The sequence below is a fragment of the Acidisoma cellulosilyticum genome (assembly GCF_020621385.1).
Classification (GTDB): domain Bacteria; phylum Pseudomonadota; class Alphaproteobacteria; order Acetobacterales; family Acetobacteraceae; genus Acidisoma; species Acidisoma cellulosilyticum.
On sequence record NZ_JAESVA010000004.1, the window covers coordinates 1 to 461,373 of the forward strand.

At 62.3% G+C, this 461,373-nt stretch carries 408 protein-coding genes (1 of these 408 only partly in view); 205 read left to right on the forward strand and 203 right to left on the reverse strand.

Annotated elements, in window-relative coordinates; all coding sequences use genetic code 11:
* The coding region (locus ACELLULO517_RS12365; RefSeq protein ID WP_227307702.1) for a Hint domain-containing protein at positions 1-1,619 on the forward strand (1,619 nt) is incomplete at its 5' end.
* 61 nt (positions 1,620-1,680) lie between these two features.
* Here ACELLULO517_RS12365 and ACELLULO517_RS12370 read toward each other — a convergent pair.
* Complete coding sequence (locus tag ACELLULO517_RS12370) at positions 1,681-2,490, reverse strand: hypothetical protein (RefSeq protein WP_227307703.1); 810 nt, start codon at positions 2,488-2,490, stop codon at positions 1,681-1,683.
* A complete protein-coding gene (locus ACELLULO517_RS12375) occupies positions 2,487-3,638 on the reverse strand; it encodes a LysM peptidoglycan-binding domain-containing protein (protein ID WP_227307704.1) in 1,152 nt (383 codons plus the stop codon). The genes ACELLULO517_RS12370 and ACELLULO517_RS12375 overlap by 4 nt, the downstream gene beginning before the upstream one ends.
* Positions 3,639-3,755: 117 nt before the next feature.
* Between ACELLULO517_RS12375 and ACELLULO517_RS12380 the strand changes: the two genes are divergently transcribed.
* Entirely contained in the window at positions 3,756-4,121 is a 366-nt protein-coding gene (locus ACELLULO517_RS12380) for a hypothetical protein (RefSeq protein WP_227307705.1), read from the forward strand.
* A 15-nt stretch (positions 4,122-4,136) separates the two neighbouring features.
* Here ACELLULO517_RS12380 and ACELLULO517_RS12385 read toward each other — a convergent pair whose 3' ends face one another.
* The 17 genes from ACELLULO517_RS12385 to tssA form a co-directional block, all read right to left on the reverse strand.
* The gene (locus ACELLULO517_RS12385; protein ID WP_227307706.1) at positions 4,137-4,853 is read right to left on the reverse strand and encodes a PP2C family protein-serine/threonine phosphatase; all 717 of its coding nucleotides are present in this window, start codon (positions 4,851-4,853) and stop codon (positions 4,137-4,139) included.
* A complete protein-coding gene (gene tagF, locus ACELLULO517_RS12390) occupies positions 4,850-5,431 on the reverse strand; it encodes a type VI secretion system-associated protein TagF (protein WP_227307707.1) in 582 nt (193 codons plus the stop codon). Before tagF ends, ACELLULO517_RS12385 begins: the two co-directional genes overlap by 4 nt.
* On the reverse strand, positions 5,431-8,982 hold the full coding sequence (tssM, locus tag ACELLULO517_RS12395) for a type VI secretion system membrane subunit TssM (protein WP_227307708.1): 3,552 nt from the start codon (positions 8,980-8,982) through the stop codon (positions 5,431-5,433). Before tssM ends, tagF begins: the two co-directional genes overlap by 1 nt.
* Positions 8,979-10,361, reverse strand: coding sequence for a type VI secretion system protein TssL, long form (gene tssL / locus ACELLULO517_RS12400; RefSeq protein WP_227307709.1), 1,383 nt, complete (start codon positions 10,359-10,361; stop codon positions 8,979-8,981). The genes tssM and tssL overlap by 4 nt, the downstream gene beginning before the upstream one ends.
* 8 nt (positions 10,362-10,369) lie before the next feature.
* On the reverse strand, positions 10,370-11,698 hold the full coding sequence (gene tssK / locus ACELLULO517_RS12405; protein ID WP_227307710.1) for a type VI secretion system baseplate subunit TssK: 1,329 nt from the start codon (positions 11,696-11,698) through the stop codon (positions 10,370-10,372).
* 33 nt (positions 11,699-11,731) lie between these two features.
* Positions 11,732-13,096 carry a type VI secretion system-associated FHA domain protein TagH gene (tagH, locus tag ACELLULO517_RS12410; protein WP_227307711.1) on the reverse strand — a complete coding sequence of 455 codons (1,365 nt, stop codon included), beginning with the start codon at positions 13,094-13,096 and terminating at the stop codon, positions 11,732-11,734.
* Positions 13,097-13,726, reverse strand: a complete 630-nt coding sequence (locus ACELLULO517_RS12415; RefSeq protein WP_227307712.1) for a DUF6931 family protein — start codon at positions 13,724-13,726, stop codon at positions 13,097-13,099.
* Entirely contained in the window at positions 13,723-15,681 is a 1,959-nt protein-coding gene (locus ACELLULO517_RS12420) for a type VI secretion system Vgr family protein (protein WP_227307713.1), read from the reverse strand. The genes ACELLULO517_RS12415 and ACELLULO517_RS12420 overlap by 4 nt, the downstream gene beginning before the upstream one ends.
* A gap of 2 nt (positions 15,682-15,683) precedes the next feature.
* On the reverse strand, positions 15,684-16,892 hold the full coding sequence (locus ACELLULO517_RS12425) for a serine/threonine-protein kinase (RefSeq protein WP_227307714.1): 1,209 nt from the start codon (positions 16,890-16,892) through the stop codon (positions 15,684-15,686).
* 1 nt (position 16,893) lies between these two features.
* On the reverse strand, positions 16,894-18,033 hold the full coding sequence (gene tssG / locus ACELLULO517_RS12430) for a type VI secretion system baseplate subunit TssG (RefSeq protein WP_227307715.1): 1,140 nt from the start codon (positions 18,031-18,033) through the stop codon (positions 16,894-16,896).
* The gene (tssF, locus tag ACELLULO517_RS12435; protein ID WP_227307716.1) at positions 18,030-19,865 is read right to left on the reverse strand and encodes a type VI secretion system baseplate subunit TssF; all 1,836 of its coding nucleotides are present in this window, start codon (positions 19,863-19,865) and stop codon (positions 18,030-18,032) included. Before tssF ends, tssG begins: the two co-directional genes overlap by 4 nt.
* 2 nt (positions 19,866-19,867) lie before the next feature.
* A complete protein-coding gene (gene tssE, locus ACELLULO517_RS12440; protein WP_227307717.1) occupies positions 19,868-20,365 on the reverse strand; it encodes a type VI secretion system baseplate subunit TssE in 498 nt (165 codons plus the stop codon).
* A gap of 10 nt (positions 20,366-20,375) precedes the next feature.
* On the reverse strand, positions 20,376-21,149 hold the full coding sequence (locus tag ACELLULO517_RS12445; RefSeq protein ID WP_227307718.1) for a type VI secretion system accessory protein TagJ: 774 nt from the start codon (positions 21,147-21,149) through the stop codon (positions 20,376-20,378).
* Positions 21,150-21,211: 62 nt separating this feature from the next.
* Positions 21,212-22,612: a type VI secretion system contractile sheath large subunit gene (gene tssC / locus ACELLULO517_RS12450; RefSeq protein ID WP_227307719.1), complete on the reverse strand. Its 1,401-nt coding sequence runs from the start codon at positions 22,610-22,612 to the stop codon at positions 21,212-21,214.
* Between the two features lie 157 nt (positions 22,613-22,769).
* A complete protein-coding gene (tssC, locus tag ACELLULO517_RS12455; protein WP_227307720.1) occupies positions 22,770-24,257 on the reverse strand; it encodes a type VI secretion system contractile sheath large subunit in 1,488 nt (495 codons plus the stop codon).
* Between the two features lie 3 nt (positions 24,258-24,260).
* Positions 24,261-24,767 carry a type VI secretion system contractile sheath small subunit gene (gene tssB / locus ACELLULO517_RS12460; RefSeq protein WP_227307721.1) on the reverse strand — a complete coding sequence of 169 codons (507 nt, stop codon included), beginning with the start codon at positions 24,765-24,767 and terminating at the stop codon, positions 24,261-24,263.
* Positions 24,768-25,045: 278 nt separating this feature from the next.
* Positions 25,046-26,182, reverse strand: coding sequence for a type VI secretion system protein TssA (gene tssA / locus ACELLULO517_RS12465; protein WP_227307722.1), 1,137 nt, complete (start codon positions 26,180-26,182; stop codon positions 25,046-25,048).
* Positions 26,183-26,296: 114 nt separating this feature from the next.
* On the opposite strand from tssA, the gene tssH reads away from it, so the two are divergent.
* The 3 genes from tssH (at position 26,297) to ACELLULO517_RS12480 (ending at position 30,735) form a co-directional block, all read left to right on the forward strand.
* A complete protein-coding gene (gene tssH, locus ACELLULO517_RS12470; protein ID WP_227307723.1) occupies positions 26,297-28,966 on the forward strand; it encodes a type VI secretion system ATPase TssH in 2,670 nt (889 codons plus the stop codon).
* 13 nt (positions 28,967-28,979) lie between these two features.
* Positions 28,980-29,456, forward strand: coding sequence for an Hcp family type VI secretion system effector (locus ACELLULO517_RS12475; RefSeq protein WP_227307724.1), 477 nt, complete (start codon positions 28,980-28,982; stop codon positions 29,454-29,456).
* Between the two features lie 112 nt (positions 29,457-29,568).
* Positions 29,569-30,735, forward strand: a complete 1,167-nt coding sequence (locus tag ACELLULO517_RS12480; RefSeq protein WP_227307725.1) for a hypothetical protein — start codon at positions 29,569-29,571, stop codon at positions 30,733-30,735.
* Positions 30,736-30,780: 45 nt separating this feature from the next.
* Here the strand turns inward: ACELLULO517_RS12480 and ACELLULO517_RS12485 are convergent, their stop codons facing one another.
* A complete protein-coding gene (locus ACELLULO517_RS12485) occupies positions 30,781-32,277 on the reverse strand; it encodes a glycosyltransferase family 39 protein (protein ID WP_227307726.1) in 1,497 nt (498 codons plus the stop codon).
* A gap of 399 nt (positions 32,278-32,676) precedes the next feature.
* Between ACELLULO517_RS12485 and ACELLULO517_RS12490 the strand changes: the two genes are divergently transcribed.
* The 5 genes from ACELLULO517_RS12490 (at position 32,677) to ACELLULO517_RS12510 (ending at position 38,756) form a co-directional block, all read left to right on the forward strand.
* On the forward strand, positions 32,677-33,561 hold the full coding sequence (locus tag ACELLULO517_RS12490) for a glycosyltransferase (protein ID WP_227308197.1): 885 nt from the start codon (positions 32,677-32,679) through the stop codon (positions 33,559-33,561).
* A 318-nt stretch (positions 33,562-33,879) separates the two neighbouring features.
* A complete protein-coding gene (locus tag ACELLULO517_RS12495; protein WP_227307727.1) occupies positions 33,880-35,022 on the forward strand; it encodes an inositol-3-phosphate synthase in 1,143 nt (380 codons plus the stop codon).
* Positions 35,019-35,735, forward strand: coding sequence for a phosphocholine cytidylyltransferase family protein (locus tag ACELLULO517_RS12500; protein ID WP_227307728.1), 717 nt, complete (start codon positions 35,019-35,021; stop codon positions 35,733-35,735). The genes ACELLULO517_RS12495 and ACELLULO517_RS12500 overlap by 4 nt, the downstream gene beginning before the upstream one ends.
* Positions 35,736-35,849: 114 nt before the next feature.
* A complete protein-coding gene (locus tag ACELLULO517_RS12505; RefSeq protein WP_227307729.1) occupies positions 35,850-36,680 on the forward strand; it encodes a CDP-alcohol phosphatidyltransferase family protein in 831 nt (276 codons plus the stop codon).
* Positions 36,681-37,226: 546 nt separating this feature from the next.
* Positions 37,227-38,756 (forward strand): Hint domain-containing protein, encoded by a 1,530-nt coding sequence (locus tag ACELLULO517_RS12510; RefSeq protein ID WP_227307730.1) that lies wholly within the window; start codon positions 37,227-37,229, stop codon positions 38,754-38,756.
* A 119-nt stretch (positions 38,757-38,875) separates the two neighbouring features.
* On the opposite strand, the gene lptG is transcribed toward ACELLULO517_RS12510, so the two are convergent.
* A complete protein-coding gene (lptG, locus tag ACELLULO517_RS12515; protein WP_227307731.1) occupies positions 38,876-39,970 on the reverse strand; it encodes an LPS export ABC transporter permease LptG in 1,095 nt (364 codons plus the stop codon).
* 17 nt (positions 39,971-39,987) lie between these two features.
* Complete coding sequence (gene lptF / locus ACELLULO517_RS12520; RefSeq protein WP_227307732.1) at positions 39,988-41,082, reverse strand: LPS export ABC transporter permease LptF; 1,095 nt, start codon at positions 41,080-41,082, stop codon at positions 39,988-39,990.
* Between the two features lie 309 nt (positions 41,083-41,391).
* Between lptF and ACELLULO517_RS12525 the strand changes: the two genes are divergently transcribed.
* Together ACELLULO517_RS12525 and ACELLULO517_RS12530 are read left to right on the forward strand one after the other, a co-directional pair.
* Positions 41,392-42,645 (forward strand): glycosyltransferase, encoded by a 1,254-nt coding sequence (locus tag ACELLULO517_RS12525; protein ID WP_227307733.1) that lies wholly within the window; start codon positions 41,392-41,394, stop codon positions 42,643-42,645.
* Positions 42,638-44,074: an oligosaccharide flippase family protein gene (locus ACELLULO517_RS12530; protein WP_227307734.1), complete on the forward strand. Its 1,437-nt coding sequence runs from the start codon at positions 42,638-42,640 to the stop codon at positions 44,072-44,074. Before ACELLULO517_RS12525 ends, ACELLULO517_RS12530 begins: the two co-directional genes overlap by 8 nt.
* A gap of 110 nt (positions 44,075-44,184) precedes the next feature.
* On the opposite strand, the gene ACELLULO517_RS12535 is transcribed toward ACELLULO517_RS12530, so the two are convergent.
* The 3 genes from ACELLULO517_RS12535 to ACELLULO517_RS12545 form a co-directional block, all read right to left on the reverse strand.
* Positions 44,185-45,168, reverse strand: coding sequence for a radical SAM protein (locus ACELLULO517_RS12535; RefSeq protein ID WP_227307735.1), 984 nt, complete (start codon positions 45,166-45,168; stop codon positions 44,185-44,187).
* A gap of 145 nt (positions 45,169-45,313) precedes the next feature.
* On the reverse strand, positions 45,314-46,474 hold the full coding sequence (locus tag ACELLULO517_RS12540; RefSeq protein WP_227307736.1) for a glycosyltransferase: 1,161 nt from the start codon (positions 46,472-46,474) through the stop codon (positions 45,314-45,316).
* A gap of 335 nt (positions 46,475-46,809) precedes the next feature.
* Entirely contained in the window at positions 46,810-47,325 is a 516-nt protein-coding gene (locus ACELLULO517_RS12545) for a TetR/AcrR family transcriptional regulator (RefSeq protein WP_227307737.1), read from the reverse strand.
* 141 nt (positions 47,326-47,466) lie between these two features.
* Between ACELLULO517_RS12545 and ACELLULO517_RS12550 the strand changes: the two genes are divergently transcribed.
* The gene (locus ACELLULO517_RS12550; RefSeq protein WP_227307738.1) at positions 47,467-48,234 is read left to right on the forward strand and encodes an SDR family NAD(P)-dependent oxidoreductase; all 768 of its coding nucleotides are present in this window, start codon (positions 47,467-47,469) and stop codon (positions 48,232-48,234) included.
* Between the two features lie 9 nt (positions 48,235-48,243).
* A complete protein-coding gene (locus ACELLULO517_RS12555) occupies positions 48,244-49,434 on the forward strand; it encodes an MFS transporter (RefSeq protein WP_227307739.1) in 1,191 nt (396 codons plus the stop codon).
* Positions 49,435-49,478: 44 nt separating this feature from the next.
* Here the strand turns inward: ACELLULO517_RS12555 and ACELLULO517_RS12560 are convergent, their stop codons facing one another.
* Positions 49,479-50,126, reverse strand: a complete 648-nt coding sequence (locus ACELLULO517_RS12560) for a TetR/AcrR family transcriptional regulator (RefSeq protein ID WP_227307740.1) — start codon at positions 50,124-50,126, stop codon at positions 49,479-49,481.
* A 117-nt stretch (positions 50,127-50,243) separates the two neighbouring features.
* On the opposite strand from ACELLULO517_RS12560, the gene ACELLULO517_RS12565 reads away from it, so the two are divergent.
* Positions 50,244-50,963 (forward strand): SDR family oxidoreductase, encoded by a 720-nt coding sequence (locus ACELLULO517_RS12565; RefSeq protein WP_227307741.1) that lies wholly within the window; start codon positions 50,244-50,246, stop codon positions 50,961-50,963.
* Between the two features lie 162 nt (positions 50,964-51,125).
* Here the strand turns inward: ACELLULO517_RS12565 and ACELLULO517_RS12570 are convergent, their stop codons facing one another.
* The 13 genes from ACELLULO517_RS12570 to ACELLULO517_RS12630 form a co-directional block, all read right to left on the reverse strand.
* On the reverse strand, positions 51,126-52,103 hold the full coding sequence (locus tag ACELLULO517_RS12570) for a metallophosphoesterase family protein (RefSeq protein ID WP_227307742.1): 978 nt from the start codon (positions 52,101-52,103) through the stop codon (positions 51,126-51,128).
* Entirely contained in the window at positions 52,100-52,846 is a 747-nt protein-coding gene (locus tag ACELLULO517_RS12575) for a nucleotidyltransferase family protein (protein WP_227307743.1), read from the reverse strand. Before ACELLULO517_RS12575 ends, ACELLULO517_RS12570 begins: the two co-directional genes overlap by 4 nt.
* Positions 52,846-53,793 (reverse strand): agmatinase family protein, encoded by a 948-nt coding sequence (locus tag ACELLULO517_RS12580; protein ID WP_227307744.1) that lies wholly within the window; start codon positions 53,791-53,793, stop codon positions 52,846-52,848. Before ACELLULO517_RS12580 ends, ACELLULO517_RS12575 begins: the two co-directional genes overlap by 1 nt.
* Before the next feature lie 4 nt (positions 53,794-53,797).
* Positions 53,798-55,417: an APC family permease gene (locus ACELLULO517_RS12585; protein ID WP_227307745.1), complete on the reverse strand. Its 1,620-nt coding sequence runs from the start codon at positions 55,415-55,417 to the stop codon at positions 53,798-53,800.
* A gap of 51 nt (positions 55,418-55,468) precedes the next feature.
* Complete coding sequence (locus ACELLULO517_RS12590) at positions 55,469-56,314, reverse strand: BtpA/SgcQ family protein (RefSeq protein ID WP_227307746.1); 846 nt, start codon at positions 56,312-56,314, stop codon at positions 55,469-55,471.
* A gap of 3 nt (positions 56,315-56,317) precedes the next feature.
* On the reverse strand, positions 56,318-57,211 hold the full coding sequence (locus tag ACELLULO517_RS12595; protein ID WP_227307747.1) for a carbohydrate kinase family protein: 894 nt from the start codon (positions 57,209-57,211) through the stop codon (positions 56,318-56,320).
* Positions 57,208-57,963, reverse strand: a complete 756-nt coding sequence (locus tag ACELLULO517_RS12600; protein ID WP_227307748.1) for a GntR family transcriptional regulator — start codon at positions 57,961-57,963, stop codon at positions 57,208-57,210. Before ACELLULO517_RS12600 ends, ACELLULO517_RS12595 begins: the two co-directional genes overlap by 4 nt.
* Before the next feature lie 154 nt (positions 57,964-58,117).
* Positions 58,118-58,954 carry an alpha/beta fold hydrolase gene (locus tag ACELLULO517_RS12605; RefSeq protein WP_227307749.1) on the reverse strand — a complete coding sequence of 279 codons (837 nt, stop codon included), beginning with the start codon at positions 58,952-58,954 and terminating at the stop codon, positions 58,118-58,120.
* A gap of 105 nt (positions 58,955-59,059) precedes the next feature.
* Complete coding sequence (locus ACELLULO517_RS12610; protein ID WP_227307750.1) at positions 59,060-60,493, reverse strand: NAD-dependent succinate-semialdehyde dehydrogenase; 1,434 nt, start codon at positions 60,491-60,493, stop codon at positions 59,060-59,062.
* Positions 60,494-60,520: 27 nt separating this feature from the next.
* Complete coding sequence (locus ACELLULO517_RS12615; protein ID WP_227307751.1) at positions 60,521-61,255, reverse strand: SDR family NAD(P)-dependent oxidoreductase; 735 nt, start codon at positions 61,253-61,255, stop codon at positions 60,521-60,523.
* A 16-nt stretch (positions 61,256-61,271) separates the two neighbouring features.
* Positions 61,272-62,060 (reverse strand): AttM family quorum-quenching N-acyl homoserine lactonase, encoded by a 789-nt coding sequence (gene attM, locus ACELLULO517_RS12620; protein ID WP_227307752.1) that lies wholly within the window; start codon positions 62,058-62,060, stop codon positions 61,272-61,274.
* 34 nt (positions 62,061-62,094) lie between these two features.
* Positions 62,095-63,717, reverse strand: a complete 1,623-nt coding sequence (locus ACELLULO517_RS12625; protein ID WP_227307753.1) for a GMC family oxidoreductase — start codon at positions 63,715-63,717, stop codon at positions 62,095-62,097.
* 81 nt (positions 63,718-63,798) lie between these two features.
* Complete coding sequence (locus tag ACELLULO517_RS12630) at positions 63,799-64,500, reverse strand: GntR family transcriptional regulator (protein WP_227307754.1); 702 nt, start codon at positions 64,498-64,500, stop codon at positions 63,799-63,801.
* A 147-nt stretch (positions 64,501-64,647) separates the two neighbouring features.
* Here ACELLULO517_RS12630 and ACELLULO517_RS12635 point away from each other — a divergent pair, with 147 nt between their 5' ends.
* The 7 genes from ACELLULO517_RS12635 (at position 64,648) to ACELLULO517_RS12665 (ending at position 74,137) form a co-directional block, all read left to right on the forward strand.
* Positions 64,648-65,733 carry a sugar ABC transporter substrate-binding protein gene (locus tag ACELLULO517_RS12635; RefSeq protein ID WP_227307755.1) on the forward strand — a complete coding sequence of 362 codons (1,086 nt, stop codon included), beginning with the start codon at positions 64,648-64,650 and terminating at the stop codon, positions 65,731-65,733.
* A 58-nt stretch (positions 65,734-65,791) separates the two neighbouring features.
* Positions 65,792-66,808, forward strand: a complete 1,017-nt coding sequence (locus ACELLULO517_RS12640) for an ABC transporter permease (RefSeq protein WP_227307756.1) — start codon at positions 65,792-65,794, stop codon at positions 66,806-66,808.
* A gap of 14 nt (positions 66,809-66,822) precedes the next feature.
* Positions 66,823-68,322 (forward strand): sugar ABC transporter ATP-binding protein, encoded by a 1,500-nt coding sequence (locus tag ACELLULO517_RS12645; protein WP_227307757.1) that lies wholly within the window; start codon positions 66,823-66,825, stop codon positions 68,320-68,322.
* The gene (lhgO, locus tag ACELLULO517_RS12650) at positions 68,319-69,521 is read left to right on the forward strand and encodes an L-2-hydroxyglutarate oxidase (RefSeq protein ID WP_227307758.1); all 1,203 of its coding nucleotides are present in this window, start codon (positions 68,319-68,321) and stop codon (positions 69,519-69,521) included. The genes ACELLULO517_RS12645 and lhgO overlap by 4 nt, the downstream gene beginning before the upstream one ends.
* Positions 69,511-70,281, forward strand: coding sequence for an SDR family NAD(P)-dependent oxidoreductase (locus tag ACELLULO517_RS12655; RefSeq protein WP_227307759.1), 771 nt, complete (start codon positions 69,511-69,513; stop codon positions 70,279-70,281). The genes lhgO and ACELLULO517_RS12655 overlap by 11 nt, the downstream gene beginning before the upstream one ends.
* Before the next feature lie 419 nt (positions 70,282-70,700).
* Positions 70,701-73,802: a Hint domain-containing protein gene (locus ACELLULO517_RS12660; protein WP_227307760.1), complete on the forward strand. Its 3,102-nt coding sequence runs from the start codon at positions 70,701-70,703 to the stop codon at positions 73,800-73,802.
* Entirely contained in the window at positions 73,787-74,137 is a 351-nt protein-coding gene (locus ACELLULO517_RS12665; RefSeq protein ID WP_227307761.1) for a hypothetical protein, read from the forward strand. The genes ACELLULO517_RS12660 and ACELLULO517_RS12665 overlap by 16 nt, the downstream gene beginning before the upstream one ends.
* A gap of 81 nt (positions 74,138-74,218) precedes the next feature.
* Here ACELLULO517_RS12665 and ACELLULO517_RS12670 read toward each other — a convergent pair whose 3' ends face one another.
* Positions 74,219-74,431: a hypothetical protein gene (locus tag ACELLULO517_RS12670; RefSeq protein ID WP_227307762.1), complete on the reverse strand. Its 213-nt coding sequence runs from the start codon at positions 74,429-74,431 to the stop codon at positions 74,219-74,221.
* Between the two features lie 305 nt (positions 74,432-74,736).
* On the reverse strand, positions 74,737-75,861 hold the full coding sequence (locus ACELLULO517_RS12675) for an MFS transporter (RefSeq protein WP_264481487.1): 1,125 nt from the start codon (positions 75,859-75,861) through the stop codon (positions 74,737-74,739).
* Here ACELLULO517_RS12675 and ACELLULO517_RS12680 point away from each other — a divergent pair.
* Positions 75,802-76,716, forward strand: a complete 915-nt coding sequence (locus ACELLULO517_RS12680; RefSeq protein ID WP_227307764.1) for a GntR family transcriptional regulator — start codon at positions 75,802-75,804, stop codon at positions 76,714-76,716. The genes ACELLULO517_RS12675 and ACELLULO517_RS12680 overlap by 60 nt on opposite strands.
* Before the next feature lie 42 nt (positions 76,717-76,758).
* Here ACELLULO517_RS12680 and ACELLULO517_RS12685 read toward each other — a convergent pair whose 3' ends face one another.
* Complete coding sequence (locus ACELLULO517_RS12685; RefSeq protein WP_227307765.1) at positions 76,759-77,640, reverse strand: LysR family transcriptional regulator; 882 nt, start codon at positions 77,638-77,640, stop codon at positions 76,759-76,761.
* Positions 77,641-77,854: 214 nt separating this feature from the next.
* Here ACELLULO517_RS12685 and ACELLULO517_RS12690 point away from each other — a divergent pair, with 214 nt between their 5' ends.
* From ACELLULO517_RS12690 to ACELLULO517_RS12715, 6 genes are all read left to right on the forward strand, one after another.
* Positions 77,855-78,556 carry a molybdate ABC transporter substrate-binding protein gene (locus tag ACELLULO517_RS12690; protein WP_227307766.1) on the forward strand — a complete coding sequence of 234 codons (702 nt, stop codon included), beginning with the start codon at positions 77,855-77,857 and terminating at the stop codon, positions 78,554-78,556.
* A gap of 100 nt (positions 78,557-78,656) precedes the next feature.
* A complete protein-coding gene (locus ACELLULO517_RS12695; protein ID WP_227307767.1) occupies positions 78,657-79,958 on the forward strand; it encodes an MFS transporter in 1,302 nt (433 codons plus the stop codon).
* Positions 79,959-79,960: 2 nt separating this feature from the next.
* Positions 79,961-80,668 carry an aspartate/glutamate racemase family protein gene (locus ACELLULO517_RS12700; protein ID WP_227307768.1) on the forward strand — a complete coding sequence of 236 codons (708 nt, stop codon included), beginning with the start codon at positions 79,961-79,963 and terminating at the stop codon, positions 80,666-80,668.
* A complete protein-coding gene (otnK, locus tag ACELLULO517_RS12705) occupies positions 80,665-81,936 on the forward strand; it encodes a 3-oxo-tetronate kinase (protein ID WP_227307769.1) in 1,272 nt (423 codons plus the stop codon). Before ACELLULO517_RS12700 ends, otnK begins: the two co-directional genes overlap by 4 nt.
* Positions 81,933-82,580, forward strand: a complete 648-nt coding sequence (gene otnC, locus ACELLULO517_RS12710; protein ID WP_227307770.1) for a 3-oxo-tetronate 4-phosphate decarboxylase — start codon at positions 81,933-81,935, stop codon at positions 82,578-82,580. Before otnK ends, otnC begins: the two co-directional genes overlap by 4 nt.
* A 34-nt stretch (positions 82,581-82,614) precedes the next feature.
* Positions 82,615-84,009, forward strand: a complete 1,395-nt coding sequence (locus ACELLULO517_RS12715; RefSeq protein WP_227307771.1) for an MFS transporter — start codon at positions 82,615-82,617, stop codon at positions 84,007-84,009.
* A 33-nt stretch (positions 84,010-84,042) separates the two neighbouring features.
* Here the strand turns inward: ACELLULO517_RS12715 and ACELLULO517_RS12720 are convergent, their stop codons facing one another.
* Positions 84,043-85,422, reverse strand: coding sequence for an aminotransferase-like domain-containing protein (locus ACELLULO517_RS12720; RefSeq protein WP_227307772.1), 1,380 nt, complete (start codon positions 85,420-85,422; stop codon positions 84,043-84,045).
* Positions 85,423-85,581: 159 nt separating this feature from the next.
* Between ACELLULO517_RS12720 and ACELLULO517_RS12725 the strand changes: the two genes are divergently transcribed.
* The 4 genes from ACELLULO517_RS12725 to ACELLULO517_RS12740 are packed head-to-tail and all read left to right on the forward strand — an operon-like array spanning position 85,582 to position 89,557.
* Positions 85,582-86,868 carry a hydroxymethylglutaryl-CoA reductase, degradative gene (locus ACELLULO517_RS12725; protein ID WP_227307773.1) on the forward strand — a complete coding sequence of 429 codons (1,287 nt, stop codon included), beginning with the start codon at positions 85,582-85,584 and terminating at the stop codon, positions 86,866-86,868.
* Between the two features lie 60 nt (positions 86,869-86,928).
* Complete coding sequence (locus ACELLULO517_RS12730) at positions 86,929-87,873, forward strand: SMP-30/gluconolactonase/LRE family protein (RefSeq protein ID WP_227307774.1); 945 nt, start codon at positions 86,929-86,931, stop codon at positions 87,871-87,873.
* Between the two features lie 14 nt (positions 87,874-87,887).
* Positions 87,888-88,634: an SDR family NAD(P)-dependent oxidoreductase gene (locus ACELLULO517_RS12735; RefSeq protein ID WP_227307775.1), complete on the forward strand. Its 747-nt coding sequence runs from the start codon at positions 87,888-87,890 to the stop codon at positions 88,632-88,634.
* A 41-nt stretch (positions 88,635-88,675) separates the two neighbouring features.
* Positions 88,676-89,557 carry an isocitrate lyase/PEP mutase family protein gene (locus ACELLULO517_RS12740; protein WP_227307776.1) on the forward strand — a complete coding sequence of 294 codons (882 nt, stop codon included), beginning with the start codon at positions 88,676-88,678 and terminating at the stop codon, positions 89,555-89,557.
* A 60-nt stretch (positions 89,558-89,617) separates the two neighbouring features.
* Here ACELLULO517_RS12740 and ACELLULO517_RS12745 read toward each other — a convergent pair whose 3' ends face one another.
* The 5 genes from ACELLULO517_RS12745 to ACELLULO517_RS12765 form a co-directional block, all read right to left on the reverse strand.
* Positions 89,618-90,952 (reverse strand): MFS transporter, encoded by a 1,335-nt coding sequence (locus ACELLULO517_RS12745; RefSeq protein WP_227307777.1) that lies wholly within the window; start codon positions 90,950-90,952, stop codon positions 89,618-89,620.
* A 74-nt stretch (positions 90,953-91,026) separates the two neighbouring features.
* The gene (locus ACELLULO517_RS12750) at positions 91,027-91,929 is read right to left on the reverse strand and encodes a hydroxymethylglutaryl-CoA lyase (protein ID WP_227307778.1); all 903 of its coding nucleotides are present in this window, start codon (positions 91,927-91,929) and stop codon (positions 91,027-91,029) included.
* A gap of 3 nt (positions 91,930-91,932) precedes the next feature.
* Positions 91,933-93,231 (reverse strand): hydroxymethylglutaryl-CoA reductase, degradative, encoded by a 1,299-nt coding sequence (locus tag ACELLULO517_RS12755; protein WP_227308198.1) that lies wholly within the window; start codon positions 93,229-93,231, stop codon positions 91,933-91,935.
* Between the two features lie 39 nt (positions 93,232-93,270).
* Entirely contained in the window at positions 93,271-94,656 is a 1,386-nt protein-coding gene (locus ACELLULO517_RS12760; RefSeq protein WP_227307779.1) for a tripartite tricarboxylate transporter permease, read from the reverse strand.
* Complete coding sequence (locus ACELLULO517_RS12765) at positions 94,656-95,111, reverse strand: hypothetical protein (RefSeq protein ID WP_227307780.1); 456 nt, start codon at positions 95,109-95,111, stop codon at positions 94,656-94,658. The genes ACELLULO517_RS12760 and ACELLULO517_RS12765 overlap by 1 nt, the downstream gene beginning before the upstream one ends.
* 201 nt (positions 95,112-95,312) lie before the next feature.
* On the opposite strand from ACELLULO517_RS12765, the gene ACELLULO517_RS12770 reads away from it, so the two are divergent.
* Positions 95,313-96,704, forward strand: coding sequence for an aminotransferase-like domain-containing protein (locus tag ACELLULO517_RS12770; protein WP_227307781.1), 1,392 nt, complete (start codon positions 95,313-95,315; stop codon positions 96,702-96,704).
* A 53-nt stretch (positions 96,705-96,757) separates the two neighbouring features.
* Here the strand turns inward: ACELLULO517_RS12770 and ACELLULO517_RS12775 are convergent, their stop codons facing one another.
* The 12 genes from ACELLULO517_RS12775 to ACELLULO517_RS12830 all read right to left on the reverse strand — a co-directional run bounded on the left by ACELLULO517_RS12775 (position 96,758) and on the right by ACELLULO517_RS12830 (position 109,470).
* Entirely contained in the window at positions 96,758-97,630 is an 873-nt protein-coding gene (locus ACELLULO517_RS12775) for an N-acetylmannosamine kinase (protein ID WP_227307782.1), read from the reverse strand.
* Complete coding sequence (locus tag ACELLULO517_RS12780; RefSeq protein WP_227307783.1) at positions 97,620-98,465, reverse strand: MurR/RpiR family transcriptional regulator; 846 nt, start codon at positions 98,463-98,465, stop codon at positions 97,620-97,622. The genes ACELLULO517_RS12775 and ACELLULO517_RS12780 overlap by 11 nt, the downstream gene beginning before the upstream one ends.
* A gap of 5 nt (positions 98,466-98,470) precedes the next feature.
* Positions 98,471-99,307: a carbohydrate ABC transporter permease gene (locus ACELLULO517_RS12785; protein WP_227307784.1), complete on the reverse strand. Its 837-nt coding sequence runs from the start codon at positions 99,305-99,307 to the stop codon at positions 98,471-98,473.
* Complete coding sequence (locus tag ACELLULO517_RS12790; RefSeq protein WP_227307785.1) at positions 99,304-100,194, reverse strand: carbohydrate ABC transporter permease; 891 nt, start codon at positions 100,192-100,194, stop codon at positions 99,304-99,306. The genes ACELLULO517_RS12785 and ACELLULO517_RS12790 overlap by 4 nt, the downstream gene beginning before the upstream one ends.
* Positions 100,191-101,528 (reverse strand): ABC transporter substrate-binding protein, encoded by a 1,338-nt coding sequence (locus ACELLULO517_RS12795; RefSeq protein ID WP_227307786.1) that lies wholly within the window; start codon positions 101,526-101,528, stop codon positions 100,191-100,193. The genes ACELLULO517_RS12790 and ACELLULO517_RS12795 overlap by 4 nt, the downstream gene beginning before the upstream one ends.
* Before the next feature lie 27 nt (positions 101,529-101,555).
* Complete coding sequence (locus tag ACELLULO517_RS12800; protein WP_227307787.1) at positions 101,556-102,248, reverse strand: N-acetylmannosamine-6-phosphate 2-epimerase; 693 nt, start codon at positions 102,246-102,248, stop codon at positions 101,556-101,558.
* A gap of 191 nt (positions 102,249-102,439) precedes the next feature.
* Complete coding sequence (locus tag ACELLULO517_RS12805) at positions 102,440-103,867, reverse strand: MFS transporter (RefSeq protein ID WP_227307788.1); 1,428 nt, start codon at positions 103,865-103,867, stop codon at positions 102,440-102,442.
* A gap of 30 nt (positions 103,868-103,897) precedes the next feature.
* The gene (locus ACELLULO517_RS12810) at positions 103,898-104,224 is read right to left on the reverse strand and encodes a DUF4387 domain-containing protein (protein ID WP_227307789.1); all 327 of its coding nucleotides are present in this window, start codon (positions 104,222-104,224) and stop codon (positions 103,898-103,900) included.
* Between the two features lie 5 nt (positions 104,225-104,229).
* Positions 104,230-105,591 (reverse strand): acyclic terpene utilization AtuA family protein, encoded by a 1,362-nt coding sequence (locus tag ACELLULO517_RS12815; protein ID WP_227307790.1) that lies wholly within the window; start codon positions 105,589-105,591, stop codon positions 104,230-104,232.
* Positions 105,592-105,639: 48 nt separating this feature from the next.
* The gene (locus ACELLULO517_RS12820) at positions 105,640-107,019 is read right to left on the reverse strand and encodes an LLM class flavin-dependent oxidoreductase (protein ID WP_227307791.1); all 1,380 of its coding nucleotides are present in this window, start codon (positions 107,017-107,019) and stop codon (positions 105,640-105,642) included.
* 92 nt (positions 107,020-107,111) lie between these two features.
* A complete protein-coding gene (locus tag ACELLULO517_RS12825) occupies positions 107,112-108,425 on the reverse strand; it encodes an MFS transporter (protein ID WP_227307792.1) in 1,314 nt (437 codons plus the stop codon).
* A 22-nt stretch (positions 108,426-108,447) separates the two neighbouring features.
* Positions 108,448-109,470 carry an amidohydrolase family protein gene (locus ACELLULO517_RS12830; protein WP_227307793.1) on the reverse strand — a complete coding sequence of 341 codons (1,023 nt, stop codon included), beginning with the start codon at positions 109,468-109,470 and terminating at the stop codon, positions 108,448-108,450.
* Between the two features lie 171 nt (positions 109,471-109,641).
* Here ACELLULO517_RS12830 and ACELLULO517_RS12835 point away from each other — a divergent pair, with 171 nt between their 5' ends.
* Complete coding sequence (locus ACELLULO517_RS12835) at positions 109,642-110,601, forward strand: LysR family transcriptional regulator (RefSeq protein WP_227307794.1); 960 nt, start codon at positions 109,642-109,644, stop codon at positions 110,599-110,601.
* Positions 110,602-110,614: 13 nt separating this feature from the next.
* On the opposite strand, the gene ACELLULO517_RS12840 is transcribed toward ACELLULO517_RS12835, so the two are convergent.
* From ACELLULO517_RS12840 to hisD, 3 genes are all read right to left on the reverse strand, one after another.
* On the reverse strand, positions 110,615-111,379 hold the full coding sequence (locus tag ACELLULO517_RS12840) for an SDR family NAD(P)-dependent oxidoreductase (RefSeq protein WP_227307795.1): 765 nt from the start codon (positions 111,377-111,379) through the stop codon (positions 110,615-110,617).
* Positions 111,357-112,403 (reverse strand): LacI family DNA-binding transcriptional regulator, encoded by a 1,047-nt coding sequence (locus ACELLULO517_RS12845; RefSeq protein ID WP_227307796.1) that lies wholly within the window; start codon positions 112,401-112,403, stop codon positions 111,357-111,359. Before ACELLULO517_RS12845 ends, ACELLULO517_RS12840 begins: the two co-directional genes overlap by 23 nt.
* A gap of 70 nt (positions 112,404-112,473) precedes the next feature.
* Positions 112,474-113,760, reverse strand: coding sequence for a histidinol dehydrogenase (gene hisD / locus ACELLULO517_RS12850; RefSeq protein WP_227307797.1), 1,287 nt, complete (start codon positions 113,758-113,760; stop codon positions 112,474-112,476).
* 231 nt (positions 113,761-113,991) lie between these two features.
* Here hisD and ACELLULO517_RS12855 point away from each other — a divergent pair, with 231 nt between their 5' ends.
* Positions 113,992-116,277, forward strand: coding sequence for a molybdopterin guanine dinucleotide-containing S/N-oxide reductase (locus ACELLULO517_RS12855; RefSeq protein WP_227307798.1), 2,286 nt, complete (start codon positions 113,992-113,994; stop codon positions 116,275-116,277).
* A gap of 15 nt (positions 116,278-116,292) precedes the next feature.
* On the opposite strand, the gene ACELLULO517_RS12860 is transcribed toward ACELLULO517_RS12855, so the two are convergent.
* The 13 genes from ACELLULO517_RS12860 to ACELLULO517_RS12920 all read right to left on the reverse strand — a co-directional run bounded on the left by ACELLULO517_RS12860 (position 116,293) and on the right by ACELLULO517_RS12920 (position 129,064).
* Complete coding sequence (locus ACELLULO517_RS12860; protein WP_227307799.1) at positions 116,293-117,597, reverse strand: replication-associated recombination protein A; 1,305 nt, start codon at positions 117,595-117,597, stop codon at positions 116,293-116,295.
* Positions 117,598-117,694: 97 nt separating this feature from the next.
* The gene (locus ACELLULO517_RS12865; RefSeq protein ID WP_227307800.1) at positions 117,695-118,765 is read right to left on the reverse strand and encodes an ABC transporter permease; all 1,071 of its coding nucleotides are present in this window, start codon (positions 118,763-118,765) and stop codon (positions 117,695-117,697) included.
* A gap of 1 nt (position 118,766) precedes the next feature.
* A complete protein-coding gene (locus tag ACELLULO517_RS12870) occupies positions 118,767-120,296 on the reverse strand; it encodes a sugar ABC transporter ATP-binding protein (protein WP_227308199.1) in 1,530 nt (509 codons plus the stop codon).
* Positions 120,296-120,982 (reverse strand): DUF2291 family protein, encoded by a 687-nt coding sequence (locus ACELLULO517_RS12875; RefSeq protein ID WP_227307801.1) that lies wholly within the window; start codon positions 120,980-120,982, stop codon positions 120,296-120,298. The genes ACELLULO517_RS12870 and ACELLULO517_RS12875 overlap by 1 nt, the downstream gene beginning before the upstream one ends.
* Positions 120,983-121,002: 20 nt before the next feature.
* The gene (locus ACELLULO517_RS12880; protein WP_227307802.1) at positions 121,003-121,941 is read right to left on the reverse strand and encodes a D-ribose ABC transporter substrate-binding protein; all 939 of its coding nucleotides are present in this window, start codon (positions 121,939-121,941) and stop codon (positions 121,003-121,005) included.
* 161 nt (positions 121,942-122,102) lie between these two features.
* A complete protein-coding gene (locus ACELLULO517_RS12885) occupies positions 122,103-123,137 on the reverse strand; it encodes an MBL fold metallo-hydrolase (protein ID WP_227307803.1) in 1,035 nt (344 codons plus the stop codon).
* A 5-nt stretch (positions 123,138-123,142) separates the two neighbouring features.
* Positions 123,143-123,613, reverse strand: a complete 471-nt coding sequence (locus tag ACELLULO517_RS12890) for a MaoC family dehydratase (RefSeq protein ID WP_227307804.1) — start codon at positions 123,611-123,613, stop codon at positions 123,143-123,145.
* The gene (locus ACELLULO517_RS12895) at positions 123,610-124,743 is read right to left on the reverse strand and encodes a type 2 periplasmic-binding domain-containing protein (protein WP_227307805.1); all 1,134 of its coding nucleotides are present in this window, start codon (positions 124,741-124,743) and stop codon (positions 123,610-123,612) included. The genes ACELLULO517_RS12890 and ACELLULO517_RS12895 overlap by 4 nt, the downstream gene beginning before the upstream one ends.
* Positions 124,740-125,900 (reverse strand): CaiB/BaiF CoA transferase family protein, encoded by a 1,161-nt coding sequence (locus tag ACELLULO517_RS12900; RefSeq protein ID WP_227307806.1) that lies wholly within the window; start codon positions 125,898-125,900, stop codon positions 124,740-124,742. Before ACELLULO517_RS12900 ends, ACELLULO517_RS12895 begins: the two co-directional genes overlap by 4 nt.
* Before the next feature lie 3 nt (positions 125,901-125,903).
* The gene (locus ACELLULO517_RS12905) at positions 125,904-127,016 is read right to left on the reverse strand and encodes a Gfo/Idh/MocA family protein (protein ID WP_227307807.1); all 1,113 of its coding nucleotides are present in this window, start codon (positions 127,014-127,016) and stop codon (positions 125,904-125,906) included.
* An 87-nt stretch (positions 127,017-127,103) separates the two neighbouring features.
* Positions 127,104-127,436, reverse strand: a complete 333-nt coding sequence (locus ACELLULO517_RS12910) for an L-rhamnose mutarotase (RefSeq protein WP_227307808.1) — start codon at positions 127,434-127,436, stop codon at positions 127,104-127,106.
* Positions 127,437-127,450: 14 nt separating this feature from the next.
* Entirely contained in the window at positions 127,451-128,296 is an 846-nt protein-coding gene (locus ACELLULO517_RS12915; RefSeq protein WP_227307809.1) for an amidohydrolase family protein, read from the reverse strand.
* A gap of 6 nt (positions 128,297-128,302) precedes the next feature.
* Positions 128,303-129,064: an IclR family transcriptional regulator gene (locus ACELLULO517_RS12920; RefSeq protein ID WP_227307810.1), complete on the reverse strand. Its 762-nt coding sequence runs from the start codon at positions 129,062-129,064 to the stop codon at positions 128,303-128,305.
* A 153-nt stretch (positions 129,065-129,217) separates the two neighbouring features.
* Between ACELLULO517_RS12920 and ACELLULO517_RS12925 the strand changes: the two genes are divergently transcribed.
* From ACELLULO517_RS12925 to ACELLULO517_RS12990, 14 genes are all read left to right on the forward strand, one after another.
* Complete coding sequence (locus ACELLULO517_RS12925; RefSeq protein WP_227307811.1) at positions 129,218-130,549, forward strand: extracellular solute-binding protein; 1,332 nt, start codon at positions 129,218-129,220, stop codon at positions 130,547-130,549.
* Between the two features lie 34 nt (positions 130,550-130,583).
* Positions 130,584-131,558 carry a carbohydrate ABC transporter permease gene (locus ACELLULO517_RS12930; protein ID WP_227307812.1) on the forward strand — a complete coding sequence of 325 codons (975 nt, stop codon included), beginning with the start codon at positions 130,584-130,586 and terminating at the stop codon, positions 131,556-131,558.
* On the forward strand, positions 131,555-132,442 hold the full coding sequence (locus tag ACELLULO517_RS12935; RefSeq protein WP_227307813.1) for a carbohydrate ABC transporter permease: 888 nt from the start codon (positions 131,555-131,557) through the stop codon (positions 132,440-132,442). The genes ACELLULO517_RS12930 and ACELLULO517_RS12935 overlap by 4 nt, the downstream gene beginning before the upstream one ends.
* A 4-nt stretch (positions 132,443-132,446) precedes the next feature.
* Entirely contained in the window at positions 132,447-133,553 is a 1,107-nt protein-coding gene (locus tag ACELLULO517_RS12940) for a mandelate racemase/muconate lactonizing enzyme family protein (RefSeq protein ID WP_227307814.1), read from the forward strand.
* A gap of 84 nt (positions 133,554-133,637) precedes the next feature.
* Complete coding sequence (locus tag ACELLULO517_RS12945; protein WP_227307815.1) at positions 133,638-134,948, forward strand: MFS transporter; 1,311 nt, start codon at positions 133,638-133,640, stop codon at positions 134,946-134,948.
* 86 nt (positions 134,949-135,034) lie between these two features.
* Entirely contained in the window at positions 135,035-136,420 is a 1,386-nt protein-coding gene (locus tag ACELLULO517_RS12950; RefSeq protein ID WP_227307816.1) for an MFS transporter, read from the forward strand.
* A gap of 239 nt (positions 136,421-136,659) precedes the next feature.
* A complete protein-coding gene (locus tag ACELLULO517_RS12955; RefSeq protein WP_227307817.1) occupies positions 136,660-137,685 on the forward strand; it encodes an ABC transporter permease in 1,026 nt (341 codons plus the stop codon).
* Positions 137,686-137,688: 3 nt separating this feature from the next.
* Positions 137,689-138,540: an ABC transporter permease gene (locus ACELLULO517_RS12960; RefSeq protein WP_227307818.1), complete on the forward strand. Its 852-nt coding sequence runs from the start codon at positions 137,689-137,691 to the stop codon at positions 138,538-138,540.
* Complete coding sequence (locus ACELLULO517_RS12965; RefSeq protein WP_227307819.1) at positions 138,537-139,523, forward strand: ABC transporter ATP-binding protein; 987 nt, start codon at positions 138,537-138,539, stop codon at positions 139,521-139,523. The genes ACELLULO517_RS12960 and ACELLULO517_RS12965 overlap by 4 nt, the downstream gene beginning before the upstream one ends.
* Positions 139,520-140,494 (forward strand): oligopeptide/dipeptide ABC transporter ATP-binding protein, encoded by a 975-nt coding sequence (locus tag ACELLULO517_RS12970; RefSeq protein ID WP_227307820.1) that lies wholly within the window; start codon positions 139,520-139,522, stop codon positions 140,492-140,494. The genes ACELLULO517_RS12965 and ACELLULO517_RS12970 overlap by 4 nt, the downstream gene beginning before the upstream one ends.
* Positions 140,491-141,948: an amidase gene (locus ACELLULO517_RS12975; protein ID WP_227307821.1), complete on the forward strand. Its 1,458-nt coding sequence runs from the start codon at positions 140,491-140,493 to the stop codon at positions 141,946-141,948. The genes ACELLULO517_RS12970 and ACELLULO517_RS12975 overlap by 4 nt, the downstream gene beginning before the upstream one ends.
* Positions 141,945-143,366, forward strand: coding sequence for an allophanate hydrolase (locus tag ACELLULO517_RS12980; RefSeq protein ID WP_227307822.1), 1,422 nt, complete (start codon positions 141,945-141,947; stop codon positions 143,364-143,366). The genes ACELLULO517_RS12975 and ACELLULO517_RS12980 overlap by 4 nt, the downstream gene beginning before the upstream one ends.
* The gene (locus ACELLULO517_RS12985; RefSeq protein ID WP_227307823.1) at positions 143,363-144,979 is read left to right on the forward strand and encodes an ABC transporter substrate-binding protein; all 1,617 of its coding nucleotides are present in this window, start codon (positions 143,363-143,365) and stop codon (positions 144,977-144,979) included. Before ACELLULO517_RS12980 ends, ACELLULO517_RS12985 begins: the two co-directional genes overlap by 4 nt.
* Positions 144,976-146,163, forward strand: coding sequence for an amidase (locus tag ACELLULO517_RS12990; protein WP_227307824.1), 1,188 nt, complete (start codon positions 144,976-144,978; stop codon positions 146,161-146,163). Before ACELLULO517_RS12985 ends, ACELLULO517_RS12990 begins: the two co-directional genes overlap by 4 nt.
* Here ACELLULO517_RS12990 and ACELLULO517_RS12995 read toward each other — a convergent pair.
* The 5 genes from ACELLULO517_RS12995 to ACELLULO517_RS13015 form a co-directional block, all read right to left on the reverse strand.
* Positions 146,160-146,483: a (2Fe-2S) ferredoxin domain-containing protein gene (locus ACELLULO517_RS12995; RefSeq protein ID WP_227307825.1), complete on the reverse strand. Its 324-nt coding sequence runs from the start codon at positions 146,481-146,483 to the stop codon at positions 146,160-146,162. The genes ACELLULO517_RS12990 and ACELLULO517_RS12995 overlap by 4 nt on opposite strands.
* Entirely contained in the window at positions 146,476-146,847 is a 372-nt protein-coding gene (locus ACELLULO517_RS13000) for a response regulator (RefSeq protein ID WP_227307826.1), read from the reverse strand. Before ACELLULO517_RS13000 ends, ACELLULO517_RS12995 begins: the two co-directional genes overlap by 8 nt.
* 33 nt (positions 146,848-146,880) lie before the next feature.
* Entirely contained in the window at positions 146,881-150,042 is a 3,162-nt protein-coding gene (locus tag ACELLULO517_RS13005) for a CheR family methyltransferase (RefSeq protein WP_227307827.1), read from the reverse strand.
* Positions 150,043-150,522: 480 nt separating this feature from the next.
* Positions 150,523-152,334: a cytochrome c biogenesis protein DipZ gene (locus ACELLULO517_RS13010; protein ID WP_227307828.1), complete on the reverse strand. Its 1,812-nt coding sequence runs from the start codon at positions 152,332-152,334 to the stop codon at positions 150,523-150,525.
* 149 nt (positions 152,335-152,483) lie between these two features.
* Positions 152,484-153,503 (reverse strand): alpha/beta fold hydrolase, encoded by a 1,020-nt coding sequence (locus ACELLULO517_RS13015; protein ID WP_227307829.1) that lies wholly within the window; start codon positions 153,501-153,503, stop codon positions 152,484-152,486.
* A 153-nt stretch (positions 153,504-153,656) separates the two neighbouring features.
* Here ACELLULO517_RS13015 and ACELLULO517_RS13020 point away from each other — a divergent pair, with 153 nt between their 5' ends.
* Both ACELLULO517_RS13020 and ACELLULO517_RS13025 read left to right on the forward strand, forming a co-directional pair.
* On the forward strand, positions 153,657-155,219 hold the full coding sequence (locus tag ACELLULO517_RS13020) for a winged helix-turn-helix domain-containing tetratricopeptide repeat protein (RefSeq protein ID WP_227307830.1): 1,563 nt from the start codon (positions 153,657-153,659) through the stop codon (positions 155,217-155,219).
* A gap of 26 nt (positions 155,220-155,245) precedes the next feature.
* Entirely contained in the window at positions 155,246-155,761 is a 516-nt protein-coding gene (locus tag ACELLULO517_RS13025) for an MEKHLA domain-containing protein (protein ID WP_227307831.1), read from the forward strand.
* Between the two features lie 8 nt (positions 155,762-155,769).
* Here ACELLULO517_RS13025 and ACELLULO517_RS13030 read toward each other — a convergent pair whose 3' ends face one another.
* The gene (locus ACELLULO517_RS13030; protein ID WP_227307832.1) at positions 155,770-156,795 is read right to left on the reverse strand and encodes a LacI family DNA-binding transcriptional regulator; all 1,026 of its coding nucleotides are present in this window, start codon (positions 156,793-156,795) and stop codon (positions 155,770-155,772) included.
* 128 nt (positions 156,796-156,923) lie between these two features.
* Here ACELLULO517_RS13030 and ACELLULO517_RS13035 point away from each other — a divergent pair, with 128 nt between their 5' ends.
* Positions 156,924-158,117, forward strand: a complete 1,194-nt coding sequence (locus ACELLULO517_RS13035) for a phytanoyl-CoA dioxygenase family protein (protein ID WP_227307833.1) — start codon at positions 156,924-156,926, stop codon at positions 158,115-158,117.
* A gap of 111 nt (positions 158,118-158,228) precedes the next feature.
* Here ACELLULO517_RS13035 and ACELLULO517_RS13040 read toward each other — a convergent pair whose 3' ends face one another.
* Both ACELLULO517_RS13040 and ACELLULO517_RS13045 read right to left on the reverse strand, forming a co-directional pair.
* Positions 158,229-158,447, reverse strand: a complete 219-nt coding sequence (locus ACELLULO517_RS13040; protein WP_227307834.1) for a hypothetical protein — start codon at positions 158,445-158,447, stop codon at positions 158,229-158,231.
* Positions 158,448-158,521: 74 nt separating this feature from the next.
* Complete coding sequence (locus tag ACELLULO517_RS13045) at positions 158,522-159,301, reverse strand: IclR family transcriptional regulator (RefSeq protein WP_227307835.1); 780 nt, start codon at positions 159,299-159,301, stop codon at positions 158,522-158,524.
* 173 nt (positions 159,302-159,474) lie between these two features.
* On the opposite strand from ACELLULO517_RS13045, the gene ACELLULO517_RS13050 reads away from it, so the two are divergent.
* From ACELLULO517_RS13050 to ACELLULO517_RS13085, 8 genes are read left to right on the forward strand one after another with little or no spacing between them, the layout of a single operon-like run.
* Positions 159,475-160,530, forward strand: coding sequence for an ABC transporter substrate-binding protein (locus ACELLULO517_RS13050; RefSeq protein ID WP_227307836.1), 1,056 nt, complete (start codon positions 159,475-159,477; stop codon positions 160,528-160,530).
* Between the two features lie 12 nt (positions 160,531-160,542).
* Positions 160,543-162,045 carry a sugar ABC transporter ATP-binding protein gene (locus ACELLULO517_RS13055; protein ID WP_227307837.1) on the forward strand — a complete coding sequence of 501 codons (1,503 nt, stop codon included), beginning with the start codon at positions 160,543-160,545 and terminating at the stop codon, positions 162,043-162,045.
* The gene (locus ACELLULO517_RS13060; protein ID WP_227307838.1) at positions 162,042-162,989 is read left to right on the forward strand and encodes an ABC transporter permease; all 948 of its coding nucleotides are present in this window, start codon (positions 162,042-162,044) and stop codon (positions 162,987-162,989) included. The genes ACELLULO517_RS13055 and ACELLULO517_RS13060 overlap by 4 nt, the downstream gene beginning before the upstream one ends.
* Positions 162,986-163,921 carry an ABC transporter permease gene (locus tag ACELLULO517_RS13065; protein ID WP_227307839.1) on the forward strand — a complete coding sequence of 312 codons (936 nt, stop codon included), beginning with the start codon at positions 162,986-162,988 and terminating at the stop codon, positions 163,919-163,921. The genes ACELLULO517_RS13060 and ACELLULO517_RS13065 overlap by 4 nt, the downstream gene beginning before the upstream one ends.
* A 19-nt stretch (positions 163,922-163,940) precedes the next feature.
* Entirely contained in the window at positions 163,941-165,137 is a 1,197-nt protein-coding gene (locus tag ACELLULO517_RS13070) for a glycoside hydrolase family 10 protein (protein WP_227307840.1), read from the forward strand.
* Positions 165,138-165,193: 56 nt separating this feature from the next.
* Positions 165,194-165,433 (forward strand): DUF2188 domain-containing protein, encoded by a 240-nt coding sequence (locus ACELLULO517_RS13075; RefSeq protein WP_227307841.1) that lies wholly within the window; start codon positions 165,194-165,196, stop codon positions 165,431-165,433.
* 56 nt (positions 165,434-165,489) lie between these two features.
* Entirely contained in the window at positions 165,490-166,626 is a 1,137-nt protein-coding gene (locus ACELLULO517_RS13080) for an amidohydrolase/deacetylase family metallohydrolase (protein ID WP_227307842.1), read from the forward strand.
* 17 nt (positions 166,627-166,643) lie between these two features.
* On the forward strand, positions 166,644-167,786 hold the full coding sequence (locus ACELLULO517_RS13085; protein ID WP_227307843.1) for a DSD1 family PLP-dependent enzyme: 1,143 nt from the start codon (positions 166,644-166,646) through the stop codon (positions 167,784-167,786).
* A 4-nt stretch (positions 167,787-167,790) separates the two neighbouring features.
* Here the strand turns inward: ACELLULO517_RS13085 and ACELLULO517_RS13090 are convergent, their stop codons facing one another.
* The 4 genes from ACELLULO517_RS13090 to ACELLULO517_RS13105 form a co-directional block, all read right to left on the reverse strand.
* A complete protein-coding gene (locus ACELLULO517_RS13090) occupies positions 167,791-169,119 on the reverse strand; it encodes an NAD(P)/FAD-dependent oxidoreductase (RefSeq protein WP_227307844.1) in 1,329 nt (442 codons plus the stop codon).
* Between the two features lie 133 nt (positions 169,120-169,252).
* The gene (locus ACELLULO517_RS13095) at positions 169,253-170,806 is read right to left on the reverse strand and encodes a DHA2 family efflux MFS transporter permease subunit (RefSeq protein ID WP_227307845.1); all 1,554 of its coding nucleotides are present in this window, start codon (positions 170,804-170,806) and stop codon (positions 169,253-169,255) included.
* Positions 170,803-171,921, reverse strand: a complete 1,119-nt coding sequence (locus ACELLULO517_RS13100) for an HlyD family secretion protein (RefSeq protein ID WP_227307846.1) — start codon at positions 171,919-171,921, stop codon at positions 170,803-170,805. Before ACELLULO517_RS13100 ends, ACELLULO517_RS13095 begins: the two co-directional genes overlap by 4 nt.
* 15 nt (positions 171,922-171,936) lie before the next feature.
* Positions 171,937-172,461: a winged helix-turn-helix transcriptional regulator gene (locus tag ACELLULO517_RS13105; RefSeq protein ID WP_227307847.1), complete on the reverse strand. Its 525-nt coding sequence runs from the start codon at positions 172,459-172,461 to the stop codon at positions 171,937-171,939.
* Between the two features lie 236 nt (positions 172,462-172,697).
* Between ACELLULO517_RS13105 and ACELLULO517_RS13110 the strand changes: the two genes are divergently transcribed.
* The 3 genes from ACELLULO517_RS13110 (at position 172,698) to ACELLULO517_RS13120 (ending at position 175,566) form a co-directional block, all read left to right on the forward strand.
* Positions 172,698-173,981 (forward strand): porin, encoded by a 1,284-nt coding sequence (locus ACELLULO517_RS13110; protein WP_227307848.1) that lies wholly within the window; start codon positions 172,698-172,700, stop codon positions 173,979-173,981.
* Between the two features lie 57 nt (positions 173,982-174,038).
* A complete protein-coding gene (locus ACELLULO517_RS13115; RefSeq protein ID WP_227307849.1) occupies positions 174,039-174,428 on the forward strand; it encodes a DoxX family protein in 390 nt (129 codons plus the stop codon).
* A 127-nt stretch (positions 174,429-174,555) separates the two neighbouring features.
* Positions 174,556-175,566 carry an LLM class flavin-dependent oxidoreductase gene (locus ACELLULO517_RS13120; protein WP_227307850.1) on the forward strand — a complete coding sequence of 337 codons (1,011 nt, stop codon included), beginning with the start codon at positions 174,556-174,558 and terminating at the stop codon, positions 175,564-175,566.
* Between the two features lie 10 nt (positions 175,567-175,576).
* Here ACELLULO517_RS13120 and ACELLULO517_RS13125 read toward each other — a convergent pair whose 3' ends face one another.
* From ACELLULO517_RS13125 to nthA, 6 genes are all read right to left on the reverse strand, one after another.
* Positions 175,577-177,115, reverse strand: coding sequence for an MDR family MFS transporter (locus ACELLULO517_RS13125; protein ID WP_227307851.1), 1,539 nt, complete (start codon positions 177,113-177,115; stop codon positions 175,577-175,579).
* Between the two features lie 111 nt (positions 177,116-177,226).
* Entirely contained in the window at positions 177,227-178,630 is a 1,404-nt protein-coding gene (locus ACELLULO517_RS13130; protein WP_227307852.1) for an amidase, read from the reverse strand.
* 42 nt (positions 178,631-178,672) lie between these two features.
* The gene (locus ACELLULO517_RS13135; protein WP_227307853.1) at positions 178,673-179,029 is read right to left on the reverse strand and encodes a nitrile hydratase accessory protein; all 357 of its coding nucleotides are present in this window, start codon (positions 179,027-179,029) and stop codon (positions 178,673-178,675) included.
* A 3-nt stretch (positions 179,030-179,032) separates the two neighbouring features.
* Positions 179,033-179,395 carry an SH3-like domain-containing protein gene (locus ACELLULO517_RS28640; protein ID WP_264481490.1) on the reverse strand — a complete coding sequence of 121 codons (363 nt, stop codon included), beginning with the start codon at positions 179,393-179,395 and terminating at the stop codon, positions 179,033-179,035.
* Positions 179,395-179,706: a nitrile hydratase subunit beta gene (locus tag ACELLULO517_RS28645; protein WP_264481491.1), complete on the reverse strand. Its 312-nt coding sequence runs from the start codon at positions 179,704-179,706 to the stop codon at positions 179,395-179,397. The genes ACELLULO517_RS28640 and ACELLULO517_RS28645 overlap by 1 nt, the downstream gene beginning before the upstream one ends.
* A 12-nt stretch (positions 179,707-179,718) precedes the next feature.
* A complete protein-coding gene (nthA, locus tag ACELLULO517_RS13145) occupies positions 179,719-180,327 on the reverse strand; it encodes a nitrile hydratase subunit alpha (RefSeq protein ID WP_227307854.1) in 609 nt (202 codons plus the stop codon).
* A 212-nt stretch (positions 180,328-180,539) separates the two neighbouring features.
* Between nthA and ACELLULO517_RS28905 the strand changes: the two genes are divergently transcribed.
* Positions 180,540-181,469, forward strand: coding sequence for an AraC-like ligand-binding domain-containing protein (locus ACELLULO517_RS28905; RefSeq protein WP_227308200.1), 930 nt, complete (start codon positions 180,540-180,542; stop codon positions 181,467-181,469).
* 173 nt (positions 181,470-181,642) lie between these two features.
* Here the strand turns inward: ACELLULO517_RS28905 and ACELLULO517_RS13155 are convergent, their stop codons facing one another.
* The 11 genes from ACELLULO517_RS13155 to ACELLULO517_RS13205 form a co-directional block, all read right to left on the reverse strand.
* Entirely contained in the window at positions 181,643-181,903 is a 261-nt protein-coding gene (locus ACELLULO517_RS13155; protein ID WP_227307855.1) for a hypothetical protein, read from the reverse strand.
* A gap of 243 nt (positions 181,904-182,146) precedes the next feature.
* Positions 182,147-183,325: an aldose 1-epimerase family protein gene (locus tag ACELLULO517_RS13160; RefSeq protein ID WP_227307856.1), complete on the reverse strand. Its 1,179-nt coding sequence runs from the start codon at positions 183,323-183,325 to the stop codon at positions 182,147-182,149.
* The gene (locus ACELLULO517_RS13165; RefSeq protein WP_227307857.1) at positions 183,325-184,125 is read right to left on the reverse strand and encodes a creatininase family protein; all 801 of its coding nucleotides are present in this window, start codon (positions 184,123-184,125) and stop codon (positions 183,325-183,327) included. Before ACELLULO517_RS13165 ends, ACELLULO517_RS13160 begins: the two co-directional genes overlap by 1 nt.
* Positions 184,122-185,111, reverse strand: coding sequence for an aldo/keto reductase (locus ACELLULO517_RS13170; RefSeq protein ID WP_227307858.1), 990 nt, complete (start codon positions 185,109-185,111; stop codon positions 184,122-184,124). Before ACELLULO517_RS13170 ends, ACELLULO517_RS13165 begins: the two co-directional genes overlap by 4 nt.
* A gap of 112 nt (positions 185,112-185,223) precedes the next feature.
* Positions 185,224-186,285, reverse strand: coding sequence for a fatty acid desaturase family protein (locus tag ACELLULO517_RS13175; RefSeq protein ID WP_227307859.1), 1,062 nt, complete (start codon positions 186,283-186,285; stop codon positions 185,224-185,226).
* Between the two features lie 34 nt (positions 186,286-186,319).
* Complete coding sequence (locus tag ACELLULO517_RS13180) at positions 186,320-187,225, reverse strand: sugar phosphate isomerase/epimerase family protein (protein ID WP_227307860.1); 906 nt, start codon at positions 187,223-187,225, stop codon at positions 186,320-186,322.
* Between the two features lie 40 nt (positions 187,226-187,265).
* Positions 187,266-188,363: a Gfo/Idh/MocA family protein gene (locus ACELLULO517_RS13185; RefSeq protein WP_227307861.1), complete on the reverse strand. Its 1,098-nt coding sequence runs from the start codon at positions 188,361-188,363 to the stop codon at positions 187,266-187,268.
* 1 nt (position 188,364) lies between these two features.
* Positions 188,365-189,387 (reverse strand): ABC transporter permease, encoded by a 1,023-nt coding sequence (locus tag ACELLULO517_RS13190; RefSeq protein ID WP_227307862.1) that lies wholly within the window; start codon positions 189,385-189,387, stop codon positions 188,365-188,367.
* Positions 189,384-190,364, reverse strand: coding sequence for an ABC transporter permease (locus ACELLULO517_RS13195; protein WP_227307863.1), 981 nt, complete (start codon positions 190,362-190,364; stop codon positions 189,384-189,386). Before ACELLULO517_RS13195 ends, ACELLULO517_RS13190 begins: the two co-directional genes overlap by 4 nt.
* Positions 190,361-191,881 carry a sugar ABC transporter ATP-binding protein gene (locus ACELLULO517_RS13200; protein ID WP_227307864.1) on the reverse strand — a complete coding sequence of 507 codons (1,521 nt, stop codon included), beginning with the start codon at positions 191,879-191,881 and terminating at the stop codon, positions 190,361-190,363. The genes ACELLULO517_RS13195 and ACELLULO517_RS13200 overlap by 4 nt, the downstream gene beginning before the upstream one ends.
* A complete protein-coding gene (locus ACELLULO517_RS13205; RefSeq protein WP_227307865.1) occupies positions 191,881-192,924 on the reverse strand; it encodes an ABC transporter substrate binding protein in 1,044 nt (347 codons plus the stop codon). The genes ACELLULO517_RS13200 and ACELLULO517_RS13205 overlap by 1 nt, the downstream gene beginning before the upstream one ends.
* A 262-nt stretch (positions 192,925-193,186) precedes the next feature.
* On the opposite strand from ACELLULO517_RS13205, the gene ACELLULO517_RS13210 reads away from it, so the two are divergent.
* Both ACELLULO517_RS13210 and ACELLULO517_RS28910 read left to right on the forward strand, forming a co-directional pair.
* Positions 193,187-194,236, forward strand: coding sequence for a LacI family DNA-binding transcriptional regulator (locus ACELLULO517_RS13210; RefSeq protein WP_227307866.1), 1,050 nt, complete (start codon positions 193,187-193,189; stop codon positions 194,234-194,236).
* A gap of 105 nt (positions 194,237-194,341) precedes the next feature.
* Complete coding sequence (locus ACELLULO517_RS28910) at positions 194,342-195,880, forward strand: Hint domain-containing protein (protein ID WP_227307867.1); 1,539 nt, start codon at positions 194,342-194,344, stop codon at positions 195,878-195,880.
* 84 nt (positions 195,881-195,964) lie between these two features.
* Here ACELLULO517_RS28910 and ACELLULO517_RS13220 read toward each other — a convergent pair whose 3' ends face one another.
* Positions 195,965-196,855 carry an SDR family oxidoreductase gene (locus ACELLULO517_RS13220; RefSeq protein WP_227307868.1) on the reverse strand — a complete coding sequence of 297 codons (891 nt, stop codon included), beginning with the start codon at positions 196,853-196,855 and terminating at the stop codon, positions 195,965-195,967.
* A gap of 97 nt (positions 196,856-196,952) precedes the next feature.
* Here ACELLULO517_RS13220 and ACELLULO517_RS13225 point away from each other — a divergent pair, with 97 nt between their 5' ends.
* On the forward strand, positions 196,953-197,792 hold the full coding sequence (locus ACELLULO517_RS13225; RefSeq protein WP_227307869.1) for a helix-turn-helix transcriptional regulator: 840 nt from the start codon (positions 196,953-196,955) through the stop codon (positions 197,790-197,792).
* A 10-nt stretch (positions 197,793-197,802) separates the two neighbouring features.
* Positions 197,803-198,780, forward strand: a complete 978-nt coding sequence (locus tag ACELLULO517_RS13230) for a hypothetical protein (RefSeq protein WP_227307870.1) — start codon at positions 197,803-197,805, stop codon at positions 198,778-198,780.
* Between the two features lie 12 nt (positions 198,781-198,792).
* On the opposite strand, the gene ACELLULO517_RS13235 is transcribed toward ACELLULO517_RS13230, so the two are convergent.
* The 3 genes from ACELLULO517_RS13235 to msrB form a co-directional block, all read right to left on the reverse strand.
* Entirely contained in the window at positions 198,793-200,154 is a 1,362-nt protein-coding gene (locus ACELLULO517_RS13235; protein ID WP_227307871.1) for a sugar porter family MFS transporter, read from the reverse strand.
* 183 nt (positions 200,155-200,337) lie between these two features.
* On the reverse strand, positions 200,338-201,066 hold the full coding sequence (msrA, locus tag ACELLULO517_RS13240) for a peptide-methionine (S)-S-oxide reductase MsrA (protein ID WP_227307872.1): 729 nt from the start codon (positions 201,064-201,066) through the stop codon (positions 200,338-200,340).
* Between the two features lie 10 nt (positions 201,067-201,076).
* A complete protein-coding gene (msrB, locus tag ACELLULO517_RS13245) occupies positions 201,077-201,568 on the reverse strand; it encodes a peptide-methionine (R)-S-oxide reductase MsrB (protein ID WP_227307873.1) in 492 nt (163 codons plus the stop codon).
* Between the two features lie 225 nt (positions 201,569-201,793).
* Between msrB and ACELLULO517_RS13250 the strand changes: the two genes are divergently transcribed.
* Both ACELLULO517_RS13250 and ACELLULO517_RS13255 read left to right on the forward strand, forming a co-directional pair.
* Positions 201,794-203,344: a sensor histidine kinase gene (locus ACELLULO517_RS13250; protein ID WP_227307874.1), complete on the forward strand. Its 1,551-nt coding sequence runs from the start codon at positions 201,794-201,796 to the stop codon at positions 203,342-203,344.
* A 19-nt stretch (positions 203,345-203,363) separates the two neighbouring features.
* Positions 203,364-203,729 (forward strand): response regulator, encoded by a 366-nt coding sequence (locus tag ACELLULO517_RS13255; RefSeq protein WP_227307875.1) that lies wholly within the window; start codon positions 203,364-203,366, stop codon positions 203,727-203,729.
* 164 nt (positions 203,730-203,893) lie between these two features.
* Here the strand turns inward: ACELLULO517_RS13255 and ACELLULO517_RS13260 are convergent, their stop codons facing one another.
* Genes ACELLULO517_RS13260 through ACELLULO517_RS13290 form a run of 7 tightly spaced genes read right to left on the reverse strand, consistent with a single transcriptional unit; the run spans position 203,894 to position 209,866 of the window.
* Complete coding sequence (locus tag ACELLULO517_RS13260; RefSeq protein ID WP_227307876.1) at positions 203,894-204,694, reverse strand: urease accessory protein UreD; 801 nt, start codon at positions 204,692-204,694, stop codon at positions 203,894-203,896.
* Positions 204,691-205,311, reverse strand: coding sequence for an urease accessory protein UreG (ureG, locus tag ACELLULO517_RS13265; RefSeq protein ID WP_227307877.1), 621 nt, complete (start codon positions 205,309-205,311; stop codon positions 204,691-204,693). Before ureG ends, ACELLULO517_RS13260 begins: the two co-directional genes overlap by 4 nt.
* A complete protein-coding gene (ureC, locus tag ACELLULO517_RS13270) occupies positions 205,308-207,014 on the reverse strand; it encodes an urease subunit alpha (RefSeq protein WP_227307878.1) in 1,707 nt (568 codons plus the stop codon). The genes ureG and ureC overlap by 4 nt, the downstream gene beginning before the upstream one ends.
* A 1-nt stretch (position 207,015) precedes the next feature.
* Positions 207,016-207,711: an urease subunit beta gene (gene ureB / locus ACELLULO517_RS13275; protein ID WP_227307879.1), complete on the reverse strand. Its 696-nt coding sequence runs from the start codon at positions 207,709-207,711 to the stop codon at positions 207,016-207,018.
* Between the two features lie 10 nt (positions 207,712-207,721).
* Positions 207,722-208,399, reverse strand: coding sequence for an urease accessory protein UreF (locus tag ACELLULO517_RS13280; protein ID WP_227307880.1), 678 nt, complete (start codon positions 208,397-208,399; stop codon positions 207,722-207,724).
* On the reverse strand, positions 208,392-208,841 hold the full coding sequence (locus ACELLULO517_RS13285; protein ID WP_227307881.1) for an urease accessory protein UreE: 450 nt from the start codon (positions 208,839-208,841) through the stop codon (positions 208,392-208,394). The genes ACELLULO517_RS13280 and ACELLULO517_RS13285 overlap by 8 nt, the downstream gene beginning before the upstream one ends.
* Positions 208,842-208,882: 41 nt before the next feature.
* Complete coding sequence (locus ACELLULO517_RS13290; protein ID WP_227307882.1) at positions 208,883-209,866, reverse strand: GlxA family transcriptional regulator; 984 nt, start codon at positions 209,864-209,866, stop codon at positions 208,883-208,885.
* Positions 209,867-209,960: 94 nt separating this feature from the next.
* On the opposite strand from ACELLULO517_RS13290, the gene ACELLULO517_RS13295 reads away from it, so the two are divergent.
* Positions 209,961-210,599, forward strand: a complete 639-nt coding sequence (locus ACELLULO517_RS13295) for an HD domain-containing protein (protein WP_227307883.1) — start codon at positions 209,961-209,963, stop codon at positions 210,597-210,599.
* A 147-nt stretch (positions 210,600-210,746) separates the two neighbouring features.
* Here ACELLULO517_RS13295 and ACELLULO517_RS13300 read toward each other — a convergent pair whose 3' ends face one another.
* The 5 genes from ACELLULO517_RS13300 to ACELLULO517_RS13320 form a co-directional block, all read right to left on the reverse strand.
* Complete coding sequence (locus tag ACELLULO517_RS13300; protein ID WP_227307884.1) at positions 210,747-212,732, reverse strand: transglycosylase domain-containing protein; 1,986 nt, start codon at positions 212,730-212,732, stop codon at positions 210,747-210,749.
* Complete coding sequence (locus tag ACELLULO517_RS13305) at positions 212,729-217,918, reverse strand: alpha-2-macroglobulin family protein (RefSeq protein ID WP_227307885.1); 5,190 nt, start codon at positions 217,916-217,918, stop codon at positions 212,729-212,731. The genes ACELLULO517_RS13300 and ACELLULO517_RS13305 overlap by 4 nt, the downstream gene beginning before the upstream one ends.
* Before the next feature lie 121 nt (positions 217,919-218,039).
* Positions 218,040-219,326 (reverse strand): MFS transporter, encoded by a 1,287-nt coding sequence (locus tag ACELLULO517_RS13310; RefSeq protein WP_227307886.1) that lies wholly within the window; start codon positions 219,324-219,326, stop codon positions 218,040-218,042.
* 97 nt (positions 219,327-219,423) lie between these two features.
* Complete coding sequence (locus ACELLULO517_RS13315; RefSeq protein WP_227307887.1) at positions 219,424-221,019, reverse strand: serine hydrolase; 1,596 nt, start codon at positions 221,017-221,019, stop codon at positions 219,424-219,426.
* A 480-nt stretch (positions 221,020-221,499) separates the two neighbouring features.
* Entirely contained in the window at positions 221,500-222,891 is a 1,392-nt protein-coding gene (locus tag ACELLULO517_RS13320; RefSeq protein ID WP_227307888.1) for a GGDEF domain-containing protein, read from the reverse strand.
* A gap of 186 nt (positions 222,892-223,077) precedes the next feature.
* Here ACELLULO517_RS13320 and ACELLULO517_RS13325 point away from each other — a divergent pair, with 186 nt between their 5' ends.
* Positions 223,078-223,917 (forward strand): mechanosensitive ion channel family protein, encoded by an 840-nt coding sequence (locus tag ACELLULO517_RS13325; protein ID WP_227307889.1) that lies wholly within the window; start codon positions 223,078-223,080, stop codon positions 223,915-223,917.
* An 8-nt stretch (positions 223,918-223,925) separates the two neighbouring features.
* Here ACELLULO517_RS13325 and ACELLULO517_RS13330 read toward each other — a convergent pair whose 3' ends face one another.
* Positions 223,926-225,452 carry an MFS transporter gene (locus ACELLULO517_RS13330; RefSeq protein ID WP_227307890.1) on the reverse strand — a complete coding sequence of 509 codons (1,527 nt, stop codon included), beginning with the start codon at positions 225,450-225,452 and terminating at the stop codon, positions 223,926-223,928.
* A 129-nt stretch (positions 225,453-225,581) separates the two neighbouring features.
* Here ACELLULO517_RS13330 and ACELLULO517_RS13335 point away from each other — a divergent pair, with 129 nt between their 5' ends.
* Positions 225,582-226,502 (forward strand): LysR family transcriptional regulator, encoded by a 921-nt coding sequence (locus ACELLULO517_RS13335; protein WP_227307891.1) that lies wholly within the window; start codon positions 225,582-225,584, stop codon positions 226,500-226,502.
* On the opposite strand, the gene ACELLULO517_RS13340 is transcribed toward ACELLULO517_RS13335, so the two are convergent.
* The 3 genes from ACELLULO517_RS13340 to ACELLULO517_RS13350 form a co-directional block, all read right to left on the reverse strand.
* Positions 226,503-227,456 carry a DMT family transporter gene (locus ACELLULO517_RS13340; RefSeq protein WP_227307892.1) on the reverse strand — a complete coding sequence of 318 codons (954 nt, stop codon included), beginning with the start codon at positions 227,454-227,456 and terminating at the stop codon, positions 226,503-226,505. It abuts the gene before it with no gap.
* 69 nt (positions 227,457-227,525) lie between these two features.
* Positions 227,526-228,917 (reverse strand): FAD-binding oxidoreductase, encoded by a 1,392-nt coding sequence (locus ACELLULO517_RS13345; RefSeq protein ID WP_227307893.1) that lies wholly within the window; start codon positions 228,915-228,917, stop codon positions 227,526-227,528.
* Positions 228,918-228,928: 11 nt separating this feature from the next.
* Positions 228,929-229,726 (reverse strand): HpcH/HpaI aldolase family protein, encoded by a 798-nt coding sequence (locus ACELLULO517_RS13350; RefSeq protein WP_227307894.1) that lies wholly within the window; start codon positions 229,724-229,726, stop codon positions 228,929-228,931.
* A gap of 325 nt (positions 229,727-230,051) precedes the next feature.
* Between ACELLULO517_RS13350 and ACELLULO517_RS13355 the strand changes: the two genes are divergently transcribed.
* The 3 genes from ACELLULO517_RS13355 to ACELLULO517_RS13365 are packed head-to-tail and all read left to right on the forward strand — an operon-like array spanning position 230,052 to position 232,355.
* Positions 230,052-230,303: a substrate-binding domain-containing protein gene (locus ACELLULO517_RS13355; protein WP_227307895.1), complete on the forward strand. Its 252-nt coding sequence runs from the start codon at positions 230,052-230,054 to the stop codon at positions 230,301-230,303.
* Entirely contained in the window at positions 230,254-231,381 is a 1,128-nt protein-coding gene (locus ACELLULO517_RS13360; RefSeq protein WP_227307896.1) for an ATP-binding cassette domain-containing protein, read from the forward strand. Before ACELLULO517_RS13355 ends, ACELLULO517_RS13360 begins: the two co-directional genes overlap by 50 nt.
* Positions 231,378-232,355: an ABC transporter permease gene (locus tag ACELLULO517_RS13365; protein WP_227307897.1), complete on the forward strand. Its 978-nt coding sequence runs from the start codon at positions 231,378-231,380 to the stop codon at positions 232,353-232,355. Before ACELLULO517_RS13360 ends, ACELLULO517_RS13365 begins: the two co-directional genes overlap by 4 nt.
* 200 nt (positions 232,356-232,555) lie before the next feature.
* Here the strand turns inward: ACELLULO517_RS13365 and ACELLULO517_RS13370 are convergent, their stop codons facing one another.
* From ACELLULO517_RS13370 to ACELLULO517_RS13380, 3 genes are all read right to left on the reverse strand, one after another.
* Positions 232,556-233,746, reverse strand: a complete 1,191-nt coding sequence (locus tag ACELLULO517_RS13370; protein ID WP_227307898.1) for a LacI family DNA-binding transcriptional regulator — start codon at positions 233,744-233,746, stop codon at positions 232,556-232,558.
* A 158-nt stretch (positions 233,747-233,904) separates the two neighbouring features.
* Positions 233,905-234,264: an MmcQ/YjbR family DNA-binding protein gene (locus ACELLULO517_RS13375; RefSeq protein ID WP_227307899.1), complete on the reverse strand. Its 360-nt coding sequence runs from the start codon at positions 234,262-234,264 to the stop codon at positions 233,905-233,907.
* Positions 234,261-235,010, reverse strand: coding sequence for an MBL fold metallo-hydrolase (locus tag ACELLULO517_RS13380; RefSeq protein ID WP_227307900.1), 750 nt, complete (start codon positions 235,008-235,010; stop codon positions 234,261-234,263). Before ACELLULO517_RS13380 ends, ACELLULO517_RS13375 begins: the two co-directional genes overlap by 4 nt.
* A gap of 128 nt (positions 235,011-235,138) precedes the next feature.
* Between ACELLULO517_RS13380 and ACELLULO517_RS13385 the strand changes: the two genes are divergently transcribed.
* The 3 genes from ACELLULO517_RS13385 to ACELLULO517_RS13395 are packed head-to-tail and all read left to right on the forward strand — an operon-like array spanning position 235,139 to position 238,127.
* Positions 235,139-235,891, forward strand: a complete 753-nt coding sequence (locus ACELLULO517_RS13385; RefSeq protein ID WP_227307901.1) for an SDR family NAD(P)-dependent oxidoreductase — start codon at positions 235,139-235,141, stop codon at positions 235,889-235,891.
* Positions 235,888-237,399 (forward strand): FGGY-family carbohydrate kinase, encoded by a 1,512-nt coding sequence (locus ACELLULO517_RS13390; RefSeq protein WP_227307902.1) that lies wholly within the window; start codon positions 235,888-235,890, stop codon positions 237,397-237,399. Before ACELLULO517_RS13385 ends, ACELLULO517_RS13390 begins: the two co-directional genes overlap by 4 nt.
* The gene (locus ACELLULO517_RS13395; protein ID WP_227307903.1) at positions 237,396-238,127 is read left to right on the forward strand and encodes an SIS domain-containing protein; all 732 of its coding nucleotides are present in this window, start codon (positions 237,396-237,398) and stop codon (positions 238,125-238,127) included. Before ACELLULO517_RS13390 ends, ACELLULO517_RS13395 begins: the two co-directional genes overlap by 4 nt.
* A gap of 56 nt (positions 238,128-238,183) precedes the next feature.
* On the opposite strand, the gene ACELLULO517_RS13400 is transcribed toward ACELLULO517_RS13395, so the two are convergent.
* The 11 genes from ACELLULO517_RS13400 to ACELLULO517_RS13450 form a co-directional block, all read right to left on the reverse strand.
* Positions 238,184-240,139: a primary-amine oxidase gene (locus ACELLULO517_RS13400; RefSeq protein WP_227307904.1), complete on the reverse strand. Its 1,956-nt coding sequence runs from the start codon at positions 240,137-240,139 to the stop codon at positions 238,184-238,186.
* A gap of 32 nt (positions 240,140-240,171) precedes the next feature.
* The gene (locus tag ACELLULO517_RS13405) at positions 240,172-242,400 is read right to left on the reverse strand and encodes a N,N-dimethylformamidase beta subunit family domain-containing protein (protein ID WP_227307905.1); all 2,229 of its coding nucleotides are present in this window, start codon (positions 242,398-242,400) and stop codon (positions 240,172-240,174) included.
* Positions 242,401-242,422: 22 nt separating this feature from the next.
* Complete coding sequence (locus tag ACELLULO517_RS13410; protein WP_227307906.1) at positions 242,423-242,752, reverse strand: hypothetical protein; 330 nt, start codon at positions 242,750-242,752, stop codon at positions 242,423-242,425.
* A 9-nt stretch (positions 242,753-242,761) separates the two neighbouring features.
* Positions 242,762-243,838, reverse strand: coding sequence for an ABC transporter ATP-binding protein (locus tag ACELLULO517_RS13415; RefSeq protein ID WP_227307907.1), 1,077 nt, complete (start codon positions 243,836-243,838; stop codon positions 242,762-242,764).
* Positions 243,839-243,876: 38 nt separating this feature from the next.
* Positions 243,877-244,737, reverse strand: a complete 861-nt coding sequence (locus tag ACELLULO517_RS13420) for a carbohydrate ABC transporter permease (protein ID WP_227307908.1) — start codon at positions 244,735-244,737, stop codon at positions 243,877-243,879.
* Positions 244,734-245,648 carry a carbohydrate ABC transporter permease gene (locus ACELLULO517_RS13425; RefSeq protein ID WP_227307909.1) on the reverse strand — a complete coding sequence of 305 codons (915 nt, stop codon included), beginning with the start codon at positions 245,646-245,648 and terminating at the stop codon, positions 244,734-244,736. The genes ACELLULO517_RS13420 and ACELLULO517_RS13425 overlap by 4 nt, the downstream gene beginning before the upstream one ends.
* Positions 245,649-245,655: 7 nt before the next feature.
* Positions 245,656-246,999, reverse strand: coding sequence for an ABC transporter substrate-binding protein (locus ACELLULO517_RS13430; RefSeq protein ID WP_227307910.1), 1,344 nt, complete (start codon positions 246,997-246,999; stop codon positions 245,656-245,658).
* A 192-nt stretch (positions 247,000-247,191) separates the two neighbouring features.
* Positions 247,192-248,136, reverse strand: a complete 945-nt coding sequence (locus ACELLULO517_RS13435) for a threonine ammonia-lyase (RefSeq protein WP_227307911.1) — start codon at positions 248,134-248,136, stop codon at positions 247,192-247,194.
* On the reverse strand, positions 248,133-249,731 hold the full coding sequence (locus ACELLULO517_RS13440) for a GMC family oxidoreductase (protein WP_227307912.1): 1,599 nt from the start codon (positions 249,729-249,731) through the stop codon (positions 248,133-248,135). The genes ACELLULO517_RS13435 and ACELLULO517_RS13440 overlap by 4 nt, the downstream gene beginning before the upstream one ends.
* Before the next feature lie 11 nt (positions 249,732-249,742).
* Positions 249,743-250,942 (reverse strand): M20 family metallopeptidase, encoded by a 1,200-nt coding sequence (locus ACELLULO517_RS13445; protein WP_227307913.1) that lies wholly within the window; start codon positions 250,940-250,942, stop codon positions 249,743-249,745.
* Positions 250,942-252,435 carry an aldehyde dehydrogenase family protein gene (locus ACELLULO517_RS13450; RefSeq protein ID WP_227307914.1) on the reverse strand — a complete coding sequence of 498 codons (1,494 nt, stop codon included), beginning with the start codon at positions 252,433-252,435 and terminating at the stop codon, positions 250,942-250,944. The genes ACELLULO517_RS13445 and ACELLULO517_RS13450 overlap by 1 nt, the downstream gene beginning before the upstream one ends.
* A gap of 135 nt (positions 252,436-252,570) precedes the next feature.
* Between ACELLULO517_RS13450 and ACELLULO517_RS13455 the strand changes: the two genes are divergently transcribed.
* Complete coding sequence (locus ACELLULO517_RS13455; RefSeq protein ID WP_227307915.1) at positions 252,571-253,326, forward strand: IclR family transcriptional regulator; 756 nt, start codon at positions 252,571-252,573, stop codon at positions 253,324-253,326.
* Between the two features lie 138 nt (positions 253,327-253,464).
* Here the strand turns inward: ACELLULO517_RS13455 and ACELLULO517_RS13460 are convergent, their stop codons facing one another.
* Entirely contained in the window at positions 253,465-254,481 is a 1,017-nt protein-coding gene (locus ACELLULO517_RS13460) for a helix-turn-helix domain-containing protein (RefSeq protein WP_227307916.1), read from the reverse strand.
* Positions 254,482-254,592: 111 nt separating this feature from the next.
* Between ACELLULO517_RS13460 and ACELLULO517_RS13465 the strand changes: the two genes are divergently transcribed.
* The 6 genes from ACELLULO517_RS13465 to ACELLULO517_RS13490 all read left to right on the forward strand — a co-directional run bounded on the left by ACELLULO517_RS13465 (position 254,593) and on the right by ACELLULO517_RS13490 (position 261,303).
* Entirely contained in the window at positions 254,593-255,561 is a 969-nt protein-coding gene (locus ACELLULO517_RS13465; RefSeq protein WP_227307917.1) for a hypothetical protein, read from the forward strand.
* 68 nt (positions 255,562-255,629) lie between these two features.
* Entirely contained in the window at positions 255,630-256,115 is a 486-nt protein-coding gene (locus ACELLULO517_RS13470; protein WP_227307918.1) for a nucleoside deaminase, read from the forward strand.
* Between the two features lie 110 nt (positions 256,116-256,225).
* A complete protein-coding gene (locus ACELLULO517_RS13475) occupies positions 256,226-256,576 on the forward strand; it encodes a hypothetical protein (RefSeq protein ID WP_227307919.1) in 351 nt (116 codons plus the stop codon).
* Positions 256,577-256,707: 131 nt separating this feature from the next.
* Positions 256,708-259,518: a xanthine dehydrogenase family protein molybdopterin-binding subunit gene (locus ACELLULO517_RS13480; RefSeq protein WP_227307920.1), complete on the forward strand. Its 2,811-nt coding sequence runs from the start codon at positions 256,708-256,710 to the stop codon at positions 259,516-259,518.
* Positions 259,515-260,060, forward strand: a complete 546-nt coding sequence (locus ACELLULO517_RS13485; protein ID WP_227307921.1) for a (2Fe-2S)-binding protein — start codon at positions 259,515-259,517, stop codon at positions 260,058-260,060. The genes ACELLULO517_RS13480 and ACELLULO517_RS13485 overlap by 4 nt, the downstream gene beginning before the upstream one ends.
* Before the next feature lies 1 nt (position 260,061).
* A complete protein-coding gene (locus ACELLULO517_RS13490; RefSeq protein ID WP_227307922.1) occupies positions 260,062-261,303 on the forward strand; it encodes a cytochrome c in 1,242 nt (413 codons plus the stop codon).
* Here the strand turns inward: ACELLULO517_RS13490 and ACELLULO517_RS13495 are convergent.
* Positions 261,300-262,385, reverse strand: coding sequence for a calcium:proton antiporter (locus ACELLULO517_RS13495; RefSeq protein WP_227307923.1), 1,086 nt, complete (start codon positions 262,383-262,385; stop codon positions 261,300-261,302). The genes ACELLULO517_RS13490 and ACELLULO517_RS13495 overlap by 4 nt on opposite strands.
* Before the next feature lie 245 nt (positions 262,386-262,630).
* Between ACELLULO517_RS13495 and ACELLULO517_RS13500 the strand changes: the two genes are divergently transcribed.
* Positions 262,631-263,161 carry a hypothetical protein gene (locus tag ACELLULO517_RS13500; RefSeq protein WP_227307924.1) on the forward strand — a complete coding sequence of 177 codons (531 nt, stop codon included), beginning with the start codon at positions 262,631-262,633 and terminating at the stop codon, positions 263,159-263,161.
* Positions 263,162-263,445: 284 nt separating this feature from the next.
* Here the strand turns inward: ACELLULO517_RS13500 and ACELLULO517_RS13505 are convergent, their stop codons facing one another.
* Positions 263,446-263,985 carry a molybdopterin-dependent oxidoreductase gene (locus ACELLULO517_RS13505; protein ID WP_227307925.1) on the reverse strand — a complete coding sequence of 180 codons (540 nt, stop codon included), beginning with the start codon at positions 263,983-263,985 and terminating at the stop codon, positions 263,446-263,448.
* Between the two features lie 171 nt (positions 263,986-264,156).
* On the reverse strand, positions 264,157-264,729 hold the full coding sequence (locus tag ACELLULO517_RS13510) for a TetR/AcrR family transcriptional regulator (protein WP_227307926.1): 573 nt from the start codon (positions 264,727-264,729) through the stop codon (positions 264,157-264,159).
* 101 nt (positions 264,730-264,830) lie between these two features.
* Here ACELLULO517_RS13510 and ACELLULO517_RS13515 point away from each other — a divergent pair, with 101 nt between their 5' ends.
* Complete coding sequence (locus ACELLULO517_RS13515) at positions 264,831-265,517, forward strand: glutathione S-transferase family protein (RefSeq protein ID WP_227307927.1); 687 nt, start codon at positions 264,831-264,833, stop codon at positions 265,515-265,517.
* Between the two features lie 25 nt (positions 265,518-265,542).
* On the opposite strand, the gene ACELLULO517_RS13520 is transcribed toward ACELLULO517_RS13515, so the two are convergent.
* Positions 265,543-266,124 (reverse strand): TetR/AcrR family transcriptional regulator, encoded by a 582-nt coding sequence (locus tag ACELLULO517_RS13520; RefSeq protein WP_227307928.1) that lies wholly within the window; start codon positions 266,122-266,124, stop codon positions 265,543-265,545.
* Between the two features lie 282 nt (positions 266,125-266,406).
* Between ACELLULO517_RS13520 and ACELLULO517_RS13525 the strand changes: the two genes are divergently transcribed.
* From ACELLULO517_RS13525 to ACELLULO517_RS13535, 3 genes are read left to right on the forward strand one after another with little or no spacing between them, the layout of a single operon-like run.
* Complete coding sequence (locus ACELLULO517_RS13525) at positions 266,407-267,639, forward strand: efflux RND transporter periplasmic adaptor subunit (protein ID WP_227307929.1); 1,233 nt, start codon at positions 266,407-266,409, stop codon at positions 267,637-267,639.
* A 15-nt stretch (positions 267,640-267,654) separates the two neighbouring features.
* On the forward strand, positions 267,655-270,795 hold the full coding sequence (locus tag ACELLULO517_RS13530; RefSeq protein ID WP_227307930.1) for an efflux RND transporter permease subunit: 3,141 nt from the start codon (positions 267,655-267,657) through the stop codon (positions 270,793-270,795).
* Positions 270,792-272,246: an efflux transporter outer membrane subunit gene (locus tag ACELLULO517_RS13535; protein WP_227307931.1), complete on the forward strand. Its 1,455-nt coding sequence runs from the start codon at positions 270,792-270,794 to the stop codon at positions 272,244-272,246. The genes ACELLULO517_RS13530 and ACELLULO517_RS13535 overlap by 4 nt, the downstream gene beginning before the upstream one ends.
* A 36-nt stretch (positions 272,247-272,282) precedes the next feature.
* Here the strand turns inward: ACELLULO517_RS13535 and ACELLULO517_RS13540 are convergent, their stop codons facing one another.
* From ACELLULO517_RS13540 to ACELLULO517_RS13555, 4 genes are read right to left on the reverse strand one after another with little or no spacing between them, the layout of a single operon-like run.
* Positions 272,283-273,020: an amino acid ABC transporter ATP-binding protein gene (locus tag ACELLULO517_RS13540; RefSeq protein WP_227307932.1), complete on the reverse strand. Its 738-nt coding sequence runs from the start codon at positions 273,018-273,020 to the stop codon at positions 272,283-272,285.
* Complete coding sequence (locus tag ACELLULO517_RS13545; RefSeq protein ID WP_227307933.1) at positions 272,980-273,687, reverse strand: amino acid ABC transporter permease; 708 nt, start codon at positions 273,685-273,687, stop codon at positions 272,980-272,982. Before ACELLULO517_RS13545 ends, ACELLULO517_RS13540 begins: the two co-directional genes overlap by 41 nt.
* A complete protein-coding gene (locus ACELLULO517_RS13550) occupies positions 273,687-274,361 on the reverse strand; it encodes an amino acid ABC transporter permease (RefSeq protein ID WP_227307934.1) in 675 nt (224 codons plus the stop codon). The genes ACELLULO517_RS13545 and ACELLULO517_RS13550 overlap by 1 nt, the downstream gene beginning before the upstream one ends.
* Before the next feature lie 28 nt (positions 274,362-274,389).
* The gene (locus tag ACELLULO517_RS13555; RefSeq protein WP_227307935.1) at positions 274,390-275,199 is read right to left on the reverse strand and encodes a transporter substrate-binding domain-containing protein; all 810 of its coding nucleotides are present in this window, start codon (positions 275,197-275,199) and stop codon (positions 274,390-274,392) included.
* A gap of 81 nt (positions 275,200-275,280) precedes the next feature.
* On the opposite strand from ACELLULO517_RS13555, the gene ACELLULO517_RS13560 reads away from it, so the two are divergent.
* Genes ACELLULO517_RS13560 through hydA (ACELLULO517_RS13585) form a run of 6 tightly spaced genes read left to right on the forward strand, consistent with a single transcriptional unit; the run spans position 275,281 to position 281,200 of the window.
* The gene (locus tag ACELLULO517_RS13560) at positions 275,281-275,592 is read left to right on the forward strand and encodes a (2Fe-2S)-binding protein (RefSeq protein WP_227307936.1); all 312 of its coding nucleotides are present in this window, start codon (positions 275,281-275,283) and stop codon (positions 275,590-275,592) included.
* Complete coding sequence (locus ACELLULO517_RS13565; protein WP_227307937.1) at positions 275,589-277,013, forward strand: FAD/NAD(P)-dependent oxidoreductase; 1,425 nt, start codon at positions 275,589-275,591, stop codon at positions 277,011-277,013. Before ACELLULO517_RS13560 ends, ACELLULO517_RS13565 begins: the two co-directional genes overlap by 4 nt.
* Positions 277,010-278,143, forward strand: a complete 1,134-nt coding sequence (locus tag ACELLULO517_RS13570) for an NAD(P)/FAD-dependent oxidoreductase (RefSeq protein WP_227307938.1) — start codon at positions 277,010-277,012, stop codon at positions 278,141-278,143. The genes ACELLULO517_RS13565 and ACELLULO517_RS13570 overlap by 4 nt, the downstream gene beginning before the upstream one ends.
* The gene (locus ACELLULO517_RS13575) at positions 278,140-279,087 is read left to right on the forward strand and encodes a dihydrodipicolinate synthase family protein (protein WP_227307939.1); all 948 of its coding nucleotides are present in this window, start codon (positions 278,140-278,142) and stop codon (positions 279,085-279,087) included. The genes ACELLULO517_RS13570 and ACELLULO517_RS13575 overlap by 4 nt, the downstream gene beginning before the upstream one ends.
* Positions 279,084-279,761 carry a GntR family transcriptional regulator gene (locus ACELLULO517_RS13580; protein WP_227307940.1) on the forward strand — a complete coding sequence of 226 codons (678 nt, stop codon included), beginning with the start codon at positions 279,084-279,086 and terminating at the stop codon, positions 279,759-279,761. The genes ACELLULO517_RS13575 and ACELLULO517_RS13580 overlap by 4 nt, the downstream gene beginning before the upstream one ends.
* Positions 279,758-281,200 carry a dihydropyrimidinase gene (gene hydA, locus ACELLULO517_RS13585; protein ID WP_227307941.1) on the forward strand — a complete coding sequence of 481 codons (1,443 nt, stop codon included), beginning with the start codon at positions 279,758-279,760 and terminating at the stop codon, positions 281,198-281,200. Before ACELLULO517_RS13580 ends, hydA (ACELLULO517_RS13585) begins: the two co-directional genes overlap by 4 nt.
* Here hydA (ACELLULO517_RS13585) and lhpI read toward each other — a convergent pair.
* Positions 281,197-282,879 carry a cis-3-hydroxy-L-proline dehydratase gene (gene lhpI / locus ACELLULO517_RS13590; protein WP_227307942.1) on the reverse strand — a complete coding sequence of 561 codons (1,683 nt, stop codon included), beginning with the start codon at positions 282,877-282,879 and terminating at the stop codon, positions 281,197-281,199. The genes hydA (ACELLULO517_RS13585) and lhpI overlap by 4 nt on opposite strands.
* Before the next feature lie 113 nt (positions 282,880-282,992).
* On the opposite strand from lhpI, the gene ACELLULO517_RS13595 reads away from it, so the two are divergent.
* On the forward strand, positions 282,993-283,748 hold the full coding sequence (locus tag ACELLULO517_RS13595) for an SDR family NAD(P)-dependent oxidoreductase (RefSeq protein WP_227307943.1): 756 nt from the start codon (positions 282,993-282,995) through the stop codon (positions 283,746-283,748).
* Between the two features lie 49 nt (positions 283,749-283,797).
* Here ACELLULO517_RS13595 and ACELLULO517_RS13600 read toward each other — a convergent pair whose 3' ends face one another.
* Entirely contained in the window at positions 283,798-285,756 is a 1,959-nt protein-coding gene (locus tag ACELLULO517_RS13600) for a hydantoinase B/oxoprolinase family protein (RefSeq protein ID WP_227307944.1), read from the reverse strand.
* A complete protein-coding gene (locus tag ACELLULO517_RS13605) occupies positions 285,756-287,786 on the reverse strand; it encodes a hydantoinase/oxoprolinase family protein (RefSeq protein ID WP_227307945.1) in 2,031 nt (676 codons plus the stop codon). The genes ACELLULO517_RS13600 and ACELLULO517_RS13605 overlap by 1 nt, the downstream gene beginning before the upstream one ends.
* A 222-nt stretch (positions 287,787-288,008) precedes the next feature.
* On the opposite strand from ACELLULO517_RS13605, the gene ACELLULO517_RS13610 reads away from it, so the two are divergent.
* From ACELLULO517_RS13610 to ACELLULO517_RS13710, 21 genes are all read left to right on the forward strand, one after another.
* Positions 288,009-288,722 (forward strand): GntR family transcriptional regulator, encoded by a 714-nt coding sequence (locus tag ACELLULO517_RS13610; RefSeq protein ID WP_227307946.1) that lies wholly within the window; start codon positions 288,009-288,011, stop codon positions 288,720-288,722.
* Positions 288,723-288,767: 45 nt separating this feature from the next.
* On the forward strand, positions 288,768-289,988 hold the full coding sequence (locus tag ACELLULO517_RS13615) for an ABC transporter substrate-binding protein (RefSeq protein WP_227307947.1): 1,221 nt from the start codon (positions 288,768-288,770) through the stop codon (positions 289,986-289,988).
* A gap of 14 nt (positions 289,989-290,002) precedes the next feature.
* On the forward strand, positions 290,003-290,779 hold the full coding sequence (locus ACELLULO517_RS13620) for an ABC transporter ATP-binding protein (RefSeq protein WP_227307948.1): 777 nt from the start codon (positions 290,003-290,005) through the stop codon (positions 290,777-290,779).
* Entirely contained in the window at positions 290,776-291,537 is a 762-nt protein-coding gene (locus ACELLULO517_RS13625; protein WP_227307949.1) for an ABC transporter ATP-binding protein, read from the forward strand. Before ACELLULO517_RS13620 ends, ACELLULO517_RS13625 begins: the two co-directional genes overlap by 4 nt.
* The gene (locus tag ACELLULO517_RS13630) at positions 291,534-292,448 is read left to right on the forward strand and encodes a branched-chain amino acid ABC transporter permease (RefSeq protein ID WP_227307950.1); all 915 of its coding nucleotides are present in this window, start codon (positions 291,534-291,536) and stop codon (positions 292,446-292,448) included. Before ACELLULO517_RS13625 ends, ACELLULO517_RS13630 begins: the two co-directional genes overlap by 4 nt.
* 9 nt (positions 292,449-292,457) lie before the next feature.
* A complete protein-coding gene (locus ACELLULO517_RS13635; protein ID WP_227307951.1) occupies positions 292,458-293,519 on the forward strand; it encodes a branched-chain amino acid ABC transporter permease in 1,062 nt (353 codons plus the stop codon).
* Positions 293,520-293,521: 2 nt separating this feature from the next.
* On the forward strand, positions 293,522-294,436 hold the full coding sequence (locus ACELLULO517_RS13640) for an aminotransferase class IV (RefSeq protein WP_227307952.1): 915 nt from the start codon (positions 293,522-293,524) through the stop codon (positions 294,434-294,436).
* The gene (locus ACELLULO517_RS13645) at positions 294,433-296,478 is read left to right on the forward strand and encodes a hydantoinase/oxoprolinase family protein (RefSeq protein WP_227307953.1); all 2,046 of its coding nucleotides are present in this window, start codon (positions 294,433-294,435) and stop codon (positions 296,476-296,478) included. The genes ACELLULO517_RS13640 and ACELLULO517_RS13645 overlap by 4 nt, the downstream gene beginning before the upstream one ends.
* Positions 296,475-298,199: a hydantoinase B/oxoprolinase family protein gene (locus tag ACELLULO517_RS13650; protein WP_227307954.1), complete on the forward strand. Its 1,725-nt coding sequence runs from the start codon at positions 296,475-296,477 to the stop codon at positions 298,197-298,199. The genes ACELLULO517_RS13645 and ACELLULO517_RS13650 overlap by 4 nt, the downstream gene beginning before the upstream one ends.
* Positions 298,200-298,211: 12 nt before the next feature.
* The gene (locus ACELLULO517_RS13655; RefSeq protein ID WP_227307955.1) at positions 298,212-298,397 is read left to right on the forward strand and encodes a hypothetical protein; all 186 of its coding nucleotides are present in this window, start codon (positions 298,212-298,214) and stop codon (positions 298,395-298,397) included.
* A gap of 50 nt (positions 298,398-298,447) precedes the next feature.
* A complete protein-coding gene (locus ACELLULO517_RS13660) occupies positions 298,448-299,389 on the forward strand; it encodes a cyclase family protein (protein ID WP_227307956.1) in 942 nt (313 codons plus the stop codon).
* Positions 299,390-299,432: 43 nt separating this feature from the next.
* The gene (locus tag ACELLULO517_RS13665) at positions 299,433-299,906 is read left to right on the forward strand and encodes a nuclear transport factor 2 family protein (protein WP_227307957.1); all 474 of its coding nucleotides are present in this window, start codon (positions 299,433-299,435) and stop codon (positions 299,904-299,906) included.
* Positions 299,907-299,973: 67 nt separating this feature from the next.
* Positions 299,974-300,729: an SDR family NAD(P)-dependent oxidoreductase gene (locus ACELLULO517_RS13670; RefSeq protein ID WP_227307958.1), complete on the forward strand. Its 756-nt coding sequence runs from the start codon at positions 299,974-299,976 to the stop codon at positions 300,727-300,729.
* A gap of 64 nt (positions 300,730-300,793) precedes the next feature.
* The gene (locus tag ACELLULO517_RS13675) at positions 300,794-301,675 is read left to right on the forward strand and encodes a polysaccharide deacetylase family protein (protein WP_227307959.1); all 882 of its coding nucleotides are present in this window, start codon (positions 300,794-300,796) and stop codon (positions 301,673-301,675) included.
* 5 nt (positions 301,676-301,680) lie between these two features.
* Positions 301,681-302,001, forward strand: coding sequence for a hypothetical protein (locus ACELLULO517_RS13680; RefSeq protein ID WP_227307960.1), 321 nt, complete (start codon positions 301,681-301,683; stop codon positions 301,999-302,001).
* Positions 301,998-303,002: a CobW family GTP-binding protein gene (locus ACELLULO517_RS13685; protein ID WP_227307961.1), complete on the forward strand. Its 1,005-nt coding sequence runs from the start codon at positions 301,998-302,000 to the stop codon at positions 303,000-303,002. Before ACELLULO517_RS13680 ends, ACELLULO517_RS13685 begins: the two co-directional genes overlap by 4 nt.
* Positions 303,003-303,014: 12 nt before the next feature.
* The gene (locus ACELLULO517_RS13690) at positions 303,015-303,740 is read left to right on the forward strand and encodes a LamB/YcsF family protein (protein ID WP_227307962.1); all 726 of its coding nucleotides are present in this window, start codon (positions 303,015-303,017) and stop codon (positions 303,738-303,740) included.
* Entirely contained in the window at positions 303,740-305,119 is a 1,380-nt protein-coding gene (locus ACELLULO517_RS13695) for an acetyl-CoA carboxylase biotin carboxylase subunit (protein WP_227307963.1), read from the forward strand. Before ACELLULO517_RS13690 ends, ACELLULO517_RS13695 begins: the two co-directional genes overlap by 1 nt.
* Entirely contained in the window at positions 305,116-305,985 is an 870-nt protein-coding gene (locus tag ACELLULO517_RS13700; RefSeq protein ID WP_227307964.1) for a 5-oxoprolinase subunit B family protein, read from the forward strand. The genes ACELLULO517_RS13695 and ACELLULO517_RS13700 overlap by 4 nt, the downstream gene beginning before the upstream one ends.
* Positions 305,982-306,962 carry a 5-oxoprolinase subunit C family protein gene (locus ACELLULO517_RS13705; protein ID WP_227307965.1) on the forward strand — a complete coding sequence of 327 codons (981 nt, stop codon included), beginning with the start codon at positions 305,982-305,984 and terminating at the stop codon, positions 306,960-306,962. Before ACELLULO517_RS13700 ends, ACELLULO517_RS13705 begins: the two co-directional genes overlap by 4 nt.
* Positions 306,963-306,977: 15 nt before the next feature.
* Positions 306,978-307,196, forward strand: a complete 219-nt coding sequence (locus tag ACELLULO517_RS13710) for an acetyl-CoA carboxylase biotin carboxyl carrier protein subunit (protein WP_227307966.1) — start codon at positions 306,978-306,980, stop codon at positions 307,194-307,196.
* Positions 307,197-307,370: 174 nt separating this feature from the next.
* Here ACELLULO517_RS13710 and ACELLULO517_RS13715 read toward each other — a convergent pair whose 3' ends face one another.
* A complete protein-coding gene (locus ACELLULO517_RS13715) occupies positions 307,371-308,738 on the reverse strand; it encodes an aspartate aminotransferase family protein (protein ID WP_227307967.1) in 1,368 nt (455 codons plus the stop codon).
* A gap of 202 nt (positions 308,739-308,940) precedes the next feature.
* On the opposite strand from ACELLULO517_RS13715, the gene pxpA reads away from it, so the two are divergent.
* The 8 genes from pxpA (at position 308,941) to ACELLULO517_RS13755 (ending at position 317,155) form a co-directional block, all read left to right on the forward strand.
* Positions 308,941-309,663, forward strand: a complete 723-nt coding sequence (pxpA, locus tag ACELLULO517_RS13720) for a 5-oxoprolinase subunit PxpA (RefSeq protein WP_227307968.1) — start codon at positions 308,941-308,943, stop codon at positions 309,661-309,663.
* Between the two features lie 10 nt (positions 309,664-309,673).
* Positions 309,674-311,131: a hypothetical protein gene (locus ACELLULO517_RS13725; RefSeq protein WP_227307969.1), complete on the forward strand. Its 1,458-nt coding sequence runs from the start codon at positions 309,674-309,676 to the stop codon at positions 311,129-311,131.
* 99 nt (positions 311,132-311,230) lie between these two features.
* On the forward strand, positions 311,231-312,322 hold the full coding sequence (locus ACELLULO517_RS13730) for an ABC transporter ATP-binding protein (RefSeq protein ID WP_227307970.1): 1,092 nt from the start codon (positions 311,231-311,233) through the stop codon (positions 312,320-312,322).
* 27 nt (positions 312,323-312,349) lie between these two features.
* The gene (locus ACELLULO517_RS13735) at positions 312,350-313,549 is read left to right on the forward strand and encodes a type 2 periplasmic-binding domain-containing protein (protein WP_227307971.1); all 1,200 of its coding nucleotides are present in this window, start codon (positions 312,350-312,352) and stop codon (positions 313,547-313,549) included.
* A gap of 19 nt (positions 313,550-313,568) precedes the next feature.
* Positions 313,569-314,459, forward strand: a complete 891-nt coding sequence (locus tag ACELLULO517_RS13740) for an ABC transporter permease (protein WP_227307972.1) — start codon at positions 313,569-313,571, stop codon at positions 314,457-314,459.
* Positions 314,456-315,283: an ABC transporter permease gene (locus tag ACELLULO517_RS13745; protein WP_227307973.1), complete on the forward strand. Its 828-nt coding sequence runs from the start codon at positions 314,456-314,458 to the stop codon at positions 315,281-315,283. The genes ACELLULO517_RS13740 and ACELLULO517_RS13745 overlap by 4 nt, the downstream gene beginning before the upstream one ends.
* A 16-nt stretch (positions 315,284-315,299) precedes the next feature.
* Positions 315,300-316,163, forward strand: a complete 864-nt coding sequence (locus ACELLULO517_RS13750) for a 5-oxoprolinase subunit B family protein (protein WP_227307974.1) — start codon at positions 315,300-315,302, stop codon at positions 316,161-316,163.
* Positions 316,160-317,155 carry a 5-oxoprolinase subunit C family protein gene (locus tag ACELLULO517_RS13755; RefSeq protein WP_227307975.1) on the forward strand — a complete coding sequence of 332 codons (996 nt, stop codon included), beginning with the start codon at positions 316,160-316,162 and terminating at the stop codon, positions 317,153-317,155. The genes ACELLULO517_RS13750 and ACELLULO517_RS13755 overlap by 4 nt, the downstream gene beginning before the upstream one ends.
* A 48-nt stretch (positions 317,156-317,203) precedes the next feature.
* Here ACELLULO517_RS13755 and ACELLULO517_RS13760 read toward each other — a convergent pair whose 3' ends face one another.
* Positions 317,204-318,235, reverse strand: a complete 1,032-nt coding sequence (locus ACELLULO517_RS13760; RefSeq protein WP_227307976.1) for a phosphotransferase — start codon at positions 318,233-318,235, stop codon at positions 317,204-317,206.
* 104 nt (positions 318,236-318,339) lie between these two features.
* Here ACELLULO517_RS13760 and ACELLULO517_RS13765 point away from each other — a divergent pair, with 104 nt between their 5' ends.
* Positions 318,340-319,047 carry a GntR family transcriptional regulator gene (locus ACELLULO517_RS13765; protein ID WP_227307977.1) on the forward strand — a complete coding sequence of 236 codons (708 nt, stop codon included), beginning with the start codon at positions 318,340-318,342 and terminating at the stop codon, positions 319,045-319,047.
* Positions 319,048-319,083: 36 nt separating this feature from the next.
* Here ACELLULO517_RS13765 and ACELLULO517_RS13770 read toward each other — a convergent pair whose 3' ends face one another.
* From ACELLULO517_RS13770 to ACELLULO517_RS13790, 5 genes are read right to left on the reverse strand one after another with little or no spacing between them, the layout of a single operon-like run.
* Positions 319,084-320,076 (reverse strand): aldo/keto reductase, encoded by a 993-nt coding sequence (locus tag ACELLULO517_RS13770; RefSeq protein ID WP_227307978.1) that lies wholly within the window; start codon positions 320,074-320,076, stop codon positions 319,084-319,086.
* Positions 320,073-321,272 (reverse strand): mannonate dehydratase, encoded by a 1,200-nt coding sequence (gene uxuA, locus ACELLULO517_RS13775; protein ID WP_227307979.1) that lies wholly within the window; start codon positions 321,270-321,272, stop codon positions 320,073-320,075. The genes ACELLULO517_RS13770 and uxuA overlap by 4 nt, the downstream gene beginning before the upstream one ends.
* 9 nt (positions 321,273-321,281) lie before the next feature.
* Complete coding sequence (locus tag ACELLULO517_RS13780; RefSeq protein ID WP_227307980.1) at positions 321,282-322,748, reverse strand: mannitol dehydrogenase family protein; 1,467 nt, start codon at positions 322,746-322,748, stop codon at positions 321,282-321,284.
* A 43-nt stretch (positions 322,749-322,791) separates the two neighbouring features.
* Entirely contained in the window at positions 322,792-323,532 is a 741-nt protein-coding gene (locus ACELLULO517_RS13785; RefSeq protein WP_227307981.1) for an SDR family NAD(P)-dependent oxidoreductase, read from the reverse strand.
* A gap of 25 nt (positions 323,533-323,557) precedes the next feature.
* A complete protein-coding gene (locus ACELLULO517_RS13790) occupies positions 323,558-324,307 on the reverse strand; it encodes a GntR family transcriptional regulator (RefSeq protein WP_227307982.1) in 750 nt (249 codons plus the stop codon).
* A gap of 152 nt (positions 324,308-324,459) precedes the next feature.
* Between ACELLULO517_RS13790 and ACELLULO517_RS13795 the strand changes: the two genes are divergently transcribed.
* From ACELLULO517_RS13795 to ACELLULO517_RS13840, 10 genes are all read left to right on the forward strand, one after another.
* Positions 324,460-325,500: a sugar ABC transporter substrate-binding protein gene (locus ACELLULO517_RS13795; RefSeq protein ID WP_227307983.1), complete on the forward strand. Its 1,041-nt coding sequence runs from the start codon at positions 324,460-324,462 to the stop codon at positions 325,498-325,500.
* Between the two features lie 132 nt (positions 325,501-325,632).
* Positions 325,633-326,676, forward strand: a complete 1,044-nt coding sequence (locus ACELLULO517_RS13800) for an ABC transporter permease (RefSeq protein ID WP_227307984.1) — start codon at positions 325,633-325,635, stop codon at positions 326,674-326,676.
* Positions 326,677-326,686: 10 nt separating this feature from the next.
* Positions 326,687-327,655 (forward strand): ABC transporter permease, encoded by a 969-nt coding sequence (locus ACELLULO517_RS13805; RefSeq protein WP_227307985.1) that lies wholly within the window; start codon positions 326,687-326,689, stop codon positions 327,653-327,655.
* A gap of 1 nt (position 327,656) precedes the next feature.
* Complete coding sequence (locus tag ACELLULO517_RS13810; protein WP_227307986.1) at positions 327,657-329,192, forward strand: sugar ABC transporter ATP-binding protein; 1,536 nt, start codon at positions 327,657-327,659, stop codon at positions 329,190-329,192.
* Positions 329,193-329,459: 267 nt separating this feature from the next.
* Entirely contained in the window at positions 329,460-330,353 is an 894-nt protein-coding gene (locus ACELLULO517_RS13815; RefSeq protein WP_227307987.1) for a substrate-binding domain-containing protein, read from the forward strand.
* 66 nt (positions 330,354-330,419) lie between these two features.
* Entirely contained in the window at positions 330,420-331,931 is a 1,512-nt protein-coding gene (locus tag ACELLULO517_RS13820) for a sugar ABC transporter ATP-binding protein (RefSeq protein WP_227307988.1), read from the forward strand.
* Positions 331,931-332,902 carry an ABC transporter permease gene (locus ACELLULO517_RS13825; RefSeq protein ID WP_227307989.1) on the forward strand — a complete coding sequence of 324 codons (972 nt, stop codon included), beginning with the start codon at positions 331,931-331,933 and terminating at the stop codon, positions 332,900-332,902. The genes ACELLULO517_RS13820 and ACELLULO517_RS13825 overlap by 1 nt, the downstream gene beginning before the upstream one ends.
* A gap of 3 nt (positions 332,903-332,905) precedes the next feature.
* On the forward strand, positions 332,906-333,850 hold the full coding sequence (locus ACELLULO517_RS13830) for a tagatose kinase (protein WP_227307990.1): 945 nt from the start codon (positions 332,906-332,908) through the stop codon (positions 333,848-333,850).
* Between the two features lie 4 nt (positions 333,851-333,854).
* The gene (locus ACELLULO517_RS13835; RefSeq protein ID WP_227307991.1) at positions 333,855-335,135 is read left to right on the forward strand and encodes a D-tagatose-bisphosphate aldolase, class II, non-catalytic subunit; all 1,281 of its coding nucleotides are present in this window, start codon (positions 333,855-333,857) and stop codon (positions 335,133-335,135) included.
* 40 nt (positions 335,136-335,175) lie between these two features.
* Positions 335,176-336,210 carry a LacI family DNA-binding transcriptional regulator gene (locus ACELLULO517_RS13840; RefSeq protein ID WP_227307992.1) on the forward strand — a complete coding sequence of 345 codons (1,035 nt, stop codon included), beginning with the start codon at positions 335,176-335,178 and terminating at the stop codon, positions 336,208-336,210.
* 56 nt (positions 336,211-336,266) lie between these two features.
* On the opposite strand, the gene ACELLULO517_RS13845 is transcribed toward ACELLULO517_RS13840, so the two are convergent.
* The 3 genes from ACELLULO517_RS13845 to ACELLULO517_RS13855 all read right to left on the reverse strand — a co-directional run bounded on the left by ACELLULO517_RS13845 (position 336,267) and on the right by ACELLULO517_RS13855 (position 339,856).
* Positions 336,267-337,202: a glycosyltransferase family 2 protein gene (locus ACELLULO517_RS13845; RefSeq protein ID WP_227307993.1), complete on the reverse strand. Its 936-nt coding sequence runs from the start codon at positions 337,200-337,202 to the stop codon at positions 336,267-336,269.
* A 79-nt stretch (positions 337,203-337,281) separates the two neighbouring features.
* Positions 337,282-338,280 carry a substrate-binding domain-containing protein gene (locus ACELLULO517_RS13850; RefSeq protein ID WP_227307994.1) on the reverse strand — a complete coding sequence of 333 codons (999 nt, stop codon included), beginning with the start codon at positions 338,278-338,280 and terminating at the stop codon, positions 337,282-337,284.
* Positions 338,281-338,479: 199 nt separating this feature from the next.
* On the reverse strand, positions 338,480-339,856 hold the full coding sequence (locus ACELLULO517_RS13855; protein ID WP_227307995.1) for an ROK family protein: 1,377 nt from the start codon (positions 339,854-339,856) through the stop codon (positions 338,480-338,482).
* Positions 339,857-340,150: 294 nt separating this feature from the next.
* Here ACELLULO517_RS13855 and ACELLULO517_RS13860 point away from each other — a divergent pair, with 294 nt between their 5' ends.
* The 14 genes from ACELLULO517_RS13860 (at position 340,151) to ACELLULO517_RS13925 (ending at position 355,046) form a co-directional block, all read left to right on the forward strand.
* A complete protein-coding gene (locus ACELLULO517_RS13860; protein WP_227307996.1) occupies positions 340,151-340,987 on the forward strand; it encodes a sugar phosphate isomerase/epimerase family protein in 837 nt (278 codons plus the stop codon).
* 35 nt (positions 340,988-341,022) lie between these two features.
* Positions 341,023-342,189, forward strand: coding sequence for a levoglucosan dehydrogenase (locus tag ACELLULO517_RS13865; protein ID WP_227307997.1), 1,167 nt, complete (start codon positions 341,023-341,025; stop codon positions 342,187-342,189).
* A gap of 32 nt (positions 342,190-342,221) precedes the next feature.
* Positions 342,222-343,346 carry a substrate-binding domain-containing protein gene (locus ACELLULO517_RS13870; RefSeq protein ID WP_227307998.1) on the forward strand — a complete coding sequence of 375 codons (1,125 nt, stop codon included), beginning with the start codon at positions 342,222-342,224 and terminating at the stop codon, positions 343,344-343,346.
* A 39-nt stretch (positions 343,347-343,385) separates the two neighbouring features.
* On the forward strand, positions 343,386-344,954 hold the full coding sequence (locus ACELLULO517_RS13875) for a sugar ABC transporter ATP-binding protein (RefSeq protein WP_227307999.1): 1,569 nt from the start codon (positions 343,386-343,388) through the stop codon (positions 344,952-344,954).
* Positions 344,947-345,927: an ABC transporter permease gene (locus ACELLULO517_RS13880; protein WP_227308000.1), complete on the forward strand. Its 981-nt coding sequence runs from the start codon at positions 344,947-344,949 to the stop codon at positions 345,925-345,927. Before ACELLULO517_RS13875 ends, ACELLULO517_RS13880 begins: the two co-directional genes overlap by 8 nt.
* A 175-nt stretch (positions 345,928-346,102) precedes the next feature.
* Positions 346,103-346,882 (forward strand): helix-turn-helix transcriptional regulator, encoded by a 780-nt coding sequence (locus ACELLULO517_RS13885; protein WP_227308001.1) that lies wholly within the window; start codon positions 346,103-346,105, stop codon positions 346,880-346,882.
* Positions 346,883-347,029: 147 nt separating this feature from the next.
* The gene (locus tag ACELLULO517_RS13890; RefSeq protein ID WP_227308002.1) at positions 347,030-348,304 is read left to right on the forward strand and encodes an ABC transporter substrate-binding protein; all 1,275 of its coding nucleotides are present in this window, start codon (positions 347,030-347,032) and stop codon (positions 348,302-348,304) included.
* 12 nt (positions 348,305-348,316) lie between these two features.
* Complete coding sequence (locus tag ACELLULO517_RS13895) at positions 348,317-349,048, forward strand: ABC transporter ATP-binding protein (protein WP_227308003.1); 732 nt, start codon at positions 348,317-348,319, stop codon at positions 349,046-349,048.
* The gene (locus ACELLULO517_RS13900; protein ID WP_227308004.1) at positions 349,045-349,773 is read left to right on the forward strand and encodes an ABC transporter ATP-binding protein; all 729 of its coding nucleotides are present in this window, start codon (positions 349,045-349,047) and stop codon (positions 349,771-349,773) included. The genes ACELLULO517_RS13895 and ACELLULO517_RS13900 overlap by 4 nt, the downstream gene beginning before the upstream one ends.
* Complete coding sequence (locus ACELLULO517_RS13905; RefSeq protein ID WP_227308005.1) at positions 349,770-350,654, forward strand: branched-chain amino acid ABC transporter permease; 885 nt, start codon at positions 349,770-349,772, stop codon at positions 350,652-350,654. The genes ACELLULO517_RS13900 and ACELLULO517_RS13905 overlap by 4 nt, the downstream gene beginning before the upstream one ends.
* Positions 350,651-351,637 (forward strand): branched-chain amino acid ABC transporter permease, encoded by a 987-nt coding sequence (locus tag ACELLULO517_RS13910; protein WP_227308006.1) that lies wholly within the window; start codon positions 350,651-350,653, stop codon positions 351,635-351,637. Before ACELLULO517_RS13905 ends, ACELLULO517_RS13910 begins: the two co-directional genes overlap by 4 nt.
* The gene (gene argE, locus ACELLULO517_RS13915) at positions 351,634-352,785 is read left to right on the forward strand and encodes an acetylornithine deacetylase (RefSeq protein WP_227308007.1); all 1,152 of its coding nucleotides are present in this window, start codon (positions 351,634-351,636) and stop codon (positions 352,783-352,785) included. The genes ACELLULO517_RS13910 and argE overlap by 4 nt, the downstream gene beginning before the upstream one ends.
* Positions 352,786-352,787: 2 nt before the next feature.
* Positions 352,788-354,110 (forward strand): M20 family metallopeptidase, encoded by a 1,323-nt coding sequence (locus ACELLULO517_RS13920; protein WP_227308008.1) that lies wholly within the window; start codon positions 352,788-352,790, stop codon positions 354,108-354,110.
* Positions 354,111-354,122: 12 nt separating this feature from the next.
* Positions 354,123-355,046 carry an amidohydrolase family protein gene (locus ACELLULO517_RS13925; protein ID WP_227308009.1) on the forward strand — a complete coding sequence of 308 codons (924 nt, stop codon included), beginning with the start codon at positions 354,123-354,125 and terminating at the stop codon, positions 355,044-355,046.
* A 145-nt stretch (positions 355,047-355,191) separates the two neighbouring features.
* Here the strand turns inward: ACELLULO517_RS13925 and hydA (ACELLULO517_RS13930) are convergent, their stop codons facing one another.
* The 10 genes from hydA (ACELLULO517_RS13930) to ACELLULO517_RS13975 all read right to left on the reverse strand — a co-directional run bounded on the left by hydA (ACELLULO517_RS13930) (position 355,192) and on the right by ACELLULO517_RS13975 (position 366,274).
* Positions 355,192-356,604, reverse strand: coding sequence for a dihydropyrimidinase (gene hydA / locus ACELLULO517_RS13930; protein ID WP_227308010.1), 1,413 nt, complete (start codon positions 356,602-356,604; stop codon positions 355,192-355,194).
* A complete protein-coding gene (locus ACELLULO517_RS13935; RefSeq protein ID WP_227308011.1) occupies positions 356,601-357,155 on the reverse strand; it encodes an ureidoglycolate lyase in 555 nt (184 codons plus the stop codon). Before ACELLULO517_RS13935 ends, hydA (ACELLULO517_RS13930) begins: the two co-directional genes overlap by 4 nt.
* Entirely contained in the window at positions 357,155-357,913 is a 759-nt protein-coding gene (locus tag ACELLULO517_RS13940; RefSeq protein WP_227308012.1) for an SDR family NAD(P)-dependent oxidoreductase, read from the reverse strand. The genes ACELLULO517_RS13935 and ACELLULO517_RS13940 overlap by 1 nt, the downstream gene beginning before the upstream one ends.
* 75 nt (positions 357,914-357,988) lie before the next feature.
* The gene (locus ACELLULO517_RS13945; RefSeq protein WP_227308013.1) at positions 357,989-358,714 is read right to left on the reverse strand and encodes a FadR/GntR family transcriptional regulator; all 726 of its coding nucleotides are present in this window, start codon (positions 358,712-358,714) and stop codon (positions 357,989-357,991) included.
* Between the two features lie 88 nt (positions 358,715-358,802).
* Positions 358,803-359,726, reverse strand: a complete 924-nt coding sequence (locus ACELLULO517_RS13950; protein WP_227308014.1) for an NAD-dependent epimerase/dehydratase family protein — start codon at positions 359,724-359,726, stop codon at positions 358,803-358,805.
* 2 nt (positions 359,727-359,728) lie between these two features.
* A complete protein-coding gene (locus ACELLULO517_RS13955) occupies positions 359,729-361,417 on the reverse strand; it encodes an ATP-binding cassette domain-containing protein (protein WP_227308015.1) in 1,689 nt (562 codons plus the stop codon).
* Complete coding sequence (locus ACELLULO517_RS13960) at positions 361,414-362,238, reverse strand: ABC transporter permease (protein ID WP_227308016.1); 825 nt, start codon at positions 362,236-362,238, stop codon at positions 361,414-361,416. The genes ACELLULO517_RS13955 and ACELLULO517_RS13960 overlap by 4 nt, the downstream gene beginning before the upstream one ends.
* Positions 362,238-363,332, reverse strand: a complete 1,095-nt coding sequence (locus tag ACELLULO517_RS13965; protein WP_227308017.1) for an ABC transporter permease — start codon at positions 363,330-363,332, stop codon at positions 362,238-362,240. Before ACELLULO517_RS13965 ends, ACELLULO517_RS13960 begins: the two co-directional genes overlap by 1 nt.
* Positions 363,329-364,921 carry an ABC transporter substrate-binding protein gene (locus tag ACELLULO517_RS13970; RefSeq protein WP_227308018.1) on the reverse strand — a complete coding sequence of 531 codons (1,593 nt, stop codon included), beginning with the start codon at positions 364,919-364,921 and terminating at the stop codon, positions 363,329-363,331. The genes ACELLULO517_RS13965 and ACELLULO517_RS13970 overlap by 4 nt, the downstream gene beginning before the upstream one ends.
* Positions 364,922-365,560: 639 nt before the next feature.
* Positions 365,561-366,274, reverse strand: coding sequence for a GntR family transcriptional regulator (locus tag ACELLULO517_RS13975; RefSeq protein ID WP_227308019.1), 714 nt, complete (start codon positions 366,272-366,274; stop codon positions 365,561-365,563).
* A 173-nt stretch (positions 366,275-366,447) separates the two neighbouring features.
* Between ACELLULO517_RS13975 and ACELLULO517_RS13980 the strand changes: the two genes are divergently transcribed.
* The 6 genes from ACELLULO517_RS13980 to ACELLULO517_RS14005 are packed head-to-tail and all read left to right on the forward strand — an operon-like array spanning position 366,448 to position 372,453.
* Positions 366,448-367,782, forward strand: coding sequence for a substrate-binding domain-containing protein (locus tag ACELLULO517_RS13980; RefSeq protein WP_227308020.1), 1,335 nt, complete (start codon positions 366,448-366,450; stop codon positions 367,780-367,782).
* A gap of 11 nt (positions 367,783-367,793) precedes the next feature.
* On the forward strand, positions 367,794-368,642 hold the full coding sequence (locus ACELLULO517_RS13985; protein WP_227308021.1) for an ABC transporter permease: 849 nt from the start codon (positions 367,794-367,796) through the stop codon (positions 368,640-368,642).
* Positions 368,643-368,645: 3 nt separating this feature from the next.
* Entirely contained in the window at positions 368,646-369,449 is an 804-nt protein-coding gene (locus ACELLULO517_RS13990; protein WP_227308022.1) for an ABC transporter ATP-binding protein, read from the forward strand.
* Position 369,450: 1 nt separating this feature from the next.
* Positions 369,451-370,320: an ABC transporter permease gene (locus ACELLULO517_RS13995; RefSeq protein ID WP_227308023.1), complete on the forward strand. Its 870-nt coding sequence runs from the start codon at positions 369,451-369,453 to the stop codon at positions 370,318-370,320.
* Entirely contained in the window at positions 370,317-371,684 is a 1,368-nt protein-coding gene (locus ACELLULO517_RS14000) for an amidase (protein WP_227308024.1), read from the forward strand. Before ACELLULO517_RS13995 ends, ACELLULO517_RS14000 begins: the two co-directional genes overlap by 4 nt.
* Before the next feature lie 22 nt (positions 371,685-371,706).
* Positions 371,707-372,453 carry an aspartate/glutamate racemase family protein gene (locus ACELLULO517_RS14005; protein WP_227308025.1) on the forward strand — a complete coding sequence of 249 codons (747 nt, stop codon included), beginning with the start codon at positions 371,707-371,709 and terminating at the stop codon, positions 372,451-372,453.
* Positions 372,454-372,534: 81 nt separating this feature from the next.
* Here the strand turns inward: ACELLULO517_RS14005 and ACELLULO517_RS14010 are convergent, their stop codons facing one another.
* The 5 genes from ACELLULO517_RS14010 to ACELLULO517_RS14030 all read right to left on the reverse strand — a co-directional run bounded on the left by ACELLULO517_RS14010 (position 372,535) and on the right by ACELLULO517_RS14030 (position 378,959).
* Positions 372,535-374,484: a primary-amine oxidase gene (locus tag ACELLULO517_RS14010; protein WP_227308026.1), complete on the reverse strand. Its 1,950-nt coding sequence runs from the start codon at positions 374,482-374,484 to the stop codon at positions 372,535-372,537.
* Positions 374,485-374,547: 63 nt separating this feature from the next.
* Positions 374,548-375,393 (reverse strand): carbohydrate ABC transporter permease, encoded by an 846-nt coding sequence (locus ACELLULO517_RS14015; protein ID WP_227308027.1) that lies wholly within the window; start codon positions 375,391-375,393, stop codon positions 374,548-374,550.
* 1 nt (position 375,394) lies between these two features.
* Entirely contained in the window at positions 375,395-376,264 is an 870-nt protein-coding gene (locus tag ACELLULO517_RS14020) for a carbohydrate ABC transporter permease (RefSeq protein WP_227308028.1), read from the reverse strand.
* A 7-nt stretch (positions 376,265-376,271) separates the two neighbouring features.
* Complete coding sequence (locus tag ACELLULO517_RS14025; RefSeq protein ID WP_227308029.1) at positions 376,272-377,537, reverse strand: extracellular solute-binding protein; 1,266 nt, start codon at positions 377,535-377,537, stop codon at positions 376,272-376,274.
* 108 nt (positions 377,538-377,645) lie between these two features.
* Positions 377,646-378,959: an ROK family transcriptional regulator gene (locus ACELLULO517_RS14030; protein WP_227308030.1), complete on the reverse strand. Its 1,314-nt coding sequence runs from the start codon at positions 378,957-378,959 to the stop codon at positions 377,646-377,648.
* 99 nt (positions 378,960-379,058) lie between these two features.
* Here ACELLULO517_RS14030 and ACELLULO517_RS14035 point away from each other — a divergent pair, with 99 nt between their 5' ends.
* Entirely contained in the window at positions 379,059-380,102 is a 1,044-nt protein-coding gene (locus tag ACELLULO517_RS14035; protein WP_227308031.1) for an SIS domain-containing protein, read from the forward strand.
* A gap of 2 nt (positions 380,103-380,104) precedes the next feature.
* On the forward strand, positions 380,105-381,037 hold the full coding sequence (locus ACELLULO517_RS14040) for an ROK family protein (protein WP_227308032.1): 933 nt from the start codon (positions 380,105-380,107) through the stop codon (positions 381,035-381,037).
* On the opposite strand, the gene ACELLULO517_RS14045 is transcribed toward ACELLULO517_RS14040, so the two are convergent.
* From ACELLULO517_RS14045 to ACELLULO517_RS14065, 5 genes are read right to left on the reverse strand one after another with little or no spacing between them, the layout of a single operon-like run.
* Positions 381,032-382,735: a GMC family oxidoreductase gene (locus ACELLULO517_RS14045; RefSeq protein ID WP_227308033.1), complete on the reverse strand. Its 1,704-nt coding sequence runs from the start codon at positions 382,733-382,735 to the stop codon at positions 381,032-381,034. The two genes, ACELLULO517_RS14040 and ACELLULO517_RS14045, sit on opposite strands and share 6 nt — an antisense overlap.
* A gap of 25 nt (positions 382,736-382,760) precedes the next feature.
* On the reverse strand, positions 382,761-383,927 hold the full coding sequence (locus ACELLULO517_RS14050; RefSeq protein ID WP_227308034.1) for an ABC transporter substrate-binding protein: 1,167 nt from the start codon (positions 383,925-383,927) through the stop codon (positions 382,761-382,763).
* Positions 383,928-383,964: 37 nt separating this feature from the next.
* A complete protein-coding gene (locus ACELLULO517_RS14055) occupies positions 383,965-384,960 on the reverse strand; it encodes an ABC transporter permease (protein ID WP_227308035.1) in 996 nt (331 codons plus the stop codon).
* A complete protein-coding gene (locus ACELLULO517_RS14060) occupies positions 384,957-385,934 on the reverse strand; it encodes an ABC transporter permease (protein ID WP_227308036.1) in 978 nt (325 codons plus the stop codon). The genes ACELLULO517_RS14055 and ACELLULO517_RS14060 overlap by 4 nt, the downstream gene beginning before the upstream one ends.
* A complete protein-coding gene (locus ACELLULO517_RS14065; protein ID WP_227308037.1) occupies positions 385,931-387,484 on the reverse strand; it encodes a sugar ABC transporter ATP-binding protein in 1,554 nt (517 codons plus the stop codon). The genes ACELLULO517_RS14060 and ACELLULO517_RS14065 overlap by 4 nt, the downstream gene beginning before the upstream one ends.
* Positions 387,485-387,612: 128 nt before the next feature.
* Here ACELLULO517_RS14065 and ACELLULO517_RS14070 point away from each other — a divergent pair, with 128 nt between their 5' ends.
* From ACELLULO517_RS14070 to ACELLULO517_RS14090, 5 genes are all read left to right on the forward strand, one after another.
* The gene (locus tag ACELLULO517_RS14070) at positions 387,613-388,302 is read left to right on the forward strand and encodes a TetR family transcriptional regulator (protein ID WP_227308038.1); all 690 of its coding nucleotides are present in this window, start codon (positions 387,613-387,615) and stop codon (positions 388,300-388,302) included.
* Between the two features lie 93 nt (positions 388,303-388,395).
* On the forward strand, positions 388,396-389,571 hold the full coding sequence (locus ACELLULO517_RS14075; protein ID WP_227308039.1) for a Gfo/Idh/MocA family protein: 1,176 nt from the start codon (positions 388,396-388,398) through the stop codon (positions 389,569-389,571).
* Between the two features lie 4 nt (positions 389,572-389,575).
* The gene (locus tag ACELLULO517_RS14080; RefSeq protein WP_227308040.1) at positions 389,576-390,742 is read left to right on the forward strand and encodes a dihydrodipicolinate synthase family protein; all 1,167 of its coding nucleotides are present in this window, start codon (positions 389,576-389,578) and stop codon (positions 390,740-390,742) included.
* Positions 390,739-391,563, forward strand: a complete 825-nt coding sequence (locus ACELLULO517_RS14085; RefSeq protein WP_227308041.1) for a sugar phosphate isomerase/epimerase family protein — start codon at positions 390,739-390,741, stop codon at positions 391,561-391,563. The genes ACELLULO517_RS14080 and ACELLULO517_RS14085 overlap by 4 nt, the downstream gene beginning before the upstream one ends.
* 38 nt (positions 391,564-391,601) lie before the next feature.
* Entirely contained in the window at positions 391,602-392,969 is a 1,368-nt protein-coding gene (locus ACELLULO517_RS14090; RefSeq protein ID WP_227308042.1) for an NAD-dependent succinate-semialdehyde dehydrogenase, read from the forward strand.
* 48 nt (positions 392,970-393,017) lie between these two features.
* On the opposite strand, the gene ACELLULO517_RS14095 is transcribed toward ACELLULO517_RS14090, so the two are convergent.
* On the reverse strand, positions 393,018-393,584 hold the full coding sequence (locus tag ACELLULO517_RS14095; protein WP_227308043.1) for a GNAT family N-acetyltransferase: 567 nt from the start codon (positions 393,582-393,584) through the stop codon (positions 393,018-393,020).
* Between the two features lie 373 nt (positions 393,585-393,957).
* Between ACELLULO517_RS14095 and ACELLULO517_RS14100 the strand changes: the two genes are divergently transcribed.
* The 5 genes from ACELLULO517_RS14100 (at position 393,958) to ACELLULO517_RS14120 (ending at position 399,785) form a co-directional block, all read left to right on the forward strand.
* Entirely contained in the window at positions 393,958-395,406 is a 1,449-nt protein-coding gene (locus ACELLULO517_RS14100; protein ID WP_227308044.1) for an APC family permease, read from the forward strand.
* A gap of 77 nt (positions 395,407-395,483) precedes the next feature.
* Positions 395,484-396,245 (forward strand): DeoR/GlpR family DNA-binding transcription regulator, encoded by a 762-nt coding sequence (locus tag ACELLULO517_RS14105; RefSeq protein WP_227308045.1) that lies wholly within the window; start codon positions 395,484-395,486, stop codon positions 396,243-396,245.
* Between the two features lie 14 nt (positions 396,246-396,259).
* On the forward strand, positions 396,260-397,789 hold the full coding sequence (locus ACELLULO517_RS14110) for a GMC family oxidoreductase (protein ID WP_227308046.1): 1,530 nt from the start codon (positions 396,260-396,262) through the stop codon (positions 397,787-397,789).
* 38 nt (positions 397,790-397,827) lie between these two features.
* Positions 397,828-398,868, forward strand: a complete 1,041-nt coding sequence (locus ACELLULO517_RS14115) for an SIS domain-containing protein (RefSeq protein WP_227308047.1) — start codon at positions 397,828-397,830, stop codon at positions 398,866-398,868.
* Positions 398,869-398,873: 5 nt separating this feature from the next.
* On the forward strand, positions 398,874-399,785 hold the full coding sequence (locus ACELLULO517_RS14120; protein WP_227308048.1) for an ROK family protein: 912 nt from the start codon (positions 398,874-398,876) through the stop codon (positions 399,783-399,785).
* Between the two features lie 91 nt (positions 399,786-399,876).
* Here ACELLULO517_RS14120 and ACELLULO517_RS14125 read toward each other — a convergent pair whose 3' ends face one another.
* Positions 399,877-400,116: a hypothetical protein gene (locus ACELLULO517_RS14125; RefSeq protein WP_227308049.1), complete on the reverse strand. Its 240-nt coding sequence runs from the start codon at positions 400,114-400,116 to the stop codon at positions 399,877-399,879.
* Positions 400,117-400,634: 518 nt separating this feature from the next.
* Between ACELLULO517_RS14125 and ACELLULO517_RS14130 the strand changes: the two genes are divergently transcribed.
* The 3 genes from ACELLULO517_RS14130 (at position 400,635) to ACELLULO517_RS14140 (ending at position 403,416) form a co-directional block, all read left to right on the forward strand.
* The gene (locus ACELLULO517_RS14130; protein WP_227308050.1) at positions 400,635-401,564 is read left to right on the forward strand and encodes a substrate-binding domain-containing protein; all 930 of its coding nucleotides are present in this window, start codon (positions 400,635-400,637) and stop codon (positions 401,562-401,564) included.
* A gap of 103 nt (positions 401,565-401,667) precedes the next feature.
* A complete protein-coding gene (locus ACELLULO517_RS14135; protein WP_227308051.1) occupies positions 401,668-402,651 on the forward strand; it encodes an ABC transporter permease in 984 nt (327 codons plus the stop codon).
* Positions 402,652-402,654: 3 nt separating this feature from the next.
* On the forward strand, positions 402,655-403,416 hold the full coding sequence (locus ACELLULO517_RS14140; protein ID WP_227308052.1) for an ATP-binding cassette domain-containing protein: 762 nt from the start codon (positions 402,655-402,657) through the stop codon (positions 403,414-403,416).
* A gap of 60 nt (positions 403,417-403,476) precedes the next feature.
* Here ACELLULO517_RS14140 and ACELLULO517_RS14145 read toward each other — a convergent pair whose 3' ends face one another.
* The 6 genes from ACELLULO517_RS14145 to ACELLULO517_RS14170 form a co-directional block, all read right to left on the reverse strand.
* Complete coding sequence (locus tag ACELLULO517_RS14145) at positions 403,477-404,271, reverse strand: hypothetical protein (protein WP_227308053.1); 795 nt, start codon at positions 404,269-404,271, stop codon at positions 403,477-403,479.
* Positions 404,272-404,427: 156 nt separating this feature from the next.
* The gene (ptsP, locus tag ACELLULO517_RS14150) at positions 404,428-406,365 is read right to left on the reverse strand and encodes a phosphoenolpyruvate--protein phosphotransferase (protein WP_227308054.1); all 1,938 of its coding nucleotides are present in this window, start codon (positions 406,363-406,365) and stop codon (positions 404,428-404,430) included.
* 10 nt (positions 406,366-406,375) lie between these two features.
* On the reverse strand, positions 406,376-406,756 hold the full coding sequence (locus tag ACELLULO517_RS14155) for a PTS glucitol/sorbitol transporter subunit IIA (RefSeq protein WP_227308055.1): 381 nt from the start codon (positions 406,754-406,756) through the stop codon (positions 406,376-406,378).
* A 12-nt stretch (positions 406,757-406,768) separates the two neighbouring features.
* On the reverse strand, positions 406,769-407,761 hold the full coding sequence (srlE, locus tag ACELLULO517_RS14160; protein ID WP_227308056.1) for a PTS glucitol/sorbitol transporter subunit IIB: 993 nt from the start codon (positions 407,759-407,761) through the stop codon (positions 406,769-406,771).
* Between the two features lie 21 nt (positions 407,762-407,782).
* Positions 407,783-408,550, reverse strand: coding sequence for a PTS glucitol/sorbitol transporter subunit IIC (gene srlA / locus ACELLULO517_RS14165; RefSeq protein WP_227308057.1), 768 nt, complete (start codon positions 408,548-408,550; stop codon positions 407,783-407,785).
* 56 nt (positions 408,551-408,606) lie between these two features.
* Entirely contained in the window at positions 408,607-409,053 is a 447-nt protein-coding gene (locus ACELLULO517_RS14170; RefSeq protein ID WP_227308058.1) for a transcriptional regulator GutM, read from the reverse strand.
* Positions 409,054-409,267: 214 nt separating this feature from the next.
* On the opposite strand from ACELLULO517_RS14170, the gene ACELLULO517_RS14175 reads away from it, so the two are divergent.
* The 6 genes from ACELLULO517_RS14175 to ACELLULO517_RS14200 all read left to right on the forward strand — a co-directional run bounded on the left by ACELLULO517_RS14175 (position 409,268) and on the right by ACELLULO517_RS14200 (position 415,994).
* A complete protein-coding gene (locus ACELLULO517_RS14175; RefSeq protein WP_227308059.1) occupies positions 409,268-409,948 on the forward strand; it encodes a hypothetical protein in 681 nt (226 codons plus the stop codon).
* Between the two features lie 90 nt (positions 409,949-410,038).
* A complete protein-coding gene (locus tag ACELLULO517_RS14180) occupies positions 410,039-411,361 on the forward strand; it encodes an NAD(P)H-dependent oxidoreductase (RefSeq protein ID WP_227308060.1) in 1,323 nt (440 codons plus the stop codon).
* A 15-nt stretch (positions 411,362-411,376) separates the two neighbouring features.
* On the forward strand, positions 411,377-412,432 hold the full coding sequence (locus ACELLULO517_RS14185; RefSeq protein WP_227308061.1) for a thiamine pyrophosphate-dependent dehydrogenase E1 component subunit alpha: 1,056 nt from the start codon (positions 411,377-411,379) through the stop codon (positions 412,430-412,432).
* Entirely contained in the window at positions 412,410-413,444 is a 1,035-nt protein-coding gene (locus ACELLULO517_RS14190) for an alpha-ketoacid dehydrogenase subunit beta (protein ID WP_227308062.1), read from the forward strand. Before ACELLULO517_RS14185 ends, ACELLULO517_RS14190 begins: the two co-directional genes overlap by 23 nt.
* Positions 413,444-414,817, forward strand: coding sequence for an acetoin dehydrogenase dihydrolipoyllysine-residue acetyltransferase subunit (locus ACELLULO517_RS14195; protein ID WP_227308063.1), 1,374 nt, complete (start codon positions 413,444-413,446; stop codon positions 414,815-414,817). Before ACELLULO517_RS14190 ends, ACELLULO517_RS14195 begins: the two co-directional genes overlap by 1 nt.
* A 145-nt stretch (positions 414,818-414,962) precedes the next feature.
* Entirely contained in the window at positions 414,963-415,994 is a 1,032-nt protein-coding gene (locus ACELLULO517_RS14200; RefSeq protein ID WP_227308064.1) for a sugar-binding transcriptional regulator, read from the forward strand.
* 11 nt (positions 415,995-416,005) lie between these two features.
* Here the strand turns inward: ACELLULO517_RS14200 and ACELLULO517_RS14205 are convergent, their stop codons facing one another.
* The 3 genes from ACELLULO517_RS14205 to ACELLULO517_RS14215 form a co-directional block, all read right to left on the reverse strand.
* Positions 416,006-417,085 (reverse strand): LacI family DNA-binding transcriptional regulator, encoded by a 1,080-nt coding sequence (locus tag ACELLULO517_RS14205; RefSeq protein WP_227308065.1) that lies wholly within the window; start codon positions 417,083-417,085, stop codon positions 416,006-416,008.
* Positions 417,086-417,286: 201 nt separating this feature from the next.
* Positions 417,287-418,123, reverse strand: coding sequence for an SDR family NAD(P)-dependent oxidoreductase (locus tag ACELLULO517_RS14210; protein ID WP_227308066.1), 837 nt, complete (start codon positions 418,121-418,123; stop codon positions 417,287-417,289).
* Entirely contained in the window at positions 418,120-418,434 is a 315-nt protein-coding gene (locus ACELLULO517_RS14215; protein WP_227308067.1) for a hypothetical protein, read from the reverse strand. Before ACELLULO517_RS14215 ends, ACELLULO517_RS14210 begins: the two co-directional genes overlap by 4 nt.
* A gap of 253 nt (positions 418,435-418,687) precedes the next feature.
* On the opposite strand from ACELLULO517_RS14215, the gene leuC reads away from it, so the two are divergent.
* From leuC to ACELLULO517_RS14250, 7 genes are all read left to right on the forward strand, one after another.
* Positions 418,688-420,106, forward strand: coding sequence for a 3-isopropylmalate dehydratase large subunit (gene leuC / locus ACELLULO517_RS14220; protein ID WP_227308068.1), 1,419 nt, complete (start codon positions 418,688-418,690; stop codon positions 420,104-420,106).
* Positions 420,103-420,741, forward strand: a complete 639-nt coding sequence (gene leuD / locus ACELLULO517_RS14225; RefSeq protein ID WP_227308069.1) for a 3-isopropylmalate dehydratase small subunit — start codon at positions 420,103-420,105, stop codon at positions 420,739-420,741. Before leuC ends, leuD begins: the two co-directional genes overlap by 4 nt.
* Entirely contained in the window at positions 420,738-421,367 is a 630-nt protein-coding gene (locus tag ACELLULO517_RS14230) for an isochorismatase family protein (protein WP_227308070.1), read from the forward strand. Before leuD ends, ACELLULO517_RS14230 begins: the two co-directional genes overlap by 4 nt.
* Before the next feature lie 5 nt (positions 421,368-421,372).
* Positions 421,373-422,263, forward strand: coding sequence for an isocitrate lyase/PEP mutase family protein (locus ACELLULO517_RS14235; protein WP_227308071.1), 891 nt, complete (start codon positions 421,373-421,375; stop codon positions 422,261-422,263).
* A gap of 330 nt (positions 422,264-422,593) precedes the next feature.
* Complete coding sequence (locus tag ACELLULO517_RS14240; RefSeq protein ID WP_227308072.1) at positions 422,594-424,294, forward strand: ABC transporter substrate-binding protein; 1,701 nt, start codon at positions 422,594-422,596, stop codon at positions 424,292-424,294.
* Positions 424,295-424,354: 60 nt separating this feature from the next.
* Complete coding sequence (locus ACELLULO517_RS14245; protein WP_227308073.1) at positions 424,355-425,383, forward strand: ABC transporter permease; 1,029 nt, start codon at positions 424,355-424,357, stop codon at positions 425,381-425,383.
* On the forward strand, positions 425,380-426,288 hold the full coding sequence (locus ACELLULO517_RS14250) for an ABC transporter permease (RefSeq protein WP_227308074.1): 909 nt from the start codon (positions 425,380-425,382) through the stop codon (positions 426,286-426,288). Before ACELLULO517_RS14245 ends, ACELLULO517_RS14250 begins: the two co-directional genes overlap by 4 nt.
* 12 nt (positions 426,289-426,300) lie before the next feature.
* Here ACELLULO517_RS14250 and ACELLULO517_RS14255 read toward each other — a convergent pair whose 3' ends face one another.
* The 6 genes from ACELLULO517_RS14255 to ACELLULO517_RS14280 are packed head-to-tail and all read right to left on the reverse strand — an operon-like array spanning position 426,301 to position 434,302.
* Complete coding sequence (locus ACELLULO517_RS14255) at positions 426,301-426,717, reverse strand: hypothetical protein (RefSeq protein WP_227308075.1); 417 nt, start codon at positions 426,715-426,717, stop codon at positions 426,301-426,303.
* A gap of 18 nt (positions 426,718-426,735) precedes the next feature.
* Entirely contained in the window at positions 426,736-428,328 is a 1,593-nt protein-coding gene (locus tag ACELLULO517_RS14260) for a GMC family oxidoreductase (protein ID WP_227308076.1), read from the reverse strand.
* Positions 428,321-429,964 (reverse strand): GMC family oxidoreductase, encoded by a 1,644-nt coding sequence (locus ACELLULO517_RS14265; RefSeq protein ID WP_227308077.1) that lies wholly within the window; start codon positions 429,962-429,964, stop codon positions 428,321-428,323. The genes ACELLULO517_RS14260 and ACELLULO517_RS14265 overlap by 8 nt, the downstream gene beginning before the upstream one ends.
* The gene (locus ACELLULO517_RS14270; RefSeq protein ID WP_227308078.1) at positions 429,954-431,792 is read right to left on the reverse strand and encodes a dipeptide ABC transporter ATP-binding protein; all 1,839 of its coding nucleotides are present in this window, start codon (positions 431,790-431,792) and stop codon (positions 429,954-429,956) included. The genes ACELLULO517_RS14265 and ACELLULO517_RS14270 overlap by 11 nt, the downstream gene beginning before the upstream one ends.
* Positions 431,789-433,174 carry an MmgE/PrpD family protein gene (locus ACELLULO517_RS14275; RefSeq protein ID WP_227308079.1) on the reverse strand — a complete coding sequence of 462 codons (1,386 nt, stop codon included), beginning with the start codon at positions 433,172-433,174 and terminating at the stop codon, positions 431,789-431,791. The genes ACELLULO517_RS14270 and ACELLULO517_RS14275 overlap by 4 nt, the downstream gene beginning before the upstream one ends.
* A 60-nt stretch (positions 433,175-433,234) precedes the next feature.
* Positions 433,235-434,302 (reverse strand): LLM class flavin-dependent oxidoreductase, encoded by a 1,068-nt coding sequence (locus ACELLULO517_RS14280; RefSeq protein ID WP_227308080.1) that lies wholly within the window; start codon positions 434,300-434,302, stop codon positions 433,235-433,237.
* Positions 434,303-434,677: 375 nt separating this feature from the next.
* Between ACELLULO517_RS14280 and ACELLULO517_RS14285 the strand changes: the two genes are divergently transcribed.
* The 7 genes from ACELLULO517_RS14285 to ACELLULO517_RS14315 all read left to right on the forward strand — a co-directional run bounded on the left by ACELLULO517_RS14285 (position 434,678) and on the right by ACELLULO517_RS14315 (position 445,122).
* Entirely contained in the window at positions 434,678-435,805 is a 1,128-nt protein-coding gene (locus tag ACELLULO517_RS14285) for a sugar ABC transporter substrate-binding protein (protein WP_227308081.1), read from the forward strand.
* A 24-nt stretch (positions 435,806-435,829) separates the two neighbouring features.
* Entirely contained in the window at positions 435,830-437,425 is a 1,596-nt protein-coding gene (locus ACELLULO517_RS14290) for a sugar ABC transporter ATP-binding protein (protein WP_227308082.1), read from the forward strand.
* Positions 437,418-438,386: an ABC transporter permease gene (locus ACELLULO517_RS14295; RefSeq protein ID WP_227308083.1), complete on the forward strand. Its 969-nt coding sequence runs from the start codon at positions 437,418-437,420 to the stop codon at positions 438,384-438,386. Before ACELLULO517_RS14290 ends, ACELLULO517_RS14295 begins: the two co-directional genes overlap by 8 nt.
* A complete protein-coding gene (locus tag ACELLULO517_RS14300; protein ID WP_227308084.1) occupies positions 438,379-439,317 on the forward strand; it encodes an NAD-dependent epimerase/dehydratase family protein in 939 nt (312 codons plus the stop codon). The genes ACELLULO517_RS14295 and ACELLULO517_RS14300 overlap by 8 nt, the downstream gene beginning before the upstream one ends.
* Before the next feature lie 48 nt (positions 439,318-439,365).
* Positions 439,366-440,442, forward strand: coding sequence for a pyrimidine utilization protein A (gene rutA, locus ACELLULO517_RS14305; protein WP_227308085.1), 1,077 nt, complete (start codon positions 439,366-439,368; stop codon positions 440,440-440,442).
* A gap of 21 nt (positions 440,443-440,463) precedes the next feature.
* Positions 440,464-441,237: an SDR family NAD(P)-dependent oxidoreductase gene (locus ACELLULO517_RS14310; RefSeq protein ID WP_227308086.1), complete on the forward strand. Its 774-nt coding sequence runs from the start codon at positions 440,464-440,466 to the stop codon at positions 441,235-441,237.
* Positions 441,238-441,810: 573 nt separating this feature from the next.
* On the forward strand, positions 441,811-445,122 hold the full coding sequence (locus ACELLULO517_RS14315; RefSeq protein WP_227308087.1) for a DEAD/DEAH box helicase: 3,312 nt from the start codon (positions 441,811-441,813) through the stop codon (positions 445,120-445,122).
* A 145-nt stretch (positions 445,123-445,267) separates the two neighbouring features.
* Here the strand turns inward: ACELLULO517_RS14315 and ACELLULO517_RS14320 are convergent, their stop codons facing one another.
* Positions 445,268-446,143 carry an isocitrate lyase/PEP mutase family protein gene (locus ACELLULO517_RS14320; RefSeq protein WP_227308088.1) on the reverse strand — a complete coding sequence of 292 codons (876 nt, stop codon included), beginning with the start codon at positions 446,141-446,143 and terminating at the stop codon, positions 445,268-445,270.
* A gap of 175 nt (positions 446,144-446,318) precedes the next feature.
* Between ACELLULO517_RS14320 and ACELLULO517_RS14325 the strand changes: the two genes are divergently transcribed.
* The 11 genes from ACELLULO517_RS14325 (at position 446,319) to ACELLULO517_RS14375 (ending at position 458,506) form a co-directional block, all read left to right on the forward strand.
* On the forward strand, positions 446,319-447,335 hold the full coding sequence (locus ACELLULO517_RS14325; protein ID WP_227308089.1) for a LacI family DNA-binding transcriptional regulator: 1,017 nt from the start codon (positions 446,319-446,321) through the stop codon (positions 447,333-447,335).
* Between the two features lie 133 nt (positions 447,336-447,468).
* On the forward strand, positions 447,469-448,947 hold the full coding sequence (locus ACELLULO517_RS14330) for an amidase (protein ID WP_227308090.1): 1,479 nt from the start codon (positions 447,469-447,471) through the stop codon (positions 448,945-448,947).
* Positions 448,948-448,961: 14 nt separating this feature from the next.
* Entirely contained in the window at positions 448,962-450,014 is a 1,053-nt protein-coding gene (locus tag ACELLULO517_RS14335) for a M29 family metallopeptidase (RefSeq protein ID WP_227308091.1), read from the forward strand.
* 33 nt (positions 450,015-450,047) lie between these two features.
* A complete protein-coding gene (locus tag ACELLULO517_RS14340) occupies positions 450,048-450,725 on the forward strand; it encodes an isochorismatase family protein (protein ID WP_227308092.1) in 678 nt (225 codons plus the stop codon).
* Between the two features lie 14 nt (positions 450,726-450,739).
* Positions 450,740-451,585, forward strand: a complete 846-nt coding sequence (locus tag ACELLULO517_RS14345; RefSeq protein ID WP_227308093.1) for a GntR family transcriptional regulator — start codon at positions 450,740-450,742, stop codon at positions 451,583-451,585.
* Positions 451,586-451,728: 143 nt separating this feature from the next.
* Positions 451,729-452,934, forward strand: a complete 1,206-nt coding sequence (locus ACELLULO517_RS14350; RefSeq protein ID WP_227308094.1) for an LLM class flavin-dependent oxidoreductase — start codon at positions 451,729-451,731, stop codon at positions 452,932-452,934.
* A gap of 105 nt (positions 452,935-453,039) precedes the next feature.
* Positions 453,040-454,242: an ABC transporter substrate-binding protein gene (locus ACELLULO517_RS14355; RefSeq protein WP_227308095.1), complete on the forward strand. Its 1,203-nt coding sequence runs from the start codon at positions 453,040-453,042 to the stop codon at positions 454,240-454,242.
* A 54-nt stretch (positions 454,243-454,296) separates the two neighbouring features.
* Positions 454,297-455,211, forward strand: a complete 915-nt coding sequence (locus tag ACELLULO517_RS14360) for a branched-chain amino acid ABC transporter permease (RefSeq protein WP_227308096.1) — start codon at positions 454,297-454,299, stop codon at positions 455,209-455,211.
* A gap of 2 nt (positions 455,212-455,213) precedes the next feature.
* Positions 455,214-457,046 (forward strand): branched-chain amino acid ABC transporter ATP-binding protein/permease, encoded by a 1,833-nt coding sequence (locus ACELLULO517_RS14365; protein WP_227308097.1) that lies wholly within the window; start codon positions 455,214-455,216, stop codon positions 457,044-457,046.
* On the forward strand, positions 457,039-457,776 hold the full coding sequence (locus ACELLULO517_RS14370; protein ID WP_227308098.1) for an ABC transporter ATP-binding protein: 738 nt from the start codon (positions 457,039-457,041) through the stop codon (positions 457,774-457,776). Before ACELLULO517_RS14365 ends, ACELLULO517_RS14370 begins: the two co-directional genes overlap by 8 nt.
* Positions 457,777-457,810: 34 nt before the next feature.
* Positions 457,811-458,506: a glutathione S-transferase family protein gene (locus ACELLULO517_RS14375; RefSeq protein ID WP_227308099.1), complete on the forward strand. Its 696-nt coding sequence runs from the start codon at positions 457,811-457,813 to the stop codon at positions 458,504-458,506.
* Positions 458,507-458,549: 43 nt separating this feature from the next.
* Here ACELLULO517_RS14375 and ACELLULO517_RS14380 read toward each other — a convergent pair whose 3' ends face one another.
* The 4 genes in view from ACELLULO517_RS14380 to ACELLULO517_RS14395 are tightly spaced (at most 4 nt apart) and all read right to left on the reverse strand, a layout consistent with a single transcriptional unit that may run on beyond the window.
* Positions 458,550-459,476 carry an ACP S-malonyltransferase gene (locus ACELLULO517_RS14380; RefSeq protein ID WP_227308100.1) on the reverse strand — a complete coding sequence of 309 codons (927 nt, stop codon included), beginning with the start codon at positions 459,474-459,476 and terminating at the stop codon, positions 458,550-458,552.
* A complete protein-coding gene (gene mdcB, locus ACELLULO517_RS14385; RefSeq protein ID WP_227308101.1) occupies positions 459,476-460,315 on the reverse strand; it encodes a triphosphoribosyl-dephospho-CoA synthase MdcB in 840 nt (279 codons plus the stop codon). The genes ACELLULO517_RS14380 and mdcB overlap by 1 nt, the downstream gene beginning before the upstream one ends.
* Positions 460,312-460,941, reverse strand: a complete 630-nt coding sequence (gene mdcG / locus ACELLULO517_RS14390) for a malonate decarboxylase holo-[acyl-carrier-protein] synthase (protein ID WP_227308102.1) — start codon at positions 460,939-460,941, stop codon at positions 460,312-460,314. The genes mdcB and mdcG overlap by 4 nt, the downstream gene beginning before the upstream one ends.
* 4 nt (positions 460,942-460,945) lie before the next feature.
* On the reverse strand, positions 460,946-461,373 hold the 3' portion of the coding sequence (locus ACELLULO517_RS14395; RefSeq protein ID WP_227308103.1) for a biotin-independent malonate decarboxylase subunit gamma. 289 nt of this gene lie beyond the right edge of the window; only the last 428 of its 717 coding nucleotides appear in the window; its start codon lies beyond the right edge, outside the window — the gene reads right to left on this strand; its stop codon occupies positions 460,946-460,948.

The window sequence follows — 461,373 nt, forward strand, 5'->3', positions numbered from 1 at the left end:
ACAATTACGGCACGCTGGCGAATGCGACGCTGGTGCTGGACGGCGGCACGCTGGGGCTTGATGTCAGCACCTTCCAGGCCGACACGATCGAGGGCGTGCTGACCATCGGGGACGGCGACACGGTCGTGGTTCAGGGCGGCTTCTCGATCACAGGCATTGACGGAACATCGCCTGGCACTATCGCATTGACGGGTGCCGACAGCACGCTGGAAGTGGCGGATGCCGAGACTCTCAACGCCACCACTATCACCATCGGCAATGCGGATGACGTATCGACCCTGCAGGTCGACAGCACATTAACGCTCGGCAGCGGCTCGGTGATCCAGACGACGTCTGGCTTCGTCAGCGATGCCATAACCGGTGCCGGCAGTGTCATCAACAATGGGGCGATCGTGGCGGATGCCGCGGCCGGCACTCTGATTATCGGCACGACTGATTTCACCAATGATGGGCTGCTCTCCGTCGCCAGCGGCGCCGATCTGCAAATCCAACCCTTTGACGCATTCATCAATGCCGGGACGCTGAGCGTGGCGAGCGGCAGCCTGGCCACCATCGAAAGTGTCAATACCTTCTCCAATACCGGTGCCATCGTGGTGAATGGTGGCAGCTTGCAGGTTTTCGCCGATCTTCAGGGCAGCGGCGGCGTGACGTCGCTCAGCGACGGCGCGCAGGTTGAACTTGGCGCGAGCGCTGCGGCCGGTCAGGACATTCAGTTCCTGGACGGCACGGATAGTCTCGTTCTTGACGATGCCGCCGACTTCGCCAGCACCGTCGCCGGTTTCCAGCAAGGTGACAGCATCGTCCTGACCGGCTTTGGCGGCGCCAGTGAGACCTATGCCGATGGTGTCGTGACCATCACCCAGTCCAGCAGCGTGCTGGGCATTCCGATCACGACGGTCGCGACCATCCAGATGGAAGGGGACTACACGGCAAACGATTTCTCGACGACCACGGATGCCAGCGGCGATCTTATCCTAACCGTCGATGTCCTGCCCTGTTTCGCTGCCGGCACGCGCATTATGACCGCCGAGGGCGAAGTGGCCGTGGAAGCGTTGAAGGCCGGGGACCGCGTGGTGACGGTGACCACGGGCAAGCGGCGTATGAGGCCTATCGTGTGGGTCGGCCATCGTGCGGTCGATATCAGCCGCCATCCGGCACCGGAGAAGGTGCGTCCTGTGCGCGTGCAGCGCGGCGCTTTCGCACCGAACCTGCCGGCAAGGGACCTTCTGCTGTCGCCGGATCATGCGATCTATGCCGAGGGAGTGCTGGTGCCGGTGAAGTATCTCATCAACGGCACCACGATCAGGGTGGATGAGACCGCGCAGCACGTCGTCTATCACCACGTCCAACTGGCCCAGCATGAGATTTTGCTCTCCGAAGGATTGCGGACCGAGAGCTACCTCGAATCCGGCGGCCGCGGCATGTTCGCGAACGGCGGACAGCCGATCGTGCTGCATGCCGATTTCTCGCATATCGCCTGGGATGTTCTGGGTTGCGCCCCGCTGAAAGTGACGGGGTCCGAGGTGGAGCGGATAAAGGCCCATCTGGCGAAGCGGGCTAAGCCGGCGCGTGCGGTTCGCGGAAAAAGCAAGTCGCTGCGGGCGTCGTCAGGCTGTTAGACAGGACAACCTGGCCGCCTCTGCTCTAGCCCATGAGCAATCTCCGGTTTTGCGTTGCCGATCATCTCGCTTGAGCGGCATCCGTAAGACCGGAGGAGGCGAATTGCGCTGCCAGAGCAGGCGCCTGGTGCAGATAGAGTGCCATGACCATGCGAGCCTTGCCCCGCATTGCGGGCTGCTCTCGTAGAAGTTCCGCGAATTCCTGCGGATGGCCAAGGATGCGTTCGGCATAGGTCTGAAAGTCATTCTCCAGCCCGGTCAGCCCGAGCGCGGAGACGAAGCCATCGTGATGCAGCGCATCATCGCCCGCGCGGCCATGCGGATCCCGCAACTCCGCGCGGTAACTCTCTATATCGCCGTAGCGGAAGCCCGGCGGGTTGAATGCCTGCCAGCCGGTGCGATCGACCGGCGTTGTCGCCAAAAGCAAAGCCGCCAATTCGTCATGAAGGGAATCACGGTCGAAGGCCTGATTGTCGGCGGCATCCTGACAATTGAGGGCGATCAGGCCGGGTGCATGGAAGCCGCCGACATCAATCTTCCAAACGCTGATGTGATCGGCCAAAGCAACCTTCTGCACGAGGGTCGAGATGAATGGCGCTGGATAGGCTTGGAAGGCAATGACGATGGCCTGCAGGCAGGCCGCCTGATTCGCGGTCGATAGATCCCGCATCGCGACGGGTCGGTCTGGCGTCGCGACCAGCGGCACGACCTGCGTGGTGAGGTCCTTTTCCACCAGGGTCACATGCCAAAGGCTGGCGATCCTGAGGCGGAGAGACGCCGTATCGTCGGCGGCCTGAGCGCGGGGAACCGCGAGCAGGGAGGCAGCGCCGGTCAGGCCGATGGCGAACAGCGCGGTGCGAAGGGCGGTCAATGGGCAAGGACCGGTGCGGCAAAGCCGCGCGCTGCCACTCTGGCCGCCAATCCTCGCGTGATCATGGCATCGGCCGCGCCGACGGCCGCCGGGTCAACCTCGGCATCGGCTCCCCAGGTTACGACATTGCTGGCAGCGACCGCGAGCAGCAGGATGGCCGCACCGGGCAGCAGAATGCTCGGCCGGTCCCACCACGCGCGGGATGATCCCGTTGCCGTGACGGCAACGGCGCTCGGCCGGCTTTGCGCGGGGGCCGCTGTCGTCAGATTATGGACGGGGGGTGCGATGGTCGCGAAATTGCCGTTTGCGACCGCATCCGGTCCAGGTGGCTTTTTCGGTTTCATGCGAATATCCAGCGTGATCTGGATCGCCTCCGCCAGATAGAGCATGGTCGGCGGCAGCCGCCCGGCGAGCCTGGGCGACGTGAATTTGACGCGGATGGCGGGCATCGGATTGCTGCTATCCATGACCACGCCGACAGCCGTCATATTGGGCGGCGCACCGACCGCATTCGTCGTCATGAGATTTTCGTAGGTGACGCGGTTGGACTTGCCGTCCCAAGTGACCTTGCCGCTATTGACGAGTTGGCCGAGCGCCGTGTCGGCATGGCTTTTGGCCTGAAGCTCGGCGCCGGTCTTGGTCAGCGTCAGAATATCGATCTGCTTGTCCGCCCAGATATAGATCTGGCCGGTAAACTTCGCCTCGAACTCGAATTCCGGCGTTTCCTCACGAATGGTCGGCAGCAGATCGAGATTATATTTGAAGGCAAAACTGTTCACATGCGTGCCGCCGCTTTGCTTCGGCATTGCGGGGAAAGCGGGCGATTTGGTCATCACGGAATTCTGCAATACATTGGCCTGTGTCGCTGGCTGCGTATTGGTGCTGACGGCAGGACGCGTCACCTGCGCCGGATGGCGATAGACGAGATGATTGCGCAGATGCGGCGGGTGTTCGGACACACGCGGCGGCAGAAAGATGCGCTGCCCCACGCGCAGCTTGTTGGGGTCCTTCAATCCGGGCGGACGGCCGCGGCGGCGCACGGCATTATAGGCAAAGATTTGCGGCCAAAGGGAGGCCCGGCCGAGATGGCGATGCGCGATGGCCGAGAGCGTGTCCCCCGGCTTGATGCTGTAAGCTTGGGCACCCATTTCCATCAGGCTCCTTGAGGCGACGTTATTGATGCTTGGTGGAATTGTCCGACTCCAGCGACCCTATAGCCTGATGCGGCCCGATGGACGGATCACATCGCGGCGAGGCCACGTTCCATGATAACGCAAACGGGAATTTATTGTGCGGCGGCGGCGCTTATCGCGGCAATCTATCTGCGTGTCATGGTCCGCCTGGCCCCGGTTTTGAAGCGAAAATTGCATTTTTCATCGGTCAATGCAGCGATGTTGCCGCTGGTTCTGTTGCTGTTCGCGCTGATTTATCTCGAATTGCGAGCGGTTCATGACTGGGCGCCAGGTTTTGAGGATGCGATCGGCACTGCGACATTCTTTGGTCTCGCCATCGGCCGCATCCTGCCTTTTCCGGGGGGCGGCGGGTCAATGCGCTTTGGCTTCGGCGATGATGACATGTCCGACAGCGACGGGGATTTTGACGGTGACAGCGACAGTGGCAGCGGAGATTGACAGCGCGCTTGTTCACTAGTCGGTTGTCACGACGACCGCGGTGACATTGTCGCGCGCTTTCCGGCGCAGCGCCGCATCCACCAAGGTTCCGGCGGCATTGCCGCCTTGTTCCAGACAGCGACGGATCAGCGGCTCATCCAAGGCGCGCGTCAGCCCGTCCGAACACAGCAAAAACCGATCATAGGGCATCACTTGCCCAACCCGCTTGTCGAGCATCAGCTGCGCCGTGCCTGCGCCGACAGCGCGGGTGATGACATGCGCTTCCCGATGGCTTTCGGCCTCGCGTGCGTCGAGCGATCCGGAATCAATCAACTCCTGAACGACGCTGTGATCATGCGTCAGCCTGATCAACGCACCGTCGCGCAGAAGATAAATGCGCGAATCCCCGGCCCAGAGGCAGGCGAAGAAATGGCGGTCGAGCAACAAGGCGACGACGGTCGAGGCGGTGCCCGATCCATCCTCCCGCGCTTCCATCTCATCCAGCAGACTATCGTGCAAATGGCTCAATCTTTGTCGCAGTGCGGTCAGCCGTGCGGCGGCTGTCGCATCCGTTTCCAATGCAGCGGCGCTGGAGACTACGCGGGCGGCGGCAATGGCGCCGTCCCGATGGCCGCCGGCACCGTCGGCCACAAGAAAAAGTCCGATCTCAGGACGGCAGAGAAGCGCGTCCTGATTTTCACGGCGTACGGCCCCGGCATGCGAGGCTGAGGAATGACGGAGTTCGACGCTCAATCCTGCAACATCCGCATGAAGCTTACCCTATCCGGCAAGGTCTCGCATTCAAAGCCGCCGGCCGGCACGTGATCCGCGCCTGCCGTCCACCATTGCCCGATCGGCGGCAGAGCAACATCCGGCGCTGCGATCGTAGAGAGCTGCGCGAACAATACGTCCGGTGCCAGGTCATGCGCCAAGACATGGCGGCAGATATCTTCCAGCGCATCGTGATAATTGGCCTCAGCCTCGCTATCTTCGTGTTGCTGGTCAGATCTGGGAAGTTCGGCGGCGGCGATGAGTGGAAAGCGCCGTCCGACTTTGTCCATGCTCGGGTAAAACAATCCTCTCAACCCGTATGGTCCGCATTGGCCGGGTGGCAGCGTAAAATGCCAGACCGGTGCGGCGGCCCAGACAGGTCCCCAGTCCTCAGCCAATTGCGCAAGGGCCGCGTTCAGGGACTGGCTGGCCCAGGCATCCAAGGCCGAGACGGTCAGGGCCGACAGGCCGCGGCCGACGAAATCCCCGCGTGAGGGCAGCTTGCCGAAGAAGCCGGGGAAGACGGCTGCCGTCGCGTCCGCCTGGCTGTCGCGGTCCATCACTGCACCACCGGGCACTGGAAGCTTTGCAGCACATGCCAGTAGAGCGGATTGAACGCCGAGTCCGTCTCGATCGCGAAATTGGCCTGCCGGTCGCCGGCATGGAAGGTGGCGAAGAAATGCGTCGGCCCATTGCCGTGTTCCATCCGCGCCGTGCTGAACAGACGGAAGATCGCCCAAGGTCCCTGCACGGTCAAAGGCGGCGTCGGCAGCGGTGGCGTGAAGGTCAGGCTGTCATTGTCGAGCGCATCCTGCGGCCAGGTGATACTGGTCTCCTGCGCGTCTTCCGCCTGCCAGGCAATGTCAGACTGGCCCAATGCCAGCACGACCTTCTTCGATTGCGGATCGATCGAAACCGGTTTGATCGTGAAATGCAGCGACGGATATTGGCCGCCGGATGGAAAATAGAGATTGCGGATCACCGACGCCTGCTGAAACGGCAAGATCTGCGCATCCGTCACCGGTGGCGCCACGCCACCGACGCCTTGGACATGCCAGGTGCTGCCGGACGTATCCACGTAAGGCGCCAATTGCGTCTTGAAGTAGCTGTCAAGCACACCGCCGGGCGAAAACAGCTTGGTGAAGCTCGAAATCGGTGTCTCGGACCGGGCGCGCGGGTTGAACGGGTAATGCCCGTCAACCACCGCATGGCAAAGCTTCGACGGGCCGTCCATGCCGACGAAGGCCGTCGCCGCTGCCTGATGCGCATCATTGACGAGTGTCGTCGTGCCGAAGGCTGCGATCTGGTGCAGCCAGTGGGCGACAGGTTGCGGCTGCCGGTCTGCCTCCGCCAGCAATAGCTGTGCCGGGTCCTGGCTGTTCTGCAGAACGCCAGACGGGCTGGAGGCATTCGGCAATTGCGCTAATTCGCTTTGCAACTGGTTGAGCAGGTGAAAGATGCCGGCAATCGGCGCGGCCTGGCCGCTCGGGCCGGTGAAATCGACCAGGGGCCTGTAGTAGTCGTCGATCTCGTGCCCAGGCAAAGTGGTCGGGGTCGCAGCGGCGGCCGGGGTGAAGATTCCGCTCAACTGGTTCGATTGCGCATCGGGCTTGGCCTTCGCCGCGCCGCTTTGCGCGGTCGCCTGGGCCGCCGCGTGCGCCGGCTGCAATTGCTGTGTAATCGAGACGAGCAGATCGCGCATTGGGGATTGCGGCGAGGCCATCACGTAAAGCTTCTGCACCGTATCCATATGATCCCGGAAGGGCGCCAGGCTGATATCGTTCAGCATGGCGTCCCAGCGCTGCTCATAATCCTTGGCGTACAGGGCGATGACCTGCCGTTCGATGGCGGGCACGTTTTGCGCATCGGCAGCCGGCGCCGCGGTATTCGTCTGCGGTCCCAGAACCCAGCTTTCATCCGAAATCTGCTTGGCGGTCGGCGCAAGGGCAGGGAGCAGCATGTCGCGGAATCCGCGCGCCGTGAAGAATCCCGGGATGCTGTCGGTCAATGGCCGGCCGGATGTGCGGACGAACAGGCTTGCCGCATCCGCGCTGCCGAGCGCTGACGCCGGGCTCCAGGCCATGACGTCAGCTGGCGAGGAGGTCGGCCGGATCCGGCTATAGGCACGCTCGGCCGGGGACATGCGGCTGAAGACGCTGCGCGCCATGCGCACCAGGGCGCCGTCCAGCGGAATGCTGGGCAGCGGGTTGGCCAGCATGACCGAGAGATGCCGCGACAGCGCGTCACGCAAGGGCTGCATCTCCGCACCGGGATAGCGGGTCGACCAGTCAAGCTGCATCCAATCCTTCACCAGATTGATGTCGAGCGGGCCGTCATTACCGAGCATGAGATAGACGCGCGTTGCTTCATACAGAAACACGGGCTGATCGAGATGATCGCGCATTTGGCTTTCCAGCCGCCAGATCAGTCGCGGCAACAGCACCTGGTCCAGCGCGTGCTGGTAGGCGAGCCGGCCGGTTTCCGTCACCTTGCTGCCTTGGCCGAGGTCGAAAAGCGCGGCGATGCTCGTCGGCGGCGCATTGCCAGGGCGTGGCAAGGCCGCGGCAGCGTCGAGCACGGGGAGAATGCGCGGCAGATCGTCGTCGTTGACAGGGTCGAGCGGCACGCTCGCCAGGGTCTGGCGATAGGTGTCGAGTGCCAGCTGATCATGCTGGATGGCCGCGCTATTGGCGCTGTCATCGCGCCACAGCAACAGGCAGGCGCCGAGGGTGACGAGGCCGACCGCCGAAAATCCGGCGAGGCGCCGGACATGGCGCCGGCGCTTGGCCGCCGGATCGAAGGAGACCAGTAAAGCCTCACCCAGAATGACCTCACGCAAGGTGCGGCCGATGAAATAGGCGCGGCCCACGACCGGGCGCAGATCGGGCGCGCGCTTCTGGTCCACCTCAAAGGTGCGTGCCAGCATGCCCGTCAGCCGATCGATGGGCGTGCCTTCCTGCGTGCCGGAGGTAAGATAGACGCCGCGCAGCAAAGGTGCAGGGTCAAGCCGGGTGTCGCCGAAGGCGGCTTGCAGGAATTCCGTCAGCGGCGCCTCAAGGCTCGCGATCTGCAACGGAAAGCTTGCGATCGCCACACGCCGATCAGGGCTGCGTTCGGCCTGCAGCCGCTCGAACAGCCGGGAGTCCAGTCGGTCGATCAGCAGGCGGAATTCGGATTTGAAGGCTTCCACCCCTTGCGACAGCGGGAAGGTCATGCCCCAGACCTGCTGACGGGCCTGTTGGTCCAGGTCGTCGAAGAATTCGGTAAAGCCCGCGATACGATCGGCCTTGCTGAAGACGGCATAGACCGGCAGCCGCGTCTTCAACCGGTCCGAGACCTCCTTGATACGGCTGCGGATGGCGAGCGCATGACCCATGCGCTCGGCGGCCGGAATCGTGCCGACATCGGCCAGCGATATGACGACCAGAATGCCGTTCAGCGGCTGGCGTGGGCGGGTGCGGCGCAGCAGGTCAAGGAAGGCCAGCCAGCCGGCACGATCGACCGAATGATCGGAATCCTGAGTCGTGTAGCGGCCTGCGGTATCGATCAATACCGCTTCGTCCGCGAACCACCAATCGCATAGCCGGGTGCCGCCGACGCCGGCGACGGAACCGGCGGACAAGCCCCCGGTGCCATCCGGCTGGGCCAACGGAAACTGCAACCCGCATTGCGTCAGGGCTGTCGTCTTGCCGGCGCCCGGCGGCCCGATCATCAGAAACCAGGGCTGCTCATACAGATAGCCGCGACGCCCGCGCGCCTTGCGCAGCAGCGCCAGGGATTGCCGCAGCCGGTCCCGCAGCCTGGCGGATTCTTCAGTAATCTCCGCCCGGTTGTCGCGCCGTCCATCCGCAAGCGGGCCTTCGGGGCTCGCCTCGATAACGCCAGCAGCCAAAGCCCGGTCACGCCGATGGCGGCGCCAAGTCAAGATCCCGTTTACGGCCGCCCAGAGGAGGACGAAAACGACGATCAGCGCGGCCCGCGCCAGCGGGTCCCGCAGGGCCGGCACCAGCGGTCCCAGATACCAGACGAGGGCGCTGGCAATGGCGAGGCCGGCGAAGCTTGTCACCCAGCGGCCGAGCAGCATTGCCAGTAGTCCGTCCAGACTGCTCATTGGGCTGCCCCCGCCTGATGCAGCACCACTTCGATGCGGCGATTTTCAGCCCGACCCTCGGGCGTGTCATTCGACGCGATCGGGTCGGCGTCCGCGCGCCCCTCAGCGGAAATCGGGTTTTTCGGCCCGCTGGCCGCACCGATGACGCTCGCCGCCGCCTGCGCCCGCGCGGCGGACAGCTGGAAATTCGAGGGGAACTGAATGGTGTGGATCGGCTGATTGTCGGTATAGCCCAGCACCTGCACAGGGCCGGGGCGCAGGGCGAGGGCCGCGCCGATACGTCGCAGCAGGACCTGGAACTGCGGTTCGACGGTGGCACTGCCGGAGGCGAACAGACCGCGGTTGTTGATACGCACGATCGGCAAGGCATCGGTGCCGACGACACTGACCAGCCCCTGCTTCACCTCGGGCGCCAGGAAGCCGCCCAGCACGCTGATGGCGCTTGTCGGTGGCGGCGGCAAGGACGGCACTGCCGCTGGCGGCAATTCCCGCTTGATCGCAGGCAGATGGCCGGGTGGCAGCGTCAGGCCGGCAGCGAACAAGCGATCGGACTGGCCGGAAAGGCCGAAGACGGCCCAGGCATAGACGAGACCGATCAACCCAAGGCCGATGATCCCGCCGACCCAAAGCGGCAGCACGAAGCGCCGACGTTCATAGGGCGCGGCGACCCCCTGCCAATGCGGGGAGAGGGCGGGCTCGGTCGGCGCGTGATTGCGCTTGATGAGGACGTAGGTTTCCTCGCGCACGCGGTCGAGCTCCGCCGGGCCACGCGGGGACAGGCGATAGCGCCCCTGCATGCCGAGCGACATGCAGAGATACATCAATTCCAGCACATGCAGGAACTGGCCGGGGTTTTGCCGGAGCTGGGCCAGCAGATCGAAGAAACGCTCCCCCGACCGCACTTCGTTGTGAAAGGTCGAAACGAGCGAGGCATCCGCCCAGGCGCCGCGACTGCCCCAGGGCGTTGCCTGGACAACGTCATCAAGACAGGCGCAGAGGGCGTAATGGGCCGGACGCAACTGCTCCATAGGCAGGTTCTGGCGACGGAGCGCCTGCTCAAACCGCCGCAATTCCTGCACCGCGTGTTCGCGCAGCAGACGCGGGTCCGGCACCGAAAAGGCATTGCGCAACCGCCCGAGCAGGCTGAGGCACCCCGCCGCGGCAGAGATGATGGGAGAGCCCACGCTTTGCGGCAGGTCCGCGAAGCGCGGGCCGGATTCCCCGGGATGCGCTTCCGTGGGTGTCGTGCCCAGCTCTACCTCGACCGGCGCTAGAAGCGGATCGGCCAGAGGTTGGCCGGGGGCCAGCCGCCCGCCGGGGATGGGCCTGATGATGGTGGCCTCATTGTCATCGGCCTCTGCGAAAGGATTGTCGCTCATGGCGGCTGTCAGCTCCGTATCGCCCAGAGTTCGATGGTAAGGCCGGGATAATCACCCGAGACATGAACCGCGAAGCCGCCCGAGGCCTGCATCTGCTGCCAATGCGGCGAATTGCGATCCAGTTCGAAATAGGACGCGCCGGCATAGAAAGGCATCTGGCGTGGCGCCACCGGCAAAGCGCGCAACGCGATGCCGGGAAGTGCGACATTGACGAGTTCGCGGATATGCTCGACCGCACCGATCTTGGCGGTCGCGGGGAACAGCCGGCGCAGCGACTCCGTCGGCATTTCCGCCTGCACGGCGAGGATGAAATTCGCGGTCGTCAGCAAGGTGCGATCGGTGAGCGCGCCAACGCGCACACCGTGGCGACGTTCCTGCAGCGGGATCATGATCGCTGTCTGTTCCAGAACGGCCGAGAGCGAGCGGCGAATGTCCGACACCACAGGCGCGAAGGATCGTTGGAGATCTTCGTGACGATAGGCGGCATAAGTGCCGGGCCTGCGCCTGGGATCCGTGAAGGTCGCGAGTTCGCCGGCCATCTGCAGCAATGTGCGATAAAGATCCTCGGGGTGCAGATTTCCGGCATCCGCATAATGCGCCATGATGACTTGCCAACCATTGACGGCCTGCAGCAGCAGAAAATCGGCGATCTCCGCGCTGCCTTTGTGGCCGGGGGCCGTCAGCCTTGCCGCGACCGCCTCGCCGCGCTGGTTGAGCATGCCGGCAAGTTCGACGCAGAGTGCCGAGAGCGGCTGCACGGCCGAGCAGACGAGTGCGGGGGGAATCCAGCGCGGGTCCAGCACAACGCGGCGGTCAGGCATCACTTCGGTGATGCGCGCGAGCGGCAGGCACAGATAACCCTCGCGGTCATCGGTCTCCAGCATGTAGCGAAGATGCAGCCGCCCGACTTGCAGTTCCGCCGGTTGCGGTGCGCCGGACTGCGTGTCGTAAGCCTCGAAGGCAAAAGCGCGGTAGCGCCCTTCATGCCGCGTTGCCGTCGCCATTTCCTGCGCACCGGCCTGCGCAATGGGCAGCGCCAGATACAGGAGCACATTGCGAGCCGTTTCCGGCACATCCAAAGGTGCCGGCAGATCGGTCTCCCCGGGCAAGGCGAAGGGCGTGCCGTCCTCGAACAGGCCGGACGCGGATTCCACCGCGAAGCGGCCGGCATTGAGAAGATCGCGCGCAATGGCGAGCGAGCTCACGCCCCAGGGATGCGTGCGCAAAAAAGCGATGCTGCCGCGCAGCTGCGTTTCAACCCAACGGTCCTGCTGCTGGAAATGCTGCGCCCTGAGGAACATCCCCTCCTGCCAGGCAATGCGATTGGTCCAAGTCATGGCCGGTCTCCGGGGCGTCGCTGCGTCATGGGATCAACCAAAGCGGTCGGCCTTATCGCCTGGCTCGCTATCCTGGCGGGCCTGCGCCTCGGCCAAGGATCGCTCATAGGATCGGGCGAAGGCTTTGCCGAAGATGCTGTCGAAATCATCGGTCAGCGCAGTCAGGATGTCCTGGTGATGCGTCTGGAACCGCGTCCAGGCGCGGGCTTTGCGCATCGCCGGAAGGGCCGCAGCCCGCTTGCCGTTAGCAGCCTCCATCAGACTGTCCGGGTCATATTGCGCCAGCAGATCCCGGACCGCATCGCGCATGGCGGTCATCATCGCCACTTCATGCAGACGCGTGTCGAGCAGGGCGTCCGCAACCGCGGCCTCCGGCGTCAGGTCACTGCGCCGACCGATATTGAGCAGTGCCGCCAGCGCATCCTCGTCATCCGCCGAGAATTTAAGCGGGTTATTGCCGCTCGGCCGGATCATCGTCTGCTCGATGCGGAATTCGCCCTTGATGGAGGCGCGGGCGATCATGATGCGCCGCAACCCATGGACCAGGGCGCGGAAAGCGGCCCCAAGCTCCTGCAACGTGTCGATAGCGCCATTGGTCAGGATCGTACCGGGCGGCAGGGTAATGCCGGCGCCGCGAAGGAAGGCCGCCATCGCAATATCGGCGTCCGAGCCGATCTCCGGGGCCGGGGCCGGGGCCGGGGCCTGTGGCGGAGGCGGCTCGGCAATGGCCTCGACCTCCGGCGCTACCGGTGGCGGCAGTTCGACCGGGACCGGTGGCACCGCCGGCAGCGGGGCCCCTTCCTCATCCCAGTCGCCCGGCAGCAGATCGACCGAACGCGCCGGGGCGCGATAGGCGGCGTCCAGAAAGCCGTGATCCTGCATCACAGGTTCCGAGCCGAACTCCGCTTCGGCTATGGCCAAAGGGTCATAATGCGCGGCAAGGCTGGGCGACGTGCCGACGGTCAGGCTGAGCGGATCGGCAAGCACCGGCGTAAACGGGGCCCCCGTCAAACGGTCATCCGCGAAGGACAAGGCATCTGCCGGCCGGCTCTGCGACAAGGCAATCGGCGCATGGGCGATGTCGCCGTCCTGGATCGAGACTTCGATCTCGTAAGAGCCGAGCAGAATCCGGTCACCGTCCCGCAGGCCGCGTGGCTTGCCGCGAATGGGCTCGATTTCATGATTGAGATAGCAGCCATTGGTGCTGGTATCGACGATCTGCCAACTGGTCGCGCCAAGGCTGACGACGCAATGCCGTTTCGACAGGAAACGATCGGGGTCGGGCAGGACCCAGTCGTTCCGCAGGTCGCGGCCGATCGAGAATTCGCCGCCCGAGACCAGGCGCGTTTCCGGCGGAACACCATCGGGGCAGCGCAGAACCGTCAGTGTCAGCACCATCTAAGCCTCGTTCGCCGGGGAAATATGTCCGGCGCCGCCTGCGGCGATATCGCGGGCGCTGGCCAGGAATTGCCGCTGCCGTTGCGGCCTCGCCGCGGGTGCGCCGCGATAGCCTGCAAGGCGCACCGCGTGTTCGACGCTTTGGCAGAGCTGCGCGGCGGCAGCCTCCGGCCGCATCGACAGCTTCGCCTGCGCGCCCGACCAGAAGGCCGCCAGTGCCGCCAGCGCCTCCGCGGATTGAAACTGAGCACGCTGTGCGGCGGCATAGGCTTTCGCCCGACGTGCGCTGCCCGGCTGCCGCACCCAAGCCTCGGCCGCCTCCGCTGCCGCCGCATCAAGTGCTGACCGGCGCTCACTATCGCCGGCATAATAGGCGCAGCGGCAAGCCCACCAGACAGCCTCACGCGCGGGCAGGGCATGGGCCGCCAAGCGCAGCGCTGCGTCCACGCGGCCTGTCTGCTCCAGCCGCCTCAGCAAGGTCGGGGAGTCAGGATGATCCGCCAGCAGGGGGGATGCGCGATCAAGCCCGAGTTTGAGCGTGATCCAAGTCAGCGGCATCGGCCTCAGCTTGTCGCATGGCGATGCATTGCCGGCATGGGGATAAGGCGCCGGCGCGGTGAGGGGCGTCATGTCGCGTCCGTCGCGGCGGTTACGGTCGCATCGACTTCGGCCCCCTCGACGGCCACTTCCTCCGGATCCGGCACCACCGCGACCGTCGAGAAGATATCGGGCGCGTCCAACAGGATCATGCCGGCGGCCGAGGTAGAGACGATACCTTCCGATTGCTGGCTGATGACAGGAGAAGTCATGGATAAGGCAGCGTCGGCCACGACACCGATCGCGACACCGTTGATCTTGATGCCGGCGGGGGTCATGCTGATGACATTGGCGCCGACGCGCAGCGTCAATGCGACCGCCGCTTCTATCGTGACCTCACCGGTCTCGCTCGTCAGACTGTGGTTGCGGGTAACGGTGACGGTCTCGTCGCGTTCGACCCTAACCGTGCGGTCGCGCCCGACTGTCAAACTCTGGTCCTGTTCGACCTCGGTCGTCATCTGCTTCTGCGCATGCATATACAGAAGCTCCTCGCCCTTGCGGTCATCGAAGGAGAGTTCGGAGAAATCCTGCGTCGTGCCATGCAGCGTCGAACGGCTGCGGAAACCTTGCTTCGTCTGCTCCTCAGGGATCGCGAAGACTGGGCGCATATTCTGGTTGTAGAAGGAGCCGACGACGACGGGCTTGTCCGGGTCGCCGTCCATGAAGGCGACCGCGACCTCTCCGCCGACGCGCGGCAGATGCTGCCAGCCCCAAGTATTGCCAGACCAGGGCTGCATCACGCGCACCCAGGTGGCCATGCTGGCGACCGTATCCTTGCGCCGATCGAACAGCAATCGGACCTTGATGCGGCCGAGCGAATCGGCATGGATTTCCTCGCCGTCATTGCCGAGCACGATGGCCGAGAAGATGCCGGCCATAACCGGGCGCGTATTGGCCGCCGGTTCCCGCCAAGGGGTGGTCTGCAGGAAGGCCGTGAAGACATTCTCGTAATGCGGCTTTTGGCCGCCGCCGATCCAGGTCTCGTCCACTGCATCATGCGTGACGGACCGGATGGCGTAATCGATGCCCTCGGCTTCACTGAACGGGTCCCGCGCCAGCGTGAAGCGGCGACCGGGGCAAAACTCCTGATCATAGCCATGGCCTTGACGAAGCGATGATGCAGCCTCGGCCGATTCAATGCCGAAGCGCGCGCGATCGGCCGCGATCTGATTGTCCAAGGTCAAGGCCGGCCAGTTGAACACGCTCCGCATCGCGGAGCCCGCCATGCCGAGCGTCGTGGTCTGCTGGCCATAGACCGGTGCGGAGGGACGGGTGGGGTCGTAATCCTGCAGCAGAACCTGGCCGTAGGCGGTGCCTTGGCTTTCATGCCATTCGTCGAAGACATCGACGTTGTTGCCGGCGTGGATGACCCAATGCGGCGGGTTGGAGACGGTTTTGAAGGACTGATTGCGGTCGGTGACGATCAGCGTATGCGTGGTCGCGGTGTGTTCGAAAATATAGAACCAGCCGCTTTCCCGCATCAGCCGCTGCACAAAAGCCAGATCGGTTTCATTATATTGCGTCGTATATTCGCGAACCGGCTTGGCGCCGTAGATACGGAATTCGACCGGACTGACATTATGCTCGCTGAACAGTGTCTGCAGAATCTCCTGCGCCGTCTTGTTCTGAAAAATCCGGCAGTCTTCCGACTGACTGAGGAACCAAAGCCGGGGCCGGATATCCAGACGGTACATCCAGCGCGATCGCTGAGCGAGGCCGACCGCGCTCATGCTCTGCACGATACCGTTGAAATAGCGGTCGGCATGCGGACGCTTACGGATCGTCAAGCCGACCGATTGATAGACCAGTTCGCTCGGGCTGATGGCGCGCTCGGTCGAGACCACGGTCAGCGTGAGTTCGAAGGGGCGGCTGATATCCTCCTGCGCATGCAAAGCCACGCCGTGCAGCGTGCTTTGCTGAATGGGCAAGGTATCGTCGCCAAGCGGGGAGGTGAGCAGAAGAAGCGGTTGAAGCTGTCCACCGGACATGATCAATCCTCCTCCCGCTGCGGGCGATAGCCGAGGAACGGCGACAGGAGGGTATGGACCATCCTTTGCCGCCAATATCCTGTCTTGCGGCATGATACCGCAAAGAACGGGCCCATTCCTGTAGTACGTCCGCGGCGTTCTCGCGCTGGCTCCGTTGCCATGTCAGCATCGGCAAGCGCATCCTGGATCTTTTCGACCGAAACGACGTCCTGCTCAGCCTCGGGGCAGTCTGCCGCCGCTGGCAGGCCCGGCGCAGGTGATGTCCATCTGACGGTTTCGATATCCTGACCGCCATGAGTTGGAACGGTTGCGGGCGACGCATAGTCGAACACCGTAAACGCCCGACCGTCTTGGCGCGCGAATAGGACGGCGGGCTTGTCGTCCTCCATGGGAACACGCCCGAGCGCAGCGGTGAAACTGCCGGAATCGGCGAAGCGATCTTCCGGCTTCTTCGCCAGGGCAAGGTCGATGATGGTGCTGATTTCGGTGGGAAGCTCCGGGCGCAGGGCGCTCAGCGCGTGATGCGGCTGGTTGATGAGCTTGAAGACCGTGTCGGTATAGGCCAGTCCTTGAAACGGGCGCTCGCCGGTCAGCAATTCATACAGAACCGCGCCGAGTGAAAAAAAGTCGCTGCGCCGATCGACCTTGTCCCCCAGGCACTGTTCGGGCGACATATAGCTTGGCGTGCCGATCATCAACGGCGCACCCGCAGGCGCCATATCGATCAGGCGCGATATGCCGAAATCGGTGATTTTCAGGCGAGCGGCGCGCGTCAGCAAAATATTGGCGGGTTTGATGTCGCAATGTGTGACACCAGCGTCGTGCATGCTGTCGAGCGCATCCAGGATCTGCAAGGCTATGTGCGTCGCTTCCGGCAAAGATATCCGGGTGCCGCGCGAAACGGCCCGATTGATCGGAATGCCATCGACATAGTCCATCGCCAGATAGGGCTCGCCACCGGCAAAACCGAATTCATGAACGCCCACGATATTGTCGTGACGGCAGAGGGCCGCGATCCTCGCCTCGTCATGGAATCTGGCGAGATAAGTGTCGCGGTCCGGCCCCGTCAAAAGATCGGCGCGGACGACTTTGATCGCGATCATGCGGTCCAGATGCGGGTCCCGGGCCTTGTAGACGACGCCCATGGCGCCGCGCCCGAGGAGCGACAGAACCTTGAAGCGGCCAATAGCGTCGGGAAGGCGCGCGTCCACCTCAATGCACCCGTTGTTCGATAAAATCGGCTTCGAAAACGGCCTCGGTTGCGTCCGCCTTGCGGGGGCCGGCGCTCGGCAGCCAGCTATCCCATCCGAGCCGGGGACCACCCGAGGCGCTCATGACCAAGGGCGGTACGGCATCTTTCGCCAGAACGGGGTTGACTGCGAATTCCGTCTCGAAGCCAAGAAAGGCGCGCACGAGAGCGACCAGGCGGGTGAGCAGCCGGCTCGGCGGCAGCAGGGCCTGAAAGCTCCGCAAGGGTAAGGGCCCGATATGCAGCACGATGCGCGATTGCACATCCCAAACCCGCGCGCCGGCCGCGGCATCGACACCGAGTTGGTTGAAGCTGGCAGTCGCCTGGCCGTTCGCCTGGGCGCGCGGCAGGGCCGAACGTTCCTCATCCCGCAGCGGCAGCCACATGCCGGCGAATTGCTCGATCTCGACCGGCTGTCGCAACCAGTCTGACACGATCGCCTGCAGCCGCTCGGCCGAGCGCGGATGGGCTGCGAAATGACCTGCGAAATAGGCGAGGGTCTCGGGCGCAAAACCCAGTCGCGGCAGCAGGCCGGGCGTGCCATAGCCGCAGAGCGCCATGAGCACGGCTCGGACCGGATCGCGCGTCTCGCTGCGCCCGGCCAGCTTGGCGACCGCAGCGACGCGATGGGGCCGGTATTTGATACCGGCTTCGGCGAATAGGCCGATCGGGCGTTGCGCCAGCATATCCAGAAACGCGGCCAAGGCCGGCGATCGTTTGCGTTGTTCGGCTGCCACCATTTCCGTGTAAGGCCCCGGCAACACGCCGGACGGACCCGTCAACCCGATGGGCGAGACGGTCGCCGCAAACCCCGTCGGTCTCACCTGTATCGCGAGCATATCGCTGGCCGGAAAGGCGAGCCCGACCGGTGCATGAAAGCGCACCGCGCGGCCGGCATCCGATTGGCGGGCAGCTTGCATCAACAGCATGACCGCAGCATCGAAGGAAAAGCGCTGCGGTTCGCGCAGCAGGCGCGTCAGCAGGCTCGGCTTCGGCGGCGGAGTAAGTGTGATATCGGCTTGCGGGCGGAACTCCGCCACGTCCTGCGGCTGATCCTCGGCCAAAGGCTGATCGGGCAGGGACAAGGCGCCGGCGATGGTCACAGCAGCACGCGCGCGCCGGCGCGCGGCGGAAAGCGAGCGACGCTGCCTGGACGTCCCTGCAGCACTGCCGTGGTGCGCACGAAGGAATTGATGGTCGCATGCAGCGCCAGAAAGCGCTCCAATACGCTCGCCATGAGATAAAGGCCCGAGGAGTGCCAAACCTTGGGATCGAAGACGAGTTCAACATCCAGGCCACGGCAGAAGGCGCCGGGTCGCGCGCCGGGCACGCGGGCCGTACCACCCTTGGCGTTAACAGCGATGAGCCCGGCGATGGCCGCCCGCGTCTCGGCATTGTCGTAAGGGTCGTAAAGGCGCAGCATTTCCCGCAGGCTCTCGGCGCCAGCGGCGCCGCCGACAACGGAGAGGTGACTGAGCGACAGATGCGAGATCAAACCCCAGGCCCGGCCATCGTGAAGCCTGCGCCTGAGCGATGCCGTGGGTGGCGTCAGGCAGGCGAGATCGGCGACGGAACTGAGCCCGTCCGACAAATGCAGACGAGGCTGATCGCCACCGAAGGGCAGTCGCGCCGGCAGATCGCGATTGCTGCAGGTCGCGTCGATCGACAGCACCGTGTCGGCAGGACGGTCGACGGAAAGTGCCGGGTCCATCGGTGCGAGAAAGACCTCTGTCCCGCCGATGGACGCTGCGGCGTCGCGCCGCGCGACATTATAGAGGCCGGCCAACGGCGCTTCGTCATCCTCGGCCTGATCGTCGTGCGGTGCATGACGGTAGAAGGGGCGCCAGGGACGTGACGAGCCGTCGCCATGCAATTCGCGGACGCTCTCGATCCTCCAGATCTCAAGGCTGCGCGGTCGCCGGTAATCCGCCGTGACCGGATATTCCGAACGCTCATGCGTCAGTGCTACGGGCTCGCACTGTCGGGGGAAAAGGTTCACCATGGGCACGCAGCCGAGGGCGAGCACATCTGGCCGCAGCGCGCGTTCCAGTTCCGGCAAAGCGCAATCGAGATAGATGAACACTTCCAGTTGATTGCGGGCATGCACCATCGTGCGCGCATCGAGGCCGAGCAGGTCGATGAACAGGAATTTCTCCGGCAGCGCGAAATACTCGGTCAGAAGGCGAAAGCCGGAAAAGGATCGCGACGACCAGGGGTAAAGCGCCTCCTCACCCGTGAAACCGGCCGGCTGGATAGCAGATGCCGGCAGCAGGGTCGGGCTTTGGTCATTCGGCCCATCGGCCAGGGCCAGCCCAAGCGCATGACCGCATATCAGTTCATAAAGCTGCAGGCTTTGCTCGATCGGGCCGCGCAGATAAAGTCGCAACCGGTCGATGTCGAGATCGGCGAATGCTGTTTCCGGCTCAAGCGTCTTAAGCACAAAGCGCAGTGTCGACCGGGCGCCGCGCGCCTGGGGGTTGACGGGGGCCGTCAAGGGCAGGCCGCTCAATCGCGTGCCGTCCAAAGCAATAGGCCAAAGCTTGACCTCGGCCGTTGTCCTGAAACGACAAGGCTCGCCCTCGATCGGATCGGTTTCGATCGCCGTGCCGCGTGGCACCACAACCGGCACCCGTACATCGGGTTGGCAGGTGAGGCGCGCAATCGCGGCCGAGGGCAAGGGCGCCAGATAATGCGGATAAAGGATGCCCAGAAGCGCATCCGTCAATTCAGGGAACTCGTCATCCAGGCGGCGATGAACGCGGCCTGCCAGAAAAGCGACGCCTTCCAGCATACGACCGACATGCGGGTCATCCACCGCATCCTGGCCCATGCGCAGACGGCCGGCTGCCTTCGGATTGGCTTCGCCGAATTCCGCCGCGAGCTCGCGCAGAGCGGCCAGTTCGCGGTCATAGTAAGGGAGCAGACTGTCGCTCATGCTCAGCCACCCTGCCGCAATTGCAAGGTCATATCCGCGGTCGATACGTCAATGATCGAGTCGAACGCGATGCGGGTGACGATCGGTTCCACGCGCAGCATGGCCTCGATGCGCAGGCGCAAGAAAGAGCGCAGGCGGTCGGGCTCATCGGCCAGATAAACAAGTACCTGAGTCAAACGCGGTTCCATCCGGCGGATCGTGTTTTCGACATCGCGCCGCAGGAACTCGCGCGGCTCCGGCTGATTGAGCGCGCCCGAGGTAAAGTCGGGCAGGCCGAAGGCGAAGCTCGACAGACGGAGCTGGTGCAGATGGGCCGGCACGTTGCGCCAAGGCCGATGTGCGTTCAACAGGGATTCCAGGTCCCGGCGGACGGCATCGCGCAAACTGTCCAGGCGATCAGCCATCGGATCGGCATCATCCTCCCCCAGCAAGCGGTCGAGCACGGAAGCGCGTGGCTGGCGGGCTGTCGCCTGATGACCGGCTAAGGCCAGACGTCTCACGATTTGACCCTCATCCGAATGTCAAAACCCCCAGATCCTGGGCGGCAACGCCCTCATCGCCGATCAGCAGCACGCGCTGGCCTTGTCCACGCATCACTGACTCGCCGAACCACTCGGTCTTGCGCCCGACCGTCATAAGCCCGTCCGATGCCTGAGAGGGCGCGACGTAGAGCGCGGGAAGATAAACGTCACCCTCCGGCCCGTCTTTCACCGATAGGCTGCACCGGCGCCAGAACAGGTCGCGCAGCCGGTCCGGCTTATGGAACTGCGCTGCCTCGATACGCTCGAACGGCACCCAAAAATAGCGCCCTGAGACTGTCAGTACGTCCAGAAACCCGGCCGCGATATCGTCCGTATCGCGGATGTCATCAAAAGCGATGTCGTCATGCCGGCCCGTGACTGCCGGCCGGATCGCTTCAGCCTGACGCGCTAGGTCATCGGCGGCTTGCGCGTCCCCGGCAAGCGATGTGACGAGCGATTTGAGAGACAAGGTGAGGGACGGTGTGGGTTCGCCCAGAAATTCCGGCAGACGCGCCTCTCGCCATGTCTGGTGGCGCAGCATTTCGGCCCGCAGCAATTGCCGGAATGGCGCGATGCCCGGTGCGACCGAGATATCCAGCGATTCCATCGCGGCCAGAGCTTTGTCCGCACGGTCGAACTCTTCCGCGAACAGAAGCAGTTCCGCGAGTAGCAGACGCTTCCCGACATCGCCCGGCACCGTTCGCACGGCGGCTGTGGCGGTGGTGATAGCCGCCTGCAACTGCCCGGCCCGAAACAAGTCCATCACGGAATCTTGCGCTGCAATCATACTATGATCCGTCAATTTTCCCTCGTTTCATGGCGGCGTCAGTTCAGCGATCTTGCGCTATGCACGACAAATTCCGTCGCGAGTTGGAACGTGGTATCTATGTCATCAAGCTGGTAATGCGGTTGCAGATGCATAACGCAGCCGAAGGTGCCGGGCTTGCTGGGGTCTGCCACGACGCGGATCTTGCTGGAGACGAGCGGATGCCGGGCACGGCTCTCGGCATCCCCCCGGCTATTGCCATTCGTGTAGTTCGACAGCCATTTCTGCAATCGCCGCTCGATTTCCTCAGCCGTCAGAAAGGCGCCGACCATCTCTCGCCCCATGACTTTGAGGTAATGGGCAAAGCGCGACACGCAGAGCACAGAATTGATCTGGGCCGAAAGACGCGCATTCGCTGTCAAGGGCGTGGCATCGCCCGCATTCGTCTCGGATGAAGCCGGGCCATGCATGCTGCGCACGGCGGAGAAAGCCGCTTCATTGCCATGCGGCAGATGATTGATCGGAATGATGCCAGCATCGACCAGTTGGCGATCCTGCCTCTCCGTCAGGGTCAATTCCAGCGACGGGCGGCACCAGCTGCCATTGCGATCGGTCGTGTAAGCTTCCCGCACGAGGTCCGGCACAAGCCCGCCGCCAAGACGATCCGCGTCCACCCCTCTGATATCCGCGGGCCAGCCGAATTGGGCCTGTGCCCGAATAACGGTTGAGGCAAACGCATAACCGCTAACGGACCAGACACGATCTTGCGGCTTTGGCGCGTATTCCGCATAGGAGCAGCCGTCGCGTGCAGGATCCAATGTCCATACCGGACGCGCCAGAACCCGCGGCAGCGTTAGGCACAGGAAGCGAAGATCGCTGCCGGCGGCAAGGCCGCGCCAGCGGGCATGGTCGCTGTCTCGCAAAGGTGCCGACGGGTCCAAGGAGAGGGCGAGTTCATCAAAGCGATCGACATCCAACAGCGATGGCGACGCCGCAACGACAATGGGCGCAAAAGCGGCAGCCGCAACTGCCGCGAGAGAGGCCAGTGCCGCCACGTCATCGGTGGGGCGAGGGGCGTTTGCCGTCTGCCGCGAGCGCCGATGGGTCAATTCATGGTCGATGACCATTAGCCCGAAAGGCTCGCCGCCCGGGCGCCCAAACTCATCCTCGTAGATCCGGCGAAAGAGGATGCTTTGGTCGAATTCCGGTGCCCGATCCAGATCGCGGCATAGCTCTGGCCAGGCAGCGCTCAGCAGGCGCACATGAATACGGGACGGCGGCTCGATGCCGCTGACCAGCCAGTCGAGGCCACGCCAGGAGCCTTCAAACCGTTGCAACCGCGGATGATGCAGGATCGCGTCCAGTTGATCGGCGATCATCCGGTCGATCGCGACCACATCGCGGTCGATCAGGCAGCGCAGCCGATCCGCGTCGATCCTTCCGTCAGATAGCTGGTCCAAGCCAAACCAGCCGGCGAGACCAGATAAGCCCCCGGTCAGGAAAGACGCCAATCTCGCGGGTGCAAGATCGGCCTCTCTCCTCAGAAAATCACCGCTCAGCACAAGGTCACGAAGCGGTCTCTCGTTCCGTGATGGGGCAGCCGACATGAATGACGGATCAAGCCTTTTCCGGAATGCGGGCAACCATGCGCAGGCTGGTTGTCAGCTCTTCCATCTGCAGCCAGGGGCGCATGTAGGAAATGGCCCGATAGGCACCGGGGCGGCCGGGAATTTCACGAACCTCGACACGGGCCTCGCGCAGCGGGAACTTTGCCTTGCTTTCAGGACCCGCATGATCATTCGTATTGACGTAATTCTTGATCCAGCGATTAAGCCAGATTTCGCAATCCTCGGCTTCCATGAACGAGCCGATCTTGTCCCGCGCCATAACCTTCAAGTAATGCGCGAAACGGCTGGTCGCCATGATATAGGGAAGGCGGGTCGAGATGCGCGCATTTGCGGTCGCATCGGGACGATCATAGTCCTTCGGCTTCTGGGCCGTCTGGGCGCCGAAGAATACCGCATAGTCGTGATTTTTGTAGTGGCACAGAGGCAGGAATCCGAGATTGGACAACTCGTATTCGCGCCGATCGGTGATGCCGATTTCGGTCGGGCATTTGGCGTCCATGTCGCCATCGTCGGACTGAAAGATATGCGTCGGCAGATTGTCAACCTTCCCGCCACCTTCCGCGCCGCGAATCGCCGTGCAAAAACCATGACGCGCGAAGGCGTCCGTCAGTTTTGTTCCCATGACATAGGCCGCATTCATCCAGCAGTATTTCTCATGTGCCATGGCGATCGGCGTTTCCGCCGCATCGAGCGGCGCTTCCTCGTAGTCGAATTCGTCGATCGGTTTGGTTCGGGCGCCATAGGGCAGACGCGCGACGACGCGCGGCATGACCAGCGAGACGAAGCGGCTGTCTTCGCTGTCACGAAAACCCCGCCATTTCTGATATTCGACAGTGTCGAATATCTTGGCGAGGTCGCGGGGCTTGCTCAATTCCGACCAGCTGTTAAATCCGAACATATTGGCGCCGGCGGCCGAGATAAACGGCGCGAAAGCGGCGGCGCTGACATTGGAAATTAGGCGCAGCGTTTCGATCTCGTCGGGGTGATTGCCCCATTCGTAATCGCCGATCAACGCGCCATAAGGCTCACCCCCAGGCGTGCCGAATTCGCTTTCATAGATCTTGCGGAAAAGCAGACTTTGGTCGAACTCCACGACGCGGGTCAGATCGCGGTTGAGCTCACGCTTGGAAGCGTTGAGCACACGGATCTTGAGCATTGTCCCGGTTTCGCTGTTCTGCACCAGATAATGCAGGCCGCGCCAGCTACCCTCAAGCTTCAAAAAGCGCGGATCATGAATGATCTCGTTCAGCTGCTCGGAGAGCTTCTGATCGATCTTGGCAATGGCGCGTTCAAGGGTACGATTGAGATTGCGATCAAAGGTGACCGTGCCGGCCTGGGCCTGTTCCACCAAAGCACGCACAAGATCCTGCGCGCGATCGGGCTCGGTCTGGCGGGTTGCAGAAACGACTTGCTGCAGCAGATCCGTGGGCTGGCTGCTGTCAGCCTTGGTGCTCAAAGCATCCTGGGATTGCGACATGGATCAACCCTCGTCTTTGGCTGCAAGCTCGCCGGATACTTGAGTCATGTTGCCGCTGTCCTTGAGGATGGTTTCAAGCAGCAATTCCAGCTCCTCGGAACGGTCAGCCTTGCTCATGAGATCGCGCAGCTTGTTGCGGGTTTCCAGAAGCGTTTTGAGTGCCGGGATTTGTTCGAGCACACGGCCGGGTTCGAAATCCTCGATCGCGTTGAAACGCAGGCTGACAGCGATTTCCGTACCGTCATCGACGAGTTTGTTCGGCACGACGAGATTAAGTCCCGGCGTCAGGCGACCCATCACCTCATTGAAATTGTCGCGATCGATCTGGATGAATTTGCGATCGGCCAGAGGCCGCAAAGGCTGCGTCGGATCACCGGAAAAGTCACCAAGAACACCAACAACGAAGGGAAGTTCCCGCACCACCTGCGCGCCTTCGGTCTCGACCTCGTACGTTATGTGAACACGCGGTCGCCTTACCCGGCTGAGCTTCTCGTGGATGCTGGCGCTCATCACTATTCCTCAAGGAATTGCGGATTTTTGTGTCGAACCCGAATGATTTTGTAATTGGTCAGTCGTTAATAAACCGCGTTCTGCGCGCGTTTCAACCGCATGGTTTAAGACAGTTTGAAGGCTGGTCGATGTTGATACGCGTCGAGACCTCGATCGCATTGCGCGATATTGTGTGGATCGACCGCGGAATTCCGCCGCCTATGAAGCGCTGTGGTTCAGATTGCTCGATCCGGGTCAGTTTTGTGACAGCAAATATGTGACCGTACGGCATGACAAATCTATTCTGGCGGTGGCCTTATGCCAAGCTGTGACAGAATAGCCGCTCTCGCGCCAAGTTCGGGAACAACCTCCTCAAGAAGCTCGAAAAACGAAAGTCTTGCGCGCCTGACGGCTTCCTCCAAAGCATAGGAAAGCGGTGAATGCGGTTCGTGCATCCGGAAATACTCCGCGACGACCAGAAGATTGGTCAACATGGAGTCTCGCGTGACGGGGGTTTTGTCTGCAGCCTTCTCGGTCGCAGTTTCTTCCGACACGTCTGCGTGAGCGGGGGCTGAGTCCATCATCGCCTCGGTTGTATCGGCTTCGACAAGCCGGGGGGGAGTGGCTTCAGGTGCCAGCTTGGCTGCAATGCGAATGATCTTCTCGAGAACCGTCGCCACCCGGCGTGAGGGCGGTGCCTCGCGGCCCAGAGCATCGGCCATGGCGCCGGCAAGCCTTTCCCACCAGGCAAGCGCCATCTTCGCGTCATGACCGGTCATACGAAGATGGGTCTGTCCGACCAGACGTGCATCGCTATCCAATTCGCCAAGCGGCAGCACGCCCGCGGCCAGGCGGCGTTTCTTGCGTGCGGCGTCACCAATGCCTTCGATCTCCTCCGCTTGCTCATACTGCCAGAGCGTGACGGGCGTTTGGTCCGATCGATGGAAAAGAACGACCATGCGGAGCGACTGAAGCAGCGTGCCGTCGCCGCTGACGCCATTCAGACCGGCGAGTGGAATGCCGCGCGGGTCCTCGCTATCATCGTCATTCGCGGGAAAAAGTCCGTCTGACCAGAACTGCGTAACAAGGCCTGTCATCAGCTCCGCGCCGAAAGCGAGACCAGGCAGAGCATGACGTCGCACCAAAGCTTCCGTCATCCATGCCGCGACTTCGAGGTCCTTCCCGTTCTCCGTCAGGATAAGGCGGGCATGCTCCTCGGCCGCTAACCAATGGCTGTCGGTACTGGCGCTTCGTCCGCCGTGGTCGGAACTGCGTTCGCCAGCACGAGCGTCTGCACGGGCATCACGCAGCCGGAAATAGCGCGATAACGGTGATGTGTCCTCACGCGGATCAAGCCCCGCCGGTGCGTCAGGCCCGAATGGTTTTAGCAAGGCGGACATGAGGGATTGGGCCGGATCGACAAGGTTTTGATCCAATGATCGGGTCCTCTCAGCAGGGTCGAGACGCGTTCGGTGACACTTAACTGTAACTATATCGACGGCAGTGCGAAGCGTTAGTGGGAACTGCGCGATAATTGCGTTGGAGTATCCATGGCAACGCTTGATCTGTCGATGCTGGTGGCGCGGCTCAATGACACTTGTCGAAAAAGCCTGGAATCGGCGGCGGGTTTGACGGTTTCGCGCACGCATTACAATGTCGAATTGGAACATTGGCTGCTGCGGCTGACAGAAGCGCCAGGTAGCGATATCCCGGCGATTATGCGGCATTTCGATATTGATGCCGGGCGGGTGATCGCCGGGCTGAATGCAGTGCTTGATGGGATGAAGACCGGCAATGGCCGCGCACCGTCCCTGTCGCCCGAACTTGTGCGCATGATTAAGCAAGCCTGGCTGGTCGGTTCAATTGCGCGTGATGCGCTGACCGTTCGGTCCGCCGATGTGCTGCTCGCGATTCTGGATGATGAGTCTCTGTCATCCGCGCTGCGCCGGGCGGTGCCGCAACTGTCTCGGTTGCCGGCTGGTCTTGATCATGACCAGTTTGCCGCCGTGCTGGCGGGCAACGCGGAAGCTGATCGGGGAAGCAATCCGCGCCTCGCGACCGACGCGGCGGCGGCCGATATGCAACCGCCCGCGCCGTCAGGCCCGCATGCGGCACTGGATACCTATACGGTCGATCTCACTCGGCGAGCACGTGACGGCGCGATCGATCCGATTGTCGGGCGTGATATTGAGATCCGTCAGATGATCGATATCCTGACACGCCGGCGACAAAACAATCCCATTCTCGTGGGTGAAGCGGGCGTTGGAAAAACCGCGGTGGTCGAGGCGCTGGCGCTGCGTGTGGCGGCCGGCGACGTGCCGCAATCCCTCGCCACCGCGTCGATCCGCACGCTCGATCTCGGCCTGCTGCAAGCGGGTGCCGGCGTGAAGGGCGAGTTCGAAAATCGTTTGCGTGGCGTCATGCGCGGTGTCGAGGCCAGCCCGTTTCCCGTCATTCTGTTCGTGGACGAAGCCCATACGCTGGTCGGTGCCGGCGGCGCGTCGGGCACGGGTGACGCGGCCAATCTTTTGAAACCGGCTTTGGCGCGCGGACAGATCCGCATGATCGCCGCCACGACCTGGGCGGAATACAAAAAATATTTTGAGAAGGATGCCGCGCTGACGCGTCGCTTCCAGCCGGTGATCGTCGAGGAACCGGACGAGCCCGCGGCGATCGCGATGATCCGTGGGTTGGTCGCGACCTTGGAAACCCATCATGACATCCCGATCATGGATGACGCCGTCATTGCGGCCGTGCGGCTTTCGGCCCGCTACATCCCCAGTCGCCAACTGCCGGACAAGGCGGTCAGTCTGCTGGATACGGCCTGTGCCCGTGTGGCAATGACGCAGGAGAACCTGCCGGCGGCGCTGGAGGACGTCTCCAGGCGGTTGGGCTTGATCGTCACGGAATACGGCGTGCTGAGCCGTGAGGTGGCTCTGGGCGACGCGCATGACGGTCGTATGGCCGATCTTGAGGAGGAGCGGGAGGCTTTGCTTGCCCGCGAGACGGAATTGATGTCGCGGTGGCAGTCCGAGCGCGCCTTGGTCGGCGATCTACGCGTCTCGCGCCAGGCATTGCTGGCCGATGCGACGGCCGGGCTGTCAGCCTTGCCCGCGGCCAGCGATTCTGCGCGCGACCGCTACCGATCATTGAGGCAAGAGCTCGGCAATTTGCAGGGCGATTACCCCCTGGTATTTCCGGTTGTTGACGCACAGGCCGTCGCTGAGGTGGTGGCAGATTGGACCGGCATTCCCGTCGGGCGCATGCGCTCGGACGAAGTCCGCACCATCCTCGACCTTCAATCCAAATTGGCGCAACGGATCGTGGGTCAGGATCACGCGCTCTCTGCCCTGACGAAGGCGATACAGACGTCACGGGCGGGCCTGACCGATCCGCGTAAGCCGGTCGGCGTGTTTCTGATGGTCGGCACATCCGGCACAGGCAAGACCGAAACGGCGCTCGCGCTCGCGGAATTGTTGTTCGGTGATGAGCAAACGCTGACAGTGATCAACATGTCGGAGTTCAAGGAGGAGCATAAGGTCAGCCTGCTCATGGGCAGTCCGCCCGGCTATATCGGCTATGGCGAAGGCGGCATTCTGACGGAGGCGGTCCGGCGCAGACCTTATTCCGTTATCCTGCTCGATGAGATGGAAAAGGCGCATCCTGGCGTGCAGGACATCTTCTATCAGGTCTTCGACAAGGGCCATATGATGGACGGCGAGGGACGCGCCGTCGATTTCAAGAACACCGTCATTGTCATGACATCAAATGCCGGATCCGAAATGCTGAGCCGGCTTTTTGCCGATCCCGATACGGCGCCGGAGCCTGAATCGCTGCCGGCACTAATGCATGACGAATTGGTGAAAACCTTTAAACCGGCCTTTCTTGGGCGCGTAAGACTTTTACCTTATCTGCCAATGACAGCGACGATATTGCGTAGCATCGTCACTCTTCAACTTGACCGCTTAACAAAAAGATTCCAAGACCGCTATGGGAGCGATCTTATCTTCGAGCCATCAGTCATCGATGCGATCGCAGAGCGTTGCACGGAGAATGCGATAGGCGCACGTGCGATCGAAGCGATTCTGTCGGATAAGCTCTTGCCCGATCTATCGGTGCGTATGCTGGGGCAGATGTCGGACAAGCACATGATCGAGACGGTGGTTGTTGACTTGGATGTTAACGGCGCATTTCGATACGCGATGAACCGCGTATCCTGAAACAGGAGCTTACATGGCGATTTATATGCAATTCCCGGGCTGTGACGGCGACGTTACGGAATCCGGCCATACCAGCTGGATCGAACTGACCGGCTTCCAGTGGGGCGTCGGGCGCGGCATTTCCAGCGATGTCGGTTCCTCGGCCGAACGTGAATCGACCGCACCGCAGGTCGATGAAGTGACGGTCAATAAGGACAATGACATTGCAACCGGAAAGCTGATGACGCAGGCACTGTCTGGGCACGGCGCCACCGTTCAGATCGATTTTACCCGCACCTATAAGGAGACGCAGGAAATCTATCTGACGCTTATCCTGACAAACACCATCATCAGCCATTACAGCCACCAGTCCCGCGGCGACCGCCCGAGCGAAACCATGGCGCTGAATTTCACGAAGGTTCAGTTTACCACGAACCAGATGTCGGCCGATGGCACTCAGGGCAGCCCGGATCACGTCATCTATGATCTGTCCACCGCGCAGACGTCCTAGTTTCCTTAGCCTTTATCGATGTGCGGGGTGGGTGCCTTCGGGTGCCCACCCCACGCCCATTATTCCCGTCCAGCCGCTTTCGTCGGTGGCCGCAGCAGAGCGAGAGCGGAGTATGGAACCAAAGAAATTCGACTTCACGAAGGGACTTGTGAAGCCGCGCACGTTTCATTTGCCCTTCGCACCTGACAAGGAAGCGCAGAAGCTGGCACTGAAGAAGTCGGGGCAAGGGGATCTTGATCTCTATGATTTTATCTCCGAGGCCCTGGCGGCGGGGATGGCGGCATCCGGCTATGGGATCGAACATGCCTTTAAGGCGACGGCCTATATCCCGAAAATCGCCCTCGACGGCATAAAATTCGACCATATGCGCGGGAAGGAGGGCGGTGTTGATAACACGTCCAAAAAAATGAATCCATTGCTGCCGCTGACGGAAGGCAAAAGTCCGGTCACGCACAAATATCTCATGTCCCGCCGACTGAAGAAAGTTGGCGGCAATGTTCTTCAAGGTGTCAGCAGCGCGCTCAGCGCGGCGCCCCCCACGGCGGTCAATATTCCGGGCACAATCTATCACGGACAGGCGCTTATTCTAACCGGCATTCACGTCGCGCGATTGGAATATATTTCCAAAAAATACACGACGGCGGTGCAGGGCGACGCCAATCTGGTCCGCGACTGGTGCCAACTCATCCGGACGATGAAAGGTATCAAAACCGCCGTTCGCGGTGCGTCGCTGGTTGGGTCCATCATTCCCCATGCATCCATTCCGACGTCGATCGCGACCTCGGTTGCGAAGATGGGGATCAAATTGACCGCAACGGGAGCCTGCTATGCGGCGGCAGCCCATTTGCAACTCATGGCCTATCGCGAGCAAGGCTATGACGTTGTGAGAACGGGCAGCACGACGCAACCTTCGTCGAGCGCCCCGTCATCCTATACGAGATCATCCTTGTCCCCGGCGTCAGGCTCCCGCACACGCTCCTTCACGCCGATGCCGACCATCCCTGAGAACAGCGTTTGGCCGACGCCGAAACCGCCAGGCGCCCGCGCACCGGCGTTCACGCCTATGCCGACCATTCCGGAAGACAGTGTTTGGCCGGCAAGGCAAAATACCACCTTTGCCCAGAGGACAGGGCCGGATGCAGGGCCTGCATCCAGCATCATCTGGGAGATTTTCACCAAGCGCGGCGCGACAAGGTTGTTGGGGCGCTATGACGTGGCGTCGATCATCGCTGAGCCGGCGGGTTGGATGGCGCTCGCTGACAAACTTCTTTTGATCTGATATCCCCGGCCTGGCAGGCGAGCCCGTACTATCTACCGGCCTGTCCTAATTGCGGGGGACGAAAACAGAATAAAATTGTGTGACCAGAATTGGTCTATATTGGCTCAACAGCGTGTGGAGAAATCTTCCAGAGAAGCGGACGGTTTTTCTATGCGCGATTGATGCGGCATCGACCGCGCCATCGAGCTGGATCATGGCGTAACGATGGTCATCGAGCATCGTCAGGATGGTGCTTTCTTTGAGTTGGCCGGTCAGGATTTGGTCGTGCGTATAATAGGGGTCAAGGTCCATCGGCTTGTCAGCGTCGTAACAAAGCAACAGATCTTCACAGATGGCCGCGCCTGGCGTCGATAGCAGACTTGCGGTGGCTTGGCGCGCGGCTTTCGTCTCTTCAGTCAAGCGAAGCTGGGCGACACAATCGCCGTGAACCCGAGACGGTATGGTTGCGATAACGGACAAAGTGGCAATCACGAGAGCGGCCTGGAAAGATTTCCTTGCACGCGGATTTTGCCTCAGCTGACCTTCCAACCGACAAATTCCAACCACGCAGGTTAGAAGGCTGGCGATCAAGGCCGGATAAAATATGTTGGACGCGACGCCATCGCCACCAGAAAAATAGACCGAGGCGATATGGGTAGAAATCAGCATGGTGAACAGAAGACTTCGGAAAGGCGTGGTCTTTTCGCGCAGCAACACCACCACGCCGATCACAAGAAAAATCAGGAAGTGTACCAGATAGTGGAGTGTTTCCTTGCTAAGGTTATGCCAGCTATAGGCACGTGGATGTAACAATTCCGCTAAAAAATGCGGGCCATCCAAATACGAGGATAGCGCCAGCAAAAGCACCGCAGCGCCCATGCCCCCGATGATGAACACCACGAAACCACGCCAGTTCCGTGTGATGAGGAGATGGATGCAGATGCTGAAGGGAAAAACGATCAGATCATGTTTTATGAATAGGCTGACAGCAAAAGCGATTGCCGATAGCAAGGGCCAGAAAATGCTCTTGGGCGCTTTCACGTAAGCGAATATGCCAAAAGTGCTGACTGCCAGGCTCAGCAATTCAGGGTCGTTGGAAGCGCGTCCGACACCGAAGAATGAGGCAAGCGATGCAAATAGGCAAAGCCCGGCGTAAAGGGCGCCGGCCCGCGAGCCCGTGACAATCCGGACGATGCCACCGACCAGTCCCGATGTCATCATGAGGGAGACAAGGCAAACGATGCGGCCCGCCAGCACCATATGCTGCTTTACCCCTCCCAGAAGGCCAATGATATGGAAGGACAGGAAGGGATAGTTCGTGGTCCATAGCGTTGGGTGGTTGCCGTACAGTGGCTGGCCCTCAACCGTCATCCATTGGCGATAGGCGTTCCAACCTTCATTGTAATTGTTGGACGGAAACGCCCCGATGTTCAAAAGAGGAAACCAGGCCGTTGCGATGACGCAGCAGGCCATTGCCGTGATAACCACCGTCCAGAGCGCGCCTGCTTTTGCGACAGATAGCGGAGACTCGGCCCCTTTGCCGCTTAGGTCTAAGGACGGCATGGCTCAAACGGACTCCGGACGTTTCTGCTGCCTTTCGCCTTCGGCGACCGCGACACTTATGTCAACCATATCGACCGGCCGCTTGGTGAATCCGGCGCGCCCCGCTGGTCGCGCAGCAGACTGTCGCCGCTTGGTTGAAGCCTAAGGCCGAGCACATGGGCTTGTTTGCCAAGCTTGGCTATATCTTGGCCTGGTCGCCGGCTAGAGTTATCGGTCAGTCAGACCGTCATGGCGTTTAGGCACGGAAATCCCGGGCTAGCCCCCCCTCAACCATGATTTATGCAGGTGCCGTCCATGTCGATCCCAGCCGTTGTGCATTTCTGCTGGATTGGACCGCGCCTCTCCTGGGCCTCCGTCTTTGCTCTGCTCTCCGCAGCGGAGTGCGGCGAATTGGCGGAGGTGGTTCTGCATCATACGCATGCGCTGGAGGATTGCCCGGAATTAGGCGCGTTGAGGTCTCACCAGGGCGTTCGGCTCTCACGGATCGATCCATTGGCCGTATTGGCGCAAGCCGGCGAAGCTTTGGGTCCGGGCAAGAGCGAGGCCTTGGCGGCAATGTATGGCCGGCTTGATAGCCCGGTCGTCAGGAGCGATATTCTCCGCGCCGCTGTCCTGTTCATCGAGGGTGGCGTGTATTTGGACCTCGACACAATCACGACCCAGTCTTTGCGGCCGCTGCTGCAAGCGCCGTTTTTTGTCGGCTGCGAGTATGTGGTCTGGCCAGGTGCTGCCCTGCAAAACCGTACCCCATCCTTACTCATCAGGCAGGTCGGTCTTGATCTTATGCGCAAGGTTTTGCGCTCGCTGCCCGGCGGATGGCGGGCTTTCCGCGTCATTCAGGGGCTCTATTTTCGGAATGTGAACAACGCGGTGATGGGCGCGGAGGCGGGCGCGCCGCTTCTCGCCGCTTATCTTCTTGCCATGTTGGAGGTTCCTTCCGAACGCCAAGCGCTTCCCTATGCGCTAGGGCCGCATCTTTTGCAGGCTGTTATCCAACGCAAGCCCGGTACGGATCTTGTTGTTCATCCGCCGGAGACCTTCTCTCCGCTGCCCCCGGAAATCTCCGAGCATTGGTTTCGTATTGGCCGCCTCGGAACGGTCGGAGCTGCGCTTACGGAAGAGACGCGCTTGGTCCATTGGTATGCCTCGATCCGGACGGCGGCATCAGTGGCGGATATCAACCCAGCTTACATTCAAGAGAACCGGCAAAGGCAAATGTACAGTCAGTTAGTGTATGCGAAGCTCGGCCATCTGCCGCAGCTTTTTCCGTCAAACACAGCATAATAGACTGAGTGTCGGGGAGGAGGACGACATCATTCGGCGCAAGGTCGCTCATTGAATTTGTCATAAATCATTCTCCAAATTGTAGCATTTCGCGGCAATCTGGAGGTGGTTGTATGTTACGTTTTCTTTGCAAAAGATTTTACGGGCACTCTCTTTGGTGCGGTCGCTATCCTAGCTATTGCAATTTTGCCATAAACTGAAGCTGTTGCGGGATGTCCAAGGCGATCGCTCAAAACAGCAGACCCGGTTGGCTAGCCTTTTTACCGATAGGCTTGCGGTTCGTCTCATCCGCAAGGTTTTAGAATAAGGTAATTTACGATGGCATTAGGCGGCATCCGCATTGCGATTGCGGGAATTGGTAACTGCGCGAGCGCGCTCATCCAGGGCATTCACTATTACACGCCGGAACGGTGCCGTGAGGGTGTCCATGGCCTGATGCATACGGAGATCGGGGGTTATCATCCCTACGACATCCACGTCGTCGCGGCTTTCGACGTCGACGCGCGCAAAGTGGGCCAGGATGTGAGCCGCGCGATTTTTGCCAAGCCGAATTGCACGACCGTATTCGAGAGCGAGATACCGCTGAGCGGCGTCATGGTCCAGATGGGTGCCGTGCTGGACGGAATCTCCGAGCATATGGCGACCTATGCTGAGGACCGCACCTTCATCCGTGCCGCAGCACAGGAGCCGACGAAAGCCGAAGTTGTGGAAGCACTGCGCCAGAGCGGCGCCGAGATCCTTTTGAATTACATGCCCGTGGGCTCGGAACGGGCCGCGCGCTTCTATGCAGAATGCGCCTTGGAAGCCGGAATCGCCTTCATCAACAATATGCCCGTCTTCATCGCGAGCGACAGAGATTTCGCCGCGCGATTCAAAGCGCGCAACCTGCCGATCATCGGTGACGACATAAAATCCCAGCTTGGCGCGACCATTGTCCACCGTGTCTTGACGGATCTTTTCGTCAAAAGGGGCGTGAAGCTGCTGCGGACCTACCAGCTCAACACCGGCGGCAATACCGACTTCCTTAATATGAAGAATCAGGAGCGTCTGGCCTCGAAGAAGACGTCCAAGACGGAAGCGGTTCAGGCCGCGACCGCGCGGCGTATGGCGGACGAGAATATTCATGTGGGCCCGAGTGACTACGTGCCCTGGCAGAATGACAATAAGGTGGCCTTCATTCGTCTGGAGGGCCAGCTTTTCGGAGAGGTCCCGATGAATCTGGAGGTGAGGCTTTCCGTGGAAGACTCGCCAAATTCGGCGGGCACGGTCATCGACATGATCCGTTGCTGCAAGCTGGCGCTGGAAAGCGGCATGGGTGGCGTGCTGGAAGCCCCTTGCGCCTATTTCTGCAAACACCCGCCTGTACAGTACAATGATGACCTGGCCTTCAGAATGGTTGACGAGTTCATCCGTGCCACATCCGCGGCGTCCCGCACGGTTAAGGACCTCGCTCCGGCATGAAGGGACTGATCGTCGCGGCAGGGCAGGGGGTGCGGCTTCGTGCCAAGGGAGACCTGAAGCCGCTGATTCCGATTAAAGGCATTCCGCTGATCGAACGCGTGATCGAACAGGCGCGGCGCGGTGGAATTGATGAGTTCTTCGTGGTCAGCGGCTACCGTGGCGACGATCTGCGTGCGGCCTTGAACAGCTTCGCCGACCGAACCGGCATCCACATTACGCATGTCATCAACCGGGACTGGACAAGGGCGAACGGGCAGTCGGTTTTGATGGCCAAGCAGTTCCTGGATGAGCCTTTTGTGTTGATGATGTGCGACCATCTTCTGGACCCGGACATTATCCGCAGCCTGATCGACGCACCGCATGCGCCTGACACCGTCACATTGGCGGTCGATTTCAATCTGGACAATCCGCTGAACGATCCGGACGACGTGACCCGGGTGAGAAGCGAGGATGGCTTCATCCGGCACATCGGCAAAGTGATCCGCGACTTCGACTCGTATGACACCGGCGTTTTTCTGTGTACCCCGATCATGTTCGAGGCGCTTGAGGAGAGCCAGGCGAAGGGGGATGACAGCATCTCCGGCGCCATGAACGTTTTGGCGGCCTGGAACAAAGCGCATATCTTCGACATCCAGGATCGCATTTGGGTCGATGTGGATGATCCCGTCGCCTATGAAAAGGCAGAGCGTTTGCTGGAATTGGGCCAGCTCTGACGCTTGTCCGAGCAGGCGGCACATAGGGTCGAAAAGAGCGTGACTGCGAAATCGGAGCCGATACGTCGAACCTCGGAGATCGAGGAGGCGAGCAATCGCTGGCTTATTCATCCGATGGCAACACTGTTGCTGCCGCTGTTCGTCCGCTGGGGCGTGACACCTAACCTCGTCTCGCTCTCCGGGATGGCTTGCGGCTTGATCGCCGGTTTTGCCTATTCCCATGTTCCGGCGCCGGCCTGGGTATTGGCTGGTTTCCTGCTCATGCTGGCTTGGCATGTGATGGACGGCGCGGACGGTCAACTCGCCCGGCTGACGAACGCCCAGTCCGAATTCGGCAAAGTGCTGGATGGGATTTGCGATTACATCACGTTTATCGCGGTTTATATCGGCTTAGCCGTCGCTCTCACGCCGCGCGATGGCGTTTGGATATGGTTGCTGGTCGCCCTGGCCGGCGCTTGCCACGCGGCCCAATCAGCCGCCTATGAAGCGCAGCGCCAGCTTTACGATGTCTGGGGCTGGGGGCGCGTTTCCCGGCGGTTGCACGTGGCAACACCCGAAGCAGCGCGCTCGGTTACGGGCATGCTGCATCACCTCTATGGTCGGATGCAGGTCTTGTTGCTGGGTCGAGGCATCGAGACCGATGCCCGATTAAGGACCCTGTTGCAGACGGCGCCCGATAGCGCGGGCGAGTTGCATCGGCGCTATCGGGAAACCTTCGCGCCGGTCGTTCGTCGTTGGAGCGTCATGTGCTCAAACTATCGCACCGTCGGGATCTTCCTATTCGCTCTAGCCGGCTGCCCGATCGGTTATTTCCTGACAGAGATCGTCCTCCTCTCTGCCGTCAGCTTCTGGCTTATCGATCGGCAGAATAGGCGCCTCGCCGATTTCCTGCGACAGGTAACCGTTGAGGGCGTTTCGGGTCCGGTGGTCCTTGTTTCTGGCTAGAATCCCCTGCATCCAGGCAAGCGGCCGTTTCGGCGCCGTGACGGGTAGGTCCGCGCAACAAGTGCGCGGATGACCCATTATCATTAAGAGCGCCTTTCAAAACGTTTGTACGCGCGGTTTTGAAATGCGCTCTTTGTAAGTCGGCGGCCGATCGCTCGGCGCGGGAAGGCTGGACATTAACCACTCAACTTTCTGCCCGCGGCGCTAAATTATTGCAGAAAATCCTCATCGTTTCCTAGTCAGCCACAGACATGACTATCGGTAACGGGATCAACTATTCGCGGAAAAGCTTGACCTTGTCGGCCTACTAAGCCTTTTAGGTAGGGGCATCTCTCCCGAAGAACTAAGCCTTGGCGACTTTCGACAAATCCGTCATCCAATGATGACTGTGATTAGTCCAAAAGTGGTATTTCCCTTGGTCTGCTCCATCGGGTCGGGTGCTACGATCAGCAGAATGCTAGCCAACCGAAATATTTTGTTAGGAGATCGGCCAACGAAGTTTTAGGTGTCAAGACACGCTAGAAGCGTTGATGTGGAGATTCGTCCATGACTGACTATGCTTGGTTCCCCGTGACAGGTGACGGAGAAAGCGCCGCCACGGCTTACACCTGGACCATAGGGCAGTTGCCGTTCAGCATCGGTAACGACTGGGCTAACGTCGACAACGATCCGCCTTATCCGATCTTGACCGGTACTGTGCCGGGTGCGGTCGTGGGCGGTGTCGCCCAGGACAGCGTCTATCTCTTCGCGGGCGCCGCGAACGGCTCCTTCGTCAATCAGTTCTACACGCCCGATCCCGCTAAGGGCGACCCCTATATCGCCGAGGACTCATCCGGAAACTACAGCTTTCCGACCGAGGTCGTGCTCAATAGTGGCAGCGTTGCTCTCAATACGCTGGGTCTGGAGTCCATCAACGTCGAAGACGGGCCGGTCAGCCCCGTATTGGAGGTCCTGGGGTCGACCCTGGATATTCAGGGCTCAATTGAGTCGACCTATGACAGTAGCGAGTTTCCCGCCGGTCTTTCCTCAATCGTCGCAGATGCCGAGGAATTCGGCGGCTTCTTCGGTATCACCGTCCCGACACCGGGCGGAACGATCGACATCGGCCAGACCGCGACGGTCGAAGTCGGCGGTACCATCGGTGCTGACGTCGACGTCAATTTCGCGGTCGGCACCGGCGACGTTCTGAAACTGGATGGCGTGACCCAGGCGGCGGCGACTGACGGCATTTACACGGTGGGTGCCACTATTTCCGGCTTCGGCATCGGTGCTGAGATCGACCTGTCGAATATCGCTTCCACCAGTCTGAACAGCTTCAGTTACAATACGGCGACGGGCGTTTTGGACATCAATGTCGGTGACCCGATCGACGTTATGATCACCGTCGCAGGCACCGGCATCGGCTTGACCGGTGGGCTGACCGATGCGTCTTTCCATTTCGGTGATGACGGGTCGGGCGGTCTCGCGATTATCGCGTGCTACGCCGCCGGCACCCTGATCGCGACCACCCGGGGCGATATTGCGGTCGAGGCGCTGACGATGGACGATCAGGTTCTGACGATTGACGCCGGACCCAGCCCGGTCCGCTGGATCGGCCATCGCGAGGTTAACCTCGCCCGCCACGCGGCCCCTGAGCTTGTGCGACCGATCCGCGTCCGTGCCGGCACTTTCGGCCAGGGTCTGCCGCTGCGTGATCTCTACCTGTCGCCGGATCATGCCGTCTTCGCGGAAGGGGTTCTGATCCCCGTCAAACACCTCGCCAACGGCACGACCATCCGGCAGGTCGATGTGGAGACGGTCTCGTATTTTCATATTGAGTTGGAAAAACACGCGATTATTCTTGCCGAGGGCCTGCCCTGCGAAAGCTACCTCGACACCGGGGATCGCGCGTCGTTCGGCGATGGCGGCGCAGCAACCGAACTCCATCCGGCATGGGGGTCAGAGGCGCGCGACGTCACGCTGATCATGGATGCATTGGGATGCGCACCGTTCCGCGTGACGGGACCGGAAGTCGAGCGAGCCAAGGCGCTGCTTGGGTCCCACGTCGATCGCACGGGTGAATACCTGGCTGCCTGATTGCGCCAGAGCGTACCGCGTTTCAGACTGGCGCCGAATAATTGCATCCGCCTGGGCCAAAAATTGCCGATGACCAAATCCACAGGCGCTGCTGGTGCGTCACTAAAACCTGACGGACTCTACGAGCGACGGAAGAAGCCTATCGCCAAAGCCATCAGCAGAAAAGAAGGGGCCAGGGCCGCCACTGCGGGATTGAGATCAAGCACGAGGTCCAGATTGCCGGCAATCTGTTGCGCAAGCGAGCATACAACACCGAAGCAGGCGCCAATCGCGATCTGAGAGCCGGTATTTTGCGTGCGCGAGGGGCGGAAGACAAAAATAAATGAAATAAGGATCATCGCGAGCGTGGCGAAGGGCAAGTCAACCTTCATCCAAAATTCCTGTTCGTACAGAAGCGCTTGCAGATGTCGTTGCCGCAGACTGCGGATGTATTTGTATAGCGCTATCGGTGGCATGCTGTCCGGGGGCAGACGCAGCAGCTGCGTCTGGCTTGCGGAGAGGAACGGTTGCCACATAAGCGCGGCCTCACGCTCAGTCTGAAAACTTCCGCCTGACAGGCGTTTACGGGTGGCATTGGCCAGCAGCCACCGCCCGTCGGGGCGAATGTCCGCCCTGTCGGCGTGAAGATACTCTGCCAGCGTGCCGTCCGTGTTGAACTCATAGACGTCGATGTTTGTCGGTATATCGCGCCGCTCGAAATGCTGAACGTGCAAATACTGGCGGTCGCCGTAGGCCCAGAAGTCATCCTCGCTGCGGAGTGACGTGTATAGGGCGACGCTTCGTTCCTGCTGAGCAAATTGCTGGGATATCGGGATGCCATACTCGGCCAGCAGAAAGAGCAGCAGCCCGATCGGGATCATGAGCCTTATTGCCGTGCCACCGATGCGATATTCCGACATCCCGGCGGCACGGAGCGCCGTCAACTCGGATTGTCTCCCCAAACCCCCGAGCCCCAAAAGACATCCGATGAGCATCGCTGAAGGCGTCACCTGCAATAGCCGGTAGGGCATCGTGCAAAGCGTGTAGAGCGCAGCATCGGCGACCTGATAGTGACCTTCCCCAACTGATGCCAATTGCTCGACGAATTCCAGCAGGCTGAACAGCGCGGTCAGGGCGCAAGCCACAAGGCAATAGGCCCGGAGGATGATCCATCCGATATAGCGGTCCGCCGTGCTGAGCGCCAAAATACCCAGGACGCGAATCAGGATCCGCAATGGCAGCGGTCGCCTTCTCATGCCTGACGGCGCCTGGGTCTGAGGATAATGGCCAGCCAGGGTTTGACGAGCATGCTCAATAGGACGAGCGCCAATGCTCCCGGCACCCACAAAATGCCCGGCAGGCTGGGCACAATCCCATGCTGTACCCAGGTTCGCGCCGAGGTGAAGAGCAGATAATAGGCGAAGTAAGCCAGGATCGCCGTACCGAACCTCGCATAACGACCTTGCCGCCCCTTACGAAGGCTCATCGGGATGCCCAGAAGCCCAAGCAAGATCGTGGAAAGCGGTGTTGACAAGCGCCACTGCAGTTCCGCGATATCGGCCGGATCGGTTGATCTGAACAGCGCGGCGCTTGGCGTGACCACCGCGCTGTAATCTGTCGCGAGCGAGGATTTGGGATTGGGGTTCAAAACCAGATCGGCGGCATCCAGCACCTGATCGCTTTTGGTCCCATCCTGCCAAAACCGATAAATATGCGCGTCGAGCAGGTGGACCTGAGAAACGCCTGCCTGCCAGGATGCCATCATTGAATTGGCCAGGCGCGCGGAGATAATTTCCGTATAGTCGTCATGCCGGATCTGGACGAAAACATCCTCTGCCGGTGCGCCGGGTCCGGCGCGCCGCGCGAAGAATATCACGCGCCGGCCATGCTGGCCGATGTAGAAAGTATCCGCCTCCATCGCGCCTGTTTGAAGCGTAATCGCTGCGATGCCGGCTAACGCATGTAGCCGAGCATAGGCCCAAGGGCGCGCGTACAAGGACAGCACAGCCACCGCTATAGCCAGCATGACACCGAGGTTGATGACGCTTCCCAAAATTTTCCGAGGCGGAAACGTCAGCGCAAGCATCGCCGTGATTTCCGAATCTCCCCCCATTCTGCCGAAAGCCAGAATCACCGCGACGTATAGCGAAATTGGAATGAGCGTATCCTGCGCGATTAAGAGCTTAAGGCCGATCAGCTGGACGATGCTGCTGGCGGGAAGCAGGCCGCTTGCGGCGTCTGACAAATACCCCGCGGCGCTATACGTCGCGAACAGCACCATCAAGACGACCAAAACACGCAAAAAAGGCGCCGTGATTTCTCGGAGAAGGTAACGGGCGATGATCAAGGCAGGAAGCCGTTCCTTCTGGGTCTCGCCGCTATAGACCTTGCCACGCCGTCTTTATGCCAACTCATCGTAACTGCTGCTCCGACGCCGACGATGTCAGCCGCGTTTATATCCAATATCGCGGTCTGGCCAGCCTGGACTCATGAGATTAAGCGGTTACACCGTCCTGCCGGACGGCGCGGAAACGCGGGCAAGACGATGTTCGGCGGAGACAGAGTGCTATAGATAGAATGCTTCATTGCTCCCTATCCTTGGCTCGTCCGCCGATGGGCGGGGGCTTGGTTATGTCGATTGTCCTGGCGGATTTCTATGAAGATTTTGTTCGCCTTCGAGAACGCGCTGCCTAGTGCTCAGGCAGACGCGGAAGTGTTCATGGCGACAGCCGAGGCCCTGGCGCCCTTTACGACGCAGGCTTGGCTGCATATCCCCGCGCCAAATGCCGCGTCCCTAGCGGCGGCCCGACTTGTCCGAGGCGTTGCGATGGTTTCTGCCTGGGCACCCGGCCGTCCGGCCGTTCTGCGTCACATCCTCTGCGGATTGACGATTGTCTGCCGCCGCGCCTTCCGCGAAGCGGATCTTGTCTATACGCGAAACCTTTGGGTCGCCTGGATATCGCTCATCTTCGGCCAGCGGGTGGCCTTCGATCACTATCGGCCTTGGCCGGATCAGATCCCGCCGCTACAGCGCTGGCTGTATAGCCTGTTCTCTCACCCCCGTCTGATCGTGAACATTTGCCATTCCGACTACACGCGCCAGGCCTATCTTCGGCTTGGCGTTGATGGAGCCAAACTGCGTCGGGTTTTGAATGGTTTCGAGCCGCAGCGGCTTCGCAATCCCGTTTTGCCGACAGAAGCCAAGTCCCATCTCGGTTTAGATCCGACGCGGAAATACGTGGTCTATACCGGCCGCGTGAACCATAAGAAGGGCCTTGCCCTGGTGGTGCGGGCCGCGAAGATGCTGCCGGATCTGGAATTTCTGCTTGTCGGCTCCAGCGCGGAGGGCCCTATCGAGGCGCTGGCGCGCGATGTGCCCAATGTCAGGATAATCCCCTTCCAGCAGCCCGATGCGCTCGTTCAATACATCTACGCGGCCGATGTGCTGTTGATTCCGCCGTCGCGGGAGCCGCTGGCGCAATTCGGTTCGACCGTGCTGCCGCTCAAGGTCTTTTTCTATCTGAGTGCCGGCCGGCCGATCCTCGCCGGCGATACGTCCGATGTGCGGGAAGTTTTGCGGCACGGCGAGAATGCCTGGCTATGCGCGCCGGACCAGCCGGAGGCTCTGGTCGATGGCCTGATGCGACTGACGGAGGATGCAGGCCTGGCGGCGCGCCTGGCAGCCGCAGCGCAGGCCGATAGCGCCGCCTTGACCTGGACGGCGCGTGCCACGCGCATATCGAGTATTCTGACCGAGCGCCTGCAAGCCCACCGCACGGCGCCGGCCCCATGGGGCAGACAGCAGAGCATGCGTTGGCGCCAATTATCCTGGCGTTGGCTGCGCCATTTACGCCGCACCCGTTTCTGGATCCTGCCGCCGGACGAGTTGACCGACGAGCCCAATGGATAGCCATCAGCAGCATCTTGCCCGCGGCTTCAATTGGCTTGGAGGCGCCACAATCCTCGCCAAACTGGTCGATTTTTCGACGATCATTGTGGTTTTGCTCTGCCTGACCAAGCAACAGGTCGGTATCGGCTCACTGGTCGTTTCCTTCGCCATGATCCTGGAGGCTCTGAACGGCCTGGGGACAAGCGATGCCTTGGTGCAGGCCAGCCTGGTCTCTCGCCTGCAACTCGACAGCTTGTTCTGGTTCATTCTCGGATCGGCTGTGCTTGTGGGGGCGGTGACCTTTCTGCTGGCGCCTTTGGTGGCTGCGCTATGCGACAATCCCAGCATCATCGCCTATCTGGGGCTGGTCGCGCTTAAACAGCCGATTGTGGCAATGGCCGTCATTCCCCTGGCCTTGCTCAATCGAGGACTGCGCTACGACCGCATAGCGATCGTCGGCGTCAGCGCCACGCTTGGCGGGGCGCTGACGCGGCTGGCCCTGGCTTTCTGGGGAGCGGGAAGCTGGGTGCTGGTCGTGGGCTATACCGCGAGCGGGTTTTACGTGTTGCTCGGCGCCCTGGTGGCGCGACCGTTCGTTCCGCGTTTCCGCTTCGATTATGCCGCGATCCGGCCGCTTCTGAGCTTCGGCCTGCGGGCCGCGAGTTCCAACCTGTCAGAGCAGGTATTTAAGAATGTCGATTACCTGCTGGTAGGCTGGTTCTACGGCGCCGCGCCGCTGGCAAGCTATCGCTTGGCTTTCGATGCGGCGATGGAACCTGCGACTGCGATCAGCACGGTCATCCGCCGGACCGCATTGCCGGTCTTCGCACGCACGGCGGCGGAGCCAGGGGAACTCGCGGTCGCGCTGACATGGGCAGTGCAGAGGCTTCTTCGGCTCGCGGCCCCCCTCATGATGGTGTTGGTGCTGATAGCCAGACCCTTGACCGGGTTGATCCACGACGAGCACGGCCACAGTTACGCCTCGTCCGCGCTGCCAATGCAATTGCTGGCGGTCGCAGCCTTGTTGCGGGTGACGACCGAACTGTTATTCCCGGTGCTGCTGGCGGCCGGCCGGCCCGGAATCGCCGCGCGGCTGTCTGTGGGTATTCTATTGACGCTCACGCTCGCAATTTTCCTGGTTGGATACCTTCTGCCGCAGGGGCCAGGGATCATTGCGGTCGCTGGTTGCTGGTTGGCTATCTATCCGTTCGTGCTCGTTTGGGGCGCGCGGATGCTGCACCGGGATCTGCGATTCCCATTGAGAGCACTGGCGCGCGTTCTGGTCGAAACTGCCGCCAGCCTTGGCGTCACACTCGCGCTAGTGGTTTTGGCCGAGGCGCTGGCTGGCAACCCCGCATCTTGGGTGCAGATTGTGATTGTGCTTCTGGCGACGGCTTTGGTGCAGGGCGGCTTGTATCTGCGAGGGCGACAGCGCATCAAACTTGCCTGACGCCTAGAGCGTTTCCCGTTCGCTTACGCTCACAGTTGCCGCTCTAGATTATTGTTTTTGCGAGCATCTTCACACAGTCAGATGATTGCATCTGACTGTGTGAAGATGCTCTAGTCGGCCGCCAAAGCGACCGTTGGCTCCGCAGGTTTTTGGCTACCGCGATAGCGGTCCAGCATGCTCATCTGATGCACGCAACTTAAAGTACAGGTCGGGCTGCAAGACTTTTCCGTGTGGTATTCGCGCCGAAGATCGTCACGGGTATAATCGGCCAGGGGAATGCCCGGGTAGCCGCGTTGCTGCGAGCACCAATGCACGAGGCCATCTTCGGTGATGTACAGGTAGCGGGCGCCGGCGCGGCATTTCCAGTCATTGGGTTGCCCTTGCATCAGGTTCTTCTGGAAGAGCCGGTAGTTCAGGGTATGGACGATCGACGGAGAAATCTTCGTCACCGCTGCATAAGCTTGCATCTGCGCAGCGCTCAGCGGCTTCAGCGTGCCGGTATGGTCATGCAACACGCCCACGGAGTGCTGCAGCCCATATTTTGCTGCAGTCTCCGCGACCACGATGACGTCCTGCGTCCGCTCCTCGCTGATACCCAGCACGGAATTGACGTTCACTTTGAATTTGGCGAGTTCGGAGAGCAGGGCCAACTTGCGCTCGACCGAATACAAGCTCTTCATCGAAACCGCGTCGGGCTCCAGATTGTCGATGCTAATCTGCATACCTTGCAGACCCGCCGCGTTGAGGCGCCTGATCCAGTCGGCCGTCAGCTTGAAGCCGTTCGTGATCATGGTCACGATCATGCCGCGGGCCCGCGCGGCGGCGACGACCTCATCCAGTTGAGGATGTAACAACGGCTCGCCACCCGTGAAGGTGATGGAGGCGGTTTTTAAATCCGCCAGCAGATTGACCCGCTCGAGCAGCGCCGGCAGCGGCACAGGTGGCGAGAAATTGTCGTATTCGTTGCAATAGCCGCAGGCGAGATTGCAACGGCGCGTGACAACCACCTGAGCGAGCAGCGGATTGTAGCGCGAACTGACGGCGCGCCCCAGAAACCGCATTCCGGAAGCGACGCTATCGAGACGATCGGTCAAAGAATTTTTCTGCATCAACGGGTTGCCCCATTCTGAGGTGCGAGGGGAGGGAGCAATCGGAACCGGTTGGACCTTCTAGCACCCTTGCCGCGCGGAAAGAAGTCACGCGGGCGCAGGCTGCGCATCCTGCCACGCCTGTCGAAGGTCAGGGGGAACTGTCATGCCTTTGCAACACAGTATCGTACCAGTCTTCCAGCAGACTGGTCTGATGATGCAAGTCGAAGCGCTGCTCAACGAAGGTCCGCGCTGCGACACCCATCCGCCGGCGCAAGGCAGGATCTGCGGTCAGGGTCTGCATGCGGGCCGCCAACGCGACCTCGTCGCGTTCTGGTACGAGGAAACCTGTTTCTCCGTCCAGCACCCCCTCCGGAATACCCCCGACGCGGGAGCCTATCGTCGGCAGGCCGTTGGCGGCCGCTTCCAGCAGCACCAATCCAAGCCCCTCCATCCGCCCCGTTTTGGTTCGTACACTGGGGAGCACAAGCATGGCCGCGCGGCGGATGGCGGCCAGAACCTTCTCATGCGGCAAAGCGCCGAGGAAGCGGATACGCGTCTCCAGTCGCAGCGACTTGCTCAACGCTTCGAGCGATGCCCTCAGCGGTCCATCACCGATGATATCCAGCCGGATTTCGGAATTCTGTGCCGCCACCTGGGCGAAACTGCGAATGAGGTATTCGGTCCCCTTCATCTCGACCAATCGCGCGACATGAAGGATGGTCAGTGTTTCCCCGTCTGCCTTAAGGGAGGGACCAGTCCGGCAATCGACGCCGATGTGATGCACATGGGTGCGGGATTCCGGGAACCCCATGGCGATGACGCGTTCGCGCAGGAAGGCCGAGGCGCAGAGAAACAATGCCCCCTCCTGCGCAAGCTGATGTCTGAACAACGGATAATTGGCCCAAGCGGGCGACCGCAGAAGTGCCGCAGTCGAAAGCGTCGCGTCAAAACCGTGGAAGGTGGTAATCAGAGGGATGCCCAAGCGCCGGGCCAGCGGCAGAGCGTAGACACCCTCAATGCCAAAATGCGCATGGATGAGCGCCGGTCGATGCGATTCAAGCATGCGGAAAAAGGGTCGTGGCGATCGGCTCAGCATCTGCCAGCCGATCATAGGCCAACCATAGCGCAAATCCCTTAATGCGAGCGAAGATGCGCCGGTGGGTTCGGGGCCAAAGCGCAGCCGACCCAGATAGACCGGGCGGTAGCGCTTTAATGTCTGCGCCTGTTGCGTGATGAAGGGCTCTGAGATCCTGAACAGATTGTGACGGAATATGATGACCTCGCGCACGCCCAACCCTTTGTGTGACATTTCGTTGAATGCGAGCCCGTTAATCCTCGCTTCTCGGTCTTGACGATAACGACTTTCGTCATTCCTGGAAACGCTGGCTTGCCTTGGCGCAAACGAAGGGGCAAGTCGCCGTCCGGCCGGTCGATGGGTAAAATTCGTGGTGGCTTGACCCACCCTGCGGCGGAAGGATGCATGCTGACCTTGAGAACCGGTCAAGGTCACGGAGCGAAAAATTGATATGTCTACGAAAACGGGCGAAGCGGTCTTATGATCAACATGGCGTTGACCATGGTTTTAGATCAAGGCCGGAATTAAGACTGCTCGGCTAGAATTTGACCAATCACCTTCGCCTAAGGTCAAACGAGGGCGGATGTCGCCTGATCGAAGACGCTCATATCCCCGAGCGCGCGGGCCAATAGCATTGCCCCCTCAAGGGTCGCCAGCGTCCGCTTGGCCCCTTCCGCCGTCAACGCCGCATCAAGCGGTCCGGCCATCAGATTGTCTAGGCCGCGTTCGAAGAAGCGTCTTGCCTCTGCGGCAACGGTCGGGGGCAAGTCGGCAGATGTCGCACCGAGCGAGCCGCATAGGCACATGCGGCCGTCTTGCAGGAACGCGCGGCGAAAGACGCGAAGCCAGGCCTCCACGCGCGGTGCGCCGGCCTCCTCCTCCTGCAGCACGGCCGCTTCGAACCGATCCGTGTATCGGCGCGCGACGGCCGCCGCGAGGGCTTCCTTGGTCGGGAAATGGTGATGCACGCTGGAGCTTGCGACCCCGACATCGGCCGCGATTTCGCGAAAGCTGAAGCCGCTATAGCCCGCGTCCCGAATGCGGCGCTCTGCCGCGTCCATGATGACCTGCGCCCGATCTGACATCACATTTCACCTATCGATCGTTCGATAGATAGGTCTTGCTCTTCCCGCGAGCAAGCTCTAATGGACGATCGACAAACCGATCGATCGATCGGTAGGTAATATGAGACCGATAGCGGTCTCATCAGACGGAAGGATGAGGATATGCGCTTCGAAGGCAGGGTGGTTGCGATCACCGGCGGTGGATCAGGCATTGGCAAGGAGGTTGCGACGCGTTTTCTGGCGGAAGGGGCTTCTGTCGCGATCAATGGTCGGGATGCGGACAAATTGCGCGCCGCAGCCCAGGAGATCGATCCCTCGGGCGAGCGCGTCATCGTTTCTGCGGGGGACATCGCGGATCCGGCGACCGGCGCGGCGCTGGTCGAAGCCGCCGTGTCACGCTTCGGTCAGTTGGACGTCCTCGTCAACAATGCCGGTGTTTTCAATCCGAAACCGTTTCTGGATCTGACCGAGGCCGATTACGACTGGTATCTCGACACCATCCTCAAGGGGAAGTTCTTCGCGGCCCAGGCGGCTGCCAAGGCGATGAAGGGACGGGGCGGCGTCATCGTCCAGACCGGTTCGATGTGGGCCATTCAGGCGATTGGCGCCACACCATCGGCCGCCTATTCCGCCGCCAATGCCGGTGTCCATGCCATGGTCCGCAATCTCGCGATCGAGCTTGCTTCCTATCAAATCCGGATCAATGCTGTTGCACCGGCGGTGGTCGAAACGCCCGTTTACGACACGTTTCTGAGCAAGGAGCAGGTCCGCGATGTGCTCCCGACCTTCAATGCCTTCCACCCGATCGGGCGCAATGGTCAGCCGGGCGATGTCGCGGCGGCGATCCTGTTTCTGGCATCCGACGACGCTTCCTGGATCACCGGGACGGTCCTGTCTGTCGATGGCGGTGTCACTGCCGGTCGTCAGTAGGAACGCGGGATGACGGAGATCGAGACAAGGCAAGCGCGGCGGAACACCTGGCTATTGGCCTTGGCGCAAGCCATGGGCGGTGCGCATTCCGTCATCGTCTATGCAACGGCCGCGGTGATCGGGAACATGCTGGCGCCGCACAAGGCGCTGGCCACGCTGCCGATCTCGGTCTTCGTCATTGGGATGGCGCTGGCGACACTCCCCGCCGGGGCTATCGCGCATCGGTTTGGCCGCCGCGCCGCCTTCCTGGTCGGCGCAGCCTGCGGCGTATTGGGCGGTCTGCTTGCGGCTTGGGCGATTGTGCTCGGCTCCTTCGCCCTCTTCTGCGTCGCGATGTCATGCGGCGGTGTCTATGCAGCCGTCGTGCTGACATTCCGCTTCGCCGCAGCCGATGGTGTGCCTTTGGAGCGGCGTGCGGGGGCGCTTTCGGCCGTCATGGCAGGGGGCATCGTCGCCGGTGTGCTTGGTCCGCAGGTGGTGACCTTCACGATGGCGGTGTGGCAGCCCTATCTATTCGCCTCGACTTATGTCGCACAGGCGGGTCTCGCCTTGGCGAGCGCCGTCTTGCTCGCCGGGGTTCGACTGCCGCCCGTTACCCGCCTGCAAACCCGCGGGCGGCCGCTTTTGGCTATTGCCCGTCAGCCGAAGTTCATCGGCGCGCTGATCTGCGGCACAACCAGTTATCTCCTCATGAATCTGCTGATGACGTCTGTCCCCCTGGCCATGAGCCTGTGTGGCCTATCGATGGGGGCGTCCAATCTCGGCCTGCAATGGCATGTCATCGCGATGTATGCGCCAAGCTTCATCACCGGTCGCCTCATCGCGCGGTTCGGTGCGGCGCGGATCGCCGTCGCCGGTCTGCTGCTGATCGGTGGGGCGGCGATCGTCGGGCTGACGGGCGTCAGCGTCACGCAATTCTGGTCTTGCCTGATCTTGCTCGGTATCGGGTGGAATTTCGGCTTTCTGGGCGCTTCCGCGCTGGTTCTGGACTGTCACCGGCCCGAGGAAAAGACCCAAGTGCAATCGTTCAACGACTTCGTGGTGTTCGGCGCGATGGTACTGGCGTCCTTCTCCTCCGGCGGTCTGCTGACGCAGTTCGGGTGGAGTGCGGTCTGCTGGCTGGCCCTTCCGCTATCGTTCGTTGCAATCCTCTGCATTGCCGCCGTCGGTCTGACGCGTAAGACTGTCAGCTCTCATTAGGACCGGCTCACGGCCTTCGGTTCACCGAGGCGCCCGCGCTTGCGTCATTTTTTGGCGGTCCTTGGCCCAGGTCTTCGACTTGGCACCGCGGCATGGTTCAAAAGAGAGGCGACCGCCGCCCTTGCTGCGACAAACGGCGCGCTGTCGCCAAACACTTGCGAGAGCAGCAAGCTGCCTTGAAACAGGATGCTGATCTGCTTTCCGAGATTGACCGGATCGGCAAGGCCGGTCTGCTCGCATAGGTCGATAAAGGCGCGTTCGACATAGGCCGCTGCGTTTTTTCCTCGCTCGGCTATGCCGTCATGTTTGCCGACATATTCCTGAGATGCCTTGATGCCTAAACATCCACGAATGGGGTTCTCGTCGATCATCGCTTTGCGGATGTCAAAAAACGCCATGATCTGCCGGCGAGGGTCATGCCCGGCGGCTCGGGCCGGCGTAAAAAGCTCATCCACGATGTCGGAGCCATAATGGTCCAAGACCGCTTCGATCAAGGCCTCCTTCGAGGAAAAGTATTTGTAGACGGTACGTTTGGATATGCCGCTGCCGGCCATGACCGAATCGATGCCCGTGGCATGAAATCCGCCTTCATAGAAGCGCTCGGATGCCCATTCGATGATTTCAAGCTTCTTGCCCTCGACCTCTGCATCCTCTGCCATCGACCTAACCCCCGCGACTGTCCCGGTAAGCATAGCAAATCGGATTGACTTGGTAAACCGATCTGTTTACCAGTGAAAATGTAAACCAAACTGTTTACCGCCCGGCCGCCGGCCTTGCGGCGTCAGTTGGTCAGCAATCAGAGGAAGACGATGTCCTTATCCAATAAAGTTATCCTGGTTTCCGGTGCCAATCGCGGAATCGGTGCCGCGACGGTTCGGGAATTGCTGAAAGGCGATGTCAAAAAAATTTACGCGGGTGCCCGCACCCTCGCTTCGTTGCCGAATTTCGGCGATCCGCGCGTCTTGCCTTTGCAACTTGACGTCACGAGTGACACGTCGGTGCTGGCGGCTGCCGAGCAAGCGCGGGACGTGGACGTGCTGCTCAACAACGCAGGAACAATGGCCTTCGGGGACTGGCTCACCAGCCCGCAGGACGTGATCGATGCCGACATGAACACCAATTTCTACGGCACGCTTCGGGTCATTCGCGCCTTTGCACCGTCCTTCGTCAGCCGTGGGTCAGGGACGATTGCGAATGTCGTCAGCATTGTCGGTCTTGCACCCGTGTCGGTTCTGGCCGGCTATTCCGCGTCGAAGGCCGCGCTGCAGTCTATGACCCAGGCGCTGCGTGCCACATTGCAAAAGTCCGGAATAACGGTCATCGGGATCTATCCGGGGCCCATTGATACGGATTTGGCGAAGGGCATTCCTCTCGATAAAGCGACACCCGAGCATGCCGCTGCCAATATCGTAAAGGGCATCGCAGAAGGGCAGACCTACATCTTCCCGGACCCGACGGCCCTGCAAATCGGACATCTTTGGGCCCATGACGGCCGGCAGTTGGAGATTGCGATACAAGTCGGTGGGTAGCTGAGAGAGCGAGCCGAACTCTGATGAACGCATAGATCATCCAGATGCTGAATGCGGTTGTGCGTGTTAAACAACCGCATTCAGCGGATCTATATTCGCTTGATCATTGTCTTGCATAGGTCCTGGCACGCGCATGAGCTTAGCCAGGACCTACGGAGACATTCAGCCGGAGACGAGCTGGCAACTGATGATTTCATTCCCGGCCAGTTCGATGACGGCGCCATCCAGACGGCCTTCCGAATACTGGCTGCCGGGGTTGACGCAGGTGGTGCGGCCGATTTTCGCAATCCCCCGGGACTCATGAATATGACCGTGAAGGGTGAGTACCGGCTGCAGCCGTTCTATGAGCGCGCGCACCGCCTTGGACCCGACGGGGGTGATGACGGGCTGGCCGCCTGACATCACGGGTCGCAGATCATCCGTCAATTTCGGCGCCATATCCAATGCCGAATCAAAGGGCGGGCAATGGAGGTTGAGAATAGTCGGCCGGCCTGGCGTCAAAGCGCTGGCCATCCTCTCCAACCGCTCAGCCAAAGCCGTCTCGTTTTCTTCCCTTGGGCTATGCCAGGGCGTCGGATTTGCCCAGCAGCATGAGACCATCTGCAAAGGACCCAGTTCGACAAGCCGCCCTTCGGGATTGACCACGCCATCACCGCCGATCGCCTGGTCAATGGCGAATTCGTCGTCATTGCCCGGCATGATGAACATAGGCAGCCCGTCACGCCGCTGTTCGGCGGCCATGGCACACCAGCGTTCGATCTGGGCCACCATCACGCCGGTGAAGATGGACTTTCGGAAATCGTCATCGGCGTCCAGGCGGGCATGTTCGGCGGGTGTGCAGCGATAGGGATAGAAGCCGTTGAAGCGAATGCTGTCCTCCAGCTTCTCCAACTCCTCGGCCTGGATCGTCCGCTCATTGCCCTGAATACGGGCGACGAACGTGCCGTTCGGCTGCTCGACCACCGGGAGCATCGCCTTGCCGGTGATATCGCCACCGACGATAACCGCATCGACCTTATAGAAGTCCGGCGCCTTGAGCAGCTTGCGAAAGCAGAGTTCCGAGCCGTGGATATCGCCGGTATAGTAAATGCGGAATCCGGTCTCGGCACGTTGCCCGAACAACTTCTTGAGGAAGCTCATGCCTTCTTTTGTCCTTCGTCGGGGAGTTCGTACCATTGCACCCTGCGGCCGATGACAGACCGGGCTTTCCAACCCATGCTTTTGGGCTGGGTATGAAGCCGGTCGATCATGAGCGCGATCTGGGTCGACAAGGTGTAAGGGCCGGGCAGCGGACCGAGGGCCTGGGCAAAGGGCTGCATACGCTCAAGCTGATCCATGACGGTGCGCCACAGACCCCAATCCTTGCCGCAAAGGCTGGCCAGCCGGTCAAGATCGATGCCGTCACCCGTCTTGGTCAGCGGCGTGTCGACCAATACTGTCGCGATGTCGCGCAGATCCTTGTCGGTTGCCTCGACGATCTGCAACTTGGTCAGCAGAAGACAGCCCATATCAAGGCGGCCTTGCGCGAAGGTGAAGGGGATATCGTGGCACATATGCAGATGATCGAGCATCACGTCGATATGCAGGCCAAGACGATCGGTCTCGAAATAGATCAGCCGATTACGACCGAATAGCAGATTTGTCTCGTGATCCGGCTGATAGCCAAGCTCTTTCAGCAGAGTCTCGATCCCCTCACGATCTTTCCGCAGGATGGCAAGGTCGATATCGCCATAGGTCCTGGCCAGCGGTGCGATCTTCGCGGAGGGGCAGCGCATGGCGATGCCGACACCGCCCAGCACGCCAAGAGTGAGGCCGGCGTGTTCCGCCGCTTGCGCGATATGCTCTGCCTCGGCGATCAGGTCATCGGTTGCAACCGCACCCATCAGGTCAGTTCGCTCGCCGCGAGGGCCGCGAGCGTCTCCATGATGATATTGCAGGACAGGCGCGGCGTCGCGCCGGACAGCTCGTACATCGGCGCGATTTCCACGATATCGAGGGCGAAGGGTCGCGCGGCGCCCAGCATGCGTGCGATCTGGATCGCTTCGCGCCCGGTGAAGCCATCCGCTTCCGGCGTGCCACCGCCGGGCGCCGATGAACTGTCGATCGCGTCCATGTCGAAGGTGATATAGAGCCCGTCGACATCTTTGCGCGCGATCGCGATCGCTTCGGCCAGGCTTTCAGCGATGCCGCGTTCGCGAATTTCCTCGACGCCGTACCAGCGCATGCCGAATTCATCGGCGATGTCGAAATGCTCGCGGGCGTTCAGCCAGCCATGGATGCCATAGACCACGACATTCTTGCCATCGACATTGGGGAGATTGGCCGCCCGGTTGGTCGGACAACCGGATGCGAAGGGGGAGCCGCCCCAGCCGGGGGCGGTGTCGAGATGGGTATCGATGCTGAGATAGCCCATCTTTTTTCCGGCCAGCGCGCGCGCCGCACCGGCAGCGGTGCCGATGGTGATCGCGTGATTGCCACCGATGAAATAGGGGATGATGCCCTGACGACACAACGCCTCGACCGAGGCCGACACGCGCTCCATGGTCTGGGCAGGGTCACCGGGCACGACGCTGATATCCCCGGCATCGACGGCCGGGAGACAGTCCCAGACGTCGATCTTGCGGCGATAGTCGTAGGAGGTGAACCAGTTGGAGGCATCGCGCAGGGCGCGGGGCCCGTAATTGGCCCCGTTCCGTCCGCCATTGCCCTCATCCCAAGGGACCCCCACGAAAGCGATGCGCGTTCCTTCGGCAGGCGTCGTCTCATAAGGCAAGCCGAAGAATGTCGCGGGGCCCGTATGAAGAACGCCGCCTGCTTCCGGATAACGCATCAGTTCACTCCACCGGGATTTCTGCGGTCGCGAGGCCGAGATCCGTACCCCCCGAGCGGCGAATGGCGATGACAAGGGCAGCGACGACGAAAGCCAGGATCGGCGCGCCGACATTGAGGATGATATTGGAGGAGGACAGGCTGATGCCGGCGACCGGATCGGCCCAGAAGATATCGAGCACGATGAGGGAAAAGACGGTCTGCAAGGCACCCCAGAACGCGATGGTCGGCACGCCGAGAAACCGCTTCGCGCCCGATGCTTCCCAGGTGCGGCGCATGGTGAAGGGATAAAGCACGGCCGCGATGCCGGTGATGACGAACATCACGGCGCAGGCGAAAACCAGCGTTACGGTTGATATGACACCGGTCACGAAGAGATAGAGCGACAGCAGCCCGAACAGGCCGCAGATGAGAATCGCGATATGGGGCGTGCCGAAGCGGCTGTTCACCTTCGAGAGCGACCGCGGCAAATAGCCGTCGAGCGAAAGCGCCAGCAGCAGACGGGTTGCGGTGAAGTAGTTGATGGGCATCCAGACATAGGTCCAGAAGAAGAAGGTCACGCCCATGACAAGAGCGCCGACGACGCTCGGCGCGAAAAGCGCATAGATGAGCTCATTATAGGTCGGTGCATAGGCAAGGCCGAGCTTCGCGGAGCCGAGGCCCATGAAGAAGGCTTCTCCGCCGACATGCAACAGCGCGATGATGAGAAGCAGCAGGCCGATTGCGGTGAAGATCAGCGACCCGAACATGCCAAGGCGTTGGGTTCGCGCGGGCTGGCGGACTTCGCCGCCGATATAGCAGGAGGTGGCGCCGAACAGCACCATGTACAGCGACCAGATCGAGGCGTAATAGGTGGCCTTGGCAGAGAAGGCATGGCCTGCCGTCGGGCCGCCCGCTTTCTCGGCGAGCGCGAAGGCACCATCGACACCGCCGAGGCTTTTGACATAGGCATCGAAGGAGGCGGCAAAGCTGGTATGGCCGGTGAAGACAAGGCAAAGCAACCCGATGACAAGGCCGATACAGGCGAGAAAGAAGGCGTAGCGTTGCAATGTCATATAGGTTCGCACGCCGACCAGCATGACGATGGTGAAGGCGATCAGAAACAAGCCACCGACGATGATGGTGCCGTTATTGCTATAGACCCAGTCGCCGGCATGCGACAAAGCGAGCGACCCTGTGGCACTGCCGAGTTCCCGCAGGAAGGGCGCGATACCGAACTGGGCCATGAAGGCCATGGGCGCGCCGATCGACACGAAGGCCGACATGATCCAGGTCGCGGCAACCGTGAAGCCCAGCAGCGGTCCGGCCTTGCGGCCCATGATACGGCTGACCCAGACATAGTCGCCGCCCGACCGCGGCATATCCGCCGAGAGGCGGGAATAGACGACATAGATGGGTATCACGAGCAGGGTCGCGATGAGGACCGTCAGCGCGAAACTGCCGCCCGGATAGGAGGCCAGCCCGCCAAAGAGGAAGATGACCCCGAGCGCGATATTCTGATTATTGACGTTGTAGATGAAGATATCGAAGGGGCCGGCTTCCTTGCGCAGGCCGGTGGCGTCGCGGGTATAGATTTTACTGAGATGAGAGGCGGTTGGATGAGTGGGGGAGGCATCTGGGCGCATTGCTCTAGTCTCCTGTAAGGGTAAGAAAAGGCGTCCTCTCGTTTCTTGCTTTTAAAGCTTCACTGCCGCGACTGCGGACATGAGTTGCTCGACCCGTTTCGGGTCAACCGGGTTCCACCAGACGCCGTCCTTCTTCAGCCATTGGCCGATGATGGCGCCGTCGGCGACTTGGAAAAGGGTCGGTACTTGTTCCGGGTTGAGACCGCTACCGACAATCACGGGCAGGTTGGTGCCTGCACGAACCGCCGTCACTTCGTCGGGTTGTGTGGGCGATCCGGTTCTGGTGCCGCTGGCGATCAGCACATCCGCATCGAACCATTCGGCGTCGGTTGCCTGTTCCGCGATCGAGCGGTCGGCGGTAATGGCATGGGCTCCGAACTTGACGTGTACATCGGCGAAAATGAAGACATCCTGCGCGCCGATATTGGCGCGGTAGCGCATCGCCTCCGGCGCGGGACCGTTGAGAAAGCCCTCATTGGCGATATAGGCATTGACCCATTGATTGGCCCTCACCCATCTTGCCCCGACGGCTTTCGCAACCGCCAAGGCCGGGATAACCGCATTGGCGACGCAGGTAATGCCGATCGGCGTATCGACGGCATTGCGGACTTCAAGGCAGGCGGCGGTCAGCGCGGCGACTGTCTCGGGACCGATATTCTCCGGACGCCGGAACGGCATGTCGCTGGCATTCTCGATGATGATACCGTCGATTCCGCCTGCTGCCAGGGTTTTGGCGTCTTGAACGGCGGCGGCATAAACCTCGCGCAGGTCAGTGCCGGAATAGCGCGGGGCACCCGGAAGCGGACGCAAATGGATGACACCAATAACGGGCCTGGCGCTCGGGAAAAGCATTTTGAGTGCGCTCGGCTTGGCCGGCAGAACTTTCGGGGGCGACATATGCTAAAGCAAGCCTCTCGTGAGCGATGTTTCGACATCATGACGGCTGGGATAGGCTCTGGCAGACCCAAGTCCGCCGCAGCTCAAACTCGCGGCATGGACGGCCCTGGTGAGGGCGTCGAGCGGTTGCTGTCCTGCCAGACGTTCGCCGACAAACCACCCTGCCAGGCAGTCGCCCGCGCCCGTCGTGTCGACAATATCGCCGCGCGGCGCGGTGACGTGACAAGCGACCGTTCCGTCATGCCAGGAAGCGCCATCGGCCCCTTTCGTCCGGACAATGGCCTGAGCGCCGACCGCCAGTAGTGCGGTCACGGCATCGCCGAGACGCTCCTCCGTGCGATTATTGCTGAAGACGACCGCGCTGCCGTCGATAAGAGGAGCGACATCGGACAGATTGGCAAAACTGCCTGGCTCCAGATCGATAGACACAGGGATTTTGGCCGCGCGGCATCTGGCGATGAGAATGGCGGCACTGTCGGGATAGTAGAGCGTCGTATGAACCCAGCCGATGTCAGACAGATCGACGGCCGCGACAGCTTCGACACTGGGATAAAGGCCGGTACCATCGAAGAGGAGCAGCCTTTTTTCGCCATGCGGTTCCAGCAGGATTGTGGCCCGCGTCGTGGATCCTTCGGCCTGATCAGCGACCATGCTGACGCCGGCTTCCGTCAGGCTCCGCTTGATCCAATCCGCCGCATCATCCTGCCCCAGTCGGATCAGTGCCCGGCTGACCGTTCCCACACGGGCGCAGGCGGCGGCCGCATTGGCGGCAACACCGCCGGACGATTCGATATAGGCGGTGCTGTTGACCTTCTCATCGACGCCCGGCAGGCGCGGGATGCGCTGAGTCGTATCCCAACTTCCGTCACCGACGAAGAGAGCGGCAGAGGGTTTCATTTTCTGACAAGATCCACTCTTAGCCGATAGCGGTCCGCGCGATAGACCAGTTCCGCATATTCGATTGTGGCACCGGACCCATCGCGCGTCGTGCGGGCGACCGACAGAAGCGGAAAACCTTCGACGGTGTCGAGTATCGCGGCCGTCGGCGCATCGGCGACGGTTGCCGAGACAAATTCCTCGCCGCTTAGAATAGCGCGCCCGCTTTGGTCCTCGATCCAGGCATAGAGCGATCCCTCATCAAGCTCAGATATCTGCGGCTCACGTTTCAGACCCAACAGTAACGGCGCGAACCAGGAGCGGCTGAGTCCCACCGGCTTTTTATTCGCCAGAAGCAGGCGTTCCACTTCAATGAGCTTGCGCTTCTGACGCGGTTTGAAGGCGAAAAGCTCGTCCCAATCGTGTGGGCAGTCGATCTGCCGGATGGCGCGTGTCCGGTAACTTGGCTTCAGGCCGAGCAGGCGCATATCTTCGGCGAAGCCCGCAAGCCGTTGCGAGGGTTGATCGATCTTCGCGAGGAGGATTGAGCCCTTGCCGGAGCGGCGGCTGATCAGACCGTCATGTTCAAGACTGTCGAGGGCCGTGCGGGCCGTGGTTCTGCTGACGCCGAAGGCCGCGAAAAGCTCAGCCTCGGACGGCAATCTGTCGCCGGACGTGAATTCCCCTTGATCGATACTGAGCCTGAGCCGTTCGGCAATCTGATGCCAAAGCGGTATCGGGCCGTCTTCCAGAGGGGCGTCGTTCCAGGGCATGCGAAAATGCTACAACGTCATGACATTTGACTTCAACAGTTTTCCTTGGGCGGGTCCTTATTTCGCTATCGAGGATAATACGCGGTCAATCGGCCGATACCTTATCTGTATACAGATGCAGCATCGGCCGGGTCGATCATCCCATCATGCAGGGTCAGGCGGCAGGATTGTCGAAGAAGGATTGGATCGCCGGGATCACGACCTCGGGCGCTTCCAATGTCGGGCTATGACCAATTTTCTTGAGGCGCATCAGCTTCGCATTCGGCAGTTCCCGCAGCATCTCATCCGACCAGGCAGGTGGGCGCGGCAAATCCTCTTCCCCGTTGATGATTAAAACGGGAATCGTGATTCCCGGCAAAAGCGGGACGGAACTGCCACGCTCCATAACACCGCTCATGGCCGGGCGGAGGGCTTTCGGCAAGGCCGCGATCCGCTCGCGCCAGAAATCGACGATGGGCTTCTTTGCGGGATCATGGCGCGTCGTCTCGCCAAGCATGATGGCCATTGTGGTGTCCAACACATCGCCGGAGAAGCCCTGGTTGCCGGCGTCGATCACCCATTGCCGAAAACGGGCCAGCTGGTCGGGCGGCTCAGAACAGGCAGAGGATCCGGCGACGACCAGCGACCGAAAGAGGTCCTGGCGTTTGGAAATGAGCCTGAAGGCGACATCACCGCCCATGGATTGCGCCACGACGTTGATCGACGTCAATCCCATCGCATCGATCAGCGCTTCCATATCCTCGGCGCATGTCTCCATGGTGATGATGTCGACGTCATCGAGATCGCTGCGCCCCTGGCCACGAAAATCCGGCCGGATGACGCGATACTGGCCGGCGACGGCGGCGACCAGGCCGTCGAACATGGTGCCGTCGAGGAAGCAGGAGTGCAGACAGAGAATGACGGGCAGGTCCGTCTCCCCCGTATCTGCAACCCAGAACGTTGCCCCCTGGATGGTCTTGTAGCTTCCGGCTGAGAGATTGCTGTCAGGCATAATACACTCCCGATATTATTATTGTTGTTGTTTGAGCAATCATAGCAGGACGGGCCTTGCGGCCCGCTTCGCCAATTGGGGCGCCGTCGGCAGGCCGAGCGGCGTTCAAGCGACGGTGACGAATTTGGTATTGAGATAGGCGTCGATGGCCTCGGCGCCGCCTTCGGAGCCATAGCCCGAATCCTTCATGCCGCCGAAGGGCGTTTCCGGCAGCGCGAGCCCGGCATGGTTGATCGAGAGCATGCCGCTTTCGACCCGGGTGGACAGCGCCTGCACGGTCGCGGCCGAGCTTGTATAGGCATAGGCGGCCAGACCGTAGGGCAGGCGGTTGGCTTCCGCGAGAACGTCATCCAGCGTCGAGAAGGGCCGGAACAAGGCGAGGGGACCGAAAGGCTCCTCGTTCATGGCGCGCGCGTCCAGCGGCACCCGGCTCAACACCGTCGGCTGGAAGTAATTGCCGGCATTGCCGAGACGTTCGCCGCCGGTGACAAGCGTCGCGCCCTTCTGCACGGCGTCCTGCACCAAAGCCTCCATCGCCTGCACCCGGCGGGGATTGGCGAGCGGCCCCATCACCGTGCCCTCGGCCAGGCCGTCGCCGACCGTGATGGCGCTGGCGGCGGCCGCGAAATCCGCGACGAACCGGTCATAGACACGCTCCTGCACCAGGAAGCGGGTGGGGGAGACGCAGACCTGGCCGGCATTGCGGAACTTGCTGGCGGCCAGCAGCTTCACTGCGATATCGAGATCGGCATCCTCGAAGACGATGGCCGGGGCATGGCCACCCAATTCCATGGTCGCGCGCTTCATATGCTGGCCGGCCATGGCGGCGAGCGTCTTGCCGACGGGGGTGGAGCCGGTGAAGGTGATCTTGCGGATGACGGGATGCGGGATGAGATAGGTCGAGATGGTTGCCGGGTCACCATAGACCAGGCCGATCACGCCCGGCGGGACGCCGGCATCATGGAAGGCCTGGATGAGGGCTGCCGGGGAGGCCGGCGTCTCCTCAGGGCCCTTAGCGATGATCGAGCATCCGGCCGCGAGGGCGGCCGAGACCTTGCGCACGATCTGGTTGATCGGGAAGTTCCAGGGTGCGAAGGCGGCGACCGGTCCCACCGGCTCCTTCACCGCGGTCTGCATGATATGGCCGGCGCGCGGCGGGATGACCCAGCCATAAGCGCGCTGCGCCTCGCCCGCGAACCAGTCGATGATATCGGCGGCGGCGGCGGTCTCGACCCTGGATTCGGCCAGGGGCTTGCCCTGTTCCAGGGTCATGAGCCTGGCGATGGCCTCCACCCGCTCGCGCAGCAAGGTGGCGGCCTTGCGCATGATGCGGGCGCGTTCATAGGCCGAGGTATTGCGCCAGATATGGAAGCCGCGTTCGGTGGCGGCGAGTGCGCGGTCGAGGTCAGCGATCTCCGCCCGCGCCAGGGTGCCGATCTGCTCGCCCGTCGCGGGGTTGAGCACGGGCAGAACCCCGCCGGCCATGGCCGGCCCCCAAGCGCCGTCAATGAAAAGCTGCGTATCGGGATAAGCGGACATCGAGACGACCTCGTATTGTGACATGGATCAGTAGGTTGCGCGGCCACCGGAAATGTCGAAGACAGCACCGGTGGAGAAGCTGCATTCCTCGCTGCTGAGCCAGGCGACGAGGGCTGCGACCTCCGGCACCATGCCGAACCGCTTCATGGGAATTTTCGACAGCATATAGGCGATCTGCGCCTCGCTCATCTGCGCGAAAAGCGGTGTATCGACCGCCGCCGGGGTCACGCAATTGACGCGAATATCCGTCTCGGCGAGTTCCTTGCCGAGGGATTTGGTGAGACCGATGACGGCGGCCTTCGACGTGCTATAGGCGCTGGCGTTCGGATTGCCTTCCTTCCCGGCGACGGAGGCAATATTGACGATGCGACCATAGCCCGCGCTCAGCATCAACGGCACCACAGCACGGTTACAATAGTAGAGCCCATTGACGTTGATATCCATGACCCGCTTCCACTGGTCGATCGGGTAAGTCCAGGCCGGGCCGTTTGGACCGGTGATGCCGGCGCTGGCGACGAGGATATCGACCGCGCCGAGGGTTTCCGCACTGCGCTGAGCAGCGGCCTCGACCGCAGGCCAGTCCGTGACGTCGAGTACCAGGCCGCCTTCCGCGCCGGCGGATTTTGCCTTGTCATCGACCAAGGGGTCGGCATCCCAGACGATAACCCGCGCCCCTTCGGACAGCAGACGCTGGACGATGCCGAGACCAAGGCCTGAAGCGCCACCGGTGACGATGGCGCGCCGTCCGACAAATCGCTTCATTTGTCCTGGCTCCGCTTCAGGCATAATAGTCGGGTGCCTTTTTAAAGCTCGGCCACATATCCGGGTCATGCCCGGTGACGATCAAGGCGCCGGTCTGATCGGCGATCATGCGCAGTTTCTTGACCGAATGAGCGACTTCGACGGCGGAAGTCAGGAAGCCGGGCAGGCAAAGCTCGTTCCAATGATCCATCGTATAGGTGGCATCGATGGTCAGCAGAATGGGTCCGCTTTGCGGCAGGGTGATGAGGAAAGATTGATGTCCGGGCGAATGACCCGGTGTGAAGATCATCTTGATGACGCCGTCACCGTAAAGATCGAAACCATCCGTCAGGGGGCCATCAAGCATATGCCATTTCAGACCGGGCTTGTCGAAGTCCTTGCGGATATAACCGCCGGCGGAAAACCAGTCGGCGGTAAAGGCATAATCGTATTCACGCTTCTGGACGATATGGGTCGCATTCGGAAAACGGCCGCAGGCACCTGTGTGATCCAGATGCAGATGGGATTGCACGACATAGCGGATATCGCCTGGATCGAAGCCCATCTCCTGAAGCTTGGTCACACAGCCTTCGCTGCGATCCATCAGCGGGTAATAGATATCGGCGACCTTACCCCAATGGCCGTGCGGATCCTCGGCCGCCTCGACCGCCGTGCCGCCATCGATGATGACATTGCCCTTGGGATGGGTGATCAGGAACCAGGGAATGGGGGTGAAAAACTCACCCTGCCCGGCGCCGAGCTTGATATTGACTTCCTTCTGCCGGATACGCCCGGTCTGGAAAAAGTAAAGGCGAATGTAGCTCATTGTCGCTCGCTCCTTCTTTCTTGGTTTTGTTTGATCAGGCAGCGCGGGCATCGGCCAGGATCATATCGGCGGCCTTTTCGCCGATCATGATGATGGCCGCGTTGGTATTGGCCGATATGAGGCGCGGCATGATTGATCCGTCCACGACCCGAAGGCCGCTGGCACCATGGACCTTGAGCTCGGGGGAGACGACCGTGCCCGGTCCTTCCCCCATGGTGCAGGTACAGGTCGGGTGGTAGATCGTGCTGCCGCGTTCCCGGCAATAGGCGAGCAGTTCATCATCGCTGTTGACGGCCTTACCCGGCTCGATCTCTTCCAGCAGATAATCGCCCATGGCAGGCGCATGCACGATCTGCCGCAGGCGGCGGAGCGATGCGATATTCGCCTGCTTGTCGGCGTCACTCGCGAGGTAGTTGACGCGGATTTCCGGGGCGACGGTGGGGTCCGCGCTTTTGATGCGCAGGCTGCCGCGGCTTTCGGGGCGCAATTGGCAGACGGAGGCGGTGAAGCCTGAGAATTTGTGCAGGGTCTCACCCATCTTGTCCGTGCTGAACAGGATGAAATGGACCTCGCAATCCGCTGTCGCGTAGCGCGGGTCCGTCTTGAAAAAGGCCGTCGCATAGCCGGCAGCCGAGGTCAGCGGGCCACGGTGATGACGGAAATAATCGTAGGCCATGCGCATGCGCCCCATCGGGCTGTGATAGGAATCGTTGATGGTGACTTTCTGTTTGCTTTTGAAGACCATACGCACCTGCAGGTGATCCTGCAGATTGGCGCCGACCGCGGGCGCGTCCTCGATCACCGGGATATTATATTGGCGGAGCAGGTCTGCCGGACCCCAGCCGGAAAGTTGCAGCAGTTGCGGGGAGTTGATGGCGCCACCCGAGAGAATGACCTCGCGTGCCGCGCCGGCACGTTCAATTCGGCCCTGATGTTCGTATTCCACCCCGACGGCCCGCTTGCCTTCAAAGATCACCTTATGGGCGAGGGCATGGGTGCGGAGCGTGAGATTGGCACGGCCGAGCGCCGGGTGCAGAAAGGCAACAGCGGCACTACAGCGCCGACCATGACGGGAGGTGAGCGGGAAATAGCCGACGCCCTCCTGCTCGCCGGCATTGAACTCCTCCCGATGGGGCAGGCCGGTTTCCATGCCGGCGCGAATAAAGGCATCGCAGAGCGGATGCGGATCGGGATAGGAGACGGAGAGACCGCCGCCGGTGCCGTGATATTGGTCCGCGCCGCGCTGATGATCCTCGGATTTGCGGAAATAGGGCAGGACGTCGTCAAATCCCCAGCCGGGATTGCCGAGTTGCCGCCAGAGATCGAAATCCTCGCGTTGGCCGCGCAAATAGACGAGACCGTTGATCGAGCTTGAGCCGCCCAATACCTTGCCGCGCGGCTGAAAGATGCGCCGGTTGTTCAGCTCGGGTTCCGGCTCCGTCTGGTACATCCAGTTGACGGTCGCGTCCTTGAACAGCTTGCCATAGCCGATCGGGATATGGATCCACATATTCCTGTCCCAGCCGCCGGCTTCAAGAAGCAGCACGCGATAGCGACCGGATTCCGTCAGCCGATTGGCAAGCACGCAGCCGGCGGAGCCGGCGCCGACGATGATATAGTCATAGGTCGCAATCGGTTCCGGCTGCGTCTTGGGCATTGTCTCATCTCCCAGTCTTTTTATGCGGCGTGCTTTGTCGCCTTGGCCTTGCGGCAGATCGTCAATCGTCAGGCAGGCCGGTCAGCCAGTCGTATTCCTTGATATCCAGCCACCATGGGCGGCCTTGAAGGCAGCGAGAGCGGGCTGCATATGATCGACAGACAGCGTCTCGAAACTTTCCCGATCCCCGATCCGCATGGCCTGGATCATAAGGGCATGCTCCTCCCGCGACTGATCCGCGAGAGAGGGATTGGCGATGGCATAGCAATGGATGGCCGCGGTCTTGATCCAATATTGCTGGATGAGCTCGGCCAGATGGCGGTTGCGGCATTCGTTGAAGATCAGCTGATGGAACTGGTCATTGGCGATGGCCGCCTTATCGAGGTCGCCGGCCTTGCCGCAGCGCACATAGTCGTCGTTCACGGCGATCAGGGTGGCAATGAAATCCGGGGAGGCGGGCAGGGGCACGCGGCGTGCGGCTTCGCGTTGCAGGATGGCACGGATGTCGTAAAGTTCGTCGACCTCCTCAGGCGAATAGTCGCTGACGACAGCACCGCGATTCTGGCGCCGCCGTACGAGACCGTTGCGGTCAAGCTCGTCCAAGGCCGCACGGATGACATGGCGGCCGACGGCAAAGCGCTCGCTCAACTCCTCCTCCACCAGCCGCTCGCGCGGCTTCAGGCGGCCGAAGACGATATCGTGCTGCAGCGCACTGACGACAGCGGCAAGCCTTGCATCGGATCTTGTATTGGCCTGCCGGTCTTCCGTCTCGGCACTTGCCATCAGCCTTTCTCCCGTTCGGCAAAATTTGGTCGCCGAAATTGTTGACAATTTTGGTAACACGATTGATAAGCGCGAGGCAAGCTGCCTTCACCGCTTATTGCGGTGCAAAAAAGACCAAAGAAAAACAACAAGAAGGGTCTATCCACAATGGATGAAACCATGCCGACCGGCGACCAGACATCGACCGCGGTCGATCGTCGCCGCTTGCTCGCGGGCCTGGCTATGGGTGTCGGGGCTGCGGCATTGGTCGCGGGCTCCAGCCGCCGGGCGGTCGCGGCGGAAGCCTTTCCGACCATCACGTCCAACGGCAAGAAGGTGAAAGTCGGGATCGGCCTGAACTACGGGCCCTTCAATCAGCCATGGCGTCGGGGTTGCTGGCGCATCGCCCAGACCGTCAAGGATATGGGCGGCGAGTTGGTGACGATCCGCGGCCAGCCGTCCAAGCAGAGCGAGCAGGATGTTGCGCGCCAGTTGCTTGACCGTGGCATCGACGTTCTGGTCCTGGGTATCTATTCGGGCGAGTCCGAGACCGCCTATATCGTCGACCAAGCCCATAGCCGTGGCATCAAGACGGTTGGTTTCATGGTCAATGCCAAGGATTCCCCGGCGGTGCTGGAAGATACCTGGGGCACCGGCGCGGTGATGGGCAACTGGATTCAAAACCGCCTGCAGCGCCAGGGCGCCATCGTGCAGACAGCCGAGGATCGCGGCTTCTATGCGCCCTTCGATATGGAAGTGGACATGCTGTCGCTGATGACCAAGTTTCAACCGCGCATGAGCATGCTGCCATTCATGACCGGTAGCGTCTCGACGACCGATGAAATTTCCAAAGGTCGTGAAAACTGCTTGTCGCTTCTGCAAGCGCATCCCGATCCGAACTCGCTTCAGCTTCTGACGTCCTGGTGGTGGCCGCTGACCATCGGCGCGGTGCAGGCGCTGCAGCAGATGAACCGCAAGGTGATCGTCACCAATCACTATTTCTCGGACCAGCTGCTGGACGAGATGAGCGATCCTTCGACGCCGATCGCCTTCAGCACGGATGTGCCTTACCACATCGCCGGCGACCGCGTCGGGCAATTGGCCATCGCACTCGGCCAAGGGCAGAACGTCCCGAACGACTCCTACTTCACCCCGGTGGCCTATATCGACAAGTCGCAGGCGGCGGCGGCTCATGCGGAGTTGAAGGAAATGGATAAGAAGGCGATCGCCTTGCTTGGACAATACGGCGGCTAAGACTGCTCTCATTCGTGCCTGCCTGCCTGCGACGCCGGCCTGTGCCAGAGGAAAAGCCATGACCATGACAACAACCGCTGTTGTACCTCCTCCGACCCAAGCCGGCGCCAAAGGCCGGTCACGCAACGGATTGCACTTCCTCCGTCGTTGGGGAACGATCATCGTGATCGTGCTGGTCGGGCTTCTGTTCTCGAAATTGTCGCCCTATTTCCCGACCATCTCCAATTTCAACAATATTCTGTTTTCGATGATCGTCAGCGCCCTGGTCTCCATGGGCCTGACATTCGTGGTGGCCGCCGGCAGCTTCGATCTTTCGGTCGGCGTGACGGTGACGACGGTGTCCATCGTGACCGCGCTGCTTATTCCCTATACCGGCATGGCGGGTGGGATCATTCTGGCGTTGATCGCCGCCTGTCTCATTGGTCTTGTCAACGGTTTGCTTGTCACCTACGCGCGCCTGTCCGGAATCGTGTCCACGCTTGGCATGATGTTCGTGCTGGGCGGCATCAATCAATATCTGACCAATGGCTATCAGGTTCCGGTCGCCTATGGCGAAGTCGCCTTCCGCTATATCGGTCAAGGTCGTGTGGGTCCGATCGCCTTCCCGGTCATTCTACTGGCTTTGGTCTTCATCGCCGGCCATATCCTGGCCACGCGCAGCAAGGCCGGCCACTATATCGGTGCCGTCGGCGACAATCCGATGGCGGCCTATTATTCCGGCATTCTCGTCTACCGATGGGTGACGGTCTCCTTCGTGCTGTCGGCCCTGTTCGCTGGGATCGGCGGCATCATCCTGACCTCGATCTCCTCCTCCGCGCAGCCGGTGGGCGGAGAGGGATATTTGCTGGAAGCTTTCGCGGCGGTCTTCCTGGGGGCGACCATCCTGGGCAAGGGCAAGCCGCATCTGCTCGGCACGCTGCTGGGCGTCTTTTTCCTCTACATGGTCAGTTCGGGCATGAATATGGTCGGCATTTCCTTCGCCACCCGACAGCTGTTCAACGGTCTTGTCCTCATCCTGGCGGTCGGTGCGAATGCATTGCTCAACCGGGAAGAAATCCACCTCAAATTCATCTGAGCGGGAGACGGGATATGAGCGTACCGCTGATCGCGCTGCTTGACCTGCGCAAGGATTTTTCCGGTGTGCATGTTCTGAAGGGCATCGATCTTGCCTTCGAGGCAGGTGAAATTCACGGATTGCTGGGCGAGAATGGCGCCGGCAAATCGACGCTCATCAAGATCCTGACCGGTGTCTATGCACCGTCCAGCGGTCAGGTGTTGATGGACGGAAAGCCGGTCACCATCCATCGGCCGATCGACGCGCATCGCCTGGGGCTTGGCGCCGTCTATCAGGATTCCGAACTCGTCGGCTCCTATACGGTCGCAGAGAATATCGTGCTGGGCAATGAGCCGCGCGGGCCTTGGATCAACCGTCGCAGGATTCGCGCCGAGGCGGTCGGCATCATGGACCAGATCGGCCTGACGCTGGACCCCGATCGCCCGGCCGCGAGCCTGACGGCGGCCGAGATGCAAATGGTGACGCTGGCCACGCTGTTCCATCGTAAATATCGACTGATCATCCTGGACGAGCCGACCGCCCGCCTTTCCGCGCCGGAAACGCGGCTGCTGTTCCAGCTTATCGCGCGGTTCCGGCAGCAGGGCATCAGCATCGTCTATATTTCCCACCGGTTGAACGAGATCAAGGAACTATGCGACCGCGCCACCATTCTGCGGGACGGCATGGTTTCGGGTAGTTTGCAGCGCCACGAGATCGAGGAAGAGATCGTCACCAAGCTGATGGTCAATCGCAGCATGGCGGAACTGGATATCGGCAATCCCGGTCTGGCGCAGGATCGCGTGGTGCTGGAATTGGATGGGCTGACGACGGACCGCCTGTCGCCACTGTCGCTGACCGTCCGCGCGGGAGAGATCCTCGGCATCACCGGTCCCTTGGGCGCCGGGATGGAGCAGATCGAGCGCAGCCTTGGCGGTCTTGGCGCCTATCGGGGTGATATCCGTGTGGATGGGGTGGTGCGACCCATTCGCTCACCCCATGATTCGCGGAAGGCGGGCATTGCTTTGATTCCGGAAGACCGGCGTAAGCAGGCGCTGTTTCCCAATCTGTCGCTCGCCGAGAATGTCAGCCTGCCGGCCATGAGTGAGCTTGCAAAGCTTGGTCTTATCGCCCACGCGGCCGCCAATGCCTATGCAAACAGCGTGGTGCAGCGGCTGGCCATTCATCCGCAGGCGCCGGAGCGGCCGATGCGCTATTTCTCCGGCGGCAATCAGCAAAAGGCCGTGATCGGCAAATGGCTGAAGCGGGAGGCAAGGGCCTATATCTTCGTCGAACCGACATCCGGCGTCGATGTCGGCGCGATCCGGCAGATCTACGAAATCATTCTAGGGCTGGCGCGGTCCGGCGCTGCGGTTATTGTCATCTCGACATCGGTTAAGGAACTGCTTGCCTTGTCGGAGACGATAGCCGTCATTCATCATGGCGCGATTTCGGCGCTTCTGCCGCGTGCGGATTGCACAAGAGACAGCCTGCTGGCCATGACCATCAGCGCGACCGCCCCCAGCGTCGCCGCATGAGCTATGACTTCTGCATTATCGGGGGCGGTATCGTCGGGTTGGCGACGGCCCGCGCGCTGATCCAGCTGCGGCCCGAGGCGCGCATTGTTCTGCTGGAAAAGGAAGCGCTGCTTGCGACCCATCAGACCGGGCATAATAGCGGCGTGATCCATGCCGGCATCTATTACAAGCCCGGCAGCCTGAAAGCCGATCTTTGCCGGCGCGGGGCGATTGCGACCAAGGAATTCTGCACCGAACACGGCATTCCTTTCGAGACGCCGGGCAAACTTGTGGTCGCGACCGACGATTTGGAGTTGCAGCGCATGGCAGCGCTGGCCGCCAATGCGCGGCAGAACGGGATCGATTTCGAGATTCTGGACGAGGCCGGGCTGCGCCGGCAGGAGCCGAACGTGCGCGGCCTCGGCGCGATTTTTGTGCCGTCGAGCGGGATCGTGAATTACCGCGAAGTCTGCCGGGCCATGGCCGATGAAATCCGCGCGGCCGGCGCCGTGATCGAACTGGGCGTCAAGGTGGATCGGATCGACGAAACCGCCCAGGGTGTGACTGTGGGGGCAGGCGAGCGGTCATGGACCGCCGGCAAGCTGGTTGCCTGCGCCGGGCTGCAATCGGACCGGCTGGCCAGGCTGGCGGGAATGGCGATCGAGCATCAGATCGTGCCGTTCCGCGGCGAATATTATCTGGTGCGCCCGGAAAAAAGCGGCATCGTGCGGCATCTTATCTATCCGGTGCCGGACCCGGATCTGCCGTTCCTGGGTATTCACCTGACACCGATGATGGGTGGCGCGCTGACTGCCGGGCCCAATGCGGTTCTGGGCATGGCGCGGGAAGGCTATGCACGCTTTTCGGTGTCACCGGCGGATGTGGCGGCCTATCTGCGCTTTCCGGGTTTCTGGCGGGTGATGCGTCAGCATCTGCGGTCCGGCCTGGGCGAGATGCGACGCAGCCTCTCGAAATCGCTCTATCTCAAGGAATGCCAGAAATACTGTCCGGGGCTGACGGAAGCCGATCTATTGCCCTATGAGGCCGGCATCCGCGCCCAGGCAGTGATGAAGGACGGGACGCTGGTGCATGACTTTCTGTTCCTGGCGACCGAGCGGATGCTGCATGTATGCAACGCGCCGTCCCCCGCCGCGACCTCGGCCATTCCGATCGGCGAGATGATTGCACGACGATCCATGGGGATGGCGAATGCGGCCTGATCTGTTCAGTCTGAGCGGCCGGGTGGCGCTTGTCACCGGCGGCAATGGCGGCATTGGCCTGGCCATGGCGCGCGGGTTGGCGCAAGCTGGGGCCGATGTCGTGATCACCGGTCGCGATGCCGAGAAGGGCAAGGCGGCGGTCGCGAGCCTGGAAGCCCTGGGCGGCCGCGCGGCCTTTCTGGCGGGCGATTTGGCGGAAGCCGAGGATTGCAAAGGGCTGGCGGACAAGGCCGCCGATCGCTTCGATCGGCTGGATATCCTGATCAACAATGCCGGGATCGTCGCGCGCAAAAGGCCTGAGGCGCTGACGCTGGAAGAATGGAACCAGGTTCTGGCGACCAATCTGAGTTCCGCCTTCCTGTGCGCCCAAGGCGCTTATCCGCATATGCTGGCGGCCGGTGGCGGCAAGATCATCAATATCGGCTCGATGCTGTCGCTGTTCGGCACGGCCTTCGGCGCGGCCTATGGCGCGAGCAAGGGCGGCCTCGTGCAACTCACGCGCTCCCTGGCGGCAGCCTGGGGGCCAGAGAATATCCAGGTGAATGCGGTACTGCCCGGCTGGATTGCGACGGCAATGGGGGCAACGGCGCGCGCGGAAGTCACGGGCCTGGAAGCGCGTGTGACGGAGCGGACCTTCGCGCGGCGTTGGGGTGAGCCGGACGATCTTGAAGGCATTGCCGTGTTTCTGGCGAGCAATGCCTCCAACTATATTACGGGCGCGGCGATCCCTGTGGATGGCGGCTATGCCGCTGCCGGATGAGCAAGGGTCGCGCGCATTCTCCCCAAAACAGACAGTCTTTTGTCGGAATTTGATTTGGCAATCAGCGTCGGTCAGGTGTCATAGACCTGAAGGTTCTATAATTTCGAAGCGACCTGGGACTATGTCTTCAGAGACGCAATCCACAAGTAAAACCACAAATAAACGTGTATTTATCTTTGATCGCCCCCGCGTCCGAACCTGCGGCGATTCGGCCAAGCCGTCTCTTGCCCTTGGCGCCGTAAGATGCTGTTTCTGGCGTGACTTCGTGAGGTTGCTTGTTCCATTCTGAAGGCCCCGGACGGCGAACCGGACCTGGCACGGCCGATACGAGATTGACGACGATAGCGTGCATGCAGGTAAAATAATCGGTGCCGCCGGAAACCGCGCGCCGACCTATTGTGAGACATAGAGAGACGAGCATGGCGACAGTGAGCAATGCGAACGCGGTCGCCTTGGGCGCGAATGTGGCAACCGCACTCTACGGGGTTACCGGGGCGGGGGTGAAGATCGGCATCATCTCGGACAGTTTCGACGCGCTCGGCGGCGCGGCCCAGGATATGGCCGACGGCAATCTGCCGACCACCGTCACGGTCCTGAACGACAACCCGACGGGCGCGGACGAAGGGCGGGCGATGACGGAACTGGCGTATCAGATTGCGCCAGGGGCTTCCTATTATTTTGCCGCCGGTGGCGACACGGTCGCGAGCTGTGCCGCCGCCGTGGCCGCGCTGCAGGCCGCCGGCTGCACCATCATCATCGACGATCTTGGTTATGGCAGCAGCGAATCTTTCTTTCAGACGGGCACCGTGCTGGATAACGCTATTCAGACCGCCGTGGCCGCCGGGGTGAGCTATTTCTCGGCCGCCGGCAATGACGGTCAGAACTTTATCGAACAAGGCTTCACCCCGCTCAGCGTGACGGTTCCAGGCATTGGGGATGTGGTGGCGAATGATTTTGGCGACGGCAGCCCCTATACGACCATCACGCTCGCTGAAGGCGAGGCGACCACGCTTCTGCTGGAATGGGCGCAGCCCTTCGCGACGATCGGCACCGCAGGCGCCGGTGCGCAGAACAGCCTGGCCTTCTATCTGATCGACAGCGAGGGGAACGTCGTTGCCGAGTCGACCGAATCCGAACTCGGCGGCGATCCGACGCAAGGCATTGCGTTTACAAACACCACGACCTCCACTCAGTTCACGCTCGTCGTCGTACAGAATGGCGGCGTGGTGCCAACCGGCCAGCAATTCATCATCGACCAGATCACCGGCAGCGCGACCTTCGATAGTGCTGACGCAGGGACGGGCTCGGGCAATATTCTGGGCCATGAGCTTTTGACGGATACGAATGTCGTCGGCGCCGTCACCTACAGCAACACGCCCGCCTACGGACAGACGCCGGTTCCCGCCGCCTATACCTCGACCGGCCCGGGCGAGATCCTGTTCGACGTGCAGGGCAATCCGCTTGCCACCCCGATCGTCGCGGACGAGCCGAATTTCGTGGGTGTTTCCGGTTCCGACACCTCTGTGCCCGGTTTCGCGCCATTCAGCGGCACGTCGGCGGCGGCGCCGAATGTGGGCGCGGTCGGCGCCCTGATGCTGCAGGCAAATAGCGGGTTGACGACGACCGAGGTCACCGCGCTTCTGGAGCAATCCACCATTCCGGTCGATACGACGATCGCCAATGCCGGGGAGGGGCTGGTGCAGGCCCGCGCGGCCGTGGAACTCGCCGCCGCCGCGCTCGGCGCACGCTGGTCCGACAGCGCGGGCGGCAACTGGAATGACGCGGCGGCATGGTCCACCGGAACGGCGCCGACTACCGATGGCGCGGCCATGCTGAGCGATGATCTGGGCGCCATCACCGGCAGCTATACGGTGACCGTCGATACCGCGTCCGACGCGGCGGGGTCGCTGACCTTGTCCGCGCCCGCAGGGTCATCCGTGACGCTGGCGGTGGCGGCGACAGGCGTGCTCGCGATCGGCGGCCCGGCCACCAGCAATATCACCGCCGGGGATTTTCTGGTCGCGACGGGAGGCACCCTGTCGATCGGCGGCGGTACCCTGAACGTCGCTGGGTCATTGAACGTCAATGATGGCATCGTTCTGCTCGCGGCCGGGCAGATCACGGCCAATAACTATGCCCAGATTGCCGGCGGCATCGCGATCGGCGGCGCCAGTGGCGATGGCGCGGGTGCGACCATCTCTCTCACCGGCACGCTCGGCATCTTTGAAACCGGTGGCGAATTCGCGCTGTACGACGAGGCCGTCGTCAATACGACGACGGCTCTTTTTTCGGATTCGACATTCAGCATCGGTAGCGCGAGCGACAGCTTCAACGATGCGGGACAGGCGACGTTCTACAATACCGGCTTCATCGATGCGGGCAGCTTCACCAGTACGGCGCTGGAATATTACGGCGGTGAGGCCTCGATCATCGAGGCGGCGCTGCTGTCGACCAGTTCGCTCTCGATCGGGTCCGCCACCTCCGTCTTCACCCTGGCGGGCACGCTGGACGATGCGGGCGAGCTTAATATCGGCATGGGCACGACCGGCGGCACGATCGGCATTGAGGAGACGGGCTCGCTGACCATTGGCAGCAGTGCGAGCGGCGTCGGCATTACCTTTTCCAGCGACGGCGGATGGCTGGACTTCGCCTCTGCCGACAGCGCGGTGCTGGCTACCGGCCTGACCTCCATCATTTCCGGGTTCCAATATGGGTCAAGCGTGATCGAGTTCGGCGCTCTCACCTATGATGCCAATGACAGCTACAGCTTCGATGATGGCGCATTGTCGATCTATGACGGGTCGACACTTCTGGCCGCCCTGGCGCTTGACTCCGCCGCAAGCTATGCGGGTTTCGATCTCAAGGCGGGCGCGGATGATCAACTGGAAATCTCGGCGATGCCGTGTTTTGCGGCTGGAACGCAGATCCTGACCGAGCGCGGGCCTGTGGCGGTGGAGCATTTGACCCTGGACGATCGCGCCATCACGGCGGATGGCCGCAGGGAGGCGATCGTCTGGATCGGCTCGCGGCGGGTCGATTGCCGGCGCCATGCCATGCCGGGCCAAGTTCTGCCGGTTCGCGTGGCAGCCCAGGCCTTCGGGCCTCAACAGCCCGCGCGCGACCTGTATCTGTCACCCGATCACGCGCTGTTCGTCGATGGGGTGCTTATTCCCGTCAAGCACCTGATCGACGGCGCGGCGATCCGGCAGGTCGATGTCGACGCAGTCACCTATTTCCATGTCGAACTCGGCCGCCATCAGATCGTCCTGGCGGAAGGGCTGGCTGTGGAAAGCTATCTGGATACCGGTGACCGCGCTGCCTTCGCGGCGGGGCAGGTCGTTGCTCTGCATCCGGCCTGGGGGCCGTCTGGCATCGACGCATCGCTCATAATGGAGGCGATGGGCTATGCTCCTCTGCGCGTGGCGGGCGTTGAGCTCGATCGTGCCCGTGCGATGCTGGCAAAGTCTCGGCACGCGACCGAAGATTGTGTCAGTGAGAAGAGAGCATGGCGCGCACCATAAAGCCGTTGAGCAGCACGATCCTGGACCGCCTGACCCATGTGTTGGTGCGCTATTTGGGGATTCGCCCCTCCAGCCCCGAGGCCCTCGCGGCGGTGGTGGAGCCAAACCAGAATTTCGTCAGAATGCTGAAGGCCTCGTATTGGGAGCCGGGCCAGGATCTGGATACGGCGGATAGGAGCGCGTTTTTCACCCTGATCGCGCTTCGCTTCGCGGGCGAGGCTTGGCCGTCTCAGGAACAAGGCAAGGCCTATTTCACCAAGACCTTTTTGCCGCGCCTGCATGAGGGTGCGGAGGCAGCCGGTTGGGCCGTCGTCGAACCGGGGGAGCAAGATTGACGCCTGACGATCAGGGCAATATTGCGCCCTATCCGGCGCGGCATGTGGTTGGCCGCGTCGGTTGCCGCGGCCCGACTCGCATCATTTCTTCTCGGAACGGGCTTTCCAGAAGGTCATGTCAGCTTCTTTGGTGAACATGACCCTGGCCCCCGTGGCCCCCAGGCTGACGCGAATATTGCCGCCATTGCGCTCGCGGTGATCGGCGGTCCAGGACTGGAACTTCGGATCATCCGCCGTCATTCCCTTAAATTCGAGAACGCCCACGACCTCGTCCTGCTTCCGACGTTTCACCATGTCATGATCCTCATTCTGTCGTGCGGACCGTCTCACGGCAGCAAGCGAGCGGCCAGCGAGCCGTCCGGCGTTACGGGCGTGGGCGGTGCGTGAAGGCAAATCTGTCTGGCAGCGGCCTTGAAGGACGGCGGCAACAGCGCGGCAGGACAGTCACTTGCGCACCGAAGCTTCGCCGCGCGATCGCAGGCTCTTCGGGCGGAGCTTTAGCCCAGCTTCAGAAACCGCACAAGTTGGGCCGTTTTCAGGCCGTGCCGGGTCATCCGTTTGCCTGGGCGGCAGCGGTCTATCGACGGGACGGGGGACGTCTATCGCTTTTTCAACAAGCCGATAACCTGCCAATTATAGGCGGCGCCGAACAGGAGCAGCAGGCAGGTGCCAAGGAATACGGCCCGCATGCCGATATGGCCGCCGATCAATCCTCCGACCAGGGGGCCGGCCACCTGTCCCGCGAATTGCGCAGAAAGCGAATAGCCCATGATGGCCCCGACGCTGCGATCGGGGACATTGTGGCGGATGACGGCGGCGATGCAGGGCAGCAGACCACCCAAGGCCAGACCCATGCAGAAGCGCAGAAGGATGAGTTGCCAGCCCGCGGTGACAAAGGCCTGGGGAATGAGCAAGAGGCCTGCCAAGGTCAGCGCCAGGACGATCACGATCGGATGGCCGATCCTGTCCGCGAGTTTGCCGAGCTGCGACGCTGACAGAATACTGCCCAGGGCGGCGGCCGACATGACGAAGCCGGCGACAACCGTGACGCGTCTGGGATCATCGATCAGGCTGCCGACATAGACGGTGATGATCGGCTCTATGGACATATTGGCGAACATCAACAGCATGCCCGTGCCGAGCATGATGGCGACGACCTTTTTATGCGGGATCTGCGACCATCCGCCCTTGGGTCGGGTTTTGGAAACACCGGGAGCGGACGGTGGCTCTCGGATCAAAAACAGCGTCGCCAGGAAGGCCAGGAAGATGAGGGCGCCCGCCCCCCAGAAGGTCGCGCGGATGCCGATCACCGGCGGCAATGCGCCGCCGACCAGAGGGCCGAGCAGATTGCCGGCCATGACGCCGGAGGAGAGCATGCCGAGCGCCCAGGCGGAGCGGGCTTTCGGCGTCTGCACCGCGACCAGGATGGTCGAGCCCGAGGCATAGCCGCCGGCGATGCCGGCAAGGAGCCGCAATCCCACGAGTTGCCAGATATTCGTCGACAGGCCGATCAGCGACATGGTCACCGCCATGCCGAGACTGGCGCGGACCAGCATGAGCTTGCGGCCGAAGCGGTCGCCGAGATGGCCCCAAAGCGGGGCCGTCAGCCCCGCCGTGATGAAGGTCGCGCTATAGGCCAGGCCAGAAAATTGCACGATTGCGGCATGGCCCCGCACGCCGAGCTGGGCGACGTAGATCGGCAGGAAGGGCAGAAGGAGGGTCATCGCAAACACGGTTGCGAAGGAGCCGAAAACGCAGACGGCGAGATTGCGTCGCCAGTAGACGTTGTGATCCGTTTGCATCAGGACTTCTTCGGTCTTGTGTCGCACATTGTCTGGCGTCCCATTTTGGTATACCAAGATGGTCGACATAAGATAGGGATCGGCTTTCTGTCAATTGAGGGGGATTGGGCTGAAATCGTGACGCAGATGCAGGAGATGGAGGACAAGCTGCGCCGGATGATTCTCGACATGGAGATCGGTCCCGGCGAGCGGTTGACCGAGCGCTGGGTCGAAGGGCAATTGGGCGCTTCCCGGACGTCGGTACGGACCGCCTTGTTTCGGTTGGAAGCGGAAGGGCTTGTCAGCCGGGACGGGCGTGGCTGGATCGTGCCGCCCATCGACCTGGAAGAGATCGACCAGCTTTTTACCTATCGCGCGGTGCTTGAGACCGCGGCGATCAGGCTCGGTGGCGCCAAGGCGCATGCGAGCGATCTAAACGACATAGAAGCCGTGCTGGATTCGGTCGATGCCGACGCCTCTCCCGATCTGGCGCACCGGGCGGGCCAGGACTTTCATGTCAGGATCGCGCGCCTTTCCGGCAACGACTTCATCACCCGCGCTGTCTCGGATGCCATGACACGCCTGTCACGCGTGCGTTGGCTTGAAAGCAATCCGAAGCACCGTGGTTGGGACGAGCATCGCGCGGTGCTGAATGCCATACGCGACAAAGAAATTGATCTCGCAATAAAATTGATCGAGGCCCATATAATCGATACGCGAGATCGGCTCATTGCCAGCCTTCAAGGCAGCCGACGCAGTCTGCGCGCGCGGGGGATCGGGCTTAAAGCCGAGACCTGAAGCCCTTGGCCGCTGGCGCGGGACCGGCAGTCTGTGCGCGCCTCACGCAGGGACCTCGGCCAGCACAATCTTTTCCGCCTCACCGACGAAGCGCCGGATCAGCGGCAGGGCATTGCTGGCGCGCGACCAGGCGATGCCGATCTCACGCTCCGGGGCGTCAGGCAGAACAAGCTTGCGCAGGCGAATGCCTTCGGGCCAGGGCGACATCCAATCGGGCACGACGGCGACACCGACGCCGAGGCTGACCAGGCGGGCGATCGCTTCCAGAGAGTTCAGCTCATAAAGCTCGGCCAGCCAAAGCTTGTGCTTGCGAAGCCAACCATCGACCAGCCGCCCGCCCCAATAGTTACGGTCATAGCGGATGAAGGGATATTGCCGGAGCAGCTGCATGGGATCCTCGCCCGTGCTGTCCTCGGGCGCCAGCAGCACCATCTTCTCGCGCCGCAGGACGTGCCAGTCCGTATCCTTGGGCAGATAGAATTGCGGTCGCGTGATGATCGCCAGATCGATCTCGCGGTCGCGGACCGCCTGATAGAGCTGGCCGGAAACATCGGTCAGGATGCGGATCTCGATCCGGGGGAAATTCCGGTGCATCGCGTGCAGCGTGCCGGGCAGGATGCCGAGCAATACGCTTTGCACGACGCCGATCCGCAGGAGGCCGCTATCGAGATCGCTGGCGGCGGCGGATTTCAGATCGCGTTCGGCCGCGAGCAGTCGGTGGATGTCGGTCAGCGCGGCCGTGGCGGCGGGGCTCGGGCGCATGGCATGCCCCGCACGCAGGATCAGCGGCTGGCCGATTTCGTCCTCCAGCGCCTTGATACGCTGAACGACGGCCGAGGGCGTGATGTTCATCCGCCGCGCCGTCTCGGAGATCGACCCGGTTTCAATGACGGTGATCAGGGTCTGCAGGAAGCGGGTTTCCATGGTTTTTCGACCCTATCCCGACTGGCGATCCTGCCGGTGCATTCGCCTGAGCCTAAAGCGGTTTGAACTTTAAGGAAATCTGAATTTCGAAAGCGATAATACGCATATTCCCTTGGGTTTGTCTTCCGTGGGAGACAACACCCTGGCCAAGTGACGGCAGGGTCGGTCCACCGATCCGTCGCCATCGGCACAAAAACAAAGATCCGGGGGATGCATGAGCGACGCGCAGACGACACTGAGAATCTTCAGCGGCCTGGCCGTGCGCGCGGCTTTCGACGATGGGCTGCTGGACGCCTTCGAACGCTCCGGCATTGCGGTCGATGTGGCCTGGAATCCGACCACCGTTATCGAGGCGAAGATCGCCCGTGGCGAGACTGCCGATCTGATCATCGCGACGACCGGGTCCATCCAGAAGCTGGTCGATAAGGGTGTGGTTGACGGCGATAGCTGCCAGCCGCTCGTCGACGCCTGTCTGGGCGTCGCCGTCGCCCAGGGCGCGCCGAAGCCCCGGATCGGCTCCACGGTCGAATTCTTCTCGGCGCTGAAGAACGCGCGTTCCGTTGCCTGGTCGCTCGGTGGGCAGAGCGGGATCTATCTTGAGACGCTGCTGGCCGGGCAGGGGCTGCTGGATGAGGTCAAGGCGCGCGCCTCGACGATCCCCGAAGGCTTCACCGCCGAACAGATCGTCAAGGGCGATGCCGACCTGGCCATACAGCAGGTCAGCGAGTTGATGGTCGTGAAGGGTGTCGACATCGTCGGCCCCTTTCCCGAGGAGCTGCAGACCTGGACGCCGTTCCGGATCGGCATTTTCACCCAGTCCGCGAACAAGGAAGCGGCGGAAGCCTTCATCGCTTTCCTGCAAGGCGCCGAGGCACAGGACAGTTTCCTGCGCAACGGCGTCAGACTGGCCGCCTGACGGGGATGACGCGGCCGAAACCAAAAAGGCGCGTCATTTAACGGCAACCGACGTCCGGGACAACGGACCAAAAAAGACTTAGCTGGAGGACAGGAAACCCGTGGCCCAAGCGGATACCGGAGGACAGGTCGCGGCGCCGAGCCGTGGCTTCGCATATGAGGCGAAACTGATGTTCACCACGACCGGCGGTCGTGTGGTGCTGCTGGTGTCGCTCTGCTATCTGCTGAACATGATCGACCGCAATGTCGTGTCGATCGCGGCCCCTGCGATCAGCGCGGAATTTGGCCTGTCGAAAACCGAGATGGGCCTGGCCTTCTCGATCTTTGGCGTTGCCTACCTGCTGCAGACCCCGGCCGGCTGGGTCTGCGACCGCTTCGGCCCGCGCGTCGGTCTGACCCTCTTCGGCCTCATCTGGATGGTCGCCATCCTGATCTGCGGTCTGGCGCCCAGCCTGGGCGTGCTGATCCTGGGCCGCGCGCTGCTGGGTCTGGGTGAGGCCGCAACCTCCCCCGCCATCACCCGTGTGATCGCCGATTGGACGCCACCGACCCGGCGCGGTTTCGTGATCGGACTGACCCATAGTTTCATTTCCCTGGGCAATACGGCAGCCCCGCCGCTGATGGCCTTTCTGATGGGCTATTTGGCCTGGCGCGGTGCTTTTCTGGTGCTCGCCGCCGTGACGCTGGTCTGGGTGGTCTGGTGGTATGTGGTTTATCGCGACGACCCGCGCGATGCGAAGGGCGTGACCGCCGCCGAACTGGCGCAATTGTCCAGGCCGCGCAGTGCCAAGGCCAAGGCGCCCTGGGGGCCGCTGACCAAGGCGATGCTGGCCGCGACCTTCATCTATCTTTGCGTCAGCGCGTCATTCTGGACCTTCTGGACCTGGCTGCCCTCCTATTTCTTCGAGACCTATCATCTCAATCTGAAAAGCTCCGCCATCTTCACGCTCAGCGTGCTGTTCGCGGGTGTTTTCGGCGATATTTTCGGCGGCTGGACCAGTGACGCGATCTTCCGCAAGACGGGCAATATCCGCCTGGCGCGCAGCGGGTTCGTGGCCTGCACCATGACGCTGGCCGCTATCTCGGTCGCCCCGGTGCTTGTTCTGAAAGACGTGAACCATGCCGCGATGGCCTTGGCGGCGGGCTTCTTCTTTACCCGCGCCTCGGTCTCTCCGCTCTGGGCCGTCTGCACCGATATCGCGCCGGGCTGGGCGGGGTCGGCCGGCGGCATCCTGAATACCGGCTCGGCGGTTTCCGCGATCATCGCGCCGCTGGCCTTCGGCTTCATTGCCGACGCGACCGGCAATCTGTCGACGCCTTTCGTCGCCTCGATCGCGCTTCTGCTGCTGGGTGCAGTGCTGACCATCTGGATGCGGCCTGACCGGCAGTTGCAGGGAGCTTAGTCATGGCGAAACCGAGAATCGTATTGCTGCACGCGACCCCGGTCGCCATGGACCCCATCGGCCGGGCGATGGCCGCCCTTTGGCCCGAGGCGGAGGCGGTGAACCTGCTCGATGACGGGTTGAGCATCGACCGCGCCGAGGAGGGTGAAACGCTGTCGGCCGCGCTGACCGGGCGCTTTCTGACGCTCGGCGATTATGCCGTCGGGCCGATGCATGCGGCCGGAATTCTGGCCACCTGCTCGGCCTTCGGTCCCGCGCTCGACCAGCTGAAGGCCAAATTGCCGGTGCCGGTGGTCAAGCCGAACGAACCGATGTTCCGGGCCGCGCTCGCGTCCGGCCGGCGGATTGCGATGCTCGCAACCTTCGCCCCGGCGGTCGCGAGTATGGAGGAGGAGTTTCGCGGTCTGGCCGCGGACCTGCGCCCCGGTGCTTCGCTGACCAGCATCGTCGTGCCGGGGGCGATCGCGGCTTTGCGCGCGGGCGACGCCGAGACCCATAACCGCCTGGTTGCCGCGGCCGCCGCCGGGCTGGACGATTTCGACGCCATCATGCTCGCCCATTTCTCAACCTCGCGGGCGCTGGAAGCGGTGCGTGCCGCGACCGATATTCCGGTTTTCGCCGCGCCCGAAGCGGCGGTCGCGGCGATGAGAGCGGCGGTGGAGGCAGCCTTCGCCGACTATGACGCAGAGAAAGGCCCAGTCACACGATGACGGTTCTTGGTTGTATTGCCGATGATTTTACGGGTGCGACCGATCTTGCGGGGCTGCTCGCACGGTCTGGGGTCAGGGTCAGGCTGCATACGGGCCTGCCCGAGGCAGCGCCGGGGGCAGACACTGCCGCTTTCGAGGTGATCGCGCTGAAGATCCGCACGGCGCCGGTTGAGGTGGCGGTGGCCGAGGCACGAGCGGCGCTCGATTGGCTGAAGCGGGCCGGGGCGACGCGCTTCTTCTGGAAATATTGCTCGACCTTCGATTCGACGGCCAAGGGCAATATCGGCCCTGTGGCGGAGGCGTTGATGGCCGATCTTGGCATCGGCGGCACGATCTATTGCCCGGCCTTTCCCGAAAACGGCCGGCGGGTCTTCATGGGCAATCTGTTCGTGCAGCAACAGCCTTTGGCCGAAAGCCCGATGAAGGACCATCCCTTGACGCCGATGCGCGACAGCAACCTGATGCGGCTGCTGGAACCGCAGGTGACGGCGCCCGTGCATCTGGCGGACCGCACCCAAGTCGCCCTGGGTGCTGCGGCGCTGCGTGCCCGGATCGACGCGCTGATGGGGGAAGGCCGCGCGCATGTCGTGGTCGATGCGGTCGATAACGGCGATCTGCGCGTGGTCGCCGAGGCCTGCCGCGATATGGTGCTGATGACCGGCGGCTCGGCTTTGGCGATGCCCTTGCCGAGCCTCTATCTCGCGGACGGCACACTGTCTGCGGATGCGGAAAAGGCGGCGAAACCTGTGCTCGGTCGTGGTGCGGTGGTGCTGTCAGGCAGTGCGTCCGCGATGACCAATGCGCAGGTGGCCGATTATCTGGGTCGCGGCGGTCCCGCTTTGCAGCTCGATCCGCTGGACCTGGCCGAGAACGGCCATGGCGCTGGGCTCGACTGGTTGGCCGCGCAGGATCTGGCGCGCGCCCCGCTGATCTATGCGACTGCCAAGCCCGACCGGGTGCGCGCCGTGCAGGAGACGCTGGGCGTCGAGAAAGCCGGTGCGATCGTCGAGGCAGCGCTGGCGGCCCTGGCCGTGCGGGCGCGGGATCTGGGCGCGTCGCGCATCGTCGTGGCCGGGGGCGAGACCTCGGGCGCGGTCACGAAGGCGCTTGGCGTCACGCAGATGGATATCGGTCCCGAAATCGCGCCCGGCGTGCCCTGGTGCTTCTGCCGTTCTGGCGGCTATCAGATCGCGCTCACCCTCAAGTCAGGGAATTTCGGCAAGGTCAGTTTCTTTGCCGATGCCCTCGGCCTGCTGGAGGTCGCATGAGCGCGGAGGCGAAGCTGCGCGAGCAGATGTGCCTGCTGGCGAAGTCGATCTTCGATCGGGGGCTGACCGGCGGATCGACCGGCAATATCTCGGCCCGGACGCCGGACGGCGGGCTGCTGGTGAGCCCGACGGGATCGAGCTTTGGCAGGCTGGACCCCGCCCGGCTCAGCCGGTTCGACGTATCGGGCCGGCTGATCGCGGGTGACAAGCCCACGAAGGAGATGCCGCTTCATGCGGCCTTCTATGAAACGCGCGCGGCGACGGGCGCGGTGGTGCATCTGCATTCCTGCCATTCGGTTGCCTTGTCCATGCTGCCGGAGACGGACCCCGACAATTTTCTGCCGCCGCTGACGCCCTATGGCATCATGCGGCTCGGCAAGGTGGTTCTGCTGCCCTATTTCATGCCGGGCGATGCGGCGATGGGGGAGGCCGTGCGTGGTCTGGCGGGACGGCGCTCCGCCGTCATGCTGGCCAATCACGGTCCCGTGGTCGCGGGTAAGGATGTCGAGGCAGCGTGCAATGCGATCGAGGAGCTGGAGGATACCGCCCGGCTCGCGATTTTGACGCGCGGCCTGTCACCCCGCATGCTGACCGAGGCGCAGATCCAGGCGCTGGTGACGACGTTTGCGCCCGATTGGGATTGAGCCGCGTCACGCGATCCCTGTGAAGCGAAGCCCGATGTCAGCGATGCCGCCAGATAGCCAATCTTCCGCGGCCGACGGGCTGGCGAAATCCGCGCGCCTTCGGGCCATGACGGCGGTGGCGACGGCGGTCTTGCTGTCGGCGCTGGACTACACCGTGGTCAATGTCGCCATGCCCAGTATCGGGCATGACGTCCATGCGAGCGATTCCGCCGCGATATGGATCATCAACGCCTATCAGGTCACCAGCCTTGTCGCTTTGCTGCCGGTGGCGTCGCTGGGCGAGAAATTCGGCCATGCGCGGATGTGCCGCATCGGCCTGGTTCTGTTCGTCCTGGCCTCGCTGCTATGCGCTGCCTCTCAGTCCCTGCCGGAACTTGCCTTGGCCAGAGCGCTGCAAGGATTGGGCAGCGCCTGCATATTGGGTGTGAATGCGGCGCTGATCCGGTTTATCTACCCGGCGCGGATCCTGGGTCGGGGCATCGCCTTGAACGCCCTGGTCATCGCGCTCGGCACTGCCTTGGGACCATCCGTTGCCGCCGCCGTCCTGTCCTTCGCCAGTTGGAAATGGCTGTTTCTGATCAATCTGCCCTTGGGCGGCCTGGCCATGTATTTTGCGGCGACCGCTTTGCCGGCGACGCCCAGGGCGCGCGTCACATTCGATTGGCAGAGTGCCGTTCTGCTGGCGATCGGCCTGGTGGCACTCGTCGCCGGGGGCGATAATTTTGCGCAAGGCAAGGGCGGCGTCTTCGGGTTTCTGTTGCTGGCACTCAGCTTTGTCAGCCTAGGCCTTATGGTGAGAATGCAACTCGCCCGTTCGCACCCCCTGCTGCCGGTGGATCTTTTGGCGCGGCCGGACTTCGCCATTGCCTTCACGACCAGCGTTCTGGCCTTCATCGCGTCCAATTTCTTCATCATCTCGATGCCCTTCAATCTTGCCAATGTGCTGCATCGAAACCCGGTGGAGACCGGCCTTATCATCACGGCCTGGCCGGTCGCGATCGTGCTGACCGCGCCTTTGGTCGGCCGGCTGGCGGATCGCTATCCCGCCGCCACCTTGACGTCATTGGGCATGGTGATCGTCAGCCTGGGCTTTCTTCTGCTGTGTTTTCTGCCGGCCCATCCGAGCGATATCGACATTGTCTGGCGGATCGCGCTCGCCGGCTGCGGATTTTCCCTGGTGCAGCCGCCGAATAACCGGGCGATGCTGACGGCCGCGCCGAAGCACCGGATTTCCGGCGCCAGCGGCATGATCTCCGTCTCCCGATTGTCCGGCCAGACATTCGGCGGCATGCTGGTGGCGCTGACCTTGGGCCTGGTCCATTCGTCACCGAACAAGACCTGCCTGGCGCTTGCCGCCTTGGCCGCTTTCACCGGTGCGGCGTTGAGCTTCAGCCGCGTCTTTTTCGAGACGGGCCGGCAAATCGGGTGACATAACAAATGCGGCCGCACGTCGGGTCAAACTTCAGGCCGTCAGCCGGTCGCCGAGCCAGCGCAGAAACGTGGGGTCGCTGCCATAGGCGACGTTGATGCGCATCGTCGTCGCATCCTCGCCCGAGACGGAAAAGGCGCGGGCGGGCGCGATGAAGATCCCGTTTTTTGCCGCATCGGCGACAAGGTCGACCTCCGCCGCGCGATCCCTGGCATGGAGCCAGAGATAGAATCCGGTATTCGCCGGCCGTGCAATCTGGAAGCCTAGCCCTTCCAAACCCTCGATCGTTTTCGCGACGGCCTCGGCGAGGCGAAGCGTCAGCCGGCGCAGGTGCCGCAGATAATGCCCTTGTTCCATCAGCGCATGGATGAGCCGCTCATTATGGGCTGAGGTCGAGACCATGGTGACGACCGCAAGTTCAGTGAGTTCGTCCGTACGGCTGCGGCTGGCCGCGATATAGCCGGAGCGGAAGCTGCCCGCGAGCGTCTTCGAAAACGATCCGATATAGATCACCCGTTCGAGTTGATCGAGCGAGGCCAGCCTTGGTGTCGCATAGGGCAGGATATCGGCGAAAGGATCGTCTTCGATGATGAGCATATCCTCGGACGCCGCCGCCTTCAGCAAGGCGAAGGCGCGGGCCAAGGTGATGGACCCACCCGTGGGATTATGCGCGAGCGACTGGGTGAAAAAAAGCAGGGCGCCGCTGCTGCGGGCCTTGGCGACGAAATCATCCACATCCGGCCCGTCATGCTGCCGCCGGACGCCGATGATGCGGGCACCGGCTATGTGGAGCTTGGAAAAGAGCGGGTAATAGCCGGGCTCATCGACGAGCACCGCGTCACCCGGACGCACATAGCTGCGAATGATGAGATCCATGGCGTGATTGGCACCATGGGTCATCAAAATCTGGTCGGGCGTGCAGTCAATGCCGCGCTCACCCAAGGTGCCGCACAGACGCTCGCGCAGCAGTGGAAAGCCGCGTGCCGTATTGTAGTTATAGGCTTCCGGTGAGGTCAGCTTGATGGCGGAGAGGGCGCGTCGCAATTGCGCGTCCCCCAGCCAATCGGCAGGCAGGCGTCCGTCACCGGGGCGGATGAGCAGGCGCCGCTCCAACTGCTCCGTCAGGAGGGCCGCACCGTTCGGGATGCCGGCGAAGGGCGAGATCTTGCTGCGGACGGGTGCTGCCGCACCGCGGCTGACGTAATAGCCCGATCCCGGCCGGGATTGCAGAACGCCTTGCGCCACGAGGCGGATATAGGCGTCCACCACGGTATTCTTTGCGACGCCGAGGAGTTGTGCCTCGTCACGGATGGAACGCACGCGGTCACCCGGTCTCAGCACACCGGTCGCGATCTGTTGCAGGATGCCCTGAGCGACGAGATCGATCTTCGAGCCGGGCAGACCGCTGTCCATATTGTACCCCTTTTTTGTCTGGTACGGAGGCCACCAGTTTCTGCAAATCTGTCTCTGTCACACTCTTAGGCGCTCTCCTACATAGGAGGAAAGGCCGGTTCGCGGTCAGTGGGAGAAATTGGCCGGGAAGGCTGTCCCAAAATCCAAGGGAGCGCCGCTATGCAGCCAGAGACTATCAAGACCCAGCAACCGGATCTGACGGGTGCCGCGCCTGCCGCGCGGCTTCATCAAGTGGCGGCCTTTGCGGGCCTGTCGGCCGATCAGACCGCCCATCTGGCGCAGCCCTCCAATATCGAGCGCTCGATCGCGGACCATATGATCGAGAATATGGTCACGACCCTTGCGATTCCGGTGGGCGTCGCGACTGGCTTGCTGGTCGACGGTCAGGAAGTGATGGTGCCGCTCGCGATCGAGGAGACCTCGATCGTCAGTTTCGTGACGGACTCGGCGCGGAAGTGCCGTCCGGCCGGCGGGATCACAACCTCGATGTCCGGCACGGTGATGATCGCCCAGATCCAACTGGTCCATGTGCCCGATCCTTACCGCACCAGGACCCTGATCCTGGAACGTCGGGATGAGATCGGCGCGCTATGCGATGCCTGCGACCCGACCCTTTTGCGAATGGGTGGCGGCTTTCGGGATATCGAGGTTCGCATCATCGATACTGCGGCCGGGCCCATGGTCGTGCTGCATCTTCTGATCGATACCCGCGACGCCATGGGCGCGAATACGGTCAATACCATGGCGGAGGCGGTGGCGCCCCGGCTGAAGGAATGGACCGGGGCGCAGCCGCTGCTGCGTATCTTGTCCAATCTCGCTGACCGGCGCTTGGCGCGCGCGCACGCGACCTGGCGCCCCGCGGATATCGGCGGGGAGGCTGTGCGCGACGCGATCGTTTTGGCTTACCGCTTCGCCGATGCGGACCCTTACCGCGCGACGACCAACAATAAGGGCATCATGAACGGCATATCGGCCGTTGTGCTCGCGACCGGAAACGATACCCGCGCGGTGGAAGCCGGCGCCCATGCCTATGCCGCCAGGAGCGGCCGTTACCGCAGCCTGTCGCAATGGGAGGTCGACGCCGAGGGCAATCTGTGCGGCTCGATCGAATTGCCGATGGCCGTGGGCCTGGTCGGCGGGGCGACGCGCACGCATCCGACGGCGCGGGTGTTGCTGGCCATTACCGGCGCCAAGACGGCCGAGGGACTGGCGCGTATCATCGCGGCGGTCGGGCTGGTGCAGAATTTCGGTGCCCTGCATGCGCTGACGACGGACGGCATTCAGAAAGGGCATATGGCCCGCCATGCCTCAAACGTCGCGATCGATGCCGGCGCGGTCGGGGAGGATGTGGCGCAGGTCGCACAGGAAATGATCGCGCGTCGTAGCATCAATGTGGAGACGGCAAAGGCCATTCTTGCCGAAAGGCAGAGCCAGCGCGCCGATTGAGCCGATAAGCAGGCCCCCAAGGCTTGCGCTAAAAACCAATAAAACAGGGAAACGCCAAGAATGACCAAGGGATTCGACAAGACACCGGACCTTCGCTTTGTGCCGATACCGCCTTCGGAGCAGGGGCTGCAAACCCTGACCGCCGAACCTTGGTTCAAGGTATCCGACAAGACGTTGCAGCTTGAGGGGCTTTGTTTCGACCGCGACGGCAACCTCGTTTTCTGCGATGTCTTCGGCGGCACGATCTTTCGGCTCGACCTGGCATCGATGGCCTTGAGCGAGGTCTACAAGGCGCCCCGCGAGATGCCGGCATCGGTCAAAGTACATCAGGACGGACGGCTTTTCGTCTGCTGTCTGGGTGATTTCGAGACCGGCCATATTTTCGCGATCAATCCGGACGGCAGCGGACGGGAGACGATCTTGGAAGGCTATGTCGCCGATGACATGGTCTTTGCGCCGGACGGGAGCTTCTATTTCACGCATTTCGTTGGAAAATCGACCGAACCGACCGGGGGCGTCTATCACGTCTCAGCGGACGGCAAGCAGGTGACGCCGATCCTGGAGAGGATGGCCGGCCCTAACGGCGTGGCACTTTCCAAGAATAATCGCGTCCTGTGGGTGACGGAGACGAATGCCAACCGCCTGCATCTGATCGAATTGAATGACGGCGGAACCTCGATCGCGCATTACGGCACCTGCGTGCCTTATCATTTCACCGGCTTTCATGGGCCGGATTCCTGCAGCATCGACGACGAGGACAACCTTTATGTCGCGATGTATTCGCAAGGGCGGGTGATGATCTTCAATCCGGGTGGCTATCCGATCGGGCAGGTTCTGATCCCCGGACGGGAAAAGGGGCAGCATCTGCGGACAACGCATCCGATGCTTATCCCCGGCAGCGATGATCTGATCATCTGCACCAATGACGGCGCCGGCGACCAGGGGTCATGGCTGTTCCGCAGCAAGGGTTTCGCCCAAGCCCATCAAAGCTTCCAGTTCAGCTGATCGAGAGTATCGCCATGCGATTGCAAAACCAGACTGCCGTTGTGACGGGTGCCGCGCGGGGCATCGGGTTTGCGATAGCGCAGCGTTTCCTGCGCGAGGGCGCGCAGGTGATGATTGCGGATCTTGACGGAGCGGCGGCGGCAGAGGCCGTGGCGCGGCTTGACGAGGAAGCGCCCGGCCGCAGTGCGGCGGTCGCCGTCGACGTGTCATCCAAGCCCGATTGCATGCGGATGATGGCAAGCGCCGCGGAGCGGTTCGGCGCTGTCGATATTCTGGTCTGCAATGCGGGCATCGTGCGGCGGGCCGCGCCGATCGAAGATATCGCGCCGGAGACATGGGACAAGGTGATTGGCGTGAACCTGATGGGATGCATCTATCCCACCCAGATTTTCGCGCCGATCGCCAAAGCCCGTGGCACCGGCAGGATCATCTATATGGCCTCGGTCGCGGGCGAGGTCGGTGGCGTCAGCGCGGAAATCACCTATTCCGTGACCAAGGCCGGCGTGCTTTGCCTGACCAAGGCGGTCGCCAAACAGCTTGCGCCGCATGGCATCACGGTCAATGCCATCGCGCCCGGCGCGGTGCGGACAGCGATGACGGATGTGCTGCAATATGATGCCTCGGTCCAGAAATCGATTCCGCTCGGCACCTACGGCGATGTCGAGGATATCGCGAGTGCCGCCGCCTATCTTGCTTCCGCCGATGCCAAATACGTGACGGGCGCGACGCTGGACGTGAACGGCGGCCTGTTCATGCGCTGATTTCGGCGCCCGATTTTTGCCAGATGAATGGAGTGACGCTTATGGATATGTACGAAAAGCGCGTGCGTCTGCGCCAGCTTGTCGCGGAACCCGACTGCACGCCTTTGATGGGCGCCTATGATGTGCTCAGCGCCAAGATCATCGAAAGCACGGGATTTCCGGTGCTTTATACCGGCAGCCTGGTCACGGGGGCGAGCGCTTTCGGCCTGCCCGATGTCGGGCTTGTCCAGCTTCATGACCTGCTCGGCCTGGCGCGGGAAATTGCCAAGGAAACCAATATTCCGATCGTCTGCGACGCGGATAGCGGCTGGTTCCATGCCGGCAATATCTGGCGGACGGTGCATGAATTCGAATCGGCCGGCGTCTCGGCCATTCATATCGAAGACCAGATTTTCGGCAAGCATACGACGCATGAGGCGATCCTGACCGATCCGGCAGAGATGGCCGAGCGCATCCGCGCCTGCTGCGACGCGCGGCGCGACCCCAATATGATGATCATCGCGCGAACCGATGCCTTGTATCTGCGCGACGATGTGGAGGACGCCATCGCCCGCGCCAATACCTATCTGGCCGCCGGCGCTGACGCCGCCTTCATGGTCTTCAAGGGCTCCGTGCGGTCGCTGGCCGAATTCAGGCATCGTATCAAGGGACCGCTGGCCATTACCAGCGTGGATTTCCAGGATTCGATGGCCGACGAAACCAAGGCTGGCGCCAATATGTCGGTCTATTGGCCTTTGACGATTTTCGCGGCCTTCAAGGCCGTGAAGCAGGTTTGCGAAAGCTTCTGGCGGGACCGGGACGCGACCAAGCTTCAGGAATATTGCTTCGACGAAGGCGCGCTCAACAAGATCATGCCTTATGAGCGCTTCTACGAGAATGTGGAAAAATACAACGTCCGTGAGAGTCTGGCGAAGCGCGGCTGATCTGGCGCAGGACAGGCGAAAGGGAAGGGCGGTCGCCAGGCAGCGACCGCCCTTTTTTTGTCAGCGGTGCACATGCTCCAAGATCGTCCGCGGCGGCACATGCTTCATGCAAAGCGCGCAGACGGCGGCGATGAGGGGAGCGGCCACGCACCACATCACCAAAGTCGCCGAATAGCCGGCATGGGAGAGTAGCCAGGGGCCAGTGATGGCCGCGACCATGAAGCCGAACCATTCCGAGGCGCCGACCAGGTTGCAGCCGGTGCCGCGCACGCGGGTCGGGAAGACCTCCGTCGCGAAACCAGCGGCCGAGGTGACATGGCCGAGCGTGAAGAAGTAGAAGCCAGCATAGAAGATCGTCAGCAAGATCCAGCTTGTCGCGGCGAAGGCAAGCAGGGCGCCGGCGCCGGCACCGAGAACCAGAAACAGCGCGCAGATCTCGCGCCGGCCGAACCGCTCGCCGAGGAAGGCTGCCAGAACATAGCCGATGGCGGCGATCGCCGTGGCGATGGCGGAGGAGGTGAAAGTGCCGGTCAGGGAAATGCCGAAATGCTTATAGACGGTCGGGAGATAGCTGATGATGCCCGCCGCGCCGAAAGCATAGACGAAATGCCAGATGGAGATGAAAATCGAGGAGCGGCGCAGATCCGGTTCGAAAAGCTGGCTGATGCGGCTGCCGCGCAGTTCCGTATGCTGCCGCTCGATCGCGACTTCCTCCTGAAAGCGCTTTGTGTCCTCCACATTGCGCCGCGCCCAGATCATCATCAGGACGGGGATCAGGCCGCAGACGAACAGCACACGCCAGCCCCAGCGATCGACGATGGCAAGGGACATCAGCGCGCCCAGGAAGAAGCCGAGCGGATAGCCGATCTGCGCGATGCCGATGAGCCGACCCCTGACAGGCGCCGGTGCTTCCTCGGCCACCATCACCTGACCGGACATCCATTCCGTGGCAGCGCCCACCTGCGTGATCGCGCGGCCCAGCAGCAATACGGCGAAGCCCGGGGCTGCCGCCGTGACGACGCTGCCGAGGGCGGCGGCGAAAAGACAGGCCTGGTAGATGGGCTTGCGGCCGATGCGGTCCATCATCGGGCCGGAGAAAAAGGTCGAGATGGCGCCGACCGCGTAAAGCAGCGTGTAGATCAGCGCGATGTCATTGTCGGAAAGGCCGAGATCCTTCTGGATCAGCGGATAGGTGAAATTGAACAAGCTGCCGTCTGCGTTGACCAGCAGCCAGCCACCCAAAGACAGGATCGTGACGAGCCAGGCGCGGCGCGGCACGCCGGCGAGGCCGAAGACGCCGAGGAAGCCCGTTTGGCGCACGGTGGTGAGGCGGGCTTCCATCGCGCCGCTGGGCTCGAACTGCTCCCGCGCTTTGACGATTTGACTTGGGTCCATGAAAGTTTCCTCCGTTGTTGTTGTTTTTGGAAAGGGCGCGGTTGGTCAGGATTGCGCTATCATCGCTTTGGCCGTCACGGCGCCTGCGCCCGTGCTGCCGCCAGTTTCGAACGCGCCGGGTGGCCCAGACCAGCGACCGCGATTTGTCCGGCCGCGATCAATGCCTCCCGGTCGATCCCGGTCTCGATCCCCATGCCGTCCAGCATGGTGACGAGGTCTTCCGTGGAGACATTGCCGCTGGCGCCGGCGGCATAGGGACAGCCGCCGAGACCGCCGACAGCGGCATCGATCACGGAAACGCCGAGTTCCAGACAGGCAAAGATATTGGCCAAGGCCATGCCGTAGGTGTCGTGGAAATGCAGAGCGAGTGCGGCCATCGGGATGGCCTCAGCCACGGTTTGCAGCATCGCCCGCGCCTTCAGCGGCGTGCCGACGCCGATCGTGTCACCCAGGGAGACTTCGTAGCAGCCAAGCTGCATCAAGGCCTGCGAGACATCCCGGACGCGGCTGACCGGTACATCGCCCTCATAGGGGCAGCCGAGCACGCAGGAGACATAGCCGCGCAGCCGAACGCCGTCCTGTGCTGCCGCTTCCGCGACCGGACGAAACCGGTCCAGGCTCTCGGCGATCGAGCAATTGATGTTGCGTTGGCTGAAGCTTTCGGATGCGGCCGCGAAGATGGCAACCTCCCGCGCGCCGGCAGCACGGGCCTCGCTATAGCCTTTCATATTGGGTGCCAGCACCGGATAGGCGATGCCGGCATCAAGATCGAGCCCGGCCAGGACCGAAGCGGTATCCGCCATCTGCGGCACCCATTTGGGGGAGACGAAGCTGCCGGCCTCGATAATGGTGAGGCCGGCTTGCACGAGGCCCTGAATGAGGGCGATTCGCCTCTCGGTCGGCAGGATGCGCGCTTCGTTCTGCAGCCCGTCACGCGGGCCGACCTCGACGATGCGCACCCGCCGGGGGAAGGACATGGCTCAGCCCTCGCCGCGCAGGCGCGCAAGCTCTTCGGCTGCGACATCCTGTCGGACCTGGCGCTTCTCCACGAGGATTTTGGCGAGGCGCTGCACCTCATCCCCCACGGCGCCTACAACCATCGCCACGTTATGCGCATGCAAGGCCATATGGCCCTGCTGGATGCCGACGGTCGCCAGCGCCTTCAGGGCGCCGAAATTCTGGGCGAGGCCGACCGCCGCGATGATGCGCGCCAGTTCCGAGGCCGTGGCGACGCCCATGATCTTCAGCGCGGCCTGGGCGGAGGGATGCACTTTGGTGGCGCCGCCCACCAGACCCACCGGCATCGGCATTTCCAAGGTGCCGACCAGCGATCCATCGGCGTCCACTTCATAGGTGCTGAGGCTGGTATAGCGGCCGGAACGCGCCGCGAAGGAATGGGCGCCGGCCTCGACCGCGCGGGTGTCGTTGCCGGTTGCCAGAACAATGGCGCTGACGCCGTTCATGATGCCCTTGTTATGCGTCGCCGCGCGGTAGGGGTCCGCCGCCGCGAAGCGATAGGCAGAGATCATACCGTCCCGCACCGCTTCGCCGCCGATCGCATCCAGCGTCCAAGTGGCCCGCGCGCGCGCCAGGCGACGATCCGCGAGATTGGACAAAATGCGCAGATAAACCTTGCCGCCGGTCCATTCCGCGATGGACGGGGCAAGCCGCTCCGCCATGGTATTGACCGTATTCGCGCCCATGGCATCGCGCGTATCGACGATGATATGCGTGATCACCATGGGGCCGCCTTCGGCTTCGATGACGCGAACCTCAAGATCCCGGAAGCCGCCGCCAAGGCGTACCAGCATCGGGTCGCAGCCGTTGCAGACCTCCTCGATTTTGTCGCGCTGTTCCAGAATGCGGATGCGGGCGGCCTTCGGGTCACTGACGCCGACAAGCTGGATCTGCGCGATCATCAGCGTGCCGGACATCGACGTGATGAAGCCGCCGGAATCGTAGCACTGGCGCGCGGAATTGCAGACGGCGGCGACGACGGAGGATTCCTCGGTCGCCATCGGCACCAATACGTCCCGTCCGTCGACCTTCACATTGGTCGCGATGCCGATCGGAATGCTGATGGAGGAGATGACATTCTCGATCATGTGGTCGGCGGTATGAAGGTCAAGGCTGCCGGGCTTGCCAAGCTGTTCGACACTGGCGCCATCAAGCCCCACCGCGCGCTGCACGGTCGCGAGCCTCTCGGCCGGCGTCATTTTATGAAAACCGCTGATGCGCGAATTAACGGTATTGGACATCAAATCATCTCCATGATGTATGCGGAAGGTTGAGCTGTCCCCGTCTTGATCCGGGACAGGTCAACCAACGAAAAGCTTGATGAGTGCGGGCATGCCGAGAGCGGCCGCGTAATAGCCCATGAACTGGACCCCGGTATTGAAACCGATCACGCGATAGAGCAGACCACCGAAGAGCCCGACGGTGAGGATCACCAGCAGGCCGAGCGCGCCGCCTTCCCACAATCCGATGACGAGGACGAGGCCGAAGAAGGTGCCGATGATGGCTTCGTGGCTGACCCTGCGGGACACGAAAGAGGCGGCGGCATGGGCATAGTTCATGGCGAAGGGATAGGCGACGACCGCACCGAGGATGACGGCGAGAAGGCCGTACAGCAGAAACTGCATCGGCGTCATCATCGTATGCAGGTTGACGACATGGCCGGTTGCCGAATCCACCGAAAAGCGCGGCGGCGCGTTGAACAGGGGGGCCGCCGGCCCTGCGGCCACTGGGCTGAGCGGCAAGCCGAAGGCGACGAGCGGGATCAGGGCTTCGGCGATATAGGTCGCTTCCGTCACGCCGTTGCGCACGCTGATGACGGTGGTCAGCCGATGATAGGCATGTTTGATGCGGGAGGCGACGACTTCACCCAGAATGACCGTCATCGCGACCGGGCTGAAGACGAAGGTGGCGCTGGAGATGGCGGCTGCCGCGATGGTCCAGCGGATCTGAACGCCGTCGAGCACGCGGAACGGGTTCGGAAAATACCCCGACCAACTCTTCACATCCGGTGCAAGCGAGAAGCGGCGCGGTGCGTCGCGCAGCATATGGCGGCGCTCGACGGGGGAGAGGACCGCGATAAGGTCCGCGATCAGCGGGCTGACCGCGATGCCGAGGAAGTAGCTGACCCCGAGCTTGACGCCGAATTTCGCCGTGAAGCTCTGCAGCGCGCTGATGACGAGCACGAAGGGGATGAGCGCCAGAACCGAAGCCCAACGCCCGGCCGAGAAATAGGCGATGAGGAGGGCAGCCGCGAGAAAGATCCAAGGCGCGCCCTTCATGATCATCTGGCCGAAGGGTGCCAGCAGCAGCGCGAAGCCGATCGACAGCGGCACGGCAACCACGGCCGCGATGACGGCGCTGGAGATCATCTTGCGCAATGCGATATGCGGAATCCCGAGGCGCTTGAGGGCCGTCGCCTGCGGCATCAGCGGCACGGCCATGGTGTCGCCCGGAATGCCCAGGAGCGCGGTCGGCACGGCATGCGTGATGTGTTTGGAGACCGCGGCGGCCAGCCAGAAGGTGAAAATGCCGGTGGGCGGCACGCCCAGCAGGACGACGAGCAGGGTGAGGGGCGCGATGGTCGTCGTCTCATCCGTGCCGGAGACGAGGCCGATGGCCGAGAACAGCACCGAGCCGACGAGGCCCATGCCAAGACCCCAGAACAGATCGGGCAGGAAGCTGTGCATCAGACAACCTCCCCACGCGCGGCCCGGTTTGCGACGTCAAGCAGTCCGAGGGCCCGCATTTCGCGCTCGACGGCGGGGGTGAGGTGGGCCGAGAGGCCAAGCGGACCGCTTTCGGCCTCAAGCAACGCGATGGCTTCCTGGCGCCAGGCGATGTCGTCTTCCTCCACCATTTGCCGCTTGGGCTTGAAGCGCCAGGCGCAGACGGTGCCACCGACAACGCAACCGACCAGCCCGGCCAGCATGGCGTAGGCATGCGCGACGGAGGGCTTTGCGACGAAACTCGCAAAGACGAAGCCCGCGAGGATGTAGATGGCAAGGCTGATGACAGCGCCGATGACCATGGCCCCAGCCAGATGCCGCAGATCGACGACGTCACCCCAAAGCTCCGCATAGATGGGATCGGTGCCAGGTCGCGCCGCCTGCACATCTCGAATAGCCTGGTCCTGTCCCGCCACCGCTTCCCCCTTCACCATTGCGTTCGCGCGGGGAAACAGGACCGGAGGGTCTGGGCAGACTATGCCAAGCCTTGTCGATCCTCCCGCGGACGAGCCGGTTTCCCCAGCCAATTGACGTAAGGTGACCAAGTCTGCGTAGCATGCACAAGAGACAATTCGGGCCCTTCGGACCCGACCTGTCCCAGTCAGTTGGGTGGTACAATGCCGCGTCACGAAAACGATCTGGGTGCCAGTCGCACGCAGCGCCTGGTGGCGACGCTGGCGCGCATGCTGGAAGCGGGTGCGCCCAAGCCGGGTGAGCGGCTGCCTTCGGTCCGTCAGGCGGCAGAGACCCATGGCGTATCCAAGAACACCATGGCCGAAGTCTATGACAGGCTGGTCGCGTCCGGCCATCTGGAGGCAAGACGGGGGGCGGGATATTTCGCCCGCACCCATCCCGCCAAGTCCCCTCGTTGGGAGGCGCCGCATGTCTCCCAGGCGATCGACCTTGTGTCGCTGTTGCGGGAGCAACTGGACCAGCATTACGCCGTGCGCCCGGGTGACGGCCGGCCGCCGGCCTCCTGGATGGAAAAATCGGAGCTCGGGGCGCATTTCCGGGCCGTGCGGGACGGGCAGTCCGGTTCCGTGGAATTCGGCTATGGCAGTTCCTGGGGCTATCTGCCGCTGCGCGAAAGGATCAGCCTCATGCTGGAGGAACGCTCCATCCAGAGCGGCCTGGACCAGCTGTTGCTGACGCATGGCGCCAATCATGCGTTGGACCTTATCATCCGCCGCTTCGTCGAGCCGGGCGACGTGGTTTTTGTCGATAGCCCCGGCTATTACCCGTTATTTGGCAAGCTGAAACTGGCCAAGGCCCAGATCATCGGCATCACGCGTCGGCCCGACGGGCCGGATCTGGACGAGCTCGCCGCACAGTTGAAAGATCATCAACCGCGCTTGTTCTTTACCCAGTCACTGGCGCATAACCCGACCGGCGGTTCCATGGGCATGCATGTCGCCCACAGCTTGCTGCGTGCCGCCGAAACGCATGATTTTCAAATCGTGGAGGATGACGCATTCGCGGATATTCTGCCGCCCCTTCTGCCGCGACTGGCAGCCTTCGATCAATTGCGCCGCGTCATCTATGTCGGCACGTTTGCCAAGACACTCTCAGCCTCGCTCAGGGTGGGCTATATCGCGGGCGACCGGGAAACGGTATCGGCCCTCAGCGATATCAAGCTTGTGACGACGGTCGCGACCTCGGACTTTGCCGAGCGTCGGGTCTATGATCTGATCGCCGGCGGACATTACCTGCGGCATCTGAGGCGATTAAGACAGCGCGTGAAAGACGCGACCGCCGAGGCGCTGCAGCAGTTACGGGAAACGCCGCTGGTCTTTCCGCAGACGAGCTATGGCGGTTTCTATCTATGGGCGGAGCTTCCCCACAATGCAGATGAACTGGCGCTCTGTGCCAGGGCCGCCAATGAAGGCATATTCCTGGCACCCGGTTGCGTCTTCCGCCCGGACAGATCAACGACCAATCCAGCCCTGCGATTGAATGTCGCACACGCGAACGATCCACGATTTCTCGAATTTCTGCGCCAGGCCCTGTGAGGGGAGCCGCGCGCGACAGATTTGGGGGCGTTTCCAACTCAACCTGACGGCCTCTAAGAGGACGCCAAGTCCGCCACGCCCACGAGGCCTGCATCGGCACCGAGCCTGGCTGCGCGGATGCCAAGCCGCAACCGCGCCGGCGCCTGCGCCATGGCGGTGTCGATGCGCGCGAGAAAACCCGTCGCGAGGCCAACGCTGCCACCGATGACCGCGCAATCCAGCTCCAGCGCTGCATGCAGGCTGCAGAGGACCGAAGCAATCGACTGGGCAGCGTCATCCAACACCGCCGCCGCCTGCGCGTCGGTTGTGGCCGCCCGGAACAAGTCTTCGCAGGTCAATGCCCGCCCCAGACGGCGCGCGCCCGCGCGTTCCAAGGCAGGGCCGGACGCCACGGCCTCCAGACAGCCATATCGGCCGCAGCCGCATAACGGGCCTGCGGGGTCGGCCAGGATATGGCCCACATGTCCGGCGAGGCCGCCCGATCCGGTTCGCAGCCTGCCATCCAGCACCAGCCCGCCGCCGATCCCGGTGGAGACGGTGAGGAAGAGCATGGAGCCGGTGCCCTGGCCCGCGCCGTGGCGGTATTCGCCCCAGGCCGCGGCCTGTGCGTCATTCATCGCGCGCACCGGCACGCCGAGGCGCGCGCCGAGCAGCGCCTCGATCGGCAGGCCGAAGGGCACATCGAGCGTCTTGGGGTTGATGGCCGTCAGCCGCCCCTGATCGACGAGCCCCGTCGTCGCGAGGGCGACCACACCATCCGCCCAGTCGCCCGCAAGGCCAGCGATCGCCGCCAGGACATCGTCGAAATTTCCGGTGCGGGGCGTCGGCACCTGGCGCCGTTCCAGAATCCGCGCGCCTTGCACCCGTGCGGCGGCGATTTTGGTGCCGCCGAGGTCGATCGCGGTCGTGGGCCCATCAATAGCCACGGTCGGCCACACTCCGCGCGGTATTGGCGATCGCATCCCGCGTTGCGGGATCTGCCCGCGCCATGGTCTCGAACAGAAGATCGACGACCAGGAACTGGCTGACCTTGGATGCGAAGGCGCCGCCGGTCAGCGGCGTTTCCGCCGCCGCCGCCAGCAGCACGGCATCGGCCTGCGCCGTCAGCGGGCTGCGCGACCGGTTGGTGATGGCGACGACATAGGCGCCGGCATCCCGCGCTAATTGTGCCGCGCGCACGGCGTCCAGCGTCGAGCCGGAACTGGAGACGATGATGGCGACATCGCCGGCCGCAAGGCCCGCCGCCGCCATGGCACCCATATGCGCGTCCTCATGCGCGACCGCCGCCTGACCAAGCCTTGTCAGCTTGTATTGCATATACCGCATGGTGACCGCGGAGGCGCCGACACCGAGCACCAGCACGCGCCTTGCATTGGCCAGGCGGTCGGCGACGGTGGTGATGAGGTCGGGGTCGAGCAGCGCCTCCGTCTCGCGCAACGCCGTCACCGCCTGTTCCACCATGCCGCCAAGGCGGCCCCATTTGCCGGAAGGCACAGTGCGCGGTTCCGTCGTCGCCAATTCGGTCGCGAGTGCCAGTTTGAAGCCCTGGAAGCTCTCATAGCCCTGGTCGCGGCAGAAACGGATGACGCTGGCGTCTGACGAGCCCGCCGCTTCGGCCAGTTCAATGACCGTCTGGCTGAGGATGCGCTCCGGCGCCTCCAGCACAGTCTCGGCGATACGGGCAAGTGCCGGCGACAAGGCGGGCAGGGAGGCGCGCAGCTCCGCCAATACCCGCCGTCCTGTCGTTACCGGTTTGCGCATCACGCTCATCCCTTGACAGCGCCGGCCGTCGTCGCGCGGGCTAGGAACCGGTGGCTTGCCAGGCCCAGCAGCAGCGGCGGCAGGACGCTGACGACCATGGCCGCCGCCGTCGCGCCCCAGCGCACGCCCCAGGAGGTGATGAAATAGGTGGCGCCCACGGTCACCGGCGTCGCGTGACGCGTGGTCAGGATGAGCGCGAACAGGAATTCGTTCCAGGCATAGATGAAGCTGAGGATCGCGACCGCCATGATGCTGGGTCGCGCCAGGGGAATGATGACGAGGCGCAGAATGCCGAGCAGGGTGGCGCCATCCACCCGCGCGGCCTCGTCCAGCTCGCGCGGCAATTCGCGCAGGAAGCCGACCAGCATGATGAGGGCGAGCGGCAGGTTGATGAGACAGCCGATGATCATCATGCCCAGCCGCGTGTCCAGCAGCCCCAGCGCCTGATAGGCGAGATAGAAGGGAATGGCGAAGATCACCAGCGGCAGAACGCGCAGGTTGGTCACCGCCGGCAGCAGGAAGCTTGCGCCGATACCAAGCCGTGCGATGGCATAGGCCGCCGGAAGCGCCAGCGCGATCGTCAGCAGCGTGGCGCCGAGCGCGATGCTGGTGGAATTGACGAGGTAATGCGGAAAATCGAGCGTCGGATCGCTGAAGATCTCGGCGTAATGCATAAAGGTCGGGTGGAAGAGCCAGATCGGCGGCGAGGCGTTGATATCGGCATCCGTCTTCAGCGAGGTCAGCAGCGTCACGATGACGGGCAGGTTCAGCAGCAGAACTGCCAGAAGATAGACGAGCCAGCGCAGCCCCTGCGCCGCGCGGGTGCGATGGCGGCGTTTCATGCGGGCTCGTTCCGTAGCAGACGGGTCAGGCTGACGCGCAGCAGGAGCACGGCGGCGACGAGCAGAAGCAGCGAGGCCGCGACCGCCAGGCCGATCTGCTGCTTTTCGAAAAAGGCTCGGTAGATATAAAGGCTCATGCTCGTCGTCATGGTGCCGGGCCCGCCGCCTGTCAGCACATAGATCTGATCGAAGACGCGGAAACTGTCGATGAAACGGATGAAGGCCGTAATGCCGAGTGCCGGCAGCATCAGCGGCCAGGTCACGAAGCGGAACACGGACAGCGACCCGCCCCCGTCGATACGTGCGGCCTCGACGAGTTCGGCGGGAATGGCCTGATAGGCTGCGAGCAGCGCCAGCAACGCGAAGGGAGTCCATTGCAGCACCTCGATGACAACGAGCGTGCCGAAGACGCATTGCGGGCCGAGCAGATTGGCGTCGATCCCGATCATGTCGAGATATTGCGGAATGATGCCGACGAAATCATTCAGCATCAGGCGGTACATGATGCCGATCAGCGCGGGTGAGATCATCATCGGCAGGATGAGGAAAGCGATCAGCCAGCCGTGACGTTCCAGCAGCGGGTTGAGGATCAGGACGAGCGCGAAACCCAGCGCCACTTCCGCGACGGTCGCGATGACGGCGAAGCGGAGCGAAAAGCCGGCGGCCTGCCAGAAGACCGGGTCTTGCAGCACATCCACGAAATTGCCGAGCCCCCGCCAATGCGGCGACCACAGCGCGGTGAAGCTGACCGTGCTGACGCTATAGACAAGGTCGGTCGCCAAGGGAAAGCCGAGGGTGATGACGAGGAAGGCGATAAGCGGGGCGAGCAGCCAATAGCCCGCCCGTCGTTCCTGCCCGAAGGCGATGGTGCGCCCCGCTGCGCTCACTTCTGCGCCATGGCCGCGGTCATGCCCGCCTGCGCTTGTGCCATGGCCTTCTCGACGGGAACCTGGCCCGCCCAATAGGCGGAAAAGGCATCGGCCAGCGCGGTATAGACCGGCAAAGCGTAAGGCGCCGTGCCGCCCTTGACGACGAAACCGTATTGCGACGCGTAGTTGCCGATCAGTTTGAATTCCGGCCGCTTTGTAGACAGGGCCTGCAGGACAGAAGGCATGGGCGGCGTGCCGCCGGCTTCGCCATAGACGGTCATGGCGGCCGGCGTCGCCAGCCAGGCGAGGAACTTCCCGGCATCGGCCTGATGCAGGGAGGCCTTGTTCAGCCCGATGCCGAGCGAATGCACATGCGTCTTATGGCCAAGACTGCCGGCCGGCAGCGGCGCCAAACCGATCTTGCCCGCGACGACGGGCGATTTCGTGGGATCGTTCAACTCGGCATAGGCCGCGTTCCATTGCAGGATCATCGCCGTCTGGCCGGATTGGAACGCCTCGTTCGTCTCAGGGAATTCGTAGGAGATCGAAGCCGGCGATGTCGCCTTGTCATCGACCAGCGTCTTGTAGATTTCGAGGCCGGTTTTGGTGGCCGGGCTATCGATCTCGGGCTTGCCCGCCGCATCCAGCCAGTTGCCGCCGTTGGAGACCAGCGTCGCCTGCCAGAGCATGATATTGAAGATAAGGTCCTTCATCTGCAGCGCGGTGCCGTAGCGTGTGGGGCTGGCCTTATTGTCGGCGCGGCTGAAGAACAGGGCCGCCGCCTCGAAATCCTGCCAGGTCCAATCCGCCGGGTCCTTGGGTGTGAGCGCTGCGCCGAGCTTTGCCTGTGCGATCGCCGTGTATGTCTTCTGCCAGGCGGGATCGGCCAGAAGCTTGGCGATGAGGTCCTTGCGGTAATAGAGGAAATGCAGCGAAATATCGGTCGGCACGCCATAAAGCTTACCGTTATAGCTCAGCGAATTGAGGGAGACCGGCGCGAATTGTGCGCTCATTTCCGGCGTCACATATGGGTTGATCGGCGCGAGATAAGGCGCGTAGCGGCCGATCGTATAGGTCGTTACCAGCGAGAGATCGAAATCCTTGGAGCCGGCTGCAAGGTCCAGCAGCTCCTTATCGAAATAGCCCTGTCGGCTGAACAGAAGCTGCTTCACCGTGACATGATCGGTCTTGCCCTGGCCGGCATTATAGGCGTCGATCGCCTTCTGCATGGCCTCGCTTTCCGGCCCCGGCCAGAACAGCAGCGTGACGTCCCCAGCGAAGGCCGGACGGATGGCGGCGGCGGCGGCAAGGGCCGCGCCGGCGAGCAGGCTCAATCTCAGGCTCTTCCACATAGAGAGATCCTCGGGCCTTGGTCAGGGTTAAGGGGTCAACGCATCCAGGAACCAGCGGGTGACATGCTCGGGCCGCGTGATGGCGGAGCCGACGACGACGGCATGCGCGCCAGCCGCGATGGCCGCAGCCGCGTTCGCCGGCGTGCGGACATTGCCTTCGGCAATCACGGTAAAGCCCCGCGCGGCGAGGCTCGCAACAAGATCGAGGTCCGGCGCCGTCCGTTCGGGGGCTTCCGGGTCCGTATAGCCCGACAAGGTCGAGGCCAGGATCTCGGCGCCTGCTGCCGCCGCCGCCTCGCCTTCGGCGACGGTCGAGACATCCGCCATGGCGATGGCGCCATGGGCATGGATAAGCGCGATCATCTCGGCGACCGGAACCGGCCGGTGGCGATCCGTGGCGTCGAAGGCGATGATGGGCGCGCCGGCGCGGACGAGCCCGTCGATATCCGACAGCCGCGGGGTGATGCGCACCGGGCTGTCCGGCAGATCGACCTTCACGATGCCGATGACAGGCCGGGTAACGGCCGCGCAGACTGCCGCGACACGCGCAACACCTTCGATACGCAGCCCGACGGCGCCTTCCCCCAGCACGGCTTGGGCCAAGGCGACGACGAAGGCGGTCTCGTCCAAGGGCCCGCCGGTGACCGGCTGGCAGGAGACGATAAGGCCGCCACGCAGCGGCGCCAGGACGTCCAGGATGGTGGAGGGGCTCGCGGGCATCGGCGCTCTAAAGTTTTACGACATAAATATGGCGCTTCGTGAAAATTCCCGTCAAGAAATTTGTGCGATGGCGGCTTGTGATGATTCTGCCCGATCCCGGGTGCAGGAATCGGATCTCAGCTTCAAGCGTGTTGCGTCCATCCGCCTGTTACGCGAGCGGACGATGCTGGCCGACCTGACTGTGATCTACTCTAACCGTCGCGTCCAAGACCGCTCGTCACCGCTTCCAGCGCTGCGCCCTTTGTCTCGACGCCCAGGATCATGACCACCAGACCCTGCACGAGCAGTCCGAGGGAAATGAGGCCGAGCACTGCCGTGACGCCGCCATGGGCGTAAAGCAGCGCGATCAGGAAGGGGATGCCGACATTGGCAAGCCGTCCTGTCGTGCTGCACAGGCCCACGCCACGCAGCCTTATCTCCGTCGGGAAAAGCTCCGGCACATAGCCGCCGATGCTGAGCGCCCCGAGCACGAAGATAGAAGCCACCAGGAAAAAGCCGATCGTCATGACAAGATAGGGGGCTAAGGCGAAGGGGTAGATGAGGCCGAGCACAAGCGCCAGGAAGGAGAAGATGACTGTCCCCTGCCGGCGCCCGAGCGATTCCGAGACCGCGTATCCCAACAGTGAGCCGCAAGGCGCGCCGAGCGTCATGACGGCGGTAAAGCTGAGTGAGCGCGTGACCGTCAATCCATGCGCGATAAAGAATGTCGGCATCCAGGTGATGAAGCCATGGGTGATGAGGTTGTTGACGACGTTGATGCACATGCCCGTGACCGTGCGGCTGAGCATGCCGCCTTGGAACAAGCGTGACAGGGGCAGGACAGGGGCCTGCGCGGGCGGCGCCGCTGGTGCCGGAAACTCCGGCAAGGGCTCATGCGCCGGCCCAAGTGCGTCTTGCTCGATCCGGCGCAGGATCTCCTCCGCTTCCGCGTAACGCCCCTTCGACTCAAGCCAGCGCGGGGATTCCGGCATGGTCTTGCGCAGGAACCAGATGAATCCGGCGCCGACCGCCGCCAAGGCAAACATCCAGCGCCATCCGAGATAAGGGATGATGATCAGCCCACCGAAGGTCGAGACCAGCAGGGCAGAGTTGGTAAAGAGATTGAGCAGCGCGGCATAGCGGCCGCGAAGGCGGGGCGGCATGAATTCGGCCATGGTGCCATAGCCCACGACGATTTCCGCGCCGAGGCCCAGTCCCATCACGAAGCGGAAGACGATCAACCATCCGATGGATGGCGCGAGTGCCGCGCAGAGCGACGCGAGGGCGAAGATCGCGAGATTGAACTGGTACGAGAAGCGGCGCCCGAAGCGGTCTCCGAGCACGCCGGAGAACCAGGCCCCTATCGTCATGCCCGCGAAGGTCGCCGACAGGAACAAGGCATTACCGTCGACGGTGGAGACACCGGTATGGACAAGCGCCCCGAGCACCCCGCCCGCCAGATAGATGTCGAAACCGTCGAAAAACATGCCTGAACCGATCAGGAACAGCATCCGCCGGTGAAACCGGCTTGGCGGCAGACGATCGAGCCTCTCACCGACCGAACGGCTCATGCCATGCATGGCGCTTTTCCCTTTTGGATTGGTCGATTTGCCGGCGTATTTGCCCCGGGCGGAAGGCAAGGCGGATTGCGCCTTCCGCCACCGATGAGGCTAGCGGGGTAGAGTGTTCAACGGAATCTCGACGTCGAGCAGCGGCGCATGCTGCTGAGCGCCATAGACATCCGTATCCCCGATGTCGCCGGCGGGGACGAGACGCGGCAGCGTCGCCTTGAAGGCCGAGGCCGCGTCATAGGGCGTGAACAGAACGTCGGCTTCAGCGACCCCGTAGAGCTTGGCGAATAGGGCAGCGTTCAATACGCCCGTCGCCTTGACTTGCCGATAGAGATGCGGGTCCTCGAACAGGACGTCGATCGTCACCATGAAGGGGCCGGCATTCTTGCTTTTGCAGATTTGCGCAATGTCTTTGATACGGGGCATGGCACTCACACGGTTTCGTATTCGATGGGGAACATTTCGTACGGATCGCGGGGGGCGACGACATGAAAGACGCTGAACCGGAACATCGGCCCAAGCTCGATGTCGGACGGGCTGAAGGGAAAGGCCATATTGCCTTCCTTGCAGAGCCGGCCAGGGAAATCGGCGTGAAGCATGGAAGTTCTGGCCATGGCGACTACCGCATTCGCGATATCCTGCGTCTTCCCGACGACTTCGATGACAAAGCCGAGTTCGTGGGAGCGGATCTCCGTCTCAGGCTCCCAGCCGGCCATGACGCCGTTCTTCCCGTAAGTCCGCACGACCATGGTATAGTCCGAGGCCGGCACGCCGAAAGCTGCTGCCTTGATGGCTATTTTGCTGCGATGTGTTTCCAGATAATCGTCGATTTGACTGATCAGAACCGGGTCACGCGTCCCACAAATCGTGATGGCACGATAGCCCGCGCGTTCGACACCTTCGAGCTTGACTGTATAGGTCTCCGCCGGGGTCCAGGTCATGCCGCTGATCTTCACGGCGCGGTCGCTCACCGCTTCGAAGACGCAATCGGTCGTGTCCAGCATGCCGCCGGGTTCGGTATGGTGGATCGGGCTGCTATTCTCATGCAACGCGAAATTGGCAACCGCGAGCGGCGTCGACCGGCGGATCGGGTTCGGTGGCTCGCAGATGATGTGATCCGGGCGGACACGGAGAAAGATATTGTCCGGCTCCTTGGGCACGGTCGGCTCGGCCCCGCATTCCAGCATCTTGCCGGCATACCAGGAGGGGGCCGGCGGCAGGCCGGCGCGAATAGCGGGCGCGGCCCATTGCGCTGGGTCGCTGCTGCGGCCTGCGAGAATGACCTGCGCGCCTTGGTCGAGGGCGCGCGCGATGGGTTCGGGACCCATCATGCCAACGATTCTCTCGGCACGCCGCACCGTCTCGGCGTCGAGCGGTTTCATCCGCGCGAGCGGCCGCGTTGTCCCCGCATCGATATAGTGTATCAGCGTCTCGGCGCTTTGTTCGGCATGGATCAAGGCCATGCGGAAGGACAGGCCTTCCTCGCGCGCAATCTCACGCACGATGGCCGCCGTATCCTGCAGATGCGGCTCACCGCCCGCGCCGCCCGAGGTCCCGATGATGCAGGGAATGCGGGCTGCGACGGCGGCCAGCAGCATCAGCCGCAGATCGCGCTTGACCGAAAGGCGGGAGGTGAAGGATTTGCCGGCGCCGAGGTAATAAGGGCCGGGGTCCGTGCTGCCGCCGTCGCAGCCGATGACATGCGGTTCCCATGTCATGCCGATTTTCAGCGATTCCTCGGCATACCCGTAGCCCAGGATGCCGCTTGTCGAGAGCATTCTATATTCGTTCAAGGCAAGCTCCTGTTCGATCCTATCGGAATGAATGATGCGGTCGCAAAATCAGGACGCTTTCCGCAGATCCGAGATCTTCCAGTCTCCCGCCGCAGGACGCGGAAGACCGAGATTTTCCCGCAGCGTGGTGCCAGTATAATCGCGATGATAGAGGCCACGGCGCTGAAGTTCCGGCACCACGTAATGGACGAAATCCTCGAAGGCGCCGGGCGTATGCGTGGCGGCGAGCACGAAACCGTCGCAGGCGCGCGCCGTGAACCACTCCTCCATCTGATCGGCGACCATGCTGGGCGTGCCGCAGAAGATCGGAAATTCGCCGATCGTGCCGCGACCCGAGAAATGGACGAAGTCGCGCACGGTGGGGTTGGGCTTGCCGCTAAGGGAAATCACGCGTTCGCGGAAGCCGGTCCAGGAGATTGTCTTCAGTTCCTCATCGGTGAATTCGGAGTCCAGATCCTTGCTGCCGAAATCGAAATTCAGCGCTTCGGAGAGGAGCACGACGGCATCGATCGGTTTGGCCAGCGCACGGATATATTCCCGCTTCTCCTCGGCCGCGGACTGGCTGTCGGCGACGCAGACGTAACAGGCCGGGCAGACGCTGACGAGGTCGGGGTCGCGCCCCGCCGCTGCGGCAGCGGCCTTCACCGCGGCATATTGCTCCTTGCCGGCGGCAAGATTGGGGTAGACTACGAAAATCAACTCGCCCCAGCGGCCGGCAAAGGCTCGCCCGCGACCGCTTTGGCCGGCCTGGATCAGCACCGGCTGTCCCTGCGGCGACCGGGGTACCGGCAGCGGTCCCTTGGCGGAAAAGTACTGGCCCTTGTGGTTCAAGGCATGAACCTTCGCGGGATCGGCGAATCGTCCGCTTGCCTTATCGATGATCAGCGCATCATCCTGCCAACTGTCCCAAAGGCCGAGGACAACTTCCATGAACTCATCAGCGCGATCATAGCGCACGTCATGCGGCAAATGACCGACGCGCCCGAAATTCTCCGCCTCGGAATTATTGAGCGAGGTGACGACATTCCATGCCGCACGCCCCTTCGTCATCAGATCCAGGGTCGCGAACATGCGCGCGACGTGGAACGGCTCGTAATAGGTTGTGGAATAGGTGATACCGAGGCCGAGACGGCTGGTGACGGCCCCTATCATGGTGATGATCGTAGCTGGATCCATCTTGACGACGCGCACGCCGTTGGCAACCGCATCGCGGTAATCATCGCTGTAGATATCAGGCAAGGCGAGGCGGTCATCGAAGAAGGTCAGGTGGAAGCGGCCGTCCTCCATCAATCGTCCCAGGCGCTGGAAATATTCAGGCGATGTAAAGTCGACGGCACCGGCGGGATGCCGCCAGGAGCCGGGTGCGATGGAGCAGTTCTGTGCCTGCAGGAAACCGACCATTTTGATCTGTCGCTTGGCATTGCTCATGCGAGCTCTCCTGTCTTGCCACCCGGCGCTGGGCGGCGCGAACGGGCGGGGGTTGATGGGCGAGTACTGGCCTGCGCGTCCGGCTAGGGACGTCATGCGCGGGCCTGACGGTCCGCGAGCCTTGAGCGGCCGGCCTGCCGCGGGTCGGCGATGCCGCCGCGCGTCAGCGTGAGGCAACTCACCATGCCGATGAACAGAATGACGCCGGCCAGCACGAAGGCGGACGAGAAGCTGCCGGTAAAGGCGACGATATAGCCTGTCACGATCGGCGCGAGGATCGCGAAGAAGGCGCCGCCGGTGATGAGAAGGCCTGTCGCCTTCCCGGCCTGGCCAGCTTCCGCCAGCAGATCATTGGTGAGCGCGATATTGAGCGTGATGGCAGTCGAAACGCCGGTCAGCGACAGCGATATGATCGCTTCGATCAGCCAGATGGAATTGGCAAAGGGCAGGGCAAAGATGACGGAAGCGAGGATCAATGCCGCCACGATCAGTAGGCGCCGCCGCCCCTTGTGCAGGCTATTGTGATCCAGAGCCATGTCGCTGAGGCGGCCAAGGATCACCCCGAGCACGACGCAGACCGCATAAGGCAGCGCCGTGAACAGGCCGGTCTTCATGATCGTGAGATGGCGTGCGGCCGCCAGATAACTGGGCAGCCAGGTCAGGAACAGAAATTGCGAGTAGGAGGTGCAGCCCTGTGTCAGCAACAGACCCCACATCGATAGATTGCCGAGAAGGCTGAGCACGCCGATTTTGGGACCGGCCGCGCTCGTCTCCTCCAGATGGGTGCGCGCGCCGTCACGTGTCGCAAGAATGAAGGCGCGTTCCTGATCATTGAGAAAGCGCGCCTCTTCCGGCTTGCGATAGATCAGCAGCCAGGCCGCGAGCCACACGAAGCCGAAAAGCCCTGTCGCGATAAAGCCGCCGCGCCATCCGGTCAGCGATACGATGGCAGCGACGATCACGGCGCCGACCGCCGGCCCCGCGTAGGAGCCGCCGTTCAGCGAGGCCGCAGCGAAGGCGCGTTCCGAGGCCGGTATCCATTCGCGAATGATTTTGCCGCCGGTCGGAAAGCTTGATGCCTCACCCGCGCCCATGACGAGTCGTGAGACGAGCACGGACGAAAAGTTCCAGCAGAATCCGGTCGCGATCGTTGCCAAGGAAAAGATCGCCATTCCGGCGGCATTGGCGGTGCGTGTTCCCCAGCGATCCGCTGCCAGCCCCCAGAGGATGAGGCAGGCGAAATATCCCCAGATGAAAGACGAGAAAAGATAACCCATTTCGACCGTGCCGATATGAAACGCTTCCGACAGGGGTTTGGCAGCGACGGAGAGCGCAACGCGGTCGATATAGTTGATCGAGGTCAGGGTGAATAAAAATACAAATATACGCCATCTCTTGACCGGCATGATGGAACCCTCATTATTTTTATTATTTTATTTTGTAAAAATTAGCAGCCGTTTCTGAGAAGAGGGCGTTCTTTTCTGTGGCGCTATACTGTGAGGAGGCAAGCTTCAGCGCGTTCCAGAGAATGGGATAGCTGATGGCGCCCTTGTCGACCGGAAAATTGCTCTCGAACATGCAGCGGTTCGGGCCGAAAGCCTCGATGCAGGCGGCGAAATAGGGTCCCCAGGCGGTGGCGACTGTCTGGGAATCGGGCGGCGCTTCGCGCTTCTGAAATCCGAAACCGATCCGGGGCATGCCGAGCCCGCCGAGCTTGACATGCAGATTGTCGAACCGCGTCAGACTTGCCAGGTCCTTTTGCCAGGACTGGAACACTTCCGTTCGCTGGCCCTGGAACGGTCCGATGCCCAAGGGGCCGCCGCAATGGTTGATGACCATGGGAAGATCCGGCAAGGCGCGGGCAAGTGCCGCGACCTCAGGAAGTTGCGTGTGAAAGACCCAGATATCGAGGGTCAGCCCCATCTGTGCGAGTTGGGCAGCGCCTTGCTGGAAGGCAGGATCGGCCAGCAGGCCCGCCGGAGGTCCATCGGCGGGCGGCCGCAACGCGGGATGCGCGTGCCAGGCCGCGCGAGCGCGAACGCCGCGAAAGCGGCCTTGCCCAGCCGCGACATGCGCCTCCAGACATTCCTGCGTGAAACCGCCGCATGTCAGATCGGTGAAGCCGACGATGGCAGCGCAAAAGCGGGTTTCCCCCACAACCCGATAGCAGCCGGCCGCAAATTCGGTCTCACCGACAGGTTTGAGATGATCCGGGCCGCTATCACGGAGATGCGATTTGGCCTCGACATAGACGGTGGCGGCGATGCGGTGGCCCGCCTTGGCATCGGCGATCAGGTCAGGCAATTGATACGGCGCAAGCGGTTCATCCCAAAGGTGATGATGCGCGTCGATAATCGGCTGGCCCGCGTCGATGACATCTTCACGCCGGAGGGCAAGCCAGTCAGGCCGGACGACAGGGAAATTCGCTTCCCTGTAGGCATCGTCGAACATGGACATTTCCTTACAGACCGCGGCTCTATTGGCCGTCTTTGGAGGTCGATATTGACGCGATTGCCCCTCCGGCGCATTCGATAACAGTTATCGAATGCGCCGGAGGCAGCGCGGCCGGGCCGGCACGGCGTCCCGCGCGTCAAAAGAAACTTGGCTTGGGGAAGAAAGCGGATGGAACTGCATCAGCTGCGGTATTTCACCGTCATCGCGACGGAAGGCAGTTTCTCGCGCGCATCGGCGCTGCTCGGCGTCAGCCAATCTGCCCTGACACGACAGATCCAATTGCTTGAAGAGGAAGCCGGTTCCCGTTTGTTGCACCGCAACGGACATGGTGTGACCCTGACCATGGCCGGGGCGAAATTCCTGGCCTCGACGGAAAAGGTTCTCAGCGGGGCCGAGCACGCCCTTCTCGAAGTTCAGGCGATGAGCGCCACGCCCTCCGGCAAGGTCGTGCTCGGCATTCCCCCGATGCTGGGCGAACATCTTCTGGTGCCGCTGGTGCGGCGGTTCCGCGAGGATTATCCTGAGGCAAAGCTGCAAATTCGCGAAGGCATCAGTGGTTATGTGATGGATTGGCTGATGTCAGGTCAGGTTGATGTTGCAATCGTGTATAATGCCCCCAGGCGAGCGACCTTAAATGTGGAGACCTTGGTTACCGACCAGCTTCTGCTCGTCGGTGCCACACAAGGAAAAACCCGCCTGGGCGATCCCATTCGCTTCGCCGATGCCGTTCGCATGCCGCTGATCCTGCCGTCCGGACATCACGGTCTTCGCTATATCGTCGATCAGGCAGCGCGCGATGCGAAGCTGGAACCCAATGTCGTGATCGAGGTGGACGGTTTCGCCGCCATCAACAAGCTGGTCGCGGCGGGTTTGGGCATGACGCTGCTGCCTTACCCTTTCGCCAGCGCGGGCCTTGCGCGGGGCGAGGTCACCATGTCGCCCATCATCGAACCGAGCCTTATCGGCGTATTCTCGATCGGTATGACGACGCATCGGCCCGTTACGGCCGCGATGCGAGCGCTGTACAATGCCCTGCGTAACGAGATGCGTCAGCTATTGACGGATGGGGGCTGGAAGTCCGGGCGGGACGTGTTTCCCGCCGACACGGACAAGGTCGCTCAAGCGTGAATCCGCAAAAGGTTCACTCCGCCGTCCATCCGCCGTCCAGCATCATCGACGAGCCGGTCATCAGCGCGGACGCGTCCGAGGCGAGATAGACGACCGCGCCCATGATATCCTCGACCTGCCCAACCCGGCCGATTTTGATTCGCCGCAAGACGTCCGACGCAAAGGCCGGGTCTTCGAAATAAGGCCGGGTGAGGGGCGTTTCGATGAAGGTGGGGCAGATCGTATTGACCCGAATGCCGTAGGGACCGAGCTCGATCGCCATGGCTTTGGTCAACCCTTCCAGTGCATGTTTGCTGGCGCAATAGACGGTACGGTTCGGCGCGCCGACATGGCCCATCTGGCTGGAGACATGGATGATGGAGCCGCCGCGGCCGGCATCGTGCAGCCTGCGCGCCACGGCCTGGGCCAGCGCGAAGGGGGCGCGCAGGTTGAGGTTCATGATGGCGTCGAAATCCTCCATCGGCACCTCCAGAAACGGGCGCGGGCGGTTGGTGCCGGCATTGTTGACGAGAATGTCGAAGGGAAGCTGGCCCGCGATTGCGGCGGCAGCGGCTTCGGTATCGAGAACGTCGAGCACCATCGTGTCAGCGTGGCCGCGGGCCGCGCGGATGGCCTCGGCGCCCGCCTCGATCTCGGGGCGCGAGCGCGCCAGCAAGGTCACGGCCGCGCCGGCCTGGGCCAAAGCGGCGGCGCAGGCGAGGCCGATGCCGCGCCCGGCGCCGGTGACGAGGGCGCGGCGCCCGTCCAGTCTCATGTCAGGCAGGCGAGGAAGGATCATGTCCGCTCCGTGATGATGCGCGGCGCCGGTTGGTCCGGGGCGGGGTGAGACCGGTTGAGGCGCGCTCGATCAACTGGCCGGGCAGCACGTGTATTTCCGGCGGCGCCGCGCTTTCCATATGCGCCGTGAGATAGGAGACGGTCGCCGCGATCATCGCCTCCACCGGCTGGCGCAAAGTCGTCAGCCGATAGGCGGGCCAGGCGGCCATCGGGATATCGTCGAAGCCGACGACCGCCACGTCCTCCGGCACGCGCAGGCGCAATTCCTGGCGCAGCGCGTCCATTCCGCCGAGGGCGGTGATGTCATTCGCGTAGAAGATGGCGTCCGGCTTGGACGGCGCGATCCGCAGCGTGGCCGCATAGCCTTGTTCGTAGCCATAGTCGGTGCCGGCGGTATGCGCATGCAATGGCAAGCCGAGCGCGTTGAGGCGGTCGGTGAAGCCGCGCTCGCGGTCGGCATTCGTGGAGGTATCGGCACGACCGCCGACGAAGCCGATGCGCTTGCGGCCGAGGCGCGCGAAGAGGTCGGCGACTGCCGCGCCGCCCGCGACATTGTCGCAGGCGACGGTGGTGACATCCGTGCCGGGCACCGAGCGGTTGAACAGGATGGCCGGCCGGCCGGTGGCGAGCCAGGTCTGCGCCATGCCGGAGGAGATCGGCGCGGAGGCGATGATGACGGCATCGACCTGATACTGCATCAGCAGCGGCAACTGCCCATCGACATCCTCCCCCGGCGGGGCGTGGAACAGCAGCGTCTGCAATCCCACTTCCTGCAAGGCACGTGTCAGACGCTCCAACAATTCCGGGTAAAAGGGATTGGTCATCCCGGCCATGACGATGCCGACGATATTGCTGCGGCGGGTGGAGAGGCTGCGCGCCACCACATTCGGCCGGTAGCCGGCAGCGGCGGCGGCATCCATGATCTGCATCCGCATGGCGGGCGCGATGCTGGCCTGGCTGCTGAAGGCGCGCGAGATCATCGATTGCGACACGCCCAAAGCCCGCGCGAGATCCCGCGACGTCATCGGGCGATGCGGTTTGGTTTGTTCCGCTATGGGGCGCGGTTCTTTGACCGACGCCCCCGCGACCGATGGGTCAGGTGCTGTTGCGTCCGCCATAGCGTCTCACCCGCAGGTCTGCCTGCGCCTGATGTCCGGCGAAATTCTCGATCGCGCAGAGGCGCGAACAATATTCGCCGATCATGGCCGAGGCCTCGTCATCCACCTCCTGAAAGGTGCAGGTCTTGAGGAATTTGCCGACCCAGAGACCGCCGGTATAGCGGGCGGCCTTCTTTGTGGGCAGCGTATGGTTGGTTCCGATCACCTTGTCACCATAGGCGACATTGGTCTGCTTGCCGAGGAAAAGCGCGCCGTAGTTGGAGAGATTTTCCAGGAACCAGCGCGGATTGCGCGTGAGTATCTGGACATGTTCAGAGGCGATCCTGTCGGCTTCCTGCAGCATCTCCTGCTCCGTATCGCAGAGGATGATCTGTCCATGGTCGCGCCAGGCGGCGCCGGCGACGTCTGCCGTCGCCAATCGGGTCAGCTGCTGTGCGATCTCGGCCTCGATCTCGTCAGCGATGCGGGCTGAGGTCGTGAGCAGGATGGCGGGCGACGTCGGCCCATGCTCGGCCTGCCCCAGCAGATCAGTCGCGCACATTTCAGCGTCCGCGCTGTCATCGGCGATGATGAGCGTCTCCGTCGGTCCCGCGAAAAGATCGATGCCGACCCGGCCGTAGAGCTGCCGCTTCGCTTCCGCCACGAAGGCGTTGCCGGGCCCCACGAGCATATCGACGGGGGCGATGGTCTTGGTGCCGATCGCCATGGCCGCCACGGCCTGGATGCCGCCCAGGACATAGATCTCATCCGCGCCGGCCATGGACATGGCGGCGATGGTCGCGATGGGGATTTCGCCGCCGATGGGCGGCGTGCAGGCGATGATCCGCTTCACCCCGGCGACCTTGGCGGTGACGATGCTCATATGGGCCGAGGCCACCATGGGATAGCGCCCGCCCGGCACATAGCAGCCGACGCTCGCGACCGGGATATGGCGATGGCCGAGGCGCACGCCGGGTAAGGTCTCTACCTCCAGGTCCAGCATCGTGGCCCGCTGCGCTTGCGCGAAGCGCCGGATCTGCGCCTGGGCAAAGGCGATATCTTCGATCACCTGGGCCGGCAAAGTGGCGATCAGCGCGTCGATCTCCGCCTGCGTCAGGCGAAAGGAGGGGCGATCCCATTTATCGAACCGCAAGGACAGGTCCCGCACGGCCGTGTCGCCGTTACGGGCCACGTCATCGAGAATGCCCTCGACGGTCTGCCGCACGCGGCGATCGGCGTCAGCCGTTTCCTGCTCGTTGGCGCCCTGTTTCAGAATGCGGATCATGGTTTCGTCATCTCCCAGCTTCGAGCGGCTTCAGCGCCTTTTTGCGTCTGTCTTGTGGCGCGCGATGCGATCTGACAGCCGCCGTTCCGAAACAATAGGCGTTTTGCATCCGGATGCAAGAACGTTGATCCGCGCGACAAGGCGGGCTGCCGTAAAGCGGTTGCCTTGACCCAGGCCTAGTGCGACATTCCGGTGAGGGTTTCCCATCCCGTTGCAGGCCGAGGTGACAGTTTGGACGATGGCTTCAAGCCGCATAGCTCCCACTGGGGCGTCTTTTCCGCCCGTTGGCAGAATGACGCGCTGGAGGTCCGCAATCATGCAGGCGACCCCGACCCCAATCTGATCGTCCAGAATTTTCCGGCGGCGCTGCGCCATCCGGCGCGCATCGCCAAACCCATGATCCGCCGCGGCTGGCTGGAACAAGGGGCCGGTCCCAGTGCCCGCCGTGGGCGGGACAGTTTCGTGGAAGTCACGTGGGATCAGGCGCTCGATCTTCTGGCCGGCGAATTGCAGCGCGTGAAGGACAGTCATGGACCCGGCGCGATCTTCGGCGGTTCCTACGGCTGGGCCAGTGCCGGGCGCTTTCACCACGCCCAAAGCCAGGTACATCGCTTCCTCAATCTGACGATGGGTGGCTATGTCCGCTCCGTCAACAGCTACAGCGCCGGTGCATCCTCCGTCATCGTTCCGCATATCCTGGGCAATTATCACGGCCTGACGATGCATAACGTGACCTGGGAGCAGGTCGCTGAGCATAGCGAAATCGTGCTCGCCTTCGGCGGCATGGCGTTGAAGAATTCGATGATCGCGGGTGGCGGCATCAGCCAGCATGTCGAGAAGGGCGCGATGCAAAAGGCCGCAGAACGCGGCTGCGCTTTCCTGCTTGTGGGACCCTTGCGCCAGGATCTGCCGCAGGAGGCGACGGCGGAATGGATCAGCGCCATCCCCGGCACCGATACGGCGCTGATGCTGGCGCTGGTTCATACGCTGGTGAGCGAAGGACTGCAGGATCAGGCCTTCATCGATCGCTATTGCGAGGGTTGGCCGGTCTTTCAGGATTATCTGCTGGGCGTGTCGGACGGCCAGCCCAAGGACGCGGCCTGGGCCGCGCCGATCACCGGCCTGCCCGCCGGGGAGATCACGGCTTTGGCGCGCCGGCTGCACGGCAAGCGCGTGCTGGTCACTGTCGCGCATTCCCTGCAGCGCGCGGAACATGGCGAGCAGCCGGTCTGGATGGGCGCGGTGCTTGCCGCCGTGCTGGGGCAGATCGGGCTGCCGGGCGGCGGCTACGGCTATGCCATGGGGGCGATCGGCTATTACGGCCGGCGCAATAATGCCGTATCCAGCCCGACGCTGTCACAGGGCCGCAACGGCGTGGCCGATTTCATCCCCGTCGCGCGTATCGCCGATATGCTGCTCAATCCCGGCGGGCAGTACCGCTATGACGGCGAGACGCGGACCTATCCCGACATCCGGATGATCTATTGGGCGGGCGGCAATCCCTTCCATCACCATCAGGACCTCAATCGTCTTCGCCGCGCCTTCGCGCAGGTGGATACTGTCGTGGTGCATGAACTGGCCTGGACAGCGACCGCGCGCCAGGCCGATATCGTTCTGCCCGTCACGATGACGCTGGAACGGGAGGATATCGGCTATAGCGCGAATGATCCGCTGATGGTGGCCATGCATAAGATCGTCGAGCCCTTCGGCGAGGCCAGAGATGACTACGCGATCTTCGCGGGTCTGGCGCAGCGGCTTGGCAGCGGCGAGCGTTTCACGGAAGGACGCGACGCGCGGGAATGGCTTGCGCATCTATATGACCGCACGCGCAAGTCGCTTGAGATGCAGGACCTTCCGGCGCCGCGCTTCGATGAATTCTGGGACGCGGGCAGCCTGACCTTGCCGCAGCAACCGGATGACGGCGGCTTCCTGCGGGCCTTCCGGGATGATCCCGTGGCGCATCCGCTGAAGACGCCGAGCGGCAGGATCGAAATCTTCTCTGCCAGGATCGCGGGATTTGAGGAGCCGGATTGCCCTGGACACCCGACCTGGTTGCCGCCCGTGGATGTGCCCCGGCCGGGCGCGTCGCTGTTTCTGGTCGCCAATCAGCCGGCGACGCGCCTGCATAGTCAGCTCGATTTCGGCGGCCATAGCGCGGAGGCGAAGCGGCGCGGCCGGGAGGTTGCCAGCATGCATCCCGAGGACGCTGCGCGCCGCGGGATCAGTGACGGCGATATCATTCGCCTGTTCAATGAGCGTGGTGCTTGTCTTGCCGCGCTTCGCGTGACGACGGATGTCAGGCCCGGCGTGGTGCAATTGCCGACAGGCGCCTGGTACGACCCGGACGACCCCGAGGACGAAAACCCCCTTTGCGTACACGGCAATCCGAATGTGCTGACAAGAGATGTCGGCACCTCCGCCCTGGCGCAGGGCTGCACCGGGCAGTTGACGGCGGTGGAAGTCGAAAAATTCGACGGCAATTTGCCGCCCATCCGCGCTTTCCTGCCGCCGTCCTGACGTTCTGACAGGGGATCAGGGATCGCGCGTCGGCGATCCTTGCGTGACACGCTGCCAATAGTCGTCGGCGCGCTTTTCGAAGGTGGCCGCGTCGCGTGCGTCGCTTTGATAAAAGGCGCCCTTGCCGATATTCGGTGCGTAGGTCTGCTCGACCCAGCCGCGGGGGTCATCATGCGGGAAGAGATATCCGACATGGCCGAGTTCGGCAGCGCCCTTGTAATGCGCGTCGCGCAGGTGCAGCGGTACGGCTGCCGGCGGCTGCTTTGCCACGAAGTCGAGTGCGGCCGAGATCCCCCGGCAAGCGGAATTCGATTTGGGAGCGCGCGCGACATGCAAGGCCGCATGGGCCAGGATGATCCGGGCTTCCGGATAGCCGATTTTCTCGACCGCCTGCGACGCGGCGACGGCCGTCTGCAAGGCAGTGTTATCGGCCAGGCCGACATCCTCGGAGGCATGGATCATGATGCGCCGGGCGATATAGCGCGGGTCTTCACCGCCCTGGATCAATCGCGCCAGCCAATAGAGCGTCGCATCCGGATCAGACCCGCGCATCGATTTCACAAATGCCGAGACAACATCGTAATGAGCGTCACCGGAGCGGTCATGATTGACCGGCGCGGCGGCATAGGCCTCCTCGATCATCGCATCCGTCACAATCGTTGCCTGTGCATCCGAATGACCGACGGCCAGGCTTTCCAACGTCGTCATGGCACGCCGGGCATCCCCGCCCGAACGGCCGGCGATGCGGCGGATCTGCGCGGGGGCGATTGTGACGGCAATCCCCGTCGCCGCCAGATGGTCGATGCCGCGCTGCACGACCTTCATCATGTCCTCGATGGACAGCGGCTCAAGCTTGAAGATCGTCGACCGTGAGACCAGTGCAGGCGTCAGCACGTGATAGGGATTGCCCGTGGTCGCGCCCATGAAGTCCAGGATACCGTCCTCGCAGAGCGCCAGCAGATCATCCGCCTGGGTCGCGGAAAATCTGTGAACTTCATCGACGAAGATGAGCGTCGGGCGCAGTTTGGCTTCGTCGGCGATTTTGCGCAGGTCCGAGACGCCCGCTCTGGTCGCGTTCAGCGGTCGGAAGGTCTTGCCGAGCATTTGGCCCACGGCCCGCGCGATCGAGGTTTTGCCCAGGCCGGGCGGTCCATACAGGATGATGCTGCCCAGGCGCCCGGCCGCGATGCGCCGCCGCAGGATCGATCCTTGTCCGACGATCGGATCCTGACCGATGACCTCATCCAGCGTTTTCGGGCGCAGTTGCACGGCGAGAGGCAGCGGGTTTATCGGCGCGGCGGTTTCAAATAGTCCGGTCATGGTGACGCCAGGGCCTGCTGTCTGGGAAGCGATGGACGCGGGTATCAAATCCACCGGCTTCACGCAAATCCTGGCCGCCAGCCCAGGGCGCAGACTGTCAGGCGGAGGCGAGCTGCGCCTGCAGGGCCATTTGCCGCTGCATCTTGCGCTGCACCTGATCAAGCACGACGGCCGTGATGATCACCACCCCCTTGATCACCATCTGCCAGAAGGCATTGACGCCCATCATCACCAGACCGTCGCTGAGGACGCCGATGACGAAGGCGCCGACCACGGTGCCCCCGATGGTGCCGCGACCGCCCATGAGAGAAGTGCCGCCGAGGACGGTCGCGGCGATGGCATTGAGTTCGAAGCTTTCACCGCTGGCCGGATTGGAGGCCACGAGTTCAGATGAGACAACGAGGCCAGCGAAGGCCGCACAGAGGCCGGAGATGACATAGACCGCGATCTTGATGCGCGCGATGCGCACGCCCGACAGACGCGCTGCATTCTCATTGCCGCCGACGGCATAGACCTGCCGCCCGAAGGAGGTCTGGGTCGCGATATAGCCGGCGACGGCGGTCATCACCACCAAGGCCAGGATCGAGAAGGGCACGCCAAAAATGGTACCCGAGCCCAGGAACGGAAAGCCGGTATTGCCATAGGCCGGCGTGCCGACAAGATTGGCGAAGGTCTGGCCGTTGGAGATCAGCAAGGCAGCACCGCGCGCGATATACAAGGTGCCGAGCGTCGCGATGAAGGGTGCGACATTGAGTTTGGTGACGAGCACGCCGTTGAGGCCGCCGATCACCATGCCGGCGGCGAGCGTCATGGCCACCGTTTCCACCACATTGGGATAAATGGTGACGCCCAAGGCATTGATCGGAATGCCGACATCGATGAGCCCGCCCGCGACCATGCCGGCGAGGCCGACGATGGAGCCGACGGAGAGATCGATGCCGCCGGTCAGGATGACGAAGGTCATGCCGATCGCCATGAAGGCATTGATCGCGACATGCTTGGCCAGAATGATCAGCGTCGACGGGGTCAGGAAGTTCGGCGTCGTGATCGAAAAGAAAAGCACGACGACGATCAGCGCGATGAAGGTGCGCATGCTGATCAGCAGCATCGGCAGGGAGAGGCTGGTCCCACCGCCAAGGCTAAGTCCACGGAGTTGAGCGATCTTCATCTTATGCGGCTTCTCTTGCATGGGATCTTGGCGTGGAGGCGGCCACAAGCGCTTCTTCTGTCATCGTTTCACGGGTGAATTCGCCGGCGATACGACCCTCCGTCATCACCAAGACCCGATCCGACAAGGCCAGAACTTCCTTGAGGTCGGATGTCGCGAAGGCGATCGCCAATCCTTCATCGGCCAGACGTCTGATCGAGCGGAAGACCTCGGCCTTGGCGCCGACATCGATGCCGCGGCTGGGTTCGTCGAGCAGGAGGAGTTTCGGCAAGGTCAGCAGGGCCTTGCCGATGACGACCTTCTGTTGATTGCCACCGCTCAGCGCCGTGACCTCAACCTCCGGGGTGGAGACCTTGATCCACAGCGAACGGATCATGCGCTGGACGCTGGCCTTCTCCAGCACCTTTGACACCCGTGAGAAGCGCGTCAGCCGCCATAGCGATGCGAGCGACAGGTTGGCGCCGACCGACATGGATTGCACCAGCCCCTCGCGCTGCCGGTCTTCCGGCACCAAAGCCACGCCCTGACGGATACGATCAGGCAGGGCCAGGCCAGCGAGGTTCTTGCCGGCGACGGTGATCTTGCCCTTGGCAGTGGGATGCACGCCCATGATGCATTCGAAAAGCTCGGACCGCCCGGCCCCGAGCAGGCCGTAAAAGCCGACCACCTCGCCCGCGCGCAGCGTGAAGGAGACGTCATTGACGACGCGACTGCCCTGGGGCCCGATCAGCGCAATCCCCTCGGCCTGCAGCACCACGCTTTGGCCGTGATGGATGGTGGGTGTCAGCGCACTTTCCAGCGGGCCGACCATCTGATGGATGATCCAGGGAACCGAGATATCGGCCTTGGGCGCGCGTGCCTGAATCCGCCCGTCCCGCAGGACCGTGATATAATCGCCGATCCGCACAAGCTCTTCGAGCCGATGCGAAATATAGATGATGGCGACGCCCGATTCCTTCAGCTCGGCCACGATGCGGAACAGGATATCGACCTCGGTCGCGCTGAGCGCGGAGGTCGGCTCATCCATGATCAGGATGCGTGCATTCTCAACCAGCGCCTTGGCGATTTCCACGATCTGCTGCTGGCCGATACGCAGATCGCCGACCAGCATCTTGGGGTCCAGGCTCTGTCCCAGGCGCCGCAGAACCGCGCCCGCGCGGCGCACCTGCTCGGCATGATCGATCTTGAGACCGTGCAGACCCAGCGGATGGCCGATGAAGAGATTCTCAGCGATGCTGAGATTGGGGCAGAGGTTGAGTTCCTGGAAGATGATCGAGATGCCGTGCTCTGCCGCCTGCCGGACCGAACTGAACGAGACGGGCGTGCCGTCCAGGTCCAGCGTGCCGGTGCTGGGGCGTTCCGCGCCGGCCAGGATCTTCATCAAGGTCGATTTGCCGGCACCATTCTCGCCCACCAGGACATTGACCGCGCCGCGATAGACGTCGAAATCGGCGTCGGTCAGCGCTGTGGTGCCGGGATAAACCTTGCCGATACCGCGCGCGCGCAGCACGATCGGGTCCTGCATCTGCATCAAGCGCCGCTCACGACAAGCGTGACCGGCGTCACGTCGGTTTCCCCGGACGCGGCAGGGTCAGCCATGCCGCCCGAGAAGGTGACGGTCTTGCCGACGAGCGCCCCGAAATCGACGCCATGACGAATGTCGGCGATCGCCTTGGCATTCAGCGCATGGGACACTTCGGCATATTCGATCTGATTGACGAAGGTGGCGAAATCAAGAAAGGGCAGGCAGTCACGGATGGCGCTGCCGAAGACCACCGGCCCGACCTGAAGGATGACGGGCGACGACACATTCGGAAGGGCCAGCGTCAGCGTGCCGCGCGCAGATTTGCTATCGGATTGGGTGACGCGCCCTTGGCCCTTGACGGCAAAGGTCCAGGCGCCGCCATCGGCCGCGGGCGGCTGACCGTAAGCCTTGTCGGCCGCATCGGCATCCTTGGCGAGCCCGGCCAGAACAGTCGAGAGATCATGCGCCTGGGCCTGGAAAAAGGTGCTGACCTTGGGCCATAAACTATCGACATAGGCATTGGCGTCGAACGTGTCGGGCTTCTGCGGGTCGGTCTTATCCGCGACGCCATTGCGGACGATCTTGCAACCGGGCAGCAGCGCCAGCAGCGACCCCATGATCAGCATGTCACGGCGTGGCAAAGACGCGGCATGCGCAGAGATGCGCATGCCATGGGAGGTCGGGTTTCGCATAAGTCTCAATGACCTGAAGCTTAGGGCGAGAGCGTGAAGTTATTGAGCTTGTCCGCATTCGCCTTGGTGATGAGCACGCAGTTGATCAGCTGCTTCTCCGGCTTGCCGGTCGAGCCTGTCTTGAGAAACTGATCGGCCTCGGCGACCGCCATCTGGGCGATTTCGAAAGCGGGCTGAAGGGAGGTCGCGACGATCTTGCCTTGCTCGATCGCGTCACGCACATCGTTGCTGCCATCGAAGCCGACGACGATGACGCTTTTCTTGCCGGCGGCCTGCAGAGCGGCGGAGGCCCCCATCGCCATCGTATCATTGCCGGCGATGACGCCTTTGATATTCGGCTGTGCCTGAAGGATGGATTCCATCTTGGAATAGGCCTCGGTCTGGCTCCAATCGGCACTTTGCTGTGCCACCATCTTCAAGCCAGAGAATTGATCAAGCACATCATGATAGCCTTTGGAGCGGACGCCCGCATTGGTATCGGAAGGCTTGCCGGTCAGTTCCGCATATTCGCCGGATTCGCCCATGGCTTCGGCGAATTTCTGCCCGCCGAGGGTGGCACCCTGATAATTGTTGGAGACGATCTGGGTGACGGCGACACCGCTTTTATTGATCTCGCGATCGATTAGAAAGCTGGGGATGCCTGCGGCCTTGGCCTTAGCGACCGCCGCGACCGAGACATCGGCGCCGGCATTGTCGAGGATGATGGCCGCCGCCTTGCGCGCGATTGCCGTATCAATTTCCTGATTCTGCTTGTCCGCATCATCGTCATGGGCCAGTGACAGAACATCATAGCCGAGGGCCTTGGCCTTGGCGGTCGCCGCATCGGCCTCGGTCGCGAAAAAGGGATTGTCATGCGACGGCGTGATGACGACGATCAGCTTGTTCGCGGCAAGGGCCGGCGAGGCCCCGACACAGGCGATCCCTAAGGCAAAGGCCGCAAATTTCATCTTGTTATACAAAGTCGTTCTCCCCAACGCTGCCTTGATGGCTTGTTCATTAGCGCCGCCACGCGAAGCGGACGTCACATAAGCGATGATACACTCATTATACCAGGCGAACAAGTTCGATTAGCAAACTTTGGGGGCGGGCAGGCGCGGCGACGACCGGAAGCCCGTTCGTGTTAGCGGGACCCGGCGTCCGTGGTGATGAAGCGCTTGCCGGCAGGGTCGTCAGCCCGCTGCAGCCGTCCTTGCCGCAGCATGAGGTTGACATGCGCGAGGGTCTCAGAAAAAGCGAGACCTTTGTTGCGATTGTCCAACGGGCGGTTAAAAATCTGCTCGTTAATGGCGTTGACATTACACGGATGGGACGCCGCTATCGTCGCGATCCGATCGCAGATCGCCGCGTGATGCGCCGCGATCTCGGCGATGCGGGCATGAAGTCCGCGAAAGGGCAGCTTATGGCCCGGCAGGACCAGCACGTCATCCGCGATTTCGGCGCGGATCGCGGAGAGCGACGCGAGAAATAGGCCAAGCGGCGAGGCATCAGGCTCGATCGGCCAGACACCGATATGGGGGGTAATATCGGGCAGAACCTGATCGACGCTGAAAAAGATCTTCTCTTCCACGCAATGGAGCATGACCTGCTGATTGGAATGGCCGCCACCATGCAGGAGTTTGAAGTTCCGACCGCCGATGGTGAGGATAGCGCCCGCATGCAATGCGGTGAATTGCGGCGGCAGCGGCGTCACCATCTGGCCGTACTGCCGGATCGTATCGAGGAGATTATTGGCGATGGCGGGCGCCAGACCGTGGCTGGCGTAGAAATTGAGATAGGTGTCGCGCGCCTGCTCGAAAACACCGGCGGCGCGGGCGACCGTGAGCAGATATTCCGTCTCGCTCATCAGAAGCGGCGCCTCGGCCAGGCGCGCCAGCCAGCCGGCATTGCCGACATGATCGGGGTGGTGATGGGTCGCAATCACGCGGGTGATGCGCTGACGACCAATCAGCCCGGCCAGAAGGCTGTGCCAGATCGCCTGGGTTGTCTCATCAGGCCAGCCGGTGTCGATAACGGCGAAACCGCCTTCCTCCTCAATGAGGTAGACGTTCACGTGGTCCAGCCGCAAGGGCAGCGGCAGACGCAGCCAAAGGATGCCCTCGGCGATCTCAATCGTTTCGCCCGGGCGCGGGGGCTGAAGCGCCCCGGCCTCAGACATGCCGGTCAGTCCGCCGGTTTGCGTTCCACGAGCAGGATATGGTCGCAGGCCAGAACCGTCTCACCGCGCTGGTTGATGACACGGCAGGATTCCACAACCCGGCCGAAGCCGTCGCGCTTCGGGTCCGGCTCCTTGGCGGAGATGGTGAGTTGCGTATGCAGCGTATCACCGATGAAGACGGGCTTGGGAAAGCGCAATCTGTCATAACCATAGGTGAAAGCTTTGGGATTGATCTCCGACGCCGTCAAGCCGATGCCGATCGCAAAGGTCATCGTGCCATGGGCGATACGCTGCCCGAAGGGCGTCGATTTGGCGAATTCCGCATCCATGTGATGCGGAAAGAAGTCGCCGGTATGGCCAGCATGGACGACGAAATCGGTTTCCGTGATCGTTCGACCGGTCGTTTTCCGCGTGTCACCGATCGCATAATCTTCATAATAGCGGTCCGGCGACATGGTTTGGCGGCTTTCGGTCAAGGCAGCGTCGATCGATAGAGCGCATTGAGGTCCGCGATGACGGCGGCGGCGGGCGCCCTTTGCATAAGCCCGCTGCGCAGTCTTTCGGACGCCTCATGCTGGAACGGCATATAGCCGTCATGGCGCGGGCGCAGCCAGGCGCCTTCCAATGTCGCGCGGGTGTTGCGATAGAATTGGCCGACCGGCTCATTGACGGCCTTGCTGTCCCAGGCGGCGGCATGCCCGGGCTGGCCGCCCGCTTCGGCATAGAGCCCGGCCTGGGCCTCGGCCCCGGCCACCCAATAGGCGAAGTCGATCGCAGCCTCGGGGTGTTGGGTTCTGGCCGAGACCGCGATGCCGGTGCCGCCCAGGGCCGAGCCGACGGGGCCTGCCGCCCCAAGCCCCGGCATATCGGCGAAGGCGATGCGATGCGGGCGGAACCCGGCCGCCGCGTAGCTGACATAGCCGTAGATGAGCGGCGCGCAGGCGATACGCGCCTCTGGCGCCGCCATGGCTTCGAAAACCGCGATCGGGTCCCAGTCGAAACAGGCGGGATCGATCAGGTCTGCCAGCGCGGCCAGTTGGTCATAGGCGACGGCCGCCAAACTGGGTGCGAAGAGCGGCGCCGAACCGTCCACCACCGGTGGCGCGCCGAGATTGCCGGTGAGCGTATAGAGGCTCATGAGCGTATGCGGGGACCGCAGCGGGCAAAGCACCGCGCCCTGCCGGGCGAGGGTCAACACGTCATCCCAGTGCGAGAGGGGGGCAGACAAAAGATCTGGCCGCCAGGCCTGCACTTGTGTTGCCGCGTCAATCGGGAAGGCCCATTGCCGACCGGCATAGGTATAGCTTGGATAGGAGGCGCCGACGCTACCGGCGGCCAGCGCCTGGGCTTCCGCCTGCCGCCCCGGCATGTCGAGCGGCAAAAGGCAGTTCTCGGCCGTGATCTGTCCGACATGCGGATGATCGATCACGATCAGGTCATAGCGCGCGGCCAATTCCTCCACCGGATAGGATTCGAAATCCTGCAGGGAGCGCTTGTCCCAGTCGATCTGTACGCCCGTCCGCTGCTGCCACAGGCGGGCGCAGGTGACCAGCGGATCATAGCCGCGCGGATGGCTCCACGTCATGCCACGCAGGATGATGCTCATTGGCCGAGTTCCGCACGGATGGCTGCGCTATGTTCCCCGATGCGCGGTGCCGCGCGCGAAAGCGGCGGCCGTGCGCCATTGACGCGCAGCGGCGAACGGGTCGTGAGGATTTCCACGCCGTCCGAGCGTGACACGCGCTGCAGCATGTCGAGCGCCGTGAAGCCGTCGCTTTCCAGAAGCTCCGGCCATTGCAGCACGCGGGCGCACCAGACATCGGCGGGTTCGAGGATCGCCAGCCAATGCTCGGTCGTATTCCGTGCCAAGGCCTCGGCGATGATGGCCTTGATCTCATCCCGCGCTGTGAACCAGCTTGGCGGATCGTCGCGGTAAGGTGCCAGCGCATCAAGGCGGAGAAGATCGGCGAGTTTCGGGATGGGCGTCATGGCGATGGCGAGATAGCCGTCCGCCGTCGGGTAGACGCCGTAGGGTGCGGCAAGATAGGCATGGGCGCTGCGGAAGGCCGAGCGCTTCGGCGGCCGGCGGCCGTCATTGAGATGCGTGCTCAAGACTTCGAACTGGAAATCGACCAGGGCTTCCAGCAGGCTGGTCTCCACATGGCTGCCGCGGCCCGTGGTGCCGCGACGCACGAGGGCAGCGAGCAGGCCTTGCGCCAAGGCCGCGCCCGCCAGCATATCGGCGATGGCGAGCCCGAAGGGTACCGGCCCCTGGGTCTCATCGCCATTCAGCCACATGACGCCGGACCGCGCTTGCGCCAGCAAATCCTGTCCCGGACGCTTCACCCAGGGACCGTCGTCACCATAGCCCGTGATGCTGCCATAGACGATGCGCGGATTGAGCGCCGAGACCGCCGCATAGTCCAAGCCCAACCGCTCGATAACGCCGGGTCGGAAATTCTGGATCACGATATCGGCGCGCAGCAGAAGCTGCCTGAGCGTCGCCAGATCATCTGCGTTCTTGAGGTCGATCGCGAAGCTTTCCTTGTTGCGGTTGATGGCATGGAAAATCGTGGAATCGCCGCCGATCTCGGTATCGCTGAGATAAAGGCGGCGAGAGAGGTCACCGCCGTCCGGCCGTTCGATCTTGATGACGCGGGCGCCGAGATCCATGAGGCGCAGCGAGGCATAGGGGCCGGACAGGAACTGGCTCATATCGACCACCAGTAGGCCGTCAAGGGGAAGGGCAGTATCGTCAGCCATCATTCAGGCGCCCGTATGGTGAGAGATATCGACATCGACAGGCACGGGCGTCGCGGCGCCGGCGCTGGAACGGAAACAGGCTTCGACCAGCGCCATGCTGTGCCAGGCGTCCTGGACGGAGGTGAGGAGGGTGTCATCCTCACCCGCCGCGACCCGCTGCAGATTGGACATGGTGCCGATGAAGGCATCGGGGAACCAGGTGCCGATCAACGGCACCTGACACCAATCGCTGCCTTGCCGCGTTATCCAGACCGCGTCCGGCATGCCGGTGGGGTAATTCAGCAAGGCGCCGAGCGTGATGACGGCAGCCCCCTCCTCACCTTCCAGCTTGATGGTGGCGTCCTGAAAGCGCGGGCCGAAATCATGATGATGATTGATGGAGAGCAGGCAGCGCACATCGGCGTCGAAGTCGAGAATGGCGGAGGTGCGGGTCTGCGCGAGCTTGGTCTGCGGATGGCCGAGCGTGCGCGCCATGACGCTGCGCGGATTGCCCAGGAAGCCGCGGATGAGATCGAGATAATGGATGGAATGAACGGCGATCTCGACACGCGGCATGCCGTTCAGGAAGGGAAAGAGATGCCAGGGCGTGAGCACGGTGATATGCACGTCGATATCGATGATGCGGCCGAAAAACCCGCGTGCGGCGGCATCGGCCACCGCCAGCATCATGGGCGCGAAGCGGAGCTGGAAATTGACGGCGGCGACAAGCTTGCGGTCTTGGACCAGCCGAAGAATGGCCGTCGCTTCCGCCAGATCGCGGCCCATCGGCTTTTGCAGCAGGACGCCGGCGCCTTCCGGCAGCGCGCGGAGCACATCGAGATGCGCAGCGGGCGGAATCGCAAGATCGAAGACCGCGCCCGGGACCGCGACCGCCTGGGCCAGACTGTCGAAGACGGGCAGGGACCAGGTGGCGGCAAGCCGTGCCGCCCGGCCGCGATCAAGATCATAGATCCCGGCGACCGGAAAGCCGGCCTTCCGGTAGGCGGGAAGGTGGGCGTCATTCACGATGCCGCCGGCGCCGATAATGACGATCGGGCGGCAAACGGCAGGCTTCGGCCAGGCCTGGCGCAGTGAATCGGCTGAAATATGGGACGAAACCGTCCGGCTAGTGCTCACATTTCCCCCGAAGGACCGCTTATCGTTCTTATGTGAAGGAGAATTTCACTAATGATCGATAAATGCAAGCCATTCGGGCGCAGCCCGTCAATCGAGGTGGAAGACCTCTTCCAGCCTCGCCCACCATTCATCCGGGCCGCGACTGGCCAGCGGCGCCTGGCAGGGCATGCAGATGTCCCACCATTTTTGTGTCATCGGGTCGGCGGCCATCGCCGCCATATCGGACGCAAAATCCTCGCCCTCATATTCCCAATAGCCGAAGAGGATGTTTTCAGGCTCGCGCAGAAAGATCGTGTAGTTGCGGATATGGCTGGCGGAGATCTGGCGCAGAATATCGGGCCAGACGGCCGCATGCAGGCGCTTGTATTCGGCGATATGCTCGGGCTTCAGACCGATGCAAAATCCCATGCGTTGGGTCATTTTGACCTTCTTGTTTAAAAATCCTGATTGGAGAGGCGGTAGATCCGCTTCGCATTGCCGCTGAGCAATCGTGATGTCTCGCTGTCGCTGCAACCGGACAGAATCTCATGCGTGGCCTGGACCCAGCGGCCGAGATCGCCCGTGAGCGTGCAAACCGGCCAGTCGCTGCCCCAGACCACGCGGTCCCAGCCGAAACAGGCGATGCAATGCTCCACGAAAGGCCGTAGATCGGCGGTCGTCCATTGCTGCCCGGCATAGGCGACGACCCCGGAAATCTTGCAGGCGAGATTGGGCAGCTCGGCCAGACGACGGATATCCTCGGCCCAGGGGGAGAGGGCCTGCGCTTCCACCGCCGGCACGCCGCAATGATCGAGGACGAAGCGGGTATCCGGGCAGGCGCGCACGAGGTCCGCCGCGATCGGCAATTGGCGGGCGAGCACGCAGAGATCGAAGCTCAGATCATACTGCGCCAGACGCCGGAGATTCTCGGCGAAGAGCGGTGCTTGGCTGAGTTCATCGGGTGAGGTGTGCAGAATGCGCCGGATGCCACGGATAAAGGGCGTCGCGGCCATGCGCTCAAGCTGCGCCGCGAAATGCGGATCTTCCGGCCTTGCGGAAGCGATGGCGCCGATCACCGGCCGACCCAGACCCTGCACGAAGGCGGTTTCCGCCTCGCTCTGCTCCGGCGAAACATCGACCTCCATATGCAGGGCCGCGACAATGCCCAGCGGCTGTGCCTGGGACCAGTATTCGTCGAGGCTAAAGCTGCGGTTGAGGGCAGGGACGTCGCCCAGCCAAGGGTAGCTCAACCGGCTCTGATCGATCAGATGCAGATGGGTGTCGATGATTGGCTGGGGCATGCGCGCCTATTCTCCCGTGGTCGGCATGATGCGGGAGGCGGTGATGCGCAGCAAGGCCAGCGCTTCATCCGCGCCCGGCGCCATAGTGGTGTCCGCCCGTTCCAGATAAGGGCAAGTGAGGGCAGCCATGATGCTGCCATTGGGCCCGAAGATGGGCACGGAGAGGTTGAACACGCTGCCTGTCTGTTGGCTGCGCATCATCTCGAATCCCTGGGCGCGGACCGCTGCCAGCCGATCCTCGACATCCGAGGGAACCCGCTCATGCGGCATCAGGGCGTGTTCCTCCATCATCACCGCGCGGTCGCGCGGGGTCGCGAAGGCCAGCAGGATATGGCCGGACCCTGTATTGAACAGCCCGACATGGGAGCCGACGCGGATGGCGAAGCCCCAATAGCCGGGCGAATCAACCTGGGCGATGACGACGACATGACCGCGGTCATAGATCGCCAGATGGCAGGCCTGCTGGGCGCGGCGCGCGAAGGCGCGTAGTTCCGGCATGGCCAGCGGCACAAGGCGCCGGATGGGCGCGTGCTGATGCACCAGCGTAAAGAGTTTCAGCGTCAGTTCGTAGCGATCTGTGCTGGTGCGCGTGATGTAGTCGCGCCGGGTCAACCGGTCCAGCATGCGGTAGATTTCATTCGGCGTGCGGTCCAGCGCCTTGGCGATTTCGGCCTGAGACAGCCCTTCCTCGGTCGCCGCCAGAAGTTCGAGAATATCCAGGCCTTTGTCGAGCGCGGGCGCGCGGTAGCGGTCGGCGTCGTCGGTCAAGCCATTATCCATGAAATTACTCCCTAGGCCGAGCAGGATCGTTGACCGGCCGCCCAGACCGTGCTTACCTGCGAATGTAGTATTCAAATATAAGAATGCCAACACCACTCGTGGTCAAAGAAGCGGTGGGGCGAAAAAAGGAGGATAGACAGGATGAAAGCTGGGCGCACGCTCAAGACGCTCCTTCTGGCTTGTGTGGCAACGGTGGGCCTGACGGTCGCCGGCCAGGCGGCGGAACAGGATTGGGGCAGCTTTCCTGGCTATACCTTGAAAGTAAAGCTGGTCGGCGGCACGCAATACGAAAAGCTCTATACGCGCATTCCCGAATGGGAAAAGGCGACGGGCGCCAAGGTGCAGATCGTCTCGTCCGAGAATTATTTCGATCTGGATCGTGAGATTAAGCAGGATATCGCATCGGGATCGGTCAATTGGTGCGTGGGTTCCAATCACACCAGTTTTGCGCCGCAATACGGCAAGTTCTATATCGACCTGAAGCCCTATATTTCCGAAGACATCCTCTCCGAATACGTGCCGAGCGCCATCCGGAATTCGACCGTGAACGGTCAACTGGTGCAGCTGCCGCGCGTCACCGATATTTCGAACATCTATTACAATGAGCTGGTCTACGACAATCCGGATGTGAAGGCCCGCTATAAGGCGAAGTTCGGCAAGGATCTGGCGCCGCCGACGACCTTCGATGAGTATAAGCAGCAGGCGATCTTCCTGTCCGCGCCGCCCAATCTTTACGGCACGGCCTTTCCTGGCAAGGATGAAGGGCTGACTGGCCGCTTCATGGAAATTCTCCGGGCCAATGGCGGCGATATGTTCGACGCGCAGATGAACCCGACTTTCAATTCCAAGGCCGGCGTCGATGCGCTGCAATTCTTCGTCGATCTGTACAAGGCGAAGGCCGTGCCGGCCGGCACGATCAACTATACCTGGGATGATATCGGGCAGAGCTTCGCCGCCGGCACCCTGGCGCTGGATATCGATTGGCCGGGCTTCGCGGCCTTCTTCAACAACCCCAAGACCTCGAAGATCGCAGGGCATGTCGGACTTGCACTGGCACCGATCGGTGAGGCCGGCAAGCGCGGCGGCTGGTCCGGCTCGCATTCCTTCTCCGTGACCGCCGCCTGCGACAACAAGAAGGCCGCCGTAAGCTTCGTCGAATTCATGACCGACTATGATTCGGAGATGATGGAGGCGCGGGCGGGCAATCTGCCGACACGCACCAAAGTCTTCGCGGATGTCGAGGCCGAGTTCAAGCAGCAGCATAACGACTATATGGCGAATATGTTCTCGATCTGGCAGGCATCCCTGGCGGATGCGCGCACGCCGCCGCTGATCCCGGAATGGATCGATGTCTCCAACGTCATCTGGCCGGCCATTCAATCGGCCGTCCTGGGTCAGAAGACTGCGCAACAGGCGCTGGATGATGCCGCCGCCAAGGCCAAGCAGATCGTGCAGGACCAGAGCGACAACTAGCGTGAGTTTTCAGGCCGATAATAGAAGCAGGGTGATGGCGGAAACGATCGAAGACGGAATCAGCCTGGAGGGTAGGATATCCTATCCGGTGCGGGAGAGCCGCCTGCGGCGGTTCTTCCGTCTCGGCCATGCTGCGCCCTATATTCTTGTCCTGCCGTCACTGTTCATCGTGACCTTTGTGGTGGCAATCCCGCTGGTCATATCGTTGTGGTCGAGCTTCACGCCCTATAATCTGGTGAGGCCTTGGACGCTTTATCACTATATCGGTTTCCGCAATTACCTGCGGCTGTTCAATAGTTCCGATTTCTGGTGGGCATTCGGCCGTACCGTCGTCTTTCTGACGGTCGCGCTCAATCTCGAAATGCTGCTCGGCCTTGGCCTTGCTCTGCTTGTCAACAAGATCACCGCGGGCAAACGCGCTGTCCGCACCATCATGATGTTTCCCATGATGTTCTCGCCGATCCTGGTCGGCTTTCAGTTCAAATACATCTTCAACGACAATGTCGGGCTGATCAATAATGCGCTGACCTCGCTCGGGTTCATGCATTATCCGATCGCCTGGCTGGTCAACGCCATTCTGGCACCGCTGACGATCCTGATCGCCGAGACCTGGATGTCGACCTCGGTCTTCGCGATCCTGCTGCTCGCCGGTCTGCTCGCTTTGCCGAGCGAACCGCTGGAAGCCGCCAAGGTCGATGGTTGCAATGCCTGGCAGGCCTTTCGCCATATCACTTTGCCCTTCCTGATGCCCTTCATCTATATCGCCATGACCATCCGATCACTGGATGTCGCGCGCGCCTATGATATGGTCAAGATCATGACGGATGGCGGCCCGGCGCAGCGCACGGAACTGCTTTGGACGCTGATTGCCCGCACCGGTTACGAGGATGCGCGCATGGGCATGGCCAATGCCATGGGCTATGTCTCGATCCTGCTGTCCATTGCCGTCACCGTCTATTTCTATCGCAAGCTGATGGCGGCCCGCAGCTATATGGGGGGTGCGGAATGAGCGCCGCGGTATTGTCCAACCACCCGATCAAGGCGCGGTCGGTTCGCCGGCAGGTCTGGGCCGTGCGCATCGGCCTGTTCTGCGCCATGGCGGCCCTCTGTGTGCCCGGCCTTTGGGTCATGCTGACGGCCTTCCGTCCGAATATCGAGGTGATGGCGAAGCCGCCGGTCTGGATTCCCCATGTCCTGACCCTGGCCAATTTCCTCGGCATTTTCGGCCTATTGCCTGATCATGCGCCGGGTATTCCGGTGACGGCCTATTTCATTAATTCCGTGGTCATCTCGGTCACCAGCACCGTCGTTGCGGTCGCGGTCGGCATGATGGGCGGCTATGCCTTCGCGCGCTATCGCTTTCGCGGCAAGGCCGGCCTGTTTCTTGGCCTCATGCTGTCGCGCACCGTGCCCGGTATCTCGCTGTCTTTGCCGCTGTTCATGCTATGGAGCCGCATCGGGCTGCTGGATACGCGGCTTGGCCTCATCATCGTCTATCTGGCGATGAATATCCCCTTCACGGTCTGGCTGACCGATGGTTTCTTTCGCCAAATTCCGGCCGATCTGACGGAAGCCGCGATGATCGACGGCAGCACGCGCTGGCAGGCTTTCTGGCGGATCGAATTTCCGCTCGCGCGGTCAGGCCTTGCCTCCGCCGGCATCTTCGCCTTCCTGACCTCCTGGAACGAATATGCCTTGGCCGCACAACTGACGCGTACCACGGCGTCCAAAACCATGCCGGTCGGGTTGATGGATTTCACGGCGCAATTCACCGTGGATTGGACAGGCATGTGCGCCATGGCGGTGCTGATCATCATTCCGGCCCTGATCCTGACCTTCATCGTGCAGAAGCACCTGATCGCGGGCCTCACCTTCGGCGGCGTCAAAGGCTAGAGCTATGGCAAAGATCACCCGTGTCGAAGCCGTGATGGTGGATCTGGTGCCGCAGGTGCGGCGGGTCGATGCCATTCAGTCCTTCGTCAGTCAGGAGACGCCGATTATCCGCATCTATGATGCGGATGGCGCGATCGGCACCGGCTATAGCTATACGATCGGCACCGGCGGTCCTTCGGTCATGGCTTTGATCGCGCATACGCTGGGCCCGGCGCTGATCGGCCGGGACGCGGCCATGGTCGAGCAGATCTGGCGCGACCTGCTGTTCCTGACCCATGCGACGACGGTGGGCGCCATTACGGCGATCGCCATGGCGGCGATCGACACCGCATTATGGGATCTGCGCTGCCGCAAGGCCGGGCTGCCGCTGCATGTGATGGCGGGTGGCGCGCAGGACCGCGTGCGGCTATACACCACCGAAGGCGGCTGGCTGCATCTGGACAAGGCGGCTTTGGTCGAGGATGCGATCCGCCAGAAGGCGGCGGGCTTCGGCGGCGCCAAGCTGAAGGTCGGCCGGCCGGTGCATGAGGATGTCGCGCGCATCACCGCCGTGCGCGACGCCGTGGGACCGGATTTCGAAATCTTCACCGACGCCAACCAGGCTTTCGCCGTTGACGAGGCCATTCGCCGGGCGCGGCATTATGAGCCGCTCGACATCGGCTGGCTGGAGGAGCCGCTGCCGGCCGATGACGTGGACGGCCATCAGCGCCTGTCGCGTTCGACCAGCCTGCCGATCGCCGTCGGCGAAAGTCTGTACAGCCATCTGCATTTTCGGGATTATCTGCAGCGCGGCGCCTGTTCCGTGGTGCAGGTCGATGTCGGGCGTATCGGCGGCATCACGCCTTGGCTCAAGGTCGCGCATCTGGCTGAATGCTTCAATGTCGCCGTCTGCCCGCATTTCCTGATGGAAATCCATGTCGCGCTCTGCGCGGCGGTGCCCAATGCGCGCTGGGTGGAATATATCCCGCAGCTTGATCGTCTGACGACCCAGGGCATGATGATCGAAGACGGCTACGCCATACCGAGCACAGAACCCGGATTGGGCATTGCCTGGGACTGGGCCGCGATCGATGCCTTGGCAGCGCCGGGCTCCCACGTCACGTTGAGTTGACACGGCAAAAATCGCGATTACGGTCATCCTCAGGGAAGCAGGCAGGCTGAACCGGGAGAAACCCGGCTGCCCGGAGGAACCATAATGAACGCGATTGAGCCCGCTGGGGCGATGAACGCCGCGCAGCAAGAAACGATGCTGAATACGGCGGTGGCGAAATGCTGGAAGCGGCTGATGCCGTTCATGTTCATTTTTTACTTCGTCGCTTTCATCGATCGCGTGAATGTCGGCTTCGCCAAGGACGCCATGTCGATCGACCTGAAGATGCCGACCGCGGCCTATGCGCTCGGCGCCGGTATTTTCTTCGCGGGCTATGCGATAGCAGGCGTTCCGGCCAATATTTTATTGAACAGGATCGGCGCCAAGGTTTGGCTGAGTGCGATGGCGATCATCTGGGGGCTGCTATCGGCATCCACCGGTTTCGTCACGAGCCCCACGCAATTCGTGGTGTTGCGCTTCGTCCTGGGCGTTGCCGAGGCCGGCTTCTACCCAGGTATCCTGCTGCTGGCCTCGATCTTCTTCCCCGATGAAACCCGTGCATCCGTGATCGCCATCTTTGTCCTGGGCGTGCCCTTGTCGCTGACGCTCGGTTCCCCGATTTCCGGGGCGCTTCTGCAGCTGCACGGCTTCATGGGGCAGCCAGGCTGGTTTTGGATGTTCCTGCTGGAAGGGGTGCCGGCGGTTATTCTTGGCCTGTTCGGGCTCTACTATCTCGATGACAATCCAAGCTTGGCCCGCTTCCTGACTGCGGAGGAGAAAGCTGCCCTGGTCAAGCAGCTGGCGAGCGAGGCCCAAAAAACGCAGGCGCGCGATATCGGGGCCGCCCTGGTCAGTCTGCGCGTCTGGCATCTGGCGGCGATTTACGGGACCATACAAATCGCGGTCTACGGGCTGATATTCTTTCTGCCCTCCCAGGTCGCGAAGCTGATGGGCGCAACCCTGGGCTTTAAAGTGTCCCTGGTCGCGGCCATTCCCTGGGCCGTGTCGGCGGTCGGCGTCTATCTCATTCCCCGGCTTGCCGATCGCTATCCGACGATGCGCGTCCAGATCTCGGTCATCTGCATGATCCTGTCGGCGATCGGCATTTTCATATCGGCTTTCGCCTCCCCTGTTCTGGCGATCGCGGCCCTCAGTGTCTCGGCCGTGGGTTTTCTGGCGGTGCAACCGGTGTTCTGGACCTTCCCAACTCGCTTTCTGTCAGGGTCGGCGCTGGCTGCCGGTATCGGCTTTTGCACCACCATCGGCGCCGTTTGCAGCTTTCTGGCGCCGATCATCCGCGTCCAGGCGGATCAGGCCTTCCACTCCCCGCATGCGGGTCTGATGGTGATGTCCCTGTTCTCGATATTGTCCGCCGTCCTGATCTTTCTGCTCAGAGCCCGCGTGTCCGAAGCCTAGCCGGTCCCAGTCCCGGATATCTGCCGCATGGCAGATATCCGGCAGAAAAGCTGCCATTATGCCGCAGTGCGGCATAGGGATAGCCGATGTCCGCAATCCCAGCCGATATGCCGCTGTCGACGCAAGACGGTCTGCCGAAATCCATCCGGCTGAGAGCGATGACCGCCGTGGCCATGGCGGTTCTCCTCTCCGTGCTTGACTATACGGTCGTCAATATCGCCATGCCGGATATTGCGCGCGACGTGCATGTGACCGCATCGGCGGCGATTTGGGTCGTCAACGCCTATCAGCTGGCCAGTCTCATCGCGCTACTGCCGGTCGCCTCGCTCGGCGAGAAATTCGGTCATGCCCGCATGTGCCGGATCGGGCTGGTGACCTTCGTGGGGGCTTCGCTGCTCTGCGCGGCCTCGCAGACATTGCCGGAGCTTGCGGCCGCCCGCGCCATCCAGGGCCTGGGTGGCGCCTGTATTCTCGGCGTCAATGCCGCCCTGATCCGCTATATCTATCCCGCGAAAATTCTCGGCCGCGGCATTGCGCTGAACGGGCTGGTGATCGCGCTGGGCGTGGCACTCGGGCCTTCCGTGGCGGCAGCCGTGCTGTCCTTCGCCAGCTGGAAATGGCTGTTTCTGATCAACCTGCCTTTGGGCGCCGTCGCGATGTATTTCGCGGTCTCGGCCTTGCCGAAGACCCCGCGAACGCCGGTAAAGTTCGATGCGCTGAGCGCGGTCTTACTGGCCTTGGGCCTGGGCGGCATCGTCACCGGCGGCGACAATTTCGCGCAAGGCGGCAGTGCTGGGGTCGGTATCGCGCTGCTGGCCATCGGGCTGATCTGCATGGCCGTGCTGGTGCGCCTGCAACTGTCGCAACCGCATCCGCTGCTGCCGGTCGATCTACTGGCGCGGGCGGGATTTTCGATTGCCTTCACGACCGGCTTTCTGGCCTTCGTCGCGTCGAATTTCTTCATCATCTCGATGCCCTTCAACCTGACCAATGTGCTGCATCGTGGCCCGGTGGAGACAGGGCTTGTCATCACCGCCTGGCCGGTCGCGATCGTAGTGACCGCGCCTTTCGTCGGCCGTCTGGCGGATCGTTATCCGGCGGCCTTTCTGACCTCCATCGGCATGCTGATCACCGGGATCGGCTTTTTGCTGCTGCGCCTGCTGCCCGCCCATCCGACCGATATCGACATCGCCTGGCGCATTGCTGTCGCCGGCTGCGGCTTTTCGATGATTCAGCCGCCGAACAACAAGGCCATGCTGACGACGGCGCCGAAGCACCGGCTGGCCGGGGCGAGCGGCATGATCTCGGTCTCGCGGCTGCTCGGCCAGACCATCGGCGGCATGCTGGTGGCGCTGACGCTCGGCTTCGCGCAGCCGGCGCCGACCAAGACCTGCCTGACCTTCGCCTTTCTGGCGGCGATCCTGGGCGCGATGCTGAGCTTTTCGCGGGTGCTGGCCAAGAAAAGCGATTAACAGTGGCTACAGCAGCCAGTCGGTCGAAACGGTTCTGGTTTTTGGCGGAATTCAGCCCAAATCCGCGCGAAAGCCGAGCCTGACCGGTTTCCCTGGCTTACGCTCCCCTATCGGCTAAGAGACAAACCAGCCAGACGGACCGACGCGGTTGGCATGAGTCTTGATAGGTTTCGGGCCATGACCGCTTCAGCCCGACTTTGTCTGCCCCGCCCCCTTGGCCTGTTCGGCGCACCTGCCGCGTGATCCGGTTTCTACGCATTGCCGGCAAACGGCTGCTGGGCGCGGTGCCCAGCCTGATCGGCGTCATCATCGTGACCTTCCTGCTGTCCCACGCGCTGCCGGGCGATCCGGCGGTGCTGTTCGCCGGGCCGGCGGCGGATGCGGCTTCCGTCGCGCAGGTGCGGGCGCATCTTGGCTTGGATCACAGCCTGCCGCAGCAATTCCTGACCTATATCTGGCAATTGGCCCATGGCGACCTCGGCCAGTCCTTGACCACCGGCCAGCCGGTCATGACCGATCTGGTGCAGCGCCTGCCGGCTTCGCTGGAACTGACCCTGGTCGCGCTGATCTTCGCGATCGGCGTTGCGGTGCCCCTGGGCATCTGGGCGGCGACACGGCCCAATAGCTGGATCGATCATCTGTGTCGCGGCACGGTGACGGTGGCGGCGGCCTTCCCGACCTTCTTCATCGCCCTGCTGCTGGTCTATGTCTTCTATTTCCTGATCCCGTTGGCGCCGGAACCGGTGGGGCGTTTGAACGACGTCTATTTCGATGCGCCGACCACTATCACGGGCTTTTACCTGATCGATTCCTTGCTGGAAGGCGATTGGCAGACCTTTGGGGGCGCGCTGGCGCAGATCATTCTGCCGGCCATTTCCCTTGGGCTTTTCGCGCTGGCGCCGATCGCGCGTATCACCCGCGCCGCCATGCTGCAGACCTTGGCGAGCGACCATGTCCGCACCGCGCGCGCCCTTGGCCTGTCCCGCCACCGTATCCTGATCACCTATGCCCTGCGGAACGCCATGCTGCCGGTGGTCAATGTGCTCGGCATGGTCTTTTCCTTCGTCCTCGGCTCCAACGTTCTCATCGAGGACGTCTATGGCTGGCCGGGGGTCGGCGCCTATGCGGTGAAGGCCGTCATCTCCTCCGATTACGCCGCCGTGCAGGGCTTCATCCTGATGATGGCGGTTCTTTATATCCTGCTCAATCTGGTGGTCGATCTGCTCAGCATGATGGTCGATCCCCGTGTGCGGTTCGAGGGTTGAGCGATGAGTGACACCAGCCTGATCAGCCGCACGCGCTATGCCCTGGCTGAAAACCGGATGACGCTTCTGGCGGCAATCCTGTTCGCGCTGCTTATTTTCTGCGCGATCTTCGGGTCGCTGCTCGCCCCCTACAGCCCCTTAATGACCAATGAGGGCGCGCGCATGCAGCCGCCGTCCTGGCTGCATCTGTTCGGCACGGATTCTCTTGGCCGGGATATCTTCAGCCGCGTGCTGATCGCGACGCGCCTGGACCTTGGCATGGCGATCTCGGCTGTCGTCATCTCCTTCGTCGTCGGCACCGCACTCGGCGCCATGGCCGGCTATTGGGGCGGCTGGGTGGATGCGATTTTCGGCCGGGTGATGGATACCATCATGGCCTTTCCGCTGTTCGTGCTCGCCATGGGCATTGTCGCGGCGCTGGGCAATAACGTCACCAATATCATCATCGCGACGGCGGTGATCAATCTTCCCTTCTATGGCCGCTTCGCGCGGGCGGAGGTCAATGTCCGCCGTGATCTGGCCTATGTCGAGGCCGCGCGCATGGGCGGCAATGGCGCCATTCGCATCCTGTGGGGCCATATCGTGCGGAATATCCTGCCGGTGATGCTGGTGCAGGCCTCGCTCAATATGGGCTGGGCGATCCTGAACGCGGCCGGCCTGTCCTTCATCGGCCTGGGCGTGCGCCCGCCGACGCCGGAATGGGGCATCATGGTTTCGGAAGGGGCGAGTTACATCTTCTCGGGCGAATGGTGGACCTTCGTCTTCCCCGGCGGCGCGCTGGTGATCGCTGTCTTCTGCTTCAACCTGCTGGGCGACGGGCTGCGGGATATCGTCGATCCGAGGCGCCGCACATGAGCGCGGCTGTCATGACTGAGAGCGTGCCGCTGCTGACGGTCGAAGACCTTGTGCTCGATTTCCGCACGCGCAGCGGCATGGTGCATGTGCTGGATGGTATCTCGCTCACGCTCGATCGCGGCGAGATTTTGGGTATCGTCGGCGAAAGCGGGTCCGGCAAATCCGTGCTGGCTTACGCGATGATGGGTCTGCTGGATCCGGCGGCGCAGATTCCGCGCGGCGGCATTCGCTTCGCGGGCCGGGATATGCTGACGGAGAGCGAGCGGTCGCTGGCTGAGACGCGCGGCCGCGAGATTGCGATGATCTTCCAAAGCCCGCGCACGGCGCTGAACCCCATCCGCCGCGTCGGCGCACAGGTGCAGGACGTGCTGCTGCGGCACGCCAATGTCTCGAAAAAGGAAGCCCGCAAGCGGGCGATCGCGGCCTTGGCCCGTGTGCGGATACCCGATCCCGAACGGCGCTTCGACGCCTATCCGTTCGAACTTTCGGGCGGCCTCTGCCAGCGCGTGATGATTGCCATGGCCATGGCCTGCAATCCCTATCTGCTGATCGCGGATGAGCCGACGACGGGGCTGGACGTGACGACCCAGGCGGTGGTCATGGATCTGATCCGCGAGCAGGTGCGGAGCTCGAATGCATCCGTCGTGCTCATCACCCATGATCTCGCTTTGGCCGGCGAATATTGCGACCGTATCGCGGTGATGCATGCCGGGCATATCGTGGAAATCGGCGGCACAGAGGCGATGCTATCCGCGCCGAAACACCCTTACACGGCGCGGCTGATCGGGGCGACGCCCGGCGGGCATGAGAGTATCCGCGACCTCGCCTCCATTCCGGGCTCGCTGCCCGATCTGCGGCGCGATCTGCCGCCCTGCCGCTTCATCGACCGTTGCGAGCGCCGCCTGGACTGTTGCGCGACCGACGCTTTGCCTTCGGTCAATCTGGGAGCGGATCACATCGTGCGCTGCTGGAACCCGCTATGACGACCGCCATTATGGAGGCCGTGCGCCTCGTCAAACGCTACCCGACCGGCGGCGGCATGCTGCATGCCGTGGATGCGGTCGATCTCGCCATTCAGCCCGGTGAGAGCGTGGGTCTGGTGGGTGAGAGTGGCTGCGGCAAATCGACCTTGGTGCGACTGCTCGGCCGGCTGATCGAACCGACCGAGGGTGCGATCGTTTTCGAGGGCCAGGATATCGCGCCCTTGCCGCTGCGCCGCTTCGTGCATGACAAGGCGCGCGGCCGCATTCAGGTCGTGTTTCAGGACCCGACCGAAAGCTTGAACCCTTCGCTGACGGTCTTCGATACCGTGGCAGACCCGATCCGGCGCCTGGGCAATCCTGGCGGCCGTCAATCGCTGGCGGCACAGGTGCGCAAGGCGATCGCCTTGGTCGGCCTGCCGCCAGAGATGGAAACGCGCCTGCCGCATCAGCTGTCCGGCGGCCAGCGCGCGCGTGTGGGCATTGCGCGGGCGATCGCGCTGCGTCCCTCGCTGCTCATTCTGGATGAGCCGACATCGGCGCTGGATGTTTCGGTCCAGGCCGTCATCCTGCGCCTGCTCGCTGATCTGCGCTCCGAACTCGGGATGAGCTATCTGTTCGTCTCGCATGACCTGAACGTCGTGCGTCTGCTGTGTAGCCGCATCGTCGTCATGTATCTGGGCAAGGTGGTGGAGGAGGGGCCGACGGAAGCGATGTTCCGGCAGCCGCGCCACCCCTATACGCGGGCGCTGCTGGCTTCCATCCCTGACCCCGCGCGGCGCGGACATACGCCCTGGCGGCTGGAAGGCTCGGCCAGCAGCCCGATTGATCCGTCACCCACCGTCTGCCGCTTCTATGGGCGTTGCCCGCGCCAGGAAGACCGTTGCGCCGAGACCATGCCCGAATTGCGTGCTGTCGGATCGGACGGCGTGCATCGCGCCGCCTGTCATTTCGCCGAGGAGATTTCCGCATGAGCGCGTCCAATGACATCGCCCGCATGGATGCGGGCAGCCTTGCCGCCAAAATCCGGGCGCGGGAGATTTCCGCCGCCGAGGTGACGGAGGTCGCCTTGCAGCGCATGGAGGTGCTGGAGCCGCATATCCATGCCTATTGTACGCCGACGCCGGAACTGGCCCGCGCCACGGCCGCCGATATCGATACGCGCATCGCGCGGGGGGAGGCCGTGGGGCCGCTGGCCGGCGTGCCGATCGGCATCAAGGATCTGGTCGCGACGGCCGGTATTCGCACCGTCATGGGGTCCAATATCTATCGCGATTTCGTGCCGGACGAGGATGATGTGGTGGTGGAGCGGCTGAAGGATGCCGGTGCCATCATCTTGGGCAAGACCAATGTGCCGGAATTCGGCTATAGCGGCGTCGGTCATAACCCGGTCTTTCCGACCACGCGCAACCCCTGGAACCTGGCGATGACGCCCGGCGGGTCAAGCGCCGGGTCGGGCGCATCCGTTGCTTCCTTCATCTCGCCTTTTGCCATCGGCAGTGACGGCGGCGGATCGATCCGCATTCCCGCAGCCCATTCGGGCCTGGTGGGTATCAAGGCCAGCATGGGCCGCGTGCCGCTTTATCCCGGCTGCAAGGACGAGCGCTACCCTGGCGTGTCCAGCTGGGAAAGCCTGGAACATATTGGGCCGATGAGCCGTACGGTCGCGGATTCCGCGCTGATGCTGAGCGTGATCGCAGGGCCCGACCCGCGCGACCGGCTGTCCATCCCCAGCGGTGACGTCGATTGGCTTGCGGCATCGAAGCCCGCCGATATGCGGGGCATGCGCATCGCCTATAGCGCCGATTGGGGTTATGCGGCGGTGGACCCCGAAGTCCGCCGCGTGGTGGGCGAGGCGGTGCGCGTGTTCGAAACCGATCTCGGCTGTATTGTGGAAGAGGCGCATCCCGGCTGGGAAGATCCGGCCGAGCAGTTCTGGAGCCTGGTCGCCATGGAGAGTGATCTGGTCGGCATGCGCGCCATGGTGGAAGGGCGGCGGGGCGAGATTTCGCCTTTCCTGCTCGCTTTGCTTGACCGGAAATGGACGGCCGAGGATTTCACCAATGCCAATATGGCCCGCAAGATGGTCATGAACCGCATGTGGCGCTTCATGCAGAAATACGATTTCCTTCTCACGCCGACGCTCGCCGTGCCGCCTTTCCCCGTTCATATGCAGGGGCCGGAGATTATCGAGGGCCGCATGGTGCGACCAGCCGACTGGCTGTGCTTCACCTTCCCGATGAATATGACCGGTCAACCGGCAGCCTCTGTCCCGGCCGGCTTCACCACGGACGGTCTGCCGGTCGGCCTGCAGATCGTCGGGCGGCATCTGGCGGATGCGAGCGTGATTGCGGCTGCTGCGGCTTTTGAGGCTGCTCGGCCCTGGGCTGGGCGTGAGCCTTCTCTGCTCGCGGAGCTTGGACTTTGAGCCTTTGGGATAAAAAGACCGGCAGCCTGGATTTCGCGACGCTGCGCCAAGCCTATACGCAAGGACTGACGCCGACCGAGGTTGTGCAGGCGATCTTCGCCCGGATCGACGCGCGCGGTGAAGACCCGGCCTGGATTCTTCAACTCCCGCGCGCGGCGGTGCTGGCAAGGGCTGCCGAACTGGAACAGGCCGGTTCGCAGGATTTGCCGCTGTGGGGATTGCCGCTGTCGGTGAAGGACAATTTCGACATAGCGGGCTACCCGACCGCCGAGGCCTGCCGCGCCTTCAGCCGCATGGCGACCAAGACCGATCCTGTGGTGCAGCATCTGGTCGATGCCGGCGCCATCATCATCGGCAAGACCAATATGGATCAGTTCGGCGTCGGTATTAACGGCACCCGCACCGATTACGGCATTCCCCGCAATACCTTCGACCCTGCCTTTATCTCCGGCGGTTCGACCTCGGGCGGCGGCGCGACGCTGGCCGCTGGCCTGGTCAGCATGGCGCTGGGCGGTGACGCCGCAGGGTCCGGCCGGGTGCCGGCGGCACTGAACAATACCGTCGGGATCAAACCCACGCCGGGATTGATCCCGCTCGGCGGCGGGTCCCGCGCGGGGATGAGTGCGAGCCATAATGTCATGACCATGACGGTCGCCGATGGCGTCATCGCGACGCGGGTGATGATCGGTTATGACGCGGAAGACCCGCTGTCCCGGCCTGAGGCCGAGGATTTTCACCTCAAGCTGTCCGCGCTGCCGCGCGCATTCCGCTTCGGTGTTCCGTCCAAGGCGACCCGCATCTTTGCGGGTGACGCGGAAGCAGAGCGGCTGTTTGACGAGTCCATCGCGCGTTTGGAAAGAATGGGCGGCAAGGCCGTCGAACTGGATTTTGCGCCCTTCTACGCGGCCGCGAAGATGCTGTACGAGGACGCCTTCATCGCGCGGCGCTATGCCAATCTGCAGAGCTTTTTCGACGCGCATGAGGATCAGATCTATCCCGCGACGCGCGAGATCATCGGCTGGGGCCGCAGCTATTCCGGTGCGGATGTCTTCGTCGCCCAGCAGACCCTGGCGCGTCACCGGCAGGTGATCCGCCATATGACGAAGGGACTAGACATCATCGTCACCCCGACGACGCCCACGACCTTCACGGTGGAGGAAATGCTGGCCGATAATATTCGCCGCAACGCGATGCTCGGCACCTATACGAACTTCGTGAACCTGCTCGATATGTGCGCTGTCACCGTGCCGATGGGCTTTCGCGCCGATGGCCAGCCACTTGGCATCAGCTTCGTCGGCCGCGCGCTGGAAGACAGTCTTGCTTCCAGCTTCGCGCACGCATTTCACGCCGCGCTCGGCGGCAAGCTCGGCGCCACGGAAACGCCAATCCCCTCGCCCTTGGAAGGAGCCTTTGCATGACTTCGATCAGTCGACGCGGCCTGCTGGCCGGTTCGATCCTGTCGCCCGTGCTTCTCGCGGTCGGCAGTTCTGCGGCTTTCGCCAAGACCCCGCCGGACGTGATGGTGGTGGTCGGCGAACAAGGCACCAATTCGCTCGACACCATGGTGCCGGTCGCGAACGATTACAGCCGCATGGTCAATTGGCAGGTCTATGACCGGCTGGTTACCCATGGGGAAAAGACCCTGCCGAACGGCACGGTGAGCTATGACGTGACGAAGGTGGAGCCGGAGCTGGCCGAAAGCTGGGAGATCAGCGCTGACGGCAAGACCTTCATCTTTCATCTGCGCAAGGACGCTGTCTTCCATGACGGCACGCCGGTGACGGCGGATGACGTGAAATGGTCCTTCGATCGCGCGGTGTCAGTCGGTGGCTTTGCGGCGGTGCAGATGGGCGCCGGTGCCATGACCAAGCCCGAGCAGTTCTCCGTCGTCGATCCGCATACCTTCAAGATCACCTTCGACAAGGCGAACAAGCTTAGCCTGCCGGATCTGGTGGTGCCAATTCCTTGCGTGGTCAATTCCACACTCGCCAAGAAGCACGCGACGGCGTCAGACCCCTGGGCGCTTGACTGGGTGCAGCATAATGATGCTGGCGGCGGCGCCTTCAAGGTGGCGAGCTGGAAGCCGGGCACCGAGATCGTGTTCACGCGCTTCGAGGATTGGAAATCCGGGCCGCTGCCGAAGCTGAAGCGCGTCATCTACCGCGAGATCGCGTCCCCCGGCACGCGCCGCGCGCTGCTGGAAAAGGGCGACGTCGATATCTCGGTCGGCCTGCCGCCCAAGGATTACGCGGAACTCGCCAAGGCCGGCAAGGTGGAGGTTATCGGCACGCCGATCCAGAACGATCTTCTGTATATCGACATGAACGTGAAGATGAAGCCCTTCGACAATCCCCTGGTGCGCCAGGCGATGGCCTGGGCGGTGCCCTATCAATCGATCATGGATGCGGCGCTGTACGATCGCGGCGTGCCGATGTTCGGCGGCGACCCGACCAAGCCCTATCCGGCGGAATGGCCGATCGTGTCCCATTACAAGACCGATCTGGACAAGGCGAAGAAGCTGCTGGCCCAGGCCGGCTTCCCGAATGGCTTCTCGACAACCTTGTCTTACGATCTCAGCCAGGCGACGACGCGTGAGCCGATCGCGCTACTGTTCCAGGAGAATCTCGCCAAGATCGGCGTCAAGGTGACCCTCGATAAGGTGCCGGGGGCGAATTGGTTCGCGCAGATGGCATCGAAGTCGATGCCCTTCGTGATTACTGAATTCTATGGCTGGCTGGTGCCGCCGGAGTATTTCTATTACTGGAACTTCTACGGCAAGAATAACGCTGTCTTCAACACGGCGAATTACGGCAATCCGAAACTCGATGCGCTGATCGAGGATGCGCGGTTCCAGAATGACCCGACCATCTACGAAGCCGATCTGGTCAAGATGAACGACATCGTCATGAGCGACCTGCCGCGCATTCCGCTGGCCCGTCTGTTCTTCGACGTCGCCATGCAGAAGAACGTGAAGGGTTACGAATACTGGTTCCACACGCATCTTGATTACCGGAAGATGTACAAGTCTTGAGCCATCCTCTGCGCGCGCCGAATGATGCATTCGGCGCTTTCGTGCCTGGGCCCCCGGTCTTCGCGACCGGGGCCGCCACCGGCCCGCTCGCCGGTCTTGGCTTCGCCGCCAAGGACCTTTTCGACGTCGCCGGTCTCGTCACCGGTTGCGGCAATCCGGACTGGGCGGCGAGCCATCCGCCCGCCCGCGCCCATGCTTTCGCCGTGCAGCGACTGCTGGATGCCGGTGCCACGCTCGTCGGCCGCACCATCACGGATGAGATTTCGCTGGGGCTATTGGGGCGCAACCAGTTCCACGGCACGCCGATCAACCCGCGCGCGCCCGACCGGTTGCCCGGCGGCTCCTCCAGCGGGTCAGCCGCCGCTGTCGCGGGTGGGCTGGCGGATCTGGCCCTCGGCACTGATTCCGGCGGCTCCGTCCGTGTGCCGTCCAGCTTTAGCGGTCTTTACGGCATGCGGCCGACCCATGGGCGCATTTCCGTCACCGGGCTGATGACGCAATCGCCCAGCTTCGACACGGTCGGGCTTTTCGCGCGCGACCCGGCATTGCTGGAAACCGCCTATGGGTTGGTGTTGGATGACAAGGCGATACCCGGCACCATCGAGCGCGTGATGATCGCGACGGATGCTTTCACCATCGCCGATGCGCCGGTGCGGGAGGCTTTGCAGCCGGCGTTGGCCAAGCTGCGGGCAATGCTGCCGGCCGAGGATATCACCTTATCCGAGGAGGGTCTGCCGCGCTGGGCTGAGCGTCAGCGCCGGTTGCAGCAGGCGGAATTTTCCGCGACTTTCCGCGACTGGATCGACGCTTACAATCCGCGTTTCTCCTTCGAAGTCGGGCGTGGGCTGGCGCTGGCGGCCTTGACGGCCGAGATGGACTTGGGCGCTGAGCGCGCATTCCGTACGAATGTCAGGACAGAGATCACGGATCGGCTGGCCGGTCGTGCGCTGATCTGTCTGCCGACGACGCCTATTCTGCCGCCCTTGCGGGGCATTCCGCTCTCCGCCATGGGTGAGGCTGGACGGCGCATTACGGAACTGACCGGCATTGCCGGGCTGACCGGCCTGCCGCAGATCAGCCTGCCGCTGGGCGAGGCGGGCGGCTTGCCTGTCGGCCTGTCGCTGATCGGTTGGCCGGGCGCGGATGAGGTGCTGCTGCGGATGGCGCGGGAATGGGCGGCTTAATCAGCCGCCTTTTCCGCATGGCCCATCAACTGGGTCAGGGCTTCGTCGGTTCCGGTGCCCTTGGGGATCGTCAGAATCCGCTCCGGCCTATGAGCGTTGAGAGCGGCCACCGCCTTCTTCGGGCAAAGCCCCAGGCATCGTGTTTCGACGATGCGCACCTGCCGACCTTGCCCTTGGGCCTTAAGCTCCGTCCTCAGCGCCTCACGCAAAGTCTGTTTGCGGTCGGGTCCGAAACCGGCCTTCATTTTGCCAGCGCATTTGCCGCAGAGCAGAATGACGCTCGTCCAAGGTGTCGGACGGGATTGGATGATTTTAGACAATTTTATTCAGGTCCTTGGGCGAAGCTGCGCCGTCCAAAAGCGCCGCGAGCAATGCGATGAGTTGCTCCGGCCGGAAGGGCTTGCTGCAAACGGGCCAGGACGGGCGTTCGGGCGGTACGGCCCCGGCGCCATACCCAGACAGAAGCAGGAAAGGGATGCCGCGCTGCGACAATGTCTCGGCAACCGGATAGACTTTGATACCCGCGACGTTCACGTCCAAGACCGCGATATCGAACGGAAGCGTCCGCACGGCCTCCAGCGCATCGGGAACCCGATCATAGGGACCGACGACCGTGCCGCCTGCGTCCGTCAGGGCATCCTCGATCAGCAGCGACACCAGCATCTCGTCCTCAACGACAAGCACGCGCCGCCCCTGTAAAGCGCATCCGTCGGACATTTATGACGCGCCTTGCTGAGGGGGCGGCTCAATCAACGGCATCGGTGCCCTTAGCTTCGCCGAGACGCCGGTCGGCAGGAATTCGATGGAAACCTCCGCCGACATGTCTTGCCGCAGGCCACGTTCGATCAAGGTCATGCCGAAACCCCGGCGCGTCGGCGGTATCACCGTCGGGCCGTTCTGCTCAATCCAGGTCAAGACCAGATAATCGCCTTGCTCACTCTCCTCGATGGCCCAGGCGATTCGCACCAGCCCTTCGGGCAAGGACAAGGCCCCATGCTTGACCGCATTGGTTGTCAGTTCATGAATTGCCATGCCGAGCGACAGCGCGGCGCGGGGTGCCAGCAGGATGTTTTCACCATCGAGCAGGATATTCGATCGATTGGGTGACAGGAAAGGCTGCAATTCCTCGCTGAGCAGAGCTTCGAGCGAGATTCTTTGCCAGCCTTCCTCGCTGAGGAGCGCATAGGCGGCAGACAGGGCATGCACGCGCCCCATATAGCTGCGCTCGAACTCCGCCAGCGTGTCAGAGCGCTTGATCGTCTGCGTCGCGATCGAGATGACGACGGTCAGCATATTCTTGACGCGGTGATTAAGCTCATCGACCAGCAGGCGCTGATGCTGTTCCGCCTGCACGACGCTTGTTACATCGACAAAAGTGACGATTGTGCCGTCGACCCGACTGTCCGGTGTCCGATAGGGCAAAATGCGCATGAGATAATGCGTGGCGTCGTCATCGCGCACGATACGCCGTTCCAGCGGCTCCAGGGTCTGCAGCACAAGGCGGCAATCCTCGCGCAGATTGGCATAGCGCAACCGGCTGACGATATCGGTCAAGGGACGACCCTGATCGCTCGGGATCAGGTTATAGAAACCCGCGATTGCAGGCGTGAAGCTGCGGATGACCAGATAGGGGTCAAGGAAGATCGTCGCGACCTGGGTGCTTTCGAACAGGTTCTTCAGGTCGCTGTTCTTGTGGTCGAGTTCATCGACCTTGCCGGCGAGCTGGTTATTGACCGTCTGCAACTCCTCATTGATGGACTGGATTTCCTCTTTCGAGGTTTCCAGCTCCTCATTGGTGGATTGCAATTCTTCATTGACGGAGTGCAGTTCCTCATTGGCGCTGCGAAGCTCCTCCAGCGCGGTGTCATGCTCTTCGGTGATGGATTGCAACTGCTCGCGCGTGTCGCGCAGCTCGGTTTCCAATTGGCGATCACTGCCGAGATCAGACAGGACCCAGCCGGAGGGGTCGGTATCGTCATGACGGGCCTGAGCGGTTTCGATGAAGACGACGAGGAAGAATGGTTCCAGACCTTGTTCACGTCTCGGTTCCACGACCAGGCTGATAATATGGGTTCGGCCGTCGGCTGCTTCGACGACGATGCCGGATCTTTCGACGCTGCGGCCGATTTCGATCGCTTGTCTCAACAAGGCTCGCAAGGGGGCACGCAAGCCCGGACGGGCCATGACCAGAATATTCTGGCTGGGTACGCCGGACGGAAAATCCAGATATCGCGTCAGGTTGGGCGAGAAGTGAAGGGCCTCGGCGTCGGCCGTGACAATGACGAAGGGGGGGGCGAAGCGCTCCATCACACGCGTGCTGGCCCAGGTGCCGAGGCGCGAGAGAATGGACCGGGAGGAGACATGGCTTGCCTTGCCACCATCCTTCTGCGGCGGAAAGATCCGCAGGCTGTCGCGGCCGGTCATGCGCAAGGCGGGGCTGGGAACGTCACGTTTCTGGAACACGCGATGCGCGCGGTCCAAGGTCGTGAACAAATTCTCATGCCGATTGACGGTCTCGGAACTGCCGAGCAGAAGGATGCCGTTGGGAACGAGAGAGTAGTGAAAGGCGGGGATGACGACGCCTTGTAGTTCCAGATCCAGATAGATCAGCAGATTGCGGCAGGAGAGTAGATTGATCCGCGAGAAGGGCGGGTCCCGCGTCAGGCTATGGGCCGAGAAGGTGCAAAGCTCGCGGACGGATTTGGCGATCGTGTAGCTGCCGTCGATGCCGTGAACGAAATAACGCGACAGTCTTTCCGGCGACATGCCGAGGAGCAAGCTATCCGGGTAGCGACCCATGCGCGCCGTCGCGATGGCGGGTTCATCGATGTCGGTCGCGAAAACCAGAACCTTGGGAGCGTTATCTGGGATCCTGTCCAGATGTTCGCGCATCAGGATAGCGAGGGAATAGGCTTCCTCACCGGTGGCGCAGCCCGGAATCCAGATCCGGATTGTGTCATTCGCGCCCTTGCCCTCGAACAGAAGCGGAATGACGGTCGTCTTCAGGAAGTCGAAGGTTGCTTCATCACGAAAGAAGCTTGTCACGCCAATCAGCAGATCGCGGAACAGCATGACGACCTCCTGGCGGTCGGTCTTCAAACGCTCCATAAAATCTTGGATCGAGGTGAGACCCAATACCTGCATCCGCCGCTGCACGCGCCGCAGGAAGGTCTTATCCTTATAGCCGCTGAAATCATGGCCGATGCTGCGCTGCAAGATCGCGCAAATTTCGAGCCTCGCCGCATCCACCTGGTCGGGCGGCAAAGCCGCGATGCTATCGGGTTTTCGTCTTGCAAGCTGGACCGCCATGATGCGGCCCGGCATCGCCTCCACCGGCGCGATCACGTCGACCGCGCCGGTCGCGATTGCAGCGAGGGGCATGCCGTCATGCTGGGGGCCGGTGCCATCGGTGCCCTGAACGAGCGTCAGGCCGCCTTGTTCCTTGATCGCCTTCAGGCCGAGCGCGCCGTCGCTGCCGGTTCCGGACAAAATGACGCCGACCGCATCCTCCTTCAGCCCTTCCGCGAGCGAGCCGAGCAGCAGGCTGATCGGGCTGAACTCACGCAGTTCCTCGGTCTCAGGGCGGTGAAGCTGCAGGCGGCCGCCGCGATAGATCACGACAACCCCCGGCGGGGGAACATAGACGCAATTCGGTTCCAGGCGGCATTCGTCCTTGGCCTCGATCACCGGCATGGCGGTCCATCGCCCGATAATGTCCGGCAGGATGCTTTTTCGGTCCGACGGCAGATGCAGCATGACGACCAGGGCGAAGCCGCTATCCGGGGGCATATGTTCGAAAAAGCCCTGGAAGGCCTGGATGCCGCCGGCGGAGGCGCCAATGACGATAACCGGCGTCGGCTTTGAGGGGTCTTTCGTCATCTTTGACGCGTCCACCGACGGCTGGAAGTCCCTCTCGCAGGCCCGTGATCCGCGCGCGGGCTAAGTCTGGACGCACAGTCGGGCTGAGCGACCTGGGTCAGGCAGGCGAGGCCGATGATCGGCTCGGGGGCGCTTGGCAAGTTGGGCGGTACTTTCGGTAGCATCCACCAGCTTTGTACCGGCGGCTGCCACCTGTCAAAATCTCTGGCCCAGCGACCGCAATACTGCCCGCCGCGCCAGGTGAGCCCTAACCTATGATATAGATCAATAAGTTGCGCGGCCACCGCACGATGCATGACCGCATGATCGGGGAAATTCAGGACATCAGTTGCGCGCGGATGCGGTCCGATCCCGTAATTGTTTTTATCAAGATATCGATAATGGTTTTGTTTGCCTTAATAGCAATGCGGCCTGGCCGGCCGGGACTTCCGCCATCCCGACCGACGCGATGATTGCGCGCCGGTCCTTGGCCGGTGTCGCTTAACCGAATGTGAACGAAAAAGCCTGGGCACCCGGTTCCAGGAACTGGATCTGGAAGCTGCGGTCGCGGATCGCGCCATCCTGCCGGATGAGCTGATAGAGGCGCTGGTCGGTGATCGTGCCATTGCCCTGGGCATCGATATCGGCCCCGTGATCGCCGAGCGGCGGCTGCCCGTCGATCAGCACCCTAAAGCGCAAGGGCTTGCCGTCGCTGGCCGGCCCCAGCACCAGATGCAGGTCGCGGGCGTGGAAGCGGAAGGTGATGCTGCCCGAAGCCTGATTGAGCGTGGCGCTGTCACCCTGCACGGTCCAATCCCCGGTCAGGCCCCATTGATTGAGGGCAAGCTGATCGGGCGTCGTATAGACATGGCTTTGGCCACCGACCGCGCCGCCGGGCGAGACGAAATTGGCCGCGCGCGTGAAGCCGATATAGGTCTCAGGCGATTGCATATCGGTCTCGTCAGCTGCCGCCTCAGCGCCATGACCGTCGACCGAGACGATGCCCTGCGGCAAATTCTGGTTGCCGGCCTCGGTCAGCAATTGCTGGATGACACGCTCGGAATGGGCGTCGTCCCCCTCCCCGAAATGGTGGTAGCGGATGCGCCCCTGGGCATCGATGAAATACTGCGCCGGCCAGTATTCGTTATTGAAGGCGCGCCAGATCGCGTAGTTGTTGTCGATGGCGACGGGGTAATTGACCTTGAGGTCTTTGATCGCTTGCTGGACATTGCCGATATCGCGCTCGAAGGCGAATTCGGGCGAATGCACGCCGATAACGACCAGTCCATGGTCTTTGTATTTCGCGGCCCAGGCTTCGACATAGGGCAAAGTGCGCAGGCAGTTGATGCAGGAATAGGTCCAGAAGTCGATCAGCACGACCTTGCCGCGCAGCCCTTCCGCCGTCAGCGGCGGGGAGTTCAGCCATTGCACGGCACCCGTCAGCGGCGGCAGGTTGCCTTCCACCGGCAGCGCATCGGCGGCGGGTTTGGCCGCCATCATCATCATGGCACCTGCGGCCGCATTATTCGCCTGCATGGTCATGGTCGGCGCTGGCGCGGCCGGTGTCGTCGGCGGCTGGCCCGCAGCCTTGACCTCGGCCTTGTTGAGCAAAGCTTGTTCGATATTCGTGGTGCTGGCGGAGGCGACCTGCGTCAGCAGCCCGCGGTCCAAGCCGAGGCTGATGACGACCACACCGGCCAGAACCGCAACGCCCAGACCACGGCGGACCCATTCGCCGGCGCCGAGCGAGCGCTTCATCACTGTAAAGACCCGGCCGCCGATGAGAAGGGCGACAGCCAGGGATGTCGCGGCCCCGGCGGCATAAGCGAGAAGGAGGAGGGAGGTCCCGATATTGGCGCCCTGCAGCGCGGCGCCGGTCAGAACGAGGCCGAGGATGGGCCCGGCGCAGGGCGCCCAAAGCAGCCCGGTCGCGATGCCGAGCAGGAAGGAGGCCGCGAAGGGCGACTTGGCCTCTCCACTATCGGCGGATTGCGAGAGCCTTGACCCGAGGGCGACCAGCGGTCGCGTCAGCCGGTCGGCCAGATGCGGGAACAGTAGCGTGACACCGAATAGCGCGAGGAGGATGATGGCAGCGACGCGGCCGTAATGATTGGCATCCACCGCCCAGCCGCCACCGACGGCCGCCAAGGTCGCGACGGCCGCAAAGGTGATCGCCATGCCGAGCAGCAGCGGCAATCCGCTGGTGACGAAGGGCCGGTCAGCGCGGGCGAAGACGAAAGGCAAGACGGGCAGAATGCAGGGGCTGAGAATGGTCAGCACGCCGCCGAGATAGGAAACCAGAAACAGGATCATGCCACTTGCCTCGCAGCCGGATGTCCCGGGCAAGCCAGCCTTGGCGGCAAGCCCGGTCGGTGATGACCTCACCCAATTCTGGTTACGCCCGAGAGCGTTATGGCGTTACGGGAATAGCGAACATAACGCCGATTTAATAAGGCCCTGGATCAGATGGCGCTGACGTCGATCACGGCCTGCGCGAAGGCTTGTGGTGCTTCTTGCGGCAGATTATGGCCGATACCGCCTTTGATCAGCCGATGCTCATACTTGCCCACGAAGCGGCCGGCGTAGCTGGCAGGATCCGGATGCGGGGCGCCGTTCGCATCCCCTTCCAGGGTGATCGTCGGCACGCGGATGACCGGCGCCTGCGCCAGGCGCTTTTCGAGGGCGTCATAGCGATGCTCCCCCTGCGCGAGGCCCAGCCGCCAGCGATAGTTATGAATGGTGATGCTGACCTGATCCGGATTGTCCAGCGCCTGGGCACTGCGATCGAAAGTTGCGTCGTCGAAATGCCATTGCGGGGAGGCGGTCTGCCAGATGAGTTTCGCGAAATCCTTGCGGTAGGCCTCGTAGCCCGCGCGGCCACGGCTGGTCGCGAAATAGAACTGATACCACCAGTCATGCTCGGCTTTGGGCGGCAGCGGCAATTGTCCGGCCTCTTGATTGCCGATCAGATAGCCGCTGACGGAGACGAGCGCTTTGCAGCGTTCTGGCCAAAGGGCAGCGAGGATATCGGCCGTGCGCGCGCCCCAGTCGAACCCGGCGATACTGGCCTGACGGATGCCGAGCTTATCCATCAGCGCGATGACATCGACGGCGAAGGCCGATTGCTGGCCGTTGCGCACCGTCTCCCGCGAGAGGAAGCGCGTCGTGCCATAGCCGCGCAGGTAAGGCACGATCACCCGAAATCCTGCGGTGGCGAGAAGCGGGGCGACGTCGACAAAGCTATGAATATCATAGGGCCAGCCGTGCAGCAGGATGACCACCGGCGCATTGGGCGCACCAAGTTCCGCGTAGCCGACGCTGAGCAGCCCAGCATCGATCTGCTTCAGCGGGTTGGGGAAGCTGGTGGCGCCGGGCAAGGTGGCAGGCTGCGCAATCGCGCGGCCGGTGAGGCCGAGCTGGGTGGCAAGCCCCGCGACGGCGGCCGCACCCAGCAGGCGGCGGCGGTTGAGGATATCGGTCATGGGAAGCTCCTGTCTCTCGGTTGCGATGACGGGAGATTGCGCCAACCGGCCGCGATCCGCTTTGAGACAGCGTGCAGGCAACCTTCAGATTGCCATGATTTTTGAGGGAGGATCGGGCCGTGCTAGGGAGGTTGCCTGCAACCTGGCGCCCTCATGATCTACCAATTCGGGACAATCACCCTCGACAGCGCCCGGCGTGAGCTGCGCCAGGCCGGCGCGCTTGTCGCGGTCGAGCCCCAGGTTTTCGATGTGCTGACCTTCCTGATCGCGGCGCGAGACCGCGTCGTCAGCCGCGACGATCTGCTGGCCGCCGTCTGGCAAGGGCGCATCGTGTCGGAGGCGACGCTCAGCAGCCGGTTGAACGCCGCACGCTCGGCGATCGGCGATACCGGCGCCGAGCAGCAATGGATCCGCACGCTGCCACGCAAGGGTATCCGCTTCGTGGGCGACGTGCGGGAGATGGCGGCAGAGCCCGCGCCCGATCCGCCATTGGCTGAGGCGGTGGGCTGGACCGCGCCGCGCCTGCCCTCCGTCGCTGTGCTGCCCTTCGCCAATATGAGCGGTGACGCAGAGCAGGATTATTTCGCGGACGGCATCACCGAGGAGATCATCACGGCGCTGTCCCGCAGCAGCGGCTTGTTCGTCATCGCCCGCAACTCCTCCTTCACCTACAAAGGCAAGGCCGTCGATCTGCGGCAGGTCGGGCGGGACCTGGGCGTAGGCTATCTGCTGGAGGGCAGCGTCCGTCTGAGCCGCGACCGTTTGCGGATCACCGGTCAGCTGGTCGATGCCGTATCGGGCGCCGCCCTGTGGTCAGACCGCTTCGATGGCGATTTGCAGGACGTTTTCGCCTTGCAGGAGCGGGTGTCCGAGAGTGTCGCAGCGGCGATAGAGCCGACCTTGCAATCCGCCGAAATCGGCCGGCTGCAGCGCGCGCCGCCGCGCCAGTGGGACGCCTATGACCTGCTGCTGCGCGCCTATGCGCTGCTCGGGGATTTCACGGCCGAGAGCATGACGGCGGCCTTGGCCTGTCTCGACCAGGCGATGGCGATCGATCCAAGCTACCCTGCGGCCATGGCGGCCGCGTCCTATGCGCGGGCGCAATGCCATTTTCAGGGCTGGTTGCGGCAGGATGAGGTTGCACGCGCGGAGGCCGTTAGCCTCGCCTGGCGTGCCGTGGAACTGGCGCCGAATGACGCGCAAGTGCTGTGGATGGCGGCCTTCGCGGTATGGAACATGGCGCAGACAGGGAAGGAGCGAGCGCGGGCGCTGTTTCGTCGGTCCCTGCTCATCAATCCCAATTCCGCCATGGCTTTGACGCTGGCCGGCTGGATCGAGACCATGTGCGGCAATGGGGAGGAAGGCCGCGCGATGGTCATCCGGGCACAGCGGCTCAATCCGCGCGATCCGCGCGGCTGGCTGATGGCGGGTGTCATGGCGATCGCGGCGGTGATCGCGGCGGATTATCCCGAGGCGCTGATATGGGCCGAGCGTGCGCTGGCGCAGAACAGACGGTTTGCCGTGGCGCTACGCGTGGTCGCGGTGTCTCTCGTGAAGCTCGGCGAGGTCGAGCGGGCGAAGCTGGTCGTGCAGGAACTGCTCGCGATCGAACCCGATCTGACGGTCTCGGCTTTCTTCGACCGGATTCCAGTGCCGCTCGACAGCATGGCGAAGACCTATGCGGAGGCCCTGCATATTGCGGGATTGCCCGCTTGATTTGGCAAGAATGGCGAGGGGCAGACATGGCCGAGAGCGATGACCATATGAATAAATTGAGTGAGACGGCGGGTGAGGTACCGCCCTTGGCTTTCTCCGCGCTGCTGCTGGCAAGTTTTCACCGCCTGCTGGGTCGTTCGCTGGTGTCAGAGGATCTCAGCGTGATCGCGGCGGCGCATTGGCTATACGCGGATGCGCCCTTCTGCGTGCTGGCGCATAATACCGCACCGGATCCTTGCTTCATCTACGCCAACAAAGCGGCTCAAGCTTGTTTCGAGTATGGATGGGACAAATTCACGACCCTGCCGTCGCGGCTTTCGGCCGAGGCACCGGATCGGGCTGAACGGCAGTCGCTGCTGGACCGCGTGACGCGTGACGGTTTCGCCACCGGCTATGCCGGCACGCGCATCAGCGGTTCCGGTCGGCGCTTCCGCATCGAGGAGGGCATCGTCTGGCAGATCAAGGATGACGAGGGCCATCTGCGCGGACAGGGGGCCATGTTCCCGCATTGGCAGGACTTGCCCCCGGACAAGGCAGAATAGGATAGTAATCATGCGCCCGGCGGCAGGTTGAACGGTGTGATGACCTGCACGGGAGAGAGGGTGCCGCCCGGCACTTCCTTCAAGGCGCCATGCGCCTGCATGATGTGGCGGCAGGCTTTACGCATATCCTGGTTCAGATCGTGATGGAGAACGGCGCTGATCTGCCTTTCCCGCAGCAGCGTCGCATTCTCGACATCCAGATCATGAGCCACGAAGGCGACGCAACTGCGCTGGGCCTCCGCGAAGGCTTCCAGCACCGCGCGATTGCCGCCGCCGATGGAATAGGCGCCCGCAATCCGGCTGTCGGCGAGCAAGGCGTGGCGGGCGAGGGCGACCGTTTCCTGATCCCTGCCGAAGCCTTCGCTGATTTCGACAATGCCGATATCAGGGTGAAAGCGGCGGAGCGCGTGGCGGAAACCGGCCTCGCGCTCCTCCTCACCGCGAAACCGGTTGCTGCTGAGCGTCACCAGCACCTGCCCGGCGCTGGGCTTGAGCCAGGCGCCGATGAGATAGGCGGCGGTTTCCCCCGCCGCGCGGTTGTCGATGCCGACATAGGCATGACGACGGGAATGCGGCAGGTCCGTCACCATGGTGACGACGGGGATGCCCGCGTCGGTCAGGCGATCTATCGCGGCTGCAACCTCAGGCACATCCGCGGCCTTGAGGATGACGCCATGGCTGCCGCGACGACGGATGCTGTCCAGCGCTTGTACCAGCGCCTCCGTCGGGATCATTTCCCACAAATGAAAGCGCGCGCGGAAAACCGCCGGCTGCAGTGTCGGCAATTCCACCTCCAGCGCCGCGCGCACCTTGGCCGAAAAGCGCGCCGGGGTTTCCATCACCAGGTCGATGGTGAATTTGCGGCCCGACAGCGCGCGCTGACGGCTTTGATTCTCCAGATCCCGAATAGCTTCCTCGACCCGCAGGCGCGTCAACGCGCGCACGCCGGGGCGGTCATTCAGCACGCGATCGACCGTCGCGACGCTGAGGCCGGACTGGCCGGCGATTTCCTTGACGAGAAAGGTGCGGGACATGCGGGCATTCTGCCGCAAGGGCGCATGAAACGCCAAGCAGATTTGATGGATTTCTGATGGATTCCTGAGCGCCTTGATACGGCAGATATGCTTATGGTCCAGCCCAGACTTCACCTGGGAGAAACGCCATGAAGAGCGACAACCTGACCAAGCTGCGCGCCGACCGCATCTACCTGTCCCCCGAACGCGTCTGGCTGGAGGAATTCGCCAGAATCTCGGAGACCGAGACGCGGCTGGAGGATTATCCGCTCGCGGCCGAGGTCGCATCGCGCGTCCTGATCTATGATTGCGATCAGGTCCGCCGGACGGCCGCGACGGATGAGGGCCGCCGCGCGGTTCTGGCCGAATGGGCGGAAGCCCTGCTGAGCGGACCCGGCATCATCGTGCTGCGCCGCGCCTTTGCCGATACCGCGCCGATCGATGCGGCGAGCGATGTGTTCCGCGCCATCATCGCCGAACAGCACGAGAATAACACCGGCGGCGGTGACCATTTCGCGAAGCCCGGCGCCAATGACCGCATCTGGAATGCGCTCGAAAAACTCTGCCTGCGCGCACCGGATGTCTTCGCCGGCTATTACGGCAATGAGATTCTGGCGATGGTGAGCGAGGCTTGGCTTGGCCCCGCTTATCAATTCACGTCACAGGTGAATGTGGTCAATCCGGGCGGGGAGGCGCAATCCGCGCATCGGGACTATCACCTTGGCTTCATGACGCCCGCGCAGATGGCGCAATACCCGGCCCATGTGCATCGGCTGTCGCCGGCGCTGACGCTGCAAGGTGCGGTCGCGCATTGCGATATGCCGGTGGAAACTGGGCCGACGCTGTATCTGCCTTATTCGCAGTCCTATGAGCCCGGCTATCTCGCCATCACCACGCCGGAATTCCGGGCCTATTTCGAGCAGCATCACGTGCAGCTGCCGCTGGAAAAGGGCGACGCCGCCTTTTTTAACCCGGCCTTGTTCCACGCCGCCGGCACCAACCGCTCGAAGGATATTCGGCGGATGGCGAATCTGCTGCAGGTATCGTCGGCTTTCGGCCGTGCGATGGAGAGTATGGATCGCACGCGGATGAGCACAGTGCTGTACCCGGTGCTGCAGGATATGCGTGGGAGCGGTCAAATCACCGAAGCGCAGGCGCTGGATGCGATCGCAGCCTGCGCGGAAGGCTATCCTTTCCCGACCAATCTCGATCGCGATCCGCCGGTCGGTGGCCTCGCGCCCAAGAGCCAGCATACGTTGATGCGCGAGGCGTTTTTGGCCGGTGAGCCGGATGGGGCATTTTCTGCGGGTCTGAAGGCGCAGGCGGAAAAGCGGCTGACATGATGCTGGGCTAACGGCGGAGGTTAGATCCCCGGGACAAGCCCGGGGACGACGCATCAATCAGAGTATCGTCCGCGCATATGTTGCGCGGATCTACCTGCGGCGGTGGAGACATCAGCCGCCGTTGGCTTCCGCCGCTTTCTTCTTGTCATGCTTGTTCATCTCATGGCCCACAACGCAGCCGGCGGCGGCACCCATGACCGCATGATGATGCGCGACATGGCCCGCGACGGCACCGACCGCCGCACCGGAGACACAGCCGGCAGCCTGCGCCGAGGTTGCGATCACGAGAGTGGCAGCCGTCGTGCCAAGGAGAGCGAGAATATTTTTCATCACGTCTAGCTGGTGAGCCGTGGCGCCGAGACAATAGCGGCAGCGCGCCGTGCGACATCACCGCTGCGTGCGGGTTAAGGAAAGGATGGCTCCTGCAGCGACAATTGCGCGGCCGCAGCGCGCAACCTGGCCAGAAAGATCGCATGTTGATCGGGCGCCGTATCGACGGGCGCGACAAGGCAAAGCGTCATCCGGCAAAGGCCATCTGTGTCGCGGATAGGGGCAGCGAAACAGCGCGTGAAGTGATCCGCGAGGCCAGTGGTTTCGCACCATCCCTGCGCCGTGCAAGTCATGACATCGGCGATGAAATCCTCCCGGTTCAGAAGGCGGCCGTCCGGAAGCCGAAAATCCTCGTCCGGCACGAAAGCGCGGATCGCTTCCGCTGTCATATGGCCGAGGAGAAGCCGGCCCGAGGCTGTCCAGGGGATTGGTACCTCAACACCCACGTCACTCGTGATCCGATGGAGCGCCGCGCCGCTGCGACTGTCGAGCACGACATATTTGCTTCCGCGCAATGCGCAGACCTGCGCCGTGACCTGTGTCTCTGCGGCGAGCGCCGTCATGGCAGCGACCGCGCGCCGGTAGACCGTATTGACGTCGGCGAAGGCCGCCCCGAACAATTGCATGCTGCGGCCGAAATAGACGCGACCGTCATTGCCGACATAGTCGAGCAGTTCGGCGGTGACGAGCCGGTTGACGATTTCATAGGTGGTGGAGCGCGGCGCCCCGATGAGCCGCGCCAGATCTCCCGGCTTGGCGGGTGCGCGCAGCCGCAGCAGCCCTTCCAGCAGGTCGATCACACGGTCGATGCCCTTCTGGCGGTCCGGTGTGGCCGCTTTCAGATCAGATGACAAATTGGTGGCGACCTTTACGGAAAGCGCTTGCACGAGAGCAGAGGCATGAACTAGCGTGAGTTTGTCCGAAATACGGAACGTTTGTCCAGTATATCAGACAAAAAATTTGACGGAAAACATAGTCAAGGTAAGCCGGGATGACCGGCTCCCAGCGTCGAAACAGGAGTTGGATCATGCGTAGGAATTGGCAAAGCCTTGTCGCGAAAATGGTCTTCTCCGGCTGTGTGACAGCCATGATGGCGGCGCCCGTGGCGGCCCAGGCTCAGTCCCATTGCGTCACCGGCACGCGGAAACCGCCGTTTTCCATCGGCTGGGCCAATATCTATTCCGTGCCGACCTGGATGAAGCAGACGACCGACACCATCAACAGCGAAGCGGCCGAGTTGAAGAAGCAAGGCCTCGTCAGCAAGCTGATGATCACCGATGCGCAGGGCAGCGCCAATACGCAGATCCAGCAGATCCAGTCGATGATCGACGCGAATATGGACGCGATCCTGGTCGATGCCGGATCGGCGACGGCGCTGGACCGTGTCATTTCCGCCGCCTGCGCCAAGGGCATTGCGGTGATCAGCTTCGACAGCCTGGTCGACAGCGATGATCTGACGGCCAAGATCATCATCGATTCCAAGGAATGGGGCCGTGACGCCGCAACTTGGATGGCCAAGACCTTGGACGGCAAGGGCAATATTCTTGTCCTGAACGGTCCGGCCGGCGTTTCGGTGAGCGAGGATCGTCGCGCGGGCGCGATGGAGGTGCTGAAGCAATATCCGGGCATCAAAATCCTGGCGGAGACGAATACCCCCTATAATTCCGCGCCGGCGCAGGAAGCGGTGACCAATCTTCTGTTCAGCCAGCCGAAGATCGACGGCGTGCTGTCGCTGGGCGGCGCGCTATCCGCCGGCGCCTTGCTGGCCTTCGAGCGTCAGGGTCGCGCGCCGGTGCCGATGACCGGTGAAAACTATCGTCAGTTCCTGGAGCTTTGGAAAAAGACCGGCATCAAGGGTTGGGCCGCGATGCAGCCGAACTGGCTGGGCGCGATGGCGGCTTATGTCGCGGTGCAGGCGCTGGACGGCAAGCCGGTTCCGGTTCATGTCAATGTGCCGCTGCCGGTGATTACGGATGCGACGCTGCCCAGCTACCTTGCCCGCGCGAAAGACTTCCCGACCGACGGCTATATCTATTCGCCCTATAGCCAGGCGCTGTTCGCAAGCTATCTTGCGCAGAAATAGTCCCGCGCGCTTATGACCAGCGTGAGCCTTGCAGCGCGGGATGTGTCGAAAGCCTTTTTCGGCAATCCCGTGCTGCGCGGTGTTTCGATCGAATTACGTCCCGGCCGCGTCCATGCCCTGATGGGCGAGAATGGCGCCGGAAAATCGACGTTGATCAATATCCTGTCCGGCAGTCTCTCGCCCGATAGCGGCAGCCTGGACGTCGGCGGTCGGACTGCTTCGTCACTGTCGCCGGCAGAAGCGCGACAGGCCGGGATCGCCGTCGTGCATCAGGAACTCAGCCTCGTCGCGCATCTGTCGATCGCCGAGAATATCGGCCTCGGCGCCTATGCAAGTCGAGGCGGGCGCATCGATTATAGCGCCCTGGCCGTGCGGGCGGCTGAACTCTGCGCGCTGGTCGGGTTGAGCGGTGATCTGTCGCGCCCGATACGCGACCTGCCGCTGGGCGAGCGGCAATTGGTCGAGATCGCCAAGGCGCTCTATCGCAATCCGAAAGTCCTGATCCTGGATGAGCCGACATCCTCGCTCTCCGCGCGGGAGACGGAGCGTCTGATGGCGCTGCTGCGGCGCCTGAAGGCGAACGGCGTTGCACTGCTTTATATCTCCCATCGCCTGGGCGAGGTCATGGATCTTTGCGATCACGTCACGGTGCTGAAGGATGGCGTCTGTACCGCCGATCAGCCGATGGCGGGCATGACGCCCGATGAATTTGTGCGATTGATGGTCGGCCGCGATGCCGGCGATCTGTTTCCGGCGTTCGAGAGTGCGGCCAGGGCCGAGACGGTGATCGACGTTGCCGGTCTCTCAGCCGGGATGGTGCAGGATGCGGCGCTGACGCTGCGCCGCGGGGAAATCCTCGGGCTCGGCGGTCTGGTCGGTCAGGGGCAGGAGGATCTGCTGCTCGCGCTATACGGGGCGATGCCCGCGCGGGCCAGGACAGCCACCATGCTGGGCGCTGCCGGTCTTGTGCATTCCGTGACCGCCGCCAATCGCCGCGGCATTGCCTATGTCCCCGCCGACCGCAAGCGCGAAGGGCTGCTGCTGACGCATTCCATCCGCTTCAATATGCTGCTGCCGGATTTCGGTCGTGCCGTCAGCCTTGCCCTGCGCCGGACGAGCACAGAGCGTAAGTTGACGGATGGATTGGCGCGCCTGCTGACGGTGAAGGGGGATCTGTCCCGTCCTGTGCAGGCGCTGTCGGGTGGCAATCAGCAAAAGGTCGCCTTGGCGAAATGGATGCCGCAGAACCCGAAGATTCTGCTGTTGAATGACCCGACCCGTGGCGTGGATGTGCAGACGAAGCGGGAAATCTATCTCATGCTGCGGCGCTTCGCCCAGGAAGGCCAGGCTATCATTCTGCTCAGCTCCGATACGCCGGAACTGGTGCATCTCTGCGACCGCGTGCTGGTGATGCGCGAAGGCAATCTTGTGGCCGAGCTGCCCCATGGGCAGGTGACGGAGGAGAGTATCGTCGCGGCCGCGATGGGCGTTTCGCCCGCGCGGGAGGCCGCATGATGCCGAGCCTGTATTGGCAAATTCAGTGGCGGCGGAACCGCAGGCTGACACCGCTTTACGGCGTCGTGCTGCTGCTGCTTGTGGTCTACGGCTGGCTGTTTCCGGGCCTGTTCAGCCGCGCGGGCCTGGCGCATTTTACCCAGAGCTGGTTTCCGCTGGCCCTGGTCGCCATGGCGCAGGCGATCCTGATGCTGACGGGCGGCATCAGTCTTGCCGTGGGATCGCTGGTCAGCCTCGGCGCCGTTGTCGCGGCAACGACCATGGGCGCGACCGGCAGCCTTGTTTCCATGCTTCTTGTGCTGGCAGCCGGCCTGGCGACGGGTGCGGCCTCCGGCGCCATCGTGGCCTTGCTACGCCTGCCCGCCATCATCGTGACGCTGGCCGGGTCCTTCATCATCGGCGGTCTGGCCTTGATCATTCTGCCACGCCCCGGCGGCATGATCCTGCCTTGGCTGTCGGCTGTGCTTGCCGGCAATAACCCGACCGTGCTGCTGGGTCTTTTGATCCTTCTTGTCCTCGGCTGGAAATTCTACCTCGCGACCCCTGGCGGGATCGCGCTTTACGCGGCGGGCGAGAATCCGGTCGCGGCCTATCGGTCCGGCATCGCGGTGGAGGCGACGGTGATCGCGGCCTTCGCCATCAGCGGCATGCTGTGCACGCTCGCCGGGCTTTTCGTCGCCGCACAGACGGGGTCCGGCGATCCCGTGATCGGCACCACCTTCACGCTTAATTCCATCGCGGCCGTGGTGCTGGGCGGTGTCGGCTTTCTGGGCGGCGAAGGCACGATGCGCGGCGCCCTGGCGGGCAGCCTGCTGCTGACCGTCATGATCAATGTCATGTTCTTCCTCGGCATGCCGCCTGTCGCGCAATATATCGCGCAAGGCATCATCATCGTCGTGGCGGTCGCCTTGCCGCATCTGCTGGGGCGGAGGCTGGCACCGTGAAGGCGCTGCTGCGCAGCCGGCCGCTGCTGACGACCCTTGTGGTGCTGGTCGTGTGGATCGTCGCGGGCTTTGCCAGCCCCGGCTTCGGCAGCTGGCCGCATCTGCGCTATATGCTGGAACTTGCCTCCGTCATCGGTCTGGTCGGTGCCGGGCAGACGGTGGTGGTGATCGCGGGCGGGATCGATCTCTCCGTCGCCGCGATCGTGACGCTGTCGACGATCGCGCTGCCACTTCTGTCCTGGAGTTTTGACACGACCGGCGCCATCGCCGTGCTCGGCGTGCTGGCGCTGTCGACCTTGGTCGGGCTGGTGAACGGTATCGGCATCGCCTGGTTGCGCGTTCACCCCATGATCATGACGCTGGCCATGGCGACCTTCCTGCAAGGGCTGCTGATCCTGATGGCCGGCGGCAGTGCGGTGACCTTGGACAACCCGATCGTCGCCTGGCTGGGCTCGGCGAGGCCCTTCGGCTTCTCGGCCTGCATCATGCTGTGGATCGTGATGTCTGGCCTCGTGCTGGTGCTGCTGCACGCGACGCCGCTTGGCGCGCGCTTCTTCGCGCTCGGCGCCAATCCCCTGGCCGCGCGGCTGTCCGGCGTCAATATCCGCGCCACGACGCTGTGCGCCTATGGCATCAGCGGGTTGATGTGCGGGTTGGCGGGACTGCTGGCGCTTGGCATGAACGGGCAGGGCTATGTCGGCATCGGCGATCCTTATCTGCTCGCCTCCATCGCCGCCGTGGTGCTGGGCGGCACCTCCATCCTTGGCGGTCGCGGCACCTATGGCGGCACGCTGCCGGGGGCGGTGCTGCTGGTGACGATTACCGCGCTGATCACGGTCGTGAATGCCTCCCCCGGCCTGCGCGATGTGCTGTTCGGCACGCTGGTACTGGGACTGCTGCTACTATCGGGCCGCGAAGCCAAGCGGCGCTGAGGATTGTGCGGAGATGGTGATGACGCAGCCCTTAACGTCGATCTGGACCTATCCTTGGGATGTGCAGGACCTGGGGCTGGATAGCGTCACCACGGAGCTGCGGGAGCGGGCGGGGCTGAACCGTATCAGCCTGGCCAGTGCCTATCACGCCGGGCGCTTTTTGCAGCCGCGCAGCCCGCGTCGGGCGAGTTTTTCGCCCGAGGACGGCACCATCTATTTCCGCCCGGACGCCGCGCGCTGGGCAAAATCCCGGCTACAGCCGCAGGTCGCGTCGCTGGTCGCTGAAGGCGACGTGCTGCGCGATCTGGTGGCGGCAAAGGACAGGACAGGTTTGAGCGTCGCGGCCTGGACGGTCTGCCTGCATAATAGCCGGCTCGGCACCGCCTATCCCGATGTGGCGACCGAGAGCGTCTTCGGGGAGCGCTATCCCTATGCGCTCTGCCCCTCGCACCCCGACGCGCGCAATTACGTCTGCACGCTGGTGGAGGATCTGACCCATGGCTGCCGGGTCGATGCGGTGGAGTTGGAGACGATCGGCTTCATGGGCTATGCGCATGGGCTGCATCACGAGAAGGACGGGGTCGGGCTGACGGCAGAGGATGATCTGCTGCTGTCGCTTTGTTTCTGTTCCCATTGCCGCGCTGGCGCGGCCAAGGCGGGTGTCGATGTCGAAGGTGCTGCTGCCACTGCGCGCGACTGGCTGACCGAGAGTTTCGGCCGTGCGGTGCCGGCGCCGCGCTTGCCTGCATTGATGACCGAGGGTCTGGCAGCCTTCGCGCCCTGGCCCGCGCTGCACGCCTATCTTCTGTGGCGAAAGGCGCCGGTGATGAGCCTGATCGCCGAGATTCGCGCCCGCGCGCATCCGGATAGCGCTGTCTATGTCATTGACTTGGCGGCCGGCTGGCTGGGCGGGGTCGACCAGGCCGGGCTGCGGGATGTCTGCGACGGTCTGATCCTCTGCGCCTATGATATCGGCCCGGCCGAAATCGCCCGCCAGACCGCGGCAGCGCGGCGCGCGCTGGGGTCAGACCGCTATCTCGGCACCGGTCTGCGGGTTTTCTACCCGGAAGTGGCCGGGCCCGAGGTGCTTGCGGCGCGTGTCGCGGCGGCCGCCGAAGCTGGGGCGCAGGGGGTGAATTTCTACAATTATGGGCTGATCCCGGCGCCCAGGCTGGACTGGATCAAGACGGCCGGAGCGGCGTTGCGGGCGCCTTAGCCACGGAGGCTTTTCCTGCTAGGAATGGGCATCGGACGAATGAGCGAGGCAAGGTCATGGCGAAAATCCACTATAAGATCGTGCAGCATGATGGCGGCTGGGCCTACAAGCTTGGCGACGGCTTCTCGGAGCCTTTTCGGACGAAGGACGCGGCGATCGCTGCCGCGCATCGTGTCGCGGCGGAGCAGCATATTCCGGGCGACAGCGCCCTGATCTCCTATCAGGATGAAAACGGCGTCTGGCATGAGGAGATGTCCCAGGGGGACGATCGCCCGGACGCTGACGTTATCGTTTAAGCCATCGAGAAGGACCGGGATATGTCTGCGCAACCCGATTGGTCTGGCCTGTCGTGATGATGGCGGATCTTGTGCTGAAGGGTGGACGGGTCATCGATCCGTCCCAGGATCTGGACCGCGTCACCGACGTCGCCTTTAAGGACGGCGGGGTTGCGGCCGTCGGCGACGGCCTCACCGGCCAGACCATGCGCGATGTTTCGGGCTTCATCGTCTCGCCCGGACTGATCGATCTGCATACCCATGTCTATTGGGGCGGCACATCGCTGGGCGTGGATGCGGAGGATTACGCGCGGCTGAGCGGTGTCACGACCTGCATCGATACCGGCTCGGCCGGGCCCGGTAATTTTGCGGGCTTCCGCAAGCATGTGATCGAACGCAGCGCGGTGCGTATTTTCGCCTATCTTCATGTCTCCTTCGCCGGCATCTTTGGCTTTTCCAACCGTGTGATGGTGGGCGAAAGTCATGACATCCGGCTGATGGCGGCGCGTGACGCGCTAGAAGTGGCGGAAGCCAACCGCGATATCATCATCGGCATCAAGGTGCGTATCGGACGGGTGGCGAGCGGGCCGAGCGGCATTGCGCCGCTGGATATCGCCTTGCAGGTCGCCGACGAAGCCGGTCTGCCGATGATGGTGCATATCGATGAACCGCCGCCGAGTTATGAGGCCGTCGTGGAGCGGCTGCGGCCGGGTGACGTGCTGACGCATTGCTATCGGCCTTTCCCGAATGCGCCGGTCGATGGACGCGGGCGCGTGCGTCCGGAAGTGCTGGCAGCGCGCGAGCGCGGCGTGATTTTCGATATTGGTCACGGCAAGGGCTCCTTCTCCTGGAAGACGGCGCGCGCCATGATGGCGGGCGGCTTTCCGCCCGATGTCATTTCGTCGGATGTGCATAAGCTTTGCATCGACGGTCCGGCCTATGATCAGGTTACGACGATGTCGAAATTCCTTTGCCTGGGCATGAGCTTGAATGACATCATTGCCAAATCGACGGTCGCGCCGGCGCGGGCCTTGCAGCGGCCGGAGCTTGGCAGCCTGAAACCCGGCAGCGTCGGCGACGCGACCATTCTCTCGGTTCGGGACGGCGAATTTCCGCTGGAAGATGTGTTGGGCCAATACGTGACCGGCAAGCAGAAGATCTTCTCCGAAGGCGTGGTGATCGGCGGACGCTGGTGGCATCCGACGGCAGGCTGAGACTGGAATTGATGAGCATGAACGCGCTTTTGCCCCTGCCACGCAGCCTTCGTCGTCCGGCGGAGCCGGGAATGCCGATTGCCGAGGTGGAGACGCCGACTTTGCTGGTCGACCTGCCTGCGCTCGACCGCAATATCGCGCTTTTGGCGTCCTATGTGCAAAACCGGGCGCCGGGCGTGCGGTTGCGCCCGCATGCGAAGACGCATAAATCGCCGGACGTCGCGCGGCGGCAGATCGCGGCCGGCGCCATCGGCGTCTGCTGTCAGACGGTCGGCGAGGCCGAGGCCATGGCGGCCGCCGGTGTTGCGGATATTCTGCTCAGCAACCAGATCGCCGATGCCGGCAAGGCCAGACGGCTGGCGGCGATTGCCGGCCAGTCCCGGCTTTCGGTCTGTGTCGATGATCCGTCACAGGTGGCGCTGCTGTCTGACGCGGCGATGGCCGCAGGTGTCACCATCCACGTGCTGGTGGAGCTTGACGTGGGCGGCGCCCGCTGCGGGGTTCTGTCCGCCGACGCGGCTGTCGCTTTGGCCAGGTTGATTGTCGGTTCACCTGGCTTGGTCTTCGACGGTCTGCAAGCCTATCACGGTCGTGCGCAGCATCTGCGCAAGCCCAGCGAGCGTCAGGCCGCGATTGCCGAGGCAACGCGACTGGCGGCGGCGGCGGCGGGCCAGATCCGCGATGCCGGCATCGCTTGCCCGACGATCACCGGGGCAGGGACGGGGACCTTCGCATTCGAGGCCGCCAGCGCCCTTTATACCGAGCTGCAATGCGGGTCCTATGTGTTCATGGATGCCGATTATGCCCGCAATGAGCGTGACGATGGGGCGGATGTGCCGCATTTCGAGCAGGCGCTGACGATCTTGACGACGGTCATCAGCACGCCGTTGCCCGATCGTGCCGTTTGCGATGCCGGGTTGAAGGCGATGAGCCTGGATAGCGGCCCGCCGTCATTGCAGCTTTATCCGGGGCTGGACTATGCCGGTGCATCCGACGAGCATAGCAAGCTGACCATGCATTCGCCCTTCGCTTTGCAAGTCGGGCAGAAAATTCATCTGGTGCCGGGCCATTGCGACCCGACGGTTGCGATGCATGACTGGATCATCGTCCATGACGGCAGTACGGTGACGGCGGTCTGGCCGGTCGCGCGCGGTTGGTAGAGGATCAGGCGGCTTTCTTCTGGCGGGCTCGGAACAAGGCGTAATCGATGCGGTCGCGGACGCGGAAATACTCGCCGATGGCGGGTAGCATCCACGGATTGCCGGTATAGAAGGGTCGCGTCTTGAAGGGGCGCGCTTCGAAGGCGGAGGGGCTTGCCCGGCCCAGCATGCGGAGCGCGGTGCGATGGCCGAGCCAGGAGGCCAAGGCGACGCCCGAGCCGCAATAGCCCATGGCGTAATCGACACCGTCCTGCTGGCCGGCATGGGGCAAAAAGTCGAAGGTAAAAGCGACGAAACCGCCCCAGCAATGGCTGATTTTGACATCGTCCAATTGCGGGAAAATGCCCAGCATCATGCGGCGCAGGCGGCGCGCGGTTTCATTGACATCGATCGGCTGGAAGGTCGCTCTGCCACCATAGATCAGACGTTTTCCGTCCGGCGACGGCCGGAAATAGCTGAGAATGCGTTTGGTGTCGTTGACGGTGGCGCCAGTCGGGAACAGGCTTGCCATGCGCGCTTCGCCCAGCTCCTCCGTCGCGATGATGGAGCTTTGCATCGGCACCACGCGGCGGCGATACCAGCCGAGTGCGGGGGAGGTATAGCCGTTGGTCGCCATCAGCACGCGGCGCGCGGTGATAGGGCCGCGCGCGGTTTGCAGCCGGAAGTGTTCACCGGCGCGCGTGACGTCGGTGACGCGGCATTGTTCGACGAACTGGACGCCGAGGCGCGATGCGTTCTGGACGAGGCCGCGATGATATTTCGCGGGATGGACCGAGGCGCATTGTTCATGCAACCGGCCGCCCTGGTAATGATCGGTAGCGATATAGCGACCCTGATCGGCTTTCGGCACCATGCGCATGGGCAGGCCGCGCCGCTGATACTGCGGCAGGCTGCGTGACAGGGCCTCATAATGCTTGGCCGTATAGGCGCCCATGAAATGATCGCCGATGCGGAAATCGCAATCGATCGCGAAGCGATCCATCTGGCTGGCCATGAAAGGCACCAGCCCGCGCGCTTCCCGGCTCATGCTTTCCGCCAGTTCGGTGCCGATCGACTTGGCGAGATCTTCGGGCGTTTCATGCAATGAACCGGTGATCATGCCGCCATTGCGGGTGCTGGCGCCATGGCCGAGGCGTTCTGCCTCGATGACCAGAACGGTCAGTCCGGCCTCGGCAAATTCCAGTGCGGCGGAAAGGCCGGTGAAGCCGCTGCCGATGATCGCGACATCAAATAAGGTTTCGTCCTGCGGCCAATTCGGGGGAGCAGAGACAAGCTCATCCCACCAATAAGGCCTGCCATCGGCGCGATAAGTCTCAGCGAATATTTCGGCCATCGGCTTAACCTTCAAAGGCGTCGCCGGTAGCGCTATCACCCGAAAAGGGTAATGGCCTGCCTAGCTTCCGAGGGAGACTGATCACAAACCTATCAGTCTGTCCAGAAACGCGCCGATGAAGCAGTTGTCTAGATCAATGCGACGCGGGCGCGGATTTCGCCGGGCCGACCTTACGCAGCAAGGGTGCCAGCAGCGTCGCCAGGATGAAAGCCAGCATGATGGCGCGGAAGGCATCGGCGAAAGCCATTGTCCGCGCCTCGCGATAGGCGAGGTTCCATAACTGCTCCAGAGCGGCGCTATGGGCAATGACAGGACCGGCGGGTAGAGCTGCGTAGCGCTGCGTCATGGATTGCATGAACTGATCCATCGGCAGGTTCGCCGGCGTCAGATGGCTCGCGATCCGTTCGAAATGCAGATTGGTTTTGTCGTTGAGGATCGCGGCGCTGACGGCGATGCCGACGGCGCCGCCCAGATTGCGCATCATATTGAACAGGCCGCTCGCATATTGCAGCCTGGCGGGCGGCAGACTGCCGAGGCCGAGCGTGACGGTAGGCGCGACCGCGAAGACCTGCGGGAAACCGCGCAGTATTTGCGGGATCAAAAGCTCGGCCGCGCCCCAGTCATGCGTGATGAAGCTGAAGCTCCACATGGACAGGCCGAAACAGGCAAGCCCCGCCGTCAGCAGCCAGCGCGTATCGAAACGGCGGGCGAGGATGATATAGGCCGGTGTGCCGATCAGGGAGGCGATGCCGGTGGAGAAGACAGCAAGGCCGGTCTGCCAGGCGCTGAAGCCGCGGACGTAGTCGAGGAAGAGCGGCGTCAGATAGATGGTCGTGAAGATGCCGATGCCGGTCACGAAGGAGAGCAGGCAACCGAGCGCGAAATTACGGTTGCCGAGCGCGCGCAGGTCCATCACCGGGCGGGGAAAGGTCAGACTGCGGAGGACGAACAATGTCAGCGAAATGCCGGCGATCCAGGCGGTGGTGGTGATGGTTTCGTCGCTGAACCAGTTCCAGCGCGTCCCTTCCTCCAGCGTATATTCCAGCGTGCCGAGGCCGACCGCCATCAGGACGATGCCGAGATAATCCGCGCCGCGCAGCAGCGAAAGATTGGGCTTGTCGATGCGGACCAAGGCCGGCACCAGGAAGGTGATGGCCAGGCCCGGCAAAAGGTTGATGTAGAAAAGCCAATGCCAGTTCAACGCATCGGTGATCCAGCCGCCGATGACGGGGCCGAGCGTTGGCGCGACGGCCGCGATGGTGCCGACGACCGCCGCCGAATAGACCCGCCGCGAGCCCTGAAAGTAATGGAAGGAGGAGGTGAAGACGGTCGGGATCATCGACGCACCGAGCGCGCCCTGCAGACCACGAAACAGGATCATGCTGTCGATATTCCAGGCGAGGCCGCAGAGCATGCTGGAGAGGGTGAAACCGGCGGCCGAGATGGTGAAAAGCCAGCGTGTCGAGAAGACGCGCGTCAGCCAGCCGGATAGCGGGATTATGATGATCTCGGCGATCAGATAGGCCGTCTGCACCCAGCTGATCTCATCCTGTGCCGCCGACAGACCGCCGCCGATATCCTGGATAGAGGAGGCGACGATCTGGATGTCCAGCAGTGCGATGAACATGCCGCAGCACATGACGGCGAAAGGCAGGATCGACGGATGCTTGTGCGGGGTGTCGGTCACGGCTTGGTCTTGTCGCGGCGGATATCGACATGGGCGAAAGTGGAGAGGCCGGGACGGAGCATGGCAAGCGCGCTGTCATTGCCGTCCAGCACCAGGCGGACTGGCACGCGCTGGACGATTTTAGTGAAATTCCCGGTCGCGTTCTCGGCCGGAATGACGCTGAACACGGCGCCCGTTCCCGGCGCCACGCTCGCGACATGGGCGTGGAAGATATGGCCCGGCAGCACATCGGCGGTGATCGTCGCCGCGTCGCCTTCGACCATATGGGTCAGCTGATCTTCCTTGAAATTGGCATCGACCCAAAGACCGCTGGAAGGGATGACCGAGATCAGGTAAGCGCCGGCCGGGACGTAACTGCCCTGCTGCGCCGCACGATTGCCGATATAGCCGTCGATCGGCGCGCGGATTTGCGTATAGTCGAGATTGAGCGAGGCCTGCCGCATCGCGGCCTGCGCCTGGGCCAGATTGGCCTCTGCCCCCGTGATTTCTGCGCTGAGGACCTTAAGCTGCTCGCGTCCGGCTTCCAGCGCCGCCGTCGCGGCCGCCAGATTGGCGGTCGTCTGCTGCGCGAGGGAGCTCGCTCGCTGCGCATCTTGCCGCGACCCGGCGCTGGTGGCGGCCAGGCGCCGGTAGCGGTCGGCGTCATCTGTCGCGAAGCTCAGTTGGGCGGAAGTGGCGGAGAGCTCGGCTGCCTCCTGGCGGATGGTCGATTGCTGCAACTCGTAGCGCGCCTGCAATTCATCGAGGGCAGCCTGCCGGCCCGCGACCACCGCCCGCGCATTGTCGGCGGCCGCCTGATAGTCGCGCGGGTCGAGTTCGATCATCAATTGCCCGGCGCGGACGAACTGGTTGTCGGCGACCAGGATGCGGCCGATGAAGCCGCTGACATGCGGGGCGATTGTCGTGACATTGCCGCCGACATAGGAATCATCGGTGCTTTCGATAAAGCGCCCGTTGGTCCACCAGTCTTGCCCATACCAGGCGCCGCCGGCGATGACGGCGATCGCCACACCGACGGATGCGAGTTTCTTGAGGCTTATCCGTTTACGGGCGCGCGTCGTTCCGTCAACGGAAGGGGGGAAGCCAGCGTCGCGATCTGACATTGTGTCTGACATGGGATGATCCTTGGATCAGGCGTCTGACAGGAGAGCGGCGGCGACCTTGGCCCGCAGTGCCGCGCGTCTCTCATGCCGTTCACGAAAGCCGTCGCTGGCGCCGGGGCCGGGCGCCGTGCGGAAGGCCGGCGCCTCGATCCGGCGCAGGCTGGCGGCATCGACCATGACCGGATCGGCGATCGCGCCGGTCTCGGCATCGACGATGACGAGGCTGGCACCGTCCGGCGCGAAATGGCGATTGCCCCAGGCGAGCAGCGCCCAGAGGACGGGCCGAAAATCCCGCCCTTGCTCCGTCAGCACATATTCATCGCGTGGCGGGCGCTCGCTATAGCGCCGCTTTTCCAACATGCCGGATTCGACCAGGGCGGCGAGCCGGCGGGTGAGGATATTCGGCGCGATATCGAGGTTCTTCTGGAATTGCTCGAAGCGTGTGGAGCCGAGCAGGGCGTCACGCAGAATGAGGATGCTCCACCATTCGCCGACCCGTTCCAGGCTGCGGGCGATGGGACATTCCAGGTTTTCGAAGCTTTTGCGGCGCATGGATCAGGGACCAGTCACTATCACGACGATAGTGATGGCCCATGACACTATCATAATGCAAGTGACTGTCGTGCATGGCGGCTAAGCGACGTCCGGCCGTCGCTTGCGGCCCTAATAACGCAATGAATCGTGCATTTTTTTGATAACGAAAAAAATCCTCACTTGAGTCGTAATTTGAAATTGATCACGATGTCGATAGGTGGCAATATCATATTAAGATAATATGGAATCGTGCAATGCGTTATGAGATAGGTTCATTCTCCCACAGGAAATCCGCACGACGGTTTCTGCTGGCCGGCTTTGCCGCCAGTGCGGCCGCTATCGGCCTGGCCGGCAATGCGCAGGCCCAATCGACAAATCCCGACTTCACCAAAACGCTGGCGCCCGGTTCCATCGTGGTGCGGCTTGATGGCCGCGTCTCGGCCTGGGCCGGCGTCGACGGGTTCACAGGGCAGAGCTATAACGGCACGAAATATTCCGGCTTCAGCACGGCGGGTTATCTCCGCCTTTATCCGGGCTTCGACGGTGTCGCCGCCAACGGGTTGCAATATGGTGCCCAGGCTGAAATCCGTGAAAACACGGAAACCAGTGCTGCCGCCGGCGCCAGCTCCGAGACGCTCTATGTCCTCCGCGACTTCGGCTATCTCGGTCTGCCGCAGCTTGGCCTCGTTCGCTTCGGCCAGCAGGAAGGCGCGCTGTATCTGAACGACGCCGGTCGCTTCGAGAGCGGCAAGGAAGCCTTCGATTCCGGCGGCTGGAATGGCGACGTGCAGAACTTCTTCGTCAATACCTCCGCCCGGCCGATCTATCCCTGGACCTGGAGCAATAGCACCCGCACCACGGACAAGATCGACTACATCACGCCGTCCTTCAGCGGTCTGAGCTTCTCGGTTAGTTTCGAGCCCAATCAAACGGGCGAGAATTATGCGCCCGCCGTGACATCGACCACGACCGCGACCGACCTGCGCCGCAATACCGTGGAAATCGGCACGACCTACAAGGCCAAGTTTGACGGCGTCGGCCTCATCGTCGACGGCGGCTACATGAATGCGGGCGCCGTGGGCTACACCGGCACCGCCAAGGCGGGCCTCCCCTACCAGGGCATGAGCGTCGGCAGCGCCGGCGCGACCTTGAGCTATGCCGGCTTCACCGTGGGCGGCAACACCAAGTTCGGCAACATGAACGGTCAGTTCGAGCCGAACTATGCCGGTGGCGCGAACGCGGTCGGCTGGCTCGCCGGCGGCCTCTACACCGCAGGTCAGCTGACGGTCGGCGCCAGCTACTTCAACTATAAAAGCCAGGGCGACTACTCCAGCCCTAAGACCGAAGGCCAGCGCGATGAAACCGGTCTTGCCGCCGGTGCGACCTATGTGCTGGTTCCGGGCGTGAAGCTGTTCGCTTCCTACCTGTACGGCACACGCTGGCAGGGCGGCTACAACTTCCTCTCCGGCGCCGCCGGTTCCGCCAACAACAAGGTGCAGGCTCAGGTCTTCGCCCTCGGCACCTGGCTCTACTGGTAAGGCCTCAGTCGCGCTATCAGGGCAGGATGCGTGGCATCCTGCCCTGAGGAAAAATCCGTGAGTGTCAGCCGGCGTGTCGTGCTCGGCTTCGTGTTCCTATGGTTCTTCGTCGGCGGCATCGCCCATTTCGTCTTCACGGAGACCGAGGCGGGGATCATCCCGCCTTGGCTGCCGGATCACCGGACCCTGGTTCTGATCAGTGGCGTCTTCGAGCTATTGGGGGCGGCCGGGATCCTGCTGCGGCCGACGCGCAACGCGGCCGGGTGGGGATTGGTGATCCTGACCGTCGCGGTGACGCCGGCGAATATCTTCATGCTGCAGCAAGCGGCGGACTATCCCGCGATTCCCTATTGGGCACTGGTGCTGCGCCTGCCGGTGCAAGTTCTGCTGATCCTGGCCATCTGGTGGTCGACCCGTCCTGTCCCGCTGCGGCGCGGGCGGCGCTAGCCGTCCGCGTGCCCATGCCTATCCTGCAGGCCAGAAGCCGCCACCGGCACCGCCCCAAATCCATAATGCGATGCTTATATACCTATCTGAATCTGAGCGGCCGACGCGGCCCGGATAGGAGTTGCCGATGACCACACTCTCGATCCTCGATCTTGTTCGCGTGCGGGAGAACGGCACGCCGCGCCTGGCGCTGGATCATGCGCGGGATTTGGCAGCCCATGCCGAAAACTGGGGCTACGAGCGCTTCTGGGTCGCCGAGCATCACAATATGCAGGGTGTGGCGAGTGCCGCGACCTCCGTCGTCATCGGGCATATCGCGGCTGGCACCAAGCATATCCGTGTCGGTGCGGGCGGCATCATGCTGCCGAACCATGCGCCGATGGTGATCGCCGAGCAGTTCGGCACGCTGGCGCATCTTTTCCCCGGCCGTATCGACCTCGGTCTGGGTCGCGCGCCGGGCACGGATCAGACGACCGCCTATGCGCTGCGCCGGTCCTTCAACAATGCCGACAACTTCCCGCAGGATGTGCTGGAATTGCAGGCCTATCTGGCCCCAGCGACAGACGGTCGGCGCATTCAGGCCGTGCCGGCGACGGGCACCGAGGTGCCGCTATGGATTCTCGGCTCCAGCACATTCGGCGCGCAACTGGCGGCCGAGCTTGGCCTGCCCTTCGGCTTCGCCTCCCATTTCGCGCCGGATATGCTGATGTCCGCGCTCGACATCTACCGCGCGCGCTTCAAACCCTCCGCCCAGCTCGCCAAGCCCCATGCCATGGTCGGCGTCAATGTGATTGCGGCCGAGACGGACGGGGAGGCGACCTATCTGGCCACCACCCAGCAAATGTCCTTCACCAATATCTTTCGGGGCGCGCGCGGGCTGAGCCAGCCGCCGATTGCGGATATCGAAAGCTATTGGTCGCCGATGGAAAAGGCGCAGGCGATGCGCATGCTTCAGCTCAGCATTATCGGGTCGCCCGAGACGGTGAAGCAGGGGCTGGACTGGTTGATCCGCGAGACCAAGGCGGACGAGCTCATGATCGTCTCGGATGTCTATGACCATGACCTGCGGCTGAGGTCCTTCCGCCTGATCGCCGAGGCGATGGGCGTTTCGCCGACGGTCGCCGTCGCTGCCGATTAGCCGTGCCAGGTCAATGTCCGATGGTCGAGCCTTCGGGCTTGGCCGAGGATCTGAGCGCGATGTCGCGCAATCCGAACACGAACAGGATGGCGATGCTTAACAGAACGGCCGTGACCAGATAGGCGAGGGTGAAGCCCGAGGACAGGCCATGGCGGATGGCGTCATGCGCTTGAGCAGACAGCCCGTCCAGCGCATGGGTACCTTGGCTGAGCGCCCCGAAATCGATGGCATGGCGCAGATGGGCCGCGTGTTCCGATTGCCGGAAGCGTAGCGTTAGCAAGGACCCCGCGACCGTGCTGCCGAAAGCGCCGCCGATGGAGCGCAGCAGCAGCAGCGAACCCGTCGCCGTGCCGATATCGCGCTGTTCGACGGCATTCTGCACGACAACGATCGAGGTCGGCATGCACATGCCTATCCCCGTGCCGAGTATGACGCTTTCGACCATGATGACGACGGCGCTGGTCTCCACCGTATTAAGGGTCAGGAGCAGGAAGCCGAGGATGGCGCTGCCGAGCCCCCCGAGGAGGATGATCTTTGATTTGCCGAGGCGCCGGGCCAATAGGCCGGCGAGATAGGCGCCGACCGTGCTGAAGACGAGGAAGGGCATGACCAGCAGGCCGGCGGTTTCCGGCCCATAGCCGTGGACGAGCTGGAAATTGATCGGCAGCAGGAAGGTCGCCACGAAAAGCCCGAGCGAGCCGAAAAAGGCGACCGAGACGCCACGCAGGAAAATGTCATTGGTGAACAATCGCGGCGGCAGCAGCGGGTCGGGCGCCCGCCGCTCCTGCATCACCAGACCGCCGAGCATCAGCAGGCCGAGCAGACCGACCAGGACGACCGGTAGTGACAGCCAGGGATAGGCCGTGCCGCCCCAGCTCAACATCAGCAGCAAAGCGGTGACGGCACCGGTCATCAACAGCGCACCGGGGATGTCGATCCGGCTGGGCCTCGGCACCACGACCAGCAGCCGCAGCGCCCGGTCGCAGAGAAAGATGGCAAGCAGACCGAGCGGCAGATTCATCCAGAAGATCCAGCGCCAGCTCAACCCTTCCGTGACATAGCCGCCGATGACGGGGCCGGCGATGGAGGCGACCGCCCAGGTGCCGGCCAGATAGCCCTGATAGCGCCCGCGTTCGCGGGGTGAGACCACATCGGCGATGGAAGCCTGGGCCATGGCGAACAGCCCGGCGCCGCCGATGCCCTGCAAGCCACGGGCGATGATCAGCTCGGGCAGATTCTGCGCCAGCGCACAAAGGGCGGAAGCGATCATGAACATGGCGATGGCCGGGTTCATCACCGCGCGGCGGCCGTGGATATCCGACAGTTTGCCGAAGATCGGCGTCGCCGCTGTGGAGGTCAGCAGATAGGCGGTGACGATCCAGGCGAGATGATCATAGCTTCGCAGATCATGCGCGATGGCGGGAACCGCAGGGATGACGACCGTCTGATCCAGCGCCGCCAGCAGCATGCAGAGCATGATACCGGTGATGACTCGCAGGATTTGAGCATGATTATAGCTCGGCTGCGTCGATTCTTTTATGGACGTCATCCGCCAAGGCTAACCGATGACGCAAAAGAAGCTAGGCTAGAGGCCCAGTCCTGGCATTTTTAATAGTGCGTGGCAGCCTTGCAATGAAAAGCCTTTGCCGGAATTGGCTGGTCAATTGGCCAGGGGCGGTCTGCGCTTATGCCAGTCCGTGACGGATTGGAAGGCATGGCCGGCGCGGCAGAGCAGATCCTCCGCATTGTGACGGCCGACGAGTTGCAGGCTGAGCGGCAGCCCCGCGGTGTCGATGCCGCTCGGCAGCGTGATGGTGGGACTGCCCGAGAAATCGAAGGGCGCCGTGAAGCGCAGGATCCGTTCAAGCACCGTCGGGTCCTTGCCGTATTCCCCCATCCGGGTGAGGCTTGGGATCGGCACCGGCATGGTCGGTACCAGAATGAGATCGACCGCCTCGAACACGGTCTTGAGAGCGCCCGAGAAAGCCAGCCGTTCATGGTAGATCGCGCCGAGTTCCGGGCCCGTGACGGCAAGCCCTTGTTCGATCAGTGCCGCCAGGTCCGGCCCATACTGATCCCGATGCTTGGGATAGGTCTCGCGATGGGCGAGGGCGGTTTCGACCGAGCAGAAGGGAATCCAGCCCTGTATCAGCCTGGTCGTCGGCGGCATTGCGATATCGCGGATGCGCGCGCCGAGGTTGATGAGCACCTGTTCGGCTGCGGCGACAGCGGCGACAACCTGCGGATCGATCTCGTCGTTGATGAAGCTTTGGTCGATGCCGATGGTAAGCCCACGAATGCTGTCGCCGATACTGCCGAGATAGTTCGGCACTTCGTCCGGCAGGGTCGTCGGGTCATGCGCGTCCAGGCCGGCAATGACGCCGAGCAATGCGGCACAATCGGCGGCGCTGCGCGCCATCGGGCCGACATGATCCAGCGACGCCGCCAGAGGGAAAACGCCGTAGCGGCTGACCCGGCCCCAGGTGGGTTTGATGCCGGTGAGGCCGCAGGTCGCGGAGGGGAAGCGGATCGATCCGCCGGTGTCGGAGCCGAGCGCGCCGTAGCAGAGACCGGCGGCCGTCGCGACCCCTGATCCGGTGGAGGAGGAGCCGACCCAGTGGTCCCGGCCCCAGGGGTTGAGCGGCCCGGGATTATCCGGATGGTGGCTGGTATAGGCGCCTTCCGTCATGCTGAGCTTGCCGAGGATGACGGCACCCGCCTGTTCCAGCCGGTCCACCACGGTCGCGTTGTGACCGGGAATCCAGTCGCGGAACAGTTTGGTGCCGGCGCCGGTCGGGGCAAAGACCGTATTGCACAGGTCCTTGACGGCGATCGGCACACCGTGCAGCGGCCCGCGCCATTGGCCGCGGGCGATCTCCGCATCGGCTTGCTCCGCTCGCATGATGGCACGGTCGGCAAGTACGGTCGTGAAGCTGCGATAGATCGGGTCGAGCGCTGCGATCCTGTCGAGCATCGCCTGCGTGAGCTGGGCAGAGGTCAATGCGCCAAGGCGGATGCGATCCGACACCGAGGTGAGAGAGGCGAATTCCATCGGCGTGGTCATAGGCTTGTCCTTGGTACGGTGCGGCGCGGCCAGCGAAGCCTTTCAGGCGATCGCTACAGGCTCGCGCTTGGCGGCGTGATCGTGATGCGGCGGATGATCGCGCAAATGCTCATGCCGATGATCGAGCTGGTGCAGATCGATCAGGCCCTTCTGCGCCAGCATGCTCTCCAGCGCTTCCTGCCAGATCTCATAATAATGAATGGTCTCGCCGGGATGGGCTTCGGCCTCATGCTCAGCGATTTCGGCCGAATAGCAGGCGACCCATTCGGGCCAAGTGAAATGGCCGTCTTCACAGAGCTTCACGGCCATGGCGAAGGCCGCTGCCTCCCACGGGGCCGCGAAGACCGGCCCTTCCGCGTCCTGCGGCAGGCCGACGGTGCTTTTGAAATCAGGCACCATGGCTCAAACCCCCTCGGGTGCGATGTAATCCTCGAACATCGAGAGATAGACTTTATCGGCCGGATGCGGCGCATCATCGCCCCATAGCTCACCCGCCTCGAACTCGACATTGTACATGAATTGTCCCTTCTCCCCGAGGTCATGGGCGACCGCATCGGGCAGGACATAGACGCCGTAATTCTTGACGATCTTACCAAGCTTGCCGCGCGCATAGGCGGGCAGCCGCGTATGCGTGGTCGGGTTGATATTGACGGCGCGGACCAGATCGCCGTCCTTGAAGCGGGGCGTCGCATCGGTGGTGCTGTGATAATTGGCGCCCGTCCGGATCAGCTCATCGACACCGTCGAGCGGGAATTTCGAAACCATCACGCGGCCTCCTGCGCGAGTTCGGCCATGCGCGCTTCGAGTTCGGCCTTGGTGACGACACCGTGCTCTTCCGCGAAATGCTCCAACGCATGCAGCCAATGCTCGTAATAGCCCGAGGTCAGGTAATGCACCGGGTCCATCTGTTCGATGGAGTGGCGGAACTTGTCGACATTGAAGAAGCCGCCGGCGAAGGCGAGGATGAACATGCCGAACATCCGCTTCTCCCATTCCGCGCGGAAGATGGGTTGCTCGGGGTCGATATTGATTTTGCCGAAACCGTGCCGGCCGCCGAGGTCATGAATGCCGTTCATCGGGCGGTCCTCTCAGGCGCTGGGGCTAAGAGGGAAGCCGGTGCCGATCATGGAATCGCGGGTGATAAGGGCGACGAGTTCATCCTCGCTCATGCCTTCGGTGCCTTCCGGGCGCATGGGTAGCACCATGTAGCGAAGCTCGGCATTGCTGTCCCAGACGCGAACCTGGGTCGTTTCCGGCAGGGTGACGCCGAATTCGGCCAGCACGCTGCGGGGATCGATGACGACGCGCGAGCGGTAAGGCGCTTCCTTATACCAGTTGGGCGGCAGTCCCAGCGTCGGCCAGGGATAGCAGGAGCAGAGGGTGCAGACCGTGACGTTGTGGACCGCATCGGTATTCGCGACGACGACCATTTCCTCGCCCTGCACGCCGGTATAGCCAAGCTCGGCGACGGCAGCGGTGCCGTCTTCCAGCAGGCGCGTGCGGTAATCGGGATCGGTCCAGGCGCGGGCGACGACGCGGGCGCCGTTCCGCGGGCCGATCTTGTTCTGGTACAGATCGACGATCTTATCGACGGCCTTGGCATCGAGCAGGTTTTTCTCGACCAGCAGGCTTTCCATCGCCTTCACGCGGAGGGCGATATCCGTCGTGTATCGGCCTTCGTCATGGATGTCGTGCATCCTGCACTCCTATGGCGGTTTTTTAGGCGGAAGCATTCACGGCATAGCATGCCACGATCCTATTGCTTAAACTTTGCGCTTCTTGGTGGCTTCGTGCTTGCTTGTGCGGGCCAAGCTTTTTGCCTCAGACGGCCATATTGCGGCCGCTGTGAGCGTAATTTTTTAAGTCACTGATATTGTTCACTTCCTGACAGGAGGCTGCCATCGTCAAGATTTGTGAGGATACAGCCTCGGTCCGGCCGGAAGAGCGCTTCGCCTATTGGCAGGATGTCGTCTGCGGCAAATACTTGACCGCCTCCGCCAGGACCGAGGTGCGGGACCAGTCCTTCGAAGCCCGGCTGGTCAGCCAGGATCTGGGGCCGCTGCGCGTGAGCGAGCTGCGGGCGCCGCTACATTTCTGGTCGCGCGATGCGGCCGATGTGCGGCGCGACGATCAGGACGTCTATATGCTGAGTCTGCTCAGCCGCGGCCGAGGTGAACTCAATCAATATGGCAGACGGGCCGTGCAAGGGCCGGGCGATATCGTGCTGTACGACAGTTCGGCCGCCTTTCAATACGATCTGGATGCCGAGACGCGGCTGGTCAAAATCCCCAAGGCGCTGTTCGATCAGCGTGTGGGCAAGCCGCGCGATCTGGTCTCGGTCAGTTTCCCCTGCACGGCGCCACTGGCGCCGATGCTGTCCGCCATGATCACGGAAGCGACAAGGCTGGACCTCAGCGATCTCAGCCAGAATCTGGTCGGCGCGCGGCTGGCGAATTCGATCATCGATGTGCTGATCGCCATGTGCGATGTCTTCCGTGAAGAACAGAGCGATGTGGCGGCCTCCGCTCGGCTGGACAAGGTGCTGCGCTACGCTCGTGCCAATATCGGCGACAGGGATTTGACACCGCAAAGTTTGTCGCAGATCGGCGGTGTCTCCGTCCGCAGCCTCAACCGGATGTTCGGCGCGATGGGCACCACCGCCATGCGCTGGGTCTGGGCGGAACGATTGAAGGCCAGCCGCGATGCCTTGCGACAGAAGCAGGTCGGCTCCATCACCGAAGCTGCTTTCCTGTTCGGCTTCGCCGATCTCGGTCATTTCAGCCGAAGCTATAAAGACGCGTTCGGTGAGACGCCGACGGCGACATTGCATCATCAATAATAAAAGGCAGGCCCCGCACTGTTCTATGTGCGAAGCCTGCCCTGGACTTTGTCTGATTTTAACTGAAGCGCGCCCGCACTATCGTCATGCTCGGGGACCGGCCATGACAGGGCAAGGGATGATTCCAATGATCCCTGACAAAATCTAGCTAAACGCTCTAGTCGTTGACGGGATCAGTTTTCCGAAGCGGCTTCGTCCCACTGCCCGAAATTGGCCAGCGGCAATGTCTTGGCAAGCAGCATGGGCTTAGGCGCATTTGCCAGGTTGCTGGGCTGGGCGAAGTTGGATGCCAGCACCGCCGTCGGTGCCGCATTCATCAGGGTTGACATGGTGGCTGCCTGAGACTGGGGCTGCGGCACCGTATGCGCGGATGCAACCGCACCACCCAGCATCGACAGCGTGAGCGCGGCGCCGAGAATCTTCGTGATGTTCATAGCAAAAATCCTTTCCTAAACCGGTTGGCTGCAACTGTGCAGCGTTGCGGTGGTCGACGGTGCTGGCGGTCTTGACTGCCTGAACCGCCGTCGATCTCCTGATTGTATAGACCGCAGGCCCGTCGGCTTTATTCCCAAGCCCATGCGATTTTTTTGCTGGCGCTGTCTCATGGGCAGCGGGTAGGCGCGCTTGGCCCAGGCGGACGGGTTGCCTTCGTTATGCTTCGTAACCCGAGCCTTGGTTCAGGGGCGGGTGAGTGGCGCAAAGCGGCCCGTCGGCCGTGGATAGTCCTGGGCCGGCGCGATCGCCGTGGTGCGGATGCGGTCCTCGCACGCCTTCAGGGCGGTGGCGCCGTCCAGCACGCGCAGCACGGTGCGGTATTGCCGCGCTTCCCCCTCGCCGAGCCAGATCAGCTCGCCGCGTTCCTCCGCGAAGTTTCGGCCGAGGACATGATTGGTCGCGGGCTCGATCCCGAGCGCGTATGAGCCTGAGCGGAGGTTCTGCCATTCGAAATGGCAGGGAAATTCCCTCTCGCGCGTCTCGACCTCAAAGCCGAGACCGAGGCGGTCATTCAGCAGCGCGACACGAACCAGCCCCTCGGCATCGGCCTGCATGGCATGTTGCCAAACCTGTTCGCGGAAACCGGCGCTGGGCGCGCCCATGGTGCGGTAGCCGATGCCTTGGCGCTCGTACTCCGCTCCGGCATGGGCGGCCCAGAGCGTTTCGCCGATGGGTGCCACATAGCGCGCACCGTCATCGAGCAGCGGATAGCCGAGATTGATGTGATAGAGGTACATATGCGGCGTGGGTGAAAAACCCTGATTGACCACGCGATCCTGAATCAGAATCTCGTCCGATCCCATGCGGGCCTCGATCCGGCGGATGAGATGCAGATTCTCGCCGAACAGCGCCACTTGCTGCACAACGCCTTCGCACCACAGCACGCAGTCATCGCCGTCCCAGCTTTCGCCATAGCCGGTGAGACGGCCGGGCAGCATGCTGACGCGACCATGCAACGTCGTGCGCACCTTACGGCGGCCGGGATAGTCGAAGTGATCGGCGCTCGTCTCCTCAGCGCTGAGGATCTGGTCGAGACCGCAGGTGACGAGCAGGCCTGAGGCCGCGCGCAGCCAGCCGAGCCCGTCCTCGCCTTCAGGACTGGCCAGATGCGGATGGGGAAAGCCGACCGGGGAATGCCAGCCGATGGCACGGCCGCGATGCTCGCAATCGCCGATATCGAAGCCGCGGTCGATCATGACCGTGAAGCGCAACCCGGTGCCGGTGCGGAATTCCAGCAGCCTTACGCCGCGTTCCGCGCCATCCGCGAAACTCAACAGACGGACGCCGGCGAACTGGGAAAGGCTGCCGCAGCGCGCTGCCAAGTCCCGGCGGTCGAGCCTTTGGCCGAAGAGCGTCACCATCAGCCTTCGTCTCCGCGCAGCGTCACCCAGTCTGCCCGACGCGCCGCGATCCCCGCCCAGATCGGCTCCATCGCGGCCATGGGCAGGAAGGCCTGCGGCCCGCGATCCAGGGCAAACCCATGGACAGCGTCGCCGATGGCGGCGATGGAGGCTTCAACGATGGCTTTGCCTTCCGCGGCGGTCGCTTCGGTGACATCGGGGTTTTGCGCGAAGCGGCCGAGCGGGTCGGTCGTCACCCAGGACGCGCGGTCCATGGCGACGAGATCGGGGCGGATATGGAGGAGCTGCGACAGTTCATAGCGCCCGGCATGGTCGCCCTGATAGCGCCCGGCGACGAGTTCCGGGTCGCTGCGGACGAAATGGGATATCGGATGGTGGGCGGCGAAAGCCTCGGCCACCATGCGCAGATCGGCCTGATTGGCGTTATGGCCGGAGATGACGACGACAGCCTGGAAGCCGGCATTGTGAAAGGCGCGGAGTTGATAGAGCAGCGTTTCCAGCATCAGATGCGGTGGCAAGGCCGCCAGCAGCGGATTGACGCCACCCATGACCTTTCGCAGCCAAGGCGCGTGATAGCCGGTTTCATGGATGTGATAGGCCATGGTGGGGGCGACGATTCCGCCGAAACGCCGGGCGGCTTCCGTCACCAGATAATCGGCCTTGATGGTATCGAGACCGAAGGGCGCGACATGGCCGTGCGGCTCGCACAAGCCGAGCGGCAGATAGACGACCGGGCAAGTATCGCGGCGGGCGATGAACTCGGCGGGCTTAAGCTCAGCCCAAGCGACGATCTCAGTCATGGTTTGCCGAAATGCTTCACGTTGGTGAAGTTCTTGATGAAGCGATGACGGGTTGCGAGCAGCCGGAAAGTCTTACTGTCCAAGGGCGGCTCATCCAGCGCGGCGATATTCGCTTCGGCGAAGGCGGGCACATGCATGGAGGTGATGGCCGTCGTGATGCCGGGGTCTGCCAGGACGAATTTGATGGCGAGTGCCGCGAGGGAACTGGCATGGGCTGGAATGAATCCCTCCAGCGCCGCGACTTTTTCGATGTAGCTGCTGCGCGGCACCGTGCCGTCGAAATAGTCACGCCGGAAATCGCCCTCCGCGAAGACCGTGTCGGGCGTCAGGAAGCCGGTGAGGCCGCCCTCATCCAGAATGCAGCGCGCGATGACCGCAACCTTATGCGTCACGCAGAAAGGCACCAGCACTTCCAGCGCCGTGGGGTCGAAGATATTGACGATGGTCTGCACGCTGTCGATGAGACCGCTGGCAACGATGGGCAGCACCATGTCGGAGCGATGATCCGGCACCGAAATGCCGATCTGCCTGACCTTGCCTTGGCGTTTCAGGGTCTGCAGCTCCTCCATCCAATCGCCGTCGATGCCCCAATTGGCCCAATAGGTATGGAGTTGGAGAAGATCGACATGATCCAGCCCCATGGCGCGGAGCGATGCCTCGCAGGAGGCTGTGACCTGGCCTTTGGGAAAGGCGGCCTCGGCGGGAACCGGCGTTCCCCATTGCGTGATGCCGGCGAGCCCTTCGACCTTGGTCGCGACGAAAGGCTTCTCGCCCTGCCATTGGCCGAGCGCGACGCCGAGGATGAATTCGGATTCGCCGTAGCCCCGCGCGGTATCGATGAAGGTCACGCCACGATCGAGGGCGAGGTGAAGGGCGCGGATCGAGTCTGCCTCGCTCTGCGCGCCGAACCAGCCCGCGAAACCCATGGCACCGAAGCCGAGCCGGCTGACCTTCTGGCCACTCCGCGCGAAATCCGCATATTGCATGGTCGGTCCTTAGAGCAGATCCCGGTCAGATGGAATCATCTGCCGGGTAAAGATGCTCGCAAAAACAATAAACTAGAGCGGCGTCTGTGAGCGTAAGCGAACAGGAAACGCTCTACTGCGTGCGGGTTTCGGGCAAGGTGCGGCGCGCGAAATGATAAGGGTCACGCCGCTGCCGCCAGAGGGTCGGGATGATTTCGCGGTAAGCTTCCCACAGACCGTTATAGGGACGCGGGCAATCCGCCTTCACGGCTTCATGCAAGGCGGCCAAGGCGTGATAGGGCACCATGGGAAACATGTGGTGCTCCACATGATAGTTCATGTTCCAATACAGAAACCGGAAGACCGGGTTCATATAGATTGTGCGGCTGTTCAGCCGGTGATCCAGAACGTCTTCCTGCAGGCCCGCATGTTGCGTGATCCCGAAGACGATCAGCAGCCAGGCGCCGTAGAAGGTCGGCAGGCCGATCACCATGGCCGGCAGGATGGAATGCAGTGCCAGGCAGGCGACCACAACAGCCAGCAGAACGGCGATGTAGAGTCGCGCATACAGGAAGACCTTGGGGCGCTCCATCTCGGGGATATAGGTCATCTCCGCCGGCGTCAGACGGCCGCGCGCATGCAGGACAATCTGGCGCAGCGAAGCGGGGCCGCTTTTCAACGAAAAGATGTTGAGGATGACATTCATCACCTGCGCCGGGCGCGGCACCGCGATTTCCGGGTCGCGCCCGACGATGATGGTATCGGTATGATGCCGCGCATGGCTCCACCGCCAGACAGTCGGTTCGCGCAGCAGCATGAAGCTGGCGATGACATAGACGACGTCATTCATCCAACGCGTTTTGAACGCGGTGCCGTGGCCGCATTCATGCCAGCGGCTGTCGGATGACGAGCCATAGAGCACGCCGTAAGCGATGACGAAGGGAAGCGCCCACCAGGAACCCCAGAAGACGATCATCCCTGCCGCCGTGCCGGCGAGCAGGGTGAACCACAGCAGCGTGTCGCGGATGGCCGGCCCGTCACTGCGGCGCATGAGCGCTTTCAGCTGCGCCCGCGGCAGCGGCGTCGCATACCAGGAGGCGGCGCTGAGCCCCTTCTCCACGGCGAGACGGGAATCTTCCCCGGTCAGGCTGTAATTCCGCATGCGGGCAGCACTCATAGCGGCTGTGGCACTCATCTTTCGCCTCTCGCGATTGTGGCGTGTCGCGTTGTCAAACGCCGAGCGCGCGCAGCTTGCCGTCCAGGAACTTCTTGGCCCGCGGCACGTCCGTCTCATCCAGGTGTTCGATGACGATCGGGATATTCGGATGCTTCTCGGACAGGCGCTTGAGATAGTAGTCGTAGTTCAGCGCGCCGAGGCCGGGGGCGGGCAGTTCGATCGACCCGACGCCGCGGAAGGAATGCGCTTCCGAGGCATCGATCTCAGCATGCTTCTCGCTCGTCTCCATCGACCGCTTGACGTCCTTGGCATGGGCGATGCGGACATGGCCGGCGAGCGTGTCGAAGATCTGCTTCAGCACCGCGTCCATTTTATCGATATTGTGATCCTCGAAGTAATTCGTGGGATCCATGAGCAGGCCGAGGCCGGGGTGATCGACTTCGGCGAAGACGCGCACCGTCTCCTCCACCGAGCCGATGACGTTATTGACATAGGTTTCCAGCAGGAAGACTGCGCCATGGTCATAGGCGACCTGAGAGAGTTCGGCGATGACTTTCCGGCAATCCTCGAACCCTTCTTCCGTCTTGTTCTTGGGGTGATGCACCCAATCGGATTCCGTATTGAAGGTGCCGGTCTCGGAAATCACATAAGGCGTGCCGAAGTTGCGCGCATTGCGGATGATGGCCTTGAGGTAGTCGAGCCGGCGCTTCCGCTCATCCGGATCGGGATGCACGATATTGGTATAGCCCGAGATGGCGCAGATCGGCAGGTTGTAGTCCCGGAACGTTTCCCGGACCAGCTTCGCCTTCTCGACGGTGATCGAATCCGGGGTCGAGAAATCGATATCCTTGAAGGCAAGGTCGAGCTGCACCGTATTGAAGCCGATCGCCTTTATTTTCCGCGCCTGCTCGGCAAGGGCGTAAGGAAAGTATCCGCTGAAGATTCCGACCTGTTGCATCTGTGTTGTTCTCCTCTGTTCTTATTGGTCTTGTCGGCGTTCAATAGCCGAATTCGGAAAGCTTAACGGTCCGCTGGTCCGAGACCGAGCGGTAGGCGGCTTCGATCAGCGCCATGGTGGCGAGATTGTCCTCGGCACTTAGCGCCGGGTGCGTGTCGGTGGCGAGCGCGTATTGCAATTGCTCCATCACGCCCGCAAAGGCCTGGGGAAACCAGCGCGTCGTCCAGGTCGGTTCGACCCATTTGCCGTCGGTCGTCACTTGCGAGGAATAGCGGAAGGTGGAGGGCGAGCCGTTCGGATAGTCCGGCCAGCCGATGCTGCCCTGAGCAATGCCTGCCGTGCCTTCGACCCGCCATTTGATGTAGATATCGCCCTCATACCCCTTGGCCCGGGGCCCGGCCCAGACATCTTCCAGCGAAAGCGCGATGACCCCGGAACGGAAGGTGAGGGTGGAGATGCAGATACCGTCCTGATGCGCGAATTCGGTGCGCGGATCGGGGCGCACGGTCGTCGAAATCGCTTCGACCTCGCCGAATAGATGGCGCAGCACATCGAGATGATGGATCGACATATTGAGCAGCGTCAGCCGCCCGTAGTCGCGCAGGAAGGGCTGCCAATGCGGAATGGCGCGCATATCGATGCTGGCCATGACGGGCGTGCCGAGGGCGCCGCGATCCAGCACCTGTTTCAGCACGCGCATGGATTGATCGAAGCGCATGTTCTGATTGACCGACAGGATCTTGCCCGCGGCCTTGGCTTCCGCGACCAGCGCCTCGGCCGTCGCGAGATCGAGGGCGAGGGGCTTCTGCGCCAGGATGGCGCGGATACCGGGTTGCGCCAGCGCCTGACGGATCAGCGCGGGCTGCTGATGCGGCGGATAGGCGATGTCCAGAATCTCGAAACCGCCAGCATCGATCAAAGCCTCCGGCGTGTCATGGACCACCGGAATATTCCAGCGCTCGGCCACGCCGGCCGCCTTGTCGCGGCTGCGCGAGGCGATGGCGGCCACCGCAAACCGTGCCTCGTGATAGGCGGCGAGATGGATATCGGCCATGATGAAGCCGGCGCCGATGCAGCCGATGCGGAAATCGCGGCAGCGGATGGGGGCGTCGGGGGTGAAGTCGATCGGCTCTGCCAAGTCAGCCTCCTCGGGAGGTGTCTGGGGCGGAGGATGCCGCCGCAATCGGGGTGGGGGTGCGGAACCGGCTGAGAATGACCGCGCGCAGGCTGCCTTTCATCATCCGGTCGAGTGCCAGAAAGCCGAGCAGCACGAGGCCGAAGATGATCTGCCGTCCGGCCTCGCCGATGGCGAGAGCCGTCAGCAGGCTGACCAGCACCGTCATCATGATGGCAGCCGCCGCGACCCCGGCATAGGGTGCGCGGCCACCCGCGAGCGTAGCGCCGCCGATGACGGCGACGACGACGCTGGTGAGAATGTAAGGATCGCCGAGGCCGAAGAATGCCTGACCGACATAACCCGTGAGCAGGAAGCCGGCGAGGGCGGCCAGCGCGCCGCTGAGCCCATAGGCCGCGATGCGGATGCCCGTGACGTGATTGCCCGAGAGCAGCGCGGCCAAGGGGTTGGCGCCCGTCGCCGTCAATCGCTTGCCCCAGGCGGAGGCCGAGAGCAGCCAGACGGCAATGGCGCCGAGGACCGCCCAGACGATGACGATATTGGGGACGCCGCCGCTGGCCCAGCCGCCGATGGCGACCAGCAAGGGGCTGGCCGAATTGGCGGGATGAACGATGGAGACGCCGAGGATAGTGCCGCCGTCGACGACGCTGGCAATGGCGAGCGTGGCCACCAGCGGGGGTACGCGCATCAGCGCGATGCCGACACCGTTGACGATACCGACCAGCCCGCCGGCCGCGACGGCCGCCAGCAAGGCCGGCGCGGTCAGCCCGTTGCTGCCCTGCATGAGGGCGGCGCCCAGGATGCCGCCGAGCGTGGCGCTGGCGCCGACCGACAGATCCAATCCCTGGCCGCCGGCCGCGATGACGATGGTCTGGCAGAGGCCGAAGATGCCCAGGAAGGCCGCGATCTTGAGCTGATTGCTGACCTGGCCGAGGCTGAGGAAGCCCGGCATGAGAATCTGGCCGACGAGCAGCAGCAGGATTGCGACACCGATGAGCGCGAGGGGCCGGGCGAGATGCTTGTTCATGCGCGGCGCCGTCCTTCCAGCACCATGAAGCCGAGGGCGGCGACGATGACGAAGCCTTTCACGAATTCCTGCCAGCTGCTGGAAATGCCGGCGAAATAGATGACATTGGTGACGAGACCGAGGACCAGCGCGCCGATCAGCGCGCCCCAGGGTGTGCCGCGTCCGCCACCCAGAGAAACGCCGCCGATCACGACCGCCGCGACGGAGGCGAGCGTATAGCTTTGGCCCAGGCGCGGATCGCCCGACATGGTCTGGGCGGAAATGGCGATGGCGCCGAGGCAGACGAGCATCCAGGCCACCAGATAGGCGAGCAGCTTGGTGCGGCGGAGGGGAATGCCCGCGACCGCTGCCGCTTCCGGATTGCTGCCGACCGCGATGATGCGGCGCCCGGCGCGATGCCGCGCCAGCAGCGCCCAGCAGGCCATGGCGACGGCGATGATCAGCAGCGGTACCGGGATACCCAGCAACGTGCCGGCATAGCCGTCGCCGATCGCGTCCGAAATCACGCCGCCCGGCTGCGGCATGATGGTGAGCGCCAGGCCGAACCAGATGGCGCCGGTCGCAAAGGTCGCGACCAAAGACGGCAGACCGGCATAGGCAACCAGCAGCCCGTTGACGGCACCCAGAAGGAGGGCCACGAGCACGGCGACCGCGATGACGCCGAGCGGGCCGCCAAGCTTGTCCTGCGGCAGGCTGGCCATGACGCAATTGATCAGCGAGACGCCGGCGCCGAGAGACAGATCAAGCTCCCGGCTGAGCACGATGACGGCTTGCGCGACGCAGATCAGAATGGTCGGCGCGAAGGTCGCGATATTGCCGGAGAGCGAGGAGCCCGAAAAGAAATCCGGCTGCAAGGCGATATTGAGACTGACCACGACCAGCAGCATGAGCAGGCCGGGTCCCAGCCCGCTGCGGCGCAGCGCCTGCCAGGGGGCGACGGCCAGACGGGTCCGGGGCTGTCCGGTGACGGCGCTCATGCCGCGCGTCCAAAGCTGGCGGCGATGACGCGTTGCTCGGTCATCGCGGAGCCCGACAGTGTCTCGACCACGCGGCCTTCATACATGACCAGGATCCGGTCGCAGTGATGTAGCAACTCATGAATGTCCGACGCATAGACCAGCGCCGCGCTGCCGCCGGCGACAAGATCGCCGATGGTGTCGTAGATTTCCCGTCGCGCCCGCAGATCGACGCCCTTGGTCGGGTCGCTGAGCAGCAGCACATCGACCGGCCCTTCCAGCCATTTTCCGATGACGACCTTCTGCTGATTGCCGCCGGAGAGGGTCGCGACCGGTTGCGTCGGTCCACGCGTCTTGATCAGCAGGCGCGGAATGGTCTGGCGCACGAACTCCGCCAGCCGGCGCCGACGCAGGCGCCAGGGACGCGGCTGCATGGCGAGCGCGACGGCGGCGAGGTTTTCGCCGACCGTCTGATCCATGAACAGGCCCTGCCGGTGACGGTCATTCGGCACCAGGCAGATGCCGCGCCGGATCATGTCGCGCGGACGGTGAGGCGAGAGGGCGCGACCGCGATGCAGGATGCGACCGCCATCCTTGCGGCGGAAGCCAGCGACCGTGTCGAGCAACTGTTCCTGCCCTTGGCCCTGCAATCCCGCAATGCCGAGAATTTCGCCACTATGAAGATCGAGATCGACGCCGCGCAGGGCTTGGCCCGCGCACAAACCTTCCAATGTCAGCACAACGTCCTGCGTATCACGCGGCTTGCGTTCCGTCAGCCGCGCCGGTGCGTCGGAATCGCCGGTCAGCAGATCCAGTACCCGCGCCTCATCCAAGCTGCCGTCGAGTTCCCAGGAGCCGACGCGGCGGCCGTTGCGCAGCACGACGAGGTCGTCGCACAAAGCCTCGACCTCCTGCAGCCGGTGGGAGATGAAGATGATGGCGGTGCCGCTGGCCGCCAGCGCGCGCACATGGGCGAAAAGGCGATCGACCAGTGCGGCCGAGAGCGCGGCGGTCGGCTCATCCAGGATCAGCAATCGCGGCTCCCGCGACAGCGCGCGTGCGATTTCGACCAGTTGCTGCTCGGCGGCCGAGAGGCGTTCGACGGGCTGGTCGATATCGATGTCGAGACCGACTGCCTGCAGCATATGCCAGGCCGCCCGCCTGCTGCCGGCGCGGGAGACGAAACCGCCGCGACCGCAACGTTCCATGCCCAGAAACAGATTTTCCCAGACCGGCAGATCGGGCGCGAGGCTCGGATGCTGATGGGCGATGACGACGCCACGCCGCACCGCATCCTTTGGCGTCGTGAAACGCGCGGGCTGCCCGTCCACCAGCAATTCGCCGCCGTCCGACATCATCTCACCCGCGATGATGCGGCACAGCGTCGACTTGCCCGAGCCGTTGGCGCCGAGCAGGCCGAGCACCCGGCCGGGCCGGGGCGCGAGATCGACACTGTCCAGCGCCGCGACACCGCCGAAGGATTTGCTGATCCGGCGGGCGGTGACGCAGGCGGGCGGCAGGGGCAAGGTCTCGGTCATTATACGAAAAGCTTGTCCAATTCGCTCTCGCTCAAGTATTCGCCGAGGAAATAACCGTCCGGCTTATCCGCGACGCTGGCCAGCAACTGGTCGAGATTGTCGTTCGTGACCTCAACCTTGATCGGATAGTGATAAGTATTATTGGGCAAAGGCTTCAGGGTGCGGCCCTGGGCGATGCGCACCGCGACACCGACGGCCGTGCGCCCGATCTCGGGCGGGTTTGAGCGTGCAAACAGATGCACGTCATGCCCGGCGTCACGCTCCTTCTTCCAGGCGAGCAGGAAGGATTTCTGTGCTTCGCCCGTCATGATCGGCACAGGCCTGCCGGCGGCCTGAAAGGCCCGCATGATGCCGAGGCCCATGCCGTCTTCGGTGCAGACCGCGTCGATATGCGGGGTTGCGGCCAGCACCGTCGCCATGACGGCCTGGGCCTTGGCCTGATCCCACATGCCGTAGCCGGACCAGACGATCTTGATGCCGGGATTCTTGGCGAAGACATCCATGAAGGCGGTGCGGCGCGCGACCGCGGCCGGGTGGCCCGGCACGCCGTCCATCACCGCGACGCGGCCCTGGCCCTTCAGCTGAGCGACAATCCATTCCGCGTAATGCTTGCCCCAATCATATTCGTCGATGCCGACATTGATGGCATAGGGATCGCTGACCGCCTGATCGAAGGCGATGACCGGGATTTTGGCGCGTTTCGCCTCATGAATGACGCCGGTCAGCGCGGTCGCGGAATTGGCGTCGATCATCAAAACATTGACGCGGCTGCGGATCATGTTCCGCACGTCCTGGATCTGGGCGGCGGTATCCGGCCCCGCCTGCTGCACGATGAGCTTATGGGCCAGGCCCTGGCTTTCGTACATCGCGAATTGCGTCTTGGACGCGTCGATCATCTGATCGCGCCATTCCGTGCCGAAATAGCCGTTGGACAGGCCGATCGTGATCGGCTCCGCGGCCTCGCCCGGTCTGATGCCCGCCAAAGCGGCGGCCCCGGCCAGACCAAGAGCAGAGGAGGCGAAGCCCCGACGCGTGAGTGCCATTGCGTTTCCCCGTGGTGCTTTTTGATCGGTCGCGGTTGCACCATCCGCGGCCGTTGCTTTTGACGGTGGCGACCGCGGCCGCCTTGATGACGGTTTCGCGATGCCGTCGTCACTTTAAAAGAATGATTTCTAAAACATCAAGACAAATCATTTAATGATGTGTATTGAGGTGTTTATGTTCGATTTCTAAAGAAAATTATCGTGCCGAAGCAAGCGCATGCGGCAATGATGTGTTTTGAGGTTCTATTTGTGAGAGACCAGGATGGCGCTTGACGGAGACGGCCTAAGGACGACGACCAGGCGGCGTCCGACGCTTGAGGATATCGCCCGCCAGTCCGGCGCCTCCCTCGCGACGGTAGACCGGGTCATCAACGACCGGCCTGGGGTGCGGGACAGAACCCGGCAACGCGTGCTGCAGGTGGCGAACCGTCTCGGCTATCTTTCGATCGAGCCGGAACCGGTCATGGCAGGCCCACCGCTGACGCTCGATTTCGTGCTGCCGGACGGCACCAATAGTTTCATTCTCAATCTCGCGCGTCTTCTCGCGGAAAACGCCGCGTCGCGGCCGGACGTCGAACTCCGCCTGCATATGATCGAGGGGTTCAATCCGGCGGCCATGGCGGCGAAGCTTGGCGAACTCGCCGGTCGGTCCCAGGGGCTGGGCATTACGGCGCTGGACCATCCGCTGCTGCGAGAGGCGATCCGCAGCGTCATTGCCGAAGGCACGCCGGTGGTGACGCTTGCGTCCGACATCACGCAAGTGCCGCGCCTGGACTATGTCGGGATCGACAATCGCGCGGCCGGGCGGCTGGCCGGACATCTGCTGGGCCGCTTCGTGCGGGAAGACGTCGCCAAGGTCGCGCTGTTCGCGGGGTCGCTCTCCTATCGCGGTCATGAGGAGCGGGAGATGGGCTTCCGCCATATCCTGACGGAATCCCATCCTGGCCTCGCGATCGTGGAACTGCGCGAAGTGAGCGATGACATGACGCGCGGCTATGAGGAGGCGCGGCGCCTGCTGGAGCGTCACCCGGACCTTGCGGGGATTTACAGCATCGGCGGCGGGGTGGAGGGCATCGCCCGGGCGCTGGAGGAATCCGGGCGCGGGCCGGAGGTCGTCCTGATCGGCCATGAACTGACCGAGGGCACGCGCCGCCTGCTGGTCGCCGGCACCATCGATGCGCTGATCGACCAGAATCCGCGCGTTGAAGCGCGGGAGGCGATCGATCTGCTGGTGCAGGCCGCGCGCGGCACGGAAAGACCGGTCGCCCGGCCGATGCGCGTGCATGCGATCTTTCGCGAAAACCTGCCTTGACCCTATTCCTATCTAAAAACGGCCATAACGTTTCACTTGCGACATAGAGGATAAAAATGGTTCAGTGCGGGCAGGCGAATTTGGAACCTGCAGGAGCACCTCAGCGTGACCGCAGCCAGCATAACTTTGCTTGGTACCTATAGCGAAGCCCTCGGCGACAGTTTGCTGATCGATGGTTCGGGGACCATTTACGGCACCGCGACCGGTGCCGACGGGCCAGCGATCTTTGCCTTCGCGGCCGGCAGTTTCACGACGCTCGGCATCTTCAACGACTATAGCACGACCGGCGGCGGTCCGACCGATGGCCTAGGCATCGACGGCGCGGGCAATGTTTACGCCACTACTTACTATGGCGGCCCGGCCAATGGTGTCGCCGATGAGGTATCCCTCACCAGCCCGCTGACGGCCATCGCCTATTCACCTGGCATGCCCGAGGGGCCGCCCGTCGCTGATGCCGCGGGCGATGTATTTTACGCGTCGGGCGGCAATACCATCTATGAGGTCAAGGCGGGTTCCGGTACGGCGACCGTCTTCGCCTCCGTCGCGACCAATGCCGATCTGACCATCGGTGCCGACGGCACAATCTACGGCACCAATGACGCCGGCGCGTCCGGCTATGGTTCGGTTTTCGAAATCACGCCGGACGGGATTGTCACGACGCTGGTGAATTTTGATGTCGGCAACGGCCGTCTTCCCACGGGCAAGCTGGTTCTGGACGAAGCAGGCAATCTTTACGGCAACGCCAATAATCTTTTCGAGATCGCGGCAGGCACGCACGTCTTTACCCAGTTGGCGACGTTCAGCGATGGCGGTGCGTCCGAGATCAACCAGATCGCGGTCGATGCGGATGGCAATATTTACGGAACGACGACACCGGCCGGTGCGACCTCAGGCGGGACCGTCTACGAATTGGCCGCAGGATCAGATAGCGTCACAACGCTGTTGGATAACGCGGACGGTATCCATGGCCTGACGGCGGAGAGTGACGGAGATCTGCTCGGAACCGTCGGCGACGCGATTATGGAAGTTGTTCCGTGTTTCGTCACAGGGACTTTGATCGCAACGCCTGACGGTGATCGCAGGGTTGAAACGCTTTGCATCGGTGACCCTGTCATCACTGCGGATGGTCGGATCGCGCCGATAAAATGGATTGGTTGGCGTGTCATTCAACGGGATGACGCGAACGGCTACCGTTTTGCCGACGCACTTCAGGTTATGCCGATCCGCATCAAGGCGGGGGCTCTGGGCCCGAATAGCCCAAACCGGGACCTGCTTCTGTCTCCCTGCCACGCTGTCCTGATCAAGGATGTCCTGATTCAGGCGGGTGCCCTGGTGAATGGCGTTTCCATTCTTCGCGAGCATCATATGGCCAGGACGTTTACTTATTACCATGTCGAACTGGCCGATCATGCGCTGATATTGGCGGAGGGCTTGCCGGCGGAAACCTTCGTCGACAACGTGCATCGGATGGGTTTCGATAATTGGGCCGAGCATCAGGCGCTTTATCCAAATTGTGAGTCCATGATGGAGATGGAATTTCCGCGCGCCGCATCCATCCGCCAAGTGCCTGGCGCGATCCAGCATTATCTGATGGACCGGGCAAAGACCTGTTTCGGCCAGGCTGCGGAAACCATCGCTGCCTGAAATGCCCTAGCGACCTTGCCGTCTATGTCTGCATTCGGGCGAGGCGAGTGGGCTTGCCTGTGATCGGGCAAGCCCGCACATGACTCAGTCGAAGTAGCGCATGGCTTCAAGGTCAGAAATCAGCCCGGGGCCGGTCGGGTGCCAGCCGAGAGTTGCGCGCGTCTGCGCGCTTGATGCCGGAAGATCCATGCCGACGAATAAGCCCAGCCAGCCGAAATGGGCTGGTGCGTCTTCGGCCGAGAGGGAGAGCACCGGCACGTTCAAGCCGCGCCCGACGACGGTCGCGATGTCACGCGCCGCGATGCCTTCTTCCGCGACGGCGTGATAGCGGGCGCCGGCCTCGCGCTTTTCCAGCGCCAGGACGTAAAGACGCGCGACGTCGCTGACATGGGCCGCCGGCCAGCGGTTGAGCCCTTCGCCGATATAGGCAGCGACCCCTTTCTGACGCGCCATCATGACATAGGGCGTCACCAGGCCTTGTTTGACCGGGTCATGGACCTGGGGCAGACGCATGACAGAGACATTGACCCCGGCATCCAGCAAAGCCTGGCCTTCCTTTTCGGAGGCGACGCGGGGATTGGGATTATCCCAATTGACCACCGCTTCGGTCGCGGTTTGGCCGAGGCCAGCGCTGCCCATGCCGGTGCCGGAGGTGATGACCAGAGGCTTGCCAGTGCCTTTGAGCGCGGCGCCCATGGCGGCGATCACCCGCCGATCCTTCTCGCAATTGGCGACAAAGTTCGAAAAATCATGATCGAAGGCACAGTGGATGACGCCGTCCGATTGGGCGGCACCATGGGCAAGGCTGTCCGGGTCTTCCAATGTGCCGCGATAGGGTTCGGCGCCGGCGGCGATCAGCGCTTCCGCGCCAGCATCCGACCGCGTCAGGCCGAGGACCTGATGGCCGGCCTTGAGAAGTTCAGGGATGACGGCGGAACCGATGAAGCCGGTGGCGCCAGTGACGAATACGCGCATGAGACGATCTCCGATTGATCCGAGCGGAGTATCGGCTAGAGTCATATCCTGTTAAAGTAGTGACATTATCCTAGTATAATGACCAATAGGATTGGGCATGGCCGTCGAGACCGACAATCTGCTGGGCAGCTACCTCAAGGATCGCCGGACGCGGCTTGATCCGACCGCGCTGGGCTTTCCGGCGGCGCGTCGGCGGACCAAGGGGCTGCGGCGGGAGGAGGTCGCCCAGCGGGCCAATATCAGCCCGACCTGGTACACTTGGCTGGAGCAAGGGCGCGGCGGCGCGCCCTCGCCGGACGTGCTCAACCGGATCGCCAATGGTCTGATGCTGACCGAGCCCGAGCGTGAGCATCTGTTTCTGCTCGGTCTCGGTCGCCCGCCTGAGGTGCGCTACAAGGCGGTGGACGGCGTGACGCCGCGTCTGCAGCGCCTGATCGATAGTTTTGAGGTCAGCCCGACGATTATCAAAACCGCGCTGTGGGACATCGTCGCTTGGAATCCTGCGGCGACCATTTTGCTGACCGATTATAGCGCGCTGGTTCCGGGTCAGCGGAACATCCTGCGCCTCATCTTCGGCCATCCGGGTGTTCGTGCGGCGCAGGAAGACTGGACCAAGGTCGCCCGGTTCGCGGTCGGCGCGCTCAGGGCCGATGCCGCGCGCGCGGGTGCGGTTTCGGAAGTCGCGGCGCTTGTGGAAGAGCTCTGTCAGCTCAGCCCCGAATTCGAGGCGCTATGGCGCGACAATGACGTGAGCAGTCATGGCGAGGGGATCAAGCGCTTGCACCATCCGATCCTTGGTCCGCTGGAGGTTGAATATTCGGCTTTTGCGGTCGACGGCCGCCCTGACCTGTCCATGATCGTCTATAATCCGGTCAAGATCGCGGATGCGGATCGTATTCGCGCCCTCGTCAGAGCGAAAGCAGCGGCAGGATGCTAGGATGACAATCATGACGGCGCGTCGGATTTGCGGCTTTGCGGCCAGCATTCTGCTCGGCCTGATGGCGGCCGTCAGCCCTGCGGCGGCGGCAGAGGTCGCGCTGCTCAAACCCTTCGGCACCGTTTCCATCCATTCGCCTATCCAGCCGGTGCCGCCGGGCGGGCCATTGCCTTATACCGCCAGCGGCCCGGCAGCGAGTTGGGGTGTCGTCGCCTGGGATATTCCCGGTGGCGATCTGTCGGCCTTCACCTCCACGCAGGGCGGGGCCGGACCGATTTCGACCTCGCATGCGGCGGAGGCTACCGTCAGCGTCGCTCAATCGCCGGCCGACGGGCCGGTGATTTCCCTGTCACAGGACGGCGCGATACTGCCTTGCCAGACAGCCGGCGGCCAGCCGCGTGAATCCGATCTGCTGCTGTCCCCCAATAGAGGGAACAATCATTTCGACGTCAGCGGCTATCTGTCGCAATCCCATGCTTATGCGCTGACGTCGCTCCATCATCTGACCGCAAGCGCGACCGTCTCCTACAGTGCCACGCCTTCGGCGAGGCCCGAGGTCTGCGGTGTCGCGCAGGGCAGCGCGCTGATGGCCGTCATCCTCAACAATCCTGTCCGCCATCAGACGCTGTTCTATCAGCTTGCTTTGACCCTCGTCTGCGGACCGCAGCCGGCGCCACGGCTCGCCTTTTGCGCGAAGATGCGAGCGGAGCCCTGGTCCAATTTCTTCTTCACGAAGAACCCTTTCGGGGTCGACGACAGATTGCCCCTGCTGGGCCAGGCCTTTCTGACGTCGGGGGAAACACGAACCATTCACGTCGACCTGCTGCCAAGGCTGATCGGGTTTCTGCGTGCCGGTCCGCTGTCGCTCGATACCGATCCCAGCCATTGGACGATCGGCGGTTTCTATGCCGGCCAGGATATCTGGGGTGGCGTCAAGCTGACCACGCATTGGTCATCGGTCCAGCTTGTCGCGGATGTCGCCGACTGACACAGGGATAGGTCAGCCGGCGCGGAACTTGCCGCTGTGCAGATCGGCCTCGATACTCTCCAGACTGCGGCCGCGGGTTTCCGGCACCAGCCGCCAGACGAAGGCGAAGGCGAGCAGATTGGCGAGGCCGAACAGCCAGAAGGCGCCGGCTGGGCCAAAGGCCGAGACGAGGCTGAGCGTCGTCAGCGAGATCAGCAGATCGAAGCTCCAATGCGATAGCGCCACCATGCTCATGCCCTTGCCGCGGACACCGAGCGGGAAGACTTCGGAGCCGACCAGCCAGATAGCGACGGAGATGGAACCGACGTTGAAAATCTCGTTGCCGAGAAGACCGCCGACCGCCAGCCAGCGCATAACGCCATGCGGCGTGCCACTGGTGAAGGCGAAGCCCAAGACCAGCAAGGAGAGTGCGGCGAAGGGCAGGAAGCGCAGCATCAGCTTGCGCCGGCCCCAGCGGTCCACCGCCCATATGCCGAAGGAGGTGCTGGCGACGATGGTGACGCCGACGGCCAGAGAGGTCAGCAGCGCGGCATTTTCACCGAAACCGGCGGACTTCAGAATGGTCGGCGCATAATAGATCACCGCATTGGTGCCGGTGATCTGGGAGAACATCGCGACCCCCATGCCGGCGATCAGCGCAGGACGCAGCCGCGGCGTGAAAAGCTCCGACCAGCTGCGTTCCGCATGGACGGTTTCCTCGATATCGTCGAGTTCCTTATCGACTTCCGCCGACGAACTGCGAACCCGCAGCAGCGTCTTCCGTGCGGCCTCCCGATTGCCGTTGAGGGACTGGAAGCGCGGGCTTTCCGGCAGCCAGAACAGACCGACGAGCAGGATGATCGCCGGCACGATGCCGAGGAGAAACATCAACCGCCAGGCGCCGCTTGCCCCCAGCAGCCAGCCGACGATCGACGAGACAAGGATGCCGCCGACGATCGCAAGCTGGAAGAGCACGACCAGAGCGCCGCGCCGAGCGGCCGGCGCCAGTTCAGCGATATAGACGGGCACGATCTGCGAGGTTGCCCCGATCGCGAGACCCAGCACCAGGCGGGACAGCACAAGCACCGCGATGGAGCCTGCGGCGGCGGCGGTGATCGATCCCACGATAAAGACGATTGCGGCCGCAACGACAACCAGCCGGCGGCCGATCCGGTCGGAAATCGGCCCGGCCGCCATGCAGCCGACGAGGGCGCCGGCGACGATGGCGGAGGCGATCAGCTGTTTCGCGAGATTGCCGAGCTCTGCGCCATGGGGGTTGAGGTCATGTCCGATAAACAGCAGCGCGGCTGAGATAATGCCGGTGTCATAGCCAAAGAGAAGTCCACCCATCGCGGCGATTGCGGCGACAAAAACGACGAACCTGCTTCCGTCCATACTGACATCCCTCGACCACATTGCGTCTCAACGCCCTGCGATCACATTTGGGATGGGTCATGAAATTTGCCATGGCCTGCCGTTGCCACGGAAGCGGGAGGCAGAACTGCAAGGCCGCGCGCGGCCCAGGCAAACAGGATGAGAGGTCCTTAGACGTTTGACCTCTCATCCAAAAGCGTCAGGTCAGGAGCTTTTAATGCCGGTCACAAGAATCGGCTGGGCAGAAAAATCGGTTGGGAAAAGCTTCTGCAGCGCACCAACCTTGGGCAGATCGAAGGTCGCGATATAGTCGCTGTCGGGATGCAGCGTCAGGTAGTTCTGATGATAACCCTCGGCCGGATAGAAGCCCGTATTCTGACCGACGATCGTCGCGACCGGCGCGGCGTAGGTCTTGGACTGGTTAAGCTGCGCGATATAGGCATGGGCGATCGCCGCCTGTTCCGGCGTCGTCGCGAAGATCTCGGACCGGTATTGCGAGCCTGTATCCGGGTATTGCTGGTTCACCTGGGTGGGGTCGGTCGCGACCGAGAAATAGATCTGAAGCAGCTTGCCGTAGGTGATGATCTTCGGGTCATAGGTGATGCGCACCGATTCCGCATGGCCCGTGGTGCCGGTGCTGACCGTCTCATACTGCGCATTGGCGGCGCTGCCACCGTCATAGCCGGACATCGCCTCCGTCACGCCATGGACATGCTGGAAGACGCCCTGGACGCCCCAGAAGCAGCCGCCAGCCAGAATCAGCGTTTCGGTGCCGGCAGCGCCAAGCTTTTCGTCCAGGCTGGGCGCCGGCACGATCTTGTTCAGCGCTTCCGCCTGGCTGCGGACGGCACCGAAGGTGAGCGCGCCTGCGGCCAGCACGACGGCAAGCCCGGCGGCGGAAGCGATGGCAGTCAGGCGGGAATGGCGAGGCATGGTTTGATCCTTACGCCGAAGCGGTGAAGGTGAGGGCGACGCCGTTCATGCAGTAACGGAGGCCCGTCGGTTGCGGCCCGTCCGGAAAGACATGGCCCAGATGGCTGCCGCAGCGGCTGCAATGGATTTCCGTGCGTTCCATGCCGAAACTATTGTCGGAACTCTGGTCAATGCCTTTGGGCAAAGGCTGCCAGAAGCTGGGCCAGCCGGTATGGCTGTCGTATTTGGTGGCGGAGGAATAGACCGGCAGGGCGCAGCCGGCGCAGGCATAAATGCCCTTGCGCGTCTCGTAATCCAGTTTGCTGGAGAAGGGGGCTTCCGTGCCTTGCTGCCGCAGCACGGTATAGGCGGCCGGGCTTAGCATGGACCGCCACTCCGCATCGCTATGGCTGACGGGATAAACGGTCGCGCTGGCCTTGGCGGGATGGGAGCGAAGGCTTAGAAGCCCGCCCCCGGCGATGCCCAAACCCAGCAGTCCAAAAAGCTCGCGTCTCCTAGCCATGGTCATGCTCCCCTATGTGTCATCTCTCTATTCGGCGCCTGTGAGCGGCAGGTTACACCAGGGCGGCGGCTGATCCGATGAGGATCAAGATGTTGTGACACCAGCCCAAATCCGTCGATAGGGAGGTTTCGCACTGCATTTGGGTTTTGCCGAAAAACACCCCTAGCTGATAGGAGCGCTGGCTCCTATTGGGGCAAATTGCCGCTTGCGACCGAGATCAAGCATTTGAAACCACCGATTTATACCTTCGACGCTGACAGGCTTGCCGCGCTCGCCAATTACGCGATCCTGGATAGCCCGGCCGAGCCGGCCTTCGACGGCATCGTGCAACTTGCGGCGCAGATCTGCGAAACGCCGGTCTCTCTGGTCAGCCTGGTCGCCGATGACCGCCAGTGGTTCAAGGCCCGCGTCGGTTTCGCGCCCTGCGAGACCGACCTTAATCGATCGGTTTGCGCCCATGCGCTGGTCGAGCCTGACCTCCTCATTATTCCAGACCTGACGCAAGACCCTCGCAGCGAAGCCAATCCGCTGGTGACGGCAGATCCCTTCATTCGCTTCTATGCGGGTGCGCCTTTCCATGCCGTGACCGGGGAGGTGCTGGGCAGTCTCTGCGTGATCGATACCCAACCCCGGCCGGCCGGCTTGACCGCATTGCAGGCCGATGGCCTGCGGAATCTGGCCCGTCAGGTTTCGATCCTGCTCGACATGAGACGGGCGATCGCGGAGCGTGATGTGCTGGCGGCAGAGCAGCGCGCGGCTGAAGCCCGCCGGCTCGCCTTGGCGCATCTGGGCGACAGGCTGAGGGAAATGTCGACATTGGCCGAGATGACCCGCCTGGCGGCGCGCATCGTGGGCGAGGCTTTGAGCCTGAGCCGCGTCGGCTTCCACGCGCTGGATGAAGGCGGCTTCTATCGGCCGGGCGAGGCAGACTGGATCGCGGAGGGCGAGACGGAACAAGGCCCTGTCGTTGATCCTGCGGATCTTCGGCAGAGCATTCTGCGCGGCAAGCCGCTCGTCACGCAGAATGCCTTGGCTTTGCATATGCCGGTGCGGGAGCGTGGGCATACGGTCGCCGTGCTGGTCGTGCAGGATCATCAGCCGAGGGACTGGTCGCCCGAGGTGCTGGCCTTCCTTCGCAATGTGACCGATCGGCTGGAAAGCGGCCTGGCACGGCTGAAGGCGGATGCCGAACAACAGGTCCTGAATCACGAACTCAGCCATCGGCTTAAAAACACCTTCGCGATGATCCAGGCGATCGCAACGCAGACGTTGCGCGCCGTGCCGGATCAGGAGCCGATCGACGGTTTTTTGCGTCGATTGCATGCCCTGTCCGCAGCACATGATGTTCTGCTGCAGCAGAAATGGACTGCGGCCAGCATGACCGAAGTTGTCGAAAGCGTCATCAATCTGCTTGAGGATGGCACACGCTTCGATATTGCGGGACCCGAAATCGTGATGGGACCGAAAGCCACGCTGTCACTGTCTTTGCTTCTTCACGAACTCACGACGAATGCGATGAAATACGGATCACTGTCTCGCGAGAGCGGAAGAATTGTCATGACTTGGCAGCTCGATAGCTCATCTAACGAGACGGAGCTTGCGTTGCATTGGCGTGAGTTGGGAGGGCCGCCGGCAGCGGAGCCGAGCCGTAGAGGTTTCGGGTCTCGGCTTATTCGGACGGGTCTTCTCGGTAATGGCGGCGTCAAACTGCATTACCTCACCTCAGGTTTTGAGGCTGAATTTCGAGCACCGCTCGCCCAGGTGCAGCTTTCCTAGGGTGACGGGAGCGATGAGCATGACGAAGATAAAAACCGTGATCCTGGTTGTGGAAGATGAGCCGCTGCTGAGGATGGCGGCGGTCGATATGGTCGAGGATGCCGGTTTTGAGGCGATCGAGGCGGCTGACGCGACCGAGGCCGTCCGGATTTTGGAGACGCGACCGGATATCCGGATCGTCTTTACCGATATCGACATGCCGCGCGGCATGGACGGGATGAAGCTGGCCGCCTGTATCCGGGACCGCTGGCCGCCGATCACCGTCATCCTGACCTCGGGGTATCACGATGTGTCTGAGGTGACGCTACCGGCGCGGAGCCTGTTTTTTCCGAAACCCTATAAGGAGCAGGACGTCGTGGCCGCCTTTCGGCGTCTGGCAGCCTAGAGTCTGTCAGGTTTAGTTGGAAACGCCAAAAAATCTGTCGTGCGCGGGCCCCGACCCGCGCATCTACCCGACGCAGCAAGCAATCGGCCGGCTGGGCGCCGCGGCGGGTGGGTCCGCGCAACAAGTGCGCGGATGACAAATTATCTATTAAAACCTGACAGACTCTAAACAGCGATTGCCGTCAGCAGGGCGTTTCGGATTTCCGTCATGGCGATATCGAGATCGCCGCCGTCATGCGCTGCAATGCGGATCATGATGCCGCTTTCTGCACGCAGCCGGGTCATGCCCCAATAACAGGACGTGCTGTTGCCAGAGAGGCGCGACAAAACGTCCTTGACCGTCTCGTAAAACCCGTCGTGCATGGCGCGCAGCAGCCAAAGACTGCCGAAGGCGCGATAGGTGCCGGCGGCGATATCCGTATCCGTGATCTTCGTCCGGTCGAGCGCGACAATGCGCCCGGCGGCATCGCGAATGCTGACGCGACTGTCCAAGTGGCGCTGCGCGGCGGCGAAACCCTGCGGATCATGCATGAGAAAGCCGTCCTGAATCAGGACCGTGCTGTCCTGTCCGATGGTCAGGTCGATGGATTGGACAAGCCCGCTGCCGGGTAGAAGAATGACAGGGCGCGGCAGATAGTGAAGGCAGGCTCTATCCTCGACGTGCAGCGTTACGGCGAAGTTTGGAGATGCCTTGCCGCGCCGGTCATGCACGATGGTGGCGGACGGCATGACAATGACGGCCGACGCATCAGGCCCCACGGCGATGCGCTGCGCGACCCGCTCATCACCGAACAAGCCGCCCGAGACGGATTGCAGAATGATCCGGGCCGTCGGCCCTTGTCCCCGCAAAGGGGCCGTGACGAAGAAGGGATAAGTGACATGCCGATGCGCGAGCACCGTCTGCCGGCCGCGCTTCTGGAAAGACAGGTCGAGCGGCGGTGGGCTCAGGTCAGCCAGTGCGTTCATGCTGCCTGATACAGCACGGCTGCGCAAAGCGCGTCAGCGACGGCGTCGATACCCTCGTTCGCCCGGCAATTGGTGCAAAGAACCGGCCGACCGGCGCGGGCGGCGGAGGCCTCGCGGATCATCGGCGCCAAGGTCACGCCAACATAGGGCGCCAGATCGACCTTGTTGATGACGAGAAGATCCGATTGGATGACGCCGGGTCCGCGCTTGCGCGGAATGTCATCACCACCCGCGACATCGATCACGAACAGCCAGTAGTCGACCAGATCGAGCGAGAAGGTGGAGGCGAGGTTGTCGCCGCCGCTTTCGATCAGGATCAGGTCCAGATCAGGGAAATCGCGATCGAGACTGTCGGCTGCCTCCATGTTCAAGGTCGGGTCCTCGCGGATCACCGTATGCGGGCAGGCGCCGGCCTCGACCGCCAGAATGCGTTCCGGCGCCAGAAGATTGGTGCGGCGCAGGCGCTCGGCATCCTCATGCGTGACAAGGTCATTGGTGATAACGGCGAGATCGACGCCGCGTTTGTGCAAAGCCGGGATCAACCGCTCGACCAGGGCCGTCTTGCCGGATCCGACAGGCCCGCCGATGCCGATACGGGCCGCGCCAATCTTTCTCATCGCAGCATGTACTTTCTGTTGAGCGGTACGACTGCCGTGGGCGGGCAGGTGAGCAGCCTGCCATCGGCCCGCACTTCGAATGTCGCGGAGTCAACCTCGATATGCGGCTGCGCGTCATTGCGGATCATGTCGCGCTTGCCGAGATTGCGGACGGAGGTGATGGGCACCATGCGCTTGCCGACGCCGAGCTTGGTCTGGATATCGGCCTGTATCGCGAGTTTGGAGACGAAGGTGACACCGAGATGCTGGGGGGAGACGCCGGTCGATCCCCACATCGGTCGCTGGATCATCGGCTCGCTATCGATCTGGCTGGCATTGGCGTCCCCCATCACTGCCCAGGCGATGAAGCCGCGCTTCATGACCAGCCAAGGCTTGATGCCGAAAGCCGCGCGCTTCCAGAAAACGAGGTCCGCCATCTTGCCGGGCGCGATGGAGCCGACATGGCTGTCGATGCCCGCTGCGATCGCCGGGTTGATGGTGTATTTCGCAATATAGCGCTTGATGCGCTCGTTATCGGCCCGCGCTGTCTTTTCTTCCGGCAGACGCCCGACACGGTCCTTCATCACAGCCGCCAATTGCCAGGCTTTGGCGACGTTTTCGGCGAGCCTGCCCATGCCCTGGCTGTCGGTCGCGAAGATGGAAATAGCGCCCATGTCGTGCAGGAAATCCTCCGCCGCCATGCTCTGCGGCCGGATACGGGATTCCGCGAAAGCCAGATCCTCCGCCAGACGCCAATTCATGACATGCGCCAGCATGGTCATGGGCAAGCCCTCGTTCAGAGCATAGGCCGTGAACGGATTGGTCGGGTTGGTCGATGACGGCAGGACATTGGCGAAGCTGTTGACGCGCAGCAGATCCGGCGCATGGCCGCCGCCGGCGCCTTCCGTGTGATACATGTGGATGGTGCGATTGCCGACGGCGCGCAGCGTATCCTCGCAGAAGCCGAATTCGTTGATCGTGTCGGTATGCAGATTGACGCAGAAGTCGTGGCGGTCAGCCGCGATCAGCGATCCGTCGATGACCGCACCGGAAGCCCCGAAATCCTCATGGATTTTGACACCGAGCGCGCCGCCGGCGACCGATTCCTCGACCGCCGCAGGGTCGGAACAGCCCCGCCCGAGGAAGCCGAAATTGAGGCAGGAATGATCAGCCCCCTGGATCAGCTGGCCGAGGACATTGGGGCCGGAACAGGTCACGTCGAAATGCGGACCCGGCGACATGCCGATGATGGTCGTGGTGCCACCAGCGAGCGCGTGTTCGCTCTGCTGCGGCGACAAGAAATGGGCATGCGCCTCCACCGCGCCGGCGGTGATGATATAGGGCTCGCCATGATAGACGGTGGTGTTGGGACCAGTCCGCAGATGGGGATCGACGCCCGCCATGATATCCGGATTGCCGGCCTTGCCGATGCCGACGATCAGCCCGTCGCGGATACCGATATCGGCTTTGATGATGCCGAGGACAGGGTCGATAATGGTGGCGTTCTGGATGACGCTGTCGAGCGCGCCGGAGGCATAGGTGCCGGTGGTCTGAAAGCCTTCACCGTCACGCATCATCTTGCCGGCGCCGGTCGTCAGCTCCTCGCCATAGATCGTGTAGTCGCGCTCGATCTCGGCGAGCAGATTGGTGTCGCCCAGGCGGATCATATCGCCCGTGGTGGGACCGAAGGTCGCTGCATAATCGCGCCGGGAAATCTTTGCCATATCAAATACCCCGATAGCCGCCGGCGCGTGCGGCGGTGAAGGCAGCCTCGCGCACCGCGTCATCGTCCAGCTTGCCCTGCGTCAATCCGGACTGGCCCATGACGATGCGGTCGCCGGCCATGGGGATGAGCGTGACCCGCTTGCGCAAGCCAGGCTCGAACCGCACGCCGCCGCCCGACAGAACGTCCAGCCGCTTGCCGAAGGCCTGGGCGCGATCAAAGTCGAGCGCCGGATTGACCTCGAAGAAATGGGTATGGCTGCGCACCTGGATGTCGCGGTCGCCGGTATTGACGACATCGATCACCGTCAGCGGCCGGCCGGCATTCAGCTCGATCTCACCGTCCAGCGTGATGATCTCCCCCGGTTCATCGATCTCCGGTGCCGGTTCCGTCCCTGGCCCGATCGGGTTGAAGACGATGACCATCTTGGTGCCTTCGGTGAAATTCGCCTCGACCGAAATCATATCGACCATCGGCGGCACGCCGGGTTCCACGTCATCGGCTGTCAGCAACTGCCCGGCGAAATTGACGATTGCCTCATAGGTCATGCCCTTGCGGGCGGCGAGCATCATCTCATCCGCGATCAGCGCGATGGCCTCGGGGTGGGAGAGCTTGATACCATGGACGCGCAGGCGCCGGGCATGTTCGGCTGCCATGAACATCGTCAGGCGTTCAATTTCAGTGGGCGCGAGATTCATCGGCCATCCCTCAATTGGAGAAAAGACGCTGTGTCTGATCCATGTGCCGCATCGCCGCGATATCGGCGAGCGGCGTGAAACTCTGGATATCGTCGGTGTCCGGCATCGGCTCTGCGATGATCCGCGCAAGATCGGGTCTGACATCAGCGAGGCTGCGCTGGGCGTCGAGATGGCTGATGAGGCCGAGGCGGATCGCGGCCGTGCAGAAGCTTTGCGCCATGCCATAGGCGCTGACGGCAAGCGCGCTGGGCCCATCGAGACCGATGCCTGCGAGCACCACGCCTTGCACGACGGGAAGATGGCCTTGAGCCTTGCCGCCATCGATCGCATTCTTAAGTGGTTGAGCGCCCGGCGTTCCGAGCCGCAGATGCGTGCCCAATAGAGCCAGCCCGGCGCGGCGGGAGCCCGCTCGCATCGTCTCCACCGTGGCCCAGGCATCGGCCAGATCATCGAGCGCGAGCAGCCGGGACAGATCACCCGCCGCCGCATGGGCATGGGCGATGATAACGCGATCGCATTTGGCCCAGCGATGCCGCATCTGACCGGCCAGGAAACCGCCGAAGCCGGTGCGCGTGATTTGGCCGTCGGCGATCAACGATTCCAGCCCCCAGGAGAAGGCGAAGCCGCCGCCCGGGAACTGACCGTCGCCGAATTGCAGGGCCGTCAGAAGTCCGGATAGGTCATTCAACGACCGAGACTTTGCCGGCGCTCTGCAGGTCTACAAGCCGCGCGCGGTATTCCTCCACCGGACGGTCCAGTGCCACCATCAGGCAGCCCTCCTCGAACCGCACTTTCCAATGCAGATTGCCGGCGAGATAGCCGAGTTCCATGGCGCCATCGTCGCTCGGGCGCAGGCGCAACCAGTTCTGCTGGCCGACGCGCAGAATGATAGCGCGGTCATTCTCCAGATGAAGCACTGCGCCATCGAAAAGCTGTGTCGCACGCGGCAGGGAAACGAAGCAGGCGGTGCCGCGGTCGGTATGGCTGTGAAAGCGCCGGCGCGGCAGGTCTGCCGGTTCCACGAACAACACCTCCACCACACCATGATGGCTGATGTCATGCAGGCGCTCGGCCAGGGTGGGATCGGTCTGAGATCCCATTATCGCTTCGATCACTATCGGCTGGTCCATCACCCTAGTCTTCCATCAGCCGGCGCGAATGTCGATACGGTTCAACCCTTATCCTCGCGCGTCTCGAAGCGGCGCCGGTAGTCGGCCGGGGTGACGTTCAACTGCCGTTGGAAGGCGCGGCGGAAACTGTCGATGTCACCGAAGCCGCAGGCACCGGCGACCTGTTTCGGCCGCTCGCCTGCTTCCAGCATCTGCCTCGCGGCCTCGATACGGACGGTATTGACCCAGGTGGCCGGCGTCTGGCCCAATTCCTGTTGAAACAGCCGAGCGAAATGTCTTGGGCTGAGCCCGGCCCGGTCGGCAAGGGTCGCCAGGCTCGCATCCTCATCCGGATGGGCAATCACCCAGCGCTGGATCTGCTGCAGGGAGGAGCGACCGGCGGGGTTGGCCGCACCGCGCCGGCTGAACTGCAACTGCCCGCCGGGCCGCTTAAAGAACATGACGAGTTGGGAGGCGACGCGTTTCGCGATCTCCTGTCCCAGATCCTCCTCGACCAAAGCGAGGGCGAGATCGAGCCCGGCCGTCACCCCGGCGGCGGTGCGCACCGGTCCGTCCCGCACATGCAGCGCATCGACGACGACCTCGACCGCCGGAAAGCGTTCCGCGAGCAGGTCAGCGACCGACCAATGGGTGGTGACGCGCCGTCCGTCGAGCAATCCCGTCGCGGCCAGCGCCAAGGCGCCGCTGCAGACCGAGCCGAAGCGGCGGGCACGTGGTGCTTCGTGAAGCAGCCAATCGAGTATTTTGGCCTCGGGCAATCTCTGGCCGAAATGCGGGGCGCCGGCGATGAGCAGCGTGTCGAATTTTTCGCTGTCCTCACCGAGAACAGAATCCGGGAGAAGACGCATGCCCGAGGAACTGGCGATCGGCCCAGGGGCGGTGCCGATGACCTTCAGCTCATAGGCCAGGCTGCCGGCCTGGAGATTGGCTTCCGCGAAGACATCCAAAGGACCCGCGACGTCGAGCAGTTGCACGCCGGGCAATGCGAGGATGCCGATCCGTCGTGATGCGTCAGGGCGTCTCATTGTCCGGTGAAATGTCCATATTAATCGTATTCAGACGATAGAAGACATTTCGCCGCAGGGCTACTCTCCTTTTCACAGAACGAGGACAGAGACCATGAGCAGATTTGAAGCCGTCGCCATCCCGGACAGTAAGCTGGCACGCGAAGTGACTGAGATCGTGCGCGATACGGAATCCGAATTGCTGTTCAACCATTCCAGCCGCGTGTACCTGTTCGGTGCCATGGCGGGTGTCGGCCAGGGGCTGAGCTTCGATCGCGAATTGCTTTATACCGGCGCGATGTTTCACGACATGGGCCTGACCAAAGCCCATAGCAGTGCGCATGAGCGTTTCGAGGTCGATGGCGCCAATGCCGCGCGGGATTTCCTGAAGCGCCACGGCATCGCCCAGGCCGATGTCGATACGGTGTGGACGGCCATCGCCCTGCACACGACGCCGGGCATTCCGCAGCATATGCACCCTGTCGTGGCGCTGGTGACGGCGGGCGTCGAGATGGACGTGCTGGGCCTGACCTATAAGGAGTATTCGGATGCGGAGCGGGAGGCGGTGACGGCAGCTTTTCCGCGCACGCCGCAGTTCAAGGAAGACATCATCCAGGCCTTTTATGACGGCATCAAGCACAAGCCGCAGACGACCTTCGGCAATGTGAAGGGGGATGTCATCGCCGACAAGGAGCCGAGCTTCCATCCCGGCAATTTTTGCAACGTCATTCGGTGCTCCTGCTGGAAGGGCTGAGCGTTTCGCCGGTAGAAGAGGCGTTGTGCGGCTGAAAAAGGGTAGGTCCCCGGGACGAGCCCGGGGATGACGAGTTTTAAAACTGGTTTTTAGCTGTCATCCGCGCACATGTTGCGCGGACCTACCCGGTTGAGCAGACGTCATTGTCTAATCTCCTTCGGTGACGCGGATGGCGGCATGGACGGCGGCGCCAGCCGCGTCCAGCACCGTGACATGATAGAAGCCGGGGCCGGGCGGCAGCCATTGCGTCTGCCGCAGCGCGCCGATGGAGAATATCGGTGCGTTGTCAATCAGAAAGCTCAAAGGCCGCTCGCCACCCATGGCTTTGAGGTCGAGCGGCCCAAGACCGTCGATGACGGCACCCGGTGGCGGAAACAGCAGGCGCAGCGGATCGGGTGAGGGGGCAGCGGCGAAAGACAGCATCCGTGTTTCAGGTACCACCACACGCGGTGCTGCCGGCACGGCGCTGAACAGACGCGCCAGGATCGGCAGCGCGTGATCGGCGGCGGCGCCGCTATCCATCGCGGTGCCGTCCGGCCGTCCGACCCAGACACCGATGATATGGGTACGGTCGAAACCGAAGGCCCAATTGTCGCGATCGCCCCAGCTTGTTCCCGTTTTCCAGGCGATGCCGCGCGCGGTTGCCTCCCCCGGGAAAGGCCGCGTCAGGATATCGGCGACCGTCTGAGCCGATGCCGGCGGCAGCAGGCGGTGGTTTTGCGGTGATGGCTTGTCAAACAGGCTGAGCGGTTGGACGCGGCCATCCGTCGCCAGCCCGGCGTAAAGCGCCATCAACTGGCGCATGGAGAGGCCGGCACCACCCAGGATGATCGGCAGGCTGGGCGCAGCGTCGCGCGGCAGCGCCAAGGGCGTGCCGGCGGCGGTGAGAGCGGCGCTGAAGCGCAAGGCGCCGTAGCGGGCGAGCAGACCGACCGCCGGAAGGTTGAGCGAGCGGCGCAGAGCTTCCGCCGCCGTCACCCGCCCCGCGAAGCGCCCCGTAAAATCTTCGGGGCCATAGCTGCCGAAGCGATCCGGCGTATCGGCCAGAAGACTGTTCGGTTGGGCCAGCCCATCGGCGAAGGCGAGTGCGTAGAGGAAAGGTTTCAGGGCCGAGCCCGGACTGCGCAAAGCGCGGGTCAAATCCGTCCGTCCAGCCCGCGCCTTGTCAATCCAATCCCCCAGCCAGAGGGCCGAGAGTTTTCGCGACTTCAGATCGCCGACCATGACGACCAGCGCCACGCGCGGCGGGAGGTCCGTGAGTGCCGCCTGTGCTGCTTGATCGACGGCGGCCTGAATGACCGGGTCAATGCTTGTGCGCAGCACCGGCGGGTGGTGCAAAGATGCCAGAAGTTGCGGCAAGGCGCGCGGCATCGGGAAGCGGTGCGTCGGCACCGGCTCCGCCTGCGCGACTGTCGCTTCGGCCGCGGTCAGCAGGCCGCGCTGTTCGGCAAGAACGAGAATCCGGTCGCGCAAGCGCTTCGCGGCCTCCGGGTGTCGGTCCGGCCGCAGCGCCTCCGGCCGGCGAGGCAGGGCCACCAGCAAGGCGGCCTCCGCCGCGTCCAATGCGCCCGGCGGCTTGCCGAAATAGGCGTAGGAGGCGGCTTCAACCCCCACGAGGTTACCGCCGAAAGGCGCCAAGGACAGCCAAAGCCCCATGATGCGGTCAGGCCGCATTCTTCGCCAAAGGTCAAAGGCGCGGGCGGTTTCCAGAACCTTGGCAGAAAGCCGGCGCGGTCGCGGGTCCAATAGTTTCGCGACCTGCATGGTCAGCGTGGAGCCGCCGGAGACGACATGGCCGGCCGCCGCCCATTGCAGGCCGGCGCGCAGCACGGCGCGCGGATCGACCCCCGGTTCCGTCCCAAAACGGCGATCCTCGACCGTCTCCAGCAACTGCCGCAAAAACGGAGAAACATCATCGGCCGAGGTGTCGAACCGCCAGACCCCGCCGGGCGCCGGGGCGAGGGCAAGGAGAGACCCGTCATCCGCCAGGATGCGCGTCCCCCAGGCGCTGACTGGCGGCATCGGCGCCGGATCCAAACGGCCGAGGACCGCAAGGCCGGCCGCACCTGCCGTCAGCGCCAGTACAGCACCGAGGCAGGCGAGTCCGAGCCGCCTATACTTCTTTCGCGTCACGGGGCGGCCGGTGTCACCGTGATATGCACCGTGCCTTGGCGCGCGAAAATAGCCGGGCGGTACATGTCGGCGACGGTGATGCCAGGATATTCGTATGCGCCCGGCGTCACGGCGCGGAGGATGACGGCCAGCCGGAAGCTTGCCTGATCGCCCGTCAGGCTGATGGCCGCCGCGTAACGGTCATCGGCGGCAGCCTCGCTATCCGTGGAGGTCAAGGTGCCGAGCCAATCCATGCCCGGCACGGCGCCACCGGGGAAGCGCCCGGCGATTTCCCAGCCTGCCGGAAGTCCGGCGAGCACCACGGCATGATGGTCCTGCCCGTCGGTCGCCTGCCCGTCGATCACTATGGCGAAGGTCGTGTTCTGGGTCAGCTTGTCCGGGTTGATCTCCGTCCCGTCCATGGCAAAGAAATGCCGATGCACGACGATGCCGTTATGCGCGGCGGCGGGCGCGGTGAGGGGTACGCCCTGCACGACAACGCTGCCGGGCAGCGTTGTTTTGCCGGGGTTCTGCACGGTGAGCGGTGCCATCAGGGGCAGATTGATGGCGGGGGCCGGCCCAAGGCGCTTGCCGTTGGCGATCAGCGTCACCGGGCCGCTGCTCGCTGCCATGGCGGCCGCTGCCGCACCAGCCCAGGCCTGTTCCTGGGTATTGAGATCATCCGGATTAAGGTCGGCGCCGGGCAAGGCCGCACGGATGCTCGACAGGCGATCATTCATCATCCCGCTTTCGGCGATCAGCACGGCACTCGCCAACTGATCGCGGAGCGAGGAGCCGTAATCGCCATACCAGGGCTTGCGGCGCGGATCGGCCAGCACCGAGGCGAAGATGGCTTTTGCTTGATCGGCTTGGCCGAGACGGGCGAGGGCGGCCGCGATCTGCGCGCGGGCCAGCGGCGTCGGCTCAGAATCAACGCCCGCAGCAGCGACACGAATGGCCCCCGCCGGTGCGCGGCCGGCGAGCGAGAGGACATAGAGCGCATAGGCCTGAGCCGAATAATCATCCGGGCTGGACGGTGGCGTCGCGATTTCCGTCGTCAGCCAGCCCATGGCCTGATCGATCATCGGCTGCGGCACGGCAGCCCCGGCCTTCTGGGCGCGCAGCAGCATGTCGGTCGCATAGGCGGTTAGCCAAGGCTCGGCATCGCCGCTGGAGGACCAGAGGCCGAAGGCGCCGTCATAGCGCTGCCGGTCGGACAGTGCGGAGACAACCTGCTGCAGGACCGCGGCGCGGTCCGGTCCGGCGACGGAACCCGACAGCATGGCGAGCGGCAGGCCGCGACTGGTCAGCTGCTCCAGACAATCCAGCGGATAGTCTTCCAGCGCGCGCACCATGGCAGCCGGATCGTAACGAACGCCGAGGCCGAAGGCAGCGCTGGCCCGCCAGGTGCCGGGGATGAAGGCAGAGGTGTTCGGCGTGACGGTCTGGGACGGGGCGCCCGGCGGCAGGTTCAGCACGGTCACCTGTGCGACCGGCGCGCGGGCGGAATGAACGCTGATGCTGGTGTCATGGACCACATGGAAGCCCTTCGGCCCATCGGCCGTGACGGTAAGGTCGCCCATGCCGGCGTTTTTGGCGGTCAGTGTGACCGGCACCAGCAGACGCTGCTGGCTGGCGAGGGTGACGGGTGCCGGGTCCTTGCCGCTCAGCGCCAGTGCGCCGGAGGCGGTGACGTGGAGTGTGAATTGCCCGGGCGGCAATTCCAGGTTCTGCAGCATGACGGCGATCTGTGCCTGATCGCCGGGGGCGAGGAAGCGCGGCAGCAGCGGCTCCACAATTGCCGGGTCGCGCATGATGATGTCCTGACCCAGGCTGGCGCTCTGGTTGCCGTCCCAGCCGACCGCCATCAGGCGCAGCGTGCCGTCGAAGTCCGGCAAAGCGAGCGGAAAGGTCGCGATGCCGTCCGGCCCGGCCTGCACCGGCCCGGCGAATAGCGAGACGATTTTCTGAGGAATGGGGGCGGAGGAGACGTCGATATCGCCGCCCGCGCCCTGGCGGAGGATGGTATTGGCGGCACCCGCCGGCGCCAATAGGCGTGACCAGTCATCATGAATGCCGACGCCCAGCATGCGCTTGCCGAAGAAATGGCCGAGCGGATCGGGCGTCTGGAAATTGGTGAGGGACAGAATACCCTCGTCCACCGCTGCCAGCGTCACCCAGGCCCCGGGCGTCGTCTTCACGGCGAAGCTTGCCGTGGTGCGCGGGCGATAGATCGGCGCTGTCTGGATGCTCAGCGGCAGGGTGCGGGGTTTCGGATCGAGCGCCACCCAGGTGAGGCCGATGGCACGCGCGGGTGCCACCTGCTTGTCGGCGTCCGCCGTCGTACCGCCGGGGCGGAAGACATGCACGCCGATATAGGCGCCCGGTCCCCAATCGGCCGTGACGGGGATGCGGACATCGAAACTGGTGGAGGCGGGTGTGAGGTCGATCAGCCGCTTGATGCGGTCGGTCATGACCAGCACGGTCGCGGTGCCGGCATAGGGCGCCTCGACATGGATGGTGGCGATGTCGCCCGGCTCATAGCTCTGCTTGTCGGCGCGGACGGAAACGCGGGCCGGCACATCCGGATTATCGCCGACCGCCCAGCCGGAATAGAAGATGACGGAACTTGCGGCCATGCCGCCGCTTGCTTGCAGCACCTGCAGGCGGTAGCGGCCGAAGGGCAGGTTTTTGCCGTAGCTGACCGGCGCACCGCCGGCGGGAATGGTGATGTCCTGGCTGTCGACCGGCTCTTCCCGCCAGACCGTCTCATACCGCGCCTGACCGTTGGTCACGGACAAGCGCCAATCCGGCGTCTGCCGTACCAGACGGATCTGCACGGGCATGGCGACCCGCTTGCCGTCCGGCGCGACGGCGACGATGCGGAAGCCCGCCTTAGCGTTTTCGTTGACGGAATCGCCCGAGAAATCCTCGGCGATGCCGATCATCGGTGCAGCCGGTCGGATGGGCAGGGATGAATTGGCACCGACGCTGCGGCCCGCCGGATCATTCACCGTGACAGAGATCTGTGCCTGCAAGGCGAGGCTGGTATCGGGCAGTGTCGAGAGATCGACCGGCACGGTGGTATTGCCGGCATCGTCGGTGGCCGCCACATCCGGCTGGGATTGGCTGGAGGTGAAAGCGTCCTCCGTGAGGCCGAAGTGATAGCTGCCGAAATCGGCGAAGGGCGTCGGGTTGGGAACGATGGTGACGGTCGCGGAGCCCGACAGATCATTACCCGGCGCGCCATACAGAAAGCGAACATTGACCGGCAGATCGGTCTCGCGCCCCGGTTCCAAAATCGCCGGTGCGGTCTTCGCGAATTCCACGGCGAGGCGCGGCGGCACGAAGGCGTCGACCGTGAAGATTTGATCGGCGATGGCAGGGCCGGCGGGATCGGTCTTGAGCGCGATGTCCCAGGTGCCGAACTGAGCGCCGGAGGACAGCGTCACGGCTTGATGGATGGAACTATCGGCCGCGCGGGCGGGGACGCTATCCTGAAACACCCGTCCGTCCGGCCGCGTCACGATCAGATGCAGCGGCAGGTCGGTGGGCTGGCCGCTTTCATCGCGCAGCAGCGCCATGACCTGCACGGTTTCACCGGGGCGATAGATGCCGCGATCGGTCCAGATGAAGGGATCGACCGGACCGGGTTGCGGCAGGCCGGAGGCGCCACGGTCCGACAGATCGAAATCGGGCGCCGTCAGATCAAGCCGGGTAAAGTCCCCGTCCGCGCCATAGATATGCAGACCGGCCGGCGCGAGGCCGTTCTGCCCGGCGAGCAGAGGCTGGGCGAAATGTACGATGCCGTCATGGTCGCTGGTCGCATTGGCCAGGATGTCATTATCGGTCGCTATCAGATCGACTTTCGCGTCGGCGACAGGCAGGCCGGTGGCATAGGAGCGGATCTGCACCGTGTCCCCATCGGTGCCGTGCCAGACGGTCGGCGCCAGATCGGTGCGGAGAATCAGCTGCACGGCGGCGGGTGCATTGCCGTCTGCGAAGGGCGTGCCGTCGCCCGGTGTGGCGATCAGCGCGTAAAGGCCAGGCGCCGAGAGCGCAGCCGGCAACGGCAGCACGCTATGGGTCAGCGCATTGCGCGTGAAATGGGCGATATCGGCGCGGCCCGACCAGACGGTTTTGCCCTGGTTCTGGGCGAGGTCCTGCGCGCCATAGATATCGATCGCGCCATTGCTCGGCGGATAGGTCTGCATGACATGCAGCAGGTTGCGCTCCCCGATCTTGACCAGCGAGAGCTTCACGGCCGAGAGGTTGACGGCGTCGAGGGCGACCGTCGCAAGCGCATCCTTCGGCTGCAGAAAGCGGCTGCCGTCGAAGACCAGGCGCGGTGAGCGGTCGGGCATCGCGACCGGGACGGTCAGGTTTTGGCGCAGCGACAGGCCGCCATCGCCCGGCATGCCCTGGCGGAAGGTGACCTGGGTCGTCGCGCCAGCGGGCAGGCCCGTGATGCAGATGCGCTGCGATTCCAGCGTGACGGCGGCGTCCTTCACCGCAGGCCGCAACGCCACCCAGTCCCCCGGATGGAAGTCGGGTGAGGTCGAGGGGTCACCGAGGAAGGTCAGGCACGCGCGGGTCGGGAAGGATTCGGCGTCGGTCGTCAGACCATTGAACAGCAGGCCGAGCGCCTGCCGGCGCTGGGCCAATTCCGCCTGCATCGCCGCATCATGCGGCAGGCGGCGGGCGATGGCGGCCAGCACCTGGACTTCCGGGATCGGCTCCTTCAACGCCACCAGCGCCGTTCGCATGAGCTGGAGTGCCGCGACCTGGTCAGCGACTGCTGTCGCGCTGTTCTGATCGACCGTCGTGAAGGCGAGCCAGGATGCGTCCAGAGCGAGCTGCGGCTGGGGCGGAGAGACTGCCAGTTCCGCTTGCGCCAGGAACAGCCAGGTCGCGCTATTGGGCGTCGTGTTCTGGGGCAGGCCGCCGATCAGCATCTGCAAAGCGGGCAGGGCCTTGGCGTAATCCTTGGCTGCTATGGCTGCCTTGGCGGTGTCCGCCGCGTCGCGCAGCTTCGCGTCCGTCAGACCCGCCGGATAGGGCGCGCGCAGCTTGGCGGCGAAGCTTTCGGCATCGCTTTGAAGACCGGGAAGGTTGAGCTCATCCGACGCATCCTGCGCTTGCGCGAGCGGCGTGACGGCGAGCCCCATCAGAAGCGTGGCGATCGCCAAGCGGCGGAAAAGCGACATGTTTTTCTCCCAGGTCGTCCGGTCTTGGCTGGGATCTTTACGCGCTCGATCCGCGCTTTGGTATCCTACCTCGGACGGGGGCGGCGGATTGTCACCTTGATCTCACGCGCACGACGTCGGCTCAGACCTCCGCCAACCGGTCTGTATCAGGCCGATGGAAGACCGCGACGATGATGGCCGATGAGAGCGAAAGCGCACCGAGAAGCCAGAAGGCCGCGCTGAAACTGCCAGTGAGGGAGACGACGTATCCGGTCAGGCTGGGTGCCACGAAGGCGGCGACGGCGAGTCCCGCGTCCATGATGCCGAGGGCGGTGCCCGCCTGCCGGCGCGCGACATCCACGCCCGCCGCAAAATAGACGGCGTTCGTGCTCATATTCAGCCCGACCGCGAGGGAGATGAACAGGATCGCGACCGTGCTATTGCCGGACAGCACGACCGGAATGACGGCAAGGGCAGCGCCGAGTTGACTGATGATCAGCAGATAGCTGCGCGCGATCCGCAGACTGCCTGTTTTGCGCAGAAGAAAATCCGAAAATGGCCCGCAGGCAAACAGCAGAACCGCCGCGAAGCTCCAGGGCAGGAAGGAGAAGAGACCGACATTGTGGATGCTGAGATGGTAGTGGTTTTCCAAAAATGTCGGCAGCCAGTTCATGAAGAAGAACAAGGAATAGCCGAAGACGAAAAAGGCGAAGGTATTGGCGGCCAGCGTCCGATTGGCCAGCACCAGCCCGATATCGCGCCAGCGGAAAGCGTGGTCGGGCGTCCGTTTTGCCGTGTCGTTGCCGCTGATGACGCGGCCTTCCGCCGCATTGACATAAGGTGAGGCCGCCGGGCTGTCGCGGAACAGCCAGAGCCAGAAGGGAATCCAGACGAGCACGAGAAGGCTCAAGATCCCGAACATGAGGCGCCAGCCAGCGACGCCGAGGATGGCGGTGAGGAGCGGTCCGCCTAGGGCGAGTGCCGCCGGCACCGCGACGAGGACGCAGGCCATGGCCGTCGCGCGTTCCCTGGCAGGCAACCACTCGGCCAGGGCCTTGCTCATGGCAGAGAAATTGGGACCCTCGGCGAGGCCAAGCCCGGCCCGCGCGGCGAGCAGCGACAGGGATCCGACGGCGAAGGCCGTGCTGCCGATGGCGATGCTCCAGACCAGGGCCGCGATCAGCAGCACGATCCGCGTGCCCCAGCGGTCGATCGCGACGCCACCGATCAGGGTGGTGACGAAATAGCCGAGGCCGAAGGCGCCGAGGATGACGCCCATGGCGCTGGGCGCGAGATGGAATTGCGCGCTGATCGCCGGTACCGCATAGGCGATGGCCGAGCGGTCGATATAATTGAAGACCGTAATGACGAACAGCAGAAGAACGATCCACCAGCGGAACCGGGACGGGGCGGGAAGGCTGAGGAGCATCGGTCTTCGTTCCGCCGGTTATGCAGGCGTAACTATCCTGGTGCCAATTCCAAAACAGGGCAATGGCCCCGGATCGGCTGCCTGCCGGCCGGACCTCCTACCGGCGCAGGAAATGATTGCGGCCCGTCTCGGCGTAAAGATCGATATCCAATGCGGAAGCCTTGCCGGTCGGCCCCGATGTGAACTGAACCTTTCCGATCGAGCCTGCCGGCGCGTTCTCGCCCGAGGGCGTATAGGCGAAGATATCGCCGTCCCAATGCCGCAGGGGGAAATCCATCGATTTCGGCCCGAGCACCAGCACCAGCGCGCCACCCCGCTGCACAATATGCGCGGTGCCGAAATAGTCGTTTCCGTAGTCGCCGACATAATCCGCGAGAGGCTTGGCCGGTGCCGGGTTGGCGGGCGGCGTTTTGCCCGCGAGCGTGCCTTGGGGCGCCATCAGCGGTGCGATGACCCGGCCATAGTCATGCAGCCAGTCCCGCGACACGTATCCGAACTGGACCAGGTCGGCGAACATCGCGTTCAGCGCCTCGACCGCGCCGATCGGCGACGCATTGCTGAGCGTGACGATGCCGATGCCGGCCGAGGGGATGATCATGAAACTGGTCGCGGCGCCGAGGGCGAAGGCGCCGGAATGGCTGATGGTGGTGCGGCCGGACGGTTGCGTGCCGACATTGAAACCATAGCCGTAGAGGCCGGGGCGGGCGGTCACGCTGGCGGAATGAGCGGCGACGATCTCCCCCGTCACCGCCGGCAGCAGGGCATCCGGATCGATCACCGGTTTCGCGTCATAGACGCCGTCCTGCATCACCATTGCCATCCAATGCGCCATGTCGTTCACGGAGGAGCTGACACCCCCGGCGGGTGACTGCGCATCCGGCTGGCGCTGATATTTCGCCGCGTAAACGCCATCGACCAGAACATGCCCGACCGCCTTATCCGGCCGCTTCTCGAAATCCGCGAAGCGGGAGCTGGTCACATTCATGCCGAGTGGGCGGTAGATGGCATCGTCCGACAGGGTCGCCCAATCCTTGCCGGAGGCGGCGGCCACGGCTTCGGCGGCAGCCGTGATGCCGAAATTCGTATAGGCGTAGGTATCGCGGAATGAGGCCAACGGCAGATATCGTAAGCGGTCCAGCACCTGGCGCTGCGTATAGCCGAGGTCTTCCAGTTCGTCGCCCGCGTGATCCGGCAGGCCCGAGCGATGCGCATACATATCGCCGATGGTGACATGCTGCGTGACCCAGGGGTCGCCGAGTGCGAACCAGGGCAGATGCTTCACGATGGGCGTGTTCCAGGTGACGACATGCTGTCCGACTTCGCGCGCGATGACCGTGGCGCCGACCGCTTTGGACAGGGAGGCGAGCTGGAAGACCGTGTCGGCATCGACCTTGTCAGGCGATCCCACGCGCCGGACACCGAAACCCTTCGCATAGACGGTTTGGCCATTATGCACGACCGCGACTGCCAAACCGGGAATGCCGGTCTTTTGCATGATTTGCGCGATCAATCCGTCCAGCTGCGCGACGGCCTTGTCGATCTGTCCTGGCGGGATCGGCACACCGACCATTTCCGGCGGCGAGACTGAGTTGTCGATGGCGGGAGGCGGGGGGGCAGCCGAGGCTTGGCCGGCCATCAGACCGGCAGCCAGGATGCCGGAGCCAAAAAGCCAGAAAAAGGATTTGTTCGCCATCGCCTTCCAGTCTCCCAAGCCAGTAATACCGCTTGCGAAACTTTAAGCCGGTCCGTCTCTTTTGGGGAGAGTGCCAGTGAGGGGATCAGCGGATCATGCGACCCGATATCAGGATACGGGTATCATCAGTGGTTTCCAAACCTGGTCTGACCAGGCCGATTCGGATCAAAATCCCGCTGACCGCGACACCCACAAAAACGTGATGTTGCGGCGCACCAAAATTCTTGCAAAGGGAGTGAGACGGAGGTAACTAACATGGCAGCAGCGTACGGCGGTCCCGGATCGTGTCGCTGCTTTCTTGGACGTTTCCTCCCTAAACTTGGCGGTGCTTCGGCACCGCCTTTTTTTTTCGTCTAAGGATTAATGCCGTAGAACACATGCTTCAGGACGCAGCAAGGACGAAATCAGTAAACTTTTTGATAGACGCTAGAGCGATTTGAAATTCGCTATAGCGAATAAAACCAATCTGGCGACGTCGCGTTACGGGTGCTCGACGCGATTGCGCCCGGCATCCTTGGCCCGATAAAGCGCCGCGTCGGCGGTCGACAGCAGCGCTCGCAAGGGTTCCCTCCGGCGCAGCCCGGCGGTCACGCCGATGGATGCGGTGACTTGCGGCAACCCAGGCACCAGATCGCGAAAATCCTTGGCCGCGAGCTTCGCGCGGATTGCCTCAGCCAGACGCAGCGCCGCGGGCAGATCCGCGCCGGGAAGCAGGATCGCGAATTCTTCCCCGCCCATGCGCCCGATAATGTCGGAGCCGCGAACCTGCTGCGGCAACAGCGCGCCGATCCATCGCAACACGGCGTCACCAGCGTCATGACCAAAGCGGTCGTTGATGGATTTGAAGTGGTCGATATCCATGAGCAAGACGCCGACGCCATTCCTGGGGTCGCGCTCCTGCGCCCAGAATGCCTCGGCTTCCGCGAAGAAGCTGCGACGATTGCGGAGCCCGGTCAGAAAATCGACCATGGCGGCTTGTTCGAAGTCGTGCTCCGCCTGTCGTCTGCGCCGGTCCAGCCGTTCGTAGACAGTCGCGCTGGCGCCGATCACCGTCACGATGACGAAAGACATGAAGATGGTTTCAGTCGCGAAGGTCTTGAGGTTGTTTTCGAGGCCCAGGCGGCAGACGACAAATCCAAGGAGAAGATAAACCCCCGTCAGCGCGCCGATCTGTATCCGCGCCATGCGCCCGGCAGGCCAAGGGCTCAATATGCCGCGCAGCATGCCGCGATGGGCGGTCGCGAATAGAATGCCGCCTGAGGCTGCTAGCGTGCTGATGATCGTCGGTGGCGCCATCTGTCCGTAGAACGTCGCGATACCGTCCAGATAGCCGGTGAGCCCGATGAGCGGCAGCGATGCGGCGGCGGCGGCGGCCAGTTGTGCCAAGCCGATCCTGTGCTTGGATTGGAACAGGATGGCGATGGCCGAGAGCAATAATGATGCGGCGGTATTGGGTCCCATGCGAATGGGTGTGCCCGCGCTCAGATTCTCCGCCAAAATGCTTGGAAAAGGCGTCAGCATCCGGAATATCGAGCCACCGGTCCAAGGATCGGTCAGCCGGGCCAGGCCGATCGTGATGACGGCGACGGCAAGACAGAGTGCAATCGTCCGTCCGCGACGGCGGCGGTTGAGATAGGCCGCCACCCCGATCATGACCAGAGAGGCTGCAGTCAGCGGATGCGTGGCGGGCCCATGGGCCAGGGGCCGCCAAAGCCAGGACGTGTGGGTGACATAACCGAGAAGCACCAGAAGGCCGATGGCGGTGGCAGCAATCGCCAATATCGGTGCGATGGCCAGGGCGAGCCGCACCGGTCCCTGTCGCGGATGCGAAGTAGCGAGCCGCGGCGGCTGCTTTTGCGGCTTGCCAGTCATCGAAAGTCTTAGATCCTTTCCTGAAGGCCCTTCGCGTTGGATCCTTCTAAAGACCTTGGACGGAAGACTGCTCGGCCCCAATACCCGTCTTTAAGGGCAATTTGTAGGCAGGGCCAGCCTGCCCGGTTGAAATCCGGACCCCCTTCCCGATCTGGCGGGCAGGCTATTCCAGAACGGAGAATTTCCATGGCGACGACCTCTCCGCCGGCGTCCACGGACCTTGGCATCAATCACATCATCGCCGACCCCGGGGTCATCCTGCCCTTCGTGCTGAACAACGCGCTGCATGTCGTTGGCGCTTTGGCGATCCTCATCATCGGATTCTGGCTGGCCGGACGGGCCGACTTCCTGGTCAACCGCGCCTTGCGGCATTCCAAACATGTGGATGAGATGCTGCGGGGCTTTTTCAGCTCGATCGCCCGCTATTTCGTCCTGACCATCGTGGTACTGGCCGTGCTGTCGCAATTCGGCATCCAGACCACCAGCCTGGTCGCGGTCATCGGCGCGGCGTCCCTGGCCATCGGCCTTGCGCTGCAGGGCACGCTGTCGAACCTGGCAGCCGGGGTGATGCTGTTGATTTTCCGCCCTTTTCGCATTGGCCATGCGGTGACGGTCGGCGGCAATACCGGCACCGTGCGCAGCCTGTCGCTGTTCTGGACGGAGGTCGTGACCGACAGCAATACCCAGATCATCATCCCGAACGGCAGCGTCTGGGGGCAGCCGATCCGCAATATGACGACCTATACCCAGCCCGTGACGACCGCCCAATTGCGTGTGCCGGTGCCGACCGGCTGGGGGTTGAACGACGCTTGCACCCGGATCAAGGACATCACCGTCGCAACGCCGAAGGTGCAGGCCGCCCCGGCGCCGAGCGTGCTGCTGGACCGCGGCGGCACTGACAATGGCATTCAGATCGTGATCACCTTCGCGCCCGACGGCGACAGCACGGGCTCGATCAAGAACGATATCCTGCGGGCGATCGACGAGCAGATGGAAAAGCCGGGCCGCCAGCAGCGTGCGGCCTGAGGCTTAATCTAGTCGCCGACCGAGACCGAGCATTCCGGCAAAGCGGCCTTGGCCGCCTGTGCTCCGCGTCCCAGGAACAGGAAGACCACGATCGCCGTCAGCACGGTGATGCCGGTGAGCAGCAGAAGCAGCGTTTCGAAACCGGCCGAGTAGCTTTGTACCAGCAGGGCGGGTGGGACGCCCGGCAGGGAGGTTTTGGCGCCGGCCAGATCGCCGGTCGCCAGACGCTGTGCGGTTTTGGCGCTGCCGGCCGGGAGATGCGCCGCCGTCAGCGCCGACAGAATGGCGCTGACGAGGGCGAGCGCCACGCCCTCGCCGGCCACGCGGGTTGTGCTGAAGATGCCGGTCGCCATACCGGCACGCTCCTTCGGGACAACGCTGACGGCGAGGCCGTCCATGAGACCCCAGGGCAGGCTGATGCCGGTGCCGATCATGATCATCGGCGCGATGATAAGGCCATGGGCTGTGCCGACCGGAAAGCCGCTGAGCCAGAACAGGCCGGCAGCCGAGATCAGCAAGCCGATACCGCAGATAATGGCGGGGGAGAGAAAGCGGGTCAGCAGTCCGGCCAGGATCGGCAGCACCAGCAGCGGGGCGGAGAGCGCGATCATCAGCTGTCCGGCGGCGATGACGCTCATCCCTTCGATACCGGTGAAGCGGATTGGCAGAAGGATCAGCAGCACGACGAAGGCATAGGCCGGGGCGGCAGCGAGCAACTGCACGCCGACGAAACGTGGATAGCGGAACAAGGTCAGGTCCAGCATCGGCCGCGCCACACGCTTTTCCACCAGGCCGAAGACGGCGAACAAGACCACCGCACCGATCAGCAGGGCGATGACACGCACGTCACCCCAACCGCGTTGCGGGGCGAGCAGAACGCCATAGGTGAACAGCGATAGCGCCGCGGTGAAGCTGATGGCGCCGGCCCAGTCCAGCCCCTTGGCCGCAGGGTCGCGCGATTCCCGCAACACGCGGGTGGCAAGGAGAAAGCTGGGCAAGACCAAAGCGAGGACAAGCCAAAAAATGCTGCGCCAGCCGAAGGCGTCGATCATCACGGCGGAGGCGATGGGGCCGAGCGACAGGCCGACGCCGAAACTGGTGCCGACGATGCTGAAGGCGCGCGTGCGCGCATGGCCGTCGAATTCCTGCGCCAGCGCCGCCATGCCGCCGGCGAAGGCCGCCGCCGCCGCCAATCCCTGGCCGGCGCGCAGCAGATCGAACCACAGGATATTGGGTGCAAAGACGAGCCCGAGCGAGACGAGGGCGAAGGCGCCGGTGCCGATGAGGAAGACGCGCTTGCGGCCGTGATGGTCGGCCAAGGCGCCGGCCGCCATCAGCGCGCTGCCGAAGGTCAGCATGAAGGCATTGGTGACCCAGTTCAGCGCGATCGGGCTGCCGCCAAGGGTGCGCCCGATCTCGGTCAGCGCCACCGCCGGTCCCGTGAAGGTCAGCGGCATGGCGGCGGCAGCCAGGCAGACAGCCAATAGGCCAGCGGCTTTCTCCCCCGCTGTGGGCGGGATGGCGGATGCGGTCATGGAAACCCCTGCAAAGAATCGGGACGGCTGAGCGCCCCGTCAGCAGGCAAGATAATTTCGCGACAATCACCCCGGAACCACGGTATTCTTCCTTAGATAACGGAATTAAACGCTCGAATAGGACCTATTATGGACCGCCTCAGCGGCCTCGACGCTTTTGTCGGCACGGCCGATCTCGGCAGTTTCGCCGCAGCCGGCCGCGTGCTGGGCCTTTCGGCCTCGGCCGTCGGTAAGGCCGTGAGCAAGCTGGAGGCGCAGCTGGGCGTGCGGCTGTTTCAACGCTCGACCCGCAGCATTCGGCTGACGGAAGAGGGCCGCATGTTCCATGAGCGCTGCCGGCGCATTCTGGATGATCTGGGGGATGCCGAGGCCGCCATCGCCCGTACGTTGGAGACGCCGCGTGGCAGGCTGCGGCTGAGCGCGCCGCTGGTGAGCTATCATCTGCTGCTGCCGCTGCTGCCGGATTTCATTGCGCGCTACCCCGAGATCGAGCTTGACCTGGATTTCAACGATCGCATCGTCGATCTGATCGACGAAGGCGTCGATGTCGCGATCCGCAGCGGCGACCTGCCGGATTCGCGGCTGATGATGCGGGCGCTGAGGCCCTTTCAGATGGTGCTATGCGCCGCGCCCTCCTATCTCAGCCAGCATGGCCTGCCGGAGACGCCGCGTGACCTCGACGGGCATCTGAGCATCCGTTTCCGCTACCCCAATAGCGGCAAGCTGCCGGATTGGCCGCTGACCTTGCCGGCCGGTGCGGCAGAGCCAAGTCTGCGCATCCTGATGACCTGCAACAATATGGAGGCACTGCGCCGTGCCGTGATCAGCGGCCTTGGCATTGGCTGCATGCCGGATTTTCTGGTCCGCGAGCCGCTGGCGCGGGGCGAGTTGCAGACGATCCTGGGCAAGCATATGGACGGGCCGGGACAGTTCAGCCTGCTTTGGCCGTCCAGCCGTAACCTTTCGCCGAAAGTGCGGGTTCTGGTCGATTTCCTGAGTGAACGGCTATTCGCGACGCAATGCGACAGCCTGCCGGGTGCCGCCGTCTGATCAGGACGCGGATCGGCTGCGACCGAGGGCCAGGGTGACCCCGCTCAGGGTCAGCAGCATGGCGAGGATTTCGCGCAATCCCAGCGTTTCGCCGAGCAGCAGAACCGCGGAAAGGGTGCCGAGGACCGGAACGAGCAGCATGGCGGTGGAGGCCGTGGCGGCCGACAGGCGCCGCAGGGCAGCGAACCAAGTCAGGTAGCAGATGCCCATCGGGAAGACGGTCATGTAGACGAGGCTGCCGAGCGCGACGGGCGTCATCGCCCGCAGATGCGGATGCTCGAACAAGGCACCGGCCACCAGCATGGGCAGACAGCCCAGGCCGACCTGCCAGGCGGTCGAAGTAATGGGCGGCAAAGGCAGCGGTTTGCCGTTCAACACCGTGCCGAGGGCGAAGCATATGGCGGCCGTCAGCGCGAGCGCCGCCCCGACCGCTTGATCGCCGGAGAGCGACAATCCGCTGCCGCCGAGCAGCACGACGACACCCGCGAGACCGAGAACGAGGGCCAGGAAGCCCCGCGCATTCGGTTTGGCCCCAAGGATCGGCCAGGCAAACAGGCTCGCCCAGATCGGCATCGTATAGACCAGCAAAGCGCCTTCCGCGACGCTGACCCAGCGCATGCTGACGGTCGAAAGACCCATCCAGACGAGGACATTGGTGAGGGAGGCGGCAAGCAGCCTGGGGATTGCGGCGCGGGGAACCTTCAGGCTTTGCCCACGCAACGCGGCGACGACCGCGAGGGCCAGGGCCGCGACAACGCCCGCCATGCCCCGCGAAAACAGCGGCGGCCAGACATGGAGGATGATCTTCATGCCCGGCCAGTTCAAAGCCCAGCCGACGGCCGTGACGAGAAGACAGGCGATGCCGAGGAGGTGCTGCGAGCCTTTGTCCTGCGCGGGCGCAGCATTCAGGCTGCCGAGGCCCGCTTCCTCCTCACTGAGAATCCGGTCACTCATTCAGCCAAGCCTTGTTTCACGCCATTCCAATCGTCTTAGGACCAGAGTGGCGCAAATCAAAGCTGTGTCTCAAAGGACCTTCCCGGGGTTGAGGAGAGAACGCGGATCGAGCGCGTGCTTGATGACGGCCATCAGCGCCAGTTCCTCCGGATTGCGCGAGAAGGGCAGGAAGGGTTTCTTCTTCAACCCGATGCCGTGCTCGGCCGAGACCGTGCCGTGGCGGCGACGGACTTCGTCATAGACGACGGCATCGATCGCATCATAGGGCTGTGCCGGCGCGCCCGGCACGCAGGCGATGATATGCATATTGCCGTCCGCGATATGGCCGTAGAAGCAGCTGAAACAGCCGGGGATCTCCTGTGCCAGCCGCGCCCGGCAGGCATCCGCATAGCGGTCCATGTCGGCGACCGCGAGGCCGATATCGAAGGAACTATGCGGCCCGAGGACAAGCTTGAACTCCGCCGCCGCGTCGCGCGTGCCCCAGAAGGCTTTGACGTCGGCCAGTGACTGCGCAACGGCGGCGTCCGTGATGACCTCCGCCTCGACCTGACTTTCCAGCCAGGTCTCGAAACCCTCCGTATCGCTGTCCTTATTGCCCTGCGCTTCGACGAGGACATAGAAGGGATGGTGAGAGGTCAGCGGATCGCGCACGCCCGCGACCTGTCTTGTCGCGACCTCCCAGTAATCCGGCCACATGACCTCGAAAGCTGAGAGCAAAGGTCCGAGAGAGCCGCGTGCGGAGGCGAGAAGGCTGAGTACGGCGTCATAGCTGGGCAGGCCGCAGAGTGCGGCCATGGTGCAATGCGGGCGCGGAAACAACCGCAGCACGATACGCGTGATGATGCCGAGCGTGCCTTCGCTACCGATGAACAGCTGCTTCAAATCATAACCGGCATTGTTCTTGAGCATCTTGTTGAGGCTGGTGACCAGCGTGCCGTCCGGCAGCACAACCTCCAGCCCCAGCACCATCTCGCGCGCCATGCCGTAGCGCAGCACGCGATTGCCGCCGGCATTGGTGGAGACATTGCCGCCGATGGCACAGGACCCGCGAGCGCCGAGATCGAGCGCGCAATAGAGGCCGGCATCCTCCGCCGCCTTCTGGATCACCTCCAGCGTGGTGCCGGCGCGCACCGTCATGGTGGCGGAATCGCGGTCGATCTCCTCGATCCCTGTCAACCGCTCCAGCGACAGCGCGATGCTGCCTTCGATGGGCCGCGCCCCGCCGGCAAGTCCGGTGAGGCCGCCCTGCGGCACGACCGGCACACCATAGGTGGCCGCAATCCGCATGCTGGCCGCGACGCCGGCCGGATCGGTGGGGCGAATGACGGCGAGCGGCAGGACAGCGCTCAGCGTGCTCCAATCCTGCTTGTTGCGGTCTGGGATATCGGCGCCCGTCAGCACGGCGCGGTCGCCGAGCGCGTCACGCAGCGCGGCGATGACTTGGGCGGAATCGGCTGTCATCGGGGCACCAATCAATAGCCGGAGCGGGATGGTGATTGACCGGCCGCGCCCCGCAGTTCCGCCAGCAATTGCAACCCGTTGTCACGCAGCAGCGAGACGTCGCTCGTCACCGGCAGAAGCTTGTAACCGGCGCGGACAAGATCCTGCCAGGTGGCGCCGGCACTCGGCACCGTGCCGTAAGGCTTGCCGGAACCGGCCATGGCGCGCTCGGCCTGAGCGACCAAGGCGCGAACCTCCGCCCGGTCGAGCTTTTCCAGCAGACCGATGGAGCCGGCCATGTCATTGACGCCGAGGAACGGCAGATCGACACCCTCGACCGCGCAGATTTCATGGGCGCGGGCGACGGCATTGGCCGATTCGATCTGCAGGATCAGCAGCAACTCGTCATTCGCGCGCGCCATGTAATCGGCCGTGATGCCGTAACCGGAGGCACGCACGATGCCGGCGGCATAGCCGCGCCGACCGGCAGGCGGATAGCGGCAGGCGGCGACCACCATCTCGGCCTCCTCCACGCTTTCGACGGAGGGGACCATGATGGAATTGAAGCCGGAATCCAGAATGCGCTTGAGGAAGACAGGGTCGGCCGCCGGCACCCGGACGATGCAGGGCGTCTGCGTCAATTGGGCGGCACGCAGCACGGCGATGGCGTCCTGCAGATCACCCTGGCCGTGTTCGAGGTCCAGGATCATGAAGTCAAAACCGAGATGACCGATGATTTCGGCGACGACGGCGCTGCCTGTTTCCAGCCAGACGCCAAATAAAGGCCGATCTCCGGCAAGGCTCTTCTTCAATGCATTGGTGGAGAACATGGCGCTTGTCCCTCGTCTTTTGTCTGCCGGTCTGGTGACTGTCCCTGCCGTCGCATTTTTTTCTGCGGCGCACAGAGAAGCCGGCCTTTCGGTCCGTTTTCCCGATCGCTCTTTTATCCCCTTATGGCGAGCAATGAAAGCGCTTACTTTCGCAATTCTAATCCGGCGATGAGACCGGCTGACAATAAGCACTGGAGGAACCATGCGTACAGCAATTCTGGCGAGCCTGTTCGTTGCCTCTCTCGCGTCCACGGCATTCGCGGATTCATCAGGCAAGAAGATCGCCTTATCCAATTACTATGCCGGCAATTCCTAGCGCCAAGCCATGCTGGACAGTTGGAAGGAAGTCGGCCAGCAGGCGGTGAAAGATAAGATCGTCGCGGCGGCGGACGCGTTCACGACGGCGGACAAGGATGCGCCGAGCCAGGCAGCACAGGTTCAGAACCTGATCCTGCAGGGCTATGACGCGATCGTGATTGACGCCGCATCCCCGGAAGCGCTGAACGGATCCATTAAACAGGCCTGCGATGCCGGCATTGTCGTCGTCGCCTTCGACGGTGATCTCCGCCAAGCTTGACGAGATTTTTCCGGGCCATGGGATTTCCCCCTTCGATCTCATCGGCGATCTGGCCATCGGCCAGCGGCAGATGGTGGAGATTGCCCGCGCCTATTGTCTGACGCACGATCCGCTGCATCTCATCATTCTGGATGAGCCGACATCCTCGCTCGATTCCCAGACCTCGGACCAATTGCTCGCCCATATGCGCCGCACCGCACAGAGTGGCCTCAGCACAATCCTGATCTCCCATATGCTGGGCGAGATTTTGGACAATGCCGATCGCATCGTCGTCATGCGCGACGGCACGGTGGTGCGCGCGGCCGATGCTTCGTCCTTCGACCGGGAGACGCTTGTGCTCGCCATGGGCAATACCCATCGTGATCGTGGCGCGGGGACCGCCAGGCGCAGCCTGCGCGATCGCCCGACGGTCATTGAAGCCAAGCCGCGCAAGGGCGGTCAGATTTCCCTGCTGGCCAGGAAGGGCGAGGTCATCGGCCTTGCCGGGCTCGCAGGCCATGGCCAGACGCGCATGCTGCTGCGCATTTTCCGGGCTGCCGCCGCGCGGCAGACGGGTCTGCGCGTCACCGGGCGTATGGCGCTGGTGGCGGGCGACCGCCAGACGAATGGCATTTTTCCGTTGTGGTCGATCACCGAGAATATCGCGGTGCGGTCCATGCGTCGGATGACGCGCTACAGCCTGATATCCGCGAAGCAGGAAGATGCGCTGGCGACGCAATGGCGCCACCGCATCGGCATCCGCACGCCCGATATGCGGGACAATATCCTGACGCTTTCGGGGGGCAATCAGCAGAAGGCGCTGTTCGCCCGGGCCTTGGCCTCGGATGCCGAGATCGTGCTGATGGATGACCCCATGCGCGGCGTCGATATCGGCACCAAGCTCGAAGTCTATGACATCATCCGCAAGGAGGCTGAGAACGGGCGCACCTTCTTTTGGTACAGCACGGAATTCGAGGAGCTGGATAATTGCGATCGCGTCTATGTCTTTCGCAATGACGTGATCACCGCAGACCTGGACCATGATGACGTGACCGAGGAACGCGTGATTGCCTCCTCCTTCGCGGAGGGCGCGGCATGAGCGCGGCGCTGATGCCCGGTCGGGCCATCGTCACGCGGTATCTGGCGCCGCGACGGCTGCTGCGGACGCTGCTGCCGAGCCTGTCGCTCGCTTTGGTGCTGATCGCCATCGGCTGGCTGAACCCACGCGCCATCAGCTATTTCGGCTTCAACCTGATGCTCAATCTGGCGATCCCGATAGCACTCGCGACGATCGCCCAGATGTTCGTCATCACCGTCAACGATCTCGACCTGTCGATCGGTTTCTTCGTAAGCTTTATCGGTTGCGTGGGTGCCACCTGGCTGCCGCAGCGCCCGCTGATCGGCATTGCCATGATCCTGGGCGGCATCCTGGTCTATGCGCTGGTCGGCGCGCTGATCCGCCTGCGCAACCTGCCATCGATCGTGGGGACGCTCGGCATGAGTTTCGTCTGGCAGGGGGCCGCGATCATCCTGCTGCCGCAGCCCGGCGGCGCCGTGCCGAACTGGCTGCATGGGCCGATGAGCTATCACACGCCTTATCTGCCCTTTCCGATCGTGGCGGCCATCGTCATTGGCCTGGTCACGCATTTCGGCCTCATGCGGACCTCCTTCGGCACGGTGCTGCGCGGTGCCGGCGGCAATCCGCAGGCGATCGAGACGGCCGGCTGGTCCATCCTCGCCATCAAGATGATCGCCTTCGCGCTGGCCGGGGTTTTCGGCGTGCTGTCGGGATTGTCGCTGATCGGCATTGCGACGGCGGCCGACCCCAATGTCGGCGGTGGCTATACGCTGCTCTCCATCGCCGGCGTCATCCTCGGCGGCGGTGAATTCGTGGGCGGTCGAGTCTCGCCGATCGGCGCCGTGATCGGCGCGCTGACGCTCGCACTCGCCTCCAACTCTCTGCTCTCCTTCATGCATGTCTCGCCCGATTGGCAGATCGGCGCCAATGGGCTGATCCTGATTGTCATCCTGGCCGCACGCGCGCTCATCAATCGGCAGGAGGCCGCACAATGAAGCTCGTTCGACGCGCCGCGTCCCAGCCCTGGATGCTGTCCTTCATCGGTGCGGTTGTGGTGTTTGCCGCCGCCATCGTCATTGCTGGCGGCCATGGCGCGGGCAGCATGGCGAGTGCGGCGGCGAGCCTGGCGGTTTTCATGGTCATCGTCGGCCTCGGTGGCACCTCGGTCGGCGGCGGGCAGGCGACGGTGCTGGGCCTATGGGGCGCGGCGCTGTTTCTTGTCTTCCTGCAGATCATGCTCAACACGCTGGGTGCGGATGCCGGCACGCGGCTGCTGATGACGGGGCTTGTGATCATCGGCGTCATTACCGTCGCCGGCGGCGGCCGTCGCGCCCGCCGCTGAGCGTGGCGGGCTGGTGGTGGCGCGCAGACGCAGGTCCGCACGCAATTCGTGGGACTGAACCGGCACACCGCCGCCGGCCGCCTGGACAAGCTGCTGACCGGCCAGCCGCCCGATCTCCAGATTATCGACCCGCATGGTGGTCAATTGCGGGGCGATGCGGGAGACGATGGCGAGATCGTCAAAGCCGGTGATCGACAGATCATTCGGAATATCGAAGCCGAGATCGAGTGCGGCGCTGATGGCGCCGAGCGCCAGATTGTCATTGCCGCAAATGATCGCCGTCGGCCGCGTTTTGCTGGCCATGATGCGACGCAGGCTCTCGGCGCCGAAATCCATGCTAGACGGGCCGATATGCAGATCGGTCGCACGCAGCGTCACGCCACCGGCGGCCAATCCTTCACGCAGACCCTCCAGCCGCGCGACGACACGGTCATTGGCGTCGACCGGCTGAAAAATCGCCGCGATCCGCTTGTGGCCGAGCGAGACGATGTAATCGGCGATCTGCCGGAAGGCCGCGCGATTGTCGAAGCCGATACAGGGATGCGGGCTGTCATGGCGAAACCCATAGGTCAGGACATAGGGAATGCCGCGCTGCCGCAAAAGATCGAAAGCCTGAGGCGGATAATTCTCACCGACCAGCGCCAGAACCTCGATGCCCTGGGCCAGCATGGCCTGTACCTGGTTGAGCCCCTCGGCGGGATCGTAATTGCTGCAGCCGAGCAGAAGCGTGAATCCATTTTCCGCGAAGACCGCCTGCATGCCGCTGATCTGACGGGCGAAGATCTCATTATCCAGCGTCGGGATGATCGCACCTGCGATATGACTGCGGCGGGACGCGAGCGCCCGGCCGGCGGCATTGGGAATCCAATGCAGTGCGGCGGCCGCTTCCCGCACCCGCTGCTGAATGCTGTCCGAAACCTTGGCGGGTTCATTGAAGACGCGGGAAACGGTCGCGGTGGAGACCTGCGCCAACCGGGCGACTTCCGCCAGCCGTGTGCGGCCGGTACCGCCGCGCGAGCGCCTTGTTACCTTGTCATCGGCCAAGCGATTGCCCCGAAGGTAAACGAGCCATGATGATCAATAAGCCCAAAGCTTTCACAGGAATACTGACATGGCATAAAGCACGTAAACGCTTACATTGCAAGTCGAAGGCGCGAATTCTTAAAGACGACAAGTGTTAGCAAAGGACTCCGTCAGCGCGGCTAGTCCGCGAGGCCAAGTTCCGCGCGCCGCTTGCGCGACAGGCCGAGGGCGACGATCCGATGGGATTCCGCGAGATAGGCGCGGAGGTCGGCGTCGGACAATCCGGGTTTCGCGTAATGCTGTATCCATTTGAGGCCGCGCGAGGCGAGATAGGGCGCAGGCCGCAGACCGGGCTGCTCTTTCAACAGGTCAAAGGACATCGGGCTGGTTTTGAAAGTGACAAGTATTGTCTTCGCTTGCGGCACGCCGATGGCGAAAACCTTGCCGCCGACCTTCCAGACATCGGATCCGCCCCATTGCACGACATGGGTCGTGGCGGGCAGGCTTTGGCAGAAACTGTTCAAACCGTCGCGTGTCATCCGCCGAAATTCGGCGGGGCGAGGCCGCGCTCAGCGAAATCAGCGGCCCTGCGAACATGGCGCATGCCCTCCTTCAGCGCGAAAGCGCCGTGGCCGGGCAGAAACATGTCAAAGGTGAGATTGGATAAGCGCCGAACGGTGGCGATTGTCGCCGTGAAACTACAATCCGGAATGTCCTGCAGGAAGACCGTGCCGCCGGCGAAAAGCGCGTCCCCGGATACAAGCATTGTTTTGCCGCTCAGCGTCACGAGATAGGAACAGTGATCGGCGCTATGGCCCGGTGTTTTCAGCAGGCGGATCGATGCCTCTCCGATGTGGATGACGGCATCGTCGGCTAGGACAGTGTCGACAGTCGCGCCTTGCCAGCGATAGCTCTCAGGATAAACACCGAAGCGTCGCGCGGTATCGAGGCTGATGCGGGTTTCATCATGCGACTGCATGCGAGCGGCAGCCTCTTCACCGGCATACAGCGTGACGGGTCGCGAGAGCTGATCGAGGATCGGTGCGACGCCGCCCGAATGATCGGCATGCGCATGGGTCAGGAAAATATGCTTGATGTCGGCGGGATCGAGTCCGTTGGTGGTCAATTCCGCGAAGATGGAGGCGATATCGCGTCCGGCACCGGCATCAAACAGCACCAGCCCGTCGCCAGTTTCGATCAGCCAGGCGTTGCAGTCAAATTTATCCGTCAATGAAAAACCTACATTGCCACTGGCAACAAGATGGATCTGCGGAGAGACACGCATCGCTTATCCTTTCGATCCGCGGATACTGTCTTTGAAGTCTAGAAGAGCGGTCGCGATATGACAATCCGCCACTCTTTCAGGGTATCGTGGAAAGCGATAGCTTATGCATTGATCGATGGAGAGCGCGCGTGAAACTCAGCGGCAAGGTTGTGGTGGTGACGGGCGGCGCTTCGGGACAAGGCGAGGCCGCTTGCCGGCTATTCGTGTCCGAAGGCGCGTCCGTCGTTTTGGCCGATTGGAACGGCGAGGGCGCCGCGCGTGTGGCGGCTGAGATTGGTGCGGCCGCCTTTACCGTCGATGTGTCGCAGGAAGATCAGGTTGCGGCGATGATCGCCTTTGCCTGTGAGCGTTTCGGCAAGTTGGATGTGCTCTTCAACAATGCCGGCGTCGGCTATAGTTCCAACGCCCGTTTCCGGATGGCGAGCATCGTCGATACGCCGGGCGATGCCTGGGATGCGATCCTCGGCATCAATCTCAAAGGCCAGGCGATGGGTTGCAAATATGCCATTCCGCGCATGCTGGAAGCGGGTGGCGGTTCCATCATCAACAATGCCTCCATCATGGCCATTGCCGGCGTGCCGGGCGCGGATGCCTATACCGCTGCCAAAGGCGGCGTCATCGCTTTGACGCGCACGCTGGCGGTGGAATGGGCGAGCCAGGGCATTCGCGTGAACTGCATCTGCCCCGGCACGATCGAGACGCCGATGGTCGGTGCAATCACGACGGAGGCTGAGCGCGCCCGACTGGGCGAAAGCACACCGATGAAGCGTGTCGGCCAAGCGGAGGAGATTGCGCGGGCCGCGCTGTTTCTGGCCTGCGCCGATAGCTCCTATGTCAACGGGGTCATGCTGCCGGTGGACGGAGGATGGTCTGCCCTGTGACCACGTATCTTCTCGGCATCGATATCGGCACCTCCATCGTCAAGGCCGCTGTTTTCGACCGGGACGGGCAGGAGGTTGCATCCGCCACGCGGCAGACCATTGTCTTGTCGCCGCAACCGGCCTGGGCCGAGGCGGACCCGGCTGAGGTTTGGGCAGCCACATGCGATGTCATTGGTCGCGTGCTCGCGCGCGTGCCGACTGAAAGCATCGCCGCGATCGGTCTTTCCGGTGCCATGGTCGGCGCCTGGGTGGTCGATGAGCAAGGGCACGTCCTGCGTCCGGGCATTTTCTGGAGCGACGGACGGGCGCAGCCGCTGATCGACGCCATGATTGCGCAAGACCCTGCGCTGATGTCGCGCATCTTTGCCGAGTCCGGTTCCGCCATGCAGCAGGGTTGCACACTGCCGGTGCTGGCTCATCTGGCGCGGCATGAGCCGGAGATTTTGGCGCGGGCGGCAGCCGTCATCGGGGCGAAGGATTTCATTCGCGCGCAGCTGACGGGCAGGATCGCGACCGATATCGTGGAAGCGGCCGTGGCACCGGGCAATGCCCGAGCGCGGGGCCGTTCGCCGTCCCTGATCGCACTATTCGGTCTTCAGGATTGGGCGCATCTTCTGCCCGAGCCGCAGGCCTGCGAGAGCATTGCCGGTTTTGTGACCGAGGCGGCAGCGCGTGCAACGGGACTAAGCGCAGGCACGCCCGTGGCGATCGGCGCGGGTGATGTGGCAGCCAGCGTCATCGGCGCGGGGGGCTTGGCTGAGGGGGCGGCCGTCAGCATTCTCGGCACGACTTGCCTCAATGGCGTGGCGGTATCGGCGCCCGTTTTCACGCCACCCGATCTGGGCATTCTGTTCACGCTGCCGGGCGGGCTTTGGCTGCGCAGCATGGTCAATGTCGCGGGCACCGTGAATATCGACTGGGCTTTGGCCGCGCTTTGCCCGGATTTTGTGGAGGCAAAGGATGCCTACGACCGGATGGCGGATATTGCCCGCCAATCGCCGCCCGGCGCGCAAGGTGCGGTGTATATTCCTTATCTCAGCGAGGTCGGCATCATCGCGCCTGTCTTGGCCCCTAGCGCCCGCGGCGGTTTCGCCGGGTTGACAGCGCGGCACCGCCGGCCCGATCTGCTGCGCGCCGTTTATGAAGGTGTGGCCTATGCCATTCGCGATTGCTTCGTGGCCACGGGGCTGGATTTCGGCACCGTGCGGCTGGTCGGCGGCGGTGCGCGCAGCGCCTTCTGGCGGCAGATGATCGCTGACGTGCTGAACCGCAGGGTGGAAGTGCCGATGGGCCAGGAATTCGGCGCCAAGGGTGCGGCCCTTCTCGCCGGCACGGCGATCGGCTGGTATCCCTCCATCCCGGAAGCGTCTGCGGCGTGCTGCCGTATTCTTCATCGTCATGACCCTGCGGGTGACGGGCGATATGAGCTGGGCTTTGCGCGATACCGGACCTATGCCGGTGCGCTGGCCGAGGCAAAGCCCCCGAACGAGCAAAGGCTTTTGTCATGACCGAGGCTGCTTTCTCCTATCTCGCTCTGGCGGCCGATGCGCTGGCGACCTTGCATCAGGGTCAGGAAAATGCGTTCGACGCGGCGGCAGGCGCCATCACTCAGGCGCTTGTCGCGGATAGGTTGATCTATCTCTTCGGCACCGGCCATTCCCATATGCTGGCCGAGGAAGGGCATTATCGCGCGGGCGGCGTGGCGGCCGTGGTGCCGGTGCTGTCACCTGTGCTGATGCTGCATGAGGGTGCGGTGGAAAGCACCAGGCGCGAGCGGGAAACGGGCATCGCGGCAGAGGTTCTGAGCCGCTATCCGATCGCAGCCGGCGATGTGCTGATCATCTTTTCCAATAGCGGCGTCAATGCCGTGCCGGTGGAGGCGGCGGCCTATGGGCGCGATAAAGGCGCAGTCGTCATTGCCGTGACATCCGACGCCTATTCGAAAGCCGCCGCCGCCGGCCGTCCGAGGCTTTTCGACCTGGCCGATATCGCCATCGACAATCGCACGGTGCCGGGTGATGCAGGGTTTCAGGCCGCCGAGGGCCAGCCCAATGTCGGGCCGCTATCGACCGTGATTGGTGCGGCGATCCTGAACGCGCTGCTGGCGGAGGCTGTTGCGCGCATGGCGACACAGGGGCTGGAAGCGCCGATCTATGTCAGCGCCAATATGCCCGGCGCGAAAGAACGCAATGCCATGCTGGTCGCGCGCTATCAGACGCGCAACCAGCATCTGTAAGTTTCTCAAGACCGCAAATCTTCCCATCAGGTGGAAACACCTGATGGGATATGGCTTCAGGCGCAGCAGCTTTTCTTGTTGACGGCGGGGGGCAGGTCGATGACCGGGTTCTGATCGAAGAATCCCGAGGGCATCAGCTTGAACCCGCAGACGACGCAAGGCTGCACCGGATGATCTTCCGGCCGCGTGATATGATGCAGGCCGAAACTATGCCAGAGCACGATATCGGTATTGTCGGTCGGCCGGTCTGCCTTGGTCCATTGCGGCAGACCTTCCGATCCGCCTTCCTTAGTGCTGGACTGGTTGACGAATTCACCGGCCGGATAGCGTTCTTCGGGATTATAGGCCGTCACCCATACCTGATGCTGAATGAAACGCCCACGCCGGCCGGAGGGGCTGTCGGGATGGGTATAGGCTTGCACGGCCGACATCGGCTCCAGCTTGAAGGCGGTCGGCTTGCCGACCCAGTTCTTCACCTCTGGGTTGGTGATGCGCCAATACCGGCTTTTTGCGAAATCCACGTCGCGTTGTGCCGCCAATTCGCTGATGAGAGGCTTTTCTTCCATCAGGAAAGCATTGCCGTAGGGGTTTTCGGGTCCGAGCGGCAGCGCACGGGTATCGCATTCCGTGACCGTGTTGTTCGGTCCGTCGACTTCCATATCCAGCCGCGCGCAGAAGATATGCTGATGGATGTGCCCGACGATTCCGGGCGCCACTTCCGTGCCGAATTTCCCGGGCTGACCCGGATGGCAGGCGGCGGTATTGATGATGCCCGTCGCCTTCATCTCATATTCGATGCGGCCATCCTGATGCAGATACCAGTATGAGGCATATTCGTAATTGCCAATGGTGGAGATGGACGAGATCACCAGCTTGCGGGCGCGACGGACATCCGTGCGTTCGGTACGCACGTCGAAATGTTTCCAGGCCAGGCCGGCATCTTCTTCATGCAGGCAGATTGCATTGGTGATGGTGCGCGGCGTGCCATAGACGGTCGGCACCACGGCATCGAAATAGTGGATGGTGCCGAGGCAATCGCAGCCGAGCGTCAGCGAATTCGCCATACGGCCGAAGCCGAGTTCACCGCTATCGAAAACATTCTTGCGGTAATGGCTGCGTTCCGGCGTGCCGTAAGGCACGACCATTTCGGCGATGGAGGCGCGATAGACGATCGGCCGACGCTCCCCGCCATGGGTATAGCCGATGCGATAGAGCACCAGCCCTTCGCGGCCGTTGAAGCCGACGCGGAAATCCCAGTTTTCCCAGGTCACCTTATGGCCTTCGACCTTGAAACCGGCGCCATCCGGCTGCACGACGTCAAGCGCGGAGGAGGGCGGACGGAATTCCGTCAGCAGTGCCGCGTCGTAATTGCGCGGCGTGCGCGGCACCGGGATGTAATCGCCCGATTCCGCGAAGTGATCGACGACTTCCAGCACTTCCAGCGTGCTGACATCGATCAGCGCATGCAGGCCTTCGACCGGATGGGCGTAGTAATTGTCGAGCGGGAAGGTGCGCATCCAGATGAAGCAATTGAGCACGCGGCGGCCTTGTTCGATCGCATGGCCGAAATCGCCGACCGTCCAAGGATCGACGGCCATGAATTCCAGATCGTCGATCAACCCGCGCTTGCGCAGAGCGTCCTGAAAGCGCGGATCGGCCTTCACGGTCTTCTCGATCTCGAACACTTCCTCGATCGCGACCATGGCGCGCGCGTCTTCGCGGAAGACCTGCGAGACCAGTTCGCCACTACCAAGATCGACCCGGCCAATGATGACGCCCATGACGCCACGGCGATAGATATTGAAGCGCGCGATGCGGGGAAAGCTCGCGCCGTCCACATAATCCCGCACAAGATCCTTCGCCGGCTCGTCAAGATCGACGGTCTCGACACGCAGATCCGCGCCCCAGTCGAAATGCTTGACGATCAGCTCGGCCGCACGGGCAAGTTCCGCGCCTGAGAGCGGGTCGAGCGGATGCAACGCCGCTCGCGTCTCAGTGACGATACTATCCATGTGCCTTGCTCCTGTTCTGTCTGGTCGCCATCCTACACGAAAGGTTTCGGGTCCATGAAGCGCCGAAGTGCATTCAATGTGATTCGTGAGACATTGTTCTCGTAGTTGTTCCAGGGCAGCGAGCCGCACCAGGCGATGGAGCCGGTGGCAAAGACCGCGCCGCCAGCTGGCGTCTCATAAAAGCTGAGATCGGCGCGGACTTTTTCGTTCTGGTCCCCGCCCAGATTCGGCAGGGTGGCCGTGAATTCCTCATTCACCAACAGCATCAAAGGACTGTGATCTTCCGAGGAGGCGAGGCGGAGGATATTGGGCGGCGAACCGAGCAGGCGATTGATGCAGTCCAGCTCGATACCGGCAGCACCGCCGCCGATGAGACCGAAATCGCCGATAACCTCATCCTCCACCCCTTCGAAGACGAAGCTGGCGCGGGGGTTGTCCGCGTCCGGTGCGCGCCGATAGGGGCTGGAGACGTCGAAACCCTGCGCCACGAAGCCGATGCCGGCCATCATATTCGGCGGCCGCCCGCAGCGGCGCCAGAGCCCGCCATATTCGCCGGTGAAGGAGTGGTAGTATTCGCCGGGCTCGGCCTCCCAGGAGCGGATGCCGTCTTCCGCGCGGCGCACTTCAATGACGCCCGGCAGCTCGTCATGAAAGGCGATGCGCCAATACCAGCCATTGCCGCCCATATACATCAGGCGTCCGCCGCGATCGATCCAGGATTTCATCGCATCCCACATCGCCGTCGAATGGTATTCCGGATGCGAACCCGTGAGGATGACCTGATAATCCTCGATGAGCGGATAGCCGTCGCGATGCAGGTCCTCGTCGGTGATGATGTCATAGCCGATATCGTTATGCGCCAGCCAGCCGAACAGATGCGTATCGGCATTGTATTGGTACAAGCTTGAACCGTCACCGCCGAGCCAGGAATGGTAGCGCGGCGCGCAGTTGATATTGGGCCGCATGCGGCTGGAATAGCAGACGCCCGAGCCATCGGCATGCTTGTCATACAGCGAATGGCAGAGTTCAGGATGGTCGTAGAGATAGACATCCTGATGGCCGAAATGCAGCAGCCGTCCCATCAGACGTTCGACGCCCCGCACGGTGATATGCTCGCCATGATTGGCATAGGCCATATAGGAGCAGGTAGGGGCCAGGAAGGCGACTTTTGGCCGCGTAACGCCGGGTTTCTTGACGCGCGGCGGCCGGATGAAGAAGGGGATATAGCATTCCCGCATCGCCTCGGGCTCGGTCTCACCGCAGGTCACATGCAGCGCATAGGCGCCGCTTTTGGCATCCTCCGGCAATTGCCAGATGATATCGGCGGGCCAGCCGGCGTCGTACAGATCATCCTCATGGAAATGCACGGCGCCATATTCGGCCGGTGCGGCCTGCCAGCTATGATGCACCCCGGTCCAGCCGCTGCCCTTCATGCCGCGGGCCGGCAGATTGACCAGACGACCGTGATGGCGGAAGGCACTCTTATCGATCGCAGTGGTGCTGCAGATACCGTCGGAAAAATCCCAGGCGGCGATGAGCTTCGGGGCGATTGCCGCAGGCAGCGGATTGACCGCCAAAGTGGCATGGCTTTCTGCGCCGGCGACCAAAGTCGGGCCTTCGATCTTGCCGTTGAAATGGGCACCGATCGTGCCGTCCGCCAGCGGCGCGCCGGCGAGGATGAAGGGCGTGGCGGCGGCTATCGAGGGGCCGAGGCTGCCTGCGATCTCCCCCGCATCATCGACGCCGAAATCCTTCTGCAAGGGCGAGAGGGAGAGGCGGAAGGCGCCCGTCGCGGCCGTCAGGCTGAAGCTGACCGCATACCATTTCCGCTCCAGCAAGCTATGCGGCAGGGTCTGACGCATACCGCCACCGGTGACGAGGGACAGCTTGCCCTCATCCAGTTCCAGCATGAAGCCGGTTTTGGCAGCCGCGTCCCATTGCGATGCGATGACCTGACCACGGCGGTCAAGCAGCGTCGGCCAGATTAGTGCGCGGAACGAAACATTGTCGAGCGGCGGTACGCTCTCGGCGATGAGGTAGGAGCCGGCATCCGCACGGCGCGGCTGACCCGGATAGGTGCCATCGACGCTGCTGGGATGATGCGGCAAATCGAGCCCCGGCCCGGCGGGATTGCAATCCCCGTTCAAGACACGGACGATTTTTGCGGAGAAGGCGTCGCCCTCTTCGAGCGAAATCTGGAAGGAAATCGCTTCACCGGGTGCGACGCTATAGCGGTCAGGATAGCCCAGAATCTTTAACATGATGTCTTGTCCCCGCTCGCGATCAGACTTCGTCGGCGCTTCTGAAAGGCTGGTTCAGATGCTGGCCCGTGGCCTTGAACCAACGCCTGCGGAAAATCTCCCACTCCGCCTCATCTCGATTGGTGAAGATCGGGCTGTCCTCGAAGACCAGCGGATCAAGCCGGTTGGCGGGCATTTCCGCGATCTGCCATTCCGCAAAGGGCTTGCGGCAGAACAGCACAATCTGCTTGCCACTCGGGTCATAGCGCAGCGTGTTCAGGACGCGCATCAATCCGGGGCTGTGCCGCCCCACCGGCTGGCGCCGGAACTCCTCGACATATTGCTGATCCATCTCAGGATTGATGCGGTACATGATCGCCCTCTATGCGGGGGAGGATGAAACAGCGATACGGCGGCCGTCGGCGCCGAAAAAGAAACACGCCCCTGCTTCCGGCGCAATGCCAAGCCGGTCGCCGATGCGGGCGTGAAATCCGGGATCGACCAGCGCGCGGAGTTTGTTGCCTGTAGCGTCATCGCCGATCACAACGGATTCGCGGCCCAGATGTTCCAGCGCATAGACGGTGACAGGAATGGCGCCCGGCGCGTCAGGCGCCGTGACGGTCACATGCTGCGGCCGTACGCCGAGGCTGACTGGTCCATTGGGAATGCCGCGCCCCGCGAGGTCGATCGCCACAGGTCCAGCATGGAAGACGCCGTTTGATATGGCGCCGGCAACGACATTCATCGGCGGCGAGCCCAGAAAGGTCGCGACGAAAAGGCTGGCCGGCTGATTGTAGATTTCGTCAGGCGTGCCGATCTGTTCCAGATTGCCCTTCGACATGACGGCGATACGGTCACCCATCGTCATCGCCTCGACCTGATCATGGGTCACGAAGACGGCCGTGGTGCCCAGGCGTTTCTGCAGATTGACGAGTTCCGAGCGGAGCGAGAGCCGCAGGGCGGCATCCAGCGCCGAAAGCGGCTCATCCAACAGAAAGCACGCGGGTTCGCGGACGATGGCCTTGGCCGTCGCTGCGCGCTGCCGCTGGCCGCCGGACATCTGGCTCGGCAGCTTATCCAGCATCGGCTCCAATTCCAGCATACGCGCGGCATCCGCGATACGCTGCGCGCGTTCAGCCTTGGAGAGTTTGCTGTGCCGCAGACTGGCTTCGATATTCTTGCGGACGGTCAGATGCGGGTAAAGCAGCGAGGACTGAAAGACCATGGCGACATTACGCCCATGCGGCGGCTCGGCCGTTACGTCGCGGCCGTCGAACAGGATCTGTCCCTGGGACGGATAGTCCAGCCCCGCGATCATGTTCAGGGTCGTGGTCTTGCCGCAGCCGGACGGGCCGAGCATGACGAGGAATTCACCGTCAATGATGTCAAGATCCAAATTCTCGACAGCCACGTAGCGGTCATAGGATTTGCGGATTTGCCGCAGTTCGATCTTTGCCATTCAGACAAGGGCTCCAAACGGGGCGGTGTTGGTCATCGTCAACGAACCGGATCAGCGATGTTCATCTCAGCCAGATGACGCTGCAGGAAGAAAGCGACCAGCGCGGGCGGGATGATGGTGATGAGAATGCAGGCGGCGAGCTGGGCCGGGTTCGGGTCCTGGCCAAGGAAGCCGGAAATCGCGGCAGGCAGGGTTGTTGCGGGGGTGCCGTTCACCAACACCAGGGCAAAGGTGAACTCGTTCCAGGCAAACAGAAAGGCGATGATGGCTGAAACCGCAACGCCGCTGCGTGCGAGGGGAAGAATGAGAAAAAGCAGCGTATGCAGCCGGCTGAAACCGTCGATCCGTGCCAGCCGTTCGATCGGCGGCAGATTGCGGAAATAGCCGATCAGCATCCAGGTGACGAAGGGCACCGTGGTCGTCAGGTCAATGATGATCAGTCCCGGCAAGGTGCCTACCAGCCCAAGCTGAACATATAGCGTATAGAATGGGATGAGGGTGGAGACCGGCGGAATGGCGACGGCCAGTAGCACGGCGTTGAGCAGAACATTCTTGAAGCGGAAGTCGAGCCGGGCAAAGACATAGGCGAGAGGCACGACGATGATGATCGTGATCAGCGTCACCGCGGCCGAGACGATGATGCTGTTCTGTAGCCCAAGTTCGATCTGACCGGCCTGACCAGAGGCCGCAGAGATGCTACCGTCCGCGAGCTTGTAGTCGTAGCCAAAGATATTGACGAAGGACGACAGGTTGAAGCTGGACGGAAAGATATGCGGCGGGAAATTGGCGATTTCGGCGTGGTTCATGAAGGCCATGCGCACGAACCACAGGATCGGTAGCAGCGACCAGATGATCAGGACCGTCATGGCAATGACGAAATTGGGGCGGCGCTTCGTCATATCTGCTTCTCCCGCCTTCCCCAGATCAGATAAAGGCTCATGGTCAAGCCGATGATAAAGAGGAGCAGGAAAAAGGACATGGCAGCGCCATAGCCGAGATTGAGGTTAATGAAACTCACCTTGTAGAGCTGATAGGTGAGGGTGGAGGATGCGTCACCAGGGCCGCCGGCTGACAGGACGAAGATGAGGTCGAACAGCTTCATCGACAGCACGGTGGCGATCGAGGTGAAGACAAACAGCGTGAAGCGCAGCGGCGGCAGCGTGACGTTCCAGAAGGTCTCCAGCGGTGTCAGTTGGTCGATCGCCGCGAGATCGTACAGCCGCTTCGGAATGGTCTTGAGATTGGCAAGCACGAAGAAGCCGACGAGCGGCGCCATGGTCCATGAACTGCCGATAGCGAGCACCTCGACAATGGTGCGCGTCGTCATGAAGTCCGGCACATTCTGCATGCCGAGATGGGCCAGGATCGCGGTCGGCAGCCCGGTCTGGCCACGGGCGAGATAGGCAAACATCAGCCCCGCGCCATAGAGGGAAACGCACCAGGGCAAAAACACCAGCGTGCGCCACACCCCGCCGAACCGGGTCGGCCGGTTGAGCAGAAGACCTATGGCAAGGCCGAGCAGCATGGTCAGGATCACGCTTTCCACCGTGAAGCGGATCGTGACCCAGGTACACCACCAGAATTCGGGATCGTTGAGCACCGTCGCGAAATTCTTGAAACCGACGAATTTCGTGCGATAGCCGCCGAAGAACAGGATGCGATGAAAAGCCATCCAGGCAGAATAGGCTAGCGGATAGGCGACGATCACGATGAGTAGAAGAATGACCGGCAGGCCGATCATCAGCGCAAACTGGCCGTCGGTCAGCTCTCGGCGGCGAGCCTTGGCTTTCTGAGGTGCGATCGTCGCCATGCCGGTGTCAGATCCCGTATTTGTCGTTCAGACTGTCGATCTGATCGTTCATGCTTTTGATGGTATCTGCGATATCACCGTCGTTGAGCAGGAACTTGGACAAGGTATCCTTCAGGAACGAATTGAATTCCTCCGACCAGACCACGCGCCAGATGCCGACGGGGAAGGGCGTTTGCTTATAGACGTCGAGCAGAACCTCATAATCACCCGGCCGGGCGACGGCCTTCTTGATACGCGCTTCCGTGGCCGGCGAATTCATGACCGATTTATAGGCGGAGAACAGCATATGCGTGTCCATCCAGCGGTCTGCCACGAAGGTCTTGCCGTCGCCGTCCTTGAAGCCGTACCAAGACGCGAATTTTTTCACGTCGTCGGTCTGGGCTTCCGGGCGTTTGCGGTTCGTCATCAGATAGAGCGCGGAATCGATCAGACCCCAAGTCTGCTTGACGATCGGCAGAATGGTGACATGGCCGGCGATCTGGCTGCGACCCGGGGTGTTCATGGTCTGCACGTCATAGATCTGCTGCGGGCTGAACACGTAGCGGCCGGAGGCGAAGGCATCGATATAGGCGGATTCGTTATAGGTTAGCACTTCCTGCGGGACGAGCTTGGATTTCCAGAGCTTTTTCCATTGCGCGAGGGTCTTATAGGCCGGCCCGTTCGGATCGACCGTCATGGTCGGCTTATGCGTCGTGGGATCCGCGACCGGATTGCCGCGATTGAGCACTTCCATGACGAAACCCCAGGAAATGCCGTACCAGTCACCGAACCAATGCGGCAGAATGGGCGTCGCGACACCCTTGTCATGCAGCGCATAGATCTGATCGTAAAGCGCGTCCCAATCCGCCGGAAAATCCTTATCCGTCATTCCGGCCTTGTTATAGGCAAGAAGATTGGTGTGGACGCATCCGCGCGTGCTGGCGAAATAGGACAGGCCGAGCAATTTGCCGTCATAGGACCAGGCGTCCAGAAATTGCGGCAGCATATCGGCCTTGATCTCGGCGGCCGCCGGCAGGGTCTCAGCCGGAAGCACCCAACCACCTTCGTAATAACGCACGGCGGTTGAAGGATTGGCGTAGAGCACGTCCAGATCCGCTTTGGCGATCAGGCTTTGTTCCATGATGGCAGGATAGTCGCCGGTCACGGTCGCATAATCGATCTTGCCGTGCTCCAAGTCATTGTATCGTTTCACATTGGACTGGACGACTTCCGGTGCAAATTGCCAGCCCCGGAAATACACGGGCTTGCCGCTGGCGGCCTCTAGGTCTGCGACGGAAGCAAAAGCACGCCCGAAGGGTGCGGCAGCAAGCCCCAAGGCCGCTGCCAGAGTTCCGAATTCACGACGTTTCATTGATGACCTTCGACTTTCTGAATGTGAGGGCGATGGAGGCGTTGGGCATCCCGGCCGGTCATCCGGATAGACAAAGCAATTTTCTGGAATGGTCTACAAATATATAAAGCAAATCCTGTGCCAGATTGGACGAAAAACCGAGCCGGAGTTCAGTTGTTATCAGTCAGCAACATCAGCCTGCAGAGAGTGCCGTCAGGCAAAGGCGTCGAGACCCGCACCACAGACGAGCGCGCAGATGCGCGTGCCCGGTGCGACGGAGATCTGCCCGGATAGAAGGGCAGCCGCGGCGGCCGCACCGCTGGCATCAGCGGCGAGACCGAATTCAAACCAAAGCCAACGTGCGGCATCGAACATTGCCGCGTCCTCAAGAAGAATGACGTCATCGACATTCTTCCGAACGATGTCGAAAATGCCGGGATCCGTGCGGGCACAGGCCATGGTCGGCACGGTTGTGGTGACGGCATCGAGCTTGACGACGGAACCTTGTTCCAGGCTCGCATAGAGCGTGGGCGATCCCACGGGTTCGATGCCTATGATACGGGCATTCGGATGCAGCGCGCGCAATACCGTCGACATGCCGGCAATTAACCCGCCGCCGCCGATTGCGATCAGAAAAAGATCGATGTCAGGCGCTTGTTCCAGAATTTCGAGTGCGACGGTACCTTGGCCGGCGACGATGGCCGGGCTGGCGAAAGGATGGAAATAGGGCAGGCCCGAACCTTCTGCAAAAGCCATGGCCGCTTCATGGGCTTCATCCCAGTAACGACCGATGAGATGGATGGTGGCACCCCAGGATTTCAGCTTCTCCTGCTTCGCCAATGCCGCATTTTCGGGCAAAAAAACGGTCGACGGCACGCCGGCGACATAAGCGGCACGCGCAACCGCGATACCGTGATTGCCGCCTGAGGCGGTGACGATTCCGCGTGCAACGGCGTCCGGCGGCAAAGACAGCAATTGATTGATCGCGCCGCGCGCTTTGAAGGAGCCGGTGACCTGCAGGGATTCGAGTTTCAGCAAGAGCGAGGCGCCGTCCGGCAAGGGCGACCGCTGCGCGAGGCTCGCGTCCATCAAGGGCGTGCGACGTACATAGCCTTTGATGCGATCGGCCGCCGTGCGAACGTCGTCCAGCGTGATCATGCGGCGCCTGCCAGGAAAGCATCGGCCAATTTTTCGCCAATCATGATCGTCGTGAAATTGGTATTGGCCTTGCAGTCGCGCGGCATGATGGAGGCGTCGATGACGCGCAAACCCTGCATGCCATGCACGCGGCCAAGTGTATCCACGACGCTGAAGTTTTCGCCGGCCCTGCCCATGACGCAACCGCCCGCGCCATGCTGCGCATCATTGCAATCGGTCATCAGCCAGTCATCGACCTGATCATCGGAGGCGGTGAGCAGTTCCGCCAGCGGCAAGCCCGTATTGCCCATCTGAATGTCACGGCAAATCGCACGTGTGGACGGGTGATTGGCGACGAGGGCCAGATGCCGCGCACCGGCCCGCATGCGCGCGAGGTCGAAAGGATCGCTCATCATATTCTCGTCGATCTCAGGCTGCACACGCGGATCGGCGGACAGCGCGCGGACAGTGCCGCGACTTCTGCATTCGTAGAGCATGACATGCATCCCGGCCTCGCCGAATTGGGACATGTCCTGATCGACACCGATGCCGCCGTGATTGAAGGAGGCGAGCAGCATATCCTGCTTCGCGGCGCCGGGCAGGCCGGAGCTGAACTTCACGCAGCAATTGGTGTGGCGCGTGTCCAGACCCTTCGCGCGGAATTCCGGCTTAAGCTTGAGTTCGATGCGCACGAAAGGATGATCGAAGAAACCCTGACCGACCGGCAGATCATGCACCTGCGCGATCCCGGCTTCGCCTAGCCAATCGGCCGGGCCGATGCCGGAGCGGTGCAGAATGGCGGGCGAATGAATGGCGCCGGCAGAGAGAATGACATCCGGCGCAAAGAGGTCTTGCGCGCCCTCGGGAAGGATGACGCGTACGCCGATGGCAACCAGCCCATCCAGCAGCACGCGGTCGACCAGAGCATCGCCGATGATGGTGAGGTTGGGGCGCCCGCGCGCAGGTTCCAGATAGGCGTCATTGGTGGAGACACGCTTCTGGTCACGACTATTGATCGCGAAACAGCAGACACCTTCTGCGGCGGGCGCATTGAGATCATCACACCAGGGATGGCCGAGACCCATGGCGGCGTCGCGCAAGGCAAGATCGACCGGGCCCCAGGTCTCGACCGGCGCGCGATAGACGGGGATCGGTCCGCTGCTGCCGTGATAGGGGTAATTGCCGAGCGTCAGGTCATCTTCGAGTTTTTTGAAATAGGGCAGCACGTCGTCAGACGACCAGCCGGCGCAGCCATATTCTGCCCATTCGTCGAAAGCATCGAGCACGCCGCGGATGGCGATCTGACCATTGACCGCCGTGCTGCCGCCGACGCCCTTGCCACGCCAGTACAGACGCGGCTCCTGACGATGCGTTCTGCGCGCCATCAGGTCATCGAACATGAACTGCTTCTGAAAGTGTTCCGGCAGCAGCAGGTTGAAAGGATTGGGGCTGGCCATTTCCGGCGGCTGTTCGGCGCTGCGGTAATTGGGGCCGGCATCCAGCAACAGCACTCGGCGGCTTCTATCGGCGGAGAGACGGTTGGCCAAAACCGCACCGGCCGCACCTGCTCCCACGATGATGACGTCGAACTGGCTTCCGGGCGCAGGCGGGTTCATGTCCAAGGTCCTCAGGAACGTTTGAAGGTGCGGGCGATATCTTCGATCATGCGGGCGGCGCGGGTGACATCGGCGATCGCGACGAACTCGTCGACCGCATGGGCCTGAGCGATGCTGCCGGGGCCAAAGACGATGGTCGGCACCCCGACATCCGTCATCTTGGTGGCATCCGAGCCGTAAGCGACGCCCACCGGCGTATCGTCGAGCCCTTCGGCGCGGCAGACGGCGCGGGCGGCCTGGATGATCGGGTCATCGGCATTTTCGATCGCCATCGACAGGCTGTCGATGAAAGGCGGATGGACGATCATCTGAATGCCGTCCGGCAATCTTTCAGCGAAGGCTTCGGCGGCTTGCCTGGCCTGCATCCAGCTGTCCAGGCCGCTCTCCCCGGGCAAAGTGCGGCGGTCGAAGGTGAGAAGGCAGCGCTCGGCGATGGTATTGGGGCCTTGTCCGCCTTCGATCATGGAACAGACAAGCGTCGGTGAGCCGACGAGGGGGTGACTGCGGGCCGCGAGCCTTGGCGCCAATTCCGCGCGCAGATGGGCGAGCAGATCGGTCGCCGCCGCAATGGCGTCGAGACCACGCCATGGCTCGGAACTATGGGCCGCGCGGCCGACAACCTCGATGCGCCAGCGCACGCAGCCCTTGCAGGCGGTCACGACGCGCAGGCTGGTGGGTTCCCCGGCGATGCCGCCATCAGCCCGATTGCCGGCGGCGAGATAGGCGGAGATGCCGCGATACTGATATTCCTCGTCCATCGCGGCGAGCAGAATGACATCGCAATCGGCAGGGTTGGCAGCCAGCGCCTGCATGGCCAGCATCATGGCGGCGACACAACCGCCGTCATCCACGGCGCCGCGACCATGCAGCAGGCCATCCGTCACGACCGGGGTGAAGGGCGCGTCCATGCCCGCTACCTGCACGGTATCCAGATGGCATTCCAGCAGCAGGCTGTGCTGGCCCTTGCGGCCCGGCACGCGGGCGATGACGTTCGGCCGGTCTGGCAGCACGGCCTGAAACGCCACGGCTATGCCGGCCTCCCGCAGCCAACCAGCGACGAACTCGGCCTTGGCCTTTTCGCCGAACCATGACGGCGGATCGCCCTCCGCCCGGAAGGCCGGATTGATGCTCGGGATTTCGACAAGGCGGGAGAGCAGGCGCGCGGTCGCGTCGTCAGTATTCAGCGCAGGCGCGGCGGATAGCGTCATCATCAGCGGGAGATATCGATCGTGATGGTTTTGAGGTCGGACATTTCGAGCAGCGTATGCCGCCCGCCGGTACGGCCAATGCCGCTGGCCGTGCCGGCGGCGCCCCCGGCGGGGATATGCGTCTCCCAGAAGGGGCTCATTTCATTGATATTGACGATGCCGACGCGCAGGCTTTCCGCCCAGCGGAAGGCATCCTTGATGGTATTCGTGAAGACGGCGGCCGAGAGGCCGAAACGGCTGCGGCCGATAATATCCCAGGCCTCGTCATCGTCGCGAAAGCGGATCAGCGGCGCGACCGGCCCGAATGTCTCGTGGATGTTGAGCTTGGACTCCGCCGTCAGATTGGTGACGACCGTCGGCTCGTAATGCAGGCTTGTCGGCATGCCCGCCATCCGCTTGCCGCCGAAGACGATGCCGGCCTGGCGCGCCCGCGCATCGTCCAGATGCTCGTCCATCTTGGCGGCCGTGGGTTCGTTATTGAGCGGACCCATGGTCGTCGCGGGGTCGAAGGGGTCCCCCATCCGCACCTGTCCGGCAGCCTTCACCATGGCCTCGGCGAACCGGTCATAGACGCTGTCATGAACCAGCACGCGCTCCGTCGCCGTGCAGATCTGTCCGGCATTGGCGAAGCAGCCGGTGGCGATGCGGCCAGCCGCCATCTCCACATCCGCGTCGCGCAGAACAAGTGTCGGGCCATTGCCGCCGAGTTCCAGCATCAGCGGTTTGCCGGCACCGCGCGCGGCGATGATGGCACCCGTTTCGGAACTGCCGGTGAAGGCGATGGCATCGACGCCGGGATGCGTCACGACCGCGTCACCCACGACATGGCCTTCGCCGGTGACGAGGTTGATGATGCCATCCGGCACGCCCGCTTCGGCGAAGCATTCCATGAGTTTGGAGGCGATCAGCGAGGTCGTCGGTGCCGTTACCCAGACCATGGCATTGCCGGTCGCGAGGCCCGGCGCGAGGTAATAGATGCAAGGCTGGGAGGCCGGGAAATTCCATGGGGTAATGACGGCGAAGACGCCCTTCGGCTGCAGGAAATTGAAGGCGCGCTTATTGCCGTCCGCGAGCGGGAAGGCAGCGGTCTCCAACCATTTGATCTGCTCGGCGGCGTCGCGAAAGGCGGTGACGGCACCTGCGATTTCGCCCTTCGCCTCGGCATGGAAGGGCTTGCCTTGTTCCAGCGTCAGAAGGGTGGCGAGTTCCTCCGACCGCGCTTCGATACGGTCGGCGACCGCCTGGCAGAGTTTCGCGCGATCCCAGACCGAGAGTTTGGAGATGAAAGGTTTCGAGGCGACGGCGGCTTCAACCGCACGCGCCGCATCCTCACGCGTGGCCAGGGGCACCGCACCGATGCGCGCGCCGGTCGCGGGGCTGACGATTTCGAGGAAGCGACCGGACGATCCATCGCTCCAGGTCTTGCCGATGCGCATGCGACCGATGGCCAGGCCATCCGGGCTATCCAGCACATGCAGTCCCTTGATCAGGTGCAAGCGGGCCTCCATCAGGCTTTGAGGCAGATCGGCAGGCTTTGAGGCAGATCGGCAATTGTGACAAAACGCTAGTGGCGTTTCGTCAGTGGTGTCAATACCACTAATGAAACGCCTCTCTCGCTTCGGAGTCCAGGAATGAAAGCTAGCTATTCCGCGCCCGCCCTGGAGAAGGGGCTCGATATTCTGGAGGCGCTGTCCGTGCAGTCTGAGCCGCTGTCGCTGACGCGCCTGGCCGCCCAGCTCGGCCGGTCCAAAAGCGAAATATTCCGCATGGTGATGGTGCTGCTGGAACGTGGCTATGTGGCGCGGGATTCGGACAGCGATACGCTGCAACTGACCGACCGGCTGTTCACCCTCGGCCTAAGAGCGCCAAGGGCGCGGGACCTGGTCTCCGCCGCCATGCCCTTGATGACGGATCTGGCCGACCGGACGGAATTCTCGCTGCATCTCGTCGTCGTGCATCAGGGCAAGACCGTGGTGTTGGGTGCCGCACCCGGCGGGCGGGATCTTGTGTTCAGCTTGCGCCTGGGCTTTCACCGTCCGGCGCTGGACGCCACCTCGGGCAAGGTCATCCTGGCCTTTCAGAAGCCGATCATGCAGGCGGCGATCATCAAGGAAGCCGCGCCCCTGATGCCGGGTGGTTTCGATGAGGCGCAACTGGCGCAGGATCTGGCGCGCATTCGCGCAGACGGCTTCGCCATTCATGAGAGCCGGCATTTCGTCGGTCTGGTCGATCTCTGCTGCCCGGTGCTGGACGGACGGGGCGAGGCCGTCGCCAGCATCCTGATGACCTGCCTGCGCCGTCCGGGCGAGCAGGTGGCGCTGAAGGATCATCTGCCGGCGCTGGCCGATGTTTGCGCGGGCGCCGCGCGCGCCGCCGGGCTGGCGTGACAGGGTGGTGCAGCAAGACGATTGAAATCCTGACGCGCTGGCCGTCATCCGCGCGCTCGTTACGCGGACCGACCCGGTGCGGCTGCTCCCGCCTTGTCGTCACCGATGCCGTCGCCGCAGCCGATTGATTGTTCGGGCTTACCGGTTCCTGATTTCGGTGGGCGTGCCGCCATAGCGGCGCTTGAACATACGGTTGAAGGTCGGGATATCGGCGAAGCCGTTGCGAAAACCGATTTCCTCGACAAAAAGATGCCGATGCTCGCACGCCGTCAGCATCCGATGTGCGAGGTCCAGCCTTGTATTCCAAATGGTCTTGGCAATGCTTTCATCCCTTGCCGCAAAAATACGATAAAGGGTCGCGCGGGAACAGCCGAGGCCCAGGACCACGGCATGAGGGTCAAGATCGGCGTCCCAACAATTGCGCCGAATAAAGGTCATCGCAGCGGCATAAAGGCCGGTGGGGAATTGCGCCTCATCGCTGGCTTTGGCGAATTCCGATTGCAGCGCCATGAAAGCCATTTCGGCCGCTGCCGCCAATGCGCCCGCCCGCTCGCTCTGCGAGAGTTGCGCCGATTCCTCGGCCAGACAGCGCATATGGGAGCGCAGAAGAGAGGCGATTCCGGTGCGCGGCAGGCGTCGTCCAGCCAGGATTGATAGATCGCCCTTGATGATTTCTTCGATTTTCTGGCGGCGGAAGATGAGTGTGACATCGCGATGACGAGATCGCACATGTTCGATAGGCTTAGAAAAATCCGCGATACATAGATCGTTTCCGCGGAGGCGATGCTCGCCCGCATGGTTTAGACGCGTGCTGCCGCTTTCTCCGACAAGGCTGATAATAAGGTCGTCGCAGCCATCCCGCTGCAGACGCGTCAGATCCCGCCGCGTGTGGATTTCATCCGAAGCGTGATCGACGAAATCGCAGTTGGTACCGACGATATGCGTCATCCTGCCGCGAAACCCCTCAGCCGCATCGGTCAGGCGGATGGGGTCCATACGGGCGAGGACGGCATGCCGCCAATAGTCCAACCGCTCCGCTGCCGGAATACCGAGGGTCGAACGAATGGTGAGACTACCCGTCTGGCTAGGTCTGGCAGAAGTGTTTTTGAGCGGAGACGCAGGATCAAGTACTAACGGATGAGCCTGAGACGCCATGCCTATCAGTCTCCACAAAATTCGTCTAGAACACCCAGGCGAAATGATTACTCTTCAAATCGCTATCGCCCGCCAGTGTCAATGTTTCCTCTCGATGGATAGGGTGACGGCTTGATGATTGCCGAAGAAGCAAAAGCGGCGGCTAAAGTCGCGTCCCTTGCGACGGCCATTATGACCAAGGTCATTCTGCGCGAAGGTTGCGAGACTTTGTTCGCTGGCTGGCAATCGCGCTTTACCCATGCTGCCAGTATGGCGCCGGGTTTTGTCAGCCTAGAAATGATTCCTGCCTTCGCGGGTGCAGCAGAGTGGCGCATCATCCAGCGGTTCCAAACCGTCGGGTTTCTGGAGCAGTGGCAGAACTCGCCGGCAAGAAAACAATTGCTTGTCGATATCAATCCGTTACTGGGGCGTAGCGAGGGCGATCTGCTGGACGAAGTCGCCCCTGATTTTCATTCGCTGTCCTGCGTGACCGAAGTCATTACGACCGAGATTGAACGCGGCCGCGAGGAAGCGTTTCAAAGTTGGGCGGAAAGCGTTCAGGCGGCGCAGGCGGCTTTTCCCGGCTACATGGGCACGCTGGTTCAAGCGCCGATTTCCTCGGATATCCCCTATTGGACGACGCTCGTACGCTATTCGACGCCTGAGCAGCTTGAGGCCTGGCTTGCCTCCTCCGAGCGTCGCGCCTTGCTTGAACGATCCGACCCGACCGTCTCCCATTGGAAGAGCCAGCGGCTGGCCAACCCCTTCGGTGGTTGGTTCCCGACCGAGCCGGATCAGCCGCCGCCCGCCGCCTGGAAACAGACCTGTCTGGTTTTGCTGGTTCTATTCCCGGTAGTGATGCTGGAGATCCGCTTCCTCAGCCCGCTTCTGACCCATGTGCCGATGGCGATCGCCACCTTCATCGGCAATGCGATCAGCGTGTCCCTGGTCTCCTGGCCTTTGATGAAGATCGCGATTTCCTTCCTGGGCTGGTGGCTGACACCGGACCCCAAGCATAAGTCGCGTGTCGAGCTGCAGGGTGTCTGTACCATTGCCGCCCTCTACCTGGCGGAAATTGCTATCTTCATGCTGCTTTACTAGGCCAGATGGGTTATCCCGTCCTTGCCGATCAAAACGTCCCGATAACAAAGAACTGGAAGGACAGAGACATGCCCGACGATGACGACAGCAAGTTCATGGCTCGCGCGATCGAGCTTTCCCGCATCACCTCGATGGTCGAGAGCGCCGGCGGCGTCTTCGGCTGCGTGATCGTGCGGGACGGCAAGATCATCGGTGAGGGCGCCAATCGCGTCGTTGCCGAAAATGATCCGACCTGGCACGGCGAGATCGAGGCGATCCGCAAGGCCTGCAAGGCCGAAGGCAGCTTCAAGCTGGAAGGGGCGACGCTTTATACCAGCGCCGAACCTTGCCCGATGTGCATGGGCGCGACCTACTGGGCCGGGATCGAGAAGGTGTTCTACGCGGCGTCCGTCGAAGACGCGCTGGAATACGGCAATTTCGACGACAGCAAGATCTATGCGGAAATCCGCAAGCCCGTTGATCAGCGCGAAATGCCGATCAAGCAGATCATGCGCGCCGAAGCCGTCGAGATCTGGAAGATGTACAAGAACAAGACCGACAAGGTTCAGTACTAGTCTTTCGGCCTTTACCGACAGGCTGAGGTTTTGCGAACAGCGCCGTGCAAACGGCGCTGTTTTCAAAACCATCCCGTTTTTGATTTTACGATTTCCCATCAGGAGCATTCATGCGCTGGCTTTCCCTTGCGACCGCGGGTCTTTTGACTGTCGTTCTCGCGCATCAGGCCGAGGCCGCGACGCCACGCTCCATCGCCGCACTCCTCGGGGCGTCGGTCGGCTATTTTACCGCCGAAAGCAAAATCTGCGGCTGGAATCTTGATGAGCAAATTCACAAGGTCTATGCGCGCGATTTCGTCGTGATCGGGATGACCGACGAGCAGCAGAGCGACGCCTGGGCCAAGGCCAAAACGCATGAGGCAAAACTCATGAATCTGCCGGAGAAGGCAATGACGCCAATGAAGGCAAAGATCTGTTCATCGGCAGATCACGCTGATCTGCTTTATACTATCGGCGAATAAGTATATCAGCCGCGGTTTGCAGATAGCATCACCCGGCCGTTTTCGGCTCGTCTTGATGGTGTCTGCGAACCTGATGCGGCCCTGGCTGGGCTAACCAACAAAAGGAAGAGAATAGCAGAGCTATTCGCCCCATGAACAAAGCCAAACTCTCGCGCCGCGGCTTCGTCCTGGGGGGGATCGCGGCAGGCGTCGCCATCCGGGTCAATTTTCTGGCTGACGGCGCGCGCGCGGATGTCATCGACAATCCGCGTGACGCGCGGCCCGCCTGGATCGGGCCGAACGGCAAGCCGCGCTTTCGCATGGATGCCGTCGCCAAGGTGACGGGCGACAAGACCTTTACGCGCGATTTTCGCGCGAAGGATATGCCGGGTTGGCCGACGGCGCAAAGCAATGCCCTGTTCATTCGGGCGAACCGCGCCGACGCTGCTTTTGAAAGCCTCGACCTGTCTGTTCTGGGCGCTGACCTGCAACCGGATCGTCTCGTGCTCGGCGAGGAACTGGTGAGGGATGGTCTGATGCCACCGGACGGCGCGGTCGTCGTGGCGCCCGGTTTCTACGGCGACCGCTTTCTGGTGCTGAAGGGGGAAACGCCGAGATTGCTGGGCCAACCGGTCGCTTTGCTGATCTATCACGATTTTCCGCAGTTTGCCGCGGCACGCCGAAAGCTCCGCTTCGCGGACGTCATCCAATGGGGCGCCAAAACGGGGTATCATCCGCCGCCGCCTTACGGTGCCGGGCGCAGCATTCGCGTCGGTGGCGCGACGCCGGCCGATGCCGATCTTTACGCGCCGCTGACGGGCACCATCGTCGGCGGAACATTCGATGCGCAGGGTGTGGTTTGGCCTGCCGCCAATGCCAGCGGCAATGCGGCTGAGAAGGCCATGGCGGCAGCAGAGACGATCGCGGCAGGCATCGAAAACGCGGGCCCGGACGCGCTCGTTTTGCAGCGGCGCTTTTACTCGCAATCCGTCGATGCCTCCGCCATGGAACCCGATAACGGGCTGGTCTGGTACCAGGCCGATAGCGGCCGTCTGCATGCGATGATCGCGACGCAATCGCCCTATGAGGTAGCGACCGCGACGACCGCCATGGTCGCGATCTCAAAATTCAAGCTCACCGCCATTGATCTGTCGATCGGCTATACCGTCGGCTATGGCACCAAGGATCACTCGATCTTTCCCTATTACTGCATGATCGCGGGTTTGTACGGTGACGGCCGGCCGGTGCGTCTGGCCAATGACCGGTTCGAGCAGTTTCAGATGGGACTGAAGCGGCACGCGTTCTGGATCGACAATACCCTCGTTATCGACCGTAAGACCCAAAGCTTTGAGGCTATGAAGGGGGTCTTCCGCTGCGATGGTGGCGGGCGCCGGAATTTCTCGCCCGAGGTCGGTTTCGTCGGCATGGTCGCGGCACAAGGCATCTATTACCTGCCGCGCAGCGACTTCTCCTATGAGGCCGTTGCGTCACGTGCCGTCGACGCCGGTTCAACGCGCGGCTTTGGCACGCTGCAGACCATGTCCGCCACGGAAATCATGGTCGATGAGGCGGCAGAGATTCTCGGCGTCGATGCCATCGCGCTGCGCCTCAAAAACGTCCTGCGCACGGGCATGAAGAATTCCCAAGGTGCCATCGCCGGCGGCCAGCTGCGCGATGACGAGCTTCTGGTGCAGATGCAGACCCATCCACTCTGGACCGGCCGGGCCGAGCGGAAAGCCGTCTATGAGGCAGCCAATCCCGGCAAGCGCTACGGCATCGGCTTCGCGCAGGTGCATAAGGATTTCGGCTCGGTCGCCGAGGGCGCTATCACGACCCTGACGCTCGACCCGACAGGGCTGCTCAGCATGCGCCAGCACGGCAATGACATGGGTACGGGCATGACGACGTCCCAGGCCATGATCGTTGCTGCCGTGCTGGGCCGCGCGCCGGAGAGCTATACGTTCGGGATCGTCGATTGGCCTGAAATGCCGCTTTCGGACGAGGGGACGGTCGGGACCCAGGCGGATCAGGACGCTTTGGCGCAGAACCCGCGCTGGACACCCTGCTTTTTGACGTCGATGAGTTCCTCCAACAGTGCCTTCTTCATCGGCCATGCGACGCGGGAGGCTGCGCGCGCGCTGCTGCGTTTCAGCCTTTGGCCGGCCGCCGTTGCGATCTGGTCCGAAGGCGCGGGCGGCGGTCAATTCGGGCCATTGTCGGCGAATGCAGATGAAATCCGATTCGAGGACGGGCATCTGACGGCCGGCGGATTGGAACCCTTGAGTTACGCCCGTCTTGCCAAGGTGGCGCATGAGCGTGGCCTGATCACGGGCGTCAGCGTCCATAGTTTCAACCGTTGGCAGTTCAGTCAGGCGATCTTCGATGTGCCGACGATCGGCACAATGCGCCTGCCGATCGATGCGCTGTCCCTGCGGTTCGGCGATGGGGCCGGCGGCTTTCGGTTCATTGACCGGCAACAGGTCTTCTACCCGGAGGTCGCGCGGATGAATGCCGGTGTCACCTACTATTCCGGCATGGCAACCCTGGTGGAACTGGCGGTCGATACGGCAAGCGGCCAGGTTGATTTGCTGTCACACCACTCCCTGCTGGAATGCGGCAATCAGATCGTCCCCGAACTGGTCTCCGGCCAGATTCAGGGCGGGCTTGCCATGGGCATCGGCCACGCCTTGCACGAAGACTTGCCGCTGTATGAGGACGGCCCTGGCAACGGCACCTGGAATTGGAACCGTTACCGCCTGCCGCATGGCCGTGACGTCGCCGTCTGGACCCAGACGACCACCGTTTTGCCGCCGCTGTCGGAAACCGACCCGCCCAAGGGTATGGCGGAGGTCGTGATGATCGCCGTTGTGCCGGCGATCGCCAATGCCGTCACACATGCCATCGGCAAACGTTTCTATGCGACGCCGATCACGCCTGAGCAGATTCTGGAGGCGCTGTCGTGACGATCCCGCATCGCCCGATGTCACTCACGGTCAATGGCAAGCCCGTCGGGCCGATCGATGTGCCGAATGACATGATGATGCTCGATTTCCTACATGACTATCTGAACCTCACCGGCTCGCGCTTCGGCTGCGGGCAGGGAATTTGCCATGCCTGCACCATTATTCTCGACGATCCGGTTGAGGGCGCGGTTGAGATGCGGACCTGCGTCACGGGCGCGCATTTCTTCGCGGAGAAGCGCGTGCGGACGATCGAAGGCCATGCGACGCGGGACGCCAAGGGCGATATCCTGCAGCTGACGCCGGTGCAGCAGGCGTTCATCGAGCATTTCGCCTTTCAATGCGGCTATTGCACGCCGGGCTTCGTGACCGGCACCCAGGTGCTGATCGAGCGCCTGCGGAAGACACCGATCGCCAGGGCGGATGTGGAAAAGACGATCGAACAGGCGCTGGCGCCGCATATCTGCCGCTGCACCGGCTATGTCCGCTATTACGAGGCGATCAGGGCCGTGATCCTGAGCACCCCCGGCCTGGTGAGCGGTTAGGATGCGCCTGTCCCGACGCATGAGGCTTGGCCTGCTGGCTGTCGGGCTTGTCTGCGTCATTGGGGCCGCCGGCGTGCTGGCGGTTCTGTTCGGGGTCTTTCAGCCGAGCGTCGTGAGCGATGCGGTCAACCAGCCGCTGACGCCGGCCGAGATGGCGCAGTTGGTGCCGCGTGGTCGTTATCTGACGCTGGCGGCCGATTGCGCGGCCTGCCATACCGCGCCGGGTGGCGCGCCCTATGCCGGGGGCCTCGGTTTCGCGCTGCCGGTCGGCACGCTTTACGCCACCAATATCTCGCCGGACCCCACTTATGGCATCGGCCAGTGGAGCCGCGCCGATTTTCAGCACGCGATGCGTGACGGCATCGGTCCGGGCCATAGCTATCTGTTTCCGGCGATGCCCTACGTCTCCTACCGTCAGATGTCGGAAGGCGATGTCGACGCGGTCTATGCTTATCTGATGACAAGGCAGCCCATCCACCAGGCCAGCCCGCGTGACAGCTTTCCACTGCCTTATATGCGGCTGGGCATGGCTTTCTGGAATCTCATCAATCTCCCGAGCCGCGGGTTTGTGACAGATGCGGCACTCTCCCCTACGATCAATCGTGGACGCTATCTGGTCGATGCGCTCGGCCATTGCGGCGAATGTCACACGCCGCGCGATATCAGCATGGGCATGATCCCCGGTCGTTATCTGCAGGGTGCGACGATCGAGGGCGTCGATGCGCCTGACATTACACCCGCCGGCCTCGCCAGGCTGGGCTTCGACGCGCCGACGCTCGCGCAATTCATGCGGGCCGGGTTGGGTCCGCAGGGTGTCACGACCTTCTCGATGTATGAGGTGATCGAACATTCGACGCGCTATCTGACGCCAGCGGATGCCGAGGCGATGGCGGATTACCTCATGCAGGGCGCACCGCCACCGGTGGTGGTCACCGTGGGCGCCGTCACACCCGGAACGGAGCATGGGCGGCAGAGCTATGTCGCGGTCTGTGCCGGCTGCCATGGGCTGAACGGGGTGGGCGTGCCGCATGTGGCGCCCGCGATGCGCACCAACGCGACGCTGCGGCTGCCGAGCGACCGCAATCTCATGCGCATCATGAGCGATGGCCTGCCGGCGCAGAGCTTTCCGGACGGTGAGGCCATGCAGCCTATGCCCGGCTTCGCGCATCTGCTGACGCATCAGGAACTGGTCGATCTGGCCGCCTATCTGCGCAGCACCTGGGGCGGTCATCCGCCACACTAGCCCTGTATGAGCAGGAGCAGAAAGGCGCCGAACAGGATCAGGTGAACGACACCCTGAATGATATTCGTGCGACCGCTGGCGAAGGTAACGATGCTGACGGCAAGCGTGACAAGCAGCATCACCTCGTCCGAATGCTCAACGCCCAGGATCAGGCTTCGGCCCGTGATATAGCTGACGACGATCATGGCCGGGATCGTGAGGCCGATGGTGGAGAGAACCGAGCCTAGAAAGATATTGAGCGAGCGCTGCACATGGTTGGCCATGGCGGCGCGCACGGCGCCGGTCGCTTCCGGTGTTGCGACGAGGATGGCTATGACCAATCCCCCGAGCGCATCCGGCGCGCCGAGCGTCTCGATGATGTAATCGACCGGATGGGCCAGTTGCTCAGCCAGAAAGACCAAGGGCGCCATATAGGCGAAGAGCAGGATCACATGCGGGACGAGCGGTGGCTTGGAACCGGCATGAGACGCGTGACCGGCGACCTCGTCCCCCAAAGTGAAATAGCCGCGATGCCGCCCGCTCTGCATCGCCAGGAAGGTCATATAGAGACCGACGGCGACGAGGGCGACGAAGCTGCTTTGTGCTATGGACAAGGTGGGCCCTGCCGTCGCTTGCGTGAAATCCGGCAGAACCAATGTCAGCACGATCAGCGGAATGATGACGCTGAGATAGGCATTGGCACCTTGCAGATTGTAATGCTGCTCGCGATGCCGCAATCCGCCCAGGAGCAGCGACAGTCCGACCATGCCGTTGAGGATGATCATGACGACCGAGAACAGCGTGTCGCGGGTCAAGGTTGGGTTGTTGGAGCCATGCAGCATGACGGCGGTAATGCTCATGACCTCGATAAAGGTTACCGACAGGGTCAGAATAAGCGTGCCGTAGGGTTCGCCAAGTCGGATCGCGAGTTGATCGGCGTGGCGAACCACCGACAGCGCGGAGCCTAGGATGACGGTCAGCAGCCAGATTGCGATCACCGCCAGCCCGAGCGGATGTGATAGCTGGTTAAACAGGCTATGACCTGCGCAGAAGAAGCAAAGGCAGGTCGCAAAGCTTAGAACAAGCCAGGCTTCATCACGCAAGAATCGGCCTAGCATGACAATTATTGTTCCCTTTGATGCTTGGGTCGCGATCGTATCATTCAGCCAGCGCTTTTTCCAGTTGGACTTGCCGGACCATGACCGCTGCGCGGCTGCGCTTCACTGATTCGTAGCGCTGATTCCTTTGGGGCAGAGGATTCATATTATTCATGACCATCGCTTGATTCTGCGTTTGGCCTGCGAATCGCTGCTCGTTAGGATTCCTTCGCCCGTGAAGGACAAGGACGATGCTCAGCGTTAAGGTCGAGACCACAAGGCTTGAACTGCAAGCGCCCTATCATCCTGCCTTGCCTCTCCGCGCCAGGGCGATCGGAGGGCGATGGATGGGCGCTGGGATTGGTTGGACTTTTCCGCTCAGCGCGGAAGCGGCATTGCGCGCCTTGTGCGAGGATATCTGGGCGGTTGATGGATCACCTGAAGCTTCGGCAGCGACTGTTGATCTGCAGATTGCCGTCGATGAGCGGGCGCCTGTTCGCAGGGTCTTTCTGGCCTATGAGGGGCCGATCTATCTCGTCGGGCGCGAAATTGCGGCGTCGCTCATCAATCGTAAGGCCGCGCGACCGGGGCGTGGTATCCGGTTTTTGGAGGGCAAGCCTCGCTGCGTCGAAACCCCGAGCAAGTGGAGCACGGTCATCCCCAATGGGTCTGTGTTTCTGGTGCGCGACGTGCCGACTATGGCTATCGCTCGCTTTCGGCACGCGCTTGCCGGGGCAGGGGAGCTCGACGTCAGAGCAACAAAGCGGCCAGAGGAAAACTAGCGCGATCTGTGGGGGCGATCGAGCGTACCGCTCGGGCCTGGGGGCTAGAGCCTGTCAGGTTTTAATAGATAATTGGTCATCCGCGCACTTGTTGCGCGGACCTATCCGCCGCGGCGCCCAGACGGCCATTTGCCTGGACATGGGTAGACCCGCGGAACAAGTCCGCGGGCGACGGATTTTTGGGCGTTTCCAACTAAGCTGACGGACGCTAGGTCAACGAGGACCGGGTCGCGGCTTCGCAAACCCGATCCATTGCAGAAAAGCCCTGATCGCCGTCGCCACGGCTAGACGAGCTGCATTGTTTGCAGCTGCCAAGGGCAACGATTGTAAATCAGGTTGGATTGCCATTCGGGATGGCGGTCGAAGTCAAAAATGACGAAGAGCGGACCGAAATGATCGATCGGCATGTATTGGCCGTTGATCTTCGTCGCCATCAGCGGCTTGTCCTGCGCGATCATGTCGAGGGGAATTTCGCAGGCATAGTCGTTCAGCGCGGTGCAGACCAGTTTGGTGCCTGACGCCCCCAGATATTGCAAAAATCTTTCCAGAAAGACCCCCTGGAACTCCACCCGCTTGGTCCAAGGCGTCAGGGTGGTGAAACTTTCGAGACCCAGCGCTTCGATGGAGGCCATATCGAAAACGGCGGTATTGCCTTGATTATGCCGCGTGATCTTGCCGGAAACCGTCAAGATGGGGTCGCCTTTGGGCAGGCCGAGCGCTGGTGCTGCGTCATCCGCGAAAGCCGGGACAATCGCCGAAGCGGATGCCGCGACTGTTCCCAGAAGGAGCGATCGCCGCGTCACGGGGGCAATAATGTTCGACAAAACTGGTCTTCCTCGCTCTGGTGTCACGGACAAGTATCGCGGGTCAAAGATATAGATCTATTTTAGGAGGAAATTCAGCATCAGGATAGCGCCATTGTGACATGGGGTCAGGAATGGAAACAGGCCCTTCGCCCAGGGCTACCCGGAACGCTATCGCATCACCGCAACAAGCTAGGGGATAAGGCCCGTGCCGCGATAGGCCCGAATGCTGCGGTCATAGATGCCGATATCCTGACAGCCGCGCGCGACCAGCTGCGCACCCTCAATGGCCGCGAAGATCGCCGTCGCCTGGTCGGTCAAAGCAGGTTTAGGCGCCTTGGGCTGGGCGATGACGAGGACGCGCTCAAGCCAGGCGAGATTAACGGCCGCGAATTTGTCGACCTCGACGCGAACCTCCTCCGGAAGATCGTCGAGTTCGGCGCTCATGATGCCGCAGAGGCACATGCGATTGTCATTGGCGAGGGCAGCCCGGAAGATCGCGACATAGCGGTCCATGATCTGCGCAGGATTGCTCATTGTGGCCAGCAGCTCGTTCAGAGCGGCTGAACCTTCCTCGGTATAGCGCCGCGCCAAAGCTGCCCCCAGGTCCCCCTTGGTCGGGAAATGGTAATGCACGCTCGCACTTTTGACGCCGACATCCTTGGCGAGTTCACGGAAGCTCAGCGCGTTATAGCCATGGGCCTGAACTGCGAGCCGTCCGGCCGTCATGATCGCTTCGCGGATATCCGTCTTGGTTTTGGCCATCTCTCATCCTTGTCTATCATTCGATAGATAGCGATTGACTCGCCGAAAAGGAAGCCCTATCTCAGCGTCGCTATCTACCGATAGACAGGAAACATCGACACATGAAAATCTTCGACCGTCCGGGCTTCCCCAATCCGGCCCGTATTCGCATCGTTCTGGCCGAGAAGGGGCTGGACTCGCAGATCAATTTCGTCTCGGTCGATCTCATCGGGGCCGAGCACAAGCAAGCCGAATTCCTCGAAAAGAATCCGTCCGGCGTGCTGCCGGTTTTGCAACTTGATGACGGCACCTATATTGCCGAATGCACGGCGATCACCGAATATCTCGACAATCTGGATGGGGATCCGCGGCTGACGGGCAGAACGCCCAAGGAAAAGGCCTTGATCCATATGATGCAAAGACGCGCGGAGGCTGAGTTGCTTGATGCCGTCGGGAATTATTTCCATCATGCGACGCCGGGTCTGGGGACCGCGCTACAGGCTTTCAAAAGCCCCGCATGGGAAGGACGGAAGGATTGGGGCGATCGGCAGCGGGAAAAAGCGCTCGGCGGCCTGCGCTATTTCGATAACGTCCTGAAAGACTCACCCTTTATTGCCGGCGACCACTTCTCGCTGGCCGATATTACGGTCTATGCCGGGCTGATGTTCGGCGATGCTGCCGGGATCACCATCCCGGACGATCATGCCGCATTGAAGACTTGGCGCGAGACAGTCTCCGAAATTCCAAGCGTGAAGAACCGAAGCGGCCAGGCTTTCGGGTCCGAGGATCTGCGACGCCTCGGTTTCTGATCGGCACTGACGCAGCCAGGCGAGGTCAGCCTGGCTGCATCAGCCGCGACAATTCCTTGCGGGTATCGTCGAGAATAGTTTCGGACATGTCAGGGTCGGTCATGATGCGTGACATGGTAACGGCGCCGACCATGGCCGAGACAGCAAGCACCGCGCGGGCCTTGGCCACCTCGGGTGGCATATCATCGAACCGCTTTGATATGGCATCGACGAGGCTCAGGACGCGGGCGGAAGCAGCCGCACGCGTCTCCGTGCAGGCGCGGGCCAATTCGCTGCCGAGGGCTGCGAAAGTACAGCCGTCGGCGATATCGTCGCGATGCGTGGTCGAGAGATAGCTTTCGACGATCGCTGCCGCCCGGTCACGATCGCCCTGGCTGGTGCCGTCCAATTGCGCCTCGACCGATGTCAAAGTGCATTCGCTGCAGGCTTCGGCGACCAGCTGATCCTTGGACAAGAAATGCCGATAGAAAGCGCCATGGGTCAGGCCCGCCGCTTCCATCACATCGGCAATGCTCGTCTCATGAATCCCCTTGCGACGAAATTCCGCCACGGCGGTGAGGATGATCCGTCGTCTGGTCTCGGCCGTTTCGGCCTTTGATTTTTTCATCCCAGAGATCTCCCTGGCCAGGACTCGTCCGCAATCGGCGAATCGATTGCTTATGCCCGACAGCTAAAATCCTGTCGATTGTCCTCCGAGCTTAGCTCCCATCCGCCGGAGGCTGGTCATTGCGGCTTGACCTTTTAGCTGTCGACTGACCTCTATAATGACAATTAGATAGTGATCTAACGACCCTGCCCGTGTCTGCGCAAGCCCCGCGCACCGGGGGCGGATAGCCCGATACGGCGTCTCCGACGCCTCTGCAGACAGACCGACACGAGGATGGAACCGATGAGCAGACCAGATGAACCGGAGACGGATGGGCGTCGGAAGCGCCGATCTGGCGCCAAATATCTGCTGGGACTAACGACTTGCCTGGTGATCCTGGGTGGCACGGGGGTCGTCTATTTTCACGATTATAGCCGAGCGGATACGCCGCCGGCACCGGCCGCCGCGGCGGCAGCCTTGCCGCAAGTCGTCGCCAGCCACCCGCTTGAGCAGGACCTCGACAAGCGCCTGGGCTTTCTCGGTCAGTTCTCGGCCGTCGATCGGGTGGAACTACGCGCCCAAGTCGGGGGCACCTTGACGGAGATCGATTTCAAGGACGGCGACATCGTCAAAGCCGGACAATTGCTGTTCGTCATTGACCCGCGCCCCTACCAGATCGAACTGGATGAGGCGAAGGCCGCGTATGAGACGGCGACGGCGCGCCTTGCCCTCGCCAACCGCGAACTCTATCGCGCCCAGGCCTTGGTGCGAGGCAGCGCCGGCACGGTGGAAGACGTCGACCAGCGTATTTCCGACGAACGCGGCGCTCAGGCTGCTGTCGATGACGCGAGTGCCCGTATCCGTGACGCCCAGCTTGACCTGGAACATAGCCGGATCACCGCGCCCTTTACCGGACGGATCGGCGATCACCAGGTTTCCATCGGCAATCTGATCGCCGGCAGCCGTGCCGCCACCAGCCCGACGACGCTGCTGGCGACGATCGTCTCGCTCGATCCGATCCATCTGGATTTCGACATGAGCGAGGCTGACTATATCGCCTTTTCAGCCTATCGCGCGCAGCAAAAGGGCGCGCTCAACGATCAGGTTCAACTCGCCCTGACGGGCGAGACGCAATATGCCCATGACGGTGTGCTCGACTTCGTCGACAATGCGATCGACCGGTCCAGCGGCACCATTCATGCCCGCGCAACCGTGCCCAATCCGGACCTCATTCTGACGCCCGGCGAATTCGCCCGGCTGAGGGTCGCCGTCACGGCGCCAGCGCCGACCTTGCTGGTGCCGGATGCCTCCGTGCTGCCCGACCAGTCGAACTATATCGTGCTCACGGTATCGCCGGACGGGGTCGTGGTGCCCAAGCCCGTGACACCGGGCGATATGCGCGGCGGGTTGCGCGTCATCCAGTCCGGCCTCAGCCCGAATGACCTCGTGATCACGGACGGTCTGGCCTATGCGGCGCCCGGATCCAAGGTCCGCGTGCAGAATGGCGATATCCGTTTCGCTTCGGCCCAGCAGTAGGATCGGGCTGGTATCATGCGCCTTACGCATTTCTTTATCGATCATCCGCGCTTCGCGACCGTCCTCAGCATCTTCGTGACGCTGCTCGGTCTCGGCGCGCTCTTCGTTCTGCCGGTGGCGCAATATCCTGAGGTTGTGCCGCCAACCGTTCAGATAACCACGACCTATCCCGGCGCCTCGGCCGAGACCGTGGCGCGCACGGTCGCCACGCCGCTGGAGCAGGAAATCAACGGCGTCGAGAATATGCTCTATATGGGCAGCGAATCGACCGGTGACGGCAAGCTGACCATCACGGTGACTTTCAGGATCGGCACCGACCTCAATGTCGCGCAGATGCTGACGCAGAACCGCGTCGAGGATGCGCTGCCGCGATTGCCGGAAGATGTGCAGCGCCTTGGCGTGCAGGTCCGCAAATCGACGCCCAGCATTCTGCTCGCCGTGCATGTCTTCTCGCCCGATAAATCCCGCGATCTTCTCTATCTTTCCAACTACGTGACTTTGCATATCAAGGATGCGGTCGCGCGCCTGCAGGGTGTGGGTGACGTGCAATTCCTGGGTGGCCGCGAATATGCGATGCGCATATGGCTGGACCCCGACAAGGTCGCGGCCCATGACCTGGATGCGTCGGAGGTTCTGGCTGCCTTGCGGGCCCAGAATATCCAGGTCTCGGCCGGTATCCTCAATCAGCCGCCGGTCGCGGGCCAGGAAGCTTATCAGATCAATGTCGAGGCTTTGGGTCGGCTGACGACGCCGGATCAATTCGCCAATATCGTCGTCAAATCCGACGGCAAAGGCCGCATCACGCGGGTGCGGGATATCGGTTGGGTAGAGGTCGGTGCCGCCGATTACGGATCTTCCGCCTATGTCGACCGGACGGACGCGGCGTCGCTGCTGTTCTACGCCGAGCCTGGGGCGAATTCCTTGGCCGTGGAGCATGAAGTGCTCTCGACCATGAAGACGCTGAGTGCCGATTTCCCGCCCGGCGTGGCTTATGAGATCGTCTATGACCCGACCATCTTCATCGCCAAATCGGTGCATGAAGTCATCATCACGATCTTCATCGCCATTCTGCTGGTCGTCGGCGTCGTCTTTGTCTTTTTGCAGACCTGGCGGGCGACCATCATTCCCGTCATCGCCATCCCGGTCTCGCTGATCGGCACCTTCATCATCCTCGCGGCCTGCGGCATTTCGCTGAACAACCTTTCTCTGTTCGGCCTTGTGCTTGCGGTCGGCATCGTCGTGGATGATGCGATCGTCGTCGTCGAGAATGTGGAACGGAACATTCGTGCGGGCATGTCGCCGAAGGAGGCGGCGCACCGGACGATGGATGAGGTCGGTGGCGCGCTGATATCCATTGCACTGACACTCTGCGCCGTCTTCGTGCCGGCTGCCTTTCTGTCCGGTATCGCGGGTCTGTTCTTCAAGCAATTCGCTGTCACCATCGCGGCCTCGACCGTTATTTCCTGCCTAGTTTCGCTGACGCTGAGTCCGGCGCTTTGCGCCGTGCTGTTCAAAGCCCACACCGTGCATGATGCGCATCGCCGCAATATTGCCCGGCGTGCGCTTGACGGCGCCTTCGGCGGTTTCAACACTGGCTTCGAGAAATTGTCGGCGGGCTATGCGGGTCTGACGCGACGTCTGATCCGCGGCATGGCGCTGGTTCTGGTTGCCTATGTCGCTTTGATCGGCCTTACCGGCTTTCAGTTCTCGCGCGCGCCGACCGGCTTCATCCCTGAGCAGGACCAGGGCTATCTGATCACCATCATTCAGTTGCCGCCCGGCGCCACGCTCGCCCGCACCGAAAAGGTCGTGAAGCAAGCGACGGATATCATTCTGAACACGAAAGGGATCGAGCATGCGGCGCCCTTCGCGGGCCTGGATGCCATCACCTCGACCGTCGCGTCCAATTCCGGGACGATCTTCTCCGGCCTGCCTTCGCTGTATAACCACTCCCTCAAAGGCGTGACGGCCAATACCGTCCTGGCCGATCTGCGCCAGCGCCTGTCGGTCATCAAGGACGCCTATGTGCTGACCGTGCCGCCGCCGCCCGTGCAGGGCCTGGGCAGTTCCGGCGGCTTCAAGATGATGCTGGAAGATACAGGCGGCGTGGGGCCGGATGCGCTGGTCGCGGCTACGAAAAAGCTGGTCGCCGCCGCCAATCAGGACCCGGATTTCGCCGGCGTCTTCACGCTCTTCAATGCCGGCTCGCCGTCCGTCTATGCCGATATCGACCGCGAAAAGGTCGAAAAGCTTGGCCTGACGCCGACCGATGTCTTCTCGACGCTGGAAGTTTATCTCGGCTCGCAATACGTGAATGACTTCAACTATCTCGGCCGTACCTATCAGGTCATCGTCCAGGCGGATGGCCAGTTCCGCCGTTCGGCCGATGATGTATCACGCCTGAAGGTGCGCAACATCGACGGAGAGATGGTGCCGATCGGCTCGGTCGCCGATCTGAAACACGACACCATCCCCTATCGCGTGCCGCGCTATAATCTATATCCGGCGGCGGAAGTGCAGGGTGTGGCCGCCCCTGGTGTCGCAACAGGCACGGCGCTGCACCGTATGGAAGAACTCGCCCATCAGGTTCTGCCGCGCGGCGTGAAGTTCGAATGGACGGAACTCGCTTTCCAGCAGCAGGAGAAGGGCACGCCGACGCTGCTTGTCTTCGGTGCCGCCGCACTCTTCGTCTTCCTGGTCCTCGTCGCGCAATATGAGAGTTGGAAACTACCCCTGGCGATCGTGCTGATCGTGCCGATGTGCCTGCTCGCCTCCGTCACCGGGCTGCTCGGGCGGGGCATGCCGATCGATATCCTGGCGCAGATCGGCTTCGTCGTGCTGGTGGGGCTTGCCGCCAAGAACGCCATCCTGATCGTGGAATTCGCGCGACAGAAGGAGGATGACGATAAGGCAACCCCGGCCGAGGCGGCGGTGCATGCGGCCCGCACCCGTCTTCGTCCGATCCTTATGACCTCCTTTGCCTTCATCCTGGGTGTCGCGCCCTTGGCGGTGGCGACCGGGGCGGGGGCCGAAATGCGGCAATCGCTCGGCACGGCCGTGCTGTTCGGCATGCTGGGCGTGACCGTCTTCGGCCTGCTGTTCACGCCGACATTCTACACCGTCATACGCAAGCTTGGTCGGAGGGCGCATTCATGATCGCTTCGTCCCTTCGTCTTTCCGGTCTCCTCCTTGTGCTCGGCGTCGCCGGGTGCATGGTCGGACCGGATTACAAGAAACCAGGCGTAGCATTGGCGCCGTTCCATAATTCGCTGCCGGCTGGGGGGACGCAGCCTGCCCCTCAGCTCGATACCTGGTGGACGGGTTTCAACGACCCGATGCTGGTGACGGTGGTGCAGCGGGCGCTTGATCAGAATCTGGATCTGGCTGCGTCATTCGCCCGCGTGCAGCAGGCGCGGGCTTCCGCCAATGCAGCGGGCGCCCAGCTTCTGCCGACCTTCGACCTGAATGCCAGTGCGACCGTGGAGCATCAAAGCACCGTTGGTGCGCTTGGCGCGCTGGGGGAAAGCCTGCCGGACTACAATCGCGATCAGCGGGAATACAATATTGGTACCGGGGCCAGCTGGGAGATCGACCTTTTCGGCGGTCTGCGGCGTGGCGCGCGGGCGGCGAGGGCCGAGGCCCAGGCGGCGCGGGCTGAGCAGGACGGTACGCGCGTCACCGTCGCGTCCGACGCGGCGGATGCCTATCTGCAGATCCGCGCCTATCAGGCGCGGATTGCCGTGACCACCGATCAGATCGACACCGACACCAAGCTGCTGGGCATCGTGCAATTGCGCGAATCCCTCGGCAAGGGCGAGGATCGGGAGGTCGCTCAGGCGCAGGCGGTGCTGGAACAGGCGCAATCTATCTTGCCGCCGCTGCGCATCGGCTTGGAGGCGCAGCTCAATCGGCTGGATGTGCTGATGGGTGTGCAGCCCGGAACCTATGCGCATGAACTGGCCGTCGTGGCGCCCATTCCGGCCATTCCGGCCATCGGCGGCGACGACCAGCCGCTGGACGTGCTGCGTCGTCGTCCGGACGTGATCGCGGCCGAACGGCGGCTGGCCGCGAGCAATGAGCAGATCGGGGTTGCCGTCGCGGACTATTATCCGAAGATTTCGCTGTCCGGCGCTTTGGGTTTCGACAGTCTCAGCACCAATCAGCTGTTCACGGCCAAGGCCTTCCAGCCGATCGGCACAGGCTTGTTGCGTTGGCGGCTGTTCGATTTCGGAAAAGTCGATGCCGAGGTCGCGCAGGCCAAGGGCAGCAATGCCGAGGCCCTGGCGCAATACCGGCAATCGATCCTGAAGGCGACGGAGGATGTGGAAGACGCGCTCGTCACCTTGTCCCAGACCGAAGTGCGGGTGCAGACCTTGCAGCAGGAAGTGGCGTCGCTCGATAGGGCCAGAAAACTCTCCCAGACCGCCTATGAGGCGGGTGCCATACCGCTGACCGATGTGCTGGACGCTGACCGGCAATTGCTGATCACGCGGGACGAGTTGGACGCCGACCGTGGCGATGCTGCCCGCGCGGCGGTGAAAACCTTCCGCGCGCTTGGCGGTGGCTGGGATGTGCCACCCGGTTCAACGCAGATCGCGGAAAAGTAAGGGAATGGCGGGGGATAATCCCCCGCCATTTTTTCGTCAGTGACCCAGGATGCGGCTGACGAAAGCCTGGGTGCGGGGCTGCTGCGGTGCCCCGAAAATCTGCGCCGGCGGGCCCATTTCCTGGATCTTGCCGTCCGCCATGAAGGCGACGCGGTGCGACACCTCGCGCACGAAGCCCATTTCATGGCTGACGATGAGCAACGTCATATTGTCGGCCGCCAGCATCTTCACCGTATCCAGGACCTCGCCGACACGTTCGGGGTCCAGCGCCGATGTCACCTCATCCAGCAGCAGGATATCGGGTTTCAGGCAAAGCGCGCGGGCGATGGCGACCCGCTGCTGCTGGCCGCCTGACAGCTCATCCGGATAGGAGGTCAGCTTGTCGCCAAGCCCAACCTTGTCGAGCAGGGCGCGGGCTTCAGCCTCCACCGTCTTTTTGTCTCGCTTCTGGATAGTGACGGGTGCGACCATGACATTGCGCAGCACATTCATATTGCCGAACAGATTGTACTGCTGGAAGACGATGGCGAGCTTGTCGCGTGACCGGCGGAGCGACCGTCGGTCGGCATAATTGATCGTCTCACCGGCCAGTGACACGGTGCCTTCGCGCGGCGGCAATAGCCCGCTGATGACGCGCAGCAGCGTGCTTTTGCCCGAGCCGGAAGGGCCGATCAGGCTGACGATCTCACCACGCTCGATAGACAGGTCAATCCCGTCGAGCACGGTGGCGTTGTTATATCGCGCGACGAGGCCGCGAATGTCGAGATGCGCCAAGCCGTCTCTCCAGATAGGCCCCGAAGCGGGCCAGAGGGTAGGAAATGATGAAATAGAGGATCAGCACCGCGCCATAGACGAGCGAGGCCGAGAACCCCTTGGTATTGAGAATCTTGCCGGCCTGGGTCAGTTCCAGCACGCCGACCTGGGAGGCGAGCGCGGTGTCTTTGATGAAGAGCACGAAATAGCCGAAGACCGGCGGCAGGATCAGCGGCCAGGCCTGGGGCAGGCGCACATGCCAGAAGCTATGCCAGGCGGAGAAGTTCATGACAGCCGCTGCCTCCATCTGGCTCGGCTTCACGGCGCGCAATCCGGCACGCACGATCTCGGCCACGAAGGCCGTCGAAATGACCGAGGTGCTGATGAAGGCGATGGCCAGCGCCGAGATATTGAAGCCCAGAACCTGTGCGCCGAAGAAGAATATCATCAATGTGATGAGGAATGGCACGCGGCGCAGGATCTCGACATAGATCAGCGCCAGCGCCTTCAGCGGCCAGAAGATGGGACGGTGCGACAGGCGCGCGATGCTGAGCAGGAAGCCGAAGAACAGGCCGATGACACAACCGACGGCTGAAAGCGACAGCGTGGTCAATGCCGCTTTCAGCAGCAGGATGACGTTATAGATGGTGAAAAGGCGGGGTATTTCCGCGATCAGAAAGCTCAGCATCACAGCACCGGGACGCGTGCGCGGAAGGCCCAGCGGCCGACAAGGGCCAGCAGGATCGTCGCGATGAAGGTGACGACCACATAAAGCACAGCAACGGTCGTGAAGATTTCGATCGAGCGGAAGGTCGTGGAATTGATATTGAAGGCGCGGCCAGTCAATTCCTCCACCCCGAAGATGGAAGCCATGGAGGTACCGAGCGTCATGAGAATATATTGATTGGTCAAGGCGGGCATCGCGACCCGGAACAGATGCGGCAGGGTGACATGGCGCAGCGTCTGCAGCCGGTTCATGCCGAGCGTCTCGGCCGCATCCAGCTCCTGCGCGTGAACGGTGCCAAGGCCGGCGCGGAGAATTTCCGTGAGATAGGCGGCGGCGTTCAGGGTCATGCCGATCAGCACGGCGGCGAAAGGCGAAAACAGAATGCCGAAATCCGGCAGCCCGAAATAGATCACATAGATCTGCACAAGCTGCGGGGTATTCGTGAAGAACGCGACATAGATGCGCACGAGGCGCGAGAGGATGGGATGGCCTTCATTGCGGATGACCGCGAAGAACAGCCCCAGCACCATGCCGCCTATGAAGGACAGCACGCTGAGGGCAAGGCTGATCGCCATGCCCCCGATCAGATAGGGGAGATAGGGCGCTATCTGACCATAGTGCAGGACGTAATGCATAGACCCGAAGCGCCCCCAGTCTCAGCTCTTAGAAATACGGCGTCGTCGGGATGGGATAGACGGGCGCCATGCCGAACCACTTCTTATAGGTATCGTTCAGGAAGCCGTCCGTCTCCAACTCATAGATCGCGACATTCAGCCAGGCCTTCAGCGGCTCGTTGCCGAAGGCGAGGCCGATGGCATCATAATCGACTTCCGCATTCTTGTCGGCGATCACGCGCGTCTTGGCCGGATATTGCTTGGTATAGGTGCCGAGATAATCGGTGACATCGACGATGGCATCGCCACGGCCCTGCTCGAAAGCGCGCACGGCGTCGGGATAATTGTCGAACAGCGTGACCTGGGCCTTGGGCAGGTTCTGCTTCACGTAATCCACCGGCGTCGTGCCACGGACTTCGATCAGCTTCACATTTGATGCATTCAGATCCTGCATGGTCTTGAAGGGCGCGCTATCCTTGGTGAGCGCGCTGATCGCTTCCGTCTGGATGGGCAGCGAAAAGTCGATGACCTGGGCGCGGGCAGGGGTGCGGGTCAGTGCGCCCATCATCAGATCAGCCTTGCCGGTGATCAGGAAAGGCACGCGGTCGGCTGAATTCACCTGCACCAGCTGCACCTTTACGCCCAGCATGCTGCCGAGCTTATTGGCAATATCGACGTCGAAACCCTGAACCTGATTGGTGTCGCTGAAGGAGCCGAGCGGTGGCAGGTTGGGGTTGATGCCGACGACGAGCGTCTTGGCGGAGAGGATCTCATCCAGGCTATGCGCCTGCGCCAAACCCGGTGCGGCGAGCAGGCAGGCAAGGCCGGCGACCCGGCCGATCCACGTCAAGGCACCCATATCAATCATCCCTTTGCGGTTGCATCATGTCGCTCATCAGTATACTTATTGTATACCGTTCGTCGACAAAGAACCACCGGAATGTCTGAAAGTCAATCATCGTCACCGCAGAGTTTTCATCGCGCAACGGATGTCGAGCGCGGCGGGCTGGTTCGCATCGTCTTCGATGGCAGAACGATCGAAGCCTATGCGGGTGAGTCGGTCGCGGCGGCGCTTTTGGCCGCCGGCATCCGCACGCTGAGGGCGAGCCCGCGCGCCGATGCGCCGCGTGGTGCCTTCTGCTGGATGGGTATCTGCCAGGAATGCGTCATCGTCGCCGATGGCGTGCGTCGGCCGGCCTGCCGGCTGGAGGTCCGCGACGGCATGGTGATTACACCCGGAACCGTACCATGACCGACGAGACGGATCTGATCGTCGTCGGCGGCGGCCCGGCGGGGGTCGAGGCTGCCTTGGCGGCGTCCGAGCGAGGATTGTCGGTGCGGCTGGTCGATGAAGCGCCGCAAGCGGGTGGGCAGGTCTATCGGGCGCCGCCACGCGCTTTTGGCGCGAAATCTCAGCAAAAGGCCGACCGGCTGGGCGTGGCGCTGCGCGACCGGCTATGTGCGAGCACTGTCCAAACTCATTTCGATCATATCGTCTGGTCGGTCTCGCCCGGCTATCGGATCGATGCGCTCGGCCCCAATGGTGCCGTCTCCTGGCGTGCGCGGGCGGTGATTGCCGCCACCGGCGCGCAGGAACGGGTGGTGCCTTTCCCCGGCTGGACCTTGCCCGGCGTCACCGGCCTGGCGGGCGCCACCATCATGCTCAAATCCCAGGGTATGCTGCCGGGAGGGCTGACGCTGGTGGCGGGGCAAGGCCCGCTGCTGCTGGCTGTCGCCATGGGCATTCTGAAGGCCGGTGGCAAATTGGCGGCTGTCGTGGATCTGGCCTCCCAGGCGGAATGGCTGGCGGATTGGCCAGCGATCGCCAGCCGGCCGGATCTGGCATGGCGTGGCCTGTCCTGGCAGATGGCGTTGCGACGGGCCGGCGTGCCGATGCTCTATCGCCATGCCATTCGCGAAGCCGAGGCCAAGGGCGATCAGTTATTAGTCACTCTCGGGCCTGTCGATGCCGGTGGCGCGCCTATTGCAGGCCCGGAGCGGGAATTCCTGGTCGATGCAGTGACCGTCGGCAATGGGTTGACGGCCGCGACTGACATCACGCGGCTACTGCGGGCCGGACATCGGTTCGAGGCTTTGCGCGGTGGCTGGGTGCCGGAACGGGATGAGGATTTCCGCACGACGCTTTCGGGGCTTTACGTGGCGGGGGACGGCGCCGGCATTGCGGGCGCGGCTGCCGCCGCGATCGATGGGCGGCTGGCGGCCCTGGCGGTCGCGCATGATCTCGGCAGGCTATCGGATGAGACCTATCAGCGTCTCACCATGCCGCTGCGGCGCAAGGCGCGGAAAGCAAAGCGGTTTGGCACGGCTATGGCGAAGCTGATGGCGCTGCGACCGGCACAGGTGGCGGCGATCGCGGCTGGGACCATCGTCTGCCGGTGCGAGGATGTGACGCGCGGCGAAATATGCGCGGCCGTTCGCGAAGGCGCGCGCGGCGTGAACCAGGTGAAGGCCTGGACGCGCTGCGGCATGGGGCCGTGTCAGGGCCGTATCTGCGGCGATATCATCGGCCAATTGGTCACCGGCACAGGGAATGCGCGGGTGGAGGCCGGCTATTTCACCGGCCGCACGCCTTTCCGCCCGCTGCCGCTGGATGAGTTGGCGCCGCCGATCGCCTATGGGGATTTGCAATTGCCGCCCCCGGCGCCGCTATGAGCGCCGACTTCGATATCGCCATCATCGGTGCGGGCGCCATGGGTGCGACGACCGCGCTGCATCTGGCACGCGGCGGCATGCGCGTGGCGTTGATCGATCGGGGGGAGATTTGCCGCGAGGCCTCCGGCGTCAATGCCGGAACCTTGACCCTGCATATGACGCGTGCGGCGCTCATTCCCTATGCCATGAAGGGGCGGGAGCTTTGGTTGACGGCCGAGCAATGGCTGGGTCGCGATGTCGGGGCGCGGTCTGCCCCTGGCTTTTCCCTCGCCTTCACTGAGGCTGAGGAGGAGATGCTGGTCAAGCGCGCTGCGGCGCGGTCCGCCATGGGCGCGCCGATCCGGCTGATCAGCCCGGCCGAGGCTTGCGCCATCGACCCCGGCATCAACCCTGCGATCAGGGCTGCTGCCTTCTGCGCATTGGACGGGCATGTCACCGCCTATTTGACGGGACGGGCCTATCGTCAGGCTTTGACCGCTGCCGGCGTCACCATGGTGGAAAAGATACCGGTGAGCGCGATTGAACAGCAGGGCAGCGGCTATCTCATTCACGGCACCTGCGGCACGCGGCTATCGGCCAAGCGGATCGTGCTGGCGGGCGGCGTCTGGCTGGAAAGCATGCTCGCCATGCTGGGCCTGCGCGCGGCCGTGAAATGCCTGATCAACCAGCTGGTCATTACCGAGCGCATGCGGCCGGTCATGCGCAGCGTCGTCGGCATTGCCAATGGCCTGCTGTCGCTGAAGCAGTTCGAGAATGGGTCCGTGCTGATCGGCGGTGGCTGGCAGGGGCGGGGTGACCCGATCCGTGGCGGTGTGGAGCCGATCCCCGACAATCTCATCGGCAATATCCGGCTCGCCCGTCATGCCATTCCGGCGCTTGGGGAAACCCGTGTGGTACGGATCTGGCTGGGCCTGGAATCGGAGACGGCGGACGCTATGCCGATGATCGGTCCCCTGCCGGGGATGGAGGGCGCTTATGTCATCGGTTGCGTTCATTCCGGCTATACCAGCGCGCCCTATATGGGGCAGTTGCTGGCCGAGCTTATTCTTGGGGGGGAACCGGAGATGCCCTTGTTCGACCCTGCCCGATTGATCGAAAACACAGCGTCTAGCGTAAGGACTGTAGCGTGATCCCATCGACCGAAACCCCCTTCCACGGTATTTACGTCGCAACGCTGACGCCCTTCCGCGCCGATGGGCAGATCGACGAGCCGGTGCTGGCCGCCCATTTTCGGTCCTTCGCGACAATGCCGGGCATTGTGGGCGTTCTCTGTAACGGTCATGCGGCCGAGAACTTCCTGCTGACGCGGGAGGAGCGGCGGCGCGTGACGGAAATCGCGCATGAGACGATCGGCGCGACGCATATCATCGTCTCGGGCGTTGTCGCGGAAGCGACCGAGGAGGCAGCGCTCCATGCCCAGGACGCCGCCAAGGCCGGGGCGGACGTGGTGCTGGTCTTTCCGCCCTTCTCCTGGGCCTTGTCGCAGGACGACCATATGGCGGTGACGCACCATCGCCGCATCGGTGAGGTCTGCGGTCTTCCGTTGATGCTGTATCAGGCCGGCGTGGCATCTGCCCTTGCTTATAAGCCGGATGTGCTGGCGGAACTGGTGCAGATACCCAATGTCGTCGGCATCAAGGAAGGCAGTTGGGAAAGCAATGCCTATGACCGCAACCGCCGCCTGGTGCAGGCCGTCGCCCCGCATGTCGCGATGATGGCGTCCGGGGATGAGCATCTGCTCTCCTGCTTCGTGGTCGGTAGCGCGGGCAGTCTGGTCAGCCTCGCCGTGCTGATGCCGGCGGAGATTGTGGCGCTGGATCAGGCGGTGCGGGAGGGTGACCTCACCACCGCGCAGGCTTTACATGAACGCATCCAGCCGCTGGCCAATGCCATTTACGGCCAGGCGCCGGGCGGGCTGGCGACGGCGCGGCTGAAGGCCTGCATGGTGCTGACCGGTGCCTGGGCCAATGGCAGTCCGCGCGCGCCGATTTCGGATCTGCCGTCGGATGAAATCGCGCGTCTGCGCGGTGCTCTGGTCGCGGCCGGACTTGTGGAAGGAGCGACATCCAGGTGACGGACAAGCATGACGAAGGCAGTCTGGCCGAACGCGCCTATGAAGCGCTGAGCCGTCTTGTCCTGACGCGCCAGCTGCCCGGCGGCAGTCTGGTGGTGGAAGGCCGGCTGGCCGAGCAGTTGGAGATTTCCCGCACGCCGATCCGCGAGGCCATTCTCCGTCTCGCGGCCGAAGGGCTGCTGGTCAAGCAAGGTTCACGATCCTACGCCGTGCGGCAGGTGCAGCCGGTGGAATTCTTCCAGGCGCTCAAGGTGCGGGAATTGATCGAGGGCGAAGCGGTGGAACTCTCCATCGGTCGTGTGCCGCTGGAGGTGATCAAGGAGCTTCGTCGGGACGTCGAAAATCTCGGCAAGCTAGACAGGCAGGATGCTCTGCATTGGGAGATGGATGACCGTCTGCACCTGCTGTTCCCGGACGTGCTGAACAATGGCGTGATGGTGCGCATCATTCGTGAACTGCGCATGACGACGCGACTGTTCGAATTGACCAGTCCGGCAGGCAGGGTTGCGCGCGACGCCAGCGAACATATGGATATTCTGGACGCGGTCGCGGAAGGCAATTCCCGCCGCGCGCGCGCCGCGATGGTGACGCATCTGCGCAATGTCGCGGCTGAAATGCTGGATGTGATGAGCGGGCGTGACACTGCGCCGCCGAAAAGGAGATCGCGCGCTTGACCCAGTTCGAGACCGTCATTCGCGGCGGCAAGGTGGTGACGGCCGCCGATACCTTCATCGCCGATATCGGCATTACGGACGAGCGCATCGCGGCCATCGGCCTGTCGCTTGATGGGGCGCGCGTCATCGACGCGACCGGCAAGCTGGTGCTGCCAGGCGGGATAGACAGCCATTGCCATGTCGAGCAGTTGGAAAGTGACGGCTCGGTTCATGAGGAGACTTTCGGCACGGCTGGTCGCTCGGCCTTCGCGGGTGGCACCACAACGCTGATCCCCTTCGCGCCGCAGTTCAAACAGCAGACGATCGCGGCCCATGCCGAAAATTATCGCGCCCGCGCGGCGCGGTCGCCCATCGATTACGCGCTGCATCAGATCATCACCGACCCGACGGACGCAGTGCTGGACGGCGAACTGCCGGTGGTCATCGCGGGCGGCGTGCGCAGTTTGAAAATGTTCCTGACCTATGATCCTTTCCATGTCACGGACGGCGAGTATTTGCGCGTGCTGGCCGCCGCCAAGCGGTTCGGGGCGACCGTCTGCGTGCATTGCGAGAATTATGATGCGATCGGCTGGCGGTCGGAGGCGCTGCTGAAAGCTGGCCGGCCTGAGCCGGCCTCGCACGCGGTATCTCGTCCCAAGGTCGTGGAGCGGGAGGCGACTTATCGCGCTATCGCACTTGCCGAATTGGTCGATCAGCCGATCCATATCTTCCATGTCTCCTGCGGCGAAGTGGCCGAAGAGATCGCCCGCGCCCAGGCGCGCGGCGTGAAAGTGACGGGGGAGACCTGCCCGCAATATCTGGTTCTGACGGCGGCCGAGATGGCCCGGCCAGGGCGGGAGGGGGCGAAATTCATGTGCAGCCCCAGCCCGCGCGATGCCGGTGACGCGGAAGGCCTTTGGGCCGCGATCCGCGCCGGCACGCTGGACATCATCTCCTCCGACCATTGCGGCTATAGTTTTGAGGGCGCAAACGGCAAGGCGATCAACGGCTTGGACGCGGATTTCACGCGGATTCCGAATGGTGTGCCAGGTCTGGCCGCGCGCCTGCCCATCACCTTCAGCGAGGGCGTGGCCAAGGGCCGTATAACCCTCAATCAATTCGTGGCGCTGACAGCGACGACACCAGCGAAGCGCTTCGGCCTCTACGGCCGCAAGGGCAGTATCGCCCCCGGCTTCGACGCCGATCTGGTCATCTGGGACGCTGCGCGGCGTGTGACGCTGACCAATAGCCTGATGCAGCATGCGATCGACTGCACGCCTTATGAGGGGCTGGATGTTACCGGCTGGCCAGTGATGACCATCGCCCGCGGCGCGGTCGTGATGCAGGATGGCGTCGTGACAGCAACCGCGGGGCAAGGGCAGTTTGTACCGGCATCGCTGTCGGATGACGCGAAGCCGCGCGGCGTGGTGCCGCATGATTTCGACGCGGCCCTGGTCTAGGCATCGGCGAGCCAATCCGGGAGCCGCGCGGGCGCTCGTCCGGTCAAGGCGGCCGTCACGCAGTCCGCAAGAGAGCCAAAGCGCACAACGCGGCCGGACAGGCCCGGTCCATAATGCGCGTATTTGCCGGAATTGGTCATGACGCTGCGCGCTTGCGGCGGAAAGACGGGTTCGGAGATCGAACACCAGCAGAGATCGGGCAATACGCGCACACCGCTGGCCTGAAGCCGGGACAATGTGCCGTCGCGATGCGCCAGCGCGATGACGCCGCGACCGGCCGTGATGATGACATCGACATCCGGGCTTCGGTATCTGCTTCCGAAAGCATCGGCGATGGCGCGGCACTCGTCGAGAGACGCATGCGGACTGCCGAAAGCGACGAGGTCAATCTCCTCCGGGCCGCTGTTCAATGACGACCAGGCGGTTGCCATATGGCCAAGCGTGATCCGCCTATGATCGGCCTCTGTCGCCGCAGCAGTGTCGGCCTCGGGCGTAATGCCCGCTATATGCAGCATGGGCGCGGCGGATGTGGTGCCGAAGGCCGCGCAGAGCGCTTTCAGATCGTCCCGCGACGGCGCTGCAGTGGCGAACCCAAGGAGAAGCGGAATCCGGTCGGGCGAAGCTTTGCCGGCCAGATAGCCGATGAGCGGCCAAAAACTATCATCGATATTCTTGGGGCAATCGACGTCGATGACGCGGCGTGCCTCGCGATGCGCGTCGAGATAAGGACCGGACAAGGGCGCCCGTCCGGTGAGCGCGATGCAGAGATCCAGGAAATCCGGATGCTTCGCCGTGCGTGCGCCGAGCACGGTATTCGCGAAGATGACGGCATTGGATTCCGCCCAGGCGATGCAGTCCCCGGCGCTTGGCGCGCTGTCGAGCAGATAGGGCGCACAGGTGAAACTCGGGCTGCATCCCATGCTTATATAGGCATCCGCCAGTCGCGCTGCGGGCTCACCGAAGCCGGTCGGCACGCCTTGCGCGCGCCAATGGGCGCGATCAACCGAAATGGCATTCGTCGTCGTCGGCACAATCACCTTGGCGCCGGCATCGGCCATCCGCTCAGCGAAGGTGAGATTGGCGGGGCTGGCGTAGATGCAGCCATCGATATGAACCTGCGTGACATCGACAAGCTGTGTCGCACCCTGCATCGCCGCCATGGCGCAGATGATGCGCATGGCCTGCTGGGCGGCTTCGCCGTGCAGGCCCGACAGCATGGCGCGGTCCTGCTCCGTCAGGTCAAGCGCCTGAGCGGCCAGTGGCGCCAGGGGGATTGTCAGATTGTCCGTCTCGATCAGCCTCTCGCTGATCCTGGCTGTCCTGGCATTCGACAGGTCACGAAACGCCTGCGGCGACAGGCGCAGGACGGGAACCGCTTTGGCGAACATCTCGGCCGCGATGAGCGCGCCGAGCGTCAGGACGTCCTCCTCTTCGGAAAATACCAGCGCGGCCGGGGCTAGTCCCGTCAATGCCATGTCAAGCAGAACGCCGGACCCGGAACAAGACCCTCGGCTTGTCGGCATCAGCAGAATGGCGCCGGTGAGGGAGACGCCGTGCAGGGGGTGATGGATATCGATGACGATACCGGTGGCAGGATCGACGCCACCCCAAAAGCTCAGCGCTTCCTTTGTCGCGATGACAGGACCAAAAGCCTGACCGCTCAGAATGCGTAAGCTCACGGAAGAAATCCTTGCAAGGCAATCCTCACCCGTATTGGATATAGACAAATTGATCTGGGACTGACCAGCGAGATCGCGTGACGGTCGCGGGTTCGCCCTGTCGGGAGACAAGCATGCGCCTTAAAGGAAAGATTGCGGTCGTCACCGGCGGCTCACAGGGCATCGGGGCTGCGATCAGCGAGCGTTTTGCGGCTGAGGGTGCCAGCGTTTTCGTGGTCGCGAGTGCGAGCCTGGAGAAGGCGCAATTGGTTGTGGATCGGATCAAAGCCGCTGGCGGCGATGCGACGGCTGCAGCAGCCGATGTGGCGCAGGCGGCCGAGCTTGGGCAGTTGATGCAGAAGGTGGGCGACCGCTTGGATATCCTGGTGAATTCGGCGGGCGTCTTTTATCCGACGCCGGTCGGCACGCCGGAGAGCGACATCGGCCGGATGATCGATATCAATCTGAAGGGCAGCTTTCTCGTGATATCCGCGGCGGCACCGGTCATGAAGGCAGCAAAATCCGGAAAGATCATCAATCTTTCGTCCTGCGCCGGGGTGATGGGGCTCAACACCTATTCGGTCTATTGCGCAACCAAAGCCGGCATCATGATGATGACGCGCGCCTTGGCCCTGGAACTGGCGCCCTTCGGGATCAACGTCAATGCGATTGCCCCGGGCAATACGGCGACGCCGATCAACGAGGATATACGCATGAAACCGGAATTTGCCGGGTTTCTGCAATCGATGACCGAGCGCACGCCGAGCGGGCAAACCTATTCCAGCGTGGAAGACATCGCCAATCTGGCTGTATTCCTCGCCAGCGACGAATCACGGGCGATGCATGGCTCGACCGTATTGATGGATGAAGGATTTACCGCCGGACTATAACGCTAAGCACGAACGGCCCGGCAATAGACAAGCCGGGCCGTTGATTGGCTCACCAGAAGGCGGCTGAGCGCTTCTTCATCATCTCCCGATGTTGCGCCGTCGATTTCGGCAGCACTTCGCCGGTCTGCCAATCGAGCAGCACGGCATAGTGGCGCACCACGTCCATGACATCGATTTCGCCGGCGCGGAAGCGTGCCGCGACCTGCTCGGGATCGGCGTCCAAGCGGGACGGGCGCTCCGCGCGGATCAAAGCGCGCTCAGCCTCGGTTGCTGCTTCATCCACCTCATACTCGGCCAGTTCTTCGTCGATGATGCGGATCACGACACCGTAGTCCTTGGCGGCGCGGGCGACGGAGACATAACCGTCCGCCACATCCTCGCGCACCAGAAGCGGGTCGCGTAGCAAGGGATCACCGAAGCCGCCGCCGCCCGCCGTCGGGCGGCTGAACAGGTCCCCCGAATTGATTTTGACATCGGAGAAGACGGCGCCGAGCCATTCCGGCTCCTGATCGGCACGGGTCAGCGTCAAACCGTGCGGGATCGACGGCAATCCGCCCGCTATGCCCCAAACGACTGCACGCTCGCGGTCGCAGATATAGGAGATGACGGTGCCTTCGGCCTCTCGCAACAGCGCGCTTTTCCGCACCCCCGCGCCGCCGCGCCATTGTCCTGGGCCGGGGCTATCCGTCAGAATCTCGAACTCGGTCGTCAGCATCGGACTGGTCCGTTCCTGGCCCTCGACAGGTTGAGACATCATGCCACAACCGAAGGAGGATGTGGTGACGTTGCAACCGTCCTTGCCGTTGCGGCCGCCCCAGCCGCCCGGCAGCCAGTCGTAAAACATGAAAATGGGTTTTTCAGGTGTGCGGGTATCCCGCCCGCCCGTCAGCAGATATTCATTATTGAACACGCCGGCGATGGCCCGTTCCGGCATGATGGTCGACCAGATTTCATAGATCGCGCCCATGATCTTTTCAAACGGCACGAGAAATCCGGTGACGGCCACCGGCCAACGGGCATTGACCACCGTATCTTCCGGCGCGATGACTTCAATGGGTCGATAGAAGCCCGAATTGAGCGGCAGATCGGGGAAAAATGTCTTCATGCCGGCGACGACGGCTGAGAAGGTCGCGCCGAAGGCCGAATTATACAAGGTGCCGATGCAGGGATGGCTTCCCGTCAGATCGTAGATGACACGATCACCGGCGATGGTCAGCTTGACCTTGATGGGGATCATGCCTTCGCCCGTCGAGGGGTCCTGATCGATGAAATCCTGCGTCTCCCATGTGCCATCGGGAAGTGCGGACAGGCGCTGGCGCAGCACGCGTTCCACGAATGATTGCACATCCGCAAAGCCGGCCTGGACGGTCTCGCGCCCGTATTTGTCGACGAGGCGGAGAATTTCCCTCTCGCAAGCCCGCGTCGCTTCGGCCTGGGACTGCATGTCACCGATGATCGAGGCTGGGTCGCGTGTATTGCTGGCGATCATATGCGCAACGTCACGGCGGAAGACACCCTTATCCCAAAGCCGGACGGGCGTGATGCGCAGACCCTCGCGGAACATATCCGTCGCCCGGACATCGAAGGAGCCAGGCACGCTGCCGCCGACATCGGACCAATGCCCGTTGGATTGTGCGAATGCGATGGGCTTGCCATCCGCGAAGATCGGCCGGATGAGGCGCACATCAGGGAAATGCGTGCCACCGGCGTAAGGATCATTGATGGCGAAGACGTCGCCGGGATGGATGTCGTCGCCGAAGAAACGGATGACGTCCTTGCAGGTCCAATGCAAGGTTCCGACATGCACGGCGATATCGCCATTGCCCTGCGCGATCGAATCGCCGTTCGCATCGTTCAAAGCATTGGAGAAGTCGCGGTTATAGATGACGAAGGAATAGCAGGTGCGGATCATCTGCTCCGCCATCTGATCGACTGCCGTGATGAAGGAGTTCTTCAACACTTCGAAGGTGACGGGGTCCAGCGTCGGGCCGCTTTGCATCTCGGTCATCAAACCTGCCCCCCAAGGCGCATGATGATATTGCTCCAGCGATCGACCGTCATGGTCGCGCCCGGCGGTACCACTGTCGTCGAATCAAGCTGATCGATAATGGCCGGGCCGAGCAGTTCGGCCCCGGCCGGAAGGTCAGGCCGCCAATAGACCGGCGTGTCATAAGGCTTGTCGCCGCCGAAATAAACCGGCCGCCGACTGACCGGCTGCGGTATGCTGCCGTCAGGCTCGGAACTTTTCAGCTCCACCTTGGGCACGATGCCGATGGCTTTCAGATTGAGGCGGAATAGCGTCACTGGCGCATCATTGCGCCGGAAATTGTACTCGCGCTCATGCTGTTCGTGGAAGGACTGTACCAGATCCGCGATGCTGGCGATCTCGGCGCCGACCGAGACGGCGAGAGACCGCCACTGGCCTTGATACATCATGTCCACGCTGCGCTGCATGAGCATATCGGTCGCTGCCACGCCTTCGTGAAGCAGTCGCTCGGCGGCGGTCTGTTCCAAGGCGATGAAGCGCGCCTGCAAGGCAGCCGGGTCCGCGTCCGCCGCCGGCACCATGTAACTTTCGGCGAGGTCATGCTGCAGGTCGACGAGCAGGCAGCCGAGGGCCGAGGTTATGCCGGGATTGGGTGGCACGATCACCACGGGGATCGAGAGTTCCTGTGCCAGGGCCGCGCCATGCAGGGCACCGGCGCCGCCGAAGGCGACCAGCGCGAAATCTCGCGGATCATAGCCGCGGCTGATGGAAATGAGCCGGACGGCATCGGCCATATTGGCATTGGCGACGTGAATGATCGCGTCAGCGGCTTCCGGGACGGAAACGCCAAGCTTATCGGCGACGCCGTCTCGGACCGCCTTTTCGGCGAGAGCGACGTCAAGCTTCACGCTGCCGCCGGCGAGACCGGCGCCCAGACGCCCCAGAACGATATTGGCGTCGGTATTGGTCGGCACCGTATTGCCGCCGCCGTAACAGGCGGGGCCAGGCCGCGCACCGGCCGATTGCGGCCCGTTCTTGAGCGCGCCATCTTCGATACGGGCAAGGGACCCGCCGCCGGCACCGATCGTCAGCACCTCGATGCTGGGGAAACGGATCGGATAGCCGAATTCGATACCCCAATCCTTGGTGACGCGTGACTGGCCTTCGTAGGCCAAGGAGACATCACAACTTGTCCCGCCCATATCGAGGCCGATGGAATTCGGGAAGCCGCAAAGCCCCGCGATGTGACGGCTGGCGATCGCCCCTGCGGCGATACCGGATCCGGCCAACCGGCCCGCGTAATCTTTGACGGTCGCGGGTGTCATGACGCCGCCGCCGCTGTGCAGCAGCAGCAGATCGGATGTATAGCCGCCTTCCGCCAGTCTTTCGCTGAGGCTTTGTACATAACGGCCGACGACAGGGCTGAGAACGGCATTGACGACAGTTGTCGAGAACCGTTCATGCTCGAAGATTTCCGGCAGAACCTCGGAAGAAATGGAAACTGGTATTCCAGGCAGTTCGCGCTGCAGGATATCCCGCATCGCGCGTTCGTTCGCGCCATTGACGAAAGCATTCATGAAGCAGACGGCAACCGCCGATACGCCTCTGCGTCCCAGGATGCGGGCCAGGTCAATGGCTTCCGCTTCGTCCAGCGGCGTCACGATGACGCCCGCCGCGTCCACCCGTTCGGTGACAGGCAAGCGATCGCGGCGCGGCACATAGGGACGCGCGACATCCTTATAGGCGTCCCAGAGATCTTCCTTATTGGCACGACGAATTTCGATGACATCGCGGAAGCCGCGCGTACAGACCATAGCGATGCGCGGCAGGCGACGCGTGATGAGCGCATTCGTCGCGACCGTCGTACCATGCGACAGCAAAGTCACGTCCGGCAGCGCGACATCCGCGCGGGCGAGACCGGTCATGAACCCGTCGATCGGATCAGGCGTCGATGGTGTTTTTGCGACCCGTAGAACGCCGGTGCTTTCGTCCAGAACGCAAACATCCGTGAAGGTTCCACCGATATCTATCGCGACGCGTAGACTTCCCATCACGGCAATTCCATTCCCATAATAGGATGCATCATGGGCAATTGCCTCGCATCAGGTCAAGTCCGGAGTGTGGAAGACTTGAGTCGAATAGTCTTGGCGTACTTGCGGGCAAGTGAATGGGGTCATGCATATATTTTGCGCACTAGATGCATCATCAGAACCGCGAGAGAGCCGCTTGTCGTGCTTGTGCGGTCCTTCTCGTCGGCGTAATAAAATATGGCTATGAGCGACGAGACATTCAGCGAAAGCCTTGGGGAAGACATCTATCGGCAGCTATCCGATAGATTGGTGCAAGGTGTGCTGCGGCCCGGTGAGCGCCTCAAAATTCGTGATATCGCGATTGAAATGGGTACCAGCGTGACGCCGGTGCGCGACGCTTTGCTGCGTCTTGTCCAGGATCGCGCGCTTTATTTGCGCAGCCCGCGGGACATCCGCGTGCGAACCGTCGGCATGGATGAATATTTGGAGGTTCGCGAAATCCGCGTCGAGCTTGAAGGTCGCGCGGCGGCGGCCGCGGCGGAGCGCGCGACGGAGGCGGATCTGAAACGGCTGGACAAGCTGGTGCGCGAGAATGCGCGCGCGCTTCGTGCAGGGAATAAACGGCTGACGACCGAGCTTAATCAGCGGTTTCATTTCGAAATTGTGCGCATCGCGCAGATGCCCGTCCATGCTGAGATTCTCAGGCGGCTTTGGCTCAGCCTGGGGCCATGGATTTCCGAAAACTATGCGATGGCCTCGCCTTTGATGATCGATTTTCATTATGCCGCCGTGGAGGCGATCCGTCGTCGCGAGCCTGCGGCGGCTCGCCAGGCCTTGCGTGACGATATTGTGATCGGCGGCGGCGCGATCATGAAGAATTATCTGGGCCAGACGGAAGGCGCCGCGGGCTTTCCTGATCCTGGCATGTCCATTGCATTATCCACCACGACCAAGTGAGCCGGTGTCACCGGCTTCCCCGTGTTAAATAACAGGAGGATTGGCGTGAGGATTCGAACTAAAATCATCGGTGCGCTCGCGGGTGTTGCGTCAGCCGGAGTGCTGGCCGCAGCGGCGATGCCGGCGCAGGCTGCCGATAACGATATTGTGGTCGGTTTTGCGGTCGCGCTATCCGGCGGCATGAACGCCTATGACGGCGAAGCCACCAAGATGGCGCAGCTTTGGATTGATCAGACCAATGCCAAGGGCGGCCTGCTTGGCCGGCAGATTAAGGCGGTGTATGCGGATACCAAAAGCGATCGTGTTGAAGGTGCCCGCGCGGGCCTGAAGGTCCTGCAGGAGGGCGCGCAACTGGTCTTTGCGACGGCCGATTATGATTATGGTGCGCCGGCGGCTTTGCAGGCGCAGAAGGCCGGTAAGATTTCCGTGTTTCTGGGCGCTTCAGATCCCAAGGCGGGTGTGATCGGCGTCGGCCCCTATTCGTTCAGCGCCGAAAAGGCCGCCCAGCTTGAAGGGGCGACCATGGCCGAATGGGGCTATGAGAAGATGGGCTATCACAACGCCTATGTTCTGGACGACACGGCGATCGAATACGACAAATCGACCTGCGCCGGGTTCAATTGGGCCTTCCCGAAGGAAGGCGGCACGATTGTTGATAGCGATACCTTCAAGAATGACGATCCCTCGATCAGCTCGCAGGTGACGCGCATCGCCAATGCCGTGCGCGATCATAAGGTCGATGTGCTGATGCTTTGCACTTATCAGCCGGGCGGTTCCAGCGCTGTCCGCCAGCTTCGCGACGGCGGCATCACCATTCCGATCCTGAACGGCTCGTCCATGGACGGCACCTATTGGATCAGTGCGGTTCCGGGGCTTAAGGATTTCTACGTGCCCGTGCAGGCCGTCGTCTCCGGCGACCCGATGACGTCGGTTCAGGCTTTGACGAACGAATATGCGGCGAAATACGGCAAGCCGCCGACCACGCAATATGCCTATCCGATCTATGCCTGGCTGCAACTCTGGGCAAAGGCGGTGACGGCGGCGGGCACGACGGATGCGAAGCCGGTTGTTGCCATCATGCAAAAATATACCAATGAGCCGACGGCACTCGGGCCGCGCAGCTTCACGCCGAAAATGCATATCCAGACGAATATTCCGCTGACCATTGTCGATATCGCCGATGGCAAGCAGACGCCGGTTATGCAGTGGCGCATCAAGGAGCCGATCCCGGTCGCCGTTCTTTATCGCTTGAAGAAAGCCTCCTGACGCGAGGATCGTCGATGCAGACGGAGGAAAGCCTTCTGACCGACCGACCGGGGCTGCTTGCGCAGCCCCAGGCGGCGGAGCTGACGGCAGAGAATGTGGTTGTTCAATTCGGCGGGCTGGCGGCGATTTCCAAGGTCAGCCTGACCGTCCGGCGTGGTGACATCTTCGGGCTGATCGGCCCGAATGGTGCAGGCAAGACGACCCTGGTCAATTGCCTCACCGGTTTCCAGGCTCCGACATCGGGGCGTGTTCTATTGGGCGGCGATGCGACATCCGGCTGGTCTCCGGATAAGTTTCGCAAGCAAGGGGTCGCACGCACCTTCCAAGCCGGTCGTCTGTTCAAGGAGATGACCGTATTGGAGAATGTGGAAGTGGCGGCGGTGGGGCTTGGCCTGACCCGCCGTGCCGCTCAGCTGCGTGCCATGGCCCTGCTCGATTGGGTGGGCCTGGCACCGCAGGCCAATCGGATCGCCGGAACCTTGGCCTATACCGACGAGCGCAGGGTGGGCATTGCCCGCGCGCTGATCCTGAGCCCCGCCTTCATTCTTCTGGATGAGCCGGCGGCGGGCATGTCCGACGCCGAATGCGAGGATCTCATCGAATGGGTTGCGACGATCCCTGACCGTTTCAATTGCGGGGTCCTGCTGATCGAACACAATATGCGCGTGATCATGGGTGTTTGCGACCGCATCCATGTGCTCGACGGCGGACGCAGTCTGGCCGAGGGGACGCCGGCCGAGATTCAGGAAAACCCTGCGGTCATGGCAGCCTATCTGGGGATGGAATCATGAGCGCGATGCTCGAACTCTCCGATGTCGAGGTGCGCTACGGGCGGCTGGTCGCGCTGCGCGGTCTGTCGCTGGAAGTCCATAAAGGCGAGGTCGTTTGCCTGATCGGCCCCAACGGTGCCGGCAAATCCACCGCCATGGCGGCTATCGCCGGCGGTGTGCCGCGCGTTGCAGGGTCAATCCGGCTCAACGGGCAGGAGCTGCCGGCCCGCAAGCCGGAGCAGATCGCGCGCCTTGGCCTCTCCCTGGTGCCGGAAGGACGGCATGTCTTCGGCACCTTGACCGTCGAGGAGAATTTGCGCGTCGGTGGCTTTCTGCGCGGCAATGCCCGCGAGAGTGCCGCAGCGCTTGAGCGTGTCGCCGGTTATTTCCCCCGTTTGAAGGAACGCTGGACCTCGCCCGCCGGCCGTCTGTCGGGTGGCGAACAGCAGATGCTGTCGATCGGTCGTGCTTTGATGACCAATCCGCGCCTGGTGATGGTCGATGAGCCCTCGCTCGGTCTGGCCCCGCTCATCGTCGACGCGGTCTATGAAATTCTGCTGGAATTGCGCGAGCGCGAAGGGCTCACCCTGCTCATCAACGAGCAAAGCTCCCATCGCATTCTGCGCTTCGCCGATCGCATCTATGTCATCCGCAATGGCACGATCCAGCTGCACGGCACGGCTGAGGCGCTGCGTGACGGCGAGGCGATCAAGGCGGCCTATTTCGGCTTCAAGGGAACGGGAGCCAACGCGAACGTCGTGGAGGGGGCAAAGGCATGATCAATTTTCTACAGAATTTGATTGATGCGCTGAGCCTGGGCAGTCTTTACGCCTTGGTCGCCCTCGGCATCGGCCTGCTGTTCGGCATTCTGCGCCTGGTGAATTTCGCCCACGGCGATTTCATCACGATCGGGGCCTATTCGCTGATTCTGCCCTCCGCCAGTGTCACCGCGACGATGGTGATCGGGTCCTGGCACTGGGAAGCGCTTATTCCCATGGTATGCGTCATCGTCATCATCGTTGCCATGGCGACCGATATATTGGTGTTCCGTCCGCTGCGGCGCAGTTCGGCGCCAACGCTGATGATCGCGTCCTTCGCCGTCAGCTATATGATCCAGAACGGCGTGCTGATGATCTATGGTGCGCGCCCCAAGGCCGTGAACCTATGGTCGGCTTTGACGACGCAGATCAATTTCTACGGCTTGCGTGAGCCGGTTCTGCAATTGGTGACGATCGCGACGACGATCGTGCTGATGGTCGGCCTGTCGCTGTTTCTGAAGCGCTCGCGGTGGGGCATTCAGATGCGCGCCGCCGCCGAGGATTTCCGCATGGCGCAATATCTCGGCGTGCGCGGCAATTTCGTGATCGGCCTCGCCTTCGCCGTGAGTGGCATCCTGGCCGCCGCGGTCTCGCTTCTGTTCCTGGCGCAGACGGGGGCGCTGAGCAATGTCATGGGCGTGCCCTTGGCCTTGTTCGCCTTCGTCGCGGTCGTCGTCGGCGGCATGGGCAGCCTGCCCGGCGCCGTCGTGGGCGGATTTCTCGTCGGTATCGTGACGACGATGCTGCAGGCCTATCTGCCGCCGGATCTGCGCGTCTTCCGCGATGCCTTCACCTTTACTTTCGTCATCATCGTTCTGCTGGTCCGGCCTGCGGGTCTCATTCCCTCGCGGTCCATCGTAGAGCGCGTGTAGAGGCAATCCATGTTCATTCGCACGGCCTTGCGCGGCCTGATCACGCCGCTGCTTCTGATCCTGGGCGTTGCCGTCATCACCTTTCTGGGCGTGTTGGGCGGCGACCAGGTGCAGACCTCCCTGACCGAGATGCTGATCCGCATGGTCGTCGTCGTCGGCATGTGGATTTTCGTCGGCAATTCCGGCGTCATCTCCTTCGGTCATGTCGGTTTCATGTGCATCGGCGGTTATGCGGCGGCTTGGGCGACGGTCGACCCGAACTGGAAAAGCATCATGCTGACCGGGTTGCCGGATTTTCTGCAGAACGGCCAATATCCTTTCCCCTATGCCGTCATCGGTGGCGCGGTCCTGGCGGCGGTCGTGGCGATCGTGCTGGGTGCGGCGATCATGCGTCTCTCCGGTATCGCCGCATCGATCGCGACCTTCGCCTTTCTGATGATCGTCAACAGCGTCTATTCCAATTGGGATAGCGTCACCGGCGGCACCAGCTCGATCATCGGCATTCCGACCGTGGTCGGGCCGTGGGTTGCCTTTGCCTTCGCGGCCGGCGCCATTCTGCTCGCCTATGCCTTCAAATCCTCCCGCTTCGGTTTGATGCTGCGCGCGACGCGCGAAGATGAAGTGGCGGCCAAGGCATCCGCCATCAATGTCTTTCGCGTTCGCCTGGCCGCTTTTGTCTTGAGTGCCGGCGTCGTGGGCGTCGGCGGGGCGCTCTGGGCCCATTTCCTGGGCGTGCTGACGGCGGATAGCTTCTATCTCAGCCTGTCCTTCATCACGCTCTCCATGCTTGTCGTGGGCGGCCTTGGCAGCCTGACCGGCGCCGTCGTCGGTGTGGTGGTGGTGACGATCGTGGTGGAAGTACTGCGTGCGCTGGAGGGTGGGATTGCTCTGGGCAAGGCGACGCTGTCGCTGCCGCCCGGCAGTCAGGAGATCGGCCTTGGCCTTGTGCTCGCGCTCATCATGATCTTCCGGCCGAGCGGGCTGACCCGCGGCCGCGAGTTTCGCCTGCCTTGGCTGCAATCGCGCGCCGGCGTGGTGGTCAGCAATACCGCCCCTGCGACGGGAGAATGACGATGCCAGATTATAGCGACGGCGCGGCCTATGTTGACGGGCGCTATATGCCCGTGGGTGAGGCGAGCGTGCCGATCCTTGACTGGGGCTATCGGCGTTCGGACGTGACCTATGACGTCGTGGGCGTCTGGGACGGCGCTTTCTTCCGCCTCGATGACCATATCGCCCGCTTTCGGGCATCGATGACCGCGCTCAGGCTGCACCCGCAGGAGACGGATGCCGAGCTTCGTGAGATCCTGATGCAGGTCGTGCGTCTGTCCGGCCTGCGCGAGGCCTATGTCGCGATGGATTGTCTGCGCGGCCGCCCGAAGCCGGGCATGAAGCCGCATCCGGCGAATTGCAGGAACCGGTTGACCGCCTATGCCATTCCCTGGGTCTGGGTGGTGTCGCCCGACGTGCAGGCGCGCGGCGCGCATCTCATCGTCGCCAAGACGCCGCGTATTCCCGAGGAATCGATCGATCCTCGCGTCAAGAATTTCCATTGGGGTGATCTGACACGCGCTTTGTTCGAAGCCCATGACGCGGGGGCGGACAACGCGGTCCTGCTCGATACCGCCGGGCTGGTGACTGAGGGACCGGGCTTCAATGTTTTCGCGGTGCGCGATGGCGTGGTGATAACGCCGGATCGTGGCGGCCTTGAAGGCATTACCCGCCGTTCCGTGCTCGAACTCTGCGCCGATCTGGGCCTGCCTTGCGAGGTACGCCCGCTGCCGCTCGCCGAGCTTCAGGACAGCGACGAGGTCTTTCTGGCGACCACGGCGGGCGGCATCATGCCGGCGTCTCGCCTCGATGGACGTATCATGAATAACGACCGGCCGGGGCCGATTTCCGCGCGGCTCCGTGCCCGCTTCTGGGAACGGCGGGCGGAAGGCTGGCACGCGACCCCGGTCACCTATGCGGAGGTTGCCTTGTCATGATCAGCGTCGGGATCGATGTCGGCGGAACATTCACGGATTTCGTCTCCTATGACCGTGAAACGGGCCAATTGACGGCTTGGAAAAACCTCTCCACGCCGGCCGACCCCACGGAAGGCATTCTGACCGGTCTTGAAAGCGGTGCGGCGGCCGAGCGCGGGCTTTCCGGCATTCGGCTGGGCACCACGGTCGCGACGAATGCCTTGCTGGAGGGGAAGGGGGCCGTCGTCGGCTACATCACGACCGCGGGCTTTCGCGATATTCCCTTCATCGGCCGGGGCAATCGCCGTCACCATTACGATCTTGCCTGGGTCAAGCCGAAGCCGTTCCTGAAGCGGCGGCATGCCTATGAGATCGCGGAGCGGATCGGTGCCGATGGTCAGGTCATGCAAGCGCTTGATGAGGACAGCGTCCGAGCGCTCGCGCGCCAGATGCGGGCGGAGGGCGAGGTTGAGGCGGTCGCCGTGATGTTCATGCATTCCTATATCGAGCCAGCGCATGAACGGCGGGTGCGTGAGATTCTGGCCGAGGAACTGCCGGAGATCCCGGTCTCTATTTCCTATGATGTGCTGCCGAAGTGGAAGGAACATTTTCGGTCCTCGACCACGCTATGCGATGCTTTCGTCAAACCCGTGGTGCGCAAGCAACTCGGCTCGTTGCGCGCGCGGCTGGACGGCGCCGGGGTGACAGCGCCGATCGTGGTGATGCGATCCAACGGCGGCGAGATGACGCTGGATGCCGCGGCCGGCGCGCCGATCCAGATGGCAGTCTCCGGCCCGACCGGCGGTGTCATCGCCGGCAAGCGTATCGCCGGACTGGTGGGCATCGGCAATGTCGTGACCCTCGATATGGGCGGCACCTCGACCGACGTCTCGACCATCGTCGGCGGCGAGGAGCGGTTCACGACCGATTTCGAGATCGAATGGGGCAGGCCCGTGCAGATCCCGATGATCGACATCCGCACCATCGGCGCGGGTGGCGGATCGCTCGCCCGCGTCGATGCGGGCGGCATGCTGACGGTCGGGCCGCAAAGTGCGGGCGCCCGTCCTGGCCCGGCCTGCTACGGCCGCGGCGGGACGGAGCCGACCGTGACCGACGCCAATGTCGTTCTGGGCCGCATCGCTGCCGATAATTTCCTTGGTGGCGCTATGGCGCTCGATACCGAAGCGGCGCGGGCGGCGGTCGCGCGGGTTGCCGATCAGATCGGGCTCGGCCTGGAACAGACGGCCCTGTCGATCATCCGCATCGCCAATAATACCATGGTCGGCGCCTTGCACACGGCTTTGACCGAGCAAGGCTTGGACCCGCGGGACTTCACCCTCATGCCATTTGGCGGGGCCGGACCCTTGCATGTCTGCGAATTGATGGAGGAGGCCGCCATTCCGCGCGGTCTGGTACCGAACTTCCCCGGCCAGTTCTCGGCCTTCGGCTTTATTCTGGCCGACGCGCGGGTCGATCGTCATCGCACGGTGCAGTTGTCATCGCGGATCTTCGACCAGTCGCGGGCCGAGAAAGTCATCGCGGAACTTGAAGCGGAATGCCGCAGCGAACTGGCTGCACAAGGCCATAGCGAGGGCGTCGTCATCCGCCGCAGCTTGGAAATGCGCTATGCCGGACAGAATTATGAGTTGGAGGTGCCGCTCGCCAGCCCGAGTTTCGGGCCGGATGAGCAAACTGCTTTGTGGGAAGCCTATCATCTGCAGCATCTCGCCCGTTTCGGCTTTCGTCTCGGCGATGCTCTGGAAATCGTGACCTTCATCGTCACCGGTATTGCGGCGACAGCCGAGGTTGATCTGCCCCGCATCGCGAAGGCGGAGGCTTCGGCCGAGCCTTTGCGCAGCCGTCCGGTCTGGTTCGATGCCGCCTGGGTGGAGACGCCGGTCTATGACCGCGCCGCGTTGCGCGCCGGCCATGTCCTGTCCGGCCCTGCCTTGGTGGAGGAGGAGGCCTCCGTCACCGTCGTCTCGCCCGGTCATGATCTGAACGTCGACGACTGGGGCAATCTTCATATCGTCACCCTGCCATCGTCCGGGGAAGTCGCATGACAGAGTCTCGCAAGCCACCGATCGATATGGTGACGCTGAATATCATCAGCGGCATCCTGGTCTCGATCTGCCGGGATATGGGGGTGACGCTGATGCGCACATCCTATTCCACTATTTTCAGCGAATCGCTCGATTTCACCTGCGGCCTTGCCTTGCCGAGCGGTGAGCTGATCGCGACCGGCGATTTCTGCCCCTCGATGATCGGCGGCATGCCGCTGCTGCTGCGGTCCTGCGTGCAGGAAATTCCGATCGATACGCTGCAGCCGGGCGACGTTCTGGTCCATAACGACCCCTATCGCGGTGGGCTGCATACGCCGGAACATACGTTCTTCAAGCCGGTTTTCGTCGATGACGAGGTCATCGGCTTCGCCGTGTCCATCGGTCATGTCTGCGAAGTCGGCGGCATGGCACCGGCCGGGTTTGCCGGCGAAGCGACGGAGGTGTTTCACGAAGGGCTGCGCGTGCCGCCCGTGAAGCTGATCAGGCAGGGCGAGGACGTGCCGGATATCTGGCGCCTGCTGCTCGCGAATGTGCGCACGCCGCGCTACAATTACGGGGATTTCCGGGCGCTGATCGCGGCCACCGATCTGGGTGAAAAGCGGCTTGCGGCTTTGGTGCGCAAACACGGCAAGGCCAGTTTCCTCGACAATGTTCGCGAGCTGATGGCCTATTCGGAACGCCGCATGCGCGCCGAGATCGCGAAGATTCCCGACGGGAAATACAGTTTCGAAGACTATATGGAAGATGACGGCATCGAGGACAAAGCCTATCGCATCAAGGCCACGGTCTTCGTGCAGGGCGATGAGTTGATCGTGGATTATACCGGTAGCGATCCGCAGGCAAAGGGACCGATCAACGCGACGCTCGGCGTCGCCTGGGGTGCGTCCTACAATGCCGTGCTGCAGCTGACGGATTCCACGATCCCGAAGAATTCGGGCTGCTTTCGCCCTATCCGGGTGCTGGCGCCGCCGGGCAGCGTGGTCAATGTCAACTTTCCCGGCCCTTCGGTGGGCGGCAATACCGAGACGCATTGCCGGATCGCCAATTGCGTGATGGGTGCGCTGGCACCTGCGGTCAAGGCAAGGTCGGCGGCGACGGATGGCGCCAGTCACAGCAACTTCCTGTTCGGGGGCCGCGACAAGGAAACGGATGAATTCTTCTGCTGCTATGACCTGACCCCGGTCGGCTGGGGTGGCCGCAGTTTTGCTGACGGCAATGATGCGGTGGGCGGTATCAACGGCAATTGCCCCCATACGCCGGTTGAAGTCTTCGAATACCGCTATCCCTGGCATGTCGAGGAATTCAAGCTGGTCAATGATTCCGGCGGTGCCGGCACATTCCGCGGGGGCCTCGCGCTCAGCAAAACGGTGCGCTCGCTCGATACCGAGATGACCTTTTCCTATATGAGCGACCGGCAGAAGCTGGCGCCTTGGGGATTGCATGGCGGCCTGTCCGGGGCGATGGCCGAGCTATTGATGATGCGGACCGGCAGCGCGGATTGGCTGACCATCACGCAGGCCTTCAACAAGCCGTCGCCGAGTAAATTTGCCAATGTGCCGATCCGTCCGGGCGATCGTATTCGCATCACCTCGCCGGCCGGTGGCGGTTGGGGGCCGCCGGAAGAACGCGACCGCGCCAGTGTGGCCGAGGATATCGCGGAAGGCTTTGTCTCGGTCGAGCAAGCGGTCGCGCTATACGGCTTCACACTCGCGGCCGAATAGGGAGTTCTGCTCATGCGCATTTCGCCGGACGGCTATTATGTCGAGCGTTATGTCAAATGCGATAATTGCGGCCTGCTGATCTACGGTTCCGGTTTACAGACGGCATCGCGCAAGGCGCTGTTCTGTTCGGAATGGTGCATCGCTTGGGATGAAAAACGCCAGGCGGGCGAGCAGCATCCCGTGCTGCCGCTCAGCTAGGCCAAGGGAGGGCGGTTCGGATGTGCGTCGCATGCTATGTTGACGAGGCGATGAAGGAGAAGATCATCGCCTATAACGCCCAGTTTCATCAGGTCACGAAAAGCCCTTACGGCAAGGGCGACGAAATCGGTATGCTCAATCTCATCGACGGAAAATCACGTTCCGCGATCATGAGCCGCGCCGATCCCTCGAAAGTTTTCGACCTCTCGGTGGATCATTTCGTGGGCATGCCGGGCTGGTTCGGGGCCGGGGATCAGCCTTATCAGATCTGGATGACGCATACGCCGGCAGGCGAAATCGTCGATAACAGCATGGGCGTCACGCTGGAAGCCAACCAGCTCATCAGCTATTCCGGCGACAGCATATCGATGTACACGCATTGCGGCACGCATATCGATACCTTTAATCATTTCGGCTATAATGGCCAGATTTTTAACGAGTTCAGTGCCGAGACGCATCTCGGCAGCCGCGCCTGGGACAAATGCGGGGCGGAGAAGCATCCGCCGATCTTCGCGCGCGGCATATTGCTTGATGTCGCGGGACTGCATGGTGTCGCGACATTGCCGCCAAGCCATGCGATCGGCGAGGCTGACCTCAAAGCCTGCCTCGCCAAACAAGATGTCAAACTCCTGCCCGGCGACGTCGTTCTGATCCATACCGGACAGATGAAGCTTTGGCCGAGCATGGCCTTCGTTGCCAATACGCCCGGTCTCAATCGCGAAGGCGCGGAATTTCTGGCCAAGCACGGTGCGATCATGATCGGCGCCGACAATTTGACGCTTGAGCAGACGCCGAGCGCGCATGAGCTTAATTTCTTTCCGGTCCATACCTATCTGCTTGCCGAGGCCGGTGTGCCGATCCTTGAGATGGCCTATCTCGACGAGCTTGTCAGCGAGCAGGTCTGGGAATTCGCCTTTTTCGGCGCATGCATAAAGCTGCGGGGGGCGACCGGCGCACCGATGCGGCCGGTGGCGATGCCGCTGGCGCATTGAACCGGCCCAAATTTTGTCCAGGATGTGAAGAAGGTGGCTTAGGATGGCAGAGCTCTCTCTTGAACAGCGCGTCGCGCGTCTGGAATCTCTGGAAGAGATTCGCACGCTGAAGGCGGTCTATTGCGATCTCTGCGACCGTGGATATGAGCCGGTCGGTCTCTCGGCCTTGTTCACCGAGGACGCGGTTTGGGATGGCGGCCCTTTCGGTAAGCATGAAGGCCGGCAGGCGATCCATGACTTTTTCGCGGGTGTTTCCAACTCCCTGGTCTTTGCCGCGCATCTGGTCATGAACCCGGTGATCAGCTTCATTGACGATGATACCGCCGAGGGCAAATGGCGGCTGTGGGAGCCGGCGACCGTCAATGAAGACGGCAAGCTGGTTTCGAAAATTTTGCTTTCCGCCTATGAGGATGTCTATGTCAGGCAGGATGGCAAATGGCTGGTCAAATCCCTGAAGCTGCATGTGAATTTCTTCGCACCGCTAGCCGACGGCTGGGCCGGCATCGCCGTTTCCTAGTCCTCGGCGGGCCAAAAACAATCTCAGCCGGGCAGACGCCCGGTCCGCATTCCGGAGACGCAAGGCTGTGAGCAGGACTGTATTGATTACGGGCGCCGGCATTGGCATTGGCCGCGCAACCGCCAAAGCCTTCGGCCAGATCGGTGCCCATGTCATGGTCACCGATGTGCTGGTCGCGGAAGGCGAGGCGGTTGCGGCGGAGATTGTCGCGGCAGGCGGAAGTGCGAGCTTTCACCTGCTCGACGTCAAAAGTTCGGAGGCCGTCGATGCCGTCTTCACCGAGGCGGAAACCCGCTACGGCGGTGTCGACACAGTTATTGCCAATGCCGGCATCGCCCATCGCGTGCCGCTGGACAAAATGACGGATGCGCTTTGGGACAATACGCTCGATATCGACCTGAAGGGCGTCATGCGCGTGTTCCGGCGCGCGGCCCCAGGCATGCGCGCGCGCCAGTCCGGTGTAATGGTCGCACTCTCCTCCATCATGGGCATCGCCTATGGATGGGATGAGCATGTCCATTACTCAGCCGCCAAAGCCGGCGTCGTCGGCCTTGTGCGCGCCATGGCGGTGGAATTGGCGTCGCAGGGCATTCGCGTCAATGGCGTCGCGCCCGGCTATATCCGCACGGCCCAGTTGCTGTCCGAGGAACATTCGCTCGGACCTTCAGGGGCCGAGCAGGCGCCTGCCTTTATCCCTATGGGCCGATTGGGTGAGCCCGAAGACATCGCCGATGTCATCCTGTTCCTGGCTTCCGAGGCTGCCCGCTATATGACCGGCCAAGTGATCGCGGTTGACGGCGGCCTGCTGGTCGGTCGCTACTGATCTCAACAAGCCAATGCCCGGCAAGGGCCATTAACCAATAACAGGGTTCAGGAAAGCACAAAGCATGGCGAAGGAAATTCTCTGCGGTTTCGGCATCGACGTCGATGCCGTCGCCGGTTGGCTCGGTTCCTATGGCGGTGAGGATAGTCCGGACGATATCAGCCGCGGGCTTTTTGCCGGTGAGGTAGGTAGCCCGCGCCTGCTGAAGATGTTCGAGCGCATGGGCATCAAGACGACCTGGTTCATTCCGGGCCATTCGATCGAAACCTTCCCGACCCAGATGCAAGCCGTCGCCGATGCGGGGCATGAGATCGGCATTCATGGCTATAGCCATGAGAATCCGATTGCGATGACCCGCGAGCAGGAAGAGGCCATTCTCGATAAATGCATCGAGCTCGTCACCACACTCGCCGGCAAGCCGCCCACCGGCTATGTGGCGCCCTGGTGGGAATTCAGCCCGGTGACGAATGAATTGCTGGTCGAGCGCGGCATCAAATACGACCACAGCCTGATGCATAATGATTTCACGCCCTATTACGTGCGTGTGGGCGATAGCTGGACCAGGATCGATTATTCGGCGCAGCCGGAAAGCTGGATGAAGCCGCTGGCGCGCGGGACTGAGACAGGGCTGATCGAGATTCCCGCGAATTGGTATCTGGATGATCTGCCGCCGATGATGTTCATCAAAAAGGCGCCCAATAGCCACGGCTTCGTCAATCCGCGCGATATCGAACAGATGTGGCGGGATCAGTTCGATTGGGTCTATCGCGAGATGGATTATGCGGTCTTCCCGATTACCATTCATCCGGATGTATCGGGGCGGCCGCAGGTTCTGCTGATGCTGGAACGGTTGTTCGACTACATGAAGGGTCATGACGGCGTCCGCTTCGTCACGATGAACGAGATGGCGGATGATTTCGCCAAGCGCTTTCCGCGCCAGGGCTGAGGCCGATGTGCGGCCTTTGCGGTATCGTGGGCAATGCGCCGCATTGGTCTGAAGGCGTGCCGGCCCCGTCCTTGCCGGACACGCCCGCCCGACGACGGGAACGGCAGGAGCGCGTGCGCGGCCTCAACCGCGTTTTGTCGCCCTTCGGCCTGACGGCGGCGGATTGGCAGGCGCATGCCTATGTCATCGCAACCCGCACGGGCCGATCCGAGATCGTCGATAATACGGCGCATCTTTGGCCTGCCGCCGCCAGGCTTTGCGGCAAGCCCTGCGACCCTTTGGACCCCAAACTCATCGCGCGCCTGGAAGCTGAGGTGCGACGATGACCGAGCGCCTGCCGCTTCATCTCATCAGCGGATTTCTCGGCAGCGGCAAGACGACGCTGCTGCAGCGCATGCTCGGCGCGCCGGCGCTCGGTGACAGCGCCGTGCTGGTCAATGAATTGGGAGAAATCGGGCTCGACCATCATCTGCTGCGGCATATCGATGGCGAGACGGTTTTGCTGCGCAACGGCTGCGTCTGTTGCACCGTGCGGGACGATCTGGGCGCGGCGTTGAAGGACCTGCTGTCACGCCGCGCTCGGGGCGAGATTCCCGGTTTTTCCCGCGTGATCGTCGAAAGCACGGGCCTGGCTGACCCGGTGCCGATCCTCTCGACCATCGCGGCCGAGCCGTCGCTACGCCATCACGTCCGGATCGGGCGTGTCATCACGACGGTGGATGCGGTGAACGCTGGCTTGCAATCCCGGCAGCAGCCGGAATTCGCCAGCCAGATTGCGGTCGCCGACCGCATCGTGCTGACCAAGACCGATATCGCGGATGCCGGCACGATCGCAGCGGCGATGGCGCAGCTGCGCCTGATCAATCCCGGTGCCGCGATCGACCGCGCCATGGCCCCCGATCTCGATGTCGCTGATCTGCTGGCCGAGCCGCAGACATCGGCCGCACTCAGCGCCGAGGCCAGCGCCTGGACGCGGCCAAGCGCACGCTTCCAGGCGGTTGCGGCGCATGACGCCGGGGTGCAGAGTTTCTGCATGGTCTTTGATAGGCCGATCGACTGGGTGACGCTCGGCATCTGGCTGACCATGCTGCTCCATGCCCATGGCGAGCGGGTTTTGCGGGTCAAGGGTCTGCTGGATATCGCGGGCAGCGATTATCCCGTGGTCATCAACGGCGTGCAGCATGTCATGCATAAGCCTTTGCATCTGGATGCCTGGCCGGACGAGGATCATCGTTCTCGGTTGGTCTTTATTCTGCGCGATCTGCCCCGCGATCTGGTCGAGCGGTCCTGTCTCGCCTTTCTCGGTCTTGTTCCCGCCTATGCGTGACGGAGGATTATGATGCCTGCACTGCTCAATTGCGACATGGGCGAATCCTACGGGCTGTACAAGCTCGGCGAGGATGAGGCCTTGATGCCGCTGATCGATGTCGCGAACGTCGCCTGCGGCTTTCATGCCTCAGACTTCAACCATATGCGCGCGACCGTCCGGCTGGCGAAGCAGCAGGGGGTCGCGGTCGGCGCCCATCCGTCACTGCCGGACCGCCAGGGTTTCGGCCGGCGGGAGATGGCGATGAAGCGGGAGGAGCTGGCGAATTGCCTTATCTATCAGGTCGGCGCGCTGAAGGGCTTTCTGGAAGCGGAAGGCATGGTGCTTAATCATATCAAGCCGCATGGCTCGCTATTTGGCATGGCCGGACGGTTGGAGCATATCGCGCATGCCATCTGCGATGTCGCCGAGATCTTCAAAGTGCCGGTCTTCGGCATGCTCGGCACCTTGCATGAGACGATCTTCCCGGCCCGTGGCATCCCGTTTCTGGCGGAATATTACGCCGATCTGGAGTATGACGACGAAGGTCGTCTGATCATCACGCAGGTGCATGACGCGGTCGACCCCGCTCTCGCCGCCGCGCGCTGCACGCGCGCGATCAGGGAAGGGCTGACGCAGACGGTGGGCGGCCGGGATGTGCGGGTGGGGGCCGAGACCATCTGCATTCATTCCGATACGCCCAATGCCGTCGATATCGCGACGGCCGTGCGCGCGGCCATCCGCGCCGAGGCTGGCTGATGCGCAAGCTGCTGATCGCCAATCGGGGGGAGATTGCGGTGCGTATCGGGCGCGCCGCGCGGGCGCTTGGCATCGCGACTGTCGCTGTCCATTCCGAGGCGGATGCGACAGCGCTGCATGTCACCTCGGCCGACGAAGCCGTCGCCATCGGCCCCGCCCGCCCGGCGCAGAGCTATCTGGTGGTGGAAGCCATCATCGCCGCCGCCCAGGCGACGGGCGCCGATGCCATCCATCCGGGTTATGGGTTCCTGGCCGAGAATGCGGGCTTTGCCCAAGCGGTGGAGGCGGCAGGGCTTATCTTCGTCGGCCCGACGCCAGCGCAGATTGCCATGATGGGCGACAAAGGCCGCGCGCGCGAAGCGGCGGAGGCCGCTGGCGTGCCGGTGCTGCCGGCGAGCGGGCGCATTGCGCCCGGCGCCTTCGACGGCTTGGCGGAGGCCGGGGCCCGCGTCGGCTTTCCCTTGCTGGTCAAGGCGGTCGCCGGCGGTGGCGGCATCGGCATGCGCCTGGTGGCGAAATCCGAGGACCTGCTGCCCGCGGTGGAAGCCCTGCAATCCATGGCCGCGCGGGCCTTCGGAGACGGCACCGCCTATCTGGAGCGCTATGTCGCGGCAGCACGGCATGTCGAGGTGCAGGTTTTCGGCCTCGGCGACGGTCGCGCTGTCCATCTGTTCGAGCGGGAATGCTCTGTCCAGCGTCGGTTCCAGAAAATTGTCGAGGAGAGCCCATCCCCTGGCATTACCCCGGAAACCCGCGCTGCCATGTGCCAGGCCGCGCAGGCCTTGGCGGCGGCGGTCGGCTACCGCTCCGCCGGAACCATCGAATTCGTCGTCGATGACGAAACCGGTGCCTTCTATTTCCTGGAAATGAATACCCGCATTCAGGTCGAGCATCCGGTGACGGAGATGATCACGGGCGTCGATCTTGTGCAGGCGCAGCTGCGGCTGGCACAGGGGGAGGATTGTTCCGCTGTGCTGGATGGGCTGACAGCGCAAGGCCATGCTATCGAATGCCGTCTTTGTGCCGAGAATCCCGAGCGCATGTTTCTGCCCTCGCCGGGCAAGATAACCCGGCTGGTATTGCCGGAGGCCGCTGGCCTGCGCATCGATACCGGTGTGCGGGAGGGCGATACCGTCACGCCCTTTTATGACTCCTTGCTCGCCAAGATCATTGTCCATGCGGCGGATCGCCCAAGCGCTATCGCGGGGATGCAGGCGGCTTTGGGCGCATTGACGATCGAAGGCATCATCACCAATCGTGAATTTCTTCTGCGTCTTCTGGCGCATCCAGCCTTCATGGCTGGCCAAACGCTGACAGGTTTTATCGACACCCATCGGGCAGCATTGTTTCCGCCCAAAACCGGAGAGACAAGCGCATGATCTATCCTGAACCGCGCTTCTTGCCAGGGGGGGATCGCTATATCCTGGTCGAGTTCGGCAATGAGATGAACCTGGAACTGAATTTCCTTGCCCAGGGGCTGGCCGCCGCGATCGCCGAGGCGCGGATAAAAGGGGTGATAGAGACAGCGCCCTGCTTCGCCTCCATGCTCGTGCATTACGAGCCGGAGCTGATCGGTTTCGATGACCTGACGACCGAACTCTCCCGCCTGGTCGCCGGTCTGGGGCCATCGGACGCTTTGGAGCTGGAGAGCCGGCTTTGGTATTTCCCAGCGGTCTATCTCGATCCTTGGACGCGGGCCTGCGTCGATGACTATATCGCCAAGATCGCGCCCAAGACGCCGGATTGGGATTTGATGGTGGAATTGAACGGGCTGCGCGACACCGACCATTTCGTGCGCCTGCATTCGGGCACCGAATATTGGGTCGCGTCCCTGGGTTTCTGGCCCGGCCTGCCCTTCATGATGGCGTTGGACCCACGGGCCAAGATGACGGCCCCAAAATACAATCCGCCGCGCACCTGGACGCCGGCTGGCGCCATCGGCCTTGGCGGCGCATCGACCTCGATCTATCCCGAGGCGCTGCCCGGCGGCTATCAGATCTTTGCGCGCACGCCCGTGCCGATCTGGGATCGGACGCAGCGATTTGCGGCCTTTGACGGGTCCATTTGTCTGTTCAAACCAGGCGATCGGGTGCGTTTCGTGCCTTGCTCGGTCGAGGAATTCGAGACGATCGAGCGTGAAGTGGCTGACGGGACCTATGAGTATAACATGGTCGGCTACGGCAAGTTCTCCGTCTCGCTCTATAATAAATGGACGGCATCGCTCAATGCAGGGAGGGTGTCATGAGCTTTGAGGTCATCAAACCCGGACTGGAAACCTCGGTTCAGGATTGGCCCGGGCGCTACGGTTATTGGAACCAGGGCTTTCCGCCTTCGGGACCTATGGATAGCTGGTCCTTCCGCCTCGCCAATCTGCTGGTGGGTAATCCGGTCGGTGCGGCCGCGTTGGAATGCCAGTATATGGGCCCGACATTGCGCTTTGACAGGGAAACCCTGTTTGCCGTGACGGGCGCCGATATGCAGCCGACGCTGGACGGTGTGCCGGTGCCGCTATGGGAAAGCGTTCTGGCGCAGCCGGGCCAGGTGCTGGCCATGGCCTTCGCCAAGCTTGGCACGCGCGCCTATATCGCGCTGGCCGGCGGAATTGAGGTGGCACCTTGGCTTGGATCGCGCGCAACCTTTCATAAGGCCGGTATCGGCGGCATGGAGGGCAAGGCGATAAAAGCCGGCCAGACCGTGCCGGTCGGCGCCGCGCCAGCGGCGGCCAAGCCGGGCCGCCAGGTAAAACCTGAGGCGAGACCTGTCATCGCGACCGATCGCCGGTGGGAGATCGAGGTGGTCGCCGGTCCCAATGATGATTGGATCGATGCGGCCGGGCATGAGCGGTTTCTCTCGACCGATTGGAAACTCTCCGGCAAGTCCGACCGCACGGGTTTCCGGCTTGATGGCCCGGAATGGAGTTTTACCGAGAAGGCGAAGAACAAGGCGCCGGAACACGGCTCCCTACCATCCAATATCATCGACCAGGGCTATCCTTTAGGTGCCATCAACCTTGCCGGCCAGACGCCGATTATCCTGGTCAATGACGGGCCTTCAATGGGCGGCTTCATCAACCCCTATACCGTGCCGCAGGCGGCTTTCTGGAAGCTCGGGCAATCCAAGCCCGGGGAATTCTATCGCTTCAAGGCCGTCAGCGTGACGGAAGCCCAGAGCATGGCGCGGGCTTTGAGCGCGATCTGCACCGACACCGCGATTACTGGTTGAGAGAGGGAGATAGGCATGGTGACGGAAGTTCGCACCCAGACAGCCGGCAATGTCTGGAAGGTTTTGGTGCAGCCAGGGGATAACGTGGCCGAGGGCGATACGCTCTTCATCATGGAGGTGATGAAGATGGAGGTGCCGCATACCGCGCCCGTCGCGGGAACGGTCAAGGCCGTGCACGTCGCCAATGACCAGGAAGGGTTTGACGCCGACGTGCTGGCCATCGAACTCGAATAGAGCTCTTCAGGGTTTGATAGAAGGCTGGCCGCCTTCACCTCGTCATCCGCGCACTGGTTGCGCGGAACTGCCCCTGGAGGCGCCTCGCCGGCCTCTTGCCTGCGGATGTGGGGAGATGCGCGGGTCGGGGCCCGCGCATGACAGATTTTTGCGCGCTTCCAATCCTGACAAATTCTAGATAGCGGCGAGAGTCTTGTCGAGCGCGTCCAGAAGTTGGTCGCAATTCGCTTCGCTGAAAATCAACTGCGGCCGGATTTTGAGAACATTCGCATCCGGCCCGGTGGCGGAGATGAGGACGCGACGATCCCGCAGGCCGTTCACGATCGCTAGCCCAACATCGATATCGGTTGTCTTGGCGACGCGATCCTTGACCAGCTCGACCCCGTAATAAAGACCGGTGCCGCGCACGTCACCGATCTGCTCATATCGCTGGCCGAGCTGCTGCAGACCCGCGAGCAGGGTGCCGCCGACCTTGCTGGCATTCGTCAGAAGGCCAGGGCTGAGGATTGTGTCGAGCGTGGCGCGGGCCGCCGCTATCGCCACCGTATTGCCACCGAATGTATTGAAATATCGCATGTCACGGCCGAAATCCTCAATGACTTCGGGGCGGAAAATGGCGCCGGCGACGGGATAGCCGTTGCCCATCGGCTTGCCCATGGTGACGATATCGGGATCGACGCCATGCCGGCTATAACCCCAGAGGTGATCGCAGGTACGCCCGAAGCCTGACTGCACTTCGTCCGCAATGAACAAGCCGCCGGCCTTGCGCACGATTTCGGCGACGGGGGCCAGAATATCCGTGGGATTGACAAAGAGACCATCGGACGAAAACACGGAATCCACGATGAAGGCCGCAATTCCGTCACCGCGACGTTCAAGATCCTTGATCTGCTGAGCGACTTCGGCCGCCATGCGCGGACCGATCTCCGCCAGCGGAATCCGGTAGCTGTCGGGCGCCGATACCGTTCTCAGAGAGGGATCGAGCGTCGAATGCTTTCCGAGCGATGGGGATATGGCCGCCACCGCGCCGGAATTGCCGTGATAGGCTTCCGAGGTGACGATGACACCGCGCTTGCCCGTGCGGTGGCGCGCCACGCGCAGCGCCAGGTCATTGGCCTCGGAGCCCGTGCAGGTGAACATGACGCAGCCGGTTCTGCCGATCTCACCGTCGAAGGTGGCGAGCAGACGTTCCGCATAATCCAGCAGGCCATCCTGCATATAGCGGCTATGGGTGCAGAGAATATCAAGCTGCTCTTTGATTGCGTCCACCACGCGCGGGGAGGAATGGCCGAGCGAGACGACATTGTTATAGGCATCCAGATATTGATGGCCCTTGTCGTCATAGAGAAACACGCCTTCGCCGCGCGCGATCTTGACCGGTGTCCGGTAGAAGAGGCGATAGGCAGGGCCAAGCAGGCGTTTGCGGCGTTCGATGTGCCGGATGTCCTCGGCGTCGAGGCCGGATGCGCTGCTCGGGTCAAAACTATTGGGCATATCCCCACGAAACGCTTTGGTGAGCTTCGGGGTGCTGGTGGAGGTCATCGTGATCCTAAATTTTTTCGATCTGATAGGGACGGAGTCTGACGGCAAAGCTTCCTGAAGCAGGTTGACGGATCATGAACAGGCGCGCGTCGCACCTTCCGGCTTAGCGCTTCCGCGCCTTGGTCGTGCAAGGCCCATAGGGCATTGCCAATAATGGTATATCATGTATCATTGGCCATCTGCAGCGTCAAGGAATTGCCAAGTGAAGGTCACGATTAACTGCGACATGGGCGAAGCCTTCGGAATCTACCGCTTCGGAAGCGACGAAGCGCTGATGCCCTATGTTACCCACGCGAATATCGCCTGCGGCTTCCATGCTTCGGATCCGCGCGTGATGTGGCAGACACTGCGGACGGCGAAAGCGCATGGCCTGAATATCGGTTCGCATCCCGGACTGCCGGACCGGGAAGGGTTCGGGCGGCGCGAGATGAAGGTGTCGCGCGAGGAGGTCGCTGCCATGGTGATCTATCAAACCGGGGCGTTGCAGGGCTTCGCCGCGACGGAAGGCATCAAACTGTCCCATATCAAACCGCACGGATCGCTGATGGGCATGGCGCAGCGTCTGGACCATGTCGCGGAGGGGCTTGCGGATGCCGCGCTCGCACTCGGCCTGCCGATGATCGCCAATGCGGATTGCTGCATGTCGGACGTCTTCGCGCGGCGTGGCGTTCCCTTCACCTGCGAATTCTATGTCGACCTCGATTATGATGATGACGGTCGCCAGATCATTACCAAAGAGCATGAACCCGTCTCCGCCGATGTCGTCGGTGGTCTCGTTATCCGCGCCGTGACCGAGGGCCTGACCCGTTCGATCAATGGGCGGGATGTCGCGGTGACGGCGCAAAGCATTTGCGTCCATAGCGATACGCCGGGCGCGGCCGATGTGGCGCGCGCGGTTCATACTGCGCTGCGCGACAGGCTTTAGGCGTACCGCCTTGCCTCAGATCCTGATGGATGAGCAAGCGCGGCAAGTCCTCCGTCGCTCGCTTGACCGCAGCGTGCGCGCGGCGGCCGCGACCTGCGCGCCTCTGCACGGGACGCTTCTGTATGACAGAGGCGGCCAGGCCCGCGTTGCGCAAGACGGGTTCGAGGCCGTGCGGGAAAGTGCCGAGGATACGGGCGCCCTTTCCATCGGCGGTCGTATCCTGAAGGAAACGCTGGCGGAGGCGCAGCGGGATCTGGGCGACGGCACGGCCCGTCTTGCGCTTTTTATCGGTGCCGCGATGGAGGCCGGGCTGCGGCAGATTGCGGCCGGGGCCAGCCCCACGGCCTTTGCCGATGCCTTGCTCGCACAGCGCCCTGGCTTTGACACGGCCTTACTAAGGCAGTCGAGCCCGGCGCCGGCACCGCATGCTTTTGCCCTTGCACAGGGATTGGATGAAGCGCTGGCGGCGATCTTCGCCGAAGCGATCGCCCATGCCGGCCCGGACGGCGCGATCGACATGCGGGCCGGGCATCGCGATGAAAGCGGCCTGGAGGTCGGGCAAGGCTTTTTGGTGAATCTGGAGCCCGTGTCGCAAGCCTTGCCGCCCGCCACGGGCGCCAGGCTGGAACTGGCCCAGCCCTATATTCTGGTCGCGAATGACAGGCTCTCCGCACTCGGGCGTCTGGCGCCGCTGCTGGACCAATTCGCGACGCGCGGTAAATCGCTCGCGATCATCACGCGGGGTGCAGAGGGGCCGGCGCTTGATACGCTAGTCGTCAATGGCAGGCTGCCGGGCGCGACGCTGACGGCGCTGCAACCGCCTGCGGCGGGCTTGGGCGCGGTGGCAGTGCTGGAGGATTTGGCGGTCGCCACCGGGGCAATGCTGATCGACCCCGCCCTTGGCGTCAGTCTCGACCACGTCCGGCCGGCGATGCTGGGGCGAGCGGAGCGGCTGGTGCTGTCGCGCGGCGTCGCCTGCTTCGAGGGACCGGCCGGCGATGCATCGCGCATTGCGCAGCGGCAGCGCGACATTCATGCGGCTTTCGAGCGGCAACGCTATCTGTCGCTCGACAGAGAGCAATTGGCGCGGCGAGAGGCCCGGCTGTCCGGGCGTTGGGCGCGCATCACCCAGGCGCCGGTGCCGGGGGAAGGGCGCGAGGAGACCGAGGCGCGTGTTGCCGCTCTGCGCAAGCTATTGGCACAGATGCGCGCGGCGGAGACCGGCGGCGTATTGCGGGCGCCGCGCGACGGGATCCTGACCTTGGCCGGTTCCCTCGCGGCAGTGGATGCCGGCGGCACCAACGAAGATCGCGCGGCCCGCACGACATTCTCTGCCGGTCTGCTGGCCTTGGCAGCGGGATGCGGCACGGCACCGTGGGAAGCGATGCCGGTTCTGTCAGGGATTGTACGGAAAGGCGTCTCCGCGACAGCCACAATGCTCAGAATAGCGGCAATCATCTCGGATTGACGGAATTTAAGGCGGTGGTTGCACGAATTGATGGTTGCCGCACTCTGGGCCCCATGCAATGGTATAGCATATATCATAGACCAAATGACGAGGTTAGTCTTGGCTAAGGCGGCAACCCAATCGGCGACAATGCTGGAGGCACGAGACATCGTGCATCGCTATGGGCCTGTGGTTGCGCTCGACCACGTCTCCATTACGGCCGCGCGGGGCGAATTCCTCACTATTCTGGGCGAAAGCGGCTCAGGCAAAACCACGATGCTGCGCGTCATCTCCGGGCTCGAACGTCCGCATTCCGTGGGCGCCTTGCTTATCGGCGGCGAAGACGTCGCCAATCTTCCGGCGGCGCAGCGCAACTGCACGACCGTTTTCCAAAGCTACGCGTTGTTTCCCCATATGTCGGTGGAGGAGAATGTCGCGTATGGCTTGAAGATCCGCGGCGTGCCGATGGATGAGCGCCGTCGGCGCGTGGACGAGGCGCTGAACCTGGTTCGCCTTCACCAGAAATCTGCCCGCCGCATTGGGCAGCTTTCGGGCGGCGAACGGCAGCGCGTGGCTTTGGCGCGCGCCATCGTCACGCGGCCGGCGCTGCTTCTGCTGGACGAACCGCTCGGCGCGTTGGACGAACGGCTGCGCTATGACATGCAGACGGAATTGGTCGAGCTTCACAAGACGCTCGGCATGACATTCATCTATATCACCCATAGCCAGGAAGAAGCGCTCACCATGAGCGACCGCATTTTGTTGATGCGTCATGGTCGGGTGGAGCAGGCGGGTCGGCCGGAGGAGTTGTTCGATCGGCCCGTCAGCCGCTTTGCGGCGTCCTTCATGGGTTTCGAAAATCTTCTGCCTTGCCGGGTGGAGCACAAACTGGCGGGTGGCCGCGTGGTCGTGCGCGTGGCCGGTCGGGTTTTTCACGCGACGACCGTCGTGCAGGATGCGCTGTCCGAGGGCAGTGACGCCGTTCTCGCCGTCCGTGCCGAGCGCTTCGCGCCGGCCGATGTTGCGAGCGACGCCCTCAACCTTTTGCCTTGCCGCCCGACCGAACGATTCTATCGCGGCAAATATGTTGATCAGCGCGCGGAGTCCGATGCCGGCCCGCTGCGTTTCCGCGTCTGGGACAAGGCAAACAGCTTCGCCGATTTTGCAGCCGTTCGCTGCAGCGAAGCGGATTGCGTGGTCGTTCCTCAGTAACCCGCTTTTTCAAACAGGAAGACTGGTATGAAGGATAGGTTTTCGACGCACACGCAGCTCGAATTGAGCCGTCGTGATATGTTCAAGGGCGCGCTCGGCCTGGCAGCGGTGGCGGCCACGGGCGGCTTGGCCCAGCAGGCGGATGCGGCCGAGAGCACGACCGTGCGCGCCTATGGCGTAACCACGGCGCAGCTGACCGACTGGTCGGTGATGCAGAAGTCGCTCGGCATCACGATGAATTACACCGGTTCCAACAATGACGTCGGCGTCTATATGCAGGCGGTGATGCAGTCCGGCCTGGGCAATAGCGAAGACATCTTCATTTTCGAGGGTGGCACGCAGAATATCCTTGGGCCGCATGGCGCCTATCTGCCGATCGACGTCAATCAGAAGGAGCTGACGCTGTGGAGCCGGACACCGGACGCGTGGAAGCATTCCGGTGTCGTGGTGGGTTCGGACGGAAAGCAGTGGGGCACGCCGGTTATCGGCAATGCCGATAGTTTCGGCTATATCGCCAGCAAGATCGGCGTCAATCCGAACGGCCTGGACGACGTCTCCTGGGGCATGCTGCTTGACAGCGACAAAACCCGTGGCCGCGCCGCTTTCGATCAGACCTGGAACTATTCCTTGCCCTCCGCCGCGCTTTATCTGAAGGCGACCGGCAAGGCGAAGATCGACAATCCCGGCGATCCGACCGGCGAAGAAGCCCGCGCCGTCGTGGATTTTCTTGTCGCCCGCAAGAAGGCCGGCCAGTTTCGCACGCTCGAAAACTCCTTCGAGCAGCAGATCCAGCTACTGACCAACGGCGAAGTCGATATCATCAATTGCTGGGAGCCGGCGGCCCGCGAAGCGAATAAGAAGCTTGGGCCGAACGCGGTCTGCTACGCCTATACGGTCGAGGGCTATTACAAATGGGGTCACGGCGCCTATATCGCCTCGCAGGCGGCCAGCCGTGGCAATCTCGACAATATCTATAAGGTTCTGAACTACTTCATGGACGGCGAGTATCGTGCCTATCAGGCGCGGGATCGCGGTTACGCAGGCCCCAATATGGATCTGGGTGTGGCCTATGCCCAGGCCCATAACTGGTCGGCGGATCAGATCGCGGAATTGAAGGCGACGCAGGTCAAGGTCGACCGCAAGTTCCAGAAGCCTTTCGTCAGCACCACCACGCCCTCGCATGCCGACGCGATCGAGGATGAGTGGCAGCGATTCCTCAACGCTTGATCAGGACTCTGTCGGCGTGATGCGCAACCTCACCCAGAGGCTCAACCTTGGCGACGGGCGTTGGGCTTTGCCTTGCTTCATCGGGGTGTGGTCGCTTCTCGTGATCGCTCCGCTTGTCGTGTTGATTGTGTTCAGCTTCTTTCAGACACAGTATTTCATGACGGTATACAAGCCGAGCTTGTATACCTGGAACGATCTCTTCTCCTCGGGCCGTTTCGAGGTGACGCTGCGGACGCTGCGCATTGCGCTGACCGTGACCCTGATCGATCTGGCTATCGGCTTTCCCTTCGCACTCTGGCTCGCGAAGGGAAAGACCAGCCGGACGGTTCAGGCCATCGCGCTCGCACTTCTGACCATTCCCTTCTTTATCGATCTGTCGTCGCGCATCATCGTCTGGCGGCCGATCCTTGATGAGCATGGGCTGATCAACAATTTTCTGCTCGCGACCCATATTGCGTCCGCACCGCAGCATTGGTTGCTTTACACGGAATGGCCGGTCCATTTCGTCATGGTCATCAGCAATTTCCCGATGATGGTTCTGCCCATCTATATGGCGATCAATGTCATTGACGATACGCTGATCGCAGCTTGTCAGGATCTCGGCGGTTCGCCGTTCCGCGTGCTGAGAGATATCATCCTGCCGCTATCGCTGCCCGGGATTTTGGGCGGCATCGTCTTCACGCTCGGCTCCGCGCTCGCGGCCTGGGTGGAACCCAGCATGCTGGGCGGCGGCTTCGTCGATGTTTTGAGCAATTCGATCTCCAGCGCCTATTCCGCCTTGCGCGTGCCCATGGTGGCGGCGCTCTCCACCTTCGTCGTCGTGCTTCTCGCCCTGCTGCTCCTGATCCTCACCCTGGCCATGCGCCGCTTCGTGAGGTTCGGCGAGGTTTTCCGGTCCATGAAGTCATGAGCAATCTTGTTGCCCCGTCACGCGATTTATGGAGCTATGCGCGGATCTGGCCGGGCCTTGCGAAATGGTCAGGCTGGGGCTTGCTGATCCTGATCTACGCGCCACTCGCCTGGCTCGCTCTGTTGTCCTTCAGCACGCGGCCGCTGTCGGGCATTCCTTATCCGCTGTCGCTGACCAATTATGCCGCCTTGGTGCATACGCCGGGATGGACTGGGCCGTTTCTGATCAGCCTTGGTATCGCCTTGCTTGTCGGGCTGATCACAGCCGTTATCGCCTGTTTCGTCGGTCGCGCCATTCCGCGATCGCCGCGCGCCGGGACCATCGTGCTCATCGCGCTATTGCCGCTGTTCATTCCGGGTGTCTCACTCGGGGCGGCGCTGTTCATTTTCCTCCGCGTTCTGCTCGGTCTCAATCTCGGCTATTGGTCGATCATGCTCGGCCATGTGATCTGGTCCTTCCCCTTCGCTTTGATCATCGTCCTGGTTCTCACGACAAGGTTCGACCATCGTCTGCTGGAGGCCGCGTCCGACCTTGGTGCCGGACCCTGGCGGCGGTTCTGGGATATCGAATTCCCGCTGCTGCGGCCGGCCATTATCGGTGCCGGCCTGTTCGGCTTCCTGCTGTCCTTCAATGAAGTGCAGCGCTCGATCTTTCTGCGCGGCACGGCCACGACGATGCCGATCTGGAACTGGACCATGGCCTCGTCCCAGCAATCGCAGATACCGATCATCTTCTCGCTCGCGACCGTGATTCTGGCCGTCGTGCTGCCGCTGCTTTGCCTTGTCTTCTGGTTCATCTTTGTTCGCATCGAGAAGGGGCGCTGACAGCGCCTGATCCGCCATGATCTACGAAACGCCTAGATTCTATCCGGCCGGCGACCGCTATATCGAAGTCGAACTCGGCAATGAGATGAGTTTCGACCTCAATATCGCGGTGCATGCGCTGGCCGCCGCCATTCGGGCGGCCGATCTGCCGGGGGTCATCGAGCTTATCCCTGAGATGGCCTCGATGCAGATTTCCTATGACGCGGACCGCATGTCCTTCGCGGATGTCTGCCGCGAGGTGGAGCAGCTTTACGCCTTGTCGTCGGGTGCGGGCGATATCGAGCTCGACAGCCGGCTGATCAATATTCCCATCCTCTATTTCGATCCTTGGACCGAAGCCTGTATCGCGGACTATCGTAGCCGCGTGACGGACAAGACCGAAGACCCGGAACTGCTCTGTGCCTTGAACAATCTTGCCGGGCGCAGTCACTTGAAGCGGTTGCACGCGGCGCCGGAATATTGGGTTGCGGCTTTGGGCTTCTGGCCCGGCCTGTGTTCGCTGATGCCGCTCGACCCGCGTTCGCGCATCGTGGCGCCGAAATACAATCCGCCGCGATCCTGGACACCCAAGGGTGCCATTGGCATCGGCGGCGCCATCACCTGCATCTATCCCGATCGGACGCCGGGCGGCTATCAGATTTTTGCTCGCACGCCGGTGCCGATCTGGGATCGGGAACAGAAATTGCCGGCCTTCAGGGACAATCTGGCTCTGTTCCGGCCCGGTGACCGAGTCCGCTTCATTCCCATCGAGCGCGATGAATACGATTACATAGAGGCCAAGGTTAGCGAAGGTCGTTACGTGCATTCCGTGGTTGATTACCAAAAATTCTCGATGGCCAATTACCGGACTTGGCTGCGCAAGCTGGAGCATGCCGCATGAGCAGCCGTCCTTTCTTCGAGGTTGTCGAACCGGGGCTTGAGACCTGCGTGCAGGAATTGCCGGGTCGTATCGGACATTGGGAGCAGGGGTTTCCGCCCTCCGGTCCGGCGGATGCCTGGTCCTTCCGGCTTGCCAATCTGCTGGTCGGCAATGACCGGGATGCGGCGGCTTTGGAATGTCAGTTCCTGGGGCCGAGTTTGCGCTTTCTGGCAGATGGCGTCATCGCCATGACGGGGGCCGAGATGATGCCACGCCTTGACGGCGCGGCAGTTGCCTTGTGGCAAAGCCTGCCCGTCCGCGCCGGCCAGGTGCTGGCGACCGGCGGCGGTCGCACCGGCGCGCGCATGTATATCGCCTTCGCGGGCGGCATCGATACGCCGAAAGTGCTGGGTTCCCGCGCCACATTCCATATGGCGGGGGTTGGCGGGGTCGAGGGTTTCGCGATCAAGGCCGGGCAGGTTCTGCCCGTGGGTGAGACCGCCGGCCCTGTGATGGCGCAGCAGATTCTGCCCGCGATGCGACCGCCGATCGAAACCGGAAAGATAGTGTCCGTCGAGGTCGTCGCTGGCCCCAATGATGACTGGCTGGGCGATGCGGGTGCGGCGGGCTTCCTGGCAGCGAATTGGACGGTGCTGGCGCAAAGCAATCGGACCGGTATGCGCCTTAAAGGACCAAGCATTGCCTTCGCACCGCGTGCCTATGACAAATTGCCGGAACATGGTCAGGATCCGGCCAATATCCTGGATCACGGCTATCCCGTCGGCGGCATCAATATCGCCGGCCAGACGCCCATTATCCTGTTGCAGGATGCGCCGAGCACGGGCGGTTTCATAAATCCCTTCACCGTGCCGAGTGCGGCACTTTGGAAGCTTGGGCAGATCCGGCCAGGTCAGCAGATCCGCTTCACGCCGGTCACGCTTGATGACGCACATGAGATGCGTCGCCGGCAGGATCTTATCTGCACGGCCAGCCAGGCTTTGGGACCGCTGTGACTGAGCATCGCAGGGGTCGCTTCAAGGCGACGCCTGCGGCCGGCATTATCAGCCTCGGCCATTGGCAGCGTGGAAATAATCCTCTGCCTCCGCGGGGCTGATGCGGCTGAGTTGATGAAGCGCGCGCCAGGCGCCAGGGCTATTCCGCAAGATGTAATCCCGGTTCTCAGGATGCATTTCGGCGCGCCAACCGGTGATGGAAACGGCAAGGGCCAGACGCATTGGAATGAGATCGTGCAATAGCGCGACTTCGGTTTCGGTCAGCGGCGTCAAGGAATGATAGCCGGCGACGATTTCGGAGGCAGTCTGCAAGGGGTGCTCGCCATCGAGCACCTGATAGCTGGCGGCGACCGCCAGGTCATAGATGCGCGGGGCGACGGCGATATCGCCGAAATCGATGATGCCGGTAATCTGCCGATGGTCCTGCGGCGATACCAGCAGATTATGGGGATTGAAGTCATTATGGATGGGTTGCGTGGCAAGCCCGGTCTGGCGCGGCAAGACGCGGTTCTCGAAGGCCGCCAGACGAGCTTCGACCATGCTGCGCTGTTCGGCATCCGGGATAGCGCTGATCAGCGGCCTGATCGATGCGGCCCGGCTCATGTCCCAGATGATGTCCAAGGTCGGGAAGGGGCCAGGGAAGCTTGCGAGTGCGGCATCAAGTACAGCAAGCGTTTCGCCTATTTTGCGCCTTTGCGCGGCATCGCGCGCGCCAAGATGCAAAGGCTCGCCGGCCAGGAAGGTGAGCATGCGGGCGGTGCGTTCCACCCCGGCCCAGGTTGCGCGGACATGGGGATTGCCGGTACGGTCATCGAGGACGCGTGGAACCGGAAGAGAGGAATCGACCGCTGAAATATGGCGGAGGCAAGCGGTCTGGAAGGCTGTGCTATCAAGCGCCTCACCAGGATGCGTTATTTTGAGCAGATATTCCGCGCCGTCATAAGCCTGGATCAGGAAATTCTGATCCCGCTCGCTGCCCAGGGGATGCGCCTTGGCTTGGATATCGAAATGTCGGCTAACGAAATTTTCGGCCTCACCGATCGAAATGGGCAGGACTTGGTCTGTAAATCGGCTATCCATAGGGTCAGCGGGCTCGTTTTTCAATTCGATGATACATGATATACCATCATAAAAAGCTCGGCGATAGGTGCTAGAAACGACTGCCTGCATGCTAAGACGCGAAATTGTTCAAGAGGATAGAGGCCGCTGCCTTGCTGAAGCTCAGCCATGAAACCCTGACCGACCGTGCCTATGCCGCCCTGAAGAAAGCCCTTACGGCCGGTGATTTCGCGCCCGGCCATGTGCTTGTCATTCGGACGGTGGCGGAAGCCTATGGCATTTCGCCGACGCCGGTGCGCGAAGCGCTGCAGCGTCTGGTAGCGGAACGCATGCTGGTGCTGCAGTCCAACCGCTCGATCATCGTGCCTTATCTGTCGGACAGTCGCTTCGCGGAGTTGACGCGCATCCGCTGCGCCTTGGAAGGCATGGCGGCGGAACGCGCGGCGACGCGGATGACGCCCGCCCAATTGGATGAGCTAAGGCAGATCGTCGCGAAAATTGAGGATGCGATCGCGCGGCAGGACATTCACGCTTACGTCCATCTCAACCGGGCTTTTCATTTCGGTATCTATGAATGTGCCGAATCGCCGATTCTTCTGTCTATGATCGAGGATCTGTGGTGTCAGGTCGGGCCGTTCTTCACGCATCTGTTCGACGATATCGTCTATGTGCCCAAGGCCAATAATCTTCACTTCATCATTCTGGAACTTCTCGCCAAAAAGGACGCGGAAGGTGTGCGAGACAGCGTCCGTATCGATATCGACACCGCGGCGCTGACTTTGACGCCGCAGCTAGAAAGCGAGTCCGCGGTCGAGGCCTTGATCGGGGCCTGACCGCGGTCGCGATCATCCGTTCGTCACGGGCCGGTCTTAGCTTGAGCTCAGCCGGGCAATGTCCAGAGCATCCCAAGTCGCATCCGGCAGCGATTGGCCGAACATCGCCACATTGCGCCGCAGGCTGGCGGGGCTGCCGGTGCCGATCAGCACGCTTGTCACCATGGGTTCGCGCAACGGGAAATGCATCGCGGCGGTTGCCAGGCTTGACCCGCTGGCGGTCGCCGCGTTTTCCAACGCACGCACCTGGTCCATAATCTGGGGCGAGGCTTCGGTATAGTTGAAGGTGGCACCTGGCCGCGCGCCGGTCGCCAGGATGCCCGAGTTAAACACGCCGCCGATCACAAGACGCGTTCCATTCCGGCGGCAAAGCTCCATCAACGCGGGCTCAGCAGAACGGTCGAGCAGCGTGTAGCGCCCGGCCAATAGAATGACGTCGAGCGGCATATGCGCGAGCAGATTGAGGCAAGCGGGCACTTCGTTCACGCCCAGCCCGATAGCTTTCACGGCGCCGGAGGATTTCAGCGACTCCAGCGCTTTCCGGCCGCTGTCGATAAAGACGCCGAAATGGTGGTGATAGGAGTCCGCTCCAAGTGTCGCGGTTTCAAGGTCGTGGATATAGAGGATGTCGATCGCGTTCATCCCCAGTCGCGTCAGGCTGTCCTCATAGGACCGCATGATGCCGTCATAGCTGTAATCATGGACCTGCGCGAAGGGCAAAGGCCGGACGAAACCGTGATCGGGAATCTCATGCTCCGGCACAGGTTTCAGCAGGCGGCCGACTTTCGTTGACAGAACATAGGAGCCCGTCGGTTTGCCGCGCAGGAAATCGCCGGTGCGACGCTCAGAAAGCCCATGGCCGTAATGCGGCGCCGTGTCGAAATACCGGATGCCGGCTTCCCAGGCGAGATCCAGCGTCGCCATCGCGTCTTCGCGCGACACTTCGCGGTAGAGATTGCCGATCCCGGCCGCGCCGAAGGAAAATTCCGTGAGCGTCAGGCCCGTCTGGCCGAGTTCGCGTCGGTTCATGATTGCATTTCCTCTCGGTTGAGACCACGGTCGGTCGCTTTGATCAGGCCGCGCAATTCGCCGAGACCCTTGACGCGCCCGATATAGGAATATCCAGGATTGGTTGCCTTGACGGCGTCGTCGCCCAGCAGATGGCCGTGATCCGGCCGGAAGGGAATGGCGGGGCGGGGATCTTCGCAGGCCAAACGACGCCGCTCCTCCCGCAGGAGCGCCTCAACGACCGCTGCCATATCAACGCCGCCATCCAGATGATCGTCCTCGAAGAACGAGCCGTCAGGCTCCGTCGTCACGTTCCGCAGATGCGCGAAATTGATCCGGCCCGCGAATTCCGTCGCCATGGCAACCAGATCATTATCCGCGCGTGCGCCATAGGAGCCCGTGCAGAGCGTGAGGCCGTTATGAGCGCTGTCATAAGCGGCAAGGATGGCGCGGACGTCCTGCGGCTTGGATACGACACGCGGCAATCCGAAGAGCGGGAAGGGTGGGTCATCGGGATGGATGCCGAGCCATATGCCGTATTCCTCGGCGACCGGCGCGACCTCCTTCAGAAAAGCGATCAGGTTGCCTTGCATCGTCGCGTCGTCAATTCCCTTGTAGGAATCGAGCAGACCGGTGATGGAAGCGCGCGTCTGCACCAAAGCGCCGCCGGGCAGGCCAGCGATGATATTCTGCTCCAGGCGATGCTTGTCCTCCGCGCTCATGGCGCTGGCGATCGCTTCGGCACGGAGAACCAAGGCTGGGTCGTAGTCGTTCGCAGCACCAGGGCGTTGCAGGATGAAAATGTCATAAGCCACGAAGGCAGTCATTTCAAAGCGCAGGGCCAAGCCTGTGCCACGTTGCGTGGGCCAACGTAAGTCCGTTCTTGTCCAATCCACCACAGGCATGAAGTTGTAGCAGACGGTGGGCACGCCGGCGCGCCCGAGATTGGCTAGCGTGTCTTTCCATCGTGCGATGGCGCGCGGCGCATCGCGGTCGCCGCGCTTCACGCTCTGCTCCATCGGGATCGATTCGCAGACCGACCAGGTCAGGCCGGCGGCCTCGATCATCGCCTTGCGGCGGAGGATCGCATCGGCCGGCCAGGCGGTACCATCGGGAATATCGTGCAAGGCCGTCACCACGCCCGCGGCGCCCGCCTGCCGCACGTGTTCCAGCGAAATCGGGTCGGCTTCGCCGAACCAGCGCCAAGTTTCTTGCATCTTCGCTCCTCAGTCGAATTGGTCGAGCGCCGCCAAAGCGCCGGCGGTACTGATCCTGCGATAGGCTTCCGTCAGCGCGGCCGCGAAACCCGGCTTGGCCCGCCATTCAGGTCCGAAGACAAGGTCGAAGCCCAGGAAGGCGTCGATGATTGCTTCGGGCGACAGCGTCGCCTGATCAGGCGAATGCCAGGCGTTGAAGGCCGGGTCGTGAATGACGGTGGGCAATCCACCCTCGCTCCGCGCAGCGCAGGAGCGGATCCACAGCGCCAAGGCCATCAGCACGGCGCCATGCGCCTGTCCGTCGCGCATGCGTTCAGCCAGTGGCGCCAGAAGACGCTGCGGCACTTTCTGCGAGGCGTCGGAGGCGATTTGCACAGTGCGATGTCTGAGCGCGGGATTGGCAAACCGGTCCTGGAGGCCGCGCGTGTAGCCGGGGCCATCGGTTTCGGGCGAAAGCGTGGGCGCGACCTCCCGCCAGTAGCGGTCGATGAAACGACGCGCGCGGGGGTCGCCATAGACATCGGCCACCGTCTCCAGTCCCGCGATCTGCCCGATGGCGGCAATGGCCGTATGCGCGCCGTTGAGCATGCGCAGCTTCATATGCTCATAGGGTTCGACGTTGGCCACGAATTCGACCCCGGAGAATTCAAGCTTCGGCCGGCCATGCGGAAACCGGTCTTCGATGACCCAACGGAAATAGGGTTCGGCGACGACCGGCCAGGCGTCGGTCGCGCCAAGCCTGGCGGCGACTGTTGCCCTGTCGGCATCGCTGGTTGCCGGCACGATGCGATCCACCATGGCGCAGGGACAAGCAATGTCCTGCGCGATATGCGCGACCAGGCTCGGGTCCGCGCGTTCCGCAAATTCCAGCAGCAGCGCCCGCAGCACGCGTCCATTCGCTGGCAGGTTGTCGCAGGACAGCAAGGTCAACGGCATCGCGCCGTCGGCGCGTCGCCTGCGGATGGCAGCCAGCAGGAAGCCGTAGATGGTGCGTGGGGCTTCCGGTTGAGCGAGATCCCAGCGGATGTCCGGATGGTCGTGCAACAGCCGGCGCTCCGCGAGATTGGCGAGATAGCCCTTCTCGGTCACGGTGAGGGTGACGATGCGGATGCGCGGATCGCTCAACCATCGGATCAGCCGCTCAGGGTCTTCCGGCGCGACGAGCGTTTCCAGGATGGAGCCGACGATCCGCAAGGATTCGCTTTCTCCATTGCGCTCGCAATAGGTATAGAGATTGTCTTGCGGCCCGATGGCGTCGCGCGTATCGGCGCTGCGCAGGGAGGCCGCGATGATGCCCCAATCGGTCTCGCCACGGCCAAGGACATCATCGATGAACAAGGCCTGATGGGCGCGATGAAAAGCCCCGACACCGAGATGCACAATGCCGGGCGCGACCTGCGCGCGGTCATAGGCCGGCACGGCGATGCCGGGTGGCAGGCGCGGCAAAACGGATTCGGAAAGGCGAGGGATCGACAAGCTGTCCTCCTTTTATCCCGCCGTTGGGTGTATTTTTGCCAGTTCAACCAAACTGAAGGCCGCCGTTCATGTCGATGACGACGCCGGTCATGAAGCCGGAGAGCGGTGAGGCAAGAAAGCGCACCGTATGTGCCACTTCCTCCGGCTCGCAGAGCCGGCCCACGGGAATGGCGGCAAGCTGCCGGTTGCGGTCCTCTTCCGAGAGCTGTTCCATGATCATGGGCGAAACGACATAGGCGGGGGCGATCGCATTCGCGGTCACGCCCTTGGGCGCCAGTTCACGGGCCGTCGAATAGGTCAGGCCAACCAGGGCGGCCTTGGACACTGCATAGGCCGTGCCGGCCGTCAGGCCGCCCGATTTCCAGGCATAGGACGCGATATTGATGACACGCCCCCATCGCTTGGCGATCATGCCCGGCATCGCGGCCTGCGTGAGCAGAAGGGCCGCATCGAGGTTGATTGCCATCAGCCTGTGCCATTCTTCCAGCGTCGTCGTCGCAAGCTTATTGGGCGACAGGATGCCTGCGTTATTGACCAGGATATCGATCGCACCGCGCTTTGCTTCGGCCGTGTGGGCCAAGACCCGCACAGCCTCCGCGTCGCTCAGATCCGCGACCATCGCTTCGCAGGATGCGCCCAAGGTTTGGGCCAGCCGAGCAGCGCTGTCCGCGTCCCGATCGACGGCCAGGACATGGGCGCCGGCTTGCACCAATGCGGCGGCAATTGCGCTGCCGATGCCGCCGGCGGCACCGGTGACCAACGCGGTCTTTCCTGTCAGTTCCATGGGTTTTTTCCCCCGTTCATTTTATTCATTCAAACAGACTTTGCCGCTGTGCCTCGGGAAGGCGCGCGAAGATCACGAAGATCATGTCCAGATGCGTCAGCAGCGCCGTTTCGGCGCCGGCAAGGTCGTGCTGGTCCAAGGCATCGATAATCGCCGTATGTTCGCGGATCACGTCGGGCAGCCGCTCCTTGGTTTGCCAGGAGCGCTGAAACCGGGAGAGCTGGACCTTGGCGGCCAGTATCGCCTGCCACACACCCTCGCGTCCCGCGAAGCTTGCCAGATGATGATGGAATTCCTCATCGGCATGATAGAAGCCGTCGCCGTCCCCCTTCGCGATGACCTGCTTTTGCTGCGCGATCGACTGGCGCATGCGCAGGCTCATATCCGGCGTCCAGCGCGGCGCGACCTCGCGCAGCAGCGCCACTTCCAACGACCGTCGGATGAAGTGATTGTCCTGAAGCCCGGCCAGACGGATCGGCGCGACGAAGCTGCCGATTTGTGGATAGACATAAACCAGCCCTTCCTCGGTCAGGCGCTGCAAGGCCGCGCGAACCGGGGTGCGGGACACGTCGAAGCGCCGGCAGATCGAGTTCTCGCTGATCGGACTGCCAGGCGCGAGCCGCACAGCGATGATAGCTTGGCGGAGGGCCGCATGGACCTGATCGGTGGCGGAGCGCTGGCGGTCCAACACCAGGTCCAGCCCCTCCAGCCCAGCCTTGCCCAGCAGCGTCCCTTTTTCCTCCGCAGCAGGCGTCTTGATCGCGCGAAGTGACATGCGATGCGCCTTCAACCGAAATTCCATTTGCAACTTGGATACAAGTGTTATAGTGTCCAACCCGTCCTTGCAAGAGGCGGAAACGGGCTCAAGACCTGAAAGAAGCGGCTCCGCCGCAACCAACAAAAAGAGTGCAGGAGAGAAATTCCAAGATGTTGAGACGAAGCATGCCGCGCGTCATGCGCGCTCTTCTCGTTGCCGGCGCCTTCGGATGCGCTGCCATCGGGCCTGTCTATGCGGCCAGCGATACCATGGTGGCGCTTGTCCCGCCTGGACCGCATCCGTATTTCGCGACCTGGAAACAGGGCGGTGCGGATGCCGCTAAAGCCTTCGGCCTCAAGGCCGCAGACTTCAAGGTGCCGCAGCAATGGCAATTGTCGGAGCAAAACGAACTTCTCGAAAGCCTGCTTGCTCAAGGCTATAACGGTTTCGTGATCTTCCCGGGCGATCCCGTCGGTTCGGTCTCGACCGTCAGCGAGATGGTCTCGAACGGCGCGCCCGTCGTCACCGCCGGCGGCTGCTTGAAGGACCCGTCCGATGCGGCCTTCTGCCTCGCGACCGATACCGGAAATTCCGCCTATCTCGGCACGAAGCAGCTTATTCGCGCGATGGGGCCGGGCAAGAAGCGTATCCTGCATCTGACCGGTTTCCTGGCGGATCCCAATACCCAGCTTCGTATCGACGCGGTCGAGAAAGCCGCGACAGAGTCCGGCGACCAGGTGGTGCAGGTCATCGCCGATATCGATGCGCCGGAACCGGCGGCGGAGAAGGTCAATGCCTATCTGGCCGCGCACGCGAATGATGTCGATGGCATCATCTCGACCGCCTGGGTGCCGTCGGTCGTCGCGGCCAATGCGCTGCGCAAGATCGGCGACAAGCGTATTCATATGGTGGCGATCGATACCGATCAGGTCGTGCTTCAGGCGATCAAGGATGGCTATGTCGATGGCACGATGATCCAGAATCCTTACGGTCAGGCCTATATCGGTGCCTATGCGGTCGATAAGCTGCGGTCTGGATGCCAGGTCAAGGCGGATGCACCGTTCAAGTCCAATGCCCTGACGAAGAAGTTTATCGATTCTGGAACCGCCTTCGTCGACGCGCATGACGTCGACAGCTACGTCCAGACGATGCAGGATAAAACCAAGCAGCTTCTGTCGACATTTGCGACGACTTATCTGACCTGCAAGTAAATTCAACGGACCCGGCGGGGCGGGCGTCTGCGCGCCTGTCCCCGCCGGGCGGCGGCCAATTCCATGCCGTGGGCGGCCCGGTCCGGCGAGAGCGGGCGGCCCCCTCCGATTCCGGCGTTCAAGGATCGTCTCATGCCGCTGTCATACGATACATCCTCGGCCGCTGCTCTTCCCGCAGCGACCTCCGCGTTGCGGTCCGGCCTGCCGCGCAGCCGCATCTTCATCTCCAACGAATTCGGCCTCATCCTGCTGATCGTGATATTCGCGCTCGTCTTCGGCACGATGACGCATGGCTTCACCAGCCATTTCAACTTGTTCACGCTGGGACGTAACACCGCCGTCAATATCATGATCGGGCTGTCGATGATGACCGTCATCGTCACCGGCGGATTGAACCTCGCCGTCGGTGCCATTGGCGTTTGCGCTGCCATGCTCTGTGGCTATGCGCTGCAGGTATTGCATCTGCCTTGGCCGATTGCGCTTTTGCTGGCGCTTGCCCTGGGTGCGGCGCTTGGCGCGGTCAACGGATTTGCCGTCGTGCGGACCGGCCTGCATAGTTTTATCATCACGCTTGCGACCATGAGCATTTTTTATGGCGTCATGATCTTCCTGACGCGGGCGGAAGCCTATCGTAACATTCCCTTCGGCTTCGTGCATTTTGGCAGCATGAAGGTCTTGGGTGATGTCTCTCCGCTGCTGCTTCTGGCCCTGGCCGTGGCTTTGGCACTCGCCGCGCTCTATCGCGGCAGTGTCTTGGGTCGCGAAATGCTGGCGACCGGCGCGCGGCGGGAGGCGGCTGAACTCTCCGGCATCCGCACCGGACGAATCATTACCTTGTGCCATATGCTCTCGGGCGCTTTGGCGACGGTGGCCGCGCTGATGCTGGTCGCGCGCAACGGCGCCGCTATCCCGTCCATGGCGGGGCAGCTTGGGCAGGACTGGCTTTTGCCGGCCTTTCTGGCACCGGTTCTGGGTGGGGCGGTGCTCAACGGCGGCAAAGCGCCGGTGTTCGGCACCTGCCTCGGAGCGGCGCTTGTCTCGATGCTCACCAGCGGCCTGCTGCTGATGCAACTCGGCGCCTTCTGGGTACAGACCTTCCTTGGTCTGCTTCTGCTGCTTGCCATGTTCCTGGACAAGGCGCGCCGCAGCTATCTCGCTTATCGCAACCTTGCGTGAGGATCGCAGCGTGTCAAAGCAATCTCTTCTCCGCCTGGCACAAGCCGATTGGTTCGGGCCTTTGGTTGTCACGCTCGCGGCGATTGCGATCATTCGCGGTTTCAGCCCGGACTTCCTCTCGCCCTATAATATCCAGACGCTTCTGATTGCCCTTGCCATCAATGCCCTGATCGCTTTCTCGCAGATGATCATTATTGCCATCGGGCAGATGAACCTGTCGGTGGGCGCCATCGGTGGTCTTGCGGCCATCGCCTTCGCCGGCATGATGCAGGTATGGCATCTGCCGGTCGCACTCGCCGCGATCCTGTCGCTGCTGATTGGCATCTTCTGTGGTGCGCTCAACGGCGCCTTGATCTCCGCCACCGGTATTTCGGCTTTCGTCATCACTTTGGCGACGCTTGCGATCTATAAGGGCATCAATCTAGGCATTACCCAGGCTCAGCCATTTTACGGCATCGCCGCCAGCGTGAAGCATTTCGGCAATGCGGCGCTGTTCGGACTGATCCCCATGCTCGCCGTGCCGACGGCTATCATAGCCGTCGCCCTGTGGTTTTTGCTGACAAGGCTGCCCATCGGCCGGTTCATCCTCGCGGTCGGCGGCAACGAACATGCCGCGTCACTCTCGGGTATCTCCGTGCGGTCCGTTGTCATTCTGGCCCATGCGATCTCGGGCTTTCTGGCGGCCTGCGCCGGCATGCTGCTGGTGGCCCGCCTGCAACTCGGCCAGCCCTCGATCGGGGATGACTGGCTGATCCTGTCTTTCGCCGCACCGGTGATCGGTGGGGCGGTGCTTTCCGGCGGTCATGTCAGCGTTGTCACGACGCTTTTGGGTGTCGCGATGGTGGCGTTGATCACCCAGGCGCTGGTTGTGTTTTCCATCGACCCCTTCCTGGTGCAGGTGGTGCTGGGTCTGCTGATTTTGGCGGCCGTCGGTATCAATCGTCTGCGCGAAACGCATCTCATTGCCAGAAGGGCGTGACATGACATCCAACCCTGTCTTCGAAGCCCGTGGTGTTGAAAAGATCTTCCCGGGCGTCAAGGCGCTCGGCGGCGTATCGCTGTCTTTGCTGCCTGGCTCCATCCACGCGCTTCTTGGTGAAAACGGCGCCGGCAAATCGACGCTCATCAAGGTGATTACCGGCGTTCACCGACCGACATCGGGTGAGATTCTGCTCGACGGCAATCGGGTTCACTTCGCCAATACGCGCGAGGCGCTGGCCGCCGGCATCGGCGTCGTGCATCAGGAGCGCAACCTCATCCCGCGCTTTTCGGTGGCCGAGAATATCCATCTGGAGCAGCTCGTCGGCCGTCCCTTGCGGCCGATCGACTATGCCGAACTCAATCGCCAGGCGCGGCAATGGCTGGACGAGATCGAACTGGATGTGGACCCGACAAGGCCGGTATCGGAACTCTCGGTCGCCCAGACCCAGCTTGTCGAGATCGCCAAGGCATTGTCGCTGCGCAGCCGCGTGCTTTTGCTGGATGAGCCGACGGCATCCTTGACCCCGAGCGAATCCCAGACGCTGTTCTCCATTTTGAGGCGGTTGCGCGATAGCGGCGTCAGTCTTGTTTTCGTGAGCCATAAGCTTGAGGAAGTGCTGGAGATTTGTGATCGTGTCACGGTGCTGCGCGATGGTCGCAATGCCTGCGAAAGCCAATCCATGCAGGGTATGAACCGGCAGGATCTGGTGCGCTTCATGATCGGGCGCAACGAGCAGGCCGGGGGCTGGCGCAAGCGCGATGTCACGGCCAGGCCGGTGTCGATGGCGCTGCAGGACGTCGCGACCGCCGCCGGACACCGCAACATCTCTTTCTCCGTGCGCCAAGGCGAGATTCTGGGGCTTTACGGTCTGGTCGGCGCTGGCCGTACGGAGCTTGCCAAGGCCATCATGGGCCGTATTCGGGTGACCGGCGGGCAGGTTCTGATCGACGGGCAGGCGGCGCGTATCAATTCGGTAGCGGACGCAATCCATCGCTACGGACTGGGTTATGTCAGCGAGGATCGGAAAAGCGACGGGCTGGTGCTCTCCCATTCGGTATTGGCCAATGCCGGCATCGTGGTGTGGCGCAAGCTTGCCGGGCGGTTCGGCCGTCTGTCGGATGCGGCGGTGCGCAAGGCCGTTCTGCCGTTTCTGGAGCAGCTTGAGGTGAAGACGCCGAGCCTGGCCCAGGTGGTGGCCAATCTATCCGGCGGCAATCAGCAGAAGATCAGCGTCGCCAAATGGCTGGCGGCCGGCGTCAAGATCCTCATCATCGACGAACCCTCCGTCGGTATCGACATCAAGACGAAAGCCTATCTTCACCAATTGATCCGCGAGCTGGCCGATCGCGGCACCGCGGTGGTGCTGATTACCAGCGATATGCCGGAGATGATCTCGCTCGCTGATCGCATCGCTGTCCTGGATAACTATCTTATCCAGGGTGAGGTCGAAAACGATGGCGTTTACGACCGGATGAGCCAGGCTATCATGAACCTCATTCACCATGAGGCGGGTCACGCGGCTGTGCCTGCCTGATCTTACGGCGCGGCAAGTCCAGGGACTTGCCGCGTGTCGATGCATTGGCCGCCAGATGTGACATCTGACGCGGCAAAGCTTTTCCCAAAACCCGGCGCTATCGCTAATTCTCCCCCAAAAATCCGGCCTGCCGAGGCGTGCGGACATATTGACACGTGTAAACATTAAAGATTACACGAGAAGCCGTCACCGGAAGGAGGAGCCGGAGGCAATTCCCATATTCAAGACACTCCTCCGCCTGTTTCGACTGACTCTAGGGAGGGGTTCATGATCTTTACACGCGCGACAACTTGCTTCGCGATGGCCGCCGCCATGACATTGACCGGTGGTGCGGCCTGGGCCGACGGCATCGGGGCCTCGCTGCTGACGCAGCAGCATCCGTTCTATATCGACCTTGCCAAGGCGATGAAGGCGGAAGCCAAGGCCGACAATGTCCCGCTGCATATCGCCATCGCCAACCAGGACTTGAGCACGCAGCTTGCGGATATCGAGGACTTCATCGTCGAGGGCGATAGCGTCATCATCGTCTCGCCCGTCGATAGCAAAGGCATTCTTCCCGCGATCATGAAGGCCGAAAAGGCCGGGATCAAGGTCATTACCGTCGATGTTCCGGCCGAAGGGGTGACGGTCACCTCGCATATCGGCACCGACAATTTCTCCGGCGGCGAAAAGGCCGGCGATCTGATGGCCAAGGACCTGGGCGACAAGGGCAATGTCGCGATCATCGACTATCCGACGGTGCAGTCCGTGGTGGCGCGGATCAACGGCTTCAAGAAGGCGCTTGCTGCCTATCCGGGCATGAAGATCGTCGCCGAGCAGACGGGTATTACCCGTGCCGACGCCTTGGCGGCTGCGCAGAACATGCTGCAGGCGCATCCTGATATCGATGGCATCTTCGGTTTCGGCGATGATGCGGCACTGGCGGCGGCTGTCGCCGTGAAGTCGCAGGGTCTGCAGAAGCAGGTGAAGGTCATCGGCTTCGACGGCATGAAGGAAGCCCGCGACGCGGTCGACAGCGACCCGGTGATGGTCGGCGTTATTCAGCAGTTCCCCGATCAGATGGGGAAGATGGCCGTCGACACCGCGGTGAAGGTGATGAAGGGCGAGACCGTCCCCGCCCTGCAGCCGATCGAGCCGGGCGTCTATACCGGCAAGAAGTGATCTGGACGCTGGCCGCGGCAACGCGTCCAGCCCCTGCCGGCTCCAACACGAAAGTGTAATTCCCCTATGACAGACTTGGATTCGGACGTCGTCCTGTCACTACGGGGCGTGCGCAAGACCTTCGGTCCCGTCGTCGCGCTCAAACATATGGACCTCACCGTTCGGCGCGGCCGGGTGCATACGCTTCTGGGTGAGAACGGCGCCGGCAAATCAACCCTGATGAAGATTCTGGCCGGTGTCTATACACCGACCGAGGGTAAAATGGTTCTGGGCGGCGCGCCCTATGCGCCGGTTGATCCGCGCGACGCATCGGACCGGGGCCTTGCGATCGTCTTCCAGGAACTGAGCCTCTGCAATAATCTGACGGTCGCTGAAAACATCCTTGCGACGCGTGAGCCGTCGCGGGCAGGATTCATCAACGATCGCCGTCTTGTCGAGCAGGCCGAAGCCCTGGTGCGCGAGCTTGGCTTGCCCATCAAGGTCAGGATGCGCGTCGGCGCCTTGTCCATCGCGCAGCGACAGCTTGTCGAAATCGCCAAGGGCCTCAGCCATGACGCCGATATCGTCATTCTCGATGAGCCAACATCGTCCTTGTCGGATTCCGAGGCGGAGATTCTATTCCGTATCATCGAACGCCTGAAGGCTGCCGGCAAGGCGATCATCTATATCTCCCATCGCATGGAAGAAATCATGCGGTTGTCGGACGATATTACCGTCATCCGCGACGGCGAATATGTGAAGACACTCGACCGGAACGAAACCACGATCGAGGAATTGATCGCGCTGATGGTCGGCCGGCGTATGGATGAGCTTTATCCGGCGCGTATCGGGGCGCCCCCTGATCCGGCATCCGCGCCTGTGCTGTCCGTCTCGTCGCTGACGCGCGCCGGTGAGTTCGAGGATATTTCCTTCGATCTGCGGCGCGGCGAAATCCTGGGCTTTTTCGGCTTGATCGGGTCTGGCCGATCCGAAGTGATGAACGCGATCTTCGGCATGCGCCGCGCGACGGGAACCGTTCAGCTGGACGGCAAACCGGTCTCGATTCGCTCCGCCTCGCAAGCCATCGCCCACGGCATCGGCTTCGTGACCGAGAATCGCAAGGAAGAGGGCCTTGTCCTGTCGCATGCCGTGCGGCCGAATATTTCCATGGCGGCTTTGGCGAGCGTTTCCGGTCGCGCGGGTTTCCTTGACACGGGCCGGGAACGCAGGGAGGCGCAGGCCGAAGTGAAGCGCCTGGCGATACGCACCAATAGTATCGAGACAATCACCGGCACGCTCTCGGGCGGCAATCAGCAAAAGATCGTGCTGGCGAAATGGCTGGCGACGAAGCCCCGTGTGCTGATCCTGGATGAGCCGACGCGCGGCGTCGATGTCGGGGCAAAGTTCGAGATCTACCGCATCATCCGCCAGCTTGCGGCGGAAGGCACGGCGATCATCATGGTGTCCTCCGAATTGCCCGAAGTCCTGGGCCTCTCCGACCGCGTCGTTATTTTGTCCGAAGGCCGTATCGGCAAGATCGCTCCCCGCTCCGACCTGACACCCGAGCGCGTGATGCGCTTCGCAACGGGACATTTTTGATGAACCAGACCGTTACCCTCTCGGCGCGCCGCGAGCAGTTGACCCATCACATGCGGCAGTTCGGGGGCATCTTCCTTGCCCTGATCGTGCTGTGCGTCATCTTCTCATTCGCCAATCACCGCTTCATGTCGCTGGCGAATTTCACGAATATCCTGCAGCAGGTGGCGGTCATCGCCATTGCCGCCTTCGGCATGACCTGGGTTATTCTGCTGGGTGAGATCGACCTGTCCATCGGGTCCATCATCGCGGTCGCCGGCATGGTCGGCGCGCAGATGCTGACCTTCGGGGTCGGCTTCGTCCCGACGCTGATCATCACGCTCGCCTCCGGCGCCGTGCTCGGTCTGCTCAACGGTCTGCTGACCGCCAAGTTGCTGCTGCCGTCCTTCATTGTGACGGTCGCGACCATGAGCGTCTATCGCGGTCTGGTCAGCCTGCCGACCAATGGCGCGCCTACGATGATCATGGATCCGGCCTGGACCGCGATCGGTGGCGACAGTTTCCTGGATGTGCCGATCATCATCTGGATCGTCGCTGCGCTGTTCATCATCAATCATGTCCTGCTCTCGCGGACGACCTTCGGGCGGCGCGCTTATCTGACCGGCGGTAACCGCGAGGCCGCGCTTTATTCCGGCATCAAGGTCGACCGGCTGAAGATCCTCATCTTCATGATTTCCGGTGTCATGTCGGCGGTTTCCGGCGTGCTGCTCTCCTCGCGCCTTTATTCCGCTCAGACGAATGCCGGCATGAGCTACGAGTTGGACGCCATTGCGGCGGCGGTCTTGGGCGGCACCAGTCTTTCGGGCGGCAGCGGCACCATGATCGGCACGCTGGTGGGCGCGCTGATCATCGGCGTGCTGAACAACGGCATGACCATGCTCTCCGTCCCGTATTTCTACCAGTTGATCGTCAAGGGTCTGGTGATCCTGGTCGCGGTCTGGCTCGATGTGCGCTCCAAGCGCCGGCAGGCCTGATCCATGGACAAGCTGGTATTAACGGTCGGCGAAATCCTCGTCGAAATCATGGCGACGACCCGCGGAGATGGTTTCCGGGAGGCGCAATCGCTGATCGGTCCTTTCCCCTCCGGTGCGCCGGCAATCTTCATCGATCAGGTCGGGCGGCTGGGCACCGCCGCCGCCATCATCTCCCGCGTCGGTGACGATGATTTCGGGCGGGTCAATCTCGAACGGCTGCAGGCCGATGGCGTCGATGTCTCGGGCGTGGCGGTGGCGCGGGGCGAGGCCACGGGCAGCGCCTTCGTGCGCTACCGGGAAGACGGCAACCGCGACTTCGTCTTCAATATCGCGAATAGCGCCTGCGGCAAGCTGTCTATGACGGCGGAGGCAGAGACTTTGCTGGAGCGTGCGGCGCATCTGCACCTGATGGGCACGGCGCTTTGCGCACCTGGCCTGGTCGGTGTGGTGCGGGCCGCCATCGACCGGATCAAGCGGCGCGGCGGCACCTTGTCCTTCGACCCCAATCTTCGGCCCGAGATACTGAATACGCCCGGCCTGCGGGAGGCTTTGGACGAGGTGCTGGCCCAGACCGATCTATTTCTCCCGTCCGGCAACGAAATCTTTCTCTTCACCAAGGCCCGCAGCGAAGCGGAGGCTGTGGCCGAACTGCATGCGCGGGGCATTGGTGAGGTCGTCATCAAAAAGGGCGATCGCGGCGCCTGCCATTACGGTCCTGCCGGCCGGACCGATGTCGCGCCGATTGCCGTTGACGAGATCGACGCGACCGGGGCCGGCGACTGTTTCGGCGGCGCCTTTGTCAGCTTCTGGCTGGCCGGCGCCGATGCGTCTATTGCTTTGCGCTATGCCAATGCGGCCGGTGCGCGGGCGGTGACGCGGCTAGGCCCCATGGAGGGCGCGTCGACGCGGGCGGAACTGGATGCGTTTCTGCTCGCGATGAAAGGATAATCTTATGACCATCAATCCTTTGCTGGATATTGCCGGCTGGCGCAGCCGTCCGGGTTTCAGTGGCATTCCCTCGGTCTGCTCGGCCCATCCCATGGTGTTGGAAGCCGCGATGCGCGCGACCCTGCCGACGCCGCTGCCCTTGCTGATCGAAGCGACCTGCAACCAGGTCAATCAGGACGGCGGCTATACCGGCATGACGCCGGCTGATTTCCGTGGCTTCGTGTCTGAGATCGCGGCGCGCACTGGTTTTCCGATGGATCGCATCATTCTGGGTGGTGATCATCTTGGCCCCAACCCGTGGAAATCGCTCCCCGCCGCGGAGGCGATGGACAGGGCCGAGGTCATGATCCGGGCCTTCGCCGCCGCCGGCTTCACGAAGCTGCATCTGGACTGCTCGATGGGCTGCGGCGGGGATAAGGTGCCCTTGTCCGATGCCGAAGTCGCCAAACGGGCGGTGAGACTGGCGGGCGCGGCCGAGACCGCGCTGCCGGGCGGGGATTTGCCGAAGCCCGTCTATATCATCGGCACGGAAGTGCCGATTCCGGGCGGTGCGATGGAAGAGATTGAGGGTTTGGAACTCACCAAGCCAGCTGCGGCCAGCGAAACGGTTGCGGTCCATCAGCGCGCTTTTGCGGAAGCCGGACTGTCTGACGCCTATGGTCGCGTCATCGCTGCCGTGGTTCAGCCCGGCGTCGAATTCGGCAATCACAATGTGGTCGACTACGACAGCGCGGCGGCACAAGCGTTGAGTGGCGTCTTGGCGGGCCTGCCAGGTTTCGTCTTCGAAGCGCATTCGACCGATTACCAGACGCGCGCGGCGCTGACCGCTTTGGTGCAAGACGGTTTTGCGATCCTGAAGGTCGGTCCCGGCCTGACCTTCGTGCTGCGCGAGGCGCTGTACGGTCTCGATGCCATTGCCGAGGAACTGTTCCCTGGTCAACGCAAGTCGACGTTGCGGGCCGCGATGGAAGGCGTGATGCTGGCCGCGCCGGATAACTGGGACCGGTATTACGAGGGTACCCCGGCGGAACGCGCGCTGCAGCGCCATTTTTCCTATAGCGACCGCATTCGCTATTATTGGCCGCAGCCGGAGGCCGCCGCCGCTGTCGCGGCACTTTTCGACCTTCTGGATGGCGTGGATCTGCCGGAGACGCTGATTGGCCAATATCTGGGCGCGCGCTATGCGGCGGTTCGGGCCGGACGCCTGCCGCCCAGGGCCCATGCCCTTGCGCTCGCAGCCGTGGAAGCGCTTATGCTGGACTATATTTCGGCCTGCGGGGAGTGATGCACCGAAGGCTCAAAAAGGTTTTGGACCAAAAAAGAGGATGACGGACATCCCTGATATCCGGACGATGGAGGATTTCGCGACCTATGTCGGCCTGTCGCGCCCGACGGTTTCGAAATATTTCAACGATCCTCGTTCGGTGCGGTCCGTCACCCGCGACAAGATCGAAGCCGCGATCGAAACATCGAATTTTCGGCCCAATCTTTTCGCAGCCAATCTCAAACGCAGTCGCACGCGTGTTCTTGGGATCATCATTCCGAACTCGACCGATCCTTTCTACATGGCTTTGACGGAGCGCATCGAAGCGATTGCCGAGGCTGCCGGCTATTTCGCGTTCATGCTGTCCTCGAACGGCCGCATCGATCTTGAGGCCGAGGCGATCGATCGCTTGCAGTCCATGAATGTAGCCGGTGCCATCGTCATTCCGGTCGGGGCCCGCGACATCAATGCCCGGCTGACGTCGCTCGCGAAAAAGATTCCGCTCGTCTATGTCGATAATCCGCCCGATGACGATCTGCCCTTTGTCGGCACAAATAACGATCAGAGTTTCGGCGTTATGGTGGATTATCTCTGCCGGTCCGGTGAGCCGCCTTGCTATCTCGGCATGCCCGAAATCAATCGCAACGCGTCCTCGCGGCGCAGGGCCTATATGCGCGCCATGGAGCGGTTCGGCGAAACGCCGAAAATTCTCCCGATACCCGACAGCCAGAGCTGGGATTTCGAACGGTTCGGGCATGAATTGACGGCGCAATTTCTCACGAGCGGACTGCCGACGCGCACATTGCTTTGCGCCAATGATCGCATTGCGCTCGGTGCGCAGCTGGCTGCCTGGGAGGCAGGGTTGAAGGTCGGGCATGGCGCGGATTGCACCTTGAGGATCGCCGGCCATGACGATCATCCGCTATCGCGTTTTGCCTGCCCTCCGCTCACGACCATGGCCCAGAATGTCAAGGAGATCGGATCCTTGGCGATGTCCCAACTGATGTCGCGCCTGTCGGAGAATTCCGTCGAGGCCGGACCGGCCGGTGAACGTGTGCTGCTGCGTGGGGATTTGAAGTTGAGAGCCTCAGCTTAACTGAGGCTGACGCAATAGAGGTAAGATCGGCCGATAGTTTGGCCGCGTTAATTCGGTCAGGTGCGAATATCGCGGATCGGCGCGATAGGATCGAACAGCATCTCCTCGGGCGGCCGGATGGCGGCCGCCATAAAGGCTTCGCGCAGTTTTTCGTCGCCGCCCTGTTCATAGGCTGCCAGCCATCCGGTCCAATGGCTCCCGCCAAGGAAGGCCCCGGCGCTTTCGGCAGCCCGAACGGCCTGGCCGCCATTGATCACTTTACGCTTGAACTGCTCGAAACTGCGATGCTGAAACTCACGCAGATAAAGCCCATACTTGAATGCGCCCGTATATCTCAGCGGACGATCAGTCCTGGGCCAGGCGTCATGATTGCCCTGTGTGATGGTGACATCGCGCTTGGCCCGGATTGCGACTTTGGGCGGTTGTCTGCCCATATCCGTCCTGACCGGCATGCGCCCGAACGGGTCCCCCAGGACCAAATCCAGACTGACCGGCAATAGGCAATGATTGACCTTCTGGATGACCAATACATCGATGTCTTGCGGCACGAGGGAAAGGGTGTGGATGCCATCCTCGGTACAAGGAAACTCATCGGCGTCGATGGGGAAAATCCATTCCAGTCCCGGCCAGAAGGCATTGGCGAACTGCATGAGTGCGGTTGTCTTAGCCGATTGCATATAGGCAAGCGAATTGTCGTCGATGATGAGGATTTCCATGTCCGCGAGGCTATGCCTCAGCGCGCGTAAGATAGCGGCAGTCTGGTCGGATGATCCGTTGTCGAGTATGGCAAGCCGGCGGAACCCGACGCGGTAAAGATGGCGGATATTGTGGCTGATGATATCCGCTTCGTCTTTCACCATCATAATCGCACAAAGACCCAGGTCAGGCTCTCCGGAATAGGATTGCCGCAAGCTGCGATCCTGCCGGCGGGTAAATTGGATCATGTCGGCCTGGGTTGCCCCGATCCAATCATAGGGATTGAGCTCGCTCATCTTGGCGAGTTCAAGCGAACGTCCTGTCCAAATCAGGTCAAGCGGTTCTGCCAAGGAACGGGGCTATCTCTATCTTGCGTTAGACGGCTTTTGGCACACAAAGCGCCGCAGGTGGGGCCTCATGCCATATGCGTTGATAGGCTTCCGCGACATTGGCCTTCTGCGTGGCAAGACCCGGAAGCACGATCCAGGAGGGCGGATCCCGACCGAGGAGGGAGGTGATCGTCGCCTTCGCGACGGCCACCCCCTGATCATAGGCGCGTTGTGCGGCGATGCCTTTGATGAAGTCGCCGGCAGCCAGAGCCAAGGCCGCCTGATTGCCCAGATCGACGGTCGTGACCGGCAGGCATTGCCCGCGTGCGGCCAGAACCTTCACGGCCTCCATCGCAGGCAGGTCCCAAACGGCGAACAGCCCGGCCAGATCGGGATTGGCGTCAAGAAAAGCGGTAAAGATCGCGGCCAAGGAGCCGAGGTCCGGGAATTTGATGGCGCTCAGCCTGATATCGGGCCGCTCGCTGCCCATCCATTTCCGAAAGGCGATCTCACGCTCATTGGTGGCGAAGAAATCGGCTTGATAGGACAGGATACCGACCCGTCCTGCCGGCGGAATATAGGGGGAGAGCAGTCGCGCCCCGATGGTGCCGAGCCCGAAATTATCGGCGGAGATGACGCTGACATAGTCTGACCCTGGCAGCAGCCCGGTCGGCCCGTTATCGAGCAAAGCGAGCTTCACGCCGGCACGGGAGACGCGCCGATGCGCGTCCGCCACGGCACTGCCGCCGACGGGAATGCTGATGATGGCGTCCGGTGCGCTGTCGGTGAGGCGACCCAGCGCGCGGATCTGAGTGTCGATCTGAAAGCCGCAATCCACGACCTCATCCAGGCTGGCACCATAGACATCAAGCGTCGCAGCGATGCCCTTCAGCGCCTGCTTGGCCCAGTCGCTGGTCGTTGTATGCAGCACGACACAGAGGCGGAAACAGGCCAGCCGTGCGCGTTCGGCGTCAGCCTCGGAGATGTCCAGCTGTTCGAAAGGCGCTCCGCGCTCCCCATGCGGACCCAGGCCGGCGATGGACATCACAATGATCCTTGTCCGCCGCGCGGGCCGCAGCAATAGGCGGGCGGCCTGGCGGTCAGGAACGTTGTCTCACCGCTTGCCGCGATGGGCATGGAAATTCTCCTCTGGTCCCGCTCTTTAGGGCGGGCCCGACATCTGGGGCGGAAATCTAACAGGAGGCGACGGGCTCTCCAAGGCCGGTGGTGCCGATGGCCAGGTCTCATCGGTCGGGCGACGGGTCAGGCGGCGGCGGCATGCGCCGCGATTGCGTTACCCGCGCCAGCAGAGCCTGGACATCCGGATGTTGCAGGGGCGTGCCGGTCGTGATCCAGCCGCCAAGTCGATCACTCGCGAACAAAGCGTCGACGGTCAGCAGCCCCGCCCCGATGAGGCCGGCCGAGCGGCCCATCTGCGAGCGGATGATTTGCAGGTCGCGCGTCACGACGGGCGCCGTGTGCCGGTAGATCGTTTCGCGAATGGCGGCGAGGAGAATATCCCCTGTCCGCGCGAGTTCTCCCCCCAGCACGATGACGGCTGGATTAAGCGCATTGGCCAGTCCGGCCAGCACCTTCCCGATAAGCTGGCCGCAGCGGGAGAGGAGTTCCGCGCAATAAGGATCGCCCAGCCGGGCCGAGAAACCGATATCCGCCAAGGCCAACTGGCCATTCGCCGCCAGAACCTCGGCCAGGTAGCGGCTGCGGCCATCCTGGGCCGCCTGCAGCGCTTCGCCCACTATAGCGCCGGCGCCCGCGACCAACTCCAGGCAGCCGATATTGCCGCAGCGGCAAACCTCCCGGCTGCTGTCGGTCGCGATATGACCGATCTGGCCGGCTATGCCATGCGCGCCCCGATGCAGGCGCCCGTCCGACATGAGGCCCGCCGTGATCTCATCGCCCAGATCCACATACAGGAAATCCCGATTGCTCATGCCGGCTTCGTTCCGGACACCAAATTCGCCGATCGTCATGAGCTGAACGAGGCTGCGCACCCAGACGGGCGCACGGTAACGCGCGACGAGATTTTCGGTCAAAGGCGCCTTGTCGGTGGCGATTGCAGAGTCAAGCGCGTCGAGGTTCAGGCCCGACGCGTCAAGATTAAACAGCGAGACGGGCGTGCCGAGGCCGATGGCCCAGACATCCCGCGCCTCGGGATATTGGTCCAGCATCCAGTCAAACAGCGTATCCAGCCGCTTTAGCGACGCGGCGGGACCTTGAGCCGCATCGATCGCCTCGTAATGCTCGACCCTCAGCCGCCCGGCGAGATCCGCGAGACCCACGCCGATTGTCGTACTATCCAATGTCGCGACCAGGATTCGCCCGGCATCCGCACGGAACTTGACGCGGCGTGGCGCGCGCCCGCCGATCGCAGGTCCCAGCTCGCCTTCCTCGACAAGACCGAGATCGATGAGGGCGGTGAGACGATCGGTGACGACCGCGCGACCAAGCCCGGACAGCCGCTCGATCTCCAGCCTGGTATCGGCGCGGCCGGAGCGAATGAGCTCCATGACAGCGACAAGGCTGTATCGTTCGGAATCGCCCCGGCGCCCTTGGCCCGCATGGGTGGAGGGCGCTTCCCGCCCTTCGGGCGTTTTTGGCATCTGCCGGATAACCTTCGGCTTGGAACTCATCGGACCCTTCGCTCGGCGCCGCTTCCGCGAAACATTCGCCCAGAGGCAAGGCAAACCCTTCGATAACAAAGCAATAGCAGGGTATGCGGATTTTTTTCAACTGAAGTCACAGGCCTTATGTCGAATTTCTATTGGCTTATGTTGAAAATCAACATATGTTCCCGTCAAAGAGAATGCTCGACGATACGAGCCGATTGGGGGGTCAATGTACGGGATTGGCATAGGGGCGCTTGCCCCAACCGCGCGCCGCGTGTTGACGCTGTCATGAGTGCGAAACTCGCCTATCACACCAATTGCTGGGGACCATTGGGTGGTCATCCGGTCGGTGTCACCTCCGTCAAGGATCTTTTCTACCAGACCTTTGGTGATATGAACCTTGCCTTCGCCGAAATCGCGGCGGCGGGATATCAGGCGGTCGAGATGTTCGACGGCAATCTGGTCGATTATGCTGGCGAGATGGGCAGGTTCCGGGGCTTGTTGTCGGATCATGGCTTGCAGCTGCTTGCGATCTATAGCGGCGGCAACTTCATTTATCCGGATATCCTGGAAGAAGAGTTCTGGCGGATCGAAAAGGCCGCGGGTTCGGCGGCTGAGGCAGGGGCGACGCATTTCGTTATTGGCGGCGGCGCTAAACGTGCCGGCGGTGTCCGCCCGGGCGACTATGCGCGTTTGGGAGACGCGCTGGATCGCGCGGCGGAGATTGCGGAGAAGCACGGGCTTTCGGCCCATTACCATCCGCATCTGACGACGATGGCGGAGACGCCGGAGGACATCCGCGAGGTCTTCGCGCATACGCGGATCGGCTTCTGTCCGGATACCGCGCATCTCGCGGCGGCCGGCGGCGATCCTGCGGCGCTGATCGCCGAACATTTCGACCGCGTGACCTATGTTCATCTGAAAGGCTGGCAGCGCAAGCCTTTCGCCTTCACGCCTCTCGATCGCGGCGATCTTGATCTCCGCCCGACATTGGATTTGCTGCGCGACAAGGGTTTCGACGGCTGGATCGCGGTCGAACTCGACGCCTGGGCCGATCCGGCGGCAGGGGCGAGCGCCAGCATGGCCTGGTTGAAAGACAATGGTCTGGGCGGCAGCGCCGTTTAGACGAAACACGTCTCTGTTGAGAAGAGGACCGACCCATGCAGCGTCTTAATGTCGGCATGATTGGTGGTGGTTTCATGGGCAAGGCACATGCCTTGGCCTATGCGGCGATGCCGATGTTCTTCTGGCCGGCGCGGGCTATTCCCGTGCGGCATACGATCGCCGATGTCAGCGACGAACTGGCGTCGGACGCTGCGGCCCGACTGGGGTTCGCGCGTGGCGTCGCCGATTGGCGCGCGGTCATCGATGATCCGGATATCCATATCATCGATATCGTAACGCCGAACAACAGCCATCCCGAGATTGCCATAGCGGCGGCGCAGGCCGGAAAACATGTGATCTGCGAAAAACCCCTGGCGCGCACCGCTGCCGAAGCCAAGACGATGCTGGATGCAGTCGAAGCGGCCGGGGTGACGCATATGGTGGCCTTCAACTACCGCCACACGCCGGCGGTCGCACTTGCGCAGAAAATCATCGCGGAAGGGCGGATCGGCACGATCCGGAATTTCCGGGGCACTTATCTGCAGGACTGGTCGGCGGATCCGAACAGCCCGCTATCCTGGCGGTTTCAAAAAAAGATCGCCGGCTCCGGCGCTGTCGGTGACATAGCAACCCATGTCATCGACATGGCGCGCTATCTAGTGGGCGAGATCGCAGCGGTCAACGCCCTGACGCGGACCTATGTGACCGAACGGCCGGTGCAAAACAGCGCGACCGACAAGCTGGGTGCCGCGACAAGGTTGAGCGGCGTGCCCACCGCGCCTGTCGATGTCGATGATGAGGTGATGACGCTGCTGCGGTTTGAAAACGGCGCCGTCGGGTCCTTGGAAGCCACGCGCAACGCTTTCGGCCGCAACAATTACCTTACCTTCGAGATCCATGGCAGCACCGGATCGATCCTGTTCAACTATGAACGCCGCGATGAACTGCAAGTGATGTTCGCCGATGATCCCGCTGACCAGCGCGGTTTTCGCACCATCTATACGGGCCCCGCGCATCCTTATGGGGAGGGGCTTTGGCCTATCCCGGCGCTCGGCATCGGCTATGGTGAGACGAAGATCATCGAATGCCATCTCTTCATCAGCGCGATTGTCGAGGGCCGACAGCCTTCGCCCAATTTCCGCGACGGCTACATCAATGAAGTGGTCGCCGACGCAATTCTGCATTCGGCGGAGCAGAGCGGCTGGGTCGATATTACCGTCTGACATACGGGCAAAAAAAGAGGAGAAAACATCCCATGATCGCGTCCCGGAGACAAATTCTCGGCACCGCTGGCCTGGCCACAGCGGGGCTTCTACTACCCAGGTCGCCTGTCTGGGCCGCGCCTGATCCAACGGCCGAGCTGGCATCCATCGGCAATCACGTGATGAGCACGGGGCCGAACGGTGAGCAGCCTTCGCCGGCGAGTTCCGTTTCGCTCAGCAGCGACGAGATCGCGAAAATCCGCGCCATGAAGGCAACGGCCGCGATCGTCATGCATTACAGCGGCAATGACTGGTCGCGGGCGCAGATCGCCGGGCTGAAGGAAGGTTTCAGCAAGCTCGGTATTGATGTCATCGCGGTGACGGATGCGGGCTTCAAGGCCGATCGCCAGGTATCCGATATCGAGACGGTGCTGGCGCAGCACCCCAATATCATCGTCTCGATCCCGACCGACCCTGTCGCGACCGCGGATGCCTATGCAAAGGCCGCCGCCCAGGGCACCAAACTCGTGTTCATGGACAATGTGCCGCACGGCATGACCGCCGGTCATGGCTATGTCAGCGTGGTATCGGCCGATAATTACGGCAATGGTGTCACGGCCGGTCTTTTGATGGCCCAGGCACTGAAGAGCCAAGGCAATGTCGGTCTGGTCTATTTCGCTGCCGACTTCTTCGTCACCAAGCAGCGCTACACGGCCGTGAAAGCGACGCTGGCCAAATTCCCCGGCATCAAGATTGTGGCCGAGCAGGGGATCGGCGGCCCGGACTTCTCGGGCGACGCCGAACAGGCGGCGACCGCGATGTTGACCGCCCATCCGGACCTGAACGGCATCTGGGCGGTGTGGGACGTGCCGGCGGAGGGCGTCATTGCGGCCGCGCGCACCGCCGGCAACAACGATCTGGTAATCACCACCTGCGATCTTGGCGTGAACGTGGCGATTGAGATGGCGTCGAAGGGCTTCGTCAAAGGCCTGGGTGCGCAGCGCCCCTTCGACCAGGGTCTGACCGAAACCCTGCTTGCGGGCTATGGTCTGCTCGGCAAGACCGCGCCTGCCTATGTGGCGCTTCCCGCGCTGCCGGTGACGCGGTCGAACCTGCTGACGGCCTGGACCGAAGTCTATCATACGCCAGCGCCTAAGGATGTCGTGCAGAGTATGTGACGCGAGCCTGACGATAAGGGCTTTGGACAAGGTAAGAATATGACAGCTTCGGTCCAAGGCCCGGATGCCGTTCGCATGACCGGGATCATGAAGTCCTTCGGTGGCATCCGGGCTCTGGATGGGGTGGATCTCTCGGTCGCCCCCGGCTCCATCCACGCTTTGCTGGGCGAGAATGGCGCCGGGAAATCGACCATCCTGAAGATCCTGCGTGGCGTTCAGGTGCCGGATGCGGGGGAGATTCATGTCGCCGGCGTACCGATGACGCAATACACGCCCGAGGCTGCCCGCAATCTCGGGGTTGCGATGATCTTTCAGGAGATGAGCCTTATCCCCACCCTGACCGTCGCGCAAAACATCTTCCTGACGCGCGAGCCGCGCGCCGGCCGTTTCCTGCTCGATGACCGGTCGGCCAACAACCTCGCCAAACTATTGCTGCAGCAGCTTGGCCTCGATATCGATCCGCGCACGCCGACCGACCGCCTCAGCACGGGAGAGAAGCAGATGACGGAGATCGCCAAGGCGATCTCTCAACATGCGCGTGTGCTGATCATGGATGAGCCGACCTCGGCGCTCAGCACCGCCGAAGTCGAACGGCTTTTTGCTTTTCTGCGCGGCATCAAGGACCAGGGCGTCGCCGTTATCTACGTCTCCCATAAAATGGATGAGATCCAGCAGATAGCGGATACCGTGACGATTTTGCGGGACGGGCGGCATATCATCACCAAACCGCTGGCGGAACTGACGCTTGAGAGCATTATCGAGCATATCGTGGGGCGCCGGGTCAATGCTTTCGCCTGGAAGTCGCGGCAGGTGGACCGAAGCCAGGCGCCCTTGATGCAAGTGCGCAACCTGTCGGGCCTGCAAAAGCCCAGCGGCATCTCCTTCGATCTCTATCCCGGCGAAATACTCGGGATTGCCGGTCTGATGGGGGCGGGCCGCAGCGAATTGGCCCGCGCGATCTGCGGCATCGACAAGATGGCGGAAGGTGAGGTGCGTGTTCAGGGTAAGGTGGTGAATACCAGTTCGCCGCGTGCTGCCATCAGGGCCGGAATCGCGCTCATTCCCGAAGATCGGCGGACGCAGGGGCTCATTCTTGAACACAGCGTGCTCAGCAATCTCAGCCTCCCCACGATCGATTCCTTGTCCTCGGCCGGGTTTGTGGATGATCGCCGCGCGAAGACGGTCGCCGAAGGCCTGGTGTCGCGGCTACGCGTCAAACTCGGCTCGCTCACGTCACCCGTCCGGCTTCTGTCCGGCGGCAATCAGCAGAAGGTCGTGCTCGGCAAATGGCTGGCGGCGGATCCCATCATACTGATCCTGGACGAGCCGACGGCGGGCGTGGATATCGGCAGCAAGGCTGAGATCGTCGAGCTGATCCGCTCGCTAGCCGATGCCGGCAGAGCGATCATCATGATCTCGTCTGAACTGGCGGAATTGCTGTCGGTCAGCGACCGCATTTTGGTGATGCATGGCGGTCGGATCACGCGCGACATCAGCCGCGATGAAATCGATGGCTGGGCAGAGAATGACGCGAATGCCGTCGATCGCATTTCGCAGATGGAGCACGGCCTGCAACTGGCCATTCAGGGAGGGCAAGGTCTTGTCTGATACGCGGATCAATATATCGGCCGGCGCCAAAGCCCGGCCTCGCTCGGCTCTTCTGCAGAATTGGCGCCAGCACGTCGTCTATGCCGGCTTCGTCATCATCTTCATTTTCTTTGCGGTGACGCTGCAGGATCGTGGCTTTCTGCACGCGAACAACCTGCTGAACATCGCACGCCAGACGGCCATGGTGTCCGTCATGGCGGTGACGATGACCTTTGTTTTGTCCGCCGGCGAGATCGATCTCTCGGTCGGTTCCATCGCGGGCCTCGCGTCCGTCGTGACCGCAATGGGCGTCGGCAGTTTCGGGGTGATCGGCGGCATCGTCGGCGGCCTTGGCACCGGCCTGGTCATGGGCCTCATCAACGGATTACTGACGACGACGATCGGCATTCCGTCCTTTCTGGTGACGCTGGCCATGATGGGTGTGGCGAGCGGCTCGGCGATGTGGATCAGCAATACCGCTGCCGTGCCGATCATCGATCGCGCCTATAATTTCTCCTTCGGTTCCGGGAATATCGGGCCGGTCCCGACCTTGCTGATCTGGATGGCGGTTTTCGCGGTCATAGGTCATGTCGTCCTGCGGCGCACCAGTTTCGGCCGCAAGGTCCTGGCGACAGGCGGCAGTGAGGCGGCGGCGCGCTACAGTGGCGTCGATACGCGAAGCATCAAGCTTCGGGTGATGATGCTTTCCGCTCTGGCGGCGGCGGTGGCGGGGATGCTGTATGCGGGCCGGCTGCATTCCGGCCGCTTCCAACTCGGCGAAGGCGATGAGCTATCGGTCATCGCGGCGGCCGTTCTTGGCGGCACCAGCCTATTCGGCGGCAGGGGCACCGTCATCGGGTCTATCGTGGGGGCCCTCATGATCGGTCTGATCAATAACGGCCTGATCTTGATGGGGCTGGAATACAGCCAGCAGCTCGTGGCCCGCGGCATCATCATCATTCTGGCCGTGGCCGTGGCCGGGCGTAATCGCTGATCCTTGTGTCGAGGGGCCAGGATGCTCAAGGTCTCACGATAAGGCTAGCCGGAGGGGCTAGGAACGGCAGGATCCGTCTGCCGAAGCCTTGGTGACGGCGAAGGGACTATGCTAGCCTCTTCAAAACAGTTTGGGGAACGACGGCACACGCGCTTCACTTTGGGGAGACAGCGCGATGGATCAGCTTAGCCGGACCAGTTCAGCCCTGATCGAGCGTGAAGGGGTCTATGACTTTGATGCCATGCTCGACGAGATCGACAGCATTCGGTCCGTGGGCGATTTGGAGGCGCATCTGACGGGCCTGTCACAGCGACTGGGCTTTACCTATTTCTCCTATGTCCTCGCCGATCGCCGCCATCTTGATGGCGAGGCCTCCGGCCAGCCCATGTTCCTCACCAGCTATCCCAGCAAGTGGCGCAACCGATACCGCCGCCAGGACTATCACACCGTCGATACGGTGGTGACGCGCGGTCAGCTGGAGCGGAAGCCCTTCTTCTGGGGTGACAAGCCTTATCTGCGCGAGCTTTCCGGCCATCGTCGGAGGCTGTTCGATGAGGCAAGGGATTTCGGCATCCAAAGCGGCTTCACGGTGCCGATCCATGGTCCACTCGGCGAATGCAGTCTGTTTTCGGTCTCGACCTCGGGCCCGATGGCGGAGCTGGAGACGGCCGTGAAGCGGTGCCGTTATTTTCTGCAGATCCTGGGGCCGAAAATCCACGCGGCCGCGATGGAAAACCTGGTCGATGACGGCGATCGTCAGGCCATACGGCTGACGGACCATGAGCGCATCTGTCTGAGCTGGACGGTGCAAGGCAAGACGGCTTGGGAGATTGCCCAGATCATCGGCCGCAGCAAGCCGACGGTCGAGTATCACTTGCAGAAGGCCATCAAGAAACTGGGCGCCACCAATAAGCTGCATGCGGCCTTCCGGGCCGTCCGGCTGGGGCTGATGTAGCTGAGGGCGAGCGGCCTTCACCAAGGCCTGCTGCCGCCAAAACTATCATCTTTGATAGGGGCGCGGAAATGCGCGCCGGTTATCCTGCCGGGACAAGGTGACCGGACTGCCCGAATGGCACCGGCGCGTTTCTTTGGGGGTATCAGCATGCGCTTGGCCATCCCGTTCCGACATTCCAGGTCAGACCTCCTCAGCCGCGCCTTGCTGTCGCTCGGCCTGGTTGCCTGCAGCCTGCCGCTGCACAAGGCTTTCGCCGATGACAAGCTGGTCAAGATCGGCATCCTCGCCCAGATCACCGGCAAGTCGAGCGCTGACGGGCAGGAATCGGTGCGCGGCGCGCAGATGGCGATCGATGAGGTCAATGCTGCCGGCGGTATCGACGGCTATAAGTTCAAGCTTGTCGTCGGCGACGTGAAGGACGGCTCGGCCGGTGATGTGACAAGCACGGTCGATCGGCTGCTGGGTGATGACGCTATTCAGTTCATGCTCACCGGCTATGCCAGCCTGACCAATTTCGAGCTGGATATGATGGCCGATGCCGACATGCCCTATATGCTGTCGGCGACCGCGACCCAAACCCGCGCGATCATTGCGCCCAATCCCAGCAAATACGCCTGCTGCTGGTCGCTGTCCCCGTCCTTTGATTCCTACGGAACCGACGTGACCAAACTGGCCGACAAGCTGCAGGCCGAAGGTAAGGTGAAGTTCGCGAGCAAGAAGGTCGCGATCATCTCCTCCGACAATGCCTATTCCAAGACCATTTCCGAGGCGATGAAGAAGACCTTCAAGGCGGACGGCTGGACCATTACGGTCGACGAAATGGTGCCTTTCGGTGAGGTGGATGATTGGCGGCCGATCCTGGCCAAGGTCCGGCAGGACCCTCCGGCGGTCGTCATCAATGCCGATTACCTGCCCAATAATTCGGCGACCTTTTTGAAGCAGTTCCTGGAACAGCCGACCAATAGTCTGCTGTTTCTGCAATATGCACCGAGCGTGCCGGAATTCGTGACCTTGACCGGCAAGGCGTCCACCGGCGTCGTCTATGATCTGCTGGGCGGTGTTTTGACCACGCCGAAATTGCCGCTCTCGGCCGAGCTGCTGGCCAAGTTCAAACAGAAATACGGTGTCGAGTCCGGCACCTATGGCATCGCCCTCTATGAGGAGATGCAGGTCTATTTCGCGGCGCTGCGCAAGGTGGGTGACCCGACCAATCACGGCGCGATCGAGGCCGCCATCGGCGCCACCGATATGCCGACGGCCGAAGGTCATCTGCAATTCGATCCGAAGACGCATCTCGCGGTGCAGGACGACAGCCATTACCCGATCACCTTCTTCCAGATCTGGGACGGGAAGCGGATCATGATCTCGCCCGCGCAATACGCGACCGGCGACTTTCAGCTACCGCCCTGGATGAAGCCCTGATCCGGCGCTGATATGAGCATTCTGGAGGTTGTGGGCGTCAGTAAGCTTTTCGGTGCGTTGCGCGCTGTCGATGACGTCTCCTTCACGGTGGAGGCGGGGGAGATCTTCGGCATCGCCGGCCCCAACGGCAGCGGCAAAAGCACGCTGTTCAATACCATCTCCGGCATTCCCTTCGGGCCGGACGAAGGGCGCGTCGTCTTTCAGGGCCAGGATCTCAGCCGACTGAAGGGCCATGTCATCGCCCGCATGGGTCTGGCCCGGACCTTTCAGCGTGAGACCGCCTTCGACACGCTGTCGGTCTTCGAGAATGCGCTGATGGGCGCCAGCTACGGCCGTGCCGCGCGTGGGGCAGGGGCGGCGGAGGTCACCGAGGCATTGCAGTTCGTCGGCTTCGATAAGGCGATGTTCCGGCGACCGGCGGCCGAGCTATCCGTCTATGACCGCAAATGCCTGATGCTGGCGACGGCGCTGGCCATGTCGCCGCGCATTCTACTGCTCGACGAACCGGCTTCCGGCCTCACGAAACCGGAGATCGAGGATTCCATCACGCTCATCCGCCGGATTGCCGGGCGCGGTATCACCATCCTGCTCATCGAACATGTGCTGACCATGCTGCTGACGCTGTCGCAGCGGCTGATGGTGCTCAACCAGGGGCGTATGCTGATACTCGGCGAACCGGAGGAGGTGGTCCGGAACCCCGAGGTTATCCGCGCCTATCTGGGTGACCGGAGACGTGCCGCGTGAGCACCTTGCTGGAAATCCGCGGGATCGAGACCGGCTATGGCCGTATCAAGATCCTGCACGATGTCACCTTGGACAATGCCTCCGGCAATATCGGACTGTTCGGCCCCAATGGGCATGGCAAGACGACCTTGCTGCGCTGTGTCTCCGGCCTGCTGCGGGCCTGGCACGGTGAAATCCGCTTCGACGGTCAGGTCATCACCAATCTGCCGCCGCGCCGTATTGTGGAGCGCGGCCTTATCCACGTCTCCCAAGGCAATCGGTTGTTTCCGGACCTCACGATCCGCGAGACGCTGCGCCTTGGCGCCTTTCCGCGCCGCGCGCGGGCGCAGGAGGCGCAGAATATCGAGCGTGTCGCGGCCCTGTTCCCGAAGCTGCGGGAACGGTGGAGCCAGCGCGTGCGCACCTTGTCGGGTGGCGAGCGGCAGATGGTCTCGATCGCCGTCGCCTTGATGAGCGAACCGCGTCTGCTGATTCTGGATGAGCCGACACTCGGCCTGGCACCGCGCATCAAGGACGAGCTTTGCGACGCCATCAAGCTGATTTCGCAGGCGGGCGTGAAATTGGTGGTGGTGGAGCAGGACGTGGAATTCCTGCTCGACCTTGCCGACCACCTTTATCTCATCAATCACGGCGAGGTGGCGGCCGAGGTTCGGCCCGGCGACAGCATGAACCACGAGGCGATCATGGAGATGTATTTCGGCCGCCAGACGAGTGCGCTGACATGAGCACCATTGTCGATATCGTCATGAGCGGTCTGTTCCAGGGGTCGCTTTATGCCATGATCGCGGTCGGGCTGGCGCTGGTCTGGACGACGATCGGCGTCTTCAACTTCGCCCATGGCGTGCTGATGACGGTCGGCGCCTATATCGCCTGGCAACTCGCATCCTCCGACGCGCTCGGCCTGCCGATCTTCATCGCACTCCCCATCGCGCTGCTGGCCTCGGCGGCGATCGGCTTGTTGATGCAGGCGGCGATCGTGCGGCCCTTCATCGGCCGGCCTGATGTCGTGCTGCTGGCTGTCATCACAACCCTGGCAGCGGCGTCGATCTTCGAGAACGGTACTCTGCTGATATGGGGGCCGCGGCCGATGCAATTGCCGCCGCTGGCGGCCGGAACGGTGAAGATCATGGGTATCGGCATTTCCGCCCATCAGCTCATCATCATTCTCGTGACGCCGGTTATCCTGGCCGCGCTCTGGTTCTTTCTCACGCGCATGCGGCTGGGTCTGGCGTTGCGGGCGGTGGCACAGAATGAGGACGCCTGCCATCTGGTCGGGCTGAATGTCGCGGCCCTGTATGGCCTCGCCTTCGGGCTGGCCGCGGCCCTCGCGGGGCTCGCCGGCATATTCCTTGGCGGGTTCACCTTCATGTCGCCGACCATGGGCAGCGAGCCGCTGTCCAAGGCCCTGGTCGTCGTCATCTTCGGCGGCCTCGGCACCATCGCGGGTCCGATCTTCGCCGCCTATATCATCGCTTTCTTCGAGGCCATCAGCATCTATTTCATCGGCTTCTACTGGACGCCGGCGCTGCTGTTCGCCGTGCTCATCCTGACCTTGATGCTAAAGCCGGAGGGCCTGTTCTCGCGCCGCTCGCGGAGCCTGGCATGAGCATGGGTGTGGGCATCGGGCGCCGGGAAATCACCGGTATGGTCGTGGGTGCCGTGGTGCTCGCCTTGCTGCCGATGGTGGTGCAGGACAGCTATTATCGGCATCTGCTGATCATGGTCTTCATCTACGGCATCGTGGCTTCGAGCTGGGATCTTAGCCTCGGCTATGCCGGCATCTTCAATTTCGGCCATATGGCTTTGTTCGGCATCGGCCTTTACACCTACGGTCTTGCCACGACATTGCTGGGAATAAGCCCCTGGATCGCGCTTCTGGCAGGGGGCGTTCTGGCGGCTTTGGCGGCCGCGCTGATTTCCCTGCCCATCCTGCGCCTCAAAGGGATCTATGTTGTGCTGGTCACCTTCGCCTTCGGGCAGCTGGTGGTGCAGCTCATCATCAGCCAGTCCGATTATACCGGCGGCAATCAGGGATTGGTGCGCATCCCGTCCTTCCATATCCCTGGCCATAATCTGATGCGGGACCACAAGCTCGGCTTTTACTATATCGCGCTCATCCTGCTCTGCTGCAGCACGGTCTTTCTGCGCCTGATGGTGCGGTCCCGCCTGGGTCTCGCCATCCGGGCGCTGCGCGATAACGAGGAATATGCGACCAGCCGCGGCATCTCTATCTCCCGCCAGAGACTGATCACCATGGCCGGCAGCGCGGTCTTCACCGGCCTCGCCGGGGCCTTCTACGGTGCCTATTTCCGCAATGCCTCGACCGATGTCTTCGGGGCCAGCCTGACGACGCTGCTGCTCAGCATGGTGCTGCTGGGCGGCATTTCGACCATCTACGGATCGCTGCTCGCTGCCCTGCTGCTCACCATCTTCTCGGAAATGATCGCGGGGCTGGGCGCCTGGCGCCCCATCGTCATCGGCGTGCTGATCATCCTCGTGATGCTCGCCTATCCCGGCGGTCTCTATGGCGCCATCGCGGCAGCCGCGCGGGCGCTGCGGCGATTGGGCCGAAGGCAGGCATCGCCATGAACGAGCTTGAGATCCTGGCACGACTGGTCAGCTTCGACACTACCAGCCGCAACAGCAATCTGCCGCTGATCGATTTCATCCGCGACTATCTGCTGGGTCTGGGCATCGCGTCTGTCATCATTCCTGACGCGACCGGCACCAAGGCCAACCTGTTTGCGACCATCGGCCCTGCGGACCAGCCCGGCATCCTGCTCAGTGGCCACACCGATGTCGTGCCGGTCGATGGCCAAAGCTGGCGCAGCGATCCCTTTGAACTGACACGCGACGGCGACCGCGTCTTTGGCCGAGGTGTCGCCGACATGAAGGGGTTTCTGGCCTGCGCCCTGGCGATGGTCCCGCAGTTCCAGACCGTGGGCTTGCGCCGTCCCATTCATCTGGCGTTTTCTTATGATGAGGAAGTGGGCTGCTACGGCGTGCCCGGTATTCTCGCCCATATGCAAGCCCAAGGTCTGCAGCCCCAGATCGCTTTCGTCGGCGAGCCGAGTTTGATGAAGATCGTCACCGGGCATAAGGGTAGTTGCGGCCTGCGGACAAGCGTGCAGGGGCTTGCCTATCACTCCTCCCGCACCGATCTGGGTGTCAACGCTATCTTCCACGCGGCGGAACTGTTGGCCTGGCTGCAGCGGCGCGCGACGATGCTGGCCGGGGACGCGGCCGAACAGGCGCCCTTCGACCCGCCCTACAGCACTATCGGGGTCGGCGTGATTCGCGGCGGCATCGCGCGCAATACCGTTGCCGATCTTTGCAGCTTCGACTGGGACATCCGCGCGACACGCCCCAGACTGGTCGGGGAGATTGTCGGCGCATTGGAGCGTTTTGCTCAGGAAACCGTTTTGCCGGTGATGCGCCGAGGCCATGCCGGCAGCGCGATTGTGACGGAAATCGCTTACGATGTGCCGCCGCTTTTGCCGCAAAGCGACAGTCCGGCCGAGCAACTGGGCAAGCTTCTGGCACAGCGCAATGATACCGCGACCGTCGCCTATGGATCGGAGGCCGGGTTCTTTCAGGGCGTCGGAATTTCGACCACCATCTGCGGACCCGGAAGCATCGACCAGGCGCATGCGGCCGATGAATGGATTTCGGTCGATCAATTGCGATCCTGCATGGGCTTTCTCGGCAGGTTGGACGCCTATGCGCGTGGAGGTTGACCATGGCTGACGCAGAAGCCGATGCGGTTCGTGCGATCGTCGCCGAGGTCGACAGGGAGGCAGCCTTCCTGATCGATCTGACGCAAAGCCTGGTGCGCATCCCGACCGTCAATCCGAAATTCGAAACCGACCCGGCGCTCAACCGTGAAGCCGAACTGCAGCAGCATCTTCGCGGCATACTCGACGATATCGGCATGAGCACCGAAAGCTACGACGTCTTTCCCGGACGGCCGAACCTGACCGGCCGTTTTGCGGGAAGCGAAGACCGCAGCTTGATCCTGTGCGGCCATGTCGATGTCGTGCCGGCGGGTGAGCGCGCGCAATGGTCCGTCGATCCCTTTGGCGCCGAAATCCATAACGGCCGGATTTATGGGCGCGGGTCGATGGATATGAAGGCCGGGGTGGCAGCGACCTTGGCCGTCGCGCGCGCGGTGCATCGGCTCGGCCTGACGCTCGAAGGCGCGCTGTCCATCCATGCCGTGGTGGACGAGGAAGCAGGCGGTTTCGGCGCCATGGATCTGGTGCGGCGTGGTGCGCGCGCTGCCGGCCTGATCGTGACCGAACCGACGGATGAGACGGTGCAGCCGGCGGAGGGCGGGCTGGAATGGGTGCGGGTGACGATCCCCGGCCGCAATGGCCATTCCGCCTGGCGCTATAACGAAATTTTTCCGCAGAGAGTATCGCCCGACCGTCTGACGCCGGCCGTGAACGCCATCGACATTGCCGCGCGTTTCCTGACCGCTGTACGGGATCTGGAGCGGGACTGGACAACACGCAAGCCCGCCCACCCGCTTCTGCCCCCGGGCGTCAATACCATCAGCCCCGGCGTGATGATGGCCGGATCCTCCCTGGGCCAGAACGGCCTGCCGCAGATCCTCACCAACCCGGCCATCATTCCCGATGTCGCCGTCATCGACTTCGATATCAAGTTTCTGCCGAATGAGACATCGGCGCAGGTCCGCCGCGAATTCGAGGCTTTCGTTCTGGCCTTCTCGCAGCAGGACAGTTGGCTGCGCGACCATCCGATCAGGGTGCAATGGGAACTGGGTGGGCTGCATTTTCCGCCGCTGAATACGCCGACCGATCACCCGCTGGTACAGACGCTGGTGCGGCATCGCGCGGAGCGCGCCATGGCGACGGAGGTCAAGGGCTTCGTCGCGGTCTGCGACGCCGCGCATTACGCGGGCGCCGGCATACCCGGCGTTATTCATGGCCCGATCGGCGCCGGGCTGCACGGCGTCGATGAATATGTCGATATCGCTTCGCTGATCTCGGTTGCACGTACGCTGGCCGCGACCGCCGTGACATGGTGCGGCATCAAATAAGGGAGTGAAAGCATGACCGAGCGCCTGTACAGCGGCCCGATCATCGACGCGCATCACCATCTTTGGGACCTCACCATGGGCCGCCATAAATGGCTGATGCCGAGCGGTGGGGAGGTGGAAGCCCTGGGTGGGCTTGATGCGCTGAGGACGAACTATCTGGTCGAGGATTTTCGGGCCGATAGCGCGCGGCAGAGAGTGGTCGGCAGCGTTCATATCGAAGCGCTTTGGGATCGGGACGATCTGGTCGGCGAGACAAGGTGGCTGGAGACCTTGGACAAGAGCGACAATATCGCTTCCCGCTATATCGCCAATGCGGGCCTTGGCACGCCCGGCGCGGCGGCCGTGCTGGAGGAACAGGCGTCTTTCCCGCGCGTAGTCGGCGTCCGGGAAATCCTGAGCTGGCACCCCGATCCCAAGCGGAGTTTTGCGACAAGGTCGGATATTGCGGAGGATCCGGCCTGGCGGGCCGATCTCGCCTTGCTGCCGCAACACGGTCTCATCTTCGAACTGATGATGTACCCCTATCAGGCTGCCATGGTTTCTGACCTGGCGCGCCGTTATCCGCAGCTCCAATTTGTCGTGAACCATTGCGGCAGTCCGATCGACCGTGACGCGGACGGCATGCAGCGCTGGCGAGACGGGCTTGTGACGATATCCCAGCATGAGAATGTCGCGCTTAAGATTTCCAATATGGCGGCCTATGACAAGGACCGGACTGAGGACAGCCTGCGGGCCGTCGCGATGCATTGTCTGGATTGTTTCGGGGTGGCAAGAACGATGCTGGCGACAGACTATCCGGTCGCCAGGCTGCAGATGACCTATGACGCCATCTACGAGAATTTCAAGCAGATCTTCGCGCCCCTGTCGCAGGACGAGCAATCGGCTCTGTTTCATGACAATGCGGCCCGCATGTATCGCTTTGACGAGGCCGTTTAGAGCAGATCCCGATCAGATGATTCTATCTGACTGTGATCTGCTCTAGAGCGTTTCCTGTTCGCTTACGCTCACAGACGCCGCTCTAGTTTATTGTTTTTGCGAGCATCTTTACCCGGCAGATGATTCCATCTGACCGGGATCTGCTCTAGGCGGCAAAGGGAGACAAGGACCGTTTCAGAAACTGCCCGTCGCCCTTCTCGCCGGTGATACGCCCATCCTCGGCAACGACCTTACCGCGAAGCAGCGTCATGACCGGCCAACCGACGACCGCCATGCCCTCATAAGGCGTGTAATCCGCGCCATGATGCATGAGGGATTGGCTGATGACTTCTCTCCGCGACGGATCCCACAAGACTATGTCGGCGTCGAAACCCGGGCCGATGGAGCCTTTCTGGGGGTAAAGCCCATACATCTTCGCATGATTGGTCGATGTAAGGGCAACAAACTCGTTCACGGAAATCCGCCCCTCGACGACGCCCTTCGAGTAAAGGATCTGCAGTCTTGTCTCGACCCCCGGTATGCCGTTGGGCACCCAGCGAAACGAGGTACGAGCCTTGGGGTTTAGTTTTCCCTCTGACCCTTCATAATAAAAAGGGCAATGGTCGGAAGAGAAGGTCTGAAAAACGCCGGTCTGGATGCCGCTCCAGATCGCATCCCAGCTCTGTTCGTCGCGCGGCGGAGGCGAACAGATATATTTTCCGCCGCTCTCGTCCATATTCAGGCCTTTGAGATCGTCGGCTGTCAACGCGACATATTGCGGGCAGGTCTCGGCATAGATCTTAAGACCTTTATTCTGGGCCCAGCGGATTTGCTCCATCGGTTCGCGTCCGGACACATGAACCACCATGATCGGGACATCGGTCAGTTCCGCATGGCTGATCGCTCTATGCGTCGCTTCGCGCTCGACACTCTCGGGCCGAGACAAGGCGTGGTAATAGGGGGCGGTCTTGCCAGCGGATTCCAGTCGTTCCGTCATGAATTTTATCGCGTCATAGCCCTCGCAATGCACCATCACCAGCGCCTTGCAATCCCGCGCGCAACTGAAGACGTCCAGCAACTGGCGGTCATTCAGAACGAGATCGTCATAGGTCATAAAGACTTTGAAGGAGGTGTAACCGTCATCGACGAGGGCGGGCAATTCCTGTGAAAGAACCGAAGCCGTCGGGTCTGAGATAATAAGATGGAAACCATAATCGCAAAAGGACTGACCATCGGCCTCCCGATGATAGTCCGTCACGGCATGACGCAAAGATGTGCCACGTGGCTGCAAGGCGAAGGGTATGACCGTCGTGGTGCCCCCGGCTATTGCCGACCTTGTGCCGGTCTCGAACCCATCCGCCATGGCCGGGCCGCCAAAGGCGGGTTGCGCGAGATGGACATGGCTGTCTATTCCGCCGGGCATCACCAATAGACCGCTGGCATCGATCGTTTTAGCGGCCCCGGTCAATTTATCCGATAAGGATACAATTTTCCCGGCCCGAATGCCCACATCCGCCCGCATGGTATCTGTGGCGGTTACAACCGTCCCACCACGAATGATGACATCGAAATCGGTCACTGGCCGTTCTCCCGTACAGTAGCGCTGTCTAAATTAACCAATGTCTGATCAATTTTCGTTATCTCGCAATCATCCGGCTTACCATTCTGCCAGGACTGGACAAGGAACTGCGCCATCGAATCGATTGCTATAATAGGGTGATGCCATATCCCCGCGTCATAGATAATACCTTGCGACGAAGCGAGACGGAAGGCGCGCAAGGTCGAGAGGTCAGGACACCCATCGCTGTCACTGCAACAGGCAACCATGACATGTCCATTTCCAGATAACGGCAGGATCAATTGGGGCGTTTGGGAATGGCGTTCCAGCATATCGATGCTGCGCGGCAGGGATTGTGCTTTCGCTTGATAGATCGACGTAATCAAAGCAAAGCCCGGCTTAGCCTGCTCGGCAGGAAATTTTTCAATATCGCAGCGGAGAGCCGTCCCGTCATTGACGGCAATAGTCGTCTGCCCCATCGTGACGAGCTTCCCAAATGGCGCAACCAGATGCCCTTGATCGGGCTCCAGCGGCTTGGCCAGGAAGCTTAGGGCAACAGGCGCGATCGCCATTATACCATCACGTCGCCGCCATTCGGCGACAGGTTTTGTCCGCAAAAATTCCGGCCGCCGATTTCCGATGCCAGCAGAAGCGCGGTCGGCGCTATTTCCTCAACCTGGCCGAAACGGCCGACCGGCAGTTGCGCGATTTTCATGGCCCGCCATTGGTCGGAGAGACTGGCGAGGACGGCCGTTTCAACCGGACCCGGCGCGATCGCATTGACCATCACATTATGGGGGGCGCCTTCGTAGCTGAGCGCGCGGGTAAAGCCCACGATGCCTGCCTTGGCGGCACAGTAATGCGCCAGGCCTGGAGCACCCTTATACGCAAGTTGTGATGACGTCAGAATGATACGTCCATAGCCACGCTTGACCATATCCTCAAAGAACGCATGTGTAATCAGAAACGTGCCCGTCAGATGAACGCCAATCATGCGATTCCAATCGGCCAGGGTGAGGTCGATAAATGACTTGTCGCCCCCGATCCCGGCGCAATTCACGAGAATATCGACGGCACCCAATTGATCGTCGCACCATGCTTTGGCGGCGGCTACCGATTCCGGGGAAGAGACATCACAATCCGTTGTCGCGACATTGCCACCCTTTGCTTTCAGGCTGGCGACAAGCTCCGACGCCTGTTCCGCGGACTGGAAATGCCCGATCCCGACCTGCGCGCCATTGGCGACAAACAACTCGACGATCGCTCGGCCGATGCCGCTGTTTCCGCCGGTTACGAAAGCCGTGCGGCCCGCGAGAGAAAAGGTTTCCAAGTTTAGGTCCTCATATGGAAGAGTTCGAACCGAATTGTTTTAGGGTTTTCCGGGTGTTTGTCTTGCCGCGTCATCCTACCAGGAAATGCATAATGCTTCATCAATCCCGGCCCGCCCCGCGGTCCGGATGAGGTGAAGGCGCATATAATAGGCAGCACTGTCCGGATCGCGAAGCTCCAGCGCTTTGAGAATATTCTCATGTTCCAGGATCGGCTCCCAAAGCCGTCCCGGCGCGCCGAGGGGAAGCAAATGACTTGCCAGCATCGGCGCCTGAAGGGTCTCGTGGATTTGGTCGAAGATGCGATTGCCACCATATTTGATGATGGCGCGATGAAGAGCGAGGTCCGAATGCGCAGCCTGATCAAGATCCTGCGCGCGCAAGGCAATCCGGATCTCATCGTTGAGCTGGCGCAGATGCTGCAATTGCTGAGTCGATATCAGACCGGCGGCAAGCCTTGTCGCATAGGTTTCAAGCAATAGGCGCGCCTGAAAAACTTCCTCCGGCGTCGAGCGTTCTAGACCGTCGATTGCGAATGAAAATTCGCTATTGGGGGCGAGACATACAACCGCGCTGCGTCCGGGGTCGATTTGGATCAAACCCTTCGTTTCCAATATGCTGAGCGCCTCGCGGAGCGACGATCGGCTGATATTGAGTTTGATGGAGAGTTCCCGCTGCGACGGTAGTTTGGCGCCTGGCTTGACAGTACCGTTGGCGATCATTTCCTGGATCTGGCGCGCAGCCAGACGAGGAACAGCCTCCCGCTCCGTCACCAGCTTATCCGACAGGATCTCATCAGTCAAAGGGAAGGTCAATTCCGGTTCTCTGCATCATTTGCTCTCCATTCGCGGGCGATGGAGTTCTGGTCGGGTAAAAGGAAGCCGCCTTGGACTAGGAGTTTTTTACCGCAAGCCGTTCCCTAAGCCAATCCGTGTAGGACAATATGCCGGCCTCCATCGTTTTGGCGGGATAAAACCCGAGATCGCTCTGAGCGGAGGTCGTGTCAAACTCAGCCTGGCGATCGTCCAACGGATCCGGCCCCATCGCGAGTTCGACATCGGCCGAGGGAAGGACGCGACGCACGATATCGGCGATCTCCCCCAGCGTCAGATAAGTGCCGCCGGTCAGGGTATAGGTGCGGCGGGTCATGGTCTTGGCCCTCAAAGCCAGGATCAGCGCCGAGGCCGCATCGTCCACGTGAATGAACTGCCTCGGAAAATCCAGACCCCAGCTCATCCTTGTCGGCTTATGGGTGAGCGCATCGCTAATCATGGTGCGGATGACGCAATCCGTGGTCCGGCCGGGGCCGTAAATCCAGGAAAATCTTAGCGCCAGGCCATCGACACCATGCTGCCTCGCATAGCCCTCGATCAGCGGTTCGATGGCGGCTTTGGTGGCTCCGTAAACGCTGCTCGGCCTTAGCACAACATCCTCCGCGACCGGGCCGGCGGGTGTGTCGCCATAGGCGCTGGTGGATGAACAGCAGACGACACGGGGAATTTTATGGATGCGAGCCAGTTCGAGAAGATTGACGGTTCCCATGACGTTCACTTCGACAAGCCGATATGGATTGTCGATCCCGACCATGGGTCCTGAAAAGGCACCGCAATGGATGATGCCGCTGACTTGGCGCCCTGCGATGATTGCATGAAGACGATGGATATCGGTGAGGTCGGCTTGAACCAGATCGCAGCCATCCGTTGTCCGAGCAACCATATCTGTCGCGATGACTTTTTTGCCCTCGCTTTCCAACCTGTCGCAGACGGCTCTGCCGAGCAAGCCGGCAGCGCCAGTGACGAGAACGACATCATCCATGTTCATGCTCCCAATGCAACGACTGGTGAACGGCCTGCGCCAGACCGACGGGTATCCGACCATTCGATAGGCAGCTCCGCCGCCAGAAGCGTGCGGGTATAAGGATCTTTCGGAGCCTCAAAAATCTCTTCGGTCAGGCCAAGCTCTACGATACGTCCCCGATTGAGCACAATGACATTATGCGCCAGAGACCGCACGGAGTTGAGGTCGTGGGTAATGAACAAGGCGGACAGCCCCATATCCTGCTGAAGAGCACGAATAAGATCGATGATCTGGGCGCGCACGCGGATATCAAGCGCCGTCGTCGGTTCGTCGAAGACCACGAAGTCGGGCTTGGTCGCTAAAGCACGCGCGATACCGATCCGCTTCTGTTCCCCGGCCGTCAACTCATGAGGGTAGGCGCGGGCGAGGTGCTGCGGCAACTGAACCATCTCAAGCAGCTCATCCACGCGCCTCCTTCGCTCGGTTTGCGGAACCCGATCCAAAAGATCGAGGGGCTCAGCGATCAAATCGGAGACGCGCCAACGCGGGTTAAGGGCAACATAGGGTTCCTGAAAGACCATTTGCATGCGACGGCGCAGGGGCCGCAGCTTGGGCTCCTCCATCGTCGCAATGTCCTGGCCGTCAAAGCGAATGACGCCGGAATTCGGTGGCAGCAGCCGAAGGAGGCATTGGCCGATGGTTGTTTTTCCGGAACCGCTTTCACCGACGAGCGCGAGTGTCTCGCCGCGTTCCAGCGAAAAGCTCACCCGGTCCACCGCGATGACCGGAGGCTGGCCGCCGCCGATGTCGAAGGTCTTGCACAGATTGTCGACGACCAGAATCCTGTCTTTGTCCATGCCCGTTTCTGCGGAAGCGACCGGCGCGGCGAGACGATCGCCGCGTGTCGGCTTCGCACGCGCGGCGCCAAGAAGGCTGGTGCTGTAGGCGGTTTGCGGTTGTGCCAGGAAATGTTCCACGGGCTGCAATTCTTCGATCTTGCCATCGCGCATAACGGCGACACGATCGCAGTAATGGGCGATAATGCCAAGATCATGCGTGATAAGAACGACAGAGACCCCGAGCTGGCGCGCTCGTTCGACCAGAAGATCCAGCACCTGGACCTGGACGGTGGCGTCCAGTCCCAAAGTCGCGTCATCAGCCAGGATAATGGCAGGATGCGTGATCAGCGCCATGGCAATGATGATGCGCTGTGCCATGCCGCCGGACAGCTCGTGCGGATAGGCGCGGGCTCTCCTCTCGGGATCGACAATGCCGACCTTATCGAGCAGATCGATCGTCTCTTTCCAGGCCTGACCGCGGGAGCAGGGGCGATGTATTCTCAATACGCGGGAAATCTGCTTGCCGACCCGCTCGACGGGATCCAGCAGAGCCTTGGCATTGGTGCCGATAAGAGAAATGGTGCCGCCGCGCAGCCGCCTCCGCTCACCCTCGCTCATGGCGGCGATGGGCTTGCCGGCGATCGTGACGCTGCCTTGCGTGATGCGCCCGTCGCCCGGTAGCAGTCCGAGCAGCGCCTGGGCGAGCACGGATTTTCCGGCGCCTGTCTCGCCGACGATGCCAAGGATTTCGTTTTTCCCGAGCTGGAAGCTGATCCCGCTGAGGACGATATGGGGAGAGGCGCTTGGTCCGAAGGCGACCGTGAGGTCAAGAACCTCCAAAGCAGCCTGGGTCTTGGTTTCCGGGCTCATCGGTGACGCCTCCTCGGATCCAGCAGAATTCGCAATTCATCGCCGAGCAGTGCGAAACACAGCACCGCGAGAACGATGGCAATGCCGGGGAATAATGAAACCCACCAGACGCCAAGGATCAGCTGCTGAGCCCCTGAGCTGACCATGAGGCCCCATTCCGGCGTCGGCATGCGCACGCCGGCGCCAATGAACGACAATCCCGCTGTCAGCAAAATCGCCATGCCGACACTGATGGAGAGCTGAACGAGAGCCGGTGTCATGGCATTCGGCAGAATATGCCGAAACATGATGGAGCGATCGGTCGCGCCGGAGCAACGTGCGGCGCTGATGAAGGGACGCTGCCGGAGCGACAATACTTCCGCGCGAACAAGGCGTGCGAAGACGGGCACAAACAATATCGCAAGCACCAGCGCCACGTTCCAGATCTCCTGCCCCAGCACGGAAACGAGCGCCATCCCGAGTACAAAGACAGGAAAAGACTGGATGAAGTCGAAAAGGCGCATGACGATGGCACTTGGTATGCCGCTGTAGAAACCGATGATCAGGCCGAGAGGCACCCCGATCGCGAATGCGCCGGCAACCGCTGTGATGCTGACAAGGAGATTGATGCGCGTCGCATATATGATGCGCGACAGAATATCCATGCCATAGACATCCGTGCCGAGCAGGTGAGACGCGGATGGCGGCATCAACGTATGCAAGGGGTCCGCTGTCGTCGGTGAATAAGGCGCGAGCAGGCCTGCGAAGACGATCGCGATGACCTGGAGCAGAAGCAGCGCCGCGCCGAAGGCGGCACCAGGACGCATCAGCCAGGTGCGCATCAGATACGGATCCTTGGGTCAACGAGTTCGTAGAGCACGTCGACGACGAGATAGACCAGCAGGACCACGATGGCCGCGACCATCACGAAGCCCTGCAGGGCCGGATAATCGCTGTTGATGACCGCCTGCACCGCATATTGGCCCAATCCGCCCCAGGAGAAGATGGTTTCGACGATAACCGCCGCGCCGAGCAGAAAGCCGAACAGGAATCCCGCCGTCGTGATGATGGGCGGCATGCTGTTTTTCAGAGACATGGCAACGATACGGCTTTCCGGCATGCCGCAAGCGCGTGCGTGCTGCACAAAGCTGCTGTCATAGACATTGGCGAAGACGGTTTGTGTCATCTTCATCATGGCGCCCGCATTGACAAGACTGATCGTAATGACCGGCAGCGCGAGACGGCTGATGGCCGAGCCGAGATCGGCCCAATTTCCCGTCAGCAGGCTGTCGATCGTATAGAAGCCTGTTATCGTGTTCGGCGGCGTGAGATAGGTATCCAGCCTGCCGAAAGGCGCCGGCGCCCATCCCGCGATATGAAAGAAGAAAAAGATCAGCAGCAATCCCACCCAGAAATCGGGCAAGGCCCCGGCCGCGAGACCATAGAGACGGGTGAGCCGGTCGAACCCGTAACGGCGTCCTGCCACCGACAGTATGGCGAGCCCGACACCGAGGACGACGGTCAGAATCATCGCATAGGTGATCAGCTCAAGCGTCGCTGGTGCCCGCTCAAGCAAATCCTGTGTGACGGGATGCGAGGTAAAGATCGACGTGCCCAGATCGCCGTGCAGGACATTGATGAGATAATGCATAAACTGGATCCAGACGCTCTGGTCCAGACCAAGCCGCTGGCGCAGGGCGGCAATCGCGTCCGGCGTCGCCATATTGCCCAGAAGCAGCAAGGCCGGATCGCCCGGCAAAAGGCGGACGAGCACAAATGTGACGAGCAGAACGCCAAAGAGCTGCATCGGAATCAAGGCAACGCGCGCGAGGATAATCCTCAGCGGACGCGGTATCAGATGCCAGATCGCTCGAAGGCCGCGTAAGGAGGGGAGGGCGGCCCGCGCCGCCCCCCCGCCTTTCGTCGCTTCGATCATTGAGCGGCGCTCTTATGGAAGTCGTACCAGGTATTGCCGTTCGGCGTGTACCAGGAGACCCCATGGACATCGGTCCTGGTCGCAAGCTGATAGCCGGGGTTGAAGAGGAACACCCAGGGGGCCTGATCCATGACGATTTCCTGGACCCGCTTCATTTGCGTGAGACGGGCTGCCTGGTCGGTCGAGGTCAATGCCTGATCGATGAGCTTGTCGACCTCGGCATTTTTGAAATGCGAATAGTCGATGAGCGAAGCGCTATTCAGCCAAAGATTCGCGACATAGGCGGGGTCGGGCACGATCGCCATATCCTGAAAGAAATACATGGGCATTTGGCCTTTGCTGTATTTCTCAACGAGCGAGGAGGACGGCAATTCGTCGAGCTGGACGTCGACGCCCGCGCGGGCGAAGGCGGTCTTTAAGATAACCGCTTGTTCCTGCTCCAGCTCATCATCGGTACGATAGCCGAGGGTGGTACGGAACCCATTCGGATAGCCGGCTGCCGCCAACAGCGCTTTCGCCTTTGCGAGGTCGTCCGTATATTGGAAATACGCGTCGGTATATCCGGGATAGATTTCCGAAATCGGGCTTTTGGTCTCCCGCGCAGTGCCGAAAAAGACGCTCTTCAGCATATCCGAGCGCGGCACGAGATAGTTCAGCGCCTGTCTGACGCGCGGGTCGTTGAAGGGCGGCGTGTCGTTATTCATCTCGACGCGTTCGATGTAGTTTCCGAACATCTTGTAGACATGAACGCCGGGAACGTTCTGCAGCAGATTGAGCTCGCGGGGTTCAAGCCATTCAGCCACATCGACCGCACCGGCCTCGACTGCGGCCGTCCGGTTGGAGGAATCCGGGATTTCGCGAAAGACGATACGCGAGAGGCGCGGCGCACCCAGATAGTAATTGGGGTTTGCCTGATAGATGACGGTCTGGCCGGGCAGGAAGGTGGTCACGCTGTATGGTGCGAAGGACGCGGAATGGGTCGCGAGCCAGCTTGAGCCCCAAGGGTCGGCGGGCGTGAGATGCTTCTTCATCTCGACTTCATCGAGTATGCCCAGATCGTTATTGACCCATAGGCGCGCCAGCAGTGGCGAAGGATGCGGCAAGGAGACCTTGACCGTATAGTCGTCGATTTTCTGGAATGCCTTGTCGAAATCCGTGATCCCGAGGACCTGGGTCATATACCAATGGAAGGTTGCGTTCAGCGCCCATCCGCGTTGGAAGGTCCACATGACATCGTCGGCCGTGAAGGGGTCGCCCTGCGCACTCTTCACGCCATGCCGCAGATGGAAGGTGATTGAGGTTTCATCGGGCGAAAGATCGTAGCTCTCCGCAAGACGCCCAACGATCTTGTCGAAATTCTCGTAAGATACGCCGTCGGCGCCGGCCTTCATGTCATAGGCGAGCAGACGTTCGTAGATATTGCGGCGGGCCTCATGGCTGGCTTCCGTGGGCGGATATTCCTGATCGAGAGATTCAGGTGTCCTTGGTCCGGCCACGACGAGGGTATTGAGTGCCGATTGCGCCAAAACAGGGGCGCTAAAGCAGAGCGGCAACATAAGCGTTGCTACGGCAAGTAACTTGTCACGCACCATCCGTCTCCGTTGTTTTTCCGCAGATGAACAACGCAGGAACCATGCCAAGAAAAACCAAATGGCCCGGCCAGTTAGCGAGGATTTTCGACAAATAGCTGATTTAGAACGATAAAAGACGATAAAATAAGCGGTAATTTATAAAACTGATGGAAAAATAATCAAAACAAAAGCAGTTGACGAAAACTGGTCGGACCATGTTTCTAAATGGAACATGATCAGATTTTTGACGGGAGGAATTTTGACTAGACAAAAAGATTGACTGAACAGTGAGCCGCGAGTGCTCCTCACACGGGATGGCATTGAGGCAGAAAAAATACAGCTTAAATCGAGGTTATTGGCTTCAGTTCGGTGATGGCGCCCGCCCTCGGCAATGGTCTTTGCCACATCGGCTGATCCCTCACCCTGAGCGAGGAGCGATGCTTGCTCTCAAACTGGTCCGACCATTTTTGGAATTGACGGCGTTTGATGTCGAAAATGATGACAGTCAGCGTGTACTTGGTCAGAATTGTCTAAATTTTGGGCGATTGACTGAAATCTGCAGGCGTCTTGCTAAATTTGTCGGCGGATTTTACCGCGCAAGCCCGTGGGATTGCCGGCGATCAGGCCGCCGGTCCAAGGCCGTTCCCCGACCATCGATCAGGAGACAAGGGCGCGGTGGAGGGCCTCACGCGTATGCTTGACATGACCGGCCATGACGATGCCCGCCCGCTCGGCGTCATGGGCGCGGAGAGCGGCCATGAGTTCCTCATGCTCGGTCATGGCCTCCGCCCACCGGTCATGGGCCAGCAAGGCCGCGTATCGGCCGCGTCTGACCCTTGTCAGCAGCGAGGCATGCAGAGCGATCAGCGCGTCGTTGCATGCGGCCTGGACCAGCAGAAGATGAATCTCGTGATTGAGTTTGAAATACTGCTTCCTGTCCCCGGCCGCGAAGCGCTGCTGCATGCGCGCGTGCAGGCGTTCCATATGATCGAGCTGATCCTGGCTCATGCGGTCCGCGGCCAATTCGGCGGCAAGACGCTCTATGCCGCAGATAACCTCAAGCAACTCGCCCATCGCCTTCTCTGACAAGGCAAGCACGCGCGCGCCGCGGCGTGGCAGAAGTTCAACCAGCCCCTCTTGCGCCAAAAGTTTCAAGGCTTCGCGGACCGGGGTGCGGGAGACTGCCAGCATCTCACTCAGTTTCGCGTCATTCAGACGATCGCCAGCCGCGAGATCTCCCTCCACGATCATGTCGCGCAGCTGTGCCAGCACCTCCTCGTGCAACGGGCGCCGCGCCAAAATCGGCGCTCGTTTCATGCCCGAAGCCGCGTCCTTGCGCGCTTTTGTGGGCGAGTCCGGCGTCTGCGCCATGGTCCTGTCCTATCGTCGGGCGATCTGGTCATTTTGCATGCAAAATTCAAAAAAAGAAAGCCAGCTTGGTACTGAGAGCAAGAAAAATATAGCGATTATAATGGATTAAATGAAATGCGAGCCTGGCATCTAATTTGCTTCACAGATCATATGCATCAACGGAGGAGACTGGCATGAAGCTCAATCGGTTGCGGCGAGCCTGGGGTCCCAAAAGTTTGTCCTGCTTCCTATTGGCAGCCTCTATCCTGGCTGGAAGTGCCGCCGCGGGTCAGGCAGCACAGGACAGTTCCGACCGCTTCGTGCCGGCACCGCCCGAAGCGGGCACCGCCATACCCGGTGCGACCATCAAATTCGGGATGCGGCCTTATGCCGATAATACGCCTTACGTCATCGGCATGAAGAAAGGCTGGTTCAAAGAGGTCGGCATCAGTTTTACGCCGCCACCTTATGGATTGAAGGCCAATGACTCCAATGTATTGACGCTCATGCTCAATGGGCAGTTGGATATGATCAGCGAATACTGCCCGCTGTTTCTGCCGACATATCGGACGTCTCGCCTGCTGAAATGCATTGCCTTCACCGACAATAATCAGGCCTTCGCGATCCTCGCCAATCCCAAACTGCATCTCAAGACCTTCAAGGACTATATCGCGGAGGGGAAAAGCTTTTCCGAGGCACTGAAGCTGGCATTGGCACCCCTCGCCGGCAAAACGCTGGTCGGCGCGCCGGAATTGAGTGCGCGTCCTTTCGAGGAGACACTCGGCAAACTGTCTGGCCTCACCTGGAATCTTCAGGTTCTGGATGATTCGAAGTCGCTCGTTCTCGCTCAGGCGGGACGGGAGCTTTTCGTCAATCCCGAGGGCGCGCCGATCACTTATACCTTGCGCCAGGCGGGCTGGACCGATGTCGTCGATATCGGCGATCTGGTGAAATACGGCCCGGGCGGCACGAATTCCCCGCTGGAAGACGTGATCGATATCGTCGGCATCGCGGCGCGCAGCGACTATGTCAATACAAACCAGAATACCGTTCTGCGCTTCCTGTCCGTGGTATGGCGCATCTTTGATGCGACTGCCAAGGATCCGTCGCTTTACGACATCCAGGCTCCTTATCTGAACAGCTTCGCGGGGACATCGCTCGACGGCAAGGGCGTTGCCAATACCGTCAATATCCTCGACCCGTTCACGCCGTTCGACGAGGACAAGGTATATTACGATGAGCCCGCCAACCTCGTTTATTACAAAAGCGTCTGGTCCGCGATCATCGCCGATCTGGAACAGCATCACGTCATCCCGGCCGGGGTCGTGAAGCCGGATGATGTCGTCTGGGGCGCGCCGATCTGGCATGAAATGACCGCTTATCGCGACAAGACGAATGCCTTGTTGACCAGCTTGTCTGGCAAGTCCTTGTCTGCCGACAAAACCAAGCTGGTCGACCAGGCAAAGACATTCTACACGAATTTCGACTATCTGGATTCCTACCGCCTTGCGCTTGCGGCCAGCCAGTAAGGGGCTGGCCCTTGTCCCTGACCACAATGCCTGTCCGTGACGGAGGTGCGAGGCGCGTAACGCGCGCCTTGCGCTTCGATCCGATGGCATGGCTTGGAATATTGCTACTTCTGCTGGTCTGGGAACTGGCGGCGTGTTTGCTGCCGCCAGCGATTTTGCCTGCGCCGCTTGGTGTTGTCAGGCGCCTTTGCAGCGAATTCCTGTCGGCGCCGGACCTCAGCTATTTTGGTCTGGCGAATGCCAGCCTGCTCGGCAGCATGACCTATACGGCGGAGAACGTGCTGCTCGCCATGATCGTCGGCGCTGCCTTCGCCATTCCCTTGGGGCTTGTCACGGCAAGGCAAGAGCTTATCCGTGCAGTGATCGATCCTGTGATGATGACCGTGGGCACGGTGCCCATTCTCATTCTCGCACCGTTTCTGCTGATCTGGTTCGGCGTCGGCCGGGCCAGCGCCGTGCTGCTCGTGACCTTCTACGTCATCGTCGTCGTCTATGTCGCCGCACAACGCGCGGCCGAGAATATCGCGCCGGTGTTCGAGGATTATGCAGCGACGCTCGGCGCGTCGCCTCGCGCGGTGCTGCGTGATATTCTCATCCCCGCGACCATTCCGGAAATTCTCGGTGGATTGCGCATCGCTTTGGCCGGCGCCTGGGGGCTTGAGGCCGTATCCGAACTTCTGGGCGCCCAGCAGGGAATAGGCAAAATCATCGAGGTCCTGGCTGGCGCCACCGATGCCCAGGGCATCATGGCGGCGCTGTTGCTTCTGGGGCTTGTCGCAACCGTTTGCGACGGATGCGCTGCGTGGGCCATTCATCGCCTCACGCGCTGGAAATCCTCCACCCCTGTTGCCGGAGCGTGACGCATGGCGAATGCAGTGCAAGATATCCAGATCCGTCATCTGTCCCGGCGCTTTACGCGGGCAGACGGGCAGACGGTCACTGCGCTCGATGACCTGAGCGTCACCATCAAAGCCGGAGAGTTCGTCTGTCTGGTCGGCCCATCCGGCTGTGGCAAGACGACGTTGCTGCAAATGCTGGCCGGCCTGTTGCGGCAGAGTTCGGGCGAGATCGAAGCCCAGGGGAAGCCAGTGTTAAGGCCGGGCCCGGAACGCGGCGTCGTCTTCCAGAAAGACAGTGTCTTTCCCTGGATGCGGGTGATCGACAATGTCGAATACGGGTTGAAATGCCGCGGCGTGAGCAAGGGTGAACGCCGCGAACGCGCCTTGCATTATCTGGAACGCGTTGGACTGATGCAGGTCGCCCAGGCCTGGCCGAAGGAACTGTCCGGCGGCATGCTCAAACGCGTGGCGATCGCCACCGTTTTCGCGAATGGCGCCGAGATATTGATGCTCGACGAGCCGTTCGGCGCATTGGACTATGTCACGCGTCACCAATTGCATGATGTGCTCCTGGATCTTTGGCTTGACGGTGAGGGCGGTCGGCGCAGGACGGTCATTTTCGTGACGCATGATGTGGATGAGGCCTTGATTCTCGCCGACCGCATTCTGGTGTTTCATTCGGGTCGCATGGTCGAAGACCTTGCGGTGACATTGCCCAAACCGCGCTCCGCCGATGATCTTGTCCTGCCGGAATTGGTGAACCATCGTCACAGGCTGCTGCAGCATATGGGCCTAATACGCCCGGCTGCCGCGAAGCCGGGCCAGTGAGATGAAGCCGCTTTCGCCCAGCCGCAGGCGGGCCATTGGCCTCATCGTCCTGCTTTGCCTCGCGGCGATCTGGCAGTTGCTTTCTATGATCTACCCTGCGGAGGCACAGCCCGGCGAACCGATGATCGCCGGCTGGCAAGTGATCTTTACCAAGACATTGCTGTCGCTATCCGACTACTGGCAAGGGGGATTGGGCGTCAGGTCCGTCGCGGAAGGGGCAAGTCGCGGTTATGCGGCCGCTTGCCTCACGCTGATCGTCAATAGCGCGATCACCCTCGCGCGCGTCCTTGGCGGTCTTGCCATCGGCACTCTGCTCGGCATGATCGGCGGGCTTGCCGTCTCCTGGTCTTCCTGGGGGCGCCGCATCGTCAATTTGCCGATGCAGTTTCTGCGCACCCTGCCGCTTCTGGCCATGGTCCCGCTGTTTCAGCTTTGGTTCGGCACCAATCTTTTCGGACAGATCGCCTTCACGGCTTATGGCGTGAGCGTCATTGTCTTTGCCGGCACGGTCAATGCGGTCGCCAATATTCCTGCGATCTTTATCGACAATGCCCGCAGCCTCGGTGCGAGCCAGAGCCAGATTTATCGCAGCGTGATTCTACCGGGCATTTTGCCGGGCATGCGGTCGACGATCCTGCTGGCCCTTGGCACGGCCTGGAGCGCTGTTCTGGGCGCCGAGTATCTGGGGGCGCAATCGGGGCTGGGTTATATCATCGTCTATGCACAGCAATTCGCCTATCTCGACCGCATGTTCCTGGTCGCTCTGGTGATCCTGGTTTTTGCTGCGGTGTTTTATACGCTGTTTGATCGCGCGACCCGGAAGCTGCTGGCTTGGGCGCCGCAAACCTCTCGTCGGGAGATTGCGCGGTGAGCGCAGATCACCTCAGTAATGCCCGCGACCTTGGGCGATCCGTTCAGTCCGGCCGTCACAAAGCGGTCGAGGTTGCCCAGGTGGCACTGGACGCGATCGCGGCGCAAAATGCGCGCTTGAACGCCTTCGTATCGGTCGATGCCGACGGCGTTCTGGCTGCCGCCGCCGCTGTCGATGCGCAGGTCAAGGACGGTATCGTCCTGCCACTGGCCGGTGTGCCGGTCGCCGTGAAGGATAATATCTGGGTCAAGGGGCAAAGGGTCACGCAGGGGTCGCGGCTTTTTGCGGATTTCGTAGCGCCGGATGACGCGGTTGCGGTCAGCCGTCTGCGCGCCGCCGGTGCGGTCATCATCGGCATGACCAATACGTCCGAATTCGCCTGCAAGGGCAATACGACCAATCTGCTGTTCGGGCCGACGCGCCATCCGCTCGATCCCCGATTGACGCCGGGCGGATCGTCGGGCGGCAGTGCCGCCGCCGTGGCGGCCGGGCTTGTACCGATCGCGCTCGGCACGGATGCCGGCGGGTCAAGCTGCCGACCGCCTGCGCATGTGGGTGCGGTGGGCTTCAAACCATCGCTCGGGGCGATTCCCTACGGGCCGGGCTTCCGGGAGCCGTTGCAGAGCATCTCCTGCCTTTGTCCTATGACCAATGGGGTCGCCGACGCGGCGCTCGCCTTTTCGGTTCTGGCCGGATTGCCAAGGGAAGGGGGGAGACCGCCCGGGCCGCCGCTGCGCATTGCCTATTCCCCGCGGTTTGGTCTTTCCGTCCCGGTCGACCCAGAGATAGAGGCGATGGTGGAGGCAGCGGTCGAGGGCGTCAGGCGCCAAGGCTTTGCCGTGCAGCGGGCCGACCCGCCTTGGCCTGACGGGATGTCCGAGGCCAGTCTCATGCCGCTGCAGCATGCCGGTCTGGCGGCAATTTACGGTGAAACCTTCCGCCAATCCCCGGATCTGTTCGATCCGGATATCGCCAGTCAGATCGATCGGGGGCTTAGCCTGTCCGGTGCGAAGGTCGCCATGGCGCTGATCCAGAGCGCGGAAGTCACGCAATCGCTGGCGCGGTTCTTACGCGCATTCGACATCCTGGTCGGCCCGACGGTGCCTTGTTTCTCCTGGCCGCTTGACCGTCTGGGCCCCGAGACCATAGCGGGGCAGCCTGTCGAACCGCGAGCCCATGCGGCTTTCACGCCGCTTTTCAATCATGCGCGGGTGCCGGCGATTTCGATTCCCTGCGGCAAGGGTTCCAGCGGCCTACCCGCCGGGCTGCAGTTGATCGCGGCCGAGGGAAGGGACCTAGCCCTTCTGGACTTCGCGGCCGTGGTTGAGAGCATCCTGAGCGAAATGCCAACCTCGTCATGCTGATCCAGTGAGAGACTTTGCCCCGATGCGCCTTCTGCTTTTGAACCCGAATACCACCGAAGCCTTGACCGAGCGTATGGCGAGCGTTGCGCGTGGCATAGCCGCCGAGACCACGGTGATCGACGCCATTACCGCGCCGCGCGGCTTGCCCTATATCGCGACACGCGCGGAAGCGGTGATCGGGGGCGCGATTGCCCTCGAAATGCTGGCGGACCTCAGCGCGCCCTATGATGCCGTGATCATGGCCGCCTTTGGCGATCCGGCTCTCAATGCCGCGCGGGAATTGCTTTCGGTTCCCGTGGTCGGGCTTGCCGAAGCGTCCATACTGACCGCCTGCATGCTCGGCCGCCGTTTCTCGATCGTCACCTTTTCCGCCAATCTCGCCCCCTGGTTCGAGGAATGCGTGGCCGCGAACGGAATGGGCGGCCGCCTTGCCTCGCTACGTGTCGCGCGCCAGGCCTTCAGCGACATCGATCTTGTTCAGGCGGAGATGACGGCGGCGCTTGTCGAGGCGGCGACCTTGGCGGCGCGGGAGGACGGCGCGGAAGTGATCATCCTGGGCGGCGCCCCGCTTGCGGGTCTAGCGCGTCGCGTCGCGCCGTTGCTACCCGTACCCGTGATCGATAGCGTTGAAGCCGCAACCCGCATGGCCGAGACGCTCGCCCTTCTCAAACCGCGCAAAGCCGAGATCGGCAGCTTTCGTCTGCCGGACGGAAAACCCACGGTTGGGCTGCCCGCCGCGCTCGCATCGCTATTAGGCGGCGGCGGCTGAGGACAAGGCTCTCGCACATCCGCCAGGCGGCGAGAGCATCATGGTTTCCAAAGTCCCGGGAAGGCAGGCGCCGCTGAGTTGCTAGGCACAACAATGTCCGCCGCCCGCGAGGACACTCGCGCGATTGGTGCTGTCCGGCACATCGATACCGGGATTGGCCGGGAAAAATCCACTCGGCATCAGTGAAAATCCGCAGGAGATGCAGGGCTGGACGGGAAAATCCTCGGGCCGGACGATGTGATGCAATCCAAAGACATGCCAGAGAACGATGTCCTGGTTCTCGATATTGCGATCCTGCTTGACGATTTCCGCGAGGCTGTCGCTGCCGTCCGAATTGCAGACGAATTCACCGGCCGGGTAGCGCTCATTCTCATGAAAGGGCGTCACCCAGATATGATTGCGCGTGAAGCTGGAGCGCTGGCCGGACGGCCCATCCTCATTCAGAAAAGGCGTGACGCAATTCGGCGCGTCCAGCTTATAGGCGACTGGCTTGCCGACATGGTTCAGCTTGCCGGGATTGATGACCTTCCAGCTGCGATGCGTTGCGGCATCGGCCTTGCGCGCTGCCGCCAATTCCGTCGTCAGCACCTTGTCCTCGGCATAGAAGGCATTGCCGTGCGGATTCCTCGGGCTGACCGGCTCGGCATAGGTATTGGTCTCGACAACGCTATTGCCGGAACCGTCCACCGCCATATCCAGCCGCGCGCAAAACAGATGCTGATGGATGGGGCCTTGCAGGCCGGGTGAGAGTTCGGTCGCGTATTTGCTGGGCTGGCCGGGTTCGCAGGCATTGGTATTGACGATACCCGTTGCCTTCATCTCGAATTCGATATCGCCGCTTTGGGTGAAAGACCAGTATTGGGCATATTCGTAATTGCCGACCGTGCAGACGCAGGAGACGACAAGCTTGCGGCCACGCCGGATCTGGGTGCGGTCGGCGCGGAAATCCCAATGCTTCCATAGAATGCCGGCGTCTTCTTCGTGAATGCAGATCGCCTTCTCAATCGTATAGATGCTGCCGTCGAGCATATTCACATGGGTATCGAGATATTGGATGGCGCCGAGACAATCGCAGCCCAGTTTCAGAGAGTTGGTGAATTTCCCGAAGCCATATTCGCCGATATCGAAGATGTTCTGGCGATAATGCCCGCCCTCGGGCGAGCCATAGGGTACCACGAGTTCGGCGAGCGCCGCGCGCCGCACGATCGGCCGTCCGTCCCAGCGGATGTCATGCAGGATAAGTCCGTCGCGCGGATTGAAGCCGATCGCGAAACTCCATTGATCCCAGCGCATCGCATGGCCGTCTAGCACGAAGCTGACGCCTTCAGGCTGGACGATGTTAAGCGGCTTCAGCGCCGCGCGGGGTATGACGAATTTGGAATCGTACGGAATGTCGATCATCGGGATCGGCGGCCCACCATGATCGTCAAGCCGCAGAACCTCACCGGTCTTGATATCGACGACGACGTTCAGCCCCTCGATGGGATGGGCGTAGAAATTTTCGAATTCATGCAGACGCAGCCAGGAGAAGGTGTGGGAGATGAGACGGCCTTCCTCATCCGGGAAGCCGAAATTGCCACCTGTCCAGGCATCGACGCAAACCGCCGTCATATCGGCAATGCCGCGCGTGGCGCAGGCCGCGATGAAACGCGGATCGGCGCGCACGACACGCTCCACATCCAGAAGCTGCTCGACCTGCACCATGGGTCGCATGGTCGGAAAATGCTGTGCGGTCAGGATGCGCGCCTCGGACAGAGACAGCGTCAGACTCCAGACGCCCGGCTGGTCCCGCTGGCAGACCTGGGCGCGGGCGTCGCGCGGCAGGGTCTCCCCCGCCATCGCGGCACGATATTCTGCCGGCGTCGGCTCTTTCAATTCGATGGTCTGGAACAGCGTCGCCGGTCCGAATTCTTTGGCCGCCTTGATGATGGCGACCAGGGCCGTGATTTCATCGGGGCCGAGGGGCGCCAGCGCCGCCAGATAGGCAGGGGTTGCGGTGGCAATACTGGCCGTCTGGTCAGGGTCGTTCATTAATCCGATCCTTTGTTCTTTGCGCTGATCCTAAGACCAACGACCATCGAGACTTGGTTAATCCTAGCCTTTGACGCCGCCTGTGGTGAGGCCGGCGACCAGGGCGCGCTGCAGGCAAGCGCCGATAATAACGGCCGGGAGTGCGGCCAGAATGCCGGCCGCCGCCAGCAGACCGTAATCCGATACGCGGCCGCTCGCGAGATCCGCGATGGCAACCGTTATCGTCTGGGCAGAAGAGTCGCTGGTGAAGATCATGGCATAGAGGAACTCATCCCAGACCATCAGCACGGAAAACAGGATCGTGGTGCTGATGATGGGGCGCGCCAGCGGCAGCGTGACGGCAAGCCAGATCCGCCATAGGCTGGCGCCATCGATGGCGGCGGCCTGTTCCAACTCCGCCGGGATCGCGTCTATCCCGCCCTTCAGCAGCCAGGTGGTGAAGGGCAGCACGACGGTGCTGTCCGCGATCATCAGCGCGAGCGGGGAGTTGAGCAGCGAGAGGCTGGAGAAAATATGATACAGCGGCACCACGAATAGCAGCGGCGGCAGCATATAGGTCGCGACGACCAGCATGAGCAGCTTGTCGAGCCTGCCTTCGCGCCGCGCAAACAGCCAGGACGCCGGCAAAGCAAGCGCGAAGGAGACGACCGTCGTGCCGATCGCGACTTCCACCGTATTGCGCAGGGCAAACAGGAAGGTCTGTCCGTCGCTATTGGCGGCCAGGCTCAGCAGGCGATGATAGCGGGAGAAGTCGAGTTGTCGTGGAATCCAATGCAGCGGCAGGGTGGTCAGATCCCTTGTGCTGCTGACGCTCATGATCACCATCCAAAGCAGCGGCAGTACCACCACCAGCCCGACAAGGATCATGGCGGCATAGCCGAGAACGGCGCCTGTGCGGGTGAGCTTCATCTCACGCGCTCGCTGTCTGGGCGCGCGTCGCCCGCATATAGCCGCCGATCAGAACCACGCTGATGGCGACGGATAGTAATGCGATGGCCGCGCCATAGCCGGCATTGCCGAAGGAGAAGGCCTGTTCATAGACCATGATGCTGAGAGATTTGGTGGCGTTGGCGGGGCCGCCGCGCGTCATCACCCAGATGATGTCGAAGACCTTGATGGTATCGATGATGCGAAGGACAGCCGCGATCATCAGCGGTGTCGCGATCGCCGGAAGGATGACGGTTTTGAACCGCATCCAGGGCCCGGCACCGTCGATATAGGCGGCTTCCTTCAATTCCCGCGGCACATTCTGCAAACCGGCGAGCGTTACCAGGGCCACGAAGGGAAAGGTCTTCCAGATATCGGCGCCGGCGATGGAGGCAAGCGCGAGACCAGGATCGCCCAGCCAGCTCCGATAGGCACCGATGATATGGGTTTGCGTCAGCAGTGCATTGAGCGCGCCGAAATCAGGGTTGTAGATGACGCGCCAGGCCATGGCGTTGATGACGGTCGGCAGCGCCCAGGGGATGATGAGGATGGCGCGCAGAATGCCGCGTCCCCGCAAGGGGAGGTCGAGCAAAAGCCCCACCAGCAGCCCGAGGACCATTTCGATCGCGACGGTCGACAGGCTGAAGGTGATCGTCACGCCCAGCGCATGGCGGAAGCCATGCGAGCGAAAGGCGTGGGCGTAATTGGCCAGGCCGACGAAATTGCCCGTGGCATCGCCCAGCTGAGCATCCGTGAAGCTCAGCCAGACGGTCTGCAGCAGGGGCCAGCCGATGACGGCAGCGAGCCCCGCAAACAAAGGCAAGAGCAGAAAAAGAGACCGTCGGCCCAGCATTGGTCGATTAATCGCCGGTGATGGTATCGGCGGCGGCCTTCAGGGCCGCGGCGGGTTCAGCCTTACCCAGCAGGGATTGCTGGATATTCGTCTGCAGGGCAGCGGAGAATTGCGGATAGTTCGGCACGAAGGGACGCGGGAAAAGTTGCGTCTGCGTCGTCTCCATCGCTTTCGCCATCGGGCCGAGCGGACCGTTCATCAGCGCAGGCTCCTCGAAGGAGGATTTCCACATCGGAATGGCATCGGCCGTATAGGCATCCTCGACCTTCTGCGAGGTCAGGTAGGTGATATAGTCCCAGGCGGCAGCGGCATTCTTGCTGGCGGTCGGGATGCCCAGGCCCATCGCGCCGTTGACGGAGGAGATGGTGCTTTTGCCGGGCACGCCGGGTGCGGGCTCAACGCCAACCTGACCGACGATCTTCGATTCCTTCGGATTGTTATTGGCCAGCGCCCACATATAGGACCAGTTGAGCGCGAAAGCGGCCTGACCGGCCGAGAAGACGCGCCGGACGTCCTCTTCCAGATATTCGGTCGAATGCGGGTTGCTGACACCGGACTTCAGGGAATCGACCATGAACGTCAGGGCATCCAGACCGCCGCCAGTCTGGAAGGCCGGCGCACCGGCGCTATCGACGAACTGACCGCCATAGGCATTGAGCAAAACGGCATAGTCGCAGATCAGGGCTTCCGCCTGGCTCCAGCTCCAGGCGATCGGATATTGCAGGATCCCCTTGTCCTTGATGATCTTCGAGTCAGCGATCACCTCCGGCCAGGTCGTCGGCACCGCCGTGATGCCGGCCTTCGCGAGGATAGCCTTGTTATAATAAAGGAACTTGCTGTCCAGCAGCCAGGGCAGACCGTATTCCCTGTCCTTATAGGTAACGGTCGTCCAGGCACCGGGCTCGATCCCCGATTTCATATCGGGCGTGATACGGTCCGAGACATCCTGCAGAATATGCTTGGTCGCGAACTCGGCCGGCCAAATCACGTCATAGAGCACGACGTCATAGCCGTTGGCCGAACCCTTCGAGAGCAAAATCTTGTCGTGCAAGGACTCGTAAGGCACGAATTCGAGGTCGACCGTGACGTCCGGATGCATTTTGACATAGGCGGCGGTCATCGCGCGGACATCGGCCTCGCTATAGCCGGCCTGGCTCATGAAAAGCCCATGCAGCACGGTATTGGCGCTGGCGGCTTCGGCGAGGCCGATTTGCAGCGCCAGGAGTGAGGCGCAGGCAAGGAAAAAGCGTTTCTTGGATCTGTATTGGGTCATGGGCGCGGTTCCTGTCGGGGTGAAGGCCGGGGCAGGCGTAACCAAAACTGGCAGGCCGATAATTAATTCAAGTTTCTTTCTTAAATTGATCAGCCTCGACGCGCGCTGTCAACCATTCTCAGTCAAATTCGTGACAGAGACCTCCGACCGGACGAAAGGACTACCCAGAACCGTCTGCGCCTGGGACAAGGCGGCTTGGGCCAAGGCCGCGCCCGGGCCGGCCGGCACCTTCCACAAAAGGCCAAGGCTGGGCTGGATCATGGCCGATATCGGCAAGGCCGCAGCGCCCAGCGCCGGCATGTCCGGTGCGGTCGCGACCGTCAGGCGCGGCAGGGCGCGGCCTCGGGCGGGATCAGGATAGACCGAGGGCAGCAGGGGCTGGGTGAGGGCGACCAGACGGTTCAGCACGTCCTCCGGCAAGCTGCCGCCGATGACGACGGTTTCTGGGTCGAACATGACTTCGATATTATGGATCGCGGTGCGCAGGTGATGGGCGGCTTCCCGCAGCCAGGTCATGAAGCTCGGTTCGTTCGCCGCGAGGCAGGCGCTGAGCTCCTCTGGCCGCACTTGATCGGCGCTGCGTTCCGTGCCGCCCACGGCCTCGCCCGCGGAGAAAAGCGAGCAATATTGTTCAAGGCAGCCGCGATTGCCGCAGGAGCAGGGCCGGCCGCCGGGCTTCACGATCATATGGCCGATTTCACCCGCGCCACCGGATCCGCCGCGGTAATGATCGCCGTCGACGATCATGCCGCCGCCGATACCGAAACCGAAATGGAGGTAGAAGAAATGCCGCGCCTCCCGCCCGATACCGTACAGCCTTTCGCCGATGGCCGCCGCCCGCGCGTCGTTTTCAGCAATCACGGGAAGGTTGAGCCTGGTGCCGAGGCTTTGGGCGAGCGGGTAATGCGGCCGATCCTCACCGCCGCTCATGGTATCGACGATCAGCACACCGTCTCGCACCAGGCCGGGCAGGCCGCAGCCGACACCCCACAACTGGTCGCGGGGCAGTCGCGCTTGCGCCAACAGTCCTTCCACGACCGATTCCATCACGCCCATCAAGCTGTCCAGCGGCAGCACGGGTGCCGCGAGCGGCAAGCTGTCGGAAGCGATCACCTCGCCGGCTAAATTGACCAGAACGCCGCTCAGGAATTGATGGCCGAGATTGAGGCCGACTGCATAACCGCCTGTCGGCTCCAGCGACAATTCGACGGCCGGCTGGCCGCGCAGTCCCTGGCGGCGGGCGCCTTCGCGGATCAGCCCGGCATCGCGCAATTCGGCTGAGATATTCGATACCGCTTGGGGCGTCAGCCCCGTCAGGCGAGCGAGGTCAGCGCGGGTGATGGCGCCATGACGCCGCACGGCCTCGAAGACCACGCGGCGGTTCAGCGTGCGCGCATGCTCGATATTGGTGCCGTGGAACATAGCCTATCCTCAATCCAGTCTCGGCGCTGCAACTCGCCCCTGGTTAAATCATTCAAATTGAATTATGTCGGAGAGCCAAGCGGAATCGAGGAGCCCGGAATGAAAATCGACCTCTATATGCATGAGCAGCCGAAGCTGCTGGCAAGCCTGCCAACGGCCATAGGCGATATCCTCTCCAGGCTGTCGACCCTGGCCGTCAAGCCCGAGCGGCTTGTGCTGGTCGGCACTGGCTCCTCCATGAACGCGCTGATCGCCGCGGCGACCGCGCTGGAACAGGCAACAGGGGCTTTGGTGACTTTCAAGGAGCCGGAAGCCTTCCTGCATCTGCCGCCGCGCCCTTCCGCTGCGCCGACCCTCGTTATCGCCGTTTCCCAATCCGGGCGCAGCACCAGCACGGTGGAAGCCGTGCGCCTGTCGGTCTCGCTCGGCTTCCCGACGCTGGCCATTGTCGGCGACGACGGCAGCCCGCTGGCGGAGACGGGGGCGGATATCGTCCTCATGCCGATCGGCGAGGAATTGGCCGGGCCCAAGACCAAGGGTTATACCGCGAGCGTCCTGAGCTTGCTGGCGGTCGCCAGTCATCTCGGCGGCAAGCCGCTGGAGACCAGCGGGCTGGAAGCCGCGCTCGATATCGCCCTCGCGCAATCGGACAAGGCCGCGCAATGGTTGCTCTCGACCTATGGCATTCCGGATTACATCCAGGTCGCGGGCCAGCACGGCCATGTCGGCAGCGCGCTGGAAGCCTCGCTCAAGATTGCCGAAATTACCGGCGTGCCGACGGCTGGTTTCGATATCGAGGAAGCGCTGCACGGCCATGTCTACGGCACGACCGACCGCAGCCTGGTTCTGATCATTGCGCGTGACGCGGCGGAGGCGAAGGTCGCGGCCAATCTCGGTCGCGCCTTGACCGCGCTCGGGCCGCGTCTTGCGGTCTGCAATCTGTCGGATGAGCCGACACCCTATGATCTGGCGATCGACTGGCCGGCGGTGCCCGAAAGCTGGGCGGATGCGACCTGGGCATTGTTTCCTTTCCAGTGGTACGCCTGGCATGTCGCGCGCGCCAAGGGGATGGAACAGCCCGGCATGATCTATCCCAATCTGGGCAAACAGCTGAACGTCAAAATCCGTCCGGTTGTTGTCTGATCATGGCAAGTGCGGTTCGCGTCGGCGTTGGTGTCGATATCGGTGGCACGTCGATCAAGTTCGGGCTGGTGACGGAGAGCGGAGAGGTGCTCGCCAAACGCGCCATTCCGCTCGACAAATCCACGCCCTTCGCGCGGTTCGCGACGGAATTGGGTGATGAGATCGCGGCTTTGCTCGCGGACGGCCCAGCGCCGGTCGCGATCGGCGTCGGCGTGCCGGCCTATCCCAATCCCAAGACCGGCGGGTTGATGAAATCCATCCCGAATGCACCGCCGCTGACGGGCGGATCCTTGCGCGACGAATTCACGGCGCGCTTCGGCCTGCCGACCGTCATCGGCAATGACGGGGTCTGCGCCACGGAAGGCGAAATGGTCTGGGGCGCCGGTCGGCCCTTCCAGCGCTTCGCGGTGCTGACGCTCGGCACCGGGATCGGCGGCGCGGTCGTCATCGACCGCAAGATCATCGACGGGCCCAATGGGCTGCCCCCCGAGATCGGCGCCATCTGTCTCGATCCGTCGCGGACGGACCTGCCCGGTCCCATTCCCGGCACCTTCGAATTTCTGGCGAGTGCCAGCGCCCTGCTGCGCCGCTACCAGGCGCTGACGGGCGACGTGGGCATCACCACAACGCAGGAGGTCTATGACCGCGCGAAGGCCGGCGACGCGACAGCCCTTCAGGTGGTGCATGAGGGCGGCCGCTGGATCGCCCAGGCCATCGGCATGATGTCCAATATGCTCAACCTTGAAGCGGTGATCCTGGGCGGCGGCCTGTCCGGCGCGGGCGAGTTTCTATTGGACACGGTGCGCCCCTACCTCAAGGGTTTCTATTGGGCGCTGTTCGAGCGCCCGCCGCTTCTGTTATTGGCCGAGACCGGCAATGACGCCGGCATTATCGGCGCCGCCGCCATCGGCCTCGCTGGCCGGCCCGTCTCATAATCGCTCGGCCTTGATCAGGTCAGCGATCCGCTCCGCCATCATGATGGTGGGGATATTGGTATTGGCGCGCGGGATCGTCGGCATCAGCGATGCGTCGACGACGCGCAGATTCTGGGCGCCATGAACGCGGCCCTGGCCGTCCGTCACGGCCATAGGGTCCTCGGCGGCGCCCATGCGTGCGGTGCCGGAGGCATGCCATACGCCACCGACGCCTGCGCCGATGAAGGCGGTCAGCGCGGCGTCGTCCCGTAGAAGATCGTCGAGACGGGTGCCGAGCGTGACGGCGCCGTGGATCAGTGCGGAGCGTAGCGGCCCGGCATAGTCCAGCATGGCGCCGAAGATGCCGCGTTGGGCGGCATTGACGAAGCCAGCCCCTGCGATCCTCGCCACGCGTGGTGAATAGCTGGTGGGGAAAACGGTCCCGGCCCAGCCCTGCATCAGCGGATCGGTCAGTGTTTTGGCACCGAGGCGAAAGCCGAGCTTCAGCCGCTCCATATCCCGCGCATCCGAGAGCAAGCGGAAATCGACCTTCGGCTCCGCGTGCGCGTCACGCGATGCCAATTCCACCTTGCCGCGCGAATAGGCCTTATTTACCCAGATGAACAAAGTGCCGACACGCTGGCCGACCGAATGCCAGCCGGAGCGCGCGATCATGGCCGCATGCATGTCGCCCTCCGGCGTGCCGGCAAGGTCAGAGGAAAACCGCAGGATGGCGTGGTCATGATGCTCCGCCAGGTCGCGCAGCCTTGCTGACGGCGGCAGATAGCAGGAGACGGCGGTCGAGGGATGTTCCATCAAATTGGCGCCGACACCGGCATGCGCCAGCACGACAGGAATGCCGAGCGCCTTAAGCGCTTCCGCCGGTCCTATGCCGCTGCGCAACAATAGGGCGGCCGTATGGATGGCGCCGGTCGAGATAATCACCTCCTCGGCGGCCCAGGTCTCGGGCTCGCCATTATCTGCGGCGAGCGTCACGGCACCGGTCGCGCGCTTGCCGTCGAACGTGATGCGATCGACATGACGGTCGGTGACGATGCGCAGGTTCGGCCGGCGGCGGATGTCGGGCGTGAGATAGGCGATGGAGGTCGGCACGCGCTGACCGTCATCGCCGACCGCGATGGCGCCGGTATAGATGCCGTCCGCCCATTCGCCATTCTGATCGGCTTTCGGCTGATGGCCATGCGCGGCGAGCGTGCGGCTGACGGCCTTGACGAAGGGTGACATTGCCGCGTCGCCGATGCGGCGCACCGGAATGGGGCCGTCCTTGCCATGGAAAGGCCCGTCGCAATCGACGTCGCGCTCCAGCTTGCGGAAATAGGGCAGGCAGGCGTCCCAGGACCATCCTGCGGCGCCCGACTGGCCCCATTCGTCATAGTCGCCGGGCGCGCCGCGATTGGCGACCATGGCATTGACGGCGGAGCCGCCGCCGAGGACGCGCCCTTGCTCGTAGCGACGAGGCGAACGCCCCTCCGTCCGTCCGCCCGGCGCGCCAAGGAAGGCGGTCAGGCTGCTCCAGATATTGCCGGGGTCGAGATAGGCGCGGCCCGGATAACGGCTGCGGATGGCGGGCGGCATGGTCTCCGCCGTCAAATCCCGCCCAGCCTCGATCAAGGTGACGCGGTGGCGCGCGTCTTCAGTCAGTCGGGCGGCTAGCGCGCAGCCCGCAGAGCCGCCGCCCAGGATCAGAAAATGCGTCACGGTGATCGTCTCCCCTCAGACCGCGTTACGGCTTGCCACCCCAACGCTCCGGGTAGCCGGGCATGCCTTCGCAGCCGCATGCCGCGTAATGCAGGGGCGGCATCTTGGCATTCACGTATTGGTCGAGATTGGCGCTGGTGATGATGGGCTGCGGCAGAATCCAGTTCGGGCCATAGACCGGCTTGCCTTGCAGAACATCCAAGGCCGCGATCAGCGCCGTGCGCCATTGATAGGCAGGATAGGTGGGGGCGATGCCTTTGAAGCCTTCCTGCTTCCATTTCTGCAGATAGTCTTCCTGGTCCTCTCCGGTGATGATGGGGTAATCCTGCCCTGCATCCTCGAAAGCTTCGGCGACGGCCACCGACATGGCGCCGAAATCGACCCAGACCGCGTCGATCTTGCCGAAGCGGCTGAGATAGTCGCTGACCACGGCTTTGGTTTTGGCATTGTCGGCGCCGGTATATTCGACGCCGATCGGCTTGATGCCGGCATCGGTGAAGATTTTTGCGGCGGCGTCATCCCGCGTCTCAAACACATCGATGCCGGGCGCGGTGCGCAGTTCCAGCAGCTTGCCGCCCTTGGGCATATGATCGACGACATAGGTGGCGCCGGCGATGCCATAGGCATAGCCGCCGATCGTGCGCACGGCCGTCACGGGACAGGTTGTATTGACGCTGCGATCGAAGGTGATGACCGGCAGCACCTTGCAGGCTTCCTCGACCACCGGGGTCAGCGCATCGGATGTATGCGGCGAGACGATCAGCACGTCGCATTTGCCGCCGGTCACGAAGGCCCGGATATCGGAAATCTGCTTGTCGTCCTTGTCCTGCGCATCCGCGTAACTCAACGATGCGATCTCAGATTTATGCAATTCGGCTTCGGCCTGCATGACCTTCCAGCCGACCACGCGCCAGGGATTGCTGACGCTCGCATTGGAGAAGCAGACCCGATAGGGCGGTGCCTTTTTGTATTTGGCGGTATCGACCGTGGCACTGCTCAGGCTTTGCAGCCAGGGCTTGTCGGCGGGCCCGATGGGCTTGGCGGACATCAACGCCTTTTCATAGGCGAATTCCTTCGCCATGGCGGTGCTGTCACTGGTCGCTGTCTGTGCCCAGGCCGTCGCGGTGAGCGTCGTCGCGACCATTAAAGCGGCACCGCTGACGCCGAGGCGCCATGCTGTCTTTCGTTTCATGTCAAAAATTCCCCTTTTTATGTTTTTATTGGGAGATTTACTGTCTTGTGCCGCTCCGTCGCGCAGTCAGCGCTGCGGCGGCGACCAGAATAAGCCCCTGCACGGCAACGCGTAGCGGCTCCGGAAAGCCGATGAGGTTCAGCAGGGTGAAGAGCGCGTAGAGTGTCAGGCCGCCGAAAATGGCGCCGGTCATGCTGCCTTCCCCGCCGAGCAGGACGACCCCGCCGATGACGGCCGCCGATGTCGCCTCCAACTCGTAGCCGGTGCCGACATCGACCGAGACGCCTGAAAAGCCGCCGAGCAGAATACCGGCGGTGACGGCGGCGAGCGCCGAGATGACGAAGGCCAGCATGCGCTGCCGCCGCACCGGCACGCCGGAGAGTTCGGCTGCGCGGGGATTATCCCCGATCATCAGTAGAAGTCGGCCGAAATTCGTGAAATGGAACAGCCAGACCAGAACGGCGAGGCTGCCGACCAGCACGACCACCGCCACCGGCAGCCGCTGGATCAGCGGCACATGGCGCCAGACATAGCGGCCGAAATAGCGCAGATTGACGGGCAGATAGCCCTCCGGCGCGCCGCCGGACCAGAGCATCGCGACACCCTTGACGGAGAGCAGCATGCCAAGCGTGGTGATAATGGACGGCACCTTGCCCCAGGCGACGATGGCGCCGTTGATCAGACCGACCGTGAGGCCGATGCCATAGGCGGCCAGCAGGGCGATCCAGGTCAGGCTGCCGTCGCCCCCGGTGATGAGCGCGCAAGCGACCACGACCAGGGTGATCAGCGACCCGACCGAGAGATCGAAACCGCCGGTCACGAGCACGAAAGTCTGGCCGGCGGAGAGAATGATCACCGGGGAGGCACGCTGCAGCAGGCTCATCAAGCCTGGAGCCGTGCGATACAGCGGGCTTATCCAGCAGATCGCGGCCAGCAGGACCAGGAAAATGACGATCGTCGGGTTGATGCGGCGCCAGGCGACACGCGGTGTGGGTGGGCGGCTGACCGCATGCGTGAGGATTTTCGCGGTCATGCGACATGCGCCTTGCCGCGAAACGTATAGGCAGCGACGGAACTGATGACGATCAGCCCGCGCAGAATCTGGCCCAGAAACGGGTCGATCTGCAGCATGTTGAAAACCGCATCGATGGTGGCAAAGACGAAAACGCCGGCGATGGTGCCGGCCACCCCCCCTCGGCCGCCCGAGAGCAGAGTACCGCCGATGACGACGACGGCGACGGAATCGAGATCATAGCCGCCGTCGCGTCCCACCCAGGGCGTGCCGGCGCCGAGCCAGCTGGCGAGATAGAGGCCGCTGACGGCGGCCGTCACGCTCGCCGCGATATGCGCGCCGATGACGAACCGGTCGGTCCGGATACCGGCAAGCCGGGCTGTGCGCGCGTCACCGCCGACGCCATAGAGACGAAAGCCGATGACGGTGCGGCTGAGAACAAAACCTGCGAGCGCGACAACCGCGGCGAGCAGGAGCAGGGCAAGCGGAATACCCAGGACATGCCCATAGGCAAGGACACGAAAGCTGGCCGGGACCGAGCCCGGCAGATCGTCATAGGCGGCGGACAGCACGCCTTGCAGTACGAGGCCAATGCCAAGGGTTGCGATCAAGGGACTGACCTTGAGCTTAGACACGATCAGCCCATTGGCGAGGCCGACGATCACGCCGATCGCAATTGCGGCCGCAATGCCCAAGGCGATGGCGTCAGGACGGCCGTTCATGACATGGGCGGCGATGACGGCCGAGACGCTGATGAGATTGGCGACCGAGAGATCGATCGAGCCGACCAGCAGCACCAAGGTCTGGCCGCAAGCGGTGATGCCGAGGGCGACCATGCGTTGCAGCAGCCCGGCGATGCCGGCCCAGGAGAGCTGAGCGCTCTGCGCGGTTGCGAGCGAGACCACCGCATAGGTCAAGGCCGCGCCCACGATCAGCGCGGCCGGCAGCAATCCCTGCGGCCTGAACCGACGGGTCGACAGCGTGATCCCGCTCATGCGACCAGCTCCGCCACTTGGCCAGGGCCATGGACGGCATGGGCCATGATCTCGCTCTCGGCTGAGCCGGCGGGCAGTTCCACCAGAATGCGGCCGCCGCTCATGACCAGGATACGGTCGCTGGCGCCGATGATTTCAGTGAGGTCGGAGGAGACCATCACCACGGCGCCGCCGGCATCGGCGTAGCGCCGGAGAAGGGCATAGATCGTCGCCTTCGCACCGACATCGATACCGCGCGTCGGTTCGGCCACGACCCATAGATGCGGTGCGGTCGCAAGCCAGCGTGCGAAAACCACCTTCTGCTGATTGCCGCCGGACAGACGACCGACCGCCACACCGAAATCCGCGGCGCGCATTTCCACGTCGCGGAACAAAGCGTCGATGCGGCCGGGATTGCGGTTGGCGATTGACGGCAGCGCGAGACCTGCGGCCAAGGCCCGCAGGGCCAGAGATGCATTGTCGCGGAGCGATTGGCGCAGGCCGAGCCCCTCCGCCTTACGATCATCCGAGAGGTAAGCGATGCCGCGCTGCACGGCCTCTCGTGGGGATCGCGGTGCCGGCCGCCCGTCACGGAAGGTGATCTGTCCTGTCGTGAAGCGCTGATCCCCGACGAGCGCGCGGGCGAGGGCGGTCTTGCCTGACCCTTCCAGCCCAGCGACGCCCAGGATCTGCCCGGCATAGAGCGTCAGATCGATATCGTGCAGAGCGGCATTGCCGCCGCCCAGGATCGTGAGCAAGGCTTCCCCCGGTGTGGTAGCGCTGCGGGGCGGAAAAAGCGCGCTGACGGGACGGCCGACCATCAGCCGGATGACCTTGTCCGGCGTCGCGTCTGCGGCATCGAACGTGCCCATGCCGCAACCGTCCTTGAGCACCGTGATGCGGTCGGCAATCTCGAACACTTCCCGCATGCGGTGGGAGATATAGACGATGCCGACGCCGCTGCTGCGCAGCTCGGCAATGACCCGGAAAAGCTTGGCGCTTTCGACTGTGTCGAGGGGGGCGGTCGGTTCATCGAAGACCAGCAGGCGCGCATGGGTGGCGATGGCCTTGGCGATCTCAACCACCTGCTGTTCGGCGATGGAGAGGCTTGCGACGGGCGCTTCCGGCGGAATGGCACTGCCGAGGCGGGCCAGGGCGTCGCGCGCTTCCGTCACCATCCGCCGCCGATCGACCAGGCCGCCGCGAGAGGGCTCGCGGCCGAGCAGGATGTTTTCGGCCACGGTGCGATGCGGCAGCAGGCTGAGTTCCTGATGGATGATGCCGATGCCGGCGGCCCGTGCTTCGACCGGGTGCACGAAACGCATCTCCTGTCCGTTCAACAGGATGCGCCCGCTACTGACTGGAAAAGCACCGGTCAGGATTTTCATGAGGGTCGATTTGCCGGCGCCGTTTTCGCCGCACAGCGCATGCACCTCACCCGCGCGCACATCGAAGGAGATAGTGTCGAGCACCTGGATGCTGCCGAAGAACTTTGAGACGTCCTGCATACTGAGCAGGACCGTTCCATCCACGGCTTTGCCGATCGCTGCTGTCCCGTTTCTGTTTGGCACCGGTCTTCCCCGCGCTCTGGCCTTGTTCGGTCTTCCCCGGAAGGGGTGCCTAAATAACCAGTTGGTTATAAGCTAGGAAGTGACTCGCCCGCTTGTCAAGCGGACATCGTGCCGGTACGCTTCACCGCATGTCAGCGACAACCAAGCCGGTCCGGAAACGGGCTTCCGCCACCAAACCCGCAACCCTGCCTGCCCCCCGTGTCGCTGCAACGCGTGATCCGGAACGCACCAGCGCCGCCATTCTTGCTGCATCCGCGAAGGAGTTCGCCGAGAAGGGCTATGGCGGTGCGCGCATCAATGCCATAGCCGCGCGCGCTGGCAGCAATAAGCGGATGCTCTATCATTATTTCGGCGGCAAGGACGCGCTCTATCTGGCGGTGCTGGAAGGCACCTATATGCAGATACGCTTGGCCGAAACGAAGCTGCATCTGGCAGAGCGTGATCCGGAAGACGGCATCAGAGAGCTGGTTCTTTTCACCTGGCGCTACTATCTGGACCATCCGGAATTTTTGAGCCTGCTGCATACCGAGAATCTGCATCGGGCCAAATTCCTGAAGCGCTCGGCGCGGATCTTCGAGTTGAACTCCCCGCTGGTCGTCCAGACCGGGGATTTGCTGCGTCGCGGTGCCGAAAGCGGCGTGTTCCGCAAAGATATCGACCCTGTGAAAGTCTATATCAGCATTGCCGCGCTCGGGTTCTTCTATCTGTCCAACCGCTGGACGCTGTCGACGATTTTCCGCCGCGATCTCATGACGAAGGATGAGACTGACGGCTGGGCCGCGCATATCGTCAGCATGGTTCTGGCCTCTCTCCGCTAAAACGATCTTGTGCGTGACGCTTGACTCCGCGCGCTCGGCCATGCTCCCATAGTAACCATACGGTTACAAAAACAAGAAACGAGGGAGAGTGCGATGGCCGTTCAGCAGCTTGGCATCATCATGCACGGCATCACCGGGCGGATGGGGTATAACCAGCATCTGGTCCGTTCTATCGTCGCGATCCGCGACCAGGGCGGCGTGACCTTGCCGAACGGCGATCGCGTCATGCCCGATCCCATTCTGGTCGGGCGCAATCACGATAAAGTCTCGGCCCTGGCCAAGCGCCACGGTATCGCGCGTGTCGCGACGGATATCGATGCGGCGCTGGCCAACCCCGAGGACAGCATCTTTTTCGATGCGGGATCGACCCAGATGCGGGTTGATCTGCTGAAACGCGCCATCGCCGCCGGCAAGCATGTCTATTGTGAAAAGCCGATCAGCGAGACGCTGCAGGAATCGCTGGACGTCGCGATGCTGGCGCGTGACCGCGGCGTCAAAAGCGGTGTGGTACAGGATAAGCTTTATCTGCCTGGCCTGCGCAAAATCGCCATGCTGCGCGATAGCGGCTTCTTCGGGCGTATTCTCTCGGTGCGCGGCGAATTCGGCTATTGGGTCTTCGAGGGCGACTGGCAGGCGGCTCAGCGCCCGTCCTGGAATTACCGAAAAGCCGATGGCGGCGGCATCATTCTCGATATGCTGCCGCATTGGCGCTATGTGCTCGATAATCTCTTCGGTGCGGTCCGGTCCGTCAGCTGCCTGGGCGCCACCCATATTCCCGAACGCGGCGACGAAAATGGCAGCATGTATCGGGCGGATGCGGATGACGCTGCCTATGCCACCTTCCAGCTTGAGGGCGGCATCATCGCCCATATCAATTCCTCCTGGGCTGTGCGCGTGAAGCGTGACGATCTCGTCACCTTTCAGGTTGACGGCACCCATGGTTCGGCGGTCGCGGGGTTGACGCGCTGCTTCACCCAGCACCGGGTCAATACGCCGCGCCCGGTCTGGAATCCGGATCAGCCGCAGACCATGCGCTTCGAGCAGCAATGGGATGAGGTGCCCGACAACCAGATCTATGAGAACGGTTTCAAGCTGCAATGGGAAGACTTCATCCGCCATGTCGTGGCGGGGACGGCTTGGCGGTTTGATCTTCTGGAAGGCGCGAAGGGCGTGCAACTCGCGGAACTGGCGACCCAAAGCTGGCAGGAACGACGTTGGCTGGATGTGCCGGTGCTGACATTGCCGCAATCCGCCCGCGCGGCGGCCTGACGCCATGACCAGCCTGATCCTACCGTCATCGGGCGGCCTTGCCGCCTATACCCTGACCGGTGCGCCCCTGGCGCTGCCCAAGCCCGGGGCTGCGCCGCAGTTCAACCGGGTCGCCTATGCGGCGGCCCATATCGTCGTCGATCCGCTGGCCGATAACGCGCCCTGGCTGGACCAGGCGATCGATTGGGAGCGGACGATCGCCTTCCGCACCCATCTGTGGGACCTCGGCCTTGGCGTTGCGGAAGCCATGGATACGGCGCAGCGCGGCATGGGGTTGAGCTGGCCGGGGGCGCTTGAACTCATCGGTCATAGCGTGGCGGCAGCGAAAAACCATCCAGGCGCCGTGATTGCCTGTGGCGCCGGCACCGATCACCTGACGCCGGGCACCGATAGCAGCATCAATGACGTGATCCGCGCCTATGAGATGCAGATCGAGGCGATCGAGGCTTTGGGCGGTCGCATCATCCTGATGGCGAGCCGGGCGCTTGTGGCCGCCGCCCGCGGGCCGGATGATTATGCGAGGGTCTATGACCGCATCCTGCGCCAGGTCAGTCAGCCCGTCATCATCCATTGGCTGGGCGAGATGTTTGACCCCGCACTCGACGGTTATTGGGGCGCTGCCGATCATTGGGACGCGATGGCTGTCTGCACCGACATCATCAATACCCATGCCGATAAGGTGGACGGCGTGAAGATTTCCCTGCTCTCGGCCGAGAAGGAGATCGCCATGCGCCGCCGTCTGGCACCGGCCGTGCGGATGTATACCGGTGACGACTTCAACTACGCGGAGCTCATCGCAGGCGATGCGCTTGGCCATTCCCACGCCTTGCTCGGCATATTCGACGCGATCGCGCCGGCGGCCTCGGCGGCTCTGGCAAGATTGGCGGCGGGTGACGAGGCCGGCTTCCACGCAATCCTGGCGCCGACCGTGCCATTGTCGCGGCATATCTTTGCCGCGCCGACGCGCTTCTACAAAACCGGTGTCGTCTTCCTGGCCTATCTCAACGGGTTGCAGGATCATTTCCTGATGCTCGGCGGCCAGCAGAGTGCGCGGTCGCTGCTGCATTTCGCGGAACTGTTCCGGCTGGCGGACCAGGCCGGCGTATTGCACGACCCCGAGCAGGCAGTGGCGCGCATGCGGCGCGTCATGGCGGTCGGAGGTGTGGTGTGAGCCTCGCCGGTCTCTCCATCAACCTTGCCACCATCCGTCAGCAATATGGTTTTGCCGCTGCGGTCGATGCCTGTCTGGCGCAGAATATTACCGCCATCGCGCCCTGGCGCGACCAGATTCACGCCATCGGCTTGGATGAGGCTGCGCGCATCGTGCGGTCGAACGGGCTGACGGTGACGGGTCTTTGCCGGGGTGGCATGTTTCCGGCGACGACGCCCGAAGGCCTGGCCGCTGCGATCGAAGACAATAAGCGCGCGGTGGATGAGGCGGTGGCGCTGGATGCCGAATGCCTCGTACTCGTCGTCGGCGGCCTGCCCGGAGGATCGCGGGACCTGCCGGCGGCACGCGGCATGGTTCTGGACGGATTGGCGGCGCTTCTGCCCTATGCGCAGGCCCAGAATATGCCGCTTGCGATCGAGCCCCTGCATCCGATGTATGCGGCCGACCGCGCCTGCGTGAATACGCTGGAACAGGCGCTTGACCTCTGTGACCAATTCGGACCCGATATCGGCGTCGCCATCGACGCCTATCACGTCTGGTGGGATCCTAAGCTGGCCGAGCAGATTGCGCGTGCGGGCGCGGGCGGCCGGATTTTGGCGCATCATATCTGCGATTGGCTGGTGCCGACGCGGGACCTGTTGCTCGATCGCGGCATGATGGGGGATGGTGTGATCGATCTGAAGGCGCTGCGCGCCATGATCGAGGCCGCGGGCTATCACGGTCCTCAGGAAGTCGAGATTTTCTCTGCTGAGAACTGGGGAAAGCGGCCGGGCGACGCGGTTATTGCGACCTGTATCGAGCGGTTCGAGACCGTCTGCTGAGCACAATCGCGCAAAGACGCGAAGGGAAGGATGAGACGATGAGCTTCCAGTCACATAATCCGGCCAATGGCGAGCTGCTGGGCAATTATCCCGAGCATGACAAGGCGGAGACCGAACGGCGGCTGCAATCCGTCTGGGAGGGTTGGCAGACGTGGTCGCGCAAGCCCGTCGCCGATCGTTGCGCCTTTCTGCTGCGTCTGGCCGATCTGCTGGAGGAGCGGGCCGTTGACTACGGTCGGCTAATTACGCTGGAAATGGGCAAGCCTCTGCCCGAGGCGATCGGCGAGGTAAAGAAGGCCGCGTCCGGCGCGCGGCATTTCGCCGCTGCGGCCGATGACTACCTCAAGCCCGAGGCGATTGCGGGCACACCCGCGCAGATCCATTACCAGTCGATCGGACCCATTTTCGGCATCATGCCCTGGAATCTGCCCTTCTGGCAGGTGCTGCGCTTTTTCATCCCGGCCGCGCTGATCGGCAATACCGTTCTGGTCAAACACGCGGAGACCGTGCAGGGCTCGGCCGAGGCTTTGGAGCAGCTGATACGCGATGCCGGGGGACCGGAAGGGCTTTACGTCAATCTCGCCATCCAAAGGGATGCGGCAGCGGCCGTGATCGCGGACCCGCGCATCCGCGCGGTGACCGTGACCGGCAGCGTCGCGGCGGGACGGGCGGTCGCGGCCGAGGCCGGTCGGCATGGCAAGAAGGTGGTGCTGGAACTCGGTGGCTCGGACCCCTTCGTCGTGTTGGAGGATGCCGATCTTGCCAAGGCGGTGCAGCTTGGTGTGGTCTCCCGCTTCTCCAACAACGCGCAGAGCTGCATCGCGGCCAAACGGTTCCTGGTCGCGGAGCCTTTGATGGAAGCCTTCACCAAGGCTTTCGTGGAACAGGCGGCGGCCCTGCCGATGGGCGATCCCATGGTCGAGGGGATCAAGCTCGGGCCATTGGCGCGGGCGGATCTGCGCGACAATGTCCATCGTCAGGTGCAGGCGGCGGTGGAGGCCGGCGCGCGGGTATTGACCGGCGGTGAGCCGACAGCCGGCGCAGGCAATTTCTATCCGCCGACGGTTTTGGTGGATCTGCCCTTCACCGCCCCGATTGCGGCGGAGGAATTCTTTGGCCCTGTCGCGATGATCTTCTCGTTCAAGACGGAAGACGACGCGATCCGTCTTGCCAATGCGAGCGAATTTGGCCTGGGGGCGGCGGTGTGGAGCCGTGATCTGGACCGGGCCCGCAACGTCGCCGCACAGCTGGAGGCCGGCGCCGTCTTCATCAATGATTTCGTTCGGTCCGATCCGCGCGCGCCCTTCGGCGGCGTCAAGGCTTCCGGTTTCGGCCGCGAGCTCGGCGAGTTAGGGGCACGCGAGCTCAGCAACGCAAAACTGGTCTGGGGTGGCGTCGAGGCCTGACCCGGTCAGCGATTTCGCGTCACGGGCTGGTGGGCGCGACAGGTCTCCTTATGTCGCGCCCGGCATAGGATCTGAGAGGGCTCGACGGCCGGACGGGCGATTATAATCCGTCAAGCGCAATCCCATGAGATATTCGTCGTAATACACCCCGTCCAGCTGCACCGCGCGGGGCTCCTGGCCGTATTGGGTAAAACCTGCGCGCCGATAAAGACCGATGGCACCAGCGTTTGACGTGCCAACGGTCAGCCTTGCCTCCTCGACGACCTGCGCGGCGTCGGTGAGCACCGCGTCCAAAAGCTTGGCCGCGAGACCCGCCCGACGCGCGCGCGGGGACACGAAGACGCCCCAGACAATGCCCTTATGCCTTGTCTTGGGGGCGTCCGAGGGAAAGAGGGCAGCCATTCCAACCAAATTCTGCCAAGCATCCAATGCGCCGAAGATGATGTTGCGCTCAAGGCGTTCGACAAACCACTCTGTTGGTTTTGCACGCTCATCTTCCCACATGGCGCCAAAGGCCTGGGGGCAAGTCTTGAGTCCTTCTAGGCGAAGCTCCCTGAAACACGCGACGTCTAAGGAGACAAGACGGCGGATCGCGTTTGGCGCAGGATCAGGCATGGCAACCTATGTCGATTGGCGGATGAGTTGCGGTCTTTATCCTTCTTAAGACTTTGCGCTGCCACCGGATATGAGATTTGTGACGAGGCGCCGGGCCTATTCGCACAAGCATGCAGCATATTCGAACATTTATTATGTTTGATTCTTTGTATAAAAATAAGGCTGGCGACCTTACCATCTCAATGATTTCAACCTTTATCTCTATAATAAGCCGATAATTTGGGCATAAATCGTAAGGGAAATACATTTCTGAGGGCGCTGCGATGGATGAGACGGCAGAAAATTTCTGTTGACGGATAGAAAACAACAATTCAATTGTGCGTTCGGACATTTGAATGGACGTGCTCTCCCTCCAACGCACTGGAAAGCGACCATGATCATCGATCAACCTGGCAAAGTTTACGACCGTCCAGGGCTTGCCGGCAATTCCGTCGGCCTAACCACGCTCGTCATGCAGAGCGTCGCGCAAATAGCACCGGCCGTCGGCGTCCTGACGACGATTGGTTTCAATACCCAGCAGGCGGGCCTGGGCGCCCCCTCCACCTATCTGCTGGCATTCGTCATCGCGATGGTCGTCGCGACATCGCTCAGCCAATTGGCGAAGTTCTTCCCGTCCGCCGGCGGGTTCTACACCTATGTCAGCGCGACCGTCGGCCCAAGCTCGGGCTTCATGGTCGGGTGGATCTATTCGTGGTTTGTGGCCGCTATACCCGGTGCTTTGGCATCCTATACGGCCTTTTTGCTTCAGGGCGAGTTGAAGCAGCAATATGGCATCAATATTCCCTGGCCGATCTTCGTCATCGCCATTTTGCTGTTCGTTGCCTATATCGGCTTCCGTGGGATCGCGGTCTCCGGCAAGATGCTGACGATTTTCTCCATCGCAGAAATGATCATTGTCCTGGCTTTGGCGATCACCGGTATCGCCGCGCCCGGCCCAGGCGGCATCTCGGTCGCAGGCTTTAACCCGGCCAGCAGCACCAGCACGCACGGGTTTTACATCGCCGTGGTGCTATCGATCTTTGCCTTTACGGGATGGGAAGGTGCGGCGGCTGTCGCCGAGGAGGCCCGCAACCCGCGTAAAACAATTCCCCGCGCCATCCTGGGGTCTCTGATCCTGCTTGGCGTGTATTACGTATTCTGTTCCTGGGGTCTTCAGATCGGATGGGGCACGCAGCACCTGTCAAGCCTCGCGAGTTCCACGGAAAATCCTGCCTTCGTTCTCGCCCATCGGGTTTGGGGCGCCGGCTGGGTCTTGGTACTGCTCGCTTTGCTGAATTCCGGCATCGCCGTCTGCATCGCCTGCACCGTCGATTCAACCCGGAACTGGTACGCAATGGCCCGGGCGGAGGCGCTGCCGCAATGGGTCGCCTTCATTCACCCGGAACACCGCACCCCTGCCCATGCGGTTTTTGCCCAGGCAGCGCTGGCCCTGCTGGTCGGACTTGGCGGAGGCTGGCTGGTCGGGCCGGATAATATCTTCTATCTGCTGGGAACCGTCGGTACCCTCGTCTATGTCGTGGTTTACACCTTGGGCAATATCGGTGTGGTCCGCTTCTTTCTGACCGTGCGTCGGCAGGATTTCAATCCGATCATCCATCTCATCTTTCCGATTATTTCCACGGTCGCACTCTTGGTCGTCGCCTATTATTCGCTGGTGCCTCTGCCGGCGCCGCCTGTCTCCTACGCCCCCCTGGTGGCTGCAATCCTTCTTCTCCTCGGCTTTGCCGTTCTTCTGAAACTGCGGCGCAGCGGCAAACAGGGCTGGCGAACCTTGTCCAAGGCGGTGGTCGAGCTTGACGCTAAAGGGGCAAGCGCAGTTTAGACGCGGTAAGGGGAGGGGAAGGCGTGCTGATAGCCTCGCCCCTCCGGCCGCCATGACATTGAGCAGGATCCAATACCTTGAGCGCCCATAAACGACATGCCCGGATTCTTGAGCTTCTGGAGACCGAAGGACGCCTGATGGTGTCCGATCTGGCCAATCGGCTGGAGGTTTCGGAAATGACGATCAGGCGGGATTTCGAGGTCCTGGAGCAGACGGGCGTGCTGTCGCGGGTTCATGGCGGTGCAGTCCCCTCCGACAGCCGCAGCTACGAGCCGCCTTTCGCGGTCCGGATCGGCCGCAATATCGAGGCTAAGCAGCGTATCGGGCAATTGGCGGCGGGATTGTTGCGTGATGGAGAAACGGTGATTCTCGATGCAGGAACGACGACGCTGGAAATCGCCCGCGCGCTGCGCGGTCGGAAAAACCTCCGCATTCTGGCATTGAGCCTGCATATCGCCGATGTGCTGGTGGATGAAACCGGAATCACGACGATGCTCAGCGGCGGGGTTGCTCGCCCGGGCGAGCGCTCCTTCATCGGCACTTTGGCCGAGCAGACATTCAGGGAATTGTCGTTTGATACTTTGTTTTTGACTGTCGGGGGTATCGACCCGCAATCCGGCCTCACCGAATACAATCTGGATGATGCCGGCATCAAGCGCGCGGCTTGCGCCAGCGCGCGGCGTCGCATCGCCGTCGCGGACGGTTCCAAAATCGGCAAAACCGCCTTCGTTAAAATCTGCGCCATCGACGATCTGGACATCCTCATCACGGATTCCACGGCGCCCGATGACGTTCTCAATCATTTTAGACAAGCAGGCGTCGAGGTCATCGTCGCTTAGCGCTAGGGGTCTCCATGGCTTCCGTCCAGACAATACCATCTGACATACATACCGTCGTTATTGGCGGAGGCACCGGTGGCGCGACTTGCGCTGGCCTTCTTGCCGCACACGGATCTGAATCGGTCCTGCTTCTGGAAGCCGGCCCCGATTACGGCGCTTTTCAAGCCGGCCGATGGCCGAAGGACCTTTTGGATGCGCGGGCCATTCCCTTGTCCCATGATTGGGGTCTCAATAGCGGCGCGGTTTACCCGGACCGGATAATCGATTTTCCGCGGGCGCGGGTGATGGGTGGCTGTTCGGCGCATAACGGCTGCACCGCATCGGTCGGTGCCCGCGCGGACTACGACCAATGGGTAGAGGACGGGAATGACGGTTGGGGCGCGATTGCGATGGCCCCTTTGCTGGATTTGATGCGCAAGCGCTTCCGGGTCCAGACTTTGACAGTCGGTGAACTCACCATGGCGCAGGCCGCCTTCATGCGGGCAGGCCAAGCCGCAGGCTTGCCCTTCGCGGATGATCTCGATCAATTGGAGGCGGGTATCGGCATAGGGCCGATGACCGCGAATATTGTGGATGGCACGCGGTGGAACAGCGCCTTCGCTTTCGTCGACCCCGTCAGGCAAAAACCGAATTTCACCGTGATGGGGGATGTTCTGGTCGATCGCGTGGTGGTGGAGCAAGGGGTTGTGCGTGGCCTGCATATCCACCGACAAGGCGAAAGCCATTACATTCAATGCCAGCGCGTGATTCTGGCGGGAGGCGCCTATGGCAGCCCAGCGGTTCTGCTGCGATCTGGCATAGGGCCGGAAGCGGAATTGATGAAGCATCAGATCGCGGTCGCCGTCGCTCTTCGGGGGGTGGGCGAGAATCTTCTCGATCATCCTTGCATTCAACTGGATTTTGAGGGAAGTCCCGCGTTCCTGGAATCGGTTCGGACGAATAGTCGCCACGTCGATGAGCAGACCGTGGGCCGCGCCAAATCCGACCGCTGCGATAGCGGACCCTATGATATCCACGCCTTCCTTGTGGCCGGTGCCAATAGCGGCCATCCCGGTCTGCCACCGATCTCGATCTATGGTGGTGCCATGCGCGCGAAGTCCCAGGGCCGCGTGACGCTTAAAGATGCATCGCCGCATTCGGTCGTTGCTGTCGATCCGCGTTACGGGACCGATCCAGAAGGGCATGATCTGGCCGTGCTGCGTCAGGCCAAGGCGCTATTGACGGAAATATCCGAGGAAGCGGAATTCGCCAAGGTTCTGGGCAAACCCGTGCCGCGGGACTTTTCCGATTTCGCTGGCAGCATCGTCAATTACTGCCATCCGGCGGGTACTTGCAAAATGGGTCCGCCGACCGATCCGGACGCCGTTGTCGGCGCGGACGGGCAGGTGCATGGCGTCAGCGGCCTGTATGTGGCAGATGCTTCTGTCATGCCGAGCATAACGCGCGGCAATATCAATCTTCCCACGGCTGCGATTGCCGCCCGCATCGTGGCGAAGATGCTGACTATAACGCCCAGTGATTTGGCGACGCGCAGCGCCATATGATGGTGCGTCATGCATTTACCCTCGAAAGAGAGAGTTCGATGAATAATCTGACACAAAACGGCTATGAGCAGGACATGCTCGACCAGCCGGCGGCCCTGGACGCGCATGCTGCGCAAGCTCTCCCTCCTGCGATCGCTGCCCTTGATATGGCGCGCTTCGATCGGATCATTCTGACGGGAATGGGTTCGTCGCATTATGCGACTATTCCTTTCGAGCTCATGCTTGCCCGTCTTGGTCTGCCGGTCTGGCGTATCCAAACCGGGCGCCTGCTGGAAATGCCGCAGCTGATCGCACCACGAACATTGCTGTGGATGACATCGCAATCGGGGCGCAGCGGTGAGGTTGTGGCACTCGTCGAGCAGCTTTCCGCTCGGGATGCTGTGACGATCGTGGCGACGACCAACGACCCGTCCAGCCCGCTCGCGGTCGGAGCCGATCTTGTCCTGCCATTGCAAAGCGGCAGTGAAGCAACCGTCAGCAGCAAAAGCTACCTCAATACCTTGGCCAGTTTCTACCGTGTCGGCGCGGCCATCAGCGGAGAAGACGATGGCAAGACCACAGACGATATCGGGCGGGTCGCCGCCAGCCTCAGCGCGCGGTTGACCGCAACCACCGCCTTGGCCGACGGCTTGGCGGCGCGCATTCTGGCAGGACCTCGGCCGCGCCTGGCCTTGGTGGGCGCGGGGGAGGACGCGGCGACGGCGATGACCGGCGCCTTGATCCTCAAGGAAGCGTCGAAAGTGGCAGCCGAGGGCTATATCGGCGGTGAATTTCGTCATGGCCCCATGGAAATCGTCGGTGCGGGTGCCACCGTTCTGTTGTTCGGCAGTGGCAAGCCGGAGGACGTGACCTTGACCCAACTGGCGAGAGATCTGGTGGGGACGGGCAGCCTGGTCTTGTCCTTGGCCCCTGATGCATATCCCGGCACTGAACACGTGCCACTGCCGAATGCCAATATGTTGGAGCGCCTTGCCCATGCCATGGTGTTTGTCCAGCAACTCAGCCTGGGTCTCGCAAGAGGATCTGGCCTGGTGCCGGGGAAATTTCTCTATGGACAAAAAATTACCTCGCAGGTTTGACGACGATGCAAGTCGTGGCAGGTGTCGACCTTGGCGGAACCGGCTGCCGCTTCGTCATTTACGGTGATGGGCAGCTGCTGGCGGCGACCAAGACGCTTACGCGTCAACTGGCCGAAGGGTCGGAGGCGACGCGCATTGCCAATCTTGCCAGGACAATTCGGGCGATCGTTCCATCGGGGGCCGAGCTTGCGGGCGTCGGACTTGGTGCCAGTGGGCCGGTGGATTGCGTGCAGGGCGTCATCCACAATCCCGACACGCTCCCTGGCTTCTCCGGCTTCCCTATCGGGGCTGGATTGGCACGAGGCCTCGGCGTTCCCGTCGTGCTGGATAATGACGCGGTGGTCGCTGCCATTGGTGAGCAACGCATGGGCGCCGGCAAATCGGCGCGCCGTATGCTGATGATCACGCTCGGTACCGGCATTGGCGTCGCCTTTGTCGTCGACGGCTCGCCGTTTCGGGGGCCAGGAGGTCTGCACCCGGAAGCCGGCCATATACCCATCCTCGACTCAGCCCAGCCTTGCTATTGCGGGGCCTTCGGCTGTTGGGAGCAATTAGCGTCGCGGGCGGCGCTGCAAGATAGGTTAAGGCCGCATCTTCCCGGTGTCGCGGATCTTCACCTGATTGCGGAAGCCACGTCGCAGAGCGACAAACCGGCGATCGGTCAGATTTTCATGGATTACGGGCGGCTGGTAGGCCGGGGTCTTTCAGTCCATCACGCCCTCTATATGCCGGAAAGGACGATCATCGGCGGCAGCGTCGCCCCATATTTTGAGCTTTTCCGACCGGGGATCATGGCGCAACTGACGATCGCGAACAAATTGGCTGCGTGCGTTGAACTATTGCCGGCGACTTTAGGTGATGAGGCAGGGGCGATCGGTGCAGCCTTCATGGTCGAGCGCTATCTCGATCACCCTTAATCCGCATGTCTCCTCATCAGATGGTTCCACCTGATGAGGGATCGCTCCAAATTAACCCGTCATGCTTGCGGACTGCCCTGCGCTAACTTTATCAGGCTGCCTGGACGATGAGAAATCCCTCGACGTCCTTGACGATCGGCAGACCTTCCCAGCGATTGACGTCATGAAGAATGATCAATCGGCTGAGATCGCAGGCGAGCTCGTTATTGATCTTGTCGATTGTCTTGAGCTGCTCCCACACGCTGCCGGTCGCATTATTGAGCGGCACATAGACGCCGTTATTGCCATGGCCGGTCAGCCCGGCACTGCGCCAGCGTGTCGAGACAGCCATTGCGATCTTGCGTTACGCGCTGTCGCGCGCCGCCCGTAATCTTAAAAGCGGTTGCAGCCAACTCCTGGCCATTGCCGTACCAGAGCTTACCAACCCCTTTTTCGCTCGTGTCGTTTCGATCGGCTGAACAACGAGACTGCACTTCCACCACGTCAGGCCGTGTTTCAACCAAACCTCGTCATTGGCGACAGTTGTTCACCCCTGATACTGTGAGGATCACAGATCCGATCAATGTTGTTCAATGTTTGAAATTGGTTACAAAATCGGTTTCACTGCTTCGCTCATGCAAAAAATTTAGACCGATCAACCTGCTTGCGAGCCAGTGCAGCCTATGTCTTTATGCTGGGGCTAAGCTTGTCTTCCAGCAAGAACGGCAATAACGGACCGAGGAATGACCGATAGCGCTTAATGGCTAGTCAGTACAAATAGGCTAAGTCTGGTGGCAAAAGTTTTGCTTTTTTGGCAAAGCTCAATAAGACTGAAATGACGAGCAATAAAAATAAAAGGAAGCAATAAGAATGCTTAAAAAGCTCGCTCTCTTCGGCTGCGTTGGTATTGCACTGGCCGTACCATCCGTATCCCAGGCCAAAACCTATTATTGGATGTCAAGCGGCTCGCCCGCTGATCCGGTCTGGACCTATTTCCTGGCGGGCGCCGAGCAATGGGCTAAGGACACCGGCAATACGGTGAAGACATCCTTCTACAGCGGCGATGTTCCCTCCCAGCAGGAGGCGGAACGGGCCGCCATTGCGGCGAAGGCTGACGGAATCGCTACCACGAGCCCTGATCCGGGCAGTCTGGTCGAGATCGCCAAAGAAGCCAAGGCCGCCAATATTCCAATGATCAACTTCAATATGCGCGATCCGACAGCGCCCTTTCTCGCCTATGTCGGTGGCGATAATGTGGTGTTTGGTCAAAATTGGGCGCAGTATCTGGTCGACCATCATCTTGTCAAAGCTGGTGACTTCGTCTGGATGCCGGTTGAAGTGCCGGGTGCGACCTATGGGGTTCAGGAAGCACAAGGTGCCTCCACCGTCTTCAAGCCGCTTGGCATTAAATGGGAAATAACGGACGCGACGTTGGATCAGGCCGACGCCATCAGCCGTATGTCGGACTATTTGACGGCCAATCACAGGAAGATCAACGCCATCATGGGACTGGGCGATCTCGTCACCGGCAGCATCAAACGCGTCTTCGATCAGGTCGGCATCAAGCCGGGTTCCATACCGGTGATCGGCTGGGGTAATACTCTCGACACCACTCAGGAAGTGCTGGACGGCTATGTCGTCGCGGCGCAATGGCAGGACCCTCAGGCGACGAGCTATGTCGCGCTCTCCCTCGCGGCGATGGCAGCCGGGGGCGTCCGCCCGGGCTTCAACGTCATAACCGGTGCCCTCTACGATAAAACGAAAGCCGGGTACTACGCGAAGTTACTCTCTACAAAATGAGATTGGCGCGCCGAAGCGAGATTGGCGCATCGGCGCGCTCCCTCAGGAACGCCGCGACCTATCGCAGCGCCGTTCTGTTCAAGATAGAGGATGACGGAACTTGATGAAAAATCGCTTCCTTCAGGGTCTTCTGGCCAAGGCCGAACTGGGTCCGCTGATCCTGCTTATTGTCGAAATCGCAGTATTCGCATCGCTAAATAGCGATTTTATTTCGATTCTCAATATCAGCAATACGCTCGCCTTCACGGTGGAGCTCGGGCTGATCGCCCTGGCGATGACATTGTTGATGACGTCCGGCGAGTTCGATCTCTCCGTGGGTTCGGTCTTCGGTTTTTCCCCTGTCCTGATGTGGACGCTGGCCAATAGTGGTGCGACGTCACTGGTTGTGGCGTTCTTTGTCGCAATTCTGATCGCGGCCTTGATTGGCCTCATCAACGGCTGGTTCGTAACACGCTTGAAGATTCCATCCTTCCTCGTGACCCTCGGCATGTTGCTGGTCGTGCGCGGCCTGGCGCTGTTCATGACCAATGGCTTTCCGCAGCGCACATGGAGTGCCAGCGGCGCCTGGCTGCCGCGAATCCTGGCCGGTGAGTTCTATATCGGCGACTTCAGGGTCTATGCGTCCATTTTCTGGTTTCTGGGTTCGGCGATCGTGCTTGGCTATGTGCTGACACGCACCAAGATCGGAAACTGGATTCAGGCCTCGGGCGGAAACCCGAATGCGGCGCGGGCGCGCGGCGTGAATGTCAATCGCACCAAAGCCGGCCTGTTTGTTCTTTGCTCTGTCATGTCTGCTCTTGCGGGAACTATCAGCTCGATCCGCACCTCTGCGGCAAATCCTGACAGCGGCACCGGATACGAGCTTGAAGTCATCGCCATGGTCGTCATCGGTGGCACCGCGCTGACCGGCGGCCGGGGTACGATCGTCGGAACGGTCTTAGGTGTGCTTATCCTACGCATCATGCGCAATGGCATTGTCTTCGTCGGGGTGCCTGGACTCGCCTATAACATTTTCATCGGTGCGATCATCCTCGGCATGATGGCTCTGCATTCGGGCCTGGAACGCCGCCACAATGCGGGAGCGTGAGATATGAGTGAACCCTTGATCCGTATGGAGCGGGTGAGCAAATCCTATGGACAGGTCAAGGCCCTGGCCGAGGCCAATCTGACCGTCGGCGAAAGCGAAATTATCGGTCTGCTCGGCGATAACGGCGCGGGAAAATCGACCCTCATCAAGGTATTGTCCGGCGCGGTTCCCTTGACGAGCGGAGAAATTTTTGTTCGCGGCCGTAAAGTCTCGTTCAAAAGCACCAGTGACGCGATCGCCCATGGGATCGAGACGATCTATCAGGATTCCGCGCTGGTGACGCAGCTTTCGATTGTGCGCAACCTGTTTCTGGGACGAGAGCCGCTGCGCCGTCCGCGCTTCTTAAATCAGATGGATCATGCCAAGATGGAAAGGGTGGCGCGCGATCTTTTGAAACGAGTGGGGATCAGCAAGGATATTCCGCCCAACACGCCGATCGGGTCCCTGTCGGGGGGAGAGCGTCAGTCGGTTGCCATCGCAAGGGCGATGTATTTCGAAAGCGACCTCATCATCCTGGACGAACCCACGAATAATCTTGGCGTCGCGGAAACCAAGGGCGTTCTAAGCTTCATTCGCAGCGCCCGCGATTCCGGCCATTCCTGCATCTTCATCGCGCATAATATACATCACGTCTTTCAAGTCGTGGACAGGATCGTCGTCATGCGGCGTGGCCAGGTTGTGGCCGATGATATCGATCCTCGCCATACCAGCGTGGACGCGGTGGAGCGCGTGATTACCGGCATGTCCGAGGAGGAGGAGGGTTGATCCGGCAGGCATCCGTGCACGTCGAAGGCGGATACAGGATCAGTCCTGGACGACGATGCGTCAGGGCAGGAAGGGAAGAACCGTCTCGAAGTCGATGCAAAGCAGATCAATGGCGTTCGGCTGATCGAGATGAGTAGAGAATGTCTTGAACCTCGCCGTGATGACCGCGATAGCGCTATCGATGGAATGATCGAGTTCGGCAGAAGACCCTTCCGAGAACTGGCCGTCCGCCGCGAGATAGCGGGCGGTTATCGTCGCGGCGGCAAGGGTTACAATCAGCAGACAATAAGCTTCGGCATTCGTTTCCAGATATTCGCGTTTTGCCGATGGCTCCAGCGCGGGCGCATCGATTTCACGAATGGGGGAGCGTCGATTGAGATGGACCAGAGTGAAGACCCAAAACCGCGTCAGGCTCAGGCGTGTGAACAGGGGCTTCTGCCGGGTCGCACGCTGCGCCTCGCGATGGTCCGACCACAGGAGGGAAAACGCGAGCGAGATTTCGACGGATGATATGAACGCGTTTTCGACGTCAAGACGAACCAGAACCTGTTCCGACAGCCGATAGATATTCTCGACAAAAATGGCCCGCGCCTCAGCACGGGATTTTGTTGTCAAGACATCACTAATGCTTTGGGAGAAGCGCTCCGACGTGATCGGAACGCTGTCATGCGAGAGAAAAGACGCGGCTTTCTCAGTCGCCGTCGCGACCGAGCCGGCAAGCCGGGCCAGCTGCGGGACAGCCGAGGATAGCCTGTTCGGTTCCATGCCAAAGCGGACCCCGCGGCGCAGCATGTAACGCGCACCGCGCAAGCCGTCTTTGAGAATGATGGACAGCTCCTCCCTGAGCGGTGACATCCTGGGCCCTCGATTAAGCATCTTCTCCCGATCTGATCCCATGGAGCCCCGGAGCGCCTCTTTTCCCGTCTATTGGACAATCTAGGGCGCCCGAAGCCACTGGGCTAGCACCTTACAAACTCTTAACCCAGCCGCCCGATTGGCTCAGCCTTGGTGCTAGAGGCCGATCTCCGTGATGTGCTTCTTGGCCCTGAGGATCGCGGCGGGGCTCATGCTCAACTCGTCCAGGCCCAGATCGATAAAGGTCTTGGTAAGGTCGAGATTGGCGGCAGCCTCCCCGCATATGGCAACCGGTATGCCGGCCGTCTTGGCGGCCGCGCAGATATGGGCAATGGCGCGCAAAACGGCGGGATGGTCGGCACGGTTCAACGATGCCACTTTAGGGTTCGTCCTATCGGCCGCCATAATATATTGCGTGAGGTCATTCGTGCCGATGGAAAAGAAGGCGGCTTCTTGCGCCAGCTCATCGGCCATCCAGGCAGCCGCCGGTGTCTCGATCATGATGCCGAGATCGAATTTGCCGTGGGGCTTGCCCTCGGCGGCCAGTTCGGCCGCGCAATCTCTGACAATCGCCTGAACAGCGCGCAATTCGCCGATATCGGCGATCATCGGGATCATGACTTTGAGGGAGCCTTGCGTCGCGGCCCTCAGCAAGGCGCGGATCTGAGGTTTGAAGACGTCCGGCCGGTCCAGGCACATGCGGACACCACGCCAGCCGAGAAACGGATTCTCCTCCTTTGGAAACTCAATCCCGGCGACCGGCTTGTCGCCGCCGATGTCGAGCGTGCGGACAACGACGTGATGCGGCGCGAAGGCTTGCAGCACCCGACGGTAAACCGCTTCCTGATCGTCCTCGCTCGGCAAATGCCGCGCCTCCATGAACAGGAATTCCGTGCGGAATAGCCCGACGCCCTGTGCCCCTGCCTGTAACGCCGGGCCGATATCGCGTTCGCCGCCGATATTGGCGGCAACCAGAACAGGGCGACCATCCTTTGTCTTGGGTGCGACCAGACGGTAGGCAGCGAGCGCTGCCTTTTCCGCAAGATCGCGGCTCAGATGGGCCAGCAAGGGTGCCGCGACCGCGTCGGTGGGGTCGAGCACAACTGTCCCGGTCTTGCCGTCCAGCCCGACCCGGCGGGCTGCCTTGAGTGCCTCGACAGAGGCATTGCAACCGATGACAGCGGGGATGCCATGGCTGCGCGCAATGATGGCGGCATGGGACAGCGGCGTGCCCGCCCGAAAGACCAGGCCCGCGATATGCGAGAGATCGATCGTGCTCAACTCCCAGGCGCCAAGTTCATCGGCAAGGATAACGGAGCCTGGAGGAATATCGGCCAGTAATGGCTCTGTCTGACCTTGCAGCGCGAGCGCTACATTGCGCGCGACACTGCGAATGTCTTCGGCGCGAGCGCGAAGATAGGGGTCGGCAGCGACCTCGAAACGCTCTGCGATATCGCGTCCTGCGCGCATCGTTGCATTGACGGCGTCCATCCCGCCCTGAAGATGCTGTGCGATCTCTTCGTGGAACGCAGGGTCCGCTGCCACGTCGATCAGTGCCTGAACGATCGCCTCGGCCTCGCTGTCGGACCGCTGCCTTTTGGCCGATAAGCGATCGACCGTCACCTGCACGGCGGCTTCATAGCGCTGAAGTTCCGCCGCATAGTCGATGCCGCCGGATACCAGCGCCGGCGCTGAGATATCGGCAGGGAAGAAGTGAAAGGCAGCGCCAAGCGCGATGCCGTCACTTGCCGGCGTCCCGCTATATTCCCCCAGGGCGGTAAGGGCAGGCGAGGACGGGTCGGCGGCCGGCGGAAGCGCCGATGGTGCTGCCGCCGGCGAAGTGTCAGAAACGAAGGCCGACAGGCATTGCAACGCTTCCGTTGCGTCGTCTCCGTCGGCATGAAGCGTAATCTCATCCCGTTCCTTGACGCCGAGCAGCATCAGACGCACGGAGCTTTTGGCGTCAGCGCGTTTCCCCTGCCGCTCGATCTGGATCGAAGCTTCGAAACCGCGCGCCAGCCGGACGAATTGGCTGGCCGGACGGGCATGCAGCCCTTCCGGCACATTCACCACAACCCTCTGCTCCAGATACATGCTGCCGTCCTCAGTTTTGGATGGTGATCTCGCGGCCGGCCTGCAGGAGTTCCGCCAGCGCTGCGAGATTGACTTCGGAGGCACAGAGTTCGCCCGGCCGCTCAGGGACATCCTCGCCATTGAAATTCACGACGACATGGCCGATGTCGCGCACTTTCGCCCAGGCGTGATCACCGATACCGGTCAGGATGGCAGAGAGATCGCCGATCTTGAATTCTGCCCCCGGAACCGGTGCGTCGGGTGAGGGCTGTTCGACGATCCTGTGCAGCACGGAGACTTCAGCGAGTTCCGGCGGGGCGCCTTCGGCGAACAGGATCAGAATGCCGCCCTCCAAAAGCTCAAGTACTTCAGGTCCGACACTCGTGATTGTGCTGCGGAAGATGATGGACATTGTCTTTGCCTTTTAGAGAGTGAGGCTGGCAAGCCAGGCGATCAGCACCGAGACCGGGCCCATCACCTGCCGGCTGATCAGAACAGCAGGCACACCGATTTCGATTGTCTTGGGTTTCGCTTCGCCCAGAGCGAGGCCGACCGGCACGAAGTCGCAGCCGACCTGGGTATTATAGGCAAACAGGGCCGGCAGAGCCATGGCGGGCGCCACAGTACCGTTCGCAATCTGCGGCCCGATGATCGCGACGCCGATAACCTGGGCAATGACGGCGCCTGGCCCGAGGATCGGCGAGAGGAAGGGCAGGCCGCAGATGGCCGATAGAACCAGCAGGCCGAGGATGGTATTGGCAAGCGGGCCCATCGGTGCCGCGAGAAGATTACCGATCCCGGTATAAAGAATAAGGCCGATCAGCATCGTCACGAAGGCCATGAAGGGCAGCACGTTACGAATGACCTGATCGATCGTTCGCCGCCCCGCATTGAAGAAGATATTGACGATGCGGCCCATCACGCGTCCGATGACCGTGATCATATTGATCAGGGCGTTGCCGCCTTGGTCTTCTGGCATCGGGGCGGGGGCGGCTGCCTCGACCGGTGCGGCCGCCGTCGCGGCGGCGGCAATGGCGGAGCCATCGGCAAAGCTCAGATTGGCCTCTTTGACGCCCGAGACGTAAATATCCTCGGTTATGAATTGCGCCAGAGGTCCGGACTGCCCGACCGGCGTCAGATTGATGGTCGGGATACGTTTGCGCGGATAGACGCCGCAGCGTGCGGTGCCACCGCAATCGACGACGACGGCCGCGATCTCGCCTTCGACAGGCGGCGCGCGAAAGCCATCGACCGCAATGCCGCCCGTCATTTCCGCCAAGCGGCGCGCAACGGCCGGAATCCCGCCGCCGGTGACAGCCACGATCTTGTCGCGTTGGCTGGTGGGCTGGATGATGAGCGGGCCACCCCAACCCGTATTGCCGCGCTCGACCCGGACGGCTTTATAGACCTTGTCCATGTTCTTTTCTTTCTCTGGGGCCTAGAGCACGACGCCTTGGCGGCGGGCCATGACACGCGTCACCCATTCCGTCATGATGCCCTTGAGCAGGATGACGACGACGCCGACGCCGAAGTAATAGATCGCCACAGTCACATGGAAATTGGGGGGGACTTTACCTTCCTTTTCCAACTGCAGCAGCGCCACAAGGACGCCGCCCCAGACGAAATACTCGCCCGGGTTGCAGTGAGGAAACAATCCGAGCGCCGGATGCACGAAGGATACGGCGCTGTCATAGAAGGCAGGCTTATACTTCTCGTCCAAAAACGTTCCGAACGTATAGGCCATCGGATTTGTCAGAAAGAACACGGCCAGGATGGGAAGGACCGTGTAGCGCGTCAGGGCGATCTTGCCGGCGAATCTTGCGATGCCATGGACCCTCTGCTCGCCGACGAATTCCGTGACCGCGTAGAAGGCGGTCATCAGCACGACCAAGGTCGGGATGATGCCGGTGACGAATCCTTCGAAAACTGATCCGCCTTTCTGGAAAACACCGATGAAGCCGGTTCCGATCGCGGTCAGCCAACCGAGATGCGCGCCCTGATTGGTCGGCAATGCCTGCACCCGCTCGGCATAGGTCTGCGCGGAGACGGGACCGCTGGGCGCCACTGTATTCGCATCTGCCGCGAGAATAAAACCGGTATGCCCGCCGGCAGCCGGGGCGCGAAGAACCCAATGCGCGACGGTATGGAGCTGATGGACTGCCGGGTGCGCGAGCAAAAGACTGTCGTGAACTGCCATTATTGACATTTTTTGTTTCCTGGACTGCCCTGATCAATGTTTCTTTTTATTGTTTTGTCCAGCAATCATGCCGGGCTGGTCACCGTTGGCGTCATCGGTTTTACCAGTGCGTTTCCACTCGCCTCCGCATTGCGGGTGGCGCGTCGGATCTGCGCGATTGCGCCCGCAATCGCCTTGAACCGCGCCCGCTTTAGTTGTTCGCTGGTCAAGGTTTCCAGCGTGCTCAGCGATGAGCCGCAGAAATCCGGATAGCTTTTGAATTTTGCAAAAACGCTTCGACCCTCCATGACGTGAACGTCGCGGATAATCTCATCCGGGGATGCGACGACAATCGCTATGACCCCTTTGCCAAGATAACCGCGGACGGCGGAAGCGCCCAGGCTGCCGTCGGGCCATTTTTCCCCGATATCGCGCATGATTGTTCGGTAGTGGCGCATTTGCACCCATGTTCCCACAACCTGGAGCGCCCAGAATATTGCAAGGGCTATCAGTCCCTTTGCCCAAAATGCCATCCGCCCTGTTCCTTCTTGCCCAGTTGACCGGAATGGGTTCAGCATGCCGATCCGCAGGGGCCCGTTCGTTGCGAGCATTATTCCTTCAGGTAACGAGAACAGTACAATTGACTGAGGGAAAGTCAATATGTTCTGATCCCCTTGAGGTAAAATGTTGCGGGCAGACCTCGCCAAGGGGCGATCGCCGGGTTAAGGCGTGGGAAAAGACGCGAGAATGGGAAGCGCAATGGCCAAGGAATTCTCCAAGGAGTTCATGCATGAGCCGGATCTGGCCCATCGCCTGCGCCGGCTGCATTTTTTTGACGAGCATTTCTGCGGTCATATGGACGCGCTGGCAGCAAGACTCGGTCTGTCGGTCACCATCGACCGTCTGAAATTGACGGACGCCTTTCTCCGCTGGGGGGAGGATTTTAACCGGCAACGCAATCTTGCCAGCGTGAACCGGCGTGACTTCATGGTGTTTACCGCCGGAACCCTGCTGGCTCATCTGGTCGAGGCTCAGCCGGTCTCCGTGCAGCAGAAATCGCAATCCAGTTTGACGGAAGCGCCCGATGACGAGGTGCAGAAGATCATCGCCTTTTGGCCGGAGGGATTTCTGTACACCACCTATTGCATCAGCGTTCTGCAGACCGTGATCGAGCAGGACGAAAAACAGGCGCTGCCGGTGTCGGAAATCGCGGGGGACTTGCGCAATTGGTGGTCATTTCGGGAAAATGTGCGGGAAGATCGTTGGAATGCGATCGGATTTTTCGATCTCTTCGTCGGTGCTGAGCCTAACTGGGCCGCGCCGGCCATCGCCGCCCATCGTCCGGCCATGCGGGCCAAGCCCAGACCCGTGATGGATAAGCAGGGGCCTTCCGCGCTCGTCGAGAAGGACCATAAAAAAGAACATTAATCTTGACCGAGAGACAAAAGTACATAAACTCGGCCAGCAACAACGCCCCCAGCGCAAAACGGCGGGCGAGCCTGGTCCGGGAGAGCACCAATGAACGCAATTGCACCGGTTTCTTTAGCTGCGGAGATCGCGGCCTATGCGACGGCCAATGGTCCGATCACGATCGGCCTGGCTGGCACCGGGCAGATGGGCACGGATATCGTCGTGCAACTATCACTGATGCCATCCGTCAGATTGGGGGCCATTTCGGAGGTCCGACCGGATCTGGCGGTCAAGGCATTGTCCATGGCGGGTCGGGATCCCAGCCAGATCAAACATGCGGATAGCGCATCCGCGATCGACCATGCCATCGAAACGGGTCAGGTCGCGATTACGGATGACTATCGCGCGCTATGCGGCAGCGGTCGGATCGATGTCGTGATCGATGCGACCGGCAATCCCAATGTCGGCACCCTTATCGCTTTGGAAGCCATGCGCCAGGGCAAGCATGTCGTCATGCTCAATGTGGAAGCGGACATCACGATCGGCCGTTTCCTGAAAGCCGAGGCGCGGCGTCACGGTGTGGTTTTCACGGGCGCCGCCGGCGATGAGCCCGCCGCCACGCTCGAAATCATCGGGTTTGCGCAATCGCTCGGGCTGGACATTGTCGCTGCCGGCAAGGGCAAAAATAATGCGCTCAACTTCAATGCCATGCCGGAGGACTACGAGGAGGAGGCGCGCAACCGCAATATGGCGGCGCGCATGCTCGTCGAATTCGTCGACGGATCAAAGACGATGATTGAGATGGTGGCGGTCGCAAATGCCACTGGCCTGGTCCCGGATGTGCCGGGCATGCATGGGCCGCGCGCGACGCGCGAGGAGCTGGCCGGCGTTCTTTGTACGAAGGAAGACGGCGGTATTTTGTCCAAGGCCGGTGTGGTCGACTACTCCATTGGCAAAGGTGTGGCACCGGGTGTCTTTTGCGTGGTCAAACCGCGTCACCCGCGTATTCTGGAACGGATGATCGACCTCAAGGTCGGGCCCGGTCCCTGCTTCACGATCTTCCGGCCCTATCATCTGACGAGCATGGAAGTGCCGCTATCCGCCATCCGCGCGGTAATGCGTGGGCGTCCGGATATGGAGCCGTTGGATGCGCCGGTGGCGGAGTGTACGGCTCTTGCCAAGCGGGATCTGATGGAAGGTGAGACTCTCGGCAAGATCGGTGAACGCGATTATCGTGGCTTTGCCATGACATGGGCCGGTGCCAGAAAGGCCAATGCCCTGCCGATCGGGCTTGCCGAACAAGCAACCGTTCTGACGTCGATCAAGGCTGGTGAACAGCTTACCTACGAAAATTGCCGGCCGGATGTCTCGCTGTCCGTGACCCAGATCCGGCAAAGGCAGGATCAGCTCGACTCTGTCTTCATCGTCTGAGCGGGAGACAAGAGCATGCAAGACATGGTCGAGGCATCAAGCGCCTCTCCTGATATCATTCCCGATATCTCTCCGGGGCTTATCGGCAATTTGCCTGAGATCTATCGCCGCTTGTCGCGTCCGGCGCTTCATGAGGCTTTGCGGAAAATGCAACTTGTGCGGCGTTTTGAGGAAAATGCCGAGCAGGCCTATATGCGGGGGCTTATTCACGGCACGATGCATTTGTCCATCGGCCAGGAGGCATCAGCGATCGGCGTCTGTGTCGCCCTCACGGACAGGGACTATATCACCTCGACGCATCGTGGACATGGGCATTGCATCGGCAAAGGCGCCGAGATCGGCCGCATGTTCGCGGAGTTCTTCGGGCGTGAGACGGGTTATTGTCGTGGCCGCGGTGGGTCGATGCATATCGCCGATCCGTCGAAGGGCAATCTGGGTGCCAATGGCATCGTCGGTGGTGGCATTCCTATTGCGGTGGGTGCGGCACTTTCGGCCAAGCGGCTTGGCACGGGTGCCGTGTCCTTGTCCTTCTTCGGCGACGGGGCCAGTAACGAAGGCGCATTCCACGAAGCGCTCAACATGGCGTCCATCTGGAAACTGCCGGTCATCTTCATTTGTGAGAACAACCAATACGGCATGTCGACATCGACCGAGCGATCGATGGCCGTTAAAAATGTGGCCGATCGTGCGGCGTCTTATGGCATGCCGGGCGTGATCGTCGACGGCAACCGCTTCGCCGAAGTCGCTGCCGCCAGTTTTGATGCGGTCGAGCGGGCAAGGCGGGGAGATGGGCCGACGCTGATCGAGTGCAAGACTTATCGCATCCGCGGCCATTCCCGCAGTGACCGCAACCGTTACCGCACGAAGGAGGAGATCGAATCCTGGCAGGAACGGGATCCGATCAAGCTCTTTCAGACCGAATTGCGGAATTACGGCCTCATTGAGGATAGCGAGATCGCATCGATCCAGACCTCGGTCGAGGAAGAGATCAAAGCAGGCCTCCAATTCGCCAGCGACAGTCCTTTGCCTTCAACTATGGACGTGACCCGTGACGTTTATACCAGCGTCTGAAAAAATTCTCGATATCGGCAATCCGGACCGCGAGCTGAGCTATTCGCAAGCGATCCAGGAAGCGATGGCCTTGGCGATGGAAGCCGATCCTCGGGTCATCCTGATGGGTGAGGATATCGGAACCTATGGCGGCGCGTTCCAGGTAACCGGAGATCTGATCCATCGTTTCGGCGAGGATCGTGTCATGGACACGCCCATCTCGGAACTGGGCGGGGCCGGTGTCGCGGTCGGCGCGGCATTGACGGGTTTGCGACCTATCTTCGAGTTCCAGTTTTCGGACTTCGCGACGCTCGCCATGGAGCAGATCGTCAATCAGGCCGCCAAGCTGCGCTATATGCTGGGCGGCGCGGTCTCGGTTCCCTTGGTCATGCGGTTTCCCGCGGGTTCAGGGACGGGGGCTGCCGCGCAGCATAGTCAAAGCCTGGAAGCCTGGCTGGCGCATGTGCCGGGGCTGAAGGTCGTGCAACCGGCGACGCCCTATGACGCGAAGGGGCTTCTTCTGGCCGCGATCGCGGATCCTGATCCCGTGATGATTTTCGAGCATAAGCTGCTCTACAAAATGAAGGGCGCCGTTCCTGAAGGTCATTACACGGTGCCGCTCGACAAAGCAGAGATAAGGCGCGCGGGACGGGACCTCACGATCGTCGCGACATCCATCATGGTGCATCGCGCATTGGATGCGGCTGCGGCTCTGGCGGAGGAGGGGATAGAGGCGGAGGTGATCGATCTTCGCTCTCTCCGCCCGATTGACACGGCGACCATCGTGCAAAGCGTCAAGCGAACGCATCGGTTGCTTTGTGTCTATGAGGGGGTCAAGACGCTCGGCATCGGTGCAGAGGTTTCAGCGGCCATCGCGGAAAGCGAAGCGTTTGATTTTCTCGACGCGCCGATTGCGCGCCTTGGCGGCGCGGAGGCGCCACTTCCCTATAATCCGGAGCTTGAGAAGGCATCGGTGCCGCAGGTTCCCGATATTATCGTGAGCGCTCTTGCGCTGGCGCAGGGTCGGCTCTGATGGCGACCGAAGTCATCATGCCCCGTGTCGATATGGACATGGCGAGCGGGCGAATCTCGCGCTGGTATGTCGAGGAAGGGGTCCGTGTCGAGGCCGGGCAGCCGCTATTCGAGATCGAGACGGATAAGGCGGCGATGGAGATCGAAGCACCGAGCGGCGGCATATTGCGTAAGCTGCCACTGGCGGATGGTGCGGAAGTGTCCGTGGGGAGTGCTGTCGGTTGGATTTGCGCACCGGATGAGATGCTGCCGCAGAACCAGCCTGAAGCTCAGCCTGAAAAGGCTTTGCCTGATGAGGCCTCGGCGATTCCACAGACACAAGGCCCTTCCAGCGAGGCGGCGGCGAAAGAGCCGGCGTCCGATCGTCGTTTTGTCACCGCGACCCCATTGGCGCGGCGTATTGCCGCCGGTTACGGCATTTCGCTCGCGACCGTGCAAGGAAGCGGACCCAGGGGGCGCATTCAGGCCCGTGATGTCGAGCGTCTGGGAGCAAATGGCTTCGACCACGCGCAAGGGTCACAAGATCCGGCAAGCGTTCCGATCCTGTCTCGGGACAGCGACAGCGACAGGCCGGTCGATAGAATCATAGAACCGCCCATCGCGACGCCGGCGGATTTGCCCCATGGCGCCTGGCTGCGTAAAGGCGAGGGACCGCCTGTTGTGCTCCTCCATGGCTTCGGTGCCGATCTGAATTCCTGGCGGCTTATGCTGGGGGTCATCGCGCCATCGCGTTCGGTTTTTGCGATCGACCTTCCTGGTCATGGCGCTTCGCCGGCTTTGCCGCGGCCGGATCTGCGATCTCTCGCGGATGCCGTTGCGGCGAGGCTGGCGGCCGAAGGCCTGTCGAATATCGATTTGGTCGGGCATTCCCTGGGTGGCGCGGTCGCCACCGAACTCGCGGATATCGGCACGGTCGGCGTGCGGTCTTTGTTCCTCATCGCGCCGGCAGGGCTGGGTCCGGAAATCAACGGCGCGTTTATCGCGGGCTTGGCGCGCGCGACCTCGGAGGCAAGTCTCGCGCCCTGGCTGCGACTTCTCGTCGATGACGGTGATGTATTGACCCCGAGTTTTATTCGCAGCACGGCAAGACAGCGTGAAGACCGGGGCATAATCAAAGCACAGACAGATCTTGCGGCCGCCATGTTTCCAGACGGCACGCAGGGATTCTCGATCCGCGGCGCCATGGAGCGTCTTGATATGCCGGTCCGTCTGGTCTTCGGCACGAATGACCGCATCATTCCACCCGGTCATGCGATGCACCTGCCGCCCTTGGCGGCTGTACATCGGCTGCCTGGCGTCGGGCATATGCCCCAGCTTGAAAGCCGGGCGATGTTAGGGCGCATCCTGGCCCATCACCTGCATGATGGTCGATGACGGGCAGGCGCGGGTCCCCCACCCGATTCCCGGGCAAGCGATCCTGTGCAAGGGCGGGCGTTTGCGCCGAGAGGCGAGCCAGTGAAGGCGAGGCCGGCTGGATTATTCGGACCTCATCCTAGATAATCCGGGCAGGCTTGCATGGTTGGGACGTATTGTGGGTAGAGATAATCGGGCGCGTCCGGATTCTGCGAAAGCCGAGTTCGGTGAAGGCCAAGGTACCAGCGGCCGCAGGTCGGCGCGGCTTCGCCTGCGCGCCGCCTGGATGTATTACGTCGAGGAGATGACGCAAAATGCGATAGCCGAGGCGCTCGGCGTTGGCCGCGTGACGGTCGTGCGGCTTCTCAGTGATGCCCGTGCCTTGCATGAGGTGAAGATATCTCTGCGCCGTGACATTGCGGAACTGACGGGGCTGGAACTTGCATTGCAGCAGCGCTTTGGCCTGGCTGAGGCCGTTGTCGCACCGCTGTCGTCTGGCGACGTGGATCCGACTGCGGCGATCGGCGCGGCAACGGGCCAATATATATCGGATTTCATCACATCGAATATGCTGGTCGGTGTCGGCTGGGGACGAACGCTTCTGAAGGCTCTCGGCTTTATCGATGAGAAGCCGCTGTCGAACGTCGCGGTGGTGTCTTTGCTCGGTGGCATTTCTTCCGTGCGTCAATACAATCCCGCCGAATTCGGATGGCAGTTTTCCCGCGCCTTTGGCGCCGATTGTTTCCAGATCGCGGCGCCCGCTATCGTCGATAGCGAGCAAACAAAGAATGTGCTCGTTGACCGTTGTGGCGTGGGGGCCATTTTCGACCTGGCGCAATCTCTCGACGTCATCCTGGTCAGCGTCGGCGGCATGAATCCTGATGCGACGTCCTATCTGTTCGGGCATTTCTCGGCCGAGGAGCGTCAGACTTTAATCTCAAGAGGTGCGGTCGGAGATCTGCTTTACAATTTCTTCGATAAGGATGGCCAGATCATCGATCATCCCATTAATTCACGCATCATGAGCGTGCCGATCGACACTTTGGTCAAGACGCCCCGGCGCATTTTAACATCCGGCGGGGCTGCCAAAGTCGATGCCATCCTGGGTGCCATGACCCTCATCAAACCCAATATTTTTATTACGGACGAGATTACCGCTGGCCTGCTTTTAAACGAAAATGTTGCGAATAAAAAATGATAAAATCGAAGTCAAAGGGTTGCAAGAGTGGCGGCATCCGGTGCTGAACCTGGGATGGTCGCACGCCAGATCAACGGACCGGGAATAGGACGGTCAAGGCCAAGTTCGATTCCAGATCCGGGATCGTCTAAATGTAGAAGTTTCAATGTCTCAGTTATCATCGCGTCGAGAGGCTGCTCGATCGTTGTCAATTGATACGGGAGACGTCCGCTTTCGGGAATGTTGTCAAAGCTCGCTACCATGATGTCAGTCGGAACCGACAGACCATAGCTATGTGTCATGACGTCCATAGCGCCCATCGCCATGATGTCATTGATACAAAAAAGCGCGTCAGGCAAAGGCGCTTTGCGATCTTTCAATAGTTTTTGAATGGCGATGACGCCACCGTCATAGGTCGAGAAGCCTTCGGCGGTTTCAATATCTTGTGGCCGGACACCCGATTCCCGCAACCTTTCTACGAAACCGCTGATGCGATCATGGCTGGTTGTCGCGCGTGCTTCACCGGCGATCATCGCGAAGCTTTTTGCCCCCGCCCTCAACAGGCATTCGGCCAGCACACGTCCGCCCGCAGCATTATCGCATCTCACGCATGAGGCGTCGCTTCCCGGGACATAGCGATTGAAGAAGATAATCGGGATGCCGCGCTCATGGCTCAATCCGGTCATGCGCATCGAGAGCCTGGCTTGGGTCACGATTATGCCATCGACCTGATATTGCAATACGCGCATCATGACAGCGTCGGTATCGTCGTCCGGCCCCGCCGTGAAGGCCAGGATCTGACGTCCCTCGGCCTGAAGCCGCTCGCTGAAAGCATGCAGCATGCGAACGTAGAACGGGTTCTTTAGATCCCCGATGATCAGCGCGATGATATTGCTGCGGCGCGTGGTGAGGCTGCTCGCAATGGAATTGGGCACGTAGTTCAATTTGCGCGCGGCCTCGAAAATCTTTTGCCGCGTGTCCTCCGAAATATTGGAGCGCTTGCTGAAGGCACGTGATACCGAGGATTGCGAAACGCCCGCCAGCGCCGCCACGTCGAAGGACGTCACGCGTGGTTGGGGGACAGCGTGCTTCGGGCGGGTCACCTGATCCATGACAGCCAAGCCTTCTGCGACAGGTCAAACACGCTAAGCAGCTCCACGATCAATCCTTGTCGATCCGGCGACCGTCCAGTCACCGGGTAATGTCAGGGGTGGGAAGCGGCATTTCACCACCTTTCCAGTCGGGCAGCATAGCCCAACCTGACCCTCGGCGCGACTGGTCAGCCGAATGGGTCAGCGGAGCGGTCCAGGCGGTCAGTGATATTCCTCGCCGCCCGAGACATTGAGAGCCTCGGCGGTGATGTATCCGGCCGCATCCGAACAGAGAAAAGCGACCGCATCAGCCATATCCTCCGGCTTGCCGAGACGGCCGAGCGGAATGCGCCGCCGCATCTCGCCCAAGTATTCGTCCATGCTCTGCCCGCGCGCGGATGACATGAACTGGTTCTGCCAGGCGCCAAGGCCGGTCGTGACATGGTTGGGGCAGATGGCGTTGACCGTGATGCCGTAGGGGCCCAATTCCAGCGCGGCTGCCCGTGTGAAACCCACGACGCCATGTTTCGACGCCGTATAGGCCGTCGCGAAGGCGAAGCCGGATTTCCCGGCCTGGGAGGCGATATTGATGATCCTGCCCCCGCCCGCCTGTCGGATCATGTGATTGGCGGCATCCCGCGTGGCCAGGATCATAGCGCGAAGATTGACGCCGAGTACGGCGTCCAGGTCCGAGGCCTTCATCTCCGTCAATGGACCGAACAGATAGCCGATCCCGGCGTTATTGACGAGAATATCGATACGTCCGAAGCGCGCCACGGTCTTTTCGACAATCGCGGTGATGGCGTTTTCCTGCAGAAGGTCGCCGGTCACGGCGTCGACATCGGCACCAGCCGCCCGCAGGTCCTCGCACATCGCATCAAGATCGGTCTGCGTGCCGACACCATGGGCGGGCGCGATATCCCCCTCCACAGCGCCGCGATCATGCAGCATGACGGCGACGCCATCGCGCGCCAGGCGCCGCGCTATGGCCTGCCCCAGCCCGCCCTTGCGTCCGGCGCCGGTGATCAGCGCTACTCTCGCCGTCCCGGCCGGCATCATTGGGCGGCCTCGATGGAACGGGAGAGCAGGAATTGCGGCGTGGCGATGGCCTGAAATTCGGCGGCCACACGCTGCATGATCTCCTGCGCAACGTCCTTCCCGAAAGCGTCCATGTCCTTGACCTCGACGACCTCTATATAGTCGTAAGGCGGTGATTGGTCACTGCCGAGAAGCGATGTGACTTCGAAGACTTCAAACGATGCGACTGAATCCAGGCCGCGCACGATGGGCAGATCGGTCTGTTTCGCCCAGGCGAGATACTCAGCCTTGCTGACACCAGGCTTGAGATTGAACAGCACGAATATCCGCATCGGCTTCTCCTGTTATTGACGAGGTAAAGCGTCCATCCAGTCGATAGAGACGGCGGCCGAAGTGCCGCTTCCGGTCGCGTGGCGAAAGCCTGCGAGCCGCCGCATTAGCGCTTGCATGCGCATGCACGGAACCATAGTATGCTCATAATGATTGAGCAAGAACGACGATCGGATTCAGCCTTTTAAATTAGCATCTCGGAGGCGGCGGCATCGTGACAAGGCGAGGCGGACAGAAGCTGGGGTCTGGTGACGAATGACAGGCCGAACGCTGTACGGGAAAATATGGGACAGCCATCTCGTCAAAAATTATGAAGATGGATCCTCGCTCCTCTACATAGACCGGCATCTTGTCCAGGAGGTTTCCAGCCCGCAGGCCTTCGCGGGGCTTGCCCTGCAAGGGCGCGCTGTTCGCCGCCCACAGGCGAATGTCGCGGTTGCGGATCACGCCGTGCCGACCAGGAACAGGGCCAATATCGAGGTCGGCGGCCTTGCCCAGCTGCAGATTGCCCGGCTTGAGGAAAATGCCGCGCGTTTCGGCATCGACTATATCCCCATCGAAAGCCGCCATCACGGCATCGTTCATGTCATTGGCCCGGAACTCGGCTTTACGCTGCCTGGTGCCACGCTGGTGTGCGGCGATAGTCACACCTGCACCCACGGCGCTTTCGGCGCGATTTCCTTTGGTATTGGCGCCAGCGAATGCGAGGCCGTGCTCAGCACACAATGCTTGCGGCAGACAAGGCAGAAGGTCATGCGCGTCTGGTTGGATGGCGCTTTGCCGTTCGGCCTTTCAGTCAAGGACATCATCCTCGCGGTCATCGCGCGCATCGGCACCTCGGGCGGCGTCGGTCACGCGATCGAATATGCCGGGCCGGCCGTGCAGGCCTTGTCCATGGAAGCCCGCATGACGCTCTGCAATATGTCGATCGAGGCCGGCAGCCGCGTCGGCATGGTGGCGCCTGACGAGCGGACCTTTGCCTATCTGGAGGGGCGCGCCATGGCGCCCAAAGGCAAGCTTTGGGACCAGGCCCTGGAGTATTGGCAGACTCTGCCGTCCGACGCCGACGTGGTTTTCGACCGCGAGGTGCGGTTCGATGTCAGCGAACTCACCCCCTTCGTCAGCTGGGGCACGAGTCCGGAGGAATCCGCGCCCATCGGCGCGCGTATTCCCGACCCTGCGGCGGAGAGCGACGGCGTCAAAAGACTACGCATGCAACGAAGCCTTGACTATATGGGCCTGACGCCGGGCACCAGGCTTGAGGATATCGGCATCGACCGGGTCTTCATCGGGTCCTGTACCAATGGTCGGATCGAGGATTTGCGGGCGGCGGCAGCCGTCATCGCTGGCCGGCGCGTGGCATCTTCGGTCGAGGCGATCGTCGTGCCGGGCTCGGCGCAAGTCAGACTGCAAGCGGAAGCCGAGAGGCTTGACCGCGTCTTTCTGGATGCCGGTTTTGAATGGCGCGAGGCCGGATGCTCCATGTGCGTCGGCATGAATGACGACCGGCTGCGGCCGGGGGAGCGCTGCGCGTCGACCTCCAACCGCAATTTCGAGGGTAGGCAGGGTATCGGCGGGCGCACGCATCTGATGAGCCCGGCAATGGCGGCGGCGGCGGCCATCGCGGGCCATCTGGTGGATGTCCGCCGCATGGCCGGGGAGGGGCATGCGTGACGGAATTCACCAGACTGACCAGTATCGCGGCCCCTTTTCCGGAATCAGATATCGATACGGATGTCGTGATACCGGCGCGATTTCTTCTATTGCTCGACAAGGCGGGCCTTGGGCAGCATCTGTTTCATGAGCGGCGTCACGACAGGCAGAGGCAGCGCAACACAAGCTTCGTCCTCGATCATCCGCCATTCGACACGGCAAAAATTCTGGTCGCCGGGCGGAATTTCGGTTGCGGGTCAAGCCGGGAACAGGCTGTCTGGGCGCTGGCGGATTTCGGCATAACCTGCGTGATCGCGCCCAGCTTCGGCGAGATCTTCTTTGCCAATTGCTTCAAGAATGGCGTGCTGCCAATTATCCTGGATGCCGAACTCTACGATCGCGTCCTGCTTGTCGCCGAAGCGGGTGCTGAGATGACGGTCGATCTGCAAACGCAGGAGATCCTTCTGCCTAAGGGCACGCCGATCCCGTTTGCGGTCGATCCGCATCGCAGGCGGGCCTTACTTCTCGGTCTGGATGAGATCGGCATGATGCTGACGGATGATGGCGCCGATATCGAGGCTTTCGAGGCAAACCATCGTGTGGCGGCCCCTTGGCTGTTTCTGGATTGCGATAGACGTGAAGAGGTTAAGCTATGACTGAGACGAATCTGGACGAGAACTATCGCCGCGCCTACGACAACCGGATCGGGTTCGGTGCGCGCCCGGCACTCATCCTGATCGATTTCGTGCAGGCCTATTTCGACCCCGACTGTACTCTTTACGCTGGTGTCGACGATGCTTTGGCATCGGCGCTGCGGGTGCGGGATGCCGCGCGGAAGGCCGGTATTCCGGTAATCTACACCAATGTCGTCTATCATCCGAAAGCGCTGAACGGTGGCCGCTTTTACCAGAAGGCCAGGCCGTTGCAGAACTTCCTGGCCGGCAGCCCGCTCGGTGCCTGGCCTTCTGGGCTTGAGGTCGGCGCGGATGAACTCGTCGTCTCCAAGCAATATCCGAGTGCCTTTTTCGGCACGTCGCTTGCCTCCACGCTCACCTGCTGGGGCATCGATACGCTTATCCTGACGGGGCTCACCACCAGCGGCTGCGTGCGGGCGACCTGCGTCGATACCATGTCCCACGGCTTTATTCCGATCGTGGTGCGGGAGGCCTGCGGGGACCGTCACCCTGCGCCGCATGAAGCCAATCTTTTCGACATGAACGCCAAATATGCGGATGTCGTGAGCGAAGCAGAAGCCTTGACCTATCTTCAGTCGAAGGAATGAGCCAGATGGCGAAACCGAGCTTGCGCGCCGCTCTGGATAGCGGGGTCTTCGTTGCCGCTCCCGGTATTCACGACATGATCACGGCGGTCGTCGCCAACCAGTTCGGCTTCGATTTCGTCTATGCCACGGGCTATTGGATGACGGCCTCCGCTTACGGCCTGCCGGATGCCGGTATCGCCACCTATAGCCAGATGCTGGACCGTGTGGCGACGCTGACACGCACGGTCAATTCCAGCGTCATTGCCGATGCCGACACGGGTTATGGCGGCTTGCTGAATGTCCACCATACCGTGCGCGGCTATGAGGCAGCCGGGGTGACGGCGATCCAGATCGAAGACCAGGAATTTCCCAAGAAATGCGGCCATACGCCGTTCAAGCGAATCGTTCCCATGATCGATATGGTGGAGAAGATCAAAGTCGCCTGCGAAGCGCGGACAGATCCGGTGGAGACGCTGATCATCGCGCGGACGGACGCGCGGCAGAGCGAAGGCTATGAGGGTGCGCTGAAGCGTGGCGCGGCCTATGCGGAAGCCGGCGCCGATATCGTCTTTCTGGAAGCGCTGGAAAGCGAGGAAGAAATGCGGTCCGCCAGCGGGCGGATTTCCAAGCCGCTGCTGGCCAATATGGCCGATGGCGGCAAGACCCCCATCCGTTCGGCGGATGAATTGAAGGCCCTGGGTTTCAGCCTTGCCATCTACCCGTCCATGACGGGCCTGGCCGCAGCTCAAGCCGCGCATAATGCCTTCAGCGAATTCCAGAAACTCGGCACCAGTAACGCCCCGTCGATTCCCCTGTTCTCCTTTGCGACCTTCAATTCCCTGATCGGGTTCGAGGAGGTCTGGGCGTTCGAGCGGCGATGGGCCCGAGACGACGCGAAACCGGCTGGCGAGCGTTAGCAGGTTTCCACAGGGAAGCCGCTTCTGCGCCCAGCGCAGACGGCAGCGTTTGCAGCATCAAATCGACAAGCGGCGGAAGCGTTGAACAAGCGCTTCCGCCGCTTCGCGTTTCGGCGACGCCAGACCGCTCCGCTAATTTATGACAGGACGTTGAATTTGATTGCATGCGTATGCATAGTTTGTTTAGCTGAGGAAGAGGCGCGGTGCGGTTGTCTGTTCATGCAGACAAAGGCTCCGGCATAAGAAGGCCGCCAGAAGAGAAATGCGGGGCGGCGCCAGCTTTACGACTGACAATCTTCGGCTCTCCCCATCGCAACAGGTAACAGGCCCATGGCACTTTGGCGTAATGTCTGCATGCCTATTCTTGGTGCTTCCCTGCTCTCCGCATCCATCGGTGTCGGAACGAGCCAGGCAGCGCCGTCCCAGCTTCTCATCCTCACCGAGGACGTGCCGGCCGGGCTCGACATCGACGGCCCCTCCATCGCCATCCCGACGACCCAGGAAGGCATGGTCCAGCTTCTGGAACCTCTGATCGACTATACGCCGAAGGGCATGAATGCCGACGGCGTGGTGGTGCCGGATTTCTCGCGTCCGCGCGGCCGTCTGCTGGAAAGCTGGTCCTATGACCCAGCGACGCTGACCTGGACGCTGCACCTGCGCCACGACGTGAAAAGCTGCGCCGGCAATACCTTTACCGCCGATGATGTCCTCTATACCTGGGCGCGCGCGAAATCCGTGAGCGGCGCTGTGCCGAATGCCTGGTTCCTGCTCAATATGTCTTCGGTCGCCAATTTCTCGACCGCCGTCTTCGACAAGAACCCGGCCGTCTCCGGCCCCGCGCGCAAGCTAGGCGATGAGATCACGAAAGTCGACGACTACACCATCAAGGTGAAGCAGGCGCAGCCCAATCCGCTGTTCCTGGTGAATATGGCCGTCGTGATCTCCCAGGGTATCTACGACAAGACCGATATGCTGAAGCATGCGACACCGTCTGACCCTTGGAGCCATGACTACGCCAATAACGTGACGGCGCCATCCTTCGGTCCCTATTGCGTGTCGAAATGGGTCAAGAACGACGAAATGGTCTTCACGGCCAATCCGAACTATTATCGGGGCAAGGCTGCGATCAACCGTGTGGTCATGAAGCGCGTGCCGCAGGCGGCCAATCGCCTTGTCATTTTGCGGTCCGGTCAGGCGCAGGTCATTCAGGGCATGACAGCGCATCAGTATGACAGCCTGAAATCGGCAAAAGGCGTGACGGTCGGCGGTGTCTACGGCAACGAAGGCATGTTCATCGTCATGAACTTCAAGACCAAGCCCTTCGACAATATCAAGCTGCGTCAGGCCATTGCCGATGCCATTCCCTATTCCCGCATCATCGACGTTGGCTATGCCGGCGAGGCGAAGCAGTGGAAGAGCGTGATCCCGACCACCTATCCCGATTACGTCGCCTCTGACGATTACAACTATGATCCCGACAAGGCGAAGCAGCTTCTCGCCGAGGCCGGCTATCCCGGCGGCAAGGGGCTTGAGCAATATGCCGATGCGTTCAAACTGACCTATGTGGCCGAGAAGGAAGCGACGCTCGGGCCGGTGGTGAACGCAATCCGCACCGCACTTGTGCCGCTTGGCATTCCTGTGACCCTGAACCCGATGCCTGAGACCGAATATGGCGATCATCAGATCGTTAAGAAGGATCTGGCTTTCGCGATCAACGATCAGGAAAAGCCGATCGGCGTCGATGCCGGCTATGCCATGCAGCTGTTCTTCGTCTCGAAGGAGGCGGGCGGCCTGAACAATATGGAAAACTACGCCAATCCCGAGATCGATGCGCTTTGGGCAAAGGCGAAGCTTGAGACCGATGTGACCAAGCGCAATGCCGAACTGGCCCAGATGCAGCAGATACTGATGCGCGACGTCGCCTGGCTGCCGGTCGTGACCTTCAAGACCCAATGGGCCTATAGCGACAAGCTCAAGGGCGTGGCTTGGGTGCCGGACAATTCGATGCGCTTCTACGATCTCCATTACTGACTTTTGGCAAAGTGTTCACGGCCTAAACTGCCGTGAACACTTCACCGATGGAGGACTATATTGATCTACCGCTACATTCTGCGCCGTCTGGGCATAAGCGTGCTTCAGCTTCTGGGCCTCGTCATCGCCGTATTCTTTCTGATCCGTATGTTACCAGCGGATCCGGTGGCGCGGCTGGTCGGTATGAATGCGTCGCCCGCGGCCTACGCGCAGGCCGCGCATAGCCTGGGGCTAGATCAGCCGATCCTTATACAATTCCTGCGCTATTTCGGGCTCGGCCATCCGGCCCATGGCCTGCTGGAAGGCTATCTGGGCGTTTCCTGGGTGACGAATACGCCGGTCCTGACCGAAATGGGCCAGATGCTGCCGGTGACGTTTCAGCTTCTGGGCCTGAGCTTTCTGGTCACCCTGCTGATCGCGGTGCCGGTCGGCATCATCAGCGCGCGCCGCCCCGGCGGTATCGTGGACAAGGCTGTCTTCGCCTACGGGCTTTTCGGCGGGTCGCAGCCGGAATTCTGGTGGGGTCTGCTGTTCGTCTTCGTGTTCTTCTTCAAACTCGGCGTCGCGCCGGCGCCGCTCGGCCTTGTCGATCCGATGCTGGATTCGCCGCCGACCATCACCGGTTTCATCCTCATCGACAGTCTCATCACCGGGGAGTTCGATGTCTTCGTCGATGTCCTTTATCACCTCATGCTGCCAGTGCTGACACTGGTGTTTATCCTGTCCGGCCCGATCATGAAGATGGTCCGCCAGAACATGATCCGCGCGCTGCAATCCGATTTCATTCTCTACGGTCAGGCGGCCGGGCTGTCGCAGGGCATGATCACGCGCTATGCCTTCCGCGCGGCGCTGGCGCCGTCGATGACGCTGGTGGGCATTCTGTTCGGCGTCATGCTGGGTGGCGCCGTGCTGGTCGAAAGCGTCTTTTCCCTCGGCGGGATCGGGCAATATGCCGTGCGATCCGTCCTCGCCTTCGACTATCCGGCAATCCAGGGCGTGGTACTCGTTATCACCGGCCTGTCGCTCATCATCTACCTCGTGCTGGATATCCTCTACGCAGCTATCGATCCCAGGGTGACCCATTCATGAGCCAGGCGGAGCTTCTTGCGGCCGATACCGGTCTGGCGCCGACGATCCGGGAGCCGCGCTTCGGTGGCCTGACCATCTTTGCAGCTTGTGTGGTCGGCATCATGCTCGTGCTGGCCGTCATCGGGCCGAGCATCGCGCCCTATAACCCCTCCGCCAGCGCCTTCGCGCAATATATTCCGCCACCGGCGATCGGTGCGATCCCGCATCTGCTGTGGAATATGGTGCGCGGCGTCGGGCCAATGCCGCATTGGTTCGGCACCGACGCGTCCGGCTTCGATGTCTTCTCACGCGTCATTTCGGCGCCCCGTGTGGATCTCGTCATCGCGGTCCTGGCCAATGGTTTCGCGCTGCTTCTGGGCGTGCCGATCGGCCTGATCGCGGGCTATTTTCGCAATCCGGCGACCGAGATCATGATGCGGGTCTCGGACGTGGTGCAGTCCTTCCCGGTCTTTATCTCAGCCATGATCCTGGTTGCATTGGCGGGCCAGTCCGTCGTCAATCTGGTGATCGCCCTGGCCATTCTCTATGCGCCCATCTATGTCCGCCTGACGCGCTCCGAAGTGATGTCACAAAAAGTGCGCGGCATGGTGGAGGCATCGCGTGCCATCGGGCTCAGCGAAATGGCGATCGCGGTGCGGCATGTGCTGCCCAATTCGCTCGGCCCGACATTGGTGCAATCCTCCGTCACCATCGGCTTCGCCATCCTGCTGACGGCGGGATTGTCCTTCGTCGGTGCCGGCGTCAGGCCGCCTGCCGCCGAATGGGGGCTGATGATCGCGACGGGCGCCAATGACATGGTTCTGGGTCAATGGTGGGCCTCGGTCTTTCCGGGCATCGCCATCTCATTGACGGTCTTCAGTTTCGCGGTTCTGGGCGAAATGCTGGAACGGCACTACCGCAACTGATTGGGCGACAGGTCAGGGCCGCCGGTAGCTCGGCGGCCGGCGCCTGACCACATCCAGAACCGCAGGGTCGAAAGCCGGCAGCGTGAAGCCCGCCGGTTGCGGCGGGCCGGCCGCGTATCCGGTCTTCGCTTCGATCACGGCCCTGACGGCGGCGTGGGTGTAATAGGCCGAATAGGCGCTGACGATGAGCGCGTCGAAGGCTTGGCGTTCGGTCGCCTCCAAATCCCGCAGCTTGCCGACGCGCAGGGCAGGCGCCAGGGCCGCGAATCCCTCCGGCAATAGGATTAAGACTATCTCGGCTGCCTTCGCCCATTCCGGCCGGCCCAACAGACGGCCCGCAAGGTCGATCGCTTGGGCGGCCGGAAAATCCTCCCCACCGGGCAGCAATTCGTCCAGCAGAACAGCCAGGGTCTCAGTCTTGTCCGTCAAGGCGCGGTCCTTTCAGGTTCAGGCGCCAAGCATCAGCCGGCCGGCCTTTTCAGCGATCATCATGGTCGGCACGCTGGTATTGCCACCGATCATCAACGGCATGGCGGAGGCATCGACTACCCGCAGATTGCCGATGCCCCGCACGCGCAGCGCCGCGTCCAGCACGGCATCGTCATCCGCGCCCATCCGGCAGGTACCGACCGGATGGAAGGTCGTGCCGGCCGTGCGGCTGACCCAATCATCCAACGCCTCTTCCGTCTGGCGATCCAGGCCGGGGGAAATCTCCGCACCGCGATAGCGGTCGAGCGCGGATTGTTCGGCAATGCGCCGCGCGATGCCGATACCGTCGCGCATCACGCGCCGGTCCTCGTCATGGGCAAGATAATTGGCAAAGACCCGTGCGGGTGCCAGCGGATCGGCCGAGCGGAGGGTGACATGGCCACGGCTATGCGGGCGCAGCTGATAGAAGCTGGTCAGAAACCCGTGCTCGCGCTGCCCCGCCCGCGTCGCCTCCAACGACAGGCCCGGAATGAAGGTCATATGGATATCAGGTATCGCAAGCTCCGTTCGCGTGCGCAGAAAGCCGCCGGCTTCCAGCGGCAGGCTGGCGCCGGGTCCGGTGCCGGTCAGCATGGCACGGCCGATGGCGAGCGCCGCCCGGTCCGGCCGGAACAGGCCAAACAGCGTCACCGGCTGTAGGCAGCGGTGATGGATATAGACGCTGAGATGATCCTGGAGGTTCTGCCCCACCTGCGGGCGGTCCAGCCGCACGGCGATACCATGGGCCTGCAATTGCGCCGGGTCGCCAATCCCCGAGAGTTGCAGCAATTGCGGGGAGTTGATCGCGCCACCGCAGAGTGCCACCTCGCGCGTCGCCGCGATGTGATGCGACCGTCCATGCTGCTGGTAGGTGACGCCCGTGCAGCTTGTCCCGTCGAAGTTCAGGCCCGTCACCTGGGCGCGGGTGACGATGCGCAGATTGGGGCGCTTCTCGATCGGGCGCAGGAAGGCTGTCGCGGCCGAGACCCGGCGGCCTTTATCGATGTTGAAATCATAGAGGCCAAGGCCTTCCTGCTCGGCGCCGTTATGGTCCTCGTTCAGTGGCAGACCGGCTTCGGCGGCAGCTTGCAGCCAGGCGGCGTAAAGCGGATTGGCGCCGCTTGCTTTTTCCGTGAACAGTTCGCCACTGCGGCCATGCCAATGCTCGCCGTCAGGGTGAGAGGCATTGCGCTCGAAAGCCCGAAACAGCGGCAGCACATCCTCATAGCCCCAGCCGTCCAGCCCAAGTTCCGCCCAACCGTCGTAATCCGCGCGGTGACCGCGCATATACATCATGCCGTTGATGGCGGTGGAGCCGCCCAGCACCCTGCCGCGCGGCCAGACCAGGCTGCGCCCGCCGAGGCCGGGTTCAGGCTCCGTCCGGCAATCCCAGTTGAGCGATTTCACGTAATAGAGGTAGCCCGCGAGCAGCGGCACGCTGATCAGCGGGTTGCTGTCCCGCCCGCCAGCTTCCAGCAGAATGACGCGATTGGCCGGATTGGCCGAGAGGCGGTTCGCGAGCAGACAGCCGGCAGCACCAGCACCGACGACGATGAATTCCGCGTCAGCCATGGGCGACCGGCTTCCAACCCGTATGCGTGGGGCTGGTCGATACCGTCTGATTGCCGCGATTGCGGATGAGATTGTCTGCCGCGCGCAGAGCAATCGCCTGGATCGTGGGTGTGGGGTTCAGCGCCGCGCCGGTCACGAAAACACTGCCGTCGATGATGAGCAGATTGTCCGCGTCATGCGCCCGGCAGAAGCCGTCCACAACGGAGGTTTCCGGGTCGTCGCCCATGCGCGCGGTGCCCATCAGGTGGAAGCCTGCCTGTGCCACCAGGCGCTGCGCCTCCACCCGCCGGGCGCCGGCGGTGCGGAAAGCGAGGCTCGCCTTCTCGATGCCGTGTTCGATCATCGCGCGCGTATTCTCGTCCACCCGGTAGTGCAGCTTCACCGCCGGAATGCCGAAGCCGTCCGTCACCGCAGGGTCCAGCGTCACGCGGTTGTTTTCGTCCGGCAGGTCCTCGGTCGTGACCGTCAGCGACGCCGTATGGCCGAAACAGTCCAGGAAGTCGCGGTGATGATCGGCCCCCCAACGGATGCGCGGCACATAGCCGCCGAGCGCGGTGCCGAGCGGCCCGTCGCTGCGCACGACCTGCATCTGATAGCCACGGACGAAGCCATGTTCGGGCCGCGTTTCGTAGAATTCCTGGCACAGGAAGGAACAGGCGAAGGGGCCCTTATAGCCTTCCAAAGGTTCGTCAAAAATCCCCGTCACCAGACCCGTGGGGTGATGCATCAAACGCCGCCCGACGAGGCCCGAGCGGTTCAGCAATCCGTCCGGATGTTTGCCGCTGGCCGAGAGCAGCATCAGCCGGGGCGTGCCGACGCCATTGGCGGCCAGCACCACGATATCGGCACTGCGGAGCTGCACCTGCCGGTTCTGATCGAAATAGGCGACGCCGGTCGGGCGCCCATCCGCGTCCGTCGTCACTTCGAAGACGCGGGCATGGGTGATGAGGCGCGCGCCAGCCGCCAAAGCGAGCGGCCAATAGGTGATATCCGTGCTCGCGCGGGCCTGGGGCGGACAGCCCATGTCGCAGGGGCCGCAATTGTTGCAGGCGCCGCGCGTGCCATAGGGCGTGCTGTTGATCGCGACATCCGAGACCCACCACTGCCAGCCGAGCTTGTCGAAAGCCTGGCCCATGCGGAGCGCGCCCGGGCCGGGCGGCAGCGGCGGCATGGGTCGGGCGCTGCGCGGCGGATTGCCGGGATCGCCGGCCAGGCCCGAGACGCCCATCATGCGGTCGTTCTCGTCATAGAAAGGCGCCAACGCGTCGTAATCGAAGGGCCAGTCGTCGGCCAAGCCGTCCAGGCTGCGCACCCGAAAGTCCGAAGGGCGGAAGCGGGGGAAATGCGCCCCCCATTTGATGGTGCTGCCGCCGACACCGTTGAACATCAGCGGCTTGATCGGCGTATCGCTCTCATCCAGCGGATAATCATAGGCGCCGCGCCGGATATTGGGATTGGCGCTTTCATCCGTATAGCGCTGCCTTTCCCAGTCATCCCCCGTCGTGCTGGCATCTTTCGGTGAGACCCAGCCGCCTTGTTCCAGGCAGGTGACGCGAAAGCCGGCCTTGGCCAGCTTCCAGGCCAAGGCCGCGCCGCTGGCGCCGGAGCCTACGACCAGAACCTCATCATGCTCCAATAGTGGCCTCCAAAGGTTCAGGCGCGCGCAGGTCAAGCTCCCCGGCGCGAGCCCGCCAGCAGCGGGTCCAGCGGCCCTGGCCGTCCGGCAGCAGGTCCTGCGGCTCCGCTTCGCAGCGTGCGACCGCGTGCGGGCAGCGACTGAACAGGTAGCAGCCGGAGGGCAGGTCGATCGGGCTCGGGATTTCGCCGGACAGCGACCCGATCCTGGGCCGGTCGACGCGCCGGTTATGCGGATCGGGCGCCAAATGAGAGGCGATGAGCGCGCGGGTATAGGGATGGCGCGGATTGTTGAAGATATCCTCGGTATTGCCCAGTTCCACGACCTGGCTGAGATACATGACCGCGACGCGGTGGCAGACCTGGCTGACCGTTGTCAGATCATGCGAGATGAACAGGAAGGACAGACCCAGTTCCTTCTGCAACCGCCGCAGCAACCGCACCAGGCCGATGCGCGCCGAAGGGGCAAGGACGGAGGTCGGCTCGTCCAACACCAGGAATTCCGGGTCATTGGCGAGCGCACGGGCGATATTGATCCGTTGCAGCACGCCGGAGCCGAGATTGCGCGGCCGCGCGGCGGCGGTTGCGGCCGGCAGATCGACCAGGCGCAGCAGCCGCTCCACATGGCGGCGCTTGTCGGCGCGGGACAGTGTCGTGTGCTGGTCCAGCGGCTCGCGCAGGCTGCGCTCGATCGTCCAGCGCAGGTCGAGACTGTCATAGGGGTCCTGCAGCACGATCTGCAGCTTGGCGCGGAACTTCCGCAATTCGCGTTTGGCGAGCGTGCTGATCGGCGTACCGCGATAGACGATGCGCCCGGCCGAGGGTTCCAGCAGCCGCAGCAGGCATCGCCCGACCGTGGTCTTGCCTGATCCGCTTTCGCCGACCAGACCCAGCGTCTGCCCGACGCCGATGGTGAAGCTGACCTCGCTGACCGCCTGCACACGCTTGGGCGAATTGCGGATCTCAAAAAACCGGCTGAGCTTTTCGACATCGATCAGCGGCGTGGTTTCCGCTGTCGGCAATTCCGTCGGCCGATGCTCCTCCTCCGCCGCGCTGACTTCCAGAATGGCGCGGCTTGCCGCATGCTGCGGGGCGCCAAAGAAGCGGCGGGTCGTGACCGCCTCCACGATGCGGCCGCCATGCATGACCAGGACGCGGTCGCAGTAATTGGCGATAATGCCGGTTTCCTGTGTCACCAGCAGCACGGAGGATCCGGTGGTGCGGGTCGCCTGCCACATCTGGTCAAGCAACTGGGCCTGAATGGTCACGTCCAGGCCGCTGGTCGGCTCATCAGCCACCAGAAGCTTCGGCGCGGAGCTGAGCGCGATCGCGATCAGCACGCGCTGCGCCATGCCGCCCGACAGTTCATGCGCGTAAGCCTCGATCCGGCGCTCCGGGTCATTGATGCCGACAAGGCGCAGCATCTCGATCGCGCGGGCGCGCGCCGCTTCCTCGTTACCCTTCTGGTGGCTGCGCCAGACATTGGCGATCTGCCGGCCGACGCGCAGCATGGGGTTGAGCGCGGAGCGCGGGTTCTGCACAATCAGCCCGATGCCGCGTCCACGCACGGCACGCAGATCCTCGGCCGGCATGGTCAGCAGGTTGCGGCCCTCGAAACTGACGCTGCCGCGTGTGATACGACCCGGCGGCCGGGCGAGGCCGAGCAGCGAATAGGCGGCGGTGGATTTGCCGCAGCCGCTTTCGCCCAGAAGACCGACGACCTCACCCTGGCGGATCGTGATGTCCAGCCCGTTCACAACAGGCGGGGCATTGCCGTAAGCGATGGCGATGTCCTGCGCCTGCAGGACGATGGCGGGTTCGCTCGTCATGCCGGCATCAGCAGGTTCGCGAGATCGCGCATATCCGTCACCGTCTCCAGCGCATCGACCATGGCGATCAGATCGTCGGTGCGGCCGGCGGGCAGGGGGTCGGCAGCATAGGTGCAGCAGTCGCGGAACTTCGCCAGATGCTGCTCGCGCGTCAGCCGCCGGCTGGGGCTTGCCAGCATCGCCTCGCAGCGCCAGCGATGCTCCGTCCCGTCCTTCAAGGTCGCCACGATCTCATGCGGCACCAGCGCATTCTCGTCGGGATTGCCGTCCACTTCCATGGTGAAGAGCTTTGCGAGCTCATGCGTCACGGGGTCGAGCAGCTCATCCCCGCGATAGCGGGACAGGTCGATGCTGCCGTATTGCAACACTTTGGCGCCAATGAAGGCCATGCAGAGACGGGCGTAATTGCCGGTCGGCTCCGGCATGTCCGGACGGCTGCAGAGTTTGTTGATCAGCGGCGGCGCGATGACCTTGATGCCGGCGATGGCGTCGAGATCGAACCAAGGCTCGGCGCGCATGCGCATGAGCCCTTCGATGCCGCCGTGACCGGCGCGGCCGGACGGGAAGGGTTTATGGCTGACTTGGCTTATCTGCCAATCGCGCCCGAGATTGTCGAGGCCGGGACCGAGAGTCCAGACGCCTTCGAACATCGGCAGGAAGCCGAAGGGACCTTCGAAGGTGCCGACCGGCCCCTTCATGCCGAGGCTTGCCAAGTCGGCGGCCTGCAAAGCGGCGCGGGCATTGAAGCCGACCTGTAGGGGCAGGGTGACATTGCCTTCCACATGCGGCTGCATGGTGCCGCTTGTCTGCGCATATTGAATGCCGAAGGCGCGGGCCATGCTGTCCGTGCTGAGCCCGGCCAGTCGGCCGACCGCCGCCACCGCCCCGAACCCGCCTGACGTCGCGGGCCGGAAGAAGCGCAGCTTCTCGCGGGAGGCCATGCCCAGGGTGGTTGAGACATCGACGCCCAGGATGATCGCGGTCAGGAAATCCTGACCGCTGATCCCGCCCTGGCGTTCGGCGAAGGCGAGGGCCGCCGGCAGTGCCGTCGCCAGCGGATGCAGCACCGCCGCCTCATGAACACAATCGAATTCCTGGCAATGAACCTGGAAGCCGTTGAGCAGCGTGGCGGTCGGCGCCGGCACGCGCGCGCGCCGGCCCCAGACCTGCGCATCCTCGCCGCTACCCCATCCCCGCGATGCGTCCAGCAGATGCTGCGCGCCGTCGGCGGTGGAGCCGGATATGCCGACGCCGATGGTATCGAGAATGAAGGTCTTCGCGTTCAGAATGGCGTCGGCCGAGATGTCCTCGAAACGGGTGCCCGTGACATGGTCGGCGAAGACGTAGGAAGCAGGCTGTTGGCTGGTCGACACGTCATTCACGATAGCCATTCCTTCGATGCGGCTGACGGCCCGTCCTGTGTCGGTCGGGCGGCCGGCTGGTCACATGGGATGCGACCGGGATTTCATGAGGGGCAGGATGCGTTCGATGAAGATGGGCACATCCGTCGAAAAATCGGGAAAGGAGAGGCAGACGCCACTGAGATCGGCTTCGGCCAGCGCATCCAGATGGGCGGCGACACCGGCATAGGAACTGGCGATCGACGGGATCGACATGAAGGTTGCGACGGCGGGGTCAAGCTTCGCGTAATCGGCGCGGTTGATGTCCTTGCCGGACGCGCGCAGGAATTCGGCGATTGCGACATCGTCGCGGCGGTCGATATAAGATTGCTTCCGGGCGAGCGCGATGTCCGCCGTTTCGTCGGCGATAACCGTGAGCAGCGAATAGGCGCCGACGGCACGGTCCCGGCCGGCGGCGCGGTCACGCAGCGCCTTGGTGACGGACCGCAATTGTTCAGGGCTGTCGTTGAGACGCCCGACGAAGGCGTAGTCGGCTTCGCGTGCCACGAAATCGAGCGCGCCTTCGGACTGCCCGGCGCAGACGATGGACAGCCGCTGTGCGGGTTTGGGCAGGGAGACGCAATCCTGCAACTGGAAATGCTTGCCGTCGAAAGTCACGGAGGGTTCGGACCAGAGGCGCTGCAGAATAGTCAGATATTCTGCCGCGTATTCGTAGCGGTCGATGAAATAGTTGTCGTCCTGCCACAGGCCCATCTGGGCATATTCGAACTTGTTCCACCCGGCGACGATATTCACGCCGAAGCGGCCGCCGCTGACTTCGTCGATCGTCGCGGCCATCTTCGCGAGAATAGCCGGGTGGATGGTCCGGACCGCGACGGAGGCGTAAAGACGTATCCTATCCGTCACGGCCGCGAGCGCGGACATCAGCGTGAAGGATTCCAGCGCCGAATCCCAATGGCCGGACGGGCCGCCGAAGCCGCGCCACTTGACCTGCGACAGAGCAAACTCGAAACCGCCGGCCTCGGCCGCCACGACAGCGTTTTTGTTGAGCTGCCAAGTCGGTTTGTTCTGCGGCGGTGTGGCGTCGGCGATGATCATGCCGCCACTCGTGCTTGGGAGAAACAAACCGAGCTGCAAATGTCCGCCCATGCCAAATTCCTTACGGCATTGTTCCGCCGAATGCGTATTCATAGACCGGTCGAGACCGTGGCTGTCAACGCCTCTATCCGTTCACCCCCATAAAACTGCCTAAATTTTGAGATCGATGGCATAAACGGCCAGAACGGCGAGGCGAAATCGAGCAGGGCGGACACCAAAATAAGCTGAAAAAGCCTATCATTTGAGCAAATTTAAGGAAAACTGATCAGAGTGACGCAAAGGCAATCAGATTTCGTCTGGCGCCCTTCATCTAGGGTCAGAACATGCTTGACAAGCGTCTCGGCTGGCTTCGATAACAGTCATGACTGCGTATTCATAACGCGAATAAATGCCTTATCTCCAGCTCCAACATAGGATCCGACAGCGATGGCCGTTTCTCTGCGTAAATTGTCGCTTCTGACAACGATGCTTGGCATCGCGGCCGTTTTTTATCCTGGACTGGCGAAGGCGGATGCCGTCAGCGACGGCGTGGCACGTGCCACTGCGGTCATAGATCAGTATCGCAAACTTCCCACCTTCGTGGCGCCCGGTGCGGATTTCGATATCGAGGCGACTGCGAAAGGGAAGACAATGTTGTCGATTCCCAATACCAGCGCAAATCAATTCCTGAAGGGTATCATCACGCGGGAGATTGCGGTCGGCAAGGAAATTGGCCTGAAGGTTCAGGAATGGCAGAACCAGGGCCAGCCGAGCCAATGGGTTCAGGGCATGGACTTTGCCATCAACAACAAGATCAGCATCGTCGATCTCATCTCCGGCGTGAACCCGGCCGTGGTAGAGCCGCAGATGCAGGCAGCCAAAGCTGCCGGCGTCCACGTTTTCGCCTCGCATTTCTATGATCCCTCGCAGCCGCCCGATCCGCTGCTCGCCGGCAATCTGCCGGTCAGTTTCTATCGGCAGGGTTGGATCCTCGGGAATTGGATGATCTACAAGACCGGCGGCCATGCGAATGCGGTCATCGTCAAATCGGATGAGGTCCTGCCGACCGCGCCCTTGGTGCAGGGCATTCATGATGCGCTCGCCAAGAACTGTCCGGACTGCAAGATCTCGGCGGAGATCAATGTCGGCATTACGGAATGGGGCACCAAGATTCAGCCCTCCGTGCAGTCGGCGCTGCTGTCCCACCCGAAGGTCAATTACGTCATTCCGATCTATGACAGCATGTCGCAATTCGTGGTCCCTGCCGTTCGCCTTTCGGGCAAGACCGGGCAGGTGCATATCGCGACCTCGAACGGCACGCCCTTCGTGCTGGACTTCATCCGCAACGGCGATGTGGAGATGGATATCGGGGAAAGCCTGGACTGGATCGCGCGGGCGACGATCGACGGCTATATGCGTGAGCTTGCCGGCCTGCCCATGCCGAAGGAAATCGGTGTTCCCTATTACTTGTTCGACGCGTCCAATGTAAAAACCGCCGGCATTCCGGCCAGTGCCAACAAGGGCTATGGCGACGACTATGTCGCGGGCTTCAAGAAGGTCTGGGAAATCAAATAGCGCGGGACAGCGAAAAGCGGCGTGATGGAAGCGGTATCGTCCCTGGCCCGGTTTGACAGTCAGCCCGCCGTCACGGCTCTGGCGGTGCGGGACCTTGCCAAGACATTCGGCGGCGCCCGCGCTTTGAAGGGTATCAGCTTCGATATCGGTCCTGGTGAAGTGCATGGGCTGCTCGGTCAGAACGGCTGCGGGAAATCGACCTTCGTCAAGATCCTTTGCGGCTTTCACGCGCCCGACCCCGGCGGTCAAATCAGCCTCTATGGGGAGGCCGTGCCGCTACCCATGGCGGCCGGCTCCTTTCGTGACCTGAAACTCGCCTTCGTGCATCAGCAACTGGGGCTGGTGCCGTCCTTGACCGTGTTGGAAAATCTCCGCGTTTCCCATGTGACTGGCCGCCGTGGTCTGATCAATTGGAAAGCGGAACGTATCGCGGCGTCGCAGGCGCTTGGCAGGTTCGGCATCGACCTCGACCTCAATGCCCGGCTGGACAGCCTATCGCAGACGCAACGCGCCCTGCTGGCGATCGTTCGTGCGTCGCAGGATCTGGCGGATTCCCAGTCTGAAGGCGACAAGGGCGGTATTCTCGTCCTTGATGAGCCGACGCCCTTTCTGCCGCGCGAAGGCGTGCAGCGCCTTTTCGGCCTCGTGCGGCAATTGGTCGGCCAGGGTGCCAGCGTCCTGTTCATCTCCCATGATATTGATGAGGTTCGCGAAATCACCGACCGCGCCACGGTTCTGCGCGACGGGGAGGTAACGGCGCGGATCGAAACCGCCCATGCGAGCCATGACGATTTCATCGAAGGCATCGTCGGCCGGCGGATCGTGCGGGTTACGCGGCCGGCGGCGGCGCGCGCCACGGCCAGCGTGAAGGCGGCCGTGCGGGATATCGCCGAGCCTGGGCTGACGGTGCCGGCACTCGATATTCAGGAGGGCGAGATTCTGGGCCTGACCGGTCTGATCGGCTCAGGCTATGAGCGCTTGCCCTATCTCCTCTTCGGCGCGGATCGCGCGCGCACCGGCACATTGACGTTTGGCGGCCAGGTAAAGTCGTTGCGCAGCATGACGCCAAGGCAGGCGGTGGCTGACGGGATGGCGTTGCTGCCGGCGGACAGGCCCAAGGCGAGTGGCATCGGTAGCCTGCCGATCGTGGACAATCTCCTCATGCTCGACATGCGGCGCTTTCAGACGCGGCTGGGGCTGCGTCGTCGCGCAATGGTGGAGGAGGCGGGCAAGCTCTCCACGCAATATGAGGTGCGGCCGAATAAGCCGAGCCAGAAGCTCAGCGCCTTGAGTGGCGGCAATGCGCAGAAGGTCCTGCTGGCGAAGTGGCTGCTGAAGCGTCCGGGCCTGCTGCTGCTGGATGAGCCGACACAGGGCGTCGATGTCGGGGCCAGGCAACAATTGTTCCGCATCGTAAGGCAGGCGGCGACCGATGGCGCCGCGGTCATCTGCGCCAGTTCCGATTTCGAGCAATTGGCGCAGCTTTGCGACCGCGTGCTGATCTTTGCGCGCGGTGCCGTGGCGGCCGAACTTATCGGGGACGAGATCACCAAAGACCATATCGCGGAGCGTTGCTATGTCGAATCGGACTCTCGGCCCCAGGCCCGCATCGATGGCTGAGCCGCGCTTCCATCTGGGTCTGTTCGTGGAACGCTTCGCGCTGGTCGGCGCTTGGCTTCTGACGATCATCGTCTTCAGTATCGTGCTGCCCGGCGTGTTTCTGACCTGGGGCAATTTTTCGGTTCTCTTCGCGACCCAGGCGCCTGGGGCAGTCCTGGCGCTCGCCTTGATCATTCCATTGACGGCAGGTGACTACGACCTTTCCGTCGGCGCGACGCTGACCTTGTCCGCCGTCATCATCGGCGTCCTCAACGCCGTTCTGCAATGGCCGGTCGCCCTTGCCATTCCCGTATCCCTGGCAGCCGGCCTTGCCATGGGCCTGATCAATGCTTTTTTCATCGTCTATGTCCGAATCCCCTCGCTGGTGGTGACGCTCGGTTCGGCCTCGGTCGCGGCCGGACTGGTGCAGTGGATCAGCAATTCCAGCACCATCAGCGGCATATCGCCGGCGCTGATCGGCGTGATCGGTCATCGCTTCCTCGGCATCTCGTTGGTCTTCTATTATGTGCTGGCTCTGGCCTGCATTATCTGGATCGTCTTCGAATATACCGGGCTTGGGCGCTCTATCCTCTTTGTCGGCCGCAGCCGCGAAGTGGCGCGGTTGTCCGGTCTGAATGTCGATTGGATCCGCGCGGCCTGCCTGGTCGTCTCCTCCCTCCTCGCGGCTTTGGGCGGCGTCGCCTATGCCGGGCTGCTCGGCGCGGCGGACCCTTTCTCCGGCCTCAATTATCTTCTGCCGGCCTTCGCCGCTGCCTATCTGGGGGCGACCGCCATTTTGCCGGGCCGTTTCAATGCCTTGGGCGCGCTTATCGCCGTATATTTCCTCGCGACCGGCATTACCGGTCTCACGATGCTTGGCATTCCCATCTGGGTCACCAGCGTCTTCAACGGCGGTGCGCTGATCGTTGCCGTGACGGTGTCGCAATTCGCCCGTGGGCGTGAGGAGACGGACATTGTCTGACCACGCCCGGACCGCGCGGCCGGTCATCGTGACCGGTGCCGCTGGCTTCATCGGTCACGCCGTCAGTCACACGCTGCTTGCTCGCGGTACCCGGGTGATCGGCACGGATATCGTGCGTCCGGCAGGCGAGATGCCGCAGAATTTCCGCTTCGTGCAGGCGGATACGCGCGACAGTCTGCGGCATACGGCACTGCTGCAGGAGGGATGCGACGGCATCATCCATTGCGGCGGCATTTCGGGGCCGATGCTGGCGCAGGACAATCCGGCAGAACTCTACGACATCAACATTCGTGGCACCTGGCAATTGCTTGACCTCGCGCGACAGTTTGCGCTGCGCCGGTTCGTGCTTTGCTCATCGGTCTCCGCTTACGGCAGTGCAGATCCGACGGCGGTGATCCGGGAGGATGAGACGCTGCGGGCCTCCACACCCTATGGCAGCAGCAAGGCGGCGGCGGATATTGTGCTGCAGACCTATGCCATGCAGCATGGGCTGAGTGCGACCTCTCTGCGCCTTGGCTGGGTCTATGGTCCGGGGCGTCGGACGGACGCCATTCTGCGGCCGATGATCCGTTCGGCATTCGGCGGACCGGCATTTCATCTGCCGGCGGGCGGCGATCACGCGCTGCAATTCGTCCATGTCAATGACGTGGCAGATGCAATCATCGCCGCTTTCGACTGTGATGCGCCGGCATCGACGCGCTACAACGTCAATGGCGCCGCCGTGCTGTCGCTTCGCGACATCGCCGCGCGTATCACTCAGTTCCTGCCGGATGCCAGGATCGATATCGGTCCGGGCATGCTGCCGGAGACGGATATTCAAGGACCGATGAGCCTGCAAGCGGCATTGCGGGATTTCGGCTGGCAACCGCGTATTGACTTCGATCGCGGCCTGCGCAGCTACGCGGCATGGTTGCGCGACAACAGCTTTTAGCGTGCGACGCGCTTTTCAAAAGGCGCGCTGAACAGGAGGATTTCCGGCATGGACATTGGTGTCTTTATCCCGATCGGCAATAATGGCTGGCTGATCTCTGAAGCTTCGCCGCAATACAAGCCGAGTTTCGCGCTGAACAAGACCGTTGTGCAGAAGGCCGAAGCCTACGGCTTCGATTTCGCACTCTCCATGATCAAGCTGCACGGTTTCGGCGGCAAGACGGAGTTCTGGGACTATTGCCTGGAATCCTTCACGCTGATGGCAGGTCTGGCCGCCGTTACCAGCCGCATCAAGCTCTATGCCTCGACCGCCATCCTCACCCTGCCGCCGGCGCTTGTCGCGCGCATGGCGACGACGATCGATTCCATCGCGCCAGGACGGTTCGGCATCAATATCGTGACCGGCTGGCAGAAGGTTGAATACGAGCAGATGGGTCTTTGGCCCGGCGACCAGTATTTCGGCCAGCGCTATGACTATGCATCCGAATACGTCACCGTCATGAAGGACCTTTGGTCGAAGGGCTTGTCCAACCACAAGGGCGAATTCTTCCAGATGGATAATTGCATGATGAAGCCGGCGCCCTCGGCCGATATCAAGCTGGTTGTCGCGGGCCAGAGCGACCGCGGCATGGAATTCGCCTCTCACCTGGCGGATTTCAACTTCGTCAACGGCCTTGGCGTCAATACGCCGACGGCCTGCCAGCCGACCGTGCAGCGGCTGGTCGATGCTTCGGCGGCGACCGGGCGTGATGTCGGCTCCTATATGCTGTTCATGGTGATCGCGGACGAGACGGATGAGGCGGCGCAGGCGAAGTGGAAGCGCTACCGCGACGGCGCGGATGTCGATGCTTTGGCCTGGATGGCAGATCAGGGCGGCAAGGATCAGTCGGCCGGGGCCAGCAGCACCGCGCGTCACATCAATCTTCCGGAAGGCGCGGTCAATTTCAACATGGGCACGATCGTCGGCTCCTATGCCACGGCGGCGCGCCTGTTGGACGAAGCCGCCGCCATGCCGGGCGCCAAGGGCATCATGCTGACCTTTGACGATTTCATCGCAGGGCTCGACACATTCGGCCAGCATGTCCAGCCGCTCATGGTCTGCCGCCAGGATCGTGCGACAGCCTAATATCTGAAGGGTAAGCGAGCGATGGATCATTTGCGTCATGCCGGGAAGGTCGCCTTGGTGACTGGCGGATCGAGCGGCATCGGTCTCGGCATTGTCGAGAGGCTGTTAAGGGAAGGCGCGCGGATCGCCATTCTGGATCTGCAACCGCCGCCGGTCGATGTGTTGAAAGACGAAAGCGCGGTTCAGTTCATCGCCGGCAATGCCGCCGATGAAGCGGTGGTCGATGATGCCCTGCGCGCCGTCGTGGCAAAATTCGGCCAGTTGGACATCATGGTCAATAATGCCGGGGTGATCGGGATCGCCCCGGTGGTCGAGATGGAATTCAGCGAATGGCGGCGGGTGACGGAAATCAACCTGCATAGCGTCTTTCTGGGCGCGCGGGCGGCGGCACGGCAGATGATCGCCCAGGGCCGGGGCGGATGCATCATCAATGCGTCTTCCGGCGCCGGGCGCAAAGGCTCGCCCAATCTGGCGCATTATTGCGCGTCCAAGGCCGCCGTCATCATGCTGACCCAGTCGCTGTCGGTTGAACTGGCGCCGCACCGGATCCGGGTGAACGCCTATGCGCCGGGGCATATCGAAACGCCCTTCTGGTCTGGCATCGCGGCCGGCTTTTCGAAAATCACCGGACAAACGCCCGAAGAGGTTGTGGCGGGCTTTGCCGCGACCATTCCCTGGGGCCGTTTCGGCAAGCCGGACGATGTCGCAAGCACCGTCTCCTGGCTCGCGTCAGCGGATGCGGACTATGTCAACGGACAGACCATTGCGATGAACGGCGCAGAATCGCCGGGGTAATGCCGCGAGATCCGGCCGTTTCGGGCATGTATCCTGCTTGAAAGCATAGGCGGCTAGGTCTGGTAGCGGGAAGCGTCCTGGGATGACGACAGGTGTCCGAGCAGAAATACAGATGGCCTCGGAAAGCCTGGAACGTCATGAGAGGCGGATCGCATCATGCAACTGCATCACATGACGCAGGGACAGGCGATGTGCGCCTAAATCCTGGAACTCCAGATACTGACCGGAACTCACCTTGTCGCCGTGCAGACGGCTCGTCGCTCTAAACTTTCTTCTATTTACAGTAAGTTGTAGACCGTACTTGGTACGGTCAGTCGTTGCGGGCTGGTCTGGGACTGGTCTGGGGCGGGGCAGCCCTGCCGGCCTAAGACAGTTTTCAAAACCCCTTCCAGCTGCTTGGCGTTGCCCTGGGGGAAGTGAAGCCCTAACTTGCACCCTATGATTCCTCGCACGATTTTATGCATCCGACACGGACAGGCCGCTGGCAAGGCTGCCTATAGAGAGAGCGGCAATATCCTGCGGAAATGCGGCATGATCGACCTCAAGATGGGGGCGGCCTGATTGCCCTCCGACATGTCTGCCGAGGTTTCCACCCGCGCCGCACCGACCGTGACGCCCTTCTCGACCGAGGATCTCAGCCGGGTTTTCGACGCCGCGATGCTGCGGCGGGGACGGTCCCTCATTCTCCTGGAAGCCGTGACCGTATCGCTCAAGGACGCGTCGATCACGGTCGTGGTCGAGCATATCGGCGTTCGCTACACTGCCAGCATCACGCCGTCGGCGCGGGGCAGCCGGGTTGGCTTCCTGAACCGCTGCAGCTGCGGACAGTCGGCTTGCAGCCATGTCGCGGCCGGTGCGCTGGCTGCGCTCGATCGGTTTCCGGTGTTGCGGCGCCCTGAACAGACCAGTCTTTTGAGCGCCTTGTCGGCGCCCGCCCAGGCCGGATCGCCGCCGCCGGCCGCGGTGGCGCCAGGGGTTTCGGTCGCCGGCGAGCGTCAGCGGCTCGTTTTCGAGCTCTCTCCGGGGGAGCCGCCCCATGCCTGTTTCGTCGCCACGCTACTGATCGGCGAAAGAACGGGCGCGATGGCGACCACCACGCCGGCGCGCATCCTGGCCGACCGGACCAGTCATGAGAGCAGCCGGATCATGGCCAGGATGCTAGGTGCGGGCATAGACAGCCGTGTGGCCGTGGCGCCCGCCGGCGTGGCGTCCGTGCTCGGCCTGCTGCCACGGTTGAAGGCCCGCTGGCATGCCAATAAGCGCCCCCTCGTCCAGGGAGAGGAGCGCGCCTTTCAAGCGAATCTGCCGCCTGATCTGCCCGCCGACTCTGCTGTTATCCTGGGCGATACCGGCCCCTGGTATGTCGATGCGGCGAGCGGCGCCGTCGGGCGAGTGCGCCTGCGTCAGGCTGCCACGCCGCAGACGCAGGCGGCTGGCTCCCCCCGGGTGTTTCGTCCGGCGGGCCGACCGGCCAACAACCCGACCTTTCAGCGGCCAGAGCCGCCGGCGCCGCGCTTCACGGGCAAGCGGCCCGCGCCCACGCGCTCCCGCTACGACCGCGACGAGGATCGGCGGCCGGACGCCATCATCGCGGCAGCCGCCGGTCCCGTCATTCTGGAGCAGCCGCCGGTACCGGTCATCCGTCTGCGCAAGGTCGATTGCCCGGATGATTTCGGCCATATGCAGCATATCAACGCGTTGACGATGGACTTTGACTACCAAGGCGTGCTGACGCCGGGGGATGACGAGCGCCAGTTCCTGCCCTTGGCCAAATCGGCCGGCGGCGGCGGACAGAGCTTCATCCGCCGTGACCGTGCCGCCGAAACCGCCGCGCTGGATACCCTGCGGCAGGATGGCCTTAGCCAGATGCGCATCGCTGAGGGAGCTTCCGCCAAGGGCCGTATGGTCTTTGTCTATCGCGGGCGCGACGCGTCCGAACGCTGGCAGACCTTCGTCGCCGAACGCGCGCCGGCGCTGGAACGGTCGGGCTGGCGCAACCTGATTGACCGCGACTTCGGCCCGAGCCTTGTCGAGACGGTCGGCGACTATGACGTCCGGGTCGAGGATGCGGAGAGCGGGACATTCTCCCTCGATTTCGGCATCGAGATTGACGGCACGCGCAGTCCGCTGCTGCCGATCCTGTCCCGCCTGCTGGATCGCGGCGGCATTGATGCCGCCAAGATCATCGACGGAGAGCTGATCACCAGCCTGGACGACGGCCGCATCCTGAAACTGCCGGCGGATCGTATCCGTCGCCTGCTCGCCGTGATGGGCGACCTGATCGAGGCCGCGCGCCGTAGCGGCGAAAGCCGCCTGTTGTTGGAGAACGGCGAAGCCGGGGGCATCCTCGACCTCGAAGACCTCCTCATCACACGGTGGGAGAATGCGAGCGCGATCGAGGCCTATGCGCAGAATTTCCGCGGCGGCGCGGATATCCCAGCTGTCACGATCCCGGCGACCTTCACGGCGACCTTGCGACCCTATCAGCAGCAGGGCGTCGACTGGTTGCAACATCTGCGCAGCCTGGGCCTCGGCGGTTTCCTGGCCGATGACATGGGCCTCGGCAAAACTGCCCAGACCATCGCCCATATCGTCATCGAGGGGGCGGAGGGCCGGCTGGATCGTCCCGCTTTGATCGTGGTGCCGACAAGCCTGGTCACCAATTGGACCGCCGAGCTCTCGAAATTTGCGCCGCATCTGCGTGTCGCCGTTCTGCACGGCCTCGACCGTCATGAGCGCCGTTCCGAACTCGACGGCGTTCATGTCGTGATCACGACCTATACGGTTCTCGCCCGCGACATCGAGGAAATGAAGCGGTTGTCCTGGCATCTGGTCGTGTTGGACGAAGCGCAGGTCATCAAAAGTCCGGACGCGAAGGCCACGCGCGCGGTATGCCAGCTCGACACGCGGCATCGTCTTTGCCTGTCGGGCACGCCGATCGAAAACAATCTGCAGGAGTTGTGGTCGGAATTCGCCTTCCTCAACCCCGGACTGCTCGGCGACCGCAAAGGCTTCGCCAAGCGTTTCCGTACACCGATCGAGAAGAACAACGACGCGGTGCGCCGTCTTCAACTCATTCGCCGTATCAAACCCTTCCTGCTTCGCCGCACCAAAGCCGAAGTCGCGACCGACCTGCCGCCCAAGCACACCATTCTGCGCCGTATCAACCTCGCGGCGGATCAGCGCGAATTGTACGAGACGATCCGGGCCACGCTGCATGACGAGGTGCGCGACAAGGTCGCCGAATTGACGGCAGCGCAAGGCCGCATCGTGGTGCTGGACGCGCTGCTCAAGCTGCGGCAGGTCTGTTGCGATCCACGGCTGGTCAAGCTGCCGTCCGCGCGCGCCGTCGAATCCTCAAGCAAGCTCGATGAGCTTCTGGACATGATCACGGAGATGATCCCCGAAGGTCGCCGCATTCTGCTGTTCTCGCAATTCACGACGATGCTTGATCTCATTAAGCCGCGCCTGGTCGAGGCCGGGGTGAAGTTCGTCGAGCTGCGCGGCGACACGCGCGATCGTGCCGAGCCTGTGCGGGCCTTCGAGAATGGTGAGGTGGCGTTGTTCCTGATCAGCCTCAAGGCCGGTGGCCGCGGCTTGAACCTGACCTCCGCCGATACCGTCATCCATTACGATCCCTGGTGGAACCCGGCGGCGGAAGACCAGGCCTCGGACCGCGCGCATCGCATCGGCCAGACCAAGCCGGTCTTCGTCTACAAGATGATCGCGGCCGACACGGTGGAGGACCGCATCGTGGAACTTCAGCGCCGCAAGGCTGATCTGGCGAATATTGCCCTCAGCGCGGAAGGCGATTTCTCGGGCGTGGAAATCGACGACGTCGAATTTCTGTTCGGCACCGGATCCGCGCAGAAACTTGCAGCGTAATCACGTAGCAGCAAGATCTCTGCTGAGCGTGTGACGCCGTGGAAAATGCCACTCCGTTCCCTCGGCCAGAGCCGCCGATATTCCGAGCCGCAGATCCAGAGACAAGGGTTTCAGCATCGCCTCGGGCAAAGCCCGTGCGATATAGTCATTCAATAGCATAGCGCTTTTCGAGCGCCAGTACCTCCGGCAGACCGATGAATTGATTGAACTCGTCGAAAGGCGTCAACATATCCTTGACGGCATTGGTTGAGGCGCCTTCCGCGAGAAAGGTCTCCATCATCGTCTTGACGGCCTTATGCATTGCAAACATGGACTCGATTGGGCAGAGCGTAAAATCAAAGCCAAGTTCATGCGCCTGTTGCAAAGACAGGAACGGGCTTTTGCCGGAGCGCGCCATATTGAAAAGAAGAGGCTTGCCAAGTGGCTTCAGGCGGTCGCTGACTTCGCGCATCTGTTCGACGCTTTCCATCGCATCCATATAGAGCCCGTCGGCACCGACCGCCGCATAGGCGGTCAGGCGTGCGATGGCATCGTCGAGCCCGGTGACGGCGAGAGCATCGGTGCGCGCAACGATAAAGAAGTCCGGATCACGCCGCGCATCGAGCATGGCGCGCAGCTTCTGCTGCATTTCAAGCGGGCTGATCAGCTGCTTGCCGGTAAAATGGCCGCATTTCTTTGGGGCGGCCTGATCCTCAAGATGCAGGACCGAGGCGCCGGCCTCCTCCCATAATTGAATGGTCCGCGCTGATTCGAGAACACCGCCATAGCCGGTATCGGCATCGGCAAAAACCGGAAGCGTCGTGGCACGGCAGATGCGGCGGATATGCTCGAACATTTCTGTCTGTGTCAGCAGGCCGACATCAGGCGCACCCGCCAGCACTGCGGAAGCCGCAAAGCCGCTGACGAAGATCGCAGACGCGCCCGCTTGTTCGGCAAGTTTCGCGGTGATGGCGTCATGCGCGCCCATGCAAACGAAGGGCGGTGTTTTCAGGAGTTCGCGAAAGCGCGCGGAACGGGTCAAGGACTGCCTCCATGCTCGACGAGCGGTCAGCGGCGCTGTCCGCGAGTTAGCGCTAACTTGACGAAAGAGAGAACGATCTGCAATCTTCTTTTAGCGACCTCAAGCGCGGCTAAGATTTTGCGATTGGTCCTGCAAAACCGACGGATGGCGTCCAGAGCCAGGAAGAGGAGCGATCTTGTCGAAAAATGCCAGCGTCCGTCGCGCGCCGCGCATGGCGGATGTCGCCGCCATGGCAGGTGTTTCCGGCATGACCGTCTCGCGCGTGCTGCGCGATCCGACATGTGTGACGCCCGAAACCCTGCAGCGTATCGAGCAGGCTATTGAGGCGACGGGCTATGTCGCGAATCGCGTTGCCGGCAGTCTGGCGTCGCGACGCACCAATATCGTCGGCCTGATTGTGCCGAGCCTGCGCAATTCGCTTTTCGTCGAGACCATTCAGGGCGTCTCCGACGTATTGGGGACCAGCCACCCCTTGATGATCGCCGATAGCGGCTATTCCCTGGCCGGAGAGGAGGCCGCCATTCGCGCCTTTCTTGGTCAAAGGGTTTGCGCAGTGGTCCTTCACAATACCACGCATACGGACCGCAGTCGGGTGATGTTGCGGGAAGCCGGCATTCCCTGTGTCGAGACCGGGAATCTGACGCGTCAGCCCATCGACATGGTGGCAAGCTTCTCCAATCGTAAAGCGGCAAGGGCGATGACCGCTTATCTGATCGCGCGCGGGCACCGTCGCATCGGCTTCGCCAGCCTGCCGACGGACGACAATGATCGTGCGGAGGAGCGCAGGGCCGGCTATCAGGCGGCGCTGTCGCGGGCCAGGATGCCAGTGGACCCGGCACTGACGATAGAGGTCGCAGCCGGACTGGCGGGCGGCGCGGAGGCGCTGACGTATTTCCTGAGCCTGACGCCCGCCGTCGATGCGGTCTTTCTGTCCGGTGACGTTCTGGCGACCGGTGCCGTGCTGGAGGCCAAGCGGCGGCGGATTGCCATCCCGAAAAGACTGGCGATCGTCGGCACCGACGATAGCGATTTGCAGGAGCGTATTTCGCCGGCCGTCACCACCCTGCGTTTCCCACGCTATGACATTGGGCGCAGGGCGGCGAGCATGTTGCTCACCCGCTTGGACGGCCGCCCGGTGGACCCCGCCAGTGTGGATCTTGGGTTCGAAATCGTGGAGCGCGCCACGGCGTAATGGTCTTTAAGTATGCCTAAAAAATACGCAATTAATAACAATGCGAGTTTTGTTTTGGCTGATTCGGAATAAGTGGCGCATTTTTATGCAGTATCCGATTGAGGAACTTATTATAATAAGTTAAGGTCCAGCCATGAACTGTCGCGACTATCTTCAGCATGATGGGCTTGGTCTCGCAGCTTTGGTGCGGCGCGGTGACGTGACCGCAAGCGAATTGCTTGAGACGGCGGTTGCTTGCATGGAGGTGGTTCAGCCGAAGGTGAATGCCTTGGCCCATCTCACGACGGGCCTGGCCGAGCGTCAGATTGCAGCCGGTCTGCCGGACGGCCCCTTCACGGGACTGCCGTTCCTGATCAAGGATGCCGGCGGTGCATTGGGCGGCGCCCCGATGACAAGCGGCAGCGCGCTTTTCCGGGATCACATCGCCCCGACCGACACGCCCTTGATCGCCCGTCACAAGGCGGCCGGGCTGGTGATCTTCGGCAAGACCAATACGCCCGAACTGTCTTTGAGCTTCACGACCGAGCCTTTGGCCCAGGGTGTGACGCGTAACCCCTGCAATTTGCAGCATAGTGCGGGTGGTTCATCTGGCGGCTCCGCGGCCGCAGTCGCGGCCGGCATCGTGCCGCTGGCCCATGCGTCTGACGGCGCCGGGTCAATCCGTGTCCCGGCGGCCCATTGCGGCCTTTTTGGTCTTAAACCGACGCGACTGCGTGTTTCGGCGGGGCTCGACAATCCGGACCCGTTGATGGGTATGAGCGGGTTGCATGGTGTCAGCCGTAGCGTGCGCGACAGCGCCGCACTGCTGGACGCGACAGCCGGCGCATTGCCGGGCGATCCTTACGCGGCCCCGCCACAGGCGCGGCCATATCTGGCCGAGACGATGCGCGATCCGGCGCCGCTCATTATTGGCCTGTCGGTCACGGCGCCCTTGGGAACGCCGGTTGACGCGGACTGCGTGGCAGCAGCGGAGACGGCGGCGGCGCTGCTTGAATCGCTCGGCCATCGGGTGGAATGGCGCGCGGCGGACGAGGATGCGGATGCGATCAAATCCGCCTGGGAGGTTATTACTCTGACGAGCGTCCTGGCCTCGGTTCGCGGTTACGCGACGCGTGCCGGGATCGCCGATTACACAAGCCTGCTGGAACCGGTGAATGCCGCCTGGATCGCGCGCGGGGCGGGGTTGACCGCACTGGACCATGCGGAGGCGATCGCCGCTCTGCGCCGGGCCGGTGAGGCGATGGGCCGGGCGTTCCGCCATTGCGATATCCTGCTGACACCGGCAACCGCCGCGCCGCCGCCGCTGCTCGGGGTGCTGGCCGGGCAAGGGGCTGCGGATACCGGCTTCTACGACCGGTTCTGGGCCCATAGCCCTTTCACCGCGCTCTACAATGCCACTGGCTGTCCGGCGGCCAGTATTCCCTTTGGTCAAACGGCGTCGGGCCTGCCGCTCGGCATTCAGGTCGGCGCGCCGCTCGGCGAGGAAGGGCGGATCTTCGCGCTCGCGGCGCAGATCGAGCGGGCAAGGCCCTGGCACTACGACACGCCGTTTCGCTTGCTCACCCAGGCCACCGGCGTGGATGCGCTGGCGTCTTCCACATCAATGCATTGAGCCCAGGGAGGATCATGATGGATCTCGACATGGTGGCTTTGTTCGAAGCGGAGTTGTTGCTCTGCAAGGTAGGCCCGGACCAGACGGTTGCGGTGCTGAGCGAAGGCCAGGTGCGCGCCGATTACGCCCAGGCTTTCCTGGTCGCGGCACAGCGATTGGGTGCCCCGGCTTTCCACCTCAATCTGCCATCGGTGCCGAGCGTGGGCCCGCTTCACCAGGTCGGCCGCACGCCGCTTGCCGGCAATCGCGCCGCGATCGAGGCGCTGAAGATGGCCGATATCGTCATCGATCTGATGGGGCTTCTGTTCAGCCAGGAGCAGAATGAGATTACAGCCACCGGCACACGCATGTTGCTGGTTTGGGAACCCTTCAGCGTCTTGCGCGATCTGTTTCCGACGACCGATCTACGCCGCCGGGTGGAGCATGGAGAGACCATGCTCGGCAGCGCGCGGGAACTGCGCGTCACCTCGCCCCACGGCACCGATATTCGCTACCGGATCGGCCAATATCCGGTGATGACCGAATATGGCTATACCGACCAACCTGGACGATGGGACCATTTCCCCTCGGGTTTTCTGCTGACCCAGGGGGACGATGGTGCGGTCGACGGCCGTGTGGTGCTGATGCCCGGCGATATCATCAATGCCTTTCGCCGCTATATCCAATCGCCCGTCACCCTGACGGTCGAAGGCGGCATGGTCACCACAATCGAAGGTGACGGCATGGATGCCGCCTTGCTGCGTCAATACATGGATAGTTTCGGGGACCCACGGGCCTATGCGGTGTCTCATATCGGCTGGGGCCTGAACGAGCGCGCGAATTGGCACCATTTCGCGGCGACGCGGGAATTGGATAATGAGATCGGCGTTCATGCCTTGGCTTTCTACGGCAATGTGCTGTTTTCGACAGGTCCGAACACCGAACTTGGCGGGACCAATGACACCGCCTGCCATCTCGACATGCCTTTGCGTGGTTGCTCGCTTTATCTCGATGGACAGCTGATCGTGGAGGATGGCCGCATCTTGCCGCCTGACATGCGCGCCCCGGCACGCCCGGTTGCCGCCTGACCGCATAACGACAGAGACAAGCAGGATCGCTCGATGGAACTTTCCAACAAAACCGCGCGGCAGATGTTCGCGGAGCTTCGCGCCAGTCCCGACCGGCTGGCCTATGGCTTCGGCCGCAAGCCCATGCTTGTAAATGTGGATCCGCAGAATGCCTATACATCGGTCGGTGAGTTTGTGACGGCCTACGACAATGACCCTGCGCAGATGAATTATATCAATGCGCTGGCATCGGCCGCGCGCTCCAAGAAACTGCCGGTCATGTGGACCTATGTCGCCTTCCGGACCGATGGCAGCGATTGCGGCGCCTTCGGCAGCCGGGACGACAAGCCGGACTCGCTGCAGAATATCAAGCGCGGATCGCGCCGCGCCGCGCTCGATAGCCGTTTAGTCATCGATCACGAACAGGACTATGTCGTCAACAAACTGATGCCCTCGGCTTTTCACGAGACCAACCTGCAATCTCTGCTGGTCTGGCTTGGCTGTGACACGGTGATTGTGACCGGCGGATCGACCTCGGGCTGCGTGCGTGCGACCGTGGTGGATAGTCTGTCCCGCGGCTATCGGACCATCGTGCCGGAGGAATGCGTGGCGGATCTGCACGAGAGTCCGCATTTCGCCAATCTCTACGACATGCACAAGAAATATGCCGATGTCCTGCCGGTCAGGGATGTCCTCGCCTATTACGAGAACTGGACGACGCCTATGGCTTGAGCGGGATCGAGGTCATGACTGACGTCAAATTCGTCGGGCGCCGTGTCGCTGAGCGCCGGCCATCCGTGCGCCCCCGGGATGCGCTTGCGAATGCGCCCAATGTTCCGCTCTATGCACGCGTCTTTCAGACCCTTCGCGACGAAATTTTGACGGGGTTTTATGATTCCAGCGGCAAGTTGCCTGCGGAATTCGCGATAGAGAACCGCTTTCTCGTCTCCCGCATTACCGTGCGCCGCGCGGTCGATGAATTGCAGCGCGCAGGGCTTGTCATGCGAAGCCAGGGACGGCCGACAGAAATCCTGCCGCGTCCCCCAGCCTTGGTCGTGGATGTGGGGCGAGAGATCGAATCGCATAAGGCAGAGGGCATCGATATGCAGCCCCTTGTCCTGACATTCACCTGGCTGCGCCCTGACGCCAGTTTGGCGGAATCGCTGATGCTGGATGGACCGGATGAGAAAGTCCTGTGGGTCACACGTTTGCGTCGGCGTCTGGGGCAGCCGGTCAGCCATACCTCCGCGCATATGCCGGAGCGGATCGGCCGTCTTGTGTCACGCGACGCGCTCAATCATCACCAGTTGATCGATATCCTGCGGCAACAGGGACAGGTTGCCGCCAGCGCCGACCAGATCCTGACAGCTGCCCCGGCAAGTCATGCCATTGCCGAACTTCTCGATCTTCCCGTGGGCGCACCGCTCTTTTGTTTGCGGCGTCTGACGCGCGATAGCGACGGGCGCCCGATGGTGCTGCTCAATTCGTCTTTGCGGTGGGATCGGTTCAGCTATCGTATGGATATGCGGCAGGCGGCTTCCTTGGCCATGCCAGCCCCCGAAGCGGCGGATGAATTGATTTACTCGCTCTAGAACCATGCGAACCAAGCTTGGTTTCGCTTGCAAAGGTTCGCGCTAACGTTCAACATCAAGACGGCTATACAGCGGCCGGGTCTGGCCTTGATTGCGAAAACCATCAAGACCGCCCCGACTGCCGCTTGTTACAAAGGTGTCCTATGGCTCATCGTGGTTTAAACTTTGGCGCTTTCATTCCGCCCTTTCACCGCCCCGGTGAGAATCCGACGCTCGCCTTCGCGCGCAACCTTGAATTGGTGGAGTGGCTGGATCATCTCGGGTTTGACGAGGCCTGGATCGGCGAACATCATTCCTCGGGATGGGAGACGATCGCGTCGCCGGAATTGATGATCGCCGCGGCCGCCGAACGTACGAAGCATATCCGTCTTGGGTCCGGCGTCGTCAGCCTGCCCTATCACCATCCCTTTCTGGTAGCGCAACGTTGGGTGCAGCTTGATCATATGACACGCGGGCGCGTCATGCTGGGCTGCGGTCCGGGTTCGCTGCCGCCGGATGCCCATATGCTCGGTCTGCCGGTGCCGAGCCTTCGTCCCCGCATGCTGGAAGCCATGGACGCGATCATGGCGCTTCTTCGCATGGAAGAACGGGTCACGATGAAGACCGACTGGTTTGAGATGAATGACGCGAAGCTGCATCTGGCACCCTATTCGGATCCGCATTTCGAAATGGCCGTCGCCAGCACTTTAAGCCCTTTCGGTATGGTGGCCGCCGGCACCCACGGCATCGGCGTGCTGTCGATGGGGGCCGGGGTTCCGGGCGGACCGGAAAAGCTTGCGGACCAGTGGAAGGTCGCGGAAGCGGCTGCCGCCAAGGCCGGAAAAACCATGTCCCGGAAGAAGTGGCGCTTCGTCGTCAATACCCATGTCGCCGAAAGCGATGAGCAGGCCATGGCCGAGGTCTCGCGCGGGGAGCGCGAGGAGACGCTGGAATATTTCGAGGCAACGCTTGGTCGCCCCCCTGGTCGTTCGGATGATCCGCTACGCGAGGGCGTCGCGATGGGAACGACCTTGATCGGCTCTCCGGAAACGGTGATCAAGGGCATTCACCGTTTGATCGAGTACAGCCAGGGTGGCTTCGGTGGGCTTCTGATCATCGCGCATGAATGGGCAACGCGAGAGCAGACCATGCGCAGCTACGAGCTATTTGCGCGCTATGTGATGCCGGTCTTTCAGCAGTCGCTTGAGCCATTGGCGGAATCGAATGCCTGGGCCCGAGCTAATCGGGCCGGACTGTTCGGCACGACACCCGAGGCCATGACGCGTGCCTTCACCGATTTCGGGAAGGCAGCGCCGAGTGACATCGTCGAACGATCCTTCGGCGGGCTTGATGTTCAGAAAAAACGTTGAGCAGCGAAACTTTGCGTCGCACCGCGCGCTGGTCGGGCTTTGCAATCTTGGGACGTATTTTACGGCGCGATCCTGCGCCACAAGCGGGTTAGAAGGGGATATGGCATGAAGCTTGTCGCATCGGGCCTATTGCTTGCGGCGCTCGCCCTGGCTTGGACAATTCCGTCCAGCTGGGCAGCGGATAATGACATAGTCGTCGGCTTTGCCATCGCGCAGAGCGGGTGGATGAGTGAGAATGACGGTCCGCCGTCGCAGGGCGCGCTGATGGCGATCGATGACATCAACGCCAAGGGCGGCCTGCTGGGACGCAAGATCCGCCCCGTCTTCGCCGATACCAAGTCGGATCAGACGCAGGGTGCGGAGGCCGGCGAATCCGTTCTCGCCCAGGGTGCCAAGTTGATGATCGTCTCCTGCGATTATGATATGGGGGCGGGGGCGGCGACGGTCGGGAATGACCACAAAATTCCGACATTTTCGCTCTGCGCTTCGGACGCCAAAATGGGCGTGCAGGGCATCGGGCCCTATGCCTTCACGATCGCCAATGCGTCTCTGACCATCGGTGCCACGCTCGCGCAATGGGGCGTCGTCAAGAAGGGTTGGAAGAACGCCTATCTGCTGCTCGACGACACGATCGAATATAACAAGGGTATCTGCAGCGGTTTCGAGACGCAGTGGAAACGGGCAGGCGGCACGATCGTCGGTCAGGACAGTTTCAAGCAGGATGACGCGTCTATCGCCTCGCAGGTCACGAATATGCAGCAGACCAACGCCAATAGCAAAATCGACTTCATCATGATCTGCTCGCATGGCGCTGGCGATGTGAGCGCCGTCCGGCAGATCCGCTCGGCGGGGATCGAGACGCCGATCGGCGGCGGTGATTCCATGGACGGCGATTTCTGGACCAAGGCCGTTCCTCATCTGAACGATCATTATGCCAGCACGCTCGGCTCGCCCTTTGGCGACGATCCGCGGCCCTTCGTGAACCAGTTCATGGATCGCATGGCGAAAGCGGACGGCCACCGTCCGCCGACCTCCCTCGCGATCAGCGGCTATAGCGTCGTGCAGGCTTTGGCTTTGGCCGTGCAGCGTGCGAACTCGCTGGACGGTGATGCGGTGCTGGCTCAACTCAACAAGTTCCACGACGAAAATCTGGCGATCGGTCCCACCACCTTCACGCCCGACCTACACATCAACCTGACCCGTCCGCAGGCTATCCTCGGCATTCGGGACGGCAAGGGATATTTCGTCGACCTCGTGCAGCTTCCGGCGCCGCCGCCGCTTAAGCTGATTTTCAAGCACCAAGACTAAGCCAAACTCGACGCGCCGGGCCAAGCTTGGCCCGGCCCAGGGATTCTTTTGTTCATGCAGGGGTTTATCCAACATCTGGCCGATGCCTTGAGCCTGGGCAGCCTTTTTGCGCTGACCGCACTCGGCATCAGCCTACTATTCGGCATCATGCGCCTGGTGAACTTCGCGCACGGCGATCTGATCACCATCGGCGCCTATGCCCTGATCGTGCCGTCCAGCAATCCGAATGCGGTGATGTTTATCGGCCTTTGGCCCGTTCTGGATACGATCATCGCGATCTGCGCCATCGTCGTTGCCTTGGCAATTCTGTGCGAGCGTCTGGCATTTAAACCCATGCGTGGCGCCAATCCGTCGGTGCTGATGATCGCATCCTTCGCGGTCAGCTATTTTCTCCAGAATGCGCTGATCATGATCTATGGAAGCCGACCGAAGGGCGTCAACCTTTGGCCGGCACTCGCGCAATCGGTGAGCGTCGGTGGAGTTCGTCTGCAATTGCTGCAGATCGTGACGATCGTCACGACCTTGGTGCTGCTATGCGGCCTCACCCTTTTCCTGCGCCGTTCGGCCATCGGACGGCAGATGCGCGCGGCTTCGGAGAATTTCATGATGGCGCGCTTCCTGGGCGTACGCGCGAATCTCGTCATCGCAGCGGCTTTCGCCATTTCCGGATTCTTCGCGGCCGTCGTCTCGCTTCTCTATGTCGTGCAGCGCGGCACCATCACTTATGATTTCGGCGTGCCTTTGGTGATGGCGGCTTTCGTCGCGACCGTCATCGGCGGCATGGGCAGTGTCCTAGGCGCGGTGCTTGGCGGCTTCCTCGTCGGCTTCGCCAATGTCTTCTTCCAGGTTGTATTGCCGATGAGCCTGCGCGGGGATCGCGATGCCTTCGTCTATGGTTTCGTGATCCTGGTGCTGCTGGTGCGTCCGGCCGGGCTGATCAAGGTCAAGTCCGTGCAGGAGCGCGTTTAACCATGCCAGGACAATCGCGCCTTTTCAGCATCGGCCGCTATCTTTGGGAGCCGGCGACGCTCTGCGCAGGCCTTCTTATCCTGACCATAGCTGCCGATCTCAGCCAGAACGGCGTGCTGATCTTCGTCGCCACCAATATCCTCATTCAGATGGTGATGGTGATCGGACTTTACGTGTTTATCGGCAATTCGGGCATTCTCGCCTTCGGGCATATTACCTACGCGATGATCGGCGCCTATGCGGACGCCTGGCTGACGATGTCGCCGTTCAAGAAGAGTTTTGCGCTCAACCTGCCGGACTTTCTGGCGAACCATTCCTTCGCGGTTTTTCCCTCGTTGCTGGTGGCGGGCCTGGCCAGCGGTATCCTGGCGCTGTTGACGGGTCTGCCGTTGATGCGGATGGGCGGTATCGCCATCAGCATCGGGACCTTTGCCGTTCTCGTTATCTTCAATACCATCTATCAGAATTGGGGCGACTGGACTTTCGGCTCAAGCACGCTTGTCGGTATTCCGCTCTACGTAACGGAATGGGTGGCGCTGGCCTGGGTCTGTGCCGCGCTCGTCGTGGCGACCGTCTATCAGAAGTCGCGCTTCGGTCTGGCACTCCGCTCATCGCGCGAGGATGAGGTGGCGGCTCATTCCGTCGGCATCCATGTGCGGCGCGAGCGGATCATCGGATTTGCGCTCAGCGGTCTGTTCATGGGCGTGGGCGGCATTTTGCAGGCGCATTTTCTGGGCTCCATCGCCGTCTCCGCCTTCTGGATTCCCGTGACCTTCATTCTCATCGCCATGCTGATGGTCGGGGGACAGCGCAGCCTGACCGGCGCCGTGGTCGGCACGCTGGTCCTGTCAATCGTCATGCAGGCTTTGCGTCAGCTGGAAGCCGGGCTGCAAGTAGCAAGCTTCAATCTCCAACTTCCCCACGGGCTCAGCGAACTCGGCGCCGCTTTGCTTATGCTGGTCATTCTTCTGCTGCGCAAAAACGGATTGACCAATGGCCGGGAGATACCCTGGCCTTTCCCGGATGAGGCGCGGATGATCGAGGAGGGTAGGGCAAAGGCGCTGGTGCGTCTGGCACAGCCACCCCAGCCGCTTGATAGAACATCACGCCTCGAAGCGCAGGACGTTTCCGTGCAGTTCGGCGGGCTGGCTGCCATCACGAAAGTGACCGTCTCCGTCGCGCGCGGCGAGATTTTCGGTCTCATCGGCCCGAATGGGGCAGGCAAGACGACCATGGTCAATGTCTTGACGGGATTTCAGGCCCCAACCACCGGGCAGGTTCTGCTCAACGGCACCGATATCACGCGCGTCACACCGCGCCTTCGCACCCAGCAGGGACTGGCGCGGAGCTTTCAGGCGGTGCGTCTCTTCAAAGACATGACGGTGCTCGACAATCTGGAAGTCGCCGGTATCGGCACGGGCCTGACGCGCCGGGCTGCGCGCGACCGTGCCTGGGACATTCTGGCCTGGATGAATTTCGAGGATAAAGCCCTCGTACGTGCGGATACGCTGCCTTATGGTGATGAGCGGCGCGTCGGTTTGGCCCGTGTTCTGGCAACGGCACCGCAATTCGCCTTCTTCGACGAACCGGCGGCCGGCATGAGCGACCGTGAATGCGACGATCTGATGCAGCTTATCTCCGACATTCCCGGCCGCTTCGGCTGTGGCGTGTTGTTGATCGAGCATAATATGCGGGTCGTGATGGGCGTCTGCCAGCGCATCCAGGTCATGGATAGCGGGCGCACCATTGCCGAAGGAACGGCGGCGGAAATTCAGACCAATCCTGCCGTGATCCGCGCCTATCTCGGCTCGAAATCGGAGAAGACCTATGCTTGAGGTCGAGACGATCGAGGTCAGCTACGGTCGCATTCCGGCCGTCCGTGGGTTGAGCTTTCGCGTCGATAAGGGTGAACTCGTCACCATCGTCGGTCCTAATGGCGCCGGAAAATCCACGACCATGATGACGATTGCCGGTGCATTGACGCCGACGCGGGGGCTGATTCGTCTCGGCGGTGTCGATATCACGGGCAAACGGCCGGAGGAGATTGCGCGGCTTGGCATATCTTTTGTGCCGGAGGGACGACATGTCTTCTCGCAGCTCACCGTCGGCGAAAACCTTCTGATCGGCGCCGATATGCGCCGTGACCGTGCGGCCGTGCGTAGCGATTACGATCGTGCCCTGGCCTATTTTCCGATTTTGAAAGAACGCCTTGAGATGCCGGGCGGCAAGCTGTCCGGTGGCGAGCAGCAGCAGCTGGTCATAGCACGCGCGCTCATGACGCGCCCAAAGGTTGTATTGGTCGATGAGCCGTCATTGGGACTGGCGCCGATCATTGTCGACCTGGTCTATGACATTCTGCGAAAGCTGCGGGATGAGGGAAGCACGCTGGTCGTGGTGGAGCAGAGCACCCACCGCGCATTGGAAAACGCCGATCGGATCTATGTCGTGCGAAACGGTCAGGTCACGCTGGAAGGCGCATCGGCCAAGCTGACCGACAAGGATCTTGAGAACGCCTATTTCGGGTTCGAAGACAAGACGGACGGCGTCGCGGCGGTCCATTTCTGATGCCTTCTTCCGTCGTCCGATAAGGAGAGATTTTATGCTTGAGCTTTGGACCTGGCCGACATCGAACGGCCATAAGATCCATATCATGGTCGAGGAATTGGGCATCCCGTATAAGGTGATGCCCGTCGATATTTCGACCGGCGAGCAGTTCCTGCCGGAATTCCTGGCGATCAATCCCAATAACCGGGTGCCGGCGATCGTCGACCCGGACGGACCGGGCGGTGAACCGATCCGGCTTTTCGAAAGCGGCGCGATCCTGATCTACCTCGCCGAAAAACACGGCCGCTTCATTCCGACGGACGCCGCGTCGCGCTATTATTGCCTGCAATGGCTGATGTTCCAGATGAGCGCGATTGGCCCGATGACCGGGCAATACAATCATTTCCATCACACGGCGAAGGAACAGTGGGACTATTCCAAGGAACGCTATGCCAACGAGGTTGCGCGACTTTATCGTGTTCTGGAAAAGCGGCTGTCGCAATCCGAATATCTCGCCGGCGACGAATTTTCCATTGCCGATATCGCGACCTTTCCCTGGATGCGCTATCCTGACCGACGCGGATTGAGCTTTGACATGTTCCCCAGCATCAAGCGGTGGTTCGACGCGATCGAGAGCCGACCCGGCGTGCAACGCGGCTTTCAGGTGATCGGCGATCATCCGCCCCAAATCACGCTAACGGATGCCGAGCGAGACGTGATGTTTGGGAAATTGCAATTTCAGCCAAGATAATGAGCCTTGCCTGGGCAGGATTGCGACACCTGCACCATCGCAATCAACGGGGATGATCGCTGAGCCAGGTCCGCAATCCGTCCAAGCTTCGAAATCCTGCGGCGGCATAGGCTGTGATACCGGGCTGGGCGCTGCTCACCATCGGAGCGAGCGCCGCGCCGGGTCCTAGATCCAGAACGGTATCGACACCGTGTTCGGCGAGCGCCTCCAGCGTGCTGACCCAGTCGATCGGCGTCGCAATTTGCGCGGCCAAACCCTTGATCGCGAGGTCCGGTCTGAAAATGCGCGCACCATTGCCGCCGGCAAGAAGGATAGAATCGTCCTTTGGCGCGGCAGGCGCACTGTCCCGCAGAACGGTCGCGAAAGGTGCCACGCCGCTGCGCAGCAAGGATGTGTGCGCCGCGACGTGAACGGCTAGCGGTTCCGCCTTCAATGCCCCGGCCTGTCGCGCGGCCTCGCAGAAACGCCGAGCATTTGCTTCCGTCGTGCCGAGTACAAAGAGATCGCCAGGGTTCATAATGGCAATCTCGGCACCGTTCTGGGCCGCCAGTTTTTCGACCGCGCTGCGACCCAATCCGCGCGTGTAAACCAGCCGTCCGGGCTCTGCACCCGCTTCGTCCATGATGCGGGCACGTTGATCGGTCATCTTTAGAGCCAAATCCGCTGACCATATGCCCGCGATACTCCAGGCAGCCATTTCCCCGACGCTATAGCCGGTCACCAGGAAGCGGGGCGGCAGCAGGTCAGCGATTGCCGCGTATGTCGCGAGCACCGCCGTGACCGACAGAAGTTGGTTCTGGCGATTGGATGATAGCGCGTCACCTGCCGTATCGTGCACAAGCCGCCGCGGATCCTGCCCGAGCAGACGGTCGGCGCATGCGAAAATGGGTGCAGCCGCCGGCGCCTCCGCGACCAGATCGAACATCTGAGGAGAGACCAGGCCTTGGCCACCGCAGAGGAGCGCCAGCATCACGCCTCCAGAGGTTCGAGGAATAAAGCCATCGCCAGAAGGTCGGCGGCGCCGCCGGGGCTGAGGTTGCGCGTGACGAAATCCGCATGGATTGCCGCGACGCGCATAAGCCAGTCGGGCGCCGCAATGCCACCCGCTGCGAGAAACCCGGTCGCCGCGTCCTGCGCAAATGCAAGGCCGGCCGCACCACCGCGATGGAGGAGGTTGGTATCGTCCAACTGCGCGATCAAGGCCAAGCAAGTCTGCACCCTGGCCGCTTCGGCATCGTCTGGCGCCATGCGGTGGGCGGAGCGCAAGGCAGGCAGGGCGATAGCATAGACCGAGGGGAAGCCGGCGGCAGCTTCCGCCCTTGCGCCGCCGACCCGAAAGCGACGCCCGGCAACCGCGCCGTTGCTGGCGGCATTCGGCGTTGCGGCGCCGATCGCCCGTCCCCAACGCTGCGTGACGATATCGCCGAGCCTGCCATTGAGACCAAGGCGCTGACGCAAACCGGCGGCAGCGCAGAGCAGGCCGAGACCGAAGATCGCGCCACGATGCGTATTCACCCCGCCGGTCGCGCGCAGCATCGCCTTCTCGGCCGCGATGCCGATCCGGCGCAGGTCATCCATCTCGGCATGCGCCGCGCCGGCAGCCGCCAGATCAGCAAAGAACGGTTCCAGGGTCGTGGCACTCAGCCTGAGGAGGGACGCATCCATGTCACGATGGGCACCGCAATCGCGATGGCTGACCAGACCGGGCTTCGGATAGGTTTCAAGCTCCGCGCGCAGGCAGGCGCTGGCCCAGGCGCCAAGCGATGCGGGGGAGGTTTTCGACGCGCGGTGCGCCAGGGCCAAGCTCACGGACAGGCCCCCGCCAGGAACGCATCTTTGGGCATCAGCGCGACGGCCGCCTCATCTTTGACAACGATGCTGTCGACCGAATCCCGCAATTCGCGCCATTGCACCGCGCCATGCGCCCCCATCACCTCGCCATCGATCCGCATCGGCGCAGTTCGCGCGATAGCGTCGATCCCGGCGAGCAAGCGGCGCGGATCTGCGGGCAAGTCCCAGAGAAGGTCGAGGTCAGAGGTCGGTGACAGGTAGGCGAGTCCGGTCATATGCTGCCAGGCAAGGCTGCCGAAGCATCGCGTTGCCGCATCAAGCCCCAGCAGGCTTCTGATGGTCTGTTGCCATTCATCGGGGGCCGTTGCCACCGCGTCGGCAAGGCCCAGCGGTGGCGCCATGCGCAGGATGTCCTGTTCTGCCAGGGTCAAGGCGATGCGTCTTTTGCCCTGGCTTGGCGGCAGCGGCAGTCCGAGGGGCCATTCACCCGGAGCATCGCCGGGAAGCGGACGCCGCAAAACGAGCGGAAAGCCCCACTCGGCCCAGGTGGCAACCAACGGCTCTCCGGCAAGCTCCGGTCGCTGGTACATCAGCCGGTTCCAGGCGTCCCGCGTCGGGGTCATCATCCAATGGCGCTGCCGCATGGCGTCAGGCCGAGGCCAGAGCATCGATCCGGGCGGCGATGGAAGCGGCTTTGGGCCTGCCACCGCGATCCGCCCCAAGACCCCCGCGCTCATCCTGGCCAGCCGCTTTGCGAAGCACCGCGAGAAGCTGATCGGCGAGATTGGCCGTCGGGTCGAGCGTTTGATGGATAGCCCCCGTCTGCGCCAGATTCTCAAGCCCGGGTGCAAAGACCGGCGTGGCTTTCGCCATGTCCTGCAATTGCGCGATCGGCAGCTTGGTCACGCGCGCCATGGAGGGAAGATCCATTACTGCCGGATGGGCGCCGGGCAGCGCAAGCAAAGTATCGCAGGCCAAGGCCGTTGCGATGAAAGCCCCCGCCGCGCTGCCACCATAGAGCAACCCGACGGTGCGATGTCCCTGCTGCTGCGCCAGCAGCAAGGATTTCGCGAGAT

Excerpts from the sequence above, each read along its gene's own strand:
- ptsP (WP_227308054.1), bottom strand. The coding sequence starts at position 406,365 with ATGTATCTGGAGCAGAGGGTTGTGGTGAATGTGCCGGAAGGGCTGCAT.
- ACELLULO517_RS13560 (WP_227307936.1), top strand. The coding sequence starts at position 275,281 with ATGTCTGAAAGTCAATCATCGTCACCGCAGAGTTTTCATCGCGCAACG.
- ACELLULO517_RS12870 (WP_227308199.1), bottom strand. The coding sequence starts at position 120,296 with ATGCAGATGCAGGACCCGATCGTGCTGCGCGCGCGCGGTATCGGCAAG.
- ACELLULO517_RS12625 (WP_227307753.1), bottom strand. The coding sequence starts at position 63,717 with ATGCCCAAGACGCAGCCGGAACCGATTGCGACCTATGACTATATCATC.
- ACELLULO517_RS14025 (WP_227308029.1), bottom strand. The coding sequence starts at position 377,537 with ATGACCCAATACAGATCCAAGAAACGCTTTTTCCTTGCCTGCGCCTCA.
- ACELLULO517_RS13620 (WP_227307948.1), top strand. The coding sequence starts at position 290,003 with ATGCAGACGGAGGAAAGCCTTCTGACCGACCGACCGGGGCTGCTTGCG.
- ACELLULO517_RS13605 (WP_227307945.1), bottom strand. The coding sequence starts at position 287,786 with ATGGGAAGTCTACGCGTCGCGATAGATATCGGTGGAACCTTCACGGAT.
- ACELLULO517_RS13225 (WP_227307869.1), top strand. The coding sequence starts at position 196,953 with ATGGCCGTCGAGACCGACAATCTGCTGGGCAGCTACCTCAAGGATCGC.
- ACELLULO517_RS13960 (WP_227308016.1), bottom strand. The coding sequence starts at position 362,238 with ATGCGCACCTGGCTGATGCGTCCTGGTGCCGCCTTCGGCGCGGCGCTG.
- ACELLULO517_RS13820 (WP_227307988.1), top strand. The coding sequence starts at position 330,420 with ATGACAGACTTGGATTCGGACGTCGTCCTGTCACTACGGGGCGTGCGC.
- ACELLULO517_RS13705 (WP_227307965.1), top strand. The coding sequence starts at position 305,982 with ATGAGCTTTGAGGTCATCAAACCCGGACTGGAAACCTCGGTTCAGGAT.
- ACELLULO517_RS14310 (WP_227308086.1), top strand. The coding sequence starts at position 440,464 with ATGGATCATTTGCGTCATGCCGGGAAGGTCGCCTTGGTGACTGGCGGA.
- ACELLULO517_RS12500 (WP_227307728.1), top strand. The coding sequence starts at position 35,019 with ATGAAGGGACTGATCGTCGCGGCAGGGCAGGGGGTGCGGCTTCGTGCC.
- ACELLULO517_RS12540 (WP_227307736.1), bottom strand. The coding sequence starts at position 46,474 with ATGTCACACAAAGGGTTGGGCGTGCGCGAGGTCATCATATTCCGTCAC.
- ACELLULO517_RS13655 (WP_227307955.1), top strand. The coding sequence starts at position 298,212 with ATGCGCATTTCGCCGGACGGCTATTATGTCGAGCGTTATGTCAAATGC.
- ACELLULO517_RS13875 (WP_227307999.1), top strand. The coding sequence starts at position 343,386 with ATGACAGCTTCGGTCCAAGGCCCGGATGCCGTTCGCATGACCGGGATC.
- ACELLULO517_RS13445 (WP_227307913.1), bottom strand. The coding sequence starts at position 250,942 with ATGATGACGCTATCCGCCGCGCCTGCGCTGAATACTGACGACGCGACC.
- ACELLULO517_RS13995 (WP_227308023.1), top strand. The coding sequence starts at position 369,451 with ATGAAGCCGCTTTCGCCCAGCCGCAGGCGGGCCATTGGCCTCATCGTC.
- ACELLULO517_RS13680 (WP_227307960.1), top strand. The coding sequence starts at position 301,681 with ATGTGCGGCCTTTGCGGTATCGTGGGCAATGCGCCGCATTGGTCTGAA.
- ACELLULO517_RS12640 (WP_227307756.1), top strand. The coding sequence starts at position 65,792 with ATGACCATGACAACAACCGCTGTTGTACCTCCTCCGACCCAAGCCGGC.
- ACELLULO517_RS13125 (WP_227307851.1), bottom strand. The coding sequence starts at position 177,115 with ATGACGTCCATAAAAGAATCGACGCAGCCGAGCTATAATCATGCTCAA.
- ACELLULO517_RS14195 (WP_227308063.1), top strand. The coding sequence starts at position 413,444 with ATGGCGACCGAAGTCATCATGCCCCGTGTCGATATGGACATGGCGAGC.
- ACELLULO517_RS12740 (WP_227307776.1), top strand. The coding sequence starts at position 88,676 with ATGGATATGTACGAAAAGCGCGTGCGTCTGCGCCAGCTTGTCGCGGAA.
- ACELLULO517_RS13515 (WP_227307927.1), top strand. The coding sequence starts at position 264,831 with ATGAAAATCTTCGACCGTCCGGGCTTCCCCAATCCGGCCCGTATTCGC.
- ACELLULO517_RS13520 (WP_227307928.1), bottom strand. The coding sequence starts at position 266,124 with ATGAAAAAATCAAAGGCCGAAACGGCCGAGACCAGACGACGGATCATC.
- ACELLULO517_RS12665 (WP_227307761.1), top strand. The coding sequence starts at position 73,787 with ATGGCGCGCACCATAAAGCCGTTGAGCAGCACGATCCTGGACCGCCTG.
- ACELLULO517_RS12720 (WP_227307772.1), bottom strand. The coding sequence starts at position 85,422 with ATGGACAGCGGTCTGCCCGGCTCGAAGATCGATCTCGTCGCTCAGGGC.
- ACELLULO517_RS13640 (WP_227307952.1), top strand. The coding sequence starts at position 293,522 with ATGCCAGATTATAGCGACGGCGCGGCCTATGTTGACGGGCGCTATATG.
- ACELLULO517_RS13980 (WP_227308020.1), top strand. The coding sequence starts at position 366,448 with ATGAAGCTCAATCGGTTGCGGCGAGCCTGGGGTCCCAAAAGTTTGTCC.
- ACELLULO517_RS14365 (WP_227308097.1), top strand. The coding sequence starts at position 455,214 with ATGCCAGGACAATCGCGCCTTTTCAGCATCGGCCGCTATCTTTGGGAG.
- ACELLULO517_RS12900 (WP_227307806.1), bottom strand. The coding sequence starts at position 125,900 with ATGGCTGACGATACTGCCCTTCCCCTTGACGGCCTACTGGTGGTCGAT.
- ACELLULO517_RS12560 (WP_227307740.1), bottom strand. The coding sequence starts at position 50,126 with ATGCTTACCGGGACAGTCGCGGGGGTTAGGTCGATGGCAGAGGATGCA.
- ACELLULO517_RS12895 (WP_227307805.1), bottom strand. The coding sequence starts at position 124,743 with ATGAGCATCATCCTGCGTGGCATGACGTGGAGCCATCCGCGCGGCTAT.
- ACELLULO517_RS14110 (WP_227308046.1), top strand. The coding sequence starts at position 396,260 with ATGGCTTCCGTCCAGACAATACCATCTGACATACATACCGTCGTTATT.
- ACELLULO517_RS14010 (WP_227308026.1), bottom strand. The coding sequence starts at position 374,484 with ATGAACGACCCTGACCAGACGGCCAGTATTGCCACCGCAACCCCTGCC.
- msrA (WP_227307872.1), bottom strand. The coding sequence starts at position 201,066 with ATGCCTCGCCATTCCCGCCTGACTGCCATCGCTTCCGCCGCCGGGCTT.
- ACELLULO517_RS12600 (WP_227307748.1), bottom strand. The coding sequence starts at position 57,963 with ATGCCCTGGAACGACGCCCCTCTGGAAGACGGCCCGATACCGCTTTGG.
- ACELLULO517_RS12565 (WP_227307741.1), top strand. The coding sequence starts at position 50,244 with ATGTCCTTATCCAATAAAGTTATCCTGGTTTCCGGTGCCAATCGCGGA.
- ACELLULO517_RS13675 (WP_227307959.1), top strand. The coding sequence starts at position 300,794 with ATGGCGAAGGAAATTCTCTGCGGTTTCGGCATCGACGTCGATGCCGTC.
- ACELLULO517_RS12970 (WP_227307820.1), top strand. The coding sequence starts at position 139,520 with ATGACGACCGCCATTATGGAGGCCGTGCGCCTCGTCAAACGCTACCCG.
- tssH (WP_227307723.1), top strand. The coding sequence starts at position 26,297 with ATGGCAACGCTTGATCTGTCGATGCTGGTGGCGCGGCTCAATGACACT.
- ACELLULO517_RS13175 (WP_227307859.1), bottom strand. The coding sequence starts at position 186,285 with ATGAGTGCCACAGCCGCTATGAGTGCTGCCCGCATGCGGAATTACAGC.
- ACELLULO517_RS13210 (WP_227307866.1), top strand. The coding sequence starts at position 193,187 with ATGGCGCTTGACGGAGACGGCCTAAGGACGACGACCAGGCGGCGTCCG.
- ACELLULO517_RS12945 (WP_227307815.1), top strand. The coding sequence starts at position 133,638 with ATGAACGCGATTGAGCCCGCTGGGGCGATGAACGCCGCGCAGCAAGAA.
- ACELLULO517_RS12760 (WP_227307779.1), bottom strand. The coding sequence starts at position 94,656 with ATGCACAGCTTCCTGCCCGATCTGTTCTGGGGTCTTGGCATGGGCCTC.
- ACELLULO517_RS13535 (WP_227307931.1), top strand. The coding sequence starts at position 270,792 with ATGATCGCTTCGTCCCTTCGTCTTTCCGGTCTCCTCCTTGTGCTCGGC.
- ACELLULO517_RS12820 (WP_227307791.1), bottom strand. The coding sequence starts at position 107,019 with ATGAGCAATGCCAAGCGACAGATCAAAATGGTCGGTTTCCTGCAGGCA.
- ureC (WP_227307878.1), bottom strand. The coding sequence starts at position 207,014 with ATGGCAAAGATTTCCCGGCGCGATTATGCAGCGACCTTCGGTCCCACC.
- tssL (WP_227307709.1), bottom strand. The coding sequence starts at position 10,361 with ATGAGCGACAATCCTTTCGCAGAGGCCGATGACAATGAGGCCACCATC.
- ACELLULO517_RS12690 (WP_227307766.1), top strand. The coding sequence starts at position 77,855 with ATGAGCGACGCGCAGACGACACTGAGAATCTTCAGCGGCCTGGCCGTG.
- tssM (WP_227307708.1), bottom strand. The coding sequence starts at position 8,982 with ATGAGCAGTCTGGACGGACTACTGGCAATGCTGCTCGGCCGCTGGGTG.
- ACELLULO517_RS12725 (WP_227307773.1), top strand. The coding sequence starts at position 85,582 with ATGCAGCCAGAGACTATCAAGACCCAGCAACCGGATCTGACGGGTGCC.
- ACELLULO517_RS14355 (WP_227308095.1), top strand. The coding sequence starts at position 453,040 with ATGAAGCTTGTCGCATCGGGCCTATTGCTTGCGGCGCTCGCCCTGGCT.
- ACELLULO517_RS13740 (WP_227307972.1), top strand. The coding sequence starts at position 313,569 with ATGCGCAACCTCACCCAGAGGCTCAACCTTGGCGACGGGCGTTGGGCT.
- tagF (WP_227307707.1), bottom strand. The coding sequence starts at position 5,431 with ATGGACCGCGACAGCCAGGCGGACGCGACGGCAGCCGTCTTCCCCGGC.
- ACELLULO517_RS28640 (WP_264481490.1), bottom strand. The coding sequence starts at position 179,395 with ATGGTTTCGAAATTCCCGCTCGACGGTGTCGATGAGCTGATCCGGACG.
- ACELLULO517_RS14140 (WP_227308052.1), top strand. The coding sequence starts at position 402,655 with ATGAGTGAACCCTTGATCCGTATGGAGCGGGTGAGCAAATCCTATGGA.
- ACELLULO517_RS12475 (WP_227307724.1), top strand. The coding sequence starts at position 28,980 with ATGGCGATTTATATGCAATTCCCGGGCTGTGACGGCGACGTTACGGAA.
- ACELLULO517_RS13555 (WP_227307935.1), bottom strand. The coding sequence starts at position 275,199 with ATGGGTGCCTTGACGTGGATCGGCCGGGTCGCCGGCCTTGCCTGCCTG.
- ACELLULO517_RS13335 (WP_227307891.1), top strand. The coding sequence starts at position 225,582 with ATGGACCGCCTCAGCGGCCTCGACGCTTTTGTCGGCACGGCCGATCTC.
- ACELLULO517_RS12960 (WP_227307818.1), top strand. The coding sequence starts at position 137,689 with ATGAGTGACACCAGCCTGATCAGCCGCACGCGCTATGCCCTGGCTGAA.
- ACELLULO517_RS13025 (WP_227307831.1), top strand. The coding sequence starts at position 155,246 with ATGGCCGAGAGCGATGACCATATGAATAAATTGAGTGAGACGGCGGGT.
- ACELLULO517_RS12785 (WP_227307784.1), bottom strand. The coding sequence starts at position 99,307 with ATGAAACGCCGCCATCGCACCCGCGCGGCGCAGGGGCTGCGCTGGCTC.
- ACELLULO517_RS14090 (WP_227308042.1), top strand. The coding sequence starts at position 391,602 with ATGAGCTTCCAGTCACATAATCCGGCCAATGGCGAGCTGCTGGGCAAT.
- ACELLULO517_RS13005 (WP_227307827.1), bottom strand. The coding sequence starts at position 150,042 with ATGACGAAAGACCCCTCAAAGCCGACGCCGGTTATCGTCATTGGCGCC.
- ACELLULO517_RS13165 (WP_227307857.1), bottom strand. The coding sequence starts at position 184,125 with ATGACTGAGATCGTCGCTTGGGCTGAGCTTAAGCCCGCCGAGTTCATC.
- ACELLULO517_RS13650 (WP_227307954.1), top strand. The coding sequence starts at position 296,475 with ATGACAGAGTCTCGCAAGCCACCGATCGATATGGTGACGCTGAATATC.
- ACELLULO517_RS13625 (WP_227307949.1), top strand. The coding sequence starts at position 290,776 with ATGAGCGCGATGCTCGAACTCTCCGATGTCGAGGTGCGCTACGGGCGG.
- ACELLULO517_RS12495 (WP_227307727.1), top strand. The coding sequence starts at position 33,880 with ATGGCATTAGGCGGCATCCGCATTGCGATTGCGGGAATTGGTAACTGC.
- ACELLULO517_RS14350 (WP_227308094.1), top strand. The coding sequence starts at position 451,729 with ATGGCTCATCGTGGTTTAAACTTTGGCGCTTTCATTCCGCCCTTTCAC.
- ACELLULO517_RS12635 (WP_227307755.1), top strand. The coding sequence starts at position 64,648 with ATGGATGAAACCATGCCGACCGGCGACCAGACATCGACCGCGGTCGAT.
- ACELLULO517_RS14335 (WP_227308091.1), top strand. The coding sequence starts at position 448,962 with ATGATGGATCTCGACATGGTGGCTTTGTTCGAAGCGGAGTTGTTGCTC.
- ACELLULO517_RS14060 (WP_227308036.1), bottom strand. The coding sequence starts at position 385,934 with ATGAGCGGGATCACGCTGTCGACCCGTCGGTTCAGGCCGCAGGGATTG.
- ACELLULO517_RS13420 (WP_227307908.1), bottom strand. The coding sequence starts at position 244,737 with ATGACGAAGCGCCGCCCCAATTTCGTCATTGCCATGACGGTCCTGATC.
- ACELLULO517_RS13090 (WP_227307844.1), bottom strand. The coding sequence starts at position 169,119 with ATGGCCGAAATATTCGCTGAGACTTATCGCGCCGATGGCAGGCCTTAT.
- ACELLULO517_RS13710 (WP_227307966.1), top strand. The coding sequence starts at position 306,978 with ATGGTGACGGAAGTTCGCACCCAGACAGCCGGCAATGTCTGGAAGGTT.
- tssF (WP_227307716.1), bottom strand. The coding sequence starts at position 19,865 with ATGAGCGACAGTCTGCTCCCTTACTATGACCGCGAACTGGCCGCTCTG.
- ACELLULO517_RS12595 (WP_227307747.1), bottom strand. The coding sequence starts at position 57,211 with ATGAAACCCTCTGCCGCTCTCTTCGTCGGTGACGGAAGTTGGGATACG.
- ACELLULO517_RS13415 (WP_227307907.1), bottom strand. The coding sequence starts at position 243,838 with ATGGCAAAGATCGAACTGCGGCAAATCCGCAAATCCTATGACCGCTAC.
- ACELLULO517_RS12420 (WP_227307713.1), bottom strand. The coding sequence starts at position 15,681 with ATGTCCGGTGGACAGCTTCAACCGCTTCTTCTGCTCACCTCCCCGCTT.
- ACELLULO517_RS12680 (WP_227307764.1), top strand. The coding sequence starts at position 75,802 with ATGGCCCCGCACGCCGAGCTGGGCGACGTAGATCGGCAGGAAGGGCAG.
- ACELLULO517_RS14205 (WP_227308065.1), bottom strand. The coding sequence starts at position 417,085 with ATGGATCAGGTGACCCGCCCGAAGCACGCTGTCCCCCAACCACGCGTG.
- ACELLULO517_RS12795 (WP_227307786.1), bottom strand. The coding sequence starts at position 101,528 with ATGTGGAAGAGCCTGAGATTGAGCCTGCTCGCCGGCGCGGCCCTTGCC.
- ACELLULO517_RS12645 (WP_227307757.1), top strand. The coding sequence starts at position 66,823 with ATGAGCGTACCGCTGATCGCGCTGCTTGACCTGCGCAAGGATTTTTCC.
- ACELLULO517_RS13890 (WP_227308002.1), top strand. The coding sequence starts at position 347,030 with ATGCGCTTGGCCATCCCGTTCCGACATTCCAGGTCAGACCTCCTCAGC.
- ACELLULO517_RS12445 (WP_227307718.1), bottom strand. The coding sequence starts at position 21,149 with ATGGACTTGTTTCGGGCCGGGCAGTTGCAGGCGGCTATCACCACCGCC.
- ACELLULO517_RS13815 (WP_227307987.1), top strand. The coding sequence starts at position 329,460 with ATGATCTTTACACGCGCGACAACTTGCTTCGCGATGGCCGCCGCCATG.
- ACELLULO517_RS12860 (WP_227307799.1), bottom strand. The coding sequence starts at position 117,597 with ATGACCGGACTATTTGAAACCGCCGCGCCGATAAACCCGCTGCCTCTC.
- ACELLULO517_RS13755 (WP_227307975.1), top strand. The coding sequence starts at position 316,160 with ATGAGCAGCCGTCCTTTCTTCGAGGTTGTCGAACCGGGGCTTGAGACC.
- ACELLULO517_RS12965 (WP_227307819.1), top strand. The coding sequence starts at position 138,537 with ATGAGCGCGGCTGTCATGACTGAGAGCGTGCCGCTGCTGACGGTCGAA.
- ACELLULO517_RS13365 (WP_227307897.1), top strand. The coding sequence starts at position 231,378 with ATGAGCGCGGCGCTGATGCCCGGTCGGGCCATCGTCACGCGGTATCTG.
- ACELLULO517_RS13395 (WP_227307903.1), top strand. The coding sequence starts at position 237,396 with ATGACCGAGGCTGCTTTCTCCTATCTCGCTCTGGCGGCCGATGCGCTG.
- ACELLULO517_RS13735 (WP_227307971.1), top strand. The coding sequence starts at position 312,350 with ATGAAGGATAGGTTTTCGACGCACACGCAGCTCGAATTGAGCCGTCGT.
- ACELLULO517_RS13840 (WP_227307992.1), top strand. The coding sequence starts at position 335,176 with ATGACGGACATCCCTGATATCCGGACGATGGAGGATTTCGCGACCTAT.
- ACELLULO517_RS12675 (WP_264481487.1), bottom strand. The coding sequence starts at position 75,861 with ATGACCCTCCTTCTGCCCTTCCTGCCGATCTACGTCGCCCAGCTCGGC.
- ACELLULO517_RS13160 (WP_227307856.1), bottom strand. The coding sequence starts at position 183,325 with ATGGTGACGCTCTTCGGCCAAAGGCTCGACCGCCGGGACTTGGCAGCG.
- ACELLULO517_RS12655 (WP_227307759.1), top strand. The coding sequence starts at position 69,511 with ATGCGGCCTGATCTGTTCAGTCTGAGCGGCCGGGTGGCGCTTGTCACC.
- ACELLULO517_RS13565 (WP_227307937.1), top strand. The coding sequence starts at position 275,589 with ATGACCGACGAGACGGATCTGATCGTCGTCGGCGGCGGCCCGGCGGGG.
- ACELLULO517_RS12730 (WP_227307774.1), top strand. The coding sequence starts at position 86,929 with ATGACCAAGGGATTCGACAAGACACCGGACCTTCGCTTTGTGCCGATA.
- ACELLULO517_RS14250 (WP_227308074.1), top strand. The coding sequence starts at position 425,380 with ATGAGCCAGGCGGAGCTTCTTGCGGCCGATACCGGTCTGGCGCCGACG.
- ACELLULO517_RS13660 (WP_227307956.1), top strand. The coding sequence starts at position 298,448 with ATGAAGGAGAAGATCATCGCCTATAACGCCCAGTTTCATCAGGTCACG.
- ACELLULO517_RS12930 (WP_227307812.1), top strand. The coding sequence starts at position 130,584 with ATGGCGGAAACGATCGAAGACGGAATCAGCCTGGAGGGTAGGATATCC.
- tagH (WP_227307711.1), bottom strand. The coding sequence starts at position 13,096 with ATGGTGCTGACACTGACGGTTCTGCGCTGCCCCGATGGTGTTCCGCCG.
- ACELLULO517_RS13460 (WP_227307916.1), bottom strand. The coding sequence starts at position 254,481 with ATGGCGTCTCAGGCTCATCCGTTAGTACTTGATCCTGCGTCTCCGCTC.
- ACELLULO517_RS12810 (WP_227307789.1), bottom strand. The coding sequence starts at position 104,224 with ATGCCCCGTATCAAAGACATTGCGCAAATCTGCAAAAGCAAGAATGCC.
- ACELLULO517_RS14380 (WP_227308100.1), bottom strand. The coding sequence starts at position 459,476 with ATGCTGGCGCTCCTCTGCGGTGGCCAAGGCCTGGTCTCTCCTCAGATG.
- argE (WP_227308007.1), top strand. The coding sequence starts at position 351,634 with ATGAACGAGCTTGAGATCCTGGCACGACTGGTCAGCTTCGACACTACC.
- ACELLULO517_RS13715 (WP_227307967.1), bottom strand. The coding sequence starts at position 308,738 with ATGACCTCCACCAGCACCCCGAAGCTCACCAAAGCGTTTCGTGGGGAT.
- ACELLULO517_RS13500 (WP_227307924.1), top strand. The coding sequence starts at position 262,631 with ATGCTCAGCGTTAAGGTCGAGACCACAAGGCTTGAACTGCAAGCGCCC.
- attM (WP_227307752.1), bottom strand. The coding sequence starts at position 62,060 with ATGAGCTACATTCGCCTTTACTTTTTCCAGACCGGGCGTATCCGGCAG.
- ACELLULO517_RS13570 (WP_227307938.1), top strand. The coding sequence starts at position 277,010 with ATGAGCGCCGACTTCGATATCGCCATCATCGGTGCGGGCGCCATGGGT.
- ACELLULO517_RS13595 (WP_227307943.1), top strand. The coding sequence starts at position 282,993 with ATGCGCCTTAAAGGAAAGATTGCGGTCGTCACCGGCGGCTCACAGGGC.
- ACELLULO517_RS12615 (WP_227307751.1), bottom strand. The coding sequence starts at position 61,255 with ATGAAGCGATTTGTCGGACGGCGCGCCATCGTCACCGGTGGCGCTTCA.
- ACELLULO517_RS14340 (WP_227308092.1), top strand. The coding sequence starts at position 450,048 with ATGGAACTTTCCAACAAAACCGCGCGGCAGATGTTCGCGGAGCTTCGC.
- ACELLULO517_RS12885 (WP_227307803.1), bottom strand. The coding sequence starts at position 123,137 with ATGTCTGAGGCCGGGGCGCTTCAGCCCCCGCGCCCGGGCGAAACGATT.
- ACELLULO517_RS12830 (WP_227307793.1), bottom strand. The coding sequence starts at position 109,470 with ATGTTCGACGATGCCTACAGGGAAGCGAATTTCCCTGTCGTCCGGCCT.
- ACELLULO517_RS12685 (WP_227307765.1), bottom strand. The coding sequence starts at position 77,640 with ATGGAAACCCGCTTCCTGCAGACCCTGATCACCGTCATTGAAACCGGG.
- ACELLULO517_RS13120 (WP_227307850.1), top strand. The coding sequence starts at position 174,556 with ATGACCACACTCTCGATCCTCGATCTTGTTCGCGTGCGGGAGAACGGC.
- tssC (WP_227307720.1), bottom strand. The coding sequence starts at position 24,257 with ATGTCGCAATCCCAGGATGCTTTGAGCACCAAGGCTGACAGCAGCCAG.
- ACELLULO517_RS13635 (WP_227307951.1), top strand. The coding sequence starts at position 292,458 with ATGTTCATTCGCACGGCCTTGCGCGGCCTGATCACGCCGCTGCTTCTG.
- ACELLULO517_RS13760 (WP_227307976.1), bottom strand. The coding sequence starts at position 318,235 with ATGGATAGCCGATTTACAGACCAAGTCCTGCCCATTTCGATCGGTGAG.
- lhgO (WP_227307758.1), top strand. The coding sequence starts at position 68,319 with ATGAGCTATGACTTCTGCATTATCGGGGGCGGTATCGTCGGGTTGGCG.
- ACELLULO517_RS14175 (WP_227308059.1), top strand. The coding sequence starts at position 409,268 with ATGGGAAGCGCAATGGCCAAGGAATTCTCCAAGGAGTTCATGCATGAG.
- ACELLULO517_RS12630 (WP_227307754.1), bottom strand. The coding sequence starts at position 64,500 with ATGGCAAGTGCCGAGACGGAAGACCGGCAGGCCAATACAAGATCCGAT.
- ACELLULO517_RS13030 (WP_227307832.1), bottom strand. The coding sequence starts at position 156,795 with ATGTCCCGCACCTTTCTCGTCAAGGAAATCGCCGGCCAGTCCGGCCTC.
- ACELLULO517_RS13380 (WP_227307900.1), bottom strand. The coding sequence starts at position 235,010 with ATGCGTGTCTCTCCGCAGATCCATCTTGTTGCCAGTGGCAATGTAGGT.
- ACELLULO517_RS13530 (WP_227307930.1), top strand. The coding sequence starts at position 267,655 with ATGCGCCTTACGCATTTCTTTATCGATCATCCGCGCTTCGCGACCGTC.
- ACELLULO517_RS13800 (WP_227307984.1), top strand. The coding sequence starts at position 325,633 with ATGCCGCTGTCATACGATACATCCTCGGCCGCTGCTCTTCCCGCAGCG.
- ACELLULO517_RS13925 (WP_227308009.1), top strand. The coding sequence starts at position 354,123 with ATGACCGAGCGCCTGTACAGCGGCCCGATCATCGACGCGCATCACCAT.
- ACELLULO517_RS12940 (WP_227307814.1), top strand. The coding sequence starts at position 132,447 with ATGGCAAAGATCACCCGTGTCGAAGCCGTGATGGTGGATCTGGTGCCG.
- ACELLULO517_RS13955 (WP_227308015.1), bottom strand. The coding sequence starts at position 361,417 with ATGAGCCCGGAAACCAAGACCCAGGCTGCTTTGGAGGTTCTTGACCTC.
- ACELLULO517_RS13525 (WP_227307929.1), top strand. The coding sequence starts at position 266,407 with ATGAGCAGACCAGATGAACCGGAGACGGATGGGCGTCGGAAGCGCCGA.
- ACELLULO517_RS13310 (WP_227307886.1), bottom strand. The coding sequence starts at position 219,326 with ATGCTCCTCAGCCTTCCCGCCCCGTCCCGGTTCCGCTGGTGGATCGTT.
- ACELLULO517_RS12590 (WP_227307746.1), bottom strand. The coding sequence starts at position 56,314 with ATGTCGCCCCCGAAAGTTCTGCCGGCCAAGCCGAGCGCACTCAAAATG.
- ACELLULO517_RS14240 (WP_227308072.1), top strand. The coding sequence starts at position 422,594 with ATGGCACTTTGGCGTAATGTCTGCATGCCTATTCTTGGTGCTTCCCTG.
- ACELLULO517_RS13845 (WP_227307993.1), bottom strand. The coding sequence starts at position 337,202 with ATGAGCGAGCTCAATCCCTATGATTGGATCGGGGCAACCCAGGCCGAC.
- ACELLULO517_RS13290 (WP_227307882.1), bottom strand. The coding sequence starts at position 209,866 with ATGAGACGCCCTGACGCATCACGACGGATCGGCATCCTCGCATTGCCC.
- otnC (WP_227307770.1), top strand. The coding sequence starts at position 81,933 with ATGAGCGCGGAGGCGAAGCTGCGCGAGCAGATGTGCCTGCTGGCGAAG.
- ACELLULO517_RS14080 (WP_227308040.1), top strand. The coding sequence starts at position 389,576 with ATGACCAGCCTGATCCTACCGTCATCGGGCGGCCTTGCCGCCTATACC.
- ACELLULO517_RS13105 (WP_227307847.1), bottom strand. The coding sequence starts at position 172,461 with ATGCGCCGCAAAAGCTTCGAAAACCTGGAATGTCCCATCGCCCGCAGC.
- ACELLULO517_RS14030 (WP_227308030.1), bottom strand. The coding sequence starts at position 378,959 with ATGTTCCACGGCACCAATATCGAGCATGCGCGCACGCTGAACCGCCGC.
- ACELLULO517_RS14070 (WP_227308038.1), top strand. The coding sequence starts at position 387,613 with ATGTCAGCGACAACCAAGCCGGTCCGGAAACGGGCTTCCGCCACCAAA.
- ACELLULO517_RS14270 (WP_227308078.1), bottom strand. The coding sequence starts at position 431,792 with ATGACGAGCGAACCCGCCATCGTCCTGCAGGCGCAGGACATCGCCATC.
- ACELLULO517_RS14055 (WP_227308035.1), bottom strand. The coding sequence starts at position 384,960 with ATGACCGCGAAAATCCTCACGCATGCGGTCAGCCGCCCACCCACACCG.
- ACELLULO517_RS14185 (WP_227308061.1), top strand. The coding sequence starts at position 411,377 with ATGCAAGACATGGTCGAGGCATCAAGCGCCTCTCCTGATATCATTCCC.
- ACELLULO517_RS14370 (WP_227308098.1), top strand. The coding sequence starts at position 457,039 with ATGCTTGAGGTCGAGACGATCGAGGTCAGCTACGGTCGCATTCCGGCC.
- ACELLULO517_RS14050 (WP_227308034.1), bottom strand. The coding sequence starts at position 383,927 with ATGAAACGAAAGACAGCATGGCGCCTCGGCGTCAGCGGTGCCGCTTTA.
- ACELLULO517_RS13455 (WP_227307915.1), top strand. The coding sequence starts at position 252,571 with ATGAAAGCTAGCTATTCCGCGCCCGCCCTGGAGAAGGGGCTCGATATT.
- ACELLULO517_RS13685 (WP_227307961.1), top strand. The coding sequence starts at position 301,998 with ATGACCGAGCGCCTGCCGCTTCATCTCATCAGCGGATTTCTCGGCAGC.
- ACELLULO517_RS13895 (WP_227308003.1), top strand. The coding sequence starts at position 348,317 with ATGAGCATTCTGGAGGTTGTGGGCGTCAGTAAGCTTTTCGGTGCGTTG.
- ACELLULO517_RS12605 (WP_227307749.1), bottom strand. The coding sequence starts at position 58,954 with ATGCCTGACAGCAATCTCTCAGCCGGAAGCTACAAGACCATCCAGGGG.
- ACELLULO517_RS12735 (WP_227307775.1), top strand. The coding sequence starts at position 87,888 with ATGCGATTGCAAAACCAGACTGCCGTTGTGACGGGTGCCGCGCGGGGC.
- ACELLULO517_RS13510 (WP_227307926.1), bottom strand. The coding sequence starts at position 264,729 with ATGGCCAAAACCAAGACGGATATCCGCGAAGCGATCATGACGGCCGGA.
- ACELLULO517_RS14210 (WP_227308066.1), bottom strand. The coding sequence starts at position 418,123 with ATGATGCCGGCCGGGACGGCGAGAGTAGCGCTGATCACCGGCGCCGGA.
- ACELLULO517_RS13430 (WP_227307910.1), bottom strand. The coding sequence starts at position 246,999 with ATGAAACGTCGTGAATTCGGAACTCTGGCAGCGGCCTTGGGGCTTGCT.
- ACELLULO517_RS13810 (WP_227307986.1), top strand. The coding sequence starts at position 327,657 with ATGACATCCAACCCTGTCTTCGAAGCCCGTGGTGTTGAAAAGATCTTC.
- ACELLULO517_RS14120 (WP_227308048.1), top strand. The coding sequence starts at position 398,874 with ATGCAAGTCGTGGCAGGTGTCGACCTTGGCGGAACCGGCTGCCGCTTC.
- ACELLULO517_RS12585 (WP_227307745.1), bottom strand. The coding sequence starts at position 55,417 with ATGCGCCCAGATGCCTCCCCCACTCATCCAACCGCCTCTCATCTCAGT.
- ACELLULO517_RS14035 (WP_227308031.1), top strand. The coding sequence starts at position 379,059 with ATGAAAATCGACCTCTATATGCATGAGCAGCCGAAGCTGCTGGCAAGC.
- ACELLULO517_RS13785 (WP_227307981.1), bottom strand. The coding sequence starts at position 323,532 with ATGGAACTGACAGGAAAGACCGCGTTGGTCACCGGTGCCGCCGGCGGC.
- ACELLULO517_RS13400 (WP_227307904.1), bottom strand. The coding sequence starts at position 240,139 with ATGGATAGTATCGTCACTGAGACGCGAGCGGCGTTGCATCCGCTCGAC.
- ACELLULO517_RS12545 (WP_227307737.1), bottom strand. The coding sequence starts at position 47,325 with ATGTCAGATCGGGCGCAGGTCATCATGGACGCGGCAGAGCGCCGCATT.
- ACELLULO517_RS12770 (WP_227307781.1), top strand. The coding sequence starts at position 95,313 with ATGCCGCGTCACGAAAACGATCTGGGTGCCAGTCGCACGCAGCGCCTG.
- ACELLULO517_RS12505 (WP_227307729.1), top strand. The coding sequence starts at position 35,850 with ATGGCAACACTGTTGCTGCCGCTGTTCGTCCGCTGGGGCGTGACACCT.
- ACELLULO517_RS12780 (WP_227307783.1), bottom strand. The coding sequence starts at position 98,465 with ATGCGCAAACCGGTAACGACAGGACGGCGGGTATTGGCGGAGCTGCGC.
- ACELLULO517_RS13440 (WP_227307912.1), bottom strand. The coding sequence starts at position 249,731 with ATGAACCCGCCTGCGCCCGGAAGCCAGTTCGACGTCATCATCGTGGGA.
- ACELLULO517_RS12985 (WP_227307823.1), top strand. The coding sequence starts at position 143,363 with ATGACTTCGATCAGTCGACGCGGCCTGCTGGCCGGTTCGATCCTGTCG.
- ACELLULO517_RS13825 (WP_227307989.1), top strand. The coding sequence starts at position 331,931 with ATGAACCAGACCGTTACCCTCTCGGCGCGCCGCGAGCAGTTGACCCAT.
- ACELLULO517_RS12530 (WP_227307734.1), top strand. The coding sequence starts at position 42,638 with ATGGATAGCCATCAGCAGCATCTTGCCCGCGGCTTCAATTGGCTTGGA.
- ACELLULO517_RS13905 (WP_227308005.1), top strand. The coding sequence starts at position 349,770 with ATGAGCACCATTGTCGATATCGTCATGAGCGGTCTGTTCCAGGGGTCG.
- ACELLULO517_RS14330 (WP_227308090.1), top strand. The coding sequence starts at position 447,469 with ATGAACTGTCGCGACTATCTTCAGCATGATGGGCTTGGTCTCGCAGCT.
- ACELLULO517_RS13865 (WP_227307997.1), top strand. The coding sequence starts at position 341,023 with ATGCAGCGTCTTAATGTCGGCATGATTGGTGGTGGTTTCATGGGCAAG.
- ACELLULO517_RS14290 (WP_227308082.1), top strand. The coding sequence starts at position 435,830 with ATGGAAGCGGTATCGTCCCTGGCCCGGTTTGACAGTCAGCCCGCCGTC.
- ACELLULO517_RS13750 (WP_227307974.1), top strand. The coding sequence starts at position 315,300 with ATGATCTACGAAACGCCTAGATTCTATCCGGCCGGCGACCGCTATATC.
- ACELLULO517_RS13195 (WP_227307863.1), bottom strand. The coding sequence starts at position 190,364 with ATGAGCGCCGTCACCGGACAGCCCCGGACCCGTCTGGCCGTCGCCCCC.
- ACELLULO517_RS14170 (WP_227308058.1), bottom strand. The coding sequence starts at position 409,053 with ATGGCATTTTGGGCAAAGGGACTGATAGCCCTTGCAATATTCTGGGCG.
- ACELLULO517_RS13305 (WP_227307885.1), bottom strand. The coding sequence starts at position 217,918 with ATGTCGCTTTTCCGCCGCTTGGCGATCGCCACGCTTCTGATGGGGCTC.
- tssK (WP_227307710.1), bottom strand. The coding sequence starts at position 11,698 with ATGACTTGGACCAATCGCATTGCCTGGCAGGAGGGGATGTTCCTCAGG.
- ACELLULO517_RS14180 (WP_227308060.1), top strand. The coding sequence starts at position 410,039 with ATGAACGCAATTGCACCGGTTTCTTTAGCTGCGGAGATCGCGGCCTAT.
- ACELLULO517_RS13480 (WP_227307920.1), top strand. The coding sequence starts at position 256,708 with ATGAACAAAGCCAAACTCTCGCGCCGCGGCTTCGTCCTGGGGGGGATC.
- ACELLULO517_RS12700 (WP_227307768.1), top strand. The coding sequence starts at position 79,961 with ATGGCGAAACCGAGAATCGTATTGCTGCACGCGACCCCGGTCGCCATG.
- ACELLULO517_RS14155 (WP_227308055.1), bottom strand. The coding sequence starts at position 406,756 with ATGTCCATCATCTTCCGCAGCACAATCACGAGTGTCGGACCTGAAGTA.
- ACELLULO517_RS13330 (WP_227307890.1), bottom strand. The coding sequence starts at position 225,452 with ATGACCGCATCCGCCATCCCGCCCACAGCGGGGGAGAAAGCCGCTGGC.
- ACELLULO517_RS13285 (WP_227307881.1), bottom strand. The coding sequence starts at position 208,841 with ATGGACCAGCCGATAGTGATCGAAGCGATAATGGGATCTCAGACCGAT.
- ACELLULO517_RS14280 (WP_227308080.1), bottom strand. The coding sequence starts at position 434,302 with ATGGGCGGACATTTGCAGCTCGGTTTGTTTCTCCCAAGCACGAGTGGC.
- ACELLULO517_RS12950 (WP_227307816.1), top strand. The coding sequence starts at position 135,035 with ATGTCCGCAATCCCAGCCGATATGCCGCTGTCGACGCAAGACGGTCTG.
- uxuA (WP_227307979.1), bottom strand. The coding sequence starts at position 321,272 with ATGCAAGAAACTTGGCGCTGGTTCGGCGAAGCCGACCCGATTTCGCTG.
- ACELLULO517_RS12485 (WP_227307726.1), bottom strand. The coding sequence starts at position 32,277 with ATGCCGTCCTTAGACCTAAGCGGCAAAGGGGCCGAGTCTCCGCTATCT.
- ACELLULO517_RS14145 (WP_227308053.1), bottom strand. The coding sequence starts at position 404,271 with ATGTCACCGCTCAGGGAGGAGCTGTCCATCATTCTCAAAGACGGCTTG.
- ACELLULO517_RS12750 (WP_227307778.1), bottom strand. The coding sequence starts at position 91,929 with ATGTCCTTCCCCCGGCGGGTGCGCATCGTCGAGGTCGGCCCGCGTGAC.
- ACELLULO517_RS13340 (WP_227307892.1), bottom strand. The coding sequence starts at position 227,456 with ATGAGTGACCGGATTCTCAGTGAGGAGGAAGCGGGCCTCGGCAGCCTG.
- ACELLULO517_RS13360 (WP_227307896.1), top strand. The coding sequence starts at position 230,254 with ATGCCGGCATTGTCGTCGTCGCCTTCGACGGTGATCTCCGCCAAGCTT.
- ACELLULO517_RS13235 (WP_227307871.1), bottom strand. The coding sequence starts at position 200,154 with ATGGACGGAAGCAGGTTCGTCGTTTTTGTCGCCGCAATCGCCGCGATG.
- ACELLULO517_RS13255 (WP_227307875.1), top strand. The coding sequence starts at position 203,364 with ATGACGAAGATAAAAACCGTGATCCTGGTTGTGGAAGATGAGCCGCTG.
- ACELLULO517_RS14285 (WP_227308081.1), top strand. The coding sequence starts at position 434,678 with ATGGCCGTTTCTCTGCGTAAATTGTCGCTTCTGACAACGATGCTTGGC.
- ACELLULO517_RS14135 (WP_227308051.1), top strand. The coding sequence starts at position 401,668 with ATGAAAAATCGCTTCCTTCAGGGTCTTCTGGCCAAGGCCGAACTGGGT.
- srlE (WP_227308056.1), bottom strand. The coding sequence starts at position 407,761 with ATGGACAAGGTCTATAAAGCCGTCCGGGTCGAGCGCGGCAATACGGGT.
- ACELLULO517_RS13375 (WP_227307899.1), bottom strand. The coding sequence starts at position 234,264 with ATGACACGCGACGGTTTGAACAGTTTCTGCCAAAGCCTGCCCGCCACG.
- ACELLULO517_RS12875 (WP_227307801.1), bottom strand. The coding sequence starts at position 120,982 with ATGCGAAACCCGACCTCCCATGGCATGCGCATCTCTGCGCATGCCGCG.
- ACELLULO517_RS13855 (WP_227307995.1), bottom strand. The coding sequence starts at position 339,856 with ATGCCAAAAACGCCCGAAGGGCGGGAAGCGCCCTCCACCCATGCGGGC.
- ACELLULO517_RS14040 (WP_227308032.1), top strand. The coding sequence starts at position 380,105 with ATGGCAAGTGCGGTTCGCGTCGGCGTTGGTGTCGATATCGGTGGCACG.
- ACELLULO517_RS12415 (WP_227307712.1), bottom strand. The coding sequence starts at position 13,726 with ATGACGCCCCTCACCGCGCCGGCGCCTTATCCCCATGCCGGCAATGCA.
- ACELLULO517_RS12835 (WP_227307794.1), top strand. The coding sequence starts at position 109,642 with ATGGAACTGCATCAGCTGCGGTATTTCACCGTCATCGCGACGGAAGGC.
- ACELLULO517_RS14075 (WP_227308039.1), top strand. The coding sequence starts at position 388,396 with ATGGCCGTTCAGCAGCTTGGCATCATCATGCACGGCATCACCGGGCGG.
- ACELLULO517_RS13260 (WP_227307876.1), bottom strand. The coding sequence starts at position 204,694 with ATGAACGCACTGGCTGACCTGAGCCCACCGCCGCTCGACCTGTCTTTC.
- msrB (WP_227307873.1), bottom strand. The coding sequence starts at position 201,568 with ATGGCTAGGAGACGCGAGCTTTTTGGACTGCTGGGTTTGGGCATCGCC.
- ACELLULO517_RS13920 (WP_227308008.1), top strand. The coding sequence starts at position 352,788 with ATGGCTGACGCAGAAGCCGATGCGGTTCGTGCGATCGTCGCCGAGGTC.
- ACELLULO517_RS12375 (WP_227307704.1), bottom strand. The coding sequence starts at position 3,638 with ATGGGTGCCCAAGCTTACAGCATCAAGCCGGGGGACACGCTCTCGGCC.
- ACELLULO517_RS13885 (WP_227308001.1), top strand. The coding sequence starts at position 346,103 with ATGGATCAGCTTAGCCGGACCAGTTCAGCCCTGATCGAGCGTGAAGGG.
- ACELLULO517_RS13040 (WP_227307834.1), bottom strand. The coding sequence starts at position 158,447 with ATGAAAAATATTCTCGCTCTCCTTGGCACGACGGCTGCCACTCTCGTG.
- ACELLULO517_RS12825 (WP_227307792.1), bottom strand. The coding sequence starts at position 108,425 with ATGCCGGTCAAGAGATGGCGTATATTTGTATTTTTATTCACCCTGACC.
- ACELLULO517_RS13130 (WP_227307852.1), bottom strand. The coding sequence starts at position 178,630 with ATGACCACGCCGATGGAATTCGCCTCTCTCACCTCGGTGTCGGATCGC.
- ACELLULO517_RS13180 (WP_227307860.1), bottom strand. The coding sequence starts at position 187,225 with ATGCAACAGGTCGGAATCTTCAGCGGATACTTTCCTTACGCCCTTGCC.
- ACELLULO517_RS13950 (WP_227308014.1), bottom strand. The coding sequence starts at position 359,726 with ATGGATGATGTCGTTCTCGTCACTGGCGCTGCCGGCTTGCTCGGCAGA.
- ACELLULO517_RS13795 (WP_227307983.1), top strand. The coding sequence starts at position 324,460 with ATGTTGAGACGAAGCATGCCGCGCGTCATGCGCGCTCTTCTCGTTGCC.
- ACELLULO517_RS14125 (WP_227308049.1), bottom strand. The coding sequence starts at position 400,116 with ATGGCTGTCTCGACACGCTGGCGCAGTGCCGGGCTGACCGGCCATGGC.
- ACELLULO517_RS13745 (WP_227307973.1), top strand. The coding sequence starts at position 314,456 with ATGAGCAATCTTGTTGCCCCGTCACGCGATTTATGGAGCTATGCGCGG.
- mdcG (WP_227308102.1), bottom strand. The coding sequence starts at position 460,941 with ATGCGGCAGCGCCATTGGATGATGACCCCGACGCGGGACGCCTGGAAC.
- ACELLULO517_RS12550 (WP_227307738.1), top strand. The coding sequence starts at position 47,467 with ATGCGCTTCGAAGGCAGGGTGGTTGCGATCACCGGCGGTGGATCAGGC.
- ACELLULO517_RS13870 (WP_227307998.1), top strand. The coding sequence starts at position 342,222 with ATGATCGCGTCCCGGAGACAAATTCTCGGCACCGCTGGCCTGGCCACA.
- ACELLULO517_RS13170 (WP_227307858.1), bottom strand. The coding sequence starts at position 185,111 with ATGCAATATGCGGATTTCGCGCGGAGTGGCCAGAAGGTCAGCCGGCTC.
- ACELLULO517_RS13320 (WP_227307888.1), bottom strand. The coding sequence starts at position 222,891 with ATGACTGGCAAGCCGCAAAAGCAGCCGCCGCGGCTCGCTACTTCGCAT.
- ACELLULO517_RS13770 (WP_227307978.1), bottom strand. The coding sequence starts at position 320,076 with ATGAACCGACGCGAACTCGGCCAGACGGGCCTGACGCTCACGGAATTT.
- ACELLULO517_RS13425 (WP_227307909.1), bottom strand. The coding sequence starts at position 245,648 with ATGGCGACGATCGCACCTCAGAAAGCCAAGGCTCGCCGCCGAGAGCTG.
- ACELLULO517_RS13015 (WP_227307829.1), bottom strand. The coding sequence starts at position 153,503 with ATGACCGATATCCTCAACCGCCGCCGCCTGCTGGGTGCGGCCGCCGTC.
- ureG (WP_227307877.1), bottom strand. The coding sequence starts at position 205,311 with ATGAGAAAGATTGGCGCGGCCCGTATCGGCATCGGCGGGCCTGTCGGA.
- ACELLULO517_RS14295 (WP_227308083.1), top strand. The coding sequence starts at position 437,418 with ATGGCTGAGCCGCGCTTCCATCTGGGTCTGTTCGTGGAACGCTTCGCG.
- ACELLULO517_RS13135 (WP_227307853.1), bottom strand. The coding sequence starts at position 179,029 with ATGGTGCCTGATTTCAAAAGCACCGTCGGCCTGCCGCAGGACGCGGAA.
- ACELLULO517_RS13700 (WP_227307964.1), top strand. The coding sequence starts at position 305,116 with ATGATCTATCCTGAACCGCGCTTCTTGCCAGGGGGGGATCGCTATATC.
- ACELLULO517_RS13070 (WP_227307840.1), top strand. The coding sequence starts at position 163,941 with ATGACGCAGCCCTTAACGTCGATCTGGACCTATCCTTGGGATGTGCAG.
- ACELLULO517_RS12910 (WP_227307808.1), bottom strand. The coding sequence starts at position 127,436 with ATGACCCAACGCATGGGATTTTGCATCGGTCTGAAGCCCGAGCATATC.
- ACELLULO517_RS12575 (WP_227307743.1), bottom strand. The coding sequence starts at position 52,846 with ATGGGTGCGGTTGCAACCGATGACCTGATCGCCGAGGCAGAGCATATC.
- ACELLULO517_RS13220 (WP_227307868.1), bottom strand. The coding sequence starts at position 196,855 with ATGCGCGTATTCGTCACTGGCGCCACCGGCTTCATCGGTTCCGCCGTC.
- ACELLULO517_RS13910 (WP_227308006.1), top strand. The coding sequence starts at position 350,651 with ATGAGCATGGGTGTGGGCATCGGGCGCCGGGAAATCACCGGTATGGTC.
- ACELLULO517_RS13080 (WP_227307842.1), top strand. The coding sequence starts at position 165,490 with ATGATGGCGGATCTTGTGCTGAAGGGTGGACGGGTCATCGATCCGTCC.
- ACELLULO517_RS13315 (WP_227307887.1), bottom strand. The coding sequence starts at position 221,019 with ATGGCGAACAAATCCTTTTTCTGGCTTTTTGGCTCCGGCATCCTGGCT.
- ACELLULO517_RS14100 (WP_227308044.1), top strand. The coding sequence starts at position 393,958 with ATGATCATCGATCAACCTGGCAAAGTTTACGACCGTCCAGGGCTTGCC.
- ACELLULO517_RS14115 (WP_227308047.1), top strand. The coding sequence starts at position 397,828 with ATGAATAATCTGACACAAAACGGCTATGAGCAGGACATGCTCGACCAG.
- ACELLULO517_RS12510 (WP_227307730.1), top strand. The coding sequence starts at position 37,227 with ATGACTGACTATGCTTGGTTCCCCGTGACAGGTGACGGAGAAAGCGCC.
- ACELLULO517_RS13075 (WP_227307841.1), top strand. The coding sequence starts at position 165,194 with ATGGCGAAAATCCACTATAAGATCGTGCAGCATGATGGCGGCTGGGCC.
- ACELLULO517_RS14015 (WP_227308027.1), bottom strand. The coding sequence starts at position 375,393 with ATGAAGCTCACCCGCACAGGCGCCGTTCTCGGCTATGCCGCCATGATC.
- ACELLULO517_RS13665 (WP_227307957.1), top strand. The coding sequence starts at position 299,433 with ATGGCAGAGCTCTCTCTTGAACAGCGCGTCGCGCGTCTGGAATCTCTG.
- ACELLULO517_RS12840 (WP_227307795.1), bottom strand. The coding sequence starts at position 111,379 with ATGATCCTTCCTCGCCTGCCTGACATGAGACTGGACGGGCGCCGCGCC.
- ACELLULO517_RS13690 (WP_227307962.1), top strand. The coding sequence starts at position 303,015 with ATGCCTGCACTGCTCAATTGCGACATGGGCGAATCCTACGGGCTGTAC.
- ACELLULO517_RS13790 (WP_227307982.1), bottom strand. The coding sequence starts at position 324,307 with ATGTCACTTCGCGCGATCAAGACGCCTGCTGCGGAGGAAAAAGGGACG.
- ACELLULO517_RS13085 (WP_227307843.1), top strand. The coding sequence starts at position 166,644 with ATGAACGCGCTTTTGCCCCTGCCACGCAGCCTTCGTCGTCCGGCGGAG.
- nthA (WP_227307854.1), bottom strand. The coding sequence starts at position 180,327 with ATGCACGACATCCATGACGAAGGCCGATACACGACGGATATCGCCCTC.
- ACELLULO517_RS14345 (WP_227308093.1), top strand. The coding sequence starts at position 450,740 with ATGACTGACGTCAAATTCGTCGGGCGCCGTGTCGCTGAGCGCCGGCCA.
- ACELLULO517_RS13630 (WP_227307950.1), top strand. The coding sequence starts at position 291,534 with ATGATCAATTTTCTACAGAATTTGATTGATGCGCTGAGCCTGGGCAGT.
- ACELLULO517_RS13230 (WP_227307870.1), top strand. The coding sequence starts at position 197,803 with ATGACGGCGCGTCGGATTTGCGGCTTTGCGGCCAGCATTCTGCTCGGC.
- ACELLULO517_RS12555 (WP_227307739.1), top strand. The coding sequence starts at position 48,244 with ATGACGGAGATCGAGACAAGGCAAGCGCGGCGGAACACCTGGCTATTG.
- ACELLULO517_RS13850 (WP_227307994.1), bottom strand. The coding sequence starts at position 338,280 with ATGTCCATCGCCGGCCTGGGTCCGCATGGGGAGCGCGGAGCGCCTTTC.
- ACELLULO517_RS13935 (WP_227308011.1), bottom strand. The coding sequence starts at position 357,155 with ATGGCGATCGCGCCTGTTGCCCTAAGCTTCCTGGCCAAGCCGCTGGAG.
- ACELLULO517_RS13965 (WP_227308017.1), bottom strand. The coding sequence starts at position 363,332 with ATGATCGAAGCGACGAAAGGCGGGGGGGCGGCGCGGGCCGCCCTCCCC.
- rutA (WP_227308085.1), top strand. The coding sequence starts at position 439,366 with ATGGACATTGGTGTCTTTATCCCGATCGGCAATAATGGCTGGCTGATC.
- ACELLULO517_RS13035 (WP_227307833.1), top strand. The coding sequence starts at position 156,924 with ATGAAGAGCGACAACCTGACCAAGCTGCGCGCCGACCGCATCTACCTG.
- ACELLULO517_RS12915 (WP_227307809.1), bottom strand. The coding sequence starts at position 128,296 with ATGCCCCAGCCAATCATCGACACCCATCTGCATCTGATCGATCAGAGC.
- ACELLULO517_RS12800 (WP_227307787.1), bottom strand. The coding sequence starts at position 102,248 with ATGCCCGCGAGCCCCTCCACCATCCTGGACGTCCTGGCGCCGCTGCGT.
- ACELLULO517_RS13325 (WP_227307889.1), top strand. The coding sequence starts at position 223,078 with ATGGCGACGACCTCTCCGCCGGCGTCCACGGACCTTGGCATCAATCAC.
- ACELLULO517_RS28645 (WP_264481491.1), bottom strand. The coding sequence starts at position 179,706 with ATGAACGGCATTCATGACCTCGGCGGCCGGCACGGTTTCGGCAAAATC.
- ACELLULO517_RS13020 (WP_227307830.1), top strand. The coding sequence starts at position 153,657 with ATGATCTACCAATTCGGGACAATCACCCTCGACAGCGCCCGGCGTGAG.
- ACELLULO517_RS13475 (WP_227307919.1), top strand. The coding sequence starts at position 256,226 with ATGCGCTGGCTTTCCCTTGCGACCGCGGGTCTTTTGACTGTCGTTCTC.
- ACELLULO517_RS13405 (WP_227307905.1), bottom strand. The coding sequence starts at position 242,400 with ATGTTAAAGATTCTGGGCTATCCTGACCGCTATAGCGTCGCACCCGGT.
- ACELLULO517_RS13830 (WP_227307990.1), top strand. The coding sequence starts at position 332,906 with ATGGACAAGCTGGTATTAACGGTCGGCGAAATCCTCGTCGAAATCATG.
- ACELLULO517_RS12670 (WP_227307762.1), bottom strand. The coding sequence starts at position 74,431 with ATGGTGAAACGTCGGAAGCAGGACGAGGTCGTGGGCGTTCTCGAATTT.
- ACELLULO517_RS12715 (WP_227307771.1), top strand. The coding sequence starts at position 82,615 with ATGTCAGCGATGCCGCCAGATAGCCAATCTTCCGCGGCCGACGGGCTG.
- ACELLULO517_RS12580 (WP_227307744.1), bottom strand. The coding sequence starts at position 53,793 with ATGCGTTATCCGGAAGCAGGCGGCGTTCTTCATACGGGCCCCGCGACA.
- hisD (WP_227307797.1), bottom strand. The coding sequence starts at position 113,760 with ATGATCCGCATTCTGAAACAGGGCGCCAACGAGCAGGAAACGGCTGAC.
- ACELLULO517_RS13610 (WP_227307946.1), top strand. The coding sequence starts at position 288,009 with ATGAGCGACGAGACATTCAGCGAAAGCCTTGGGGAAGACATCTATCGG.
- ACELLULO517_RS12845 (WP_227307796.1), bottom strand. The coding sequence starts at position 112,403 with ATGACGTCGCGGGATCTCGCGCGGGCTTTGGGCGTGTCGCAATCGATG.
- ACELLULO517_RS14315 (WP_227308087.1), top strand. The coding sequence starts at position 441,811 with ATGTCTGCCGAGGTTTCCACCCGCGCCGCACCGACCGTGACGCCCTTC.
- ACELLULO517_RS12935 (WP_227307813.1), top strand. The coding sequence starts at position 131,555 with ATGAGCGCCGCGGTATTGTCCAACCACCCGATCAAGGCGCGGTCGGTT.
- ACELLULO517_RS12610 (WP_227307750.1), bottom strand. The coding sequence starts at position 60,493 with ATGTCCGCTTATCCCGATACGCAGCTTTTCATTGACGGCGCTTGGGGG.
- ACELLULO517_RS13060 (WP_227307838.1), top strand. The coding sequence starts at position 162,042 with ATGATGCCGAGCCTGTATTGGCAAATTCAGTGGCGGCGGAACCGCAGG.
- ACELLULO517_RS14260 (WP_227308076.1), bottom strand. The coding sequence starts at position 428,328 with ATGGCTGACGCGGAATTCATCGTCGTCGGTGCTGGTGCTGCCGGCTGT.
- ACELLULO517_RS14235 (WP_227308071.1), top strand. The coding sequence starts at position 421,373 with ATGGCGAAACCGAGCTTGCGCGCCGCTCTGGATAGCGGGGTCTTCGTT.
- ACELLULO517_RS13050 (WP_227307836.1), top strand. The coding sequence starts at position 159,475 with ATGCGTAGGAATTGGCAAAGCCTTGTCGCGAAAATGGTCTTCTCCGGC.
- ACELLULO517_RS13010 (WP_227307828.1), bottom strand. The coding sequence starts at position 152,334 with ATGATCCTGTTTCTGGTTTCCTATCTCGGCGGCGTGCTGACCATTCTC.
- ACELLULO517_RS12660 (WP_227307760.1), top strand. The coding sequence starts at position 70,701 with ATGGCGACAGTGAGCAATGCGAACGCGGTCGCCTTGGGCGCGAATGTG.
- ACELLULO517_RS13155 (WP_227307855.1), bottom strand. The coding sequence starts at position 181,903 with ATGAACATCACGAAGATTCTCGGCGCCGCGCTCACGCTGTCGATGCTG.
- ACELLULO517_RS13205 (WP_227307865.1), bottom strand. The coding sequence starts at position 192,924 with ATGGCACTCACGCGTCGGGGCTTCGCCTCCTCTGCTCTTGGTCTGGCC.
- ACELLULO517_RS13695 (WP_227307963.1), top strand. The coding sequence starts at position 303,740 with ATGCGCAAGCTGCTGATCGCCAATCGGGGGGAGATTGCGGTGCGTATC.
- tssB (WP_227307721.1), bottom strand. The coding sequence starts at position 24,767 with ATGAGCGCCAGCATCCACGAGAAGCTCAGCCGGGTAAGGCGACCGCGT.
- ACELLULO517_RS14130 (WP_227308050.1), top strand. The coding sequence starts at position 400,635 with ATGCTTAAAAAGCTCGCTCTCTTCGGCTGCGTTGGTATTGCACTGGCC.
- ACELLULO517_RS14375 (WP_227308099.1), top strand. The coding sequence starts at position 457,811 with ATGCTTGAGCTTTGGACCTGGCCGACATCGAACGGCCATAAGATCCAT.
- ACELLULO517_RS13600 (WP_227307944.1), bottom strand. The coding sequence starts at position 285,756 with ATGACCGAGATGCAAAGCGGCCCGACGCTGGACCCCGTCACCTTCGAA.
- ACELLULO517_RS13345 (WP_227307893.1), bottom strand. The coding sequence starts at position 228,917 with ATGACAGCCGATTCCGCCCAAGTCATCGCCGCGCTGCGTGACGCGCTC.
- ACELLULO517_RS13410 (WP_227307906.1), bottom strand. The coding sequence starts at position 242,752 with ATGTACCGCATCAATCCTGAGATGGATCAGCAATATGTCGAGGAGTTC.
- leuC (WP_227308068.1), top strand. The coding sequence starts at position 418,688 with ATGACAGGCCGAACGCTGTACGGGAAAATATGGGACAGCCATCTCGTC.
- srlA (WP_227308057.1), bottom strand. The coding sequence starts at position 408,550 with ATGTCAATAATGGCAGTTCACGACAGTCTTTTGCTCGCGCACCCGGCA.
- ACELLULO517_RS13355 (WP_227307895.1), top strand. The coding sequence starts at position 230,052 with ATGCTGGACAGTTGGAAGGAAGTCGGCCAGCAGGCGGTGAAAGATAAG.
- ACELLULO517_RS13200 (WP_227307864.1), bottom strand. The coding sequence starts at position 191,881 with ATGACCGAGACCTTGCCCCTGCCGCCCGCCTGCGTCACCGCCCGCCGG.
- ACELLULO517_RS12865 (WP_227307800.1), bottom strand. The coding sequence starts at position 118,765 with ATGAAGATCGCTCAACTCCGTGGACTTAGCCTTGGCGGTGGGACCAGC.
- ACELLULO517_RS13975 (WP_227308019.1), bottom strand. The coding sequence starts at position 366,274 with ATGGCGCAGACGCCGGACTCGCCCACAAAAGCGCGCAAGGACGCGGCT.
- ACELLULO517_RS14020 (WP_227308028.1), bottom strand. The coding sequence starts at position 376,264 with ATGCTGGGCCGACGGTCTCTTTTTCTGCTCTTGCCTTTGTTTGCGGGG.
- ACELLULO517_RS12975 (WP_227307821.1), top strand. The coding sequence starts at position 140,491 with ATGAGCGCGTCCAATGACATCGCCCGCATGGATGCGGGCAGCCTTGCC.
- ACELLULO517_RS12480 (WP_227307725.1), top strand. The coding sequence starts at position 29,569 with ATGGAACCAAAGAAATTCGACTTCACGAAGGGACTTGTGAAGCCGCGC.
- ACELLULO517_RS13550 (WP_227307934.1), bottom strand. The coding sequence starts at position 274,361 with ATGCATTACGTCCTGCACTATGGTCAGATAGCGCCCTATCTCCCCTAT.
- ACELLULO517_RS13295 (WP_227307883.1), top strand. The coding sequence starts at position 209,961 with ATGAGCAGATTTGAAGCCGTCGCCATCCCGGACAGTAAGCTGGCACGC.
- ACELLULO517_RS14005 (WP_227308025.1), top strand. The coding sequence starts at position 371,707 with ATGCGCCTTCTGCTTTTGAACCCGAATACCACCGAAGCCTTGACCGAG.
- ACELLULO517_RS13835 (WP_227307991.1), top strand. The coding sequence starts at position 333,855 with ATGACCATCAATCCTTTGCTGGATATTGCCGGCTGGCGCAGCCGTCCG.
- ACELLULO517_RS13100 (WP_227307846.1), bottom strand. The coding sequence starts at position 171,921 with ATGTCAGACACAATGTCAGATCGCGACGCTGGCTTCCCCCCTTCCGTT.
- ACELLULO517_RS13545 (WP_227307933.1), bottom strand. The coding sequence starts at position 273,687 with ATGCTGAGCTTTCTGATCGCGGAAATACCCCGCCTTTTCACCATCTAT.
- ACELLULO517_RS13490 (WP_227307922.1), top strand. The coding sequence starts at position 260,062 with ATGCGCCTGTCCCGACGCATGAGGCTTGGCCTGCTGGCTGTCGGGCTT.
- ACELLULO517_RS14360 (WP_227308096.1), top strand. The coding sequence starts at position 454,297 with ATGCAGGGGTTTATCCAACATCTGGCCGATGCCTTGAGCCTGGGCAGC.
- otnK (WP_227307769.1), top strand. The coding sequence starts at position 80,665 with ATGACGGTTCTTGGTTGTATTGCCGATGATTTTACGGGTGCGACCGAT.
- ACELLULO517_RS12925 (WP_227307811.1), top strand. The coding sequence starts at position 129,218 with ATGAAAGCTGGGCGCACGCTCAAGACGCTCCTTCTGGCTTGTGTGGCA.
- ACELLULO517_RS13055 (WP_227307837.1), top strand. The coding sequence starts at position 160,543 with ATGACCAGCGTGAGCCTTGCAGCGCGGGATGTGTCGAAAGCCTTTTTC.
- ACELLULO517_RS12525 (WP_227307733.1), top strand. The coding sequence starts at position 41,392 with ATGAAGATTTTGTTCGCCTTCGAGAACGCGCTGCCTAGTGCTCAGGCA.
- ACELLULO517_RS13645 (WP_227307953.1), top strand. The coding sequence starts at position 294,433 with ATGATCAGCGTCGGGATCGATGTCGGCGGAACATTCACGGATTTCGTC.
- ACELLULO517_RS12570 (WP_227307742.1), bottom strand. The coding sequence starts at position 52,103 with ATGAGCTTCCTCAAGAAGTTGTTCGGGCAACGTGCCGAGACCGGATTC.
- ACELLULO517_RS13470 (WP_227307918.1), top strand. The coding sequence starts at position 255,630 with ATGCCCGACGATGACGACAGCAAGTTCATGGCTCGCGCGATCGAGCTT.
- ACELLULO517_RS13990 (WP_227308022.1), top strand. The coding sequence starts at position 368,646 with ATGGCGAATGCAGTGCAAGATATCCAGATCCGTCATCTGTCCCGGCGC.
- ACELLULO517_RS13435 (WP_227307911.1), bottom strand. The coding sequence starts at position 248,136 with ATGATCACGCTGGACGACGTTCGCACGGCGGCCGATCGCATCAAAGGC.
- ACELLULO517_RS13860 (WP_227307996.1), top strand. The coding sequence starts at position 340,151 with ATGAGTGCGAAACTCGCCTATCACACCAATTGCTGGGGACCATTGGGT.
- ACELLULO517_RS12380 (WP_227307705.1), top strand. The coding sequence starts at position 3,756 with ATGATAACGCAAACGGGAATTTATTGTGCGGCGGCGGCGCTTATCGCG.
- ACELLULO517_RS14095 (WP_227308043.1), bottom strand. The coding sequence starts at position 393,584 with ATGCCTGATCCTGCGCCAAACGCGATCCGCCGTCTTGTCTCCTTAGAC.
- ureB (WP_227307879.1), bottom strand. The coding sequence starts at position 207,711 with ATGAATCTCGCGCCCACTGAAATTGAACGCCTGACGATGTTCATGGCA.
- ACELLULO517_RS13190 (WP_227307862.1), bottom strand. The coding sequence starts at position 189,387 with ATGAACAAGCATCTCGCCCGGCCCCTCGCGCTCATCGGTGTCGCAATC.
- ACELLULO517_RS14215 (WP_227308067.1), bottom strand. The coding sequence starts at position 418,434 with ATGCGGATATTCGTGCTGTTCAATCTCAAGCCTGGTGTCAGCAAGGCT.
- ACELLULO517_RS13350 (WP_227307894.1), bottom strand. The coding sequence starts at position 229,726 with ATGTTCTCCACCAATGCATTGAAGAAGAGCCTTGCCGGAGATCGGCCT.
- ACELLULO517_RS13110 (WP_227307848.1), top strand. The coding sequence starts at position 172,698 with ATGCGTTATGAGATAGGTTCATTCTCCCACAGGAAATCCGCACGACGG.
- ACELLULO517_RS12745 (WP_227307777.1), bottom strand. The coding sequence starts at position 90,952 with ATGGACCCAAGTCAAATCGTCAAAGCGCGGGAGCAGTTCGAGCCCAGC.
- ACELLULO517_RS14230 (WP_227308070.1), top strand. The coding sequence starts at position 420,738 with ATGACTGAGACGAATCTGGACGAGAACTATCGCCGCGCCTACGACAAC.